We start from the raw sequence: 455130 nt of genomic DNA on the forward strand, positions 1-455130 counted from the left end.
ATGAGTGAGCAAGGTAAGGCGATGATGGGAACGGCAACCGTTTCTGGCATGGATCGTGCACGCTTAGCCGCTGAAGCTGCTGTTGCTTCACCATTACTTGAAGGTGTGGATCTGTCTGGTGCGCGTGGTGTATTGGTCAACATTACAGCTAGTCGTTCACTCAAATTGTCTGAGACTCGTGAAGTGATGGCGGCGATTCGCGGTTACGCAGCGGATGATGCTACTGTGATCTTCGGTACCGTATACGACGAAAGCTTGGGTGATGCTTTACGCGTTACTGTTGTGGCTACTGGTTTGAATAATCCACAAGCGCGTCAAAGCCATCAACCAGAAGTAGTATGGAGACAAGCTACAGGTACACATGATGCGATGCCAACCATGGCTGACTTAAACAGCTTTGCTCCAGCAAGTGCATCAGCGGCAATGAGTAAGGTAGGTTTCGACTCAGCTCTGAACACTAGTGCTGGTTTGGCAATGACAGGTGCCGGTAGTGTGCCTTCCATGTCCGCTCAACCAGCCACTAGCGGTGTTGATTACAGCCAATATGATCTACCACGGGTATTCCGTAGTTCACGTGAGGCTACACCAGCCCCTTCATTAGGTGCTGATAGCTCTCCACAGGCAAAAACCATGCTAGATAAAGGGGCTGATTACTATGAAATCCCAGCTTTTTTACGTAAGCAAGCAGATTAATTAACTACTTAATACAATAGGTACTTGCAGAATGCCAGCGCGGCGCCCCTCCGGACGACGAATCCCGCGCTTGCGTTGGCATGTTAAATAACAATTACTTATTGGAGATGTCATGATTGCTGTCGGACAAAAATTACCAAACGCTACTCTTTATGAATTTTTAGATGAAGCGAGTGAAGGTTGCGCTATTGGGCCAAATGCATTTGAAGTTGAGAAACTAACTGCTGGAAAAAAGATTGTGATCTTTGCGCTGCCTGGTGCATTTACACCTACCTGCTCAGCAAAGCATGTTCCTGGCTATGTTGAGCACTTTGATGCAATCAAAGCAAAAGGTGTTGATGAAATTTGGTGTATTTCGGTAAACGACCCATTTGTCATGGGTGCTTGGGGCCGTGATCAAAAGGTTGGAAAAAAGATTCGCATGTTGGGTGATGGTAGTGCTGAGTTCACTAAGAAACTCGGACTCGAGTTGGATTTGACTGCTCGCGGCTTGGGCCTTCGCTCTGATCGCTATGCCATGATTGTTGAAAATGGTGTAGTAACAACTTTGGATCGTGAAGCGCCTGGCAAGTTTGAAGTGAGCGATGCTGCTTCCATTTTGAAGAAGCTTTAAGAGAAATATTCCTGAATTTAGATAAAGCCATGATGAAGCAACGCACAATCGCCACCCCAATTAAAACTGTGGGGATTGGCTTGCACTCTGGGCGTAAGGTGACCTTATCTATTAAGCCTGCACCGGTAAATTCAGGAATTCTATTTGTACGTGTAGACACCCCAGAGCAATCGGTCGTACCGGCTACTGCTCTGGCGGTTTGCGATACCCGCCTGGCTTCAGTAATTCAAAAAGATGGAGTACGCGTATCTACCGTGGAGCATTTGCTTTCAGCATGTGCAGGCCTTGGGCTTGATAATTTATTGATCGAGCTTGATGGCGAAGAAGTTCCCATCATGGATGGTAGTGCGGCTTCCTTCCTGTTCTTAATGGAATCAGCTGGCATTGCTGAGCAAGAAGCACCAAGACAGTTTGTGGTGATTAAAAAACCTATAGAGGTGAAAGAGGGTGACAAGCTTGCGCGTCTAGAACCTTTCTTCGGGTTTAAATTGGATTTCACAATCGACTTTAAGCATCCAGCAGTCGATAAGACGGGTCAGCGCTTTATGGTCGACTTTGCAGAACACGCATATCGAAGCGAGATTGGTCGCGCTCGCACTTTTGGCTTTGCTCATGAAGTTGAAGCATTGCGAGAAATGGGATTGGCTCGCGGTGGAAGTTTGGATAACGCGATCGTGCTCGATGAGCATCGCATCCTCAATAACGAAGAATTACGTTACGAAGATGAGTTTGTGCGTCACAAAATTTTGGATGCCGTTGGCGATCTATATTTAGTTGGCCACCCAATAGTTGGCTCTTATGTCGCTGAAAAATCAGGACATGCCTTAAATAACGCGCTTTTACGTAAGCTCTTGGAAGATCCAAGTGCTTATGAAATTAGTAGTTTTGCCGAAAATAAGGCCCCCTCAGCCTATTTAAAAGAGAGTCAACCCCTCTTTTTCTAGGTTTATTGAGGTTTGCTTTGAAGAAGACGTTCGACAGCTTTGCGCAGATCAGAGTCCGGCGCCAATTTATCTAGCAATGATTCCCAAGAAGCTCTTGCTACAGAGTTAAACCCTCTTGGCTTTTGGCTTGCTTGATGCCCCTCGCGAGACTTAATCTCCCAGGTCGGTGGCGCCGGCTTGAGGCGCACTTTAATGTTGCTGCAAACCACCCCTTTTTTAGCTAACTCATTGATTAAACTGGGTAATATTTGCTGAAGACGGGTGGCAATACTTGCCCCGTTGACTAGCAAAAATAGTTCATTCTGGCCGCCAGAACGCCATCCAGGCTCAATTTTGGGTGCTAAGTTATCCAAATCCATTTCAAGCAGAGCAGCCTTGAGGGCAACCTTGAGTTTGGCTAGATCTTCAGTTTTGGCCAAAATGCTACCCAAACCCTCAGAGTCACGCAAATACTCCAGCCACTCATGGGCGGCTTTAGTGCGGACGGGTTTAGGGGCAAAGTTCATATAAAAAGAGGGTGCGGGTGATAAACTCAAGGTCTTAATTTACTTCAATATCCCATGGTAATCGGTCTTCTTAAAACCCTGGTCGGCAGTCGAAACGACCGCCTCTTAAAACAGTATCGCAAAGTGGTTGCCAAGGTTGGTGCTTTCGAGCCTAGCTTGCAAGCTTTGGATGATGCCGCATTGCAAGCAAAAACTGCTGAGTTCAAGTCGCGTTTAGCTGCGGGCGAGTCATTGGATGATATTGCACCAGAGGCTTTTGCAGTAGTTCGTGAGGCTAGCTCACGGGTGATGAAGATGCGTCATTTTGATGCGCAGATGATGGGCGGACTTGCATTACATCAAGGCAAGATTGCTGAGATGGGAACGGGTGAAGGTAAAACCTTAACTGCTACGCTTCCAGTGTATTTAAATGCATTAACTGGCAAAGGTGTTCACGTCATTACGGTAAATGATTACTTGGCTCAGCGAGATGCCGAGTGGATGTCAACGCTCTACAATTTCTTGGGTATGAAGGTGGGCGTCAATCTGTCACAGATGGATCACACAACTAAGCAAGAAGCTTATGCCGCTGATATCACTTACGGTACCAATAATGAGTTTGGCTTTGATTACCTCCGTGACAATATGGTGCAAGATTTGGGCCAACGTGTTCAGCGTGGCCTGGCTTATGCGATCGTTGATGAGGTTGACTTTATTCTGATTGATGAGGCGCGTACCCCATTAATCATTTCTGGTCAGGCTGAAGATCATACTGATTTGTACATCAAGATTAATGCTTTGCCAGCTTACTTAGAGCGTCAAATTGGCGAAGAGAAAGCCGATGGCACTGGTGTTGAAAAGCCAGGCGATTATTGGGTAGACGAAAAGTCCCAGCAAGTTTATTTAACAGAGCGTGGTCATGACAAAGCGGAAACAGTCTTGGTTGAACTGGGCGCTTTAAATGATGGTGATTCTTTGTACTCCCCGCAAAATATTACTTTGATGCATCACGTGTACGCAGCATTGCGTGCACACACTTTGTATCACCGTGATCAACATTATGTTGTCCAGAATAAAGAAGTCATCATTGTTGATGAGTTCACAGGCCGCTTAATGCAGGGCCGTCGTTGGTCTGATGGTTTGCATCAAGCAGTAGAAGCCAAAGAGGGCGTTCCGATTCAGAATGAGAATCAAACTCTAGCCACAATTACTTTCCAGAATTACTTCCGCATGTACGGCAAGTTGGCTGGTATGACTGGTACTGCTGACACAGAAGCATATGAATTCAAGGAAATTTACAACCTTGAGACAGTAGTTATTCCGCCAAACCGCATCAGTCAAAGAAAAGATCGTCAAGACCAGATCTTTAAAACTTCGCGTGAGCGCTATGATGCGGTAATTAAAGATATTGAGGATTGTTATGAGCGTGGCCAACCTGTATTAGTTGGAACGACTTCAATCGAAAACTCAGAGTTAATCGCAGGCCTACTGAGTCAGCGTAAGTTGCCTCATCAAGTTCTGAACGCGAAGCAACATGCTCGGGAAGCGGAGATCATTGCTCAGGCTGGTAGACCAAAGATGATCACCATTGCTACCAATATGGCTGGTCGTGGCACGGATATTGTTTTAGGTGGAAACGTTGGCAAGCAATCTTCTTTGATTGAAGTGGATGCTGCGCTTTCAGATGCAGAAAAAGCCGCCAAGATTAAGATTCTGCAAGATGAATGGCAAAGTCTGCATGGTCAAGTTTTAGCTGCGGGTGGTTTACACATTATTGGTACAGAGCGTCACGAGAGTCGACGTATTGATAATCAGCTGCGCGGTCGTGCCGGTCGTCAAGGTGACTCAGGCTCTTCCCGTTTTTACCTTTCTTTGGACGATGCACTTCTGCGTATTTTTGCTGGAGAGCGTCTGCGTGCAGTGATGGATCGTCTCAAAATGCCGGATGGCGAACCGATTGAGGCTGGTATGGTGACTCGTTCAATTGAGTCTGCTCAGCGTAAGGTTGAAGGCCGCAACTTTGATATTCGTAAACAGTTGTTGGAGTATGACGACGTTGCTAATGATCAGCGTAAAGAGGCTTATCGCCTCAGAAATGAAGTGCTGGAAAGCGATGATGTCGGCGATCTGATTGCTAATTTGCGTGAAGACGTGTTGCGTGGCGTTTGTGCGCTATATGTTCCTTTGGAGTCTATGGAAGAGCAGTGGGACTTAGTTGGCCTAGAAAATGTATTGGCTAGCGATTGGGGTTTAACTGTCGACCTGAAAAATTGGGTTGAAAATGCGGAATCTATGGACGATGAGCAAATCGTTGATCGCGTTCTAGAAGCGGCAAAAGAGACGTATGATGCAAAAGTAGAGCTTTCCGGACGTCCATCTTTTGCTGGATTTGAGCGCTCTGTTTTACTCTACAGCTTAGATACCCATTGGCGTGAGCATTTAGCTGCCTTGGATCATTTGCGTCAAGGCATCCATTTACGTGGCTATGCTCAAAAAGACCCAAAACAAGAATATCGCCGCGAAGCATTCGAGCTGTATGGTGAGTTGCTCAACGTCATTAAGAATGATGTTGTAAAAAACATCATGACAGTCCAAATTCGAAGTGCAAGTGAGTTGGACGAAGCCTCCGAGTCAATGAATGAGGACTTGGCCAAACTCTCAGACGTGCAGTATCAGCATGCCGATGCAGAGCTTGAGGTGGCTGGATCAACTGGCGATCTTGGTGCGGCAATTGAAATAGCTCCAGCACCAATTCGCACTGGTCCTAAGATCGGTCGCAATGACCCTTGCACCTGCGGTAGTGGCAAGAGGTACAAGAACTGCTGCGGGGCCTTTGGCGTAATTAGGGTTTCGACTTTAAGTGGCGATACAAAGTATTTCTGCTGATTCGCAACAACTTGGCTGCAAGACTAATGTTTCCATTAGTCTTCTCCAATGTTTTTTGAATGGCCATTCTGGAGAGTTGTTTTAGTGCTCCGGATTCCGCCACACTCTCTAATGGATTTTCTGGAAAATCTTTATGGTGCGGCACCTCAGACTCTCGGGGGTGATAAGAATATGGCTGACTCAAACTGGCTCTGAAGAATAAAGATTTAGAGCTATGCGTTTTTAGTGCATGAACCTTAGCACTTTCCTTTTTGGCTCTATCGAAGAGCCGTCCTAATGAAGTGTCTAAGATTTGCTGAATCTTGACGACGCCAATATCAATAGCCTTCATATCCAGTAGGGATAGAGCAACCCTATCAATCCCAAGAATTATGCCGCTTTCATCAACTCCTACCATTCCTTCGCCCATAGATCCCAAACCTTCAGGACTGTTATGCACTCTTAGAATGAGGGCGTATTGAAATTCATTGGCAGAAAACAATTGTTTCTCTAAGGAGTGGACGGTTGCCTTTATTAGACCAAGAGTGTGAGGGTGGTGAGTGCTTTTTTCTGTGGAGATATTTAAGACGCCACTAATCTTACCATCGGGCTCAAAAATGGGGGCTGCAGTGCAGCTTAGGAACCCATTATTTTCTAAAAAATGTTCTGAGCCATTGACAGATACTGCCGCTCGATCAACTAATGCCGTACCAATGGCATTGGTACCCCGATGTTTTTCAAGCCAAGATGCACCCGTTTTTAGCAGCACTCGATCAGCTTTGGAGATAAATTCAGCGTCTCCGACCGAATGCACAATAACCCCTTGATGATCGGACAGCACAATGACGCCACCACTGCCAGACATTAAGCCGTGGAGGTAGTTCATGGTGGGTTTTGCTAATGCAATTAAATCTCGGCGTTGTTCAATCCGAGTTTGGAGTATCTGGCCACTCAAGATGTTGTCTGGCAACTTTTTTGATATGCGTCTAAACCAGATTGCAAGCACCTTTGCCAGGATCGATAAACCGTTAATCCTAATTGTGTCTGAAGACCATCAGCAGGCGGGTCTCCGTGAAGAAGCCAGCTTCTTCTGATATCTCGGAGATTGGCAATTTTCATTTTGAGGTCACAAATAGTTAGATAGCTACTATATAAATAAACTTCGTTTGCTGAATGAGGCAATACCCTTTAGTGAGGTTTAGGATTCTAGGTTGTCACAAAATTGAACAGTCGTACAGTTTTTTGATCAGGTAATACCCTGGTTTTCTGAAGTTTTATACAGTTTTATAAATTGCTGCGCTGCTTCTGATTGATAAAGAGGGTTGGCTTGCATGAAAGTCTCTATAACGGCATTTATGAATCAAGATAAATGAGATTGGTTAATCACCTTATTAGGAGAAAATTATGATCTATGCAGCCCCAGGCGCCCAAGGCGCAAAAATTCAGTACAAAGCTAAATACGATAATTTCATTGGTGGAAAGTGGGTTGCTCCAGTAAAGGGCCAATACTTTGATGTTATTACTCCGATTAGTGGGAAGGTTTACACACAAGCGGCTCGCTCTAGTGCGGAAGATATCGAACTGGCTTTGGATGCAGCACATAAGGCTGCTGATGCATGGGGAAAAACATCCCCAACTGATCGCGCAAATATTCTCTTGAAGATTGCAGATCGTATTGAGGCTAACTTGGAGTTACTTGCCTATGCTGAAACGGTAGATAACGGCAAGGCGATCCGCGAAACCCTCAATGCAGATATTCCATTGACTGTTGACCACTTTAGATATTTTGCTGGTTGTGTGCGTGCCCAGGAAGGTGCGCTGTCACAAATTGATGAAACCTCAGTTGCATATCACTTCCAAGAGCCTTTGGGTGTAGTTGGTCAAATCATTCCCTGGAATTTCCCAATTCTGATGGCGGCCTGGAAACTGGCTCCTGCCATAGGTGCTGGCAACTGCGTAGTATTGAAGCCAGCAGAGTCCACCCCAGTTTCTATTTTAGTTTTGGCAGAATTAATTGCCGACCTCTTGCCTCCTGGGGTACTCAATATCGTGAATGGCTTCGGACGTGAGGCTGGAATGCCTCTTGCAACTAGCAAGAGAATTGCAAAGATTGCTTTTACTGGCTCAACCTCCACTGGTCGGGTTATTGCGCAAGCTGCAGCTAACAATCTGATTCCTGCAACTCTTGAGTTGGGTGGAAAGTCACCAAACATTTTCTTTGCTGACATCATGGATAAAGATGATGGATTCTTGGATAAGGCAATTGAAGGTTTGGTCCTATTTGCTTTCAATCAAGGGGAGGTGTGCACCTGCCCATCAAGAGCCTTGATTCAGGAAAGTATTTATGACAAATTCATGGAGAAAGTTCTTAAGCGGGTTGCTGCAATTAAGCATGTAAATCCACTTGATACAGATAGCATGATGGGTGCGCAAGCTTCTAAAGAGCAGTTGACAAAGATTCTCTCTTATTTGGATCTGGGTAAGTAAGAAGGTGCGGAAGTGCTGATAGGTGGCTCACAAGCAAATTTAGAGGGCGATCTTGCTGGTGGCTACTATGTCCAGCCAACGCTATTTAAAGGCCACAATAAGATGCGCATCTTCCAAGAGGAAATCTTTGGACCAGTCTTGGCTGTAACCACCTTTAAAGACGAAGCGGAGGCACTGGAAATTGCCAATGACACTCTCTATGGTCTGGGTGCTGGAGTATGGTCGCGCAATGGCAATGTTGCTTATCGTATGGGTCGCGCCATCAAGGCTGGCCGCGTTTGGACGAATTGTTACCATGCTTATCTAGCCCATGCAGCATTTGGCGGCTATAAAGAGTCAGGCATTGGTAGGGAGACTCATAAGGTGATGCTTGATCGCTACCAGCAAACCAAGAATCTATTGGTCAGCTATAGTGAGACTAAGTTGGGCTTCTTCTGACCCTAAAGCTTTTGTGTTTATTAAAGGGCGGAGAAATCCGCCCTTTTGTCTAATGTAGCACCTCAAGGAAACAGCAATGGTAGAGCGGGTAATTGCAACAGATGCGGCACTCGAACTAATTGGGCAACTAAAGGCTGAGCATGGCCAAATCATGTTTCACCAATCTGGAGGATGTTGTGACAATAGCGCGGCAAACTGCTATTTACCGACAGATCTCACAATTGGCCCATATGACATTAAATTAGGTGAGGTCGGAAGGGGTTCCTTTCTATATCGGAAAGCTCCAATATGAGTACTGGAAACACACCCAGTTGATTTTGGATGTGATCGATGGGCAGGGAGGAACGTTTTCCCTTGAGGGTTCTACTGGAAAGGCATTCCATACCCGTTCACGTTTGTTTGCTGACGAAGAGTGGGAATCAATCAAGGTGCAGGTGTTGAGAGATTTATCTTAGTTAACCCCCCCAAGTGCTTCTTTAGGGTCTCATCTACAATTGTCAGATCATGACAGTTAACTTACCACTCCCCCAAAAAGACCAACTAAAGCCTGTGAAGGGTTTTCAGATGGGCACCGCCGAAGCTGGAATCAAAAAGGCCAATCGCAAAGATCTATTGGTGATGACTTTGGTGCCTGGCTCCCAGGTTGCCGGTGTTTTTACTTTAAATCGATTTTGTGCTGCGCCAGTTCAGGTTTGTAAAGAGCATTTAGCCTTGGATAGTGCAAAGGGTGAGATTCGTGCTTTGGTAGTCAATACCGGAAATGCGAATGCAGGAACTGGTGAGCGGGGCATGAAGGATGCTTTATCCACTTGTGCCGAGTTAGCAAAAGAGCTGAAGCTCAACCCAGAGCAAATTCTGCCGTTTTCAACCGGCGTGATTCTGGAGCCTCTGCCGATCGATAGATTAATTTCTGGCTTGCCTAGAGCGGTTGCCAACCTAGGTGAAGACCACTGGCTTGATGCTGCAGAAACCATTATGACTACGGATACTCAGCCTAAAGCTGCGTCCATGACAGTAGACACTCCATCTGGACTTGTGACCATTACCGGTATTTGCAAGGGTGCCGGCATGATTCATCCTAATATGGCAACGATGTTGGGGTTCATTGCAACTGATGCTGGTTTTGCTCAAGGCCTGCTTAATCAACTGACGCGTGAGATTGTTGATCTTTCATTTAACGCGATTACGATTGATGGCGATACCTCAACTAATGATTCTTTCATCATCATGGCAACTGGTCAGTCCTCGGTGCAGATCCAATCTGTTGCTGAACCTAGTTATGCCTTAGTTAGAGCCGCATTAATCGATCTCGCCCGTAAGCTTGCTCAAATGATTGTGAGGGATGGTGAGGGCGCCACTAAATTTATTACGATTGATGTGCAGGGTGGTAAGATGGAGGAGGAGTGCCGCTTAGTAGCCGAGGCGGTGGCCCATTCACCATTAGTAAAGACTGCTTTCTTTGCTAGCGACCCCAACCTAGGCCGCATTCTTGCGGCGATTGGTTGTGCTGGAATCACTGACCTTGACGTTAACCAAGTGCAAATGTGGCTTGGCGATGTTTGGGTTGCTAAGAATGGCGGCCGACATCCTGATTACCAGGAGGCTGACGGCCAGAGGGTGATGCAGGCTCCAGAAATTACTGTCAAGATTGACTTGGGTCGTGGATCGGCGCAGCAGACGATGTGGACTTGTGATTTATCACATGACTATGTTTCCATTAATGCCGATTACCGCTCATAGGAATTCATGAAATGAATGAAAAATTAGAGCAACTTCTCAACCACCTGGAAACATTTTTACCAAAGCAGTTATCGGAAGAGCAGTGGAAATCTTCAACTGCTTTTAGGTGGCGTCGTCGCGATAGCATCTTTGGAAGTATTGGTTTTTTGCAGCCAGTCAAGCATGTTTCAGATATTACCTTTGAAGATCTAAAAAATATCGATCGTCAACGTGATGCGATTCGTGACAACACCAAAAACTTTATTCAGGGTAAGCCTGCTAATAATATTTTGTTAACGGGTGCGCGTGGCACAGGAAAGTCCTCACTCATTAAAGCAAGCTTGCATGAGTTTGCTAGCCAGGGCTTACGTTTGGTCGAAGTTGAAAATGAGCATTTAGCGGACTTAGCTGACCTTACGGATTTATTAGCAGACCGCCCAGAGCGCTTCATTATTTTTTGTGATGATCTCTCATTTGAAGATGGGGAATCAGGCTATAAGGCTATGAAGTCTGCTTTGGATGGCTCTGTATCAGCACAAGTCGACAATATTTTGATTTATGCCACCTCTAACCGACGTCACCTCTTGCCTGAATATATGAAGGACAACGAAGGTTATGTTCATGGGGATGATGGAGAAATTCATCCGGGTGAAGTGGTTGAGGAAAAGATTTCTCTATCAGAGCGTTTTGGTTTATGGCTTTCTTTTTACCCACCAAAGCAAGATGAGTATCTAGAAATTGTTGCTCATTGGTTACGCCATTTTGGCTTGAGTGATACCCAGATTGAGGGCGCTCGATCTGAAGCATTGGTGTGGGCATTAGAGAGAGGTTCGTGTTCTGGTCGTGTGGCTTGGCAGTTTGCTAAGCACTGGGCCAGCTCGCACACCGCTTAAAGTATTTTGATGAGTGACTCTAACCGTCCTGTGACTGAAGTCGCTGCCGGGATTCTATTGGATGCAGAAGGGCGCTATCTTATGGGTCAGCGCCCTGAGGGTAAGCCTTATGCTGGTTACTGGGAAGTACCAGGTGGAAAAATTGAAGCTGGCGAATCGGTATTCGCAGCACTCAAGCGTGAATTACAAGAAGAGCTCGGGATTGATATTGAGTCCAGCGAAGAGCTGGTTGTCTTGGAACATGACTATCCGCACGCTTATGTTCGTTTGCATGTCAGCATTATTCGAAAATGGAGCGGAACGCCTAAGGGGTGTGAGGGTCAAGCGCTGTCTTGGCAATTACTCAGTGGTGTGCTTCCGACGGTAGAGCCTTTATTGCCGGCTGCCTGGCCCATACTGGAAAAGTTAAAGCTACTAAAGACTTAGAGCTGACAGAGGGTGAGTCTAAAAGGTACATCCTCATTCAAGATCTGCGGTTTTTTATCTTGATCAATCTTCAGAAAGCGAATCGATAGCAGATATTTATTGGCGCTGATTTCTGAGAAGAGGCTGTCATCTTCTACAGCGATACGCATCAATTGATAGACCTTACCAGAAGGTGCTTGTTGATATGCACCTTGATGCGCAACAACATCTTTTGCTTCTCCAGATTGACGGAGCAGTCTCAAGAAAATTTGGCAAGCTTCATGACATGGCAAAAGTGGAGCAACATATTTTTCTAATAACTCCCTGCGTTGATTCGAGGGAGTATTTTTCCAGGCATGATAACTTGGCAAATCAATCGGACTTGTTCCACCAGGAATATTTAATCGAGTACGAATGACATTTAGCCACTCACTCTCAGTAATTGCAGAATTTGGCTTACCCATCGATTGATTAATATTCAATGCAGCTTTATCAATCTCAGATAGCGTTTGCGTCAATGCCTCTTGGTCTACCTTTTGGGAGGACTTTAAACCGTTCAAGGCATATTTTTGACGCTCAAATTCTTTTAGTAGCAGGGATTTGATGTCACCTCGTGAACCAATATCACCCAAGTCAAACAACATCGCAATTGCATTGTGATGTAGCTCTGGATCATCTGAGCGGAGGAACTGATTGAAGCGGGCGAACAAGTACTCCAGCCGAAGCATGCTTCGAACTAATTCATTGAAGGGGTATTCGTAGAGAATCACAAGACTATATTCTATGACGAACTTAGGCGTTCTTCTTAAATTTTGAGCAATTGTTGGTGCAGACTCAGAACCTCTGATTTGAGCTCATCCAAACTGCCCTGATTTTCAAGAACGGTGTTAGCTGCTGCTAGACGGACATTGCGACTCGTTTGCGCTTTGAGAATATTCTCCACATCGAGGCGGGTCATATTGCTGCAGTGCATCACTCTCTGGATTTGTGTCTCTTCTGGGCAATCAACTACGATGAGGTAGTCAATCAGCTTTACCCAAGATCCAGACTCAATAAGCAGCGGGACTACAAAAACAAGATATGGAACTCCAGATTTAGCTAACTCAAAGGCTTGCTTTGCGGTTTCTTGCTGAATCAACGGGTGGGTTATTTTCTCCAAAGCTTGGCGAGCATTGGAATCTGCAAAGACTAGGGTCCGCATTTTGACTCGATCAAGAGCCCCCTGGGAGTTTATGAAGTCATCCCCAAATTCTTTGGTAATTAATGGAATAGCTTTTCCGCCTGGCGCGGTGATTTGATGGGAAATCAAGTCTGTATCAATTACCCCAGCCCCGAGCTCGCCTAGTAAGTTGCTAACTGCCGTCTTGCCAGAGCCAATGCCGCCAGTTAAGCCAATTAAAGGAATTTCACCCTTCAAGGCTTTTATATCAGCTTGGGCAGAATCAAAGTTGGAATGAGTTGGGGCCATAACAGCTCAATGATGCCAGCAATCACCAAAAAGGGGCCAAAAGGAAAGGCTTGCTGCAGTTGATGGCCGCGCCATTGAAGCCAGGTCAGGCCACCCACTATTCCCGTTATAGAGGCTATCAGGAGAACGCTGGGTAGCGCGCCCCAGCCCAACCAGGCACCTAGCGCTGCTAAGAGTTTGGCATCACCCATGCCAATGCCATTGCGGTTTTTCAGAAGACGATAACCAGCATTTAATGTCCAAAGTGAGGCATATCCTAGGAGTGCCCCGAGCAATGCAGCGCTTGGGGTGGTCAGGCGCAGGTCTGAAATTGAGTTAAAAGCAATGCCCAGAAAAATTAAAGGGAATGTAATGGCATTCGGGAGGCGAAAGGTGCGCCAATCGATATAGGCCAAGTAAAGCAAAGCCAGTACTAGTAGGGATTTAACTATCCAGATGCTTACCATGGGATCCACTAAACAATTTGCCCTAAATTAAAGATGGGTAGATATAGGATTATGACCAGACTGCCAATAATGGCGCCAACAAAAAGAATGAGCGCTGGCTCTAAGCTTTGGCTGAGTGCATTGAGTTGGCTACTCAGCTGAGTTCCTAATGAAGTGGCGCGCTTATTTAGCATCTCGGCTAATGCGCCGCTTTCAGCCCCGATATGAAGTAGTAGTAATGTCTCTAAATCTAAAAGTCGTGATTTAGGGTCTGCTCTTTTGAGTGATTCTCCCAAGGGCCAGCCACGAGTGAGGTGTTTAAATATCTCAGCACTCAAGTCATGGCTCACCCAGTGATTTGAGGATTGCGCTGTGACTCTCAGGGCGTCTGGAAGTGCTAAACCAGTTTCTAGTAAATGCCCCAAGGTTCGACACCAATGACTGAGGGTTGCCAGTCTAAATAGATTGCCAAAAAATGGTATGCGCAATAAGAGAGCGTCACAATATTTTTGAAGGGCGATTGATTTGAGCCAGGTGTAGATAAAGCCCATGGCTATTACGAGTGTGCTGATCAACATTTCCAGAAAGTAGTTTTGGATCCCCGCAGAAATGGAAATCAGAATTTTGGTTGGCGCTGGCAGCTCAGCCTGAAAGTTCGCAAAGACCTCCTTAAATACAGGTACAACCCAAATCATCATCACCAGAACCAATAGGAAGAAGGTGGCGAGTGTAATTACAGGATAAGTCAGAGACTGCTGAACTTTTCTTCTCAGCTCAATCTGGGCTTCTAGTTGCTGTGAAATTGTCCTGAGTGCCAAGCTGAGATCCCCTGTCCTCTCACTGACTCTAACAAGGTTAAAAAACTCTGGAGAAAATTTGCCATCTTGTGCGCTTAAGCAAAAAGAAAAGCTATTACCTTTTTGAAGTAGGGTGCGGATATTCTGTAGCCAAATTTGCCATGATTTTGGCGCAGACTGAATTAATAGCTGAATAGCGTTGAGCAAGGGAAGTCCAGCCTGAAGGAGGGCAAGCATCTGTTGTGCAAAATGCAGTTGTTCAGATTGACTGAGTTTTCTGGTTAAAACCATTTGTACTAATGCCAAGTACCAAGCTCCGCATCTAGGGATATCTAATCTATTAAGCCCGACTTCAGTAGTTGCGTTCCTGCTGAGTGGATACCCAAAGCTTGGGCTGATGCAAATAACTGCTCGCTTCCCAAAACTTCATGAACGCCAATGCGGCCGAAATAGCCCGATCCTTTACATAGATTGCAGGGCGTTTTGCTTTGCATTGAATTGCACCCTTTGCCGCGTTTTCGAATTAACCTTTGAGAGCTGACACAACGAAGACAGGATTCAATAGACTCTTGATCTATGCCTAGGCTTTTGAGTCTTGCTAAAGCACCAATAGCATTACGCGTATGGAGCGTGCTTAAAACTAAATGACCTGTTTGGGCTGCCTGGATGGCAAGTTGTGCGCTTGCAGAATCACGTATTTCACCAATCATGATGACATCCGGATCTTGGCGTAGAAGGGCGCGAATAATGGTTGGAAAGTCTAAGCCTGCTTTTGGGTGATAGTTCACCTGATTTACTCCTGGAAGTTGAATTTCAATAGGATCTTCAACAGAGTAAATATTACGTTGCACTTGGTTCAGTGCGCTCAAGCAGCTATATAAAGTGCGTGTCTTGCCACTCCCTGTGGGCCCTGTTACCAGAATCAATCCATTAGTTTGACCAATAGCATCTCTGACTATTTCAAGCTGCTTTGGCAGTAAGCCAATCTGATCTAGTGATAACTCCTCTAGGCGGTTGGGCAAAATCCTGACTACTGCTTTTTCACCATGCAGGGTTGGAAGAATCGATACCCGGCAATCAATATTGGGATAGCTAAAGTCATGGCCGATTAGAAGGCGTCCATCTTGAGGCAAACGCTTTTCTGCAATGTCTAGACGTGACAAGATTTTGATGCGCGTGATTAGCCGCTCGTGCAAATCAATGGGGTATTGGTTTTGTAGGGTGAGGTGACCATCTATTCTCGTGCGTATGATGGTTTCTTGAGATCTCGCCTCAATATGAATATCCGTTGCCCGATTATTTAATGCATCAACAGCGATGTCATGCCAGGCCCGGATAATGTGAGAGTCATGCAGTAGCTCGCTCAATCTTGGTTCGGTTGGGTGAGGGGTTGGTATAGCTTGACTGTTTTTACCCCATGCTCATCAAACTGAACAATTTCCATCACCACGCCAGCAATCCGAATACTGACATCGTAATCGGGAATCGCTTCAAGTTTTTCCAGGATCAGACCATTTAGAGTGCGCGGTCCATCGAGCGGTAGCTCTAACTTCAGAAGGCGGTTTAAATCTCGTAGTGATGCGCTACCGCTAGCAAGATAAGTCCCATCAGCTAACCATTGAGGGTCAGTGGAAAGATTCGAGAATGAAGTGGTGAACTCACCGATGAGTTCTTCAACAATGTCTTCAAAAGTGACGAGGCCAAGTACCTCACCATACTCATTAACCACTAAACTCAAGCGCTGTTGGTTATCTTGGAAAAATTGCATCTGCTGAAGAACGGGCGTCCCGCTGGGAATGAAATAAGGCTCATTTAATAATGACCTGAAGTCTTCATGGTGAAGCTCTGAATTACCCAGTAATGAGAGTGCTTTTTTAACTGAGAGAATGCCAACGATGCGATCAGAGTCGCCATCGCAAACTGGGAGCTTGTTGTGATAGCAAGTTTCTAATTGCTCAATCACTTCATCAATTGGTCTTGAGAGATCTAATAGCTCAATCTTAGATCGTGGTGTCATCACATCATCAACCAAGATATTTTCAAGATTAAAAAGATTGAGCAGGATATTGCGATGGTGAGCTGAAACAAAACGATTGGATTCGAGTACTAGGCTACGCAACCCCTCTTTGCTCATTACTCGATTTTCAGCTGAAGTTTGAAGACCAAAAACCTTCATTAATCTAGATACAAAACTAGTAATAAACCAGAGCAAGGGCTTGAGTATGTAAGTGAGAGGCAGAATGAACCAGCCAACATTACTGGCAATTTTTTCTGGGGAGGCTGTGCCAATGACTTTTGGGGTGATCTCGCTAAAAATAATGATGAGAAGTGCAACAACTAAGGTAGCTATCGATAGCACTAGGCCACTATCACCAAAAATATGAAGAGCAATGCCAGTGACTAAGATTGGCAGAATGGTGTTGATGAGGTTGTTGGAAATCAACAGCACTGAAAGCAGAGAATCAATACGCTTCAATAATCTTTCAGCTAATGCAGCTCCAGAATTGCCGCCATTAGCCATTGCACGTAAGCGATGGCGATTGGAAGACAGCATGCTGGTTTCGGCCATAGAAAATAAGCCGGAGAGCGCAAGCAGGAAGATAACCAATGCGACTTGACCAATTAAAGGCCAATCATCAAAAAAAGTGTCCATCAGCGATGTCCGCAAAGAATAAGGAATGTCCAATATAGCAAAGTGCTACTTCACTAGCTATAGACTTATTGGAATCCTGTACGAATTTATTCCTCAATGTATGTCAGAATCTTCAGCATGCCCATCTCTACATCAGCCGAGTATTGCGTGATATCCGCCCCTTTTGGGTGCCTGGGTGTACAAACAGAGTTGGTAGACGGTAGTTTGATGATCTCCAAAATCGATTATCTGCCTCCAGGTACCGCGTTAATTTCTCCGAGAAATGCTTTGGCTAAAGCATTCTCTAAACAGAGCGCTCAGTATTTCAAAGATGCTTTGTCACTATTTGATATTCCACTAAAGCCCACTGGAACAGTGCATCAGCAAAAAGTGTGGAATGCTACTCTCGGTATTGAGGTGGGAAAGACCAGTACCTATGGCCAGATTGCAAAAAAGATTAGAAGTGGGCCTCGTGCGGTTGGGACTGCCTGCGGTGCAAATCCTTATCCTTTGGTTACCCCTTGCCACAGAGTGGTATCTGCACAGGGCCTTGGGGGTTTTATGAAGGAAGATGCCCCGGGCTTCTACCGCCAGATCAAAATTTGGCTCTTAAAGCATGAGGGTGTGCTTTAAGGATTCTTTATAGATAGTTTTCTGAGATGACTGGATGCAGCATAAAAGAATGCTTTCATCAGAAATGCATTTCTGGCGGCAAGCTTAGTAAATGCATAAAAAATCCAAACTGAATTTCTAGACAGCTTCACTTCGGATTTATTACTAAATTCTTTTCTGTAGGCAATTTTCTCAAGCGTCATTACCGCAAGACCGAAAGCAAGAAAGCAGAAGCGTCTCAGACCCACTTCATTTTCTGGAATCAGAAGAATGTAGCTCATGGAATCTTGCAGTTTTTTATAGGCAATATTCAGTAGCATGTTTTGACTCATGCCTATTGGTTTCCAGGAGACACCACGTGCACGATCTTCTGGTGAATCCTTCAAAATGTTAGTCATTTGTAAAGCTTGACCAAAAGCGATAGCCAGTTGCTGATGCCCTTCGATTTGTTTTGCAAATCCAGAAGAGTAGTTGCTAAAGATGGTTGTCAGCAGCTCTCCCACAACACCAGCCACCACATAGCAATATTCTTCAAATTCTGCGAGATCTTTTAACCCTTCTTGCGTTTGTCGGCCATGGAAATGGGACATGCCATCGGACATGATTGAAACGCAACGGCTAATCGCTGCCTGATCTGTATCGGGAAAGGTGTGGAGAATTCTTAGGACGGTTGGGGTGTGAGCGATTAAATCGAGCTCATCGACATTGGGGTAGCCTTTTAATGCTTCAAGGCAGGGGCTTACAAAAGCATCCACTGGAATAGCTCCCAGAACTGCCTCTAAAAATAGCTTAGATAGGCCCTGCTTTTCTGCTGGATTAAGTTCAGCTGCATCCTCAATCGTGTCGACAATCCGACACAGTAGATAGGTATTCCCGACCACCACCTCAATTGCTGGAGGAAGAAGGGGGATAGTGAGTGCAAAAGTGCGCGATACGGAACTCAAAATCGCCTTTTGATAGGCTAGATCGCTATTGGGGTTCTCTGTTGGGCGTATGGCGGAATTCACCCATGAATTATGTCAGACCAGCTCACCCAAATTTGGCTCTTATTGATTAAATGTCATAAGTGACAAGGCCATATAATTTGTTCAAATTCTGAAGGAGTTATTGGGCGATGTTGATTTGGTTTGTCATTATCTATTGGGTGGTATCTGTAGGTATCGGCCTTTGGGCTGCGCTACGGGTCAAAAACACGGCTGACTTTGCTGCAGCAGGCATAGCCTTTCTCTGCCCATCGTCACCGCTACAGTCTTCGCCACCTGGTTTGGCTCCGAAGCGGTGTTAGGTATTCCAGCCACCTTCCTTAAGGAAGGGCTTGGCGGGATTGTTTCCGATCCTTTCGGATCTTCCCTGTATCTGATCATAGTCGGACTCTTTTTTGCTCGTCATCTCTACAACCGACGCATGCTCACCATTGGTGATTTCTTTCGAGAAAAATATGGCCGTACTGTAGAGGTTTTAGTAACGCTCTGTATTGTGGTTTCCTATTTAGGGTGGGTGGCCGCGCAGATTAAAGCCTTGGGACTGGTTTTTAATGTTGTGTCTGAAGGCGGCATCACACAAACAGCCGGGATGTTAATTGGCACTGGTAGCGTTCTGATTTATACGCTTTTTGGTGGCATGTGGTCGGTGGCAATTACCGACTTCATTCAGATGATCATCATTGTGGTGGGCATGCTTTATATCGGCGGCGAGATAACTGCCCAAACTGGTGGTGTCGGTGTAGTTTTTGAGCATGCAGTTGCTGCTGGCCAGTTTTCCAACTTCTGGCCCGATATGAATCTCGCTTCTATCCTTGGCTTTACAGCCGCCTTATGCACAATGATGTTAGGTTCTATTCCGCAGCAAGATGTGTTTCAGCGAATTACATCCTCTAAGAATGTGAACATTGCAGTGCAAGCTGCTTTGTTAGGAGGGGTGCTGTACTTTGTGTTCGCGTTTGTTCCACTGTATTTGGCTTACTCTGCAACCATCATTAGTCCGGATCTAGTGAAGCAGTATTTATATACAGATCCACAAATGATCTTGCCAAAACTGATTTTGAACCATGCCCCACTGATCGCGCAGATGATGTTTTTTGGTGCCTTACTATCAGCCATCAAGAGTTGCGCCAGCGCTACATTGCTCGCTCCATCCGCTACCTTTGCTGAAATATTGTAAGAGGCTTTTTTAAGCATTTATCTGATCAAGACTTATTGAAGGTTATGCGAATTACGGTGCTCTGCTTCACAGCGGTAGTTACTTTTTTTGCCATCAACTCTAATTTATCGATTTTTAAGATGGTTGAGAATGCCTATAAGGTGACTTTGGTTGCAGCTTTTGTGCCACTTGCTTTTGGGGTGTATTGGTCCAGGGCAAATTCTTTGGGAGGCTTGTTAGCCGTCATTTGTGGTTTAGTTGTATCAATCAGTTGTGAGGTTCTTGCCCCTGACACTATTCTCCCCCCTCAGTTAGCAGGCCTTTTGGCTAGTATTGCCGGCATGCTTTTGGGCGGACTGGTGCCTAGGGCTAGATTGATTGCAAGTTGACCCAAATTGCTTAAATATTAGGCAGAATATTTTGTTGCACCGCAAAATGTTCGCCTCTAAAATGACACTAATTCAAAATTTCTTATCTTTATGGAGTTCTTATGAAAATCTGTGTGATCGGTGGAGGGGGCGCGATTGGCGGTTACCTTGCTGTCATGTTGGCGCGAGCCGGCAATGACGTTACTGTGGTTGCGCGAGGTGCTACGTTGATTGCAATTAAAGAGCGTGGCTTAGCATTAATTATGGATGATCAACCTGAGCCTTTGGTGGCATAGGTAAAAGCAGTTGAAAAAATTCGCGATGCTGAGACTCCAGACGTGGTGATTTTGGCTGTGGAAGGTGCACCAAGTTGAGCCGATCATTGAGGATCTTACCGCAATCATGGGTCCGGAAACGATTTTGATTCCGATGCAAAACGGAATTCCTTGGTGGTACTTCCAGAAGCTGGGTGGCGACTATCAAGATCACTCCGTTGAAACAGTCGATGCTGGTGGTGTTGCGAAGAATGCAATCAACCCAAATAACATCATTGGTTGCGTAGTGTATCCAGCAACCTTTACTCAGGCTCCTGGCGTGATTCGTCACGTTGAAGGCAATCGCTTCCCATTGGGCGAGTTAGATGGCAAACAGACTGAGCGAATTCAGAAGATGTCTGAAATGATGACTGCGGCTGGATTTAAGTCACCAATCCTGGAAGACATTCGCTCTGAGATTTGGTTGAAGTTGTGGGGCAATATGACTTTCAATCCAATCAGCTCTCTGACTCATGGAACTTTGGAAGGCATTTGCCAATATCCGCTCACAAAAGAGTTGGCTCGGAACATGATGGCCGAAGCACAAACGATTGCCGAGAAGTTGGGCGTCACTTTCCGTGTCGACATTGAACGTCGTATTGCTGGCGCTGAAAAAGTTGGAAAACATAAAACATCAATGTTGCAAGACTTAGAAGCAGGCCGTAGCTTAGAGATTGATGCCTTATTGGGTTCTGTGATTGAGCTTGGCAAGATTACTGAAACACCAACGCCTTGCCTCAATACAGTCTTTGCCTTAACAAAGTACCTTGATGAAAACGTTCAAGTTTCTAAAGGTAGCTTGGCATTGCCATCTGTTTCTGGTTACTAAGCCTCTGCAGAAGTAGGTAGATTCAACTCCCAAAGTAATTGAGTATTAAAAAACCCCTCATCATGTTTAGTGGTGAGGGTTTTTCTTTTAAAGCTTTCGTTTTAAATTAACTGATCTGATGATTTATTCGAAGCGATTATCTAAGCGTCCAACCCCATCAATGATGATGCTGACGTTGCTGCCGGGCTTCATTGAGCCAACGCCAACAGAAGTACCGCAGGCAATGATGTCACCAGCTTGCAGTGGCACATCTTGAGAGATCAGGCTAACCAATTTAGCTGGCGGGAAAATCATGTCAGAGATCGGATAGTTTTGACGCTCTTGATCATTCAAAATAGTTTTAATTGTTAACTTGCTTGGATCTACATCAGTGGTGATGTAAGGGCCAAAGACTCCAAAAGTATTGAAGCTCTTGGAGCGTGTCCACTGTGCATATCCAGGATCGCGATTCAAAATTTCAATTGCAGTGACATCGTTAATGCAGGTGTATCCAAAAATGGCAGCAGCCGCTTGCGTCTCATCCACTTCATGGCATGCTTTGCCGATGACGATTCCGAGTTCGCCCTCATAAACAACTTTTCCAGAGTAGGATTTTGGGGCGCGAATGGTTTGGTTGGCTGCCAAGAAAGAGTTATTGCCTTTCAGGAAATATAAAGGCTCTGCAGGCACGGCATGTTCAAGTTTGGTAACCAGCGCATGAAAGTTATCTACCATGGCCACCATCTTGGATGGAGTGCATGGGATATCGATGGTGACATCAGATAGCTTTAATGTCTCGCCAGTAGCTTGGGGATTGTTAAATAGATCGCCGGTGTACACAGCAATCTGATCGCCCTGTACTTGACCTAAACCGACTTTGCCTTGATGTTGAAACCTGAGCCATTGAGCCATAATGAATTCTCCTGATAGTTAATATTTGATAGGCAATATCTTACAGGGATGAATGAATGACTAAGAATTCTGAATTGCAATTTGCACCTGAATTAGACCAGCCGCTTCGTTATATTGAGCGAACCCGTAATTACTATCTAGGTTTGGGGTATGAAACACCCTATGTTTGGGCGCATTACATGGATGTGGCCTTTACTCCATTACAAAAGCCCCTAAATCAATCGATCCTAGGTTTAGTCACTACTGCAGTTCCCTTTGATGCCAGTAAAGGCCCCCAAGGACCAGGTGCTCCTTATAACGCAGCTGCTAAGTTTTACGACCCCTACACTCGATCAATTGATGAGGATGCAGACTTGCGTATTGCTCATGTCGGGATTGATAGGCGCAATGCCGACATGCAGGATAGTAATTGCTGGTTCCCATTAGGCGCAGCAAAACGTGCTGTTGCAAACGGACGCATTCAGTCCCTGTCGAAACATTTTTACGGGCTACCCACTAATCGTAGTCAACGACATACCCTGGAAATTGATGCGCCCTTGATCTTGAATAAGCTGCGAGAAGATCGTGTTGATGTTGCCGTGTTAATTCCGAATTGCCCGATTTGCCATCAGAGTCAAAGTTTATTGGCGCGTTATTTAGAGACTGCCGGCATACCGACAGTCATCATGGGTGCAGCGAAAGACATTGTCGAATATTGCGGCGTTCCCCGTTTACTTTTTAGGGACTTTCCGCTGGGTAATGCTGCAGCTCTTCCCAATAATATTCAATCGCAAGACTCCAATTTTGAATTGGCTCTTCGCTTGTTAGAGGGCGCTCCAGCCGCCCGAACAACGGTGCAATCCCCTAGTTTGGGGTTCGGATCCTTCATGGAAATTAGACTATTCCAATCTGGAAAGGCTTAGCGCAGAGGAGATTGCACGCTTGCGTGATGAGGCGGAAAAAGCGCGAATTACTGCACGCGATATCAGGGTAAAAAGTGTTGGCGCCTAGGTTTGTCTAGACAATGAGTATTTGCACAAGGCATGTAGTGCGGTTGTCGCCTCATTTTGGGGAAAGTCTTTGAGACATTCGAGTGCGAGATCTACTTCTCGCTTTGCGGCAGCTTGGGTGTAATCCAAAGCCCCAGAATTTTGTACTGCACTCAGAATCTGTTGAAAGACGTCATCAGGCAAGTCTTGATTTTGCTCGATTGCTGCTCTAACTAGAAGGCACTCTTCAGCGCTGCCATTTTCCAGAAGATAGATGAGTGGCAACGTAGGCTTCCCTTCTCTCAAATCATCACCAGCATTCTTACCCATTTGTGAGGCATCTGCGGTGTAATCTAAAAGGTCATCCATTAATTGGAAGGCTGTGCCAATGTGGCGACCAAAAGCAGCAGCCTGCTCTCGGTAACTATCTGATGCTTTCGCCAAAATTGCCCCAAGCTCTGTGGACGCTTCAAATAATTTGGCAGTTTTATAGCGAATCACCCGTAAATAACTCTCTTCGTCCACTTCTGGGTCATTCATATTGAGGAGCTGTAAAACCTCGCCCTCGGCAATCGTATTGGTTGCATCGGACAGGATTTCCATGACGCGGAGGTCATTGGGGCCAACCATCATCTGAAAAGCCCGGGAATACAGAAAATCACCCACCAGCACACTGGCAGCATTACCAAAAGCGGCATTGGCAGTCTCGCGACCCCTTCTCAAGGTGGATTCATCGACAACATCATCATGAAGTAGGGTGGCTGTGTGGATAAATTCCACTACGGCTGCTAGTTCAAGGGCGTGTGGCGTATCTTTACCATTTGCTAAGGCCTTGCTGACTAGGAGCAAAAGGGCTGGTCGAACCCGTTTTCCGCCCGCTTGGATGATGTAAGTGGAGATTTGGTCAATTAGGGCGACTTTTGAGGCTAGTCGCAGGCGAATAACTTTATCTAAGGCCTTGAAATCTAAGGCAATTGGGGCCAGAATTTGGCTTAATTCATTGGTTTTGACAGTGCTCGTCATGCAAGATACAATAATGGGCTTAGCTCATCCAGGGTGGATTAGCTTAAATGTAGATATTAATTGAGGTTTCAAACCATGTACGCGGTCATAAAAACCGGTGGCAAACAGTATAAAGTTGCTGCAGGCGAAAAATTGAAAATAGAACAGATACCAGCGGAAATCGGCAGCGAAATCACTCTTGACCAAGTCTTAGCCGTAGGCGAAGGCGCTTCACTCAAATTGGGTGATCCATTGGTTAATGGTGCAGCTGTGATGGCCACTGTCGTCTCCCAGGGACGTCACGATAAAGTGACAATCTTTAAGATGCGCCGTCGCAAGCATTATCAAAAGCACCAAGGCCATCGTCAGAATTACACAGAAATTCTGATTAACACGATCAAAGCCTAATTTAGGCTAACGGCTAAATAGCAGGAGAAAGATATGGCACAGAAAAAAGGCGGCGGCTCGACACGAAATGGCCGCGACTCAGAATCGAAACGCTTAGGCGTTAAAGTTTTTGGCGGCGAGCAAATTAACGCTGGCAGCATCATCATTCGTCAACGTGGTACACGAGTACATCCGGGTATTAACGTTGGTATTGGTAAAGATCACACTTTGTTTGCCTTAGTTGACGGACAGGTGGAATTTGGCGTTAAGGGTGCTTTGAAGAAGGCCCAGGTTTCAGTTCTCCCGCGTTCATAAGACGCCTGACTGAGACACGTTTGATTCAGATTTATTCCGAATTTAACTCTTAGGAACAGGCCTCGCTAAGCGAGGCCTTTTTTATTCATGAAATTTATAGACGAAGCTCGTATTGAAGTCATAGCTGGCCAAGGTGGTGCCGGGAGTGCCTCCATGCGCCGCGAAAAGTTTATCGAATTCGGCGGTCCTGATGGTGGCGATGGCGGTAAAGGCGGAAGCGTATGGGCAACCGCAGATCGCAACATCAACACTTTGATTGACTATCGTTACGCTAAAACGCATACCGCAAAAAATGGTGAGCCTGGACGTGGCGCTGATTGCTATGGTCGCGCAGGTGACGACATTGAGTTGCGTATGCCAGTGGGCACCATCATTTCTGATTACGAAACTGGTGAACCAATTGCTGATTTAACCACCCATGGTGAGCGACTTTGTTTAGCTCAAGGCGGTGTTGGTGGTTGGGGAAACATTCACTTTAAGAGCAGTACAAACCGCGCTCCTCGCCAAAAGACAAATGGCAAAGAAGGCGAGCGTCGCAAGCTCAAACTGGAATTAAAAGTATTGGCTGACGTAGGTTTGCTGGGTATGCCCAATGCCGGCAAATCGACTTTGATTACTGCTGTTTCTAACGCGCGTCCAAAGATTGCAGACTATCCGTTTACAACGCTGCACCCCAATTTAGGTGTGGTGCGTGTTGGTGCTGAGCGCAGCTTTGTAATTGCCGATATTCCAGGATTGATTGAAGGTGCTGCAGAAGGTGCTGGCTTGGGTCACCGCTTCTTAAGGCACTTGCAACGCACTGGCGTACTGTTGCATTTAGTTGATATTGCACCATTTGATGAGAATATTGATCCAGTGGCGGATGCTGTTGCTATCGTGAATGAATTGCGTAAGTACGACGAAGCTTTGGTTGAAAAGCCACGTTGGTTAGTTTTGAACAAAATCGACATGATTCCCGAGGAAGATCGCAAGAAGGTGGTTGCGGACTTTATTAAACGCTTTAAGTGGAAGGGCCCTGTTTTTGAGATCTCCGCTTTAACAGGCTTGGGCTGCGATAAGCTGTGCTATTCATTGCAAGATTATTTAGACTCTATTCGCAAGGATAGGGATGATGAGGATGAGCGTGCTGCGGATCCTCGTTATCAAGAGCAAGCTCAGCCAGAAGATAAAGCACCAGATTAATTAGTAGTCATTTGAGAGCCGTATTTGATATGAACACTCAGAAAGCGAAGCGAATCGTAGTGAAGGTAGGCTCAAGCCTAGTCACCAATAATGGTGAGGGCTTGGATCGTGCCGCAATCGGCATGTGGGCGGAGCAAATGGCTGCCTTGCTAGCTGCTGGGCATGAGGTGTTGATGGTCAGTTCCGGTGCGATTGCTGAAGGCATGCAGCGTCTTGGTTGGAGTAAACGTCCGCAGGAAATTCATCAACTACAAGCTGCGGCTGCAGTTGGTCAGATGGGTTTGGTGCAGGTCTATGAAAGTTGTTTTGCGCGTTTTAATTTACGTAGCGCACAAGTGTTGCTGACGAATGCAGATTTGGCGCATGCTGAACGCAATGCAAATGCCAAGGCGACTTTAGATACTTTGCTAAAGCTAGGCGTTGTTCCAATCATCAATGAAAACGATACCGTAGTTACCGATGAAATTAAATTTGGTGATAACGATAGCTTGGCTGCTTTGGTGACCAACTTAATTCATGCGGATTTACTGGTTATTTTGACTGATCAAGGTGGATTGTTTACTGCCGATCCGCGTCAAGATGCTTCTGCCACTTTATTGAGTGATGCCACTGCTGGTGATCCTGCTTTAGAAAAAATGGCTGGTGGTGCTGCAAGCGAACTCAGTAAAGGCGGTATGTTGACCAAAGTGTTGGCTGCGAAAGTTGCCGCTCAAACAGGCGCTGCAACTGTCATTGCCTCTGGGCGTGAGCCTCGGGTTCTCACTCGTCTGCTGAATGGTGAAAAAATTGGTACCTGCCTGACCGCTGCTTAAGTGTCAAAACCAAGTCATTACACTTTTAATTAATTACACCATATGAATTGGTAGGCTTTGTCCCGCCAGTAAATCCATTTGGATTCAGTGACTGAAGAACATCTTTGATACTCTTCTCTTGGGTATTAAAGTTGCAGAACGCCCCTTGCGCTAATGCAGCTTGATAACGATTTGGTGTGTGGTCTTTGATTGGGTTCCAACTGGAAAGAGGGTTCTCTTTCCAGGCATTGGATTCGAAGGTGCCATAAAGGCGCCATTGGAATGAATCACAACGAATACCTTCATACTGCACTTGGCTGTTGCCATTAGGGCTCGTCAAAATAACGATGTATCTAGTGATACCATCGTTCCCAATCAAAATGGAGTTGGTGTCGACTGCAAATTTAAAAATTGTCTGCTGTGAGACGTAAAAAGGCTGAATGGTTGCTTTATTAGGTGGGTTTAGCGGCATTGCTGTCACACCCTCTTTGAAAACCATTGGCGCAAATGGATCAACTCCACTCTCTAGGGGGTCTCCAGCGCATCCGTATAGAGCTAAGCTGATAGCTAAGCCTAGGATTGAAAATCGAAGCTTATAAATAGAGAATTTCATGATGGCTTATCGGTAGGTTTTGCTTCTTTGGACTCATCTTCTTGAACCCCATATAGGGATTGAAATAAATCGAGCGGAGATCCCCAGGCGAGTTGCTGCATGCGTATGCCGCGGGACAAATAGCGTGCAAGCTCGGAAAGGGCTAATTGATAGACCTCCCGTTTGAAGTCAATTACGGCATCTAGTTGAATCCAAAAAGGAACCCACCGCCAGGCATCAAATTCTGGATGTTCTGAAGCGCGCAGATGAATATCGCTGTCTAAACCGACTAAGCGCAGCAAAAACCAGATTTGTTTTTGACCTCGATAGCTGGCTCGATGCGTTTTGAAGGCATGTTGACGACGCAGGAACTCCTCTGGGACGTCGTAACGAAGCCAGCCCCTAGTCCGTCCAATAATTTGGACATGTTCTGGCAGCAAGCCCACTTCCTCATGCAATTCGCGGTACATGGCCTGCTCTGGGCTCTCACCATGCTGAATCCCGCCCTGCGGGAACTGCCACGAATGCTGCCCAACGCGTTTTCCCCAGAAAACCTCGTTATGGCTGTTGAGGAGGACTATGCCGACATTGGGTCGATACCCTTCACGGTCAAGCATGAGATCGTGCCTCAAATCCTTTAAAATCAATGATTTGATTATATCCATACATGAAAGCTTCACAGTCATTTCTCGCCACGCTAAAAGAAGCCCCTTCCGACGCTGAGGTGGTTTCGCACAAACTCATGGTGCGTGCCGGTTTAATTCGCAAGCTCAATGCTGGCATCTACAACTATTTACCTTTGGGATTGAAGTCCATTCGCAAGGTGGAGAACATCATCCGTGAAGAAATGAATCGCGCTGGTGCAATCGAATTGCTGATGCCAATGATTCAGCCTGCAGAGTTATGGCAAGAGACGGGTCGTTGGGAAAAGATGGGCCCAGAGTTACTCCGTATTAAAGATCGCCATGACCGTGACTTTTTAATTCAGCCAACATCTGAAGAGGTGGTGACTGATTTGGCGCGTAACGAAATCAAGAGTTATAAGCAGTTGCCGGTTAACTTCTATCAAATTCAGACGAAGTTTCGTGATGAGCGTCGACCACGTTTTGGAATCATGCGTGGTCGTGAGTTCAGCATGAAAGATGCTTACTCCTTTGATCGCGATGCCGAGGGCCTGAAGAAGTCTTATCAAATCATGTTCGATGCTTACACTCGCATCTTCAAGTGTATGGGCTTGAAATTCCGTGCAGTAACAGCGGATAACGGTGCTATTGGTGGGTCAGGCAGCCAAGAGTTTCATGTGATTGCTGATACCGGTGAAGACGCAATCGTGTATTGCCCAAATTCTGATTACGCTGCCAACCTTGAGGCTGCTGAGTCAGTCTCATTAATTGCGGCACGCGGTGCTGCAACTCAGGCCCTGACTAAAGTTGCAACACCAAATCAAACAAACTGCGCTGATGTAGCCAAGTTTTTAAACTTGCCACTAGAGCAGACTGTGAAGTCATTATTGTTTGCTGCTGATCAAGAAGATGGCCCAGCTAAATTATTTATGGTGCTGGTACGTGGTGATCATGAGCTCAATGAAATCAAGGCAAGCAAGATTCCTGGCATGGCGGAGTCACGCTTTGCAAGTGAAGCTGAAATCAAGCAAGCCTGTAATGCTCCAGCGGGCTACTTAGGCCCTGTTGGAATTGCTGCTGATGTAACCGTAGTTGCAGATCGCACTGTTGCCAATATGTCTGACTTTGTATGCGGCGCTAATGACGCCGGTCATCACTTAACCGGTGTGAGCTGGGGTCGTGATTTACCAGAGCCTTTGGTAATGGATTTGCGTAATGCTGTAGTGGGAGATCCCTCTCCTGACGGTAAAGGTGTTGTTGATATTTGTCGCGGTATTGAAGTGGGCCATGTATTTCAACTGGGTACGCGTTACTCCGAAGCAATGGGTTGTACCTACCTTGATCAACAAGGCAAAGCACAGCTAATGGTGATGGGTTGTTATGGCATTGGTATCACGCGTTTGCTAGGCGCTGCAATCGAGCAGGGTAATGATGAGCGTGGAATTATTTGGCCGATTTCGATGGCACCATTTGAAGTGGTGATCTGTCCAATGGGCTATGACAAATCCGAAGCTGTCAAAGTTGCTGCCGATCAATTGCATGATGAGTTACTAGCTGCAGGTGTAGATGTAGTGCTCGATGATCGTGGAGAGAGGCCGGGTGCGATGTTTGCTGACTGGGAGTTAATCGGCATACCATTCCGCGTGGTGATTGGTGATCGCGGCTTAGCGGACGCACAAGTGGAATTTAAAGGTCGCACTGATGCTGAATCAGAAAACATTCCACTGTCAGAAATTAAAGCAAAAGTGATTGCTGCGGTTGATGCTGCTAAGAAATTCGTTTCTTAAATGCAAGCGTTTATAGCTGTTATTTTTTAAAGAGCCCGCCAAGGTCCTTTGGCGGCTCCTTTTGCAGCCATGGATGCCATGGTACGTGCCATCTTGCCGCCCTTAAACTGCTTCATCATGGTTTGCATTTGCTCAAACTGTGCCAGCAGCCGATTGACCTCTTGAACTTCCACCCCCGCACCAGCGGCAATGCGACGTTTTCGGGTAGCTTTTAGTAACTCCGGTTTCGCACGCTCTTTTGGTGTCATGCTATCGATGATGCCGCGCATGCGTCGTGTTTGTTTATCGGCAGCACTTAAATTGGTTTTGGAGGCCGCTTGTGCCATATGGCTTGGTAGCTTATCCATCAAGCTGGCCATACCTCCCATCTGCTGCATCTGCACCAGTTGATCTCGGAAGTCACCCAGATCAAACCCGCCTTTAGAAATCTTAGTTACTAACTTTTCTGCTTTGGCAACATCTACGTTTTGTTGGGCTTGCTCAACCAGAGCAAGAATATCGCCCATACCCAAAATACGACTTGCCATTCTCTCGGCATCAAATGCTTCGAGGCCATCCATCTTTTCGGCAACGCCAATGAATTTAAGCGGCACCCCAGTAACTTGGCGTACTGAAAGTGCAGCACCACCACGTGAATCACCATCGAGCTTGGTGAGGATTACACCGGTGAGTGGAAGTGCTTCATGGAATGCTTTAGCTGTGTTGACAGCATCTTGACCCAACATCGCATCAACCACAAACAGTGTTTCGATTGGATTGAGATTGGCATGCAAGGTTTTGATTTCTTGCATGAGTGCTTCATCAATACCAAGGCGACCTGCTGTATCGACTAAGAGCACATCAAAATAATGACGGCGTGCCCAATCAAGGGCGGCAGCAGTGATTTCACTCGGCTTTTGATTAATATTGCTTGGAAAAAATTCAGCCCCAACTTGTTTGCTGACAGTTTCTAGTTGCTCAATAGCAGCAGGGCGATAGACGTCACAGGAAACGGTGAGTACTTTCTTTTTCTTCTTTTCTTGCAGGAACTTAGCTAACTTACCTACTGAGGTAGTCTTACCGGCACCCTGCAAGCCTGCCATCAAGATCACTGCCGGAGGTTGGGTGGCTAAATTGAGTTCACCACTTTGCGAAGCATCTCCACGCATGACCTGGGCTAGTTCACGCTGTACCACCCCTACTAAAGCTTGGCCCGGGCTGAGGCTTCCAACCACGTCTTCACCAAGGGCTTTAAATTTGATTTGTTCCAGCAAAGATTTGACGACAGGAAGCGCAACGTCCGCCTCCAGCAAGGCCAGGCGGATCTCGCGCAGCATCTCTGCGGTGTTTGCTTCAGTAAGGCGGGCTTGTCCCCGCATTGTTTTAACAACACGAGATAGGCGGTCGGTGAGATTCTCTAGCATTTATCGATTAGACTTTCCAGATGGATATTTTAAGTTACTCAGGCTCGGGATGGCTCCCATCTGCACTTTATTTGCTTCTTTTGGTCTTTTTAGGTTCGCGGCCAAAGGGAAAAATTGAATCCCTAGCTTTTACGGGCTTGGTTCAGGCATTCATCTTATTAATTTTGCTAGTTCACGGAATTCAGTTGCACGACTCAGTCTTTACGCCAGAGGGATTTGTTTTTGGTTTTGCCCAGGATTTGTCATTAATCGCTTGGGTTGGCCTCGCTTTTTATTGGTTCCAGTCTTGGTTTTTACCAATCTCCAGCTTGCGCTGGTTGGTTTTGTGTTTTGCGCTGATTTGTTCCGCATTGCCCGCTATTTTCTCTGGCACCCTGATTTCTCCAAAGGCTGTCTCAGACCCTTGGTTTAAGGGGCACTTTATTGTCGCTGCTATCTCAGTTGGATTATTGAGTTTGGCTGCAATGCACGCCATGCTGATGAGTATTCAGGATCGAGCACTGCATCGTCAGTTGGCCATCATCCCAAATGGTCGAGTAGCCCATTGGTTAGAGGATTTGCCACCCCTAATGACAATGGAAAGTTTGCTTTTTAATTTACTCTATGTGGGTGTTGCACTGCTGACCTTGACTGTATTTTCTGGCCTGCTCTTTTCGCAAACACTATCTGGTAGGCCACTTGTTTTTGATCACAAAACTATCTTTGCGTTGATCTCCTGGCTCTTATTTTCTGGTCTCCTAATAGCGCGTTGGCGTGTGGGTTTACGGGGTCGCGTCGCTGTTCGTTGGGTCTTGAGTGCTTATACAGCCTTGCTTTTGGCGTATGTGGGCAGTAGATTTGTTTTGGAAGTGATTCTTCAGAGAGCGTGACGTTTTGATTAAGTGGCTTCTACTATTTATTGGCGCAGGCGCTTTGTACCTTTGGATAAAGGGTAAAAAACAAACAAAGCTCAATAAGAATCAGGCTTCCAAGATCAGGGCTGAACGCAGCAAGGCGGCTGAGCCAGAGGTGATTGTCCAGTGCCGTCATTGTTCAGTTCACCTTCCAAAATCTGAAGCAATCAAGCAAGAGGATCGCTTCTATTGCTCGCAACAACACCTCGACAGCATGGATGATCAGGGCTGGCTGGGTTCTGCCGCCTGGCGAATCTCACCCAATCAAGATGTTCGACCAGCGGACATTGCACCGGATTTGGTAGTGATTCATCACATCAGCTTGCCACCTGGTGGTTTTGCGGATCATAGCTCTACCCAATTTATTGTGGATTTTTTCCAAAATAAACTGGACTCATCCCTCCACCCATATTTTGAAGAAATTGCTGATCAAAAGGTATCCAGTCATTTCTTGATTTCTCGTTGTGGTGAGGTGTGTCAGTTTGTCTCCACTCAAAAGAAGGCATGGCATGCTGGCATTTCATCCTTTTTAGGTCGTGAAAAATGCAATGATTTCTCAATTGGGATTGAGTTAGAGGGTGATGGTGAACATCCCTTTGAGGAAATTCAATATCAAGCACTTGCTAAATTAACCACCCAGCTACAAGGGATTTATCCAGGCCTTAGCTTTGCTGGGCACAGTGATATCGCTCCAGGCCGAAAAACAGACCCTGGCATTCAATTTGATTGGCAAAAGTTCCAAGCTAAAACTGGCATTTCGGTCAAAAAAATACCCTTTGGTTTGGACCCTCGCTAGAGTTCAAAATTAGTATGTGAGCACATGCTCACTTTATTGCCCTTTAGCTAAAAAGGGCTAAAAATCTCGCACCAAAATAGCCCCTAAATTATTGGAATACCTAGGAAAAATACTTATAAATATTTGTCAGAAATGTCTTACTAAATTCCGAATATTTCCCTATACTTAGTGTCAAATGCACTTCGAGACACTAGATGTAGTGTTTGAATACAGCAATACCTTATTGTTTTTTAACGATTTTTTGCCCAAATAACTATATATCAGCAGGAGAAATATGACATATGCCAACCCCCAGACGGCAGGACAGACTGCAGGCACAAATAATCCAGGAATGAATCCTTCAGAAGCTATGAATCAAGCCCCATCTGCCGGCTTTGTAGCTGGTGGTGTTGGCGGTGGTCAAGCTACTCAATTGTCTGATTACAAAATTATTCGCCGTAATGGCTCGGTGGTGGCATTTGAGCCATCCAAAATCGCTATTGCGGTTACCAAAGCATTTTTAGCGGTTAATGGCGGTCAGGGTGCAGCTTCTGCACGTGTTCGTGAGCAAGTAGAGCAATTAACGCACGCAGTAGTGCGCGCTTTGTTGCGTAGTCGCCCAAATGGTGGCACTTTCCATATTGAAGACATTCAAGATCAAGTTGAGTTGGCATTGATGCGTAGTGGTGAGCACAACGTTGCTCGCGCCTATGTTCTTTATCGTGAAAAGCGTAATCAAGAGCGTGCAACACAACAAGGTATTGCTCAGGAGACTCAGACTGCAACTCAAGCTGGTGAGTCTGGCATCAAGGTGACTGACAACGGCGTAGAGAAGTGGTTGGATATGGCTGCCTTGCGCACCATTATTGAGGCTGCATGTGAAGGCCTTGGTAACAACATTGATGCAACCCCGATCATTACTGAAACCATTAAGAATTTATACGATGGCGTACCGATGGCTCAGGTGTACGACTCTGCAATTTTGGCCTCGCGCACATTGATTGAAAAAGATCCTGCATATAGCCAGGTGACGGCACGCATCTTGATGCATGTGATTCGTAAAGAAATTTTAGGTCGTGAAGTATTGCAAGGTGACATGCAAGCCGAGTACAGCACTTACTTTGCTAAGTACATCAACGAAGGTATTTCTGCTGAGTTGTTGGATCTACGCATGCGTGAGTTTGATCTCCCACGTTTGGCTGCAGCCCTAAACGCTAGCCGCGACTTGCAGTTCAACTACCTCGGCTTACAAACTTTGTATGACCGCTACTTCTTGCACATTGAAGACCGTCGTATCGAAATGCCACAGGCTTTCTTCATGCGCGTTGCAATGGGCTTGTCTTTGAATGAGTTGGATCGCGAGCGTCGTGCTATCGAGTTCTATGAAATTCTCTCTACATTCGATTTCATGTCCAGTACGCCAACTTTGTTTAACTCAGCGACAACACGTCCTCAGTTATCAAGCTGCTATTTGACAACAGTAGATGATGACCTTGACGGCATCTATGAAGCTTTGAAAGAGAATGCACTCCTGTCTAAGTTTGCTGGTGGTTTGGGTAACGACTGGACAAACGTGCGTGCCTTGGGAAGTCATATCAAAGGTACTAACGGCAAGTCACAAGGTGTTGTGCCATTCTTAAAGGTAGTGAATGACACGGCTGTTGCAGTGAACCAAGGTGGTAAGCGTAAGGGTGCAGTTTGTGCTTACCTAGAAACATGGCATTTGGATATTGAAGAGTTCCTAGAGTTGCGTAAGAACACCGGTGATGACCGTCGCCGTACGCATGACATGAACACTTCTAACTGGATTCCGGACTTGTTCATGAAGCGTGTGATGGAGGGTGGTGAGTGGACATTGTTCTCACCATCAAATACGCCTGACTTGCATGACAAGTTTGGTAAAGCTTTTGAAGAGGCCTATGTTGCCTATGAGAAAAAAGCAGATGCTGGTGAATTGAAACCATTCCGTCGCATCCCTGCGCAACAATTGTGGCGCAAGATGTTGGGTATGTTGTTTGAAACTGGCCACCCATGGATCACATTTAAAGATCCTTGCAACATTCGTAGCCCACAACAACACATCGGTGTAGTTCACTCTTCTAACTTGTGTGCTGAGATTACTTTAAACACAAACGAGAGCGAAATCGCGGTATGTAACCTAGGTTCTGTGAACTTGACAGCGCATATGACTACAGATGCGTCCGGCAAGATGATTTTGGATCACGAGAAGCTCCAGAAAACAATTCGCACTGCAATGCGTATGTTGGATAACGTGATTGATATCAATTACTACGCTGTTGCTAAAGCACGTAATTCCAACTTGAAGCATCGTCCAGTTGGTATGGGCATCATGGGCTTCCAGGATTGTTTGCATATGCAACGCATTCCTTACGCTAGTGATGAGGCGGTGAAGTTTGCAGATTCTTCAATGGAAGCAGTGTGCTACTACGCTTATCAAGCATCTAATGAGTTGGCTGAAGAGCGTGGCGTGTACAGCACATACAAAGGATCACTGTGGGATCGTGGCATTCTTCCGCAGGACTCAGTAGCCTTGTTGGCAGCAGAGCGTGGTGGTTACCTTGAGGTAGATAGCTCTTCCACTATGAATTGGGATGGTTTGCGTGCCCGTATCAAGCAGCACGGCATGCGCAACTCCAACTGTGTGGCCATTGCACCGACCGCTACGATTTCTAACATCATTGGCGTTTCAGCTTGTATCGAGCCTACATTCCAGAACTTGTTCGTGAAATCTAACCTGTCAGGCGAGTTCACCGTAGTAAACGAGTATTTGGTTCGTGATTTGAAGGAACGTGGCCTCTGGGATGAGGTAATGATTGCCGACTTGAAGTACTTTGATGGTACTTTGTCTAAGATTGACCGTGTCCCACAAGATTTGCGTGATTTGTACGCTACTGCATTCGAAGTGGAGCCAAGCTGGTTGGTTGAGGCTGCCTCACGTCGTCAGAAGTGGATTGACCAAGCGCAGTCACTCAATATTTACATGGGTGGTGCATCAGGCAAGAAATTGGATGGCACCTACAAGTTGGCATGGTTGCGTGGCTTGAAGACCACTTATTACCTCCGCACAATGGCTGCAACGCACGTTGAGAAGTCAACTGTTGCAAGTGGACAGTTAAATGCAGTGTCCAGTGGTGGCGGTGTGAATGGTACGGATGCTTCCGCACAAGAAGCTGACGGCCCAGTTTGCACAATGCGCCCAGGTGATGCTGGCTTTGAAGAATGTGAAGCATGTCAGTAAGCTATTCGCTAACTGATCTAGAAAAATAAGAATTAGGAGAGAGTTATGTTGAATTGGGAAGAAGAAGTTGCTCCTGCGCTAGCAAAAGCAGGATTAGCACCGCAGCCGGTGGTAGCAGAGCCACAACGTCCGCAACCAGACCAAGTTGCAATTGCTGCACCTCAAGATGTTGCACCTGCACCAATGCAATCCGCTTCATTGACTGGTGGCGCAGCTTTGCGTGTTAATGCCGCTGATAAGCGCGTGATTAATGCCAAGACTGACGTAAATCAGCTCGTTCCATTTAAATATAAGTGGGCCTGGGAGAAATATCTTGCTGGTTGTGCCAACCATTGGATGCCACAAGAGATCAATATGAATCGCGATATCGCGCTTTGGAAGGATCCAAATGGTTTAACTGAAGATGAGCGTCGCATTATTAAGCGCAATCTCGGTTTTTTCACAACGGCTGATTCTTTAGCGGCAAACAATATTGTTTTGGGCACATATCGCCACATTACCGCCCCAGAATGCCGTCAATATCTATTGCGCCAGGCGTTTGAGGAGGCAATTCATACTCACGCATACCAATATATTGTGGAGTCTTTGGGTTTAGACCAGAGCGAAATCTTCAATGCGTATAACGAGATTGAGTCAATTCGCGCTAAAGATGAGTTCCTGATTCCTTATATCGATGTGTTGACTAACCCCAATTTCAAAACTGGAACATTAGAAACTGACCAAACTTTGCTGCGATCACTCATTGTTTTTGCTTGCGTGATGGAAGGTTTGTTCTTTTATGTTGGTTTTACGCAAATACTTGCAATGGGTCGCCAAAACAAAATGACGGGTGCTGCTGAGCAGTATCAATACATTCTTCGCGATGAGTCTATGCACTGCAATTTTGGTATTGATTTAATTAATCAAATCAAGCTGGAGAACCCGCAGTTATGGACTTCTACGTTCAAAGATGAGATCAAAGCGATCTTTGAAAAAGCGGTGGAATTGGAGTACCGTTATGCAGAAGATACGATGCCTCGCGGAGTGCTCGGATTGAACGCGCCGATGTTCAAAGGTTACCTAAGATACATCTGTAATCGCAGATGTTTGCAAATAGGACTTGACGCGATGTTCCCAAATGAAGAGAATCCATTCCCATGGATGTCAGAAATGATTGATCTGAAAAAAGAGAGAAACTTTTTTGAGACACGCGTTATTGAGTATCAAACTGGCGGTGCGCTAAGTTGGGAATAGGTAGTTAATTAAAAAGCGCATAGCCTGCTAAATAGGAGATTAGACGGTTGGATTGTTTTAAAAGTCAGCAAAACCAGACTCAAGTCCGAAAACTCTTATTAAAGGGTGCCTGGTCTACTCTCTCTATTTTTTCCAACAAATTGAAGAAGCCGTTGCCCTTTGGGGCCACGGCTTTTTTTCCAGTATTCATTAGCGTGCAGCACTTAGCATCAAGCCGCGCGCCGATGAATGGCTCGCTCGTCGGCTCCAAATGGTTGCAAAACCAGGCGGAAATGAATAGGTCGGGTCTTCTTAATCGGTAGTTTGTACTAATCCTCACGTGAAGGAGCATTACTATGGCAATCGCCAAGAAAAAAGTTGCTGCAAAGAAGCCTGCTGCTAAGAAAGTTGCTGCCAAAAAGCCAGCTGCTAAAAAAGTAGCTAAGAAGAAGCCTGCTGCTAAGAAAGTAGCTCGTAAAGTTGCTGCTAAAAAGCCTGCTGCTAAGAAAGTTGCTCGCAAAGTAGCTGCTAAAAAGCCTGCTGCTAAAAAAGTAGCTCGTAAAGTAGCAAAAAAAAAGTAAGTAAGCCTGCTGCGAAGAAAGCGGGCAAGGCTGTAAAAAAGCCCGTGGCTAAGAAAGTTGCTGCTTCAACCACGTTGAATCCAGCTGCTGCCTGGCCCTTCCCAACTGGCACACGCCCATAAGCTCTGCTTGTAGACGTGTGAAGTTCAAAGGGATCTCTCGCGAGATCCCTTTTTTATTGCTGCTTCATGGAATTAGTGGCTTTAGAGTGCAAATCCAAAGGCAGATTTGAATTGAGCGGCGATTTCATCTTTGCTCATTTGGTGATTTTGTGGTCCCTGATGAGTAATTTTGATTGAACCCATCAAACTGGCTAAGCGGCCAGTAGTTTCCCAATCCATTCCATTCTCCAATCCAAACAACAATCCGCCTCGGAATGCATCGCCGCAACCCGTTGGGTCAACTACTTTTGAGGCTGGCACTGGTGGAATCGCAATACATTTGCCATCAAAGTGGATATCCGCACCTTCAGCACCCTTGGTCACAATCAAGGCTTTCACTCTTTCAGCGACTTTTGCCAAACTCAAACCTGTTCTTTGAGAAAGCATTTCGCCTTCGTAGTCATTCACGGCAAGGTGGCTTGCAATATCTACGAGTTCTAGTAGTTCTGGGCCATTGAACATGGGCAAACCCTGACCCGGATCAAATACAAATGGAATGCCTGCTTCAGCTAGCTGATGACAATGCTCCCACATACCTTGGCGACCATCTGGGGCAACAATGCCGAATTTTGCTGCGCCTTTTGCGTTCTTGCTTCTCTCTGCAACGACTGCGGAGACTTGGTTTAGATGAGATTCACCCATTGCGCCAGGGTGAAAAGCAGTAATTTGATTATTGGCTTGATCGGTAGTGATCATTGCTTGAGCAGTGAATGCTTGTTCAATTTGACGGATATGCGTTGCATCAATCTTGAGTTGTTTGAGGCGATCAAGATATGGGGCTGCATCACCACCTACTGTTGCCATGATGATGGGGTCGCCACCAAGTAGACTTAGGTTGTAAGCAATATTGCCTGCACAGCCACCGAATTCACGACGCATTGTTGGGACTAGGAAGGCGACATTGAGGATATGAATCTGCTCTGGCAGGATTTGATCGGCAAATTTGCCTTCAAAGTTCATGATGGTGTCGTAAGCAATGGAACCGCAGATCAAGCTAGACATAAATGATTACTTTCTAATAAAAATCAATTGAAATGAGTGTGGAATAGTGTTTGTAGTCTATTTTTCAGGATAAAAAATTCTGACGCGATAGCCAGCAGCATTTTGTGGAAGAGAAATCAGCAATTCGGAAGAAAAGATTTCACCAGAGGGGGCGCCTTGACGCAAAAAATCCGGATGCGACTCTTGCCAAGCGGTTGGCAACCACTCTTGTGGAGAAAATTGAATCGTTTTGATCTCCGATTCCTCTGCATCTGTGAGCACAATTTCTAAATTGGGGAATAAAACAGGTAGCGCAAGACGATTTTGCAATTCAACTTGCAATACAGATTGATTTAAATCGTTTTTAAGGCCCTCTCGTGCGTTTTCAGGCGAAAGAGTGACTGAAGTTATTTTCCAAGCAGCAAAATCGCTTACAGAGCGATTTACACACCCTAGTGCACGACACAATTGCTCATCCAATTTCTGTAGAAGAGAAAAAGCGCTGCTTGCTATCGGATAGGAGCTGCCATCAACACGCGTTGCTAATGCTGGCAGTAAAAAATTTCTAGAAAGATGCTCACCAAAAATAATGAGCAAGACTAAAAATAGGCTGAGAAGGATTAATTTAAGACTTTTTTTTTGAGCCGGCACCGAAGTGTCTGTATTTTTGGCCGTCAAACTCACTTTACCACCTTGCGAAGGTAGCGTGCCATGCAAGCAGACCCAGCCTTCACTTTCTTTCCAGACGGAAAGGCTTAGCCATTGGCTATAGGTGGCAATTACTTCTTCTGCTTGGCGAGCTAACACTCCTGACAACACAATTTTTCCACCGGGGCGCATCTTATTTACCAAGGCTGGCGCTAAAACTTGTAGCGGATTGGCCAAAATATTAGCCATCACGATGTCGTATTTAGTTTCTGCAGCAAGTTCTGGTGCGTTTTCATTTGGCAGAACAAAGCGGATCACCGTATTGTTAATTTCTGCATTGCTGCGCGCTGCAACCATGGCTTGTGGATCAATGTCGGTGCCAACAACGGGATTGCAGCCCAGTTTTGCGGCGGCGATTGCCAGAATTCCAGATCCGCAACCGTAATCTAAGAGACTTTGGTTTTGTAGTTGAGTATTTTGTTCCAACCAAAGCAGGCAGAGATGGGTTGTTGGGTGACTGCCAGTGCCAAACGCTAGGCCTGGGTCTACCGCCAAGCAAATTGCATTAGGGTCAGTAGGCGCCTCATGCCAAGAAGGTACCACCCAAATACGCTCACCAATCTGAATCGGAGCGAATTGACTTTGGGTTAAGCAAACCCAATCTTGCTCTTCAACAATCTTTTCTTGCGAAGCTAGAAGATTGAATCCCGCGCCCTTGAGAGATGCGAGGAGTTCGGGGATGAAGTTCACTGCATCCGAATCATCTATCTCCGGATTAAACAAGGCGGTGACAGAGGAACGATCCCAAGCTTGAACTTCTGGTGAGAGCCCTGGCTCGCCATACAGCGGGTTTTCATCGTAACCACCTGCAGCATCATCTTCAACGGTGACAGAGAGTGCGCCCACTTCCAGCAAGGCATCACCCAAGGGCTCTGCAATTTCTGCTGGTACCGTGAAAACGAGTTCACGATAGGACATGCTTACTCCAAATCGATATCACTTGACCTACGATTTCGGGTTGCCGCGACTAGCAGCTTGCTCTTCGAGGCGATGCTCTAGATAGTGAATGCTGGTGCCGCCTTCCATGAAGTTTGGATCGAGCATGAGTTCACGATGCAGTGGCACATTGGTCGTAATCCCATCAATCACCATCTCAGAAAGCGCGATTTGCATACGACGAATTGCTTGTTCGCGAGTATTGCCGTAAGAAATCAGCTTACCGATCATTGAATCGTAGTTGGAAGGCACTACATAACCACTGTAGGCATGGGAGTCAACACGAATTCCGGGACCGCCTGGCATATGGAATGAACCAATCTTGCCTGGGCTTGGTGTGAATTTAAATGGATCTTCCGCATTAAGACGACATTCAATGGCATGACCGCGGAAAACGATATCTTTCTGGCGATAGCTGAGTTTTAAGCCAGCAGCGATGCGAATTTGCTCTTGGACAATATCGACACCAGTAATCATTTCGGTAACTGGATGCTCAACTTGAACGCGGGTATTCATTTCAATAAAGAAGAATTCACCATCTTCGTACAAGAATTCGAAAGTACCGGCACCGCGGTAACCAATTTTTCTACAGGCTTCAGCACAACGCTCGCCGATTTTGGCAATCAAGCGACGATCAATGCCAGGTGCTGGAGCTTCTTCAATCACTTTTTGGTGGCGACGTTGCATTGAGCAATCACGCTCGCCTAACCAAATAGCGTTACCGTGCGTATCGGCCAAAATCTGAATCTCTACGTGGCGAGGTTTCTCTAAAAACTTCTCCATATAGACTTCTGGATTGCCGAAAGCGCGACCAGCTTCTTCCTTAGTCATATTGACGGCACTCAGAAGGGCGGCTTCCGTATGCACTACGCGCATACCGCGACCACCACCACCGCCAGCAGCTTTAATGATGACTGGGTAGCCAACACGTTTGGCAGTAGTAATAATTTCTTTTGGATCATCTGGCAATGCACCTTCAGATCCAGGAACGCAAGGCGCGCCCGCTTTAATCATGGCGCGTTTTGCTGAAACTTTATCGCCCATTAGGCGAATGGAAGCAGCAGTTGGGCCAATGAATGCAAAACCGGATTTCTCAACACGCTCAGCAAAGTCGGCATTCTCAGAAAGGAAACCATAGCCTGGGTGAATTGCCTCAGCATCGGTTACTTCCGCCGCTGAAATAATGGCAGGCATATTGAGGTAGCTCAGTGGCGATGGGGCAGGCCCAATGCAAACGGCTTCGTCTGCAAGCTTCACGTATTTAGCTTCTTTGTCTGCGGTCGAGTAGACCACTACAGTTTTAATTCCCAACTCGCGACATGCGCGTTGGATGCGGAGAGCAATTTCTCCGCGATTGGCAATCAGAATCTTATCGAACATGTCGGCTCTGAGTTAAGTAACGGTGGATTGGAATAGATCTAGAAGAGATCTATTAAGCGATGATGAACAGCGGCTGATCAAACTCAACACCTTGACCGTTTTCACACAGAATTTGCTTGATAACACCGGCTTGCTCGGATTCGATCTCATTGAGGAGTTTCATCGCTTCAATAATGCAGAGCGTTTGACCCACTTTAACCGTATCACCGACTTTGACAAAGTCTGGAGACTCAGGATTTGGGGCTCGATAGAAAGTTCCCACCATTGGTGAGCGAGCTACAAAACCAGTTTCAGCAGGCGCTTCTTCAGCAGCTGGTGCGGCAACGGCTGGCGCAGCTACGGGAGTAGCTTGCATTGCCTGAACCGGTGCTGGATTGGCGTAAACCACTTGACCGGCAGGAGCTGGAGATCCTGCATTCACAATGCGAACACGATCTTCGCCTTCATTTACTTCTAATTCAGAAATGCCTGATTCAGAAACGAGGTCGATTAGGGTTTTTAGTTTTCTCAGATCCATAGAAAGGCTTCCTCTCTTGAAATGCTTAATTAATCTTTATTTTTGTAAACGTGCAATTGCAGCTTGTAAGGCCAATTCATATCCAATTGCCCCTAGTCCGCAGATCACGCCAGTGGCGATATCGGATAGATAGGAATGTTTGCGGAATTCTTCACGCTGATGAATATTGGATAGATGAACTTCTGTAAATGGGATGGCAACACCGGCTAGCGCATCACGCAGCGCAACGCTGGTGTGGGTAAAGGCGCCTGGATTAATGATGATGAAATCAACCCCCTCTTGTTTGGCTTTTTGAACTCGGTCAATCAGCTCGCCTTCATGATTGCTCTGGAAGGTGGATAAATCGATTGAGTTGGTCTTGGCGATTACACCAAGCTTTGTATGTATATCTTCTAGAGTGGTTTTGCCGTAAACCTCTAGCTCACGGGTGCCCAAGAGGTTGAGGTTCGGACCTTGGATAACGAGAATTGAAGTATTTTTCGACATAAATCGATATATTTAGAGGTAGTTAGGTTTAATTACGTTAATAAAGCATTTCTCTAAAACTGCTTACTTCATGAAGAATCCTCTTCACCAAGTACAGGGAAAGTATACCCCCAGAATCTGATGGCAAGTCCAAAAAAATGAGGGGTAAATTAGCTATTTATGTGATTTTTAAGGGCAGATATTGCAAAAAATGGGTAGAAAATGTCTCGTTCTCGTCCAAATCTTAGTTGCTAATAGTATTTAAAATTCACTATAAAGCTGATTTAATAGATTTTCTGAGCTCTTCTTCGCTTATCTTTCCTAATTTGCTGCTAATTGCTTTGCGTTGAGCATTAATGATGATGGTGTACGGAAGAGCGCCTTGGCTATTCCCCATTTGTTTAGATAGATTGCTACCCTCTAGTCCACCAATCACGATGGGGTAAGAAACTGGGGTCATTTCTAGGAATTGACGAATATTAGAGGGTGAATCGATGCCGATACCTACAAATAAGACATTTTGATCCTTGAATTCACCTTGCAATGCATCCAAAGTGGGCATTTCTTCAACGCAAGGAGGGCACCAGGAGGCCCAAAAGTTCACAACCAGAACTTTTCCTTGCCATTGCGCTGTATCGACTGTTTTGCCATCAGGCGTTTGCCATGGGTTGGCAAAAAAGGCTTTGATAGCGGGATCGCTTGCTAAGCCGGTTTTGTAAATCCATTGCGAAGTCAATACTCCTGCAAGCAGGGCTACGAGACTAATTCCGGTGATGCTAATCCACTGTCTGCGGTTCATTGCTACTCCTTAGCTAAAATTCCCCAATGCATATTCATATCTTGGGCATTTGCGGTACTTTCATGGGCGGCATTGCCGCAATCGCTCGGCAGGTCGGACATCGCGTCACTGGCTGTGATGCCAATGTGTATCCGCCAATGAGCACGCAACTTGAGGCGCAGGGCATTGAGCTCATCGAGGGATTTTCGCCCGATCAATTATTACAGTTTGAGACGATGCCAGATTTATTTGTGATCGGCAACGTCGTTTCTCGTGGCAATCCGCTGATGGAGGCCATTTTGAATCAAGGCCTTCCTTACACATCTGGACCCCAATGGCTAGGTGAGCAAGTATTGTTTGATAGGCATGTATTGGCTGTTGCTGGTACGCACGGTAAAACAACGACCTCTGCCATATTGGCTTGGATTTTGGAGTTCAACGATTACAAGCCGGGTTACTTAATTGGTGGAGTGCCATTAAATTTCACGGTATCGGCTCGTCTGGGTGAAAGTAAATACTTTGTAATCGAAGCGGATGAATATGACACTGCCTTTTTTGATAAACGCAGTAAGTTTGTCCACTATCGTCCGCGCACCGCTTTAATAAACAATCTTGAGCTTGATCATGCCGATATTTTTGCTGATCTTGCTGCAATCGAAACGCAGTTTCATCATTTGGTTCGCACGGTGCCGGGTAACGGTCTCGTTGTGGTGAATAGTGAAGAGCCTGCTCTAGAGAGAGTCATCACACGAGGTGCTTGGGCACCTGTTGAAAAGTTTGGCCAAAATAAAAATAATGCCTGGTCTTTAATTTCTCAAGCGGCAGATGGCTTCATTGTTCTGCAGGATGGTAAAGAAGTTGCAACGGTGACCTGGGCCCCAGACTCTGGTGTCATGGGTCGACATAATCAACTCAATGCATTGGCAGCGATTGCTTCTGCAAACCATATTGGCATTTCTCCAGCTGATGCGGCACGTGCTCTTGCTGAGTTTAAGAATGTGAAGCGCCGCTTGGAAACGATTGGCGTAGTAAATGAGGTGACGGTCTACGATGATTTTGCGCATCACCCGACTGCAATTATTACTACGGTAGATAGCTTGCGTCGTCGCGTAGGGCAGTCTCGAATTTTGGCAGTATTAGAGCCGCGTTCTAATACGATGAAACTCGGCGTCATGAAAGCACAACTACCCAATAGTCTTGAGGCGGCCGATAAAGTTTTTGCTTATGGCGCCAGCACTGGTAAAGATTCTTTGGGTTGGGATTTAAACGAAGTCTTAGCACCATTAAATGCAAAGAGTGACGATCGTGCTGCAGCTTTTGATGATCTATCTGCTTTGGTTAAGGCCGTTGCAAATGAAGCAAAGCCTGGCGATCACATTTTGGTGATGAGTAATGGCGGTTTTGGTGGCGTGCATCAAAAAATATTGACCGCAATACAAGAGAAAGCAAAGTAATGAGTATGGGACTAAAAGATAAAGTAGCCATCATTACTGGGGCCGCAAAAGGGATTGGCTTTGCAACGGCACAGCGCTTTGCACAAGAGGGTGTAAAAGTCATGATTGCGGATGTGAGTCCTGATGCAGTGAAGGCTGCAGTTGATCTCATTCCAGGATCTGAAGCCTATGTCATGAACGTGACTGATCGCGCAAGTGTTGAAGCGGCTGTTGATCAAATCATGCAGCGTCACGGACGCATTGATATCTTGATTAACAATGCTGGCATCACGCAAGATGCACGCTTAGTCAAAATGACTGAAGCACAATTTGATGCTGTGATTGATGTTAATTTGAAGGGTGTATTCAATTGCACCCAGTTGGTTGTGCCGCATATGTTAGAGGCTGGTAAAGGCGCTGTTGTTAATGCCTCAAGCGTTGTCGGCATCTATGGAAATTTTGGGCAGACAAATTATTCGGCCACGAAATTTGGCGTCATTGGATTTACTAAAACTTGGGCTCGTGAACTGGGTGCAAAAGGTATTCGGGTAAATGCAGTGTGCCCAGGCTTTATTGCCACTGAGATGGTCAAAGCCATGCCTGAAAATATCCTCAAAGATATTGAAAGACGCAGCTGGCTTGGTCGCTTAGGTACTCCAGAAGAAATGGCGAACGTGTATTTATTCTTGGCGAGCGATGAAGCCAGTTATGTCAATGGCGTAGCACTTGAGGCCAGCGGCGGGATCTCGCTCTAACAATGCATCTTTTATATGAAGAGGGTGGTGACATTAAGGTCGCCACAGTCCAGTCTGCCTCTGGCGCTGGAGATGCTGAATCTTGGCAGGCGACAAGCCTGTCCGGGAAAAGGATCAAACTAAAGGCCAAAGAAGTTTGGCTACGTTTTGAAAAGCCAGAGCCACAAGCTTTAATGGATGAGGCAAATGCTTTATCTAAAGAGATTGATTTGCAGTTCTTGTGGGACTGTGCACCCGATGAAGAGTTTGGCCTGGTGGATGTTGCCCAGGAATACTTTGGTGCTCAAGCAAGTATCCCGCAACAGACGGTATTAGCCATTGCATTGCAAGGGGCGCCAGTATTTTTCCGTCGCAAAGGGCGGGGACGTTTTCAACGAGCGCCGCTAGAACAGTTACAGGCTGGCCTAGCTGCACTTGAGCGCAAACAAAAAGAATTAGAGCAGCAGGCTGCTTGGCAAAAAGAGCTGGTGGCCGGCGTGTTTCCAGAGACGCTCAAGTCTCAAGCAAATCAACTGCTGTTTTCCCCGGATAAAAATACCCCTGCCTACAAAGCTTTGGTTGCTGCTTGTACTGAATCAGGAGAATCGCCTGCACGGTTGATGATTCGCTGTGGCGCGATTGATTCACCTTTGCAATATCACCAGGGCATGTTCTTAAAGGCGCATTTCCCTCAAGGTGCTGCACATGACCCAAGTTTGGTTGTTGACCAAGCCGTATTAGATGCGGCTATTTCAGAATTACCTTTAGCTGAGGTGACTGCTTTCTCGATTGATGACTCAGGCACTACGGAAATTGATGATGCTTTGTCAGTCACTGCACTTGAGGGCGGCGGTCATCGCATTGGCATACATATTGCGGCGCCTGGTTTGGTGATTGCTAAGGATGACGCTTTAGATAAGGTCGCACGCACGCGTATGTCTACGGTGTATTTCCCTGGCGACAAGATCACGATGTTGCCCGACACAGTGATTTCGCAGTTCTCATTGGATGAGGGTGCCGCTCGCCCAGCTTTATCGATTTATGTGGACATTGATTCTGCTGGAGTTGTGGATAAAGAGACTCTGCAATTGCGCGCCGAGATGGTTCCCATGGGATCTAACCTTCGCCTCGAGAATTTGGAGCATCTTGTAACGGAAGAAAGCTTAGCCGATGAATTGTCTGACTATGCTTATCGTCAAGAGCTCAGTGTGTTGTGGGCCGCGGCAAAGTTATTGCATGCAGGGTGGTGCCAAGAGCAACGAGTAGTAAATGGATTGCGTGCTGAGCAATTAGGGGTCTTGGATCCCAATGCATTAGCAAGAGACTTTCATTTTCAAATCAAGGAAGTGGATGGTGCGCAGCGAGTCGAGATTACTCCGCGTCAACGCGGTTCCATCTTGGATACGATCGTTGCTGAGTGGATGATTTATTGCAACAGTGCTTCAGGACGCTTGTTGGCAGATCACGGGATACCTGGTTTGTTCCGCACCCAAAAGGGTTGGGGCCCTTTACGCACTCGTATGCAGACAACCCCTGGCCCCCATGAGGGCTTAGGCTTGGAGTATTACGCTTGGTGCACATCACCATTGCGCCGCTACTCCGACTTAGTAAATCAGTGGCAGTTAATTGCTATTGCCAAGCATGGCATTACCGCCAAGATGGTGGCGCCGTTTCCGCCACGAGATGCTGCATTGATGGAAATTGCTGCAGACTTTGAAGCTTGCTATTCTGCCTATGGTGAATACCAGGACCGTCTTGAGAAATATTGGTGCTTGCGTTGGGTTGCTCAGGATGAAGTTCCTAAGCAAGTTTTTGTGAGGCATCTCAAGGAAGGTGTGTCACGAGTAGAGCCTGTTCCATTACATTTGCCGGTTCCAGAGTTGGCTACGCATCCTCGCATGACTCGAGCCGAAGTGAGTATTGCTGATGTAGATCTTCTGCAGCTTACTGCGGGAGTTCGAGTGCTTCATATTGAAACACCAGAAGTACCTGAGAGTGATGCAAGCCCCACCTAAGTTGACTCAGCTGGTAGCGCGCTTAGATGGTAGTTGGCGCCGCTACCCATTTGGCTATGCCTTGGGTCTCTCGATTCTGGCTCATCTCATTTTCTTGTCGTTTCGCTGGGGCATTGGTGAAATTGAGAATTGCCGTTTAAACACACCGCTAAGCGTTGTTTTGGTCAATGCCAGTAATCAGGTGACGCCCAAGCAGGCCAATAAGTTGGCTCAGGCAGATTTGCATGGAGGCGGCAACACCCCTAATCAAGATGCAAGTGCATTACACCGAGCAAGGCTTGGTGCGGATGCCCGCCTTGAAGTTTTGGAGAAACAACAAAAACAAATGCTAGCTAAGCTCGAAGCAGACCGAGCGCTATCAGGCGGTCGTAAAAGTGGTGATGAGAATAAAGTCACGTCGCAGCTAAACTCTTTAGAGGCTGAGTTGGCGAAGCGTTTGCAGGTCAATGGGCGGGAGCCTCGTCGTAAGGTCTTGACAGGAGCCAGTACGAAGGCGGTTGTATTTGCGCAGTATTACGACGCGATGCATCAAAAGATTGAGGCTTATGGAAGTGCATTTTTCCCGCGAGCTAATGGACGCCCTTTATATGGCAGTTTGGTGATTGTCGTGAGTGTCGATGCCCGGGGACGGATTGCTAACAATGCTCAGGGTAAAGATGGCTTGAGTATTGGACGAAGCTCTGGCAATCCTGAGTTAGATCGCCAGGCCTTAGCGATTGTTCGTGCTTCTGCTCCCTTTGGAGTTTTCCCGGCAGAAATGCGCAATCAGATTGATATCTTAGACTGGGTTTCTACTTTTGATTTCACGAGAGATGGATCTGATCGCTTAGATCTGCGTCCTTAATTCAGTCATGTATTACGAAATTTCGCTTATCCTGTAGTCACTATGAGTCAAGCCACTTCTACTGAATTGCATACCGACCCCACCCAATTTCCTGGTGTGGATGTCTATGTGGTTGCTGGCAATCTGATCTCACACAGTAAATCACCTGCCGTTCATAAACGATTTGCTGAGCAGTCAAATCAAAAAATGCACTACGGTCGTTTGCAGCCTGCGCTAGATCAATTCAAAACCGCTGCGCAATCTTTCTTTGCTGATGGTGGTAAAGGTATGAATGTCACCGTACCATTTAAGTTGGATGCACAGGCCCTTGCAGACGTATTAACACCGCGTGCGCAGCTGGCTGGCGCAGTAAATACTTTACGTATTGAGGATGGAAAAATCTTTGGTGACAATACCGATGGCGCTGGCTTAGTTAGAGACCTATTGGCGCAGGGTATCCAGATTAAAGGTGCTCGGATCCTGCTGTTGGGAGCAGGCGGCGCTTCGCGCGGAGTGCTTGGCCCATTGCTGGAGCAGTCGCCTAAAGAGCTCATCATTGCCAATCGATCCAATACCAAGGCTGATGAATTGGCTCAATTGTTTGGTGGTTTAGCTGGCTCATTGAATGTTGCACTACAAGCAGTTTCTTTAAGTGATCTTGAAGATGCTGCTAAGACTACATCTCCTTTTGATCTCATTATTAATGCTACTGCTGCAGGCCTATCCGATGCATCGCCAATTAGCGATGCGGCAGCAAGCAATATCTTTACCCCACGATCATTTGCTTATGACATGGTCTATGGCAAAGCCACTGCGTTCATGCAACAAGCATTGCATCGCGGTGCACGGGTAAGTGATGGCTTAGGCATGTTAGTAGAGCAGGCTGCAGATGCATTCTTAATTTGGCGTGGCGCTGCGCTTGCTGATGCGATTGATCCTCGCGCCGTCTTGGCAGAACTTCGTACTTCCTAGTTTTTAGCTGAGCTTTGATGCGCTGGCTTTCTTACCTTTTGAAATGTTTGCTGGGTGGTTTTATTGCCATGCAAATGTACTTTGTCATTCAGATTGGAATGTGGATGACGCTTGATCCAAGCAGCACTGCATTTCAGAGGGCAGAGCGCTGGCGCCTTTGTGGCCTGTCTTGGTCTTGCCCGGTGCGGTCAAAATGGGTTCCTTACGACAAAATATCAAACAACCTGAAGCGCGCTGTTTTGGTCAGTGAAGATGATATCTTTTTTCAGCATATGGGCGTGCGAGTGGAGGACATGCAAAAAGCATGGGCTAAAAATTCACAGCTTAATCAACAAGGCGGTAAATCTAAAACCGCTTTACGTGGCGGCTCCACAATCACGCAGCAACTAGCAAAGAACCTTTTTCTTTCTTCCGAACAGAATTATTTTCGCAAAGCACAGGAGCTGATTATTACTGGCCTACTTGAGGTAATGTTGTCTAAGCAAAGGCTGTTTGAAATCTATCTAAACTCAGTGGAGTGGAGTGAGGGCATCTTTGGCATCGGTGCTGCCTCTCAGCATTACTATGGAATAAAACCAGCATCACTTGATCGTGAGCAGGCTGCAGCCTTAGCGTCTGCATTGCCAGCGCCCAAGTGTTTTGACAAAGCGCAGTACTGTCGTAAGGCCAATGTTCATTTTCCTACACGGCAGAACTTTATTTTAGAAAATATGGACAGAGTGGCTTTAGCGCCCACTCCAAAACCAAAGACTCGTTAGGTCTGCTGTATAAGTTGGCCCGACTTTTGTTATTTGCTGGCTGCAGCTCTTAATGCATCTCTAGTGGTGATGGCCACTTTTCTGGCGGCTTCAGCAAAATCATTTCCTGAGCTTGCATACAGGATTGCTCTGGAAGAGTTAATCATCATGCCAGTGCCTGGCTTATTGGGGATAGTGCCAGCCTTTACCGTGGCATCGATATCGCCACCTTGAGCACCAATACCTGGAATGAGTAACGGCATCTCGCCCACAATCGCTCTCACTTTGGCAATTTCTTCAGGGAAGGTTGCGCCAACTACGAGGCTGATTTGGCCAGAGGCATTCCACTGTTGTGCGGCGAGTTTGGCAACATGCAGGTAAAGCGGTTCGCCATTGGGGGCCACATTCAAGAACTGAAGGTCAGAGCCTCCTGGATTTGAGGTACGACATAAAACAATCACACCCTTGCCGGCGTGTTTTAGGTAAGGCTCGATCGTGTCAAAGCCCATGTAAGGGTTCACGGTAACGGCATCCGCGCCATAGCGTTCAAAAGCCTCTAAGGCATAGTGGTCGGCAGTACTGCCGATATCACCACGTTTGGAATCCAAGATGACTGGAATATGGGGGTATTTATCTTTGAGGTACCTGGCCAACTTTTCTAGTTGGGCTTCGGCTCTTTGGGAGGCGAAGTAGGCGAACTGGGGCTTAAAGGAGCAGACGGTATCTGCGGTGGCATCAGCGATCTCGCGGCAGAACTCAAAAATCCCCTCAGGCTTACCCTGAAATGCGGCAGGCAAGCGCTTAGGGCCTGGATCAAAGCCCACACACAACATACTGCCTTGGGAAGCCCATGCGGACTGGAGTTGTTGGGTAAAGGTATTTGGGCTTGAGTTCATTGGAATTAGGCATATTTTAGTGAAACTGTCATGATCTATAGGATAAACTAGCGACCATTCCTTAGAAGTTCACCATGATCAACTTGTTCGTCCTGCAAAATGGCCGCCTCTCGCAAGAGCAAGTGGAAGATCGCAATGAATTGTTGCAATACTCCAACCCTATCTGGATTGACGTTGTTAATCCCGAAGAAGAGCTCCTATGGATTAAAGAGGCTTTTGGCGTTCTTTTGCCTGAATTAGATGATTTGGGTGACTTGGAAGCTTCTGCGCGTTATTTCGAGGCAGATGACGGCCACCTCCACATTCGTACTGATTTCTTGTTGGACGAAGAAGAGACTTCACGCAACGTGCGAGTCGCTTTCGTAATGACCAAGCAAGTGTTGTTCTCGATTCATGATGAAGATTTACCGGTGTTCCGTTTGGTGCGCTTGCGTGCCCGTTTGCGCCCAGGATCAGTCAGTAATGCAAAAGATGTTTTGCTCGACCTATATTCGACCGATGTTGAGTATTCCGCCGATGCTTTGGAAGAGGTTTATGAAAAACTCGAGCAAGCAGGTAAGCGTGTTCTACAAGATGACATCACTGATAACGATGCAGAAGAGGTGCTCGAAACTATTGCTAAGGAAGAGGATACCAACGGACGTATTCGTCGTAATGTGATGGATACCCGTCGTGCATTGTCTTTCTTAATGCGTAGCAAATTATTGTCTGATGAGCAGCAAGAAGAAGCGCGTCAGATTTTGCGAGATATTGATTCACTAGAAAACCATACTGCGTTCTTGTTCGATAAGATTAACTTCTTGATGGATGCGACAGTCGGTTTTATTAACTTGAACCAAAGTAAGATCATCAAGATCTTCTCGGTGGTATCTGTTGCTTTGATGCCGCCGACTTTATTAGCTAGTGTGTGGGGTATGAACTTTCGCTACATGCCTGAACTAGAAGAGACTTGGGGTTATCCAGTCGCCATTCTTTCTATGGTGATTTCGGCGATGATTCCATTAGGCTACTTCCGCCATAAGGGTTGGCTAAGCTCACGCTAATTCTGTAGTACTGCCTTATTAGGCGTTTTTAAGTTTAAGCAATTCTAGAAATTGAGAGAGTGCAAAATCACGCGCTTGTTCTCGCACGATTTGACGATCACCTTTGAAATGCTTGGTCAGTGTGGCGGTATTGATCACATCATTTCCAATACTCTCTTTGATTGCCCAGCCAAAGCAGACGGTGCCAACTGGTTTTTCAGGTGAGCCACCTGTTGGGCCAGCGATGCCAGTAATGGAGATGGCGGCATTGACATTTGCATTGTGAAGCGCCCCTTCAGCCATGGCTTTAGCAACCTGCTCGCTGACTGCACCAAACGAGTCGATCATCTCTGCTGGAACGTCTAAGCATTCAGATTTCGCAGCATTGCTATAGGTGACATAGCCTCTCTCAAGCCAATCACTCGAGCCTGCTAGATCCGTCAGGGTTGCACAGACAAGACCGCCAGTACAGGATTCAGCTAAGGCAATTTTCCAGCCTCGACTTATTAAAGACAGTGCAACCGCTCTTGCTAGTTCATGTTGGGGATCGTTATTATTTTTCATGAGATGTAGCTCAATCCAATATGTAAGAGTGTGATGGTGAGTAAGGTGAAAAATACTGCAGCTAAATCGTCGGCAATGATTCCGAAACCACGCCAAAGCATTAAACCAAAACTGGAAGGATTGGAATTATCACCATCCTCTAATTGTTTAAAGTGACGATCAATCATTCCAATCGGACCTGGCTTGACGGCATCAAAAAATCGGAAGAGTGCAAATGCCACAATTTGCACCCATAGGCTTGCCGGCATGATGAAAATCAGTACGAGCCAGAAGGCGACAACTTCATCCCACACAATTCCGCCAAAATCCTTTTTGCCTAGCTCTTCGCTAACTTGTCCGCAGATCCAGCAACCCAGCGCAATTCCTATCCCAACGATCCACAACCAAGCTTCGGTAGATAGAGAGTACTCACCTATCAAGAAGGCAGCCCAAGCCCAGAGTGTTCCTGCGGTGCCAGGGGCGAATGGCGCCAAACCACTACCCATGCCGAATGCCAGGGCGCGACTAGGTTTACTAAACACCCACTTGAAGCTGGGAGTCAAAGTGTGGGTACTTGGTGTATTCAATTGGGTATTCATGCGAAGTGATCAAAGGATTTCAGCAATAAATTGGCTTCTTGACTGCTTAATGCTTTTCCATCCTTATCAAGGATATGTATCTCGGGTGCAGAGTGTTGCATGGATTTAATGCTACCAATTTGAGTCAGTGGAAGATTGAGGTCTGCGCTTATTTTGGCAATGACATCCCGTTTGCCGCTTGGAGCGGTAAAGCACAGCTCGTAATCATCTCCACCACTTGCAGCGCATTGGTTTTGGATCACCTGCGATTGCTTGAGTAGCGTGCTGGATTTTGGAATTCTGTCTAAGAAGATTTCCGCATCTTTACTGGATTGCTTCAGGATGTGTTTTAGGTCTCCCAATAGACCATCAGAGATATCTAGAGCGGAATTAGCAAGCTCTCTCAAGGCAAGACCTAAATTCACTCTTGGGGTGGGTTGATGCATGCGTGCCTCAATAAGAGTTAAATCTTCTTTCGATAATGCAATTTCATGACGCAGTGCAGCAAGAGTAAGTCTTGCATCGCCAACAGTCCCTGAAACCCAAATGTCGTCACCTTCTATTGCTCCCGATCTGCGAATGGCTTTTTCCTTCCGAATGACACCAAAGGCAGTGATGCAAATATTCAGTGGTCCAGCGGTAGTGTCGCCACCAATGAGTGAGCAGGAATAGGCATTTGCAATGGCAAATAAACCCTTGCTAAAGGCCTCTAACCAGGCTGGATTAGGCTCAGACAATGCCAGCGCTAGAGTGAAGCCTACAGGCTTGGCGCCCATGGCTGCTAGGTCTGAGAGGTTGACTGCTAAGGCTTTCCAGCCTAACCACTTCGGATTTGCATCCGGGAAAAAGTGCCTTCCGCTGATCAACATATCACTAGTAATTGCCAGTTCCTCAGCGGCGTCGGTTTTGAGTAAGGCACAGTCATCCCCAATCCCGAGCTTGACTGAGCCGGGATTGTTGGCAAGCATGAGTTCTGACTGCGTTTTGAAAAAACGCTGAATCAAGTCAAATTCGCTAAGTAGGGAAGTTTGAGATTGCATGCCCCATTTTATGGCTCTTGGGACTCTTTCATCTGAGAGGAATAGAATTAGAGGCTTGAATAAGTCTGATTGATGAGTGAACTGATGGGTAAACCAAGCAATAGCAGCAAAGAACAACAAATAGCGGATTTAAGAGCAGCCGCTCTCCACTATCACGAGTTTCCTACCCCGGGAAAGATTGAGATTGCCCCTACAAAGCAACTAACGAATCAGCGAGACTTAGCACTTGCATACACACCCGGTGTAGCTGCTCCTTGCGAAGAGATTGTTAAGGATCCTGCAAATGCTTTTAAGTACACGGCGCGCGGTAATTTAGTTGGCGTCATTACTAACGGCACTGCAGTCTTAGGTTTGGGAAATATTGGACCATTGGCAAGTAAGCAATGGATCCAGAGAAAGAGCCATTCTGTCAGGAAACTGATTTGCGCACTTTGGATCAAGTGATTGAAGGTGCTGATATTTTCCTAGGACTCTCAGCTGGTGGTGTGCTCAAGCAATCCATGGTGAAAAAGATGGCGGATAAGCCATTGATATATGCCTTAGCAAATCCAACCCCAGAGAGTCTTCCTGAAGAAGTCAAAGAAGTTCGTCCTGATGCAGTGATGGCAACTGGCCGCACTGATTACCCAAATCAAGTCAATAACGTATTGTGCTTTCCATTTATCTTCCGAGGTGCGTTAGACGTTGGTGCAACTACGATTACACGTGGCATGGAAGTCGCAGCGGTTAAGGCTGTAGCGGAGTTAGCGCAAGCTGAGCAGAGCGAAGTAGTGACCTCTGTATACGGTATTGAGAACTTGTCTTTTGGTCCGGAGTATTTAATTCCAAAACCATTTGACCCACGTTTGATTACGGTCATCGCTCCAGCAGTTGCTAAGGCAGCGATGGATGATGGTGTTGCTCAGCGCCCAATTAAAAAAGACTTTGATGCTTATCGTAATCAGTTGCAGCAATTTGTGTACCACTCCGGCACTTTGATGAAGCCGCTGTTTAGCATTGCTAAACGTGTACCCGCAGATCAAAAACGTATCGTATTTGCCGAAGATGAAGATGAGCGTGTATTGCGTGCTGTACAAATCATTACCGATGAGCATCTTGCTACACCAATCTTAATTGGTCGACCAGCAGTGATCGAGCATCGTATCGGTAAGTTTGGTTTGCGTATTAAGTCAGGCGAAGATTTTGAGATTGTGAATCCAGAGAGTGATCCACGCTATCGTGATTTCTGGCAAACCTATTTGGCCTTGACGGAGCGTAAGGGTGTTACCGAATCTTTTGCTAAACTAAAAATGCGTCGTCGTAATAGCCTGATCGGATCAATCATGATTAGCAAGGGTATGGTTGATGGTATGATTTGCGGAACAGTCGGTAATTCAGCAACGCACTTGAAGTACATAGATGAAGTTGTTGGTCGAGAGCCTGGCGCTAATGTTTATGGCGCAATGTCTGGCTTGATTTTGCCGGGTCGCCAAGTATTTTTGGTCGACACTCATGTCAATATTGATCCAACTGCAGAGCAATTAGCTGAATTGACCTTGATGGCTGCAAGTGAGATGCGCAAATTAGGTCTAGCGCCTAAAGTTGCACTCCTGTCTCATTCCAACTTTGGTTCAAGCAGTGCTCCATCCGCTATCAAAATGCGTGAGGTGTTGGCTTTGATTCAAAAAGCAGATCCTGAATTGGAGGTGGATGGCGAGATGCATGGCGATAGTGCTTTGGATGAAACTATTCGTGCCGGTGCAGTGACTTCATCGCCCTTAAAAGGTGATGCTAACTTGCTCGTGTTGCCAAATATTGATGCTGCCAATATTTCTTACAACTTACGACTGCTGCGGGTAACGGCATTGCAATTAGACCGCTGCTCTTAGGCGCTGCTAAGCCGATTCATATTTTGACGCCATCGGCTACTGTGAGACGTATCGTCAATGTGACCACTTTAGCGGTGGTTGAGGCAGCAAGTAACGCGAGAGGTGTAGTCTAAGAAATAGGGGCGACCTTATATTTATGTTAGTTAGCAATAACTAACATAAATAATTATTATATAAATCAATGGTTTGTATAAAATGCACTGTAATTGGGCTTGATTTGATGGCGTGTTAAGGGTAACCTAGCACCCATCATGAATAATCGCTCTGAAAACGGTACTACAGTAAGCTTCGACGAACACAGTCGCACTGAAAGTTGGGACAGTAACGATCGACTTGAAACTGAGTCATCTGCTGCCAACATCTATGCCGAGGGTGGTTTATCTCGTTTACAAACCTATGCAGCAAATCAAGTTTCGGGAAAAAAAGTGACAGCTTCTTGGCGTGCCGCTTTGGCCGTTCGCGATGCCGGACCGCCGGCAATGTTGCGCAGTGTGCGCCCTAATATTGTGCAATCTATCCGTGCTTTCCGCACCCCTGACCTTCAGGAAGCGGCTACAGAGCTTGGTCAACACTTCATTTACGCCAATTGTGCAAATGCAATGACTAAAGGCGAAGTGTTGGAAGCGATTGCCATTGCCTATACATTTACTAAGCAACAAGCGAAGAATTTCGATCCTTTATTGGATGCTTTAACGACTACGGTTGATAAGTCTGGCCCACAGCCAGGTTTCGTAGTGGTTCTCGAAGGCTTGCCTTGCACGCAGAAGTTTGACAAAGAAGCTCGCGAAACTTTACTAGACGTATTTCGCGATGCCGTGGACTTCTGGTCTGAGCGCCGCACACCGTATCGAGTGTTCTACTCTTTTGCTTAAGCAGTAAATCCATAAAACAGCACAAATCGCCTCTATTTGAGGCGATTTTGCATTTCTGGATCCCAAATGCTGTGAACGGCAGTGATTGCCACAATTCCAGCGGTCTCAGTTCTTAATACCCGATCCCCTAAAGAAACAATCTGATATCCAGCGGCTTGAGCTTGAGCTTCTTCTTCAGAAGAATGCCCACCTTCAGGGCCAATCATTAAAATCACATCCTGTGGTGGATTTTCAATTAATACTGAATACAGGCTTTTGTCGGTATCAGGACTTAAAAGTAGCTTAAGTGTAGCTTTTTGTGGCTTCTGTAGATAACTTGCAAAATTTTGAATCGGTTCTACTGAGGCTAAAACTGTGCGATCACATTGTTCGCACGCTGCTTGAACAATGCCCTCCCAGTGCAGAAGGCGTTTTTGAGCCCGCTCTGCATCACTGGAGCGCGTTAATTTAATCACTGAGCGCTCACACTGCAGTGGTGCAATGACTTGAGCGCCGGTCTCTATGGTCTTTTCAACGACCCAATCCATCTTGTCGCCCCCAGCGAGGCCTTGTGCCAAGGTGATGGCGTAAGGACTCTCACGATGGGTGTCTAGGCGAATATCACTCAATTCTGCTTCCCCAGATTTATTGCTCAGGGAAAGGAGTTTTGCCTGGGCCACTTGGCCTTTGCCATCAAAGATGGGGAAGGATTCACCAACTTGGATGCGGCGCACGCGCAAGTGATGGGCGAGCTCGGGAGTGAGGGTATTTGGCTTTTGGGTTTCCCATGGGCCGGGAAGATAAAATTGAGGCATTACGGAAATATAGCTAATTAATTTCCTAGAGACCCAATTTACGATGTCAAACCTTCAAATTCGTATGGCAAACGCCATTCGTGCTTTATCCATGGATGCAGTTCAACAAGCCAATTCTGGTCACCCTGGAATGCCAATGGGTATGGCTGATATTGCAGTCGGTCTTTGGAATGAGCATTTGCAACATAACCCAACAGATCCACATTGGATGAATCGCGATCGCTTTGTTTTATCAAACGGTCATGGCTCCATGTTGTTGTATTCCTTATTGCACCTCACTGGTTACGACTTGCCGATGAGTGAATTAAAAAATTTCCGTCAGTTGCATAGTAAAACTGCTGGACATCCTGAGTATGGAATTACTCCTGGTGTAGAAACAACTACTGGCCCTTTGGGTCAGGGTATTTCAAACGCAGTCGGTATGGCGCTTGCAGAAAAATTATTAGCACAAGAATTTAATCGCCCAGGCCATGACATTGTTGATCACTACACCTACGTATTTTTAGGTGATGGCTGTTTGATGGAAGGCATTAGTCATGAAGTCTGTTCATTGGCCGGCACACTCAAACTCAATAAGTTGATCGCACTGTGGGATGACAACGGTATCTCGATTGATGGCAAAGTCGTTTCCTGGTTTAACGAAGATACGCCAAAGCGTTTTGAGGCTTATGGCTGGAATGTGATTCGTGATGTGAATGGCCATGATGCGGAGGCTGTATCCAGTGCAATTGCTAAAGCTAAGAAGAGTGACAAGCCTACCTTGATCTGTTGCAAGACAGCGATTGGTCAAGGCTCTCCCAATATGGCTGGCAGCGATAAGGTGCATGGCTCCCCATTGGGTGCAGCAGAAATTGCAGCAACTCGTGTTGCCTTGAACTGGCCTTATGCTCCGTTTGAAATTCCGAAGGATATTTATGAAGCTTGGGATTTCAGGAAACGTGGTCAAGCTGCTGAGCATGAATGGAATAAGGAATTCCAGGCCTACAAAAATAAATACCCAGAACTGGCTTCTGAATTACAGCGTCGTATGCAAGGCGACTTATCTAAAGACTTCTCTAAAACTTTAGATGCTTACTTAAAGACCTGTGAAACCAAAGCAGAAACGATTGCTACTCGCAAAGCAAGTCAGAATGCTATCGAAGCATTGGCGCCAGCCTTGCCAGAGTTTATGGGCGGCTCTGCTGACTTAACAGGTTCTAACTTAACTAACTGGTCTTCATGCAAAGCTGTGCGCGCTGACCAATGGGGTAACCACATCAACTACGGTGTTCGTGAGTTTGGTATGAGCGCAATCATGAACGGAATCGCTTTGCATGGTGGCTATATTCCATTCGGCGGCACCTTCCTAACCTTCTCGGATTACAGTCGCAATGCCTTGCGCATGGCTGCACTGATGAAGTTGCGCAGCATCTTTGTCTTTACGCATGACTCTATTGGCTTGGGTGAAGATGGTCCAACTCACCAATCTGTTGAGCATGTAGCGAGCTTGCGCCTCATTCCGAATTTGATGGTTTGGCGTCCATGTGATACCACGGAGAGTGCGGTTGCATGGGGTGCTGCGATTGAGCGTAAGCGTGGTCCAAGCACTTTGATCTTCAGTCGTCAAAACTGCCCATTTGTGCCTCGCAATAGTCGGCAAGTAAAAGATATTGCACGCGGCGGATATGTTTTGCGTGATCCTAAGAAATCCAAGATCGATGCAGTAATTATTGCTACCGGCTCTGAAATTGCTTTGGCATTACAAACTGCAGAGCGTTTAGAGGGCGAAGGTTTTGGAATTCGTGTGGCCTCAATTCCATCAACTACCGTGTTCGATCAACAAGATGCTGCGTACAAAGCAAAAGTCTTGCCGGCTGACATTCCGCGCATTGCTGTTGAAGCTGGAGTGAGTGATTTCTGGTGGAAGTATGGTTGTGCAGCGGTGCACGGTGTTGATACCTTTGGAGAGTCAGCGCCAGCGCCAGTGCTTTATGAATATTTTGGCTTGACTGTGGATCAGATCGCTAAAACAGTAAAGCAATGCATTGCCAAGAAATAGAAAAGACAAGAAGCAGAGTGTTTATTTAAGAATTCAAAATTAGTAAGGGGAATGGAATGACAATTCGTGTCGCAATTAACGGTTATGGTCGCATTGGTCGCATGGTCTTACGTGCTTTGTATGAAGATCAGGTCAATGGCAAGCCAAGACGTGATATCAAAATCGTCGCAATTAACGCGATGGGTGATATCGATATCAATGCGCACCTGACGCAATATGATTCTGCGCACGGTCGTTTTCCTGCTGAAGTAAAAGTAGACGGCGATTGCATGGTGGTTAATGGTGATCGTATCAAGATGTTCTCTACCCGTAATCCTTTAGAAACTCCATGGGGTGAGTTGGGCGTGGATTTGGTGCTCGAGTGCTCCGGCAAGTTCACTTCAAAAGAAAAAGCCATGGTGCACATCTCTCAGGGCGCGAAGAAAGTATTGATCTCTGCTCCTGGTGAAAAAGATGTGGATGCCACAATCGTCTATGGTGTGAATCAGCAAGTTCTCAAACCAAGCGATGTCGTTGTTTCTAACGCGAGCTGCACTACCAACTGTTTAGCTCCGCTAGTTAAACCATTGCTAGAAAAGATTGGTATCGAGTCTGGCTTGATGACTACGATTCATGCATTTACCAATGATCAGGTTCTGACTGACGTGTATCATAAGGATATGCGCCGCGCCCGTTCTGCTGTGAGCAGCATGATTCCAACTAAGACCGGTGCTGCAAAAGCGGTTGGCTTGGTATTGCCAGCTTTGGTAGGGCGCTTTGATGGTTTTGCAATGCGCGTGCCCGCCATTAACGTTTCTGTTGTGGATTTAACCTTTGCTGCTAGCCGCGCTACTAGCGTGGATGAAGTGAACTCCATCCTCAAAACAGCGAGTGAAGGCGAGTTGAAGGGTATTTTGGGTTTCAATACCTTGCCTTTGGTGTCCATCGATTTCAATCACGATCCACGCCCCAGTATTTATGACGCTTCCCAGACTCGCGTGTCAGCCGATGGTAAGCTGGTCAAAGTGCTGGCTTGGTACGACAACGAGTGGGGCTATTCAGTCCAAATGCTCAATGCCGCTGAAGCATTGATGGCTGTAAAGTAAGGAATCAAATCGGTTTTAAGTCTAAAAGTGCTTAAAATCTTGTTTTTGATGTAAAAAAGACCTCAATTGAGGTCTTTTTTCATTATCTGCACTTGTCTTCATGAATTAGGGCTTGGGCTTATTGCGACAATTTTTCTTTTGGCAGTGGCCATATATTGCTAAAGAGTGCTCCTGGAGCTTAAAACCCAGGTTTTTAGCGATATCGCGCTGCCTTTTCTCGATCGCCTCATCAACAAACTCTTCTACATGGCCGCAATCTAGGCAGACCAAGTGGTCATGGTGTTGACCCTCGTTAAGTTCATAAATGGCCCTACCATCGCCTTTGCTGGATTCAAAATGACTGCGGAGCAAGAGCCCTGCTTGTTCAAACTGGGTGAGTACCCGGTATACCGTTGCCAAACCAATTTCTTTATCGTCCTTGGCTAGGGCCATAAAGACATCTTCAGCGCCGAAGTGGGTCCCACCGTTCTGGTGAAAGAAGTCCAATATTTTCATCCGTGGACCGGTCGCCTTGAGGCCAATATCGCGTAAATCTGCTGGAGTTGGGTTTTGGTTCATATTCATGGGTTTGGGAGCTAAAATCAACGTCTTAATGATACGGCCTGCCATGCAAAATTGCCTTCACGTTTTTACCCGTTTATTGAACTCTATTTTTGGGGTTTTTGGCCTCGCTCGGTCAGGGTTAGTTATTGCCTCTATTAGTGCGGTAATGGTTGCTAGTGGCTGCACCAGCGCCGTAGATGAAACCCAACGTGCTTGGATGAATAAAGTCTTTGGGCCTTATGTCCCCGATGTAGTGCAGGGCAACTTTATTTCTAGCGAGCAATACGCCAAATTACAAGTGGGCCAGAATCGAGAGCAAGTTCGCCAAATTTTGGGGACACCTTTGTTGGCAAGTTATTTCCATGCCAATCGATGGGACTATGTTTTTGAATTCAAGCGTTCTGGTCAGGTGATGGGTAAAGAGCGTTGCGTCACCGTATTTTTCGAAGGCGATAAATTAGTTAAGTTCCAAGGTGATGCCTTGCCAACCGAAGTGGAGTTGGTTGCTGAGATTGATGGCTATGCAAAAACGAAGCGCTCATTCTGGGATGTCATTACGGGTGCGAATAAGCCCCCAGTGACCCCACCTTTGCAGCAGCCAGAGTTGCTGGTGCCTAGTCCAACAGATAATTTGCCCGCTGGTGCTGCAGTGCCTGCTGCTCCTGCCAGCAGTTCTTTTTGGGACTTTTTTAGTTTTTCAAAAAAATCGCCAGATGCTCAGCCGGTGCCTCAACAGTTAGGTCCTGGCGATCTCAACGTTCCTCAGGCTAGTGAAGTTAAGTAAAGATAAAGTTGTGTTGATGTCGAGTGATTTTTTCGACAACCTTGAATAAGAAACGAAGATACAAATGATGAAAATTGCAATCGCTGGTGCAACTGGCCGCATGGGAAAAATGTTGATCGAGGCTGTGCTCAATTGCTCTGATGCTGAGTTGGTTGGTGCCTTAGAGCATGAGTCTTGCCTGCTACTCGGTGAAGATGCTGGCGCGTTCTTGGGTAAAAAAACTGGCGTAGCCATCACATCAGATGTTACGGAGGCTTTGACTGGCGCTGAGTTTTTAGTTGACTTCACACGTCCTGAAGGCACTATGGCCCATTTAGCTGTAGCGCAAAAGACCGGTAGCAAAATGATTATCGGAACCACTGGCCTGAGTCCAGAACAAATCGATAGCCTGAAGAATGCCTCTGCAAATTTAGCGATTGTGTTTGCGCCAAACATGAGTGTGGGTATTAATGCGACATTTAAGTTGCTAGAGATTGCTGCCAAGATGTTGAACGAAGGTTATGACATTGAAATCGTTGAAGCCCACCATCGTCATAAGGTGGATGCCCCATCTGGTACTGCATTGAGAATGGGTGAAGTGATTGCGGATGCGCTTGGCGAGAAATTAGATGATGTTGCGGTATATGCCCGCGAAGGTCACACCGGCGAGCGTAAAGCGGGCTCAATTGGTTTTGCCACTATTCGCGGTGGAGATATTGTTGGCGATCACACTGTTTTGTTTGCAGGTGAGGGCGAACGCATTGAAATCAGCCACAAGTCTTCTAGCCGCCAGTCCTATGCACAAGGTTCCTTACGTGCTGCACGCTTCTTGCAGGGTCAGAATTCTGGCTTGTATGACATGCAAGATGTTCTTGGTCTGCGCAAGTAATTCACTAAATACGATCACCATTAATTAAAGAATAGAAGAAAAGAGTTGTATTGAATGAGTAAGGATTACGATCACCGCAGTATTGAAGCTGCAGCGCGAGCTGATTGGGAAAGTGCGCAGGCTTATAAGGTTTCTGAGAATGCTGTAGACGCTTCCGGTAAGCCGAGACCAAAATACTATGCCTGCTCCATGTTGCCCTACCCATCAGGTAAGTTGCATATGGGCCACGTTCGTAACTACACGATTAACGATGTAATGGCGCGACAGTTGCGCATGCAAGGCTATAACGTACTTATGCCTATGGGTTGGGATGCGTTTGGTATGCCTGCTGAAAATGCGGCGATTCAGAATAAAGTACCGCCAGCCAAATGGACCTACGACAACATTGCTTATATGAAAAAGCAAATGGCGGCGATGGGCCTTGCAATTGATTGGTCACGCGAAGTGGCTACTTGCAGTCCTGATTACTATCGTTGGAACCAATGGCTCTTTTTGAAAATGCTTGAAAAGGGTATTGCTTATCGCAAGACTCAAGTCGTGAATTGGGATCCAATCGATCAAACAGTTTTAGCAAATGAGCAGGTGATTGATGGGCGTGGTTGGCGCTCTGGTGCCTTAGTTGAGAAGCGTGAGATTCCAGGTTACTACTTCAATATTACCGCTTATGCGGAGCAATTACTTTCTGGACTAGATAATTTGGGTTGGCCAGAGCGTGTGAAGACCATGCAACAGAATTGGATTGGCAAAAGTCGTGGCGTGCGCTTTGCGTTCAAACACGAGATTACTGATGCAAACGGTAATTTTGTTCAAGATGGTCAGTTGTATGTATTTACAACGCGTGCTGACACCATCATGGGTGTTGCTTTCTGTGCAGTTGCGGCAGAGCATCCATTGGCATCATTGGCGGCAACTAATAATCCTGAGTTGGCAGCATTTATTGAGAAATGCAAAACCGGTAGCGTGATTGAAGCTGATCTTGCTACCCAAGAAAAAGAAGGCATGTTCACAGGTTTATACGTGACACATCCGCTGACTAATGAGCCAGTACCGGTTTGGGTTGGTAACTACGTGCTGATGTCCTATGGTGATGGTGCAGTTATGGGCGTTCCTGCGCATGATGAACGCGACTTTGCATTTGCCCTCAAATATGATTTGCCGATTAAGCAAGTGATTGCTTTGCGCACCCCATCGGATATGTTCAACACTAGCCACTGGCAAGATTGGTATGCCCAGAAGGATGACGTTGTTTGTTTAAACAGCGGCAAGTACGATGGCCTATCGCATGAAGAGGCTGTTGATGCGGTGGCAAAAGATTTAGAACAAATGGGTATTGGTGAAATCAAAACCACTTACCGTTTGCGCGATTGGGGCATCTCTCGTCAGCGCTATTGGGGTACACCAATTCCGATTATTCATTGTGGCGATGAGCACAATCCCGGTTGCGGTGCTGTGCCAGCACCTGAAGCAGATTTACCAGTAGTGCTGCCCGAAGATTGCGTGCCAGATGGCAGTGGTAATCCGCTCAATAAGCGTGCCGACTTCCTCAAGGTGAAGTGTCCAAAATGTGGCAAGCCTGCACGTCGTGAGACTGACACCATGGATACCTTTGTGGATTCATCTTGGTATTTCATGCGTTACACCGGTCCAGATGCGAAGACGATGGTCGATGCGCGTAACGAATACTGGATGCCAATGGATCAGTACATTGGCGGTATTGAGCATGCGATTTTGCATTTGCTCTATGCACGCTTCTGGACTAAGGTCATGCGTGATCTCAATCTCATTACATTTGATGAGCCTTTCCAAAACTTGCTAACGCAAGGCATGGTGCTCAATGAGACGTATTACTCTGAAGAAGCATCCGGTAAAAAGACTTGGTTAAATCCATTGGATGTAGAGCTCCAGCTAGATGACAAAGGTCGCCCTCAAAGCGCTAGGCTGAAAGGTGATGCTTCTGGCACACCAGTTATTATTGGCGGTGTTGAGAAGATGTCTAAGAGTAAAAATAATGGTGTTGATCCTCAAGCTTTGATTGATCAATATGGTGCTGATACTGCGCGTTTATTTGTGATGTTTGCTGCTCCTCCTGAGCAACAGCTCGAGTGGTCTAGTGCCGGTGTAGAGGGTGCATCGCGCTTCTTGCGCCGTGTTTGGATGTATTCCAGTAGTCAAGCTGATGCAATCCGCGCCGCCTCTGAAGTATTGCCAAGCGATTTAAATGACGCAGAAAAAGAATTGCGCCGTGAAGTGCACACCATTCTGAAGCAGGCTAATTTTGACTATCAGCGTCGTCAGTACAACACCGTAGTTTCTGCAGCAATGAAAATGCTGAATGTCTTAGAACCTGTGAAATTAGGCGATAAGACTACAGTGAGACCTGCTGTATTGCGTGAGTGCTTGAGTATTCTGATTCGGGTACTTTACCCAGTGGTACCTCACTTAACGCATGCTCTCTGGAATGAGATTGGTTGCGATCAATCTTTTGGCACGCTATTGGATGCGCCATGGCCTGTAGTAGATGAAGCTGCACTGATTCAAACTGAGTTGACCATCATGTTGCAAATTAATGGCAAGTTACGTGGGGATATTCGTGTGCCTGCGGATGCCACTAAAGAGCAAATCGAGGCTTTGGCCTTGCAGAGCGAGCCTGCTGTGAAAGTATTAAACGGGGCTACACCTAAAAAGGTGATCGTAGTACCAGGTCGCTTAATCAATATTGTTGCTTAGATTGCTAACGTTTTTTGAATAGAAACTAAACACATGCGCGTAAATCAACTTCGACGTACTCTGCTTGGGTTTCTCGCTCTAGCTCCAGTCAGCGGGCTGATTGCTTGTGGCTATCGTTTGCGTGGCATGGTTGATTTACTGTTTAAGGTAATCGCGATTACCGGCAGTCCATCGCCGCCTCTGCGTACCGATTTACAGGCAGCTATTTTGACGGGTACTGATGCAAAGATTGCAATCAATCCCAAAGATGCTGACCTGATTCTAGAAATTACTAGCGATCTGAACGGTCGTGAAATCTTGGCCTACAACTCCAATGGTCAGGCCTCCGCCTATCGTTTAAGTATTCGTGTTGGGTTTAGGGCCTATGACAACGCTGGGGCAGATGTGGTGCCTGAAGCTGAAATTTATATGGCTCGAGATATGGACTTCTCGGTATCGACTGTTTTGGCTACCGATGTTCAAATGCAACAATTTTTATCCTTAATGCGCCGAGACCTTGCAGTGCAAATTCTGCGTCGTGTTGCTGCATCTGCTCGAGCTCCACGGTCTAAAAGTTTTTAAAGAGTGACGGTTAAACCGCATGGTTAAGAGCGATGCCCTACAGGTTCACTTGAAGTCGCTTAATTCAGCCACTTCATTAAAGCCCTTGTACATATTTAGTGGTGATGAGCCTCTCCTTATGATGGAGGCGATGGATCAATTACGCGCCACGGCTAAAAAAATGGGTTACACCGATCGTGAAGTTTTATTACAAGAGCGTGGCTTTGATTGGAGTGCTTTATTGAGTGCTGGCCAAACTATGTCTTTGTTCGGAGACAAGCGCTGGGTGGAGTTGCGCATCCCAACCGGCAAACCTGGCCGTGATGGTGCTGATGTGCTTAAGCAGTTCTCTGCCCAAATCGAGTCTCAGCCGGTTGGACCCGATGGGCCGGATACGATTTTTTGCATCATCCTGCCTAAATTGGATGGCAAGACTAAAACCTCTGCTTGGTTTACTGCTTTGGATGAAGCGGGTATGGCGATTCAGTTGGATTCCTTGGATCGCAGTCAATTGCCGCAATGGATTGCAGGCCGACTCAAGAAGCAGGGTCAAGAAGTGCAGCCAGGCCCAGAGGGGCAGCGTGCTTTAGTCTTCATTGCGGAGCAGGTAGAGGGCAATCTGATTGCCGCTCACCAAGAAATTCAGAAGCTGGGTTTATTGCATCCCACGGGAGTCCTTACCGAGGATCAAATTCGGTCAGCAATCCTGAAGGTGGCTCGTTATAACGTCTTTGAATTAACTGAAGCGATGTTGGCCGGCGATCTACCTCGTTTGAATCGCATGTTAGATGGTCTCAAGGGTGAGGGTGAACCTTTGGTCTTGATTCTGTGGAGCGTAACTGAAGAGCTTCGGATACTATCGAAACTGAAGGCAGCAAGCGATGCTGGTGAGTCTGTGCAGAATTTGATGCGCGCTAACCGGATCTGGGGCAATAAAGAGCGTTTATATCCTATGGCTCTAAAACGGGTGCAGCCTTTAAAGTTGCGCAGAGCGATGCAGGTGGCTGCAGGTTTAGATCATCAGGCCAAAGGATTGCATGCAGCGGAATTACCAGCAGATCCTTGGGATGGCTTGCGTTTAGTAGGCAATCTATTGCGCTAGATAAAACAATATTAATTTTGACATAGTAAATATATGAGTAATTCAAAAAATACCACTCAGCAAATGATGCAAGATATTGGCCGACGTGCTCGTCAGGCATCACGCGCAATGGCGCGGGCATCCAGCGAACAGAAAAATAAAGCCCTATTGCATATCGCCAAGTTGGTTCGTGAGCGCGCTGAAGAAATTCAGCGAGTCAATGCACTTGATGTTGCTAGAGCAAAAGCCAATGGTCAAGATGCTGCCTTTATCGATCGCCTCACTATGACCCCCAAGACGATTGAGTCTATGGCACTGGGTTTAGAGCAAATTGTTTCTCTGGAAGACCCGATTGGCAAAATAACACCATTGCAAAAACAGGCCTCTGGTATTGAACTCGGTCAGATGCGTGTGCCACTTGGTGTGATCGGCATTATTTATGAGTCCCGTCCAAATGTGACAATTGATGCTGCAGCACTATGTCTTAAGTCTGGTAACGCCGTCATTTTGCGCGGTGGTTCGGAAGCAATTGATTCGAATGCTTTGTTGGCACAGCTGATTCAAGAAGGTTTGGATGCCGCTAATTTACCTATGGATGCAGTGCAAGTTGTGACAACCACAGATCGTGCCGCTGTCGGTGAAATGATCACCATGACTGAATACATTGATGTGATCGTGCCGCGCGGTGGCAAGAGTTTAATTGCCCGCTTGATGGCAGAAGCACGCGTGCCGATGATTAAGCATTTGGATGGAATTTGTCATACCTATATTGACGCTGATGCAGATATCGCGATGGCGATCAAAGTTTGCGATAACGCCAAGACCCAGCGCTATGCCCCTTGTAATGCAATGGAAACACTCTTGGTCAACAAAACCATTGCACCTCAAGTCTTGCCAGCGCTCTGTAAGATTTACCAAGATAAGGGTGTGGAGTTGCGCGTTGATGACCAAACCCGAAATACGCTTGAGGCTGCGGGCTTTAAAGGCTTGGTGAATGCCACTGAAGAAGATTGGCAAACAGAATATTTAGCACCGATTTTGTCGATTAAGACGGTTGCCGATATGGATGAGGCAATGAGGCATATTGAGCAATATGGCAGTAAACATACTGACGCCATCATTACTAACAATCAAGTGCAAGCGAATCGTTTTTTGCGTGAGGTTGATAGTGCCAGCGTGATGGTCAATGCCAGTACGCGTTTTGCCGATGGCTTTGAGTACGGTCTAGGCGCAGAGATTGGCATTTCCAATGACAAATTACATGCGCGTGGCCCTGTAGGTTTAGATGGTTTGACCTCACTCAAATACATCGTCATGGGTCATGGCGAAATTCGTACTTAAATGCGTACTTAATCAATCCCGATTAAAGAACGATAAAAAATACCTAACGGAGACTATTCATCATGGGTAATGCATATTTATGGACTAAGACACTTCACATTGTTTTGATTGCCTCTTGGTTCGCGGGCCTGTTTTATCTCCCGCGTATTTTTGTGAACCTAGCGGATGAGAAAAATCCTGAAGTCTATGTACGTCTTCTCGGCATGGCTGATCGCCTCTTTCGTTTTATGACCATTTTGGCGGTACCTGCAGTCTTATTGGGTCTGACGCTTTGGCTGCATTTCAAGATTGGCGCTGGTGACGTTTGGATGTATGCCAAATTTTTCTTTGTCATCTTGGTTATTGGCTATCACCATGCATGCTGGAGCCTACTCAAAAAGTTCCGCAATGGTGTTAATACCCGCTCTGGAGTTTGGTATCGCTGGTTTAATGAAGTGCCAGTAATTTTGCTATTGATTGTGACTGCCTTAGTCGTGATCAAGCCTTAATGCTGACACCTCAACAATTATTCAATTGTTCTGATGATTTTTTACTTCACCCTTTTTAGATTGCTAGCCTCATGAGATTTTTTGTTGTTTGTCCAGGCGGACTGGAAGTGCCTCTTGCACAAGAGCTAGCAAGCATTGCGCAGCGCCCTGACTGCAAGGCTTTGGGTGCTTGGGTGATTGATCCAACGCCAACGAGTCCAACGGGTGGAGTAGGCTTGGCAGCCCCTATCTCTGCAGCGATGGCATTGAACTTGCATTCACGGATTGCAAGTCGAGTCTTGCTGCAAATGGCGGAATTGCCATACCATCAGGAAGAAGATTTATATAAGCTGGCCAGTGGCTTGGCTTGGGAGGAGTGGTTTTCTTCTAAGCAAACTTTGCGGGTGGATGTGACTGCTCATCGCTCCCCACTTAAGAGTCTGAATTTTGCAACCTTAAAGATTAAGGATGCGATTGTGGATCGCTTGCGTGATGTGACTGGCGACCGCCCTAGCATTGATACCGCATTTTCGGATGTGCGTGTGCAGGTCCATCTAACGGCCACTCATGCCACGATCTATTTGGATGCTTCTGGCGAGGCCTTATTTAAACGCGGCTGGCGTGATGAAAAAGGTGGCGCCCCTTTAAAAGAAAATCTTGCAGCAGGTATTCTGTCAATTACTGGCTGGAAACCCTCCCAAACCTTATTTGATCCGATGTGCGGTAGCGGTACCTTTTTGATTGAGGCTGCGCAAATGGCTTTGGCTATTCCGCCGGGAGCGATTCGGGCGGGAATGTATGGCGATGATGCAAAGCCTAGTCGCTTGGCTTATCGTCCATTAGTGACTTCGGCTCATGGCTTTGGCTTTCAACGACTCAAGCCTTTTAACGAGGCTGCTGAGCAAAAACGCTGGGGCTCTCTGAAAGATGCTGCACATGCTGAAATGATGGAAAAGCGTAAGCAGTTCCCGGATTCAGAATCTTTAGGCATTAGCGGTGGCGATATTAATGAGCGCCTAGTAGCAATGTTTAAGGGTAATTGGCAGCGTGCTCAGTTACCAGGTCCGCCAGTCACTCGTCAGATTGATGCCTTGGCTAGCAAACCACCATCGAATGTTAAAGAGGGTGTCATGCTCTTGAATCCGCCTTATGGTGAGCGCTTAGTAATTAAAGGTGGGCGAGGTCAGGATCGTGCCGCAGGCGCTGATATGGAGCGTGACTCCTATGAGCAAGCTGAAGAGCCAGAAGATCGCTACGCCTTTAATTTGGAAACAGGGCGTCAGAGTGCTAAACGTTCTAGCCGCGAATCTCTTAAAAAGTTACAAGCTCAAGAAGAGCAAGATCCAAAATTTGTCGAGTTCTTAAGACAGTTCGGCCAACATCTAAAGGATGCTTTTGGTGGTTGGAATGTCTTTGTACTCACAGCGGATATGGCCTTGCCTGGACAGTTGCGCATTAAGGAATCAAAACGCACCCCTTTATTTAACGGCCCGTTGGAGTGCAGGCTGTTTAAGTTTGAGATGCATCAAAAACGCGATGCTGCAGCGGATTTAAAATATCAAATATCTACAAGGAAGACGGCGATGGAATTTAAAACATACATGTGTTTAATTTGCGGTTGGGTTTACGACGAAGCTGCTGGCCTACCGGAAGAGGGTATTGCACCAGGAACGCTTTGGAAAGATGTGCCCATGAACTGGACTTGTCCTGAGTGTGGTGCACGCAAAGAAGATTTTGAAATGATGGCGATCTAATCGCCTTAAATGAATTAATTACTAAAAATACTTTAGCGAAAGCAGGGCGGCATCTTGGGACAAAACGACATCTTATTTGAGCGGGCGCAAAACACTATTCCAGGCGGGGTGAACTCGCCAGTACGCGCCTTTCGTCAGGTGGGCGGTACTCCACGTTTTGTTGCTAAAGCCAAAGGCCCTTATTTCTGGGATGCTGAAGGTACACGTTACATTGATTTAATTATGTCTTGGGGCCCCATGATTGCAGGCCATGCGAATCCAGAAGTGGTTGAAGCAGTCAAGCAGGCTGCTGAAACTAGCTTTAGCTACGGCGCCCCTACCGAAGGTGAAATCGAATTAGCAGAGCGCATCTGCCAGCTGGTTCCTAGTATTGAGCAAGTGCGTATGGTCTCAAGTGGGACTGAAGCAACCATGAGTGCCTTGCGTCTTGCGCGTGGTTACACAGGTCGTGATCTCATCATTAAGTTTGAGGGTTGTTATCACGGACATGCAGATAGTTTGTTGGTGAAGGCGGGCTCCGGTCTTCTGACCTTTGCCGACTCGACTCAAAATGCACCGTCATCTGGTGGCGTACCCCATGATCTCGTGAAACATACCTTGGTGTTGCCTTATAACGATGTGGCAGCACTGAAGGAAGTGTTTCAGAAGCAGGGTGATCAGATTGCTGCCGTCATTATTGAGCCGATTGCTGGCAATATGAACCTCATTAAGCCCTCAGCTGAATTTTTATCAACCCTTCGCCAGCTTACAAGTCAGCATGGCAGCGTATTAATCTACGACGAAGTAATGACTGGCTTCAGAGTTGCATTGGGTGGCGCCCAATCCCTTCAAGGCATTACTCCTGACCTCACCTGTCTTGGCAAGGTCATGGGTGGCGGTATGCCGATGGCTGCCTTTGGCGGTAAAAAAGAAATCATGTCTAGGCTAGCTCCGCTGGGCAATGTATATCAGGCAGGCACCTTGTCAGGCAACCCAGTAGCCGTAGCTGCAGGCTTAAAGACCTTGGAGATTATTTCTAGAGAAGGTTTCTATGAGTGTCTGACTGGCCAAACCGAAAAGCTCATGGCAAGTTTAAAGCTCGCTGCTGATGAAGCAGGTGTGCCATTTTCGGTGGATAGTGTTGGCGGCATGTTCGGCTTTTACTTTGCCAATGAAGCCCCAACTTCTTTTGAGGCAGTAACTAAAACTGATATCGAAGCGTTTAAGAAATTCTTCCACTTGATGCTGGATCAAGGTGTTTACCTTGCACCATCCGCTTATGAGGCTGGATTTACCTCTATTGCTCATGACAATACTGTGCTTGATGAGATCATCGCCGCAGCAAAGACTGCATTTAAGAAGTTATAAGAGAATTTCTTAGCAAAGTGTTGCTAACAAGCATTACATGCTGAGTGGGTGGTCATAGCCATCCACTTGAATAATCTCTAGCGCTTTTTTGGCTTTACCCGAATCAGGTATTTCCATAGCTGTGAGTTTTCCACCCCAGACGCAGCCTGTATCTAGCCCGATGACATTCTCGTGTCGGAGCAGTCCTAGAGTGGACCAGTGTCCGAAGTAAATGAGGGAGTCTTGCGTTTTTCTTTTGGGAGTTTTGAACCAGGGGATATAACCTTTGGGACCATTCTCAAAACCTTCTTTACTTTCGAATTCCATTGTGCCGGCGGGGGTACAAAAACGAATACGGGTTAGTGCATTGGTAATGACGCGCAAACGATCATATCCTTTGAGTGAGTTGCTCCACTTACTGGGAGTATTGCCATACATATTTGCCAAAAAATCTTTATAGGATTTCTTGCGAAGCGCATTTTCTACTTCTTGCGCACACTCAATAGTTTGCTGTAAATCCCACTGAGGTAGAACCCCTGCATGAACTGTTAAAACTTTTCCATTGCTGAAGGCCATCGGTCGATGACGTAACCAATGAATCAATTCTGCTCTATCAGGTGCATTTAAAATGGGCTGAACGGTATCAAGCCCCTTCGTTTTTCGGATGCCAGCATCTACTGCAAGCAAATGCAGATCATGATTCCCGAGAATGCACTCAATACGTTTTTCTTCTTGCAGTTGCTTTAGATGGCGCAAGGTTCCTAAAGAGTCTGGGCCGCGGTTGACGAGGTCTCCCAAAAAAATCATCTTTGACTGAGTCGGGAGTTTTTTGACGAGCGCCTTTAACGAGGGGGCACACCCTTGAATATCACCGACGGCATAGATTTTGCTCATACTCTATCTTAAAGCGGAACGAACTAAGGCTCGTGATTAAGTTGCGGAATCCTCAGAAGTCACTTTTTTGACTACGCTATAGCGCACCAAAGTCTTTTTGCGCGCTTCATCATGATTGACGACTGGTAGGGGGTAGTCACGACCCAGCAGAATGCCGGCAGCTTCAAGTTCAATATGACCGGCTTCCCAAGGTGCATGAATAGACTTCTTAGAGAGCTTGTCCAGTTGAGGTAAGTAGCGACGGATAAATTTTCCCTCGGGATCAAATTTCTGGGATTGGGTGATCGGATTAAAGATGCGGAAGTAGGGTTGCGCATCACATCCTGAAGAAGAGGCCCATTGCCATCCACCATTGTTGGAAGATAGCTCAAAGTCATTGAGGTGTTTTGCGAAATACATTTCACCCCAGCGCCAATCAATGCCTAGATCCTTGGTGAGGAAACTGGCCACCACCATCCGTAGACGGTTATGCATATACCCGCTTTGATTAAGTTGGCACATAGCGGCATCCACTAGTGGGTAACCAGTTTTTCCATCGCACCAAGCTTTGAATAACTTCTTGGCGATAGCACCGCTTTCCCATTGAATATTGTCATAATCAGGTTTGAACGCTGCACCTTCAGCAAGCCGAGGATGATTAGCCAGAATCATGAAATAAAAATCACGCCAGATCAACTCGCTTAACCAGATCGTTGCACCCATACTGCCTGCTAGCATGCGACGATGTGCCTCGCGTACTAAGCCCCTTATGGATAGCATGCCAAAGCGGAGATGTGTGGATAGATAGCTCACCCCTTTAATGGCTGGGAAGTCTCGACCGATTTGGTATTGATCAATGCGGTGCAGAAAATCCTCTAAGAAACTTTGACCACCTTCAGATCCTGGTGGCAGATAGGCCTCAATACCTGTGGGGCTAAAGCCCATAGACTCTAGTGAAGGTAAAGTGGCCTCCAGAATCTTTGGGATAACTGCGAACTGTCTCTTTTTAGGGGTGCAGTCATACGCCGCAATATCTTTTTCTTGCAAAGTCTTAAGCCAATTATTTTTGTATGGCGTGAAGATGGAGAAAGCCGTATTGGAGTTAGTAAGAATTTCTTTTTTCTCAAAAATCACTTGATCTTTAAAAGTATCAAATTCAATACCAAGTTTTTCTAGTGATTTGGCAACAGAGTCATCGCGGGAAATTGCCGATGGCTCATAGTCATGATTGGTATAAACGGAGTTGACACCCAATGTCTCTGCAATCTTCGGAATGCACGTGGTGGGCTTGCCAAACTGAATAATGAGTCCGCCACCTTGTTTACGTAATTGCTCGTCGATTTGCTTCAGACCTTGCCATATAAAGTCTACGCGGCGATCATGTTTGAGGCCGCTGACATCGAGATCTTCGGACTTCAGTGGGTCCAGAATGTCAGTATCAAAGACAAATGCTAGCCAAACTTGGTCATTATTTTTTAGGGCGTGATGAAGGGCGGCGTTGTCATAGAGACGCAGGTCGCGACGGAGCCAAACGAGAGTTTTTTGCATAGCCCTATATTAGGGCTTATTGAGGAGCTTCGCTGGGCTTGCGAGTAATATCTTGCTTATTAATAGATTACTAATTTATGGATACTTTATTTTTCTTTTTTTCAAAACTAGTGCAGTTTTGCATTGAGCCCCTGAACTGGGTAATTGTTTTTGTAGTCCTCAGCTTGTTATTTCTGACCCTTAGAAAACCTCATCTATGCAAACGATTCTTGCTGTTTGCTTTGGCAGACTTGTTGTTAGTTGGATGGTTGCCTACTTCTGAGATCTTTTTAAGAGCTCTGGAAGATAGCGTTCCAAAGGTTCAGCTTGCTCAGATGTCGGAGCCAGACTTTGCTGGGATTATTATTTTGGGCGGCGCCATTGAAGGTGGCGAGATTGCAGTAGATCGTGGTGAGGTATCAATTTATTCCGCGGCTGAGCGAGTCACCAAGGCCTTTGAGCTCATTCGCAAGTTCCCCGATCTACCCTACATCTTTAGCGGCTTCTCTGGGCGTCTTTCTCCAAAGGGGATATCTGAAGCTGATGCCTTTAAGCAACTGGTGGCGGAGCAGGGCTTGCCAGACAAAAATGCCCATTATGAAAACCAATCCCGCAATACCTATGAAAATGTTATATTGATGAAGCACATGATCTTGGAGCTGGGTGCTGAGAGTGTCAAAGAAGCTGATGCAACCCCAAAACCATGGTTGCTGATTACTTCGGCGTCGCATATGTACCGATCAGTGAAGATTTTCCAAAAACAGGGGATTGAGGTAATTCCAGTGCCGGTCGATTACCAAACCGGCAACCGTTTGCGGTGGGGGAGGTTTGATTTGGAGGATGGCATGCAAAACTGGAATAAGCTGATGCATGAGGTGGTCGGTCTCTTGGCTTACTGGATCACTAGAAAGATCTAACTTAGGCGGGGGAATTCGGTAAAATAAACCCACATGAACATGGCTAAAAAAGCCCCTGTGGGGCACGCTGCAGTACCCACCCAGACCTCCCAAGCTTCTGCTGCTGGGTCTTCAATTGCTTATTCCGCTGATCATCTCGCAAACCAATTCCTGATTGCCATGCCTAGGATGGTTGATCCTAATTTTGCTGGTTCAGTCATCTATCTTTTTGAGCATACCGAGCGGGGTGCAATGGGCTTGGTGATCAATCGCCCTACTGAGCTGGATATGGGCGCCTTATTTGAAAAAATTGAGGTCAAGCTAGAGGCGCCAGTATCTGAACAACCGGTCTATTTTGGCGGTCCAGTGCAAATCGAGCGTGGTTTTGTCTTGCATGAACCCACCACAGAGGTGGCTTGCAGCTCCTCCTGAGCCGTTCCAGGTGGTTTGACCATGACAACGTCTAAGGATGTGCTTGAGGCTGTGGCAACAGGTTCTGGGCCTAGTAAATTCTTAATGACCTTGGGGTATGCAGGCTGGAGTGCTGGCCAGTTAGAGGAGGAAATCACCCTCAATGGCTGGATCAACGTGCCCCTATCCCAGCAGCAAATGATTGAGATCATTTTTAATACCCCGTCTAGCCAGCGCTACGAGCGGACGATGAGCCTTCTGGGCTTTGATCCCTCCCATCTATCAGGCGAGGCCGGGCATGCCTGAGGGTGTTGGGATGAATGCGGAGCTAACCATCATGGCTTTTGACTATGGGACGCGGCGAATTGGTATTGCTGTTGGCAATACTCTGACCAAGGTCGGTCAGCCTTTGAAGATCATTGCGGAGCCATCTGAGGATGTGCGATTTAGGGCTATTCAGGCCCTCATTACAGAGTGGCAACCAAACCAGTTGGTAGTGGGGCTGCCGTTCCACCCTGACGGTACTGAGCATGAGGTGAGTGTCAAGGCCCGCCGCTTTGGCAATCAGCTGCATGGACGCTTTCAGCTGCCAGTGGAGTGGGTGGATGAGCGCTATACCTCCGCTGTTTTAGAGGGTGATCCCGATATGCGAGACAATTTGGACGCCGAGTCTGCGGCCTTGATTTTGGAGCAGTATTTCCTTGAAAAGAATTGGATTGGTTGACATGAATGCAGAGCAGTCCTATCTGAAATTACTAGAGACTTTGAATCAGCGCAAAAAGGCTGGTGACTCATTTGAGTTGGCTGGTCTTGCAATGGGCGGAGCGTGGATTGCAGAGCGTTTAGCCGCCGATTTAAATCTTCCTCACTTTGGTGTAATTAACGTGGCGTTTCATCGGGATGACTATGCGGAGAAGGGTATGACAGCACTTCGTACTGCCAGCACGATGTCTACCCATCTTCCTTTTGAGGTCAATGGCGCAAATGTGATTTTGATTGATGATGTATTGCTTACTGGCCGCACAGTTCGTGCAGCGCTCAATGAGTTATTTGATTTTGGTAGACCTGCCCAAGTGGAGTTGATGGTTTTGGCAGATCGTGAGAATCGTGAGTTGCCAATCTCTGCTGACTTTGTGGGTGAGCAAGTGAGTGTTCCTGACAATCAAATTTTAGTTTTAGAAGAAGATGGCGCTGGCAAGTTCAGTTTCCAATTAGAAGAGCGCGCAGAATGATCGGAATTAACAACTCAATGATTACTCCAGTAAATCAATTTAATGCTGCTGGCGAATTGACACACTTGCTGACCTTGGAGGGTTTGCCAAAAGAACAGATCCTGCATATTTTGGATACTGCCCAGCAGTTCGTAAGCGTTACCGATCCTGCGAGAGAGGTTAAAAAAGTGCCACTATTGCGCGGCAAGAGCGTTTTCAGTTTGTTCTTTGAAAACTCTACTCGCACTCGTACCACTTTTGAAATTGCCGCTAAGCGTTTATCAGCTGATGTGATTAATTTGGATATCTCCACTTCATCTACCGCTAAAGGTGAAAGTCTTTTAAATACGATCGATAACTTAGTAGCAATGCAGGCAGATATTTTTGTAGTACGCCATAGCGTTTCTAGAGCACCTATTGAAATTGCTCAACACATTCCTGCGCACGTCCATGTGGTTAATGCCGGCGACGGTAGTCACCAGCATCCGACTCAAGGCTTGCTGGATATGTATACGATGCGCCACTTCAAGAAAGACTTTAGTGGTCTCAAGGTAGCAATTGTGGGCGACATTGTTCATAGTCGTGTAGCGAAATCTAATATCTGCGCTTTGAGAACTTTGGGTTGTACAGATATTCGTGCGATTGGCCCTGAGAGTCTTTTGCCAAGCGATTTGGATATGTTGGGAGTGAAGGTTTTCCACAGCATGGAAGAGGGGCTAAAGGGTGTTGATGTCGTGATGACCTTGCGTATTCAGAAGGAGCGCATGGAAGCGGGGCAAGTTCCTGAGGGCGATGCTTTCTTTAAACAGTATGGTTTAACCCCTGCACGATTAGCCTTAGCTAAACCTGATGCTATCGTGATGCACCCTGGCCCCATGAACCGCGGTGTAGAAATTGATTCTGCTGTAGCTGATGGCTCTCAGTCGGTCATCCTGAATCAAGTTACGTTTGGTATTGCTGTGCGCATGGCGGTGATGTCTATCGTTGCCGGTAACTAGTTAGATCGGATATAGCTCTTGAGCACTCAAAGTACCGTTCAGTTACCAGCAATAACCGACAAGAGGCGTTGGCTGATCTTGACCCATGCATTCAATATGGATGGGCGTGCTGCGAGTCTGACTATTACCGATAAGATTCCTTATCTACTAGAGGCTGGTGTCGAGCCAATTGTGTTTAGTGCGATTACCGGACTCAAAGATCAACGTTTCCCACACTACCAGTTCATTGCCTGGGGCCCAGCGGGATTCCGTTTTGATTTTCGACATTGGGTAGCAAATAAGTATGGTCGAGGTTTAATTTATAAATTCTCAACAAGAACAGTTTCACTATTGCTTTCACCCTTGATTGCAATTGAAAAGTTGTTGCTGGGTTACTCTAGCCAGTGGTCTTGGACATTACCTGCTTTTTTTCATGGATGGCGCTTAATTCGTGCTGGCAAAGTTGATGTTGTTCTCTCGGTGGGAAGTGCATGGTCTGCGCACCTAGCTGGAGTTTGGTTAAAAAAGGCAACGGGTATTGAATTGATTTCTGAGGTGCATGATCCTTTGGTAATCCGTAAGAATCCAGAAGATCAGGGTTTTGAAGAGCCTAAAAATCGTGATGCCCATTTTCGTCACTATTTGGAAAATCAACTTACTCGGTTTTCTGACAAGCTTTGGTGGTTTACCGATGGCGCTTTGCATTACGCTAAAGTGCGCAACCCAAATCTCAATACGCCCAATAATGCTCATGGTTTTGTAGTGACACCAGGCGCAGAGCCGCCTGGAAGTCTGGATGCCAATCAATCGCATCAATACACTGAGAAACTGAACTTGTGCCATTTTGGTTCTCTAGCGAATGATCGTTCGCTTTCAACGATTCTCAAAGCATTGGTACCATTGCTAAAAAAGTATCCAGAAGCGCGAGATCAGATTCGAGTGCATGCATACGGAGCACCGCTGGATTCACTTTCGATAGATGCTATCCAGCAGTTGGGTTTTGAAGATGTTTTACTGGCGCATGGGCGTTTAGAAAGAGATTCCGTTACTGGTAAATCTGGTCGGGAGCAGGTATCTGAAAAAATGCAAGCTGCTGATGTGTTGATCTTATTGCATGGTAATGATGAGTGGTGTGCTGAATATATCCCATCCAAGTTTTACGATTACCTTTGGACGGGGCGTCCGATTTGGGGGATTACTCACCGCAATCCACAGCTAGATAAGATGTTGCTTGATCGTGGGGCTTATCTCAGCCCACAATTAGATGCGGAGGCAATTGAACTGGCTCTAGAAAGAATTTGGCTGGACTGGAAGGGCAAGCAATTAATTCAGCCGACCTGGAATCCAATTGGGGTCGACCAAGCGGTAAATACTATCTTGACTCAAGTGCAAAATAGACCAAAATAAAGAACGGGAATTCATTTGAAAGACTTTGTCCTTTATTGCAAATCGTACTCCCGAGATTTTTTACGCCTCAAGAGACTTTTGGACTCAGTGAAGCAATATAACCTGGACCAAATACCATTCTATATTTCTACTCCGACTTCGGAAAAGGCGTTATTAGAGGAAGTGCTTGGTAAGGATTCATACCTATGGGTAGCAGATGAAGAAATCGTTGCTGCTAATCCTAGGGCTAGCTTTGATCAATATCGAGCTATGCTTGGAGGGCTATCTCAGCAAATCATTAAGTCAGAGTTCTGGCGCCTGGGTTTAGCTGAAAATTATCTATGTTTAGATTCGGATAGCAAATTTATTTGTGATTTCAGGCGATCCGATTTTGTCAGCAATGAAAATGTTCCTTATACCGTGCTGCATCAGAATAAGGAGTTATTCCAAATCGCCAGCAATCGCGGGCACCATAAAGTGGAGCGCGATCTCAAGATCGAGGCGGAGCGTGTACAGAAATTATTTGGTCGAGTTGGCCCTCATTTTTATTGTGCCCCAGCCCCATTTAATTGGTCTGCAAAAGTTTGGCAATCTCTAGACCAAGAATATCTGCAGCCCAAAGACATCAGCATTTGGGATCTCATCTCCATGGATCTTCCAGAGTCTTTGATATATGGAGAGGCACTCATGAAGTATCACGCCATTCCCTTAATTGCTGTGGAGCCTTTATTTAGAACCTATCACTATGACTGGCAGTACTTCTTAATGAAGCGCTTGGGTGAAACCGAGGCTAAATTAGTGCAAAATTATTTCGGGGTGATTTACCAATCAGCCTGGAATATGGATGGCCATCTCGGCCCCAGCAATAAATCATTACCTTCCCGTTGGTTGAGGCGTATCAAACGCTTTGGTCGATATTTGCAGAGTTACCTCTGATGACAAAATCACCGCTAGTCAGTGTGCTGATGCCTGCATTTAATGCAGAGCAGCATATTGCTCAGGCGATTGAGAGTATTTTGGGGCAAACCTATCCCCATTTTGAGTTGCTCATTCTGAATGATGGCTCTACGGATCAGACTCAGCAGGTCATCGAGCAATTTGACGATGCGCGGATTGTAAAAACGCATCTAGCGCAGAATCAAGGCCTGGTAAAAGCTCGCAACCAATTGGTTGCTGCAGCTCAGGGTGAGTACATTGCTTTTTTGGATGCTGACGATATTGCTTTCCCTAACCGTCTGCAGTTGCAAATTACTTTTTTGGAGTCACATAAAGCGGATATTTGTGGCGGAGCGCATTATTCTCTTTACGAGAGTAGCGGTAGGATGAAGTCATCAAAGCAGCGCTATTCAGACGCAGATATCCGCGCTTTAATTACCGTGTGTAGCCCTTTGTGCAATCCCGCTGTTATGGGTAAGGCGGAGGCATTCAAGAGGCATCCTTATCAGATTGGCAAGGACTACGCGGAAGATTACTCGCTTTGGGCGGAGCTGGCTTTAGCGGGATATCGCTTTGCTAATCTTTGTGACAATTTAATTACCTACCGAATTCATTCTAAGCAAACCAGTCAGGTTCAGAACTCTGAGACAAATAGAATTTTTAATGTCAGCAGAAGTGCTTACTTGGTCGGCCTGGGTATGGATGGTGAGCTTTTCCCTAAACCAATAGCATTGAGTAAAAGATTAAAGCAGGCAATTCCTTTTATGTTGCAATTGAATCAGAAGATTCCTGGTATTTCAGTGCTGGCGAATTATGAGATTTATGCGCGTTTTCAGTTTCGCGGTAATGGTTTGCTAACTCCGCTCACTAGGCTTGAGCGGCTTTTAGTTTCAGTGCTAGTTTCTCTTGGCGGTCGTTTCTAAGCGCTTAGATTCTTTGCCAGTGAGATGGAAGTAGGTCATCCCAATTCATAGTGAGGTCATTTGTCCATCGGCTTGGACAAATTACCGTGTTATTTGAATCTTTTGCCAGCCAAGCTGCCCACCAGCTCAGAGAGCTATTGGCAATTAAATGATTTTGACAGTGCGTCATGAGCTCCAACTCTTGTATGACTGCGTCACCCTTATCTAGGGATTGAATAAACGTCATCTTGTCTTGGTAAGGTAGATTCGCCTTCACCCAATCTAAGTCATCTGAAAACACAAAAAAATGGGTCTCTGGTTTCCTGTCTAGCAGTATTGCCATTCCTTGTTGGTGGTAATCAAGTCCAATAAAACCATGTACCTTTGCTGCACTCGCTAGATGAACGTAATCACCGCGTCGAACATGGACCATAGAGGAGTTGCAAGCTTGGATTTGGTTAAGGTAGTTTTGGTAATGTGCGTCTAATGGGGCTTTAGGACTTACTTCTAACTGCAGTATTTTTTTGATCGATTCAAAATAACGATATGACTGCCAATATCCCATGAGATAAAGATTTTGAGTTTTGAAGGAGGGGGCTTTTAAAAGGCTGGGGTCGAAACAATATGGAGTTCGCTCTGAATAAACAAAGGGATTAATGGGCCATAGCTTCTGAAGGATGCGATGAATGCGTTTAGGCCTCTTTGGCGGCAAATCAAGCGAGATTGGTGCGCCCTTAGTACTTAATGCGGAGATTAGCGACTCTCTAGGGGTTACGTCTTCATAAGTCTTGGTAAACCAGCTTTGATCAAGCAGTAAGGAGGTTTTGTGCTGATGCGCTAGCGCTCTGGCAGTGGCGTACTGAAATAGTTGGTTTCCTAGGCCGCCTTGGAGCTGTGCGATGATATTCATAATCATATAATTAGACCATCAGATGGACTCAATTGGGAGTCTTGTCGTCTAAAACTACTTCCTTTGTATTTCAAGCTGAATATGACTCTTATCCATTTGTTGCAGCTTGCTAAGAAACGCAAAGTTAAGCTACGGCGCTCATTTGAAAAGCATCAATTTAATTGGCTTTTCAATTCAACCACACTTCGACGGCATGATCTCATTCTTGTTGAGGCAGAAAACGCGCTTCAGAATAAGTTTCTGCACGAGGATGTAGCGGCATGCCTTAGCTCATCCGACCTGCTGGTTCAGCAAGGAACTCGTTTAAAAATGGATTTAGAGGCGCTGCTTAAAAATTGCATGATGGGGGCAAGTGTCGAGCGCATCTTGATTCAAATTCCAGATGCACGTTTTTCTCCAGCAGGATATTCACTCTTTTCTAACTTGATGGAGAGTTTGAATTACATTGGCATTCCCGCAAGAGCTCTAGGTTGGGAAGAGAAGATACAAAGCGCGTTAGATCAATTCAAGCCTACTATTTTGCTCTCCAGCGATAACCATGAGTATCTCCGTCGTATTGATTGGGATGTGGTTGCCAAATATAAGAGCTGTCATAAACTGCGTGTTGGCTTGAGTGCGGCGCTAGAGGAGTACGAAAGCACCCCTTTGCTTCCGCGCTTGGCTTGGGCGAAAGCGCATGACATTGATTTTTTCTATAGCTATCGAGATGAAGATTACGTCAGGAGCCGAAAGGAGTACGCACCTTTTTTTGATGCGGGTTACCAAATTCTCTATATTCCTTTCGGCGCTAATACATTGCATTATTTTCCGGTCGCAGGATTTGAGCGTGATCTGAATTATGTTTTGATGGCATCGCGCAAGCGCGAACACATTGCATATTTAAAAAACATTGCACGTCAGTACTCTGGATTCCTTGATGGTCCTGGCTGGAAGCAAGTGAAGCATTTTCAATTTAATCGAGAGCGGGATTGCTATATCTACGCGCGCGCTAAGGTGGGACTGAATGTGCACTTACCAGAGCAAATCGATTGGGCTTGTGAATTAAATGAGCGCACATATCAATTGGCGGCGTGCAGGGTTCCGCAGTTAATTGATCACCCCATGCTACTCAATAAGATTTTTGGATCAAACTCTTTTTTTATCGCAAATTCACCCGCTTAATACGATGAGTTATTTAAAGAGCTGATGCACAATCCCTCCTTGGGGGTTGAAAAAGCCCTGCATGCGCAGCGTGAGGTATTTGCTTCCCACACCACCCTTCATCGCGCTAAGTCCTTGATAGATCAGTTAAAATTATTAGAATAATTTTTCGTACCCCTCTCTAGTAATGGGTGCTAAGTATTTGATTAATAGGGTAAAAAATGATTTTAGTTACTGGTGGTGCTGGCTTTATTGGTGGAAATTTTGTTCTCGATTGGCTAAATGTGCCCAGTAATGAGGGCGTTGTTAATCTCGATAAACTCACCTATGCCGGCAACTTAGCCACTCTTGCATCTTTAAAAGATGATCCGCGCCATATTTTTGTCCATGGAGATATTGGCGATAAAGAGTTAGTCGCACGACTGCTCAAAGAGCATCAGCCTCGTGCCATTTTGAATTTTGCTGCTGAGAGCCATGTGGATCGATCCATTCATGGGCCGGCTGAGTTCGTCACAACTAATATCGTTGGCACATTTAATTTATTAGAGTGTGCCCGTGAGTATTGGAATGGTTTAGATGAATCCGCAAAGAAGACATTTCGCTTCCATCATGTTTCGACTGACGAAGTCTATGGATCACTTTCTGCAACTGATCCTGCATTTACAGAAACTAATTCTTATGAGCCTAATAGTCCATACTCAGCCTCTAAAGCTGCCTCTGACCATTTAGTGCGCGCATGGTTTCATACCTATGGCTTCCCAACGGTGACCACCAATTGCTCTAATAACTATGGCCCTTATCATTTCCCAGAGAAGTTGATTCCTTTGGTGATTCTGAATGCACTCAATAGCAAGCCATTACCTATTTATGGTGATGGTCAGCAAATTCGTGATTGGCTCTATGTTGGTGATCATTGTTCGGCGATTCGTGAAGTCTTGACTAAAGGGGCATTAGGTGAAACCTACAACATTGGTGGCTGGAATGAAAAAGCCAATATTGATGTGGTTAAAACCATCTGCGCAATCTTGGATGAACTCAAGCCTCGAGCTGACGGCAAGTCCTATGTTGATCAAATTACCTACGTTAAAGATCGCCCAGGGCATGACCGTCGTTATGCCATTGATGCAAGCAAGGTTGAGCGTGAGCTTGGCTGGCGTCCTGCAGAGACATTTGATACGGGTATTCGGAAGACGGTGCAATGGTATTTGGATAATCCAGTTTGGATAGAGGGCGTTGTCAGCGGCTCCTATCGCGACTGGTTACAAAAGCAATACAACTAAAGCCAACTTTATCTCTATGAAGATTTTGGTATTTGGTAAGGATGGTCAGTTAGGTAAAGCGCTCCATGTTTTGCTGGATTCGCTCTTACCTACTTTGGCGCATAAGCCCAATATTAATTATGTAGGTCGCTCTGAATGCGATCTTGCTGATGCATCTGCATTGGAAGCCCTCCTAAATCAATTGCAGCCCCAGCTGATCATTAATGCTTCAGCATATACGGCAGTCGATAGGGCAGAAACAGAACCTGATTTAGCTTTTGCTATCAATGCAAGAGCACCAGAAATCATGGCGCAATATGCTGCAGATCATGGCGCTACTTTTCTGCACTATTCAACAGACTATGTTTTCGATGGTGAGAAATACGGCTATTGCTTGGAAGACGATATACGCAATCCTTTAGGGGTTTATGGAAAAAGCAAGGCTGCTAGTGAAGAGACAATTGCCAGAATTTTCGCTGGCAATGCCGGTAGTGGTCAATATGCCATCTTCAGAACAAGCTGGGTGTATGGAAATGGCGGCAATTTTATTCGGACCATCTTGCGACTAGCTAAAGATCGTGAAGAGCTCAAGATCATCAATGATCAGTATGGCGTTCCAACGAGTGCCACATGGTTGGCGCAAGTGAGTTTAGGCTTAGTGGCCGATGACAAGCTCAGGATTAAAGAATTTCCTTCTGGCATTTACCATGCAGTTCCTGCTGGTGAAACTACTTGGCATGGTTTGGCGTGTTTGGCAGTACAAGCAGCATTAGAGGATGGGGCGTCCTTGAAAATAGTTCCCGGTGCAATCAAGTCCATTCCTGCAGTGGAGTACCCTTTGCCCACTCCTAGGCCTATGAATTCAAGGATGTCGACGGATAAGCTCGGTCAAGTGCTTGTGGGTCGGGGCGATATGTCAAAATTGGAACAATTAAATCAGCCGTGGGATATTGCTGTTAAGGCGTATGTTTCTAATTTGGCTAAAGATAGACTGATCTAGAAAGAATCTTATGGCAGTAAACCAGATGAATCGCAAAGGTATCATTTTGGCTGGTGGATCTGGTAGTCGTTTGTACCCAGTGACCCAGGCTGTTTCAAAGCAACTCATGCCTGTCTATGACAAGCCGATGGTGTATTACCCTTTGACAACCCTCATGCTTGCGGGCATTCGCGATATTTTGCTAATTTCTACACCGCATGACACGCCACGTTTTGCAGAGTTGCTGGGTGATGGCTCGCAATGGGGCTTAAATATTGAGTATTGCGTACAGCCATCCCCCGATGGTTTAGTGCAGGCGTTTACTTTAGGAAAAAACTTTATTGGTAATAACCCAAGCGCTTTAGTGCTCGGCGATAATATTTTTTACGGCCATGAATTAGTTGATCAGCTGGATAGCGCTCATGCTCGTAATGATGGTGCGACGGTTTTTGCCTATCACGTCACGGATCCTGAGCGTTATGGTGTGGTGGAATTTGATAAAGATTACAAAGCACTCTCGATTGAAGAGAAGCCTCTTAAGCCGCGCAGTAGTTATGCAGTAACAGGACTCTACTTTTATGACAATCAAGTCTGTGATATCGCCTCATCTATTAAGCCTAGTGCACGTGGCGAACTCGAGATTACCGATGTCAATCGTGTTTATCTCGAAAACAATGAGCTTAGTGTAGAAATTATGGGCCGTGGTTTTGCCTGGTTAGATACCGGCACTCATGATTCTTTGCTGGATGCCGCTGGCTTTATTGCCACTCTCCAAAAGCGCCAAGGCCTCATGGTGGCTTGCCCTGAAGAGATCGCTTATCGCCAGGGATGGATTAGTGCTGAGACAGTGCAAAAAGTTGCTACTCAATTAAGTAAGAATAGTTATGGTCAGTACTTGAGCAAAATATTAAATGAACTCAATACTTCCGCGCAACCTGTTTCTCTATCTCATAAGAAGATGATTAGATGATTGGATGAGTGAGTTTTTGAAGTCCTCTAAAATTTTGGTGACTCCTACTGCCATTCATGATATATTGGTAATCGAGCCAAAAGTATTTGGTGACGAGCGCGGCTGGTTTACCGAATCCTTCAATGCCCATGACTTTTCTATAGCCACGGGTTTGAATGTGGAGTTTATTCAGGACAATCATTCTTTTTCTCGTCAATGGACCTTGCGGGGTTTGCATTATCAGCTTGAACAAACGCAGGGTAAGTTGGTGCGTGTTGTAGCCGGTAGCGTCTTTGATGTAGCCGTGGATATTCGCAAAGATTCACCAAGCTTTGGCAAGTGGGTAGGCCTGGAATTAAGTGCTCAAAACCATAAGCAAATGTGGATACCTGCAGGTCTAGCCCATGGCTTCTTGGTGTTATCGGAGACTGCAGAGTTTTTATACAAAACGACCGACTACTATCACCCGCAAAGCGAAGCTTGTTTGGCTTGGAACGATACAACTATCGGGATTGATTGGCCTTTACCTGCTGGTATCTCCCCCAATATGAATGCCAAAGATTCTGCTGGTTTATCGTGGGATGTTGCTCCTAAGTTTTAATGAATTTAGGGGCATTTTCAAAAGATAAGATAATGCTCGCATGAGCACTTCCCCCAAAATCCTGCTGGTAAAACTATCCTCTCTTGGGGATGTATTGCATAACTTGCCGATTGTGTGGGATTTGCGCGCACGTTTACCGGAAGCACAAATCGACTGGGTTGTGGAAGAAGGGTATGTACACCTCTTGGAGCCCCTATTATCAAAAGACGGTTTTAGAGGTATCGATCGCATCATTCCTTTTGGGCTACGCCGCTGGAAAAAAAATCTTTTTAAGCTAGTAACGTGGAAAGAGTTTTTTGCGTTTAGAAAAACTCTTCAATCTACTACTTACGACGTATTGATCGAAACCCAGGGTTTACTGAAATCCGCCATTGTGTGCTCTTTAGCCAAGAAGAGTTCCACGGCCGTTATTGCCGGCCTAGCCAATGCAACAGAGTTCTCAGGTTACGAGCCTTTATCTAGATCTTTTTATAACCAGTCAGTACAGGTCCCCAAGCAGTGCCATGCTGTGGATCGTTCGCGTTGGGTCATGTGCTCTGTATTGGATTGGTCTTTGATAGAGCGAGGTGATGCGCCACAGTTTTATCCAGCGCAATGGGTTTCTAGTATTTCAAAGAGTTCCGTTGAAGGGCTTCATGCGCCTTATGTATTGTGCTTTCATTCAACGGCTCGAGAAGCTAAGCGTTGGTCTAATGACAATTGGATTACGCTGGGTAAAGATTTATCTGCTCGAGGATATCAAGTGGTTTTCCCTTGGGGCAGTCCCTCCGAAAAAGAAATTAGCGAATTACTCGCCGCACAGATTCCAAATGCACTGGTACCCCCAGCATTTTCGATTGAGGATGCTTTTTCGGTAATTGCTGGCGCTGCTCTAACGGTGGGGGTAGATACTGGCCTGACTCATCTAGCGGCGGTCTTGGAGAAGCCAACTGTAGAGATTTATTGCGATTCGCCACGTTGGAAAACAGAAGGTTATTGGTCTGATCGAATTTGTAATGTGGGCGATATTCAAAATCCACCGAGCGTTCAAGAGGTTCTTAACGCATTTTTAAAGCTTCTAGATCAAGCTTAAAGATTGACTGATTTTTAGTTATTAGCGCAGTAAGATATTGATGGAGATGAGATCTTCATCTGATAGCGCTGCCGCATGTGCCTTTAGTTTTATGGCATTCAGAATTGTGTTGTAGCGCGCTTGCTGTAATTGCGAGCGTGTTGTGATCACGGTATTTAAAGCAATCAATACATCAATATTGATCAAAGTCCCCACCTGAAATCCCAGCTTACTAGACTCCAGCGCTGAAGTGGATGGGCGCTCAGCTGCCTCATAGGCTTTGACGCTGGCTAGGCCACCATAGAAGCCGGTAAATGCTGCACGGGTACTTTGGGCTGCGGTACGGCGTGCATTGTCATAGTTCGCCTTTGCTGCATCTAGCAGGGCAGCATTCTGACGAATTAGAGAGCTGTTATAGCCGCCGGAGACCAAGGGAATGGTCATCTGCAAGGCGATAGTGTTGTTATAAATATTCGTTTGTGGCGGGGTTAGGCTATTGGCCGTTCTGTTAGAGGTGTTGTAACCCGCTGTACCTACAAAATTAAGAGAAGGATAATTCAGTGCCTGCGAAGCCTTGTAGGTGCTCTCCGCTAAGTTAACTGAGAGCTGACCTGCCAAGACATTAAAGTTGGCTGTTTCTGCTTGATTAATCCAATCCTCTAGAGTTTGACCTTTCGGCAATTGAGGGTTGACGCTGTCTGCAATCGGAGTGCCATTACCATCTTTTGATTTAGAGCGGAGGGTCCTTGAGAACGCCATCAATCTTAGCTTCTTTGATAAGTGGTTTTAGAGCGCCTACAGGGCGGCCTACTAACTGCTCCAGTACACCTCGTTTAACGATCAGATCTGCTTGAGCAGCAATTTCTTGAGAATTAGCAAGGTCAAGAGCTGCTTGTGCAGTGTTGACATCAACAATAGTTGCCAGACCAGCATCAATCTTGGCTTGAGCAATCTCTAGCTGCTGTTTGATCAACCCTTTTTTATTGCGATAGAGCTCAACGTTATCTTGACTGGTGAGTGCATCGAAGTACGCTTGTGAAACACGAATAATCAGGTCTTGTTGCGCTAAGTAAAAGCGCATATCCGCAATTTTGGTATTGAGGTCACCCTGTTTAAATGCTTCAAATGCTGCCATATTGAAGACAGGTTGAGTGAGGGTGACGGTATAGTTTTTTGATCGTATACCCGATTGCTGGGATATGAGCTAGCAGGAGTATTGCCTGCCGCATGCTGATAGTAGCGAGTACCACCAGGTACGGCGCTAGCCTGTGGGAGCAGGAGGGATAAACCTTGCCAATAAAGCTCTTTACTAGCTTGATAGTTAAAACGAGCAGCATTTAATACAGGATCGCTAAATGCTGCTTCTTGGTAGAGTCGAATTAAATCCGTTGCCTGACTAGTATTAGTTGCACTGTTAGCGCTGACATTAGACGGTGCTTCATTGATCGGAATCGCTTGCTTTGGCAAGGCGACCATCTGTGGCGGCATGTCTAGACCTACTAAGATTGTGCACTCACAGGGGTTGGCAATGAAGGTTTGGCCCCATTAGCGCTTTGTGCTAGTGCTGCGGACGGATAGACTCCGAGTCCGAACGCCTGACCCAGGATTACACCAAAACTGGTTAACTGAGAGAGGCGAAAACGTGTCGATGTCATCTCGATGTCATCTAATTCGGGTGCTTTTCAATGTGCCATGAAGTTTAAGGCCTATTTGCCTAAAGCGCTGGATTTAAGCCTTATTTTGCCAAATCCTAGGATCTGCTTCATCTATCTATAAAATTGCGCCTATGGATCTAATTTTGCTAGCTAAAGCGGTAGTACTGGGGGTAGTGGAGGGCTTAACCGAGTTTTTGCCAATCTCCAGTACGGGCCATCTGATTTTGGTTGGTGATTTACTCGACTTCAATGATGAGCGTGGAAAGGCTTTCGAGGTCATTATTCAGTTTGGCGCGATTTTGGCAGTTTGTTGGGAGTTCCGAGAAAAGCTCTGGAAGGTTGCTGCTACTGCTCGAACAAGCGCCATCTCTCAACGCTTCATTCTCAATCTATTGATTGCCTCTATTCCAGCGATGGGTTTGGCGTTCGTATTTGGCAAATACATTAAAGCTGTTTTATTTGCGCCCATTCCGGTGGCTTCTGCATTTATCGTTGGCGCACTGGTGATCTTCTGGGCAGAGCGCCGTCAGCAAAAACTTATCTCAAGCAAATCACATATTCAGTCGGTAGATGATCTCATCCCAATGGATGCTTTAAAGGTTGGGCTGGCGCAATGCGCTGCTTTAATCCCTGGAACTTCTCGTTCCGGTGCGACCATTATTGGCGGCATGTTATTTGGCCTGCCGCGTGCAGTTGCGACTGAATTTTCTTTCTTCTTAGCAATTCCTGTAATCGGCGGTGCAACTGCTTACGAACTTCTCAAGCTTTGGAAAAATCCCGTTTCTTTGTCTGGCGATTTTACTTGGGCGATTGTGGTCGGTTTTATCTCCGCTTTTATCTCCGCATTTATTTGTGTGCGCTGGTTGATTCATTATGTTGCTGGACATAACTTCATCCCATTCGCCTGGTATCGCATTGTCTTTGGTGTGCTGGTATTGGTGAGTGCGTACACCGGCCTTGTAGCCTGGTCCCACTAAACCAAGATAATTCAAATTCATAGACGCAGATTGGAATAAATATGGATGTATCAATTGACGCTATTACCAATAATATTCAGCTGGCATTAGCCCCAGTCTTTTTATTGACTGCAGTAGCAACTTTAATTAATGCAATCTCTGCTCGCTTGGCTCGATCGGTGGATCGTATGCGCGCTATTCAGCACCGAATTCAAGAGGGCGGCATTCAGGATCAAGATATGTTGACTCATATGACGCAAGAGGCGAATGAGGCAAAGGTCAGGGGGCGTCTTTGTACGGCTGCGATTTTCTTTGATGTATTAAGCGGCGTATTTATTTCTTTAACAGTTCTAGAGTTATTTTTCTTCCAGGCAGGTGCGGTGCGGTCATTACAGGCCACCTATGTCATTTGGACGTTTGTACTGGGATTGATGTCGTTTATGACTTCGCTTTCTATCGTGCTAGGTGAAGTGGTTTATGCCTATCGCTCGGCTGGCTGGAATACGCCTTTTCCAAAATAGAGTCTAAGAAATCCATAAAGTATGAAAGTATTTCTCTCGTGAATTTTTCAAGAACTGAGCGTATCCGCTCTTTTGTATTGCGTGCTGGTAGAACCACTGCTGGCCAGCAGCGGGCTATTGATGACTTGGGCCCTCAGTTCTTAGTGCCATTTCAAGAGACCGTATTGGATCTTCCTCAGGCTTTTAATGGCTCCTCCCGTCCAAAGATATTGGAGATTGGTTTTGGGATGGGGGAGACCACTGCCAAAATTGCTGCCTTACGCACTGAGGATGATTTTTTGGCAATTGAAGTGCACTCTCCAGGAGTTGGCGCTTTACTAAAACTGATTGGTGAAAACCAGCTGACCAATTTACGCTTGATTCGTCATGATGCAATTGAGGTGCTAGAGAAGATGATTGCACCAAACTCTTTTGATGGTATTCATATTTACTTTGCAGATCCTTGGCATAAGAAGCGTCATCACAAGCGCCGCCTAATTCAGGTAGAGTTTGTGAGACTGCTGGTTTCTCGTCTCAAACCTGGTGCCTATTTGCATTTAGCTACCGACTGGCATAACTATGCTGAGCAAATGCTCTTAGTATTAAATGCAGAGTCCGACTTAGAAAATACCTCTACTGATCAAATACGCATTGAAACTTTTTCAGCGACTGATGTTGCTAGTGAAATTGAGCTTGCTAAAGAGTCTTTTAAAGAATTCAAGCCGACTCTTAAGCAGATGGAGGCTAAGCATTCTGGGTATGTCGAGAGACCTGCATATAGACCAACCACTAAGTTTGAAACTCGGGGCATTAAGCTGGGACATGGTGTGTGGGACTTAGTCTATAAGAAAAAATAAAGTAGCAATGATGTCAAAAAATAAAGCCGCTCATTTAACCTAAAAGAGCGGCTTTATTAGTTTCTGATCTTAGCTTACAGACCAAGACAAACGTATTTCAGCTCTAGGTACTCATCCATGCCATAGATGCTACCTTCACGTCCTAAGCCGGATTGCTTTACACCTCCAAATGGACCCACTTCATTGGAGATGATCCCAGAATTCACGCCCACAATGCCGTACTCCAATGCCTCTGCCGCTTTCCAGATGCGACCAATATCTCGGCTGTAGAAGTAGGAAGCCAAGCCAAACTGGCTATTGTTAGCCAGTCTGATTGCTTCCTCGTCGCTTTCAAACGGGATGATTGGGGCTACTGGTCCGAATGTCTCTTCATAGGTAATGAGCATGTCATTAGTGACATTAGACAAAATAGTGGGCTCATAAAAAGTGCCACCTAAAGGGGAGGGCCTACCACCAGCAACGAGCTTTGCACCCTTACTAATGGCATCGGCTACATGCCTCTCCACCTTCTCTAAAGCAGCCTGCTCAATCAGTGGGCCTTGCGTAGTGCCAGTCTCCATACCATTACCCACTTTAATCGCTTGAATAGCTTTGGCAAACTTCTCCACAAATTGATCGAGCACATTCTTGTGGACATAAAAGCGATTCGCGCAAACGCAAGTTTGACCAGAGTTGCGATATTTAGATGCCATTGCACCAGAGACTGCCGCATCGATATCCGCATCTTCAAAAACAATAAAGGGTGCATGGCCACCAAGTTCGAGGGCTAATTTTTTTACGGTAGGTGCGCACTGAGCCATCAAAATACGACCTACTTCTGTAGATCCAGTAAATGACAGATGACGAACTACAGGTGAGGCGCACAGTATTTTGCCAATCACAATCGATTGCTCGGCATCTGCCGTCAGAATGTTGATTACACTTGCTGGTACGCCAGCACGTTGTGCAAGTTCAGCTAGGGCAAGAGCCGATAGCGGAGTTAGTTCGGCGGGCTTAATAACAATGGTGCAACCTGCTGCCATTGCTGGCGCAATCTTGCGGGTAATCATGGTAATCGGAAAATTCCATGGAGTAATTGCTACGCAGACACCAATCGGCTGCTTCATCACGATGAGACGTTTATCGCTCCAAGTTGTGCTTGGAATAGAACCTGCTACCCGCTTAGCTTCTTCTGCAAACCATTCAATAAATGAAGCGCCGTAAGTCACTTCACCAGTTGCCTCAACTAAGGGCTTGCCTTGTTCCAGGGTCATCAGAGTGGCAAGGTCTTGAGTATTCTGAATAATCAGATCAAACCATTTGCGCATCACCTGGGCACGCTCTTTAGCAGTTTTACTTTTCCATTCTCGAAAGGCGACCTCTGCAGCTTGGATTGCCAGTTCTGCATCTTTGGTCCCAAGATTGCTTACTTGTGCAAGGTGCTCGCCAGTAGCTGGATTAGTAACAGCAAAGGTATTTTCAGACTTTACCCAGGCGCCGTTAATAAAGGCATCTTCTTTAAACAAGCTCGGATCTTTGAGTAAGGGGCGAATATCTATTTTTTGCATGGCAAAGTCTCCAAAATCGTTCTAGCTATTGATGGTTGATGGCTTAATCTATTTAATCAACTGATTTTATCCCTCAGGCGAGGGTAATGAAAAACCCCTGGACTCTGAACGAGTGCAGGGGTCTAGTGAACTGCTTTTCGAGGCTTGGGCTGCTGGTGAGCTTAGCCCGTCTGAATCTCTGCACTTCTTAGCTTTTGAGCTAAGAGGTCTAGTACCCCGTTCACGTATTTATGACCATCGGTACCGCCGAAGGTCTTAGCAAGCTCTACGGCCTCATTAATAGCTACTTTATATGGCGCGGACAGGTCGATAGCCAATTCATAAGCACCGATCAATAAAGCAGCATGCTCAACAGGGGAGAGCTCATTAATAGGGCGATCCAGTGCAGGGGTAATGATGCCTTCGAGCTCATCTGTACGCTCTAAAACGCCAGCAAAAATGCCTTGGAATAAATCATGTTGGCAACGACGAAAGCCAGGGTCTTCTGCTAACTGTTTAGCGATGGCTGCGGCATTCGGTAGGCTACCTGCGCGACGCATCACTAGACTTTGATATACACCTTGAAGGGCATACTCACGAGCACGGCGGCGTGGCGTTAGGGAGCGTTTTGGTGCGCTGGCCACAGGGGCTTGCGATGTTGCGGGAGTCTTAGTCATATCAATCATTACTCTTCGCTGGGATTGATTTCAAAATCAATGTCTGGTGTGAGAGCCAATGCTAGGTTAGCTATTTCAACAACAGCTTTAGCACAATCAGCGCCTTTAACTTGAACGCGTACTTGTGCCTGCTCATCCGTCTCGCAGGTGAGAATACCATTGGCAATTGGTAGCCCAAACTCAAGGCAAACACGGGTAATACCGGCACCAGATTCATTCGATACGAGTTCAAAGTGGTAAGTCTCGCCGCGGATGATGGCACCTAGTGCAACCAAGCCATCAAACTCACCTGTTTCAGCTAACTTTTGAAGTGCGAATGGAATTTCTAATGCGCCCGGCACGGTGACTAACTTGATATCAGATTGGGAGACGCCTAACTTGATGAGCTCTTCAATACATGCAGTAGTGAGGGCAACGCAATGCGCTTCATTAAAGCGCGCTTGTACGATGCCAACGCGTAGATCTTGACCATTGAGATCGGTAGCAAGTACGCCTACAGCAGATTCGTCATTGGATGTATTCATTAATTTCCCGGAATTACTTATTGTTGAGATTCAAGATTGGATTGAAAAGGGGTATAGCCAGTCACTTCAAGCTTGTATCCAGATAAGCTTGGCACGGGACTTGGATTGGCTAATAAACGCATTTTTCCTACGCCAAGATCTTTGAGAATTTGCGCACCGATGCCGTAAGTACGGAAATCTGTTTTTCGTGTTGGCGGTACGCTTGTGTTTTCTGATTCTGCGCCATTGAGTTTATGAAACTGTGCCAACCAATCTGCATCTCCTAGAGCCGCAATACCAGAGGCATTGAGTAAAACAGCGACGCCAGCTGGTGAGGCTGCTAGCTTTTGGAGTGCTTGAGCCAGTGGCCAAGAGTGGGTGCTGACATTGGCGTCCAAGAAATCCAATGCTGTAAGTGGTTCATGTACACGAACTAAAGTTTCTACGCTCTCCGAAGGCTTGCCGTGAACTAAAGCCAAGTGAATGCAAGAGCTTGGGGTATCGCGATAGACGATGCCCTGAAACTTGCCCCAAGGAGTGTTGAACTCACGCTCGCCTTCGCGGACCATAATACTTTCATGTTGACTACGATATTGGATGAGATCAGCAATGCTGCCAATCTTTAATTGATGTTCTTTGGCAAACTCGAGCAAGTCTGGCAATCGTGCCATGCTGCCATCATCTTTCATGATTTCGCAAATCACGGCGGTAGGTGAGCAACCTGCCATGGTAGCTAAATCACAACCAGCCTCTGTATGACCTGAGCGAATCAATACACCGCCAGGCTGTGCCATCAATGGAAAGATGTGACCTGGTTGAACTAGGTCGTTTGGTTTTGCATTAGCTGCAACCGCAGTTTTGATTGTATGGGCGCGGTCTGCCGCTGAGATTCCAGTAGTAACACCACTAGCTGCTTCAATCGAAACTGTGAAATTGGTTCCCATGGAGGTGCCGTTATCGCGCACCATCAAAGGAAGGTTGATTTGTTGGCAACGTTCGCGTGTCAAAGTCAGGCAAATTAATCCACGACCATGCTTAGCCATGAAATTCACCGCCTCTGGGGTGACATGATCGGCAGCAAGCACTAAGTCGCCTTCATTCTCGCGATCTTCTTCATCGACCAGAATGACCATCTTGCCAGCTTTCATGTCGGCAACGATTTCTTCTGTGGAGGCAAGGATATTTTGCATAGCCCTCTATTTTAAGCTGAGGAGGGGCTTTTGGTTTCTACCTAGCGCACCGAGCCCAATATCCAGCTTTTCTGACGATCGGCACCCATTTATTGGCTGTATTCCCTTGATGCGACTTAGGAGGATGGCCAATGCCCAAGATTCCCAGTGAATACAGCCATAGACCCACCAAGCCCCAGGATTTAAAAGGACAAGCCAATGGCTTTGTCTTGTTGGAAGTGCTTGTAGCGATGACCTTGATAGCAACCGGCTGGATCAGTCTTGGTAATACCTATCAAAAATTAGTGCTGCTTATGGGGCAATTAGGGGCAAGACGAGAGCAAATACACCAGGAGCTAGACCAACATGAGATTGCCCAAGCTACAGCAGCAAAAATCGTATCGAGAGAAAGCCTATTAAATGAGTCTACTGGAGTGCCTCGTCGGATTCACACTATGCCTCATCTTGGTAGGGCCTCTATTAAAAAATAGTGGAGAACTGATCGTCAAACAAATTGAGTTGGAGAAATCCCAATCACTCGCACTTGAAGCGGATCGTGCTTTGGAATTGATTGGCCGATCCATTCGCATGGCAGGATTTCAAAATTTGCCATCTCCATTGGCAAGGCAATCACAACAATCAAAACAAGGTTTTATTGATATTTAGAAAGGAGTTGGATTTCGAGGTTCGGACTCCATCATGGTAAAGCATGAAGTATCTAAAGGAGTTGACTTTGATTGCATCGGAAATGTCATTACTAATGAGCGCGCCAAGAAAAGTATCACTCAACAGGGATTCATTGTTGATCGACAAGCAAGCCTTCCTAAGGGTGTGCGAGTAAATGGCGGTTCACTCATTTGCCAATCACTGGATCGTCAGGGCCGCTTACAAAACACCACTTTAATGAATGGTGTGGAGCGTTTATCGATCGAGTCTATTCAAGTTGAGCATCTGCCTATAAGCCAATCTCGTAAAGTGCCGAAAACATTCAGGGTGAAGCTGGTGATGACTGATGGAGCAAGGATTCAGCGCATATTTGAGCGTACTTTTTCTACAAGAAACCTTTAGTGATTATTGCTTGGGTTTTATCTCTATTCATCTTGATTTCTTCCTTGATTCAGATCTTGGAGCGTTCTGTCGCACTTGAACTCATTCGCCTTAATGCTGTTACCAGTGCGGGAAAGAAATTGATCGCATCTGAAAAATTACTCTTAGAGTGTGAGGAAAGCTTGGCAAACATTGCTTCGCTCAATCACTCTTATTGCCATATTCAATCTGTCGGAAAAAATCTCTGGCTCATTTCTACTAAAGAAATCCCACCCTCGAGATCTTGGTTTTTCTAGATGAAAAAACTAAACAAGCCAACCGCTTAAATTGGCGTCAAGAATTTGAATGAACAGTGTAAATGATAAAAACCTGAATTACTTTGGGGGTGAGAGTGGTGGCAGCTTGCTGGAGCTAATGACAGTGGTCCTATTGATTGCCATCATGGCAGTCATGTCAATGCCGCTGCTACAAAATGGCATGGCCGTTCGACAAATTGATACTATCGCTCGACGTTTTATTGTTCATGCGCAATTTGCACGAGGACAAGCTTTAATGCTGGGTACTCCGATTCAGATTACCCCCATTACTGACAAGCTTTGGGATGAGGGGTGGGTGGTGAAAAATGCCTGTTCTGACAAGCGGGCGTCATCAGCCTGTGTCGAGCATCATTGGTTTTCTCAAGGGGATATAGCGCCCATTTACTTTAAGGGTGGGGGCAAGCAATTTATTGACCCCCATAGTGGAAAAAGAGGGATTCTGTTTAATGCGGCGGGGGCTGCTAAAACCGGCCAAGGAGGCTTTGTAGCTAATCGCCTAATACTGGGGTCATGAGCAAGACGCCAGTCTTGAAAGGCAACTGATTTTGGGTAGTGGTGGTCGCTGGCGCATTTGTGATCCTGTTCGGGAAGCCAAAGCCTGTAGATAGTTTGTAGGTAAATTTGCCCCTCTAGCCCGCAATCGGTTTTAATAGACCCATGTACACCGCTGTTGATCACCAATTGATGAGCGAGGCCTTGGCCGAAGCTCAAAAGACTCTCTATTTATCCAATCCCAATCCGCGGGTGGGTTGCGTGATCGTAAAGGATGGAAAAGTGATTGGTCGGGGTTACACCCAAAGAGTGGGTGGACCTCATGCGGAAGTTCAGGCATTGGCTGATGTGAGGGCGAAGGGAATGGATCCTGCTGGATCGACGATCTATGTCACTATAGAGCCATGCAACCATACCGGCAGAACTCCACCTTGTGTTGATGCCTTGATTGAGGCAAAGCCGGCTATGGTGATTGCAGCCATGACTGATCCAAATCCTTTGGTAGGTGGCCAAGGCTTAGAGCGACTGAAGGCCGCAGGAATTGAAGTGCGTTGTGGTTTGTTAGAGACGGAAGCCATAGCACTCAATCGGGGATTTATTTCTCGGATGACTCGAGGTTTGCCTTGGGTGCGGATGAAGATTGCTGCCAGTCTAGATGGAAAGACCGCACTCCCAAATGGGCAGAGTCAGTGGATCACGGGACCGCTTGCAAGAGCTGACGGACATCACTGGCGTGCTCGAGCCTGCGCTATATTGACTGGTGTAGGTACCGTCAAAGAAGACGACCCCACTTTGAACGTGAGAGATGTTCAAACGGAGCGTCAGCCTTGGAGAATTATTGTGGACTCCAAGCTCGATACACCGCTAAATGCAAAGGTATTGAGTCACCCTAACGCATCAGGCGTTATCTTGTTTTGCGCTTCATTGGATTCTCAGGAGAGCCAAGATAAGGCAAAAGCATTTGAAGCTCTTGGTGTCGAAGTGATTGCGATGGCTAATGCTCATGGCAAAGTAGGTTTGCCAAAACTCTTTGCGTATTTGGCAAAGGAGCGCCACATGAATGAAATCCATGTTGAGGCTGGATTTAAATTAAATGGATCCTTGTTGAGAGAAGATTGTGTTGACGAGCTCTTGCTCTACTACGCCCCCTTCTTTATGGGTGACGGTATTGGTATGGCAAACATTTCTCCCTTGGGGGCGTTGGATCAACGCCAGGATTGGCAAATCATCGATCAAACCCTATTTGGTTCTGATCTTCGTTTGCGCTTGAGCAAGAAGTAGCAAATACGAAATAACGATTCAATAAAATTACAAATCCTATTTAAGATCTCACTATGTTTACTGGAATTATTACGGCGGTTGGTCAAATCAAAAGCGCTCAAGCTAAAGGTGATGGGCTGCACTTAGTCGTTGAAGTACCTTCCGGATATCTTGATGATGTTGCATTGGGTGACAGTATTGCCATTCAGGGTGCCTGCATGACAGCTACTGAATTAACCGATACTACTTTTGCTTTAGACATCTCCCGTGAGTCTTTAAGCAAGACAATTGGTCTGGATAAGGTAGGCCCCGTTAATCTTGAAAAAGCGCTACGTCTCAATGATCGTTTGGGTGGTCACTTGGTGAGTGGGCACGTTGATGGGGTAGGCAAGGTGGCGCATTTTGCCACTGTCGCAGGCGATGCTTATGGTTCATGGTTACTGCAGATTGAGGCGCCCAAAGAGCTTGCGCCATTCTTGGCTTATAAGGGATCGATTGTGGTGAATGGTGTTTCATTGACGGTTAATAAAACGCAAGACAGTCAAGATGCATGTTTAGTCGATATCAATATTATTCCGCACACACTTGAGAACACTACATTAGGGAAGCTCAAGCAGGGTGAAGCAGTAAATCTAGAGGTGGATTTAATTGCGCGTTATGTTGAGCGGATGTTGAGTAAATCTTCAATTTGATAATTAATTAATAAATTTTTAATTAAAGCCTCATAGGTACCCGCAGATATTAGATAAGCGGTGATTCGACCACTCTTTGTGAGACCAATCGGTCGCAGCTTCACAAGGTCAAAAACACCATCAAAGTCTTGGCTTAACTTAGAAGCCGGAATCTTTTTTACTGCGAAGTTTTTGGGCATGGCCCAATTATAAGAGCTGTGATTTCTAGGAAGCCCTTGTTAACAGGCTGGTTTTAAGCCCCTACTATCAATAGTCCCAATTTGGGACTATACTGACGTTGTGAGAATAATTGCAAAAAAATACTTGGTTCAATTTTGGAAGTTACATCAAGATGCCGAGCAACCCTTAAAGTCTTGGCACGACGAAGCTGTGAAGGCTGATTGGCAATCACCCCAAGATATTAAGAGTCAGTATAGAAATGCAGGTTTTATTGCGCATAACCGAGTTGTTTTTAATATCAAAGGAAATAAATACCGCTTAATTGTTGCAATAGCCTATCGCTTTGGAGCCCTCTACATTAAGTTCATTGGGACTCATGCGGAGTATGACGGGGTTAACGCCAAGACAATTGAAATGGAGGTTATATGAAGGAATTAAAACCCATTCGTAATAATGCGGAATATAAATTTGTTTTAGCAGAGATTTCGCAGTTGATTGATAACGAGCCGATACCCGGTAGTAAGAAAGGGGATAGATTTGAGGTTCTTCTAATGCTGGCAGAGATTTATGAAGCAAAGCGCTATCCAATTTCTCTCCCTGATCCAATTGAGGCTATTAAATTTAGAATGGAGCAGGCTGGGTTGAAGCCAAAAGATCTTCAACCCATGATTGGCGGGTTAAATCGTGTCTATGAAATACTTAATCGTAAAAGACCGCTGACATTAAAAATGATTTGGAATTTACATAAGATGCTGGGAATTCCGGCTGAAAGTTTGATTCAGCAGGGCGCATAATTTTTTTAGTTGAGTGCTACTTGGTAGCGCGTTGGATCACTCAAGTTGGCTTGCTTAAAACTTGCCTGTCGAAGACGGCAAGATTCACATTCTCCACAAGCTTCACCCAAATCATTTGCTTGGTAGCAAGAAACAGTTTGCGAGTAGTCGACGCCTAAAGTGGTACCCAGTTGAATGATTTCTGCTTTGCTCATGCCGATGATGGGCGCGTGCACCCGAAAGCGATTCTCATTATTAATGGCTTCCACACCAGCCTTAGTAGCAAGGTTGGCCATAGTCTCAAATGAGGCTAAGTACTCTGGGCGGCAGTCTGGGTAGCCAGAGTAGTCAACGGCATTAGCGCCATAAAAAATATCCAATCTACCTAATGACTCAGCCCACCCTAAAGCAAGCGATAGCAAAATCGTATTACGCGCTGGCACATAGGTGACCGGAATTTCTAAATCTTTACTAGGGGTTGTTGGGATATCGATAGATGAGTCTGTCAGTGCTGATCCACCAAAGCGTGTGAGGTCTAAATTCACAACCTCATGACGAATGACACCCATTTTCTTGGCAATCTGTTTTGCTGCTGCTAGCTCTGATGAGTGGCGTTGACCATAGCCAACAGATAAGACATAGGGCGCGTAACCAAGATCTTTCGCCAACGCCAGAATGGTGCTGGAATCCAGTCCACCAGAAAACAAAATTACTGCCGGTGCATTAGGTTTGCGCGGAGCAATACTTTCAAAAGTAGCAGATAACTTAGATATGGAACAGTATTGAATCCTGAGTTACTGGATTACTTAGTTGCAGCGATCAGTTGCTGCGCATCTTTTGCTGCTTCGGTATCCGGATACTTGCTGATAATGTCGTTAAATGTCTTCTTGGCAGCAGTCTTATTTTCACTTTCCAATTGCGCATTACCGAGTGTCAACATGGCTGTTGGAATATGTGGATGGTTTGGATAGCGCTTAATCAGGTTTTGCAGTTGCGCAATCGCACCGGTGTAATCCTTGTTGGCATATTTGCTGTTACCGCTCCAAAAGAGTGCCAGCGGGGCATAAGGGCTATTAGAGTATTTCTTAGCAAAAGCAGAAAAGTCGCTGTCTGCTTTTTTGAGATTGCCAGATTGAAAGGTCTTTAATGCGTCATCATAGGCTTTTTTCTCACCCGGCTGGACCGTGCCACTGACACCTTCAATAGTTGCTGTGCGGGGCTCAAAGTTCCCTAGGCGGTTATCGAGATCTTGGTAATAGGTTTTTTGACTGGCGCCAATATCTTCACCCAGTTTCTCAAGCTCTTCTACCTTGCCACGTAGCTCCGCATTCTCTGTTTTGAGTTTATCGATTTGACCTTGTAATTCAAGTTGCGTAGTGGCTAGAGATTTACGTAAGTCTAATATCGCTTTACGTGCATCATCATCAGCAAAGAGGGCCCATGCATTGCCAGAGGCGCTCAGGCAAAGAGTGGCGGCACTTAAACAAAACGCTCGTGAGAGCGTTTGTTTAAAAGAGTGTGAAGGGCTACGCATTAGTTTGTAATGTAAACAATGTCAGCACGGCGATTTTCTGCCCATGCCGCTTCGTTATCACCTTCAGCTTTTGGTTTTTCTTTACCAAAGCTCACTGCTTCCATCTGGTTGTCAGAAACTCCCATCAAGTTGAGTGACTTACGCACCGCATCTGAACGGCGTTGACCCAAAGCTAAGTTGTATTCAGCTGTGCCGCGCTCGTCAGTATTACCTTGAATGATGACCTTCTGTTTTGGATTGGCTTTTAAGAAGCTTGCGTGTGCAGAGAGTTGTTTCTGATACTTAGTCTGAACGGTGTATTCATTGAAATCAAAGTACACGCTACGTTGGAACAGTGGGCTGCTCGGATCATTCCATGGCTGCGAGCCAAAGTTACCACTACCACCGCCATTGGCACCATCAACATCATCCAATTTGACGCTTGAGCAAGCTGCCAAGAGAAGAGCGGTTGCGCCCACAAGGGTCAGGGTTGCGGCACGGCGCGCGATAGAAATTTTCATGATCTTTCCTTTTTCCTACAAAACAGGCAATTAATTAAGCTAATAGACAATATTATGCCCCTAAGATTAGCCTATTTGGGTGGAAATGATGCTTCCTTTTTTACTTTATAAGGCATATTTGCATTTCTCCTTAAATGAGGTAAAATTATTCCTCAAATGAGGAATTAAAGATGTCTAGTGTCATCGCCAAAAAGCCCGGCACAAAAGTGACTCGCAAAAACTTGGTTGCTGGAGTTCAGTCAGATTTTTCTTTTGCTCAAATTTATCGAGTTCAGCCTATTGATCGCATTCGATTGATGCGGACGGGGGTTCCAGCTCGATACATCAATGTCATCGCTGATTCTATGGGCATTACAAAAGATACCTTATTTAGGTATTTGAATTTACCTAGATCAACTGTGGACAAGAAGTTAGCTGCAAGTCAAATATTACCTATTGAGCAAGGTGAGCGTTTGATTGGTATGGCTAAGCTTGTTGGACAGGTCGAGTCAATGATTGCTGAGTCAGGAAACCCAGATGGTTTTGACGCTGCCAAGTGGGTAGCGAGTTGGCTTGAAAAACCATCTCCAGCTTTAGGTGGCGAGAAGCCATCGGCCTACTTAGATACGATTTCTGGCCAGGAAATGATTTCCGATCTTCTTGCCAAAATTCAAACTGGGGCATACGCATGAGTGTTCAGGTCGTTTGGAGAATTGCATTGGATGCGCCCACGTTTAAGGCGGATGATCTCAGTGGCGAAGGGGCAAAAAAATCAGGCGGGAGATGGAATAAAAAAGGGACACCTGTTCTCTATACCTCTGAATCGATTGCCCTTGCTTGTTTAGAGACCTTAGTGCATATCAATGCACAAGGCCTTCCCTTAAATCGCTATTTAGTGCGCATTGATATCCCAACAAAAGTATGGGACATGGCTAAGAAATTCAATTTCAAAACTGCTGGATTCGGTTGGGATGCTTTACCGGCAGGAACAGTGAGTATTGATAAAGGTGAGAAGTGGCTGCAATCCAATGCGAGTGCTTTACTCTTTGTACCTTCAGTGGTCATACCGCAAGCAAGTAACGTATTGATTAATCCCTTACATCCGGATACAAAGCTGATCAAGGCTAAGAAAATTGAGAAATTTTCTTATGACCCTCGTTTAGTGAGTCTGCCTTAATCTGTTAATTGCTTTAGTCCATAAATGGACCCCAGGATGGCTGACGCACATCAGACCCTGGAATGCTTAATACCTGCTTGGAGTTGCCGTCTACTGAGACTGCCGCCAATACCCGCTTGCCACCGACTTTGGTGGAATAAAGGACGTAGCGCCCATTCGCAGCAAAAGAAGGGGACTCATCGCTGGTGCCATCTGTTAAAGCTTGTGAGTCGCCAGTTGCTAGATTGAGGATGTAAAGACGGAAGGCTCCGCCAATGTTAGCGATATATGCCAAATACTTGCCGTCCGGTGAAATTCGCGGTGAAGTCACAAAACCTTGTTTGAACGTAATGCGTTTTGCACCTTCAACTTGCTCGCCTTCAGCGCCTATGCGGTAGATTTGTGGATTACCACCGCGGTCACTCGTGAAGTAAATATAACGACCGTCTGCAGAATATTGCGGCTCTGTATCAATCGTACGACCACGAGTAAGGCGGTGAAGTCCACTGCCGTCCGCATTAATGCCGTAGATCTGAGTGTTGCCATCTTTTGAGAGTGATACGGCTAATTTCTTACCATCAGGAGACCAAGCTGGCGCACTGTTATTACCCTTTTGGTTCGATAGGGAAATGCGGCGACCAGTAGCGAGCTCGTGAACATAAATCACTGGCTTGCGATCTTCGAAGGACACATAAGCCACTTTCTTACCATCAGGCGACCATGATGATGAGATGATGGGCTCACCACTACTCATGGCGTTGCGAATATTTTGACCATCCGCATCGGAAATCACGAGGCGATAACGTTTACCCTCTTTGATAACGTAGGAGAGGCGAGTAGAAAATATGCCACGCTCACCTAGCAACTTAAAGATGATGTCATCGGCAATCTTATGTCCGGCAGCACGTAAGTTGTCGGCGCTAGTGTTGATATCTAAACCGCCCAAGCTTTCGGATTTACGAATATCAAAAAGCTTATAGTGAATCTCAAACTGAGACGGACCAGTTTGCATAACTGAGCCAACCGCCAATGCATCAGCGCCACGTGCAGACCAAGACTTATAGTTCGGAGTGCCTTCATCACTTTCGCTGGCATTACCGTTCTCAGTATTTTTAAAGTAACCACTACGTGCCAAGTCTTGGCGAATGATTTCAGTAACGCTGGTAGGGAGCTTATTCTCATCCTTAAAGCGCATCACGGCGATGGGGTAGAGCGACTGACCTACTCCAGTGATTTCAATACTCATCTGGGCATGACTCTGAAGACTAGCAATACTTAAGCCGAGAGTCATAACCCACAAAAAGGTCTTGGTATAAGAGCGTGTGATATTTTTGATCATGTCTAGTAAATTACTTCGGTTTGAGTTTAAGTTCAGGTGTCAGGGTTGGAAATTGACCATTGTCGTCTTTAGGTAGACTTTGTGTTGCATCAATTGCGCTCAGGACAGCTTGATCCCAAGCGTTATCGTCGCTGCTCGAAGTCATCACTCTCATCAAGATGGCACCATCTGGAGCAAGCTTTACCTGAACAATAGTTTGCTTATTGCCTTTGAAAGAATCGGCATTAAAGGTGATATTGGCGCGAACCTTTTTAATGACCTTATCGCTCCATCCAGGAGGCGCAGTCCCTCCGGCACCAACGCCGCTTCCGACAGAACCGCCAGTGCCACCATCTTTGGCTGCCATTCCTCTAAGACTAGCAATATTGGCTTCTCGCCTCTTATCTGCTTCTGCATTGGCTTTAATTTGCGCAGGAGTTAGAGCGGCTGGTTTAGGTGCTTCTGCTTTTTTAGGCTTCTCTTTTTCAACCTTCTTTTTCTTGATGGCGATGTCAGCTGCTTCTTCTTTCATCTCTGTTTTAATTTCAGGAACGACAGGAGTTTCTACCTGCTGACTGGCATCCCATAGCTCCACTTCCACTCCTGAGGGGGTGGAGTTGTTCCAGCTAATGCCGATTACCAAAAATGCAAGTAAACCTAAGTGCGCAGCAAGTGAGAGACTGAAAGCGCGTTTAGTACTTTCATTTTTAGTCAGGCGGCCTCGAGAAAAGGTCGAGTGAAAAGTCTGTGCGCTATTCATGAATAAAAGACAAAGAGGCTTACTGACTCTTCACTGCAAGGCCAACACGCTTCACGCCATTTTCTTTTAGCTTGGACATCACATCCATCACGACTTCGTATTTAATGGATTTATCTGCAGCAAGCACAACCGGTTGTTCGGCGGACTTCTCTGCTTGTGAGCGTGCAAACGCTCCGAGCTCAAATTTATTTAAAGTCTGAACAGGATCACCATCTTTGCGCACGATGACATTTTCATTGGCATCAATCGTTAAAAAGACGGGAGGCAAAGATTGTACTTTTGCACCACCTACTGTTGGTAGATTAACGACGCCAGGATTGACCATCGGCGCAGTCACCATAAAGATGACCAGCAATACCAACATCACATCGATGTAGGGCACCACATTGATGTCGGCCATTGCCCGACGCTTAGAGGATTTTCTGAGTGAGCCAGCCATGCTTATTTGCCTGCAGTCTGACGTTGCAAGATATTAGTGAACTCTTCAATAAAGGTTTCAAAACGAATTGCCAGGCGATCCACATCGGTTGCGGCGCGGTTATAGGCAACCACCGCAGGGATAGCGGCAAACAAACCGATAGCGGTAGCGATCAGCGCCTCTGCAATACCTGGGGCTACTGCCGATAAGGTGGCGTTCTGGACGTTAGCTAAGCCGCGGAAGGAGTGCATGATGCCCCAAACGGCGCCAAAGAGGCCGATATAAGGGGAGACTGAACCTACGGAGGCTAAGAAGGGTAGATTGGCTTCTAGCATGTCTATTTCTCGCTGGTAGGTCGCTTTCATGGCACGGCGGGCGGCGTCGATTTCACGAACTTTCATGAACTCCTGCATTCCTGCTTCAAAGATATGCTCTAAAACGGCATCGCTACGGGTATTGTGCTGGGCGGCGTTCAAAAGAGTGTTGAGGTCGCCACCGGACCAAAAGTCCCGCTCAAAACGCTCGGTATCTTGTCTTACGCCCCGCAAAATGGCGGTTTTCTTAAAAATGATGGTCCAAGAGGCTACAGACATGCTCAGTAATAACAACATTACTAACTGGACTAATGGGCTGGCATTAAGGACTAGGGAGAGGAATGAGAGGTCTTGTGTGGTGGTCATGGTGGATTTTGTATGATGTAGGTTGATTTTACTAAGTTAATTCACTCAGCAATACAACTTCATCAGGATTATGACCATGTTTAACTGCCAAAACACTTTAGCTAAAACTGACCCCGAATTGTGGGCAGCGATTCAGAATGAAAATAAGCGTCAGGAAGACCATATTGAGCTGATTGCTTCTGAGAACTACACCTCCCCAGCAGTCATGCAGGCACAGGGCTCTCAGTTGACCAATAAGTATGCTGAAGGCTATCCAGGTAAGCGTTATTACGGTGGTTGTGAGTTCGTGGACGTTGCTGAGCAATTGGCGATTGACCGCGTTAAGGCCTTGTTTGGCGCTGAAGCAGCAAACGTTCAGCCGCATTGCGGTGCATCTGCCAACCAAGCAGTCTTCTTGGCTTTCTTGAAGCCTGGCGATACCTTCATGGGTATGAGTTTGGCTGAAGGTGGTCATTTGACTCACGGCATGGCTCTCAATATGAGCGGTAAGTGGTTCAATCCAATCGCTTACGGCTTAGATAAAAATGAAGAGATCGATTACGAGCAAATGGAACGTTTGGCTCGTGAGCACAAGCCAAAATTAATCATTGCTGGTGCATCTGCATATTCCAGAAAAATTGATTTCGAGCGCATCGGTAAGTTAGCTAAGGAAGTAGGCGCGATTTTTATGGTGGATATGGCGCACTACGCAGGCTTAGTTGCTGCAGGTGTATATCCAAATCCAGTGCCACATGCTGATATCGTGACTTCAACAACGCATAAGAGTTTGCGCGGCCCACGTGGCGGCATTATCTTGATGAAGGCTGAGCATGAGAAAGCCATTAACTCTGCGGTATTCCCTGGCTTGCAAGGCGGCCCTTTGATGCATGTGATCGCTGGTAAGGCGGCAGCATTTAAAGAGGCGCAAGAGCCTGGCTTTGTTGATTATCAAAAGCAAGTAGTAGCTAATGCTAAAGCTTTGGCAGAGACATTAATTTCTCGTGGCTTACGCATTGTTTCTGGTGGTACAGATTCACATGTGATGTTGGTGGATTTGCGCGCCAAGAAAATGACTGGTAAAGAAGCTGAGCGCGTATTAGGCGAGGCACATATCACTTGCAACAAGAACGGCATTCCGAATGATCCGGAAAAACCAATGGTGACGAGTGGTATTCGTTTGGGCTCACCAGCAATGACAACACGTGGCTTTAAAGAGGCTGAGGCGCGTCAAGTTGGTAATTTCATTGCGGATGTTTTAGATAATCCAAATGATGCTGACAACATCGCCAAGGTTCGTGCGCAAGTGGCTGAGTTGACCAAGCGTTTCCCTGTTTACGGTTAATGCAAATAACCCACCAAACTAAAACATAAAGAAGAGCTACATTGCGCTGCCCCTTTTGCCATAACGACGATACCCAGGTTCTAGATACCCGGGTATCGGACGAAGGCGATACCATTCGCCGTCGCCGCCGTTGCTCAAAATGCGATAAACGATTTACGACTTACGAGCGTGTTGAGCTCGTATTGCCGGCGATCGTTAAGAAGAACGGTAGTCGTGTTGAGTACAGTCATGAAAAGTTAGTCAGCTCAGTTAAGCTGGCTTTACGTAAGCGCCCAGTCTCTTCTGACTCAGTTGATGAATCTATTGCCCGGATTGAAGAGAAATTGCTCAGTCTTGGTGAAAAAGAAATCCCGAGTGAACGCGTAGGTGAGCTAGTAATGCGAGAACTCAAGCGCCTGGATAAAGTGGCCTACATTCGTTTCGCCTCGGTCTATCGAAGCTTTGCGGATATCGAGTCTTTTGAGAGTGCGCTGAAAGAGTTGAAGTAATGTCCTTACAAAATAACTTCCAATCCTTTTCTCTCTATTAGTGACAAGAGTTTTAAAGATGTTCCGCTAGGTTTTTTATCGCCAGCCTCCCATTTCTGAATTGTCGATAGGCTAGTGTTGATTGCTAAGGCAAAGACAGCCTGACTCAAATGGGTCTTGTTCCGTAGTTGCTTGATGCGTTTGGCTGTCATTGGTTTTACCTCTAGATGCCGCAAAGCCTCGAATTCTTCCATACTTTTTTTAGTGATAACGCCGGCTTTATGAAGACCCCTTACGGTATCCGTCATCTCTTCAATAATTCGACTTTTTGATTTATTAAGCATTGTTTGTTAGCTCCTTTAGTTCTCCAGCAAGGATTGCTTCTTCGATATCTTTATCAGTTAGGTGAAGCAGTCTATTTGCTGCGCCTTGTAAATGAACCAGCTCATCATCATCAATGTTATCTTTTTCATTTTTCACGAAGCCAAAAATAAAAAACCACTTCCTAAAAATTTTTCCTGCTACCAGCGTTCTTGCCCCCGCCCTTTTCCCCATGCCTGGCAGGGCAATTCTTTTCTTAAAAACATTCCCACCAAGATCTGCATCAACGAGGCCCGCCTCCATTTCCGCAACTGCGAAGAGTAGATCTTCATCTTTTAGGTCAGTTTTTCTCATCCACCTATTAAAAGTTTTTGTCTTGAAGGTACGTTTTTTGGTCATAAAAAACTATACCACTAAGTACGTTAGTTAAATAATACCCCTTTTCTTGACAAAGAAAAAAGGGGGGGGGCTGCAAAAGCAGCCCCTTTAATTGATAAATATGAGTTATTTCAGTTCTGCAAAGGTTGAAGCAGTAATGTCCTCAACGTTTCCAGTGCCACTGACTTTGCGATAGGCAGGTGCCTTCACTTTATCAGCAGGGTTGTTTTGAGTGGCCCAAGTGGAGTAATACTCTACTAATGGACGAGTCTGATCGTTGTACACCTGTAAGCGCTTGCGAACAGTTTCTTCTTTGTCATCATCACGCTGAATTAAGTCTTCACCAGTTACATCATCTTTGCCTTCAACTTTTGGTGGGTTAAAGGTGATGTGATAAGTGCGACCTGAAGCTGGGTGCACGCGACGACCGCTCATGCGATTAATGATGGCATCAAATGGCACATCAATCTCTAGCACATAGTCGATTGGCACACCCGCATCTTTCATGGCTTGCGCTTGAGGGATGGTTCTTGGAAAACCATCAAACAAATAACCCTTACTGCAATCAGGCTGAGTTAAGCGATCTTTGACTAAGCCAATGATGATGTCGTCAGAAACGAGGCCACCGGCATCCATAATTTTTTTAGCAGCAATGCCAAGTTCTGTTCCAGCCTTAACAGCAGCGCGCAACATATCGCCTGTCGAGATTTGTGGAATAGCAAATTTTTCGCAAATGAACTGAGCTTGTGTTCCTTTGCCAGCACCTGGTGCACCGAGCAGAATCAACCGCATTGTTTTCCCCTTAGAAGACCCTCATTGTCCCGTATTTTTTCGGGATCCTTTGTAACTAATTCCTAGGATTATCCCCGAGAACCCTGAGATAACCAGATTCTGGGCTAGTTGGCCAAGATGCGGCGGACCCGCTCGAGGTCTTCAGCTGTGTCAACCCCTGCTGGCGGAGCTTCGCTGGCAGTATTGACTGCAATCCGGTAGCCGTTCCAGAGGGCGCGAAGCTGTTCTAGGGCCTCTGCCTGTTCTGGTGGCGCTGGCTCAAGGCGGGTGTAAGCCTGCAAAAAGTCAGCTCGGTAGGCATAAATGCCTAGATGGCGTAGGTGGGTCACTTTGAGCGATGTCTCCGTATCCCGCACAAAAGGAATAGTGGCTCTTGAGAAATAGAGTGCCTCATTGGAGCGATTAAGGACCACCTTAACAACATTGGGATTCGTGATTTCAGCTTCATCTGTAATGGGTACGGCAACAGTTGAAATCGCGCAGGCGGCATTGTCAGCTAAAGTTTGGGCAACTTGATTGATCAGTTCTGGCGGAATGAGGGGTTCATCACCTTGGACATTGACGACTAAGGTATCTGCTGGAAGCTTTAACAGTTGTGCCACTTCTGCAATGCGGTCTGTACCAGTGGGGTGGTCTGGGCTGGTTAATAAACACTCGATACGATGTTCATCGCATGCCGCTTGAATTTCTGGTGAATCGGTTGCGACCACAACACTTTGCGCATTAGATTGCTGCGCGCGCTCAGCCACACGAATCACCATCGGCTTGCCACCAATATCGGCGAGGGGCTTACGAGGTAAACGAGTTGAACCCAGTCTGGCAGGAATAACAACTAAAAATTCAGGTGGTTTAGGAGTTTGAATACTCATTCGCTAGATTGCGCTTAATCAACAATTAATTGATTTCATCGGCAGTAAGGCTGCGAGCCTCATCAACCAGCATCACTGGGATGTCATTACGAATGGGGTAAGCCAAGCGATCGGCTTTGCAAATGAGCTCGTGTTTTTCGGCATCCAAATGCAAAGTGCTTTTGCATAAAGGGCACACTAAAATTTTGAGTAAGCGCTTGTCCATATTTAATCTTTGCTCTTTTTATAAAGTGTATCGATTTGGATCGGGTCTTTGCAAAATAGACTGCAACCAATCTGCTAATGTATTTGGGATCTTCAGGTTCATTGGAACAACCCAAATACGTTCGTCCTGTATTGAGGTGCATTTTACGGCATCCTTCTCCGTAATCAGGATGCATTTCGCATTAATGGAGGTAAAAAACTCTGGGGTGTAGCTGGCGTGATCAGCTAAGCCAATACATTTTCCAGAAATGCCTTGTTTCAGTAAATCATCAAAAAAGCGTTGGGGATTGCCAATGGCTGCGACAGTGGTGATCTCATTGGGAAGATGTGCATCTGCAATAGCTTCTAGAGATTGTTTATTGCTAGGGCAATTTAGTTGATAGGGTGTGCCTAGTTGGCTAGAGAGTGTAAATGCGCGGCGACCTAAAAAGTATTCATCTACTGGAGTTGCGCTTGTATTTGCGTCTGTCATCAAAGTGGCATCTCGCTCTCGAGATGCGGGCTCACGCAGGGGTCCAGCAGGCAGTAAAAAGCCATTGCCTTCACCGCGTTGATCACGCACTACAAATTCAATATCACGACCCCCTTCGCGAGCAGGCCAACGTACCAAGCTACGATGTTGCAAACCATCATCGCTGATGATGACGTTCACCGAGGGACTGCTTCTTAAGAGCGAGCGAATACTTCTGATCCGTTTTGGATGAACCCAAATTGGAAATTGATCTTGTGTACGTTTGGCAATGAGAACGGGCTCATCACCTACTTCTACGGGATTGGAATCGCTACTCACTTGCTGGGGGGAATTTGATGCAGGAGCGCCATAACCTCTGCTAATAATTCCGGGTTTCCACCCCATGCTTGCAAGTCGTTCTGCTAGCGCAATGACGATGGGGGTTTTGCCCGTACCTCCCACCCGAATATTACCAACGATGATGATGGGCACAGCTTGCGGCTTATTTTTTCCTAAGTTCAGATCATTGACTAAATCTAAAGCTTGATTGACCCAACCATAAATCTTAGATAAGGGCCAAAGCAACAGACTTGTTGGCCCCCGTCTTTCCCAAAATTGGGGAGCTTTATTAAATAAAGTCGATTTTTTTAGAGATGACATTAAAGGCGATTTGTTGAGCTCAATATTTCTAATGTGCTGAATTTATTTCTTCGTAGTTTGACTGCTAAACACAATATTAGATAGCTTGGCGTCGCGCGCAGCCTCTAAGGCGCTCATGACTGCCTGGTGGGGCGCTTTAGCATCTGCATCGATATTGACCTGGATGGCATCGTCTTTATTTAGTGCATTGAGGCTATTACTCAGTTGGCTCCGGTCAGTTACCTTGCCATTTATAGTAAAGCGCCCATCGCGACTGACTGCAATATGAATTTGTTTCACCTCTGGCTGGCTTGCTGCGCCATTGGCTGTGGGCAGGGTGATAGCTAGCTCTTGATAGCGCGTGAAGGTCGTGGAGATCATTAAAAAGATCAGCACGACCAGCAATACGTCAATAAAAGGAATGAGATTGATCTCGGGCTCTACTGAGGATGAGCGAACCCCTAATGAAAATTAGCCTCGGTACTGAAGCTTATTTTCTAGCCAACTCATTTTGTATCCGTAGAAGATGGATAGAGTTTTTTAAATAATTGGCGGGTAAATTCTTCGCATTCATGTTGGCGTTGATTTGCCATAGCTCGGAGACCACGCTATGCAGCTAAAGCAGGAATCGCAATCAATAATCCAAAAGCCGTGTTGTAGAGGGCAATAGAGATGCCATGTGCCAATTGTTGTGGGCTACCGACACCCTGACTGCCAAAAATTTCAATCATGCCGACAACGGTGCCAAATAAACCCAGCAGGGGTGCGACTGTCGCGATGGTAGCTAGCGCACCTAAATAGCGATCCAGCTCTAGCCAGGTTGACTGAGCGCTTGCTTGTAACTCTTCTAAAGCGGAGTCTGCAGAGCTGCCAGAGGCTTTTTCACGAAGGATGCAGGCAAAAAGTGAGCCCACGAGGGAAAGTTGGCTTATGGCGCTAATCTCATGCTCTGAAACTACTTTTTGCTGAGAAAGAGCATTGGCCAGGCCAAATACTGTTTCCAGACTATCTTTGGGGAAAATATGAATTTGGCGCAAATACCAAGCCCGTTCCAGAATGATGGCCAGTCCGATAACCGAGATAATGAGTAGGGGCCAAATAGGCCAGCCAGCAGACAGTAAGATTGAGTACATAAGCTCAGTACTTTAGCTGAATTAAAAATGGGTTTTAAGGAAGCGATCCTGTGGATAACTCTGTGCAAAACTTTTTAGTAAAAGTCGTGTAAATCCTTGATTGATGGTGAATACGAGTGATTTGTGCTTGAATATAGATAAAGAGACCTTAAAAATTACCTATATAAATCAATGACTTAAATTATTAATGTTGGATTTATGAGACGTTTGGGGTCAGTAATTACTTACTTATGAGAGTTAAACCTAGGGTGTATGGGTTTCTGTGGATATTTATTGCTTGCTAGACCTGATGGCTGTGTAGAAAAAGAGAAAAAATGTCCGAAATATCTAGAGAAATTCTGAGTGTTGGTGATCTAAACCGCGCTATTGCTAGCTCTATAGAGGAGCGCCTTGATGCTGTATGGGTTAGCGGGGAGATTTCCAATTTCAAGGCCTATGACAGTGGACATTGGTATTTTTCCCTGAAGGATGAAGAGGGGCAGATTCGCTGTGTGATGTTCCGCGGCCGTAATGGGCAAGTCGGATTTATGCCTCAATCTGGGGATTTAGTAGAAGTCGCTGCCAATGTGGGTTTCTATGTTCCCCGGGGTGACATTCAGCTCACGGTGCAAAGCATGCGTCGTGCAGGCATGGGTGGCCTTTATGAAGCTTTTTTGAAGCTGAAGGCCAAACTCGCCAAAGAGGGCCTATTTGATGTTGAGAACAAGCGTCCCATCCCGACACATCCGAGATCGATTGGCATTATTACTTCGCCGCAAGCAGCAGCTCTCAAAGATGTATTGAGCACATTAGCTAGAAGAGCGCCCCATATTCCGATTGTGATTTACCCAACCTTAGTACAAGGACCAGATGCGCCTGCTGGAATTATTTCTGCGCTGAAGGCCGCTGAAAAAGAAAATGCAGTCGATGTGATTTTGTTAGTACGCGGTGGCGGAAGTATTGAAGATCTTTGGGCGTTCAATGATGAGCAGCTGGCTTACGCTATCGCGCAGTCATCTATCCCAATTGTGAGCGGCGTTGGACATGAAACCGATGTCACGATTGCTGACTTTGTTGCAGACTTGCGTGCACCCACTCCTACCGGTGCGGCAGAATTGGCGGCACCAAGACGGGATCAAATGCTGCAAGAGCTAGATGCCATCATGCAAGCATTGCTGCAAAGAGTGAGTCAGCGAGTAGAGCGCGAAGCGCAAACCTTAGATCAATTGGCTTTGCGTCTCAGTCATGCCTTACCCAACCCTGATCGCATGCGCGAGCAAATCAGCGGCTGGCAAAAACGACTCAATCAAGCATGGCTAGTGAGGGTTGAAAATTGGAAACGTGATCAAAGCCATTTCCAATCCCAGCTTGAAATGCTGAACCCGCAAAGAACGCTAGAGCGTGGGTATGCAGTCATCTTGAGTAAAGAAGAGCAAGCAATGCATGCAGCAAGAAGTCCCAATGAGCTCAACACGGAAAGCCTATTTGAAGTACGTCTGGCAGAGGGGCGAGTAGAGGTGGAGTTTTCAAAAATCAGTCACGCTGATAAATAACCACAATACATTTGCGTATATGTATATCTATGCTATACAATATATAATGATGAATGATTAAATCTTTTAGACATAAAGGTTTGGAGTTATTTTTTCAAACTGGAAAAAAGACCGGGATACAGTCTTCCCATTCAAATAAATTGAGTAGACAGTTGGCTAGATTGGATGAAGCCACATGTTGGGAGGATGTCAATATTCCTGGGTGGAGACTGCATTTGCTCTCAGAAACACTAAATAATCATTACTCATTAGCGGTGAGTGGCAATTGGAGAATTACTTTTAAATTTGATGATAAAGATGTCATATTGCTCGATTATCAGGATTACCATTAAGCGATAAGTTTAGGAATACAAAACATGAGAAAAATGCATAATCCACCTCACCCGGGGTTGATCATTAAAGAGGACATTCTCCCCGCATTGGGCATGAGCGTAACTGAGGCTGCAGACCAGCTGGGCATTACACGCGTCGCACTTTCCCGTGTAATTAATGGGAAGGCTGCTATTTCTCCAGATATGGCTTTACGTATTGAGAAATGGCTGGGCGTTAAAAACGGTGGCAGTGCAGATATTTGGCTAAGCCAGCAGGCGACATACGATTTATGGAAAGCGAGAAAATTGGGTGTGCCAAAGGTAAAGTCAGTTGGCGTTATTCTTGACCTTGTTTTAGCTTAGACTTTGTGGCGGCTGATTTAGAAAGATCAACTAAACGCTCACCATCAATTGCAGCGCTCGGTTTTGGCCAATCCTTGCCATTATCAATATAGAGGGATAGCCCAGTCTCAAGTGCATCAACCGCATTTTCGAGCGCCTCTTTTTCATTTGCTCCAAACGTAATTGCTTCTGGCACATCCCTAAACATGACTAAGATATAGGAGCCATCTTTTGTAAGTCTTGCGGGGTATTGGGGCATCACGCTATCGTACTGCCAGTAATTATGCTCGATATAAAGGTGGTTATTCGATATTTTGCTAAAGAATATTTGGCTCAATCTCGAGCTGCACTCCGAATTTTCCTAATACTTCTTCTCGAATGCTTTTTGCAAGATTGAGGATATCGGTTGATGTCCCGCCACCATGATTTACGAGAACTAGTGCTTGATATTTATAAACACCGACGGGGCCAACACGTTTGCCTTTGAAGCCGCATTGATCAATCAACCATCCGGCCGCCAACTTACGTTTGCCATTGCTATCTGGGTAAGAAACCAGATTCGGAAATTGCTTAATCAGTTGCTCACATTGTTCAGTGCTGACAATCGGGTTTTGGAAAAAACTTCCAGCATTGCCAATAACCTTGGGGTCTGGCAATTTTTTAGATCGGATAGCACATACGGCATCAAAAATTTGTCTAGCACTTGGGCTGGATTTTGAATTGCTAAATTGTTTGGCAAGGTCTGCGTATTGAAGTCGTGGCTCCCAAGCTTTTGTGATTTTAAAAACGACCTTTGTCACGATAAATCGATTGGGATGTTGCTTGAAGTAGCTATGGCGATAGGCAAACTGGCAGGCCTCTTGCGGGAGAGTGACAAAGGCATGGGCCGCAGAATCAAATGCTTCGATGCTGTCGATGTATTCGCCTATCTCAACACCGTATGCCCCAATGTTTTGAATGGGTGCGGCACCGACAGTGCCCGGTATGAGGGCGAGGTTTTCTAGTCCGGGTAAATTTTGATCCAGTGTCCAAGCAACAAACTCATGCCAATTGACTCCAGCGCCTACGGAGAGCCATGAATATTCTTGATCGGACTTAAATATTTCCCGGCCCAGAATATTGATGAGCAGAGTTGCTCCAGGCAAAGACTCTGGAGGAATCACATTACTTCCGCCGCCCAATACGCGCCAGGCAAGTTTTTTATCCCCAAGCTCTTTCATGAGAATTGGTAACTGATCCGCGGATGTGATCTCGTACGCCAATTCGGCTGTGGAATCCAGGCCAAAGCTGTTCAGGTGCTTGAGTCCCAAATTGGGGGTCAATTTTGCTGGATTGGGCGCATTTTTCGCGGAGTTCATGCCACAATCTTATTCGTGTTCGAGTTTCTGCCGGTAATTTATGGAAAAACTCGAAAAGTGACAATGCAATGCTTGAATTTGCAGAATTCATTACCCAGATTATTTAAGGAGTTTGAGATGCCCTCATTTGACGTAGTGTGTGAGCCTGACATGATTGAGTTGAAAAACGCAATCGAGCAATCCAATAAAGAAATTACCAATCGTTTTGACTTTAAAGGCTCCGATAGCCGAGTTGAGCAAAAGGATGAGACCTTGATCTTGTTTGGTGATGACGACTTTAAGTTGGGCCAGGTACGCGATGTCTTAATTAGCAAGATGGCTAAACGTAATGTTGATGTGCGTTATCTCAAAGATGACAAAACCGAGACCATTGGCGGTGATAAGCGCAAGCAAACCATGAAGATCCAAAAAGGAATTACCTCCGAGTTATCCAAGAAGGTAGTGCGTATCATTAAGGACAGCAAGATCAAAGTGCAGGCCAGTATTCAGGGTGATGCAGTGCGCGTAACAGGCACTAAGCGCGATGATTTGCAAGAAACGATGGCATTGCTCAAAAAAGAAGTCAGCGAGGCTCCATTAGGCTTTAATAACTTCCGTGACTAATTGACTGTATGAACACAAAATCGCCCAGAAAAGCCAAGGCTATTCCCGTCTTTTGTAGCGAAAGCGAGGAACGTGCTTTTTGGAAGACGCAAGATGCTTCTAAATACTTTGATTTGTCTAGGGCGATTCAACCCTCCCTTGTTAATTTAAAACCTAGCAATGGTCGGTACTCGAAACCAGCACCCTGATATTCCTCTATTGAGTGCCGAAGCCATTGAGCGATTCTGTGATGCTTGTTGGTTGGAGGATGGATTGGCACAAAACAGTTTGTCCGCCTATCGCCGAGATCTATTGCTCTTGGCGCAGTGGCTTTTTAAAGAATCAGGTGCCGATCTCTACAGTGTGTCGGAAAAAGATCTCACTGCTTACATTGCGCATCGACGCGCAGATAAAGCAACCACTGCTAATCGTCGACTGACGGTATTCAAGCGCTTTTATCGTCATGCTCTGCGCATGAATTTGGTAAAAAGCGACCCCTGCATTGGTTTACGTGCTGCTAAGCAGGCACTACGTTTCCCTAAGACCTTAAGTGAAGATCAGGTTACTGCTTTGCTGAATGCCCCCGATGTGGAAACTTCACTTGGATTGCGTGATCGCACGATGCTCGAATTAATGTATGCAAGTGGTTTGCGTGTTTCTGAGATTGTCTCTTTAAAGACCATCGCCTTGGGTTTGAATGAAGGGGTGATTCGAGTTATTAACGGTAAGGGTGGCAAAGAGCGCTTAGTACCTTTTGGTGGAGAGGCAGGTCAGTGGTTACGTCGCTATCTAGCTGAAGCAAGAATACCTCTCTTGGAGGGTAAGACTTCAGATGCCGTATTTGTGGGGCGCCATACAGGCACTGGTTTAACTCGTCAGGCTTTCTGGGCGCTGATAAAGCGTTACGCCACGATTGCCAACATCCCCGTAGCTTTATCGCCCCATACCTTGCGCCATGCTTTTGCTACCCATTTACTCAACCATGGAGCCGATTTACGGGTGGTGCAGCTTCTCTTAGGCCATGCCGATATCTCTACTACACAGATCTATACCCACGTTGCTAGAGAGCGCCTGAAGTCGATCCATCAGCAACATCATCCTAGAGGCTCTTAACCAGCATTTCCAGAGGGGCATTGCTGCAACATGTCTTTAATTTAGGTCTCAACCCAGTTCTCAAGAGCAAGGTTTGCAACCCTTTTAAATTCATGTAAATTATTCGTGACTAGAATAAGCCCCTGGCTAATTGCATGGGCGGCAATATGAATATCGATCTCACCAATAACTTCACCTTTTTTCTCTAGCGCCGCTTTAATTTGGCCGTAGTGTTGAGAAGTTTTTGCGTCATAAGGGAGAACTTCGAGATGGCTAATGAATTCCTCTATAGCCTCTAAATTCTTATCAACGTTGGGACTTTTCTCCGCGCCATAAATTAATTCAGATAAGGTGATGCTTGAAATTGCCATCCGACTCGCATTCGTGTTGAACATCTTTAATACTTCGACTGGTCTGCGCTTGAGTACGTATATAACAATATTGGTATCCAATAAATACTTGAGCATTACAGGTCTTTCCGCTTAACCGGTTTTTGTTCCCCGCGTTCATTCATAAAGTCATTTGATACGGATGGTCCACTTAGGAAAAAGTTATCCCAAGTGTTTTCAAGTGGCGTAATTATTCGCTCACGACCGCGAATACGGACAATGACTTTTTTTACCTCATCCGGTAAACGGGCTTCTGCCGGCAATCTAACTGCTTGGCTACGATTGTTTGTAAATACCGTGGTGATTGCTATGGACATAACGCTCTCCTTATGTATATAGCAATAGTATATAGTATTTCAGTCAGGATTAGCAATCTAAAAAATAACCAGCTAGATAAGTGATTAAGATATCCCCATGAATTTAACTTTAGATCTATTGTTGATTCCGATTGCCTACCTGATTGGTTCCATCTCTTTTGCGGTAGTGGTGAGTAAGTGCATGCGTTTGCCTGATCCCCATTCTTATGGCTCTGGTAACCCGGGCGCAACCAATGTTCTCAGAACGGGTAACAAGCTGGCAGCGGTACTCACTTTGTTTGGCGATGCCTTAAAGGGTTATTTCGCAGTCATGTTGGCAAGAGTATTGCTCGGCGATGAATCTTTGACATCCACACTCAGCTCTTGGTTGTTATGTGGCGTGGTGATTGCGGTGTTCTTGGGTCACCTGTTTCCAATCTTCCATGGCTTCAAAGGCGGCAAAGGTGTTGCGACTGCCTGCGGCATTTTGTTTGGTATTAATTGGGTCTTGGGTTTAGCAACTTTAAGTACCTGGATCATTGTGGCGATGTTTATGCGCTACTCATCTTTAGCTGCTTTGGCGGCTGCTGTATTTGGCCCAATCTATTTTGTATTTTTGTTTGGCTTTCAGCCGATAGGCATTGCGCTGCTCGTAGTTTGTCTTTTATTGATCTGGCGCCATCGTAGCAACATTCACAATCTGATGAATGGCAAAGAAAGTCGTATTGGTTCCAAGAAAAAAGGACAGTCATGACCATTGCATATTGGTGCGTTCTCTTCATGGGATTGTTTCCCTATGTAGCGGCAGGCATTGCTAAGAAGGGTTTTGAGGGTTATGACAATGGTATGCCTAGACAATGGCTTGCCAAGCAGACGGGATTTCAGGCGCGAGCTAATGCGGCCCAAGTCAATCTTTTTGAATCTCTCCCATTCTTTTTCGCGGCTGTTGTGATTGCTTCTATAGCTAACGCTCCACAACACAGGGTTGATCTGCTAGCAATTGGATTTGTTGTAGCACGCATCGCCTACCTGATTTGTTATGTCGCTGATTGGCCAACAACGCGATCTATTGTTTGGCTTGCTGGCTTGGCTTGCGTAGTAGCAATCTTCTTTCAGATTTAAAGAATAAAAACTAATTTACAAAATTCATCGAGACAATATATATGCCCACCAAAAAAACGCCTGCGAAGACAGTTGCCAAGACTCCTGCCAAAAAGGCCTTAAGCATCAAGCCTGCCAAGAAAGTAGCTGCCAAAAAAAGTGATTCTGGCACACCATTGTCTGTAGTGATTCGTCGACGCATTGAGGCGCAAAAGGCGCGCTTTCATGCGAATGACAATATCTCTAAATTCATTCAACCTGGTGAGTTGGAGGGCTTGGTAGATGAAGTGGCAGAAAAGATGCAGGCTGTTTTAGAAAGCTTAGTCATTGATACAGAGAGTGATCACAACACCAAAAATACCAGCCAGCGTGTGGCTAAGATGTTTGTGAAGGAAGTATTTAATGGTCGTTATGTTGAACAGCCCACACTTACTAAGTTTCCGAATGTGAGTCGCCTCAATGAGTTGATGATCATTGGCCCCATTACTGTTCGTAGTGCTTGCTCCCACCATCTTTGCCCAATCATGGGCCATATTTGGATCGGCGTATTGCCAAGTAAAGAGTCGGCCTTGATTGGTTTATCAAAGTACTCACGCTTAACTGAATGGGTCATGTGTCGTCCACAGATTCAGGAAGAGGCAGTAGTGGAGTTAGCAGATATGCTGGAGAAAAAAATTAAGCCGATTGGTGTTGCGATCGTGATGGATGCAGATCACTTCTGTATGCAATGGCGTGGTGTAAAGGATCGCGATTCCAAGATGGTCAATAGTGTGATGCGTGGCGCCTTCTTGAAAGACTCTAATTTGCGTAGAGAATTTTTATCACTTTTAGATAAGCTATAAGCAGTGGTATTGAAGAGAACCCTGTTGAGAAGTTGCATTGGCATTTGTCTCATTTACGCTTTGCTTGGGTGCTCTCTGTATCCAGACGTTAATAAAGACCCAGCCAAAAACAATAAGGCGACCTTTCAGCGTGATGCGATAGATTGCGCTCAGGCTTACCCCGAGGCTGGTTCTGGAGTTCACGTAAGGCAACGCATTAACTGTATGAATCTAAAGGGGTGGTATTAAACTTCTGCCACGTGGGCGTACAACCTCAATAATTTTTCTTTGAGAACAATTCTCAAGTAAAAATCTATATAAATCAATCACTTATATAGCCTGTATTGGATTCAATCGATCTGATCTATGATCCATTCAGATATAAATTTTGTTCCATTTCACTTACTGGAGTCCATATGAAAAATAGTCGTCGTCAATTTATGATTTTGTCTGCTGCTGGTGCCTGCACCTTGGCTTTGAACGGTAAAGTTCAGGCTCAAGCCATGGTTGCTGAAACTGATCCACAAGCCACTGCCTTGGGTTACAAAGCTGACGCCTCAAAAGTAGATAAAGCAAAGTTTCCAAAATATGCTGCTGGCCAACATTGTGATAACTGCGCCTTGTACCAAGGCAAAGCTGGCTCAGCTGCCGGTGGTTGCTCTTTGTTTGGCGCTAAACAGGTTGCTGGTAAAGGCTGGTGCTCTGCCTACGCTAAGAAGGCTTAATTATTGCTAGAAATTTGATTCACCCTCTTGGGGGTGCTCAGTAAAAACGTCACCTAATGGTGACGTTTTTGTTCTCTAGGTCAGAGTTGTTGGAGGTTTATCATCCCACCAAGATGAAGCGCACCCTTCAGAATTTCCTTAAACACTACTCCTTCTATTTGGAGTGGAGATCAACCTGCCGTAGCTTGGGTTGAGCGAATTCGCTCCGTTTTTGGTGCCTTTATCGGTCTTATGTTAGTGCTCACTATCTCTAAATACCTTGGTGAGCTTGGTGGTTTAGATGAATGGCTGATGGCATCCCTGGGTGCCAGTGCTCTATTGGTTTTTGCCTTACCAGGCAGCCCAATGGCTCAGCCTTGGGCGGTGATAGCTGGCAATACGCTGTCTGCCTTAGTTGGTATATCGATCATCCATGTAGTTCAAGAGCCGCTCATTGCCATGCCACTGGCGGCCAGTCTTTCCATCTTAGGGATGTTTATCTTGCGTTGTCTGCATCCGCCAGCAGCTGCAGTCTCGCTTATTGTGGTTCTGGGGCATGTCTTTCACTATCGGTATGCCTTTTTCCCAGTCATGATTGATTCAGTGCTCTTGGTGGTGGCTGGGGCAATTTATAGTAATTTGACAGGCAAAAAATACCCTAATCGACCTTCTTAGTCCTTGGAGGTAGGGATAAAAAAAGGGGGTAAATATCCCCCTCAAAGCCTTATTTGATTTTGCCGGCTGCAATAGAGGCCTTGCAGTCCAAGATGGCGTAATTTTGATACTTACCCGCATTTTCTTTACGAATGGACTGCCCGCATTCGGTTAGCGAGTTGCGTAGATTAATTTTGGGAATATTACCTGTAGACATTGTGGACTCCAAATAGTTGTTATTGACAAAAAATGAGGGTGATTCACCCTAATCAAAGTGTGCGCTATCTTGCGCTCCCTACATTTTAATAAATTTGTAGGATTTTGCGTATTTCGATAAATTAGGGCGGATTACCAAACCCCTATAAAATTGGGGCATCTTTACAAAAAGCATAAAGGTTTTGCAGGCCCTATGGCAAAAGCCAACTCAGCAACTTCAGTGATTCCCGTCATTTTGTGTGGTGGCTCGGGAACTCGCTTATGGCCTTTATCCCGTTCTGGCTTTCCAAAGCAGTTTTTAGTGCTTTCTGGCGATGGTTCAAATCAAAGCCTATTTCAGCAAGCAATTGCAAGAATCAATGCAATTAACCAGGGTATGGCAGATATCCGCCTTGGTTCCACTTTGGTGGTTACCAATGAAGAACACCACTTTTTAGCTCTAGATCAATTGCGGGAGCTTGGGGATATTAAGGCCACGTTACTGCTAGAGCCAGTTGGTCGCAATACCGCACCTGCACTGACCTTAGCGGCATTAGCGGCTACTGATTTGGCTATACATCCCTCTGATGTTCAAAACGATCCGATTTTAGTCATTACTCCTGCAGATCAAACCGTGCAAAACCAAGCGCGTTTTGTAAAGGCTCTGCAAGATTGTGTAGAGCTTGTGAGGGCAGATCAGTCAAAGAAAACCATCGCCATTTTAGGTATTACACCAACAGCCCCTGAAACGGGTTATGGCTACATTAAAACAAATGCTAAAAGTAATGAGGCCGGCAAAAAGTCAGGGGAATTTACGGTTGAGCGCTTTGTTGAAAAACCCAATGCACAGACTGCGCAGCAGTACCTGGAAGAGGGCGGATATTTTTGGAATGGCGGTATGTTTGTTTTGCGTGCCAGCACTTGGTTAGCAAGCCTACAAGAATTTCGTCCCGACATTTTTAATGCCACTCAAAAAGCATGGAATGCCAAGACGATTGATCAGTCTGGTCAAACCATGTTTGTGCGCCCCGACCCAAGTCTTTTTAATGCAATTCCTAGCGAGTCCATTGACTATGCCGTGATTGAAAAGTGCCCCAGTAACCATGGACAAATGCAGTTCCCAATAAAGATGGTGGAGCTTAACGCTGGCTGGAATGATCTAGGGGCTTGGGATGCGGTATGGCAAGTGGGTAAGCAAGATAGTCAGAGCAATGTCACTAGCGGTGATGTACTGATTAGCAACTCAAAGAATTCTTTAATCCACTCTAGTGGTCGTTTGGTGAGTGCTGTTGGAGTGGAGAGTCTCATTATTGTGGAGACGGCAGATGCAGTCTTGGTTGCCGATAGAAAAAATAGCCAAGATGTGAAAAATATCGTCAATCAACTGGAACAGCAAAAACGCGAAGAAAAGAACTTACATCGCAAGGTTGCTCGTCCATGGGGCTGGTATGACTCAGTAGATGAGGGTGAGCGCTTTAAGGTCAAGCGTATTCAGGTAAAACCAGGCGCCAGCCTATCATTACAAATGCATCATCATCGAGCGGAACATTGGATTGTGGTGAGAGGCACGGCTGAAATTACCAACGGAGAAAAAGTGATTCTCTTAACGGAAAACCAGAGTGCCTACATTCCACAAGGGCAAACCCATCGCCTAGCTAATCCAGGGAAAACTCCTTTAGAAATCATTGAAGTGCAGTCTGGTAGCTATTTAGGTGAGGACGATATTGTGCGTTTTGAAGATCGCTACGGTCGTACCTCATGAGTGCAAATCAACAAGCAGTACAAAAGCCAACAGCCCTCATTTGTGGGGTTAGCGGTCAAGATGGCAGTTACTTGGCCCAATTGTTGTTAGACAAGGGCTATGCAGTTTTTGGTACTTCACGAGATGCTCAGGGCTCCAGCTTCTCTAATCTTCAAAAGCTGGGTATTAAAGATCAAATTTCTTTTATCTCAATGATTCCAGAAGACTTTCGCAGTGTCTTAGCCGCACTCCGAAAAAGTCAACCGGACGAAGTTTATTATTTGGCTGGCCAATCGTCCGTTGGCCTATCTTTTGAGCAGCCCGCTGAAACAATTCAAAGCATTACTCTAGGCGCCCTGAATGTCTTAGAGGCTTGTCGCATGATGGATAAGAAAATCAAAATCTATCATGCTGGTTCGGGAGAATGCTTTGGTGATACCCATGGCGAGCCAGCTAGCGAGGCTACCCCTTTTTATCCGATGAGCCCTTATGCGGTTGCCAAGTCATCAGCCTATTGGTTAGTCAACAACTACCGTGATGCCTATGGCTTATTTGCCTGTACCGGTATTTTGTTTAATCATGAGTCACCTTTGCGCCCTGAGCGCTTTGTGACGCAAAAAATCATTCGCGCAGTCAAGTGTATTGCTCAGGGCAATAATGAAAAATTAAAACTAGGTCGCTTAGATATTGCTAGGGACTGGGGATGGGCTCCTGAGTATGTCGAAGCGATGTGGCTCATGCTACAACAAGAGCAGCCGCAAGACTTTGTGATTGCGACGGGCACTACCATTACCCTGGAAGAATTCGTGAAAACCGCATTTGAGCAAGCCAATCTCAATTGGCAAGACCATGTGGTTCAAGATCCTAGTTTCTTTAGGCCAACAGATTTGGCGATTGGCAAGGCCGACCCAAGTTACGCATTAAAAATGCTTGGTTGGAAGGCTTCGACCTGTGGCGCTAAAGTAGTTGAAAAAATGTACCAATCTTTATAATCAGTTGAGTGCATTACGCACGATTTCATTGAATTCATTTAAGTTAAAAGCAATAGATATGACAAGCAAACAAAAAATAGAGAATCAAAAAGTTGCCCTGATTACGGGTATCACTGGCCAAGATGGTTCCTACCTTGCCGAGTTCCTTTTAGAAAAGGGCTATATCGTTCACGGCATTAAGCGCCGCGCCTCTTCTTTTAATACCGAGCGTATTGATCATATTTATCAAGATCCGCATATTAATCACCCAGATCTTATTCTTCATTATGGAGACTTAACGGACACCAGCAACTTGGTGCGCATCATCCAAGAATGTCAGCCTGATGAGATTTATAACTTAGGTGCACAGTCTCACGTAGCGGTTTCTTTCGAGTCTCCTGAATACACGGCTGATGTCGATGCTATGGGACCCCTAAGGATGCTCGAAGCCATTCGCATCCTTGGCCTGCAGAAGAAAACCCGTTTTTACCAAGCATCCACCTCTGAGCTCTATGGCTTAGTGCAAGAGATTCCGCAAAAAGAAACTACACCTTTCTACCCGAGAAGTCCTTATGCAGTGGCAAAAATGTACGCCTACTGGATTACTGTGAACTACCGTGAGGCATATGGTATCTATGCCTGCAACGGTATCCTCTTTAATCATGAGTCTAAGCGCCGAGGTGAAACTTTTGTTACTAGAAAGGTGACTCGTGGTCTAGCCAATATCGCCCAAGGTCTTGAGAAGTGTCTCTTCATGGGTAATATCGATGCTCTGCGTGACTGGGGCCATGCAAAAGACTATGTGCGCATGCAATGGCTAATGCTGCAACAAGACAAGCCTGAAGATTTTGTGATTGCCACTGGTGTGCAGTTCACGGTTCGTGAATTTATTATCCGCAGTGCTAAGCAACTTGGCATTACGCTCAAGTTTGAAGGTGCTGCTGAAAATGAAAAGGCTATCGTAGCCTCGATTGAGGGTGATAAAGCCCCGGCTTTAAAGGTCGGTGATGTAGTTGTCCAGATTGACCCACGCTACTACCGTCCTACAGAAGTAGAAACGCTTTTAGGTGACCCCACCAAAGCCAAAACCAAACTGGGTTGGGTGCCAGAAATTACCTTAGATCAAATGATCGTCGAGATGGTGGCTAACGATTTAGAAAAAGCTAAGCAACATGCGCTTTTAGAAAAACATGGTTACTCTGTAGCGGTGGGTAAAGAGAATTAATAGCAAGAAGTCATAGTCAAAACTGAGAGCGGACAGAGAAGAGCGCAAGCATGTCAACAGAGGTAAACCAAAAGATCTACGTTGCTGGCCATCGCGGCATGGTGGGATCAGCTATTGTTCGTAATCTACAAGCCAAGGGCCTTGGCAATATTGTCACTCGCACCCATGCAGAATTAGATCTGACTAATCAAGCTGCCGTACAAGCATTTTTTGAAGCAGAAAAGCCAGATCAAGTCTATCTGGCTGCAGCTCGTGTAGGGGGGATCCATGCTAACAACACCTATCCCGCTGAGTTCATCTATGACAATTTGATGGTGCAAAACAATGTCATTCATCAGGCATTTCTGAGCGGCGTTAAGAAGCTTCTTTTTTTAGGTTCAAGTTGTATCTACCCTAAGTTAGCTGCTCAGCCTATGAGTGAGGATGCGCTTCTAACTGGAAAGTTGGAGTCAACAAACGAGCCTTATGCTATTGCCAAGATTGCCGGCATCAAAATGTGTAAAAGTTATAACCGCCAGTATGGTCAAAGCCATGGAGTAGATTACCGCTCAGTCATGCCAACCAATTTGTATGGGCCTGGCGACAATTACCATCCCGAGAATAGCCATGTTATCCCAGCCCTGATTAGACGATTCCACGAGGCTAAAGTAAGTAATGCCCCTGAGGTGGTGATTTGGGGGACGGGCACCCCTAGAAGAGAATTTCTGTATGTTGACGATATGGCTACAGCATCAGTATTTGTGATGAATCTTGATAGGGTTACCTATGATCAACATACCTCTCCGATGGAGAGTCATCTCAATGTAGGTTACGGCAGTGATATCGCTATTGCAGAGTTAGCAAGTGCCGTAAGTGAATCGGTGGGCTACCAAGGCAAAATCAGTTTTGATGTCAGTAAGCCAGATGGAGCACCACGTAAGTGGATGGATTCTTCGAGACTAAATAATCTCGGATGGAAGCCTGAGGTTGATTTGCGAAATGGTTTAGTGCAGGCCTATTCCGAATTCTTACTGGGATATCGTGAACTCTAAAACATCTCACGAATCACCATTATTGATCGATGAGGTGATTTCTGTATGTTCTGCAAAAGATATTGATGTATGGACTGTTGCAGCCCCAAAAATTATTAAAAACATCAAGGCTTCTTATTACACGGTTATTGTCCCGGATAGCCAAGTTGCATTATTTTCCAGTGTAACTAACGCCCCTTACCAAGTAAAGCCAGAATCACAGTTTATTGGTAATGCTAAAGAAAAGATTGCTTACACCTTAACAGAGAATAATCAAGATAGGGTAGGTTGGTATCTTCAGCAATTTGTCAAAATTGCGGCAGTCTTACGACATCGAGATGATGATCTAGTGTTAATTTGGGATGCTGATACTGTCCCTGTAAGGCCGCTCAGCTTTGTTGAGCCTGATGGTCGACTTCTTTACTACAAAGGCAGTGAATATCGAAGTTTTTATTTTATTTTTATTGAAAAGGCTTTAGGTTTAAAGCGTACCCAAGATTTTTCATTTATCGCACAAAGCCTCATGGTTAGGGCCTCCTGGGCGCACTCCTTATTTCAATCCTTGGAAAATAAAACACAACTCCCATGGATTGATGCCATCCTCAGTCAGCTAGATCCATCAGAGCCTTCTGGTTTTGCCGAGTTTGAAACTTTAGGCTCCTGGATTTGGCATCACCATCGAAATGAGATTCTGGTCAGTGACCGTCCCTGGTATCGCTATGGTTTTAGTTTGGTTGGTAACCCATTGAATTTATCTGTTTTGGTTTGGCGTGGCCTGGCAAAGTACTATGATTTTGTCAGTTTCGAGGCTTGGGATCAGCGCTACGGCATCCGGCAATGGCTAAAAACGGAGTTTCGTAAAATCAAATTGAGTATCGCTGGGTTAGGCAGATAGTCGTGAGCAAGATTAAGATATTTTTGGTTTTTCATAAAACCTTAGATGAGCGCTTAAATCTCAATGAGTTTTCAGATGAGGAGATTAGACAATGGTTGTTCCTTATGCTGTTAATGTGGAAATAACATCTAAAGACTTCATATTAAAAGATGGGCCCTCATTGGGAATTAGCAACCCCCAAAATAGGATGGTTGAGGAATATGATCTCCCACAATACAACCCGATGCTTCAAGCAAGGGGCTTTATGGAGACCTCCGCTTATATCCATATAGAGAAAAATGCACTTCATGAGGATATTGATCTCATCGGAATTTGTCAGTACGACATGCGTTGGACCAAGCGGTCTGTAAAGTTACTTCACTCCCTAGAAAAGAGTACTCAAGGTTCGCGCCAATTTTCCTTGATCAATAGATGCTGGCAGATTTTTGGTTTTGGCTCTGATGCTAAAAGTATTGTTTATGCTCAAATTGCAGGTAAGCTAATGAATTCCTCCGGGGAATTTAACGGCATGGCTTGTACTCAAGCATTTAATTGGGATTGCTTACTAAAAAGCTACAACCATTTTTTTAATACGCAGTGGCAAATGGTCGACTTAATTGATCAGCCTCTCACGCTATGGCAAACCTATTTGATGCCTTCTCAGTTGTTTGCTGAGTTAGCGCAATGGTTATATGTCTTAGCGGTTGAAATGGAGCCGTGGGCCAATGAAGCCTCATATGAGACGCACTGGGGTGTGCTCGGAGGTTATACCGAAAGAGCTGAGTCTTTATTTATGGCGTTACGCCACCGTGCAAAAGAAATCAACATAAAACCTCTTTTTTTAGAGTACGACGATCAAATTCCAAAAGCGCTGGGTATTAGTAAAAATCACTATGGGGTATAGTGGTTAGGAGCTTAAAAAGTCAGATTACTCTTTGTAATAATGCCTTAGCTTGGAAATTTATTGGATGGCACATCTAATAAAAATGAAGGCTTACAAATTCCAAGCTTAGCTAGTCGGTATTGAATACTCACTTTAAGAACACCTAGGCCATAAATTGAGCTTCTTTGGAAATTAATAGAGGAAGCTTCTAGGAAGTATTTCGTTGGGCAGGAGATCTCCCCAATTTTATAATTGAACCAAATGCATTGCGCTAGCATTTGATTGTCAAAAATAAAGTCGTCAGAGTTTGCTAGTAGCGGTAAATTCTGGAGAACCTTATTGTTCTATGCTCGGTAGCCAGTATGGTATTCGGGTAGCTTGTGGCTACAGAAGAGGTTCTGAAAGAAGGTCAGAAATCGGTTGGCAACGTATTTATACAGAGGCATGCCCCCCGCTAGCGCACCAATGCCCAAGATGCGAGAGCCTAGTACCACGTCATAATCAGCCTCCGCAATCATCGAAGCCATTGCTCGAATTAATTTAGGTGAATACTGGTAGTCAGGATGCAGCATGATGATAATGTCAGCACCGCTTTTAAGAGCTTCGATATAGCAGGTCTTTTGGTTGCCGCCATAACCTCGATTTTTGGGATGGACAACTACGGCAATTCCCAGTTTTTGTGCAACTGCAACAGTAAAGTCTTTACTTGCGTCATCTACCAAAATGACTGTATCAACAATATCTCTCGGAATCTCAGAAAATGTTTTTTCTAGGGTTTGGGCTGCGTTATAAGCAGGCATCACCACTGCAATACGTTTGTTGTTTAGCATTTTTTTCTGACAGTTTATCTATTCAATTTGCTAATTGTAGTCAATCCCACAATGGAGATTGCTTACTGATCCTTATTTGCAAGGGGTGCGCTTAGGTCAATCACCCGATTTTGTTGGTCATCAAAAATAACGCGGTAGTTTTTGGCAAGCTCTAGCATTTGCTCATTCACTAAAAGCTGTCGGGTAGCTAGGGTGCGACCCCATTCGCCTGCAGCATTGAGGCAACTGTCAATAAAGTAGGGGTCAAATTTTTGTTGATTCCATTGTGAGTAGGCGTGCGCAAGGTAACGAATATGGTTATCTCGAAGGTACTGGGCCAAAGCCTCTGCATTTTGATTAAATGGCGGACCGGGACGTGGCCCAGCATTGCCAGGGCAATCCATTACATAAATTAAATTTCTGGAGTAGTCCAGCATGAATGGGGATGGAACTTGAACGAGTAATATTTCGCCGGAAGGAATGGAGTTTTGCAAAGCGATATAGCGATCCTTTTCCTTGGCAAAATCCGGGGAGAGAAAATCATTCGGCGCTAAGTTAATTGGAGTGTTGATGTAGCGAGAATAGAGACCCTCTTTAAAAAAGTTTCTGCCGACTCGCTTAGTTTGATTGAGCATCAAGACTGAAGTCACAATCACAATAAAGATGAATATTCTTTTGCAAGTAAGCGGCTTGAGCCAGCGAATAGGCGCCTCAAATTGCCTATTGGACATTGCAAGAGCACTAAGCATCAAAAATGCTGAAGGTGTAGCCAAAATGACGTAGCTATAACGATACATGCCTGCAGGTGTTAATGACATCAAAGCTGTACTCAAAATTACCAAACCGATCATGAGTAGCACAAAACGTATTTGTACTTGCGAACGACTATAGCTAATGAAGGCCAATCCGCAGACAAGCAATAGGCAGTACAAGGGAGTAAACTCACCAATGGCATTGAGTGTTTTGGGAAGTGTGACAAAGCCAAAGCCACCCGAATAAGACAGCCCTTTACCCAGTAGTGGATAAAATGCCGTGCCGTGGTAGAGCACGTTTGATACAAGCCATGGGCTTAAGCAAATAACTAGGGCCAGCGCAGAGATGAAGAACTCTTTAATCACCCACCATTTTTGAATTTGCAATAGACGAGCTATGTAAAAGCTTCCTCCGAAAACAACCATCGGTACAAAGAGATTGCCTTTAAGTAATAGCAGAGCAGCTAAAAGTATTCCGAGGAAAATGGATCTTTGATAGGAGGGTGCCGAGGAAGATTCTGTGCTTTGTGTGAATAAAAGCAAAATTCCATAAGCTAACGCACAGCCTGAAAGTATCGAGGCAATATTGGTGGACTGTATAAAAATGCCCAAAACTAATACAAGCGCAATAGCGCCTAGAACAGACCAAGGGCGCAGGTTTTGGCTACCAACGTGAGCAATGGCAAGTCCAATGAGAAGAAGCAGGCCAGCGCCCGTCTCAGCGATGTGTAAATGAGCTAGGGGGATCAGACTTAAGAAAAGCGCATTGATAGAGCCTCCACCACCAAAGCCTTGCTCGATGCCTCGTTGATTGAATGGATCACCACCTTGAAATCCTTCAACTAGAACTCTAATTGGAAAGGTGAGGTAGCTGGTGTAATCATCCCCGTGGTTAAAGGGTAAAAATGTCAGGTTGGCTAAGTACAGTAGGGTAATCAGCGTAAGGACTGCTAGGGAAAAAATTTGCGAGGCCTTAAGTCTGAAGCTAATTGATGGTTGGGTTAATAATTTCCAAAGTGGGAACAGGCCTAAAAGTACTCCAAAAAGTATGTATCCCCAAAATAAGCCTACGCTTCCCAATTTCAATAATTCAATATAACCACTGAGTGCAATGAATAGCGCAAAGCCAAGGAGGCTTTTTTGTCCCCAATTGAGCTGAATCCTCTGAAAAAAGACGGCAGAAATAGCTTGCCCATAGCCCCAAAAAGCCAAGGTAACTAGAAAAACAGTCAATATTGAAAAAAGAACGCTAGATTGCAAAAAAAGCCTTATCTTTTAAGTGAGAGTAATAAAACCATTTTGAGTCGTGATTTTTACCCGAGACCAATCATTACATTGATCATTACTATCAGTTTCTATGATGAGATAATGTCATTCAAGCTTATAATTTCTTTTTTAATAGGAGTTGCTTTGACCATTAGTTTTGCTAATCAATCCTCAGGCACTAAGCTCGAGCCATTTCCACATTGGGCAACCTTGTCGATGTGCTCGCTATTTGCCATTTTGTATGGGGTTTGGATACTGCCGCACACAGTATTTATAAGGCTCTCCTGTATGGTAATAGGGGGGCTACTGGGTTTGTGGGCAATCTATCGCTACCGTTCACTACTCTGGCAAAAACGGTCTTTTCCAATGGTGCTTATAGCCTTGCTATTGCTGTGGGTCACCATCCATCTGTTGTGGGTTGGCAAAGACTTTAATACGCAAAGCATGGAATACCTGAAGATTTGGAAGAAGATTGCCCTAAGCATCCCTTTTGCAATTGGCCTGGGACTTGCTATTTCTAGTAATCTTTCTGATCAGGTCAAGAGTCATCGCTACTGGCAAATAATCTTTCTTGGGTTTTGTTTGCCGACACTCATTTATTTCCTCAAATTTGCCTACGGCAAAGTTGCTAGCGGGTATGGATATCCAATCCCCAATCATTTATTACTTATTCCCTATGACACGATTAACCCATTCGGAATGGCCAGGGCATGGTACGTCTTTTTTTGCTTACCAGCATTTGCCATTGCCTTGGGAAAAATTATTCAGATGATCCAGGTGGATTGCTTTAGCATATTCAGAAGCTGGCCTTATTTAGCGGTGCTCCCGCTGACTGTCACATTATTTTTTATTGAGGCAGACCGGTTTGGCATGGTTTATGTCTCGATTTTCTTAGCTTCTTTCTTTGCAATAATTCTTTGGAGGTATGTCAAGAATCTCAGTTGGGAAAAGTGGGCCGCACTATTGATTATTGCCAGTATCTCTCTCGCTCTAGTGGGCTTTAGTGTTAGCAAAAATCCACAATGGAAAACGCTTGCAGCTGATGCCAAGGTTGCAGCCCAAGTCGACCGTTACGACCACTGGAAAAATAGGAGCAAGGGCTACCCCATTAATGAGTCCGGACAAACTCCAACTGACTCTAATTACAGCCGGATCGCTTGGGCAATCATCGGCACCCGTTTGCTAATCGAGAATCCGCTTGGTTACGGCCTAATGAGCGTATCTTTTTCAGCCCTAGGCAAACAAAAGTGGCCAGATTCTGACCTGAGTTGGACCCATAGTGCCTGGCTCGATTTTGGCTTAGGTTATGGGCTTCCTGGGTTGTTACTGTTGGGTCTGGCCGCGCTTCTGACCTGGCGAACTAGCGTCCACTCTCAGGCCCCCTGGAGCTTGATCGGACGCTGGGGTTTGGCATCAGTGGCGCTGGTCATGACAACTAAGGAGGTCTCAGCTGAGGCTGTAATTAATGCTCTAGTATTCTTGGTGATTTGGGCTAGTGTATTAAGTCTAAAGGGTGATAGGAGCCAAACACAGCCCAAGCCTTAAGCAAACCTGATGAAGATAGGGGGGGCTATAAAGAGGTTTTCTTGGTGTGGATTCCATGCTGAAATTTTTACCGGCGTCCCGCACTTAACAGACAGAAAACGCCCCTTCAAACTTTCAGCGCTGAAATTGGAATACGTACCCTAAAAGTTTGTTGCTGATGGGTAATTGTGCTTAAGCCCCCTTTGGATTTAGTTATTTCAACACCGTAAAGTGTATAATAGTTACTAATTTTATAGTCTTATAATGGACCAGGATCTTATGCAGCAGGAGTCTAAACTAGAGCTTGATGAAGAAATCTCCCTCATCGATATCCTGTACTTCCTCAAAGACGCCTGGAAAGTAATAGCTATTTTCGGGCTTATCGGCGTAGCTCTATCAACTGCCTATCTAGCGATTACCCCTAAACAGTACGAGGCGGCTGCGCAAATCACGATGGCGCAAATCGGGGCCGCTAACAACAACAATCCCCTGGGCGTCAATATCGAGGAGCCCGCGCTTCTGATTGCCCGCATGTCCTCGCCAACCAGCTTTACGCCGAAAGTGACGGCAGTCTGCGGCCTAGAGAACCAAGCCAATGGCGCACTGACGCTGAGCAAATCGATAAAGTTGACGGTTCCCAAGGGGGTTGCCAACGTGGTAGAGCTCAAAACCTTTGGCCCGACCCCCCAAGCAGCCCAAGAATGTAATTTAGCCGTATTTGAGCACATCAAAACCACCCAGTCCCAGATCGTAGCCCCCTATATTGCCGACGCAAAAGTAAAGTTAGATGACGACATTGAGCGCCTAGCTAAGGCCAAGGACCTGGTAGCTAAGGCTGATAAGTCAGGTTCGGCTATAGGCGCAGCATACCTTTCGACGCGAGATGAAATGCGCTTCTTACTAGATGAGATCACAGCCCTCAAAAATATCATCCTCTCCAACCAGAGAAGAGCCACCCGCCTGGTTGCCCCCATCTACGCCAGCGACGCGCCGATTGCACCTAAAAAACGGGTGGTTCTTGCCGCTGGACTCTTTGGTGGACTCTTCTTAGGCCTATTGATTGCGTTAGCCCGAAGCATGATCGCCAGAATCAAGAGTGAAGCAGGCGGAGTATTGTGATATTCGGTCTAGCGCAAGTGAGCGTTCGAGATCGGGCATTAGCGGGCTTAATGCTTATTGAGTATTGAACACTTGAAAAATAAAACCTAATTCTTTGAATCCAATCCCTCAATTCATTAACCGTTGCATTGTGCGCCCCGCAGAAAAAAGCCATTGCCTCTGCAAGCCGGTGATGTGCCCGACACCTACGCCGATGTGGCCTGCCTCGTCGAGCAATTTCACTACCAACCTGCCACTATAGTGGAAGAAGGCATCCAGCGCTTTGTCGCTTGGCATGGCAATGAATTCAAGCTTATTTAATGCAACCCAACCAATCCATAACAGCTCTACTAAAACGCCTCTGGCACCACATCAGCCCACGTCGCCGCGGGCAATTCGGGCTGCTACTAGTGCTGATGCTGCTCGCATCGTTCGCGGAAATTTTTAGCATCGGAGCTGTGTTGCCGTTTCTTGGAGTATTAACTGCACCTGAGCGCGTATTTAATTACGCCGCAGCGCAGCCCTTCATCCAGGCATTAGGGCTAAAAGAGCCAGCGCAACTCTTTTTGCCCCTCACGATCATCTTTGGCGCGGCGGCGCTTATCGCAGGTGCAATGCGCTTGTTGTTACTTTGGGCTAGCACGCGACTTTCTTACGCCACTGGTGCCGACCTTAGTATCAGCATCTACCGACGCGCCCTTTACCAATCTTATGCAGTGCATTGCGCTCGTAACAGTAGCGAGGTCATCAACGGCATTTCAAACAAAACAAATGCCGTTATTGGCATCATCACGATGCTCCTTACGCTTGTCAGTTCGGTCGCCATGCTTATTACCATTCTGCTTGCCCTCTTGTCTTTGAATCCTGTTGTTACGCTGGCTGCCTTCGGCGGATTTTGGTTGATTTACTTTATCATCATCGGTCTGACCCGAAAGCAACTCTCCAATAATGGCGAACGCATCGCTCGCGAATCCACACGTGTTATCAAATCCCTGCAGGAGGGATTGGGGGGTATCAGAGATGTGCTCATAGATGGCAGCCAAGCGACATACTGCCAGATTTACCGCAATGCCGATCTTTTCATGCGTAGAGCCCAGGGTAATAATTCATTTATTAGCTCTAGTCCGCGTTATGGCATGGAAGCCTTGGGTATGCTGCTTATCGTAGCGCTGGCATATTCGCTATCTCAGCAAGCAGATGGCGTCGCCAAGGCAATCCCCATACTCGGTGCATTGGCACTGGGGGCGCAGCGTTTGTTACCCGTTTTGCAGCAATCATATGGTGCATGGACGAGTATTCGGGGCGGACAAGCCTCCTTAAGGGATGCTCTTGAGCTATTAGACCAACCCTTACCCGACTACGCCGACCAGCCAGCTGCACAACCGCTGCCCTTCAAACACAGCATCAGCCTCAAGCAGCTTGCGTTCCGCTACAGCCCGCAAGCGCCCTATGTTCTAAAGCATCTCAACCTTACCATCGCCAAAGGTAGCCGCGTGGGTTTCATTGGCACCACCGGTAGTGGCAAAAGCACCCTACTCGACATCGTCATGGGCCTGCTAGAGCCAACTGATGGCACCTTGGAGATTGATGGCCAAGCTGTAATGCCCGCAAACAAACGCGCCTGGCAAGCCCATATCGCTCATGTGCCGCAAGCCATATTTCTGGCCGACAGCACCATTGAAGAAAACATTGCCTTTAGCGTGCCCATAGACCAGATCGACCCCCAGCGCGTCCGGCAAGCCGCACAACAGGCGCAAATTGCCGACAGCATTGAAAGCTGGCCCAAGCAATACCGAACCTTTGTCGGTGAGCGCGGCATCTGCCTCTCTGGTGGTCAACGCCAGCGCATCGGCGTTGCCCGCGCCCTCTACAAGCAAGCCGATGTGATCATTTTTGACGAAGCAACCAGTGCACTAGACAACGAAACTGAACAAGCCGTCATGCAGGCAATTGAAGGCCTCAGCAAGGATCTCACTGTTCTCATCATTGCCCACCGCCTCACCACGCTGAAAAATTGCACACAGATAGTTGAGCTGGGTGATGGCGGCATTAAGCGCGCTGGCACTTATCAAGACATCGTGAATCAAACGGCATGAATGCCGCAGAAAAATAAGGAAAGTAACCCCTATGCTCAGTAACCTCCTCCTTCCTTATAGCCGGCGGTACAGGTTTGCGGCCCGGTTATCATTGGCTTAACTTAGGATCTATATGTATGCGGCTTAAAAATAAAAGTGTAGTGATCACAGGTGCGGGAGGTCAGTTGGGTACCCGTTTCGCCCAGTCCTTTGCGACTGAGGGTGCCAAGCTTTGGCTTGCTGACATATCCCCAGAGCTGCTTGCGAAAGCGGCCGGACAAGTTCCCACAGAAAATCTGTTAGGCACCTTGATAATGGACGTGACTCAGCCAAAATCCGTGGAAAGCGCTTTTGCCAAAATACGTGAGCATGGTCCGTTGGACGTTTTGGTCAACAACGCGGGAATTGGAGTTTTTACGCCGTTTTGGGAGCGCGATTACTACGAATTCATGCAGGTCATGTCGGTCAATGTGGGCGGCACTTTTCTATGCACCCGCGAGGCCTTACGGTTAATGAAAGACCAGGGTCGGGGCGCTATTATCAATATTGGGTCGATCTATGGGGTGGTCAGTAGTGATCCAAGTATCTACACCGATTGTGCTCGCATGAACTCAGAGGTCTATAGTGCATCGAAGGCGGCCGTCATTCATATGACTAAATATTTTGCTGTGCATGCGGCGCCACTGGGCGTTCGCGTTAATTGCGTCAGTCCGGGCGGTGTCTTCAATAATCAGGGTGAGGATTTTGTTCAGAACTACACGCAGCTCACCCCTTTTAATCGCATGGCCAAGGATAAGGAAATCTGCGGGGCTGTGATTTTTCTGGCATCCAGTGAGGCCGATTATGTATCAGGGCAGAATATTGTCGTCGATGGAGGTTTCACAGCATGGTAGATCGTTCAGTTTTAATCTTTGGCGCAGGAATGTCGGGACTGGTGACAGCATATGAATTTGCAAAGCGGGGTGTGCCGGTAAGAGTGCTTGAGCGCTTGCCTGTACCAGGCGGCTTAGCACGTACCCTGCGTTTTGCCGACTATTACATCGATGCTGGCCCGCATCTGTTTCATACCTCTAGCCCGGAAATTATTGCTTATTGGCAAAGTATTTTTCCCGGAGTGTTTCGCACGCCGGCGCTGTATGGTAAAAACTATATCGATGGAAGGTTCTTTGAATATCCGTTATCCGAAGAAACACTTAGGCAATTCCCAGCTGAGTTATACGACCGAATCATGTCGGAGATGGCCGCAACGGACTCCGATCAGTTGAGCACTGCGCGCAATTACCGCGACTACATGACTGCGCTGGCGGGCCCCACCTTGCAGAAGATTTTTTACGAAGAATATCCGGAAAAATTATGGGGTATTCCTACTTCAGAATTGTCTGCTAACTGGGCACCACAGCGCATCGAGATTCGCAAGGAGAAAAAGCCGTTTCATGCGGATCAATGGTCTGCAGTTGCACAAAACGGATGCGGACAGACAATGGAAATCTTAGCCAACAAAATTATCGAGCTTGGTGGCAGGATCGACTACAACGTTGAGGTATTGAGTGTTGAGCTGGAAGGCGACGTAATAGATCGGGTTCGCACCAGTGAGGGCACTATACAACTGGGCCGTAACGACCTTGTGGTATCAACGCTCCCTATAACCGTGAATTCACGTTTTCTTGATGTACCCTGCAACCTTGGGTATCGCAGTGTCAAGTTGGTAGCCATTGCGACCACCGGGCCAGACCCATTTCCTAAAGATGCAGACTGGTTGTACTTCAAGGACCGGGACATCATCTTCCACCGTGCCGGTTTGCAAACGCGCTTTTCCGACATTGGCATTCCCAGGGGTTGGTCCATCCTGTGTTGTGAAATTGCCTACACGGCGGGAGACTCCGTTTCTCAAATGGATGAGGCGCAACTGCGTGAGCGTGTTATCGGAGACTTGGAGCGCATGGGCTTTGTCAATCGCGCTGAAATCGTCAAGGTTCACCACATGGATCTGGGGCCTCTTTACCCCAGCTATCGCGTGGGTTTTGAAACTGAGCTGCAACGCGTGCGCGGCGAACTCGAAAAAGTCGGTAACTTTTATTTTACCGGCACCTTAGCTGATTTTTCCTATGCCGATTTCCAGATTCTGTGCGCCAAGGCCATTGATCTGGTCGACATGATTCAGGACCCCGGCTCGGCTTTTAATAGTGTTCAGCGCGTTACGCGTAGGGCGAAAAAGTTCAAAGATGTTGTTCAAATCGGAAAGAACTTAATTGGACATCAGTATCCACCTTACATCATTGGCGAAATTGGGTTAAACCACAATGGTAGCGTTGAGATGGCCAAGCAACTAATCGACGTGTGTGTGGAAAGTGGTTGTAATGCGGCTAAATTCCAGACTTTTAGCACTGAACGCATATCCGCCAAAGTGTTGGATGCACGTTATAACGAGGATATTATGGACCTCGAAGAAAACCTGCATCAGCTGTTTAACCGGCTGATTTTTTCATGGGAGGAACTCAAGGACATTTTCACCTATGCACACTCACGCAACATCGATGTATTCTCCACGCCCTTTGACGTTGAGTCAGTCGAGATGCTAGACAAGTTGGACGTACCCGCCTACAAGATAGCATCGATGGACTTGGTCAACCTACCTCTGATCCGCGCTGTGGCCATGAAAATGAAGCCCATGTTTATTTCGACCGGCATGTCCACGCTGGGGGACATTGAGGAGGCTGTGAACACTGTGCTAGAGGCTGGCAACCCTAACCTTATCTTGCTGCACTGCGTGTCCAGCTACCCGGCTTCGGCTGCCGAAACCAATTTGCGCATGATTCCGCGCTTGACTGAATGTTTCCAGGTTGTGTCCGGTTTTTCGGATCACTTTCCCGAGAGTTTTCTAGTCCCGCCTGCGATTGCCCTAGGTGGTCGGGTGATTGAAAAACATGTAACACTGGACCGTTCATTGAAAGGGCCTGATCATATTTTTTCACTTGAACCGCTAGAGTTGAAATCAATGGTGGAACAGGCACAAGCAACCTTCACCGCGCTAGGTAACGGCATCAAGGCAATTTCAGCCAGCGAGTACCGCACGGTTCAGCGTTTACGGCGTACTGTATTTGCTCGAGTCGCCATTCCTGCAGGGACCACCATCACACGGGAAATGTTGATAATCAAGTCACCTGGTATTGGCATTCTTCCCAAATACATTGACCTGATTGTGGGTCGTCAGGCGCGCACACATATCAATGTAGATCATCCGATCACTTGGAGCGCTATTTGATGGCGACGCTAGACGAAGAAATCGAGCAAATTGTCCTTGAAGTGAATAGACTGGCTAGCCTAGAGAGCAAACTCACTGGCTTTTGTATTGGAAATACGCGCAAGATCAACGACACTGGACTTTATTTTTCTCCGTTGCGTAGAACTAGTAGGTTGATTGCCGGTAGCGCTATTGTGTACGACGTTAGCCAAGCGGTGGCAGTGGCACGAGCGGTGGACGGCATGGTGGATTATGTGCTGGTTGACACAGAAAAAAAGATCAGCACCGAATTATACGGCGCTGATAATGTGGGTAACGTCGAACGCGCAGTACGCGAAACAGTCAAGCATTCGCGGGTGTTGGCTTATAAGGGAAATGATCTAACAGTCGACTCAATCGAAAATTTGATCGTGCAGATACTATCAACCCACCCACGTGGGTTGAGTGGTAAAAGGGCAGCCATTATTGGAGCTGGTAACGTAGGCTCCAAATTGGCGCTAAAACTGGTCGAACGTGGGATGGACGTATCCCTGATCCGGCGCGATAGAGTTAAACTCGCGGCTATTGTGACGGCGCTGAACATCATTAAGCCAGCAGAAACAATAGCCAAGGTCACCGCTGGCGAGGACAATCTGTCGATCGCCCAGGGAGCTGACTTGTTGGTGGGGCTGACGCAAGGTATACCGGTTATTACAATTGCCATGATTGATGCGCTGGCACACGGTGCCGTGCTGTTGGACGGCGGCAAAGGTTGCTGTGAGCAGGAAGCTATTCGGCGTGCGCAGGAGAAGGACATTCCTGTCTATCGCGCCGATATCCGGCCGGGCTTTGAAGGACACATGGGTATGGTGTTGGAAACTGAGCGCATTGTTGAATACGCTTTGGGTCGCACTGAGTTTGATGCTGTGCCTGTCGTGTCCGGCGGCTTGCTGGCACGTCCCAACGAAGTTGTGGTTGACAGCATAGCTGATCCTCATGCCGTCTTTGGTATTGCTAATGGCTTAGGCGATTTTGTTCGAGTTCTTGACAACAACCAAGCGCATCGTCTGCAGGTGGTACACGATTACATCCTCAGAAAGAGGGGGGCTAAAAATGTCAGAAATCATACGGGAATATTTGAGCGCCACTCAACTAGTCAGTAAGGACCAGGTAAGATACTTTAGTCTAGTGGTTGATCGTGTGAGCACCCGTTGTGAAATGGACGAGAAAATTGAAGCACGCTACACAAATATAAGTCAAAATATAACCGTCCTAAGCAGAAGCAAAAAGTATCAACAAAATGGTAAGCAAACACTAGCTGTTGCACTTCGAAAGTGAATCCGCGAAAAGAAAAGTAATGGTTAAGATCGTTGTAGTAATTCCTGCAAGAAGTGGAAGTAAATCACTTCCAAATAAAAACATATTGCCTCTACACGGCAAGCCACTCTTGTGCTACTCGGTTGCCTATGCATTGGGCTGTAAAGCCGTTGATAAGATTGTAGTTTCAACGGACTCTGAACATATAGCAAGCATCGCTAAAGAGTGCGGGGCAGAGACTCCCTTTTTAAGGCCAGGTGAGTATTCACAAGATAGCACTAGAGATTATCCGGTTATGAAGCATGCGCTTGAGTTCTTTGAAGATATTGATGAAATTTATGATATATACGTCTTGCTAAGACCTACTTCACCAATACGACCAAGCGGGCTAATTGAAAGGACAATAAAAATTTTAGAAAAAAATCCATCTGCCAGTTCGGTTAGAAGTGTTGCAAAAATCAAAGAGCACCCATATAGAGCTTGGTACAAAGAAAATGATGGAAGTATGAGAGGATTTGTCGAGGATGTACATGAAGCTTATAACATACCCAGACAAGAGCTGCCTGATGTATATTTCCAAACCGGCGATATAGAAGCAATCAGACGAGTAACGTTATTGGATGGAAGTATTTCAGGTAGTAATGTTTATCCGTTAATAATTAAGCATGACGAGATGGTAGACATAGATCACATAAATGACTTTAAAAATGCAGAAGAAAAACTAAAATCATGAAATTTCTAGTCTGTGGCTTGGGTTCAATTGGTTTTAGGCACTTAAGAAATTTAAAAGCTCTAGGATATACGGATGTTATTGTGTATAGCAGTGGTAAAAGTGTAATGCCAGGAGTTAAAGAGGAAATAGAAAAGTTTGAAATATACAATTCCTTGCACGAGGCATTGAAACAAAAACCTGATGTATGCATGATTACAAATCCAACTTCATTACATGTCTCTGTTGCGATGATGGCTGCAAATGCAGGTTGTCATTTATATATTGAAAAACCATTATCGAATACTTTAGAAAAATTAGATCAATTACAAAAAATAGTAAATAATAAAAAACTTACAACATTTATCACGTATCAGTTTAGATTTCATCCACATATCAAGTTATTGAAAAACATATTTGCGGATAAGAAAGGCGAATATGGGGAGGCGCTATATGTCACAACCGAATGGTCTGAATATTTACCGGACTGGCATCCATGGGAAGACTATAAGCAGAGTTATTCTGCTAGAAGAGATTTGGGGGGAGGTGTTTTGCTGACTCAAATACATCCTATGAATTACTTGAGCTATATTTTCGGAGATATTGAAAAAGTTCAAATAAATAAAATTGCGACAAAAATTTTAGGTATTGAAGTAGATGATGTTGCTGATTTGATGATAAATTTTAAAACTGGTATGGGTGGGCACGTTCATATTGATTTTTTACAAAAACCTAGAGTGCATGCGATGAAGGTTGTTACTTCGAAAGGTAGATTTGAATGGGATTACCATGAAAATACACTATTCTTTGTTAATAATGACGGCAAAGAAAATATCTTTAAGAACGATAACTTTGATAGGAATGATATGTTTGTCGAGATGTTGAAAGATTTTATTAACTGTGTGAATTTAAATCAAGAGACTAAATTTAATTTAGATGAAGCTATAAACGAACTAGAATTACTAATTTCGTGACAGTTGATAGTATCCTCATATACCTATCGGCCGTAAATTTTGTGTCATCGGGTAATTGGTAGAAAGATAGATAGAGAAGATAGCTTTCATTTAAAGGGGTTCATGCATTATCAATTGCGTTATTTAATTACTACTGCAAATGTGCGCACTTGGGAATATGACAGCACAGTTATTTTCTTGGGTGAATGTTGTTGTTTCTATGGCTGAAGATATTTTTAGCCGGGAGGGATGCCATTGTGCAGCACCTTATTGATCGGGGTAATTTAAGATGGACGCTGAGGAATAGGTGTTTGAAGATAAATTTTTCCAGAGCTGCGTGACGTAGGTAACCGTTATCACCCAATACGTGTGGATAATTCAATATTATGTGCATGAGCTTAAAGAAAATCTTCAAGAAAAAAGAATTTTTATAGATTTAGGTCGGTTGGGTGGAGCGGCTCCGGCATAGAGTCAAACATAAAGACGTGCATCTGAAAGGAGATATCATGGTGACAGACTAGATGATAGAGCTAAAAGAATGCTTGGCGCTCTATAAGTCGAAAAGAATGCATCAATCGCTGAGCTAGCACACGCCAAATTAGAGACCCGCCAGATTAGGTTTGGCTTACTGTGAGTGTACAAGGATTGTTGACGAATACAGTGGGTAAGAAAAATGCAGTCAGAAATTGAAACAAAAAAAGAATCAGAATGCCAGTTCAGCACTGTTCCTCTGTATGAGAAAGGTTGCCCTCTCTTTAAGTTATGCATTATGTATTGTCTGAGAGACACACTATATTCGTCAAGCTAGGCGCTGTAATTAAAACTATAACTCGCAAATATTATTGTAGGTGGGGTGATGACTAAATTTATTCTGTACTTTGTTCTTGGGGTGGTGTATTTCGGCTTACTTTCACCGATTTCGATATGCCTCAGAATATTGTTGGGGCAAGATTATTTAAATATAAAAATAAACGCCTTAGAAGATAGTTATTGGATCAAAAAAACGTCAACAACTGTGGATGCGTCTGCTTTTTACTCGCAATCAATTTCAAAGTGAGTGATAAAGATTTATGTTCTGGACAGACTTGATTGAGTGCCAGTTATTTTAACTAATTTATTTGAGTTGCTTTATGAAAATTCTTGGAATATCTGCGTTTTACCACGATTCTGCAGCGGCATTAGTTATTGATGGAAGTATTGTTGCTGCGGCTCAAGAGGAACGCTTTACCCGTAAAAAACACGATCTTGGGTATCCAAAAAATTCGATAGAGTATTGCTTAAATTTTGCAGAACTTAAGGCCAGTGATATTGATTATGTCGTTTTTTATGACAAGCCTCTCGCAAAGTTTGATAGGTTGCTGAAAACCTATTTTGCATTCGCACCTAAAGGGTTTACTTCTTTTAGGGAGGCGATTCCTGTCTGGTTGAAAGATAAGATATTTCATAAAAGACAGATTATTAAAGAGTTTTCTTTAATGGATGGAGATATAAATTGGTCGCAAAAATTGATTTTTTCCGAACACCACTTAAGTCATGCAGCAAGTGCATTTTATCCATCACCGTTTCAGAGGGCAGCGGTTCTTACTATGGATGGAGTTGGAGAGTGGACAACAACATCATTGGCGATAGGTAATGGTAGAGATCTGAAAGTACTTCGCGAAATACATTTCCCGCATTCAATTGGCCTTCTGTATTCAGCGTTTACATACTACATCGGATTTAAGGTCAATTCGGGAGAATATAAAGTAATGGGGTTGGCACCTTACGGTGAGCCACGTTATGTGGATCTAATTAAAACGCATTTGATTGATATCAAAGAGGATGGCTCGTTTCGTTTGAATATGGCCTATTTTGATTATTGCACAGGGTTGAGGATGACTAATGATCGTTTCCATGATTTATTTGGTGCGCCACCACGTTTTGCCGATGTGCCGTTGACTCAACGCGATATGGATCTAGCGGCTAGTGTTCAAGTAGTGACAGAGGAGATTGTACTAAAGCTGGCTCGAAATATTGCCAAAGAGACTGGGGAGCGCAATTTATGTCTTGCAGGGGGAGTGGCGCTGAATTGTGTTGCCAATGGAAAACTTCTCCGTGAAAATATTTTTGACAACATTTGGATGCAGCCCGCAGCAGGGGATGCAGGAGGCGCTCTAGGAGCAGCATTGGCGGGCTACCATCTGTTTTCTGGAAAATCTCGATCAGTTGAGGCTGAGGGAGATGCAATGAAAGGAAGTTATCTTGGTCCTGATTATAGTCAGAAAGAGATCGAAAAAAGATTGACAGATGCAGGCGCTAAATTTGAAACCCTTGATGATAGAGCTTTTATTGAATTTTGCGCATGTGCACTAGATGAAGGTAAGGCTATTGGTTGGCATCAGGGCAGAATGGAGTTTGGTCCGCGTGCGTTAGGTGCGCGCTCGATTATTGGGGATGCGCGTTCACCAACTATGCAGAAGATACTTAACCTGAAGGTTAAGTATCGTGAATCTTTTAGACCATTTGCCCCTTCAGTTTTGCGTGAAGATGTTTCGAGTTGGTTCGATTTAGATAGTGATAGCCCCTATATGTTACTAGTGGCCGATGTAAAAGCTGAGAAGCGAATAGTAATGTCAGATTCTGAAAAAATGCTTTTTGGTATTGACAAGCTTAACATCAAGCGCTCATCGATTCCTGCGGTGACGCATGTTGATTATTCCGCTAGAGTGCAGACTGTCCATAAGAATACCAATCCACGTTACTATTCACTTATCGCTCGCTTTAAAGAGTTGACGGGTTGTCCTGTAATCGTTAATACATCATTTAATGTTCGGGGGGAGCCAATAGTTAACACTCCTGAAGATGCTTTTAGGTGTTTTATGGGCACTGGTATTGAGATATTGGCGATAGGTAATTGCATTTTAAAGAAAGAAACTCAGGATCAATCTCTGGTTAAAAGTTATGAGAATAATTTTGAGCTTGATTGATTGATTGATTGTAATCAATGGATCTGTTGATAAAAACAGATTATGTCGGGAATATTATGTTACAAAAAATAGTTGATTTTATTGCGAAATTGTTCGGATTTAGGCGTAAAACTGAAATTAAAAAGAAAGCCTCTACAGACGACATATACCCCATGTGGTAAAAAATGGCAATGAAAACCAACATTCATTCATTGCGTGGTCTGACGTATCATTTTTTTCACCGAGTATTGCAAGCGCCAGCAATTGGCTCATTATTATTGCTAAGCACTTTTATTTTGCTGCCAGTTTTACTAGCTATGATTATGGGGGATGAGTTAACTGAGCAAGCTATGTTCTTCGCTTTACTTGTCGTTAGTTCATTGCTTATTGCGGAAATTCTTTTCAGGTTAGGGTTCAGGTTTTTGAAGGGGGAACCTTATCAATTGATCCCGAGACTAAATTTTAATGGAATATATGTAAAGCCGCATCCATATATCCCCTTTGTCATGAAGCGTAAATTTAAAACTGAAATTAGTGGTGTCGTAAATTACCCATTGCATAAGGGAAGGTTTAGTTTTGGACAGTACACCACCAATAACATGGGTTTCACAAATGGCCACAACGGAGATAGAGATGTTGTGGTACCAAAGCCGGAAGGTTTACTTCGCATTAACTGCATTGGCGCCTCCACGACAGGTAATTATATTGAGGAAAATGGGCAAGTATTTTCGTATCCACTGGAATTAGAAAAAAAACTCAAGTCTTTGATCGAAGTTTCGGTTGAAGTCAATAACTGTGGGCAAGGGGGCTATAATTCTGCTGACATAATGGTTCGGTTTGCATTGCAGGTAATTGACACACAGCCAGATATTGTTGTGATATACCATGCCTATAATGATATTAGAGCTTATTTGACAAAAGATTTTGAGGCGGATTATTCCCATGTGAGATGTAATTTAGGTGACAATTATTGGAAATTCGCTTTAGCCGCTCAAATTCCCAATATTCCAATTAAATTTATTAATTTCCTAATAAATCGATGGCTACCGGCGAGTATTCGAAACTCACTGCTTGAACAAGTTACGATAGGTGATTTTGATATGAGTCTTAATTTTTCTGTAGGACTGTGTACATATCAAAGAAATCTGCAGCATATCATCGATATATGCCATAGTAACGGAATTAAAGTTATATTAAGCACGTATTGCCACTACCTATATGATGAAATTAAAACAGAGTCGCTACATATTCTTTATGCCAAGATTGTAAAAGAAGAAAATAACGTTATGCGTGATTTGGCGCTTATGAACAATATTACTTTAGTTGATAATGCGAAGTTAATACCACAGGATGAGCGTTATTTTGTAGATAGCATTCATTTCACCCCCGAGGGAATGGCGAAAATAGCAGAAAATATTGCAGATGCGATTGCAATGAAATGACTATTGAGCATCAATAAACTCTTGCAAAGATATATAAGGAAAAGAAGATGAATCAGCCACTCATGACGCTCGATCTTGGTTGTGGAAAGAAAAAAAGACCCGGTGCAATTGGGGTTGATTATTCTGATCGACATAATGCCGACATTATTCACAACCTGAATGTATTTCCGTACCCATTGGCGGACGAAGGGTCCGACGTAATCTACATGGATAACGTACTTGAGCACTTAGATGATCCAATGCGGGTGATGGAAGAGGTTCATCGGATATGCAAAGTGGGAGGGCAGGTGAAAGTTATCGTCCCTTATTTTCGTTCGTTATATGCATTCATTGATCCAACGCATCAGCATTTTTTCACGGTGGACTCATTTGCATTTTACGACCCAGACCACATTATTTGCCAGCGCTACGACTATGTTAAAACAAGATTTAAAGTTGAGAGGATTGTATTTAATGAAACATTGGAAACACATGGGACTAAGCGACTGATTGTTGCATTGGCAAATAAATGGCCAGACCGATATGAGCGATATTTAAGCCACCTCGTACCACTTGATGACATTACTTATTATCTGCGTAAAATCTAAATAATACATACCCAAAATGCCTAGCTAATGAAGCTTTCAATTTGTATTCCAACCTATAATCGCGCCAATCTTTTGGTGAATTGTTTAAATTCCATAATTAGCTGTAAACGAAATTCTGATCTAAACTTTCAAGTGTGTATTTCAGATAATCATTCAACAGATGGTACGGAGGATGTTGTACGGGCAGCACAGTTAATTATTGATATTAAATATCAAAGAAACAGTAGCAATCTCGGGATCCCAAGAAATTTTCTTAACGTTGTTTCAATGGCAGAAGGGGAGTTTGTTTGGTTGCTTGGTGACGATGATATGTTAATGCCGTATGCTATTGAAAAATTGTATAGATTAATTGATGGGCATCCCGCCGTTGATTACTTCTTTGTCAATTCTTTTAATATATCTACGGAATTTATAAAAGGTTTTCCTGCGCCCTTTGACATTGTAAATTTGCCTAGTAATATGGACCCATATTCTAAATTTACGTTCGATGGTGAAAGACCTTTTTTACAGTTAATTGACCCTAAAATTACCTTTGACTTTCTTGGTATGATGTCATATTCCGTATTTAGAAGGGATTCATGGATTCGGAACACGAATGTCCTTGATGCAAAAGCGCTTCTAGATAAACGAACATTTTCTCATTTTGATAACACATTTCCTCATATAAAAATCTTTGCAAAAGCCTTTTCAAAATCTCAGGCTTACTTCAATGCAGAACCCTTAAGTGTCTGCGTCTCTGGGGCGCGGGAATGGTCTGATCTAAATCCGCTTGTTATGAGTGTGCGACTAATAGATGCGTTAAAGGAGTATCGAAATAATGGTCTGCCATATTGGAAATATGTGTATTGTAAAAACGATGCACTAAAATACTTTATACCAGATTTTATTAAAATATTGCTGTACAAAGAAAAGTCTGGCTATTCTTACGTTAGCCCGGTCAAATTGTTGCTTGAGTCATTTTTGTACCCTAATTTTTATCTATCATTTTTGTACGATATTGGAAGGCGCGTACGTAGAGTATTTGCCCGTATGGTGAAAATAATTGTTTCTAGGAGATCGCAGTATGAGTAATAGTAACTTTCATGAAATTAACTCATGCGAGGTGTGTGGCAACGACAAGCTTGAATCTGTTTTGGATTTAGGTCTTCACCCTATGTGTGATGATCTTGTAAGTGTTGATGATAACCGGGTCTGTATCGAATATCCTATTGAGATCTTATTCTGTAAAAAATGTAATACTGCACATCAGCGTTTTCAGGTTCCCAAAGAAAATTTGTTTCCTGCTACTTACCATTACCGTTCGCGATTTACAGCCGATGTGTTAAAGGGTATGAAGGGCTTGGTTGATTCCTGTGCTCAACGCTTTGGTAGCCTGGCAGGGAAAAAGGTGCTTGATATTGGATGTAACGACGGCAGTTTGTTAGATTTTTTCCATGCGCAAGAAGCGTTGACTATTGGTATCGAACCAACGGACGCGTATCTTGATGCTAAGGTAAAAGGCCATATTACCTATAATAACTTTCTATCGGAAAAGCTTACAGATTCCATTGTTGAGGCGCACGGTAAACTAGACTTTATAACCTTTACGAATGTGTTTGCTCATATTGAAGATCTGCAAGAGGTTCTTAGATCACTAAAAAAGTTAATATCTGATAACACTGTCATTGTCATCGAGAATCATTATCTGGGCTCGGTGCTTGATGGCAACCAGTTTGACACTTTCTATCACGAGCATCCCAGAACGTATAGTTATGGTTCGTTTGTGCAGATGGCATCTACCTTGGGAACTAAGTTAGCAGGTGTTGAATTTCCTTCAAGATATGGCGGCAACATCCGTGTCTTTCTGGGGAGCTCTTTGAATGCCGACTACACCGATACTGTCAATTTGACAGCTCTGGCACTTCGTGAAGGTAATTTTTTCAACGATTTCGATACGTTAAGAAAAAATATTAAGAGTTGGCTGGGGGTGAAGCATCAATTTCTTCAGGAACAATTCAAAAAATATGGCAAGTTACGTGCCAAAGCGTTTCCTGGCCGCGCCGCTATTTTAATTAGACTTCTTGGTATGGACGAGAATTTAATATCTGCTGTATACGAAAAACCTGGCTCGCTCAAAGTGGGGCATTATTTGCCAGGTACGCGAATACCTATTTGCTCGGATGATGATTTGTTTGCTCTACCAGATCAGACTCTGCCATTACTCAATCTGGCATGGCATATCCCTAAGGAAATTCGCCATTATTTGATGGAGCACAAATATACTGGTAAGCTTGTTGATATCTTAAGTGCAGAGGACTTTGCGACAAAGTGAAGTGCGAGTGGTATTGGATATTTGTGTCGTAATTAAAATTAGGCCTGATGTTAATTAATCCCGAACAATACTCATGTGCCTACCCTGATAATGTAGCTGTTATTGGTGGTGGTCGATGGGCTCGTGTACTTACTGAAGTGCTTTGTGATCTCGTTCCGTTGGGTGTGAAGTTGTCAGTACATTCGCCACGCAATGCAAAAATGATGGTGGCATGGGTTTCTGAGCGCGGGCTTGAAAAACGAATATCCGTGTCTTCTAGCTTGCCAAGCTTTCCTTCTGATGCGTCGTCTGCCATTATTGTCACAAATGCGGCATGTGACCATGAAAGATCGGTGGAATGGGCGCTAACGCAGGGTTATCCGGTCTTAGTTGAAAAGCCACTTTGTTTAAGTTTTGTTGCGGCTCAACGTCTGGCTAATTTGGCATTGGCTAGAAAAGTTTACTTGGCTACTGCTCACGTTTTTCTTTTTGCCAGTTATGTTGAGGAGTTCTCGAAGCATGTCGCTGATGTAAACAAAATTGTATCTATACGTGTTCTTTGGATGGATCCGCAATCTGAAAGTAGATACGGTGAAATAAAAAGTTATGATCCAGGCCTACCGATTTATGCAGATTGGCTGCCTCATGTCATTTCAATATTGGGTACTTTGGTAATTGGTAGAGATCTATTATGTGAACATTTGGATTTTTTGAAGGGTGGGGCACATTTAAAAATTAATCTTATTTATGGGCAAATTCCATGTGTCATTGAACTCGTTCGAAATGGAAATTCTCGCCAACGGGTAATTGAAGTAATCACAGATCAAAAAAAAATAACTTTGGATTTTGGCAAAGAGCCTGGCTCTATATATTCTGAAGCTACACTGTTAAGCGCTGATCAGAACTTGACTGATAAGCCTAAGCCAGTTGCTAGAATGCTGACGGCCTTTCTCCAAGGAGCCGCAGGTGGTATTCTTGATTCACGTTTGGACATGTCGATTGGTTTAAGTGCTAGTCACGCGATTAATCAAACAAAATTTCTTTATAACGCTGCTTTGTTGTCTTGGCTTAATAAAGAATTACTAACAAAACAGGATGGCATAAACAGCGATCTGTGTTATGCGCTGACTGAATTATTGCAGGCGCAAGACAATGGCTCATCTGTGCCATTGGCGATACGCATAGACTACCTATATCGACGTATTAAAGAGCTAGTCATGCCATTAAATATTAAACCAGAATCATGTACTGCAGACGTTATCAAGCTGATAATAAAACAAGGTAACATCTCCTCATACTTGTAACAGATAAGAATTATGCCTAATACACAATATTTGAATAAATCCTTTAAAAATAAAAAAGTTCTAATTACAGGCCACACAGGTTTTAAGGGCTCATGGCTCGCCTTTCTGTTAAGCGAGATGGGTGCAGACGTAATGGGATTTGCATTGCCACCGGCAACTACTGTTAATCATTTTAATTTGCTCGACCTGGATAAAAAAATTAAACACGTTGTAGGTGATATTCGAGATGCTTCAATGCTTGCGGCCACTATGAAAGAATTTCAACCCGAGTTTGTGTTTCATCTGGCCGCACAAGCTTTAGTTCGACCATCTTATGATGATCCGGGTGCCACCTTTTCAACCAATGTTATGGGTTCGGTTAATTTATTGGATGCGGTAAGATGCTGTGATTCAGTACGGTCACTGGTTTATATCACTTCAGATAAGTGTTACGAGAATGTAGAGTGGATTTGGGGCTATCGAGAAAATGATCTACTGGGAGGCCGTGATCCATACAGCGCTTCTAAGGCTGCGTCTGAGATTATATTTTCATCTTATGCGCGCTCGTTTTTTGCGCAACGTCCATCGTTAGGAGCTGCGACAACGAGAGCGGGCAATGTGATAGGTGGTGGTGACTGGGCAACTGACCGCATAATTCCCGATTGTATCCGGGCTATTGAGGCAGGTGCACCCATTCGCTTGCGGAACCCCGGCGCTACTCGCCCTTGGCAGCATGTATTAGAGCCACTTGCCGGTTATCTGTTGTTGAGTGCACGTTTGTATGAAGAACCTAAGCGTTGGGGTGGGTCGTGGAACTTTGGCCCTTCTACCAATGAAGTTCGTACGGTTCAGAATGTGGCGGAAGTTATTATTGGTCATTTAGGTAAAGGCCGCATTGAAGTTGTTGAATCTCCAGCACAGGTACATGAAGCGCGCTTGCTTCAGTTGAATTGTGATAAAGCCCATCAATTACTAGATTGGTATCCCCGCTGGAATGCAGAGATGACTTTGGAGTCAACAGCGCTTTGGTATAAAACCGTAATGAATGGCGGTAATGCTGAACAAATTACGCGAGCGCAAATTCATGATTTCTTTCCGGAGCTGACATGATAGAAGGTGTAATACTAACGCCATTACGGCAAATTTTCGATGAGCGCGGCAAAGTTATGCACATGCTGCGTGAAGACTCGCCTGTATTTTCACGATTTGGAGAGATTTACTTTTCATGCACACATCCGGGTGTAGTAAAGGCATGGCATTTGCATAAAGAAATGACCTTGAATTATGCTGTTATATATGGCGAAATCAAGTTTGTATTATTTGATGATCGCCCAAAAAGTTCTACACGCGGTGAAATTCAAGAATTTTTCATTTCCCCCGAAAACTATATGTTGGTGACAGTACCGCCTATGATTTGGAATGGTTTTAAAAGTGTTGGAACAACAGCTTCAATTGTAGCGAACTGTTCTACTTTGCCTCATAGCCCTGATGAGCTTGTGAGACGTTCTCCAAGTGATGTTGAGATACCCTATGATTGGGCGTTAGTATATAGATAAATTTTTTAAAAATAAGTATTAGTAGTTACTAATTAAATTAAATAGATTTAGCTTGACATAAGCAGTTATGTATTATCTGAAGCTTGAGTGTAGAAGTTAACACAAATAGCAAGACATTACTTCGGCGAAGGTGTCCACCAACAAAGGCAGTAAGTGATAGTTTTTTGTGATCCATTAAAAAACAATTAAATGAGTAGGATATGAAAGATATGAAAGATATGAAAGATATGAAATGTGCAATATGTGATGCCTCAAAGTATTATTTTTATGAGTACATGGATTTTTTTGGAAACCCAGTTGCTATTTATAAATGTATAAGGTGTGGTCATGGTTCTCATGATAAAGAATACTCGGCTGATGATTTTAATAATTTATATCGTGAAGATTATGCTGCGGGTTATATAGAATCATCAGATGAGGTATTTTTGAAAAGGCAAATTCAATATAAATTAGATGTTAAGTATTTAACTCAATTTTATACTGCCAATAAATCTTCTAGAGTTTTAGATTATGGATGCTCAAGCGGGAATTTTCTTGATGCAATGCCAGCTGCTTGGGTAAAAGTGGGGTATGAGGTAAATCAATCCCATATTGAGCATGTCAAATTAAACAAGACTGAAATAAAAATATTTGATCAGGTCAGTAATATTGACGGGAAATTTGACCTTATAACAATGAGGGGCGTTATTGAGCACATACAAAATCATAACAATCTTATAGATTTCCTAAATAATAAATTATTAGTAGGCGGAGGTTTATTTATTTCTGCAACACCAGATTTCACATCATTTCCTGCTTCATTTTATAAAGATGGTTGGAATCAAGTTAAATGCCCTGAGCATATACACCAATTTACACCCACATCACTATCTTTTTTGCTTGCTAAAGCTGGTTTGGTTCTTAAATGCCTGGCGCATCCTTATATTGAAACACCTTATGCAAACTGGGAAAAGGATAGGCTAAATTATTTAGCAAATGTAAAAAATATTGGAGATTCAAAATCTTTAAGAGAAGCCGGCCATGCGTTTCCTGGGAATATGTTGACTGCCTACTTTGAAAAAGTTGAATGACATCTAGTTGAGAGATTTGCCAAGCGAGCAGGATATTAAACTCTAAGTAGAAAATCCGACAATACTGGACGCAACGGTCAGATTAGTGCCGTCTAGTTTTTACGCGGTTGATTTGAAAATCTTTTTGGCTAGAGTGTTTTGAGGGTGCTTAAAAAAGGGTGGAAATGTCAATTTGGCATTCCTTGTTTTTTACAAGCCTAAAGCAGCATTAAATTACAATATGTGTGAGGCTGATAAAGTGCAATGATGTACCGATTATTAGAATTAATAAAAAACAAAATAATTTTTTTCTGGTTGCTTCATATGTCAATCATTCAAAAAAACACAAAATGGAAAGGTCTTCATAGTGGTGAGACGTGTTTGATTTTTGGAAATGGTGCATCACTGAGATACTATAACATTGCCGATATTACAAAAATGCCCTCAATTGGGTGTACATTTTCTCTCGTCGATAATCGTATGGTTAAATTTGGATTAGATTATTGTGTCGTGCCTGAACCTTATTTTTTCTATCCAGTACGCAGGGATAGTCGCTCAGATGCGATTGTGAGAAATTATATTGGTAAGATAATGATGAAAATCATTAAGCGTAATAAAAAATCACGCTTTTTTTGTTCCATAACGAATTATTATGCGTTTATGCATAGATTTGGAAATGTGAGTTATTGGTATCATGGTGGAGCAAAATCTTCTGAAAGCTTCGATCTAAGTGGTAAATTCGGCAGGTGTACTGGCGCGTTAGATATGATGCTGGGTGTTGCTCAATATATGGGGTTCTCAAAAGCTATCTTGATTGGTTGTGATTACTTAGGTAACCCCGTTATGGGAGGGCACTTTTATGCGGATGATATTCCAAAGTATGAAAATGCAGACATTACTTATGCTAATCGAATTAAAGGTGTTGCTGCCGATCTTGATATCCTTGTGTTGCTGCCAAAAGGTTCAAAATCTTCTCTATTCAAATCAATGTCGTTTGAAGAGTATTTCAATACGCAAGAAAAATATCATGAGAACTTTGAGATTGTTGATGATCAGTATTTATCTATGATGCGTATAGCCGCCTCCAAAATACAAATTGTAATGTGAGTGGGTAAAGCCAGCATATCAAAACTTCAGACATGCAAATATAAGATGATCTAACATACTACCGATTTATTGGGGTCTTCATGATCTGATTAAAAGGTGGATTCAAACACGAAGTGCAACACGGTTTAAGGATTGAGTAAAGACTTCATTCGGACTTCTAAATCCGAATCGCTTTCTGGGTCGGTTGTTTAATTTATCTTGGATCATTCTAAGCTCCTCATCCGTTACAGTCCATAACCGTCTTTTCTTGGGATGTATTGCCTTAGCAGCCCATTGAAGTTTTCATTCAATCCCCTTTGCCAGCTGGCAAAAGGATCGGCAAAGTACGTTGTGCTATTTAATGCAGCATAAAATTTGCCGTGTCCTGCAAATTCCTTCCGTTTGTCAAAAGTAATGGTTTTGACTAGTGGGGCTAAGGGACTCAGTTTGCTAATTATGGCGGTACTTACTAAATCAGCGGTTTTATTGATGACTTTGGTGATGAGGGCATAACCCACTCTTACGCTCTACTAAAGTCACTGCGGCTTGCTTGTGGTGGGCTCCAATGACGGTGTCACCTTCCCAGTGACCAACTTGGGTTCGATCCTCATATGGGCTGGGCGCTGGCTAATGGGCATTCTGCCGATGATCTGGCCTCTGCGTCCCCGACCACTGGCATAGCGCTTTTTACGCTTCTTTTGGTGGCGCAGCCGTTGATACGGGCTACCGCCAATCGCTTTATCGACATAGCATGACGGTAAATCGTCTCATGGCTAATGCCTACATAATTGGCAATTTGCACTGGGCTCCACCGCTCTCCCAGGCAATTAATCGCCTCATTCCAGATGGTAAGGGTAATTCGAGTAGCGTTACGAAAGCCTAAGGAGCGCTCTTATGTCAACAGAGTAGCTAACTTGGGGCGATAACCTTTGCCACCCGTATTACGCAAGAGCTCTCGGCTAATGGTCGACTTATGTCTATCCGTCAGCTTAAAAATCTTGCTTTGGGTTTTTCCGTCTTTCATGAGAATATAAATCTGATATCGTTCAGTTTAGCAAAGGTGTTGATAGGTCATGGCTACTTTGACTTGCAGGTTTAGAAGCTTTGAATGCTAAAACATCCTTAGCCACTACACATTTATCAAAGTTACACTTCGCGGTTGAATCCACCAAATATAACCATGGCCATGTCCCATAAAAATAATATCCGAAGCGAGATATGCTTAATTTTAATAATATGCCAATGATCCAAAGGCACTTGGTTACCACATCTGATGAGCGGTCATGGAAAACAGATCAACCATTACTATTTCTCGGTGAGTGGTGTCGGCTTTATGATAGAGCACAACATTGGTCTGGCCTTGATGCGATCGTCGCTCCCCCATTTAATTTTTCTATAGATCAGAAAAAAATACACATTGAATACGTGCAAGAGATGTCACGCATTTTGTTGGGGGAATTAACTCTTGCTCTCAATAGGATGCATGAAGTGAACCATTCTCAGCGTTATTGGGATATTCTTCTGGGCTATTGGCTTCAGCGATACGTAGCGGTAAGTTTTAATAGATATTTCACCATTAAGAATGTTATTGATCAGTATAAGATAAAAAGTACTACGGTCTTTGCGCTGAAAGATTACACATTGGCTACAGATGACTCAATTAACTTTTTGTACGCTTGCAATTCCCCACTTTGGAATCATATTTTTTATAAAGATGTATTGCAACATCTTGGTGGGTGTGAGTTGGAATATTTATCTTTAGTTGATGGCGAGATAGACTGTTTTAGATTTCATACTAATGGAGTTCAAGCGAACCAGAAATCTTTCTATAAGCAAGCAAGGCATGTCATTTCTCGTTTACTTTCATCTTTTAAAAGCAACAAGCACGCTTATATTTTTAATACCTATTTGCCAAGATGGCAAGAAGCCAAGCTTAATTTTTCTTTTGGGCAGTGCCCTCAATTATGGGAAAGCCCACCCATACAGTTCACCCCGTTAAATAAAGATCTACGATATCTTTTTAGAATTAACACAGATGGATATACTGGATTTGAAAATTTCGTACGACGTCAATTGCCGAAAACTATACCAATTTGTTATTTAGAGGGATATTCAAAGCTATGCAATCAGGCTGATTCCTTACCCTGGCCTACTAAGCCAAAGTTCATTTTTACTTCAACTAGTTTCGATAATGATGAGATATTTAAAGCCTGGACTGCTAAAAAAACGGAACAGAAAATACCTTATTATATTGGTCAGCATGGAAATCAATATGGGACTCATATATATATTGGGAATGAAAAGTGGCCTTTGCGTCAATCAGCAGATAATTTTCTAACCTGGGGGTGGCAATATGATAAAACTAAAGATATCCCAGCCTTTATTTTTAAAACCGCAGGTAAGAAAAAAAGAAATAGATCATTGAATGGAGGGCTGCTACTAATTGAGGTGTATCAACAGCATATGTGCGATCCATTTGATACTTATTATGAGCATGGGGTGTATTACAAAGAGCAGTTTGAGTTTGTTAATGCGTTACCTGCAGAAATTAAGAGAATGCTTACTGTTCGTCTGCATAACAGTTGGCATTTGACCACTTGGTCCGACGGTAGGCGTTGGGCTGATTTTGACCCTTCAATTCATATAGATTCTGGAATATTGCCAGTAGAGAAGTTGACCGCTCAAAGCCGTTTAGTTGTCCACTCGTACGACTCTACTGGCATATTGGAAACTTTGTCTTTGAATATCCCAACCCTATGCTTTTGGCATGGGGGACTTGATCATTTATTGCCTGTGGCAAAACCCTATTATGAACTTTTGAGAGGTGTTGGAATAATTGCCGATACTCCTAAGCAGGCCGCTGAGTTTGTTGCCTTAAATTGGGGTGATATTGATAAATGGTGGGCTAGTGAAGAGGTCCAGCGTGTGCGTCAAATATTTTGTAATCAGTATGCAAGAAGTGAAAATGAACCTGTAACTACTCTGAAGGCCATTCTCTGTAGGGCTAGCAATAATTTTACAGGACAAATTAAAAACGCCTGAAACAAGTATCAAGTATTAAATATTAAATATTAAATATTAAATTAAGTCTACCAGCAGTGCGCAAATTTAAGGGCGGTAATGCAAATATATCTTCACAAAATTCTGCCAGTTTTCCTGTTGCCTGTTGGCATTACTCTGATTCTTGTCATGGCCGGGCTACTGTTCAGACGCCGATCGTTTATCTGGGTTGGGCTAGCCGTACTTTGGTTGAGCAGCACTCCGCTGGTTAGCGACTTATTGGTTCGATCTGCAGAGACTTGGGCGGAGCGAAGACTAGCCATTGACGCCCCACGAGTAGATGCAATCGTGGTGTTGAGTGGCGGCCGAGTTGTCGCGCCGGGTGTGGCGGCAGTAAGCGAATGGGCCGATGCCAATCGATTTTTTGGCGGCGTAGAATTGTTCAAAGCGAACAAGGCGCCACTGTTGATTTTTACCGGAGGATGGGCGCCGTGGGAGCCCAAGGCCAAGCCAGAGGGTGAGTTATTGATCAAATACGCCAAAGCCCTGGGCGTGCCGGCTAAGAGTATGTTTACCACCGGCGCGGTAGTGAATACGGCAGAGGAAGCCGAAGCTGTTGCCGCACTTCTGTTACAGCGATCTTTCGTTGACACAGGGCGACGAGGGGCGCATCCGCATGTGTTGCTGGTGACTTCAGCCTTACATATGCTGAGGGCACAAGGGTTGTTTGAGCACGCGGGTCTGAAAGTGACGCCATTTCCGGTAGATTTCAAGGTATCAGCTGGCAGTGAGTTGGGAATCCTGGATTTTCTCCCTAGTGCGGGGGCTTTGAATCAAACTGAACAGGTGTGGCGCGAGATGTACGGTCGTGCGTATTATGGGGTGCGCAGCGTGAGAAAAACAAGATGAACGGATTAAGGTATGCGGAATAGACGGGCAAGGTCAGTCCTCAAGTTTTGCATCAGGTCGAATGAGTTTGTTCTAAAAAAATGGAGTGATAATAATTGCATAAAATAATACGGCTTAATTTTTTTGAGAAACTTACTGAGCGATTTCGAAGCGCTGCTTTGCCTTATAAATTTGGATTTGTGCATTGTCATTCATATCTAAATGATCGGGAAATGGTCCAGATTAAGATGATGCTGGAGACTAAGAATAAAAGTGAAAAACAGAGTGTAATACTAGAATTTGAAGATCAGTTTTCAAAACTGGTTGGGCGGGGGTCTTCTTCAAGTTTTGCTTCAGGTCGAATGGCCTTTTATGCATTAATGGAATGTCTCAATATAACTAAGGGGGATGAGGTTATATTGACTGCATTTACTTGCTCTGTAATGGTCAATGCAATAATGAAGCGAGGTGCTACTCCAGTATTTTCTGATGTTGATAGCAAAACCTTTGGATCAAGTTCTCTTGCCATTCAAAAAGTAATAACTAGAAAAACAAAGTTAATTGTTGCGCAACACTCATTTGGAATTCCGTGCGACATTGAACCTATCATCCAACTTGCTAAAGAGCATGGTATTTATGTTGTTGAAGACTGTGCACTTTCACTTAATTCATCTATAAACGGAGTTAAAGTCGGTAACTGGGGTGATGCAGCAATTTTTTCTTTTGATCACAGTAAGCCCCTAAATACAATAATCGGCGGAATACTATATACGCGAGATACTGAAATTCATGAGAAGGTTAATCATATATCAAGTATGTCTCCTTCACTTTCTTTTGAGCATCAAACAAATCTCTATAACCAAATGATATTTGAGAAAAGACATTACATGCCCAATAGATACCCACGTGCGGAAATATTTTCTAAATTGCGAAGCATTTGGGCGAGCATTTGGACGGGTAACCAAAACATTTTTTTTGATGAAAATAATAATAAACCTTTATCTAATAATGAAAGTTATCCATACCCTGCTAAGATGCCTGCTTTTTTGGCATTGCTAGGTACGTTTGAATTAAATCGATGGGATAAGAAGGAAAGCTTTAGAAAAAAATTACTCGCAAGTATCATTGGAATAATTAAAAAAAATGAATATTGCTCATATTTACCTGAGGTTTACAGTGATACTACGAGAGATATTGTACCGCTGCGTTTTGTATTATCAGGAGACGAATCTCATGAGATATCGCAAAAAATCAAAAAATACATAGATGTAAACTGGGTATGGTTTCGGCAACCAATTGTTGGTGCAACAGATGGATTAGAAAATATTGGGTATGTAAGTGGTTCCTGCGAGGTTTCTGAAAAGATCTGTTCAACTATCATCAATTTCCCGTGTAATATAAATGAGGGCTATGAGCAATTGTTATTGAATTGCATCGACAACTCTTTTAATAATCAAATGGCCAATTTTTCTAATTAATTTTTTTACAAAAGGTCTCTGTTAAATATGAAAGTTGTTATTCTTGCAGGTGGGTCTGGTACTAGGCTGGCCGAATTTACTGACGTTATTCCAAAGCCAATGGTCCCTGTTGGCGGGCAACCTATTTTATTGCATTTGATGAATATTTTTGCTCGTTATGGCCACGTTGATTTTCACATAGCACTAGGCTATAAGGCGCAAGTAATTAAGGAATACTTCTTGAATTATTATGCGCTTAATTCTGATTTTACAGTTAATTTGGCAGATGGCAGCATCACAAACCATGCTAGTAAACCTGTTGATTGGAGAGTAACGCTGGTTGATACGGGTCTTAATTCTATGACCGGTGGTCGCGTAAAGCGAATGCGAAGCTATGTTGGGAGTGAAACATTTTTACTTACATATGGTGATGGTTTGGCAAATATTGATGTAGATGCCTTGATTCGTTTTCACAAATCACATGGAAAAATGGCAACTGTAACGGCGGTACACCCGGGTGCCAGGTTTGGCGAGCTTGCACTCGACAAAAACAACTCTGTAAGGTCTTTTAAGGAGAAGCCGCAAATGGGTAGTGGCTGGATCAACGGAGGTTTTTTTGTTATTGAGCCGACTTTCCTGGATTTAATTCCTGATGATGAAACGATTCTTGAGAAGCAGCCTTTAGAACATGTGGCGTCCATTGGTGAGTTAATGGCATACCAGCATGATGGATTTTGGCAGTGTATGGATACCATTCGCGACCACAATGTACTTGAGGAATTATGGGCTAGTGGTAAGGCGCCATGGAATTATGAAAGTTAGTAATGAGTAGTTTGATTAGGCTGTCAAAATCATGCATCGCCGAACCAGAAAAACTCGCGGTTATGGGCGTTTTAGATCGTGAATTTCTTGGCATGGGCGCCGAGGTGCAGAGGTTTGAACAAATGCTTACTGAGTTCTTTGGCCGGTCAACAGTGTGTGTGGTAAATGGCACCACCGCATTGCAATTGGCTTTGCAAGCATGTGAGATAGGCCCAGGTGATGAGGTGTTGGTTCAGTCGCTCACATATGTGGCGAGCTTCCAGGCTATTTCTGCTACAGGTGCAAGGCCTGTAGCCTGTGATATTGAGAACGCAACGTTGACATTAGATTGGCGTGATGCTGAAAAACGTCTTACAACCAAAACGAAGGCGATTATGCCTGTACATTACAGCGGTGGTGTTGGTGCTCTGAATGAGATGTATGCCTTTGCCCGTAAGCATGGTTTACGTGTAATTGAGGACGCAGCTCACGCTTTTGGCTCAGTGTACCAAGGCCAACGTGTTGGTGGCTTTGGAGATGTAGCGTGTTTTAGCTTTGATGGTATTAAAAATATCACAAGTGGCGAAGGCGGATGTGTCGTAACTGATGACCCCGATGTATTGCGTAGAGTTCAAGACGCACGATTATTGGGGGTCGAAAAAGATACCGAGAAACGCTATATGGGGCAACGCAGTTGGGAATTCGATGTGTCTGCCCAAGGCTGGCGTTATCACATGAGTAATATGATGGCGGCAATAGGGATGGAACAACTCAAGCGTTTCCCAGAAATGGCGTCTAAAAGGCAGCGTTTGGCAAATCGCTATGATGAATTGCTGTGTGATCACCAGAACATTCAAATCCGAACTCAAGACTATTCAGCAATCGTGCCACATATCTATGTCGTACGTATTAAAAATATGCCGAATCGTAAGCTACTGCAGCAAAGGTTGCTAGATCTTGGGATACAAACAGGTATTCATTACCAACCCAATCATGTGCTTAGTTTTTATAGCGAAGTAAATGCCTTGCCATTGCCTATCACAGATTCTGCTTTCTCTGAATTATTATCGCTTCCATTGCACCCAGACTTAACTGAGGACGACGTTGAGTTTGTTTGTACTACGCTGAAGGAGGTTCTTTGTGACTTTCACACAAAGTGATGCTTTAAAATTGGGTAAGGAGCCTTTGGTTAGTGTTGTGATGAACTGCTATAACAGCGCTAAGTATTTGCGGGAGAGTATCGATAGTGTGCTTGCGCAAACCTATAAAAATTGGGAGATTATTTTTTGGGATAACCAATCTACCGATGAGAGCGCTAAAGTATTCCTTAGTTATGCTGATGAAAGATTTCACTATTATTTGGCCCCTGAGTTTACTAAATTAGGTCTGGCACGTAACCTGGCTGTTGCTCAAGCTAAGGGTGATTGGCTCGGTTTTTTAGATTGCGATGATATGTGGTTGCCTGCGAAGTTGGAACAACAGCTAGATATTGTCATTCATGAAAGCTCTGACTTGGGTTTGGTATATGGGCAATGTTTGGTAATAAAAGGCGACAGCGAAGTAAAAACTGGTTGGGCGAAAAGGCAGTACAAGTATGGCAATAAAACAAATTTAAAGGCCTTGCCCGAAGGTTGGATTCTTCAGAAAATACTGAAGCTTAATTTTATCCCTTTATTAACGGCAATTGTTGCTAGCGATGTCTATCATCAAGTTGGCGGCATATCACCACATTTTGAACAAGCGGAAGATTATGAATTATTTGTAAAAATTTCAGCCACTAAAAAGGTGCGTGCGGTTCAGGATGTTGTAGCGTTATATAGGGTTCACTCTAGTAACATTTCACATGGTAATGAAGAAAAGAATTTTTCAGAATGCATAGAAATTGTCGGTAGGTTTTTACCTGATCCAATAGCTAAGGCTGGTTTGCATTGCCAACATACTATTCACGCAATAATTTTAGCTAAAAATGGTAATTTAATAAGTGGGCTTTTACACTTTATTATGTTCGGTAGTTTTCTTGAATTATATATGCTCATCTATAAGAAAATTACGCGTAAACTTTAGGAAAATCAGAATTAACGTCGCATCGTTGCTCGCTTCACCGATTTGCTCAAGGTGCCAATAGTGGTTACTACGACTGGCGTGCTCGTCATTCCAGTAATTGTTCTCATGACAGCCGACGATTTTTTTTGCAATGCATCCACGCGCTGCATGCGGAAAGCCAGGGCGTATTTGACAGCCCTCCCATGCTTGATGAATTACATTGCGAGGGTGAACTTGCCCCACCTATTCACCCACCCTTAACTGGGTAAATTACTTTATCAAGATACTAGCCACTTGAATTTTGATGGTTCAAGTTATGTTGCACCGTATATAGTTAAAACTATTAATTCCAGTAAGTAACAACTCGTTCAATTTTATTCCCTCAATTTATGTAACTTAAGCGCCACTTAAGTATTAAAATATAAAATGTTTTTACTTTGTTAAAACTAGTTTTGTGGCAGAGAGTTAAGAGTAGGCCTGATTATTTGTTGGTACTATATGATTATTTGATGTTCTAAGGGTAACCAAAAAATTGAAAAGAGGCTTTTATCGTGATTGTGATAACACGGTACAGAGTACTGACTGAATTTGCTTTAGATTTTATGACAGGGTGCCGTATAAGCGATTAAACTGTATCAACCCAATAATTTAGCTGCCTTTATAATCCTCCCTATATTTTCTAAAAAATGAGTAATTAAATGAATTTAAAACGGTCTTTATCAATATTCGTATTTCTCTCGACTATACTATACCCACCTTTTATCTTTAGTGTTATTACACCAACCTTAATCCGAGTATTTTTTTTTTCATAATAGTATTTCTTCTTCTATTAAAATCAGCTCATTTTAGAGCAATTGATTTTGTTAGTGCGGGTCTTGTTGTACTAGTTTGTATTATCGGAATTACCGCTGATGCAGGTAGTGAAAATATTATCACGTCGCTTAGCACTGCCTTAACACTTGTTTTTGCTCTAAGTCTATCAAGAGCGATTCGTGATAATGTTGATTTTCGAAGTGCATTTATTTCAGGATATTTGGTTTTATTTTTTTTAATTCCCTCTTTTGTTATTCTTGGATTCTTTTGGGGTTTAATATTAAATACAGATATTAATATTTTTTCTATTCCGGTGGCTGTGGGCGGAAACCTTAATAAGTTTAATTTATTTGGGGTGCTGCTGGATAAAGATCCGCTAATGGGCTTCGATATATACAGAAGTTTTTCATATTTCCTTGAGCCCGTATATCTTTCGCCGTATTTGGCATGTAATTTTTATTTGGTTTCTGAAATTTTACCCAATCCCCAAAAAAATAGATTTAAATGGCTGAATGGCATAGCGGGAATTTTTACATTCTCATATCTTTTCCCTATTGTTCTTATATTTTTATTCATGATTAATAGGAATAAAATTTGCATTAAAGTAGTTTTTTTAATGATAATTATCTTCACTCTTGTAATTTTTGGTGTAAGTTATGATGTTTCTAATTTGTTCTACGAAGTGTTTTATAGAAGTAGTTTGGAAGAGAGATTGTATCGAATGTCAATATTTACGTTCTTAATGCAAAATTCTGATGCCATTCAAATTATTTTTGGCCGGGGGTATGTCTTTAAAGTTCCTGATTTTAATATGGACATTAGCTCGGGAATTTTAAATCAGATTGTTGAGGTTGGTCTTGTAGGTGCTGTTGCAATGTTTGTATTTGTTCTTAATGTTGTAAGGCGCTGGGAAATATTATTTTTTTACGTTTTAATTAGCTTGATTTTCGCCCCCTTAAAAATGCCATTTTTTTGGGTGTTATTGATCATTTTGTTAATTTATTACGAGTCATTGGGAGAGTCAAAAGTGCAAAATCAACAACAAGGGTATTATTTCAAGTTGAGGCGATAATAGAGGATGTATCCATTGAACAAAAAATGAGGATGATGTGCCGCGTGTAGTGGTTATATTCATGAATCCGGTGTTGTTTAGCATGCCACACATTGTGACGCTTAGTACTGTTACAGCTAGCCAAGCTGGTAGTGCATCGCCAGCCTTGCTGCAGTTCCCCCTGATTGTTCGAAGCATGTGTCATCTCATTGCCTGTTGTCAGGGCAAAGGGATTGCAGATTTAGGGAGCGCTTGCTCATACCGTCAGCAGTTGAAAATAATCGCAGCCAATATGAAAATTATGCAGGTTAGCGAAAATGGACTCAGAATTTTCTTAAAGCCATGATCATTAACGAATGTGCGACAAAAATAACTATTGGTATAGATGCCTCACGCAACCGATCGGGTGGTGCGGTAGCGCACTTGATCGGCATCTTGACTGAGTTTAGTCCATCAAAACACGGTGTTAAATCCATTCATGTTTGGGCTTTTCGTTCATTGCTTGATCAACTGCCAAATTTCCCTTGGATTGTAAGGCATAGTCCGGTTGCACTTGAGCGATCGCTTTTTAGCCAGCTAATGTGGCAGGCAACCGCGCTTGATAGTGAAGCGAGAACGGCAGGTTGTGACATTCTTTTTTCCACTGATGCTAGTACTCTTTGTTGTTTTGAACCATTGGTGGTTTTAAGTCAAGATATGTTATCTTATGAGCCCAAGGTCATGCATTATTTCGGTTACGGTCTTGCACGTTTGCGACTCATCGCTATTCTTGTGATACAAAATTTTGCGTTTAGAAGAGCTAAAGGCGTTATTTTTTTGACCCAATATGCCGCCAATGTTATACAACGATCATGCGGCTTTTTACCCTCCTTTGTTTGCATCCCACATGGTGTTGATACATCGTTTAAACTGGCTAAACCATCAAATGTCTGGCCTGTAGTAGGTGGGGGGCGACCTATCAGCTGTATTTATGTGTCAAATGCGGCAATGTACAAGCATCAATGGGTTGTAGTTGAGGCAATTTCTCAATTGAGAATGCTTGGCTACAATTTGATGCTCAACTTGATTGGTGGTGGTCAAGGAAGAGCTCAGCAATTGTTGCAGGATGCAATTTCAGTTGCAGATCCAAGTGGCGTATTTGTAAAGCAATTTGAATTCTTACCGCATGAAGATCTGCCTGCGTTGTTGGCAGAGTCGGATCTATTTGTGTTTGCCTCAAGTTGTGAGAATATGCCGGTGACTTTGGTTGAAGCGATGGCAGTAGGCCTACCCATAGCGTGCTCTAATCGTGGTCCGATGCCCGAAGTGCTTGGGAATGGGGGTATATACTTTGATCCGGAAGATGCCGGCTCTATTGCTGACGCCATTGAGCAAATTATTAAATCGCCATCACTTCGCTTGTCCATCGCTCAAAATGCAAAAACCCTTTCACAGCAATATAACTGGAAGCGCTGTGCCGATGAAACCTTTGCATTTATCGTAGAAACCAGTCTGAGAACCAAGTCATGAACATGCGCCCTTATCAAATTTGCATGCATTGCATTATGGATACTTCCGATCCAAATATCATATTTGATCAGCATGGCCGATGTGATTACTGCAATAACTTTGAGTTTACGATCAAGCCAAATTGGCATACGGATCATGAAGGAGAAGTAGCCCTTAATTTTTGGGCCGAAAAAATTCGGAAAGAGGGTCAGGGCAAAGATTTCGACTGCATTATTGGGCTTAGCGGTGGCTTGGATAGCTCATATGTTGCCTACATTGCAAAGGAGAAGATGGGACTGCGCCCTCTTTTGTTTCATGTTGATGCCGGCTGGAATACTGACCAAGCTGTGGGAAATATTGAAAAGTTGGTAGATGGCTTGGGCCTTGATCTTTATACTGAGGTGATTAACTGGGAGGACATGAAGGATTTACAGGTGGCGTTTTTGCAGTCGCAAATACCCGATCAGGACCTCCCGCAGGACGCCTCTTTTTTTTCTAGTCTGTATAAATTCGCCCGGAAGCACAATATTAAAACTATTATCACCGGCTCTAATTTTTCTACTGAGTGCTGCCGAGAGCCCGAGGAATGGGGGGGTTATTTGGGGATAGACAAGTGGCTCTTTAAAGATATCCACGCTCGGTTCGGCAAACGCCCTCTTGAGACTTTTCCCTTGGTTGATATTTTGGTGTCCAAGGTCTTTTACCAACGGATCATTGGTATGAAGGTGGTTATGCCACTAAATATGTTGCCTTTTATAAAGAAGGACGCCGAGGATGAACTTGAGCGCCGGTTTGGTTGGCAGAGGTTTCAGCATAAACATCATGAATCGCGCTTCACCCGTTTCTACGAAGATTACTGGTTACCGCGCAAGTTTGGTTTTCATAAGCGGCGGGCTCATTTTTCAAGCCTGATAATGACTGGGCAAATGACGCGTGATGCGGCACTCGCGCGTATTGCGCGCCCAGAGATGGATGAACATTTTTTGCAGCAAGAATTCGAGTATGTAGCCAACAAGCTGGACCTGGCCGTGGATGAGTTGGAAGAGATTTTTGAAGGTGAAAACAGGACATACCGCGACTACCGCAATAAGCGCTGGCTGATAGGCCTTGGCGCCAATGTTTTGCGCTGGATGGGTTTGGAAAAAAGGTTTTTCCGATGATTCATGTGGTTGATTACGGTCTTGGCAACGTGCAAGCCTTTTTGACGCTTTACAAACGGCTTGGGTTTGAGGCTACCCGCGCCAAAACAGCGGATGATTTAACTGGCGCCAGCAAGATCATTCTGCCGGGTGTGGGTGCGTTCGACCATGCTATTGAATTGCTGGACCAATCGGGTATGCGGCCCACTTTAGAAACTTTGGTTTTGCAAGATAAGGTGCCCGTCCTGGGGATTTGCGTAGGGATGCAACTATTGGCTTCAGTTAGCAACGAGGGGTATTTGCCAGGCTTGGGCTGGTTGCCGGGTAAGGTACGCGCATTTCGTTCAGACGAACGATCGGCAAGTTTGCCGCTGCCGCATATGGGCTGGAATGATGTACAGCCAAAGCCAGGGTCGCCTCTGTTTGCAGGATTTGAATCTGATGCACGGTTTTATTTTTTACATTCTTATTATTTTGAATGTGACGAACCGTCACATGTTGCTGCCACGGCATCCTATGGGCTGGCTTTCAGTTGTGCCGTTTCTGCTGGTAATGTCTATGGCGTGCAGTTTCATCCTGAAAAAAGTCATCATTTCGGCGCGCAGTTGCTGAAGAATTTTGCGGAGCTTTGAGATGCTGCGTCCAAGAATTCCGCCTTGTCTTCTGGTGCACAAGACCGGTCTTGTCAAAACCGTTGGATTTAAAGCACCCAAGTACGTAGGCGACCCAATCAACGCGGTCAAGATTTTTAATGAGAAGGAAGCGGACGAGCTTATTGTTCTAGATATCGATGCAACGGTAAACAATGCCGAGCCCAACTACCGAATGATCGCCAATCTGGCCGCCGAGTGCAGGATGCCGCTTTGTTATGGGGGTGGTATAAAGACCCCTGCGCAGGCCAAGCGGATTATCAGCTTAGGGGTTGAGAAGGTGGCGATCAGCTCTGCAGCGGTTGAGCACCCAGAATTGATTACACAAATTGCAGATGAGATCGGTCGCCAAAGCGTGGTTGTAGCGTTGGATGTTAAAAAACGATTGTTCAGCAAAGACTTCGATGTTTTTACCAGGAATGCGCGCACCAACACCAAACGTAGTGTTTTTGACCTAGCCGCTGAAGCCGAAAAGCTAGGGGCTGGTGAGCTGCTTATTAATTCGATTGACTTGGATGGTGCGATGACCGGTTACGACTTGATCTTGGCCGCGAAAATCAGACAGGCAGTAAATATCCCCATCAGCATTCTTGGCGGGGCAGGCAGTTTGGATGATATTGAAGCCTTGATCCGTACCTGTGGTGTTATTGGCGCTGCAGCAGGTAGTTTATTTGTGTTCAAGGGTGCGTATAAGGCGGTGTTGATTAACTACCCCACCTTGGCGCAGCGCGATGAATTGATCCGTAGGGCATTTTATTAATTACACTTTATGAAAACCATCCTTATCACTGGTGGCGCCGGTTTTATTGGCTCCCATGCCTGCGATGCGCTTGCGAAGGCGGGGCATCAACTGGTCATTCTCGACAATCTCTTTAACAGTCGCGCTGATGTCATTGATCATCTCGCCACTCTTTGCGGCAAACGTCCGGTGTTTATTCAGGGCGACATTCGCGATAGCGCAATACTTGACAGTCTATTTGCGGCCCACCCAATCAGCGCGGTCATGCACTTCGCTGGACTTAAGGCGGTTGGCGAGTCAGCCGAAAAGCCGCTCGACTACTACGACAACAACGTCATTGGTACACTGCAATTGCTCGCCGCCATGGGCAGGGCTGCAGTAAAGACACTCGTTTTTTCCTCCTCAGCCACCGTTTATGGCGATCCTGCCAACGTGCCTATCCGTGAAGATTTCCATCGCTCTGCCACTAATCCTTACGGTCGCACCAAGCTGATGATAGAAGACATCCTCACCGATTTGTATCAGGCCGATCCCCAGTGGCGGATTGCCCGCTTGCGCTACTTTAATCCAGTGGGCGCACACGAATCTGGCCTGATTGGTGAAGCCCCGCAAGGACTGCCCAATAATCTCATGCCCTACGTGGCGCAAGTGGCGGCTGGCCAGCGCGAGTACCTCAATGTTTGGGGCGATGACTACCCGACGATTGATGGGACGGGGGTGCGCGACTATATCCATGTCTGCGATCTGGCTGATGGGCATGTCGCCGCACTTGATTATTTGAACCGTGTGCATGGTCTGCTGACACTGAATCTGGGCACCGGTGCGGGCCACTCAGTACTGGAAATAGTCAAAACTTTTGAGAAAGTATGTGGGCGTATTATCCCCTATAAGATTGGGCCGCGTCGAGCTGGGGATATTGCTAAGTGTTGGGCAGATACCACGCTGGCGCAGCAACTACTGAACTGGAAAGCTAGCCGTGGTTTGGAGCAAATGTGTGCCGATGCTTGGCGGTGGCAGCAGGGCAGCGTGGCTCTGAGTTATTTGCAAGGTGATGAGAAATATGAGCAAGGGTAAGCCATACACCATAGGCATAGACACCACCAACTTGCGCGCCGGTGGTGGTGTTAAGCATCAGGTTGGGGTGATGCAACGACGAAAAAAAGGAATTATTGATGTTTGAAAATAAAAAACTATTAATCACAGGTGGAACAGGCTCTTTTGGAAATGCAGTTCTCCGTCGTTTTTTGGATTCCGGTATTGCTGAAATCCGCATCTTTAGCCGCGATGAGAAAAAGCAGGATGACATACGCAAGCGCTACGGTCACCCCAAGCTCAAGTTTTACATTGGTGATGTGCGCGACTTGCGTAGCGTGGCCTCTGCCATTCGCGGGGTGGACTACGTGTTTCATGCGGCGGCGCTCAAGCAGGTGCCTTCGTGTGAGTTCCATCCCATGGAGGCAGTGCGCACCAATGTGCTGGGCACCGAGAACGTACTAGAGGCCGCTATTGCCGCAGGCGTCAAGCGTGTGGTGTGCCTCAGCACGGACAAGGCCGTGTACCCCATCAACGCCATGGGCATCAGCAAGGCCATGATGGAAAAGGTGATGGTAGCCGCCAGCCGTAACCTGGAAGGCACAGGCACGGTGATTTGCGGCACGCGCTACGGCAACGTGATGGCATCGCGCGGCTCGGTGATTCCGTTGTTTGTGGAGCAGGTGCTGGCGGGCAAGCCCATTACCGTGACAGACCTGACCATGACGCGCTTCATGATGACGCTGGACGACGCGGTGGAACTGGTGCTATATGGGTTTGAGCACGGCAGCAATGGCGACATCTTCGTGCAGAAGGCACCGGCTGCCACCGTGGGAGTGCTGATGCAGGCCATTCTGGAGTTGATGGGAAAGCCGGATCACACGGTGAATGTAATTGGTACTCGCCATGGCGAAAAGTTATACGAGGCGTTGTTAGGTCGCGAAGAAATGGCCTGCGCCGAAGACCGGGGCGATTACTTCCGCGTGCCACCCGATGCGCGCGACCTGAACTACGCCAAATTTGTGGAGCAAGGTGAGCAGCGCATGACCCAAAGCACGCATGGCGAAGACTACAACTCGCACAACACCACCCAGCTCGATGTGACGGGCATGAAGGCACTGTTGCTCAAGCTGGACTTTATGCAGCGTATTGCGCGGGGTGAATCGGCGGTGGCGGAGGAATAACATCATGAAGGTGCTGATTACCGGATCCAACGGCTTCGTTGGCAAGAATTTGCAGTTGCATCTGGCCCAGCGTAAGGATGTGCGGGTGGTCTGCTTTACCCGTGACGAAGACATGTCGCGACTGCCTGCGCTGTTGCATGGTGTGGATTTTGTGTTTCACCTGGCTGGCGTTAACCGTCCGCTAGACCCGGCTGAATTTGTGTCTGGCAATACAGACTTGACGCAGGCGCTTTGTAAGGTAGTGGCCAACGTAGCCGAGATAACTGGCAAGAAGGTGCCAGTTGTTTACACATCATCCACACAGGCGGCCCACGAAAATGCCTATGGCAATAGCAAGCGCGGCGCTGAGGATGCGCTGTTGGAACTACAGCGCATCCACGGTGTGCCGGTGCATGTGTTTCGCTTGTCCAATGTGTTTGGTAAGTGGTGCAAGCCCAACTACAACTCGGTGGTGGCGACGTTTTGCCATAACATCGCGCGCGGCCGGCCGATTCAGGTCAATGATCCCGCCGCACCTCTCACGCTTGTGTATGTTGATGATGTAATGAAGCGCTTTGTGCAGATCATGGATGGCGCGGATGCTGCGATAGATGCCGATGGTTTTGCCACCATGGCGCCGCAATACACCACTACAGTAGGCGAACTTGCGCGTCAGTTTCAGGTATTCAAGGACAGCCGCGAAACGCTAATGACCGAGCGCGTGGGCACTGGGCTGGTTCGGGCGCTGTATGCCACCTACGTGAGTTATCTGCCGGTGGAATCGTTTGCTTACACCGTGCCGCAATATGCTGACCCGCGCGGCGTGTTTGCAGAAATGCTCAAAACGCCTGATTGCGGCCAGTTCTCATATTTCACGGCTCACCCCGGCATTACGCGGGGTGGCCACTACCACCATAGCAAGACCGAGAAATTTCTGGTGATCAAGGGCCAAGCTTGCTTCAAGTTCCGGCACATGCAAACCGGCGAGACACATGAACTGCTTACCAGCGGTGACAAGGCCGAGGTGGTGGAGACCGTGCCTGGCTGGACGCACGACATTACCAACATTGGCACCGACGAGATGGTAGTGATGCTGTGGGCCAATGAGGTTTTTGACCATGAGAAGCCAGATACGTTTGCTTGTGCGGTTTAAATATGTTGCTAGCCCTTTGCCGGTAAGTGTGAGCTGTGACCTTCCCCCGATACTCCAGAACAAATGGAGCTATCTCACCTTAGGGTTGAAAACTTACGCTTAAAGCAAGAAGATGAAATTGATCCGATAAAACCAGACAGGTCAGGGTATTAAAGTGTGCTCTATGAGTCGCAAAGGTAATTGCTGGGATAAAACTCCTGCCGAAAGTTAGTTTGGTAGTTTTAAGAATGAAGCCATCTTTGGCAATCGCTTTGCCACCCATGAGCTTATGGAGGCTACTTGCTTTGACTATATTGAAGTGCGCTACATCCGTAAGCGCCTTCACTCAAGCTTAGGCTATCAGTCCCCTAAGCAATATTTACAGAACTGGTTAACCAAGAAAGGGAGGATGCTGGTAGCATGATGACTCACGCTGATTGCAGGTGAAAAACGAGGGGAAAGTCACAACTATCAATTTTGAAATTATGAAAAAACTAAAAATCTTGACTGTGGTTGGTACTCGCCCTGAAATTATTCGCTTGTCGCGCGTATTGACGCGGCTGGACGAGCACTGTGAGCATATTCTAGTGCACACAGGCCAAAACTACGACTATGAGTTGAACCAGATCTTTTTTGATGACTTGGGCGTACGCAAGCCAGACTACTTTTTGAACAGTGCAGAAGGCAGCACTAGCGCTGCCCACACCATTGGTAATCTGATCATCGCGGTGGATAAAGTGCTTGGCGAAGTGCAGCCTGAAGCTATGCTGGTGCTGGGTGACACCAACAGTTGCCTGTCAGTTATTTCGGCTAAACGCCGAAAAATTGCAATATTTCACATGGAAGCTGGCAATCGTTGTTTTGACCAACGCGTACCCGAAGAAACTAACCGTCGCATTGTTGACCACACGGCCGATGTCAATTTGACGTACAGCACCATTGCACGTGACTACCTGCTACGTGAGGGTTTGCCGCCAGATTTGGTTATCAAAACCGGTAGTCCGATGTTTGAGGTGCTAACGCATTACCGGCAACGAATTGACGCATCGGACGTTTTGGCCCGCTTGGGGTTGGAGGTTGGCGGCTATTTTGTGGTAAGCGTGCACCGTGAAGAAAACATTGAGTCTGAGCAGTCGTTCACCAAACTGGTAGCCGTGCTGAACGCCCTAGCTCAAGACTATGGCCTGCCAGTGATCGTATCGACCCACCCTCGCACCCAAAACCGGGTTGATGCCACGGGCTCGGTGTTTCACCCGCTGGTGCGATTGCTAAAGCCGCTGGGTTTTCATGATTACAACAAGCTGCAACTCTCTGCACGTGCCTCCTTATCAGACAGCGGCACGATCAATGAGGAATCATCGATCCTGAACTTTCCGGCACTGAACCTGCGTGAGGCGCATGAGCGCCCTGAAGGTATGGAAGAAGCCGCCGTGATGATGGTGGGGCTGGAGGTAGAGCGCATGCGCCAGGGCTTGGCCATTTTGGCAACGCAGCCGCGCGGTGATGACCGCAGTGACCCCCATGGGATTCGCCCGGTCTATGACTACAGCATGCCCAATGCCTCAGATAAGGTATTGCGAATCATTCATAGCTATACGGATTATGTGAAACGTGTAGTCTGGAAGAAATATTAAGGTCGTCGTGCGAATTCTTGTTGTTACCCAGTATTTCTGGCCAGAAAATTTTCGTATTAATGACTTGGTTTCAGAGTTTTGCTGTCTTGATCATGAGGTTACCGTACTAACAGGGCGCCCAAACTACCCCTCTGGCGTGGTTTTTCCTGCATTTAGATTAAATCCATCTGCTTACGCAAAGTTTGAAGGTGCCAATGTAATAAGAGTGCCTGTAATTTCCCGTGGTAAAGGTGGACTGAGGTTGGTGTTGAATTATGTAGGCTTTGTTATGTCAGCAACAGTTCTCGGGGTTTGGCGTTTGCGAGGTCAGAAGTTTGATGTAATTTTTGTTTTTGAGCCCTCACCTATCACTGTTGGTTTGCCCGCAATCTTGCTTAGCTACATTATGAGTGCCCCCCTTGTTTTTTGGGTCCTTGATCTTTGGCCGGAAACTCTTGAGGCTATTGGAGTGGTTCGCTCGAGATATATTTTGAAAGCCATTGGCCGTTTAGTAACCTTTATCTATAATCGGTGCGATTTAATATTGGCGCAATCGAAAAGTTTTATTCCACAAATTCGTCGGTATTGTAAAAAAGAAATAAAAGTCGAGTACTTTCCGAGCTGGTCAGATGCTACATTTAACTTTTCAATTGTCGATTTGGCCAAAGAAGTGCCTGCGAAAAAAGGTGTATTTAGTGTTATGTTCGCCGGAAATATTGGCGATGCGCAAGATTTTCCAGCCATACTTGACGCTGCTGAAGTGTTAAAGCGTAATAAGGGAATACGATGGCTAATAGTTGGCGAAGGGAGAGTAAGTGAATGGGTTAAGTCTGAAGTAAGTCGACGTGGCCTTGAGCATTGTGTTCTGTTTTTTGGCAGCCACCCTATAGATCGAATGCCTTCCTTTTATAAACATGCCGATGCATTGTTGATGTCGTTAAGGGCGGAATCAATTTTTTCGATGACCATTCCTGGAAAACTTCAGTCCTATCTTGCTGCTGGCATTCCGGTGCTTGCAATGCTAAATGGAGAAGGGGCAGAGATCATTCGTAGATCAGGCGCTGGTATAGCCACTCCGGCTGGGGATGGGCTGGCTTTATCTTCCGCAATAATGCAAATGGCTAATATGAATACTGAAGATCGGTTGAAGATGGGGCGAGCTGGTTTGGCTCTTAGCGAGTATGAGTTCAACCGAGGGACTCTCATCTCCAAGCTATTGTCGTGGTTTGATGAATTGTGTGTAGCTGGAGGTGAGATTCAGGGGCGTTTTAAATGATTTTAGTGACGGGGGCATCCGGTTTTGTGGGGGAATTTTTATGTGCAAGTTTAGTTAAATGCTCTCCTTTACGTATTTCAGTTCGAGATAAATCTAAAGCTAAGTTGTTCGCAAATGTAGATATTATTGAAGCATCTCTATCCCCCGATCAGAATTGGTCATCCACGCTTTCTGGAATTTCAGTGGTCGTTCATTGCGCGGCCAGAGTGCATGTGATGAATGAGGAGGCTGCGGATCCTTTATTAGAATTTCGCCGAGTGAATGTCAATGGAACACTTAATTTTGCTCGACAGGCGGCTGAAGCGGGAGTGCGTCGCTTTATTTTTTTAAGCTCAATAAAAGTAAATGGAGAATGTTCTGTGCCCGGTCACCCATTTACGACAGATCAAATTTCTGCGCCAAGTGACCCCTATGGGGTTTCAAAATATGAGGCTGAAATAGAGCTAAAGGCATTGGCTGCAGAAACGGGGATGGAGGTGGTAATTATTCGTTCGCCACTTGTCTATGGCCCAGGGGTCAAGGCGAATTTTCTGTCCATGATGAAATGGGTAAAGCGAGGGATTCCACTGCCGCTTGGTGGCGTCACAAAAAATCGCCGCAGTTTTGTCTTCATTGATAATCTCGTTAGCGTGATTGTTGCTTGCATCAATCATCCTTCGGCAGCTAATCAGACATTTCTGGTATCGGATGACGAAGATCTATCAACTGCAGAATTATTAAGGCGCATGGCTTTTGCACTTGGGTACCCTTCAAAATTAATACCAGTCCCAGTAGCTTTAATCATCCTCGGCGCAAAGTCATTTGGAAGGGTGGATATTGCTCAACGTCTTTGCGGTTCTTTGCAAGTTGATATAAAAAAAACAAAAGATTTGCTTGGCTGGTCACCGCCTGTGAGTGTCGACGAAGGGTTGTGTCAGACTGCGGCCCACTTCTTGAAAATGTAACACTAGGTATATTTTTACTATGAAGCGAATATTTGATCTTGTATTGGCGCTCTTTGTTGCTATTGTGTTGGCATTGCCGACCTTAGTAGTGGCCATTGTCGTCCGATTGACCTCATCTGGGCCTGCGCTGTATTGGTCAGACCGTGTAGGTAGGCGCAACATCATTTTTAGGATGCCAAAATTTCGCACTATGCAAGTTGGAACCCCTACTGTAGCAACCCACCTCCTTTCAGGCTCAGGTCAATATCTAACACCCGTAGGTTCATTTTTACGAAAATTAAGTCTAGATGAGTTGCCACAGCTATGGAGTATTTTGGTTGGTGATATGAGTTTTGTAGGGCCTCGTCCAGCGTTATTTAATCAATATGATCTAATTGCGTTGCGTACGCAATATGGCGTGGACAAGTTGGTGCCGGGATTAACTGGTTGGGCGCAAGTAAATGGTCGTGATCAATTATCAATGCTAGTCAAAGTCCAATATGAGGTGGAGTATCTTAATAATCAGTCTTTTTGGTTTGATATGAAGATACTGGGCTTAACCTTTTTAAAAGTGGTTCGGCGATCTGGGGTCTCTCATTGATTTGAGAGAGCATCTTCCCCAACTTTTTATTTCCTGCGCCATTCGCTCTGATTGGACAGTTCTAATTAATAAAATCGGTTACTTTCAGTAGGTTTTTAGATGGGAATAGTTTCTATGTGCCATTAACGCCCATATCGCTTCTTATTTTGATATGTAATTTATAATCAAACTTGTGCCCATTAATGCAACTAAACAGTCATTATTAAACCTACCTCGCTCAGTTAAGAGGGGCTTGGTGATGTTCGGAGATGTCCTTATTTGTGGATTTAGTGTTTGGCTTGCATTTGGACTTCGTCTAGATCAGTGGGGATATTTTCAGGGCCAGCAGTGGATGGCATTCATTGCTGCTATCGGTTTTTCATTTCCCCCTTTTGTTTCTTCTGGCTTATACCGGGCTATTTTTAGATATGTTGGCTCGGCTGCGCTCGCTTCAATGGCGCGCGTTTTCATCATTTACACGGGCTTATTCTTCTGCACTTTTACGCTCCTTGGAGTAGATGACGTTCCTCGGTCAATTGGCGTCATTCAACCAATCCTATTGTTTATCGGAATTGGCACCAGTCGATACTTTGTGCGCTATTTTTTAGGTAGCATCAACAATGTTCAAAAGTCATTTCAGCGAGCTCAGCCTATTGCGCTGATTTATGGAGTTGGCTCAGCAGGCCGTCAATTGGCATCAGGCATCACTAGTAATAAAGAAATGTTGGTCAAAGGTTTTATTGATGATGACCCTCATTTGCAGGGAAGCACAGTGAATGGGATTTCTGTATACCCCAACACTGATGTGCAAGGGCTTATTCATCGACTAGACATTACGGATGTGCTTTTGGCCATTCCCTCTGCGAGCCAAAATCGCAGAAGTGAAATTATCGCCTCATTAAACGGGTGTGGCGTACGTGTTCGCACCTTGCCAGGACTCATTGATTTGGCCTCTGGTCGTGTTAGGATTTCAGATTTACATGACCTGGACATGAACGACTTACTCGGAAGAGCGGTGGTTCCGCCCGATGAAGAGCTATTAGAAAAAAATATTCGCGACCAAGTTGTATTGGTAACCGGAGCGGGTGGCTCCATTGGTAGTGAGCTATGCCGTCAAATTATAAAGTTTTCTCCTAAATCATTAATCCTGCTCGATAGTAGCGAGCACTCCCTCTATTTAATTTATGAGGAATTAAAGAAAGCAGTTACCGCGCTTAAGCATGATGATTTGGCGAATGGTGGTGATGGCCAAGATTCTCTGCCTCACCCAGCCTTGTCAAACAAGTTGGCGGCTAGCTTGGCTTCAGTTCGAGATAGCGATTTGTTGCGAAAGATTTTTAGAGCTCATCAGCCAAATACGGTCTTTCATGCGGCTGCATATAAACATGTTCCATTGGTTGAGCAAAATCCTGCCGAAGGCATTCGTAATAATGTGTTTGGGACATTCACTTGTGCTCAGGTGAGTTTAGAGTGTGGTGTCAGCAATTTTATTTTGGTGAGTACTGATAAGGCTGTTAGACCTACCAATGTGATGGGGGCTAGTAAGCGAATTGCCGAGCTAGTTTTGCAGGCAATGGCAGAGGTTTCTGCTAAGGGTGACCATTCAACGAATTTTTCGATGGTGCGCTTTGGTAATGTGCTCGGATCATCAGGGTCTGTGGCGCCTCTTTTTAGCGCTCAAATTGCGGCAGGCGGACCCATTACCCTGACGCATTCTGAAGTGACTCGCTATTTCATGACCATTCCTGAGGCGGCGCAATTGGTGATTCAAGCGAGTGCCATGGCTGTCGGGGGTGATGTCTTTGTATTAGACATGGGTGAGCCCGTGCGTATTCATGATTTAGCTGTCAAGATGGTGTATTTATCGGGTCTATTGGTTAAGGATGAGGCTCACCCTCACGGCGACATAGAGATTGAAGTCACTGGTTTACGTCCAGGTGAAAAGCTCTATGAAGAACTCTTGATTGGTGATAATCCACAGCCAACGGCTCACCCAAAAATCATGAAGGCACATGAAGAATTCATGTCTTGGAGTGATTTGCAGCAAGAGCTTGAAAAGCTTAATATTGCCTTGGCCGCATGTGATGGTAAGTTGATTAAAGGCATGCTCAAAAAGTTAGTGCCTGGCTACCAGCCTAATGGCGATGTAGTAGATTGGAATGGGCGGGGGAACTCCTAAACCATGAGCGCCCCATTAAAGCTTGATGTTTGTGCCATGATCTTGATGCATTTTTAAAGCAGTGGTGGATTTTGTCAGTTAATACATTTCTCTCTGATCTTAAGCAATTTTTCATCAATTCATTCTCAGACCCCGTATATCAGGATGGGGTCTTGTATTTCATCATTGAAGAGCTGCCCAATCCAAGAGATTCTGAAATATTTAAAATTCTATGCGGCAGTACCCAGATTGCTTTGGATGCGGTTACTCTAGATGAGCCGGGGGTTATTATTGCTAATGAGCTCATTGGCCTGCATGCGGCTACCATTTGTAAGTACCTATACCAAAAAATTGAATGTGTAAATATTGCACCTTGGGCTCAAGCAAAAATTGAAGCTCGCATGGCAAGAATTGGCTTAAAATCTAGCCCAGCTTTAGCGATGCCGCGTTCTGAGTTTAGCAATTAGAGTGTTCCACATATCTCATCACCGTATCCGCTTTTGACCATCTACCACGCTGCATAATAATTGGCATGCTTGCTCCAGAGTTTAGTAAATCCTGAGCAGCGCCTACTCTCATCGAGTAACCGCTGATCCCTTTAATGACCGATTCATCTAGTCCAGTCGTCCTAGCAATCCGTTTGTAAATGCGATTGACCTGCCCAAAGCCTAGACAGTTTTGTGAAATTTTCCCTCCACGGTTAATGCCGACTATAAGATGCTCGCGCTCTTCAGGAAGTTCTTTCATCCAATCCATTAATGCTAGATGTGCTTTTTGACTTAGGTATAGCCATTTCCCAGTAGCATCCTGATCAGTTTTACTTTTTCTCAGGAGAATGGATGACGTTTCAATACTATTCTTCATGTTGATTTGGACATCCTTGACTTGCAGCGAGACTAATTCACTACGCCTGCATAAGGTGTCATAGGCCACTAGTAATAAAGCCCGATCTCGAATACCTCTAATGGAATTGTCGGTAGCTAATAGCAACCTGTCTAAGGTGTCTGCATTAATACTTCCAGCCTGATTAGAGGAGTGCCCTAATTTTTGATGCATTCTGCGCACCTCTAGGCTGACATCAGGATCTTTTGTGGGATCATCAAATCGATTTAGTTTTGAATAGCAGAGAGCCCACACAAGGCTCGCCGAATGCTTGCAGAAGTCTGCCGCTGCCTGTTAATTCACAAATATATTGCGCTACTAAATTGGGTTGTGCTGGCAGCGCATTGGCATTTCTTTCATGGCAAAAGTGGAGGAAATCATTAAAGTCTGCGCGATAGGCTCTGATGGTTGATGGTGCATATGCACCATCAATTTTCACAATGGTTTCTTGAAGGAGTCTGGTGGCCTTATTGAAGTCCGAAAATAGAGTCACCACATCAGCGCTTCGCTGGCCAGTACTCACGAGTTGCAGCCTTCTTTTAACTGGACTTTTGGGGTCAGATTGTGCAAAATCTTGATTATTAAGCATATTTTGAACCTCTTTTGTTCAATTTAATAAATAATTAGTTCTATAAAGAACTAATTATTTATTAAAGGATATATTTAACTTGATTACAAGCGCTCAAATTCGTGCTGCGAGAGCGTTGCTTGATTGGTCTCGTCAGACACTCTCCGAGCGTTCTGGCGTTGGAATTTCTGCATTAATGCGTCTTGAGTCCGCCGCTGGTATTCCTGGTGGAAATATCAAGACATTTGAGGCTGTCCAAAAAGCATTTGAAAAAGCAGGTATCGCATTCATTGGCGGTCCCGATGATGGTCCAGGTGTTCGGTTATTTACTAAAGGCTAGGTAATGACCAAATCCTCATCTGTTACAAAATCCAAGTCCTCTGGCGGCCCCCAGAGTGACGACGGTAAAAAGATTGCATTGCGTAATTCGTTAAAGACAGGCGCCTATTCCAAGCTCGTGGTATTGCCCAACGAGAGTCAGCAAGAGTTCGATCAATTGGTTGAGCAATTTCAGAGGGATTTCTATCCCAAGGATGCTGTGGAGATGATGTTGGTGCGTGAGATGGCCGTCATCACCTGGAAAAAGCTCCGCTCGAAAAGTTGGAGCACGACTACTGCGCGCGCCAGTTGGCAGCGCAAATTACTTTGGAAGAGTTTCTTTCCATTAACACTCTGTTTACAGATATGACCCACCGGTTCTGGGTCGACACAATGGGGTGCCAAGTGGGAAGGGGGCCGAAAATCTCGCTAGACTTGTCGGGCTACTAGAGCCGCATCGTAATTTAAATATGAGCGTTGAACAGCTGGGACTGATTAAGAAGGATTTCCCTTTTGTCTACGATTCAGTCTTGGCGAAATACTATCAGCACACATCCCTGGCCAGTGGCGAGCCCAGCCTTGAGGAGATCGTGACAACGGTCATTTGGTTTGATGATCTATCAAAAAATACCTTGTCCCGATCTGTGTCAAGAGTATGTTGCCATACTATCAAGGCGGCTTGCAGTGCGTCAAATTCCGAGAGCAAATCGAAGAGGGTGTTATTCAGATTCGACAAGAGCGCCTCCTCAAGATGATGCAGTTAGGCGGAGTGCAACGCGCCAGCGATGATCTCAATCGCACCATGATCCGCACGGTGAACGAGTACCGCAAGCACCACGAGTGGCGCATTCAGAATCGCACTGAGCAATTACCCGATGGAGATGCCAATCAGCTCACTGCAGACTAGAGCGGTACTGTTTTTACGAATGAGACGTATTCGTAAATGAGAATGAGTCCGTTTTGTAGATTTAGTTAATAGAAAAAGTGGGGCAGAAATACGCCCGCTAATGCCATGTATCACGTATGCCTTTATCTTTGATTTGTGTAAAAAATCATGTAAACTGTTAATTAACACAATACAATATAACATGATCAAATCTTTCAAACATAAAGGCCTTAAGGATTTTTTTGAGAGTGGAAATAAAGCAGGAATTTTGACGCATCATGCGAAAAAGTTACAAATTTTACTAACCGCATTAAATGCTGCTAAAGATGAACGCGATATGAATGCACCGAGCTGGCAATTGCATTCCTTAAGTGGAAACTTAAAAAAGCATTGGTCGGTGAGTGTCAGCGGCAATTGGCGTATCACCTTTCGATTTGATGAAGGTGATGTTGAGTTGGTTGATTATCAGGATTATCACTAGGGGAAATGACATGAATATGCACAATCCAGCGCATCCAGGTGAGGTGCTTAGAGAGTGGTTGCCAGAAGGAATGCGTATCGAGCAGGCTGCGCAGCAATTGCACATTTCTCGCACCACTTTATCCAAGGTACTCAATGCAAAATCAGGCCTCACCGCACCCATGGCCTTGAGGCTGGCTGCGTGGTTGGGGACCTCGCCCGATTTATGGCTGGGAATGCAACTGCAGTGGGATTTGCGACAGGCAAAAAAATTACGATTACCTAAAATTAAACCCATTAAGCGCGAAGCTGTTTTAGTCGTTTAATGATAGGCCATATTAGATCGTAGCTAAATTAATGCGAAGCACAAGAGATTCAACCGAAGGCCTACTCATCCTGGGTTAATTTTGCGTGAGGATGTTTTGCCTAGCGTAGGTATTTCGCAAGCAATTTTTGCCAATTATCTGGGGCTTAGTTCGTCAACCGTATCCAAAGCCCTAAATGAAAAGAGTGGGGTGAGTGCGCAATTGGCAGTTCGCATCTCAAGGATTATTGGAGGCTCTCTCGAAAGTTGGTTGCGTATGCAAGGTGCAGTGAATGTTTGGGAAGTTCAGGGGATCACAAGATAATTTAAATGCACTCGCTATGGGGAATTAAACACCCCATATTTATCTCAAGTGCATCCAACTAGGCGTTCTCAGTTGGACAATTCTTGCGTAGAGCCATACATAGCAAGTGATAAAAATCAGGCTGGAAGCAATTAAGGCCGGGGTTGAGTGCCACCAAAGGATTGCTGGCGTGACGCCCAATACCGTCAGGACCCAAAGATAGGGCGCTGTTTAGCGTTGGCTGAAAAGATTCCCTGGCAGTGGTGGGGTAGTAGGATTCGGCGATAGATGAGCGTATGGAAGTGAATCCCATCGGGCTGACCTAGACTCTTGCCTTGACGGATTTTTCTGCGATAGATTGTGAACAGTGTTTCAACAATGGGGTAGCCATTAATGAGTAAGGCAAACCAGGGCGAGATCTCCCGGTGTCTGTAGGTCAGTATGACGCTCAGGCTGGCGATCCAAAATCCAGTGAGATAGGCGCCACCATCACCCAAAAAGATTGGGCCTCTTGGATAGTTCCAAATAAAAAATCCCAAAATGGCAGCAGCCATAATCAGACTCAGATACATAATCTGTGAGTCGGCAACTACAAAACTGACGTATGCAATGGCTAGTAAGGTAATGATGCCTACCATGCTAGCTAGGCCGTTAAAGCCATCAATAATATTGTAGGCATTTGCCAGGCCGGTAATCGCAAAAACAGTTAGTGCGCCACCAGTAATGGAAAAAGTAAGAATCAGATTAACATAAGGGATATCTAATCTCGTTATGTAGGCTGGCATCAGGTAGACCAACATGGCAGCAGAAATTGCAGTAAAAACTAATCTGAGTCTAACGCTAATTTTTTTGGTTAAGTCTTCGGTTAGGCCAACGGCAAAGGTGGGGATTGCGCAAACCAATAAGGTAAGCTCCGTAATTGGAACTTGATGATTTTTAAATCTAAAGATCGTGGATGCAAATATCCCAATGGCGATACTAATGCTACCAATTCTGGGACGGCCCGAGTATGAAATTTTTGCGGTCCTAATAGGTCTGAGTCTGCTGAGAATCGCTCGTGCAGATGCTTGAAGCGAATAATGAGTAACGTCGCAACAAATGAGGTGAGAAAAGCGGCTAGTAAACCTGATATCTTTTGATTATAAATTCTAAAAACATACTCAGAGGTAAAATTTGCTGGGTATGATAGTTTTAGTATTGATTTGGGGGCTAATGTACCTTAGGGAACCAAACTCAAAAACAAGAACTCAAAGAAGATAATCAAGTGAACAATTCCTTGTAATAGTGTAGTTCTGCCAATGGCCAGCGTTAGGGCCCCAATAAAGAATGACAGGTACATCAGCGTCATATTCAGACTGCTGATACCCAAACTTAGTGGCAAATTAAAGATGATGGCGAAAGCCGCCACCGTCGGAATGGTCAATCCAATACTGGCCAAAGCCGAGCCAAGCGCCAAGTTCAAACTGCTCTGACTGCTGCAAAGCCTTCCGGTAGAAGTACCAGCATGGCAATGGCAATACCCACAACAGTCTTGGGTGCGCCTGCGGCTTTGACTCCTGCCTCAATGGCAGGGTTTAAGGCTTCAGCAAGGCCAACTCCTGCTGCAAGGGAAATGAGCAATAAAAGGAGGCTAGTAGCAGTCTTGAGATTGCTGGGCTTTTCTGCGTGCGTATCACTATTGGTCTTTTGATCTTCTGCCTTGGGAAGGTAGTAATCACGATGGCTCACCGTCTGGAAGAATATAAAGGCGCCATATAAGGCGAAAGAGGCAATACCCGCAAATGCCAGCTGCTCCTTGGTAAAGTCTGGTCCAGGAGTACTCACGGTCACCATGGGCATCACGAGAATGAAGGTCGCTAAAGCGGTCAGTACAGCTAAAGCAGAATTAGTGCCTTCATTACGAAAAGACATTTCATGATGCTTAAAACCACGCATGAATATGCATAAACCAATCACGCCGTTCATCACAATCATAACGGTAGCAAATACGGCATCACGCGCAATAAACTCAGAGCCTTCATGGCTAGCAAACATCATTGCAATGATGAGAGATGCCTCAATGATGGTCACGCTAATGGCGAGTACTAGGATTTCGTATGGCTCACCAGTTTTGTGGGCAATGACTTCTGCATGGTGTACAGCGGATAACACTGCTCCAATCAGCGTGATTGCCATTAAGACAATGAACCAGGTTTGATTCAGTAGCGGGGCCAAAATATCCATTAATTAGTGAACTTACCTTAAATTACTTTGATAAAAAAATACGTTTACAAGGTGACAGTTCATCGCTCACTCATAAACCTAGTTGATCCCGAGTTTAACTAAATACAAGAGCCATTCCAATCCATAAAAGAGCAAAACCGCATAATAGGGTGACACTCGGTTTCTTGAGGAAGTGCTCTAGGCTATTGATATAGGCCTCATCATCACGACCGCAGTAGCGATCAAAATGCTTCCACACCATAGAACCCACGAGCACTGGTATCAAGATTGCTAGGATTCCAAAAATAATTGTCATAGAGTTTTCATTCTCTTTTAATGATTTCTTGCGCCAGCGAGCTCTAAAAGCGTGTTTAGGTATTAAACCCTGAGATAATAGAGAAATTAATCATTATTTGTATTTACCTTTTCTTTATTCTTTGAAAGCTGTCCACATGACCGAGTTGTCCCTTACCCAAATAAAAGAAATCCGAGCCGCTGTTTTAGGTGCCGCTGCCAAAGTGCCTGGCACTCTTATTGGCATGGGCGTTTTATTTATTGTTCTGGGCATGATTGGTATTGCTGGGCAAACCTTATTTTCTTTTGTCACGATTAATGTGCTGGGCGCATTCTTGGTCCTGGGGGGTGTATTGCAGTTTGCGCATGCCATCAAATCTATTGGCTGGAAGAGTGTGTCAATTCAGCTAGCGTTGGCATTTCTCTATATTGCCGCTGGTTTATATACCTGGGCATTTCCGATTCCTGCGCTAGAAGCTATTACGCTATGGTTAGCAGCTATCTTCTTTGTTACTGGTGTGCTACGTTTGATTTCAGCATTTCAGCACCGTCACTTCAATGAGTGGATTTGGTTAGTGTTGTCCTCAGCCATCTCTATTTTGATGGGCGTACTGATTATGAGTGGCTATCCCGAGAGTAGCCTTTGGTTGCCTGGCCTCTTAATTGCCATTGAGCTTTTATTACAAGGCTGGTCACTGCTTTTCCTAGGATTAGCAGCACGTTCTTTGACTAAGTAATACTCGGGGGAATGTTTTAAACATTTATTGACTATGACAATGAAAAAACAGACCTCTATAAAAACCTGGCCTTAACTACTGCTCAGCGTATGAAAAATGCCGCTAAGACGCCAAAGCCGGGTGCTGCAGAGCGTATTGCGAAAACCAAAAAAGAGCTTGCTAGTAGCAATCCTATGCTGGCCTCTTTGATGGGTAAGGCAAAGTCAAAATAAAGTCCTTCAGTCAGATCATTCACCATTTTCTAGTTACTAGATTGAGTCAGGGCGATTAAGTTACTCCATTGAAAAAAGATCACTCACTTTTTCTGATTGATTTGCTAAAAGTGAGTGCAGCTTTGCTGATTATTTTGCATCACCTATCCAGTTATGGACAGATTGCTATAGATGCAAAATTGGCCTTACCAATGCTCATGGAGTATTTATTTGAGTATGGTCGCTTTGCAGTACAAATCTTCTTGGTGATGGCAGGCTATCTCGCTACCCAATCGCTAACCCGTTTTGCTAAACAAAAATTTAGCGCCAATCTGGCCTTGCGCATCATTATCAATCGCTATTTACGTTTGTTTGCTCCCTATACGGTAGCACTAGTCTTCACCATTGCTTGTGCTTGGCTTACCCGCTTTTGGATAAATGATGAGTTCGTTGGTAAGCAAGAGACACTGGGTCAATTTGTGGCGCACCTCTTCTTCTTGCAGGGGATTTTAGGTTTAGATTCTATTTCTGCGGGCGTTTGGTATGTGGCGATAGACTGGCAGCTTTATTCAGTATTGGCCATCCTGCTGATGTCCTTTAGCTCGTATCAAGCTTTAGTTTGGCTACTGAGTATTGTGTCCGTTAGTTCATTGCTGTATTTCAATCGCTCCAGCCAATATGAGTCTTACTTCATTTACTTTTTAGGCTCCTATAGCCTTGGAATGCTCGCCTATCTAGCGAAAAACTATTCAGACCAAAAGATCAGGGGTTTAGCTAAATGCTTATTATTTGCGCTTGGGGCCGTGATCGCAATTTCTTCTTTTCAGGAATTTTGGGCTCGCAATGTCTTGGCATGGTGCGTAGCACTAGCCTTATTTATCTGGGGTAAAGCAAGCTACCCCCCTGTTAATCCTAATAACTCCGGCCTTAAAAAAGAGCCTTACAAGCAATAGCTTGGGCAAGTCCACGCTCTTACTGCGCCTTCTTGATTCACTTTGCATTTATCTTGTTAGCAAACACGATATATATTGCTTCAGGTTTGTATGTTCATGCCAATGGCGCGATGGCGATTGGCATGATGGTTCTCGTGGTGATTGTGAGTGTGATTGCATCGAACTACCTTTATCGCTTGGTTGAGATTCCATTGGCCAAATTAAAGATTTAGAAGATTATTTTTTATCTTATAGGCTTGAAAAACATTTACTGGTTAGGCGAATTCACCACCCTCAAAAGGTTATATAGTTTGAACACGACTCACCCATTAACCGTTCGGTATATCCGATTGCTTTTTGGGCGACAGACCACCTTCGGGTGGTTTTGTCTTTTCTAGAGCGGGAAAATTATCAAAACTACTATTTATATTGATGGTTACAACCTCTATTACGGCTTGCTAAGAAATTCAAAATTGAAGTGGCTGGATATTGTGAAGTTATTTTCTGAGTACATCTTAGATAAAAATGCAGAATTAACTCAAGTGCGCTATTACACGGCGCCTGTCCTCGGAAGGATGTCGGATGACCCGATGTCAACCCAGCGACAAAGGCTATATCTTCAGGCCTTAAGAAAAATGTACCCCAATTCTTTGGAAATAATCCAAGGAAAAATTTTAGCAACAACACCCTACCAAAGATTGGTGAGGCCCATTAATGAAGCCCCTGAATTAAAAATAGTTCAGGTTTATGACTTTAATGAAAAAAAGACCGATGTTAATTTGGCATCAGATCTCATTACTGGGGCTTGGACAGGCGCATATGAGCAGGCCGTAGTTTGTAGCAATGATTCTGATCTTGAGGGTGCGTTAGCGGCGGTAAAGAGGCACCATGCCCAATTGCGAATTGGTTTAGTTGCGCCAATTCAAAGTAAAAATCATCGACATATTTCGGGTGATCTAGCAAAACACTCCGACTGGGGAAAGATTCTCAGTGTTTCGCATGTGGCTGCTGCGCAGTTACCATTGAAGATTCCGAACTCAAAAATCCAAAAGCCTGACTCTTGGTAGGGGGTGTTTATATCCCCATATCCTTGAGGACGCGGAAGATTTCTCGATAAGCCTTAGGAGGTTTATTAGTTTCTTTTTCCTTGCGCGCGTTGCGAATGAGGGTGCGCATATTCTGAATATCCATATCGGGATATTGCTCAATCATTTTGGTAAAAGCTGCATCATCGGCGATCAGTCGATCGCGATAAGACTCTAAATGGTGGAGCTTGGCAGTCTCTACTTTGCTAACACCCTGGATTGCATCTAGACGCTTCTGAATGGCATCCAACTCTTCTTCATCCAAAAAGCGCATGAGTTTGCCAAGGTATTGTTTATGGCGACGTATGGCTTCAAAACTTTTGATTTTGTTGGTTTCAGCAATGGCAGCCTTAATGGCCTCATCCAGTGGAATGGTCTTTAATGCATCGCTACTGAGAGCTGCTAGAACCTCGGCCAGCTTCTGGCGTTCAGTCATCTGGCGCTTGAGCTCTGACTTGCTAGGACCATCATCAAGATCATCTTTCTTGGGGGTCCGGTTCTTTTCATTAACGTGCATGGAGCTATTTTAGACGTGTAATGATGCTTGCCCACCAAATCCCTTGGATAGTTTCGATAAATTTACGCCCCTTGCTTGCTTGGTGAATAATAGCCAATGAACCCCTAGCCACTCTCTAGCGGAAAATATGACCCAAATTCAGAAATACGACTTCATCATCATTGGCGCAGGTAGTGCAGGCTGCATGCTGGCCAAGCGCTTGACCGAGAATCCCGCTAAGCGGGTGCTGTTGATTGAAGCTGGGTCGAATGACAACTATATTTGGATTCATATTCCAGTGGGTTACTTGTATTGCATTGATAACCCAAGGGCTGATTGGCGTTTTAAGACTGCCGCAGAAAAGGGCTTAAACGGCCGCTCATTGATCTACCCCCGCGGCAAAGTTTTGGGCGGCTGCTCTTCGATTAACGGCATGATTTATATGCGCGGCCAAGAAGGTGACTATGCCAATTGGGCCCGGGAGACCGGTGATGACGCATGGTCCTGGGAAAATGCTTTGCGACGTTATAAGTCTTTTGAGGATTACCACGGCAACGCTAATCAATGGCACGGCAAGGGTGGCGAGTGGACAGTATCACGGCAATGCTTACGCTGGCCGATTATGGATATCTTTAAGCAGGCTGCTATTGAAGCGGGCATTCTGGCATCAGAGGATTTCAATCAAGGTGATAACTTTGGGGTCGGGTATTTTGATATCAGTCAACACAAAGGTTGGCGCTTAAATACTGCTAAAGCATTCTTACGCGATGCCGCTAAACGACCTAATCTCACAGTGATTACCGAGGCCGTAGTCAATAAGCTCTTGATTGATCCGGTGAGTAAAAATTGCTTTGGGGTGCAATATCTCAAAGACGGCCAAACTCTTGAGGTGCATTGCCAATCTGCCGATGCTGGCAAGCAAGGTGAAGTGATTCTGAGTGCCGGCTCAATTGGAAGTGTGCAAATTTTAGAGCGCTCAGGTATTGGTGCAGCAGATCATCTTCAGCGCTTGGGTATTGAGGTGATTGCTGATTTACCAGGCGTCGGCGAGAACTTGCAAGACCATTTGCAGTTACGCATGATCTATAAAGTTAGCGGTATTCAGACTCTCAATACCAAAGCAAACTCTTTGCTTGGTAAGTTATTAATCGGCATGGAGTACATATTAAAGCGTAGCGGCCCGATGTCTATGGCACCATCTCAGCTAGGTGCTTTTGCCTACAGCTCTCCAGAGCACACTTCACCGAACGTGGAGTATCACCGTGCAACCCCTATCCTTAGAGAAGTTTGGCGAGGATTTGCACACCTTTGATGCCATTATGGCCAGCGTTTGTAATTTGCGTCCTACTTCGCGTGGTAGCGTGCATATTGATTCAAAGGATCCACAAGCACCACCGGTGATTGCTCCCAACTACTTATCTACCGATGCTGATCGCCAAGTGGCGATTGAGGCATTACGCCTTACTCGCAAGATTGTCGAAAGCCCTGCTTTAAGACTCTATATGCCTGAGGAGTACAAGCCGGGTAAAGATTATCAATCGGATGAAGAGCTAATTAAAGCTGCAGGTGATATTGGTACGACCATTTTTCATCCGGTGGGTACTTGCAAGATGGGGCGCAACGATGATCCCATGGGGCGGTACTCGATTCTCAATTGCGGGTCAGGGGAGTGAGTAATTTACGAGTAGTGGATGCCTCGGCAATGCCAACGATTACCTCAGGAAATACTGCAGCACCAACCATGATGATTGCGCAGCGCGCAGCAGAATTGCTCTGCGGTGAGTAACTCAGTTAATAGACTGCCCAATCGACTACCCCTTAGTCATCTTCTTTTGGCGCTAACCATTGTGGCAATTTGGGGAACCAATTTTGTTGTGATCAAAAAATCACTGGATGCGTTTCCACCATTTTTATTTGCAACATTGCGCTATGTCTTTGCCTTATTGCCTGCCATCTTTTTTGTGAAGCGCCCCAAAGTCTCTTGGCTCAACTTAGCAATGTATGGGATCTTTATTGGGGTTGGGCAATTTGGCATTTTGTTTTATGCAATCAATGGCCACATTACGCCAGGCTTAGCTTCATTAGTAGTGCAAACCCAAGTGTTTTTCACTATTGGCTTTGCGATGATCTTTGCTAAAGAGCGGCTTTACTGGCATCAAGCCATCTCCATTGGAATTGCGATGATCGGTCTCTTGGTGATTGCGAGTCACATTGACAGTCAAACCAGTTTGCTCGGAATCGGATTAGTCATCTGTGCAGGCTGCGCCTGGGGAGCAGGCAATACCGTGAGTCGACAAGCAGGCGCTACCAATATGTTTGCCTATGTTGTGTGGGCCAGTGCATTTTCTATTCCACCCCTGTTATTGCTGTCTCTGTATTTTGAGGGGGGGATATTCCAGCTTAGTTTCAGCGATAGAGTTAGCGCCCTTAGGAGCTTGGGCAGGAGTCTTTTGGCAATCTTGGGCCAATACCTTATTTGGTTACGCCGCTTGGGCCTGGCTTTTATCTAAGCATCCGGCAGCTCTTGTAGCCCCAGCTCCTTTATTGGTTCCGATCTTTGGCATGGGGGCAACCGCTATTTTCTTGGGTGAATCACTACCTGGGTGGAAGTTCTTAGCAGCAGGCTTGGTTATGGTGGGCTACCTGGGCACAATTTATGGTTTATCGTTCACAAAACATTCCTCGAGGAAATCATGAAGATATTAATTGTGGGCGCGGGTGGTATTGGCGGCTATTACAGATCGAAGTTGATGTTGGCTGGTGCAGATGTCACTTACCTCCTACGCGAGAAACGCCAGGCGCATATTGAGCAGCATGGTTTGGTAGTGGAGACACCAAAAGGTAGTTATACGGTGAATCCTAAAACAGTGACCGCTCAAGAGCTAAAGCCGATCTATGACCTCATTATCTTGGCACCCAAAGCCTTTGATTTAGAAGACTCTTTGCAGTCGATTGCTGGGGCTTTCAGCCAAGGTCTCATCTTGCCTTTCCTCAATGGCTTGGCGCATATAGAGCAACTAGATAAGCACTTTGGTCGCGAACGCGTGATGGGCGGTATTGCTCATATCGCTGCAACGATTACCGAGACAGGTGCAGTAAAGCAGTTAACCGATTTGCATGTTCTGACCGTCGGTGCCCGCACACCAAGTCAAGAGGCTGTGGCAAAAGCATTTTATGAGTTGTGTCAGAAGACTGACTTTAATGCAGTCTATAGCGAGAATATTGAACAAGCGCTGTGGGATAAATGGACTTTTCTGAGTGCCTTAGCGGGAATGACCACTTTATGTAATGGCTCTATTGGAGAGATTGTTGCTACTCCTTATGGCGATGCACTGACTAAAACCATGTATGCACAGTGTTGTGCGATTGCAGATGCACGTGGATTTACGGTCGCTGCTGGCGTGCAAACTAAATCGATTGAGATGCTCACCGCAGTTGGATCGCCAATGACGGCATCGATGTTGCGAGATTTAAACGCTAGTAATAAAACAGAGCATGGGCATATCTTGCTCGAGATGATCAATAAGGCGCAGGCTAAGCAATTGGACTGCGATTTAATCAAGATGGCATATACCCATATTGAAGTGATTCAGCGTCGTAATGCTTAAGCAATAAGTATGAATATGGATATGAGTATTTGCCAATGATCTTGCGCATTCTGGGTATTACCCTGCTAATCTTTGCGATTGTGTTCGCGGGGTTCTTATATGCACGATATAGAAAGCCCAATATGAGTGGTGCTAATCACACCCTCATTGATTTGGCATTACCGTGTTTTATTTTTATCTCTTTATCGGCTAAGCCACTGGATTTCACAAGCGCTGGCTATTTGGTGTTAGCGGCAGTATTGATAGTCGTATTTTCAGGTCTATTGGCTTTGCCTTTGGCTAAATATTCCGGTACGGGGGCCAAAGCCTTATTGCCGTCCATCATGTTTACCAATGTCGGCCCGATTGGTATTCCGCTCACGGTCTTGGCATTTGGGCAAGATGGATTGGCACCATCAGTGCTTCTCATGGTGCTCTCCAATATTTTGATTTTCTCGCTAGGTTCGGCAGTGATGACCGGCAAGATGGATGCTAAAAGCATTTATGCCAGCCCCTTGGTATGGTCGATGGGTCTAGGGCTGTGGTTTGGTCACTTTCAGATGACTTTGCCGGACTGGCTAGATACCTCGGTCACCATGGTCAGTACTATTTTGATTCCCTTGATGTTGATCTCTCTGGGCACTCGCCTAGCCGAAGGAAAAATCGAGCATGTCAAAGCGGGGGTCGTTGCGACTGCACTTTCGATTGTTCTGCGCCTGCTGGTAGCCTATTTGGTGATATGGGCATTACCTTTGGAATCTATTCAGAAGGGTGCATTAATCATTTTTGCTGGCTTGCCCCCTGCGGTATTTAATTACATCTTGGCCGATCGCCATAATCAAGAGCCCCAGAAAGTGGCCTCCATCGTTATGGTGGGGCATCTACTGTCGGTGATCTATTTACCTCTGGTGATTTGGCTAGCCATCTATACCGGTACGCCCTAAGCACAAGCTGGGATTAAACCTATTATTAAAGTGGTTAAGGTAGATAAGGTAGAAGGTAAAGTAGTTGAGGGAGATTCCGTCCGCTAGCTCCAGGGCTAATTAGGTCCAGCAAACCCTTGAAGTTAGTACCTCCGCCTGAAAGAGGGTTTTAGGGTGAATCATTTTCATGGAGAAATTAGCGTAAACCCCAATTGAGATGCTGGTAGGGAGGAATACGATCGTGTTGTTGTTATGCTGATTAATAAAAAAAGAATTGGAGATATTCGATGTCTATTACTGCCAAAGATGCAGCCCCAGTAGTTGTTCAAGAAGAAAACACAAGTCAATCCCGTAGAAAGTTTTTCAGCAAAGCAGGTGCTGCTGCTGTAGCTGTTCCACTGGCTGGCTTCCCAATGATTTCTGTAGCTCAAGCTCCTGTTGTATTGAAAATGCAAGGTGCTTGGGGTGCAAAAGATGTCTTCAATGAAATGGCTGAAGATTACGTCAAAAAAGTAAACGAAATGTCTGGCGGTAAGCTCAAGATTGATTACCTCGTTGGCGGTTCAGTAGTTAAGCCGTTTGAAGTAACTGACGCGGTTAGTAAGGGTGTTCTAGATGGGGTCACCAAGTTGCGGTTTACTGGTACGGTAAGTCTAAAGTAGCCTCATTGTTTGGCTCTGGCCCAATTACTGGTGCTAACGCTGAACAGACTCTCGGTTGGATTCAGCGTGGCGGTGGCGATCAGCTCTATCAAGAGTTGCTCAAAAAGTTGAACCTGAACATCAAAGGTTTCTTTGCGTTCCCAATGCCAACTCAGCCATTAGGCTGGTTTAAAAAGACTCCACCAAAGAATGCTCAAGAGCTCGTTGGTTACAAATATCGTACCGTGGGCCTTGCGGCTGACTTGATGCAAAGCATGGGTATGAAAGTAACTCAGTTGCCAGGTGGCGAGATTGTTCCAGCGATGGAGCGTGGTGTGATTGACGCATTTGAGTTCAACAACCCAACTTCTGACCGTCGTTTCAGCGCTCAAGACGTGGCCAAGAACTATGTGATGGGTTCATTCCACCAAGCGATGGAATTCTTTGAAATCATTTTCAACAAGACCAAGTACGATTCTTTGTCTCCTGAAAATAAGGTAATCCTCAAGTACGCAGCTGAAGCAGCTTCATCTTCAAATACTTGGATGGCTCAGGATTACTACTCTAAGGACTTGCAAGGGCTCATCACTAAGGACAAGGTGAAAGTTACACGTACACCAAAATCCATTATGGAAGCACAGCTCAAGGCTTGGGCTGAGTTGACTGCTAAATTGAATGCAGAAGATCCATTTTTCAAGAAGTGTGTAGATTCTCAATTGGCCTGGGCTAAGCGCGTTGCTTACTATGGCTTCTTGAGTGACGCAGACTACAAGGCAGCTTACGAGTATGTATTCAAAACTAAGCCTCCAGTATAAATGCTGATCTAGTAATAAAAAAAGGCCGCTTTATTAGCGGCCTTTTTTGCAGTAACGAACAATACCTCTAATATTTATCAGTATTAGAGGTATTAGTACTAAAAACAGAAGCGCTAAAAGCGTACTGAGGAGAAAGCAATGCTGGGTTATATCAAGTGGGTTGATGACCTCTCGAAATCCGTAGGCCATGCCTTTGGATGGACGGTAGTCCTGTTGACCCTGGCAACCTGTTACGAAGTGTTTATGCGCTATGTGCTCAATAATCCAACGGATTGGGCATTTGATATGAGCTATATGTTCTACGGCGCATTATTCATGATGGCAGGACCATACACACTATCCAAAGCCGCCATGGTCCGAGGTGATTTTTTATATCGCACCTGGAAAGAGACTACACAAGCCAAGGTTGATCTTGTCTTGAATTTCTTGTTCTACTTCCCTGGTATTTTGGCTCTGATTGTTATTGGCGGTCGCTATGGTTTTGATGCCATGATGATTCGTGAGGTCGGTGTTAATAGTCCGGTTGGAGTGCCTGTTTGGCCACTCAAGATGATCATCTTCTTTGCAGGTTTAGGTCTATTTATGGCTGGAACTGCTGAAGTATGCCGTTGCCTCATCTGCATTAAAACTGGCAGCTGGCCTTTTAGAAATCAAGATGTAAAAGAGCTCGAAGAAGTTCTTATTGAAACCCATTCAACTCAAGTAGAAAGCACATAATGAGTGATCCAGTCATCGCCCTCTTTATGTTGGGCTTGTTTATTGTTTTTATTTTCCTGGGATTCCCAATCGCCTTCACCTTGATGGCTATGGGTATCGGTTTTGGTTTTTACGCCTATTACGATCCAGTCCTCTCATTTTTAGATAACCGCATCTTCTACCTATTTGTGCAAAACACATTTAGCGTGATGAACAACGATGTTTTGATATCGATACCGCTGTTCTTGTTTATGGGTTACATCATCGAGCGAGCCAATATTTTGGATCGACTCTTTTTGAGTTTGCAAACTGCATTAAGACATGTGCCTGGATCAATGGCAGTTGCTGCCTTGATTACCTGTGCATTGTTTGCTACTGCGACCGGTATTGTGGGTGCGGTGGTGACTTTGATGGGCTTATTAGCTTTGCCATCAATGCTTAAGGCGAGTTACGACCAAAAGTTGGCGGCAGGTGTTATCACTGCCGGCGGTACTTTGGGTATTTTGATTCCGCCATCGATCATGTTGATTGTCTATGCCGCAACTGCTGGTGTATCTGTGGTCAAGCTCTATGCTGCCGCTATGGTGCCCGGTTTCTTATTGGCGGGCTTGTATTTGGTATACGTCATTGTGCGCGTTGTGCTTAATCCATCGCTAGCCCCTAAACCAAAAGATGTGGATAACGTCGGTTTTTTGGGACGGCTTTAAATTACTGGTAACCGCATTCTTCCCATTGGCTTTATTGATTTTGGCAGTTCTAGGCTCCATTTTATTTGGCTTGGCAACCCCAAGTGAAGCAGCGGCAATGGGTGCATTGGGCGGAACCATGTTGGCAGTTGCCTACAAGGCATTTACTTGGCAACGTCTGCGTGAGTCTGTCTACTTGACTGCGAAGACCTCAGCGATGGTGTGCTACTTGTTCGTAGGTTCATGGACATTCTCATCCGTGTTTTCTTATTTAGGTGGCGAACACCTTATTAAAGATTTCATGATGTCAATGGATTTGAATACCGTTCAGTTCCTCATCATTGCTCAGTTAATCATCTTCGTCTTGGGCTGGCCACTAGAGTGGAGCGAGATCATTATTATTTTCGTTCCGATCTTCTTGCCACTCTTGGCGCACTTTAATGTCGATCCATTGCTGTTTGGTATTTTGATCGCCGTGAACTTGCAAACCTCTTTCTTGACGCCGCCCATGGCCATGTCAGTCTACTACCTCAAAGGTGTGGCGCCGCCAGAGTTGGCTTTATGGACGATTTTCAAGGGATGTTTCCCATTCCTAGGAATGGTGCTAGTCACCTTAGTGCTGGTCTATGTACAGCCAGTATTAGTAACTTGGTTGCCAGATATGCTCTATAACAATGAGGATGTATCTGCTCCCTATGATCCAAATGATCCTAGCGCAGTAAACCCTGAATTCTTAATGAGTAAGTAAGACGAGATGAGTGACGCAGTCATTACCTTAAATCAGTTGGATGTCCCAAAAATTCGAGAGCTTATCTCGACTGGGTCATCTAGCTGTGTTGAGCTCACCGATTTGTTTTGCCAACAGGCAAAGGGGATTGATGAAAAAATTACTGCGCTCGCTTTTTTTCATCCCAAAGCCATTTTGCGACAAGCAGCCTTAGTTGATGATGGTCACGCACGTGGCTTAAATCACTCGGCCAGGCTTGAAGGTGTTCCGGTTGCACTGAGTGACAACATTGATTCCATTGATATGTTCTCCACTATCGGATCACCCTTGTTGGAGGGGCGTCATCCACGTTGGGATGCTTTTCTCGTAAAACGCTTTAGAGATGATGGTACTATTACTTTTTGTAAAGTCAAGGTTGCTGAATTTAATCTCGGTCAAGCCCCCGAAGTTTGCAATCCATTGGACCTCGAATGACAGGTTGGTTTAGCTGCTGGGGCCGCCGCTGCTTTAGTTGCTAGTGGTATCGTGCCTGTTGCAGTGGGTACGCAATCTCTAGGATCTATTGCGGAGTCTGCTTCTTATTGTGGTGTAGTGGGCTTTAAGCCTAGTAGTCGCTTAGTCTCACAATCAGGCATCTTTCGTGCTTCAAAAACACTCGAGCAAGTTGGCGTCTTTAGTAAGACTGTAGAAGATGCTGCTTTACTAGCTGAGATTGTCTTAGGTTCTGATGAGCAAGATCCAGATACTAAAGGCGTACTCCCAAGACCGCTCTTGGCAATTTGTAAAGAAGAGGTTCCTTTTAAGCCCAACTTTGTTTTCTTAAAAACGCCAGATTGGGTTGATATGGAACCCGAGGCAAAAGAGGCGATTGAGGCTTTGCCTGAAGAACTTGCTGATCAAATTACTATCATTGATTTGCCGGAGTCTACGATTCAGTCAAAAGAGTGGCATGAGCTTATTGTGCAGGCAGAGTTCACCCAAGCTTTAGAAACACAAGAGCGTCAAATCTCCAAAAAGCCTCCTAAGAGAATTGCGGACATGATCAAAGCAGGATTCAAGATCACTGCGCAAGAATACCTCCGAGCTCTGAATGCTATTGAAATGATATCAAGTAGTTTTGATGAGTTCTTTGATCGCTTTGACTGTATTTTGACGCCTTCAAGCTTAGGTTTTGCACCATTGAAGTCTGAAGCAGCAAGATCTGGTAGTTTGGCAAATTCTCTTTGGGCTGTTACTGGTATGCCAACGATTAGCCTACCGATTTTGCAATCAGGCAAAGGGCTTCCTTTGGGAGTTCAGTTGACTGGTAAACAATTCGACGATGCTCGTCTCTTAAGGACGGCGCGTTGGTTTTTAAATCACTTCAATCAATAACTGGAACTATTGAATATGAAAAAATTATTCCCACCTTTACTAGCATTAGGTTTATTGCTATTTTTCTTTTTAGCCTACATTCTCAAGCTTAAGCAGTTTGATTTATTGCTATTACTCACCTTTGGTATTGGTTTGGCGGTGTATGACTTCTATCTTTCTTACAAAGATAGCAAAGATCAGCATTAATCAGTTATAAGTTTTCCTGCTTGTGCTGAAGGCAGATAAGCCGAAAGTACAAGCAGTTTGTGATTTCTGATCTAGGACTCTAGCAGCCCAATAGCCTCCCGAATGAGGAGCGTGCGATAAGCCATGTAGATGGCAACAAGCACAAATCCCGATAAGAATAGTTTTGGTATTGGGGCGCCTTCGCTCACTAATTCTGAATTCAGCAGCCCTATTGCCACCGCTAAAAATAACAGTGCACCCAGCACCAGCACCAAAATGACCCAGTTCTCTGCGCCTGTAACTTCTTGGGTTTGGTTGCGGTACGCCAGTACTTGAAATGCCGTATTTGACCGATACCCCGAAACTGTCACACTATCGCCATCGCCAATCTTCATTGGCGTAGAAAACTTTGCTTGAATAGCTTGATCACCTAAGTTAAAGCTTGATATATAGAAACGCTGGTAATACACAGAGGAGTGATCGCGGGTTGGTTTTTCAGGATTAACGTATTCCAAGAGCCCATTATTCAGATTACTGACCGTTCCAGAAATAGTGCTCACAGAGCTAATTAAAAAGGAACTTGGTTTTATGGTGGACATCAATAAAACTCCCAATATGCTCATGCCCAAAATGAGAGCGAGTGAAGAAAGCGGTCTTTTCATTAATAAGTAGGGCGTTGAAGCTAGCTTCAATATTGTTTTAAAGTTGATTGACAGCCTTTATAAACAGGCTAATAGCAATGAGAAGAGTGAATATAGCAAATATCTGCTATACCCTTGGACCGCTAATTTTCCTCTCCAGAACTTTTCCTATTAATAGCCCAATGAGAGAGCCAATAGAAAAGGGAATAGCAATGCTAGTGTTTAATGTGCCCGATGCCAGAGAAATAAATGCACCTCCAGCTGAAACAATAGCCAATACCCCTAGTGAGGTAGCCACAATAGATTTCATTGGGAGGTCGGTGAACTTATTGAGGGCGCGGGCACCAGAATAAATCCCCCGCCAACACCTAGCAATCCTGATAGGAAGCCGGCAAGTGCACCGGCAAACATAAGCGCCCTAGCGCAGGGCACCGTCCAAATGAGTTTTCCGATAGATAAATTCAGTTGGCAAGGCGGTGGCTTGACAGTCCTAACGACTTTCCCTGAGATTGTTCTAGCTACCTGAAACAACATTCTGATCGATACATACATCAAGATTGCGCTAAACGCGATCAATAGCGGTGCGTTGGGTATCCTTTGCGCAAGCCATAGCCCGAGCGGAGATAGCATTAGTCCAAAGGCGGCCATAAAGATTGCAGTCTTATAGCGGAGTACCTTAGTATTTAGGCCAATGATTGCGCCAACACCTGCAGATAAAGTAATGGCAGTTAATGCAATCGGGCCCGCTTCGGAGATGGGGAGGTGTAGCAAAAAAACCAGTAGCGGCACGGACAGTATGCCTCCACCTGCTCCTGTAAGGCCCATCAACACCCCTACCAAAATGCCGATGGCAGCGGTAAGGTGGGGGATATATTCTGGGCTTAGGATCATTTATTAATTTTCAAAGGGGAGAGCAAGCCATTCTCTTCCTTTGAGCATAGCATTCCAATAGAGCCATGGCAGAACATCTTTCTTGAGTATCCAGGCTAGTTTAGTTGCCTTTAAGGGGTTAATGAGCCACGGGAAAGTAGACAATAACTTGCCCCAAAACCAAATTCCGCTAAAATAATTTTGCCGCGCTCAACTGTCAATGGGCAGGATCCATATCCGTCATATTTAGTTGGCAATGGTAGATTATTTTTTGCGTCTACTAGATTTTCAGCGACAACAACAATTTGCTTTCTTGCAGCAGCTGTCTTAGAGTTAGGTGATGAGCAGCAATCACCCAGGCTAAATATATTTGGATAGCGAGTATGTTACAAAGTGAATTGATCAACATCTACAAAACCTTCTGCATTGGCGACTGGACTTGCTTTAAGGCAATCTTGAGGTCCCTGTGGGGCCACCACATGAAGCATATCAAACACTTTTTCAACTTGGCTGACATTGCCGTCGGCATCTTTTACTGCAAATATAGCCTTCTTGGCTGCGCCATCAACAGAAACTAGGTTGGTATTGAAATTGAGTTTGGCGTTATATTTTTTTACGTATTCCATTAGTGGAGGCACAAAATCAGCAATTCCAAATAGTGCGGCGCCAGCATTGTTGAGCTCCACCTCAATTTTGCTCAGATTGCCTTGTTTTTGCCATTCATAGCATGACAAGTACATGGTTTTTTGAGGTGCTCCAGGGCGCTTAATTGGCATTGGCGGCTGAGTGAAGATAGCTTTTCCAGATTTGAGGTTTTTTACGAGTTCCCAGGTATATGGGGAATATTCAAAGCTGTAATTAGAGGTCACTCCATTTTTGCCTAGCGTTTCCACTAAGCCTGGAATTGCCTCCCAGTTAGATTTCAGTCCAGTCGCGATTGCCAGTTGTTTGTATTTAATTGGACTACCATGCTCAATAAGTACTTCATTTGCATCTGGGTTAAAGCCGGTGATTTGATCTTTAATCCAATGTACACCATTGGGAATTAGGCTTTCGGTCTGACGACGGCTATCCTTTACATTGAAAGCGCCTCCACCCACAAGAGTCCAGGATGGCTGGTAATAATGGACTTCTGAGGGCTCTATGATGGCAATCTTGAGTGACGGCTCACGTATTTTAAGGCTAGACGCGAGGCCAATACCAGCCGCACCACCTCCAGCAATCAGGACGTCAAATTAGTCAATGGTTTGCGCTGTAGGCATGTTTTCTCCGGGGGTTTAGTAATCGGTACAGGAGTAAAAATAAACGATAAATGCATTATTTCATATCAGGGTTTCTTATTACTTTATATTTTTATATAATGTATGTAGATAAGTTTATTTGCCGTGATTGGAAAATTTTGATGAAACCGACTGTTAAGGGATTTTTTGACCCAGAAACCTGGACTGTGACCTATGTGGTTTATGAAAAGCCTGGCTCCCCATGTTTAATTATTGATTCAGTGCTCAATTACGATCACAAGTCGGGTCGAACCAAGACTAGGTCGGCTGATGAGGTCATCGCCTTTGTTAAGGAGCATAACTTAGAGGTAGAGTGGATTCTAGAGACTCATGCACACGCTGATCATGTCTCCGCTGCCCCCTATTTAAAGTCGCATCTTGGTGGAAAAATTGCGATTGGAGAACACATCACCAATGTGCAGGATGTATTTAAAAAAGTTTTTCATTTGGAAGGCGCTTTATCGACAGATGGATCGCAGTTTGATTACTTGCTAAAAGATGGTGAGGAAATTCAAGTGGGTGCGTTAAGCTTTAAGTCACTATTTGTTCCTGGCCATACCCCGGCCTGTATGGCGTATCAAATCGGCGATGCAATTTTTGTTGGCGATACGATGTTTATGCCGGATGTCGGGACCGCAAGATGTGATTTTCCGGGTGGCGATGCCCATACCCTCTATCAGTCAATGAAAAAAATTCTGAGCTTTCCCCCTGAAACTAGATTGTTTATGTGTCATGACTACCCGCCGAATGGTCGCCCCGTAAACTTTGAGACAACCGTCGCTGAGCAAAAAAATCCAATATTCATATGCGCGATGGTATTAGCGAGGCAGAGTTCGTGCAGATGCGTTCTAAGCGTGACGCTACCTTAGAAATGCCAACATTAATACTGCCCGCTATTCAAATTAACATTCGAGCTGGAGTGCTCCCACCCCCAGAAAGTAATGGCGTCTCCTATCTGAAGATTCCGTTGAATGCACTGTAAGTTTGCTCCTTCAAATGAATCCAATGATTACTAAATCCGAGCTAAAGAAGATGCAGTCATCGGCAGATGATGCGTGCAAGCTCATGAAAGTCTTATCCAATCGTGACCGCATGATGCTTCTATGTGAAATCGGTCAAGCAGAAAAATGCGTTGGTGAGTTGGAGGCGGCACTTGATTTGCATCAACCAACACTCTCACAGCAGCTCACCGTATTGCGTAAAGAAAAGCTGGTTAAAACACGTAGAGAGGGTAAACAAATTTATTACTCCCTCTCAAGTCAGGTCGCTGTAGCAGTCATGAGTTTGTTATACAGGCATTACTGTAAAAAGTAATTTAAAGAATTATTCAATCGCTTTTAAAGGGAATTCAATATGAAATGTAACGTCGGTGATATCGATCGTATCTTAAGAATCTCAGTGGGCATTGTGCTGGTTGTGCTTGCAGCTAACGGTATCGTGGGCTGGTGGGGTTGGCTTGGATTAATTCCATTGGCTACGGGTATTTTCCGTTTCTGCCCAGCTTACCCATTATTGGGAATGAATTCTTGTGGAACTTCATGCGGTAAAGATTCTTGCTGTAAGTAAGTCTTCTTAAGTTTGATTAAGGCGTATTGAGAAATAAAACTCAATGCGCCTTATTTCCTTTTGGGGAAACCACTTTTTTTGCATAAACGCAGTGCAAAAAAAGATGGTAAAGAATGCGAGGCCAATTATCCAGTGGGTTGTGATGACGCTACCTCGAATTTCTTCAGGGCCGTAGTACAACAGGGCGCCCGATATCAATAAAGTAGCCAAAAGGCCAATTGGCTTAAACCGCTCCACAGCTTCCTCTTAGACTTTAGGCCCGCCTTTAGGTGAAAGGGTAAGACTGAGCCCAAAGCCATCGTAGCAATCATTGCGGCAATGCCATGCCACATCAATATAGTGTGAGCGCCCAATGCAGCACCTTGAATGTGAAATTCATGCCCAAGCAAATAGGCTGTGCCGGTAAGAGAGCAGCTCAACATTGCAATCAGTACAAAATATCTTTGCCAAGGCGACTGGTATTTTTCATGAGGTGAGCGTGTTGGGAATTTTGATAGCCTGGGCAGAAAAATGACTCAAGCAGGGGTGTTGGGTATCCCCAGAAATACTTACTACCTTGGTTAAGGCATCGGCATAGACGCATTCATTAGCGATGACTGAGTAAGACTCTGAAAACTCAATATGCTCTTGATTGAGCGGGTTGACCACATAGCTTTTGGCATCCACGTCGCGCTTTGAAAAGTAGAGGCTACTAGTCGCAATAGCACCTAACTTCATACTGCCAATCTGAATTAACTCCAGAGGGCTTGCTTGGATTTCGAACTTGAATGTCTTGCGCTTCATCACCAAAGAGTCTCATATCACCTCCAGCATTGACCGAGCCAAATGGGATGTCGTTAGCAAGTAAAACCTCTACTGCTTTATCAACTGCATACCCTTTGGCAATGCCACCAAGATCAAGGCAGAGTGGGGGCTTAGATTGAACCAAGTTTGACCCAATAAAGAGTAGACCTTCAATGCCTCCAAATGACTGATCAATCAAGCTGACATGCTTTGGAAGTAGACCTGCTTGTACTAGGTGATGACCAACCCCACAATTAAATATACCTTGAGACTCAATATGAATCTCTTTGGCAATGGCCAGCACCTCAGCTGTCCAGGAGTGAATACGAATTGGTTCTAAATGGGATCTAGCATTAATTTGAGAAAGCTCACTCTCTGGATCATGAAACCCCATCAGGGATTGAACTTGTTCAATCGCAGTGAAGGCCATCTCTATTGCATGGATTGAATGTGCTCCATCTTCAGTTGAAATTTCAACAAAGGTACCTAAGAGTGGTTTGCAGCGAATCATTTTGCTTTGGGTGCTTGGGATTGGTTTTTGAGAGCTATCTCATAAAGCACTGCGACACGTTTGACGCCATCGGTGAGATGTTTGCAGGATAGGGTTGCGCCACCAATATTTTGAATATCTTGGTTAAGCTTAATGGGGTCTGACGCAGTTTTACCAACAAACTGATTGCGCCACTGGGCTTCAGCCACTTCGTAGCCATAGGATTCAACATAGTCTAAGATTTCAATGCCGGTGACTGCACCTGATGGGCTTAGTGCAACGGCATAAGTAATCATTTCGTGCTTACCCACCACCTCATCTACGATGAACCAACTTCCGTCAGTTGCCCTCCAAATTCGATCTCCTTGAAAAGCCTGCCGAACACTCGATGCAGAGTGCATTTTGTCTTGTAGTTCATCTGTAATGATGGTGGGATTTTTGCTAAGCGGTTTATTGGGTATAAGTATTTTTTGCGCTTGTTCCATAGATACGTAAATCTTGGCATGCGCGACTATCGGCATCGTTGTTGCGGCCAGCCCAATGATGAATAGAGGATGAGGTTTCCAGTTCATGTTCTAAATTCTTTTGCTAGAGGGTGATATAAATTAATTAGCCAGCAATTCATTGGCTTCAAAGCAAAGCTCATCAAGATCTTCAGTGCTTTCACTTATCTGGGCCAAGGCCTCAAACATCATCAAAGCTCGCTCTCTCGCAGTGGCGCAATGGGTGGATTGAAACTTAATCAAATGTATTAGTGCGGCCATTAATAAATTTTGCTTTTCCATAGTTACCTTTAAATTAAAAATACGAGAGATCTTGTTTAGTTCAGCGGGAAGCCGACTTTGACGATAAATTCATTAACTGAGTGACTATCCCAAACGCGAGCATTGGAGCATTCTGCGGTTCCGTCACCCATGCAGGTATTGCCTTTGAGTTGATAGCGCCAAGCACCAGTAACCCACCAGTCTTTTTCTGCGTAATGTAAGTTGGGACCCACAAAAGTGGCTCTTTGTACTTGGTTTTGTAAGTTATAGCTAGAGTAGTCATTATGAAAACGTGCCTCAACGCCACCAGACCACTTGGGTGCAAATCGATAGCTTGCGCCCACTAGGAAGTCCAGCATCGACTCAGGAACATTGCCATTGCCAACAAACTTCAATTGCTCATTTGCAACAACAACGTTGCCGGCTAGAGCTAATTTATCGTCAATAAAGTTGGACTGCAGCAATAAACGCGCTTCAATCTCATTCTTGTTCTTACCAATAGTTGGTTCTAAATACAGGCCAACTCCGACTGGAGAGGTGACTGGATTTGTAATGCGATAAATTGCCTCTAGTGAACCACCCTCAATGCCACCTTTTCTGTAGGGTGAGGCTGGGTTATGTGACTCTGGAACAGGTTGTCCGCCAGTGCACGAAGCGCTATCGCCACAAGCTTCTGGATTGGTGTAATTTTGATTTGCATTGACGTAGTAGGCATTAAGGCATCCCGCAATCTGAAAGTCATTCGTGACGCCATATTCCAATTCCGATCTAGAAAACCAAGCGTTATAAGAGCCGGCTGCTTGTTGTTTATTGAGCTGTAAGCGCTGCTCAAACTCAAGCTTTCCTTTTGGCTGTAGATCTAGGGTGTAAATCCATCCAAACGCACCTTCACCCGCATTGGCGAATGAAAAGTGCAAGGCGGTGGCTAATAGGATGCTGAAGGCTACGAGTCTTTTGATGGTCAGTTTCATGGTGATGGTGGTTAGTAAATACAAGTTATTGAGAATGATTCTCAATATACAGTAAATAAGAATAATTCTCAATTGAAAAAATGACCCTGTTTGGCTTGGTGTTGAGATTTGACTGAGAACTTGCTGGGGCTTGTAAGATCAGGGCTATGGATTCAGAAGCCCTAGTGAAGCTGGTCACGATGAAGATGCCTTTCGGCAAGCATGCTGGCCGCGCGCTTGCAGACTTGCCGGGAAATTATTTGGCGTGGTTTGCACGCGAAGGTTTTCCTCAGGGCGAGCTTGGTCAGTTGCTGGAGCTAATGCACACCCTGGATCACAATGGCTTGCGAGGTTTGTTGGCCCCGATTCAAAGGGCTCATGGAATTTCTGCTCGCACTCGCGAACAGTAGACTTACTTTGAGTGCACTATCGCTACGACACGATTGCGTTCGTAGCTCACATTGGGTGAATCAGGTGGACTGCTTTGTGAAAGCCTGACCTGCATTTGCATTTGCATTTGCGTTTGCGCCTCAATCTCCTGTGCCAGACTCTGAGCCAACTGGAGATTGCGGTCGTATTGAAGCTCTATGCTGGCAACCTTTCCAGACTTGATGTTTGAGATTAGTGCCGCTACTTTCTCAGGTGAGTATTGGTCAAAAAAGATTGGATACCAGCCGCCGCCCACTCCTTGCCTAGGTACTGATGCACCCTTCGTCGCTGATTTGATTGACCTACTTTCGGCGCTCTCTACTGGTAAGTGAAAGTCGATACCAGTTTTCTGAATCAATTCAGCGTAGGAGATTGGCGCACTCATTTGCGCATCGTCGGCATTCTCGACCCAATAAGCCCAAGCCAATTTTTTATAAGGGTCATAGACCAGTTTATAAAGATGACTTGGAATGGTGACCTTGCTTTTACCAATGCTGCCGGCATGACCAGTTGAGCCAGTGAAAACGTAGACATCACCTTGCGCACGCTTGATATACATCCGAGTGGGCTCTTCGACCCGCTTTGCCCAGATACCTTGATTATTTTGCCTAGCCTGCGGCATCATATTTGCCAAGGAAAATGACTGCGCCATTCCCCGTTCCCGTGTCATATCAGCAGCCGGCACGTTGTGTCCCCGGTCATAGCCACTGCCACGATAGTCAGCTAGTAGGGCGCGTTCATTGATGGGCAGTCTAGCCTCTTCGTAAAACTGATTAGTGCGGCGCGGACGAGGCGCTTGAAGTTGCTCGCCATTTAACTTTTCGACGGTATAGATGGGCTTTTTATCCGCAGGGGAGTAATAGATTGCAAAATCATCAAAGCAAAGGTCTCGCCCTACCTGGGAAGTGCTGGGTATTTGCTGAGATGGGAAAAGATCTTTGCATTCATCGAAGACGGCGGATGCACTTAGTGGCAGCCAAAGCGAGCTTAATATGAAAAGTTTTACTAGGAAATTCATTGCATCTCAGTGTAATGAGTGTCGTCACCAGGCGCTTGAAGTATTGTGCCAATTGTGTGATCGGGTTAGCTCTAGAGCTAGTATTTATCAGGGTTTTAGAGCCCAAGGCCTCAACTATTGATGGGCTTGTAAAGCAGGAAGATCAATGTATCTTCAGCTAGATCCAATGATTCAGATAACACTACCTGTAGAAAATAAAGCTGCTGCAAATACTAGATGTATGGGTTTGCAGCGATTGCAGAAGCTCAGAAAGAGTAAAAAACTTGGGTTTTCGGCACTTTCTTATGATATGAAATAAGCGCTCACTAACTTATATAAGTTATTGAATTTAAACAATAAAATATCAAAAATTTGGAGCTGACTATAGGGGAGGCTTATTTCAAGACCTATAAGTTATTGAAGCATCTTTCTTTATTCTTGACTTGATATAAGAACCTTCTTAGGATGGCTCATGTTTTTTACTTATTGCATTGCAACATAAATCAGAAATGTGATTTTTGGTGTGCTGCAAGACCATGAATGATTAAAAGTTTTTCTGCTGATTCGAGTGACTTACAACTAGCCCAGCCCCTAGGCGATAAGGCTGCAAGGTTGTTGGCTCATGCACTTTCACCTGCCTATCGGGTGCTCAATGGCTTATTGATCGTGACGGTTTTCATGATCGTAGGGCTCTGGCTTTCCGGTAATGGCACTCAGGCGGGCGCATTTGATTTAGCTCGCATCTTGGTTCCAGAGGAAGCTCGCCAGATGGTTTGGCAAAACGGTTTAGGCGACGCCGATCAAAATCAAGATGAGACCCCAAAAGCTCTGGCTGATAAAGAAATCACCAATGTGGTTTATGGCAAGGCTTTAGCCAACTCTAGCAGTGGCCTGACCAGCGCCAGGCAGCAAACAGTAGCCCTCCTGATGCCATCGGTAGCTTATGCGCAGGTGAGACCAATTTCCCACTTATCGGATCGCATTCCAGTTTCAAAAATAGATCCACAGGCGCTCGATTCCAAATTAATGACGTCAATTCAAAATCAACGTGCAGTAGCTGACTTCTTTCAGAAGAAATACAGACTTGATCGCGCTAAGATTGAAGAGTATGTATCTAATACTGTATTAATTGCAAAAGAAGTCAAAATTGATCCAGTCCTGCTGCTTGCAGTGATTTCAGTTGAGTCTAACTTCAATCCAATGAGCAAAAGTCATGCTGGTGCTGAAGGCTTGATGCAGGTGATGAGCGCAATTCACCAAGATAAATATGCGCTGTATGGTGGGGTAAGCGAAGCAGTTAAGCCAGAGGTGAATATTCGGATAGGTGCTTATATTCTGAAGCATTTGATAGCGACAAGTGGCTCATTGCGTAATGGCTTGAAATACTATGTTGGTGCAGCAAATGCAGAGCATGATGGCGGTTACACCGATAAAGTCATGGCAGAGAGAAATCGTTTGATTAGTCTGTGCCAGCCAACGACGCAAAGTAAATTAACTTTGAATGGTAAAGATTTGCGCTCCTAAACCATTTAGTTTTTCTTTGGAAAAAATAAAGGCCACTCAGTTCTATTGAGTGGCCTTATTACTTGCAGATACAGCTTTCGAATTAATTGACTCCGTGCAGCTCTACATCAAATACCAACGTTGCATTTGGGGGAATTACACCACCAGCCCCACGTGCACCATAGCCCATTTCGGAAGGGATGATCAGGGTGCGCTTACCGCCAATCTTCATGCCTTGAACGCCCTGATCCCAGCCCTTAATGACATGACCCGCACCCAAAGGAAAGCTAAAGAGTTGGCCGCGATCTAAGGAGCTATCAAACTTCTGACCTTTGTGGTCAGGGGCTTTCTCATCAAACAACCACCCGGTGTAATGCACATCTACATGATTGCCAGCAGTTGCTTCTTTGCCATCGCCAACAACGGTATCTATCTTTTGCAGTTCGCTTACGTTTATCTCCCTCTTAAGCTGAAATTGAAGGGCTAGTATATTCTGAGCGTAATCTTTTTGTTCGAGCAAACTCACATGACAAACTTTTGGCACCATTCTGCATACCAAACCCTGACGGTGGGCTCGGACAATCAATTGCTGGTGACGGATGATTTTCTGCGTACTTACTTATTGCGCCCAGAGTTAAATCTCGTTCCTGAATACTGCGATGCAGAGCGAGCATTGCATCAACGTCTAAGTGAGAGTCCTCGTGCAGTCATTTCTGATCAAGACATTGCTGCGATGGCAGATCCTGATATCCAGGTGAACTATCAAGTTTGGCTGAGGTATCGAGCCAAGTTATTGGCAGCTAGTTCTTTAGAAAACTTCTACATGGGTTTGTTTAAAGGTGATGGCGTAGATGTGCCGCCTTTATTTATTTCTCAGTTGGCGCAAATATTTATTCGGCATATCTTGGGCGAAGATTGCCATCCTTTAGATGCTCGCATGGGCGAGATCTTCTTTCGGACTCAGAAGATCACCGTGCTAGAGGACGGTGTCGTGATGGGTGCGGATGATGAGATGGTCACGCGCAATGCGAAAGCGGGGGAGACTGGCAACATTCTGGATCTCCTGAAGAATAAGTCAATGTCCATGCGCTCGATCGATTTAGATGTCCTCCATGAAGAAAATGCTGATCTCTACTGGGAGAAAAATGAGGACCATGACTTTGCGGTCCAACTGAATTTTGGTCAAGCACCCATTAATCATTTTTGTCGCGTCCTTGAAAAATGGGTGCAACATTTTTTAGGTGCTCAGGTACGCATTACCCCAATGCAGCAAATCACTGATCCCAAATGGTCTTGGCATGTTGGTCTAGATGCTGCTGCAAGCGATATCCTCAATAAGCTCTATAAAAAAGAGCCTGTAGATGCTGATGAGCTTGAGAGGGTGGCTTGAGAGGGTGATCTGTTTATTCCGCCTCGGACTTTATCGATGAGGCTGCTGTGACTCAATCCCAGGCTGGAAAACCAGTTTATATGGCTATTGCAATGAATGATGAAAAGCAACTCAAACTAAAGCCACAAAACCTGTTCTTCAATTTACCCTTAGCTAAAGCTTCCTAGTTTCTTGCGATTAGCGCTAAGCCAAATCAAAGCGCCGGCTGTTATAGCAACTGGAAGTAGTGAGCCCCAGTTCAGAATATTCCAGCCCTGCGAGGTAATGAGTGCACCAGAGCCGAAAGAGGTAAATGCCATAGTACCGAACACAAAGAAGTTAATTGCCGCCTGCGCTTTGTCGCGCTCTTCCGGGCGGTAGGCTGTCATCGCCAATGAGGTCGAGCCAGTAAATAAAAAGTTCCAACCAACGCCCAATAAAAATAGGGCAATTAAGAATTGATGTAAGTCGGTACCAGAAAGTGCAATGGCAATGCACAAGAGATTGAGGATGACCCCAACACCCATGATCTTGAGGGTGCCAAAGCGTTGAATGAGTGAGCCAGTAAAAAATCCAGGCGCGAAGATCCCGATTACGTGCCACTCTAAAACCAGAGCAGTATCAGAGAAGGGTAGACCACAAATTTGCATAGCGAGCGGAGTTGCTGCCATCAGGAGGTTCATGACGCCATAACCCAGGGATGCGCCGATCACCGCAACCATAAAGATAGGCTGGCTAAGAATGGTCTTCAGATCTCTGCCATCGGACAGTGAATGCCGCGTTTTGAATTCTTCTGGAAAGTGGATGAACTGCATCACGATGATGCCAATCAAGCCAGCTATCGAAAGGGTGAGATAGGCACCCAAAAATGCAGTATCAAAGAAGTCCTTCGTCCAAGAGGCAAGGTTAGGCCCAATGACGGCACCAAGGATTCCGCCGGCTAACACCCAAGAGACCGCCTTATCCCTCTGGCTAACAACGGTCAGCTCAGCAGCAGCAAACCGATAGAGTTGCCCATTAGCGCTGTAATAGCCTGCAATAAAGGTACCTAGCACCAAGAAGAGCCAGAAATTCTTAGAAATGGCAGCATAGGCGCAAAGAAGGGCAGATAAGACTGCTACCAATAGGCCCAGCTAAAAAGAAATCTTCCGGCCAAAGTAATTTTGAGTTTTGGCGACGATCGAGGTGGAGAAGGCCCCACCAACAACATAGCCCATGACGGGTAGGATGGCCATCCAAGCGGCGGGGCTCAGACTAAGGCCAACTAGGCCATTAATGGCAATAAAAGTCACATTATTGGTCAAAAACAAGCCCTGACAGAGGATCAGCAGTACCAGGTTTTTATTGAGCAGGGGGTGCTTATGGGTCATCCGCCACAGTTTACGATCTAAGTGCACATTGGCTCGGCTCGGTGGATTCCCTTAAATTGACCCACTTCAGCCAATTTGGGGCCTAAATCCCCTCAAATTGCTGGGGTCGATGATTTAAAGTAGATGTCTCGGTCCAGTGCGTGAAATGACACCCAAGACAGCCAAAAGCGCCTGAAGTGTTGCGTGCGGAATGCGAGAGTGGTTCGGTATAAGGCCGAGCCCTAATATTTATCCATATCGAGGAAACATCAATGGCTTCAGAGAAATCAAAGATCATTTACACGCTGACAGACGAAGCGCCTTTATTGGCGACCTGTGCATTTCTACCAATCATTCGCACATTTACAGCACCGGCTGGAGTGCAGGTTGTAGAAAGCGATATTTCTGTTGCGGCACGTATCTTGGCAGAGTTCTCTGATTGCTTAACTGCTGAGCAGAAAGTTCCTGATAATTTAGCCGAGCTGGGTCGTATGACTTTATTGCCGGATACCAACATCATCAAGCTGCCGAATATCAGTGCCTCAGTGCCTCAGTTGCTCTCAGCTATCAAGGAATTGCAATCTAAGGGTTACAAGATCCCTGATTTTCCAGAAGATCCTAAAGACGATGCTGAAAAAGCGATTCGCACACGTTACTCCAAGTGTTTGGGCAGTGCAGTAAACCCTGTGTTGCGCGAAGGTAACTCTGATCGCCGCGCACCAAATGCGGTGAAGCGTTATGCCCGCAAGAACCCACACTCTATGGGCGAGTGGAGCCAAGCCTCCCGTACACACGTATCCCATATGCATGGTGGCGACTTCTATGCAGGTGAGAAGTCAATGACCATGACTAAGGCATGTGATGTGAAGATGGATTTGGTAACGAAGAGTGGCAAGACCATTGTTCTCAAGCCAAAAGTCTCTTTACTTGCTGGTGAAATTATTGACAGCATGTACATGAGCAAGAAAGCGCTCTGCGAGTTCTACGAAAAAGAAATCGAAGATGCTTACAAGACTGGCATGATGTTGTCCTTGCACGTGAAGGCAACCATGATGAAGGTATCGCACCCGATCGTGTTCGGCCATGCAGTCAAGATTTTCTACAAAGATGCATTTGAAAAGCACGGTAAGTTGTTTGAAGAGTTGGGCGTTAATCCAAACAACGGTATGAGCAGCTTGTATGACAAGATCAAAACCTTGCCAGAATCTAAGCGCGAAGAAATCATTCAAGACTTGCACGCTTGCCATGAGCATCGTCCTGCATTGGCGATGGTGGATTCTGCTAAAGACATTACCAACCTTCATTCACCAAGTGATGTGATTGTGGATGCATCCATGCCAGCCATGATTCGTGTTGGCGGCAAGATGTGGGGCGCGGATGGTCGTTTGCATGACACGAAGGCAGTGATTCCAGAAAGTACTTTCGCCCGCATCTACCAAGAGATGATTAACTTCTGTAAGACTCATGGTAACTTTGATCCAAAAACCATGGGCACAGTGCCAAACGTGGGCTTGATGGCTCAGCAGGCTGAAGAGTACGGCTCACATGACAAGACCTTCGAGATTCCTGAAGCTGGTGTTGCCCGCATTGTTGCGGATGACGGCACAGTCTTGCTCGAACAGAATGTGGAAGAGGGCGATATCTGGCGTATGTGTCAGGTTAAAGATGCGCCGATTCGTGACTGGGTCAAGTTGGCAGTAAACCGTGCACGCCTTTCTAATACTCCAGCAGTATTCTGGTTGGATGAGTACCGTCCACACGAAGCTGAGTTGATCAAAAAGGTGCAAACCTATTTGAAGGATTACGATTTAACTGGCGTAGATATTCAGACCATGTCTCAGACTCGTGCAATGCGCTTTACATTAGAGCGTGTGATTCGTGGCAAAGATACGATTTCTGTAACAGGCAATATTTTGCGTGATTACCTCACTGACTTGTTCCCAATTATGGAACTTGGCACTAGCGCCAAGATGTTGTCTATCGTGCCTTTGATGGCAGGCGGTGGCCTCTTTGAAACTGGTGCAGGCGGTTCTGCTCCTAAGCATGTTCAACAATTGCTTGAAGAGAATCATTTGCGTTGGGATTCTTTGGGTGAGTTCTTGGCCTTGGCTGTTTCATTGGAGGATATTGGTGACAAGACCAACAATCCAAAAGTGAAGATTTTGGCTCGCACTCTAGATGAAGCAACTGGTACATTGCTAGACAACAATAAGTCACCATCACCACGCACTGGTGAGTTGGATAACCGCGGTAGCCAGTTCTACTTGGCGATGTACTGGGCTCAAGCCTTAGCTGCGCAAACCGAAGACAAAGAGTTACAAGCGCACTTTGCTCCGATTGCAAAAGCCTTGACTGAGAATGAGCAAAAGATTATTGACGAACTCAAAGCGGTACAAGGTAAGCCAGCTGATATTGGCGGCTACTTCATGCCTGACCAAGCCAAGTTCAAAGCAGTAATGTGCCCAAGCGCAACATTGAACGAAATCTTGAAGAAAGCGGCAGTAGCTTAAGCTTGTTTTACTTCACTAGGTGAAGTTCGCGATATGAAAAAGGCAAACCAGTCAGTAGGTTTGCCTTTTTTCTTGCCCTCAGATCTTTTAGGTCGTTAAGGTTGATGTCTCGCTAATGGTTCTAGGTATTCATATACTGATTTTCTTGGTAAGTGATCACCCATTGCGGCTTATAAATTAACAACATAGCCAACAACATGCCGGAGAGCGAGCCCTCCATAAATGACAGAATGAGTAAGCCTAAAAACCAGCCCACCGGATCATTGCTAGCAAATGAGGTGATATTGAATGCTTGCTGTAGACCGTAGATTAAGACGCCGGTCGCAAAGGTGCTCAGAAAAGCTGCCAAATAACCATGCCCCAAAATCAGAATAAATAAATGCTTGGGTAGTAGTCGATCCACTGCCTTGATTACGCAGTAAGCAAAGATGGCCGGAATGACGCTCACCATGACATAGTGCTGGGTGGCTTCTACCAAGTCACCACTGATGCTTAAGACCCCAACCAGGGATACAATAAAGAGCAGTGTGATCGCACTCCAGAAGCCAAACAAAGCAACCAGTAATGAGGCTCCAAAAAAGTGGAAGGATAAGTCGATCAAATTATCGAGATTGCTATTCGGTAGGTGGGCGCGAATATTCCAAGCTACAGTCAGCAGAAGAATGCAGACCAAAAAGAGGTTACGAAGACGGGGTTGAAGTAGAACCCCTTGGCGACTTTGATACACGCCCAACAGGAAAATGGCACATGCCACTAGGATCCAGGCCATATTGCCCTTTCGGGGTAAATAAACCCTTATTTGAACTCCGTATGAGCTAGTCAGGTTTGGATGTAACCCTATTACCGAATGAGGGTCTGAGCAATAAATTGCCAACCGTAGGAGAATGTCTCTAAGTTCAATTTTTTCACAATGTAGCCCAAGAGGTATTTATGCGCACCCACCTGCCGAAGTTACTTGCCAGTGAAATCACTCCTAAGGCAGTTTTTGAGGGGCGCAGAGACTTGATTAAAAGTGCCGCTGCCGGAGCCTTTGGCTTGGCACTTGCACCCTGGTTCTCACGCGAGGCTCTTGCAAGCAACCCGCAAAAGTTAATCGCAACACCGAACCCAAACTTCATTCTCAAAGATGAATCTACCGGCTATCAATATGTTACAGGCTACAACAATTTTTACGAGTTTGGTACCGAAAAATCAGATCCTGCTGCTAATGCGGGATCTCTGCAGACCCGTCCATGGGCTGTCACGATTGAAGGTTTGGTCAAAAAACCAGTCACTTTAGATATCGATGCTCTGCTGAAATTGGCACCAATGGAAGAGTGTGTTTATCGGATGCGCTGTGTTGAAGGCTGGTCTATGGTGATTCCTTGGGATGGTTACTCGCTCTCTAAATTACTGAATTATGTTCAACCTTTGGGTTCAGCCAAGTTCGTTGAGTTTATTTCACTCGCAGATCGCAAACAAATGCCTGGCTTAAGGAGTCAAATCATTGATTGGCCCTATCGTGAAGGCTTGCGTTTAGATGAGGCAATGAATCCATTGACGTTCTTGACATTTGGCTTGTATGGCGAAGTATTGCCCAAGCAAAATGGTGCTCCGGTTCGAATTGTGGTGCCCTGGAAATATGGCTTTAAGAGTGCTAAGTCGATTGTCACAATTCGTTTGACTGAAGAGATGCCTAAAACCAGCTGGAGTCAGTTTGATGCTCGAGAGTATGGTTTTTATTCCAACGTCAATCCGTTGGTAAACCATCCTCGATGGAGCCAAGCAACCGAACGTCGGATTGGCGATTTCAAAGCGGCCTTTGCACCCAAAATGAAAGCGCAAATGTTTAACGGTTATGCTGATCAAGTTGCCAGTATGTATACCGGCATGGACTTGAAGAAATTCTACTAATTGATCTTAGATGCTTGGTTTTCATGAAGGTATTAGTTTTTCTCTTGGCACTACTGCCCTTAGGGCGACTCATTTGGTTGGGCTTCAATGATGGCTTAGGTGCCAATCCAGTTGAATTGATTACCCGTTCAACGGGCACTTGGGCATTAGTCTTCTTGTGCTTAACCTTGGCGATGACGCCATTGCGCTTGCTGACGAGTACTGCAGCATGGATTCGGTATCGCAGAATGTTGGACCTATTTAGCTTTTTCTATGCCTGTCTGCATTTTGGGATTTGGCTTTGGTTAGATCAGGACTTTGACTTAGTAGAGATGCTCAAGGATGTGGTGAGGCGACCATTCATTACCATGGGCTTCATTAGCTTTGTTCTCTTGATTCCGCTAGCACTGACATCCACCCATTGGGCTCAAAGAAAATTAGGTCGTCGGTGGGCTCAACTGCATCGACCGATTTATTTCATTGCCTGTACCGTGATCCTTCACTATTGGTGGCATAAAGCCGGCAAGAATGATCTTGATACCGTAACAATTTATGCGATCGTTTTGATATTGCTGTTATCTTGTAGGATTCCTTATATTCGCAAGTTCTTAAGCAAGCAATTCATCACTTAACATCACACCTTACATGACTCTGTTTTCATATTCTCGCGCTTCAATCGTTTCAATATTGGGCTTTCTGTTGATTTGTCTTGGATCTGTCCAGGCTAACGTTCAGCAAGGTGATCAGACTGTCAAAACCATAGCCTCCTTAGATGTTCCGCGCTACTTGGGAACTTGGTACGAGATTGCCAAGTTTCCAAACTGGTTTCAGAAGAAATGCGTTTCTAATACCAAGGCTGTATATGCCGCCAAACCTGATGGCAATCTGCGAGTGCTCAATAGCTGCAAAACCGCTGGTGGTGAAACCTCAGAAGCAGAAGGCTTAGCTCGCCAAATTGGTGGCAAGGACTCACCAAAGTTAGAGGTGCGTTTTGCCCCTGAGTGGCTTTCATTTCTGCCTATGGTCTGGGGTGATTACTGGGTGATTGATTTGGATACTCAATATCAGGTGGCAGTTGTCAGTGATCCGAGAAGAGAATACCTTTGGGTTTTATCGAGAACACCTCAAATCGATCCAACAGTCTATGCTGATTTATTGCAGCGCCTAAAGCAGCAACAATTTGATATTCAAAAGCTCGAGCTCACTTCCCAGAAGAACTAAGGTGCCTGAACAGCGTATTGGCAATTATTGTCTCCCGCCCGGAATTGAAATCTTCGAGCGTGGTTGGTTATCAGCGAATAATATTTTTTTATTTGGTGAAGATGATGTTTCCCTAGTTGATAGCGGGTATTGCACGCATCAAAAAATGACAGTGGATTTAGTTTCCAATGCACTCAAGCAACACAATTTAAACAGTCTCAATAAATTAGTTAATACACATCTGCACTCAGATCATTGTGGTGGCAATGCAGCGCTATCACAAGAGTTTGATTGCGAAATCTGGATACCAGAAGCTGAAGCAATTGCTGTGCAAGACTGGGATGAAAATTTACTCAGCTTTCAGCAATTGGGGCAGGAGTGCCCACGCTTTACTCACCGTGATCTACTCGTGCCTGGCAAAAAGATTAACTTGGGCCCTTATCGCTGGCAGATTCTTGCGGCTCCTGGTCATGACAACCATTCAGTCATGCTCTATCAAGAGCAACATCAAATCTTGATCTCTGCCGATGCCTTATGGGAGGAGGGCTTTGGGGTCATCTTCCCTGAGCTCTGGGGTGAGGGTGGCTTTGAAGGGGTGGGCGCAGACATTAGAGTTAATCGAAGAGCTTCCAGTTGCCTTGGTGATCCCAGGACATGGAAAACCTTTTACTGATGTCAAGAAGTCGATTGACACTGCAAAATCTCGACTTGACTATCTTTCAGGCAACGCTGAGCGTAATGCACGTCACGGCGCCAAGGTGCTGCTCAAGTACAAGTTGTTGGAGTGGTGCAGTAAAGAGATGTCAGTGGTCAAGAGCTGGATTGCAGGTACGCCAGCACTAGAGTGTATTCGTAGGCAAATGAATCTCTGTAGTGAGGATTTTGAAGAGTGGTTGATACAAGCTTTGGTGAAGCCGAAGGCAGTGGCAATTGAGAATGATCGTTTAATAAATCTTGACTGAAGTGCTGCTCAGAAATTAAACCTCAGAAATTAAACGATAGCTTCCCATAAAACGACCAGTCGTAAACAGGATAACTCTGCACCACCTGCTTGCTAGCACCTACTGCAAACAAGAAATGTTTATTGAGACGGTGGGTCACCATCGCATCGAGTGGAACAAACCAGCCACCACCTCCACCTGTATTCCAGATAACTCCATTCTCATCCCACAATCGAAGTTGCGTATCGGGAGAGAGGTTAAAACCTAGGGTCGGAAAAATATTGAGATTGCGAACTAGGGGTGGTTGACTGGGGTTGTTCGCAAATGAATTGCCCTTGGTATCAAAACCATACATGTATCGTAAGAGCGGAGAAAAGTCTGAGAGGCGTGAATTACTTCCTGGTCGGGGTATATACGCAGTGCCAATTTGGGGGCCTACTGCCCATTGCCCGTAATTGCCAAAAGGAAAGACAATTCGACCACCCAGGGTTCCTTCCCAGTTTTTCAGAACATTGGGATGATTTCCCCAGACGGTGAGCATCGTGTTGCCGGCGCTATAAGTGCCAGTGCGATGCTGCGGAAGTTCGGGGCCATAAGTTGAAACGTAGGAAGTATCGAGCCGCATGGTTCCGCGCCACTGATCAAAGTGGAGTGGCTGGTAGTAACGCAACTTTAGAGTGTCGGCTTGAGTTTGCTCCCCAAAGGTATCGTGATAGCCCCAAAATTCCAGAACCTGCTGACTTGAATACTGATCCGATGCTTTTTCTAGGTCAAGAAAGCCCCCTGAGAACTTGCTTTCATCAGCCAAAACTCCTCCCATTGATCCAAGCAGAATCAATGAAGTAAAGATGTAGGTGAAAATCCGCAACAATGCCATATACGCAGTAATATAAATGAATCGGTCAATTACAAAAATAAGTAGGAAATTATGGAACATACCGTTTTGGTAACTGGCGCTACTGCTGGTTTTGGAGAGGCAACTGCTAGACGTTTTCTGGCCAATGGCCATAAAGTGATTGCTGCAGGCAGAAGGGTGGAGCGCTTGGATGCTTTAAGAGTATCCCTTCCTGTAGAGCAGCAGAAAAAATTACTCACCTTGGCTATGGATGTTTGTGACAGCGCACAGGTTGATAGCCTTGCGGCAACATTACCGGCAGAATTTGCCAAGGTAACGGTGCTAGTGAATAACGCTGGATTGGCTTTGGGTTTGGAGCCAGCGCATCAAGCCTTTCTCTCAGACTGGGATCGAATGATTGATACCAATATCAAGGGGCTGGTGCATATGACGCGCGCTTTCTTGCCTGGAATGGTGGAGCGTAAATGTGGTCACATCATTAATCTAGGCTCTGTAGCCGCAAGCTATCCCTACCCGGGCGGCAATGTCTACGGCGGAACCAAAGCCTTTGTGCAGCAATTTAGTTTGAACCTGAGGGCGGATTTAGTTGGTACACCAGTTCGTGTTACCTGTGTTGAGCCTGGGATGAGTTCAGGTACAGAGTTTTCAAATGTGCGCTTTAAGGGTGATGACGATAAAGCGGGCAAGGTCTACAGTGGTGTTAAGGCATTAAGTGCGGATGATGTGGCAGAGGCAATTTACTGGCCTGCTAACTTACCAAGTCATATGAATATTAATTTGGTGGAGATAATGCCAGTACAGCAAGGTTTTAATGCTTTCAGTGTTCACCGCGGTGAGGTTTAAAGCAATCTAGACCGTAGGCTTCCATTTGTAAAACTTGGGATATGCGCGCATTACTACTGGCCCGTCAAAGTCCCAAGATTTACAAGTCCCCAAATACAGTGGTGGCTTGTTGTCATCCGGATCAAAGAGTGCTCCAGGAATCGATTGAAATGCGGCGGTAGCAATATTGCTGAGCAGTTCGCGTAAATGCGTGCAGCCCTTAATTCCGCCAAGATGTTCATTAATAGTTTTGCGCCAACCCTTACCAAGGCGGGCGCCAATCAGCGCATCCATTGGGGGGATTACTTGAGGGCATTCGGGGTGAGGGCGGCTATCCATGGACACCTCGATGGCTAGGATCACTAATTCAGTATTCACAGTAATTCGAACCCACATGTCATGAAATGCTTGGCCTGGCTCCCAGGTTTTCCCGCCAGTAGTGAAAGGATGAAATTTGAAGTCTCGCAAATGGGCTTCTATATCCCATAAGCCGTCCTCTCGGGCATAGCCCTGAAAAGTAATTTCACGGGTATGGAGTGGATTTCTGTTTGCTGGAGTTGAGAGCATGGCGGCGGTAAGTGAGAAGCTAAGAGATAGTATGTCTCAATCATAACGGCTTCATTTCACTGTCGCGGAGTCAGTCTGCTTTGTAGTATTCTCGGCATCATATGGCCAAACCGATTTCTCTCGAAAAAATATTATTTAGCCAAGGATTTGGCACTAGGCGCTATTGCAGCGATTTAGTCTATGCTGACCTAGTCAAAGTCAATGGTGTTTTGGCAGAAGATCCCGAGGAGCGTATTGCGACTGAGGGTTTGATGCTCAATGTAGAAGGCAAAGATTGGGAGTTTCATGAAAAAGCCTATATTGCCTTTAATAAGCCGCCAAACTATGAGTGCTCTCATAAAACTACATATCACCCCAGCGTCTACAGTTTGTTACCAAAGCCGTTTGTAGAGCGGGGCTTGCAGTGCGTCGGGCGTTTGGATTTTGATACCACTGGCCTGATTTTGATTTCGGACGATGGCCAATTTATTCATAAGATGACTACGCCAAAGAAAAATATTGGCAAGGTATACGAGATAACTACGCCTGAACCTATTACTCAAAAGCAGATGGATCACTTGTTAAGTGGCGTTGTGCTGGACGATGACCCAAAGCCGTGTTTTGCTACGGCATGCAAGCAGCTGAGCGAGTATGTTTTGGCAATGACGATTGTTGAGGGTCGCTACCATCAAGTCAAACGAATGATGGCTGCAGTGGGCAACCATGTTGCTAAGCTGCATCGTACTGAAATCGGCCAATACCGTATGCCTGCCGATTTGAAGGAAGGTGAGTGGCGTTGGCTATATCCAGAAGATTTACAGAGCTTGTCTAAGAGTGTGGATGCCCCCAGTGCCTAAGCCAAAGCTAGTTGCAAATGATTTTGACTTTGCAACAATTTTGCCCGATTGGCGGGTTAATCCAGCCACCCAAGAGTTAGAGCGAGTATTTGTATTTTGGGATTTCAAAGCAGCATTTGAATTTATGACGCTGAGTGCAAATAAGGCTGAGGAACTAGATCATCATCCCGATTGGTCTAATTCTTGGAACCGGGTGGCGGTGCGCTTGAGCACCCATTCCACGAAGGCTTTGACTGAGCTCGATATCGCCATGGCAAGCGCCATGGATCAATATGCTTTACAAGTTCAGACTTAGTTCTTCTTACTGAACTTCCTCATCCCCTTCATCTTCCGAGGTAATGCTCATGAGGATAGTTGCCAATAAGCCATAAACCACTTCAGTGGCGATCATGCCATCTTCATCAAGCTCATCAATCAGGTCGTTGAGACAATCTTCTGTGGGCTCATTTAAGAGTGTCATGGCGCATTCGCACCCATAGTCAAAATCTTCGTCGTTTTGGGTTTGAGTGTCATTCGTCATAAGAATCCTTTAAGTGATGCTGCAGAATAGCAAATAAACTCTCGGCTAGCCCAGCGCTATTATTTCAGTAGGGCTAGAACTTCTTTGAAGACTGGATTTTGAGCGCTCTTTAACCACTCAAATCCCAGCATCTCTCCGGTAATCAGTCTGGCCCCAGCAGCACTCAGTCGATCAAGGGCGATTTGTTTATCGAGCGCTCTGCGTGAGCCAACTCCATCCACCACTATGGATACGTCATAACTCTCATCGATTAATTTCAGTGCGGTTTGCATTAAGCACACATGAGTCTCACATCCCATCAGAATGCATTGCTGGCGATTGGTGGGGATGGCTGCTGACAGGCCATCCGCACAGGCATTGAAATGCTCTTTGCTGATTGTTTGGCTGCAAAAAGATTTAATAGATTCAATATTGCTTCCTAGGCTCTTTGGACTTTGTTCTGTACCAATGATTGGAATTCCAAGAAGTTGGGCAATTTTGGCGCTGCGGATACATTGATTTAGCACCGACTCACCTTGATCAATTGCGGGCATCAGACGCCCCTGTAAATCAATCAGGATGAGGGTGGATGACTCTGCATGAATTTGATGGGATGTTTTCATTATTGGGCTCACAGTAGAAGGCTGACGGTTTTAAAGTCGGGATCATCATCAAGGTTGGTAACTTGAAAACCCAACTCAGAAACCAGATGCAACATTTTTGGATTCTTGCTCAAGACATACCCAAGCATTTCTTGTAATTTATTTTCTTTTGCATATGCGATTAGGTCAAGCATCAAATGTGTCCCAATTCCATGTGCTGCATAGTGATCACTTACGCTAAGCGAGAACTCACAAACGTTTTTATTGGGTGGGGTTACATAACGTGAAATGCCAATAATCTCTTCATCACCGTTTTGACTTGGAACGACTGCAACTAGAGCCATTTCTTTTGCATAGTCTAAATGCAAAATGTCATCCAGAAAGTCATCTGGCAGTTTGGAGATTGCGTGGGCAAATCGGAGGTAGCGACTTTCAGGTGAGAGGTGATTGAATAGCTCAATGATTCGATCACGATCGTCTGAATGAATTGGGCGAATCGCATACGTTTTCCCATCACCTAAAGGATGTATTTTGTCTGTATACCTTACCGATAGATTCATGGACATCTACTCAATATAGTGCGATGGTTTAGGATACCCCCATTACTTACTTGTATAAAGCATCACGTAATATGCCTGATAACCCAGAACTAGCAAAAAATACCCTCGGTGGTTTCGAGTCTTTTGTGATGGGCATTGCTGGGACTGCACCTGCTTTTAGTGTTGCGGTCACAACGGCAACCATTGTGTCTGCAGTGGGCGTTTTATCGGTCGCTAGCGTCCTGTACTGCGGCCTCATCATGTTTGGCATTACCTTGGCCTTTATTCACTTGAGTAAGATCACGCCGAATGCTGGTGCCGCATATGCTTGGGTAGGTCATGTATTTGGTCCAATTTGGGGATTTTTTGCAGGCTGGGGGCTTTTAATTGCTTCAGTATTTTTTATGGTCTCAGCGACTATTCCGGCGGCCACCTCAACCCTCCTGTTGCTTGCGCCGGCATATACAGAAAATACTGAAGCGGTTGCTGGAGTCGCAGCCATCTGGTTAACCTTAATTACCGCTGTAGTTACTCGCGGTATTAAACATTCTAGTTATGTACAAATCACATTTACTATTTTTGAAACAGCCATATTGCTTGCACTCATTATTGGAGGTTTTGTTCATTATTGGGACACGCCAGTACACCTGCCTTCTGTGATTTGGTTTTCACCGTTCTCATTCTCACCTCAACTATTTGCAACTGGAGCATTAACCGCTATTTTCTTTTTCTGGGGTTGGGATGTGACCATGAACTTGAGCGAGGAGAGTAAATCCAGCGCTAAGCAAGTTTCCGGCACCGCAAGTACCGGCGCATTTTGGTCCGTATTAAATATGATGCTGTTTTTTACGATTATGATCGTCGTTATATTGATTGTGCTGACAGATGCAGAAATTGCGAACGCAGACACCAATGTCCTATTTGCTGTGGCCACTAAACTCTTTCCGGAGCCTTGGAACTATCTTGCGGTCTTTTGTACGATCTTAAGTACTGTAGGTACTATTGAGACACAGATTCTGCAATTTAGTCGCAGCCTTTTTTCAATGTCGAGAGATAGGATGTTGCACTCTAGGTATGCCAAGATTCATCCAGAGTGGCAAACGCCTTGGATGGCAACCGTAGTGATCTGGGCTATGGGCATGCTATTGCTCTTTACCTCTTCATATATGCCTTCAGTGAAAGTCATTCTATCGAGCTCCATTCTGACTATTGGGTTTCAGATTTGCTTTTATATGAGTCTCGCGGGGTTTGCTTGTGCATGGCACTATCGTCACAAAATCCACGCTGGGTTTGGGAGCGCCTTTGGATATGTGCTTTGGCCCCTGATGTCTGCGTTGTTTATGGTGTTTATTGCTCTCTACAGCATCCCCACATTTGATTTATTAACCAACCTTCTAGGTTTGGGTGGGCTACTGATTGGCTTTCTCCCATTAATGTTAAATCGTAGCTTAACTCTAAAATGAACTCACATTGATTCTGTATTTGAAAACCCCCTCATGATTTCATTGGCTCAGGCCTTTAATGACCACTCTGCAGTCTTTTTTATATTGGCTGCTATCAGCGTCGTCATTGTGGGGATCTCCAAAAGTGGCTTTGGTGCAGGCTTGGGAGTGCTGTCATTGCCGCTAATGGCGAGTCAGTCGAGCATTCATGAGGCTCTGGCAATCCTATTACCACTCTTGATTGCAATTGATTTAGTGGGGTTACGACGATTTCTCAAAAATGCCGATTGGCGAATCTTAAAGTTAGTTCTGCTACCTGCTGCATTTGGCATGTTGTTGGGCTACCTCTTTTTCTCTGTGATTACCCCCAAAATTCTTTCACTCTCAATTGGCGTCTTTACCTTGCTGTTTTTAATTCAGAACTTAGTGATGTCGCGCTTGAATTTGCAAGAGGCCAAACCATTCCCATGGCTTGGAAGGTTGATGGGTGGTGTATCTGGGTTCACCTCTTTTGTTGCCCACATTGGTGGCCCTCCCATCACAATCTATATGTTGAGAGAAAAAGTCGCACCCATGGTGTACACCTCAACTTTGGGTATTTTTTTCACGGTGATTAATTTTGGGAAGTTGCTACCCTATGCTCATCTCGATTTACTCAAGTTCAATCAATTAGCTACCTCAATCCTACTATTGCCTTTAGTGCCAGTAGGGGTCTATTTAGGATTTTATTTGGCCAAAAAGATTTCAGCCAAGTGGTACTACATCGTTGTCCAATTCTTCTTGCTAGTGGCAAGCATTAAATTAATTGCTGACGGCTTACTGGCCTAAGTGAAAACAAGAAAGGTTTATGAATAATTCTATACAGGTAAAAGCGATGCTGGTGGTTAGACTTGCTTTGATTTTTGCGCCGCCAATGACTGCAATCGCACAAACATATTCACCTTATACCCCTGCACAAATACAGGAGTTTAATAATTAGCCCATTGCGCCAATGGAGACTCCAGCGGGCCCGGTATATCTGGAAAGGCCACCGGTCAGTCAGAAGCCGAATGTGCCATTGGACTCTCGCTATATTAAAACCCCAGAGGGAGAGGAACAGGCGGAAGCGCAGGGAGCAGAATCAGCCGCTCCGTTTGAGCCAATCCCTGCCACCTTTGCATTCTAGTAAAGCCTAGCTGTTAATATTGCCCCTATATTTTAGAAAAGAGTTCTTTATGAAACTGCATCCCATTCGTTTTTTTATTAGTGCTGTAATGGCATTAGGTTTTGCTTCTATCGCCTGTTCTCAAGACTCATTGCCGATTAATGCCGCTGCCTCCGTTAACGGGGTGATCATTTCTAACGATGCTGTTGAACAGGGGATCCAAGCAGCCTTGTCTCAAGGTCAAAAGGATTCTCCAGAACTTCGCAAAGCAGTTTTGGGGAAGATGATTGAGATTTCTCTTCTTTCTCAGCAGGCTGAAAAAGACGGCCTTGCAAATTCTGATAGAGCTAATAGTCAACTGGCCCTCATTCGCCAAAATTATTTAGCGGATTTAGAGTTATCTACTTACATTTCAAAAAATCCAGTAACTGATGCTGATGTGCAGGCAGAGTACAACCGTGAGGTTGCTTCATTGGGATCACAAGGCATGATTATTGAATATAAGGTCAGTGATATTGCTGTTGCCACTGAGGCTGATGCACAAGCCGCCCTAGCTAGAATTAAAAAAGGTGAGTCTTTCGATAAAGTGGCTAAGAGTGTTTCGCTGGCACCCAACAAAGTGCAGGGTGGGGCTGTCGGCTGGGTGCAAGCAGGTCAGACCTTGCCGCAAATCGCCAGTGTTCTTGTAACACTCTCTAAAGGTCAGGTTTCGCCGGCGCCAATTCAGATGCCACAAGGCTGGTATTTAATTAAATTGGAAGATAAAAAATCTAGTAAGCCGCCAACTTTTGAGCAGGCTAAAGCAGCTATTCGTAAAGGTTTAATGCAGAAGAAGCAATTTGAGTTTTTATCCGAATTGCGTCAGGGGGCAAATATTGTCGTACGCTAAGTAAAGCTAAGCCATTAAAAAGGGCGCCTCAGGGCACTCTTTTCATTTCCACCATCTCCTCTAGTGGTATTTCTCTATCTCCATACCGATAATTCGGGAGTAGATTAAATCATCACTGATTAAATAAGGGGTCATAAATGAGCAAGAATCCATTTGATTTAGGCGCAATGGCAAGTCAGACCAAAGGTATGAAGGCTGCACAAGCAGTTGGCCAGGTAGCGCTGACTAGTGCTCAGGAGATTACTCAGTTAAATCAGCGAGCTGCTCAAGAGCTTTCCACTCGATTGCAGGCTAAAGTTGCCGAGCTGATGAAAACACAAGACCCTAAAGCAGCATTTGATTGTGTCCACGCGGAAGTCTTGCAAGATGCTGCAAAAGAAGTGGCTGACTATCAGGCTCAACTTTTTCAAGCTCTGGCTAGTGGAAATAAAGAGCTAGCAAAAATTGCCGAGTCGATGATTAAAGACTCTCAGCATGACTTAATTCATTTTGTGAATGAAGCTACTCAAAATGCTCCTGCAGGAACTGAGCCATACACTTCTGTATTTAAAGCCTCATTTAGTAATGCGCTTCAGAATTTTGAGTTGATCCGCGCGGCAATGGCAGACTCATTTGGGGGTTTTGAAAAGAGTGTAGAAAATATGAGTCAGTTTTCTAGCGCTAAAAAGTCTGAGATGCCGAGAGCGCGAAAAAAATCTACGTAGTTATTTCAAGGTCTTATGTCTTGATGTGCTGGGCATAAGACTTTCCCCTTTAATTATTGCCTCTATTAGTGGGTGTTGAATTTTCTTCTCTGAACGAATGGCATAAAAATATTCGTAGATATCCTCGCATTTACCAATCATCTCAATGTGATAAGTTTCTTGCAAATCTTTTCTGATACTTTCTCCAGCTGGAAAGACTCCAAGGCCGCTAGCTGCAAAGGTCTTTAGTAGGGCACTATCCTCAAACTCGCCTGCAATATTTGGGTTGATGCCATTTTGTGCGAACCATTGATCGATCAGGTGCCTAACCTTTGAGTGCGAGGTTGGCAATAGGACGGGCAGATCATTAAGACACGCAGGAAAAGCTTTTTAGATTGTTTCAATAACTTCTTGGGGGCAAACCAGGCAATCGATGACTTGATTAATTCCTCGCTATAGACATGAAGATTTTTGTTGATCGGTGCGGGTCTGTTAGCTAAAACAATATCTAATCTATGAAGCACTAGATCGGCTAAGAGATCCTCAAACTCTCCATCATGCGCAATCAGTTGAACATCATTTTTTTCTAGAATGGGCTCTAATAACTGTCTAGTTACCAGCTTAGGGAGGCCATCCGATACGCCAACTGTAATTTTAGTTTTAGGGGGGGCTTGCAGCATCTCTCACTGCTTCTGGAAGCCTTTCTCCTAAAAGAAAAATTTGATCGGCAATTGCTAGGGCTGCAAACCCCGATTCAGTCAGGGCAATTCCTCTGCCGGCTGGTTTAAATAGCAGATAACCAAGCGATTTTTCTAATTCATGTACTGGACGCTAATTGTCTGAAGGGCAATGTTGAGGCGCTCCGCTGCCTTAGACATGCTGCCTTCCTTGGCTACTACCCAGAAGTAATACAAATGTCGGTAGCTAAAGACCATATTAATTATCAGTTTTTTTACGAAATTATGATCAATATATATCTGCTTTTAGTTAAATGCAAATCAGCCTACATTAACCCTATCGAAATCCATGGAATTCATGGGCAATTAACTGAGGAGATGAAATTGGAACTATTTAGCCCGGAATTTTTTTCGGCATTGCTGGCAATTATTGTGATTGATCTGGTGTTTGCAGGTGATAACGCGATTGTTATTGCGATGGCTGCCCGAAGCTTGCCAGCGCATCTTCAGAAAAAGGCGATTATTTGGGGTGCCGTAGGTGCAATTGCTGTCAGAAGTGCTATGACGCTAGTGGTCGTGTATCTACTCAAGATCCCTGGATTAATGTTGATTGGTGGATTGCTGCTGGTATGGATTGCTTATCGCTTACTCAATCCTGAGCAAGAGAGTGATGAGCACGGTCAAGCCTCTACAACCTTTTGGGGTGCAATGAAAGCTATTGTGATTGCAGATGCCATTATGGGCCTAGACAACGTACTCGCTGTGGCTGGCGCATCTCACGGTAGTTATGTATTGGTTGTGCTTGGCTTGTTGATCAGTATCCCTGTGGTTATCTGGGGATCCACTCAAATACTCAAGCTCGTTGAGCGCTACCCTTCGGTGACCTACTTGGGCGCTGGCGTCCTCGCTTGGACCGCGGCAAAAATGATGGTTTCTGAGCCGTTCTCCAAGGAATAGCTTGCCTCCCAAAGTTCGGCTTTGGAATACGTGATTCAAGTTGCTGTTGTATTCGGCGTATTAATAAGCGGTTTTATTAGAAGTAGACGTGCGCTTGAAGGTGTGATTGCTCCTTCGGTTGTAGCTCCGGAGTCTGCAAGTATGGTGTTACAAGAGCAGTCCCCTAATTTTGGAGAAAATAAAATGAATAAAATTTTAATTCCTGTGGATGGTTCAAAAAATTCAGATATGGCAGTAAAGCATGCTGTAAAGACTTATGGTCAGGATTCAAACGCAAGTTTTTACTTGTTCAATGTACAGCCTACTTTATATCGCCATATCGGTAAATTCTTGAGTAAGCAAACTGTTAATGAATGGCATGCTGAGCGTGCAACTCTAGCTGCAACTTCGGCATCTACTTATCTTAAGAATCATGGCCTGAATTTTTCCTTTTCCTACGCATGTGGTGATAAAGGTAGCGCTATTCGTGATGAGGCTATGCGGCTTGAATGTGGTCGCATTGTGATTGGCACTTCAAAGAAAAATTCTCTGAGCCGTTTGTTTGAGAACTCTACAACTGCAAGACTACTAGAGATCAGCGATATTCCGGTAGAGGTGGTAACTGGCAGCACATTACCAGCGCTTGAGCGTTGGGGTATTCCAGCCTTAGGTGCTGGTGCTGCAACCGCGCTGATGGCTGTAGTGATCGATTAGTTTTAATCCAGCCGCACTCTTTTATGCCCTCGTGTTGAGGGCATTTTTTTATCTTTAGATACTCATATAAATACTGAATTTAAATCAATTAAATTCTTCTTTATTAGGAATAAAGATTCATCTATTCTGGGCTTGTGTTTAGCGGAGGAGGATGGCAATGAATGTAATCTTGGATGGTAGGGAAGACCTTGAACCAGAATTAAAAGCCTTCACAGAGAATCGAGTGAAATTCTCCTTGAAACGACTTTTTTGGATGGTGCGAAAAATTAAGATTCAATACACCGCAGTTGCATCGTCGAAGACAGCTTGCAATCGACATTGCATGATTAGCTTAGAGACATTTGACCACCATCAAATCGAAGTGAGCATGGCGGCAAGGGATAAGCGGACAGCGCTGGAAATGTGCCTTAAGAAAATTTATAAGCTGGTTCAGAAAGCATTTCATAAAAGCCAGCAATATGGACGATTTTCAAAACACATCTATATATGAGCAATTCACTCCCAACCCTATTTATTTGTCATAAGTATGATCTAATAAGAGACTTACATGTGGGGAGTAGCCTGCTCAGTCCTCTGAGTCCTGTATATCGACAATTCGGCCTTTGGGTCCGATATAAAGGTGAGTCAATATCAAGGCAAGACCATTTTAATTAACATAAATGGTTATCTTTTGAATTTGCAACCCCGATCGTTGATTTACCCACTCAAAATCATGTCCAAATCCCTTATTTGGGGAATTCCACATATTTTTAATTTAATAAGGCGAGATAATGAGAGATCTTATTTATTCTCTAAAATAGTCGTAATGAATCATTTAGTTCCTGCATTGATGTTGGCAGTCTGTATCTTGTCTGCAGGCCGAGTGAGTGCACAAACTCAAAAGGCACTGACGCTAAATGAGTTGATTGGCATCGCCTTAGAGTCGAGCTCTCAAGTGCTGGCGGCACGAGATCAATCCAAGGTAATCAAGGGGCAACTCTCTTCTGCTCGCGCAATTCCCAATCCAGAGTTTGAGCTCAATACTGGACAGCAAAAATCAGTATCTGGATCACTGACTACTGGCAATGTGTCATCGTGGTCGGTGACCCAGCCGCTGGTATGCCCTATACCCGCTATCCTCGTGTGAATGCAGCTGAGGCTAATCTGCGAGCTGCCGAGGCAGCTCGTATTGCCTTTGAAATTGAAATGATTTCCAGGGTGCAGCAACGTTTTTATGAGTTGATGCGTCGTGATGCAGAGTTAAAGGCGGCCGAAGAGGATTTGGGATTGACGAAGCAAATTCGCGATCGTATGCAAATTCGTTATGACGTTGGTGAGACTGCTCGATTTGAATTAATTCGTGCATAAACAGAATTTTTAAATGCGCAAATTAATGCTGAATCTAGCAAGCTCAGAGTTGAGCAGGCCAAGGGTCAACTGAGGCAGGTGGTCGGATATGACTTGCCAGCAGACTATGAAGTTGTTTCTCAGCCCCTCAAGATCGAACCTTTGCCTGCTTTACCAATTTTGCTCAGTGAGTTGCATGCACAGAGCCCTGAATTGCAACGGGCAAAAGCAGAAGTCGAAGCGACCGAATCTAAGTTGAGCTTTGAGCAGAACTCTCGTTTGCCAAAACTATCTATTAAGGCTCAGCAATATAACGATCCTAACTTCACTGACCGCCTGTATGGCTTAGTGGTGAGTATTCCTGGTTGGGACTTCAAGGGTGGTCAGATTGCAGAAGCAGAAGCCAATGCATCTAAAGCTAAGAATCAACTGAACGCCCAAAGCCAAAGTTTGGAGCAGCAGTTGGAGACGGCATATAAGCTCTATCAAATGACTAGTTACCAAGTAAAAATTCTGGATCAAGATGTCGTGCAGTTGGCATCGAGTGCGCGTCGCATTGCTGAAGTTTCTTATCGTTACGGGGAGCGTGGCATGCTCGAGTATTTAGATGCACAAAGAACATTTAGAGTGGCTCGTAATGATTTGATCAAAGCCCGCTTTGACTTAGCTTCAGTTGTTACTGAGATTCAGCGTTTAAGAGCAACCCCAGAGTGGATTGCAAAAATTGAGAGTGGAAAGCAATGAAGCAAGAGTTCACGGACATCAAGACTAAATTAAAGGAGTTCTACCCCCCTTATATGGCGATTGCAAAAGTCTATGCGCAGAAATGGATTGCTATTGTTATTAAAGCTCAAAATGATTTGTATGTGCTGACCCATGAGTGGTTTAGTACTCACTTGCCGCGTGTAGCCCAGCAATACGATAAAGCTCCTCCCTGGACGCAAAAAGGACTTTTTTTACCTTCCTTGGTTTTGCCTATTTCTAATCATCCTGAATTACTTCAATGTTTTTGATCGCGGCCCGACTATTAAGTCTGTGCAAGATCGTAATGTGGTGATCGTGAATGATGACCTGCGTAACATGATTACCGAGGGAGAGGTTTACACCGGCTCATTTGTTGAAGAGCTGCGTGCTTCTGGTCGAGTGGACTTTAATGAGATGTTTTTATCTCGCATTGGTGCGAACGTAACAGGCCGCGTGTCAGATATTCTCGCCGTTCCGGGTCAAAAGGTGAGGCAGGGTGATATTTTGGCCAAAATTACCTCTACTGAATTAACGCAATCCCAACTTTCTTTTCTGAAGGCCAAGAGTGCAAGTCAATTGGCTGACCAGGCAGCTAATCGAGCTAGGATTTTGTACAAAGAGGATGTGATTGCTTTGGCTGAGTTGCAAAAGCGTGAAGCTGAGGCAAGTAGTGCCAAGGCGGAATATCGTGCGGCAAATGATCAATTGCGTGTCCAAGGTATGGATCAGCCTAGTATTGATCGCTTAGCAAAGTCCGGTGTGATTGAATCTACGAATAATGTGATAGCCAGTATTCCTGGTGAGATTGTGGAGAGAAAGATCAATAAAGGTCAGGTAGTGCAGCCTGCCGATGCTTTATTTACAGTGGCTGATTTGAATACCTTATGGGCAGTCTCTGAAATTCCAGAAAGCAACTCTTATTTAATTCATAAGGGTCAGGAGGTCAGCTTGATTATTCCAGCTTTGCGTAATGCAGAGATAGAAGGTGTGGTTGCTCACGTCGATTCCATTGTTAATACTCAGACTCGCACAGTGGTGGTGCGAATGGAAGTTCCTAACAAGGACGGTTTGATTAAGCCTGGAATGTTGGCAACCATGATGATTGAGAGTCAGCCGACTGAAAAATTATTAGTGCCTACTAGTGCAGTCATTCGTGAAGATAATAAGGATTATGTATTTGTTAAAGAGGATGATGAAATCTATCGCATGATTGCTGTAAAGCTTGGGCCTGAAGGCAAAGGATATCGTCCGGTGATCTCGGGTCTAAAGGTGGGGCAAAATATTGCAGTCAATGGCGCCTTCCATCTGAATGCTGAGCGCAAACGACAGTTGAGCGGTGGTTAAGCTGCATGATTGAGAAAATTGTCCGCCTCTCCCTGCAGCAGCGACTTTTAGTTGCCATCATTGCTCTGGTATTAATGGTGGCAGGCCTGCTGGCAACCAAGCGTCTATCGGTGGATGCATTTCCAGATGTCACTAATGTACAGGTACAGATTGCGTCTGAAGCTCCAGGCCGCTCTCCAGAAGAGGTAGAGCGTTTCGTTACGGCTCCTATTGAATTGGCAATGATTAGCCTACCAGGCCTTACAGAGATGCGCTCTCTCAACCGTAATGGGATCTCTGTCATTACCTTGGTATTTACAGATAAGACAGAACTCTATTTTGCAAGACAGTTGGTTACCGAACGCTTGATTGAGGTGGCTTCCAGAATGCCTATTGGCATTACGCCTGTGCTAGCGCCACCTTCGACCGGTTTGGGTGAGATCTATCAATACACTTTAGATCATCCTTCTGATGGAGACCGAGAGCTCACGGTGGATGAGCTTGAAGAGCGCCGGACTATTCAAGATTGGATTGTGCGTCCAATGTTGCGTTCGATACCTGGGGTCGCTGAAATTAATACTCAAGGTGGATATGCGCGTGAATATCAAGTGCTGGTTAATCCGGAGCGCTTGCGTCACTACCAAGTGAGTTTGCGCGAAGTGTATGAAGCACTCGCGAGAAATAATGCCAATTCAGGTGGTGGACAGCTGCCAACCTATGCAGAACGCTACCTGATTCGAGGCGTTGGATTAATTACCAAGCCAGAAGATATCGACAAAATTATTCTGAAGGAGGTTAAAGGTATTCCGGTATACGTGAGGAACGTAGCTGAGGTCACAATCGGTAGTGAAATCTGTCAAGGCGCAGCGATTAAAAATGGCTACACCGAAAGTGTGGCGGGCATTATTCAGATGATTCGCGGTGGCAATGCTCGAGAAGTAGTGAATCGTATTAAATTAAAAGTAGCTGAAATTAACGAGGGTAAATTACTCCCCGATGGCTTGCAGATCGTGCCATTCTATGATCGTACGGACTTGGTGAATGCGGCCATGTTTAATGTGGCGAAAGTATTGGTCGAGGGAGTTGTCTTGGTCATCATTTTGCTCTTCTTATTCCTGGGCGATGTGCGATCTTCCTTGATTGTGGTGGCTACATTGATTTTGACGCCGCTACTGACATTCTTGGTTATGAATCGTTATGGCATCTCTGCTAACTTGATGTCACTGGGTGGTCTCGTAATTGCGATCGGCATCATGGTGGATGGTTCGGTAGTGGTTGTAGAGAATACCTTTGCTAAGTTAGGCGAGCGACTAAAGGCTGGAGAATCTAAAAATCGTATTATTTTGGAGGCTGCCTCTGAAGTTGGCACCCCAGTCTTGTTTGGTGTCGGCATCATTATTTTGGTCTTTATGCCACTTCTCTCTTTGGAGGGGATGGAGGGCAAGATGTTTGTTCCAATGGCCATCACTATTGCAATTGCTTTGACTATCTCACTGATCCTATCTTTTACCTTGTCGCCAGCATTGTGCTCATATATTTTGAAGGGCGGTAGTGAGGATGACACGAAGCTGGTTGCTCGTCTTCGTGCGCCTTATGATCGCTGGCTACATTGGAGTCTTTCCAATCCGAAGTTGGTCGTGAAAAGATCTTTGATCGCTTTGGCTGCGAGTTTGGTTGGTTTTGTACTTTTAGGTAAAGCGTTTATTCCTGTGATGCAGGAAGGCTCAATTACCCCTGTGATTGTGCGTGCACCGAATATTTCTCTAGATGAGTCGATCAAATTGGAGTTTGAGGCAATCAAAAGAATTATGACAATTCCTGACGTCAAGATGGCGGTATCGCGTCTAGGTAGAGGTGAGTCTCCTGCAGATCCAGGTCAACCCAATGAATCTGATCCAATCGTTACCTTAAAGCCTTTAGGAGATCGCAGCCTAAATCAAGAGGAAATTGCCCAACAAATTCGCGATAAGTTAAAAACACTGCCTGGTATTGAATTAGCGATTTCACAGCCGATTGCTGCTCGTGTGGATGAAATGGTTTCAGGCGTGAGATCACAAGTAGCGATTAAGATTTTTGGCGATGATTTATTGACCTTACAAAATCTAGGGGCACAAATCAGTCAAATCTTAACCAAGATGAAGGGTAGTAATGACTTGCGAATTGAGCAAGTGTCTGGACAAAATTATCTCAACATCAAAATTGATCGAGATGCCATTGCTCGCTACGGTATCAATGTGTCGGACGTAAATGAAGTGATTGAAACAGCGATTGGTGGTAAGCAAGCCAGCATTGTCTACGAAGGTGAGAGACGTTTCCCGCTCATGTTGCGATATCCTTCTCCCTATCGAGATAAGGTTGATGCTATCGAGAACATCATTCTGCACTCTCCTGATGGTGCTCAAGTGCTATTGCGTGACTTAGCAGAAATTTCCTTGGTGGATGGCCCAGCCCAAATTTCTCGCGAGGCAGGTAAACGTCGTTTGGTCGTTGGTGTCAACGTCGATGGTCGAGATCTAGGTAGATTTGTGAAGGAGGCTCAAAGTTTAATTGCTAAACAGGTTGAGTTGCCAGAGGGATATACCTTGGAGTGGGGTGGTCAGTTTGAAAACATGGAACGCGCTATGGCTCGTTTGATGATCATTATTCCGTTGACCATTTTGGCGATCTTCTTCTTGCTCTTCATGCTATTTAAATCCATACGATTGGCGGCTTTGGTTATTTTGGTCTTGCCTTTTGCGTCGATCGGCGGTGTAGTTGGTCTATTTATAGCTGGTGAGTATTTATCTGTACCTGCTGCAGTAGGATTTATTAACTTATGGGGTATTGCCGTTCTTAATGGTGTAGTGTTGGTCTCGTTTATTAAGCAGTTGCGTGAAGGCGGCTACTCTATGGAAGATGCTTTGCTGCATGGATGTGGTCATCGCTTTAGGCCAGTCATGATGACTGCTTCAGTCGCGATGCTGGCTTTAGTGCCTATGCTATTTTCAGGTGGCCCGGGCTCTGAGGTCACAAGACCACTGGCGGCAGTGGTCATCGCTGGTTTGATTACATCAACTGCATTAACATTACTAGTACTGCCCGTCTTATATAGATGGTTTGAAGATAAAGAGGTGGAAGCATGATGGAAGTGAAGGCGGTCATTCGCCCCAATAAGTTAGCAGCCTTAAGAACAGCTTTGCTGGAGACTCCGGGATTTCCGGGTATGACCGTCACGAAGGTGGAGGATTGCAGTGCTCCGAGCCGCACCGGTAAATTTAATATTAAAGACGAGTTAACTGATTATTCCGCCAAGGTGAAAATCGAAATCGTCTGTAATGAGGAGATTGCACCAGTCTTTATGGATCGCATCGTGACTATTTGCCAAACAGGTCAGGTGGGGGATGGTGTAGTTTGGTGTACGGAAGTGCCCAAGGCCTTCTTTATTTCTAAGACCTCGGTCTAGGCAAGTCTGTAAATTCTTCGGTATGATGAATTAGGCAACTCTATTAATTATTGCCAATCATCCTGGAGACTGCTTTGAAAAGTATTATCGATCGCATTGATCATATTGTCCTGACTGTGACAGATATTGAGCGCACTACACAGTGGTATGAAAAAGCTTTAGGTTTCGAGAGAGAGAGTTTTTTACTGGACCAGAAGGTCAGTCACGTTATTCATTGCGCTTTGGACAATTAAAAATCAATCTTCAAGATAAAGACACAGAAACACCTACAAAAGCCAAAGTTCCTACGATTGGTTCGGGTGACTTTTGTCTGATTTCAGCTATTCCCTTGGATGACTTCATTTTTCATCTGCAGAGCAATGGCGTCACCATTGGTGTTGGTCCAGTACCTAGACGTGGCGCTCTTGGGCCGATTCGCTCTGTCTATTTGCGTGACCCAGACAATAATCTCGTAGAGGTAGCCGAATACGTTTAATGAAGACTTAGATCTTATGCGCCTAGCTGGCGTGCAAGATCTAGAAAGTCTTTTGCGTGATAGTTGGTAAATTGCTCCACATGGAGATCATTGCGAAGGTGATTTTTGCCAAACTCCAGTGGACGTTCAATAAAAGCTGTTTGTAATCCACAGGCATGGGCAGCTTCTAGATCATCTTTATGTGATGCAACCAACATTACTTCTTCGGGCGGAATATTAAAAGTCTCCGCTACTCCTAGGTGGGTTTCTGGATCCGGCTTGTAGTGATGGAAAACCTCAGCTGAAAGAATGAGGTCTCAAGGTAATCCAGCATTTTTCGCCATATCAGCCAATAAGCCTAGGTTTCCATTAGACAAAGTCACGATCGTGAACTGGCTTTTTAGTTTGTGTAGGCCTTCGACTGTTTCTGACCAAGGAGTAAGGCGGTGCCAGATGAGATTGAGGTCTTGTATTTGTGCTTCAGATAAGGAATTGATTTTGAAGGTCTTGAGAACATCATCTAGGATCATGCGGTGCAGATCATCAATCTTGATCCACGGCAGCTCTCCGGAGCGTACGCGTGCCATAGCTGGCCTGTAGCCTTGTCGCCAAGCTGTTGCAAAGGCATCGGAGTCAACTGGAAGTCCTAGTTGAGTGACTTCCGCTGCCATGGAACCATGCCAGTCAACCACTGTGCCAAATACATCAAATGCAAGAACTTTTGGTTTTGTATTCATAGATAGATTATTCATTAGCTTGCAAAATATTGCTGAAGATCATTTTTCTGGATTCTTCCCCCTGAGTCCCGCATTTGGTATGAAGTCATACAACTCATACACTGCAAAGAATTGCTAGAATGGCAGAAACCCAAAAAGGGCGCTAGAACGTATAAGGGACACAATCATGGGTAGTATTTCTCAGTGGGAGCAGTTGAATGTTGAGCTTACATCGGCTCTTGGAAGCTCCGTTCATTTTGATACAGCCCATCAAGCGGTATATGCCTCAGAGGCATCAAACTATCGCCAAATTCCGATTGGGGTTGTTACACCTAAAAATACTGAAGAGTTTGTAAAAGGTATTGAGATCTGCCATCGCAATAAAGCACCAGTCCTCATGCGTGGTGCTGGCACCTCCATGAATGGTCAAACAGTCAATAACGCTGTGGTGTTTGATATCTCGAAGTACTGCAACCATATTCTGGCTTTAGATCCAGTTGGTGGCAATGCAACTGTTGAGCCAGGTGTCATTTGTGATTCCTTGCGTGATGCCGCTGAACTGCATGGCCTCACTTTTGCGCCAGACCCATCTACGCATAGCCGTTGCACTCTGGGCGGAATGGTTGCTAACAACTCCTGTGGGGCCCACTTCGTGATGGCGGGTAAGACGCTCGAAAATACGGAAGCCCTAGAAATTCTGACCTATGACGGTGAGCGCTTTTGGGTTGGCCCAACCTCAGATCAAGAGTTGCAAGACATTATTGCTGCTGGTGGGCGTAAAGGCCAAATCTATCAAGACTTATTGAACTTGCGTGATCGCTATGCGGATTTGATTCGGGCGCGTTTCCCTAATATTAAGCGACGTGTTTCTGGCTATAACTTAGATCAATTGCTTCCTGAGAATGGCTTTAACGTCGCGCGTGCCTTGGTGGGTACTGAAGGTACTTGCGCACTGACTCTGGCGGCAAAAGTACGTTTGGTAAATAGTCCTTCAAAGCGGGTAGTCTTAGTATTGGGCTTTGAGGATATCAAAGAGCTTAAAGATGCTCTGGATACCTGCCTCTCGTGCAAAAGCTGCAAAAGCGATTGTCCTGCCCATGTTGATATGGCCTCATACAAGGCGGAGTTTTTATCCCATTATCACGAGACCAACACTCGGCCTCGTCAGGCTCTGACGATGGGTCGTATTGGTGATTGGGCTCCTCTAGCCAGCAAGTTCTCTTGGCTCGTTAATGGCGTCATGCAAACACCAGTCTTATCAAGTCTTGCGAAATGGGTTGGTGGTGTAGCACAAGAGCGTAACCTGCCAAAGTTTGCAAACCAATCCTTCAGAAAGCAGTTTCAGCAATCTAAGGGTGCAAGTGTTGGTCACAAGAAGGTGATCCTCTGGGTAGATACCTTCTGTGAACATTTTCATCCTGAGGTTGCCAATGCGGCAGTTGAGGTTCTGATACATGCTGGCTTTGAGGCAACATTGCCGAAGACGCCTCTGTGCTGTGGCCGCCCTTTGTATGACTTTGGTTACTTAGATCTGGCCAAGCAAAAGCTTGAGAAGATTTTGGATGCGATCGGAAATGAGATTAACTCAGACCCAAATTCACCTGTCGCAGTAGTGGGTCTTGAGCAGGGCTACACGCCGCCACCCTTAGATCGCAATATCTTGGTGCATTCTCATTGCCATCAAAAGTCTTTGTTTGGAACCAAGGGTGATGTTGTCTTATTAACTGCCTTGGGTGCTAAGGCAGATTACATTGATAGTGGTTGCTGCGGTATGGCTGGTTCATTTGGATTTAATCCAGAACATGTTGAAATATCAAAAGCGGTTGGCGAATTAGTATTGCTGCCAGCCATCAGGTCTGCCGATCAAGAAACCATCATTCTTACTAATGGCTTTAGTTGTAGAGAGCAGATTGAGCAAGAAACCGGTCGTAAGGTAAAGCATCTGGCGGAGTTACTGCAGATGGCACATCAAGCACAAGCGCAAGTAAAAGCGGAGAAGGTGTAATACAAGCATTTTTTACCGTTATAAAAGAGAATGCCCCGAAAATACCGGGGCATTTTTGTTATATCAGTAAGCTTCCTTTAGTATTCTCAGAGAGTAACCAAGCAATATATTCATGAAGCCAATCCTGTATTCCTACCGAAGGTGCCCTTATGCAATGAGGGCTCGCATGGCATTGAAATATGCTGGCATTGAGGTGGAGCATCGTGAGATTGAGCTCAGGAAAAAACCGGAATCGATGTTGCTCTTATCGCCCAAGGGAACCGTTCCAGTTTTGTCTATCGAGGGACGCGTGCTGGAGCAGAGTCTGGAGATCATGTACTGGGCGCTGATGCAGTCAGATCCAGATGGCTGGACGCTAGTTGATGAGTCTATCGCTCAAGCATGGCTTGAGAAAAATGATGGTCCGTTTAAGACTTTGTTGGATCAATATAAGTATCCCAATCGACATCCTGAGTTGAGGCAGGCTGAGGTGCTGAACCAGTTGCAAGAAATCATGCTCAAACCCATGGAAGCCGCCTTAGCAACAAACACCTACTTAATGGGCACTCGAAGGAGTTGGGTTGATATCGCTATTTTTCCGTTTATCCGACAACTTTCGAAGGTTGATCCGAAGGTCTTTGAGGGTTTGCCTTTGCCACATATCAAGCAATGGCTCCAGCGCTTGATTGAGGCCCCAGTATTTACTGCGGTGATGCAAAAGTATCCAACTTGGGTGGATTGACGCAATAAAAAAACCCCCGAACTTTCATTCGGGGGCTTCAAATAAATGACTTAGCTAATTAAGCGTTTGCCAAATGTGCTTCTAATGTTTTTGTAAATTTGTTAGCGTGGCTACGCTCAGCCTTAGCTAGTGTTTCAAACCAGTCAGCGATTTCATCAAAGCCTTCGTCGCGTGCTGTTTTAGCCATACCTGGATACATATCTGTGTACTCGTGTGTTTCACCAGCAATAGCTGCTTGCAATGCTTCAGCAACTGTCTTAGCTGGCATGCCAGTACCTGGCTCGCCTGCACCGCCTTCGATCAAATATTCCATATGACCATGGGCATGACCTGTTTCGCCTTCAGCTGTTGAGCGGAATACTGCTGCAACATCATTTGCGCCAGCGATATCAGCTTGGTTCGCGAAATACAAATAACGACGGTTTGCTTGTGATTCACCAGCAAACGCTTCCTTCAAAGACTCTTCAGTCTTTGTACCTTTTACGGATTTAGCCATGATTGACTCCTAAAAACGGTTAGTTGAAATTGGGTGATTAAGCTAAATAAAATGCCCTAAAAAGTTCACCTGAAGAGAATTATGAACAAATTTGAGGGTTTGAATAATCATATTTTTGTATTGACTTGATAGCTAAAAACAACTGATAAGTAAATATCAATCAATGAAGTATAACGCTGGTTGGGTAGTCTAAGCCAGTAATTTCAGGCCACCTTAGCAAAAAAATATAGATATCTTCAAATAAGTTAGTGAGAACTATTGATTTTTATAGCAATTAAGGCCTATTTTGGGTAATGCAATGCCGTTAATTAGGTATTTTCTATGAAGATTGTTAATTAATACAATTTTGCTATCGATCGCCTGAGCCCTAAACTAGCGGCATCAGATTTACACACTGCACACGCATAAACAGTAGAGGACATATATGACAACTCGCGAAGGTAGTTTAGAAGCTCCAACCAGACACCCCTTGGATTGGCAAAATCCCAAATTCTACGACAAGGCTGATTTGGAAGCGGAGATGGAGCGCGTCTTTGATCTTTGCCATGGCTGCCGTCGTTGCGTGAGCCTTTGCGGATCCTTCCCGACCCTTTTTGATTTAGTGGATGCTACCGAAGATCTGGAGATGGAGCAGGTTGATAAGGCGGATTACCAAAAGGTAGTTGATCAGTGTTACCTGTGTGATGTTTGTTACATGACCAAGTGCCCGTATGTTCCACCACATCCTTGGAACATTGACTTCCCGCGTCTGATGCTTCGTGCAAAGGCTGTGAACTTTAAGGATGACAAGGCAAGCTTCCGCGACAAACTTTTATCCTCAACAGATAAGCTCGGTCACTTTGCTGGTATTCCGATTGTGACTCAAGCAGTCAATGCTGTGAACAGTACTGGCCTTGCTCGTTTAGTGATGGAAGGCGCTTTAGGCGTGGATAAGAACGCTTGGATTCCGGAATACGCCCCGAAGACATTCCCACAGTTAGCTAAAAAATCTGAGGATCTGCCAGTAGTGGATGGCGCTAAGACGCCTGGAAAAGTCGCTATTTATGCAACTTGCTATATCAATTACAACGAACCAGGAATTGGTCAAGATCTCATTAAGATTCTGAAGCACAATGCCATTCCTTATGAGTTGGTGGACAAAGAAGCCTGTTGTGGCATGCCTAAGCTGGAGCTCGGTGACTTGGAATCCGTTGCGGAAAACAAGGAAAAAAATATTCCGAAGTTGGCGAAGTTGGCACGTGAAGGCTATGCCATCTTGACTCCAATCCCATCCTGCACTTTGATGTTCAAGCAGGAATTGCCACTTATGTTCCCAGATTGTGCTGATACGCAATTGGTAAAAGATGCTATGTGGGATCCGTTTGAGTACTTCATGGCTCGCAACTCCGATGGACTGCTAAAGAAAGACTTCAGTAAAGAGTTGGGCCATGTTAGCTATCACATGGCTTGTCACTCACGCGTACAAAACGTGGGTCAAAAGACTGCAGAAACTCTGAAGCTGGTGCCTGGTACCGAGGTGAATGTGGTTAAGCGCTGCTCAGGACATTCTGGTACATGGGGTGTAAAGAAAGAGTTTCATGAAACCGCAATGAAAATTGGTAAGCCGGTATTCAGGAGAATGGCTGAAGAAGAGCCAAACTACATTAGTTCTGACTGCCAGTTGGCAGGTCATCATATTGAGCAAGGCATGGAAGAGCTTGGACTGCCAAAATCAGAAATGGCTCACCCATTAACTTTGCTTGCTAAGGCATACGGTCTTTAATTTATTAATAGGAATAGAGCAGCATGGGAATCATTACACGCGATAGTCTTTTAAGACTCGAGGCTTATCACAAAGAGCGTCCAGCTTTTCGTGAAAAAGCAATTAAAGAGCGCCGTCTTCGAACCGTTCACCTTGGAGATCACGTAACACTGATTTTTGAGAATGAGTTTTTAATGCGCTATCAAATTCAAGAAATGTTGCGTGTAGAAAAAATATTTGAAGAGGAGGGTATTGAGGATGAGTTGAATGCCTACAACCCTTTGGTGCCAAGCGGTTCAGATTTCAAGGCCACCATGATGATTGAATATCCTAATGAGGCAGATCGTAAAGTTGCACTTGCGAAGTTGGTAGGCATTGAGCATCAAATATTTATCGAAGTCGAAGGTCAACCACGTGTTTATGCAATTGCTGATGAAGACTTGGAACGCTCTACTGCTGATAAAACCTCGGCAGTGCACTTTATGCGCTTTGATCTTACAAACGATATGAAGATGGCATTAAAAGCTGGCGCTCAGATGATGGTAGGTTGTGACCATAAAGGTTACCCAATGCATGTTCAGACACTACCCCCGGAAACTTTAGCTTCACTTGTTTCTGATCTGAGTTAAGTCAAGAAGCGGACCTTATAGATAGCGAACACCTGGTAAGGCGCATTGACGAATCACTTCAGCTAGCTCATTCATTGCGGCTGCCCGTGGAAAGTTCTTCCGCCAGACGAGGCAAACTCGTCTGGTTGGAATGGGATCCTCAAATGGGATGTAGCGAATGAGCTGATCTGAAGAGGCTGTGTCAAAGGCAGATGTTCTTGGCAGCACTGAAATTCCGATGCCACTGACTACCATCTGTCGAATAGTTTCCAGTGATGAGCCCTCAAAACTACGCTGCTCTCCAATCGTTGCACCAGACCCAAGGCGATTTAATTCGGGACAGACTCCAAGCACATGATCTCGAAAACAGTGGTCTGTACCAAGCAATAAAGTGTTTTGCTCTTTAAGCTCCCGATGCGGGATTGATGGCCGGTTTTCCCAAGGGTGGCCTTTAGGTACTGCCACTAAAAATGGCTCGTCATACAGGTCTATCTGATTGAGCCCCGTGCTCGCAAAGGGCTCGGCTATCACAACACAATCTAAAGCCCCTTGACGCAAGACCTCTAGCAGGCGAACAGTGAAGTTCTCCTCTAAAAATAAGGGAGCATTTGGCAAGCGCTCTCGTGCAATCCGGACTAAGCTAGGCAATAAGTAGGGTGCTATGGTGTAGATGGCGCCAAGCCTCAGCGGGCCCGGCAGAGGATCTTGACCATGTTTTGCTAAGTGTTTTAAGGAGTTAGCCTCTTCAAGAACTCTCTGAGCTTGATCGACAATTAATGCGCCCAGGCTAGTCATTGCGACTTCAGTATTAGTGCGCTCAAAAATTTGCGTGTTGAGCTCTTCCTCTAATTTTCTGATGGCCACCGATAGGGTGGGCTGAGATACAAAGCAAGCATCCGTTGCTCTACCAAAGTGGCGCTCCCGTGCAACTGCGACGATATAGCGAAGTTCTGTCAGTGTCATGTTTGTCCAGTTTGAAGTAATTGTTCAAATGCACTGATAAATGACTCAGGAGCTTGAGCTCCTTGGACAAGATATTGGTCATTCAGAATTACTGAGGGTACAGAGTGAATGCCGGCGCCAGTATATTGAGCCTCTTCTTCGCGTACTTCATTTGCGTATATCCCACTCTCAAGTATCTGCTTGGCTTTATCTGGATCAAGGCCGGCCGAAATGACTGCATTGAGAAGGTTTTGTTGATCATCTAAATTGACTGCTAGGCAGAAATATGTCTTCAGTAATTCTGTTTTTAAGCTAGCTTGCTTCCCAAGGCCATACTCATTGCCGGCCCAATGCAAAAGACGATGTGCGTCGAAGGTGTTGTAGACTCGCTTACAACCATCTGGGTGGAACTGAAAGCCAGCCTCAAGGGCCGCGCGCTCTAATCTGGGCTTGGTTGGCTTGTACTTGCTCTACGGTAAGGCCATACTTTTCAGTAAGATGCTCGATTGCATCTTGGCCGCCTAAGGGCATATTGGGATTAAGTTCAAAAGGTCGGAAGTGCACTTCAAAGTTTGCTTTATCGCCGAATGCGGTAATAGCTTTATTGAGGTTTCCTAAACCTACGGCGCACCATGGGCAGGCTACGTCCGATACAAAGTCAATTTTGATGGTGGGTCTCATGGAAACTATTCTACAGAGGCTTATGAATCAATGCTTGCCTCTAAACTGCTGAGAATTTTTCTTAGTTTCCGCCAGCTACTTCAATAAATGAGGCGCTTGTGTATGAAGATTCGTCAGAAGCAAGCCAAACAATTGCAGATGCCACTTCAGCAGCAGTCCCACCTCTTTGCATGGGAACAAGGTGTTTGACACGTTCAATGCGATTGGGCTCCCCACTACTCGCATGGATATCCGTATCAATACATCCAGGGCGAACTGCATTGACACGAATACCATCGATTGCTAATTCTTTTGCTAAGCCAATTGTTAGTGTATCTATAGCACCTTTAGAGGCTGCATAGTCTACATACTCCCGAGGCGAGCCAAGACGAGATGCTACAGAGGAGACGTTCACAATTGATCCGCCAGATCCTTGATAACGAGTCGACATAATTTTGATTGCTGCTTGAATGCACAAAATTGGTGAAAAGACATTGGCATTATAGATGCGCTCAATCCGCTCACTTGACATATCTTCAAGGCGCATTTGTGTTTCTAGAATTCCAGCGTTATTTACTAGGGCGTGAAGTCCTCCGAAGGCCTTCACTGTTTCTGTAAACAGGCGATTTACTTCACTGACAATAGTCACATCTGCCTTGACGGCGATTGCTATGCCTCCATTGCTCTGAATCTCTTCAACAACAGCTTGAGCCTCTTGGGTATGAGATTTGTAATTAACACAGACTGCAAAGCCTTTACTAGCAGCTAGTTTTGCAGTCGCAGCTCCAATACCGCGGCTAGCCCCAGTAACAATCATGACTTTAGACATGGTTACATATTACTAGCTTTGTAATGCTCAGACAATAAGAGTGGGAGGAGGTACGATTGTTATAGTGAGACTAGTTCGACCCTTAAAAATCAATCAAGCTATTAATAATAGATCAAAACTGATTTGCCACTACAGTAATAGATACTTCTTGAAATATTGTTTCAAATTGAGCATATGAGCATGACTTTAATTCATAAATGGATCGTTGGTTTAGCTAGTGTCTTGTGCCTGAGTATGGCGCAAGGGCAAGGCAATGATGCGGCTTGCCCTATGGTCGCTAAATCGATTGCCATCGACGCTGGTTCAATCAGTTATCTACAGGGCGGTCAGGGGCCTTCAATCTTGTTGTTGCATGGACTCTTTGGGCAAAAAGAGCAGTGGATGGATATGGCTTGTGCTTTGGCCAATCAGGGATTTAATGTGATTGTTCCTGATCTTCCTGGCTACGGACAAAGTACTGTGTACCCAATCGCTATTTATCAACTAGAGTCCCAAGTAACAACTCTTCAGCGCTTTATGGGATCGGTTAGTGGTAAATCATTTCACATTGCAGGTAATTCAATGGAAGGTGCGATTGCTGGTTTATATTCCAAGCAATTTCCTGATGAGATTACATCATTGGCTTTTATCGGCGCCCCATTGGGTGTAATTTCATGGAGTGATCAAGTAAGAGATTCCATTAATAAGGGAATTAATCCCTTTATACCCATTGATAATGCGCAATTCGATATAGAGATGGGCTTATTATTTGCGCAAGCACCAGTTATAAGTAATGACATTAAAAAGCAGTTAGTGCAAGAGTACCGCAACAATAATCGACACTATCAACAGGTTTGAAATATTGTGAATTTTTATGGCAATACTTTAAATCGATTGCCCAATCAATCTTTGCCAACCTTCATTCTATGGGGTGAGCGTGATGAAATTTTTAGTATTTCGGGATTACCAGTCTTAAAAAAGAAATTTCCCCACTCTCAATCTCATCGCTTAGCGAATGCTGGTCATTTAGTCATGCTAGAGCAGCCGGTGAAAATTGCTAATCTGTATACATCATTTCTTAAAAATTCTCAGTAGTGGATTCTCAATTAATGGTTATCCCATGACTTACTCCTGGCCCAATCTATTAAATAGACAATGTTAAAGTTGTCCTTGTCATGATCGATTCCACCAGCATCCATCAAACTAAATCTGAATCTTCGGAGATTTTGGGTCTTAATATCTGGCGCTTGGTAGCTGTAGCCGCGGTTGCCGGCATTGGTGTGGGATTGATTGGGGGCACTTTTCATTGGATGCTAGTTCACGGAAGTGAGCGCTTTTCCACACTCTTGGTGAGCTGGAAGGTTGATGGATTTTATGGTGTCCCTGGATGGATTGGCGCTGCTTTAATTGTTGGCATTAGCATCGGCATAGCCCGTTGGATGGTTTATTTTGCCCCTAGTGCGGCGGGTAGTGGAGTCCAGCACGTAGAAGCAGTTATGCGTAAAGAAGCTGATCCTGCGCCATTACGTGTTTTGCCAATTAAATTTTTCGGTGGATTGCTTGTAATGATCCCGGGGATGGCTTTAGGTCGAGAAGGGCCAACTATTCAGATGGCTGCCGTCATAGGGAGCCAATGTGGCCGCATTTTTAGATTGAGTAAGGAAGATGGATTCTTGCTCTATACGGCGGTAGCAGGGGCCGGATTATCAGTGGCGTTCAATGCCCCCATGGCTGGCATTGCATTTGTTTTGGAGGAGGTGGACTCGCAAGATAACCACCCGAAGTGTCCTCATTACGCTGATTGCGGTTGCTACGAGCATTACTGTATTTCGGGCTCTCTTCGGCAATGTAATTTCTTTTAGCATTCCCACCTTAGTTGCGCCAGAGTTGGCCAACTTGGTTCTCTATGCAATCCTGGGATTAATTGTTGGTTTGATGGGTGCTTTATACAATCGCAATATCTTATTTGGGCTGAATATATTTTCCACTACCATGCCTAATATCCCTGCCGCACTCAAAGCAGCTTTTGTTGGGGCGGGAGTTGGATTGATTGCCTACTGGCAGCCTTCTTGGGTTGGCGGAGGTGCCTTACAGGCTCAGCAAATACTGTCCAATAATTTAGGCGCTCAAGCACTACTTACTTTGTTAATAGTGCGCTGGTTGTTGGGTTCTATCTCTTATTCCCCTAGTTTGCCTGGCGGCCTGTTTGCTCCTTTGCTGTTGGTCGGTGCAATTTTTGGAGCTTTATTTGCCCAGCTCATTAACTTTATTCCAGTCCTTGCATTTCAGGCCGATACAGTGTCGTTTGCCTTAGTTGGAATGGCTGCTTTTTTACGGCAGTAGTACGTGCCCCCTTTACTGGTGTATTGCTCATCATTGAGATGAGTGGTGGGGTGATATTAACCCCTGGCCCCTCTTGGTAGCTTGCGTCTGCGCCACATTGATCACCTCTTATATGGGCTCTCCGCCCATCTACGACTCTTTAAGAGCAAGGATGCTATCTAGATCATAGACGTGTACCACTTTTGGATCATTGCAGTGAACTTTTGATTTGCATCAAAAGTCATCTCAAAAACTTTGCTACATTAAACACTTGGGATGTAATCTGTATGTAGTTTTTCAGATCATACAAAAATACATTGTGGAGGTTGCTTTCAGCAGCCCAATCATTGCTTAATAATCAAGTGAGAGATATTTACGGGTAACTGGCATCAATTTTCAGGAATATTTGGAGAGCTTGATAACTTGAAATCGAGTGCTCAGACAATTTTTATTAATGGCGATATTTACATCGATTCAAAAAATAAAGTACAAAACATCTTCATTGAAAATGACCAAGTTAAAGCTCATGATGTTGATGTGAGTGCTTTTCCAAACGCCAATCTTGTGGATCTTAAAGGGAAAGCAATCTTTCCCGGTTTTATGGATACGCATTGCCACCTCCTCGAAGCTGAATTTGTCCTAAACGTTGGCGTTAATTTACGTGAAGTAAAAAATTCAACACCAGAGATTGCCAGCAAACTAAAAGACAAAATCGCTGAATCTCAAAAGGGTGAGACCATTTTAGGTGTTGGTTTTGAAATGGATGACTATACAAAATGGAGCTTAAAAGATTTGGCAATGATTGATGCTGTATCGCCAGATAACCCAGTTATGTTAGTTGATATGTTAGGTCATAATTTATTACTCAACACCGCGGGTATGCGTTTTTGCAATATCACTGACGAGAACTTTAAAGATAATATCGGCGGATCTTCTAATCGAGAGAATGGACATTTAACGGGAATGTTTCGTGAGAAGTCACAGCAAAAACCTGCCGATGAAATTTTCGCAAAATTTGGACATGAAGACTTAGCCAAAGAGGGGGCTCGTAAGCTCATTGATTACTGGGCCTCTATGGGATATACCAGTATTGTGGATCTGATGGGTGCCATCGGTTTTCGATTGCATAAACCCGATATTTTTTATGCCTTGGAAAAAGAAAATAGGCTAAAAATGAGAGTGAATTGGTGTTACACCTTATTTGATGTCGATGGCGTGGATGAGGCAGCGCTACTCAAAGGTAAAGACACTGATCTTGTAAGATTTTATGGGGGAAAAATTTTTGTTGATGGCGCCTACGCAGGCGGAGAGCCATGGACTACATGGGAACATTCGAATGGTGGTTTTGGTTTACAGTAGGTATACACGGATGACAGTTTTGGCGAAAAATATAACTTAAATCGTATTGTGTTGCGTGCGGAAGAATTGGGTTTGAATATGCACTACCATACACAAGGTGATCGTGCTATCCAGGCTGTACTTGATGCTCTTGAGTACACTAAAAGTAAACTAGGCTCAATTAAGCAAACCCATACCTTGGCTCATGTTGCCTTTTTAATGCCTGAGCAAATGAAATTAATAGCGAACTACGGCGGGAGAGTAGTGGTTACTGTACAGCCAGCATTCTGCAAAATTGAAGATAATTTGACGCAGTTTTTTGCAGGCCATACCAATGAAGCTTATCAAATTAAAAAAATGTTTGATTCAGGGGTTACGGTCGGAATGAGTACTAATTTTAGCGTCTCGCCTATAGATATAGTATCGCCAGCAGTAATTATGGAAGTAGGAATGAGCGGTGCTGGTAATCCTGAGGTATATCAATCATTAAGTATGGAGGAAATAATCAGGGGCTTTACTGATTTAAATTCCAAAGTTTGTGCCCACTCTGATGTGGGTGATTTGCATGTTGGGAAAAAGCTGATTTTCTGATAGTTGATAAATCTTTTTATGGGTTAACTGCAAAAGACATGCAGAGTGCTCCTCCAAAAACCCTTGAAACCTGGGTTAGTGGCATTAAGCGATTTTGAGGCTAGTGAAGTCATGCCATCAAAAATCTACTCAAGAATGTATTTGTTAGTAAATTAAAGCGAGACTATGAACTTAATCGACACAATTAGAAATGTCAGTGACATTATGGATGCGCTAGGTGTAGCGATTGTTTCCATTGGGGTCTTAAGGGGCCTTTTTCTATTCATTAAAGACTGGATTACTCAAACTCTTGATATCGCCTACAAAGTTTTCCGTATTCAGATAGTCCGCTCACTTATTCTAGGCTTAGAGATATTGGTGGCGGGAGATGTGATTCGAACCGTGGCAATTAGCCCAAGTCTGACGAGTGTTGCGGTATTGGGGGTTATTGTGTTGATTCGCTGCTTTTTGAGTTGGTCGCTCTCCCTGGAGATTGATGGGCGCTGGCCGTGGCAGGCACCTGCTAAACCAGAAGCTAAATGATGCGCATCTGAATGGATGAAGTGTAATAGAGGAGATCATCTATAAATGGATGTAAGTAATCCATTTATAGCCCTTCAATCTTAGAATTTCTCGGTAGCGCAGGAGACTTTTCCCGGCTTGATTGCTTTTAGAAATGTGGCATAGTCAGCCTCATTTTACTTGCTGTAGGCCAGCGAGAATTTGACGAGGGCATCATCAAGAAGCTCATTTTTTCCACAGTAGCCAGCTAGAACCGCAGGATCTCCTGAACGGGCATGAGCATTGGCTAGTGCCCACCCAAAGAGTTTTGCAAAATCTGGGAATATTTTGGCATTAATTCCATCGTTGCCAACTGAAATTCCGCCCTTCATATCGCGTAATTGCTGGACATAAAAATCTGCTTCTACTGTTTTTCCATAACCCAGAAAAAGATCTGGAGCTCCTTGAATGAGACACTGTCCATGAACAACGCGCTCACCTTCCGATTTAAATTGCGTATCAGGGAAATATGAGGCGAGGATCGATTTTTGTGCCCGTTTCGTCTGAAGAAAAAGGGGGTCATTTTCATCTAGCCCCTCAAAATACATCACCCAGCAACCGGTGCCAACGCTACTAACTCCAACAACCTTTCTTGCCCAATCAATCCATTTGTAGCGTGATAATAAGTGCTTACGATCTGGGGCTAATGAGTGAATATAGGAACTAATCCCTTCATCATTGAGTTCGGTAATTCTTGTGCCATTTGGTGAGAATTGAAGATGCTCTATGAGTGGAGGATTATTAATGAGGCGAATTCCGGCCTCAGTTACTTCAGTTAATTTCCCAAGCATGCCATGACCATTATTTTTTCGAGCTTTATCCAATAAGCCCTTTAAGTATTTCTGACTTGTTTCATTTGCGTGTTTTGTTGCAATGTTGGTAAGCGATTTATCGTCAATATAAGTGCGCTTTAGATCGGTATAAGGCATGGTCGAGTATTGACGCATGTTATTTCGATATGCCTGACAGATATTGCGTACGATCTTCTCTCCATATAGCTGATCTTGACCGAGTAATTGCGCCGCAATCATGGCGCTAGCTGTTAGACGCTTTAAATCCCAATCAAAATTTCCGGGAAGGGTTTCATCAAAATCATTAATTCCAAAGACGAGCTGGTGCTCAGTGGTAGAAAAGAATCCAAAGTTGCTAACATGCATATCTCCGCATAATTGCACTTGAATAGAGGGGCTTGGAGTTTTAGATAAGTCGTGAGCCATGCTTGCAGCACCTCCTCTAAAAAACGCAAAGGGATCGGCTGCCATTCGAGCATGGCGAATCGGGATGTATTCAGGAATTCGAGTTTTTGCTTGGGAAAGCAAAATTTCAATTGGGCCTTGGAGCTTATTTTCTACCGTAAATTGTCCAATTGAGGGCCTATCAACCGCTTTACGAATCGATTTTCCTAGATCAAACCGCTCTTGAGGACTTGGATTCTTTTTGAGAAATGACTCATACAGTTTGCTAGGCATGGTTCCATGATCCCATAGACATTCGAAATAAAAAAGCCCCGCAAGAAGCGAGGCTTAGTAATGCTGGTGGGTCGGGCGAGATTCGAACTCGCGACCAACGGATTAAAAGAAATAAAATTGTACTAAAACAGTAACTTAGACATTGCTTTAAACCTGCCTGGAAAGTGCCGCGATATCTACGGGTGGTCAGGCGGAGTCGATTGGGCAGTCTTGGAATTTATCTGGCATCGACAGAAGCGTTATGAGAAGTGACTGTTGGTTTGTCGGGTTAACCGACATCTTTGAATGGTCGCTTGTCGGTCAGTAGCAGTCGATTCATAGTTAAGTTTTTGGTTGCAATTTTAGGAATTAATCCTTTCCATCTGCCTTCCATGCGAGAAACCGTGTTTATATAGATCGACGCCTTCAACTATTAATGAAACCTCCGTTACTATTAGATATCTGAATAACAAGGCTTTGCCATAAGGATTGAATATCAAGCCGCTCATTGAAATCGTTACTCCAGCACCGCCGGGCAGCCTTCATGGCAACCGTATGACGGCTTTACGCTGGCAGGCATTTCTAAAGGATCTTGGTTATGTTGCTGATGTGACTGAGTCATGGTCTGGTGGGAGCGTTGGCCTACTCATTGCGCTTCATGCCTATCGTAGTCATCAATCCATTTTGCAATTCAAGAAGCAGTATCCCGATAAGCCGGTTGTGCTCGTTTTGACGGGTACCGATCTATATCGAGATATGGCAATTCATGATGAGGTACTTCAATCGATGGATTTGGCAGATGCCTTGGTAGTCTTGCAATCCTCGGCTCTGGACTCTATTCCAGCTGGCTTTCGACACAAGGCTCAGGTCATTTATCAATCGGTAGAGATAGGCCCTCATGCTGAAAATACTGGATCAGGCTTTCAGGTGGTGGTGATTGGACACCTCGGGGACGAGAAGGACCCATTTTGTGTTGCTCGCAGCCTATCTTTCATACCTAAAAATTCTCAAATCCATGTGTTGCACTTGGGCAAGGCTATGAATGTCCAAATGGAGCGAGCCGCCATGGAATACGACGATAAGCTTGAGCGCTATCGTTGGATGGGCGAGCAAAGTCATGAGGAGGCCATGAGGATCCTTTCTCAAAGTCATTTAATGGTGATTCCAGTCGTATGGAGGGTGGCGCTCATGTTGTCTCTGAGGCAATAGCCTTGGGTATTCCGGTAATTGCATCGGACATAGCAGGTAATCGAGGCTTACTTGGGGATGACTACCCTGGTTATTACCCAGTTGCAGGTGAATCTGCACTTGCAGCCCTGTTATATCGAGCAGAAACTGACACTCATTTTTACTCTTCACTAAAAAAACACATCGAGCTTCGAAAAAATCTCATCAGCCCAGAGCGTGAGAAAAAGTCAATTCAGGGGCTACTCGACAAGCTGACAGACAAGTAATTTAAGTGATCTTCTTTGCATTTACGAAGCAGACTAAAAAATGATTATTGGGATCGGTCCAGTAGTGGATATTTTCGAATCCAGCTCGGCGGAGTTTTTCTACAAAATGATCTTGAGTGTATTTGTAACTATTTTCTGTATGAATTAAATCACCCGCTTTGAAGCTAAGAACATGATCTTTCGAGTCCAGTCCCGGAATGGTGACTTTCACATCGTCTAGGGCACGCAGGCGCATTTCAATACGAGATTTGGATGTATTGAAAAAGGCATGATGTTCCCAGTTTGCAAGATTGAAGTTGCTACCAGTTAATTTATTTACATAGAGCAGGGCATTTAGATTAAATGCCGCAGTAACGCCTAATTTATCGTTGTAAGCCAAGTCTAAAGTCTGGGTATCCTTGACTAAGTCAACGCCAATCAGTAGTCCACCATTTCCATTGCATTGATTGGCGAGATTGCTAAAAAATACATCTGCATTTTCGGGATCATAGTTGCCAATGGAAGATCCTGGGAAGAAAAATATTTTCCGTAAATTTTCTAAATTAGGAAATGCAAGTGTTTGGCTAAAATCAATTGCATGAGCAGACATTTCAATATGTGGAAACTGCTTCTGTAAGTCATTTACAGCTGCTTGTAAAAACTCTTTTGAAATATCAAGCGCATGGTACTGCTTGGGCTTAATGCTATTAAAAAGCTTGCTAGCCTTAATACAATTACCGGCCCCAAGATCAAGCAGGGCATCACACGAACCCACTGCATTAGCAATCTCACTTTGGTAGGTATCCATAATCCATTTTTCAGTACGGGTTGGATAGTATTCCTCTAGAAGCGTAATAACCTCAAATAAATGTGAGCCAATCTCATCATAGAAAAACTTTGGCGATATCGATGGTGTATCGGCAGTCAGGCTAAGTAGTAATTCCTGGGTTAAGGTTGGCTTCATTTGAGAGATGGTCTGTAAGAGGTATGTAGGATTTCTAGCCTAAATTGTGCATCTGAATGCGTCGGAGTTTAGCGCTGATTGCATCTACCAGCACTACTAATAGCAACATAGCAATAATTACGGTTGATGCTTGAGCCTCTCGAAGTAATGAAAGTTCGTAATACAGCATCTGTCCTAGGCCACCAGCACCCACAAATCCCAAAATAGTTGCCATGCGGATATTCATTTCCCAGCGATATAGGCTGTAGGAGAGTAATTGAGGCGCGATGCTAGGTAGAGTGCCATACAAGAAGCTGGCAACTCTTCCGGAGCCACTCAGAACTAATGCATTGCTTGAGGCTATTGGATTATTTTCTAAAGTCTCACCAAACAATCTTCCCAAAACACCCATGGTGTGAAGTGTCAATGCTAAGGTTCCTGCAAATGGCCCTAAGCCAACAGCTAGAACCATTAATGCTGCCCAAACTAACTCTGGCACAGATCTTAGGAAGTTACAAAAGAAGCGCGATAGCCATTTTGCAATAGGGCCAAATCTACCTGACACGGGAAGTGAAATCAGAATACTGAGGATTGCAGCAATCAGGGTTGCCAAAGCTGAGATAGCTAGAGTTTGAAGAATACCTTGCCAAATTTTTTCTAAAAAATCAGCGCTTAGATCCGGCGGGAAAAATCGCCCAATAAACTCCGCCATATTTTTCATGGCTTGAAAGGTAAAGAGATCTGCTGGATTAAGCGACAGGTAAATAAAGCTGCTAATAGTTAGGCCAGAAATGATCAAAAGCATGAGAAGGCACTTCAGATAAAATTGACGGGCTGGTTGAATACTAATTTGCACGCTCATACCAGCTGCTTTCTAATTACTAGGCTAATGTAATCGGCTAGCAACACTAAGCCCAAGAATACGATCAAGATTGTGGAAACTTCTCCACCATTGAGCATTTTCATGGATTGATCCATCAGCTGACCTAAGCCACCTGCACCCACAAATCCCATCACTACTGAGGCCCTAACGGCGCACTCCCAGCGATAGACGGTGTAAGAAGCAAGCTCTTGCGCTGAGTTTGGTAGCAGTCCATATAGAAATGAGGCTACACGACCACTCCCAGAGAGAATGAGTGCTCTAGCAGGTAGGGTGTTACCTGACTCTAGAATTTCTGAATAGACTTTTGCCAACATGCCGCCATAGGTGATGGCAATAGCCAAAACACCTGCTATGGGACCTAAGCCAAATACCCTGACTAGTAAGAGTGCCCACACAATCTCTGGAATACCACGCAGAACCAACATTAAAGTGCGCGCAATAAATCGCACAAATTGAGCCAGCTGGTGATCAGATGTGGGGCCAATTCTGGAAATCGATAAGCTATAAGAAATGATTAGGCCAAGTGGAACAGCAATGATCATTGCCAAGGCTATTCCTGCGGTCGCCATAGCTAAGGTCTCTACAGTGGCTTTTAAAACAAGCGATAAAAATTCCAGTTGAATATTGGGTGGAATAAATTGCACCAGAAAATCGCCCATAACTTTAGTGTTGTTGGGATCAATCAAGAGCATGGGTTCAAACTGAGCCAGCTGCAGCATAGACCAAAGAATGCAAATAGCCACCACCAGTCCAATAAGCCGATAGGGTGCTGCGGGGTCTCTAAAAGTGCTTGATGTCAGCATTGCGATTTAAAAAGAAAGACCCTTTACGCCACTAGAGAGTGGCTTTATTTAATTGGGTCGGAAGGCCGCCAAGCTCGGATGCATAAAGATCTTTTAGTATGGTCTCACTGACTTGACTTGCAGGTAAATCAAACATTACCTGACCATCCCGAATGCCAACGATGCGTGGAAACCAGCGTAAGACAATATCTACCGCGTGAAGGCTTGAGACTAGTGTGGCATTTCTTTTCTTGGCCTCGGCAATCAGAACACTAATAGTGAGATCTGACAGGGCGGGATCCATTGCGGATACTGGCTCGTCAGCCAGGATGAGTTGCGGTTCTTGATACATGACCCTGGCAACACCCACGCGCTGTAGTTGGCCACCCGATAGGCAATCACACCGATCAAATAGTTTGTCAGCGAGATCTAAGCGCTCAAGACAGGATTGCGGACCAGGAATATCAACTGGATAAATTAATGACAAAATTGACTTCCAAAGAGGCCACTGTCCGAGTCGACCTGCAAGAATGGCAGTGATAACTCGTTGTCCCAAAGGAATGGGAGGCGCTTGATGGACTAAACCAATGGTCAATCGTAATTTTCTAAGCGATGCTTTGGACAGATTCCAGGGATTAGCTTCTAGTATTTCAGCATTCCCATACGTCGGCTTTAAAGCAGTAGCCAAGATATTCAAAAGCGTTGTCTTGCCAGAGCCAGAGGGCCCAATAATGGCAATGCACTCGCCAGCACTTGCCACCAAAGATACTTGGCATAGTGCGGGCGTGCCATTACTGTGCTCAAAGCCCAGTTGTTGTAGTGAGAATCCCACGAGACTACTTAATTAGCCCAGCTGAGCGCGCTGCTTTTTCGATATCGTCGTAATTCGATGATTTGGTTGTGACGTACTTGCTTGCACGTTGCAGATCCATTAATTCTTTGTAGTTCGGATTGCTGGCATCAAGCTTTAAGAAGGCATCGGTAATCTTCTTGACCAGGGCTGGATCTAGATCTCCGCGCACTGTCCAGTTGTAATCAAAATAGGGCGGTGTTGTGGAGAGCACCTTTGACTTGAGTGCATTTGGATTTTTAGCTTCATTTAACTTTGCCCATACCGAAGCATTGAGTGCTCCAACATCAGCCTTGCCGCTAGCTACAAAGGCAACTGTTGCATCGTGCGCCCCTGAAAATGCAATGTTCTTGAAGTCTTTGTCTGGATTAATGCCGGCTTGCATTAAAAAATATCGTGGCATTAAGTGACCTGATGTGGAGGATGGTGATCCAAAGGCAATTGTTTTGCCTTTTAATTCACCCAGGGTTTTTAAAGAGCTATCAGCCGGAATAATAAAGACGCTTGTAAATTTTTCATCTTCAACGTACTGAATAATAGGAACAGCTGTGCCATTCGTTCTAATTTTAGTTTGCACATAAGTAAACCCGCCAAGCCAAGCCATATCAACTTTCTTGGTTGCTAAGGCCTCTACAACTGCTGCATAGTCAGTCACTGGGGTAAATTCCACTTTCATGCCAGTTTCTTTAGAGAGGTAGTCGCCGAGTGGTTTAAATTTACGCTGCAACTCTGTTGGGGACTCATCAGGAATGGCTGAGATGCGCAAGACATCTTGAGCTAAGGCTCCGGTGCTAGCGCTACAGACAATGCCAAAGGCAAGCATTAATACGGAGAATTTTTTAAGTGCAGCAATTTTTAGGAAATTCATATGATGATCTTTTGGTTAGGGTTAAAAAGGAATAATTAAGAAACAGACAGGCCTGAGTCAGCAGCAAAGTGGCCTATCATCTTTGCATTATTAAAGCCGCCGGAGCTCAGAATAGAAAGCACTTCTGCCTCTTGTTCTGGCGCGCATGCGATTAATAAGCCGCCACTTGTCTGTGGATCGGTTAATAAGTTTTGTTGCCAAAGCTCTAAATTGCTAGCTAGCTTAACTTCGCTACCGTAGCCAGCCCAGTTTCGAGTAGAGGCACCCGTGAAGATATCTGCCTTAACATGCTCAACCGCTTCCTGAACTACGGGAATAGCATTCCAATCTATCTGGGCCATTAAATTAGAACCTCTGGCCATTTCAAGCAAGTGGCCTGCTAATCCAAAGCCGGTGACATCCGTGAGTGCATGAACGCCTTCAAGCTGTGAGAGTGCAACACCAGGCTTATTGAACTTGGTAGTGAGGGCAATCATCTCTTTGTAACCCGCCTCTGACAGCAGCTCCTTTTTAAGTGCTGCAGAAAGAATGCCCACGCCTAATGGCTTGCTAAGGATGATGCTATCACCCGCTTGAGCACCATTGTTGCGTTTAAGTTTTTTTGGATCAACCACACCAATTGCTACTAAGCCATAAATTGGCTCTACTGTATCAATGGAGTGACCGCCAGCAATCATGATGCCGGCATCATCGCAGACAGACTCTCCACCAGCAGTGATTTGTTGAATCACTTCTAGTGGTAACGCTTGAATGGGCATGCCTAATAGTGCGAGTGCAAATAGGGGCTGAGCACCCATGGCATAGATATCTGAAATTGCATTGGTTGCCGCGATACGACCAAATTCAAATGGATCATCGACGATAGGCATAAAAAAATCAGTTGTTGCAACGATAGCCTGATTTTCATTAATCTGATACACTGCAGCATCTTCATTATTGTCAGAGCCAGCCAGAAGTGCAGCAGGTAAATTGCGTATGGGAGATTTTTTTAAGATATCGCTTAATACGCCTGGTGCAATTTTGCAGCCGCATCTCCACCATGGGATAAAGAGGTAAGGCGACCGTTATAGGAAGTAGTCATAAAATTTCAAGTTCATATTAAGGGGTGCCCTGCACCCAACTGGAGAAGCTTACTCAATTTAGAGTAAACACGTACGAAAGCCACAAAAATGATCACTTCTATTGGGTTGATAAAAGTTGCGAAATGCGGCTCTCTTTAATCGATCGGGCGTATAGAGGCTACCCCCTTTTAGAACCTGATATTTACCGTTAAACCAAGGCAGGGAATAATCTGTGCAGGGATCGGGGCTAAATCCGGGAAAGGGTGAAAAAGGACTGCTGGTCCACTCCCATAAATGTGAGGGCTGCCATGCTGTGCTTTTTTGAGATATCAATATCGTGAGCTCATGCTCATTGGGCAAACGTAGCCCATTTACTTTGCAATAATGCTGAGCGTCGAAATAATTAATATGACGCACTGCTGATAAGGGGTCCAAGGGCAACCATTCATCAAAGAATCGTTCAAACCAGAGGCCATCTTCTTTCTTCCAGTGCTTGGGAGGCGCTGCTGGTTCGAGCTGACTAAGATTACTGGCGGACTCTAAGTAGGTGAGGTATTCGGCATTCGTGACGGGGCTGCTAGATATGTCGAAGGAGGGAGCATTAATAGTATGGGCCCATTTTTCATTATCAAAAATGAAACCAGAGCCCTGATGAGAGTCAGCCTCTAATGATGATTCTGGAAAATGAATCCAAGTTTGCTTATTTTCATTGGACAAACTTCTATCAGAGAGGGGTAAAAATGGCATGGGGCGACCCATGGTTTGCCACATATAGGCAAACGCTTCATTGTGCATATCCTGATGAAAAATCGACGGCTGAATAAAGTAGGCAGCTTTATTGTCGATTGGTTTACACAGTAACTCTTGGGTGCTGCTTATCACATTGAGGTTGTATTCCAGAAGACTATCTAGCGAGGGCATTGGAGTTGACCAGCGATCTTCATGTGCAATTTCTGAAGAATTAAACAAATGATCAGCGTCAACCATGAATGAGGGATTGCTTACCTGGCCCCCACGATGAACCCAAAACTCATGAAACCAAGTTAAGTGACCGAATTCCCAGAGAGGGGGATTCAAAATATGAAGCTGCGGAACTATATGATCTGCCGCTGGAATATTCTCCAGAATATGGCGTGTAATGCGGTTACTTTCCTCTAGCCACTGCGATAACGTGGACGCTGGTGGATGTGGAAAGTAGAGTAGGTAATCGTCAGCCGAAGAATGATGCATAAAGTATTTGTTATATTTTTTCTCAATTAAATCTGCTATATACAAAAATAAATCAAATGCCATTATTCAAGCTTGATCCTATTTATTAAATTGTCTAGTAGGGTTTCGCATGGTTACTAATTCTTCTGCCGCTGTCGGATGTACTGCAAGCGTTGCATCCAGCGATGCTTTAGTTACCTTAAGCTGAAAGGCGACACCCATGAGTTGAGCCATTTCGCCTGTATCGGGGCCAAGTGCATGAAAACCAAGTACGCGGTCATTTGTACGGTCTACTAATAGCTTCATAAATATTTTGCTGCTATGCCCAGACAAGGCGGCTTTCATCGACCTAAATCTGGTAGTGTAGACATCGAGCTCTGGATGTGATTCTAATGCTGCCTCTTCTGTTAGGCCGACTGTGCCGATTTCTGGTGTGGTGAAGACTGCGGTCGGTATTAAGCTATGGTCGACAACTATTTGTTTATTACCAAATTGAGTTTCTGCAAAGGCATGACCTTCACGGATAGCCATTGGCGTAAGGTTCACGCGATTAGTTACGTCACCTACTGCAAAAATATTTGGAATGCTAGTGCGGGAATGCATATCGACCGTTATAGCACCAGATTGATCAAGTTTTACACCAAGAGCTTGTAGACCAAGACCTTGAGTTTTAGGTTTTCGCCCAATTGCCTTGAGAACAGCATCCACCTCAATGACGGTACTATCATTTAAGTGCACCTGTAACCCATTATTGACTTTTTGAATCTTAACAATCTTGCGCTCCGGGTGAAGTATTAATCCAGATTGCAGCAACTCTTCTTCGAGATGAGTTTGAAGCTCGGCGTCGAACCCCCGCAGTATCTTTTGGCCACGATAAACAATGGATACTTTTGAGCCAAGGTTCTGAAAGATACAAGCTAATTCTAAGGCGATGTATCCAGCGCCCTGTACAAGGACTCGCTGAGGCTGTTCCTCTAATAAAAAGAAGTCATTCGAGTCGATGCAAAGCTCGTAACCTTGAATGCTAATATCATTTACAGGTTGCGCACCAGTTGCGATTAGAATAGTTTTGGCGCTGATTATCTGACCCTCATCAATTGCAATCTGAGTCGTGCTTAAGAGTCTTGCGCTACCGTAAAAGATCTCGACCCCGGCCTTCTCAAGGTTGGTCCGATAAATATCTTCCAGTCGGGCAACTTCGCTGTCTCGTTTCTCCTTTAAGTATGCCCAGTTAAATTTGTTTTCGCCCATGGCCCATCCAAATCTAGTGGCCTCCTGAAACTCAATGGGGAATCGACTGGCATAGACCATGAGTTTTTTAGGAACGCAGCCACGAATAACACAGGTTCCACCCATGCGATATTCTTCTATGATTGCAACTTTTGCACCATTTTGTGAGGCAATTCTTGCCGCCCTCACACCGCCTGAACCAGCTCCAATTACGACTAAGTCATACATGTCAATGTCTCCCTGCTAATAAATGTGTAGCACAACCCTGCATAAAATCTTCATCATATTATGGGGTGTAGGAGCTATTTTTAAATGACTGTAGGCAGCATCAATTTTTGGACCTGTCGCCTGAGACGCTCAATCCCATAGCTATTAAGCGCTTCCCTTGTTAGCTTCACACCCTTTTGCTATGGTAGCAACAAGGTCTGCGAGGGGCTTAGGGATAGTGCTTGGAGCTAGTTTACCAAGAGAAATATCTTGAAGGATTTTCTCGAGAAACGTTTTGTTTGGTGGAATTTCACCGAAGAAATAAGTATGTCCATCATCTGAGACGGCAAGAATTGTTGGTAGGTTATCTATATTAATCTCATTAATTAGTGATGCCTCATCTTCAATATCAAGCCATACCTTTGATAATCCATCTGCATTTATGGAGTTGAAGTGCTCTTTAAATTCTCGGCAGGATCCACACCATTCAGCACAAAACAATATAAGTCTCATAAGCTAATCTAGGTCACGTGAAATGATAGGTCTTAAGAAAAAGCCGAACAAAACAGCATTGTTTTATCCAGGGTTTAGTAGCTTCGAAAGGCTAATTAACGAGATTTTGCAGCATTAGAGCAATGACCGCCAAGCAACTTTTGGCCAGAGCCTAGTGCAATTGGTGAGGGCTCTAAAAAAGGATTGATTGCCTTTGAACTACTCCAGTCCCAAAGCAGAAATGTAATTAGCGCAAGCCAAAATGCAATTTGAAGTAACAATGATTTTTTCATCAGAATCCAAACCGCTTTCTGAGTTTGATTCCAATAAGCGTGCCTGCAAAAGCCATAGGGACCCAAATCCAGCCATGCAGACTACCTGTAGAGATGCCGCTAACCATACCGCCAATATTGCATCCAAACGCTAGTCTAGAGCTATAACCCATAACGAAACCCGCAATTAGTCCAATGATCCACTGTTTGCCGGTTAGCGGTTTATGTGATTCATTTCGTGAAGATGAAATCCACAGAGCTCCCGACAAAATGCCGATGTTTGTAATGGATGTGACATCAAGCAGCACAGATTGTGAGAGGATTTCTAAATTACCAGCTTGGCTCCAAAATGGATTACTGCCTGGATCAAAAAAGCCGATGCTATAGGCGATTTTGGCTGCCCACAAACCAAATCCATAAACCACTCCCCAGGGCTGTCCGGCCACAATAAGGTTGAGTGTCGCCAAAATAGCTAAAAGAATTCCGCCAATAACCCAGCGTTTTTCAAAAATGACGGCAGGCTTATTGCACCACCACCAAATTCCAAAGCCAGTAGCAAGCAGCAAAACCCAACTGAGGATGACTGTCTGTGTAGCGCCTAAAACAGTGACTAAGTTAACGGGATCTAGTTGACCCAAGGCAAGCCATTGATCTAGCTGTACTGATCCTAGAAAGCTACCTATTGCGAACAAAGGCAAAATGCCAACATTGAGCGGAATACCCATGCCTGCTTTGTAAAGACTACCCGAACCGCATCCATCGGCAATTTGCATACTCATACCGAAAATAAATGCGCCAATTAGCAGGCTAATGCTGGGTGGTCCTAATGCAGCACTGAGCTCTGGAAAATTAGCCAACAATGGAATAGACAGGGTAAGCGCAACCAGAAGCAACACGATTTGACCAATCGAACCTTTTGGATCTCTTGAATCCGCAAGTTGACGCCACCCCGTCGTAAATCCAAATCGAGCCCCGGCCAATGTTGCCCCCATGCTGATACCAATCAAATACAGAATGCTTTGTCGTACTGACACACTCCATAGTAGGAAGGTAAAGAAGGCAAGTAGGGCTACCGTGAGCGGGAGGCGTTTCATTTAACTAAATGTTCTTTCGATCCATAACTTGAAATCAATCCACAACTGCTTGCCTCGGCTTGGTACGTTGTCCATGGATGACAATTGGGCATCCTTAGTGAAATCCACCATAGAGCCGTTATACATCGATACATTCTTTTTGCCTAAGACCTCTGACATGGCAAACCAGTTAGTTGCTGCCCAATGTCCAGTATTGCAAAAAGACACTACCTCTTGATCGGAGTCCAGCTGAGAATCAGTTGCTACCTGTTTGGCCTTGATGCTACTGATAAAGGTAGGGGTTTTTTCATCAAACCACTTTGAGTGCTCAAGGTTAGTAGCGCCTTTCAGGGTTCCAGGTACTTTAGCTGCTTGATGGCGGGTTTCACCTTCATAAAACGCCTTCGGGCGGGCGTCGATTAGTCGAGCTGATCCATCTGCTGACTTTTTAGCAAGCTCTTCTTTGGTGGTAATAAGAGATTGGTTGATGGAAGGGACGTAATCGCTTTTTGCAACACTAACAGGCTGATTGTCTAAAGGCAGCTTTGCGACAGCCCAGGATTTAATGCCACCATTGAGGATCGATAGATTTTCAAGACCCAGAACTTTTAAGGTCCAATAAACCCTTGCCGCTGCTCCAAAATCAGTTTGATCGGCACCGCTCGATACAACCACAATTTGGTTTTTTGGGCTCAAGCCTAAATTTTGAACTAGCTCAGTGAGCTTGTTGAGTGGGGGTAATTCTCCTGGATTTTCCTTGGGGCCACGCCATTTGCCATAGGGCGCATTTAGCGATCCGGAAATATGTTTTTCTGCATAAGATTTGGGGTCGCGAATATCTAAGATACGTAAATTATTGCCACCCAATTTGGCATTTAATTCATCCGGGGTGAGCAAAGGCTGGTTAGCATAAGCATTCAAGGTCAGCAGCAAAGTGCTAAGAACGGTAAAAAGCAGTTTCATCATGTACTCCAAACAGAAAACATCTTTTTTAGTCGCTTATATGCCCCTTAGCAAATACATTAAAACTCTTTATATAGATGCAAAAGTAATATAGTCAATTAATTGTGATCTCAGCGGTAAATTTATCAAGAGGTCTATTGCGATTAATATTGGGAGATGAACGTTGAATCAGTACTGCCTAGTTTAATTCCGTATCTTAGGAAGTTTGCCTTATTGCAGCTACGCGATGAGTCAATTGCAAACGAGGTAGTTCAAGAGACTTGCCTAGCTGCGATTTTGAATGGACAAACGTTTCGAGGTGAGTCCGAACTAAAAACCTGGCTAATTGCCATATTGAAAAATAAAATCATTGATCATCTTCGTGTCGAATCGAGAAAGATATCCTTTTCCTCCAATGATTTTGAGGAAGAGGATTTTTCTGGGCTGTTCAATAATCGGGGACACTGGAACGAGGAGGATCGACCTTCTAACTGGGGTAACCCGCACAAGGTTTTAGAACAAAAGCGATTTTGGGAGATCTTTGAGCTTTGTATGACTGCTTTGCCAGATAAGCTTGCTAGGATTTTTTCAATGGCCGAATTTCTAGAGATGCCATCAAAAGAAATTTGTAAGGAATTGGGTATTACTCCGTCCAATTACTGGGTCATCATGCACCGCGCCAGAATGCAGTTGAGGGTATGCCTTGAAAAGCGTGGCTTAGGTGCGAATCATTAGGGGTCAATATGCTGTCATGTCAAAGATCAACTGAATTAATGAGCATGCAAGTCGAAAAGCGACTTTCGGCGACGCAAAACATTGGCCTTGCTATTCACTTGACAGCATGCAAAGGTTGTCGAAACCTTCAAAAACAAATGAAGACCATTCATCAGGCATGCAAATTACTGCCCGAGCAGCTATTTAAAGATTCTTTGTAAGGTTTTGGTTTCTTAACCGACTAACGAGAGATAGTTATCAATCTTTCGGGGGCGTTATCCATGGAGTCATGTGCAGAAGAGTGCTTATATCTAGGGTTTTCCCTTACAAAGGGGCCGCTTAGTGACACCTCCCAAAAGCCCCTCATGCCAATCCTTTCAAGTTTATTTGTGCGCCAATTGAAAAATATTTTCAATCTCGCGAACCCATTTGATGTTTTGACCCCTCCTAGTAAGTAAGAAGCAATTCAATATCAATCAACCAAGGAGATCGATATGTTCTACGTCAAAAATGTTCCCACCTGGGAGCGGGTTATCAGAGTTCTACTAAGTATCTTTGTCTTTTATTTTGCATATCAAAACTGGGGGCAATCTAGCATTGCCGTAGCTGTCAGGGTGATAGGCGCGATTATGGCTATGAGCGGACTCATGGGCTATTGCCCAATGTGCGCCATGGTCGGCAGAAAACTCAAGAAGGCGAATCAGTAATGAGCGTCAACCTTGATCGTAATCATCTGATCTTTGCAGCCCAAACCGGGGATGCAAAGGCTATTAATAGTCTTTTGGTGGTTTGTCAGGCAGATGTGCGTCGTTATGCCCGCAAGCATTGCCATATCAGCGACATTGATGATGCCGTTCAAGAATCCCTTCCCATTGTGTCTAAACGAGTTCAGAACCTCAAAGCAGTTGCGGCATTTAGTTCCTGGTTATTTACAGTCATCAAGCGTGAGTGCCATAGGCTCTCTAGAGCGATGTTTAGACATGAGGCATTAGAAGAGGATGCGGTCAATGAACAGTTGGCAAGTCGTTCAACAGATGATTTGCGTATAGATCTGGCTGCCGCCTTGGAAAGTTTGCCAGCTCACTACTTAGAGGTTTTGCTGCTAAGGGATTTCGAAGAATTAACCATCTCAGAAATCGCGCAAAGATTAGAGGAGCCAACGGGCGCAGTTAAGAGTCGATTGCACCGAGCACGAGAATTGGTTCGCGAATACTTGATGGATACGGATAAAAGTTTGTGTGTGTAATAAGCAGTAGGTAGTAAGTGGAAGTTTATTTGTCCACGCAGTTCAATTTACTTAATTAAGGAGCTTTAAAAATGAAAAATCGTTCAATCTTATCCGCAATGGCCGTTACTTCTGCATTGGCTATGTCTAACTTTTCAGCGATTGCAGCTGCTTGCTCTCCTAAGTGCAAGGCAAAGTGTGCGCCAGCAGCTACCGCCTCAAAATGCGCTGCAAAATCAAAATGTGCCCCTAAGTGCGCCCCAAAATGTGCTGCAAAATGCGCCCCTAAAAAATAAGGAGTCAGGATGAAAAACTTATCGCTATTAGCAAAAATGGCGGTAAGTTCGGCCCTAGCGGCTGGACTTGCCCCAGCCCTGGCGGTCGGCTGTGCGCCAAAATGTCGTGCCAAGTGCGCTGCGTGCTCATCAAAATGTGGCGCCAAGGCAAATGCCAAGCTAATTCAAAGACCGGCAGGATATAAGCCAAACTACCCAATCACTCCAACAACTGTTGCTGCTGGTGAGCTGGTATTTAAAAACACCAAACTATCCAGTAATGGTATGGCTTGTGCAACTTGTCATACCGGTGGTGGAAGTTATCAAAAATCGTTTGCCATGCCTTTTCCACATAAGGTGGAGATGGCCGCTGGAACCTATGGCTTAAATTCGATCCATTTGGATGAAGCTATTCAGATGTGTATGGCCGGACCCATGGCGGCAAAACCCTTTGATTGGAAGTCCCCAGATTTGGCTAATCTAGTAGCATTCATGACTGAAGAGCAAAAGAAGTTTGCTAAAAGATAGGGATTAAGACTAGAGCAATGCGTCAATTAGATAGTCGATTACTGAGAGAGAATTTTCTTAAAGCGGATAACGCTTTAAGAAATTCAGGCATCAAGCTCATTGATGAGTTAACGAAAGAGGCCAAACTTAAGGATAAAAGAATTCCTAAAGACGAGGTCTTGCATTTTCCTGCGGACGATGTGATTGATAGCCAAAGTGGGTGCCAGTATTTTTTACACCGTCACTCCTCAGAATATGCAGAAGATTCATTGCATATTCATTTTTTTAGACGATGGAGCCCGCCTGAGCTCAATCTCGCAGATGGTGACACGATTCCAACGCATTTGGCCGCGCTTGAGTTGAGCCCAGAAGGAGAGCCTTTGGGCTGGTTTACGGTAAATCAATGGATAGTTGGCGATTATTGGCAGACAGCCGAGGGAACTGTTGCTCTATTTGAAGATTGGATGATTAATCAGTCTGATGAAGGTCGCGGAGATTTGATGAATCCAATTTGTCATGAATGGCTAGTAGCCTTAATGCAATTACATCTACATGGGACTATCGCCGATCTATTAGAAGAAAGAGATCAAAAACTAGATGTCATGGTTGACCAAAATCCCAATATAAATGTCTTGGAAGATCGCAGCATCGAAGTATTTGGATTTAAAAGTATTAATACCACTTTGTAATTTTTAAACTAGAAAAAATGGAGAAAAGCATGCCCCAGATTCACCCATTAACGATTGAACAAGCAGATGCAGAGTCCGCTCAAAAATTGAGCGCAGTAAAAGCAAAGATTGGTATGGTTCTCAATGTAGTTGGAACACTTGCAAATTCACCGGCAGCACTCAATTTGTATCTGACATCCTCCCAGGCATTAAGTGCTGGAAGGCTAACACCTCGTCAACGTGAAATCATTGCCTTAACTATTGGTCAGCTTAATCAATGCCATTACTGTTTATCAGCACATACGATGATAGGTAAGGGCGCTGGCCTATCTCCTGAAGAGATTGCAGATGCTCGTGCGGGTAAAGCATCAGATCCTGTGGAGAATGCGATAGCAGAAGTGGCATCAAAGCTCGTAACTAAGCGTGGATTTTTAACTGCTGAAGATATTGCACAAGCCAAGGCTGCAGGTCTTGATGATGGTTTGATTGTTGAAATTATTGCCAACTTGGTACACAACACCCTTACCAATTACACAAACCATGCGGCTCAAACGGAAATTGATTTTCCAGTGGTGCCGCTAGAGATCTAACAGCTTAAACATAAGGAAATCGATATGAAACATCTAATCAAAGCGATATTCGCATTCGTCTTATTTCAAGCGGTATCGGTATTTGCAGCAGGCCAAGCATTTACCCAGGCCAATTTTGATGCTCTACAAGCTGCTGGCAAGCCTGTAATTGTTCATGTGCATGCCGATTGGTGTCCGACTTGCAAATCACAGGACGCAATCCTGAATCCTTTAATGAAGTCCCCGGAATTTAAGGGTGTTACTTTCTTGCAGGTGAACTTTGATGATCAAAAGGATGCACTCAAGAAATTTAACGTAGCCAATCAAAGTACGATTATTGTCTTTAAGGGAGGCAAAGAAGTTGGCCGCTCAGTTGGTGATACAAAGGCGGCTTCCATTGATGCATTAGCTAAAAAATCTCTCTAATGGAGTTGGGTATCGGGTCGATTATTTTTGCCTTTGGCGCCGGAATTCTGTCGACCCTTTCTCCATACGTCATTCCAATCTTGCCGATTGTGATTGGCTCGGCATTGAATGAGCATCGATATGGACCGTTTGCTCTTGCTATAGGGCTGACAGCTTCCTTCACATTGCCTGGAACACTCTTGGCTAGCCTGGGTGGCTCCTTGAGAATCAATGCTGAGCATTTTCGAGGGTTCGCAGCCGTACTGATGTTATTTATTGGCCTAGTTTTGGTATCCCCCGTGCTGCAGGAAAAGTTTGCCGTTGCAACATCGTCGATCAGCAGCTCCGGAAACTCGCTACTCAGCCATGTTCATATCAAGGGCGCTTGGGGTCAATTTGTTTTAGGGCTTTTGCTTGGTATTGTTTGGGCCCCCTGTGTAGGGCCTACTCTTGGGGCAGCCGTTACATTGGCAAGCCAAGGAAAAGACTTGGCAATGGTTACTTTGGTAATGGCAACCTTTGGACTGGGAGCAGGATTACCGCTAGCTGCTTTGGGCCTTGTATCACATCAAGGATTCTTGAGATCGCGCGGCACACTGGGAAATGTGGCAAAGTTTGGAAAATTGCTCATGGGAGGATTTTTAATCCTGATGGGCGCACTCATTTTGCTAGGGCTTGATAAAGCAATTGAGGCCTATTTGGTAAAAGCTTCACCTGATTGGCTGATTAACTTAACAACATATTTTTAATTTCAAAAGGAATAATTATGAAAGCCTTACGCCTTACTTTACTTGCCCTCGTCATGAGTATCCTATCCGTCACTGCATATGCTGCAGATTCTGTGGTCTATCACATTGATAATGCCGATACTCAAGCTACAAAAGGTTTGCGTAATATTCGTAATCACTTAGATGTGGCCCCCGACACGAAGATTATCGTTGTGACTCATGCTAATGGTGTTGACTTTCTGATGGATGGGGCAAAGGATAAGAAAAATCCTAATATTGACTATGCCTCTTTAGTTTCAACATTAAAGTCCCGAGGCGTTAATTTTGAAATTTGCGAAATTACATTAAAAAATCGCAATCTTAAAAAAGATCAGTTTGTATTAGACGCTGAGTTTACGCCCTCTGGAGTGGTACGTGTTGCACAATTACAGACAAAAAATAATTTTGCCTACATAAAGCCGTAATAATGGCTTAATTTTCAATTTATCTTAGTTTGTCGGTTAACCCGACAAACATAGTGGTTGCCCAAATCCTAATCTCAAGTTAAGCTACAAGTGTCCCGAAACACGACACTTGAATTGCAAAATCTTAGCCAGCTTTTCTTCAAATCTAGTACATCCCAATCTGCTGATGTAATTCACCTCCACCAAGGTTTAGTAAGTCTCTTTAAGCGATCGGGTAGCAATCAATGGCAATGCCGCTTTAAGCTGCCTAATGATCAATGGCATTCTATGAGCACGGGACAGGCAGATCTTGAAGAGGCTAAGCATGCCTCTATAGCACTTTACGAGCAGACCATGGCTAAGATTAGTCAGGAATTAAGTCTCAAATCGAAGTCATTTAAGCAGTTGGCTGAAGAAGAATTGGCGGAACTCTCAAGGGCTGCGGCAGAAGGAAGGGGTAAATCCGTTTATCGCGATTACACCTTCGTAATTAATAAGTATTTGATTCCATTCTTTGGTATCTATCAGTTAACTCAAATAACCCCACAGTTAGTCCAAGAGTTTGAATCTTGGCGAGATAGTCAAATGGGGCGCATCCCATGGCTAGCACTAAGCGAACCCATAGCGCCGCCTATAACCGCATTGTTGAGAGGGCTCGCAATCAAGCATTAATCCCAAAAGATCTCGCTATTCCCTTGCTAGATATTCAGGGTGCTCCAGGGGAAGCTCGGCCAGCTTTTAGTGAAATGGAGATCGCTCAATTATTAGCCTTTATGCCTAATTGGGAACAAACAGGACATTGGGGTAGAACAAGGTCTATACGACAGTTGTGCCGCTCTTATGTGGAATTCTTGCTCTTTACTGGAGTGCGTACCGGCACAGAGACTATGCCGGTACGTTGGAAGCATTTGCAGTGGCATTACATCGGAAGCCAAAAATACCTCAAGATCTGGGTATCTGGCAAAACAGGGCCCAGGTACTTAATAGCCAAGCATGCTGTGATTGAAACTCTTAACCGATTGATTGCTTTTCAAGGTTTGCCGTTTGAGGATTTAGCAGGCTTGTTAGAGTTGGGATATAACCGCAAGATCTTTGTTATTGAAGATGGCAGCCAGCCCTATAGCTTAAATGGCACTTTTGAGCGATTATTAAGAGACTGTAATTTGCTTAAAGATGTAGCGGGGCGTAATCGTAGTTTGTATAGTCTTCGTCATACCTATGCCACATTTGCACTAGCTGAAGGTGTTGATATACACACCCTCGTTAGGCAAATGGGTACTTCTACATTAATGATTGAGCGTCATTACTCAAAACTCACCCCAATGATGGCAGCCGCGAAGTTGGCGTAATTATGCTTTGACGATTTCATAAAAATCCACACTATCAATGTTGTGAGCACATTCGAGTTCCCAGCAATCATTTTGATTGCTCCATGACTCAGACGCCAGATTGAAGATGGCGTCATCAATTTCATTTTGATTGGCATAGTTTGATTCATCAATGTGAAAGATTTTGGAATAAATTTTCTCCCCAATTAATGAGGCAGATACACGATATACGGCAAAGTTTTTCATACAAAGATCCTTTTGATAAATGTCTATAAATGATGGGATGCCCCTAAGGGGCACCTCAATCCATTGGCTCTAGGCGACATCAATAGGCTTAGCTTGCTGATTTGCGGGTAATTGCAAGCGACCTTTACGCCAGATATTGGTAATCACTTCAGGAACCTTTTGGGTATCGATCAGTTTTTGACAATAGGCGCGTAAGCTTGCTTCTAGCGTCTCTAGGTTAGCCTTAACGCCTTTAGTCATAAAGCGGATGATTTGGTTCTCAAATTTTTCACCATAGTTGTGAGCATGCAAAATTCTGTAAGTGCCTTTTGAGCGATCGTAGCGCGCCATAAAGAAGGTAAAGTCAGAGCGCTTGTAATCTTCCTCATCTGAGTGCAAGTGCGGTTGCCTATCAAAAGCAAAATTAATCGTGCTATCCCACTCCTTGCATACCAACATTTCGCGGAAAACATTAAGTCACTTTTCTTGAGATTTCTCACCCAATTGTTTGGCAGCGCTTTCTTGTTCAGTAGTATAAATTTGACCGATGCCACCACGACGACTGATGTAATCCACCAAATCTTTTGCCGCAAGGTTTTCTTTGGTAGCGACCTCTAGAATACGGGCGTAATTGGACGCACGCTTACGATCACAACCCACGATGTACTTAACAATGATCATCGTTTCGGAAGTGTTTTCTTGCACCTTAATGTCACGATCTTTTAAGGCTGATTTCATCGCCACAATAATATGGTGATGATATTCAGATAAACGCACCTTTAGTGCAAAGGAGTAGATATCTGAAAGTAGCTTATAAAGTGCTTGATTTCCGCGAACGATAAATTCTTCTTGGAATTTAGCGGCCTGATCAGTCAAAGCATCACACTCTTTGAGGGCAAGCATGACCTCTTGATCTTTTTTATACACATCTTCAGGTTTAAATTCTGAAGCTTGTTCTTTGGTAGTGGCGCCAAAAAAAGAATCAACATTGATTTCTTCGGTTGAGGCTTTCTGGGCAGCAGCATTAGTAGTGGTAATGTTGACCTTATCGGTTACTAGAAGTGATGCCCTTACTTTTTCTAGTAGTAGTAGTTCAGGGGCTAAGTTTTGTTCAATTGTAGTCACGGTAATTCTCCTTAATAAGTCAACTTGGCGGTTGTGGCGAAAGTGCCTGGTTAGGTGCCTCATTGACCAGAGTGAGAATATCTAGATATCTACAATAGTGTTAATCAATATTATTTGTAGACATTTATGACAATTGATCAATACTGGGGCATTAGTACAGGCGATACTGCTAAAGCGGGGTGGCACGTACAGGAGCACTACGCCCATTTCCTTTGGTTTCAGTATTTGCGCTTTAGTCCTTCATACCTATTGGCGCGTAAAGCTAGAACAATAGGATTAAGCAAGCAAGAGAAAAAATCTTTGCCAAAAGATTTTGATCGGGTGCTTAAGACCTATGATCTTTTGGGGGATGTGCACAACACAGTATTTCGGTATTGGTGGGAGCGTAATGGTTACGAGGTATTTGGGGTTCCCTATGAAAAGCCCGTGGCCCAAGTGATTTCTGTAATTGAGGACGGCAAAAGAACCAAAAAGCAATATCAAGAAGACTTTGGTCGGTTTTTAGATGATGAGAGTAAAAGAAAATCTATGGGGAATTCTTTGGTGCTGTCCATTCCTTTGGATGGCAATCAGACGCAAAGCCTCAATCAAATTAAACGTTATCTATTGCAATATAAGCATTTACAACAACCTAACCCTAAGGAAATTAAGCCCAAGTTAAACTTGCAGGGTCAACGATTTAATGCCAATGCGCTGATTAAAGGCTTTGGCTTATTAATGTTTAAAGCAGCTTTTCCTGATATGGAAAATTGGCGCTTGGGAGTAAGCGCCAAATTGAGTGATAGTTATTCACCTGCTCTCAATCACAGGGCTAAGCGCCAAACTAAAGATGCGATTGAGGCGGGTGATCGCATCCTGATGGGGGAAATTACGTATCGCTCTTTGCAAAAGTACCAACTGATTTCAGAAAACGCTGCCAGAGGAAGATTCCCCTGTAGTGATGCACTAGATATAGCACCATTTGATTGGCCCACTCTTAATATTCAATATCAAAAAACTGTTAAGTGGGAGGATAAAGAATTGGCGCGGGTGCAGAAAAAAGCCAATAATCCTAAATAAGCTCCACGGCGTTTCTCTTCATGTCATCGTTGGCATCGAGATATTTCATGGTTACCGCGATTGATCTATGCCCTGCCAAGCTAGCTAATATTCGTACGCCAATACCCTTGTTGGCTAGTGAAGTTAGAAATGATCTTCTTCCTGAGTGGCTGCTAGCGCCTGAAATTCCCGCTGCGCGGTAAACCCAAAAGAACCATTGGCAAAGACTGTTAGCTGGTGAGAATGATTGCGCGATCCCGCTGCGCGTATTTTTTCGTTGAGACATAACGCAATACTTGATCAAGTTCTGCTGTGGTGAATGTTTTTGCTTGAGCCATTTTTGAGTGTCCTTGTTAAATAGAAAGCATGCTTAAGTGTGTTTTCTTTTATCAAAAAGGTCGACCGAAATCTAGGTCAAAAAGACCTTCCTAAAATCAATGACTTAAAGAAAAGCGTACTTTTCTTTGGTGCTTTTTTAAGCATGTATTTAGTCTTTAAAACCGTGGCTCCCATGAGATTCGTGGGATTTAGACGACAGACTGTAAATAACCCCTCAAATCCAGCTTGTACGCAGTTTGATAGGCGTCCAGCAATTAGACGCTATAAATGCAAAAATCGTTGTGTATGGGCGGTTTTTGAGGGGTTTTTGTAGCTAGAGCCGATGCTTTACGTTAAGTCCACATTTGTAGCGATGAATACAGGCTTATTTGCACCTGTCGCTTTACAGCCATGCACGTTCAAAGTCCACTCATCTTGGGTTTGATTTGTAGGATCGTCGATTTTGATGAATAGCTCTCGCGTATTTGGGGAATACACGCTGTAGCCATCTGCCCGCTCTTTTGACTTAGTTAATGGGTCGTAATGTATTAGCCATGAAAAGAGCATCTCGTCTTCTTGAGCAATGCCTGAATTTGTTAATTGACTCGTTGCTTCAATTTGCTTATCCGATTTTGCTTGAGCTTCCCACTCTAGGTAAGAAAAGTAATCCACTAGATATTTCTGATTTGGGTTATGTAATTCCACTGATCCATTAAAGACAGCCCGCCTAAATAGACCCTTGCCAAAGGTAGCGTTGAATTTCTCATTAATAAAACCTCTAACTGCTATTTCTCTCATATCGTTCTCCTTGTTCAAATAGATTGAGTTCTCGTTGCGTGTTGTGCTGGTTACAAAGGGGTAGAGATCAAAAGATCGTTGCAAGGAGTTTTGTTGCAGATCTCAAAAGAGATGTTGCAAACTTAGTTGCTAGTCAGAGTTACTCATTTGCCACTCCAGTAACCCCTTAACTCCTTTGCAACTCACTTACTCAACTGCAACTATTTTTATTTCTTGCAACCAGAATTTGTAACCAAGCAACTCGCAAAAGTATTTAGTCCTGAGAAAGAAAACCCCTATATTTCCTGGCAAAAATGAGGTGTTTTATGGATAGATTTAAAAAGAGGTCGACCTAAATGCGTGATCGAAAACACACTTAATGAGCCCATTAACTACATAGGAGAAACAAATGAGTCAATTAAGTCGCTTAAAACTAGTGGCTGTTAAAAAGCCCCGCAATATGCCAGCTGTCGTTATTCGTAGAAACAAGCTCAGGTCAAAACTCTGGGAGCAGATCCAGTTAGCCAAAAGTCAGCTAGATGGAACTCCATTTGTAGTGATGAAGTACAAAACCGTAAAAGATCGCGAAACAGGACTGCGCAAGCAAGTGGAGCTGCCTAAACGTATTAAGCCTTGGTGGTTTCAAAGCGAAGAGGGTAAAGTCTGCGTATCCGTTAAATATGGCTCTTGGACTATTGAGCTTGCCAAGGGCAAGCCAAGTGTTGAGGTGGCGAGCGGTCCTGAGCTGGTGAAGGTGCTGGAATCTATTAAGGCGGCAGTAGAGGCCGGGGAGTTAGATCAGCAAATAGAAGCTGCAAGTGCTAGCTTAAGAAGTGGGTTTAAGCGATAGAAGGAGGGTGATCGGCATCCATAATCTAAAACGTAACTACCGGAAGTCATGGAAATATTTGGATGCTTAAAAGCGCACCTAAATATCTCCATGAAACCATATCAAATAACCTTTAAAATTAACACTTCAAAAGTAACTACAATCATTTATGCTGCGAGCATAGTGCAAGCTAGGCTTATAGCAAGTAGCTTGGGTTGGCAAATAACCACCATTGTTGAGTTTAAGTCTCAGTAATCCTCACTAAAATGGGAATGTAGGAAGGGAGATCATTATTGATTCTCAGAGCCAGTCCGGACAAATAAGCGTCCTTTAAAAGGACGCTGCTCGGGCGAGCTAAATACTTGTATGAAACAATTTCGAGCAACAGTTAGAGTCAGTGGGATGTTAATTAGCACTATCGTATTTGCTGATAATCCTGCTCTTGCATATAAGTTGGTCCAAGCCCAATATGGCGCCAATAACGTGCTAGCAATACCTACGCAGGTTTGATATGGTTATTAAGGAAATCGCCTCCCTAAAGCCTCCAACACCAGAACAGCAGCGAATCAAGGCTATGCAAGCACAGGTTAAGCGTGCTCAAGAAGCTGTTAAAGCAGAGCGGGCTAGGCAGAAGATTAAGGCTGGGCAGGCGGAGTTATCTAATGCTGGACAAACTTTATGATTTGATCTTTTTGCTTACTTGATTCTACTAAAACATCTTCATGAATTAAATCCGCCTTTATTTCTAAGAAGGCATTAAAGCAGGCCTCATCCGATTTTTCCGGCTCAGATATCGCAAATAATACATTGGCCGGAAGCAAGTTTCTTCTTCTCAATCTTTTAACCTTATCAACCCATGGCCCGCCATGATTGAATATTTTAGTTGGGCTATCTTGGTTCAGGTAAAAAGGTTTGATGATTTTTAAAGGTTGATTGTCTGCATTAATTTGCACCAGTGGGAAGCGTACATGAAAGTCTTCTCCGAGATCCATTACTTTAAAAGGATTTTCTAGATTCAGCTCCCTAATCCAGCTTCTGACGCTCTTCTCCAGCACTCGCTCTTTGTATTCTTGTGTGAGAAAGCTCCGCTCAACGTACTTCTCAAAAAGCTCCTCAAGAACTTCATCTATGCTTGCGCCTCTCTGAATGAGCAAAGGTCTCGATTCACTTAGTCTAATAACCGATTCTTTTGGGAGGGTTAGTACGCCAAAAAGATGCCTTATCTTTTCTGGCGAATGAGAATCAGCTGCCGTTAATTTTTTAAGGCGCTCTAATTCATCGGCAAAAGAATGAACACTTTCTTGATAAATTTTTCTATCTAGATCTTCAAAAAAATCTGTTATCCGACCATATCTTTTTGTTTTAACCTTGTAATCAAAAAAACCAATTTCCGGGCAAGACATTACAACACCAACATTGGCGAACTCGCCTGTCTCGGAAAAGGGTAGAAATTTGATGATTGAGTATCGACAAGCAAGTCTTGTCATGGTGCGCTCCAAAATCTTTCGTTCGTGCAGTTATTTAGTATATTAAGAGAATTTTCTAAATCGAATGGAATTTCTTCATTTTTGGCCTCTTGAAGCCAAATTGGCGGTATGGCAGCAGCGATACTGCCCCATGTATTCAAAATTGAAGACATTTTTTCGCTATAAGTGGCTTGGTTTGCAAGGTCAAGAAAGACGTTGTCACGAGCATCTGAAAAAAATATGTTCCTGGGTAAAAATGGTTGGAAAGAATTCAAATCCAAATGCAGAGTCATGGTCTATCACAGTCAGTTCTAACTTATTGTTAACCCAGAGCAAGTTTGGGTTATCTTTCATTCTGTCCATGTTCTGGATCCACCAGTCAAACGCCAATAGATCTTCTTTAAGTTTTCTCGATACTTTATCTGCATAAGCTGGTTGATACCAGTTTGCAAATTTAATATTTTGAGTTGCGAAAGCTGTTCCAGTCCCAAGCTCTACCTTACCGGAGGACGATTCGCTGTAGATGTTATTTGGAATATTTACAAGTGAAAATGGCGCCATAGGCAATCCAAATTCTTTAGCTAAATTAGCGCAGATCCATTCGCAAATTTGTCCTTTTCTTGTAGTCTTGATTCCCTTGACATAATAGAGATCACCATTCTCACCCCTGCAGAGATAGGGCATATTTTTGCCTTGTTCAGCAGGTTTAATGATTTCTATTATGTCGAGCATTAAAAAATTATATCTTTCGTTTAATTGGGTGGGGCTGATTTATGTCCCTTTTAAAGACTTTAGGGAGAAGTATCTCGAATTACGACACTTTGCATCCTAAGTTTGACCTTTTGGGGTATGCGGAAGAATATCTCTATAGAAATTTGAATAAATTGGCGAGGCTGATAAGATCGGTAATTATGAGAATTTATCGAAATATTTCTGAGCCAAAAAGACAGACCACCGATTACGACATTCTGTGGAATGGCGAGGATCAGGGATTAATTACATCCTGGGAGACGGGAAGAGATAAGGCAAAATCAGACCCAGAATTGGCTGCCAGAGCTAAAAATGGTGAATTAGTTATGTTGGGCTGGAAAGGTGGAGTAGATAAGCCACTTAAAACTAAGAATAAATATGGTGGGCTGCTTTATATAGCCATGTGGCAAGGTCTTCGTGGAGAAAATCTGGATATTGATCTAGAGAGCGAAATACGAATGACATGCACGCGAACAGGCGTACCTGTAACCTATACCTCTAACGTTAAATTACTTTGCGCATCTGAAGAGTCCGATGACTAAGGTATTGGTGCTTGATACGAAGACCACTGGTCTCTCCAATTTGGATGAACCTATTGAAATAGCCGCAGCGTTGTATGAGATAGATTCGGATGGTAATTTAGTTAAAAAATTGGATGCTTATAACGGTAGGCGTGAACCATCGGTGCCGATTAGTTTTATGGCACAAAAAGTCCATAAAATTCCCAAAGCAGATCTTGCTGGCCAGGATTTTGATCACGAAAAAGTAGGGGCCTTACTATCCGACGCCGATGTAATCATTGCTCATAATGCTGATTTTGATAGTCGAATGCTTGAGCCGCTATACCCTGGTATCAAAGATAAATCTTGGCGTTGCACCATCAACCAATGGCCCTGGCCATTCTCATCAGGGAAGTCCTTATCTTTGGTTGCAGCGGAATTGGATATTCCACAACTTAATGCTCATTCAGCAGAAGGGGATGTGGATGCATTAAGTGCATGCCTTTTTCATTCTGCAGGTAATGGCAGTTATCTTAAAAATCTTTTATCCGAAAATGATTACGTATTTAAAAGTACTACTGAAAATGCTTATCAGAGGGCTGCAAGTAGCATTACGCCCGAGGTAAGCGAGGCATGTAGGAACTTATTGGATATTGTGGGGGCTATCGTCTCGGATAGGAATCTACATGATTCCGAGATTATGTTTGTTAATGACTGGATCAAAGCGCACCCTACGGTTTCAACATTATGGCCTGGCAACGTGATTGCTCAACAGCTAAAACAAATCCTTTCCGATGGAGTCATTTCAGAGGGTGAGCGCAGCTCTTTATTAAAGAGCCTTAGTGAAATTTCCGCTGGAGCTCTTGCTAAGGTCTCTGAAGTTGCTGAGGAGATTGATTTTCATCCGGATGAGTTGGATGTAATTGAATTCACATCCTATACCTTTTGCTTGAGTGGTAATTTTCTCTTTGGCGATAAGGATAAATGTGCTGATGAGATTACCAAAAGGGGCGGTTTGATGCTGGCTGGCGTCACCAAAATGTTAAATTACTTGATAGTGGGTGGCCTAGGCAGTGATCAATGGAAGCACGGTAATTTTGGAACTAAAGTTGAAAAAGCTATTCAATATCGCTCCGATGGCATTCCTATAAAGATAGCTCACGAAGAGTCTTGGGTGAAATTCTTATAGCAAGTGTCGCGTTTCGCGACACTTGGGGCGGGCTAGACAGTTATCGATTCCATAACTAAACTGGATCAGTAGCTCCCCTCATAAAAGGTTTTTAATGAAATACCTCGTATCCCTGGGATTGTTACTAACGACTGGCTTAGCCAATGCAGTTAGTTATGACTGTGTTGTTACTAAAAAGCTGGATTTTGAGAATGTCTATCAGCCAGCTCAAATGGAAAAGTACAAGTTTTCCACCAGAATCCATGATTCAGATAAACCCAAAGTCGATAGGTGAAGTATTAAGCCTAATGACAACAAAGTAACGTGTGATTCCTACGAAATTGATAGGGTAGAAGTCGATAAGCAAGTGGGATACAAGAAGTTCTACTTATTTAGAAGTCAGTACGACATTCAACTATTCCCGGATATGAAGTTTGTTGAGAACAATGGTCGTGGTGGGATTGCTTTTGGGACTTGCAAATTACTATGAATGATTTTTAACCCAGCTAATTCCTTGATTATTCCAAAGCAATTTAGAGATCAATGTTTGTCCAATCAAAATTGTTGCAAGGTGATATGCAGTAAGTACTTCATTCTGTAACAGTTGATTGCTTTCAAGGGCAGTTACATTTACCCCTTGCTTTTTGGCCTCAGTCATATCAATTCTTCTTCCATGACTTTTGTGATTGCTTGCGTCATTGAAGTAGTGGGCAATATCTTTCGCTTTTGTGGATTTGTTTGAGGATCGCCTCAGCATTCTATTTTCAAGCCACGAAGCCACCATTCTCTCGCCGTAATCTAGGGCATATTCTGCTTCTACCAAAAGTGCGGGACCAAGGGATTGCAAGATTGGTGCCCATGCATGCGCCAAGGAAAGATTTGAGCTAATTTCTTCTTTGGCTTTTGCAAACTGATCAACAATTGCTCGTGCGGATACAAATTTTCCTGAAATTGGAATTTGAGGGTCTATTGGACCCAATTGACTAGGGCGACCCATGATGATCCTATTGGCAGATAGGCTAATCATTGTGCCTGCTGACATAGCAAATGTAGGGATGATCACCTCAATATCGCTAAATTTGCTGTGTAGATATTGAACGATTGATTCTGCCGCGTTAGTGACCCCGCCTGGAGTGTGAAGAATTAAAGTTAGTCCTTTACGAAAATCCATTCCATACAGGCAAGACATAAATCCATTTATTTCTTCATAAGTAATTTGTATCGCATCTGGATTTAGGTGGGGTTTTTGTAGAAATGCTGATGCATAAAATAATACATTTCTATCTTTTCGAAGTTTTGAGATGTTTTGGAGTGCGGCTGTAAGGTTGCTTATGAGCCATTGATTTTTAATATTTGGGTCGGGTGATAAGGCATTTAATTCATCTACTAGTTGAGACCATGCCGCCATATCAAACTCCTTTTATGAACGATAAACCTATAGGATGAGACCAGTCTTTCGGCCTACCTGGAGTGAATGTTGTCATTGATTTTAAGTTGGATGTTTTGGCTAAGGCTACATAAGCCTCTAGTTGCTTTGAGGCTTCCGCAAGAAGGTCTAAGATATCCTTATCGCTTAAAAGTTTGGCGCTTTTGTTTGCCGTTACTTTACTCATGCTCAAAATTTATCACATATGAGCTCTCGCAATGAGATTTCTGTCTTAGTGCGTCAATTTAGGCTGCCTAAAGAGTTTCTTGCTGGTCACCCAGCGCCCAACATCCCCACTCGAAACGTCCAATCAGTTCCGCATTGTTCCAAACAGTCGTCACATTTAACCAGCCTACAAAGGCAAAACCCCCCACTATTGCTAGTGAGGGTTTCTTGATACTGGTGGGTCGGGTGAGATTCGAACTCGCGACCAACGGATTAAAAGTCCGCTGCTCTACCGACTGAGCTACCGACCCAGTAAGACAGAAATTATAGCAAGAACTTGGTTTGGCTTCCCCGGTTTTCGGGTGTTGCCCTGTATGCCTTGTACTTACAAGTGCGCTAGGCGTTAGCGCGTCTGGCAACAGGTGGATTTTTGGAGAAATAGTCCTTAATTCCTCTCAAAATCGCTTCGGCAATGCGGTCTTGATAAGCGTCATCATTAAGGCGAGCCTCTTCTTGAGGGTTGCTGATAAAGGCTGTCTCAACGAGGATTGAGGGGATATCAGGGGCTTTGAGGACGGCAAAGCTGGCTTGCTCCACTTTGTTTTTATGTAGCGGAGCAAATCCACCAATTTGCCTCAATATCGACTGCCCCACTTGAAGTGAATCTTTGATTTGGGCGGTGGTCGACATATCTAGTAATAAGTTGGCAACCTGTTTATCTTGCGACTTGATATTGATGCCGCCAATTAAATCTGAGGCATTTTCTTTGTTGGCCATCCAGCGTGCAGTGGTGCTACTGGCACCCATTTGGGATAGCGCAAAAACGGAAGCGCCTTTGGCCCTAGGTTCGATAAATGCATCCGCATGAATCGAGACAAATAAATCCGCCTCCACTCGACGTGCTTTATGCACTCTAGTATGTAGGGGTACAAAGTAATCGCCATCTCTAGTAAGAAATGGGCGCATATACGCATCATTATCAATTTTGTCGCGCAAACGTTTCGCAATAGAAAGAACAACATTTTTTTCTTTGGATCCCATCGCACCAACAGCACCCGGATCCTCCCCACCATGACCTGCATCAATGGCAACGGTAATGAGGCGCCTGTGTTTTGCTGGAGCTGCAGGTTGTTTTACATCTGGAATGGCTTGGGCTACTGGAGCCTTTGGAGCTTCCTTTTCTTTTTGGATGGCAAATTGCGCAATCAAATCGATTTCTTCATTAGCTTTTTCTAGTGCACTCTCTTTGCGTGCGCTGCTCTTAACCAACTCCATCAGAGGATCTGGCGGAGTTGCTGGGTAGAGATCGAGCACCATGCGGTACTGGTATTCCGCAATGGGGTCTAGTGTGAAGAGTTGAGGTTTTACAGGCTCTTTAAGGTCAAAAACGATGCGCACCATGCCAGGTTGAAATTGCCCCACGCGAATTTGTGACACGTAGGGATCGTTAGGCTTGACCTTGGCTACTAAGTCTTTCAGGGTGGAGTTAAATTCCATACCCCGAACATCGACTACCAAGCGATCGGGATTGGTGAGTAATTGTTGCGTGATAGGTAGTGCTTTATCGGATTCGAGCGTAATCCGCGTGTAATCTTCTGCAGGCCAAATACGTACGCCCAATATCTTAGCGCCCCAAGCAATCTCTGCCTCGCCAAAGAAGAGGATGAAACCCAACATCTTTGCTGAAGTTTTGAGATGCTTTCTTCTAGAGGGGTTGAGGGGTGACTTGCTCATCTCTATAGGGGGTATAGTTTTTCTATAACAGCCATTCCCTGACCGGTATTGGCTTGCAGGCTAATATTTCTTGCGTTCTCATCTTCGCCGGCGCTGAGATGAATTTCGATATCAAAAGCTGGCAGGGTACCCTCAGCTTTTCCTGGCCACTCCACCAAGCAGAATCCAGGCTCATCAAAATGTTCTGCAAAGCCAGCTTCTTGCCACTCTAGGGGATCTCTCATGCGATAAAGATCAAAGTGATGAGCTGTAATGCTTACTGCTGACGATGGGTTGCCGCTGTTGAGTTCAATGGGATGGGGTTCACACAAGGTATAGGCGGGGCTTTTAACTCGCCCCGTATATCCCAGGGCTTGTATCAGGTGGCGTGCAAAGGTGGTCTTACCCGCCCCAAGATCGCCTTCTAGAGAGATATTGAGGTGAATGCTTTGGTCTGCTTGAAAAAGGTGGCTGAGGCTGAAGGCAAGCTTTTGTGCCAAGGCGGTCGTATCCGCTTCTTGCCTACAATGTTGAGTAAATGAATTCTGAGCCATTTGCCTAGTTTATTCAATTATTAAGATATATTCTGTATTACGTATGACTTCTTCCCAAATACCGAACGCTGTTGATCAGATCCATCTTCGTGAATGGCTTAATGAGCAGTCTCGTCAGTTGGGTTTTGATGGCTTGCGCATCACTGATACCCATCTTGGATCGACTACAGAGAGGCTGCGTGAGTGGTTAGATCAAGGGCGTCATGGTCAGATGGAGTACATGGCTAAACATGCTGATTTACGCTCTGATCCCGGCATGCTAGTTCCAGGTACTGTTAGGGTTATTTGCGTCACGATGAACTACTTATCCCCTACGATTCATTTTGACCATGAGTGGCTACGTTTAGCTGAGCCTACCCAGGCAGTCGTATCCATGTATGCCCGTGGTCGCGACTATCACAAGGTGATGCGTAATCGTTTGCAAGAGTTTGCACAAATTATTGAAAAGCAAATTGGCTCATTTGGTTACCGCGTATTTACCGACTCAGCACCATTAATGGAGGTGGAGTTGGCTCGTAAGGCGGGCCTAGGTTGGCGGGGTAAACATACTTTGCTGCTCAATCGTGAATCTGGGTCGACATTCTTTTTAGGTGAAATCTTGGTGGATGTTCCATTGCCGGTTGACCAAGAAGAAGACTCACATTGTGGTACTTGCCAATCTTGCATTGATATATGTCCTACTCAAGCCATTACAGCGCCCTACCAATTAGATGCACGCCGATGCATTTCTTACTTAACGATTGAAAACCCAGATGCCATTCCGGTGGAGTTTCGTAGGGCAATGGGCAATCGTGTTTATGGATGCGACGACTGTCAGCTAATTTGCCCTTGGAATAAATTTGCAAAGCGTATGGCCTTACCCGATTTTGCTGAACGACATGGTCTTGGAAAGGCTAGTCTTCTGCAGCTTTGGTCTTGGACTGAGGAGGAATTCGAGAAGCGTCACGAAGGTAGTGCAATTCGTCGTATTGGTTACATCCGCTGGCGCAGAAACCTAGCTGTTGCGATGGGGAATGCCTTAGCTGATGGTGAGGTATCGGAGATTGATAAGCGTTCTCTCAGGGAGGCTTTAATGGCCTGCTTACCAAGCTCAGATGACTTGGTAGCGGAGCATATTCAGTGGGCCCTGGATATCTAAGTCGCTTTGGAAGCTTACGCCCCATCTCACTTACAATGATTTGATGTCGTCAGCCGATAAGCCCAATATAGACCCTAGCGAAATTGCTCTAGAGGGTTCGGGTGTACAGCGCTTTAAAGATTCCAGTCATGCTTTTTGGTCTGGCATTCGGGATGCTGCAGGCGCTCCTGCTATGGTTTTGTTTGCAGGTATGGTGGGTTTTGGTGCGATGGGCAAAACGAATGGTATGGATGTCTGGTTTACCAGTGCCACCAGTTTCTTGATGTTTGCATTGCCTGGTCAGGTGGTATTGCTAGAGATGGCGATAACGGGATCTTCCGTACTAGCTATTGCACTGGCAGTGACTTTGACTTCCACCCGCTTTATCACGATGACCTTGACGCTCTTTCCTCAGCTTCATGAAAAAGATCGCAACCATGGCCTTTATGCCTCGGTTCATTTGCTGGCAATGACTGCGTGGGCTATCTCCATGCGTGAGTTTCAGACCATCGAGGCTAGGCATCGATTGAGTTATTTCATAGGTCTTGGTCTGTTGTGTTGGCTAATCTCAGTGCCCGGTACTATTTTGGGTTACTACTTGGCCGGTATGGTTCCACCGGCAATTACCCTTGGCCTAGTTTTCATTAACCCTTTATTCTTTTTGCTCACATTCACTGAAGTAAAGGCCTGGATTAATCAAATTGCGATTGGCCTGGGATTTGTACTAGGCCCATTTTTCTTTATCTTGGATCGCGATACCAGCTTGTTGACCACTGGTTTAGTTGCTGGAACTGCTGCCTATTTATTTGATCGCAAAGTATTGCGTAAGAAAGCAGGGGTAATAGGTTAATGAATACTGCCCTTCAAGGCTGGGGTTTATGGATTGCCTTAGCTGGTGCTACTCTTGGGACCTATTTTTGTCGTGCCATTGATGTTTTACTCGCCAAAAAAATTAACCAAGACAGTGAAATCTTTCGTTGGCTTGCTGCTGTAACTTATGCCATGGTTGCAGCCTTAGCAGTCAGAATGGTCTTGATGCCAATTGGTCTATTAGCAACGGTGCCATTATGGATTCGGATTCTGATTTGTCTTCTCAGTCTTGGTGTGATGGTTTCTAAGCCAACGCACCGCCTCGTTCCAGCCCTATTGACTGGAACGCTTCTGATGCTAGCTTACGGCGTTATACGCTAAGTGAATCATTCAGCTGTTTAATTTAAAGATGGGCTGCCAAAATTTTGGCAATATGTACGGCATCTCTTTGTGTGCCATCAGCAATCTGGTGGCGACAGCTTGTCCCATCTGCAACCACCCAACTATCTGGCGCCTTCCGTATCGCTGGTAATAGGCTTGCTTCAGCCATTTGCTTTGATACCCTCAATATGCTCTGCTTCATAACCAAAGCTACCTACCATACCGCAGCATGATGATTCAATCAGTTTAGGTTCGGCATTCGGAATTAACTTCAAGAGCTCCATTGCTGGTGTTACGGCAGCAAATGATTTTTGATGGCAATGACCATGAAATAAGACTGGACGGGATGCTGGTTTTAATTGCAGCTGGAGCTTGCCACTTTTTGCTTCGCCAGCTAAAAATTCTTCTAAGAGCTGTACATGTTTGCTCACTGTCACTGCACGCTCACCAAAGCCCATGACTAAAGTCTCATCCTTTAAGGTGAATAAGCAAGAAGGCTCTAGACCAATGATAGGAATATTTTTTTCTGCAAATGGCGCAAGATGATTTACCAACTCATCCAAGCTGGCTTTGGCTTTGTCGACCATACCAGCGGCTAAATAGGTGCGGCCACAGCAAAATTCCTTGGAACAGGTATTTGGTGCAGAGTCTACTTTTTCCTTAGCCAAGTTCTTCTGTGGAATATGGACGCGATACCCAGCGGCTTTTAGTACAGCGAGCGCTGCTTGCAAATTTTCATCTTCAAAGTAGGCATTGAAGGTATCTGCCAACAGTACAACACCTTTATTACCATTGGCATCATCTTGGCTGAGTTCAGCTGGGGTAAATTGATAAGGTGCAATTGCATTCTTATTGCTCCAGAATGTTTTTGCTTTCCAGATTGGCAGACTTCTTTGTGCAGAGATGCCCATGATCCATTCTTGTAATTTGGCAATCGGCGCAATATGGTTACGCAGATTGAGTAGCGCAGGCAAACCAGGGATGTTTCTAATGATGGGCGCATATTTTGGTAGATAGGCAACAGCCAGATCTTGTAATGAATGCCCAACCCGTTTTTTGTAGGCCGACAAAAACTCAATCTTCATCTTTGCCATATCGACGCCAGTAGGGCATTCACGGCGACAGGCCTTGCAGCTTACACAGAGCTCCATTACTTCTTTAATAGTGTCGCTACCAAGGGGTGAACTTTCGTCCTTGATATCCAATTGATTGGAGAGTGCGAGACGTAAGATATTGGCGCGACCACGGGTGAGGTGTTTTTCATCACGCGTCACGCGGTAACTTGGGCACATTACTTCCGCATCAAATTTACGACAGTGACCATTGTTGTTGCACATCTCCACTGCTTTGGCTAAGCCCATTGCTGGGTCACCGCCAGTACCGGGTGCACTGGTCTCTTCAGTGACGGGATTATTTTGTACGTTCCAAGCTGACCAATCTAAAGCGGGTTGAAGTGGAATGACCTTATAGCTAGGCGGAAAACGGAAATTACTCGCATCATCCATCTTCGGTGGGTCAATAATCTTGCCGGGATTAAATAATCCATTCGGATCAAACTCATGCTTAATTTCTGCAAGTGCTTCTGTAATCTTAGGACCAAATTGCCAGGAGATCCATTCGCCGAGGCAGAGTCCATCGCCATGCTCGCCACTATATGCACCTTTGTATTTGCGAACTAATGCAGAGGCTTCTTCAGCAACGGCACGCATTTTTTGTGCGCCATCACGGCGCATGTCTAGGATGGGGCGTACGTGGAGCGTTCCTACTGAAGCATGCGCATACCAAGTACCTCGTGAGCCATATTTAGAAAATACATCTGTGAGCGCTTGGGTATATTCAGCAAGACTCTCTAGCGGGACTGCACAGCCTTCGATAAAGCTCACTGGCTTGCCGTCACCTTTAAGACTCATCATGATATTTAAGCCGGCCTTACGTACTTCCCATAAATTCTTTTGCAAACCAGCATCAGGCATAGCTACTACCGAGCCTGGTAGACCTAGGTCACCCATAAGGCCCTGTAAAGACTTTAGTTTCTCGAGCAAGGATGCGTGTGCTTCGCCAAAGAACTCCACCAATAGAATTGCTTCAGGGGTCGGGCCGCTAGCATCAATGAGGGCAGTCTCAATGGTTTTCTTAAGGCTGGGGTTGTGACGCGCTAAATCAATCATGGTGCGATCGACTAATTCAACCGCAGTGGGCCCAGGCTTGACGATATGCTGCGCGCTATCCATTGCTTTGAAGAAGCTTGCAAAGTTCACCACTCCAAGCACTTTGTGTTGTGGCAAGGGTGCTAATTTCAATTCAAGCGATTTGAAATACGCCAAAGTACCTTCACTGCCTACCAACAGGTGCGCCAAATTCACGCTGCCATCTTGTGTATAGGGGCGCTCGCTTTGTGGATGAAAGACATCCAAGTTGTATCCAGCAACACGACGCAACACTTTGGGGAAGTGCGCTTCGATTTCAGGTTGGAGGCTATTCGCTAAACCTTTTACAAAGTCACCAAGTTGTTTTGCAGCGCCAGAGCTATTGGCGTAATTTCCAAAGCTTGCTACTTGGCCGTTGGCTAACCAAGCATCAATACCCAAAACGTTGTGCACCATGTTCCCATAAGCAATAGAGCGACTACCGCAGGAGTTATTACCCGCCATGCCGCCTATTGTTGCTTGCGCAGCGGTAGAGACGTCTACTGGGTACCAGAGGCCATGGGGTTTGAGTGCTGCATTGAGGTGATCTAATACAATGCCAGGCTCAACTACTGCAGTTCCCTTTTCTGGATCAGCATGCAAAAGCTTGCGAAAGTATTTCGTGTTGTCGATTACTAGTGCTGTGCCGGTAGTCTGTCCGCACTGACTGGTGCCTCCTCCACGAGGCAAAACGGGCACACCCAGATCAGCTGCAATCTGAATAGCTGTTGCAATATCTTCAGCTGTTTTGGGAACAAAGACGGCGACAGGCATAGCTTGGTAGATAGATGCATCAGTTGCATAACGTCCACGACTAGCCATATCGGTCATGACTTCGCCAGAGGTTTCTTGCCTCAGGCGCTTGGCTAACTCTGCCTTGTTGGCAACGAATTCTGGAAGTGGTAAATCGAGTGGCTTGTTCATGCTGCAACTTTCTGTTTGGATTCTGAGTCAACTAATTGGATCGCTACATCGCGTTTATTCATGACGTGCTGCATCATGACTTTGCGCATGCGTGAGCTATCGCGAGCTTTTAATCCGTCCAACATCTCTTGATGTTCGCCCACTGCTTTCTCCCACTTCACGCCATCTTGATTGGAGCGAAAGCGCAGTGCCTCAATTCGGGCATTGACTTGGGTAAAGAGCTGGCTTAAGACGGGATTGTTTGCCGCTTGATTGATGACCTGGTGAATCTTGAGATTGAGTTGGGAGTAGCTCGAGAGATCTCTGCGAGCATACGAGGCCATCATTTCATATTGGAGTGCTTCAAGTTCAATGAGAGCTTGATCGCTAATATTTTGTGCCGCCAGTTCGCCAGAGTAGCCCTCTAAGTTTGCAATCACATCAAAGGTGTGCAGGATATCGTCCCGGCTTAATTGAATTGTAATAGCTCCACGGTTGGCAATCAGCTCTACCAGCCCATCCGCTGCCAAACGTCGAATCGCCTCGCGAATAGGGGTGCGTGACACATTGAGCTGTTCTGCTAACTCACGTTCATTCAATTTGCTTCCCGGCGTAATGGCGCCCTCTACCAATAAAGCTCGCAGCTTTTGGAAGGTGACCTCGTGTAAGTTTTGGGTATTTTGGGGTGCAGTGAGCATCATTTGAAATGCCTTAATTTTGTATACATATTTACTATAACCTATCAATAGCCATAAATAACGCTATGAATTGCTTATTTTTCACTTATTTGAAAAATATTTTGCATACAAAATTGTAAATTACCAAAAAGTGCCTTACACTGGCCAGCAAGATTAACAACAAAAACCAAGCGAGACTCAGCATGTTAAAACTAGATAACCACCTCTCAGGACGTCATTTTTTACATATTCCTGGCCCAAGCCCAGTGCCATCCCGCATCCTGCGGGCAATCAGCTATCAAACGATTGATCATCGTGGACCCGAATTCGGTGAATTTGGTCTCAAGGTTCTAGATGGTATTAAGAAGATTTTTAAGACTGAGCAACCAGTCATTATTTATTCCGCCTCTGGAACAGGTTCATGAGAAGGGGCTTTGGTTAATGTCCTCAATCCTGGTGACAAGGTGCTCTTTTATGAAACCGGTCAGTTCGCCAATTTGTGGCGCGCTTTGGGTAAGCGTCTTGGTTTGGATGTTGAGGTGGTAACTAAGCCTGGTCAAGATACATGGCGTTGGGGTGTTGATGCATCTGTCATTGAAGAGCGCTTACGTAAAGACACTGGTCATGAAATCAAGGCGGTTTGTGTAGTCCATAACGAAACCTCTACGGGTGTGACTTCGAACATTGCCGCAGTTCGTAAGGCAATTGATTCTCTCAAGTACCCAGCACTGCTGTTGGTTGATAGCGTTTCTGGCTTGGGCTCTGCAGACTATGAGCACGACAAATGGGGTGCGGACGTTACCGTGTCTGGCTCACAAAAAGGTTTAATGCTGCCTCCAGGCATTGGCTTTAATGCCTTGTCAGCGCGCGCAATTGAAGTCAGTAAAACGAACAAGATGTCTAAGGCCTATTGGGCTTGGGATGAAATCTTGGAGTCCAATAAATCAGGCTACTGGCCAACTACGCCAAGTACTAATTTGATGTATGGCTTACATGAGGCTTTGGACATGATGATGGCTGAGGGCTTAGATAATATTTTTGCTCGCCACCAGCGTCTTGCGGCTGCTTGCCGTGAAGCGGTGAATGCTTGGGGTTTAGAAATCCAGTGCCAAGATAAAGATTGCTATTCACCAGTACTCACTTGTATTGCTACACCAGAAGGTATGGATGCGGATGTTCTGCGTAAGCATGCTCTGGAGAAGTTCAATTTATCCCTGGGTACAGGCCTTGGGAAAATTAAAGGCAAGGCCTTCCGCATTGGCCATTTGGGTGATTGCAATGAGCTCAGTCTGATGGCTGCACTTAGTGGAGTAGAGATGAGTTTGGGCGCTATGGGCTATAAGCCTAAGGCAAGCGGTGTTGTTGCTGCCCAAGAATTTCTAAAATAATCAGTAAGTTGGGTGTAAATGGGGTGTCGGCTAGTGAATCTATCGGCTAACACCCCTTATAATTCAAGTACTTATATAGATAGTACTTTCATCAAATAAAACATATTCGAGACAGAAAGATTTCACATGTTGGCAACTAAACCGTATTTAACCCAGGCTGATGTTCAAAAGATTTTGGATGCAGCAGACAAACATGCAGCAGCAAATAACTGGGCAGTGACTATCGCCGTTTGTGATGATGGTGGACATGTATTGGGTTTAACTCGTCGCGATGGTTGCGCTCCTGTCTCTGCTTACATCGCTCAAGAAAAAGCGCGTACTGCTGCAATGGGTAAACGCGAGAGCCGCGTGTACGAAGAAATTATTAATAACGGACGTATTTCCTTTTTATCTGCCCCACATATTTCGAGCATGTTGGAAGGTGGCGTCAATATCGAGGTAAATAGGTTTACCATCGGCGCAGTCGGCGTTTCCGGCGTTAAATCGACTGAGGATGCCGAAACCGCGAAGGCCGGCATTGCAGCCATTCTGTAAGTTACCTTGACAAATACTGTTCCTGAAATAAATTCCCCTACCGGCGCTACTGAGAGTAGCGCCACCCCAGCAACAATTACCTTTGCTGACTTTGGCTTAGATCCAAAGATTCAAAAAGCGGTATCTGAGCAGGGTTACAACACCCCAACTCCGATTCAAGCGCAATCTATTCCGCACGTTTTGGCGGGAAGTGATTTGATGGGCGCAGCCCAAACCGGTACCGGTAAGACGGCTGCTTTTGTGTTGCCGATCATCCAAAAGATTTTGCGTCACGCAAGCAGCAGCGCTTCGCCGGCTCGTCACCCAATTCGTGCGTTGGTGCTAACGCCGACACGTGAGTTAGCTGTTCAAGTTGCCGAGAATGCAGCAAGCTATTCGAAGCACACTGATTTGCGTGCTGCCGTGGTGTACGGTGGCGTAGATATGAAAGAGCAAGTTGCCACATTGCGTGGTGGCGTAGAGATTTTGATTGCCACCCCAGGACGCTTGCTAGATCACATTGGCTCTAAAGTTGCCAATCTCTCGCAAGTAGAAATTTTGGTGTTAGATGAAGCTGATCGCATGTTGGATATGGGCTTCTTACCAGACTTACAACGCATTATTGATTTGATTCCAGCACAGCGCCAAACGCTTTTGTTTTCGGCAACGTTCTCACCTGAGATTAAGAAGTTAGCGCAAAGTTACTTGCGTACGCCAGTCACCGTTGAAGTGGCACGCCAAAATGCAGCGGCAGATACTGTCAAGCAAGTAGTGCATATGGTGTCTAGTGCTGACAAGCAACGCGCGATTGTGAAAGTCCTTGAGGCGCGCACTCGTCAAGGTTTATCTCGTCAGTGCATCATCTTTACTAACAGTCGTTTAGATTGCGCTCGATTAGCTCGTTCTTTGGAACGCGATGGTATTAAAGCGGGTGCGATTCATGGAGATAAGAGCCAAGGTGAACGTACTCTCACTTTAGATGCATTTAAATCTGGCGCGATCGAAGCATTGGTTGCAACAGATGTGGCTGCACGTGGTTTGGATATTCCTTTAATGCCTTGCGTAATTAATCACGAGCTGCCATTTAATGCGGAAGACTTTATTCACCGCATTGGTCGTACGGGTCGCGCAGGTAGTAAAGGTGATGCGATTGCATTGGTCGATGCTAGCGAAAAACGTTTACTCGACGATATTGAAAAGTTGATGAAACACAAGTTGGATATCCAGCCGCTACCCGAAGGTAATCCTAGCAGAAGCTCTTCAAGATCAGATGCGCCAGCCAAAATGTCAGATCCATTTTTCTATAAGCCTTATGAGCCTAGCGCTGTCACTAAGTCATCATCAGAGACTAGCAATCCTGAAGAGAAAAAAGTGGGCATTACGCCTGCAAGACCTGCTGTTGGTGCTTTACTGGGCGGCTTTAAGAAGAAATAATTTTTCTATTCCAAGTCTGGGTGGCAGCTAAAAGCCACTCAGCAATCGAAGTATCTTTTCCATCCGGAAGATCCCTCAATCCTAAATACTCTCCAGCTTTGCGTAATTCTTGTAAAGTCTGTTGCGCATTCTCAGTATGAATCGCGCTCGCCAAAGTTTGTTTGCTGAGTTTTTCGCCATGCCCTTCGAGCACTAGTGGCAGATGCAAGTAGCTTGGTGTTGGGTATCCCAAAATACTTTGCAGATGTATTTGTCGTGCTGTGTTGTTAAGTAAATCTGCACCACGCACAATATGAGTGATGCCTTGCACTGCATCGTCTACCACTACGGCAAGTTGATAGGTGAATACGTCATCCCGACGACGCAATACAAAATCCCCCACTTCTTGATTCAGGTTTTGACTTTGCTTGCCTAGGGCTAGATCTTCAAAATGAATACTGAGATCTGGGGGTAGGGCAAGTCTCCAGGCCGCTTCAACCGTGAAGCTATTTCCATTCTCATATAGGGGTATTTGTTGGGGGCGGCAGCTACCAGGGTAGACCATTTCTTGATTGCGAGGAGTGACTACACCACGAGCCTCTAGAGCGCTTGCAATGCTTTGCCTAGAGCAGGTGCAGGGATAGCGGTTTGGAGCTCATTTAAGCGCTTTAGAGCCTTTTTATAGCGATCTTGGTGCTTTGGCCATGCTGGCTCCTCGTCCCAGCTAAGGCCGCAGGCAAGCAATTGGCGTAGGATTTCTTGATCCGCCCCCGGAATGCAGCGGGGGGTATCTAAATCCTCAATTCTGAGTAGCCATTTCCCTTGATTTTGTCGAGCATCTAGCCAACTTCCTAGGGCTGCAACCAAGGATCCAGCATGAAGCGGGCCAGTAGGCGAGGGGGCAAAGCGCCCGCGATAGCCGTCGGCTGGGGATGGGGGATTTTAAGGTTCGGCACAGCTAAAATGATCTCATGGCTTCACCCCGTTTTGTTCATCTGCGCGTCCATTCCGAGTTTTCAATTACGGATGGTGTCGTTCGCATTGACGATGCGGTTGCTGCAGCTGAAAAAGATGGTATGGGGGCCTTAGCGCTTACCGATTTGAGTAATTTATTTGGCTTAGTCCGTTTTTATAGTGCCGCACGCTCAAGCGGAGTTAAGCCGATTGCAGGTGCAGATGTTTGGATTAGCAACCCCCAGGACCCAGATCAACCCTACCGTTTATTGCTCTTAGTTCAAAACCACTCTGGTTATCTCAATCTCTGCCAGTTGTTGAGTAAGGCCTCTCTGGAAAATCAGACTCGTGGTCGTGCTGAGGTGGATCCAAAATGGTTTAGTGAGCCCTCCTCTAAGGCTGAAGATAAAGCGGCAAAAAGAACGCTTGCATATGGTTTGATTGCGCTCTCGAGCGGACGCTGGGGTGATGTTGGTGCTGCGCTCTTAGCGGGTCAAGAAGACCAGGCTAAAGATGCCGCTAAGCATTGGGCAAAATTATTTCCTAATGCTTTTTACATTGAAGTGCAACGTGGGGGCCATCCTCAAGATGAAAAGCAGCTCCAGCTTGCCTGTCATCTTGCTAGCGAGTTGGATTTACCCATCGTTGCAACACATCCTGTGCAGTTTATGCAAAGAAGTGATTTCACAGCTCATGAGGCGCGTGTGTGTATTGCAGAGGGTGAGCTCTTAGGCAACCCCCGTCGCACTAAGAAGTTTAATGAAGAGCAATATTTCTTATCTCAAGAAGAGATGGAAAAGCGCTTTGCAGATTTACCTGTTGCACTCGCTAATTCAGTAGAGATTGCGAAACGTTGCAATCTCTCGTTGACCTTAGGTCAGCCACGCTTACCGGATTTCCCAACACCGCCCGGTATTACGCTAGACGATTATTTGTTACAGCAATCTGAGATTGGCTTGAAGCGCCATATGGAGCGCAATTTCCCGAATCCAGAAGAGCGTGCAAAGGAAGAGGCTCGCTATCACGAGCGCCTAGTCTTCGAGGTGAAGACCATTGCTCAAATGGGCTTCCCGGGCTACTTCCTGATCGTTGCGGACTTTATCAATTGGGCAAAAAACAATGGCGTACCAGTGGGTCCTGGTCGTGGATCTGGTGCTGGCTCTTTGGTTGCTTATTCACTCGGTATTACTGATCTTGATCCACTGCGCTATAACCTCCTCTTTGAGCGCTTCTTAAATCCTGAGCGGGTATCGATGCCCGACTTCGATATTGACTTCTGTCAGCATGGGCGCGATCGCGTGATTCAGTACGTCAAAGATAAGTACGGAAAAGACGCAGTCAGTCAAATTGCGACCTTTGGAACCATGGCTGCCAGAGCGGCGATTCGTGACGTGGGTCGCGTGCTGGAGCAAGGTTATAACTTCGTTGATGGTATTGCCAAGTTGATTCCGAATAAGCCAGGTCAGTACATGACTATTGAAATGGCCAAGAAAGAGGAAAAGCAATTAGGCGAGCGCGAAAAGAATGAAGATGAAGTGCGCCAGCTTTTATCTCTTGCACAGCAGCTTGAGGGCATGACCCGCAACGTCGGTATGCATGCGGGTGGCGTATTGATTGCCCCTGGTCGCTTAACCGATTTTTGCCCGCTTTACACACAAGAAGCAAAAGACTCTAAAGATCAAGAGAGCGGCTCCGTTATTAGTCAGTTTGATAAGGATGATGTAGAGGCTATCGGTCTGGTGAAATTTGACTTCTTGGGTTTAACCACGTTGACTATTTTGGCCGCTGCTGAGAAGTGGATTAAGACGCTACATGCCGATCGTAAAGATTGGAATATTGGTGAAATTCCGCTTGATGATGAAAAAGCTTTTGAAGTTTTAAAGAATGCTAATACGGTCGCCGTCTTCCAGTTGGAAAGTCGTGGCATGCAAGGCATGCTTCGTAAAGCCAAGCCTGACCGCTTCGAAGACATTATTGCGCTCGTAGCACTCTATCGCCCAGGCCCAATGGATTTGATTCCGGACTTTATTGAACGTAAACATGGACGTCAAAAAGTAGGGTATCCAGATCCACGTATTGAGCCCGTTCTGCAAGAAACCTACGGCATTATGGTCTATCAAGAGCAGGTGATGCAGATGGCCCAGATGATTGGCGGCTACTCGCTTGGTGGTGCTGATATGTTACGTCGTGCCATGGGTAAAAAGAAGCCTGAAGAGATGGCACAGCATCGCAAGATCTTTAGTGATGGCGCAAAAGCCGGCGGAATTACTGAAGGTAAAGCCAACGAGATTTATGACTTGATGGAGCGCTTTGCGGGCTATGGGTTTAATAAATCACATGCTGCTGCCTATGCACTCTTGGCATATCAAACCGCCTGGCTAAAGGCCTACTACCCTGCTGAATTTATGGCGGCCAACTTATCGCTCGCAATGGATGACACCGATAAGGTGAAGATTCTGTATGACGATTGCTTGGCAAATAATATTCGCGTGTTCTCACCAGACATTAATACTGGTGTTTATGTGTTCACACCATTGCGTGCGCCAGACGCAGCTCCAGATTCCCCAATTAGTCATATTCGCTATGGTTTAGGTGCTGTAAGGGGTACGGGTGAAGCGGCAATCGAAGTCATTGTGAAAGCCCGTGAGGCGGGTGGTCCGTTTAAAGATCTGTTTGATTTCTGTGCACGCGTTGATCGCAGACAAGTGAACCGTCGAGCAATTGAGGCTTTGATGCGTGCAGGCGCTTTTGATAGCTTGTATAAAGACTCTATTCCTGCTGGCGGTAATCCTTACGATATTCGATCCACCTTATTGGCTTCTCTTGCACGTGCAATTGAGGCGGCGGAACAAGCTGAAGCTTCAATTAATCAAGCGAGTTTGTTTGAGGTAGCAGGGGAAGAGGATTGCCACCTGCCTGAGTTGGTGCGCGAACCAGTGTGGCCTGAAAAGAAACGCCTACAAGATGAGAAGAACGCCCTCGGACTCTGTTTGACTGGCCATATGTTTGATGCCTATCGTGATGAGACGGCGCATTTCATTCGTCAACCATTAGCTAAAGTGACCGAGGGTAAAGATCAGTTGATCGCCGGCATTATTACTTCTGCCCGCATGCTGACGGGTCAGCGTGGCCGCATGATGATTGCAACCATTGATGATGGTACTGCTGCTATTGAGGTGACGCTCTATAGCGAAGTCTATGAACCGAATCGTTCTTGGCTTAAAGAAGATGAATTGCTTGTAGCTAAAGTGAACGTTACCCCCGACAAGTTTTCCGGGGGAATGCGTATTGTGTCTGAGGCAGTGATGGATATTACGGGTGCCCGTATGCGTTTTGCTCGTAATGTGCACCTATCGATTGATTCAGCGATTGACCTTAAATCCTTACGTAGCCAAATTGGGCCCTACTTAATGAGTAATCGTGTGCGGGATCCCAAGTTGGGACCTGCAGCAGCCCCTATACCAAGCGGAAGTGAAGGGCTGAAGGGTTTAATGCTTACGGCCGCGGTGACTACTAGTGGTGGAGCTTGCTTGATGCAATTCCCAGAAGAGTTACGCATCTATCCTGATGATGCCTGCTTGCATAGTCTGATTCAGATATTGGCGGCCAAGAAATCCAATACTGTTCAAGTTCAATATCACTAAATCAGCAGTTCGAAAACCACCCAGAGTGATTTATTGATTTGTAGCGTCTTGAAGCGCTGCAATCACTTGATTTGGATCTAGCTGATCTAGGCATTCGCTATTACTGCTTGCGCGGTCTTCGCAGCCTGCTTTACGACAGGGGACGCATTCACCGGGGCCTTGCAGGATCGTGACATTACCAACTGTCTGCAAGCGAGCTCTTAATTGATAGGGCTGTTCACCAATAAAACCATTAGGCCACGGACCAAAGTTAGTGGGTGGCGTTGGACCAAATAAGGCAATGGTAGGTGTATTGCATGCTGCTGCTAGGTGCGTGATCGACGTATCCACCCCGACATAGGCAACTGCTCCACGAATCAGTGCTCCCGCTTGTGAGATAGTAAGTAGGCCTGCTGTATCAACAACATGACTGCGGGTTTCTTCATCAAGCAATAACAGGATATCTTTGTTTAGCTGTAAATCTTGCTTGGCGGGTGATGCGCTTAATACAACTTGCCAACCTTGTTTTGCAATCCATGTCAGCAATGTTTTCCAATAGGCAAGCGGCCAACGCTTGTAGGCAGTCAAGGGTCCTGGATGTACTACAACGTAAGGCGCGTGGAGTTGATCGGCAATGCTTGGGGTGATTGGATCGCCAGCAGGTGGAGTGACTGAAATAGGTTTGCTAAATAAATCTTCCTGCTTTTTGTAAAAGATCTCAAGTAGGCGAAGCTTTTCAGTAATGACATGTTGTGCGAAATAATCCACATCAACTGTATGTAAGCAGATAGCTTTTTTCCAGGAATTTTGCTTATCGCTCTTGTTTTTCTTGGTCTTGTCTTGTTCAGTCAGGCCTTGAGGATGGCCACCTAGTACGCCAACGCGGTGATGAGCGGCTACTAAGCCATAGAAGTAGGCTCGATCACTAGGTTGTGTAACTACTGCTAAATCGTAACGTTGAAAAAGCTTAAAAAATAAGGGGAGATATTCTTTGAATTTTGGGCGGTCTGAAGTTTCGATTGTCCGGACAATATCAGTATTACCTTTGAGCATTTCGAGCTTGCCACGGTAACCTAAAAAGTGAAACTCGGCATCAGGCCATAGTTCGCGTGCTTGAGAGATGAGTGGCGTAGTGACCAGGACATCCCCAATTTGGCGAGTCGCAATAAATAAAACTTTTTTAGGCTTTAGTGCTGAGAATGCAGTCATGGGGTTAATGTAACTCGATCCTACTGAGCTTTAGCCAGAATTTTTTCACGGACGCGACGTGCATTTTCTGCGGCATTGGATTGATCATTGATGCGGTGGTAGAGATGAAGTACTTCAGTTGACCAGGATCCGGATTTACGAATCAAGCCCCTGTTCTGTAGTCTGAAAACAAAATCCGCATCCTCGTGACCCCAGCCCGTCATGGTTTCATCAAAGCCGCCAATGGCTTGGGCGTCGGCTTTCCAGCAGGCCATATTGCAACCTTTAATACGACGCCATACAAATTTCTTATAGTTGCGCCATGCGCTATCGCCTAGTTTGATTTTGAGAGACCAATACTTATTGATGTCACCGGATAGTCGATAGCTCAATAACTTACCGATAAATTTTTTGAAATCCCAATGAGGCCATAAGAGCAATTGTTTGCTGAGCTCGTCGTTAAGTAAAATACGACTACCCGTAACCAAGTGGTTTGCCTGAGATAGTGTTCGATGTTGGGCGATAAAGTCTGGCTGCACAAGACAGTCACCATCTAAAAATACGAGATAGTCACCATGCGCTGCCTCGATTGCTTGATTAAGAATGCGGGCCTTGCGAAAGCTCTGATCCTCTTGCCAAAGATGCGTCATTTTTATTGGCAAATGCTTCCGCGATTCTTCAATAAGTTCTTTGGTCTCCGAGGTAGAGCCGTCATCAGCAATGATGATTTCAAAATCTAAATCAGTTTGAGTGCCAAGTGACTCAAGACATAGTTTGAGAGCTTGTGGCCAGTTATAGGTCGCTAGAAGTACTGAGATCATTTGCTGTGATATTGGTGATGTGCAGCTTCTTGATGCAATTGCCATAGCTTCATGTAGCGGTAGTAGGCACCTTGCCCACTGGAGATGGCTAAAGCAAAGCCCTGGGGACCATCTAAAAAGCCAAGGCGTATAAAGTAGGCTCGAGTAAAGGCCCAGATACCATGAAGTACCGCTTTTAATGGGCTACTTTCTTTCCCTTTTGAAAATGCCTGCTCTGCTGATGCAGTTGAATAGCAGTCCAACTTTTGCAGTACTTGTGAGTAGTTCATGAAGCTGTAGTGCAACATGGGATTCTCCAGCCTCGCCACCTGCCCATTCGGAATAAGTCGTTCATGAACCAGATCGTCTGAGAAGCGCGCAGTGCCCCGCTTAAATAGCCGATCAACATAATCTGGGCTCCACCCAGAATGGCGAATAAAGCGCCCACAGTACCAAGATAGACGTGGAATGGCAAAACAGTCAACATGAGCTGCATGATTGATGGCCGTCAGAATTTCACTTCTGAGGGCGGGAGTCAGTCGTTCATCCGCATCTAAGGAGAGCACCCAGTCACCAGTGGCAAGGTCTAAGGCACGGCTCTTTTGAGGCCCAAATCCAGGCCAATCGGCTGGTTGGCTAATGATGGCCCCATGATTTTTGGCGATCTCTAGGGTGTTATCGGTGCTATTGGTATCAACCACCACGATTTGCTGGGCAATCCCCTCCAGAGAGGTCAAACAATCGGCCAAATTGGCCTCTTCATTGCGAGTGATGAGTATGACGGATAAGGTAGGCATAATTCATTATATGAATGCTCAAGACCGTACCGCCCTAAATCGCTTAATTCAGTACCTGAAACCCCATATCTGGACGATTGTTGGGTCTTTATTGGCCATGGCGCTTGTTGCTGCCGCTGAAACCTCTATTCCGGCGCTGATGAAGCCTTTGTTGGACCGTGGCTTCACTGGGCAGATGGATAACAAGCTCTGGCAGGTGCCAGTTTTCTTGGTCGGATTAGCCCTTGTCCGCAGCTTAGCTCAGTTCCTGTCAAATTATTTGCTGACTCGCGTTATTAATTCCATCTTACTTAAATTGCGCCAGCAGATGTTCCAAACATTACTAAATGCATCAACTACTTTTTTTCAGAAGAACTCGGCATCGAATTTAATTAATGCGGTTGTTTTTGAGGTGAATAATGTTCTCTCCATCATGGGCGGCATGTTAATCAGCTTGGTACGAGATTCTCTTATGGTGATCGGATTAATTGGTTACCTGATTTATCTAAATTGGCAACTGACTTTGGTGATTTTGGTGATCTTCCCCATTATTGCCTTCATCATGAGCAAAATTAACAAGCGCCTGCGGTCCTTAAATCGCGAGCAGCAGACTCTCACTAGTGAGTTAGCGTACATTGTTGAAGAATCAGCTGCTGGTTACAAGATCGTGAAAGTACATGGTGCTGAAGAATATGAGATGGGCCGCTTTATGGAAAAAGCCGGTCGTCTTCGTCAATTTGCCTTGAAGTCGGCGGTGGCTGGAGGCTTGAATCAGCCAATCACTCAATTGATTGCTTCCATGGCGCTATCGATCGTTTTGGTAATCGCTTTGATGCAGTCAGCCTCCGAAGGTGCTACTGTTGGTGGCTTTGCCTCTTTCATTACCGCAATGATGTTGGTGATTTCGCCGATTAAGCATTTGGCCGACATTAATCAGCCCTTACAACGCGGCTTAACTGCAGCGGAAATGATTTTCTCACTCATGGATCAACCTTTTGAAGAAGACGAGTCCCGAAAAGAAAATATGAAGTCTTTGGTGAAATCTAAGGGTGGAATCCGATTTGAGGATGTTGGCTTCTCTTATCAGCAAGAAGCGGGGCGTAAAGATGCTCTCACTGGTGTCAATTTGAATATCAAGCCTGGCGAAGTTGTTGCCTTTGTGGGGCCGTCTGGTGGCGGAAAGTCTACCTTAGTTAATTTATTGCCCCGATTCTTTAAGCCGACAAGTGGGCAAGTTTTCTTAGACGATATTCCGCTTGAGGACATTATTCTTGCGGATGTGCGCAAGCAAATTGCTTTTGTGAGTCAGGATGTGATTTTATTTAATGACAGCATTGCAGCAAACGTAGCCTATGGTGCTGTTGGTCCAGAAGGCATTGACCGTGGGCGCGTGATGGAGGCGCTTGAGGCAGCAAATTTATCTGCACTGATGAAAGAAATGCCTGAAGGAATTGATACTCAAATTGGGGATAACGGCAATCGCCTATCCGGTGGTCAGCGCCAGCGTTTAGCCATTGCGAGAGCCATTTATAAAGATGCACCTATCCTCATCTTGGATGAGGCAACTTCTGCACTGGACTCTGAATCTGAGCGTCAAGTGCAAGATGCTTTGGAGTGTTTGATGGCGGGCAGAACTACTTTGGTGGTTGCACATCGCCTATCAACTATTGAGCATGCCAATCGGATTGTGGTCTTAGAGCATGGCCATGTGATTGAGAATGGCTCACACGAAGAGTTGATTACTAAGGATGGCATGTATGCCAACTTGCATCGCATTCAGTTTTCAAATGCTTAGTCTGTAATTAACTGAGGACGATGTCGTACTGCTCTTGGCGGAAGCTACCTTCAGCCTGAAGCTTGATTGGCTTGCTAATAAAATCGCCCAGCTGCGCCAAGAATTGATTTTCTTCTTCTAGGAAGAGATCAATCACATCAGGCGCTGCAACAATCCTAAATTCCCGGGGATTAAATTGGCGATGCTCGCGCACAATCTCGCGCAAAATCTCGTAACAAATAGTTTGTGCTGTTTTGATTTCGCCCTTGCCTTGACAGGTAGCACAAGGCTCGCAAGTAATATGGGCAAGGGATTCACGAGTGCGTTTTCGTGTCATCTCCACCAAGCCTAGCGAGGAGAATTCACTTACTGAAGTGCGAGCGTGATCACGCTCTAAATTGCGATTGAGTTCATGCAACACCGACTCTTGATGCTCCTTGTTCAACATATCAATAAAGTCAATGATGATGATGCCGCCAAGATTGCGTAAACGGAGTTGACGAGCAATAGCCTGAGCGGCCTCAAGATTAGTTTTAAATACGGTGTCATCAAAATTGCGTGCGCCGACATAACTACCGGTATTGACATCAATCGTAGTCATGGACTCTGTTTGATCGATCATCAGGTAGCCACCCGATTTGAGATCAACTCTTCTGCCAAGTGCCTTATTGATTTCAGCATCCACATCAAAGAGATCAAATAGGGCGCGCTCACCACGATGCAATGTAAGCTTATCCAAGAGATTTGGCATGTATAACGTTGCAAACCCCCTGAGCTTTTCAAAGTTTTCCGCAGAGTCAACTCGGATTTTTATAGTTTCTTCACCAGCAACGTCGCGCAATACGCGTTCGGCTAAACTGAGGTCCTGGTAAAGCAGGCTGGGAGCAGCTTTATGGTTCACGGCTTCACGAATCTTCTCCCAGGTAGTACGTAGGTAACGCATGTCGTGCTCAAGCTCAGTATCGCTGGCATCTTGTGCGCTGGTGCGCACAATGATTCCGCCTTTTTCATCGGTAGGCACCAGTCCTGCAAGGCGCGCCTTGATAGCCTCTCGTTCCTCAGGCAGATCAATTCTTTGGGATACGCCAATATATTTTTCTATAGCCGCATCAGTTCCAGCTGGTGGTAGATGCACCAAATTACGGCCAGCAATACTCAATTGAGTTGTGAGGCGTGCACCTTTAGTGCCCAATGGATCTTTGAGAACTTGGACTAAAACATTTTGCCCCTCGAAAAGCAGTTTTTCGATTTGTGCTTGAGGATTGTTTTGCGTGATATCAGCGACGTGCATAAATGCAGTGCGCTCTAGGCCGATCTCAATGAAAGCAGATTGCATGCCTGGCAGCACGCGTACAACTTTGGCTAAATAGATGTTGCCGACAATGCCGCGTTGCCGTGTCCGCTCAATCTGAAGCTCTTGCACAGCACCTTGCTGAATTAAAGCTACCCGGGTTTCTTGGGGGGTGATGTTGATTAGAATTTCTTCATTCATATGCGGGCAACTTTAGCGAAATCCAATAATTGGTTAACTTCAAAAATAGGTAATCCCATGATACCGCTATAGCTGCCTTTAATTGAGGGAATAAAAGCCCCTCCCAAACCTTGAATACCATACGCCCCAGCTTTACCAAAGGGCTCCCCACTCTGAATGTAGCCGTCAATTTGCACTTGAGTTAAATGTGCAAACTCCACTTCGGAGATTTGCACTAAACAAAGAGGGTTTGTTTTAGGATCAATTGTGAGCACAACTGCAGTGAGTACTTCATGCACTTGGCCGCTGAGCATTTTTAGAATGCGTTCAGCATCGGCAGCATCGTTCGGTTTTCCCAGAATCTCGCCTGCAGGATTGCCAGGCAAGCTGACGGTGGTATCTGCACACAGAATAGGTGCCCAAGGTTTTCCGCTGTTTTGCCACCTAGTTAATGCGATGGTGCTTTTGGCGAAGGTGACTTGCTCAACATAATCACAGGCTCGTTCATGGGGTAGGGGTACCTCAAGGGTTTCTGTATCTTCCCCCGGCGCTGCAATCAACATTTCGAATTGGACGCCAATCTGTTTGAGTAACTCTTGGCGTCGCGGGCTTTGTGAAGCAAGATAAATATAAGAAAACATGAATGGCTTACTCGCGGTGATAGGGGCGGCCTTGCAAAATGGTCCAGGCTCGATAGAGCTGCTCAACTAGCAATACTCTTGCCATGGCATGAGGCAGCGTGAGGCTCGAGAGGCGCCACATCGCTTGAGCACCCTCTTTGAGACTAGGCTCGAGTCCATCGGCGCCACCAATCAAGAAGGTGATGTCAAAACCTTCTTGGCGCCAGTTTGCCAACTGCGTAGCTAGATTTTGAGTGGTTTGATCTTTGCCACGTTCATCCAGCGCAATAACACGAGAGCCTTTTGGAATGGCTGCTGCAATTTTGATAGCCTCTTTAGCTGGCGTGAGATCGGGCTTAATCTCTTTGATTTCGATGCTGTAGTCTGCAGGCATGCGCTTAATGTAATTATGGGTTGCAGTTGCAACCCATTCTGGCATTTTGTGACCAACAGAAACAATCGTTAAACGCATTGCTAAAGCATTAATCTTCGTCGTCAGGTTCACTTGCTTTCACAAGACTTTTGTCTGCTGCCAATTTGACGCGCACCGGCTTGGCGCCCCACATACCTTCAAGTTGGTAGTACGCACGTAATGCGGGTTGCAGAATATGAACCACGATATCGCCACAGTCGACGAGCACCCATTCACCAGTCTCTAAGCCTTCGATTGAGATGACTTCGCCACCCTTTGCATTAACAGCCTCTTTAACCGACATAGCTAAAGATCTTGTCTGACGATTGGAGGTACCAGTGGCAATGATCACACGATCAAATAACTCACTGAGTTTGGTCGTGTCATAAACACGAATATCTTGCGCTTTGACATCTTCAAGGGCATCGATCACGACGCGTTGTAACTTAGTTAAGCCCATAGTTTCTTTAATATTTTTCTGAGATTTTTGTATATAAGGGTGATCTTAGTCTGATTACTTATACAGGCCTAGATTTGTGATGATTTCTAATGCGTGAGATGGAATGTGCTCGGAGGCAACGGCGCTACGAGAAGTGCTTTTAAGTTGGTTTCGTAAGTCGGTTGATGAAAGATCTACTGAAAGACTGTTATCTACGTAGATGCGGCCAAATGGGCTTTTTTCAAGGGTATCCGGGTCAGTACATTGATGATTTACCAATAAAGTCTCAATTTCAGGACTCATCTCCACGGAAAGTGCATGGTGAGGCCTGCTGGCTACTACGAAATTCACAAAACCTAACAATTGATCCCAGGAGTTCCAGAAGGGGAGATTCAAAAGGGAGTCAGCCCCCATTAACCAAGTCAGGCTAACTTTAGGGCCAAAACGCTCTCTGAGAGCTTTTGCGGTATCAATGGCATAGCTCGGGCCTGCGCGATCAATTTCGATGCGGTCAACGCCAATTTGAGTTGGTATTTTTAAGTACAGAAATGCTCGAGCCAGATCAATGCCGGCTGCTTCAGTCAGTTTCAGCCGTAACTCAGCAGGCGTGATACCGGAGTTTTTTTGCCAAGGTTCGCTACTGGGGATTAGTAGCAAGGCATCGAGATGCAATACCTTTGCAAAACGCGTAGCCAGTTTAAGGTGGCCAAGATGTGGTGGGTCAAACGTACCACCCAGAATGCCAATTTTTTTTGGGGTATCCAAATGCGCTGAGCTCAACTTAGGCTAGCCAGTCACGCGGCTTGAGGTAGTAGTCGTAAAGCTTAGCTTCTGGCGTCTCAGGTTTTGGCTGCCAGTTGTACCACCATTGCACTACCGGTGGCATAGACATCAAAATAGATTCAGTGCGTCCACCAGAATGCAGACCAAAAATAGTGCCACGGTCAAATATCAAGTTGTATTCAACATAACGACCGCGACGGTATTCTTGAAACGCTTTTTCTTCGGCGGTAAAGCTGTCTTTATAGCGACGCTCCACAATCGGCAGGTAAGCATCAATAAAAGCATCGCCAACAGCGCGTGTCATGGCAAAGCTCTTCTCAAAACCAAGCTCATTAAAGTCATCAAAGAAAACACCACCAATACCACGGGGCTCTTCACGGTGCTTGAGATAAAAATATTCATCACACCATTTTTTAAATCGTGGATAGAGCTCCTCACCAAATGGATCTAAAGCATCCTTAGCTGTTTGATGGAAGTGTTTGCAATCCTCATCAACACCATAGTAGGGCGTCAGATCAAAGCCACCTCCAAACCACCACACAGGCTCTTTATCAGGAGCCTGTGCAATAATGCAGCGCACATTCATATGAGTGGTCGGCACCTTGGGATTATTTGGATGAAAGACCAGTGAAACGCCCATGGCTTCGAAGCTGCGACCTGCAACCTCTGGGCGATGGTGTGATGCGGAAGGTGGCATTTGGTCACCGCGTACGTGTGAGAAGCCTACGCTACCTTTTTCTAGAATATTGCCACCATCCAAAATGCAGGTGCGCCCATAACCTTTAAGCTTGCTGTCTTCTGGCTTTTCCCAACCATCCACCATAAAAGTTTTGCCATCGAGCGCACTCATCGCAGTCGTGATGCGATCTTGCAGTCCTAAAAAGTAATTTTTTAATTCTGCAATATTGATTTGAGTATGTTCAGTTGATGACAAGGTTTAAAGGTCGCTATATTGGGATGGATAAATGAATTGAATTACTTCACTGCGCGATAGCCAATATCTTTGCGATATTGCATGCCATCAAATTGAATTTTAGAAATAGCCTCATACGCTTTTTGCTGAGCACCGCGAACAGTATCTGATAGACCCACTACGCACATCACTCGACCCCCTGAGGTGAGAAGCTTGCCATCTTGCAGCTTGGTACCAGCATGAAAGGTCAACTGGTCTTCGGTGTCGGCTGGAATGCCGGTGATAAGGTCGCCATTGCGCGGTGTATCTGGATAGTTATGGGCTGCGAGCACTACGCCTAATGCGGTACGACGATCCCAATCTAACTCCACTTCGTTCAGGGTTCCGTCAACTGCATGGTCTAAGGCATTCACTAAATCACTACGCAGGCGCGCCATGATGGGTTGTGTCTCTGGATCACCCATGCGGCAATTAAATTCCAAAGTCTTAATCTTGTCATCCGGAGAAATCATCAGACCCGCATAGAGGAAGCCAGTGTAAGGAATGCCATCAGCCTTCATACCCTTCACAGTAGGCATGATGACCTCTCGTAAAGCGCGTGCATGAATTTCTGGAGTGACAACTGGGGCAGGGGAGTATGCACCCATGCCGCCTGTGTTGGGACCCTGATCAGCATCGAGTAGACGTTTATGGTCTTGGCTAGTGGCTAAGGCTAAAACATGTTTGCCATCTACGAGTACGATGAAGCTCGCTTCTTCGCCAGTCAGAAATTCTTCAATGACTACGCGTGCACCAGCATTACCCAATTTGTTGTCGGCGAGCATCATATCGACGGCTGCATGGGCTTCTGCAAGATCCATTGCTACAACAACACCTTTGCCTGCAGCTAGACCATCGGCCTTGATAACAATCGGCGCACCTTTAGCGTCAATGTAAGCATGCGCCTCTAATGCATTTGAAAATGTTTGGTATTCCGCTGTTGGAATGCCATGACGCTTCATAAATGCTTTTGAGAAATCCTTTGAGGACTCCAATTGAGCGGCAAGTTGGGTTGGCCCAAAAATACGCAAGCCATTATTGCGGAATACATCTACGATGCCTGCAGCCAATGGGGCCTCAGGACCAGCTACGGTTAGATGAATTTTTTCACGCTTGGCAAAGTCTGCCAATTCTTGAAGGCCTGAAATAGGAAGGTTTTGAATGCCTGCAGCATCCTGCTTTGCAGTGGCTGTGCCACCGTTGCCTGGCGCTACATATACGCTTTGAACTTGTGGGGATTGAGCAAGCTTCCATGCCAATGCATGTTCACGGCCGCCGGATCCAACTAAAAGAATTTTCATAAAGAGCTAAAAGAGATATTGATGAATGGTATTGAATGAATTGAACGGATAAACTGACTGATTACAAAGAGGCATTTGTAAATACTTCTTGAACATCATCTAAGTTCTCAAGCGCATCTAATAGTTTTTGCATGCTTTCAGCTTGCTCACCTTCAAACTCAGTTTCTGTTTCAGGGCGCATCGTTACAGTGGCTATCTCTGCTTTTAAGCCGGCTTGAGTGAGAGCATCCTGAACTCTCGGAAAATCAGGAACTGGGGTGAGCACCTCAAGCGATCCATCTTCATGAGTAATCACATCCTCGGCGCCTGCATCTAGTGCAACCTCCATGAGTTGATCTTCATTGGTGCCAGGAGCAAATATCATCTGGCCGCAGTGTTTAAACATAAAGGCAACAGAACCTTCGGTGCCCATATTTCCACCATTTTTTTGCAAATGCATGGCGTACTTCGGCAACAGTGCGAGTGCGGTTATCCGTTAAGCAATCAACGATGATGGCTGCTCCATTAAGACCATAACCTTCATAACGAATTTCTTCGTAGTTCACACCTTCTAGTGAGCCTGTGCCACGCTGAATTGCCCTTTGCACGTTGTCATTGGCCTTATCAATAGCCAGGCGCAAACGGGGGTGTTCGTAGCAATATCGCCGCCGCCTAATTTAGCTGCAACCGTAATTTCTTTGATGAGTTTGGTCCAAATCTTGCCGCGCTTTTCGTCTTGACGTCCTTTGCGGTGCTGAATATTGGCCCATTTCGAATGGCCGGCCATACGGGTAAGTCCTTTTGAGTAATGTGGCTTGAAGTCTTTATTTTAAGGGCTTCTGAACCCAAGAATGGGGGTGATGCAACTTTTTTGTTACACTCTCACCTCTTGGTAAGCTTCAATGCAGTTTTTCCACTGCAAACACCTGCCCCGGTGATGGAATTGGTAGACGTGCCGGACTCAAAATCCGGTGCCGCAAGGCGTGGCGGTTCAAGTCCGCCCCGGGGCACCATCTCAAATAGGTTGTTGTTTACGCCTTTAGATGATCTAAACCCTAAATCTCGTAAGTTTCTGCCTCGCTATTCATCGCCTGTTCCACAATTTTCTTCGTGAGCGTTGGTGAGAATAGTTCAATGAAGGTGTATACAAAAGAGCGCAGGTAGGCCCCTTGCTTAACGCCCAGATGCGTCACATTGTTACTAAACAAGTGCCCAACTGGAATGACTCGGAGATTACGATCTCTATCGGCGTCATAAGCTAAGCCAGCAACAATCCCGACACCCATTCTAGTTTCAACATAGGTCTTGATCACATCCGCATCAATCGCTTCCAAAATAATATCGGGGCTGAGATTACGTTGCGCAAATGCGGCATCAATCTTGCTGCGGCCTGCAAATGCTCTGTCGTATGTGATGAGTGGATACTTGGCAATTTCTTCCAAGGTGATGGTTGACTGATTGAGGAGGGGGTGACTCAGCGGCACCATGACTACGTGTTGCCATTGGTAGCCTGGAAGCGCAAGGACGCCAGGAGTATTGGCAATACCTTCGGTTGCTATTGCGATGTCAGCGCGATCATGAATGAGTAGCTCTGCAATTTGTCCTGGGCTTCCCTGTTGAATGCTGACCCGAACCTTTGGAAAGCGCTTGGTAAATTCGGTAAGTACTTTGGGTAAGGCATAGCGAGCTTGAGTATGTGTGGTGGCAATCACAAGGTTACCCTGATCCTGACTGGCAAAGTCTTTACCAACTCTTCTGAGGGTTTCCACTTCATCCAGAATGCGCTCAATCGAAGCAAGAATTCTTTTGCCCGGCTCGGTAAGTGAGCGGATCCTTTTGCCGTGGCGACGAAATACCTCTACACCCAGCTCATCTTCCAGCTCAATAATGGCCTTGGAAACTCCAGGTTGAGAGGTAAAAAGTGCTTTGGCTGCGGAAGTCAGATTGAAGTTTTGTCTTACGGCTTCGCGGACAAAACGAAATTGGTGCAAATTCATATGGATTCCATTCTTTATATCAAATGAGATATATCAGTAAGATTCTATATGATTTTTTGGTATTAAGCTCTAGATACCCAACGTAAACCCACAATCGCCAAAATGAAATACAGCAATGGGGGTGTTAATGCGGTAAGCAGCGCGGGCCAAGACCCCAAAAGGCCTACATTCGAGAAGAGCGAGTTAAAAAGCTGAAAGCTCATTCCCAGCATTATGCCGCCAAATATTTTAATACCGACACTGCCTGCGCGCACCTTAAGGTAAGCAAATGGCAGGGCTAATGTCAGCATGACAAAGATCGTAAATGGGCAGATTACTTTTTTCCAGAACGCAATGGAGTGCCTCTGCGCATCTTGTTTGTTATCTCTCAAATGGGAAATAAATCGACCCAAACTAAAGATCGACATTTTTTCTGGACCCACTAAAAGCACGCTCAGAATTTGTGGTGTGACTTCAGACTCTAGACTCACGATTGGGTGGATAAAAGTTTGTGCCGAATAGACTGGGTTCAGCGGATCGGTCTGTTTGGTTTCTTTGAAGCGAGTTTCGGTAACGTCATCCAGAAGCCACGTGCCTGTTTGATCAAAGCGTCCCGAAGCAGCACTTCGAATGGAGAGCAAGCGGCAGGCATCATCAAACTCGTACATATGAATATTTTTGATTTCATTGTCTTGTTCAATTTTGCCAACGTTGACATAGCGGACTCCAGGCCTCACTGGGCCGCTGCCATCTTCATCGCGTAAGCGATCTTTTACCCAAACCCCAGTCTTGAGTTGGGAGCTATACGATGAACCTAAAGCTTTCATGCGAATCTTCTCTGACAGATTCTCGGTATAGGGTCTCAGCCACTCACTCATGATGAGCGTCAGAACAACTAGAGGTAATGAAATCTTGGCCAAGGTAGTTAAACCCCTGCGGATATCTAACCCAGCAATACGTAAGATCGTGAACTCTGACTGGCTAGCCAACATGGCAAACACATAGATACTTCCAATCAGGCTAGCAATGGGAATGATCTCGGAAATCCGACTTGGCGCCTTCAATAAAACATGTAGGAGGGCTAGTGGCAGAGTGTACTGACCTTTTACAGAACCAAGCTCACTCAGAATGTCAAAGAATAAAAATAGTGCCACTAACGCAAATAGGATTAAGCCAAAGGCAGCATATATCTGCTTAGCTAAGTAGCGTTCAAAGATATAGGGGAATAGATATTTCATCTATTGACCAAGAATGAGGGGAGCTGACGGCGCCACCATTTCAACGAGGGGTTGATGCGGTTGCGTATAAGTAGAAAGGCAATGCCAAAGGCAAGGACATGTATGGGCCAAGCCACTACAAAAACATTTACCTTGCCTTGTGAGACAAAGTTTTGAGTGAGGTTGAGAAGATTGCTATAGATTAGATAAATCAGCACGGCATAAAACATCGCGGTGTAGTTACCCAGCCTGGGATTGACGTAGGCAAGCGGGATGGCAATGAGTACCAAGCCTAAGGCCATCAATGGTAGGCCAATGCGCCAAAGTAATTCAGCATAATTCGGATTCATTGCAATCGGATCGGGATCATTTAGCAGTTCCATGACTGTTTTTTCACGATCGCGCGGCGCTGGATCAAGTGCACTTTTGCTATGAATTTGGGTGCTGTATTCAGCAAATTCTAAAATTCTGAAATCTGGTTGCGTTGGGAGTCCTTCATAACGACGGCCATTATTGAGCACAATCGATTTCCCACCTCCCTCTGCATTCTCAATGAATCCGGTGGCTGCAACGGCAACACTTAGCCGCCCATTTTTGGGTTCTGCCGCAAAGATATTCTTTACTTCGCTTTTATCGACATCCAACTCTTCAATAAAAAATACCCGCTCTGCTTTAGCTGATTCCCTAAACTGACCCGCGGTAACCATAGATACATCACTACGTTGCTGAAAACGTTGACTAATGATGGTGGATTCGCGATTGGCCCAAGGCCAAACAAAAAGAGCCAAGAGGGCGATGATGACAACCAGTGGCGCTGCAAAGCGCAGAATTGGTCTAATGAGACTGGCAATGCTCAGGCCACTAGCAAACCAAACAATCATTTCCGAATCTTTGTACCAGCGCACCAATACTATCAAGACGGCTACAAACAGGGAGACCGTGAGAAGAACGGCCATGTAGCTGAGGGTGGCTAGCGCTATTAAAACTAGGGCATCCTCTGGATTGATAGCGCCATTTGCGGCAAAGCCCAAAATTCGAATGACTAGGGTGGTAATCATGATGGTGACCAAGACTAAAAAAACACCACCAGTCGTAAAACTGAGTTCACGGCGAAGGGCTTGGTGAAAAATCATGAATAAATAATGAGTTAGCTGTTATTGGCTCACTCAAGATGTGAACCTGCATCTCGGAGGATAATGGATAAACACCCATTTTTTTCCTTGAATTGACTTAAAAATACATCAAGACATCATGACCATTCAATTTAGCACTAAGAATTTCGCGCAAGCCGATTTCAATAATCCGAAGCAGCTCAAGGCCAGTCTAGCCACTTTATTGGCGCAGAGCTCTGATTGCTTAGTTTTAGCCTACTCAAAAGCCGATTTAGATACCCTGGAAGCCGCCAAGTCTAAGTCTGGGCTTTTGCTCGAATTGGATCGCTTGCTTGGGGGCTCTGTCACCCATGCCAATCTGGTTGGTGACCTTGATGCTCAGCATGCATCTACTTGCGTCATTCGAGCTGAAAAATCCTGGGCCGCATCTGGGGTAAAAGTGAAACGCGTTCTCTTGGTGTCTTTGGGTGATATTGCCGCTGCTAGTGCACGCAGCTTGAGCTCTTACTCAAAAATTGCTCGCGCTGCTTTGAAGCAGTTGAGTGGGGGCTCCATCCAAAATGCTTTGTGGTTTATCCCGAGTTTCGCCTTAGGTCATCGAGCTGATTTCATTGCAGAAGAGGTACGTTTGACAATTCAATATGCAGGCGATCAAGCATATCGTTTTGGGGTTCGTCAGCCAGCAATGAAATTCAAGGCTAAAGATAAAGCGGACACTTTTAATCACCTCATCTTTGCAGGCAATGACACTTGCGTTAAAGAGCTGAAGGCCTGTGTACCAGAAGGTGCTGCGATGGTTGAGGGTATGAACTTAGCTAAAGACTTGGGTAATTTACCTCCCAATATTTGTACTCCAACTTACTTAGGTAAAGCAGTGCAAGGCTTGAGCAAGAAGACTGGCCTTAAGGTGGAAGTCTTGGGGCGCAAGCAAATTGAAGCTTTGGGAATGGGCTCTTTTTTATCGGTAGCCCAAGGCTCAGATACCCCGCCACAATTTATTGTGATGCGTCATCAGGGTGGTAAAGCTGGTGAGGCCCCGATTGTGTTGGTGGGTAAGGGCATCACCTTTGATACAGGCGGTATTTCGCTAAAGCCTGGCGAAGCCATGGATGAGATGAAGTACGACATGTGCGGCGCTGCCTCTGTGATTGGCACGATGTATGCCACAGCGTTAATGAAGCTCAAAAAGAATGTTATCGGCGTGATTCCGACTTGTGAAAATATGCCTTCTGGTAATGCAACTCGCCCTGGAGATATTGTGAAGAGTATGTCAGGGCAAACGATTGAGATCCTAAATACGGATGCTGAAGGCCGTTTAATTTTGTGTGATGCCTTAACGTATGTTGAGCGCTTCAAGCCAAAGGCTGTGATTGATGTAGCCACTTTGACTGGTGCCTGCATCATTGCATTGGGTCATGTACATAGTGGCGTGTTCTCCGATGACGAGGGCTTGGTCCATTCCCTCACTAAAGCTGGTCATGCCTCTTTGGATACCGTATGGCGTTTGCCTTTAGATGCGGCTTACCATGAGCAGCTCAAATCGAATTTTGCAGATGTCGCCAATATTGGTGGGCGCCCAGCAGGTAGCGTTACCGCAGCTTGCTTCTTATCCCGCTTTACCGAAAAATATAAATGGGCTCACTTAGATATTGCTGGAACTGCATGGAAGAGTGGTGCCACTAAAGGCGCAACTGGACGCCCAGTTCCTTTGCTTGTGAATTACTTGTTAGATCAAAAATAAGCGCAGAAAGTAATTCATGGCCCGCATTGATTTTCATAGCAACGTTAGCAATAAGCTTGAATACGCTTGTCGCTTAACGCGCAAGATCTGGAGTGCTACACCTACTGGCGAGTCTGTGCGCAACATCGTGATAGTGGGCGAAAAGACAGACCTCAAAAAATTAGATGAACTTCTATGGATATTTAGTGCATCAGATTTTTTGCCACATTGCTTTATTGAAGATGAAACAGCGCTGGAAACACCCATCGTGCTGACAGATCATTTTTTGTCACCCGCCTTGCCTCAGTTGCCTCATGCAGACGTATTAATTCACTTGGGTATGAAAATGCCATCTGATGTTTCAGCATTGCTTGCACACTTCCCTCGTATTGTTGAGGTTGTCACGATCAACGAAGTGGAACGTCTTGCAGGTCGCGAGCGATACAAGGCTTATCGTGACTTAGGTCATGAGCTACACAATTTTGATCAATCTAAAGCATGATTGCTGATTACTTAGTATGTTGATTCATCCAGAATTTAATCCTGTCGTAATTCGGATTGGTGCATTTGCCATTCATTGGTATGGGCTAATGTATCTATTGGCATTTGCTCAATTTTTATTATTAGGTCGCCTGCGCATCCGTTCTCCGCGATATCAATCCTTGGGTTGGTCATATAAAGATCTTGAGGATCTCTTATTTGCTGGCGTTTTAGGCGTGGTGCTCGGCGGACGTTTGGGTTACACCTTGTTTTATATGCCTGGCTACTATCTTGCAAACCCGCTGAGTATCTTCAAGATATGGGAGGGCGGCATGTCTTTTCATGGCGGTCTACTAGGCGTCTTATTAGCCTTGCTCTGGTTTGCCTATCGTCGCAAGGCTTCCTTCTTTGTTGTGAGTGATTTAGTTGCGCCGCTCGTTCCATTTGGTTTGGCATTTGGCCGTTTAGGTAATTTCATTAATGGCGAGTTATGGGGAAGACCAACAGACCTGCCTTGGGCTATGGTGTTCCCAATGGTTGATTCGATTCCACGCCACCCCTCCCAGATTTACCAATTCTTGGGTGAAGGTATTTGCCTAGGGATCGTGCTTTGGATTTATTCCAGTAAACCACGCAGGGTAGGGCAGATTTCTGGCTTATTTTTACTGGGCTATGGTATTTGTCGTTTCTTGGCGGAATTTGCTCGTGAGCCCGATGCCTTCTTGGGTCTCTTGGGCCTTGGTTTATCTATGGGGCAGTGGCTTTCTGTACCCATGATTATTTTTGGAATTTACCTTATAGTGAGAGTAAATACGAAAAACGGCAGTTATCAGTAGTTAAAAATCGGGTTTTCTAGGTCTTTTATAGTCAATTTCTTAAATTTGACTAAATTACCTGGTGATGCATTGGTTTTTTACGAAAACTACCTAATTTCTGAGCATATTTACTAAGACTGAAAGATATCCATGCTGGAGAAGTTAACCAAAGCTCGCAATTTGTCCAAGGCAAACAATGCCATCAAGCGTTTGATATCCGAACGAGGCGAATCTAACGCACTCAGCATGGCTGATGATGTAGTTAATAACTATCGCAAATTAGCAAAAGATCAGCACGTCTCATTTTTTACTTTTTTGTTTGAGAAGCTCAATCCCTAAGCGGATGCAGTGCTTAAGGCGGCTCAAAATTTCGTGGCTGATTCCAGCGCGCGTAATTACATCCAGCTTCAAAAGGTTTCCGAATCCCCTCGCCAAGAATTTTTTCGTCGCCTGAACCGCGCCAGTCATGGTACTGCGGCAGTGGTTCAGATGCGTCGAGATCTATTGCAGTTGTTGGATAAAAAACCAGAGTTGGCTGCGGTGGATTTCGATATGTGCCACTTGTTGTCTTCTTGGTTTAACCCGGGCTTCCTAAAAATACACCAGGTGGACTGGAAATCTCCAGCAGAGGTGCTGGAGAAATTAATTCAACATGAAGCAGTTCATGCGATTGATGGTTGGGATGACTTGCGTCGTCGACTTCAGCCAGATCGTCGTTGCTTTGCCTTCTTTCACCCGCAGTTGCCAAGTGAGCCCTTGATCTTTGTGGAAGTAGCGCTCTTGCCCGAGATCCCAACGGTGATCACACCACTGGTTGATAAAAAAGCAGAAACGGTAGACCAGGCATCTCAATATAAGGTCGCCGTTTTCTACTCCATTACCAACTGCGAGCCCGGTCTTCGTGGTGTATCCATGGGGAATTTTCTGATTAAGAGGGTGGCGGAGAAATTGCATGCCGAATTCCCTGGAATCAAAACCTTTGTGACCTTGTCGCCCATTCCGGGATTCATGGATTGGGTTGCCGCAGGCGCTCATTTAGGTGAAGGTGTTCCAGGTGAGAGATTGAAGCCAAACCTCAAGTTAGCGCGCGATGCTGCGCTAGCAGTCTTGAAGCTTGATAGTCAGTCTTGGACTGAACGGCTAGCGGGCGGCTGGCACCCAGATCTAGCCTCTGAGAAGGAAAAAGCTGCTTTATTATGCTTAGCAAGTATGTATTTGGGGCTTGCCTCGACAGGGCGTGATGACAATCCAGTGGCCAAATTTCATTTGGGTAATGGTGCAAAGTTGCATTTAGTGAATTGGGCAGGGGATTTATCGCGCAAAGGATTACGTCAATCCGCTGGGCTAATGGTGAACTATCTTTATGACTTGGGAAGTGTGGAGGACAACCATGAGCGCTTTGCTAATGGAGAAATCGTCTACTCCAGAGCCGTAGGCCGCCTGATGGCACCCTAGTGTTTTCCCTTGTATAGACTTTTGCAGTAAGTGTTAAGTGCCCTTAGAATGGGTGCTGTATTTATAAAAACGAAGTCAATCATTAGGTTGATACAAAAGGAGACAAAGATGTTTAATCAAAAAACCAGAGCATCACTTTTTTCTGTAAGCACGTTAAAGAAATCACTATTTCTGCTTTGTGCAGCACCGCTAGCAGTAATGGCGCAAGAATGGCCAGCTAAGCCAGTTACCTTTTTAAATCCTTTCCCAGCAGGCGGTGGAACAGATGCATTTGCTAGACCGCTGGCAGCACAGTTAACTGAGCAGATGGGTAAGCATTTATTATCGATAATCGTGGTGGAGCGGGTGGCACTGTTGGTGCCTCAGTTGCAGCGAAGGCAGCTCCTGATGGATACACTTGGTTTATTGGTGCGACACATCATACGATTGCACCATCAATGTATAAAAACTTGGATTACGACATTGAAAAGAGTTTTCTTCCTGTAGGCTATGTTGGCAAACGTGCCTCAAGTTCTGGTGGTTAATCCACAGCGCGTAAGTGCACGCAATGCCAAAGAGTTTATTGACCTCATGAAGAAGAATCCTGGCAAATATAACTTTGCTAGCGCAGGTAGTGGCACTGTTCACCACTTAGCCGGTGAGTTATTTAAGATTCAGACTGGCACCTTTATTACTCACATCCCTTACCGTGGTGCTGGCCCAGCAATGAATGACTTGTTGGCAGGCCAAGTGGATTTAGAGTTTGATGGCCTTGCTACATCTGCACCACAAATTAATGCCGGTAAGTTAGTGGCGATTGCCGTGGCAGCAAACAAGCGCTCACCAGCAATTCCAAGTGTGCCAACATTCCAAGAAGCTGGATTGCCTGACTACGTAGTGTCAACTTGGTACTCTATGTTTGCTCCAGCAGGCACTCCAAAACCTATCGTTGACAAGATGATTGTTGAAGTGCAGAAGGCCTTAAATTCACCAAAGATCAAAGCAATCTGGGAGAAAAATGGTTCTGAAATACCGAATCTCTATGGTGAAGCATTTGGTAAGCAGGTGAATGCTGACGTAGTTCGTTGGTCTAGCGTGGTTAAGAAATCTGGTGCTTCGTTAGATTAATTAAGCATTTAATGTATTGGTATTTGAGGCTCGAATGAATTTATATTCCTTATTGGAGAAAGGTTTTCCAAAAGATAAGCAAGCGTGTGCACTTGAAACGCATGATGGACTTTATTACTCCTGGAGTGATCTAGAGCGTGCAACTGCCAAGATGGCAAATTTGCTTAAGAGTCTCAAATTACCTGCTGGATCAAGGGTTGCAGTACAGGTTGAAAAATCTCCTGAGGCCCTTTTTCTTTACCTTACCACTATCAAGGCAGGCTATGTTTACCTACCTCTGAACACAGCCTATCAAGCGGCGGAAATTCAATACTTTCTCGAGAATGCCGAGCCTGCAGTAGTAGTTTGCAGTAGCAAGAATTTCTCTTGGGTATCGAAGGTTGCTTTTAGGGCGGGCACTAAACACGTGTTTACTTTGGATGAAGATCGCAAAGGCACTTTGCTTGAGCGTGCAGCTGGCCAAAGTGATAAGTTCAAGACTGTTGCTGTAAAAGATAATGATTTGGCTGCTATCTTGTATACCTCCGGTACTACCGGACGTAGCAAAGGCGCGATGCTGACCCATAAGAATTTGGGTAGCAATGCGCAAGTGCTGCAAAAGTTTTGGGGTTGGAAAAAAGGCGATGTCCTATTGCATGCATTGCCAATCTTTCATGTCCACGGCTTATTTGTAGCTGCTCATGGTGCGTTAATTAACGGTAGCAAAATGATTTGGTTGCCGCGTTTAGATACTGCGCAACTCATTCATCACATGCCTAATTCCACTGTAATGATGGGTGTGCCAACGTTCTATGTACGCCTGCTTGCGGATAAGAATTTCAATAAGAGTGTCACGCGCAATATGCGCTTATTTATTTCGGGTTCTGCACCCTTACTGACTGAAACATTCAATACCTTTAAAGAGGTGATTGGCCAACCGATTCTTGAGCGCTATGGCATGAGCGAGACCGTGATGTTGGTCTCCAACCCATACAAAGGAAATCGTGTAGGCGGATCCGTTGGCTTGCCCTTGCCAGGCGTGAAAGTGCGCGTGGTTAACGAAAACAATAGACCTTGTGGTGTTGATGAAATCGGCAGCATTCAGGTTAAAGGTCCGAATATATTCAAGGGCTACTGGCGCATGCCAGAAAAAACTGCAGAAGAATTTACCAAAGACGGCTGGTTTAAAACCGGTGACGTGGGACGTTGGGGCGGAGATGCCAATGGTGGTAAAGCGCCCAAGGATTACCTCTGTATTGTTGGACGTAGCAAGGACTTAATTATTTCTGGTGGCTATAACGTCTATCCAAAAGAAATCGAGAGCTTTATCGATGACATGGATGGCGTAGATGAGAGTGCCGTGATTGGTATTCCGCAGCCAGATTTTGGTGAAGCAGTCATGGCAGTAGTCGTGCCAAAAGCAGGTGCCAAGCTTGATTCACAAGCCATGATCGCTACACTCAAAACGCAGATTGCGAACTTCAAGATTCCAAAGCGTTTAGAGATTGTTTCTGACTTACCTCGTAATGCAATGGGTAAAGTGCAGAAGAATATTCTCCGTCAGCAATACACCAGTTAACAGCGGTATAAATCCTCAGAAACCAAATGCCTTGCGGCTTTCATTAAACATGAAGGCTGCAAGCATAAAGAGCATCACGCCAAAGATACGTTTGAGTTGAGCTACATTGAGCTTTCTAGCCATCTTTGCGCCAAGCGGAGCGGTAAATATACTTACTGCCACAATGCACAATACTGCTGGAACATAGACAAATCCCAGCGAGCCTGCGGGAAGGTTGGGGTTGCCCCAACTACCGTACATGTACCCCATTGTTGCTGCAGCTGCAATTGGAAATCCTAAGCCTGAAGAACTTGCCATTGCAGTGTGTGGTTTTACATTACACCAAAGCATAAATGGCACAGTTATGAAAGCTCCACCTGCACCAACAAGACTTGCAATCACACCTGTAAATGCTCCAAATGAAAAAAGACCAAGAGGGCCAGGCAACTCTCGGCCGGCCCTAGGTTTTTTATTAATGATCATTTGGATCGAGGTGTACACAATAAAAATGGCGAAGAATAGGGAGAGCCAAGAGGTGTCAATTGCCTCAAAGATTTCGCTACCGCCAACAAGGCTACCAATGACTAGACCGGGGCTGAGTGCAGCCACTAGCTTCCAGTCGATAGAATTGTGTTTGTGGTGCGCCCAAATAGCCGAGGTGGTTGTAAACAGAATAGTTGCCATCCCGGTGGCAATAGCCATATGAACGATGACATTTTGACCAAACCCTAAATGATTGAAGACTACGATCATGAAGGGAACCAAAATCATCCCGCCACCAATGCCAAGCAGTCCAGCAAGAAAGCCGGATATGCTGCCACATAACATCAGCATGAGGATATCGGCTATAGACATGAATTCCCCGCCTTAGCCGCTAGGCCGTCATCCTGAACCCTAAGGTTCAAGGTGGAACGGCTACTCTGTTTTGGGTGCATTAAGAACTCCAGGGAGTGAACAGCGCGAAGCTGCCACTGTGAAGATTCAAAACGCTCACGCCCACAGTGTAAAGATCGTTCCGGATGCTTGCGCATCGGTTCAAGGAACTATTGGCCTTGGCGAACCAGGCAGGGAAAGGGTTTGCATCAGAGTGTCTACTTGATCTTCCAGATTGTGGATTTCTTTCTGGAGACGAGCGATTTCTTCTGGGTCAGAGTTTGATGAAGTGCCTTGCGCAGGCGCTTGTTGAGCTGTGGATTGCAACTTGATGAGGTCGCCCGCAATCTTCAGTGCGGCCATCATGCTGGCACGCTCAATGCTACGGTTGCCACCATTGATTACTAGCTGAATTTGCTCATCAACTAGGGTGCAGGCAGCTCGTAGCAAGGGCTCATGTTCAGCGCTCGTGGCTAAGGTAATTTTTTGACCGGCGAGGGTTACTTCAATGCGTTGTTGGCTCATTGTCATCCTCTGGGTTAGGTGGTGTGACGGGCTCACCGAGCAAGTTCAATTGACGTCCGTCACTTTGTTCTGGCAGACGACTCAAAATATGCTGAATCCGTTTTTGCGCATCCTCAATTTTGGTTTCAAGCTGACTGCGATCTTGGCGAAGTGCTTTAACAGCATCGGAGATCAGCTGAATTTTGTGAGATAGCCTTTGTAATGATTCGGCTATCGAATCAGATTCGGTGGCGTCGTTGGGGACTTGAGGGGCGTACTCGGTCATATGGGCATTGTAGTCTTAGCAAAACGCTTTGTGAAACTCCTGATTTTGGGCTTACTTGGGTAAAGCAACCCAATCATCCCCTAGCTTTTCTAGGCGAATCCGACCATCAAATAGCTCGATTAGGGCTTGATGAGTTCTAGGATCTTGGTTTGACCCCTGAAAATGCAGTTTGCCTTTGCTGAGCATCACCAAATGGTCAGCACGGAGCGCAAAATGAACTTCATGTAAAACCGTCACCAAGGTCTTGCCTTGAGTCAGTAAGTCGCCTTGCCATTTCAGAAAATCGGATTGATGTGGCGGGTCTAAATTAGCCAGAGGCTCATCCATGAGAAGGATGTCGGAGTCCACAGCAAGCATGCGAGCTAAAAGAACTCTTTGGCGCTCCCCTCCAGAGAGTTGTTGCAAAGGGCGATGGCGTAAATGCCATGAGTCGGTTTGCCGCAAAGCGCTTTCAACCGAAATATGATCGGCGTCAGAGGGTAGGTGCAACCATCCTTGATGCGGAATGCGTCCCAGCATGACTGTGTCATAAACACTGAAGGAGTCATCAAATTCTTCTGAATTATTCGAGTCTTGATCGAGCCAAGCAATTTTCTTTGCAAGATCTTTTGGGGTAAATGCAGATAAATGAACTTCGTCGATAGTGATGGACCCATCCCACTTCAGTAATCCAGCCATTGCCTGCAAGAGAGATGACTTTCCTGCGCCATTGGGCCCAATAATACTGATCCATTTTCTCCGTGGAATATCTATATTGAGATCGGAGAGAACAGCGCAAGGACCCCTATATACATTGAGTTGGCGGGTTTTCATGAGCGCACTCCAAGAGAGGTTCGCCTCAGTAGAATCAATAAATAGAGGCCGCCTAAGACTGCTGTCACCACACCAACTGGAATTTCAATCGGTGCAAAGATAGTGCGAGCAATCAGATCTGAGCTAAGCAATAAGATTCCACCGCCCAGACAGGAGAATAAAAGCTGTACTCGTTGCCGTCCTCCAGAAAACTTTCTGACAAGGTGTGGTGCTGCTAGTCCAACAAAAGCAACTAAGCCGGTTTGCGCAACAGCGTATCCAGTTGCAAGAGCAAGAATACCAATCAATATCAGACGTAGTTGATCTAATGGCAAACCTAAAGTGCGGGCAGTATTTTCACCAAGTGATAAAGCATCAAGAACAGGGCTAATGATGAGGGAGATGAGTAAGCAAATCAGCAAAGCGATTGCCATGATCTCAACGCCAGGCCAATTCAATAACGTGGTGTTGCCCAGCATAAAGGATTGAATGCTTTGAAATAGATCAGGACGGATAAATGTAAACAAAGAATTCGCTGCGCCCAGGATCACGCTGATCACAACTCCAGATAATAAGAGGCGTAAAGAACTGCGATAACCGCCCGCCAATAGAAGAGAGGCCATCACTCCAAACAGCGCCCCTAGAAAAGCGCCGCCATTGAGTCCAATAATTTCTAACCAAGAGTTGCCAAGATAGGCAAAGCAGAGAATGCTCCCAACCCCAAGCAGGGCACCAGATGCGCTTCCGAGTAGGTAGGGGTCGGCCAAGGGATTACGAAATAGGCTCTGTGCAATACCACCAGCCAGCCCTAATAAAGCACCCGCAAGGTAGGCCCCTAATGATCGCGGGAGTCGAATATCAAATAAGACTGTTTTATCAGTTTCCGATAGATTCCAGCTGGCACCAATGCTTCCGAGGAGAGTCCCCATCAGCACTAAGGCTGCGCTGAGAATGAGTAGGGCGAACAGCTTGCCCAGAAAATAGTTTTTCTGCATTACCGAGATGATGACATCTTCTCTTGTATACATTGAGAAATAATCAGCGCCGCTTCTCCCATGCGGGGTCCGGGGCGAACCAAAACATCATTTTGTTCGCCAGTAAATACACAAATTCGATTATTAGAAACTGCAGGAATGGAGTTCCATCCCGGGCGTTTCTGAATCTCAGAAATAGTTGATTCAGTAAGGAGGATGACATCTGGTTTAGCCTGCACTACAAACTCAGGGTTAATTTTTGGAAATGCGTCAAGTGATTTTGAGATGATGTTAATCAAATCCAACTGAGACAAAATTTCACCGATAAAAGAGGCGCTACCAGCTGCAAAGGGCGCGGGATTTACCTCAAAGTACACGCTGATATTTTTTTCTCTCGATGAGAGCTGCTTGCTAGCGCGCATGATTTCTTGTTGAATCTGATTCCAAACGCGAGTGCTCTCAGAGCTTCCTAGCACAGCATCAAGTTTCTGAAGGGCGCGCTCTTCATCCTTCATCGATTTCACATCTAAAGCAAAAGTCTTAATGCCCAAGCCATTTAACCGCGCAATAACAGGAGATGCTTTCTCTAGAAAGACAACATCCGGCTTGAGTTGCACAATGCGCTCAATATTAATGTCTCCAATGCCACCAAGCTTAGGCAAGCTTTGAGCCGATTTAGGCCAATTGGAATAGCGATCAATACCAACCAATGTTGAACACCTTCCTAATGCGCAAACAGACTCGGTCAGAGATGGCAGAAGACTGACAACGCGCTGGGGTGGTTTATCAAACACCACTGAAATTCCTCGGTCATCCGCTACTGAAACTGGTGCAGCAAAAACTGCCAAGGAGAATCCTAAGAGAAATGTGGCAACTCCAATGAGAAGATAGCGGGAATGCATCGAGAATTGGACGGCGACTTTAAACATCTATTTTTATAGAGTGTATTTAACGCTCAAGAATACAGCTCGAGGATCGCTTGGATAGTAGTAATACCCAGTAGTCAGTCCTCCGCCCGGCGTAGATAGACTGCCATATCCTCCATAGCTAGAGTAATTTACACCGCCAATATTCTTGATGGTTAAGCGACTTTCCCACTTATTTGTTTTATAGCTGGCAAATAAGTCACCGACCGTATACGAGGGCATTTTCGCTAGAGAGTTGCTGATTCCTGGTTCGGAGTCGTACATTTGCTGACCAACAAAATTGATTACACCGCCGAATGACCATGCTGTGTTAATAAGATATTGTGCTCTTGCATTCAGGGTGAGATCGGGAACAAGGGAGACACCAGTTCCACTATAGATGCCCGTGGTGTAGGTAGATTTTTGAAATTCCCCCCACCTGAAATGCTTAACTTAGATGTGGCATTAAAGGTGGAGTCTAGCAAAATACCTTTTCTGCCAATGTTATCCGCTGAGTTGGTGTTGTAATAAGTTGTGGGGTCATATCTTATTTCATTTTGCGTTAGCGATTGAAATGCTGATCCAGAAACTCTCACATTACTGATACTCCACTCTCCTCCTATTTCATATGTCTGGGTGGTCTGAGGCTTGAGAATTCCTGAGAAGATGCGGTTACCACTCGGGTCCCAACCCCAAAATCCGTCAACGTTTGGAAACCGGAATGATTGATTCCATTTGACACATACCTTTTGATTTCTTTGGTATGAATAATTGATCGCTACATCCCCGGCATTAGCCCCATATTTTTGACTTGCACTAGTGGAGGTAGGGGCATAAAAATTTGAATCATTTGTTGAGGCATTTTGAGTCTGCCTTCTGAATCCCCCGCTGGCCTCAATTGTTTTACTCAGAGGCACCCGACTAATAATGTAAGCAGATTGATTAATGAGGTTTGCAGATTGAGTATTGTTGAGTTGATTGTTATAGAACCATCCGGCTGGGGATTGGTTTGAAAGTATTAACTCTTGGGCTGCGCCTGTGTACTGATTATTTGAATTTTGATTTGATTTGCCGTAGTCATATCCAACTACAGTTGTGCCCCAGTTGCCAAAATCGGCTTTAATCCTCGGTGTTAACGCTAGGTCCCAGCTTGAGATATTCCCATTGCTTGGACCCGGGAAATAGCCGCCAACAGAATCAGTACTTGCATAGTAGGGCGCGCCATAATTAATGGCCCTATTGCTATAAGTAAGATCAAGCATTGCAGTGTAGGTATCGCCAAGGCTCTTAATGCCGCCTGCCCGTACTCCAGAATTATTGGCGGTATTTCCAGCTCCCACATTATTAAATTTAGCTGCCTGTGGATTGCCTTGCCCGACTTGACCGACAACGTCACCTGGAGTTTGTTGGTTTGTATAGCTGTAAAAGATGTCTGCATACACATTGTCAATTCCACCCAAATCCTGAGATACTTTTGCATCAAATGCATAAGCATTGGCTGCTGAATTTGCTCGCCATCCTTGGCTATTTGAGCTATTTGCAGTGAGTTGTAATGTGGTGTTTTCTACTTTGTTGCGCAGAATGGCATTGCCAATATATGTGCCAAAGCTACCCGCAGTAATACTTGCTTGATTGAGCGATGATTTACCACCATTGGTGATGATGTTGATTACGCCACCAACTGCCCCATTGCCATACTGTACGCTTGCACCACCTTGCAGAATTTCAATGCGTTCAATTGAATCTATTGGAATGGATTCCCATGCGACGCCCAGGGAATCAATGGGATTCATTCTTTGACCATCAACCAAGATGAGCGTATTGCTGTTTGCAGTTGCCCCAAATCCCCCCATATCTACTGTTGCATCCAAATTTAATTGGCCAGAGTTTGAGCTTCGAACTACCAGGCCTCCAATTTGTGAAAGTACGTCAGGAATATTGTTTGATGTGGAGTTCGCAATCTCATCACGCGTAATCACTTTGACGTTTGCTGGGACCTCATTGAGGTTCTCCTCAAAACGGGAGCCTGAGACAACTACTGTCGACTGAGAGTTTTGGGCTACTGCGCTGAATGTTGCTGCTGCGCCACAAAGTAGGGCGATCAGCGTTTTACTATTGAACTGCTGTTTCATGATGAACCTTCTGCCTTCGAATCACCTAGCTAACTTCCCCGTAAGCTGGGTCGAACAGAATTTCACTTTTTGAGAGTTCAGGCGTCAATTGGGCGTCCTGCCGGTTTGGCTTGGGATGCTTCATCGGCGCGCGAAGATCCCCGTCCGCAAAATTCCACCTGTCTTGGCCGGTATCCGGGCTAGTAAATCTCAGAATCTGGCCTTCCCATGCAATTGACGCGCACAGTGGCTTACTCAGACTCCTGACACCTTTTCCTTGAAGTTAGGATGTATTTACTTACCGTTGCGGGGGCAACACACGTTTTGTGTTTCCCGTTTAACTTTATTGCACTGCAATAAAGCACCACGACCCGTTAATTTTAGCCTAAGCTCGATTCAGAACGGCTTAACCCCCCCCAAAAAAAGCCTACAATATGGGCTCTAGGATTAAGGATTCATGACAGCATTTAGACAAGCACCCCGAAAAAAATCTGATTCGATTGCAGCTGAGCCAAAACTCAGTCTTAAAAAGCTTGGATCCTGCAGCAATGGCCGATTTAGAGTGCCATTTAGTGATTTCAGACCTCAAAAAATCAGAAATTCTGCTTCATCAAGGTGATCACCAGATGGAGCGGTACTTTGTGCTTGATGGAATCTTGAAGCGCATTGTTTCTAGTGCGGACGCAAAAGAGATGATTCTGCGTTTTGCCATTGAAAAAGATATTGAGACTAGCTATGCAGCTTGGCGCCTCAAAACAGCAGCCTCATACAGTATTGCTTCAGTAACTAAAGCACGTGTAGCCCGCATGCCCCTGAAGAAATGGGCTGAATTTTTGGATGCTCACAAGCCTCTTAAGGAAAGTTTTGAGTTTGAAGTGATGCGCTTGATGAGTGAAATCATGGCTCATACGATTACCCTTCATATGCTCGATGCCCCGGGCCGTGTAGAGCGGTTCTTACGCAAATATGAAGACCTATTTGAGCTTCTCCCTAAAAAAGAGCTGGCTGCTTACCTTAACCTCTCTCCAGAGACATTAAGTCGCCTCAAAACAAAGCATAAAGAGCTCTTTGTTTAGTCAGAAATCCTAATTGTTTCTAGATTTCAGGGGAAATTGACCGACGTTAATGATGAACCCTATCCCCAAGCCTAAGATTCATCTCAGCCTCAATGGGAATGTTTTTGATTGCCCGTGGCACTACTAATAACTTAATTGGAGACAGTTGGCGAAAGCTAAATTGCACTGAGCAGACCATGTGTTCGGGCGGTGTAATTAACTATAAATTTCTATGACAACAGATAATCAAAATACCCAAGTCACTGATGGCTTTCATCTCGTCATTGATGCTTTAAAAGCAAATGACCTAGATACTATTTTTGGTCTCGTTGGTATTCCAATTACCGACTTGTGCCGTTTAGCTCAGGCAGAAGGATTGCGATTCATTGGTTTCCGTCATGAGCAGCACGCCGGTAATGCTGCGGCGATTGCTGGTTATATGACGCAAAAGCCTGGCATCTGCATGACTGTGTCAGCACCAGGTTTCTTGAATGGTTTAACAGCGTTGGCCAATGCCACTGTGAACTGCTTCCCAATGATTTTGATTTCTGGCTCAAGCGAGCGTGAGATCGTTGACTTGCAGCAAGGTGATTACGAAGAGATGGATCAGCTTAATGCTGCTAAGCCATATTGCAAGGCTGCGTATCGCATTAACCACATTGAAGATATCGGCATTGGTTTTGCTCGTGCAATTCGTGCAGCTGTTTCTGGTCGTCCAGGCGGCGTTTATTTGGACTTGCCTGCGCAGCTATTGGCTCAAACAATGCCAGTGGAAGATGCTAAGAAATCGATCTTCAAGGTAATCGATCCAATTCCACGCCAAATTCCTGCAGCCGATGCGGTAGAGCGTGCATTGAATGTATTGAAGGGTGCTAAGCGTCCGTTGATTCTCTTGGGTAAAGGCGCCGCTTATGCTCAAGCTGATGCTGATATTCGTGCATTGATTGAGAAGTCTGGTATTCCTTACTTGCCAATGTCGATGGCTAAAGGCTTATTGCCAGACAATCACCCACAATCTGCTTCTGCAGCGCGTTCATTTGTATTGGCTGAGGCTGATGCAGTGATGTTGGTTGGTGCTCGCTTGAACTGGTTGCTTGCGCACGGTAAAGGCAAGACATGGGGCAAAGATCCTAAGAAATTTATCCAAATCGATATTCAAGCAAACGAAGTTGATAGCAACGTGCAAATCGATGCGCCATTGATTGGTGATGTTGGATCTGTTGTTGGCGAGCTCTTAAAAGGTATTGCCTCAGTTCCAAAGCCTGCTACTGAGTGGATCAATGCGATCAACGAGAAAAAGATAAGAACATGGCGAAGATGGCTGAAACATTAGCCAAAGAAGCTTCACCAATGAACTTCCATGGTGCTCTGCGTGCGATTCGTGATGTGATCAAGAAGAGCCCAGATGTGAACTTAGTTAACGAGAGTGCAAACACGCTCGACTATTGCCGCGCAATTGTGGACATGTACAAGCCGCGTAAGCGTTTTGACTCTGGTACTTGGGGAATCATGGGTATTGGTATGGGTTACGCCATTGGCGCTGCTGTGACTAGCGGTCTTCCAACCGTTGCAGTTGAGGGTGATAGCGCATTTGGTTTTAGTGGTATGGAATTGGAAACAATTTGTCGTTACAACCTACCAATTATTACAGTTGTTTTCAATAACAACGGCGTGTATCGCGGTACTGACGTAAATCCAACCGGTGGCGCAGATGTTGCTCCAACAGTATTCGTTAAGAATGCGCGTTACAACAAGATGATTGAGGCGTTTGGTGGAGTTGGTTATTACGTAACTACTCCAGCTGAATTAGAGGCGGCTTTGACTAAGGCGATTGCCGAAGGTAAGCCAGCCTTAATTAATGCAGTGATTGATGAGACGGCTGGTACAGAGAGTGGACGTTTAACAAACTTGAATCCATCAACTGCTGCTGGTAAGAAGTAATACGTAATAAACACATCATTTTTTTAAGAACAAATTTAGCAACACACAAGAAACACTTTAAGGAGAATCAAACATGACTAAACCATTAGACGGTATTCGTATTATTGACTTCACACACGTACAGGCAGGCCCTGCATGTACTCAGCTATTGGCTTGGTACGGTGCGAATGTGATCAAAGTAGAACGCCCAGGTTCTGGTGATGTAACTCGTAGCCAGTTGCGCGATATTCCAGGTGCTGATGCCTTGTATTTCACAATGTTGAACGGTAATAAGCGTTCATTGACATTGGATACTAAAACACAAGAAGGTAAAGAAGTTTTAGAGAAGATGATCAAAACATCTGATGTGATGGTTGAGAACTTCGGCCCAGGCGCTTTGGATCGTATGGGTTTTAGCTGGGCTCGTATCCAGGAATTGAATCCAAAAATGATCATGGCTTCTGTTAAAGGTTTTAGCGATGGCCCCTCATATGAAGCTTAAAAGTGTATGAGAACGTTGCTCAGTGTGCTGGCGGTGCAGCATCTACAACGGGTTTCTGGGATGGTCCTCCAACAGTTTCTGCCGCCGCTTTGGGTGATAGCAACACCGGTATGCATTTGGCGATTGGTATTTTGACTGCATTGATGCAGCGTCAAAAAACTGGCAAAGGTCAAAAAGTATCTTGCTCAATGCAAGATGCCGTATTGAACTTGTGCCGCGTTAAGTTGCGCGATCAACAGCGTTTGGACAAAGTTGGCTACCTCGAAGAGTATCCACAGTACCCACATGGCTCATTCACTGATGTAGTTCCACGCGGCGGTAACGCTGGCGGTGGTGGTCAGCCAGGATGGGTATTGAAGTGTAAGGGTTGGGAGACAGATCCGAACGCATACATCTACTTCACAATTCAAGGTCATGCTTGGGAGCCAATTACTAAAGCTTTGGGCAAGCCAGAGTGGGCAACTGATCCAGCCTACATGACTGCAGAAGCGCGTCAAGATAAGATTTTTGATATCTTCGCAACGATTGAAGATTGGCTCAAGGACAAGACTAAGTACGAAGCTGTGGACATCCTCCGCAAGTTCGATATTCCTTGCGCACCAGTTCTCTCAATGAAAGAATTGGCCGCATCTCCTGACTTGCGTAAGAGTGGTTCTATTGTTGAAGTAGATCACAAGGTTCGCGGTAAGTACTTAACAATCGGTAGCCCAATCAAGTTCTCTGATTTGGAAATTGAGGTTGGTCCATCACCAGTATTGGGTGAGCACACCGATGAAGTATTGAAAGATCTTGGCTATAACGCTGATGACATTGCTAAGTTGCATGCAGCAAAAGCGGTTTAATAAAAATAAGCAGTATTTGTTTTAGTTTCGAAGGCGCTCCTTGTGGGCGCCTTTTTTATTCACCCGGACAGAGTGAAAGACTTTAGACTGACAGCATGAAAACAAACGTAGATTTATCTCAACTAATTGATTGTGTTGGCGATGCAGTCATCGTTGCTGATGCTCATGAAAAGATTGTGCTGTGGAATGCGGCTGCTACCAGAATTTTTGATTACTCTGAAGAAGAGGCGCTTGGCAATACTTTGGATCTGATAGTTCCCGAGCGTCAGCGCCAAAGGCATAAAGAGGGTTACAGCAAATCGATGGAGACGGATACAACCCGTTATGGAACTTCATTACTAAAAGTCCCAGCAAAGCACAAAGATGGGCGTACTTTATCCATCGCCTTTACTGTGGGTGTATTGTTTGATGAGAAACATCAGGCTAATGGTGTGGCAGCAGTGATTCGTGATGAGACCGAGCGTTTTGCTGAAGAAAGGACTCTGAAAATGCGACTTTCTGATCTTGAAAATCAATAAATTTGCACCCAAATAGCTAATATGGGCCATCCCTTGATGGATGTGCCCAATAAATAGGCATGCCATGTTGCACCGCAATCTGTCGCTGGTAAAATTGGCTTAATTCAAAATTTCAATCTTATTAGGACTTTAAACATGGCAAAAGCATTAGAAGGGGTCAAAATTCTTGACTTCACGCACGTTCAATCTGGCCCAACCTGTACTTAGTTGCTCGCTTGGTTCGGTGCGGACGTAATCAAGGTAGAAAAATCAGGTGAGGGTGATGCCACTCGTGGTCAATTGCGCGATATCCCTGATGCGGATAGTTTGTATTTCACGATGTTGAACCATAACAATCGTTCAATCACTGTGAATACTAAAACTCCAAAGGGTAAGGAAATTCTTGAGCGCTTAATTAAAGAGTGTGATGTTCTTGTTGAGAACATTGCGCCTGGTGCGTTAGATCGCATGGGTTTTTCTTGGGAACGTATTCAAGAGCTCAATCCTATGATGATCATGGCTTCTGTAAAGGGTTTCGGTCCCGGTCCTTACGAGAACTGCAAGGTTTATGAAAACGTAGCGCAGTGTGCTGGTGGTTCAGCATCTACGACTGGTTTTGATGATGGTCCTCCGATGGTGACTGGTGCTCAGATTGGCGATAGCGGTACTGGTTTGCATTTGGCATTGGGAATTGTGACGGCACTCTATCAACGCACGCATTCTGGTCGCGGTCAAAAAGTATTGGCGGCGATGCAAGATGCAGTGCTCAACTTGTGCCGCGTGAAGTTACGTGATCAACAGCGTTTAGAGCGCGTTGGTTTGATGCAAGAGTATCCACAGCTCCCTAACGGAGAGTTTGGTGACTCTGTACCCCGTGCTGGCAATGCTTCTGGCGGTGGTCAGCCCGGTTGGATTGTGAAATGTAAAGGCTGGGAAACAGACCCCAATGCTTATATGTACGTCATTGTTCAGGCTCCAGTTTGGGAGGCAATTTGCAAGGTAATCGGTCGCGAAGACTGGATTACCAACGTACGTTTTGCATCACCAATGGCTCGCTTGCCGCACTTGATGGAAATTTTTGGTGAAATTGAAAAGTGGACCATGACTAAGACGAAGTTCGAGGTTATGGATATCTTGAATAAATACGATATTCCTTGCGGCCCAATTTTGTCGATGAAAGAAATTGCAGAAGAGCCAGCATTACGCGCTACTGGAACGGTTGTTGAAGTGGATCACCCAATTCGTGGCAAGTACCTCACTGTGGGTAATCCAATCAAGAGACAGTCCAACTGACGTTACACGTTCGCCATTGCTAGGCGAGCACACTGATGAGATCCTCCATGAATTAGGTTATTCAACGGATGAGTTGATTAGTCTTCGTCACGATAAGGTGATCTAAGATGCGTGTTGCGCTGATTGGAAGTGCAGATTTTGGTAAGGCGGCATTAGAGGCTTTTTTAGATCGTGGTGACGAAGTTGTTGCTGTTTTTTGTCCGCCGGATAATCCCAAGTCTAGCAAGCCTGAGGCGCTGAAAGAAGCGGCGATTGCAAGAGGTTTAACTCCATTGCAATTTGCCTCTCTTAAAGGTTCAGAGGCCGCGCAAGCAATGATTGATAGCAAAGCTGATAGCTGTGTCATGGCCTATGTGCTTCAGTTTGTACCGCAAGAGCTTTGCAAGATTCCAAAGCATGGAACCATTCAATACCACCCTTCCTTATTGCCGAAGTACCGTGGCCCTAGCGCCATTAATTGGGCAATTGCATTGGGTGAAGAAAAATCAGGCCTGACAATCTTCTGCCCATCCGATGGTTTGGATGAGGGCGAAATCATTTTACAAAAAGAAGTTGCTATTGGACCTGACGATACTTTGGGTAAAGTCTACTAGTCTGGTTGCCAGCCGCGTTTAATCAGAAGATCTACCGCAATCTTCTCAATCTCAATGAGTGAATGCGCATTGCGATCGCTTAAGTCCAGTACGCGTGCACGAACTTCCTGTAAAGCTTTCTGCAGTTCAGGCGCTTCTGCGCGCTCTTCAATGGAGAGATAGCCGTTGCGAGAAGATAGTGCGAGGCCATCTTCAGCTCGAATTGTTTCACCTGGAATGATTTCAACTGGGAGAGCAAACTGCTTTGCCATCTGGCGAATAATCATCAACTGCTGGTAATCTTTTTTCCAAATACGGCCACTTTGGGTTGCACGCAAGACAGGAGCTTCAGCACAACAGTGCAAACACCTTTAAAGAAGCCAGGGCGGAACTCGCCTTCAAGAATATCGCCTAGTTGCTGTGGTGGATCTACTCGATACTCTTGAGGCTGCGGATATAAGTCATGCTCAGTTGGCGCAAATAAGATATACACACCCTCTTTTTCCAACTTATCGATATCTGCCTGCATTGTGCGCGGGTAGCTATCAAAATCTTCATTGGGACCAAACTGTAAGCGATTAACAAAGATGGATGCTGGCTACGACTGGATCGCCATGTTGCCTAGCAAGTCGCATGAGCGATAAGTGACCTTCATGGAGGTTGCCCATTGTTGGCACGAAGGAAGCGCGATTTTGGCCACGTAAGTGGTCACGCAACTCCTGTATATCGCTAATTATTTTCATGCAACAGGGGTGTAGGCGAGGCGCACATAAATTGGTGCATATGGCTCGGCCTGGGTAATTTCAACTAAAGCTTCGCGAGAGAGCTCTAGCATCGCAATGAAGTTCACGATTACAACTGGAATACCTTTGCCAGACTTGATGGCTTCCTTGAAAAGCTCGCCGAACTCTACGAATTTAGTGCTTTGCAAGCGACGCAAAATACGGGTCATGAAGTCACGCACGGATAGCTCTTCGCGAGTAATGGTGTGGTGTTGATTGAGTTTTGCACGATGAAGCACATCTCGCCAAGCCATTTGGAGGTCGTCTTGATTGACGTCAGGCCATGTCACTGCAACGGTCGTATCCACATAACCATGAGCGATTTGAAAATCTCGACCTTGTTGCGGAATTTGATCAAGTTCTTGAGCAGCTAATTTCATGCGCTCGTACTCTAAGAGACGGCGCACTAGTTCTGCGCGTGGGTCCTCAACCTCTTCATCACTATCTGCTTTCTTCATCGGTAGCAGCATGCGAGATTTAATCTCAATCAATATTGCTGCCATCAGTAGATATTCAGCGGCAAGTTCCAGGTTGTGATGGCGGATTTGGTCGATGTAACTCAAGTACTGTTGAGTTACTTGTGCCATCGGAATATCCAGGACGTTGAAATTCTGTTTACGAATGAGGTAAAGCAGAAGATCGAGGGGGCCTTCAAATGCTTCTAGAAAAACTTCTAGCGCATCAGGTGGAATATAGAGGTCTGTTGGCAGCTTAAATAATGGCTCGCCATATAACTTAGCGAATGCCGAAGACATTCCATCGGTAACCGACGGTGTGCTATCGAGCAACTCAGATTGAATGCTTGGCTCAGATCCCAAGGAACTTCCTGAGTTAGTCATTCGAGTACACGTAAGCGCGCTGCTTTAACTTGGCTGCCTTGGCGCGACGTTGATCTTCGATAGTCAAAGGTTCTTTATCCCAGAGGAGGGCGCGACCAGCTTGTTGGCCTGCCTCGAGATGCGGTTTCTCAGATTTGAGTTGATTTAAGAGCTGGGTGAATTCGGATGTATATCTAGCCATCATATTTCCTAAAATTCTCAATTAATTCAATAACTTGCAAAAATTACGATGCAGTAATTAACTGCCTAGGCCATCATTATTAACGATTTTTCCTACAAACCTGCCGACTTTTTGGTTAATTCCTGGAAATTCGCCTTTTTGAGGCTATTTTTATAGGTTTGCTGCCAATAAAGCCTCGATTTGAGGCGCTTCGACCCGAGTCATGAGGTGCTTATAGGCGTTGATTGGGTTTTGGCTGGAAAGAGGCGTTTTAACGTCATCCCAGGTCATGGCGGGTACTGAGAGGAAGTCCTCAACCCCAGCGGTAACTTGAGGCAAGACCGGTTTGAGATAGAGGCTGAGTAAGCGGAACGCCTCTAAGGTAACGCTGCAAACACGTTGTAAGTCAGCTTCACGCTCTGGGTCTTTGGCGATATCCCAAGGCTTGTTTTCATCAACAAAAGCATTGACCTTATCAGCCAATTCCATAATGCTGCGCAATGCTTTGGCGTATTCACGGGCTTCGTAGAGCTCGGCAATTTTTTCACTTGCGGATGCAATATCGGTAAGCAGTGGATTGCTCATTGCTGCATCAGAAACTACTCCACCAAAACGCTTTACCAAGAATCCAGCACTACGACTGGCGATATTGATGTACTTACCCAATAGATCACTATTGACTCGTGCAACAAAGTCTTGGAGATTTAAATCTAAATCTTCCATACTGTCATTGAGTTTGGTTGCAAAGTAATACCGGAACCATTCAGGATTAAATCCGGATTCAATCACGCTATGCGCAGAAATTAAAGTACCACGAGACTTACTCATCTTCTTGCCATCAACGGTGAGGAAGCCATGAGCAAATACATTGGTTGGGGTGCGATAGCCTGCAAAGTGCAAGGTTGCTGGCCAAAAGAGTGTGTGGAAATACAGAATATCTTTACCGATAAAGTGGTACTGCTCGGTAGTAGTATCGGGTCTGACCCATTCCTCAAAGTTCAAGCATTTACTCTGGCAGTAGTTGAGGAAGCTAGCGTAGTAGCCAATTGGCGCATCAAGCCACACATAGAAATACTTGCCGGGCGCGTCGGGGATTTCAAAGCCAAAGTAGGGTGCATCGCGGGAGATATCCCAGTCACCAAGCTTGCTATCTCCTGGCTGTCCAACCCATTCTTTCATCTTATTGCGAGCTTCAGGTTGCAGTGGCGTTTTTACTTGAGTCCACTCGCGCAAGAAAGTTTCGCAGCGAGGATCGGATAGCTTGAAGAAGTAATGATCGGAAACTTTTTTAATCGGTGTTGCACCACTCACTACAGAGAACGGGTTCTTCAAGTCAGTTGGGGAGTAGGTTGCCCCACACTTTTCACAAGAGTCACCGTACTGATCTTTAGCGCCACACTTGGGACATTCACCTTTAATGAAACGATCCGGCAAGAACATTTCTTTAACGGGATCGTAGGCTTGCTCAATAGAGCGCATTTCAATTAAGTCAGCATCACGTAACTTGAGGTAGATACTTTGAGACAGCTTTTCGTTTTCAGGGCTATCGGTGGTGTAGTAGCTATCAAAAGAGATTAAGAAATCATCAAAGTCGCGTTTGTGCTCTTTCCAAACATTAGCGATTAGTTCTTTAGGAGTGAGACCTTCTTTTTCAGCGCGCAACATGATTGGAGTGCCGTGGGTGTCATCAGCGCCAACATAGTGGACTTCGTGACCACGCATTCTTTGGAAGCGTACCCAAATATCTGTCTGGATATATTCCACCAAATGCCCAATGTGAATTTGGCCATTGGCGTAAGGTAGAGCGGAGGTAACTAGCAGGCGACGTTTGGGGCTACTCATGCATACTTAAATAGAAATAATTTCAACAAATGGGAATACAAGATTATGGGGCTTACGACCTCACTTCAGCATCAATTTTAGTCTGCGGTTAAAGTTAATGCTGAATTGAACTTATTTAAGAGGCGTTTTATGGCTTTGCCCCACAATATTCAGATGTCTCACGCTTCCGTGCCTTTGGTGCACGAAGTGGAGGTCATGGATGAGGCGGGGCGTATTAAGACCACCCATATTCCTGGGGAGCGCCCTTTAACCATTTACTTAGATAAGCGGGAGGTTGTCACCTTGATGACCTTGGGGGGCGCCCCTGAAGCCCTCGTATTGGGCTATCTGCGTAATCAGCGCCTAGTGGAATCACCTGACGATATTGCGAGTATCCAAGTGGATTGGGAGACGGACTCAGCTGCAGTAAAGACTCACCGCAGCACGGTGGATATTGATGCCCTTACCAGTAAGCGCGTGGTGACTACGGGTTGCGGGCAGGGCACGATGTTTGGTGGCTTGATTGAGGAGATGGCGGAAATTAGATTGCCAGATGGCCCTCAATTAACCCAAGAGGCAATAGTGTCCCTCATTGATAGCATTCGAGTTCATGACACTATTTATAAGAAATCCGGCTCGGTCCATGCCTGTGCTGTTTTTGAGCGGGATGGAAATCACAATGTCCGCCTTCTGCATTTCATTGAGGATGTTGGTCGGCACAATGCTGTTGACTCAATCTCGGGCTTAATGTGGCTGGCAGATAAGCCAGGCAAGGATCTAATCTTCTTTACAACCGGGCGCCTTACCTCTGAGATGGTCATTAAGGGGGCTCAGATGGGTATACCCTTTTTGATGACTCGCTCCGGCATGACCTTGATGGGTTTAGAGCTCGCCCGCCAAACCAATCTCACCCTCTTATCCCGTTGCTCTGGGAAGCATTTTGAGATCTTCAATGCTCCTGAGAGGGTGATTTTTACCTCCCCGCCCTCTGCCTCTTAAATTGGTGGACATATGGCCTGCGATGGTTTTACAATTCGGCCATGACTATTAAATCTGACCACTGGATCCGCCGTATGGGCGAGCAAGGCATGATCAGCCCATTTGAACCTGGGCAGGTCCGCCAAGATGCCGCCGGGCAAAAAATTGTGAGCTATGGCACTTCAAGCTATGGCTATGACATTCGTTGCGCTGATGAATTCAAGATTTTCACGAACATCAATAGCACTATCGTTGACCCGAAGAATTTCGACGAGCAATCCTTCGTAGATTTCAAAGGTCCAGTCTGCATCATTCCACCCAATTCTTTTGCTTTGGCAAGAACCGTTGAGTACTTTAAGATACCGCGCAGTGTATTAACAGTGTGCGTTGGTAAGAGTACGTATGCGCGTTGCGGAATTATTGTGAACGTCACTCCATTTGAACCTGAGTGGGAAGGTTACGTCACACTCGAGTTTTCTAATACGACTCCATTACCTGCAAAGATTTATGCTGGTGAGGGATGTGCACAAGTTCTGTTCTTTGAAAGCGATGAAGTGTGTGGTACATCGTACAAAGATCGAGGCGGTAAGTATCAAGGCCAAGTCGGCGTAACTCTGCCGAAGACTTAATCTGTTTAATCGCCGTATTGGCGAATTTAAAGGCTACTCATGAAATCTCGTTTTCCAATCATCATTATTGATGAGGACTTTCGCTCTGAAAATATTTCAGGTTCAGGTATTCGCGACTTAGCTGAAGCGATTGAAAACGAGGGCATGGAAGTCATTGGCTTAACTAGCTACGGCGACCTCACATCCTTTGCGCAACAGGCCTCCCGCGCTTCTAGCTTTATTGTGTCGATCGATGACGAAGAGTTTGTTTCTGACTCTGAAGACCATGACTTGCCCGCATTAAATAACTTGCGCGCATTTATTACAGAAGTGCGTAAGCGCAATGAAGATATTCCAATCTTTTTGTATGGTGAGACTCGTACTCCACGTCATATGCCGAACGACATCTTGCGTGAACTGCACGGCTTCATTCATATGAATGAAGATACGCCAGAGTTTGTGGCGCGTCACATTATTCGTGAGGCGAAGGTGTACCTAGATTCATTGGCGCCACCATTCTTCCGCGCGCTGACTAATTACGCCTCTGAAGGTTCTTACTCTTGGCATTGCCCAGGCCACTCTGGTGGCGTCGCTTTCTTGAAGAGCCCAGTTGGTCGCATGTTCCATCAATTCTTTGGTGAGAATATGCTCCGCGCTGACGTTTGTAATGCGGTGGAAGAGCTGGGTCAGTTGTTGGATCACACTGGTCCTGTATTACAAAGCGAGCGAAATGCCGCGCGTATCTTTAATACTGATCATTTGTTCTTCGTAACAAACGGTACCTCTACATCAAATAAAATTGTTTGGCACTCTACCGTTGCCCCTGGTGACGTAGTGTTGGTAGACCGAAACTGCCATAAGTCAGTAATTCATTCAATCACGATGATGGGCGCGATCCCCATCTTCCTGATGCCAACCCGTAATCACCTTGGCATTATTGGTCCGATTCCAAAGGAAGAGTTTGAATGGAAAAACATCAAGAAGAAAATTGATGCTAACCCCTTCATTAAAGACAAGAATGTCGTGCCACGCGTCATGACGCTCACACAAAGTACTTATGACGGTATTGTTTACAACGTCGAGATGATTAAAGAGATGCTCGATGGAAAAGTTGACTCATTGCATTTTGACGAAGCTTGGTTACCTCACGCTGCATTCCATCCTTTTTATAAAGATATGCATGCTATCGGCGCGGATCGCAAGCGCACTAAAAAGAGTTTGATGTTTGCTACCCAATCAACCCATAAGCTATTGGCTGGGCTTTCACAAGCTTCGCAAGTATTGGTGCAGGATGCAGAAGAGCATAAGCTCGATCGCGACTGCTTCAATGAAGCCTATCTAATGCACACCTCGACTAGTCCGCAGTACGCCATCATTGCTTCCTGCGATGTGTCTGCTGCCATGATGGAGACTCCTGGCGGTACTACGCTAGTTGAGGAATCTATTGCTGAAGCGATGGATTTCCGTCGTGCGATGCGTGAAGTCGATGATAAGTTTGGGGCGGACTGGTGGTTCAAGGTTTGGGGCCCGGATCATTTAGCTGAAGAAGGTATTGGTGAGCGCTCAGATTGGATTCTGGAGCCCAATGCTGGCTGGCATGACTTCGGCAAGGTTGCCCAAGACTTCAATATGCTTGATCCAATCAAGGCGACTGTTGTCACCCCTGGCTTGGATATTGAAGGTAACTTCGGCTCCATGGGTATCCCAGCAAGCATCGTTACAAAGTACTTGGCTGAGCACGGTGTGATCGTGGAGAAGTGCGGTTTGTATTCCTTCTTCATCATGTTCACTATCGGCATCACCAAGGGTCGTTGGAATACTTTGGTAACTGAGCTACAGCAATTTAAAGATCACTTTGATAAGAATGCCCCCTTGTGGAAGGTATTGCCGGAGTTTGTTGCTAAATATTCTCGTTATGAGCGTGTTGGCCTCAAAGACATCTGTCAGCAAATTCATGAGTTCTACAAGAGTCGTAATGTAGCTCGCATGACGACTGAGATGTACACCTCAGACATGGTGCCTGCAATGATGCCTTCAGAAGCTTGGGCTAAGATGGCGCATAAAAAAGTAGATCGCGTTCCCTTGGATCAATTAGAAGATCGGATTACCGCAATGCTGGTAACTCCATATCCTCCAGGTATTCCACTCCTTATCCCGGGCGAGCGCTTCAATAAACGCATCATTGACTACCTCTACTTTGCTCGTGACTTCAATAAGCGGTTCCCGGGCTTTGAGACCGATATTCACGGCCTGGTTAAAGGAGATATTGATGGGCGTAGTGAGTATTACGTTGATTGTGTAAGGCAGGAGCCTGACATTACTTTGTAGTGTGTGTTTGCATGCCTACTTAATAAAAACCACCTGTAGGTGGTTTTTATTTGCCTGGCTTATCCAGTTGAAACAATACCGGCGCATCTTCATCAACCTTATTTGCTTGCTCATCGGGCTTGGATTCATCGGCATTCGTGAAGTTAAATTCTTGACTCTGGACCACTGCTACAGGCTTATCCAAGAAGGTGGTGACTAGTGCTGGGAATGCTGCTACAACCACCACCATGATGAGTTGTAGGGTAACCCAAGGCAATGCTCCCCAATAGATATCACTACTCTTCACTTCTTTCGGTGCTACTCCACGAAGATAGAACAGTGCAAATCCAAATGGTGGATGCATAAATGAGGTTTGCATGTTCACGCAAAGCATGACACCAAACCATACCAGTGCAGCACTGGCTGCGGCTTGAGGATTGCCATTCATCGAGGCAAGTAGAACCGGTGCAAGTAGTTTGACTGCGACTGGTGCCAGCAAAGGTACAACGATGAAGGCGATTTCAAAAAAGTCTAAGAAGAACGCCAAAAAGAAAACGAATAGATTCACCGCTACCAAGAAGCCAACCCATCCACCGGGCAGATTGGAAAACAATTCTTCAACCCAGTGGCCGCCATCAACACCTTGGAAGACAACCGAGAAGCAGGTGGAGCCAATCAAGATGAAGACCACCATGGCAGTAATGCGCATCGTATTTTGATAAGCCTCTTGAATCAATCCTTTGAGATTAGGGATGTTGGCCCTGCGTATCCAGGCTAAAAGCAATGCACCCATCGCGCCCATGGCGCCAGACTCGGTTGGGGTTGCGATGCCAGTCATGTGGCTCCCAGTACCAAGAAAATCAATACTGCCGAAGGAATAATTCCCAAGAGGCATTTCTTCCAGAGTGGCCAACCTTTTAGGGTGAGTTCATTTTCCGGCGCGGGAGGCAGGTCATCTGGTCTAAAACGGGAGAGGAAGAAGGTGTAGAGGGCAAAAAGACCAATTTGCAGAAGAGATGGACCCCAAGCACCAAGATACATGCTGCCAACATCGGCACTCCCGCTCTGGGTTTTGAGCTGGTCAGCCAGGACAATCAGCACTAAAGAGGGTGGCACTAGCTGTGTAATGGTTCCAGAAGCTGCCAAAACGCCTGTAGCGTAGCGCATATTGTAGCCGTAGCGCATCCATCACGGGCAGGGAGATCATCGCCATAGCGATCACCTGAGCAGCCACAGCGCCGGTAATCGCTCCCAGAATGAATCCCACAATAATCACCGAGCAACCAAGACCGCCCCGAATGCGCCCAAAAAGCTGCCCCATGGAGTCCAGCATTTCTTCCGCTAGGCCGCAGCGCTCCAGAATGGCACCCATAAATGTGAAGAAGGGAATTGCTAGCAGTAGGTCGTTAGCAAGGACGCTACCAAAGATGCGCTGAGGAATGGCCTGCAAAAATGGCATACCAAAGAAATTCTCAGCAATCGCAATGCCAGCAAAAAATAATCCTGCAGCCATCAAAGAAAAAGCTACCGGAAAGCCAACCAACATAAACACAATAAGTCCACCAAACATAAGTGGTGGCATCCATTCAAGCGGAATCATTGAATGGGCTTTTCATAATGGAGATCGGCGGCGGGCAATTTTTCCTTCCCTTTGAGTGCGCCAATGCGTTTAATGATTTCCGATAAGCTTTGCAGACTCAACATAAAGAAACCAAATGGCACAACCAATTTAATCGGGTAGCGCAATAATCCACCTGCATTGAGTGAATGCTCTGAGACTAACCAAGAGGGATAAAACAAAGTGGTCCACGATAGCCAGGTAAAAAGAATGCAGGCTGGCATTAAAAAGACAATCAAACCAAAGAGGTCAATGTAGATACGCCCACGATCAGAAACCTGCGAGTAAATTAAATCGACTCGAACATGTTCATTGCGTTTGAGGGTATATGCGGCACCCAGCATTACGGCAGCAGCAAAGAGATACCACTGTAATTCTAGTGGCCAGTTGTTACTAATATCTAGGCTATAGCGGAGTAGTGCATTGAGAGCTGATACTACGCAAGACAGCAAGATCATGATGCTGGCTGCCTTGCCCAAGAATTGGTTTAGACGGTCAATTCCTGTTGAGAGTGTTCCCCCAAAAGCCCATGCAGTTTAAAGATCTGCGCGACCCCGTTTAATTGCAGCAAGCACTTGCGCTGGAGCAGTGCCACCAGCATGTTGACGAGAATTCACGGAACCATCTACGGTCAGCAAGGCAAAGACATCATCACCCATCATCTCAGGACGATTGTCTAAGCCACAGGCAAAACGTAATTCAGATAGGGTGAGATCGGTAAGCATGCAGTTATGACCAACGCAGGCTTTAACAGCGTGAGCTACTGCTTCATGAGCATCACGGAAAGCCAAACCTTTTTTAACCAAGTAATCAGCTAAGTCAGTTGCAGTGGCGAAGCCTTCTTCAGCAGCAGCCTTCATCACATCGGCTTTCACCTGAATATGTGGAACCATATCAGCGAAGATACGCAATGTATCTTGCACGGTATCAACAGCGTCAAACAGGGGCTCTTTATCTTCCTGGTTATCTTTGTTGTATGCCAGTGGCTGACTCTTCATCAAGGTCAATAAAGAAATCAAATCACCATAGACGCGACCAGTTTTGCCGCGCGCCAATTCTGGTACATCGGGGTTCTTTTTCTGCGGCATGATTGAGCTACCAGTACAGAAGCGATCTGGTAAATCAATAAAGCCAAAGCGTGGGCTGAGCCAAAGCACGAGCTCTTCAGATAGGCGCGACACGTGCATCATCAGGATGGAAGCAAAAGCGCAGAACTCAATCGCAAAGTCACGATCAGATACGGCATCAAGTGAGTTATTGCAGATGCCATCAAAGCCGAGGGTCTTGGCAACCTGCTCGCGATCAATTGGGTAAGTTGTACCGGCTAATGCGGCAGCGCCAAGCGGAAGGCGATTAAAGCGAGCGCGAAGATCAGCCAGGCGGCTAGCATCACGGCTAAACATTTCGTAATAGGCCATCAAGTGATGACCAAAAGTAATGGGTTGCGCAACTTGCAAGTGAGTGTGGCCAGGCATGATCGTCGCAGAGTGAGTCTCGGCAAGATCAAGCAAGGCAATGCGTAAAGTTTTGAGGGTGGCTGCAATTTGATCCACGCTGCCACGCAACCACAGACGTAAATCCGTGGCGACTTGGTCATTCCGTGAACGTCCAGTGTGAAGACGCTTTCCGGCATCGCCAACCAATTCAGTCAGACGAGCTTCAATATTGAGATGGACATCTTCCAGCGTGAGTTGCCAGTTGAATTCACCGGCCTCGATTCCACCTTTGATCTGAGCCATACCCTTTTGAATATCCGCCAAATCTTGAGCGCTAATAATCTTTTGGGTGGCCAGCATTTCAGCATGAGCCAAAGACCCAGCGATATCGACCAAGGCAAAGCGTTGATCAAAGCCAATAGAGGCGGTATAGCGCTGAACTAGTTCGTCAACGGGTTCGTTAAAGCGGGCCGACCAAGCTTGGGCTTTGTTGGCAAGGGAATTTTTTGATGAGCTCATAAACGCAGTATATTGGTGTAGGTCTTTGATTATTTTAAATGTTATGTCCCAAACCCCCATTTCTAGCTCTAGTTCCCCTGTATCCGCCACCCCTCAGCGCCTGGTAATTGCCTCTCGTGAGAGTCGCCTTGCCATGTGGCAGGCGGAACACGTCCGAGATTGCCTTAAAAAGCCCTATCCAGCATGCGATGTGCAAATTCTGGGTATGACTACCCGGGGTGACCAAATACTGGATAAGGCCCTCTCTAAGGTGGGTGGTAAGGGTTTATTTGTGAAAGAGCTCGAAACAGCCTTAGAGGACGGTCGGGCTGATTTGGCTGTGCACTCCCTTAAAGATGTGCCCATGGTCATGCCCGAGGGTTTTGATTTGTCCTGCGTAATGGCGCGGGAAGATGCTCATGATGCATTTGTCTCTAATGATTACGCCAGCCTCGAGGATTTGCCGGCGGGCGCTGTGGTGGGTACTTCAAGCTTGAGGCGTGAGTCAGTTCTTAGATCCAGGTTCCCGCATCTAGTGATCCAGCCCCTGCGTGGCAATTTAGATGCCCGTATGGGTAAGCTCGATCGTGGAGGATATCAAGCCATTATTTTGGCTGCTGCCGGTCTAAAGCGACTTGGTTTAGAGAGTCGTATTCGTGCGCTGTTACCGATTGATCCCTACACACCAGCTGCTGGGCAGGGCGCTTTAGGTATCGAAACCCTCAGCCAACATCCCAATATTAAAGAGTGGCTTGCCCCCCTGAATGATTTGCCAACCCTCTATGCAGTTACTGCTGAGCGTATGGTGTCACGCCAACTAGGTGGTTCTTGTGAAGTACCCTTGGCTGCATACGCTACCTGGGATCAAGATCATATGAACATCCGATCTTTTGTTGCTAGCGTAGACGGCACTGCAAGTTGCTTGGCTAGTGCTCAAGGCGCAGTCAAAAGTTTGGAAGATGCTGAGGCACTTGGTTTGTCAGTTGCGCGCGACCTGATTGCCCAAGGCGCTGAGCATTTGCTTCCTGATGGTTTGCCGAAGTAAGCAGTAAAAAGGTAATTCATTAATGAGCAATAAAACAATTGTCATTACCCGTCCTAGCGGACAGGCTCGTCAATTGTCAGAAGCACTCCAGGCAAGCCTCTTGAAGAGTGGTTTTACTTCAGAAACTTCCCCCCAGATTATTTCTTTACCCTTGCTGACAATTCTTCCAAAGGGTGAAGGTGTGTTGGTCGAATCAATCATTGCAGGGCTAAAGAATGCTGACCTAGCAATTTTTGTTAGCCCCAATGCAATTGAATGCACGATGCGTTTGCTGGAAAGGTCTTGGCAAGAGCTGCCTGATCGGTTATTACCGATAGGTGTGATGGGGGGCAGTAGCTTGGCATCCCTCAACAATCACGGCATTGGTCTTGAGAGCAATGCTACGAAAATTATTCTTCCTCTGAGCAATGCGCAGTGGGATTCCGAGGGTCTTTGGGCTGAATTGCAGAAGTTGAAATGGGATTGGTCCACTAAGAGAGTGATCATCTTTAAGGGTGAGGGTGGTCGTGACTGGCTGGCTGAAACTTTAAAACAGGCTGGTGCGCAAGTTGAGGCTTTTTCTGTTTATGCACGAGTCCCATTAGATCTCAATAGTCCCGCCTGGCAAGACGTTCATGAGATTGATTTTGCAAAATCACTTTGGCTTCTGACCTCTTCTGAGGCGGTGCGATATTTGGGTCAAGCAAAATTGCCCTTAGATCGGGCGACAGCCATTTGCCCTCATCACAATATTGCTGATGCCGCTGAGCAAATTGGATTTGGTGAGGTGTTTACTTGCGAGCCTGGTGATGAAGCTTTAATTGCCGCATCGCAAGCTTGGTTATCCATTTAATTGCTAGGGTAGTTGAGTAGTGCCGGCAGAAATACTTCGCTCACGAGGAGTGGGCGCCCTTTGAGTTGATATAGCGTTCGTCTTGCCCAGCTTACCGAAGGAAGTCCTGGGTATTGCTGGAAACATTTTTCCATAGAGCATTTTTCTTATCTAGGCGGGCAATTTCACGCAACGGTTTTTTCTTGGAGTGCATACGCGTTTTAGCAAACAGCACTGCTCCTAAAGGTTTCTTGCCTAAACGTAAAATCTCGTGATTGCTGCCACTAGAACTACTGGTGGGAATAATGCTGTGAGCCATTACTAGTGGCACACCGTTTGCGCAAAGCAGTACTTCTCGGATACGACAACGTTTGATCTTGAAATGAAAATAGCGATTCTCGTCGCTATTTAGGTTTTGTCGGCAATCTCGCAGAACTACTACCTCTAGTTTCTGTCCAATTGCACGTTCAATTTTCTGGGTTAAAGAACCGGTATCACTCAACCAAGACTGCCACTTTCGTGGCGCTTGATGCAACTCACCGGAATCGACTCGATTCCATGCAGAACGGAGACGACGACGGTGAATCATATTTAGCTACCGCTAAAGTTTCTACGCTGACCGCCAGATTTTAGTTTAGCAAAACGTGGACCGGCGGATGGACGTGAATCTCCAGAGCGTGCTGGACGTGAGTCAGCAGAACGCGCAGGGCGTGAATCAGCAAAACGATTACCACCAGCAGGACGTGAATCACCGGATGGACGGGAGTCGCTAGAGCGAGATTCGAAATGATTGCCTGAGCGATTACCACCGCTTCCGCCACCAGAACGAGACTCTGAGCGAGCGCCAGAACCATAACGGCCACCACCACCAGAGCGGCCACCACCGCCAGAGCCGCCACCAGAACGACCGCCGCCTGGGCGACCACCGCCACCACCAAAGCTAGGCTTAGCTTGTGGCTCAAGGCCGGCAATGACTGAAGCAACGATGTCTTGCTGTGTAAAGCGTTCGATATTACGAATCTTGGCGCGATCACGATGTTCAACCAAAGTGATAGCTACACCATTGCGACCCGCACGACCAGTACGACCGATGCGATGCGTATAGTCTTCTGGTTTCATTGGCAAGCCAAAGTTAATCACGTGACTAATACGTGGCACATCAATACCGCGAGCTGCTACGTCAGTCGCAACCAAAATCTTGGTGTGACCTTTACGCAAAGACTCAAGACGGCGCATACGAACAGCTTGAGGCATTGCACCGTGTAGGGCGCTAGCTTCGTAACCATTGGCACGTAAGGTGTCAGCAATTTTTTCACTTTCAACTTGAGTGCTTGCAAACACCACCGCTTGATCCAAAGAGGCGTCAGCCAAAATGTGCTCAAGCAATTTATGCTTGTGTGACATGCTGTCAGCCCAGTGCAGCTTCTGTTCAATGTTCGCGTGCTTTTCGCCAGCATGAGCAAGCTCAATACGTTTAGCGTTGGTAGTCAACTCATTAGCCAAAGACATAATCTTTGGTGCAAAAGTTGCAGAGAACATCAAAGTTTGGGTGCGACCAGCACAACGCTTATCAATCGCCTCGAGATCATCAACAAATCCCATGTCGAGCATGCGATCGGCTTCGTCAATAACGAGTTGTTTGACATCATCTAAGCGAATTGCTTTGCTATCGGTCAGATCGAGTAAGCGACCAGGAGTTGCGACAACTAACAATGCGCCTTTGAGGGCCTGGATTTGCTTGCCGTAAGGCATGCCACCCATGATGGTTGCAATACGGATGCCTTTCATGCCGCGAACTAAGTTCACTGCATCTGCGGCAACCTGTTGAGCTAATTCACGAGTAGGGCAGAGCACTAACACTTTAGGTTGTGCGCGGCCTGGTACGGGTGAGCCGTTTGGGTTGTCTTCGATCAATTGATTAATCAAAGGCAATAAGAAGGCTGCGGTTTTACCGCTACCAGTTTGGCTGCTGAACAATAAGTCACCACCAGCGAGAGCAGCAGGAATAACCTGAGCTTGCACTTCAGTAGCTTGGGTGTAACCCAGTTCAGCAACGTTTTTAAGGAGTGGCGCCGCGAGGGCGAAATTCCGGAAATCATTTCCAGCGAGATTAGTTTCTTTAGAAAAAGTCATGCTATTACACATCCCTTTTAAGGGATGTCTCCGTGTATACACTCTTTGTTTTTTTGAGTGTGATGGTCAAAGGCATCGACCATCAGACAGGCGGCAGCGCGTTTTTTTACTTTGGTGTTTATGACTTCTAAACGGTACGCTGAAATATAGCTGGGGGACGATGAATTAAATTGCTTTAAAAATCTTTTTATTGTGGCATTTTGAGAAGTGAATTACAAGGGTTTTCCCGAATTTAATTATGATGGGGTGATGGATTGGTTCATTTCACCTTCAAGTGTCGGCATCGTTGACTTCCCCACATATTTGTTGGGAGTGATTTTTACCATCCTATTCCCTGGCCCAAATTCTCTTTATGTATTAACGATTGCTTCTCTTAAGGGCTGACGTGCAGGGGCTTGGGCATCGCTCGGAATCTTTATTGGTGATGCCATCCTGATGATCGGTGTTGCCCTAGGCGCGGCTACTTTACTGAACTCATCGCCATCAACATTTAACTTCATACGCATGCTGGGCGCCGCTTATTTGGCATGGATGGGTTATGGATTTATACGGGATGGAATGAGACGTTGGCGTGGAGATCAAACGGTTGCTACAGAAAATGGCGGGGCTCATTATTTAAATACGTTACATCCCTTAATAGCTTCTCTGACATTGTCCTTAACCAATCCTAAAGCGATCTTTTTCTTTGTTTCATTTTTTGCGCAGTTTATTCAGCCCGGGTATGCGCAACCCGTTCATACTTTTTTATATCTTGCTGTTGTGCTCCAGCTAGTGAGCATGACTTACTTAGCTGGCCTAATATTTTTAGGCCAGTATTTTCTTGGCTTCTTTAAGAAGCACTCTCGCTATGCTGCGATTCTTTGGCTTGTAGTTGGAATGCTTTTAGTCGGATTTGCTGCGAAATTGTTACTCTAGCGCCATACCAATCGATAGCATTTATTTGAGCCAACGTAACAAGCGCTCAACACCTGTGCGGTAGGGCGGTCTTGCCAACTTAGTGCCACGTAAGAAACTGAGGCCCAAGAAACCACGAACCTCTAAGATGGATTTGCGATGACTGAATGCTTCAAAACCTGCTTTGCCATGATATGCACCCATTCCGCTTGTGCCGATACCGCCAAAAGGTAAATCCTCTATTGCTGCATGTAAGAGGGTGTCATTGATTGTCACGCCACCAGAGCGAGTTTCATTCAGAATACGCTGCATTACCACCTTATCTTTCCCAAACCAGTACAGGGCCAACGGATTTTGGCGTTCATTGATATAGCGAATCGTGGAATCAACATCATTGATAGCGACGATTGGAAGAATGGGTCCAAATACTTCTTCTTGCATAACGAGCGCATCCTCAGAAACATTCAGAAGTGCCACGGGTATGAATGCAAGTTCAGTATTATCAGCGGGAGGGATCAAGGGGATTATTTGTGCACCACGATCCGATGCATCTTGAACCAGTTGATGCCAACGCGTTAACTGATGATCATCAATTGCGCCTGTGAATTCTTCCGGATTGGAGAGTTGTTCTTGGGCAGCGCTTTGCAATCCTTGAATAAACACATCGCAATCGCTTGCGTGAACTATGGCGTAATCCGGGGCAATACAGGTTTGACCACCATTCACTAATTTGCCATAAATAATGCTTGCAGCTGCATCCTTGAGTTTGGCGGATGGGTCAACAATCGCTGGCGATTTGCCACCCAACTCAAGCGTGATCGAGGTCAGATGGTCTGCGGCAGCACGCATCACTTTTTTGCCAATGTCGCTCGAGCCAGTAAAGAAGAGGTGATCAAATGGCAGGGCTGCAAAAGATTCTGCAACTTCAGTGCCACCAACGGTGACACAAAATTCACTTGGGTGAAAATATTCTTGAATCAATGTTGCTAAGAATCCAGAGGTGCGTGAACTTCTTTCTGAGGATTTGAGCCAAACGCGATTACCTGCCGCAAAGGCGGCAATAGCTGGAACCAGTGCTAGCTGAACTGGGTAATTCCAAGGACTCATGATGCCGACGACGCCCATGGATTGCATTTGTGTCCAAGCGTGAGATGAGCCTAAGAATCCTGGTGTTGAGACTAGTTGCGGTTTCATCCACTCTTTGAGATGTTTGTGGACATGTTTGCATGCCTGATAAACCATCTGAAATTCTAGGAGCCGACTTTCAATCGAGTGACGGGTGCCAAAATCTGCAGTTAAGACTTTGCAGATTTTTTCTTCATTGGCGGCAATCATTTTCTCAATGCGACCGATACGCTCAAGCCGAACCTCCAATGTAGGGTTTGGTTCTGCAGCATATGCTGCCTTGATTTCATCTAATTGGAGTGTGAAGCGATTTATGGACATGAGGTTTATATAGAGCAAGCAATCGATTGAATAAGGCATTAGGATAAAGGTATGAATGAAACTATCCTCAAAAACCACCCAAATCTTGAGCGCGCCACTTTGGGGGGCGGCTGTTTCTGGCGCTTGGAAGCGGTTTACCAGCAAATCTTAGGCGTCAGTGCGGTTGTTTCAGGGTACGCAGGAGGGACAATGGCCAATCCCGACTATGAATCCGTTTGCTCGGGCCAAACTGGCCACGCTGAAATTGTGGGGTGGTCAAAGAGCTGGAGGCTACGAAGATTTATTCCAGTCCAGTGGTAACCCAGATTAATTTAGTCCCGGTTATTTATCCAGCCGAGGATTATCACCAGGATTATTTCCGTCGGCATCCAGGCCAGGGTTACTGTATGGCAGTCGTTGCTCCTAAGCTAGCAAAATTTAGAGCAAAGTTTCAATCTCTGATTGCGCCAGAGTTTCGTTAGAGTTGATTAAGGTGCTAGGCGAGAAATGCGCCAGTGGCCCCTATCCAATTGATAGTGAATGCGGTCATGTAGTCGTGAGGGTCGACCTTGCCAGAATTCAATTTCAGTGGGGTGTAGGCGATATCCACCCCAATGATCGGGTCTAGGCGGTTTATCTCCAAAGTCGGCTGCGAAGCGCTTTTCAGCTTCTTCAAGAAATTCTCGATTCGGAATTTCAGCGCTTTGAGGTGATGCCCATGCCCCAATTCGGGAGGCTGCTGGGCGGGAGTGAAAGTATTCATCGCTCTCAGCAGGGCTGACGCGCTCAACTATCCCTTTAATCCGAACTTGACGCTCTAGCTCATGCCAATGAAATAGCAAAGCAGCTTGCGGTCGAATGGCTAAGTCCTTACCTTTTTGACTCTCGTAATTGGTGAAGAAGGTAAAGCCAGCCTCATTCGCGCCTTTTAGTAAGACAATACGGGCTGATGGATTGCCTGCTGCGTCTGCAGTTGCCAAAGTCATCGAGTTTGGTTCGGGACATTCCGCTTTAATGGCCTGATCAAACCAAAGCTGAAATAAGCTCAGCGGATTGGGCGGAACTTCAGTCTCTGAAAGTTGACCAAAGGTATAGTTTTTGCGGAGTTGAGCGATGGAGTCCATTTTTTCAGTATAAAGAGAAGCTATGGCAGAAGACAAGTTAGAAGACAGTGTGGGAGATCGACGCTTTGGTGGTGTAGCTCGGCTATACGGCCCAGAGCTGCGTGAGCGTTTTCGTCATGCCACTGTTGTTGTAGCTGGATTGGGTGGAGTGGGTTCATGGGCTGCTGAAGCTCTGGCACGCACTGCTATTGGACATCTGGTCTTGATCGATTTTGATCACATTGCCGAAAGCAATACCAATCGTCAGCTACACGCTCTTGAGGGTGAGTATGGCAAAGCTAAGGTACAAGCGATGACCGATCGCATTCGCCAAATTAATCCTGAAATCAGTCTCACTAGCCATGATGCATTTTTGGAGCCAGAAAATTTAGATACCTTGATTCCCGAAGGTGCGATTGTTTTAGATGCAACCGATTCAGTGCAAACTAAAATTGCTTTAGCGGTTTGGGCTAACAAACATCAGCGCGCTCTAGTCATGTGTGGTGCAGCTGGCGGAAAATCAGATCCTACTTCTGTGCGTTGTGATGACCTGTCTAGAACCGAGCAAGATGCTTTATTGGCAAAGGTACGTCAGGGTCTCAGACAGGACCATGGATTTTCTAGAAATCTGAAAAGAAAAATTGGTATTCGCACGATCTATTCTCACGAGCCTCGTGCAGGTGTTGCTAGTGGAGGCCTTGCATGTTCTGGTTATGGGTCAACAGTGATGGTGACGGCGGCATGTGGTTTAGCCGCGGCTGCTGAAGTCTTAAATCTCATTGCTGCTCAGTAGGTTTTTTCAAATCCATCCATAAATCCTTAAGGGGAATCCCTGTAGGAAATTACGGATTCTGATGTCATCCAAAATTTATTATTTCCTCAGCAAGCCTGCATCCTCTTTGCCTGGTGATTTTTTTCGCACCATATTTAATTGTTTAAGCACTTTACGCACTTTTATCCTCTAGTGCAGAAGCTGAGTCCTCCCTAGACTTTGCCTCGTTGGTGATTTACCATCGACAAATCGAAAGGAGGTCTCTTTTGCAGACTGAACAAACTGGTTTACAGCGCCACCTCAAAGTCAGGCACATTCGTCTGATGGCTTTGGGTTCCACTATCGGCGTTGGATTATTTCTGGGCTCGGCAAGTGCAATTCAAATCGCAGGACCTTCCATCTTGCTAGGATATTTGCTTGCCGGCACCGTTGCCTTCATCGTGCTTCGCGCCTTGGGTGAGATGGCAGTACATGAACCTGTTGCAGGTTCGTTTGCTGCATATGCCAATACCTATGTAGGGCCGCTGGCGGGTTATATGGTCGGGTGGGGTTACTGGACTTACTGGATCGTTGTTGGAATAGCTGAAGTCACTGCTGTTGGTATTTATATGGGCATTTGGTTTCCAGATGTACCTCAGTGGATCTGGGCTTTGTCCTCCATCTTGATGATGGGTTTAATCAATCTCATTGTCGTAAAAGTTTTTGGTGAGTTTGAGTTTTGGTTTGCTCTCATCAAAGTGGTTGCTATTGTGGCCATGATTGCCTTGGGAAGCTCAGTCATCTTCTTTGGTTTTACCAATGACTGGAATCCGATTGGCTTCAGCAACCTTTGGCAGCACGGTGGCTTCTTCCCTAATGGTGTTGGCGGCACGTTGCTTTCCCTGCAGATGGTCTTATTTGCATATGTCGGTATTGAGATGATTGGGTTATCTGCTGGTGAGGCTGAGAATCCACACAAAACCATACCGATGGCAATTGATTCATTAGCATGGCGCATCTTGATTTTTTACATGGGTGCAATTCTTGTCATCTTGGCCATCTTCCCTTGGAATGAAGTTGAGCAACAAGGAAGTCCATTCGTGGTGATGTTTGAGCGGATTGGATTACGCGAAGCTGCTGGCATCATTAATTTCGTAGTCATTACTGCTGCTTTGTCGTCCTGCAATGCTGGCATATTTAGCGGTGGGCGACTCTTGTACGCGCTCTCAGTTAATGGCTATGCGCCTTCCCCATTTGCCAAGCTATCTAAGTACGGCGTTCCGCATCGAGCGGTGATGGCAACGGTAGCGGTTTGTATGACTGGGGTGGTGTTGAACTACTTTGTTCCAGATAAAGCGTTTCAGTACGTTATGGCTGCAGTTACCTTTGTTGGATTGATGGTGTGGATTGCAATCTTGCTCACCCAAATTCAATTTCGTCGATCACTTACTCAACCTAAGGTTGCCGAGCTGGCATATCGCACGCCTTGGTGGCCCTATTCCTCGTGGTTTGCATTGGCATTTATTACTTTGGCAGTGGTGTTGATGGGCTTTCATGAGAATGCACGGGTTGCTTTGGTATTGGGTCCGTGTCTATTAGGTGTGTATCTCGCCATGTTCTACATCGTTGGCTTACATCGCAAAACAAAACTGAGTCGTGAATTCAAATAAGGAGATTGAAATGATTGTTGGCGTACCTCAAGAAGTAAAAAATAATGAATTTCGTGTTGGCTTAACTCCGGGTAATGTCAGGGGTTTATGTAAGCAGGGCCATTCTGTCCTGGTGCAGCGTGGAGCTGGTGAGCAAATTGGCTTGAGCGATGAGTCCTATCGCCTATCTGGTGCCACCTTGATCAACAGTGCTGCTGAGGTGCAAGCTGTATCGCTTATGAAACCGTTACTTCATGTAATGGTGCTCTGCCTCTTTTAGCGCCCATGAGTGAAGTTGCGGGCAGGATGTCTATCCAAGCGGCAGCCATCCATCTTGAGAAAACAAATGGAGGCTTGGGTATCTTGATGGCGGGTGTGCCAGGAGTTGCACCAGCAAAAGTCGTGATATTGGGTGCGGGCGTAGTGGGGCGTAATGCTTTGCAAATGGCAGTAGGTATGGGTGCCGATGTTTGTATTTTCGATCGCAATATCGACTGCTTAAGGCAGATTGACATGCTCTACGGCAATCGCGTGAGAACCTTCTATGCTGACCCACTCTTGGTTGAGCTGGAAGTTTGTGAGGCGGATGTTGTGATCGGTGCCGTCTTGCTACCTGGTGCTGCTGCACCAAAGCTGGTGACAAGAGAAATGGTTCGAAAAATGAAGGCGGGTGCAGTGGTGGTGGATGTCGCAATCGATCAAGGCGGCTGCTTTGAAACATCCAAGCCCACTACGCATGCTGATCCTACCTTTATCGTAGATGGTGTTCTGCATTACTGCGTAGCAAATATGCCTGGAGCAGTTGCGAGAACCTCTACCTTTGCATTGACCAATGCGACTTATCCGTTTATTGAAGCTTTAGCTAATCGAGGTATGGTGAAGGCACTCTCTCATGATCATCATTTGCGAAATGGCTTGAGTGTGCATCGAGGCAGCCTTACTTCTGAGCCAGTTGCCAAAGCCCAGAAGGTCGATTTTGTATCCGCAGAAGAGTTGTTGGCTACATAGCAGTTTCCTCGAAGTCGCAGGTGTGGAATGGTTTGGGGGCTTTGGCTCCCAAGCTTTCCTCTATCATTCAATGCATGGACTTATCTGCATTAACTCTTTCTACTGGCGTGGTCGCTCTGGCTGAGATGGGCGACAAAACCCAATTGCTTTCCTTGATGTTGGCTGCCCGTTACCCAAAACAGGCTCTCGCCATTATTGGTGGGATATTGATTGCGACAATTGCTAACCATGCTTGCGCAGCGTTGCTAGGGCATTGGCTCACTACCTTTATGAGTCCAGATATCCTTAAATGGATTTTAGGTTTGAGCTTTTTGGGAATTGGCTTTTGGCTCTTGGTGCCCGATCATATTGATGATGCGGCTGGATCTAAAGTGGCTGATAGGGCCCTGCAGGTATTCATGCTCACGGTTGGACTCTTTTTCTTGGCTGAAATGGGTGATAAGACCCAAATTGCCACCATCGCTCTGGGCGCCAAATATTCCGATGTTGTCTCAGTCACCATTAGCACCACTTTGGGGATGATGTTGGCCAACGCTCCGGCTGTTTGGATTGGCCAGAAATTCACTAAACGCATGCCGATTAAATGGGTGCATGCAGTAGCAGCTGTGACCTTCATCGCCATTGGTGTCGCTACCCTCATCTGGGGTTAGGGCGAAATTGGTCTACGGGGCTTAAAATTGCCCCATGAAAACTGATTTGCCACAGAGCTTTCGCAGGCTCGAATACCACGCCCCTAATTACACCTTTTCACAGGTTGAGTTAGATATTGCTCTAGATCCCGCTAGGACCATTGTGAAGAGTCGCCTAGAGGTCCTGCCAGGTGCTGGTCATGAGGCTGGCACGCCTTTGGTATTGCAGGGCCATGAGCTGGAGTTTGTGAGTTTGCGTATTAATGGTGAAGCCCATCGTCAATTTGAATTGACACCAGAAACATTAACTATTCATGCATTGCCCAATGAAGGCAAACAAACCTTCATTGTTGAAATCATTTGTGTCTGCGTGCCTGAGAAGAATACTTCGCTGATGGGTCTGTATGTCTCTAATGGGAATTTCTTTACCCAGTGCGAAGCAGAGGGCTTTAGAAAGATTACTTATTTTCTTGATAGACCAGACGTCATGGCGCACTATCGCGTTACACTGCGTGCGCGTGAAGCAGAGTGCCCAGTACTGCTGTCAAACGGCAATCTCATTAGCACAGAAAAATTACCGAATGGATGGCATAGCGCTGTTTGGGAGGATCCATTTCCAAAGCCATCTTACTTATTTGCCTTAGTTGCTGGCAAGTTGGATTGCATTGAGGAAACTATCACCACCAGTAGTGGTGCTCAGAAGCTACTGCAAATTTGGGTTGAGCCACATGACCTGAAAAAGACTCGTCATGCAATGGATTCTTTAATTGCTTCGATTCATTGGGATGAAAAACGTTACGGCCTAGAACTCGATCTTGAGCGCTTCATGATTGTGGCTGTAAGCGATTTCAATATGGGTGCAATGGAGAACAAGGGCCTCAATGTTTTCAATACCAAATTTGTCCTTGCCCAGCCAGAGACAGCAACAGATGCTGACTTCGCCAATATTGAAAGCGTAGTAGCTCATGAGTATTTCCATAACTGGACTGGTAATCGAGTTACCTGTCGAGATTGGTTTCAACTTTCTCTTAAAGAAGGTTTGACCGTATTCCGTGATCAAGAGTTCTCTGCTGATCAAATGGGTAGTGAGTCCGGCAGGGCAGTGAAGCGTATTGAGGACGTGCGTTTATTGCGTCAACTGCAATTCCCTGAAGATGCCGGTCCAATGGCGCACCCAATTCGTCCAGATGAGTATCAAGAGATTAATAACTTCTATACCGTGACTGTGTATGAGAAGGGTGCTGAAGTTGTGCGTATGTATCAAACCTTATTAGATGTTGAGGGTTTCCGAAAGGGTATGGATCTTTACTTTAAGCGTCATGATGGACAAGCGGTGACTTGTGATAATTTCTTGGCTGCTATGGCAGATGCCAACGGGCGAGACCTCTCTCAGTTTAAAAACTGGTACAGCCAAGCAGGCACCCCTAAAGTCAAAGTAGAAGAATCCTATGATGAGGATAAAAAGCAATATCAAATTACCTTGACGCAAAGCCCATCAGTCAATATTGAGCACAAAGATAGCAAGCCATTTCATATTCCATTGAAGATGCGCTTACTCACGCCTGCAGATGATCAGGTGGAGACTTTGTTGGAGCTAACTCAGGATCAGCAGACTTGGACTTTTGATGGGGTGGTGGGTCGCCCAGTGCTATCAATCAATCGTAATTTCTCAGCACCGATTCATTTAGATTTTGATCAGAGTGAAGCTGATTTACTAACGATGTTCTCAAGTGATGACGATGCCTTTAATCGTTGGGAGGCTGGTCAGAAGCTCGCCATGCAAATGATCCTAGGCAATCGTTTGCCTGATAAAGCCCTGATTGAGGCTTATCGCACACTCTTGACCGATCCAGAGTTGGATCCTGCGTTCAAAGAGTTGGCGCTGACTTTACCCGCCGAGACCTATTTGTATGAGCAGTGTGCAAACGTTGATCCTCAGCAGATTTATGCTGCCCGTCGTGCTTTCCGCCATGCTATTGCCAGCGAGCTGAGAATTGAGTGGGCCGCTCTCTACCAGCAGATGCAGACTCCAGGACCATTTAACCCTGATGCAGTAAGTGCTGGTAAGCGCGCATTAAAGAATCTTGCGCTCAGCATGTTGCTCGAAGCTGATCCATTAATCTGGTCACCCATGGCAGTCAATCAATGTGAGAATGCTGACAACATGACTGACCGATATGCAGCCCTGACTGGTTTAGTGATTCATGGAAGTAAATCCGCAGCAGCTTGCCTAGAAGATTTTTATAGCCGGTTTGCTGACGATGCTTTAGTAATCGATAAGTGGTTTGCATTGCAATCCAGTAGGCCACCACTAGTTCATGCTGAATCCACCTTGGATGTGGTCAAGCGTTTGCGCGAGCATGATGCTTTCAAGATGAATAACCCTAACCCAGTGCGCAGCGTTATTCATGCATTTTGTATGAATAATCCCGCCAGCTTTCATCAAACCGATGGCAGTGGGTATGCATTTTGGGCGGAATCTGTTCTTGCCCTAGATCCAATCAACCCGCAGGTTGCCGCTCGTTTGGCAAGAGGCCTAGATCGTTGGCGCCACTTTGCCAAGCCTTACCAAGACCATATGCTGGCAGCCCTGCAGAAGGTCGACGCTTGCGAAACCCTCTCTCCAGATGTGAAAGAGGTGGTTTCTAAGGCTTTAGGCAATTAAGTAAGTTGGAACAAGGCAAAATAGAGCCCATACAGAAATAAACCCCATTACGGAGAAACTCCTCTTGAGCGCTTCAAGTACTTTTAATACCAATTTCAAGCAATATCTATCGTCCGCCAAGGTAAAGGATGCAGAAATACCTGCAGGTCTTCAAGAGCTATTATTGGCCGTTGCCGATACTTGCTCAACCTTGAGTCATGAAGTTGCTCAAGGCGCTTTGATTGGTTTGTTGGGGTCTGCGGGTACTGGCAATGTCCAGGGTGAAGTTCAGCAAAAGCTCGATGTCATTGCTAACGACTTATTGATTGATGGTGTGCAAGCATGCAAATCTCTCGCTGGTCTGGCTTCTGAGGAAATGGAGTTGCCGCTTCCAGTTCAAGGTACTGGCGACTACTTATTGTTGTTTGATCCGCTAGATGGCTCTTCTAATATTGATGTCAATGTCTCTATCGGAACTATTTTCTCTGTGCTGAAAAAGCAAGATCCTGCGGCGCCATTGCAGACAGAGGATTTTTTATTGTCAGGTCGTCACCAAGTTGCTGCGGGTTACGTTGTCTACGGACCGCAAACCACGATGGCATTAACTTTGGGTGATGGCGTAGTGATGTTTACCTTGAATAAGGTGACCGGAGAATTTGTCTTAATTAAACATGCGGTGGAGATTGCGCATTCCACCAAAGAGTTTGCGATCAATATGTCTAATATGCGTCACTGGGCTGAGCCTGTGCGTCGCTACGTTGATGAGTGCTTGGCTGGTGTCAGTGGTGAGCGTGACAAAGACTTCAATATGCGCTGGATCGCATCTATGGTTGCGGATGTGCATCGTGTCTTATCGCGTGGGGGCATCTTTATGTATCCATGGGATCAACGTGAACCCCACAAGCCAGGCAAGCTACGCCTGATGTATGAAGCAAATCCGATGAGCTTCTTAGTAGAGCAGGCTGGAGGTGCATCGACCAATGGTGAGCAACTCATTATGGATATGGTCCCCACTGAACTGCATGAGCGCGTTTCTGTCATGCTGGGTTCCAAGGAGGAGATTGAGCGACTCCAACACTATCACTCTCAGGCATAACCAACTGCCCAAACTCTTAAGTTGATCAATTAAAAAGCCCAATCAGTGATTGGGCTTTTTGTTGGGGGCTCAAAAGTAAGTCTTGATTAAGGTTGAACTTTCTCTTTGAGGTAAGCCAGAGATTCTTCCACTTGATCAATGAGGATTAGGCAAATATCACCAGCAGATAAATCATCAAGTGCAGTATCAATAGCGAGGAATTCACCGGTAATTTCTTTAACTTGTTTGGCTTTCTTGGTGCCTACTAAACCTTCTTGTAGCAGCTTTAAGACTTCACCATCCTCGCGCCCGCGTTGACACTGATCTTGATAAAGAATGACATTGTCAAAGCTATTACCAAGAATGCGAGTCAGGTCACGAATATCTTCATCCCGACGATCCTCGGCACCACTGATAACGACGTGACTCTTTTTTGGTTTCATTGCCTCGATGGCGCTGGCTAGAGCGCGCATGACGTCTGGATTGTGACCATAGTCAGCAATCACCGTGGCGCCTTTATGTTGGAATTGATTAAAGCGTCCAAGCACTGCATTAGCCGAGCTTTCAAAAGAATGAAGGCCGCGAGCCACTGTTTCCGCATCCAAGCCTAGGGCCCAGGCTGCACCAATTGATGCCATCACATTTTCAATTTGGAAGCCTAATACACCATTTTGAGTCAGCGGAATTTCACTTACTAGATAGCGGAAAAGTACACGCTCCCCTTTGGAGCGGATGATGTGGGTGCCATCAAAATAAATCACTTTTTTGTTTTTGGCGCGATGGGCTGCAATGACGGGGTGATGTTGGTTCTGAGAAAAGAAGATCACTCGACCGGTGCAGAAATTACCCATCCTAGCCACAATAGGATCTGTTGCATTGAGAACTGCAGCGCCAGTAGGGGCAACGTTCTGAACAATGACTCGCTTCAGAATTGCTAGATCCTCTACGCTGGTGATGTAGTTCAGACCCAGGTGGTCACCTTCGCCGATATTGGTCACAACGGCAACCTCACAACGGTCAAAGCCAAGACCTTCTCGCAACATACCACCGCGAGCGGTTTCCAATACGGCAGCATCCGCAAACCGGGCGCCGCATTGACTTCAACAATGCCACCGCCCTGAGGCTCTAGAGGCTTATAAATCGCCTCGCACAAGACATCGACACCAGCAATATCCAATCCAATCATTTGGGCAGCAGCAATTGCACTCGCAGCTACATTTGGATGTACATCATCAGTCACATCAGTGGCAGTACCGCCGGTGCTGAGGTTGGCGTTATTGCGAAGTAAAACGCGCTCACCAGTTTTGGGAACATATTGTGGGCTTAAGCCATTGCTAGCTAGATGTGCAAGCGCGATGTCATCAAAACGAATCTTGGTTAAAGCGGTTGCATGACCATCGCCACGCAATGGATTTCTGTTTTCTAATTCGACTAACTCAGAAACGGTATGTTTACCATCGCCAACCACTTGAGCCGGTTCTCGGCGTGCTGCAGCGGAGAGGCGATTGCCTACAACAAGTAGGCGATAGTCAGCACCAGGGAGATGGCGCTCGACAATGGTTTGACGTCCAAAAGCTTGGGTAACTACAAAGCCAGCACGAATTTCTGCTTCAGTTTGAATATTGGCAACAACACCTTTGCCTTGATTTCCATCTTTGGGCTTTAGAACAATGGGGCCGCCAATCTTTTGGGCAGCGCGCCATGCATCATCTGCAGTAGTAACCACTTCACCAGTGGGAACAGAAACTCCCGCAGCTGCCAATAAGTTTTTAGTGAGCTCTTTATCTTGTGCAATCGCCTCTGCAATTGCACTGGTATCGCTAGTTTCTGCTGCCCGAATACGGTTTGCTTGCTACCCCAGCCAAACTGAACCATGCTGCCTTCAGTCATGCGGCGGTAGGGAATATTTCTTTGTACGGCAGCGTCTACGATAGAGCCAGTGCTGGGTCCTAGGCGAACATCCTCATACAAAGCCTCTAATTCTGAGAGGGCCGCAGCCAAATCAAATGGCACATCACTCAGGGTTGCTTGAATAAGTCCAAAAGCAAAATCAAATGCCATGCGTCCAACAACTTCTTCGGTATATTCCGCAACGACTTGATAGACGCCGACGTCAACTGTTTGTACTGTGCGGCTGAAGGTGACTGGGCAGTCTGCTTGAGATTGAAGGCCTAAAGCAGCATGCTCTAAAGCATGTGCCAGAGAGAGAATTTCATTATGACCGCCACGGCGCATGCTGCCTAATTGAGGAAAGCGTTCGCGAATCTTGATTTCAAAGCGGGGAATTGAATCGATGGATCGTTCTGTTTCATCGCAAGAAACAATGGCCTCTAGTGCGTTATGGCAGCTCCATAAATTTGGGCCGCGCAACATACGAATACGGGTGATTTCCAATTAAGCCTCTGGTGGAATATTGGAGCTAGAAACAAATGTTTCAACTCCAGCTTCGATAACGTTGAACGGAATATCCAAAGCCCAGGCTGCACCAATAGCTGCTGCAAGACTTAAGTGTGGCGCCCATTCAAGGGATGCCTCTTTGACTGATGAAGGAATTGGAATCACTAACCTGTCTACTTTACCTTGCTTGAGCGTAATGCCAGATGGGCTCACAATAATTGATCGACCATCTTTTTCTTGATGGGCGGTCACTACAGGGGAGTCCAGCTCTTGAGAGAAGTACATTACCTCACCCTTGCTGAGTTCAGCCATTTTGACAATCATTGGATCGTCTGCATTTAATACGCTGGTGCCGGTAGGTAATACAACATCAACCTGAGTGCGCACTACGTTAAATAATTGATCTTCTTCGCTGATGTTATGTTCAGGAAAGAGCTTGAGTGAATCAATATTGAGTACGACACCAACTTGACATTGATCGTATGCCAGGCCCTCTAGCAACAGTGATGCATTGTCATTCTCAAGAACAGCAACTTCAATCGCTCTATTTTGAAGGGTGCGTCGTGCGTTTTCCCAGTGGGAAGAAGAGGTTTGTTTGATGGTGCGATTGCCAAAATAAAGGCCATTGCTAGTGGAGAGTTCAACATGCACGTTCGTCAATCTAGTGAAGTGGGCAATCATTTCGGCGGCGATCGTTCTTCCGGAATTCCCGCTAACGCCAACAATTGGAATTCTGAAATCGTAGCCTGGAGGAAAGAGATGATTTGCAATTTCTTCGCCAACAGGTTGTGGAGTGCCGCTAGCAGGTTTTAAGTGCATCAATAAGCCAGGACCTGCATTCACTTCAACAATGGCCGCGTTTTGCGACTCTAGTGGCTTGCTGATATCTTGAGCTACGAGGTCAATTCCCGCAATTTCAAGCCCAACAACGCGTGCAGCTAATGCTACTTGGTGGGCTACTTCAGGGTGAACTAAGTCGGTCACATCAAATGCCACATTGCCATTACTTTGAATCAATACTTTATGATCAACCCCTGGAATGCTTTCACCAGTCAGCTTTTGGCGAGCCAACTCTAACTCAACTGCTGAATCGATCCGAACTGGATTAAGAGGGCATTCTTCAGTCGTGCCACGACGTGGATCAGAATTAATCTGAATTTGAATGAGTTCAAGAACGGTGTGCTTGCCATCACCGGTGATCCAAACTGTTTCACTTTTCGCAACTGCCACTACTTTATTGCCGACGACTAACAAACGATGTTCATCGCCAATGATGTGGCGCTCAACCAAAACCTCACTACCTTCATTGATGGCTACAGCATAGGCTGCTTCAATTTCTTGTTGGGTATAGAGGTTGATAAATACGCCACGACCATGATTACCATCAATCGGCTTCACAACCACTGGTAAGCCAATATCTTGTGCGGCTTCCCAAGCATCATCAGCACTTGTAACAACTCTACCTTCAGGGATTGGAACACCTGCGCTTGCGAGCAAGCTCTTAGTTAGGTCTTTATCACGCGAGATAGTTTCTGCGATGGCGCTAGTTTGATCAGTTTCTGCTGTCCAAATACGTCGTTGCTTGGAGCCATATCCGAGCTGAACCAAATTGCCACTGGATAGCCTGATGTAAGGAATTTCTCGGACGGTAGCTGCGTTGACAATACAGGCTGTGCTGGGACCAAGACAAAGATCATCACTTAAATCACGAAGTTCTTCAATGATCTGCTCTCGTTGAGCAATGGCATCGCCATTATCTTGAATTAAGGTGAGGAGAAGGTCACGCGCAAACTTAAACGCTTGCAATGTCACAGCTTCTTCAATAGCACTCACAATAACTTTGTAAACGCCACGGCGACCACCATCACGAGCTCTGCCAAAGCCACCGGCAATTCCGGCTAAATTTTGCAGCTCAATGGTGAGGTGCTCGAGAATGTATCCTGGCCAGGTGCCTTCTTCAACCCGTTTTAAAAACCCATCAGGCTCGCCGTAGCTACAACGATGTTCATGCAGACTTGGAAGGCATTTGCAAAGACGATCATAGAAACCAGGAATTAAGTCAGATGGATAGTCTTCCAAGTCGCCAATGTCGATCAAAACCTCCAGCGCGGGGTTGTAGCTCCACATATTGGGGCCACGCAGATGTCGGTGGCTCAGGATTTCAATGGTTTTATCTAGTAATTGGGGCATGTGTGGAATGGGGAATCTCAGCGCCGCATCAGAAGGTGAGGGCGAGGATGTCTCAGACTATCTCTCTGGTTCTAGTAATTATTCAAAATCCACAAAATTAGCAAAAATATATAAAAAAGACTATTTCGATAATTTAACGGGCTTTCTACCCCTGAAAGTTAACAGCATCATTAAATCTTCAAAACCTGGCTCCACTATACTTTTAGGGCTAATGAAGCTCGATATTTCTCCATCCGTGCCCCCTGCACCCATTCACTGGGTTGCTTGCATTAGAGGCCGATCAGTCCCCGGTAAATGGGCTAGATTCCATACTGGCATGGGTCGAGCTGGACCTTGATGATGCTATGCGCTTTGCAAAAAGCCTACTTTGCATAATCCCATCAGGGCTATTTTGGACGGATGGCACCCACTCAGAATTCTGGCCTATTAGCTCTGGAGCCCATCTTTTTCAGGGAGATCATGCTGGAGTCGGTTACCTGAAATTGGAGTCTGAGGTCAGTTTGCTCAGGCTTTGGCGCTTTACGTTGGCGGTTAATCCTCAAATATTGCGCCTTCAGGGCGCCTATAAGCAATTAGTCAGTGGTACGCAGACAGTGAAGGAGTCTGAGGCTTCTGAATACGATAAACAAGTTTGCCCAGTCTGCTTGAGCCCCAAGTCTGCTAATTCCGAGGCTTGCCCCTCCTGCAATCCAGAGGATGATGCTCCACCATCTACCTTGACCTTATTTAAGTTGTGGCGTTTTGCGCGATCTTATAAGAAAGAGCTGTTACTAGGCTTTGTTCTGACTTTGTTCTCAACTGGCGCTACTTTGATCCCGCCATATTTGACGATGCCTTTAATGGATCACGTCTTGATTCCATATGAAAAAGCTAATTCGATTGACTTCAATTTAGCTAGCAAATATCTCCTCGCTTTATTTGCGGCAGCGATCGTTGCCTGGGGCTTGGGCTGGTGGAAAACCTACCTTCTTGCATTGGTGAGTGAGCGTATTGGTGCAGATTTGCGCAATACCACTTTTGAACATTTACTGAAATTGTCTTTGGAGTATTTCGGTGGCAAAAGAACTGGTGACTTGATTGCGCGTATTGGCGCTGAGACAGATCGCATCTGCGTATTTTTATCTTTGTATGCCTTGGATTTTGCGACTGATGTGATCATGATCACGATGACGGCAGCAATTTTGGTTTCGATTGATCCCTTGCTAGCATTGGTAACTCTCGCACCATTGCCATTCATTGCGTGGATGATTCATGTGGTCCGAGATAAGCTGCGTTTTGGTTTTGAAAAGATCGATCGTATTTGGTCTGAGGTGACTAATATTTTGGCCGATACGATTCCAGGTATTCGGGTTGTCAAAGCTTTTGCTCAAGAAGATCGCGAGCTCAAACGTTTTGTAGATTCCAATAAACACAATTTACAAATTAATGATCGTGTCAATCGAGTGTGGGGTTTGTTTTCTCCAACAGTTACGTTATTAACTGAAACTGGCCTCTTGGTGGTATGGGGTTTTGGTATTTGGCAGGTGGCACATCAAAAGGTTACGGTAGGCGTGTTGATTGCTTTCTTAGCTTACATCGGGCGCTTCTACATTCGATTAGATTCCATGAGTCGCATTGTTTCTCATACCCAAAAAGCTGCTGCTGGTGCCAAACGTATTTTTGATATCTTGGACCATGTTTCTAGTGTTCCTGAGCCAATCAATCCAGCGCCATTGGTTGAAGTTAAAGGCCAAATCTCCTTACGGGGCGTGGGTTTCCGCTATGGAAACCGGGCCGTCTCCAAAGGGATTGATCTGGATATTGCCCCTGGAGAAATGATTGGCTTAGTGGGACATAGCGGTTCAGGTAAGAGCACGCTAGTGAATTTGATTTGTCGCTTCTATGATGTGAGTTCAGGTGCCATAACATTAGACGGGCGCGATATTCGCAGCATCGGAATTGCTGACTATCGCAAGCGTATTGGTTTGATGCTGCAAGAACCGTTTTTATTCTTTGGCACGATTGCAGAAAATATTGCGTACGGAAAACCGAATGCTACGCGCGAAGAAATTATTGAAGCGGCGCGCGCTGCACATGCTCACGAATTTATTTTGCGCTTACCGTTGGGTTACGACTCCTTAGTAGGTGAGCGCGGCCAATCTCTTTCTGGTGGAGAGCGTCAACGTATCTCGATTGCGCGTGCGCTCTTAATTAATCCAAGCATTTTGATTTTGGATGAAGCAACTTCATCGGTAGACACTACAACTGAAAAAGAAATTCAGCGCGCCCTTGATAACTTGGTTAAAGGTCGTACAACGATTGCGATTGCACACCGCCTCTCTACTCTTCGAAAAGCTGACCGCTTGGTTGTGCTCGATAAGGGGGGAGATTGTGGAGATTGGTTCACATGATCAGTTGATGGATGCACAGGGCGCGTATTACGCCTTGTATCAAGCGCAACTTCGCCATGCTGCCGAATTCGTTGAGGGTGGCGCGATTGGCGAGAGTATTGATGAGAATGAAAGAGACGAAGAGCGTCTTCAGCTTATTGCCAAGGAAACTGGGGGTGGTGTATGAGCCATCATCAAAAGTTACATGCCTAGAGCGTGATGCCCTGGGGCGTCTCGTATTGACTAATACTGATGGTATCGAGCATATTGGCGTCTATCCAGTAAGAGCGTTTCCGATTACACAGCCAGAGGCTGGAATCTCCATCATGAACCAATTTGGTAAAGAGTTGTGCTGGTTTGATGAAGTCAAAACCATTCCTGAGGATGAGTTGGCTCTCATTAAAGAAGAGTTGGCAGCTCGTGAGTTCATGCCCGTGATTAAAAAGATCACCAAGGTATCCACTTTTGCAACTCCGAGTCTTTGGGATATCGAAACCGACCGAGGGCTCACCAGAATTCGTCTTAAAGGCGAGGAAGATATTCGCCGTATTGCCGGAAATACACTGCTAATTGCTGACTTTAATGGCCTGCAGTTCTTGATCCCAGATTCCACCAAGCTCGATAAAATCAGCAAGAAGCTTTTAGACCGGTTTAGGTAAGAATTTCTCTGCAAAATTTTTACTAGGGTTACTACTAATTAGATTAGTGAAAGCCCTAGGTATCGATTTAAATATTGTTGATGCCAATCAAGAGATCTATGTACGGATCGATCAAAAATCATTACGCAATAAAGAAAAGCCAAAGTAATATTGGTATTCAAAAATTTTTTGGAGGAGCGTTCATGAAGATGAAGTTAAAAGGGGCATTGATTTCCACCGCATTAGCCCTCGGTCCTGTTACTGTTTCACCTGCTTTTGCTGCTTGGGAGCCAAACAAGCCAGTTGAGTTCATTATTCCTGCCGGTCCTGGTGGTGGTGCTGACCAAATGGCTCGTGTGATCCAAGGTATCGTTACTAAGCATAATTTGATGAAGCAATCGATCATTCCAATTAATAAGTCTGCTGGAGCAGGTGCAGAAGGTTTCTTGGCAATTAAGGAAGCTAAGGGCGATCCAAACAAGATCATCATTACGCTGTCAAACTTGTTCACTACATCTATGGCAACTGGCGTTCCATTTAACTGGAAAGAAATCACTCCAGTAGCGATGTTGGCTCTTGACCAGTTTGTTCTGTGGACAAGTGCTGATAAGCCATACAAAACAGCGCCTGAGTATATTGCTGCAGCTAAAGCAGCGGGTCCTGGTAAGTTCCGCATGGGCGGTACAGGTTCCAAGCAGGAAGATCAAATCATTACTGTAGCGCTTGAGAAAGCAACCGGTGCCAAGTTCACCTACTTGCCTTTCAAAGGGGGTGGTGCGGTAGCGGTTCAGCTCGTTGGTAACCACATCGATTCATCTGTAAACAACCCAATTGAAGTTGTTGCTCAATGGCGTGCTGGTAAGTTGCGTCCTCAGTGTGTGTTTGATGATACTCGTATGCCATACAAGCAAAAGATGACAGCAACTCTCTCATGGAGTGACATTCCAACTTGTAAAGAAGTTGGAGTTGATACTGACTATGTGATGTTGCGCGGAATCTTCATGGCTCCTGGCGTAACTCAAGAGCAGGTTGATTACTATGTAGAGCTTTTCAAGAAAGTTCGCGCTACTCCTGAGTGGAAAGACTTCATGGAAAAAGGTGCGTTTAATCAAACCTTTATGACCGGTAAAGAATTTAGAAACTGGTTGACCTTGAACGAAGCGCTTCACTTGCAGTTGATCACTGAAGCTGGCTTCTTGGCCAAGAAGTAATCTCTAAATAGGGTCCCGGTTCCGGGACCCTATCCCTGAGCAGGTAAGTTCACTTTTAGTGATGTCTAGAAGTAATTCAATATTTTTTTAATTAACCCTCAAATTGGTGATCGAAGTAATGTCTGAAAATTCAAATAATAATAGTCACGAGTCGCTTGTCAGCGTCCGGACAATGGATATGATTACTGCAGCCCTGTTTATTCTCTTGGGTGCTATTTTTATGTATGGCTCTGTGAAGCTTGGCAATGGTTGGGGTTCAGATGGTCCTTAGGCAGGTTATTTTCCTTTCTATATTTGTCTGATCATGTCAGCAGCTAGTGCGGTAACTCTCTTCAAAGCCTTTAAAGATAAGAGCGAAAAAGAAGAGTCTTTCGTTGAGAAGGGCCCTTTTAAACAGGTCCTCTCTGTTTTATTGTCTGCAGCTGTTTTCGTTCTTGGAATGCAGTTGATTGGCATATATGTTTCTGGTTTTATTTATATCGCGGTATTTATGAGATGGCTGGGAAAATACGCGCTTTGGAAATCGATTGTGGTTGGATTGGGTGTAGCAGTTGCACTCTTTATGATCTTTGAGATTTGGTTCCAAGTTCCGCTCCCGCATGGCTCACTCTTTAATCCATTGGCGATTATTGGCGTGCAATAAAAATAACAATTACAAAAATTAAAAAAGAAGGAGATCAAGTTGGAAGAAATTAGCGCTCTATTTCAAGGCTTTGCTGTAGCCTTGACGCCATTCAACTTATTATTAATGTTTGTTGGTGTAACGCTTGGCGTGATTATTGGCGTATTGCCAGGCTTAGGTGGTGCTAACGGTATCGCAATTTTGCTGCCTTTAACATTTACTATGCCGCCTACCTCCGCAATTATCATGCTGTCCTGTATTTACTGGGGTGCATTATTTGGTGGGGCGATTACATCGATTCTCTTCAATATTCCGGGTGAGCCGTGGTCCGTTGCGACAACCTTTGATGGGTTATCCAATGGCTCGTGAGGGTAAGGCTGGACAGGCTTTAACTGCTGCGTTTACTTCATCGTTTGTTGGCGCATTCTTTGCCATCGTGATGATTACCTTCTTAGCTCCATTAATTGCTAAGTTTGCGCTGGAGTTTGGGCCTCCAGAGTTCTTCTCGGTTTACTTACTAACTTTCTGTAGTTTCGTGGGCATGAGTAAGGGTTCGCCATTCAAAACGATTGCATCAATGATGCTTGGTTTTGCGCTGGCTACTGTAGGTATGGACACCGTTACTGGACAACTCCGTTTAACTTACGGAAGCCAAGAACTCATGCGCGGTTTCGACTTCTTGATTGCGGTTATCGGCTTGTTTGGTATCGGCGAGATTTTGGACTCCATGGAAGAGGGGCTGCAATTTAAAGGCGCTGCTGCAAAAATTCGCCGTCAGGTTGTATTGGAAACTTGGGCTACATTGCCAAAGTGTTGGGCGACTTCATTGCGCAGTTGCTTAATCGGTTGCTGGATGGGTATTACTCCAGGTGGTGCTACACCAGCTTCCTTCATGGCCTACGGTGTTGCAAAACGTGTGTCTAAAAATGGCGACAAGTTTGGTAAAGGTGAAATCGAAGGGGTGATTGCTCCTGAGACGGCAGCTCATGCTTGCAGGTACTGCTGCCTTATTGCCTATGTTGTCTTTAGGTATTCCTGGATCTCCAACAGCAGCCGTGTTACTTGGTGGTTTGCTGATCTGGGGTCTCCAGCCTGGCCCATTATTGTTCGTTGAGCAGTCTGACTTCGTATGGGGCTTGATTGCGAGTATGTACCTTGGAAACATCGCTGGTTTGATCGTGGTGTTAATCTGCGTCCCTGTCTTTGCATCGATTTTGAGAATTCCATTCTCAATCATTGCGCCAGTTATTCTGGTGGCCTGTGCGGTGGGTGCGTATACCGTAGGAAATGCTTCATTTGACGTATGGCCCATGCTGATATTTGGTGTGGTTGGTTATGTTTTTAAGAAACTAGACTACCCAATGGCTCCGATGGTTCTCGCCTTAGTATTGGGTGACCGTGCAGAAGACTCTTTCCGTCAGTCCATGCTCATGTCTGGCGGCGGTTTAGATATCTTCTTCTCAAACTACCTAGTAGGTGGCATCAGTGGCTTGGCGTTGCTCTTGTTGTTATGGCCTTTAATCAGCAAGGTAATCGGCAAGAAAAAAGTTGCTGCAGCATAAGACTGAAATAAGCTAGAAATAGCGATTTCATGAGGGAAAAGGGGCGCAAGCCCTTTTTTTCATACCCAAGAGAAAATTCCGATAAAATTCCACCATTATGAATTTCCGCAAAAATCACCTCATTCATTGGATTGCAGCTGCAGCCATTGCAATGAGTGCGCTTGCGCCAGCAGTTTCTCAAGCGGTGTCGCTTGCTAAACATGGCCAAGGTTTTGCAATGGAGATTTGTGCGGCTGATGGCACCAAGTTGCAGATCAATATTCAGGGCGAAGATCAAACGGATCTTGCGGAAGTTCAGCATTGTCCATATTGCATCGCTCACACAGCCATCACGCCAGCATTCAACGCTAATCTCACATTCCAGGCACCGCAAACACTTGCTTTGCTGCCACAGCTTTTCTATCAATCACCCAAGCCTCTCGCCGTTTGGGTAACACCTCCCTCAGCAGCGCCTCCAGCAATCGCCTAACACTACATTCTTCCCATTTTTGGGTTTTGTAATTGACCATCCTGGTCATTGTTTTGGTGATGCAAATGAAATTAGTAAAAGTTACACCTATGGCCTTGGTGGCCTCTTTAATGTGTTCGGGCGCATATGCACAAGTTAGCTCTAGTATTGATTCGGTAACAGTAACAGGTATTCAGGAGGCGCCACTTACTCAAACTATTCTTACTGGTAAAGAGTTGAATCAGTCGCGTGTCAACACCCCCAATACTGCAGCAATGCTTTTGAATATCCCTGGTGTAAGCATGTATTCCGGTGGCGGCGTATCTGGCTTGCCGGCAATCCATGGTTTGTCAGACGATCGAGTATCCGCCAATGTGGACGGCATGCCACTTTTATCTTCCTGCCCAAACCATATGAACTCACCGCTGTCATATATCAGCCCACCCAATGTGGGTAGCGTCAAAGTGATTACTGGTCTATCGCCTGTAAGCGCCGGCGGAGATAGTTTAGGTGGCGTTGTTTCTGTACAGTCTTTGCCTCCAGTATTCGCTAACAAAGGTGAGTCGCTTACACAAGGTGAGGTGGGTGCTTCTTACAGTAGTAATGCATCAGCCATTGGTGGAAATCTGAATGTCACGGCAGCAACCGATGAATTCAGCGCCAACTATACGGTTGACTCTGTAAAAGCAGGAAATTACACGGCTGGCGATAACTTCAAGCCGGCTGGAAATGGTATCTCACCTAGTACGGTTGGCGCATCAAGATATATCGCTACCAATCAACAACTTGCTTTAGCGTGGCAAAAAGATAACCACCTGGTTGAATTTAAGGCAGGCTATCAACTTATTCCATTCGAAGGTTATGCAAACCAACGTATGGATATGACTAAAAATCAAAGTGAGCAATTTAATCTCAAGTACACCGGTAAATATGATTGGGGTACTTTAGAAGCTCAAGCCTATAACCAGATGGTCAATCACCAGATGGATGACAACACTGGCGCACGAACATCGCCGGCAATGCCAATGCTGGCAACAAGCTCTACCAATGGAGCCATCATTAAGGGAGCGTTGCCAATTTCTGAAACTCAGTTAGCTAGACTCGGAACCGAGTGGCAAGGATATAAATTAAATGATTGGTGGCCACCATCAGGCACTGGAATGATGATGAGTCCAAATACCTTTCAAAATATTAATAATGGCACCAGAGAGCGTTTAGCATTATTTGGCGAATTAGAGCAGCAGTGGTCTAAGGAATTGATGAGTTTGGCCGGGGTACGTGTTGAACAGGTCGCTGCAAATGCAGAAAATGCTCAGGGATATAGCTCTATGTATCAATCTCAAGCAAATGCATTTAATGCTCAGGAACATCAGCAGACTGATTACAACTGGGACTTAACAGCCCTTTCTCGGTATAAACCAGATAACAATCAAAACTACGAAGCAGGTTACTCGCGCAAGACCAGATCCCCAAATCTCTATGAGCGCTACTCTTGGTCAACAACACCGATGGCAGCAATCATGAATAACTTTGTAGGGGACGGTAACGGTTATGTTGGACAGGTAACGCTAGCCCCTGAGGTTACAAATACCGTGAGCTTTGCAAGCGACTGGCATGATGCCAATAAAGAGGTTTGGGGATTTAAAACCAACCCTTATTACACCTACGTGAGCAACTATATCGATGCAGCATGTAATACGACTTGTACTGTTGATAAATTTAATGTCCTTAAGTATGTAAACCAAGATGCGCAACTCTATGGATTAGATCTTTCCGGTAACGTAATGCTAGGTAAGTTGCCTCAGTTAGGTCGTTTCCAAATGACTGGTATAGCCTCATATACTCGTGGACAAAACGTTACCACTGGTGCCAGTCTTTACAACATCATGCCGCTGAATGGAAAGCTTGGCCTTGTCCAGTATTTGGGAGCAAATTGGACCAATACGATTGAAGGGCAGTTTGTTGCTGCGAAGAATAATCTCAACGCGGTACGAAATGAGATTGCCACTGGCGGATATTCACTCTATAACTTACGCGTCTCATATGACGATAAAAAATATCGTGTGAACTTTGGCATTGAGAACTTGCTGAATAAGCTCTATGCGTTGCCACAGGGCGGAGCTTATTTGGGGCAAGGCAACACGATGTCTATGAATGGTGTGGCTTGGGGTGCTGCAGTTGCGGGCATGGGAAGAACTTTCTACGTTTCAGCAAACATGAAGTTTTAGTTGTATAGACATTGATTTAATTAAAAAGAACGGTTGATGGTAAGGCTGAAAAATGAAAGTCTGGCTAATGAAAAGAAATTGTTCCTTTTCCCCAAAGCAGGTGGGAGGTTTCTACCTATCTATTGTGGTTTTTTCTCTTTTGGTGGCTGGATATTTTTATTTGATTGGGGCTTGGATGATTCTCATCTTTACCTCAATTGAGATTTTGGCTGTCACCATTGCCTTGTATATTTATACGCGCCATGCTTTGGATTACGAGAAGATTACGATTTCAGGAAAGCAATTATTGTTTGAAAGAAGTTGGGGTGGCAAGATTCAACAGCATGAGTTCAACACCATTTGGACTAAGTTGATTTATGGCGAATCAAAGGGAAAAGATTTGGTTTTGAAGACTTCCGCTAAAGAGGTGCCAATCGGTTTTTTTGTTGGCGCCAATGAACGTGAGCAGTTTGGAAAAGAGCTTGAGAGATTTTTAGGGATTTGAATTTAACTAGGAGGTAGTAAATATGAAAAGTAATACATTATTAAATACATTATTAGTTGCTGTAGTGGGCTTTGGTTTGGCTGGCATGGCTCAGGCACAGAACGCTAAAGTTGGTAGCGTAAAAATTGAAAACGCTTATACGCGTGCAACAGTTCTTGGTCAAATGGCTGCTGCTGGTTTTATGAAGATTGAAAACAAAGGCGCTGCAGACCAACTCATTTCTGCAAGCTCACCAGTTGCTGGTGAAGTGCAATTGCATGAAATGGCGATGGATGGCAATGCCATGAAAATGCGCCAAGTGAAAGACATTCCAGTACCAGCAGGTGGCGCTGTTGAATTAAAGCCAGGCGGCTTACACCTCATGTTTATGAACATCAAAGCACCTTTGGCTGCTGGTGAGACTGTTCCTGTCAAACTCAAGTTTGCTAAAGCTGGTGAAGTGGAAGTGAAGATGCCTGTCAATGCGATGGGCAATCCTGCTGGTGGCCATGGCGGAGCAATGAAGCACTAAGCATGCGCTTTTGTTGTATCTAGCTTAGGCATTAAAAAAGTCCCTAGTATTACTTAGGGGCTTTTTCTTTGGTGCAGGGGATGTTTAATCCAAATTCAGATCTGTTACCGCACCTTTACTTGCGGTGCTTGCGAGGTGAGCATACTTGGCAAGCAATCCACGGGTATAGCGTGGTTTAGGTTGCACCCAAGCAGCACGACGCTTAGCAATCTCTTCATCACTCACATTGAGTTGAATGAGCAACTTATGAGCATCGATCGTCACTGAGTCACCTTCATGAATAAGGGCAATGACGCCGCCCACAAAAGCTTCCGGGGCAACGTGACCCACCACCATGCCCCAAGTACCACCAGAGAAGCGTCCGTCAGTGATGAGGCCGACTGTCTCGCCTAAACCTTGACCAACGAGGGCAGAGGTAGGGGCAAGCATCTCACGCATGCCAGGGCCGCCTTTAGGGCCTTCGTAACGTATTACCATGACGTCACCGTCTTTGATCTTTTGCGCCATGATGGCCGCCATTGCATCATCTTCAGAATCAAATACACGAGCAGGACCAGTAATCGATGGGTTCTTGAGGCCCGTAATCTTGGCAACGCAACCCTCGGGGGAGATATTGCCCTTCAAAATAGCTAAGTGACCTTGCTTGTACAGCGGGTTATCTAAAGTAAGAATGACCTTTTGATTGGCGCGCGGTACTGAGGGAACATCTTTCAATGTTTCAGCGATTGTTTTGCCAGTAATGGTCATGCAATCACCATGCAAGAGTCCGCCATCAAGCAAAATCTTCATGACTTGCGGAATACCGCCAGCTTGGTGAAGATCAGTTGCCAAGTATTGTCCAGAAGGTTTCATATCCACGATGACGGGAACGCGCTTACGAATGCGCTCGAAGTCATCAATAGTCCAGTCGATCTCAGCAGCGCTAGTAATTGCTAGGTAGTGGAGAACGGCATTGGTAGATCCACCAACGGCCATGATCACGCTCACTGCATTCTCAATGGATTTTTTAGTGATGATGTCACGAGGACGCAAATTTTTCTTGATGGCCTCAACCAGCACTAAAGCTGATTCATGCGCACTAGCAACTTTCTCAGCATCTTCATTGGCCATTGTGGAGGAGTAAGGCAAGCTCATACCCAAAGCCTCAAATGAGGAGCTCATGGTGTTCGCTGTATACATACCGCCGCAAGAGCCGCTACCTGGGCAAGCGTGTTGCTCTACGCCCTTAAGGTCTGACTCACTCATACGGCCTGAAGTGAATTCACCAACGGCTTCAAACGCGGAAACGATATTCAGATCCTTGCCTTTGAAATGACCTGGCTTAATTGTTCCGCCATAAACGTAGATGCTCGGTACATTGGTGCGGGCCATCGCCATCATGCCGCCCGGCATATTCTTATCGCAGCCACCGATCACGACAACACCGTCTTGCCATAAGCCGTTGACGCAGGTTTCAATACTGTCAGCAATCACTTCGCGAGAGATGAGGGAGTACTTCATGCCCTCAGTACCCATGCCAATGCCATCAGAGACGGTAGGGGTGCCAAACATTTGTGCTTTTGCGCCAGCCTCTTCGAGAGCGGTTACTGCTGCGTCTGCTAGCTTTTGCAAGCCGCTGTTGCACGGGGTAATGGTTGAATGACCGTTTGCTACGCCAACCATCGGTTTAACAAAATCCTTCTCTTGGTAGCCCATCGCGTAATACATTGAGCGATTGGGTGCGCGAGCAACCCCTTCGGTAACATTACGCGAGCATTCATTGAGGCGTTTCATGCTGATATGGACTCCAGAAAAGAAATTATCGAAAAGCTCTATTGTGCCGTGAGACCAGGTGGAACGCAGGGGTTTATCCAGACATTCCTGTCCTGTTGCCAAACGTCGCAATAAGCAGATTTCTCTATTGTATTTGCTCATTAAGGATCAGTATTAGCTTGAAGGCTAATATCCTTAGCAAAAAAGCTGCGGTACATTCCCCTTATCTATTACTTTTTCCTTCGAATTCAATGACTAAAGTTGGCCATATCTACCTAATTGACGACGATGAGTCGATGCGCACCTCTCTAAGCCGGATGCTCAAGGATGTGGGTTATATCGTGGAGGATTTCTCCTCCGCAGTGACATTTCTAGAGCATTCAGTACCGGTAGCACCCGCGGTCATCTTGCTCGACATGCAAATGCCAGATATGACTGGGATTGATCTGCAAGAGAAGTTATTCCAACTGGGTCGCAAAACCCCAATTATCTTTATCAGTGGGCAGAGTCACCCTCATCAAATTGTCAAAAGCCTGAAGCGGGGTGCCGTTGATTTCCTCTTTAAACCGTTTAATTTGGAGGATTTATTAAAGGCTGTTGCTGATGCTTTGGACTTGCTAAATAAGGATATTGCTGTCAAATTAGGCACTACTGATGCCACGATTAAAGTCCACAAAGCGAGGGTGATGGACAAAATGCATGTTGAATCAGTTCAGGTTTTGGTAGCTAAGTACCTTGAGTCTGATCTTGAAAATCTTTTTAATAACTAGCTCTTAGGCTAATTTCCCTGAGGGTATTTCCTGATTATGATTATTTACTAATTTTTTGATATTTCAAACACTTAAAATACTTTTGTGAATTCAAGCCCTAAGCTCCCCGAGATTTCTAAAGAGGCCTTTATAAAGGCCAGGGAAAAGCTAGGTCTTTCCACTAAGGATCTGGGTGGAATGGCATGTTTGTCTACACGACAGATTGAGCAAATTGAAAGTGGCGAAATGAGCTCCTTCTATGGAGCTCAAATTAAATTCACTGCCGCTAAGAAAGTGGCAAAGCTGCTCAACTTAAGTGATGAGGAAGCATTTGACTTTGGGGCGCAAGCTCAAGTTCAATTGCCTGCTGATTCCACTGCTTTGCCTATTGCCGATGCTAAGTTAGTGCAATTTCCAAAAGCTGAGGAAGAGAAGCTGCCTTCATCTGCTAAGGTAGAAATTCAAGATGAAGTGGTTCAGGAAAAAAAGTCGGTTACAGAAAATACCGAGCCAGTTAAAAAAGTTCAGGCAGTAGAAAAGCCATTGACAAACACTGCAGCTGAAACAAAACCAAAATCTAAAGGCAAGCTATTTCTTTGGCTGAGCATCATTACAGCTACAGCTCTTGCCGTCATCAATTTGCACCCTCTGTTATTTGCAGATAAGCCAGAAGAGATTGTTGTTGTCAAAGAAGAAATTATTGAGCCAGCAGCTCCTGCAGATCCTGCAGATCCTGCACCCGCTACTCCAGTCACTCCAGCAACTGTAGCGCCAGTGGTTGCGGTTCCTGCGGCCGGTGCTGAAGTTTCAGCGGCATGCCCTGTGGAAGAGGGCGTCATTAATTACAAGCCAGAGTTACCCCGTAAGGCTGGTGATATGGTTTATGTTCAAGTCAAATCTAAGCAAGTGGTTTGTGTGATTGATGCTTCCAGAAAGATACAAAACAAAATGATTGAGCCTGGTATGGGCACATCTTTTTATGGTAAACCACCATTTAAGGTATTAACAGGCGGCCTTGCTCAGGCTGATGTGTATTTTCAGGGCGCAAAGGTTCGCCTGGCAAATCCGAATTACAAAACCTTAGTGTTGGAAGCTGCTGAGGTGGTGACCCCACCTGTTGACCGGACAGACCCTCAGTTACGCTAACTCTCAGTGAGTTAGCGTCTTCTAAAGGCAGTTTTTAGACTGCTGAATCGTTGGTTTCGCCAGTGCGAATACGAATAGCTTGCTCAATTGGACTAACAAAAATCTTACCGTCACCAATCTTGCCAGTACGGGCTGCTTTAGTAATTGCTTCAATCGCTAAGTCTACGCGGTCATCGGCAACCACTACTTCTACTTTTACTTTAGGTAAAAAGTCGACTACATACTCAGCGCCACGATAGAGTTCAGTGTGACCTTTTTGACGACCGAAGCCTTTAACTTCAGTAACGGTCAGTCCAGTAACGCCTACTTCGGCTAAGGCTTCACGAACTTCGTCAAGTTTGAACGGCTTAATAATGGATGTGATTAGCTTCACATATTCCCCTTAATACAGTAATCATACCTAGAACTGAAAACCAATGCCCAATTACGCCCTAAATTGGGAGGTAATAGGGTAGCGCCAGTCACGCCCAAAGGCTCGCGTAGTGACGCGAACACCAGGAGGCGCTTGGCGACGTTTGTACTCATTGAGCTTAATGAGGCGGGTTACTTTTTCTACACTTTCAGGATCAAAACCGGCAGCAATAATTTCTGCGATGGATTGGTTTTGCTCCATATAGCGCTCGACGATGCCATCCAATACCTCATATGACGGCAGGCTATCCTGATCTTTTTGATCGGGACGCAATTCTGCGGAAGGCGCACGCGTCAGAATCCGCTCCGGAATGATTGGGGCAATACTGTTGCGATAAGCACAGAGGCGATACACCAAGGTCTTCGCAATATCTTTAATCACCGCAAAGCCACCAGCCATATCTCCGTATAGTGTGCAGTAGCCAACAGCCATCTCACTCTTGTTGCCAGTCGTTAAAACTAGGCGCCCTGTTTTGTTGGATAGCGCCATTAAGAGAGTGCCTCGGACTCGAGCCTGAATGTTCTCTTCGGTAGCGTCGACTTGGAGCCCTTTAAATTGCTCGGCTAAGGCATGCTCCAAAGCATCCACGGGTTCACTAATAGGGATCTCATCATATTGAACACCCAGGTTTTGGGCCATTTCTCTGGCATCAATCCAAGAGATGTCAGCGGTATAGCGAGAGGCCATCATGACGGTACGCACTTTATCTGCGCCTAAGGCATCTACCGCAATCGCGAGCACGAGAGCGGAATCAACCCCTCCAGATAAGCCAATAATGGCTCCTGGAAAGCGATTCTTCTGAACATAATCGCGCACACCCAAAACAAGCGCTTGGTAGGCTTGAGCCTCTACGCTGGAAGGGGTAACTATAGTTCCTGGCTCTACATCGGCGGATGCATTAACTTCTACATAAGCAAGAGCGGTTTCAAACTGCGGCATAGTTATGACTACCTTGCCGGCACTATTTAAAGCAAAGGAGCCGCCATCAAAAACCAATTCATCTTGTCCACCTACTGCATTGACATAAACCAAAGGCATCTTGCTTAAGGCAATTTGTTTGCGCAGCACCTCAATACGTAAAGATTCTTTTTGGAGGTGATACGGCGAGGCATTGAGAACTAGAAGTACTTGGGCACCAGCAGCATGAGCCTGTTTGGCAGGGCCTGCATGCCAAGCGTCTTCACACAAAATGAGCCCATATTGGATGCTGGCATTTTCAAAGACACAGGCTTCATTGCCTGGTGTGAAATAGCGCACCTCATCAAATACTTCATGGTTAGGTAATTCTTGTTTGGCATAACCAGCAATCACTTTGCCATCACGAATGACTGAAGCGTAGTTTTGCAAACCATTTGTAGTCTTCTTGGGGTGGCCAATAATGACAGTTAATCCTGGAAACTTCTGAAGCTCCGGCATTAAGCAATTGAGTTCACGATCTGCAGCCTCAATAAAGGCGGGGCGGAGAAGTAAGTCTTCTGGGGGGTAGCCAGTGAGCGAGAGCTCTGGAGTGAGAACTAGTGTGGCGCCTTGTGCATAAGCATCAGCAGCGGCTTGAGAAATGAGCTGCGCGTTGCCAGGCAAATCACCCAAAAGAGGGTTGATTTGCGCTAAGGCGATTTTTTGCGAGCTCACTCCCAATTACAAATCGATTACTTCTGTGACTTGGCGTAACCTTCGATGCCTTCCAAAATTTCTTTATGGGCACCAGCAACACCAGTCCAACCTTTAACTTTTACCCACTTACCTTTTTCGAGATCTTTGTAGTGCTCGAAGAAGTGTTGAATTTGGGCGAGGAGTAATTCGTTTACATCTTCAGGCTTTTGCAAATGCTTGTAGATTGGCAAAATCTTATCTTCAGGAACAGCCAACAACTTCGCATCTTGTCCGCCTTCATCTTCCATCTCTAGCATGCCGATAGCGCGGCAGCTCACTACTGAGCCTGGCACCAATGCAAATGGAGTAATAACGAGAACGTCAACAGGATCGCCGTCACCAGCAATCGTTTTAGGGATGTAACCGTAGTTGCATGGATAATGCATTGCTGTACCCATGAAGCGGTCTACGAAGAGGCAGCCAGTTTCTTTATCTACTTCATACTTCACTGGATCCGCATTCATTGGGATCTCAATAATGACGTTGAATGATTCTGGGATTTTCTTACCTGGGCTGACCTTGTCGTAACTCATAAATACTCCGGTTAGTGATTAATGTGCGTTCGATCTTAGCAAAGAGGCAGAGCCATGCTGCTGAAGATTGAATCTATTCCTGTTATTAAAGCCATGAATGCTTTATGACTTCTATTTTAAGGCTTTCTGCAGTAATACCTATAGATTGGTGCCCTAGGTTGCTTGACAAATAGTAGGCCATTGGCCTACAATACGATCAATGGATTTTGAATGGGATATGGCTAAAAGTGATTTATGCCAGATCTCTCGAAATTTCGATTTCACATATGTAGTATCAGTTTTCATAGATCTGAATTTGTTGATAGAAAGAGATCAGCGTTGGGATTACGGGGAAGAGCGATTTCGGGCATTGGGTTTGCTGTCCGAAAAAGTATTTGTAGTGATTTATACAAAGAGGCCTGCAGCAATTAGGATTATTTCAGCTAGGCGGGCAAATCGTAGGGAGGTGAGGCGTTATGAAGAAAATCATTCGAGTTAGCGTGGATCTAAATGATCCTAGCAGCTTCCCTAAGGGATTCGTCGATAAGAAATTACTGGATGTAACATCAGAGCGTTTAATTAAATTGCATCAACAGCAGGATGATGCAGAGGCAATGTTGGATGCCGCTCAATATGCAAAAGGTGTGCGCGAGAGAATTGGTTTATCTCAGCAAGAGTTCTCTAAGCGCATCGAAGTCTCTCTAGAAACCATTCGAAATTGGGAGCAAGGTAAACGCAGTCCCACTGGTGCAGCTAAAGCTTTGTTGAAAATTTTAGATAGAGCGCCTGAGATAGCATTGTTGGCTCTCAGCGTTTGATGGCTTCACTAGAATTAAAATGCCTAGCAACGCTAGGCATTTTAATTGATGCTTTGACTTACTTTTATTAGGCCAAAGTCTCTAGGTAACGCTGTGCATCCAATGCGGCCATACAGCCCGTGCCAGCACTAGTAATTGCTTGACGATAGATGTGGTCCTGCACATCACCCGCTGCAAATACGCCGGGAATGTTGGTAGCAGTTGCATTGCCTTCCAAGCCAGAATGAGTCTTGATGTAGCCGTTGTTCATATCTAACTGACCAACAAACAATTCGGTATTAGGCTTGTAACCAATTGCAATAAAGGCGCCAGTAACAGCAATGTCTTCTGTGCTGCCATCAGCTTTCTTAATGCGAACACCAGTGACGCCTTTTTCATCGCCAAGCACTTCATCCAGAGTCGAGTTCAATTTGAGCTCCACTTTGCCTTCAGCTACTTTCGCCATTAGGCGGTCATTGAGAATTAGCTCCGCACGGAATTTATCGCGACGGTGAATCACGGTAACTCTTTTGGCGATACCTGTGAGATAGAGCGCCTCCTCAACAGCGGTGTTACCACCACCAACTACGCAAACGTCTTGATTGCGATAGAAGAAGCCGTCACATGTTGCGCATCCAGAAACACCGCGACCCATAAATGCGTTCTCACTAGGAAGACCAATGTATTGAGCAGAGGCACCCGTGGAAATAATGAGAGCATCACAGGTGTAAGTGCCAGAGTCGCCAACTAAACGGATAGGCTTTTCAGTTAAGGCCGCAGTATGAATATGGTCAAAGATGATGTTGGTATTAAAGCGCTCGGCGTGCTTTAAAAAGCGATCCATAAGTTCAGGTCCTTGGACACCATCTGGGTCTGCTGGCCAGTTTTCTACGTCAGTAGTGGTCATTAATTGACCGCCTTGGGCTAGGCCGGTGATGAGGGTTGGGTTCAGATTGGCGCGGGCTGCATATACGGCCGCTGTGTACCCAGCAGGGCCTGAACCGAGGATGAGGACTTTGGAGTGTTTTGGGGTATTTGTAGTCACCTCCAAATTATAGGATTGCTTGATTACAATCGGAAGAACATGGCAAGAACCGCATACCCGAAGTCCAAAACCCCTTTAAGCCCCCAGCCCCCTGAGAACCTAGGGCAGGGCAGGATGCCCCGCCTCCTATTAGAGGCCCGTTGGTTCATCTCTTTTGGCCTTTGTTTGGGCTTATTAGCCATTTTGGCGACCTATTCAAAGGCCGATCCAGCCTGGTCACATGCCAGTTTTGAGGCTCCAAAGAACCTAGGTGGGCGTTTTGGGGCCTATTTAGCGGATTTATTGCTCTATATCTTCGGTATTTCCGCTTTTTGGTGGGTAGTGCTCTTTGGCCGTCGTGTACTCAATGGCTGGCGTGAGCTGTGGAGCATTCCTTTGCCACCAGATCCCGATGCTAAGCCAGACTCTCTATTAATGCGTTGGCTGGGCTTTGGACTGACTTTATTGAGCAGTATGAGCCTTGAGTCTATACGACTGCATTCTTTGACCTGGGAGCTTCCAAGACCTCCTGGAGGCATTTTGGGTGAGCTCATTGGCGACCCTTTGCAGATAACCTTAGGTTTTACGGGCTCAACCTTGGTTCTCTTGTTTACGCTTTGTGCGGGCTTATCTTTATTCCTGCATTTTTCTTGGTTAGATGTTGCTGAAAAAGTAGGGCGCTCCCTTGAGCTCGCCTACAACCGTTTGCGTGAGCGTCGCGATAGCGAAGAAGACCGCAAGTTAGGTGAAGCAGCGGCTGAAGAGCGCGAAGAGTTTGTGGAAGAGTTCCGTGGGCGCGTTGAAATTGCCAAGCCAGTACAAATTGTTCGGGCCCCGGTAGAGATTGTAAAAAGCACCCGAGTGGAGCGCGAGAAGCAACAACCTTTATTTGTGGATATTCCCGATTCAGAATTGCCACCTTTAGCTTTGCTAGATCCCGTGCCAGAAGCAAAGGAAACTATTTCAGCGGATGTATTGGAATTTACCTCTCGCTTAATTGAGCGCAAGTTGGCCGAGTTCAATGTAGAAGTTAAAGTTATTGCCGCTTATCCAGGCCCAGTGGTGACTCGTTACGAGATCGACCCTGCTGTTGGTGTGAAGGGCAGTCAGATTGTGAATCTGTCTCGTGACTTAGCGCGTTCTTTGGGCGTGGTCAGTATGCGGGTGGTTGAAACGATTCCTGGCAAAACCTGTATGGCACTGGAGCTGCCAAACCCAACGCGCCAATCGGTTTACCTCTCCGAGATTTTGAGTTCACAGGTTTATAACGATAGTCATTCCAACTTGACCCTCTCTTTGGGTAAAGATATTTCAGACAGTCCGATCGTTGCTGACTTGGCGAAGATGCCGCACTGCTTAGTTGCTGGTACGACTGGTGCTGGTAAGTCTGTTGGTATCAATGCCATGATTCTGTCCATCCTCTTCAAGGCCAAGCCTGATGAAGTGCGCCTCATCATGATTGATCCGAAGATGCTTGAGATGGCTATTTACGACAAGATTCCGCATCTCTTGTGCCCAGTAGTGACTGACATGAAGCAAGCGTACAACGCGCTCATTTGGGCTGTAAATGAGATGGAGCGTCGCTACAAACTGATGAGTAAGTTTGGTGTGCGTAACCTTGCAGGCTTTAACAAAAAGATTTTAGAAGCAGAGGAAAAAGGTGAGAAGCTCACCAATCCATTTAGCTTAACTCCGGATGATCCAGAACCAATCTACAAAGCGCCAGTGATTGTGATTGTGATCGACGAGTTGGCTGACTTAATGATGGTCTCTGGCAAGAAGATTGAAGAATTAATTGCGCGTATTGCACAGAAGGCCCGTGCCGCTGGTATCCATTTAGTGTTGGCAACTCAGCGTCCAAGCGTGGATGTCATCACTGGCTTAATTAAAGCTAACGTACCAACGCGTATTTCTTTTCAAGTGAGCTCCAAAATTGATAGTCGCACCATCCTAGATCAGCAGGGCGCTGAAGCATTGCTTGGTATGGGTGACATGCTCTACATGGCACCGGGTACTGGATTGCCTGTGCGTGTCCACGGTGCATTCGTATCGGATGATGAAGTCCACCGGGTGGTCGAATGGCTGAAGGAAAAAGGCGAAGCTAATTACATTGACGGTGTTCTTGAAGGCGCTGATGAATCCAATATTGATGCACTGACTGGTGAGGGTGGTGGCGAAGCTGATCCTTTGTATGACCAAGCTGTAGCTATTGTTCTGGAAAACAAGCGCCCATCGATTTCTTTAGTGCAGCGTCACTTGCGAATTGGTTATAACCGTGCTGCTCGCTTACTCGAGGATATGGAAAAGGCAGGTTTAGTTTCGAAGATGGGTAATGGCGGTAATCGCGAGATCCTCCATCGCCCTTCAGAATAAGGCGACTCCATTGCGTAGATTTTTATCAGTAGCAACAAGCATCTTTATCAGCCTTGCGTCATTTGCATTTTCAAGCTCTGCATTTTCTGAGGGCGAAAGTGGTGCGGAGCAGTTGCGCCAGTTTGTGCGCAATTCTAAAACTGCGGAGGGTGATTTTGTGCAGCAGCAGTTGCGCGCACCCAAGGCAAATGAACCGCAAGATAAAGACCTAAAAGTCATTCGCCAAACGCAAGGGCGTTTCGTGTTTCAGCGTCCTAGTCGTTTTATTTGGGATACCCAAAAGCCATACGAGCAAAAACTGATTGCTGATGGCAAGCAACTCATTTTGTGGGACAAGGATTTAAATCAAGCGACTTTTAGGCCGGCTGGCCAAGCTTTAGCAGCCACTCCAGCGGCAATCCTATTTGGGGAGACTTCGCTAGATCAACATTTTGATTTAGTTGACGGTGAGGATCGCTTAGATATGAAATGGGTTGCTTTTGTGCCCAAGAAAAACCCGAATGCAAAAAACGGCAATGACTTGCCCTATACCAAGATCTCAGTGGGTATGTCTAATGGCCTGCCTAAAGCGCTAGAGCTAATAGATGGTCTAGGTAGTGTGGTGTTGGTTACTTTGGATAAGATTCAGTTGAATGTGAATCTGCCTACTAATCGCTTCACCTTTGTCCCACCTGCCGGCGCAGAAGTCTTGCGCTTAAACTAGAGCTACAGTAGAGCCTATAACACCCTAACCAGTAGAGCATTACATGATTGATCCGCAATTACTCCGCAAAGATATCGCAGCTGTGGCTGCCCGTTTAGCTACTCGCAAGTTCCAGCTTGATGTTGAGAAATTCAACACCCTGGAGTCTGAGCGTAAATCTTTGCAAACCCGAACCGAGGAGTTGCAGGCCAAGCGTAACCAACTAGCTAAAGCTATTGGTATGAAAAAAGGCAAGGGAGAAGATGCTGCTGCGGAGATGGCTGAAGCAACCCAGATCAACGTTGATATGGAATCCGGTGCTGCACGCTTGGCTATCTTGCAGGCGGAGATTTCTGACTTCTTGATGGGTATTCCAAATCTTTCTGATGAAGCAGTTCCAGTAGGTAAAGACGAAACGGAAAATAAAGAAGTGAAACGTTGGGGCGCGATCCCTGAGTTTTCATTTCCTGTAAAAGACCATGTGGACTTAGGTGCACCATTGGGTCTTGATTTTGAATCTGCCGCAAAAATTAGTGGCTCACGCTTTGTGGTTCTCAAGGGGCCTGTTGCTAGATTGCATCGCGCCTTAGCGCAATTCATGATTGATCTTCATGCAGGTCAGCATGCTTACGAAGAGCTCTATGTACCCCTGATGGTGAACGCAGCATCTATGCGTGGCACTGGTCAGCTGCCAAAGTTTGAAGAGGACTTATTTAAAGTTCCTCGTCAGATGGGTGGTGAAGATGGGGCAGGCGAAGCGAAGATTGAAAATTTTTATCTCATTCCAACTGCAGAAGTGCCGGTCACGAATTTGATGCGCGACACCATTACAGCGGTTGAAGAGTTGCCATTAAAGTTTGTTGCACACACCCCATGCTTTAGATCTGAGGCAGGAAGTTATGGGCGCGATGTTCGCGGCATGATTCGTCAGCACCAGTTTGAAAAAGTAGAGCTCGTGCAAATTGCCAAACCAGAAGAATCGATGCAGTTGCTTGAGGAGTTAACCTCACATGCAGAAAAGGTGTTGGAGTTACTGGAATTGCCTTACCGAAAAGTACTACTCTGCACTGGCGATATGGGTTTTGGTAGCACCAAGACCTATGACTTAGAAGTGTGGATTCCGTCACAAAATGCCTATCGAGAAATTAGCTCTTGCTCCAATATGGGTGACTTCCAAGCAAGACGGATGCAAGCAAGATTTAAATCAGGGCAAGGAAAGTCAGAATTAGTGCACACCTTGAATGGCTCTGGCCTTGCAGTTGGTAGAACTGGCGTTGCTCTTTTAGAGAATTGCCAGCAGGCTGATGGCAGTATTGCCATTCCGAAAGCCTTGCGACCTTACTTGGGTGGCTTAGAGGTATTAAAGCCCGCCTAAGTAAGAAATCTAAGAAATCCCCGAAAGCTATAATCGCTGTTCGGTTCGGAGAGATGGCAGAGTGGTCGAATGTACCTGACTCGAAATTAGGCGTAGGGTCAAACCTACCGTGGGTTCGAATCCCACTCTCTCCGCCAATGAACCACTTGTCTATCCAAGTGCATCTTGAGAGTCCCCGTTAACTACTAAATCTTTAAATTCCCAAGAACAATCTGAAGTATCTGAAGGATAAGTAGTAGAGCCAGTGGGGATAAATCTAAGGCACCAAAGTTGGGTATTACCCTTCTAATCGAAGCGAGTAAGGGGTTAACCAATAAAGACACTAGAAACTGTATTTGAGTTCCTGTGCCAACCCAGGAAAGAATAATGCTGACAAAAACCAGGCCAATTAGACCCGAAAGAGTCAGGTTCAGCATATCAACTAATGCCAGCGCTAACCAAGAGATATCAATCGAAGGGGCGCCAGAGATGAATAGTAGGATCGCAATTTTGGCCAAAATCAAAAGATAGGCTGCGACACAATTCGCTAGATCAAAGCGACCTATGCTGGGTATGAAGCGTCTTAGCGGCAGAACAATCCAGTTACTTAAAGGCAGAATATAAGCGCCAATAGATTTGCTTTGCCCTGCGCCTAAATTGAAGGCAAGCCACTGTAAATAGCAGCGTAAAAGGCAGGCTCCCGCAACAATGCTAACGAGTACCTGAAGAATGAGATTGGCAATTTGTATCAACATAACCATATTGTAGGGCGTTTAAACGGCAAGGGTTCAGCAGCATTATTTAATTGGTGCAACAATCAGTTATAGAAATTCAATTATTGGGAGCTGCCGTGCTCGATTCACTTTTATTTAATCGCATTCAGTTTGGCGCCAATGTTTCTTTTCACATTCTGTTTCCGACAATCTCGATTGCCTTAGGCTGGTTTCTATTGTTTTTCAAGATTCAATTTAATCGCACGGGATTGGAATACTGGCAAGAGGCTTATCAGTTCTGGGTCAAGATTTTTGCTTTGACATTTGCTTTGGGTGTAGTGAGCGGCATCACCATGAGCTTTCAGTTTGGCACTAATTGGCCTGGCTATATGGAAACTGTCGGCAACATTGCCGGACCACTATTGGCGTATGAAGTACTGACCGCCTTTTTTCTAGAAGCCACTTTTTTAGGCGTCATGCTTTTTGGTGCAAAGCGCGTCTCCGCCAGAATGCACACCATGGCCACTTTTCTCGTTGCTTTTGGAACAAGCCTTTCAGCATTTTGGATTATTGCCTTAAATTCTTGGATGCAAACTCCGCAAGGTTTCATCATGATTGATGGCAAAGCTCATGCGGTTGATTGGATGACCATCATTTTTAATCCATCCATGCCTTACCGCTTGGGACATATGTTGCTCGCTTCATTCTTAACAGTCTCATTCTTTATCGCTGGTATTTCAGCCTATCGTTATTTACGTAATAGTCGATCAATAGCTAATGCCATGGTGATGAAGCTTGCACTTACAGTAGCGATGGTTTTAATTCCCGTGCAAATTATGCTGGGCGATATGCATGGCCTTAATACTCTAGAGCATCAGCCAACTAAGCTTGCAGCGATGGAGGGTATCTGGGAGAGTGGTTCTGGAGTGCCTGCAGTTATCTTCGCCGTTCCCAATCAGGAAACTCGCTCTAATGATTATGAAGTGAGTATTCCCAAATTAGCTTCACTCTATTTGACACATAGTTGGAATGGAGAGGTTAAAGGTTTAGATGCTTTTGGAGACAAGATTCCACCAGTAGCCCCTGTATTTTTTGCGTTTCGAATCATGGTGGGTGTAGGTGTTCTCATGCTCTTAGTTTCTTGGTTTGCGCGTTGGCAACTGCGGGGTACTCGAGTCTTGCCGGAGTGGACAGCTAAAGTTCTAGTTTTGATGACTTTCTCTGGCTGGGTAGCTGTTTTATCAGGTTGGTATGTGACAGAAATTGGTCGCCAACCTTATCTGGTGACTGGGGTGTTAACCACGGCTCAAGCGGTAACGACATTGCCGTCAAATATGATCCTATCGACCTTACTGATGTATATCACCGTCTATATTGGCTTGCTCATCGCTTATATATGGGCAGTGTTTTATCTGGCGCGTCAAGCAGATGAGAAGGGCGCTGCTGACGTCCACCCTGCTAAAGCAGCCCCCGTTAAAACTCCACAAGGCGCCTAATCATGAACTCCATGGATCTGACTCAGGCATCGGTATGGTTGCCACTATTTTTCTTTGTGGCTATGGGTATTGCGATGTTGTCGTATGTTGTGCTCGATGGTTATGACTTAGGCATTGGGATGTTATTGAACCGTGCCTCTGATCCAGACAAAGATATGATGATTGCATCCATTAGCCCCTTTTGGGATGCTAATGAGACTTGGATCGTATTAGGGGTGGGGTTGCTATTGGTTGCATTTCCATTGGCGCATGGCTTGATCTTGACTGAGCTCTATTTACCAGTCGCCGTGATGTTGCTGGGCCTCATTTTGAGGGGTGTTTCTTTTGACTTCAGAGTTAAGGTCAATATTGAACAAAAGCCTTTGTGGAACTTTTTGTTTTATGTGGGTAGTCTGTTAGCGGCAATTTCCCAGGGCATCATGATTGGACGTCTGATTGTGGGTTTTGAATCAGGCCTCTTGGGTTGGCTATTTTCTATCTTGGTCGCCATTTGTTTGCCAGCAGGTTACATCTTGCTCGGATCAACTTGGCTTATTTTAAAAACAGAAGGCAATCTGCAGAAGCGTGCTTTTATATGGGCCAAAACCAGTCTGTGGTTAACGGCTTTTGGAGTCGCACTGGTTTCTTTGGCGACACCTTACTTTAGTCCTGAGATCATGGATAAATGGTTTGCATGGCCACAGATTCTTTGGTTATCTCCAGTGCCCATTGCAACCGCAATTTTGTTTTTACTAACGCATCATTTTATTGATGCTGTTGAAAAGAAAACCAGCGCCCGTGAATGGTTGCCATTTGCCAGCGTAGTGGCCATCTTCTGGCTGTCATTCTTTGGGATTGCATACAGCATCTTTCCTTATGTCATTATTGGGGAGATGACCTTATGGCAGGCTGCCGCTGCTACCGAATCTCTGTGGGTAATCTTTTGGGGTGCGATAGTTGTCTTGCCAACCATCTTGGGCTACACCCTGTTTTCTTATCGCATCTTTAAGGGTAAGGCTAGTGCACTGACTTACTACTAGGAATGCTCAGCGCTTATTGAGTTCTTTTAGAAGCGTTCTTTGCACTACAAATGCCAGGGGCAGTGCAAGCCAGCCGAGCTATAAATAAGGAGAATCTACTGGCAGCGATTTTCTGACGAGATATTCAAAAATGAAGGCGGCAGCAATAGCAATCGTGCTGGAAATAATAACGTTTTTATCTATTTTCTTGCGCATAACATCTCTCATCAGTAAAGGGGTTTAATCGTTAAAGGTCACAACGTGATCAGCCGCTAAATAGATGCCAATTTTTTCTCCAATGGCATGATCATGGTGACTGGGAACGAAAGCAAAAATCTCTACTCCGGAGGCGAGTTTGAGAGTGTATAAAAAATCAGCGCCACGAAAAATCTTGCGCACTACTTCTGCTTGCATGGGACTGTGATCATCATGGGAGATATCATCTGCACGCAAGAGAACATCAATCTGATCGCCCACTTTTCCAGTGTGTCCAGGTTCTAAATCTAATTCACCCAGCTCGATTCTGACTTTATTGTTGGGTTGAACAAGCCCTTTTACAAAGACGCCGCGACCAATAAAGTCTGCAACATATCGATTGACTGGTTGGTGATAGAGCTCATAAGGAACATCCCACTGAATGACTTTACCGTCAGCCATGACACCCGTTTTGTCGGCAATTGCAAATGCCTCAAATTGATCATGGGTCACGAGCAAGGCGGTAATATTATTTGCCTTGAGAATATCTCGGGTTTCACCTGCAAGGCGCTCCCTCAGTTCAATGTCCAGACTAGAGAAGGGTTCATCAAGCAAAATTAAGTCAGGCTCCGGAGCCATTGCCCTTGCCAGCGCCACTCGTTGTTGTTGTCCGCCACTCAGTTCATGAGGGTAGGCATCAGCCTTATCTGAAAGTGAAACTCTTTCAAGCCACTCCTTGGCAACGCTGGATCTTTGCTGGCTTGGGAGATGCTGAAGGCCAAAGGCAATATTTTCTAAAACACTCAGATGGGGGAAGAGGGCAAAGTCTTGAAAGACCATGCCTACTTTTCTTAGGTTAGGCGGAGTATGAATGGAGGCAGAGCTCACTACCTGATCTCGCAACAAGATCTCACCTGCTTTTACTGGCTCAAATCCACAAATAGCTCGCAGAACGGTTGATTTCCCGCAGCCTGAGGAGCCCAGTAGGCAGCCAATTTCACCCTGGGCAAGATCTAGATTGAGACCTTTGACAGCCGTTACGCGACCTTGACCATCTAGGCTGGGATAGTCAATTTCCAGCTGTTTGATAGAAAGCAGTGTGTGAGTGGAGTTCATCTCTATAATTTTCTCATTAATGCTAGTGGTTTAATACATAGCTAGAGTCTAAACGGATTGTGGATTGAATGAATCGTATTGTGGTGCCGCTTGCCCTGTTGTTATTTTTGCCCCTATTTGGCTTGGCAGCACCATTCCTATTTCCGGGAAGTGATTTATTAGTCAGCGGCACCCTGAGTCATTTGTGGAGCTTTGTGTTGGGCGGATATATTGCCTCCACCTTAGTACTCATACTCGGTGTTGGGGTGGGGGTATTTATTCTGGGTGTGGGCAATGCCTGGATCATCGCTAGCTATGATTTTCCGGGTAAAAAAATATTTGAGTGGGCTTTAATTCTTCCCTTGGCCGTCCCTACTTACGTCATGGCTTATTTATTTGTAGATCTGCTGCAGTTTTCTGGGCCGATACAAAGTGGCCTTCGTAGCATGCTGGGAATGGAGTCGCTATGGTTCTTTCCAGATCCGCGTTCATTGAGTGGGGCTATTTGGTCTTTTTCATTCTGCCTCTTTCCCTATGTCTATCTCATTACTCGTACTGCATTTCTAGAGCGTAGCGGTCGATTGATTGAGGTTTCAGAAACGCTTGGCTACAGTCCTCTGCAAGGGTTTATGAAGTTAGTGCTACCTATGGCAAGACCAGCTATCTTCGCCGGCATGGCCTTGGCACTCATGGAGGTCTTGGCTGATTTTGGAGCGGTTTCTTACTTTGGTGTGCAGACCTTTGCAACGGGCATCTTTAAGGCTTGGCTTTCTTTTGGTGGCCGTGTGGCTGCGGTGCAGCTTGCTTTGGGCCTGTTGAGTTTTGTCCTACTCATCTTTTTTATTGAGCAGAGTAGCCGTTCAAAATTGCGTTATGCCTCATCATCAAGAGGTAAGACATTGGCTAAGTCTCTGCGCGGTAAGGGGGCTTTTTTTGCATTTGCATTTTGTGGTGCCACGCTCTTGTGCGGATTCTTGTTGCCAGCATTTGCACTCGTGCAATTACTCTTTAAGCAAGGTCTGACAATTGATATTCGATATCTAGACTGGTTGAGTAATTCTTTATCTGTTTCAGTTTTGACTGCAGTCATTTCGGTTGTGCTGGCAGTATTTTTTGCTTACTCGGTGAGAATGAATGCTCGCTTAAGCTGGGTCAATCGATTGCTAGGATTTGGTTATGCACTCCCTGGTGCGGTACTTGCCATCGGCATCCTTTCTTTTCTAGAGATTTTTCAGCTCGCTTGGTGGATATCTGCGAGCATGCTGGTCCTGGTCTACGCATATTTGGTCCGCTTTCTTTCCTCCAGCTTGCAAAGTGTAGAGGCTGGGCTCGCGCGCATCACTCCATCTATGGATGCTTCAGCGGCCCTCTTAGGCTTATCTAAGGCACAGATTTTGAGGCGGGTACATGTACCCTTGCTAAAACGAAGTCTCATTACAGCCGGCCTCTTTGGCTTTGTGGATGTGATGAAAGAGTTGCCAGCAACCCTACTATTGCGCCCCTTTAATTTTGATACTTTGGCTGTGGCTACCTATCAATTAGCGGCAGATGAACGTCTTGCTGAGCTGGCTTTACCCTCCTTAACGATTGTTTTAGTTGGGCTTTTCCCGGTTTTACTGCTTTCCAGGGTGATTTCTAAATCTTAATTGATAATCATTCGTATTTGTGATACATTAGATTTATTCTAATTCTGATCGTAAATACAACAATGGCAAGTCAATCAATATCCCAATTCCTAGTTAGAGCCACATTGGTTCTAAGCTTTTTTATGGCTTTGCCAGTGTATGCCCAAGAGGTTAAAGAATTAAATCTCTATTCGGCTCGTCACTACCAAACCGATGAAGCGCTTTACAGTGACTTCACTAAAAAGACGGGGATCAAGATTAATCGTATCGAGGCTGATGACAATGCCCTAGCTGAGAGGCTCAAAAGTGAAGGTGCCAATAGTCCGGCAGATGTTATTTTGATGGTAGATGCAGCTCGACTCTGGCGCGCACAAATTGATGGCTTTTTTAAGCCAATATATTCGAAGTATTTAGAGAGTCGTATCCCGGCTAATTTGCGATCTAAGCCTGACGCTGATGGATCAACCTGGTTTGGTTTTTCAACGAGAGCTCGTCTCGTGGTCTACAACAAAGCTAAGGTGAACCCGCAAGATGTTGACACCTATGAGAAATTAGCTGAGCCGGTGAATAGGGGTAAGGTCTGTACGCGCTCAGGTGCCCATCCTTACATGCTGTCACTGATCGGCGCCATGATTGAGCGTCGTGGGGAGGCTGCTACAGAAGAGTGGGCCAAAGGTATGGTTGTTAACATGGCACGCCCTCCAAGGGGTGGCGATACCGATCAAATCAAAGCAGTTGCATCTGGCGAGTGTGGCGTAGCTTTAACAAATTCTTATTACTTAGTGAGACTCTTGCGTTCCACTAAGCCAGAAGATCAAGCCATTGTTGCTAAGATTGGTTTTGTTTGGCCAAATCAGAAAACTACTGGTACGCATATCAATATTGCAGGTGGTGGCGTAGCCAAGAATGCACCGCATTCACAAGCTGCTATCCAGTTCCTGGAATATCTAGCGAGCGATTCAGCTCAAGAATATTTTGCTAATGGCAATAACGAGTGGCCTGTAGTGAAGTCGGTCAAGATTGAAAATGAAGGGCTAAAAATGTTAGGACCCTTTAAGGCTGAAAACATTTCTGTTGCGGCTATTGGTAAAAACCAAATTGCCGCCCAAAGATTACTCGATAGAGTGGGCTATAAATAAGTCACTCGTTTTAGTAGTTCTTCTGCATTGATGATGGCGGACTGAAAGGTCTTGCCATCTTGACTATTAACGATCACGCCAATTCCGGCAACCGGGGCAAGACTATCTACTTTAAAGCGGCCCACATTACCCTGTTGTCTAATGAAGCATTCTTCATCAAAGAAGAGTCGATCACCGTTATCATCAATTTCATCTGAATCGATCGTGCTAAAACCAATAAGTTCTTGAAGCGTCTCTTTTGTATCAGCGATTTCCATAGCGTGGATTTCTTTTGTGAGGGGATTAATGGCAAATACCTTCATGGCGATCTTTCAGTAGATTGATATTGAAACAAGCTTCAATCCTAATTGAAATTGACTTAGCTTGCTTAAGGCGTGTATTTATGAAAGCTCGTTAGAATGGGTCAATATTTACTTGATATTGGATGCAAGCCCATGAAACTTTCTCTGAAGATTTTGGTGTCCAGCCTTAGCCTATTTCTATTGGCTTGCTCAACACCGCCGAGCGAGTTCGGAGTCTATCGACAGTCGGATGGAACGGTTGGGGTGCATGCCCCTAAATCCGCTAAGGATACTGAGGCTCAGGCGGCTGCAGCAGAAGAGTGTAAAAAACTAGGAAAGCGAGGCGCCACGATTGTCGAATCTCGTAAAACAGTGAACGACCGCTTTCCTATGACTTACATTTTTAGGTGTACTAGCTATTAAGGTAAGGCAGCTTAGCTAAGCAACCATTTCTTAATCGATTTATTGACACACATTGCGTCTAAGGCGAGCCCGAAGAACTCTGAACCGTTGGTAACCATGCTTTCGATAGCCTCAACCTTGCCTGATTTCACGCCACGCAAATACGTTGCTGCGCGATAGCGTAGAAAGTGTTCATTCTCGCCTTCTTCGTTATCTGTGGAGCAGATCTCGAGGCTGCCATAACGGGTTTCTGGATTGATATTCAGAATAGAGAGGCCCAATGCACCAATTAACTTTTCTGGCACAGGAATAGGCACGTAAGAGTAGAGTGAAACTAGTTGCTCTTGTTCGTCGACTTCAATAATGTGGTCCACATCAAAGACATCTTTTTCTGTCAATTCAGTTTCACCGGAATCACTGCCACCAAAGGTAGATTCAAGTTGCAACATCGCTGTATTGCCATCTTTGGAGATATCGATCATGTCAGGGTAGCCAAGCAGACCTTTCCACCAGTACATCAGCGAGAAGGTGCAAGGTTTAACTTCAACTAAACCCTTATTGGTTGATTTGGCAAAGTACAAGCCGTAGAACTCATCATCTTCCTCGAGTCCGTATTGATCGACTTTCAGTTTCTTTGGCGCAGCTGCCTTGGGTGATTTTTTGGCAGCTTTCTTTGGGGCAGGCTTTTTAGCGACAGGCTTTTTAGTTGCTGGTTTTTTCACTACCTTCTTTACGGCCTTTTTGGCTACCGCTTTTTTAGCGACAACTTTTTTAACGGCTTTCTTTGCAGGGGCTTTTTTTACCACCTTAGTAGCTACTTTCTTTTTTGCTGGAGACTTCTTTGTAGCCATGGTCTATTACCCTTCCTATTGGTAGTTAATGTGCTTGGTGCACAAGTGGATATTACTTCAGTTCTACCCACTTTTGCTGATACCCATATGGGGATTTACCTTGCAATATCAAGGGTCAAGATCCAATTGTTTTTTTAGTCATATTGAAGAGGGGCGGGGAACTTGAATTTGAGTGCTAACTTGCTACACTGAAGTGGCAGTTATGAATAACCTCAACCCAAAGAGAATCTATGTTCCCTGAATATCGCGAGTTAATTACTAAGCTGAAAACATCAGATCGTCACTTTTCTCATTTATTTGATAAGCATAACCATCTGGATCAAAAGATTCAGAGAATGGAGGCTCATACCGAACCCAGCACCCCCGAAGAAATTGAGACCCTGAAAAAAGAAAAGCTTTTACTAAAGGATCAGCTGTATACAGTCCTGAAAAAGGCTGGCGCTGCTTCTTAATGGCTTTAGACCATCGGAGCTCGTATTGAGTCTGATGGTCTTTTATTTAGAACTACGCCTTCTTTAAGAAGCAGGCTTTGAGCAACATCTTGCCAGCCTCTGTCTTGCAGTCAACCTCGTGATTGCCAGAAACCAAGCGAATACCCTTAATCTTTGTTCCAACCTTGAGGGTGGTTGATGACCCCTTTACTTTGAGATCCTTAATCGGGGTTACAGTGTCGCCATCAGCTAGTAAGTTGCCATTAGCATCCTTTACGATGAGGGGTGCCTTCATCCTCTTCAACGCTAGCTGCCATGGGCCACTGATGGCCACATTGAGCGCAAACAAAATTCTCACCGTCAGGGTAGGTCATATCCTCCTGGCAGGCTGGACATTTTGGAAGGTTGGCAGTGGTATTCATGGGGATCTTAGTTAAAAATAGATAGATCTATTCTAGTCGACAGCGAGCAGGGTAATTTAGAATCAACTGACAATGAGTAAATCAATCAAGATCATCATCAGTGCTTTGGGCGGGATCATCATCAGTGCTTTGGGCGGGATCATCCTCCTATTGATATTGGGGGCTTGGTACGCAAGCTCCACAGTAGATCCAGTCCAGCTAACGAAGTTGCTCTCCAGTTCAGTTAAGGCGGCTACTGGACGAGATTTAAAAATCAGCGGTCCTGTGACCTTGAGTTTTTTTCCGGGAATTTCTGTTACAGCAGAGCGCTTAAGTTTGAGTAATGCCTCTTGGGCATCCAAGCCTGAAATGCTCACTCTCAAGCGGATTGAGTTAGATGTTAAAGCTCTGCCGCTACTCAGTAAGCGTATTGAGGTTGGCAGCGTGAAACTTACTGGCTTAGAGCTACTTCTCCAAAGAAATCCATCTGGTCAAGCAAATTGGGATATGAGTGCAGAAATGTCTAGCGCTGCTCCCGCTTCTGCTTCTGGTAATGACACTACGGATACTTCTTCGCTTGGTAATAATTTGATATACATGAATAGCATTTCTATTGGGGATGCTCAAATTCAGTATCAAGATGCAGCTAAGCCAATCTCAAGCTACCAAATTAAACGGATGTCGCTGGCGGAGAGTGGCGATAAAACAGTCATCTCCCTCGACATGCAGACTCAAGGGCAGAGTATTGGGCTGAGTGGAAAAACAGGCCCACTTTCTGAGTTATTCAAGCAATGGGACGTTGCATTAACTAGGTTCCCGCTGGACCTAGCTCTCAATATGAATGGCAAATCTTTATTGATTAAAGGTGAGATCATCAAGCCTCCGAAAGCTATGCCCTCGATTAATTTGGCCTTAAGCTCAAAGTCATTTGGCTGGCCAACTCTCGATGCAGCCACCAACCCCGCTCCTCAGGCTGTAGGTGGCGCTCAGCCAGCGCCAGCAGTGCGCCAAGCCCAAAACCCACAGTCTAGATATGTATTTAGTGATGAGATCATTCCTTTTGACGCAATACCGCAGGCCAAGGGGAAAATTGTCATAGACATTACTGAGTTGGGTTTACCAAAGCGCAAACCAATCGAAAATCTCCAGGCTACTTTGCAGTTGGATGGCAGTGCAATTGATATCCCAAATCTAAGATTTCAGATGGGGAAGGGTAGCGCCGATTTGCAGGTGAATCTCTCAAAGACCAACACTGCAAATCCCACATTAGCAGCAAAAGGTGTGACAAAAGATTTCACGCTAGAAGAGTTATTAGCCAGACTCGATCCAAGCTCCAAGGTGAGTGGTGGTGGCATGAAGTTGGCATTTGATATCAAGACTTCAGGAAACAGTCTTCATCAGTTCTCGGCTAATTCAAGTGGCAAGATTCAGTTGAGCATCAATCAAGCCCTCATGGGAACCAATTTTTTAAATGATGCTGGTGATTTCGTAGTCACACTATTGGATTCTATGAATCCTCTGCGTAAAAAAACGAGCGATACGGTGTTGGAATGTGCGGTTGCCTACCTACTAATTAATAATGGCCTGATCAATATAGCCAATACGGTTGGGCTTGAAACGGATAGGCTAGATGCAGTCTTGGCTGGCTCTATCAATCTGAAAACTGAAGCAGTTAACCTCACGGTTGATCCACGAGAAAAATCAGGTCTCACTAGTGGTCTTGATTTGGCAGGTCTGGTAAAGATGGGTGGCACGCTAACCAATCCTAAGGCGGGTATTAACCAGGCCGGGGTCGTCAATAGCGCCGTTTCAATTGGGCTTGAATTCTTAACGGGTGGTGTCAGTATTTTGGCGGAGAATGCTAAATCAATGACCTCAAAATCTCACCCCTGCCGAGATGCGCTCCACCCCTGGTCTGATATTTACCCTGGGGCGGAGTAATTCTTAAAACAGTAAGCCGCTGATAAACAGGCTGAATAAAGAAATAAAAATGCTCGCAAAGAATGCGGTCCCGAAGCTGGAGATCGTAAAGCCACCCACAACAGCAGAGACCAGCATCAGCACTAAGGCATTCACTACCAGCAGAAAGAGTCCCATGGTGAGGACGGTGAGGGGTAGCGTGAAGAGAATTAATAAAGGCTTCACTATGGCATTGGCAAAGCCAAGTAGCAGGGCGGCGATGAGCAGTGAGCCGCCATCTGCGAAGCGTAATCCACTAAAAAGGTAGCTGGCGACCCAGAGGGATAGAGAGGTTAAACCCCACTGAACTAAAAACAGCACTAAGTTACCCATAACAAACATCCTTTTTTAAATGAACTGCAATATTTCCCTTAAATATTATCAGGGCTTTAATAGTGTGGAGGAACTTCATCTTTAGGGTTGGTATTGCTTGCACCATCTCCACTGCTAGCCTGCTCTTTAATCGACTTTAGTTCACGATATAAAAACTCAATCTGTTGCTGTTGCTTGTAAATAGTTTGATTTAGTTGATCAATCAAATCTTCAGTAAAGCTGAGTTTAATTTCAAGGTTGGTGATGCGATCTTCAGTCATTTCATTTCCTCTGTCTTTAGCTTAGGCATCGATCAATTCAAATCGACCGTCTTCCATCTCCGTTTTTGGTCTGATCCAAAAGTCATGCGACTGGAGGGATTCATAGACATAGGCTGGCTCTAGATTGGCTTCAACGTTAGCAAGCAGCACGACTTTATAAAATCCGCCTGTCTTGATATGCCTTAGTTTGCTACCCGGCTTAAAGATGCCGCCATCAGCGTCTGCCATTTTTGGTTTACTCATGTCAAAAAACCGCTTTCTCAGTATGATCTACGAATGACAAATTCTGTCCCGTACTCCATTCTAGATATATCTCCCATTCCTCAGGGATTTACTGCTGCAGATGCCTTACGTAATTCCTTGGATATTGCCCAGCATGCGGAGGCTTTGGGATATACCCGCTATTGGGTGGCTGAGCATCACAATATGACCGGCAATGCCAGCTCTGCCACTGCAGTCTTGGTTGGCTATATTGCTGGCGGTACAAAAACCATTCGGGTTGGTTCTGGTGGGGTGATGTTGCCAAACCACGCTCCATTAATTATTGCAGAACAATTTGGCACACTAGCGTCTCTTTATCCAGGAAGAATTGAGTTGGGCTTAGGGCGTGCGCCTGGAACTGATCAAATGACAGCCAGAGCCCCTTACGTCGCGATTTATTGGGAAGCGATGCTCGCTTTCCGCAGGATGTACGAGAGTTGCAACATTACTTTGGCCCTATTCAGGAGGGGCAGTCTGTAAAGGCAATTCCGGGGGCAGATACCGAAGTACCAATTTGGATATTGGGCTCCAGTTTGTATGGTGCTCAATTGGCGGCTCACTTTGGCCTGCCTTATGCCTTTACCTCACACTTTGCTCCTGAGCAACTTATTGATGCAATGGCCACCTATCGTGAATTATTTAAACCATCCGATAAGCTAGCTAAGCCCTACTGTGCATTTGTGATGAATGTAGTGGCTGCCGATACAGATGAAGAAGCCATTCATCTTTTCACTACTTTGCAGCAGAACGTCATTCGTATGCGCCGCAATACTCGTGGGCAATTGCCGCCACCGATTGAAAATTTAGATGACTTTTGTGAGTCTCACGAAAAAGCCACTGCCGCTCATGCATTGCGCTGCTCTGCAGTTGGGTCTATGCAGACGATCAGAAAGGAGATGCAGTATTGGCTCGATCAAACGGGTGCTAACGAAATGATTATCACTGGGCAAATATTCGATCATCAAGCCCGCTTAAGATCATTTGAGATTGCCGCTGAAGCGGCCAAGGAATTGCGCTTTAGCTCTCAGGTCTAAAAGCGTTGTAGTCGCTGGTAATCAAAATATTTTCTTGAGCGGCTCGACTGGCAATGCGCAGTACGGCATTGTCTTTGCTAATGAGTATCGATGGTCTTAATTGATAAGCCAGATCTAAGAAAATTTGATCATCGGGGTCTTCGCATTTCCAAGGCGCGCTAGATAAATTGGAATCATCATGTAGCTGCGCGATAGATTGCCATTGAGTCAAAATGCTTGCTTGAGCTGCGCTATCAAGCTGAAAGAGCGGGCGAGAGATGACATCGGCAAACTTCAATAAAGTCTTTTGACTGGCGATTACTGGAATACTCCCATTCACAATCGCCTGTTTCAGATTAGCAGCCCTTTCGTCATCAAACACAAAAATATCTAACAAGATATTGGTGTCCAAAACTACTGGCTTCATTGCTGTTAATTGCGCCAGATTTCTGGGGTGATAGTAACTTGCCCCATATCTGAAGAAACGTAAGCTTCCCCATCTTGAACATTGACATGCAGAACCATGCTGCGCTCGACTAGCTTGTTAAGTTCATTGGCCTGCTCCGCAGGAATGGAGATCACCTGAAGGTTACGGGCACGAGTTAATTTATTCGCAATCCCATCCCACCAGATTTTGCTAGTGTGTCCACCATAGCAATAGACGATGACTTGATCTGATCGACCGCAGGCTTTGAGGATACGACGTTCATCTGGTTGACCGACTTCAATCCACAGCTTGATGGCATCAGTGAGATCCTTAACCCAGAGGTCAGGTTCGTCGGTATCGCTTAAGCCTTTAGTGAAAGCCAGATCTTCCTGAGCTTGAAGAGCAAAAGCAATGATGCGTACCATCATCCGCTCCTCGGTTTCTGAGGGATGCTTTGCGATGGTGAGGGAGTGACTGCTGTAATAGTGGCGGTCAGAGTCTGCGACGTGGAGGTCGGCTTTGTGGATAGTTGCGCGTAGAGCCATGGCGCATTATCGCCTTTTAAAGGGGATAGGCTAGATCTCCCAGTATTATTTAGAAAATTACCCTGATTTACTGTGTATCGTAGAGTCCCATGATCCGTATTACCGAACTTCGCTTGCCCATTAGCCATGCCCCTGAGGCATTGGAGGAGGCGATCTTGAAGCGCTTGAGTATTCAGGCTCAAGACTTGATTCGGGTGGACGTTTTTAAGCGTAGCTACGATGCCAGAAAAAATGTCGCCCTTGCATTCATCTATACCGTTGATTTATCGGTAAAGAACGAAGAAAAATTGCTGAAGCAGTTTTCGAACGATATTCATGTAAGGCCACTCCCAGATACTAGCTATCACTTTGTTGCTAATGCTTCGCAAGTGAAGAGTGTAAACTTTGAGCGTCCGGTCGTCATTGGCTTTGGCCCCTGTGGAATTTTTGCTGCTTTGGTATTGGCGCAGATGGGCTTTAAGCCTATCGTATTGGAGCGAGGTAAACCCGTGCGTGAGCGTACTCAAGACACTTGGGGTCTATGGCGTAAGAATGTCCTCAATCCAGAATCCAATGTGCAGTTCGGTGAGGGCGGGGCGGGTACATTTTCTGATGGCAAGCTCTATAGTCAAATTAAAGATCCCAAGTTTTATGGACGTAAGGTCATTGCCGAATTTATTAAAGCAGGCGCCCCAGAAGAAATTCGGTATGTAGCAAAGCCACATATTGGAACCTTCCGCCTAGTTGGCGTAGTCGAAAGAATGCGCCAAGAAATTATTGAGCTTGGTGGAGAGATCCGCTTTTCGCAGAAAGTGATTGGTTTTGATATTCAGAATGATCGGATTGCTGGAGTCAAAATTGAGGGGCATCCAGATTTGCCTGCTAATCATGCGGTACTAGCCCTTGGACACAGTGCTCGCGATACCTTTGAGGCATTGCATGCAGTAGGCGTGTATATGGAGGCAAAGCCTTTTTCAGTAGGTTTCCGAATTGAGCACCCACAATCCTTGATCGATAAAGCACGCTTAGGTCCGCATGCTGGCAACGAGCTCATAGGGGCGGCTGATTACAAGTTAGTACACCACGCCAAGAATGGTCGTGCAGTCTATAGCTTCTGTATGTGCCCCGGTGGAACGGTGGTTGCTGCTACTTCTGAGCCTAATCGTGTTGTGACAAATGGCATGAGTCAGTACTCGCGTAATGAACGTAATGCCAATGCAGGAATTGTTGTTGGCATTACCCCAGAAGACTATCCAGGCGGTCCACTAGCGGGCATTGAATTTCAGAGGGCTTTGGAGTCTAAGGCGTATGAGTTGGGTGGGTCCACTTACGAGGCCCCAGGCCAATTGGTGGGGGACTTCCTTGCTGGTAAGGCCTCTACAGACTTTGGTTCCGTAATGCCCTCTTACAAGCCCGGCGTTCACCTAACGGACCTTGCTGATGCCTTGCCTCCTTATGCGATTGAGGCAATTCGAGAGGCGATCCCTGCTTTTGAAAAGCAGATTAAGAGGTTTTCAATGAAAGATGCGGTATTGACTGGCATTGAAACCCGCACTTCATCCCCTTTGCGAATTACTCGAGGTCCAAACCTCCAGAGCCTGAATGTCAAAGGTCTTTATCCTGCGGGTGAGGGTGCTGGCTATGCGGGCGGTATCTTGTCGGCAGGGGTTGATGGGATTAAAGTGGCAGAAGCAGTCGCGCTTGATTACCTATCCCAATAATTCAATAAGCTAATTTCTGATGAGCTCTGTAGATTTTGAATCTAAACAAAATGAAAAAGAAGTACTTTTTCATCCAGAGCTATTGCAGAAGTTTGATATCAATGGCCCGCGCTATACCTCATACCCTAGCGCTGATCGCTTTCACAATGAGTTTTGTGAGTCTGATTATTTAGGTGCTTTGCAGCGTGTAGCTAAAGTCAATGAGCCGCTGTCCCTGTATTTCCATTTACCGTTCTGCCCCAATATTTGTTACTACTGTGGTTGCAACAAAATCATTACTAAAGATCATGGTCGCAGCGCTAAGTACATTAAGTATTTGGCTAAAGAGATGGCAATGGTTTGTGCTGCCATGGGTGCTCAGAAAAAAATACCAGTAACTCAGTTGCATTGGGGTGGGGGTACACCGACATTTTTATCTCACGAAGAGATGATTGAGTTGATGCACCATACGCGTGAGCATTTTGACCTACTTCCTGGCGGTGAATACTCGATAGAGATTGATCCACGACGAGTCACTGAGGCCGATATTGCCTTATTGGCTGAGCTGGGCTTTAACCGTATCAGCCTTGGCGTTCAAGACTTCAACCTCGAGGTACAGCAAGCAGTGCATCGCGTGCAGACCATTGAAGAAACTCAAGCGGTAATTGATTGGTCTAGGAAGTATGGATTTAAGTCCAGAAGTGTTGATCTGATCTATGGCTTACCGAAACAGACTCCAGAGACTTTTAGGGAGACTGTTGATGCTGTTCTGAAGATGAGTCCTGACCGCCTCTCGGTTTACAACTATGCGCACTTACCCCACATCTTTAAACCCCAACGCAGAATTGCTGAGGCAGACTTACCTCGAACTGCGGACAAGTTGGATATCTTGTCAAACACGATCGAGAGATTAGGCGAAGCTGGTTATGTCTTTATTGGTATGGATCACTTTGCCAAGCCAGATGATGAATTGGCGATTGCCCAAACAGAGGGTAAGCTACATCGCAATTTTCAAGGCTATTCCACGCAAGCTGAATGTGATCTCTTAGCTTTTGGGATTTCATCGATTGGTAAGGTTGATGATAGCTACTCACAAAATGTCCGCACACTAGACGAGTACTGCTCGGCAATCGATGAAGGCCATCTGCCCACACTCCGAGGTCTGCAATTAGATAAAGATGATTTACTACGCCGTGAATTAATCGGTGAGTTAATGTGCCAATTTGCACTGGACACGGATTTATTTGCTAAGTCTCATCACATCGACTTCTCAAGTTACTTCAAGACAGAGATTGAAGAGCTAAAGCATCTGGAAGAGGCGGGCCTGCTGGAGTGGCAGGGTGTCAAGATGGTTGTACCTATTAAAGGCCGACTCCTAGCTCGACGTGTAGCAATGACCTTCGATCGCCATCTGAGGGAATCTCAAGCTAAAGGTACTTATTCCAAAGTACTTTAAGTGAAATTAAGTGAGAACTCGCGCTCATTTGATCTAGATCAAAAACTCATGAAAATAGTGTTGGTTTAAAACCAAGAATAAATTTCTGCAGCCTCTGTATTTGATTTGCATCAAATTACAAGCCCATCTTCAATTTGAAAATAGATTCATCAAATTGATAACAAAAAAGGGTACATCATGCGCATTAAAACTCTAGTAGCCGCTATGGCAGCAGTAGCTTCATTGGCTCCAATCGCCGCTCAAGCTCAATCTTCAAGCGAGAATCCATGAATGATTCGTGTACGTGCTGTGTCTGCTTTGGCAAAACGGTCAATCAGGAGCGGTTGTACAGGGAGCCAATGTCAAGGCCGCAGATAAAGTTATTCCTGAGTTAGATATTTCTTACTTTTTTACTAAAAATATTGCTGCTGAATTAGTTTTGACTTACCCGCAGACAATTGATATTAATTACACTGCCAGCCAAACTAAGTTGGGTTCAATCAAGGCATTGCCACCATCATTATTGCTTCAGTACCACTTTACAAACTTTGGCGCATTTAAGCCATACGTTGGTGCCGGTGTGAACTACACAATTTTCAGTAGCCGTAATAACTTAGGCAATGGCGCGTACTCAGTTGATAACTCAAGCTTTGGCGTAGTTGGTCAAATTGGTATGGACTATATGTTTGATAAAAACTGGGGTCTAAACGTCGATGTTAAGTATGCAACCATGTCTACTAATGTTACGGATACCACAACTGGTGCAAATGGCGGAAAGTTAACTCTGAACCCATGGATGCCAGCTGTTGGTGTGACTTACAAGTTCTAAGAATTCAGTTCTTAGTTCTTGAGATAGAGCCCCTTAGGGGCTCTATTTTTTTGTCTACCGTTTATTGAATCAGGTGATCAATTAGCTTTTCAAACTTGGCTTCATCAAAGTGCAGATTATCAAAGCGCTGTATTGCTATGTGCTCAGGCGGCTCAACTCTGCGTTTGGTGTATTGATCCCAGTGCTCCAATTTGTATTGATCTCTTGGGTCAGCGCGTTTTTGCATGCGCTGCTTAGCCTCGTTCTCATCTAGATCAATCCAAGCAATTCTGATGCTAGATACACCGGGCACTCCAAGCTCATCGGGGTTGAACATTCGACCACTTTGGACTTCACTCGAGAATGGGCCTACTAGGATGACGTTGACGCCTAGCTGGAGGTTTTCTTTGGCGATGGCGATGAGGCCTGCGTATTCCCAATCCCTGAGGTTCTGAAGATAGAAAGGGCTATCACGATCATTGGGGTTATTGGTAGTGAGTTCCATGACATGAGCGCTATAGGCGCCATAGACGGTATCTTTATCTAAAAGGAAAAAGCTCTCGCCCGTCTTTTCCACAATGAGGGGGAGTGCCTTTTTTGCCAAAGTGGTTTTACCAGTGCCCGCATGTCCGGCAAAGAGGATAAGTCGTGGTGCGCTAGGACTGAGCTTACAGGTCATTTATCTCTTTATTTAGGTGTATTGCCTGGGTAAATTCTACTTCTCAATCCCATGTTTATTGGAAATATCACCACTTTGGATGAAGTGACGATAATGTCGCCATGGCTTTAATCGTACTCACTGATGCAAAACTGGCTTTTGGCCACGTTGACCTCCTCGCAAATACTGCTTTCTCATTGGAATCTGGGGAGCGGGTTGGCTTAATTGGCCGCAATGGCACAGGCAAATCTTCTTTGCTGAAGATTCTAGCTGGCATAGAAAAAATGGATGATGGCTTGCTGCAATATCAGCAAGGCCTCCGTATTGCTTATGTTCCTCAGGAGCCTATATTTGAGGCTGAGGAGACTGTATTTGATGCGGTATCTAAGGGTGTGGCCCAAGCCAAGGCTCTGCGCGAAGAATATGAAGCTCTGAGCATAGGAGAGTGGGACGATGCCGCCCACCATCGTCTTGATGAAGTGCAATCCCAATTAGAGGCCTTAAGTGGCTGGAATTGGGAGCAGCGCGTACATGAGACTTTGGATCGTTTGCATTTAGAGGCTGAGGTCAAGATCAATACGCTATCGGGCGGCACCAAAAAGCGAGTTGCATTAGCACGTACTCTAGTAGAGATGCCGGATGTTTTGCTATTAGATGAACCTACTAACCATTTGGATTTGGATTCAATTTCTTGGTTGGAAGATTTGCTCAAGGAATACAAAGGCTCAGTGATTCTGATTACTCATGATCGCGCCTTCTTGGATAACGTTTGCACACAAATTGTTGAGCTGGATCGCGGCATCTTACGTACCTATCCAGGTAACTTCTCGGCCTATGAAGTATTAAAAGATCAGGAAATGAATTCTGAGTCTTTGGCCAATGCACGGGCGGATAAATTGCTCGCTCAAGAAGAGGTCTGGATTCGTAAAGGGGTTGAGGCAAGACGTACTCGCAGCGTTGCCCGTATAGCGCGCCTCGAAGCACTTCGTACCACTCGCTCACAAAGACGTGATGCGGTTGGGCAGGTCAAGCTAGCAGTGTCTGCTGGCGATAGAAGCGGCAAGATTGTTGCTGATCTGCAGAATGTTTCTAAATCCTATGATCGTCCGATTGTGAAGGATTTCACAGCAACCATTTTGCGTGGCGATAAAGTGGGATTGCTTGGTCCTAACGGCGCTGGTAAGACCACGCTCCTCAAATTAATTCTCGGAACAATTACGCCGGACTCTGGTACGGCAACCATGGGTACACGCATTGAGGTAGCTTACTTTGACCAGATGCGCGAAGGCTTAGATCTCAATGCTTCACTAGAGGACTACATTAGCCCAGGTAGTGAGTGGATCGAAATTAATGGTAATAAGAAACACGTTAAAAGCTATCTAAGCGATTTCTTATTCGCGCCAGAGCGTACCAATTCACCAGTCAGCACTTTGTCTGGTGGAGAGCGTAACCGCCTATTGTTGGCACGCTTATTTGCTCGTCCTGCAAATGTCTTGGTTCTTGATGAGCCAACCAATGACTTGAATATCGATACTCTCGATTTGCTTGAGCAGTTATTGCAGGACTACAAGGGCACTGTGTTTTTAGTGAGTCATGATCGTTACTTCTTGGATAACGTGGTCACCAGCATCATTGCTAATGAGGGTGATGGATTCTGGCGTGAGTATGAAGGTGGCTACGAAGGTTGGAAGATTCAGAAAGCACGCTCAGATAAGATCCGCGCTGCCAATGGTGGCCTTAAGTCTGAGCCGAAACAAGAGTTAAAGGTCGAGCCAAAAGTTGAAGCTAAGCCTGTGGCTACAAAAAGTGGCGTGCAAAAGCTCAATGGCAAGGAGCGTCAGGAGCTTGAGGTATTGCCTTTGCAAATCGAGGCGCTAGAGACGGAGCAGGCGGATATTGGTATTGCGATGAGTAATCCAGACCTTTATAAGAACGAGCCTGAATTAGCAGCCAGCATGCAAGCACGCTTATCCGAAATTACTGCTGATCTCGATATCAAGTTACAGCGCTGGGAATTACTCTTAAGTCGCTCAGAGTCTTAATCTAATTTATGCCGCTTGGATTTGAGCAGTGAAAATGCCTCAAGCCCAAAAGATGCTACAAGAGCAATCAGTAGGGCAATGGCACTCGATGGTGCGGTCTTGATTGCATTAATTAGTAGGGCAGTGAATAAACTCAGATTGATTGCAATTGTACACCACAAAATTTTTGGGCTAGCCCCTGTCTGCTTATGTACGCGAATATGTCCGTAGCTCACAATGGCATAAACCAATAGAAACGCCAGACTAGCCATTTGACCCACTTCATTGAGTGGGAAGAGTAATGCCAGAATAATTACGCCAATGGAGGAGATGGTAAGCGCGCGGAGCTTGCTCTTCAGTACGGAGTTTCCTAGGGCGCTAGAGACTTCATGCTTTTCTGTAAGATCAGCTGCGATATTGGAGGCTGCAAAAATTGTGGCATTGACCGCTGCAGCGCAGGCCAGTAAGGCGGAAATGCTAATAACAATAAAGCCAATTTTGCCTGCCACGATTTTTGCAGCATCAGCAAGCACGTGGCCATTATCCACTTGCATAACGTTTAAGGGTATGAGCAACACAACTGCCGTACTCACTGCTAGATACGCAATCGTTACCAAGATTAGTGCTGAAAACATGGCAAGAGATAATTCTTTTTGTGGGCTCTTCATGGCTGACGAAGAATTAGTCACCACCCCGAAGCCTTGGAAATTAATGTAGAGAATACCTGCAGCCACTGCAATTCCTTCAATCGAACCGCCAGCCATGTGATAGCTCTTGAAATCTGCCTGATGAAATCCCATGGCTGAGAATACAAGAAGGCTAATCACAACCAGACCAATTGCAAATGTCTCGGCCTTGCCAACCAAACTTGGCCCCAAAAGATTTAGGAATGTACAAATCAAGATGATTGCTGCGGTAATGCATTTCAGCAATATGGGGGAGAGGTCGCCCCCAAAGATGGTATTGGTGTATTCAACGAAACCTGCTGCGTATAAAGCGGCAGCAATGAGGTAGGCGATGTATTGAAATAGATTAATGCCGCCAGAAATAATTCCTGGGCCATAACTCATGACTGTGAAGGTCGCTGCACCACCACTACTCGGAAAAGTGGCGCCAAGTTTTGCGTAAGAGTACACCGAGAAGGAGGCTGCGATGGCCCCAATCAGAAAGGCTAGTGGCACGTGAGTGCCAGCATGCGAACTCGCTAAACCCAAGAGGGAGTAAAGGCCTGCACCCATCATCCCGTCGATACCCAGCGCGGTCGCAGAAAAAAGACTAATGTCCTTGGCTTGCTTGGGATTGCGTTTGAGTAAGCCTGAATTCAATCGCAATTAACCTAAATTGCTACGAAGCAGTTGGCTGCGTAGGCGGGTGATTTCATCTAAGAGATCAAGTGCTAAGGCAACCCCAGGGGTATTGAGTTCGAGGTCATGAGTCAGGTGAGCGGCAGTTTTTGCGCGCTTGAGAGAGTCCCCGCTAAAACGCCAGTCTTCAGGTGAGGAGCCGGTAGGACTCAAGACGCCCTCTGTTACCCATGACATGATGAGATCCTCTGGTGCGCGCGTGGCCTGTGAAATTTCCACGATGCTCATGCGCACTTCTTCCTCAACAAGACTACCTTCAATCCAGGTGATTTTTGTTTGTGTCATGTTCATCATCCTTTCAGGTGGGTTCTGAGGTTGAAATCAAAAGCTTTCTCTAGTGATTGATAAGCTTCTTTCTGGGCATCGGTGTCGGCGCTAGGCAAAACAATATTTGGTACAACGTATAAATCACCAGCTTCTTTGCTGGGAATACCTTTTCCTTTGAGTCTCATCTTGCGACCGGTTGCTGTGCCAGCTGGAATCTTTAATTCCAGAGTGGAGCCGGCAGGGGTGGGGATGTTAACGGTTGTGCCTAGCGCAGCTTCCCATGGGGCTAATGGCAAATCTAGATATGCATCCTTCCCGTCGACACGGTAAATAGGGTTTGCATGAAAATCAATCTCAAGGTACAGATCACCTGCACCACCTGTGCCCATACCTGGACCGCCTTGTCCGGCTAAGCGTAAATTTTGGCCAGCCTTGATGCCCTTGGGGATGCTGACATCAAGTTTGCGTTCCTGGGTACTGACATGACCATTGGAATCTTGCGTAGGCATATGCAGGGAAATGGTACGTTTTGCGCCGTTATAGGCATCAGCAAGATCAATCAAGATTTTGGCGTGATGATCTTGGCCTTTAAAGTTCATGCCTTGACGGGGGTTGCCACCTCGACCGCCTTGAGTATGGCGACCTCTGCCAAAAAGAGATTCAAAGAATTCGCTTTGATCACCCTCATAGCCGCCACCAAATCCACCATGGCCGCCACTATAGTTGCCGTCGGAACATTCAAAGCCCTCATTCCAGTTTGGTGGTGGAGTGAAATCTTGACCATTTTTCCAATTGGCGCCCATGCGATCGTATGCCGCACGCTTCTCAGTGTCTTTCAGTACAGAGTAGGCTTCGCCAACAGCTTTAAACTGCTCTTCTGTGCCAACTTCTTTATTCACATCTGGGTGATATTTGCGGGCTAGCTTGCGGTAAGCCGCTTTAATTTCTGCTTCGGTTGCACCACGTGCTACACCAAGTGTTTCGTAGTAGTCCCTGAATTTCATAATCCTAATGAGGTCCTGATTGAATCAATAAGCTTCATTCTACAATCCCTTGGCTAATTTTTCGGCTTCTTTTTAAGCAAAGAAAAAGCGGGCATTAAGCCCGCCTAGAACCACCATTCTCCTGAGGCTGGACTTAGCTCATGACCCCAACTTGCCATGGTACGAATTCATAATCTCCAAGACCCAGTAGCTCACTTTTAGATGCTTCACCAGAGGCTGTTCTGAGAAAGAGCTCAAAAATCCGCTGCCCCATCTCTTGAACTGAAACAGTGCCATCTAAAATCTCACCGCAATTAATGTCCATGTCTTCAGTAAGTCGCTCATACATCGGAGTGTTGGTGACAAGCTTGATGCAAGGCGCTGGCTTTGATCCAAACATGGAGCCACGCCCTGTAGTAAATGCAATTAAGTTAGCACCGCCAGCAATTTGACCTGTTGCTGAGACTGGATCAAAACCGGGTGTATCCATAAATACAAAACCTTTGGCTGTTAGTTACTGGTTCCGCATATCGATACACCTCCATTAATGGCCCAGTTCCAACTTTCATGGATGAGCCGAGGGACTTTTCAAAGATATTAGCTAGGCCACCAATTTGATTTCCGGGGCTGACTTGTCCATTGATCTGAACATCGCGGCCAACAGAATGTTCATCTTTCCACCAGCGTATACGTTGGATTAATTTTTCGCCGATGGCCTTGCTTGCCGCTCTACGGGTTAGTGTATGTTCGACACCATAAATCTCCGGTGTTTCAGAGAGGATGCCGGTACCACCATGGCGCGACAAAATATCAATTGCGGCACCCAAGGCTGGGTTAGCAGTAATTGAAGAGAAGCCATCCGATCCACCGCATTGCAAACCAACGCAGAGGTGGCTTGCAGAGACAGTTTGCCTTTTAGCTTTATTAGCTTCCAGGAGGAGCGCTTTTACAGCCTCAATTCCCGCTTCAATTGTTTTGCGTGTGCCACCAGTTTCTTGCATGATGAAAGTATGCAAAGTGGAATTTTCTTGCAAAGCTTCTTGCTCCATCAATCCTTTGAGTTGATTTCGCTCACAACCCAAACCAATGATCAGGGCGGCAGCCAAGTTGGGATGCTGTGCATATCCGGCCATGGTTCGGCGCAGCAACTGCATTGGCTCGCCACTCATTTCCATGCCGCAACCAATGTTATGACTAAAGGCAACCACACCGTCAACATTGGGAAAATCTTTTAAGCGTTCGGGGGTAAACCACGCTGCAATTTTGTTCACGACAGTTGCGGAGCAATTCACGGTAGATAGAATGCCGATGAAATTGCGAGTACCTACTTTGCCATTGGCGCGCACATAACCTTCAAAAGTTGCACGCTCAGATTCTGGCAAAAGGGTAGTAGGTTTATATTCACTTGCATAGGCATAGTCCCGATCGAATTCACGAAACTCCGTGTTATGGCTATGAACCATCGTGCCAGGCTCAATATCGGTATTGGCAAATCCTACGGTCACGTTGTATTTCAGAATAGCTTCGCCCTTGAGGATTTTCTTAGCTGCAATTTTGTAGCCTGCTGGCACTTGACTGCGGCTCGTGAAATTCTCACTTGGGACTGGTTCACCAATTGCTACATCTACCCGCGCCACTACAATGTTGTCATTAGGATGGAGTCGAATAATAGGGCCTATTAGGCGCTTCTCTGAGATTTCAATCATGGAGTTTCTTTGCTGATTTTAGGTTGTCGTTTGCATACTGATCGTAAGACTCAAACATTAAATTTTTAATGACTCAGGTCAAAGATAATGACTTCGGCGTCTTTACCATTGCTGATCAGTAGATTGCTCTCGTTTTCTATCAATAGCGCATCACCAGTAGACAGGGATATGCCGTTGACCTCTAAAGAGCCTTTCACAAGGTGAATATATGCTTTACGTGCTGGATCGAGCTCTAATTTTTGGGATTCGGATCCATCAAATAAGCCTACATATATTCTGGCATCGGCATGAATTTTGACTGCATTACCCGCGCCATCAGGGGATGCTATTAAGCAAAGCTTGCCTTGCTTGTCTAAGAGCGGGATAGATTTTTGCTCGTAACTCGGCTGAACTTCCATAACATTTGGTTGAATCCAAATTTGAAGAAAGTGGGTAGTCTGATCTTGAGCATGATTGAATTCACTATGGGTGACCCCAGTCCCAGTGCTCATGCGTTGAACATCGCCAGGTGGAATGCCCTTCACGTTCCCCATGCTGTCTTCGTGAGCTAATTCACCAGATAAAACATGGCTGATGATTTCCATATTACGGTGGCTATGCTTACCAAAACCCATGCCTGCTGCTACTCGATCCTCATTTATTACCCTTAAATTGCCCCAGCCCATGAATTGAGGGTCATGGTAGCCGGCAAACGAGAAGGAATGAAAGCTTTTAAGCCATCCATGGTCTGCATAGCCACGTTCTTGGGATTTTCTGAGGACTAACATCTTGGCTCTTTTTCGGAAAGCGAATTAGCCTATTATCATTAGCTTTTGACATATTTGCTGATTGGCCTTCCATGGGAAGTATCAAACAAGACATTAAAGAAGCTGCCCTTGGTTTTACTGAGGATATCCAAGAAAGATGGAGAGATTTTGTCCTGTTTCTGAAAGAGGCCTGGCCAATTCTTACATTGCTCTTCATTTTGCTGGTGGGTATATGGCTATATGCCGACCCACCACCTCCGCGACAGGTATTAATGGCTACCGGAACCGAGGGTGGTTCATATGAGGTGATGGCTAAAAAATATGTAACTTTTTTTGAGAAAAAAGGCATCAAGCTTGAACCGGTAAAAACCAAAGGCGCTCAAGAAAACTTAAAGCGTCTTGCCGATCGCAAAGATTCCTTACAAGCAGCGTTTGTTCGGGCTGGAACATTTAATCCAGGTGGAATTGGCGGCATTGATTCGCTGGGTGCGGTTGATTATGAGCCTATATGGTTTTTTTATCGCGGGCCAGAATAAGGCGTCTAATTTTAGAGGGGTCAATGGTCAAATGAAACATTTCCTTAAGGGGAAAGTTTCGGTAGACGCTGTTGGTAGCGGTACCCACTCTCAAGCTATGCGCTTGATTGAGGCATCCGGACTTCAGAAAGAAGCCCATTTCTTATATTTACCCAATCATGACGCAGTAAATGCTCTGAAGAAGGGCGAGATTGATGGTGCTTTTTTGGTTGATGGCTATCAATCAGAAAGTGTTCAAGCGTTGCTTACCGATCCTCAAATTCATCTCACCGGATTTGAGCGAGCCGAGGCATATACCCATCTCTTACCTTACTTGCATACCTTAAAAGTGTCTATTGGTGGATTTAGTTTGCCCAGAAATAATCCCGATATTGAAATACAGTTGCTATCAACAACGACCAATCTATTGATTGATGATCGCATGCATCCTGCGCTTCAATTCCTATTTTTAGAAGCGGCACATGAAATTAACGGTAAAGCTAATTTTTTTGCACGGCGCGGAGAATTTCCTTTCTTTGGAGATTCTCATTTCCCAGAGAGTCCAGTTGCTTTGCATTATGAGAAAAATGGTTCACCTTGGTTAATGACCTATTTCCCATTTTGGCTAGCAGAGCTCATTAACCGTTTACTGTTTGTGCTCTTACCATTTTGCATGATCGCTTATCCAGCCCTCATTAGTCTCCCGGGTTATCGAAATAAGCGAATGCGACGCAAGATTAATTCCCTGTATGGTACTCTCAAAGCCTATGAGCAGGAGATGATTGAGGGTTTCTCGTCAGGATCTGGTGATGAATATCTGAAAAAGCTGGATCTTTTGGAATATGAAGCGCTCCAGCTAAAGGTTCCCAAGAGTATGGCTGGCGACTACTACACTCTGAGGACTAGTATTGATTATGTGCGTAACTGTTTAAATCGAGATACTAGACCATATCAACTCCAAGATGGTAATGTTGATATTTGACGCGCGACATATTGCTTAAATAAAGATTTGCCCTATGAGACCTTATGACCACCCCGCCAGAAGACAGCTACACGACGAGGTCCATGCGCGCCCCCAATCGCACTTTGGCCAAATGAAAGGGTGTTATCCCAATCTTTTCTGCTTGATGCGAATTCTCATCAGACTCAAATTGAATGGATTCAAAAGTTAAGCACTGCATTGGGCGTGCCTAATGATGAGCAAGACCATTCCTTCAAAACATTGACCTTAGCCCCTGAGCCGCAGAGGGTACTTGTTAAATGGGAGCTGCATGGTGAGTTTGCAACCATCGCAGTCATTGTGCATAACCCAGTCAAAATTACTGGACCTCTATTGCAGTCACGCTTGTCTCTCGAAAAGACTTTGGATAAATTATTTCAGGACCTAGGCTGCCCAATCATTGTTGAGGCGGGCGGTGAAAGAATTTCCGCCCTAGATCTCGCTTTTGAGCATCGCCCTCTGTTTTCTGAGACTCAAGAAGTTTCGGCTATTTTTGGTGGAAATACCGTACTCGGAAGTTACATTTTGTTGAGCAAGAAGGCCCAACTGTGGACGGATTTAAGTTTGGATGAGGATGGCTTCATCTCTTGCTTTATTCCGCATGATATCTTAGGATCACGACAGGCTGGTCGTATAGCGCGAGCTCTTGCTGAAGCGGAAACCTATCGTATGGCAGCCATGATCGCATTCCCAGTAGCAAAGAGTCTCTCTATGCCACTCAGAAGTGCGGAGTCGGAATTGGCAGATCTTTCTAAAAATATTTCTCAGCTCCAAACCGAGCCTGGTATCTATACCGAAAAGGATGGACAGTTTTTGGGTGAGCTTTCTCATTTAGCCTCAAGAGCCGAGCAATGGATTTCAGGTTATGGATTGCGCTTCACTGCCTCAGAGGCATACAGTCAATTACTCAGTAAAAACTTATACGAGTTAGCAGAGTCTCCGATTCCAGGTGTGCAGTCCTTATCGGAGTTTATGGATCGGCGTTTTCAGCCTGCGATGGGCACCTGTATTTGGACTCAGCGTAAGTTAAAAGAGCTATCTGACCGCATCTCGAGAACAACTCAAACATTGAGGACCCGTATTGAGTTTGTAAATGAAGAGCAGACGCAAAAATTACTTGCTAGCATGGATCAGAGAGCCCGTTTGCAATTACGCCTTCAAGAGACGGTAGAGAGCTTATCGGTTCTGGTGTTAACTTACTATGCGGTAAGTTTATTAGCCTATGTCGCTAAAGGCGGAAAAGAGGCTGGTCTCGCCATTCATCCGGAGATTATTGCTGCAATAACAGCCCCAGTAGTGGCGATCACCTTCTTGCTAATTAGCAAACGACGACGCAAGCGAATTGCTGGGATGGGTAAATCGCTCTAGACATTAAAAAAGAGGCCGAGGCCTCTTTTTTAATGGGCGTAAATACTTCTTTAACCCAAACTATCTGCCCAGATATTGTGAGCCCAGCCCCACGCATACACACCTTCTAGAGTCGATGGTGCAGGCGATAGACCACCAGCTCCTTTAACAGGCAAGAAGGTTTTCTTCTCAGCATCATATTGATGCACACTAGCCACGTGAACCACATCCCTAGCATTAACAAAGCTATAGCAAGTATTAGTGACCACTGGCGCTGGATTGACTTCCCAGCCGCTGAGTTCAGCAACAATAGCTGCTGCTGCTGCAACCTTGGCATGCTGATTGGCCATATGTCCTGACTTTGGCATTGTTGGAGCAATCTGAATCGAGTCACCCAAGACGTGAATATCCTTACGCGCTGTCGATTCAAAGTTGAGGAAGTTTACATTCACCCAACGTCCATTGGAGTTGGCTAAACCTGTCTTCATGGCAATTTCACCGGCAGACATTTGCGGCAAAACATTCAACACGTCAGCCCTCACATCATCAGCAACTTCCAGTTTGAGAGTTTTGGTTTTAGCGTCTACACCAACTACATTATGTTTAGGTCGATACTCAATAATGCCAGCGTACTGCTCGGCCCATACCTTCTTGAACAAACCTCCTTTGGAGGTGACATCCTGGTTAGCATCCAAAATTAATACTTTACCCTTAGGATTGTGTTGCTTGAGGTAATTTGCAACCTGGCAAGCACGCTCATAAGGTCCAGGAGGGCAGCGATATGGCGCCTCTGGAATGCTAATTGCAAAAGTACCGCCTTCGCGCATGGCGGCGATTTGTTTATGTAGGGCAACAGTTTCAGGACCCGCTTTCCAGGCTTGCAGGGTTACGCCATCTTTGTTAGCTTGTGCGAGGCCCTCAATACTCTTGAAGTTCAGTGATATGCCGGGAGATACGACAGCTTTGTCGTAACGTAAAGTTTTGCCGGAGGCGAGGGTTACCGTTTTCTTATCCGGATCAATGCTGCTGACGCTGTCTTGAATAATCTTGATGCCATGACGCTTGCTCAGTGTGTCATAAGGCGATGTGATTTCAGCTAGAGTTCGTGAGCCGCCAACAACCAAATTGGACAGTGGGCACGAGATAAAAGAGGTATTTGGCTCTATGAGGGTCACTCGCGCTGTGTTGCTAGAGAATAGACGCAAATACTTGGCAGCAGTAGCGCCACCATATCCACCGCCGATAACGAGAATTTCTGCTTTTTGTAAAGTGGCTGCTTTTGTTTGGGTAGACAGTCCTGCAAGTAAACCTACTGCTGCAGCGCTCTGACCTATAAAATGTCGACGATCCATGGCGCCTCCTTATTGTTTCTTGCCAAGTTGATTGGCAATAGTGGTGAGTTGTTCATCGGTATAGCCTTTTGCTAGCTGGGGCATGATGGTGCCCTCTAAGGTGCCAGCCTTGTAAGCCTTAAGTTTTGTCAGCATCTCTTGGCTGGTTAAGTTATTGATGAGTGGCATCCCACCATCAACCACACCCTTGCCATCAGTCCCATGACAATTAGCGCAGGTTGCAGCAAGGCTACGTTTATATAGCTGGTCAGCAGTCTGTGCAAAGCTGAGGCCGCTCCACTGGCTCAAGCCAATCAAGGTGCCAGCCACCAAAATAGGTTTTAGGTGCTTCACTCGCATAGGAATAGTCTCCGTCATACATACAGCAGTTCTAAGGAGGATGCTAATAAATCCTATCTTAATCAGATAGCGATTGGAATGGTGGTTTTACTTAGATGAATTTTGAATATGCTTAGAGTAAAAAATGCAGGTATTGATGCCGATAGTTTTTAGCTTTTAAGCCCAAGACCTATAAACTAGCGATATGCGTGGCACTTTTACTTATCGAAATGCTCTTTTCATCTTACTTCTGGGTGTATTCACCTACTTGTATGGTTTAGATAGTCGCTTTGCCCCAAAAAATGGGGATGAATATCCCTATATGCACATCGTTCGGATGACTGCGGATGCTGGAGCTTGGCTACCCCTTCAATCTGAGATGGATGGCATTAAAAATACCAAGCCTCCCCTGGTGTTTTGGGAGGGTATCGCTAGTACTGCTTGGGGTAGTGATTGGAGTCTTCTTGCGTTACGTTGGCCCAGTGTTTTATACACGGGCTTAACGGCATTTTTCTTATTTTTGGCAGTCGCTCGCTTTAGTGGAAAAAAGCAGACCGGCTTGCTGGCAGCTTTAGTGTGGCTTTCTTTTTTTGCAACTTATCGCTATGGCCGCCCATTCCTCACTGATCCCCCGGAAGTATTTTGGTTGAGCTTGCCATTCTTTGCGCTGCTCTATTGGGGTAGAGCAGCTTTTGAATCTAAGCTCTTATTTCCGCTGTTGGCGGGCGCCTCTTTTGGTATGGCCTTATTGTCAAAGTCCTTTGCTTACATTGTTCCCGCTGCGTTTGCCTTAGGTCTTTTTTACTGGCGCTGGCGAGGGTGGAGTATTCCAAAAGTCTTTTTGAAAGACTTATATAAAGTCATTTTGATTGCTCTGCTTGCTCTGGGTATATTCGCGCTCTGGTTTGTGCTGGACCCTTTTCCAGAGGCAGTCTGGAAAGAGTTTGTTCTGGGTGAGAACGCTGGTAAGTTCGAGGCACGAAGCTCTCATTACCTACTTGATCTAGTGCGTGGAGGAGATAGTATTTGGATGCTGGCTTTAACAACTCTAGCAAATGCCGGTCTATTCACTTTTGTTTTGATTTCTGCTTTGCTTCAATGTTGGAGGGAGCGTCGATTTATATCGCTTGAAGAAGGCTTGCTGCTTCTCTTGGTTTTAGCATTTTTTATCGTATTTAGTTTGCCAAGTCAGCGCTCTGGTCGATATCTGCTGCCAGTGATGCCGGCATTTGCCGCTCTAATCGCAATGTACTGGGATCGATTGCCTTTATGGGGATTTCGGATTGCATTGCTTTTGCAGTTGATCTTGCTTTCTGCGCTTTCTTGGGTTGGCGGAAATTTACAGTTATCGGATTTCTTGGGTCAGTCTGGCATTTGGAATTACTCCCCATGGCATTGGGGATTCATGGTGACTTCAATTGCCTTGGTATTGCTGGGTATATTGAATCGAGATCGTAGTAAGGTAATTGCTTTGGCGGGTTACTTTCTTTGCTATTGCGCACTCACTACTAGTCTGTCACTTCTAGAAGGTGCTGTAGGCCGATACTCTCAATCCACTATTCAGGATATTGCTGGAAAAGATGTTTGGGTGCCTTGTGACTACCGCGCTAAAGATGAGGAGTATCGACTCTTGTTGCCGGGTGCAATATTGCATGGCTATTTGGCAAAGGATGCTACCCAGATTGATTTGCTCACCAATACGTATCCATTAGTAGCTATTCAGTCGGCAATAGGTGTAGAGCCTGTGCTTTGTGAATCTTGCCAGATCGTCGGTAAGCGTATGGAGATGCGGGCCCGCCATTCCGATGCTGAAATTCAGGCGATACTTAAAGGTCATATTGGAGAGCATCTATTTGTGAATGAATATTTAATTTCTACACCTGCAACTATGACCTTACCATTGGTAGGTAAGGACGCTTGTCGATGAGCCGTGTAATTGCTTTTTGTTTTTTATTACTTGCTTCTGTGCTTGGCTATCTACATATTGATAGTCGCCCAATATGGGCTCCATTTGCAGGTGAATACCAAGTTAACAGTGCGCCGCAAGTGGATGATACTCCTCAGTCAATCGAGGATGCAAAGCCAGCAAAGAATCTTAAGCATATTGCGCCAGCAAAGATCACACAGCCAACCCTAAGGATGGATTGGTTGCCAGATACTGGCGCCCCTTCAGTACACGCCGCCTCCTTAATTGCGCTGAAAGATGGTGCGATTCGAGCCTTCTGGTTTGCAGGGAGTCGCGAAGGTGCACCAGATGTGGTGATTAATACATCTGTGTTTGATCCGCAGGCAGCCAGGTGGAGCGCTCCAACTGTTGTAATGGATCGAGTTAGTGCAGAAAAGGGTCTATCCCGTTACATTGCTAAATTAGGTAACCCCGTTCCAGCAAGAATGACGGATGGTCGCATGCAGTTGTTTTTTGTAACCGTATCTATTGGAGGTTGGGCAGGTAGCTCAATCTCATCAGTGATTTCAGATGATGAGGGTTTGACTTGGGGTCGGCCCCAGCGCTTGATTAGCTCACCCTTAATTAATCTGAGTACCTTGGTAAAGTCCCCGGCTATCCCATTTACGGATGGACGCTTGGGTTTGCCCGCTTATCACGAATGGATTGGTCGCTTTGGTGAGTTCCTCAGAATCGAGGCGAGTCAGGTTATTGATAAACGACGTATGAGCTCTGGTAGGGGTGCGATTCAGCCTGTAGTTTTTACTGATGGGCCTCAAGAGGCAAACGCTTTTTTCCGTCAAACACGGCCAAGCTCCCAGCCAAAACAAATCCCCGTCAGTGAAACCAAGGATGCTGGACAGTCTTGGGTTGTAACAAAAGATCTTGAAATTCCAAATCCAAACTCAGCCCTTGCCGCACTTACTTTGGCTAATGGCACAAAATTAATGGTGCTCAATAATATTGAAGCAGCACGTTATCGATTGGTAATGGTGATGTGTGAGCCAAACTCTACTCAATGGCGAGTGATTCAGGTGCTTGAAGATGATGAGACTTTGCTCAACAACTTGCATCAAGAATTCTCGTACCCGTACTTAATATCTGCCAATGGTGAGGACGTCCATCTTGCCTATACCTGGAATAGACAAAAGATTAAGCATGTGTACTTTCCGGCTGCCTGGTTTAACTATGCTGTAAGCAGTCTTAAAGAAAAGGATGCGCAATGATGACCCCCTATTTACAAATCATTGCATTGCTTGAAATATCGCTTACTTGTGCGGTAGTGTTGATGATTCTTCTACAAAAACTATCATCAACAGAGATCCCATTTTTAATTCGACTGCTGATAGTTTTATTACTAGGCAACCTATTTTTCTGGCCGCTGGGAATATCGCTTGAATTACCTTTATCAGCCTTTGTCCGTGGAGTCACGGGGGAGCTCAGTATCGTGACAATGCTTTTGTTGTGGAGCTCCATACTGCCTGCTGCACAAAAGACGCCGATGGGATTTAAAGTCCCTTTAGCAATCATTGCAATTGTGTTTTATCCCCTAGCGTTAGGCTTTGGAATGTTCGACCCCTATGTATGGGGCTATAGTGCCATTGGGTTCTTGGGTGCCGTCATTCTCTTAGCGATGGTATGCGGTCTGGTTGGTTGGACCAAAGGTGTTTGGATTATTTCAGTTGCCATCATTGCTTGGGCAGCCCATTGGCATGAGTCAGCGAATCTCTGGGACTATCTCCTTGATCCTTTCCTGGCGATCTGGGCTCTGTTTGCCATCCCCAGCACAATCTATCGGAAGCGTCGTGAAAAGGCGCAATCAGGATATCTTTTTAGAGCGGGTTGATTGACTATAAAGTAGGCGTTGATCCAACCGATGATGTGGGTGCAATAAAAAAGGCCAGCTATAAGCTGGCCTTTTAACAACATTTGGGATCCGGTTAAGGATTAATCAGAAATCTTTGATTTACGAATTAATGGACCCCACTTATTGAGCTCTGAATCAACTTGAGCCTTAAGGGATTGTGATGTGACTTTATCCATTGAAACAATGTCAATACTGGACTCATCAAGACGCTTTTTAATATCTGGATCTTTCAATGCGGCTTTCAAGGTAGCATTCACTTTCGCTATAACAGCTGGTGGAGTGCCTTTAGGTGCATAGATACCATGCCAGACTTTAACGTCAAAGCCTTTTAAGCCTTGCTCATCTAAAGTAGGAATATTAGGCAAGCTTGGTAAGCGCTTTGGTGTTGTTACACCAAAAGTTTTCACTTTGTCTGCTTTGATGTATCCAACAGTCTGAGTAGTTTGATCGCAGAGCAGGTCAACCTGACCGCCCAACAAATCAGTAAGGGCTGGACCTGTACCTTTGTAAGGAATGTTGGTTAGCTTAACGCCTAAACGGCTTTGGAACAGTAGGCCACAAAGTTGAGAAACGGCGCCTGGACCAGCATTAGCCATAGTTACTTTAGAGCCATTAGCTTTGATATAGGCTTCGAGTTCTTTAAAGTTATTTGCTGGCAAATCTTTTTTACCTAAGAGCACCATTGGTACATCAACAACTTGACCGATGTATTCAAAGCTCTCTAATGGATCGTATGGAAGCTTGTCATAAAGGGCTGGTGCAGTTGCCATGCCAATGTGATAAATAAACAGTGTGTAGCCATCTGGTTTTGCGCGTGCAACTTTGGTTGCTGCAATTGTGCCGCCTGCACCAGTTACGTTTTCAACTACGACAGTTTGCCCAAGTGACTTGCCCATTGGTACAGCGAGCAAACGAGCAACAGTATCTGTAGGCCCACCTGCTGAGAATGGAACCACCAAGGATATCGGCTTGGTTGGATATGCTTCATTTGCTGCTAAGGCTTGTGTTGATAAAAGGCTGCTGGCAAGAAAAAGCGTTCCTACGCTAGCCAGTAAAGTTTTCTTTAATTTCATTTAAGTCTCCGTTAATGTGTGATGCGGGGTAATTTTGCCACTTTTAGCAATTATCGACTTTACGGCTTGCCGGTAATGGCAAGCGTCCTTTGAGCCAATAAGACCACTGGCCGGTCAATCATGCGACCATCTAATTTCACGGCGCCACCCTTAGATGCTTTATCCGCTTCAATCACGCGATGTGCCCAAGAGACTTCTGCGGCAGTAGGCATAAAGGAAGTCTTCACTAGGGAAACCTGTTTTGGGTGGATGCATAGCTTGCCACCAAAGCCCATTCTTTTCGCGCGCTCCGCATCGTCTGTAATGCGCTCAATGTTGTCAGTAGAGGGAGTAACCCCATCAATTGGAGGGGCAATTTGCGCCAAGCGTGAAGCCAACACAATCTGAAAGCGTGCCGCTTGTAGTTCGGTTTCTTGGGCGTCACACACCATTCCCAAGTCTGCCTGCAAATCAATATTGCCCAAAGCCAGACGTAATACCTGCTCAGAGTTTGCAATCTCATTAAGGCGATCAAGGCCAATGGCAGTTTCAATCATTGGAATGATTGCTGTGTTTGGCAGGATTTGTGCTGCACCATTAATTTGGTCGAGAGATTCACTCTTAGGAATTAACAAACAGGCCGCATCTAATTCTTGAACCAAGATTAGATCCGCTGAATAAAAATGACTGCCAGGAGAATTCGATCGAATGATCAGACGGTTTTTTTGTTCTGCACTAAACGTAGGCCAGGCAGAGCGTATAGCAGCACGTGCAGATTCTTTTTCTTCCTCAGCAACTGCATCCTCAAGGTCAATGATGACACCATCGGCGCCACTATCTAAGGCTTTAGTAAATCGCTCTGGGTGTGTGCCAGGAACAAATAAGAATGTACTGCTAAATCCAAGGGGTGTATCAAGTGGGTTCATCAATGAGGCTTTATTAAAAATGAAGCAAAAGAGAAAAAATGACTCTGAAGTTAAGGGAGTAATCGACCTATCTTGGACTGATTGCGGATATTCCACAAGCGCTCGATAGCGGCACTCATCTCGCTTGGGCTTGCACCACCACTAAATGCAGCAAGACGCATCGCCTTATCTGTAATCTCAGTACGGCTTAGGGTATTACCAGGATCGCCCTTGGGCTCATCAACACGACCTTCTAATACTTCACCATTATTTAAATAGACTTTGACTTTGCCGATCCAGCTTTGGGGGTAAGCACTATCGACTTCAGGGTCCAAGATCATAGTGATGCGATCGCGGAAAGAACAAATATCTTGATCATGGAAGTGTTGATCAAATTCTTGCAGGCCTGCAAATTGATAGTGGGCAACTATCGCGAGTACGGTACCCATTGAGAACTTAGATTGGTGCACGGTTGTGGGGTCGGTGACTGGGCCCAAGACATCGATTGCCCCTTGGTGAACCAAGGTTTCCACCTTGGCGATATCGCTAGGCTTGAGATTTTGTTTCAACATGACTTGCAATAAGGCATCGGCAGCAGGGTGTGTATGACGACATGAGGCGTGATATTTGAAGCTCGTCTCAGCAATAGTCCAGCGAGTTCCCAGTCGATCAATTAATTTACTTGGATCAGCATCACTCAACATGCCGGCAGCCAAACCTTGCTTACCTTCTAAGATATGCTCGGCACCAGTAAAGCCAGATTGCGCTAAGTAGACTGACATCAAGCCAGTTGAGGCGGCATGTGCTGTATGTGGTTGCTTAGAGTCGGCGGCATCGCGCAGAAACTCCCAAAGGCCGGCAGATTGCGTTCCAGCTGAGCCAAAGGCATGCAGCATTTGGCTTGGGTTGAGTTTGAGAAGATGGCCTACAGTTGCTGCAGCAGCTAAGGTGCCGGCAGTGCCCGTAGTGTGAAATATTTTGTAGTGTGAGCGACCTAGGAATTCACCAATCCGAATACCGACTTCATAGCCGGCAACTGCAGCTACGAGCAGATCTTTTCCCGAAGCGCCTATAGCTTGAGCTGTGGCGAGAGCGGCAGGAAATACGATGGTGCCAGGATGAAATACAGAGCCATTGTGCACGTCATCTTGTTCGGCTACGTGCGATGCGGCTGCATTTGCTACTGTAGCTAGGAAGGGGCTGGATGTTGTGCGGTGAATCAGAATTTCAGCAGAGCCAGGGTTGCTTGCATTGAAGCCACCCATGTTTTGCGCAAACTGCGTAATGGCCTCTACAGCGCGTGAACCTTTGCCAGCAATTGCAGATCCAAACCAATCTACCAGTAAATCTTCGGTGCGGGATAGCACTTCTTCGGGGATGTCACCTATTTTTAATTCGGAAGCAAATGTAGCTAAGGCTTTAGTTAAATGCGGAGTAGTCATAACAAATCATTCCCTAAGCTAAAACTGCGGTGGCCTGCATGGTGAGCCAACCTTCGTGATCTTCAGCCCAAATAGAAATGGTTTTTCCAGATGGATCTTTCTCAAGATCGGGTTTTGCGCTGACTTTAAAAGGATTGATATCAAAAGTAGGTCGAATAGCGCGGAACTCAAAGCTCTTCAGTCTGCAGCCCGGAATACTTTGACGCATCAGGTCTACCAACAAGGTTGCAATTAGAGGGCCATGAACAATAAGGCCGGGATAGCCCTCTACTTCAGTGACATATTTACGATCGTAATGAATGCGATGACCGTTAAATGTCAGCGCTGAGTAGCGAAACAATAAAACATCACTAGGCGTAATCGTCTTGGTCCACTGTGCGCCTGTGGGAACCGGTGTGGGTGCAACAGGTTTATCGTCTGGGCCGGGTGCATCGCGATACACGATGTCATGCTCTTCAATTAAGGCTAAGCCATTTTGATTGGAGATTGCATGTTTGACCAATACGAAAATGAGATCACCGGTGCGACCTGCCTTGTGCGTAACCGATTCAATTTTGGAGACACGTTCGATTTCATCGCCTACTTCGAGCGGGGCTAGCCATTGAACTCGGCTGCCAGCCCACATGCGACGTGGTAGCGGAACGGGCGGTAAAAATCCGCCACGCTTAGGGTGACCATCAGGTCCGATTTCAGATTGAAGGGCGCAAGGCAAAAAATAGAGCCAATGCCATAACTCCGGCAGAAAAGTTCCGTCATTCGGCGTAGGGTCGGGTCGATCGAGTGTCGCAGATAAAGCTTTGACGGGTGCTGCTGTGACGATATCTTGCAGTGTTTCGGTTTTGCCGAGCCACTCTTGGAGATGGGTGATGGTTTGAGGTTCGATTCGCATAACCTCCATTATGCCAATTTCAACTCTAAATGCGATGGGTCTAGATCAATAAACTCGCTAATAAATAACTGAGTAAGCCGGCTAAGGCTGAGCCAGTTAACACGCTAATTACACCTTTTTGAAACTTAAACAGCGCTAAGCCTGCAAGCAAGGTAATTGCAATCGAAGTCCAAGAAATGGAACCGCCAAGACCATGTGGAAAAAAGACGTGATAGGCAAAGAACAGTCCAAGATTGGCGATTACGCCGACTACTGCAGCAGAAATTGCGGTGAGTGGTGCAGTAAAACTCAACTTGCCATGTGTGGACTCAATGAGTGGCCCACCGACCAAGACCAGGAAAAAAGAAGGTAGGAAAGTAAACCAGGTGGCAACGCAAGCGCCAAGTACGCCAAACCAAAATGGATTGCTATTGCCGATGAGATGTTGAATATGACCAGCGAGGTAGCCAACAAAAGCTACCACCATGATGAGCGGACCGGGGGTGGTTTCTTCAAGCGCTAAACCATCCATCATTTGACCAGCGCTGAGCCAATGAAATTGATCGACGGCACCTTGATAAACATAGGGCAGAACCGCATAAGCACCACCAAACGTGAGAAAGGCAGCCTTGGTGAAAAACCAAGCAATTTGTGGATAAAGTGTTTTCCATCCAAAAATCAGCGTCAATACAATAAACGGAATAAGCCAGAGCGCTGTAACAACTGAGCTATGTATTACAAATCGCTCTCTAGAAAACTTGGCATGCTCTGGAGTTGGGGTGTGATCGTCAATGATTGCAGGAGCATGAGTCTCACCCACTTTATTGTGAGGAGTGGTTTGTTGAAAATATTCTGGGAAACGCTTACCACCCCAAATGCCAATCAAGGCCGCAAAAATAACAATGATCGGGAAAGCCAGGTTAAATATAAAGATCGCCAGAAAAGATCCCAGTGCAATCCAACGCAGTGCTTGATTGTGAATCGTGCGTTTACCAATGCGGACTGCAGCATGCAGGATGATGGCGGTAACAGCAGGTTTGATGCCAAAGAAAATAGCGGCAATCCAGGGTACTTGGCCAAAAGTTAGGTAGACCCAAGATAGGCCAATCAAAATAAAGAGAGAAGGCAAAACAAAGAGGGTGCCGGCTAGAACCCCACCCCAAGTGCGATGCATGAGCCAGCCAATATATGTGACTAATTGCTGAGCCTCTGGCCCCGGTAACAGCATGCAATAGTTCAGTGCATGTAAAAAGCGCCGCTCAGAAATCCAGCGACGCTTTCAACTAGCCCTTGGTGGAGGACAGCGATTTGCCCCGCGGGGCCACCAAAGCTAATAAAGCCTAGCTTGGCCCAAAATTTCAGGGCTTCGCGAAGTGGAACACTCAAACTTCGTCCATTCCACCAACAACTTGGCTAAAGCCGTTATCAACATAAATAATTTCAGCGGTGATGCCGTTTGCTAAATCAGATAACAAGAAGGCAGCGGTATTGCCAACATCATCAATGGTGACGTTGCGACGCAATGGGGCAGTTTGTTCAACTGCCTCCAAGATCTTTCCAAATCCTTTAATGCCTGAGGCAGCCAAAGTTTTAATCGGGCCGGCAGAAATACCGTTAGCACGAATACCTTTAGGCCCAACTGAGCCAGCGAGGTAGCGAACAGAGGCCTCAAGGGATGCCTTGGCTAAACCCATGGTGTTGTAGTTAGGTACATTCTTCATTGAACCTAAGTAGGTGAGAGTCAATAGGGATGACTTGTCGCGCAACATTGGCAAAGCTTCTTTTGCCATCGCTGGGAAGCTGTAAGCGGAAATATCATGAGCAATTTTGAAGCCTTCACGAGACAGGCCTTCTAAAAAGTCACCGGCAATCGCTTCGCGTGGTGCAAAGCCAATGGCGTGAACAAAGCCATCAAACTGCGGCCAAGTCTTCGCTAAACCCTTAAAGAGGGCGGAAATTTGTTCATCGCTACCAACGTCGCAGTCAAAAATCAGCTCGGTATTGAATTCTTTGGCGAAATCGACGATGCGGTCTTTAAAGCGCTCGCCAACGTAGGTAAAGGCTAATTCAGCCCCTTCGCGGTGACATGCCTTGGCAATGCCATAGGCAATTGAGCGGTTAGAAAGAAGGCCGGTAATCAGAATTTTTTTGCCAGCGAGAAAGCCCATATCGTGTCCTTTGCTTCAAATGTGGTTTGCCACCTATAATTCTTGCATATATGCCCATGCACCCCGCCATCCGCCAAATCCCCACTTTGCTGCTCTTAGCCCTTCTGGCTGGGGTAGCAGTCAATTCGGCTCAGGGTGCCCAGGGGATTGCTCAGTACGGTAAACCTAAGTATGTGGATGGGTTTAGCCATTTTGACTATGTGAATCCCAGTGCCCCGCGAGGCGGTACCTTAACTTTACCCAACCCGGATCGCAGAACAAGCTTTGATAAGTTCAATCCATTTACGTTGCGCGGTGTGGCTGCCCCTGGCATAGCCCAGCTGATGTTTGAATCTTTGGCGGTAGGCAGTGCGGATGAGGTCTCCAGTGCCTATGGTCTGATCGCAGAAGATATTGCGGTTGCGTCTGACAAGATGTCTGTGGTGTTTCGGATTCGTCCTGAGGCGAAGTTTTCGGATGGCAGTGCGATCTTAGCTAGCGATGTCAAACACAGCTTTGATACCTTGATGAGCTCACTTGCTAATCCGCAATTTAAAACGGTCTATGCCGATGTGAAGCAAGCGGTAGTAGTTTCTGATCGGGTGATCCGTTTTGATTTTAAGAATCGTAATCCTGAATTACCAGTGATGGTGGGTACCTTGCCAATCTTCTCTCGTAACTGGGGTAAGAAGCCCGATGGCACGATTACGCCATTTGATAAATTGACCTTTGAGCTACCGATAGCTAGCGGTCCCTATGTCATTGAGTCTTACAAAGCTGGTAAGACCATGATCTTTAAGCGCAACCCAAATTACTGGGCTGATCAAGGCGGTAAGACGCTTAATGTCCGTGTCGGTTTTTATAACTTTGATCGCGTGAACTACAAGCTCTATAGCGATGATGCCGTTCGCCTAGAAGCCTTTAAGGCTGGAGAGTTCGACGCTCTGGTGGAGTGCCGGGCTAAAAATTGGGTAAAGAGTTATGTTGGCCCCAGATTTAATGATGGCACTCTAGAGAAGAAAGCTTTTTTAAATCACAACGGCGCAGGCATGCAAGGTTTTGCCATGAATGTGCGTCGTCCGATTTTTCAGGACCCGCGTGTGCGACAAGCCTTGGGTTATGCGCTCGACTTTGAGTGGTTAAATCGCCAGCTTTTCTTTGAGCAATACAGTCGTATTAATAGCTACTTTACAAATAGTGATCTGAGTGCCAATTTTGATGGTCCTCGCAAGCCCACTGAAGCGGAATTGAAATTACTCAAACCTCTGAAGGCTCAATATCCTAAGTGGGTGCCGGATGCAGTCTTTGGTCCAATGCCTCCTGCACCTTCAACTGCTTCCCCAGATAGCTTGCGTCAGAACCTGCGCAAAGCAAGAGATTTATTAGCCCAGGCTGGTTGGCAATATCGAAATGGCGCCTTACGAAATATGCAAGGTGAGCCTTTTCGATTTGAGATGGTCGAAGATGGCCCATTCTTTTTAAGAGTGATTTCTTCCTATGTGCGTAACTTAGAGAAGTTGGGTATTCAGGTGGATATTCGGACAAGTGATTTTGCTTTGCATCAGAAGCGTATGGATGAATACGACTTCGATATGACTACCATTCGTTTCCCGGACTCACAAAGCCCGGGTAATGAATTGTGGGATCGCTTTGGAAGTCAGGCTGCAAAAGAAAAAGGCTCTGACAATGTGATTGGAGTTCAATCTCCAGTGGTCGATACCCTAGTGGATGCAGTCGTCAAAGCCCAGACTCGTGAAGAGTTACGTGCAGCCACTAGAGCCTTAGACCGCGTTCTGTGGAATAGTTACTACGTGATTCCGCAGTGGTACAACCCGACACACCGAATCGCGTATCGTAAAGAGATGCGCTACCCAGAACCTCCTTTGTATTACACCGCCGAATCTTGGATTCTGCTCAATTGGTGGAAAGAAGGGGCGCGCTAATGCAAGGGCAGATGTGGTCTTATATCTTCAAGCGCGTGCTCTTGATGATTCCTACCTTGTTGGGTGTTTTAACTCTCACCTTTGCTGTAGTGCAATTTGTACCAGGTGGCCCTGTAGAGCAATTGATGTTGGAACTTAAGGGTAAGGGTGATGCTGCAGTCAGTGGTGCCGAATCTTCGGGTGGCGGAAGCAACTATCGTGGCCGCCAAGGTGTAGACGCTGAGCGTTTAGCGGAGGTCAAGGCTTTGTATGGTTTTGATAAGCCGCCAGTAGAGCGTTATTTCATGATGCTCAAGCGTTTTGCGAAATTTGATTTGGGTGAGAGTTACTACCAACATCAAAGTGTTTGGCAGTTAGTGGTTTCTAAATTGCCAGTGTCTATCAGCATAGGTTTATGGACTTTCTTTCTGATTTACTTGGTGTCGATACCCTTGGGTATTGCCAAAGCAGTCAGGGATGGCTCTCGCTTTGATGCGGTGACGAGCACGATGATTTTGGTGGGTTATGCCATCCCAGGATTTGTATTGGGTGTTCTCTTGCTTGTCATCTTTGGTGGCGGTAGTTTCTTGCAGATTTTCCCGCTACGTGGACTAATTTCAGATAACTGGAGTGAGTTGAGCATGATTGGGAAGGTGATGGATTATTTGTGGCATTTGGTTTTACCGATTGCCGCTTCAGTTTTAGGAAGTTTTGCGGTGATCACGATGTTGACGAAGAACTCCTTCCTGGAAGAGATTCGTAAACAGTATGTCTTGACTGCGAGAGCCAAAGGTCTCACCGAGAAGCAGGTGCTTTGGAAGCATGTCTTCCGTAATGCGCTCTTGCCTCTGGTGACAGGCTTTCCAGCAGCCTTCATCGGTGCCTTCTTTGCTGGTTCGCTACTGATTGAAACCCTGTTTTCTTTGGATGGCCTGGGTTTACTGTCTTATGAGTCCGTTATGAGGCGTGACTATCCAGTGGTTTTCGGAACGCTCTATCTTTTCACCCTGATTGGCTTGTTTACTAAATTGATCTCGGATCTTTGTTATGTTTATATTGATCCGCGCATTCAGTTTGGTGCTGGAGGTGGCTCATGAGTCGCTGGCATCGATTTAAAAACAGCCGCATGGGTTATGCCAGTCTTTGGATCTTTATGACCTTGTTTGGTCTATCTCTATGCGCTGAGTTTATTGCTAATGACAAGCCCTTGATAGTCCGCTACGAAGGTAAGTTTTATTTCCCGATTGTGAAATCGCAGCCTGAGCGAGTCTTTGGGGGTGACTTTGCAACCCCAACGGATTTTTTAGATCCTGACATTCGTCGCAATATTACGAGCAATGGTAATTGGGCGATTTATCCCCCGATACCTTATAGCTACGAAACACTCAACTACTTTTCAAAGGTGCCTAACCCTGCGCCACCGTCTTTTGACAACTGGTTGGGTACTGACGATCGTGGGCGCGATGTTCTTGCGCGCTTGATTTATGGATTCCGCCTCTCAATTCTGTTTGGCTTGGCACTCACTATTGTTGGTGTAAGTGTAGGCATCATCACCGGCTCTTTAATGGGATTCTTTGGCGGTAAGCTTGATCTGATTTCTCAGCGCTTGATTGAAATTTGGTCGGCGATGCCAGAGTTATATCTACTGATCATCTTTGCTTCCATCTTTAACCCCAGCATTTGGCTCCTAATTATTTTGCTAGCAGCATTTGGTTGGATGGGTCTTTCTGATTATGTGCGTGCTGAGTTTTTCCGTAATCGTGCGTTGGAATATGTGCGAGCTGCCAGAGCGTTGGGCTTAACGAATTTGCAAATCATGCGTCGTCATATTCTGCCCAATAGCTTGACACCAGTCATTACCTTTTTGCCCTTCAGAATGAGTGCGGCGATTTTGTCTCTCACGAGTTTAGATTTCTTAGGTCTTGGTGTGCCGCCTGGTACTCCGAGCCTTGGGGAGTTACTTTCTCAAGGAAAAAGTAATTTAGACGCTTGGTGGATTTCACTATCGACCTTTGTGGTCTTGGTAGCCACTTTGCTCTTGCTTACCTTTATGGGTGAGGCCTTGCGCGATGCTTTTGATTCTCGCAAGTCTGGTGCTATGCGTGGAGGGCGTTCATGAGTTCCACGGCAAAACTGAACGCAGAAACTGTACCATTGCTTCGCTACGAGGATTTTTCAATCTCCTTCGGCACTGGTCGACGTGAAAAATTTGCCGTTAACCATCTTGATCTTGAGATTGGAGTGGGTGAGCGCGTCGCCTTAGTTGGTGAGTCTGGCTCAGGCAAGACCCTGACTGCCTTGGCGCCCCTGCGTCTTGAGCCTGAGGGTGCAAAAACATCGGGCCGCATTTTGTGGAACGGTCTGCATGCAAATACTGGCAATCAAGCAGTCAATTTGCTGGATTTACCGATTCAAGATATTCGTGAGATTCGGGGTCGTGAGATTGCCATGGTCTTTCAGGAGCCCATGGCTGCGCTCAATCCTTTATTTACTATTGGCAATCAAATTGTTGAAGCGGTGCAGGTATATCAACCTTTAATTTCTAAAGCAGACTCTATGTCTGCAGCGATTGAGTTGCTCAAGAAGACGGGTATCCCAGAGCCAGAGAAGCGCTTCCACTCCTATTCACACCAATTATCTGGTGGGCAGCGTCAACGGGCCATGATTGCCATGGCCTTGGCGTGTAAGCCGAGATTGCTCATTGCGGATGAGCCAACCACTGCTTTAGACGTTAGTCTACGTTTGCAGATTTTGGATTTACTCAAAGAGTTGCAAGAAGAGTCTAAAGATCATGGCGGCATGGCCATTCTCCTGATTACTCACGATCTCAATTTGGTAAAGCATTTTGCTCATCGTGTTGCTGTATTGAATCAGGGAAACTTGATGGAAGTTGGGTCAACTAAGCAAGTGTTCGAACACCCAGATAATCCTTATACAAAAGCCTTAGTAAATAGCGCGCCTGTGCGCCATCTGGCGCCAGTAATGCCATTGGCGCCCATCCTGCTCAAGACGGAGCATTTATCTGTCTCTTACCCAGGTACTGAAGCTACTGCTTGGTTTAAAAAGCCTCCACGTCATCAGGTCTTGCGTAAGGTGAGTTTTGCACTCAAGCAAGGACAAACCATTGGCGTCATTGGTGAGTCTGGTTCAGGCAAGACTACTTTAGGCATGGCAGTCTTAGGTTTATTGGGTGACACTGCTGCAGAAATTACGGGCGATGTAGATGTGCTGGGAAGTGATTGGCAAAAGCTAAAGCCAGTAGAGTGCCGCGCTATGCGTTCCAGTTTGCAGGTAATTTTTCAAGATCCCTTTGGCTCACTTTCTCCGCGCATGAATGTGATGCAAATAGTTTCAGAAGGTCTGGATGTGCACTTTCCAAATTTGTCTGCACCGGAACGTGAGTCACGTGTCTTAGATATTCTTCGAGAAGTCGGTATTGATCGTTCCGCCCTCCCACGCTATCCCCATGAATTTTCTGGCGGCCAAAGGCAGCGGATTGCGATTGCTCGTGCTTTGATCCTCAAACCACAGATCTTGGTCTTAGATGAGCCCACCTCAGCCTTGGATGTTTCGATTCAAAAACAGGTGCTTGCCTTATTGACTGAGCTCCAGAAAAAATACAACTTGGCCTACCTAATGATTAGTCATGATTTGGCAGTTATTCGAGCAATGTCCCATGAGATCATGGTGCTCAAAGCGGGCAGGGTGGTGGAGTTTGGTGATACTGAGACTATGATTCAGCACCCTCGCCAAACCTATACCAAAGAGCTATTCACGGCTGCTGAGCTAACTTAAGCTTTAAGCAAGCGCCCCAATAAGGTGCCATTTTGGCGCATTTATGCACCGGAATAGAAAATACTTGTTTTAAAACAATGCATTAGCCTCAGAGCTAGCGTTTGGTGAAATTGCCCTTCTTTGTTAGAATGGATCGATGTCACTTAAAAAAGACCTCTTGCCTACGCTGCTCAAGCAAATGTCAACGGCTGCGCTGATTGCCTTTGCATTCGCTGCGCATCCTCTCTTGGCAGCAGATACTGCATTGGATGCTTCAAAAGAAGCTCCAGTTGAGGCCTCCACTGAAACTCCCAAGCAAAGTATGTTTCAGGCGGGTAAGTCTTACTTTATTCGTGCATCAGATCGCTTTGCAGATTCAGTTACCGGTAAATCAGATGAGTTGATTAATCGCGCCATGGAAGTGATTGGCGTGCGTTATCGTTGGGATGCAGAGTTGCCGCAATCCGGTTTAGATGGCAGTAGTTTTGTCGGCTATGTTTTTAAAGACAAATTGGGTTTTTTATTGCCACGCAAATCCACTCAGATTAGTCGCGTAGGTAAGTCCATTACCCGCGAAGAATTGCAGCCTGGTGATTTAGTATTCTTTAACACCATGCGTTTAACTTTCTCCCATGTCGGCATTTATGTTGGCGACAATAAATTTATTCACTCTCCATCCAAAGGCGCTAGTGTGCGTGTAGACGATCTTGGTAGTCTCTACTGGGATAAGCGCTTTGATGGTGCGCGCCGTTTATATGGAAGTGATAACTTGGGTGATGCAGAGCGTCAAGAGTTGTTGAATGAAGTGAATAAACTCAAACGCAAATCTCGCAGCCTCTAATTTTTTGCTTTAAAAGCTTGCTGCTAAGCCTATAGAAGTTCCTCGGACGTTCTGTCCAAATTGATACCGAAAAACTGGTCGCACCCTGCTAAACATGGGGTCTGAGGCACTACGATCAATTTCTATTCCGGTGCCTACAGAGGAAAGCGAATCGAACCCAAGAGCCCCGCGGAGCTGGCCAAGAAACTCGGTATGCGCCACCCCTCAAAGACGGCTCGCAATGGCCTCTCTAATACGGTTAGAGGTGTGGGGTATCTGGCTCTGGCCCACAATCCTAAACTTTGAGAGTCTGCAGATCCTTGAACGGCAGTAGAGCTGTCAAAGGTGTTGATTGCGATATTGGTGTAGCGCAATTCTGCATCGTATTCACGTTCGGGCTTGTGGTCCTCATAGTCCAGCATTAATGAGCCACCAAGGCCATAAGCATTCATACGACCTCCATTTAAGAACTGTAGGTCTACTCCTGTTTTATTTTCTATGATGCGACCTGCAATCGAGAGGTCGCTCTCGACGCGGCCCAGCATGACGTTGGCAATTGGGCGAATGCGTAGGGTATCTGTTAGCGGGAAGTCTCAGCCAACACCACCAGTTCCGGTAATGCCATTCCAGTTGACCGGTACCGTAATGCTCGCATTACCAATGCCATCAGTAAATGTCGGGTTATATCGGTTAAAGGCAATCGTGCCCTCAAGATAGAGTGGGAAGTTGGCGCTAATACGGTCTCCACCCCCAAGGGAAATCATTTGTAAATTTTGATTTTCTCCGCCTTTATCGGTAATCGAGAGTGATCCAGTAGTGACATCTGGGGTGAGTGAGTAGCCCGTGATGGTCATGAAGGCATCGGCACGTTTCTTGAGGTAGTTATTGGCTGCCGTTGTGAATTGGCCACTCTGCGCGTAAACGAGATGCGCTTGTGCGCTAAGTACCAACACGACCAAAACTTTTAGAAGGGTGGGGATAGATTTCATAAACAATTGCACCGAATCCTAAATCAATCACCCCATCTTGGGAAGTTAGCCCTAGGGCTAGGATCGAAGTTTTTCTTTCAGGGCAGCCATCTGCTCTTGGGCGGCCTCCTCTCCTGCGAGGATTGCTTCATTTCTGGATTTGAAATCACCACTATTCATTTGCTTGAGGTGAGGAGTGATCACAATATCAGCGCTTTTAAGTTCGTACTGATTAATACTTCGCTGCATGATGGAAATCGTCTGTTGCATGATGCCAAAGGTCCCGCTTGCATCTTGATGAACTGGCTCCGAAGAGATATTGACTGCAATGACTAGGGTTGCACCCATCTGTCTTGCGTAGCTTGCTGGAACTGGGGCGACTAAGCCTCCATCGACATATTCTTTGCCGCTAATGACGGCTGGCTGGAACACGCCTGGAATACTACATGAGGCGCGTACTGCTAGGCCTGTATTGCCAGAGCGAAACAAAATACCTTTTCCGGGCTGCAATTCAGTTGCCACAATTCTTAATGGGATGCGCATTTGCTCGATTGATTTATTTTGTACTTCACGATTGACTATGTTTTGAAGAGCATCCCCTTTGATGAGGCCGCCAAATCTTCCGACAAAAGGAGGTCCCCAGTCGGCAATAGTAGTCTCATCCAGATTTAAGGCAAGTCGATTCAGGTCATTTCCGGTGGCGCCAGAGGCAAGTAATGCAGCGATGACGCTGCCAGCACTGCTGCCGACCACAATATCGGGCCGAATACCTTGAGCTTCCAGAGCCTTAATGACCCCTACATGGGCAAAGCCTCGGGCCGCTCCCGCGCCAAGAGCTAGGCCGACTACAGGCTTGCGGCTGCCCATTAAGCTACACCCAGCCAAGCCTGAGCCCCCAATGAGGGCGCCTAAACCTAGGTTTAAACCTAGAAAAACGACGCCTTCTATCAGCCTCGAAGGATGAGACTTGGGGTGGGGCTGTAATTTCATGCATGTGGCTATTGTATTGAGCCTCCCTTATAATGGCCAAACGGTGAGCGAAAAAGACTTCGTTTCAGCGCGGGTAGCTCTCCCATGAGGAATTTCGGAGATGAATTGCCCGTAGTAGCTAAATAGAGCCACCAGAACACCACCAACCCATTACTGAAATACATTTTTATAGTCTCATCAGACCCTCCCTGATAGCCCGAATTTTATGGATGATCACAATAAACGCGTAATTGAAACAGCCCTCTTGTGCGCGCAAGAACCACTCACAGTTGCCGATCTGACGCGCTTATTTGCTGAAGAAATTGCTACTGGCGAAATTGATGATGCTCTATTGGAGCTTCAAAAGGCCTGGGAAGATAAAGGCATGGAGTTGGTGCATATTGCCACTGGCTGGCGTTTTCAGAGCCGTTTAGCGATGCGCGAGTATCTCGATCGCCTGACTCCAGAAAAGCCGCCAAAGTATTCCCGTGCAGTGATGGAAACATTAGCGATTATTGCTTACCGTCAACCAGTAACCCGCGGTGAAATCGAAGAGATTCGTGGGGTTGCAGTGAGTAGTAATGTGATGAAGCAGTTAGAGGATCGTGGTTGGGTTGAAGTCATTGGACATAAAGAGACTATCGGTCGCCCAGGTCTGTACGCGACTACCAAACAATTTTTAGATGATTTGAGCCTCACGAATTTACAAAGCTTGCCAATGTTAGAAGACGCTGCGCCGATGGCTGCAGCAGAACAGTTGGATCAAGCGGTAATGGAGTTTGATCCAAGCGCCAACGTTGAAACTGTCATCGAGTTGGATGAAAACGGTCAACCAATTATTCAGTCAGCAAGTGAAGAATTAGCAAACGAAGAATCCAGCAACGAAGAATCCAGCAACGAAGAAATTGAGATTGCTGATGATGAAATCAGCGAAGAGACAAGTGAAGAAGTAGAAGAAGTTACCCCAGAGCCTGAAGATAAATCAGACGAACAAAAGTAATTATTAATGACAAGTCATAACGAAAACGATTCATCTCCGATTAAACCTACATCGAACAATTCCCCTGGTTCTGAGTCTGCATCCAATAATGTAGACGGTGCGAAGGGTGAAGGGCGCGAAGGCGGTCAACGTCGTCCACGCCGCCAAGGTGCGGGCGCTAGCAAGCATCCCTTTAATAAGAAACGCCCATTCAATAAAGATCGGCCTCGTCGTGAGGGCGGTGAGTCTGGTGGCCAGCGCGAGGGAGGCAATAATGCATCCGCTAAGCTTGCACCAAATCCAGCAGAGAGCGAAGCGTTGTTTGCATCAGTTGTTTCTGGAGAATTCGATGCTGCATTAGATGCGCCAGAGGTTGTTGAAGTTAAAAATCCTGATGGCCTAAACGAGAATGAGATTTCTCATCAGACTGGTGCAGAGCGCCGTGCACAACGTGTTCGTCATGATGATGATGCTGATATGCCTAGCGATGATGAGATGAGTAGTTTGCAATTTGCAAACATCGATGATTTGCCGCTGAGTTTGCGTGATGAAGTTTGGTCTGACTTAGATGGTTTAGACGATGACGCTGACGACGAAGATACCGTGAAGTTGCACAAAGTGCTGGCTGATGTCGGTATGGGTTCACGTCGTGATATGGAAGACCTGATTATTCAAGGGCGCGTATCTGTAAATGGTTTGCCAGCACATATTGGCCAACGTATTGGACCCACCGATCAAGTGCGTATTAATGGTAAGCCAGTGCATCGCAAGATTCAGACTAAGCCGCCGCGCGTCATCATGTATCACAAGCCTGCCGGCGAGATCGTAAGTCAATCTGATCCGGAAGGTCGTCCAACTGTATTTGATCGTTTGCCAAAACCGCGTCAAGGGCGCTGGATTGCAGTAGGTCGCTTGGACTTTAATACTGAAGGTCTTTTGTTATTCACCACCTCTGGTGAGTTGGCTAATCGTTTGATGCATCCTCGTTACGGTGTTGAGCGTGAGTACGCTGTCCGTATTTTGGGTGATCTGAGTCAAGAGAATATGGCTCAATTAAAGAGCGGCATTACCTTAGATGACGGCCAGGCTAAATTTTTACGTCTTTCCATGGGTGGCGGGGAGGGTGCAAACCGTTGGTATCACGTTGCTTTGACTGAGGGCCGTAACCGCGAGGTTCGCCGCATGTTTGAAGCTGTTGGCCATACGGTATCGCGCTTAATCCGAACTCGTTACGGCATTTTCTTGTTACCCCCACGCTTGAGAAGGGGTAAATGGGAGGAGATTGAGGCTGGCGGCATCTATAACCTGATGAAGTTTGCAGGTTTAAAAATGCCTCAGCCACAAGATAAAGGCCGCAATCCAAATGCTCAGGGTCGCGATCGCCGCCCTCCTGTTGGTGAGGACTTTCAGCCTGATCCAATGCAAACCTCAGTTTCTTATTGGGGTTCACGGGATGCTCTTACCCAGGCCAGCGGCCATGGTGCCCTAACCCATCAAAGCAGGGGCGGAAAGCCTGGTGGCGATGGTTCTGGCGAAGGTCGCGGTCCTTTCCGGGGTCGTACCCAGGGTGGTCGTCCTGGTTCAGGCGGTCAAGGCGGTGGACAGGGCGGTCAGGGTCAAAACCGTAATAAAGGCAAAAAAGTCCATCATGGACAGTCTGCTTTTGTGACTGCAAGCCCACAAAGTCCTGGAAATGGCCCTAAACGGGGGGCACCAAAAGGGCGCAAACCTTTCAATAAAGGCCCTAGAAAACCTCGAAATCCAAGCGAAAGCTTCTGATTTCTATCGGTTTTCCTCTAAATCGGCTATAATTTTGGTCTTATAGCAGTTCACTGCTGTTTTGAGTTGTTACCGACTGATGTTGCGATCAACGTAAGTCGGCCTGTTCTGAATTTCGAGAATATGGGCTTTGAAGCCCATTTTTTTTTGCCGTTTTGGATTGAAGGGTATTCGTGAAAGATCAGCGGATTATTTCTGCAGAAGTAGAAAACCTAGGGTACACGCTAGTTGATATTGAGCGTGAAGCCGGAGGTTTGCTGCGCGTCACGATTGAAAACCCGGATTACGAGCGTTTGATTAATGTCCAGGATTGCGAAAAGGTAAGTCACCAACTGAGCTACACCTTGCCAGTGGAAAACATCCCCTTTGAGCGTCTAGAGATTTCTTCTCCTGGCCTGGATCGCCCTGTGAAGTCAGCGGCTGATTACGAGCGTTTTTCTGGAATGGAAGTAGATTTGAAATTACGTGTTGCCGTTGGCGACCGTAAGAAGTTTCGTGGTGTGTTGCAAGGTTTGCTGAGTGGTGAATTAGATTCGCCTGATGCGAAATTTGGTTTGTTGTTTAAAGGTACTGATGGCGCCGAGTCTCAATTGGAGTTTTCTTTAGCCGAGGTCGACAAGACTCGGTTGGTCCCTGTTATTGATTTCAAAGGAAGAAGGTCATGAGCCGAGAAGCTCTCATGTTGGCAGACGCCTTAGCGCGTGAAAAGAACGTAGATCAAGCGATTGTGTTTGAGGCGCTAGAAATGGCGTTGGCATCAGCCACTAAGAAACGTTATCCGACAGAAGATGTGGATATTCGCGTATCGATTGATCGTGAGTCTGGTGAATACGAAACCTTCCGTCGCTGGTTGGTTGTTCCTGATGAAGCTGGTCTCCAAGAGCCCGATAAGGAAATCCTTCATTTTGAAGCGCTTGAGCAATTCCCTGACATGGAAGTTGGTGAATTCATCGAAGAGCAAATCGAATCTTTAGCCTTTGGCCGTATCGGCGCACAGGCTGCTAAGCAAGTGATCTTGCAGCGCATTCGTGATGCTGAGCGTGAGCAGATTTTGAACGACTACCTTGAGCGTGGCGAAAAAGTCATGACCGGTACCGTCAAGCGTGCTGACAAGAATGGTTTGATCATTGAATCTGGCCGCGTTGAGGCATTGCTCCGTCGCGATCAAATGATCCCTAAAGAGAACCTTCGTTCTGGTGATCGCGTCCGCGCCTACATCCTTAAAGTAGATCGTGAAGCTCGTGGCCCACAGATTGAACTCTCACGTACTTGCCCTGATTTCTTGATCAAGTTGTTTGAGAACGAAGTTCCAGAGATGGAACAGGGTTTATTAGAGATTAAGGGCGCAGCACGTGACCCTGGTATCCGCGCAAAAATTGCCGTGATTACTTATGACAAGCGTATCAATCCAATCGGTACTTGCGTTGGTGTTCGTGGCACACGCGTTACTGCAGTTCGTAACGAAGTAGCTGGCGAAGCGGTGGACATCGTATTGTGGTCTGAAGATCCAGCGCAGTTTGTGATTGGTGCTTTGGCTCCAGCGCAAGCGTCATCTATCGTGGTTGATGAAGAGCGTCGCGCCATGGATGTGGTGGTTGATGAAGAGAACTTGGCAATCGCGATTGGTCGTAGCGGACAGAACGTTCGCCTGGCTAGTGAGTTGACTGGTTGGCAGATCAACATCATGACTCCAGAAGAGTCTGCTGAGAAAACAGAAAAAGAAGCTGCTTCTGTACGTCAATTGTTTATGGATAAATTGGACGTTGATCAAGAGGTTGCTGACATCTTAATTGAGGAAGGTTTCAATACTTTGGAAGAGGTTGCTTATGTACCGCTTTCTGAAATGTTAGAAATCGATTCTTTCGACGAAGACACCGTAAACGAATTGCGTACTCGTGCACGTGACTCTCTCTTGACTATGGAATTGGCTAAAGAAGAGCGCGTTGGCGAAGTCTCACAAGATTTACGCTCCCTCGAGGGGATGACTACTGAGTTGATTGCCAAGCTTGCTGACAATCAAGTTCACACACGTGACGACTTAGCTGAACTGGCTGTTGATGAGCTAGTTGAGGCGACACAAATTGACGAAGAAACCGCGAAAACGCTCATCATGAAAGCGCGCGAACATTGGTTTACTTCATGAGAGGAAGTAGTGCATGGCAACAACAGTAAAAATACTCGCTAAAGAATTAAAACGTACCACGCCCGACCTTCTGGAGCAATTGAAGGCGGCCGGTATCGAAAAAGATTCTGAGGACGACAGTATTACCGAAAAGGACAAGACTATCCTGCTTGAGCACTTGCAAAAAGAGCATGGCAGTGCAGATACCGGTAGTCGTAAAAAGATTACCTTAATCAAGCGCGAAAACTCTGAGATTCGTCAGGCAGATTCTGCTGGACGTACTCGCACCGTTCAGGTTGAAGTTCGTAAAAAACGCGTACCAGTTAAAGCAGGAGATAAAGCTCCTGAAGAAGCGCCGGCTCCAGTGGCTAAAGAAGTTGCTCCTGCGGCGCCTGCTAAACCTATCCTCTCTGCTGAGGAGTTGGAAAAGCGCGCAGCTGAAGCGACGCGTCAAGCTGAGTTATTGGCACGCCAAGAGGCAGAAATGAAGGCAGCAGAAGATGCTCGCCAAAAAGAGGTTGATGCTGCAGCTGCTGCCACTGCAGCTCAGCCTGTTGTTGAAAAAACAATCAAGTCAGATGATGATGGTTCTGCCGCTGCTGCAAAAGCCGCTGACAAGAAAGTGCAAGCCGATAAAGCTGCTAAAGATATCGCTGATGCTAGTAAAGCGCAGTTAGCTGACATCACTAAACGTCGTGCTGCCGCAGAAGCTGAAGCTTTAGCTATTCGCGACATGATGAGTACGCCTGCACGTGTTCTTAAAGCGCCAAGTGAAATTGCTGCTGAAGAGGCGAAAAAAGGCACCCTTCATAAGCCGGCTAAGGCTGAAGGTGCGGATGATAAGAAAAAAGCAGTTGCTAAGGTTGGTGGCAAGACGATTAAGTCTGCAGAGACTTCATCTACTTGGCAAGAAGAGGGCGCCAAGAAACCTGGTGGCCTCAAGACTCGTGGCGATAGCTCTGGTGGTGTGGGTGGTTGGCGCTCTGGCGGTGGTAGAAGAAAGCAACGTCAAATTGCAGAAGCCAACGTCGATACAAACTTCCAAGTTCCAACAGAACCCGTTGTACGCGATGTTCATGTTCCTGAAACCATTACTGTTGCTGAGTTAGCTCATGCAATGGCCGTGAAGAGCGCTGAAGTGATTAAGCTCTTGATGGGCATGGGTCAGATGGTAACGATCAACCAGATCTTGGATCAAGATACTGCCATGATCATCGTAGAAGAAATGGGTCATACAGCCCATGCTGCTAAATTAGATGATCCAGATTTAGATCTCGGTATTACTGGTCACGATGCAGAGTTATTACCACGTCCACCAGTTGTTACGGTGATGGGTCACGTTGACCACGGTAAAACATCTTTGCTCGATAAGATTCGTGCAGCTAAAGTTGCTACTGGCGAAGCCGGTGGTATTACTCAGCATATTGGCGCTTATCACGTTGAAACGCCACGCGGCATGATTACTTTCCTTGATACTCCGGGTCACGAAGCCTTTACGGCTATGCGTGCTCGTGGTGCTAAGGCAACGGATATCGTGATCTTGGTTGTTGCAGCCGATGACGGCGTGATGCCGCAAACGAAAGAAGCGATTGCTCACGCAGTAGCTGGTGGCGTTCCGATTGTTGTAGCCATTAATAAGATTGATAAGCCAGAAGCGAACTTAGAGCGCGTTAAGACTGAGTTAGTTGCTGAACAAGTCGTTCCAGAAGAATACGGTGGTGATGTGCCATTTATTGGCGTCTCCGCAAAAACGGGTGACGGCATTGATGCCTTGCTTGAGAACGTTCTTTTACAAGCAGAAATTTTAGAACTCAAGGCAGCGAAAGATGCTCCTGCGCAAGGTCTCGTTATTGAGGCGCGTTTGGACAAAGGTCGCGGTCCTGTTGCCACTATTTTGGTTCAGTCTGGCACGCTCAAGCGTGGTGATATGTTGTTGGCGGGTTCAACCTACGGTCGCGTTCGTGCGATGTTGGATGAAAACGGCAAGCCATGTAATGAAGCTGGCCCATCTATCCCTGTAGAGATCCAAGGTTTATCTGAGGTTCCTGCTGCAGGTGAAGCGGTTCAAGTGGTTCCTGACGAGCGTAAAGCACGTGAGATCGCACTCTTCCGTCAAGGTAAGTTCCGTGATGTGAAGTTGGCTAAACAGCAAGCATTCAAACTCGAAACCATGATGGAAAACATGGAAGAGGGTGCGATTGAGGCGAAGTTATTGCCACTCATTATTAAAGCGGACGTACAGGGTTCTCAAGAAGCTTTGTCACAGTCATTACAAAAGTTATCTACTGCAGAAGTGAAAGTTCAAATTGTTCACGCAGCCGTGGGTGGTATTACTGAGACTGACGTCAACTTAGCAGTCGCTTCTAAGGCGGTCATTATTGGCTTTAATTCTCGTGCGGATGGTGCGGCACGTAAGTTGGCTGAGAACAATGGTGTCGATATTCGTTATCACAACATTATTTATGACGCGGTTGATGAGGTGAAAGCAGCCTTAAGCGGCATGTTGACGCCAGATAAGAAGGAAGAAATCACCGGTATGGTGGAGATTCGTCAAGTCTTCTTGGTATCTAAAGTTGGTGCAATTGCGGGTTGCTTGGTGCTTGACGGTGTTGTTAAGCGCACCTCTAGTGTCCGCCTCTTGCGTGACAACGTAGTGATCTGGACTGGCGAATTAGATTCCCTGAAGCGCTTTAAAGATGATGCAAAAGAAGTTCGCGCCGGTGTTGAGTGTGGTCTGTCATTAAAAGGCTACAACGACATCAAAGAGGGCGATCAACTCGAAGCATTTGAAGTTACTGAAGTCGCTAGAACACTTTAAGAGCTATTGAGTTAATGCATAAAACTAGTCCTCATCGTAACCAGCGTCTCGCCGATCAAATTCAGCGGGACCTGGCCGAGCTAATTCCTCGTGAATTGCGTAGCCCGAGCCTGGGTTTGATTACTTTACAAAGTATTGAACTCACGCCAGATTTGGCGCATGCAAAAGTTTTTTTTACCGTCTTAGGTGCTGAGCCTGAAGTGGCATTGAAGGCTTTGCAGGATAAGGCGGGCTATTTGCATTCCGTATTGTTTAAGCGTTTGCATATTCATACTGTGCCAACTCTGCATTTCCACTACGACAGTTCTGTTGAGCACGGCATTGAAATGTCGCGCTTAATTGATCAAGCTGTAGATAGTGATCGCAAAGACGAGAACGCGTAAATAGCTATGTCTGTACGTATCGATGGCGTAGTCTTGCTTGATAAACCTGCTGGCATGAGCTCACAAGGCGCAGTCACTGCCGTGAAGCGCGCATTCAATGCAGAAAAAGCAGGGCACACCGGCACTTTAGATCCAATGGCTACCGGCTTACTCCCGATTTGCTTGGGTGAAGCAACGAAGTACTCGCAGGATTTATTAGAGGCAGATAAAACCTATATCGCTCAAGTGAAATTTGGTCAGCGTACTGATACTGGTGATGCTGAAGGTTTAGTCATTGAAGAACTACCTTTACCTGTATTTGCGGATGAAGCGACTATCAAAATTGCATTAGATGATCTATTGCCGGCATTTACTGGTCCGATTAGTCAGGTTCCCCCAATGTATTCCGCGCTCAAGCGCGATGGTAAGCCTTTATATGAATATGCTCGTGCTGGTGTTGAGTTAGAGCGCACTCCACGAGATATTACGATTCATGCAATTCATTGGACCAATGTCAATTGGCCAGAAGCCACTTTAGAAGTGAGCTGCAGCAAGGGTACTTACATTCGCGTATTGGCAGAAGATATTGGTAAGGCGTTGGGTTGTGGTGCTCATCTAGTTGGCCTGCGTCGCACGGAAGTAGGGCACCTTACTTTGGAGCAGTCTTTCACAATCGAGTCGATTCAAAAAGGTTTACAAGATAGCTCAAGCTATATCTTGCCAGTTGATGCGCTCTTGCAAACCTTGCCCCACTTAACCGTGGATGAGCAGCAAGCAAAACGTTTGGAGATGGGTCAACGAATCCCACTGAATTTACCTTCGATAGAGGCGCTGGTGCGTATCTATCGTGCAACAGCAGCTCCACATAACTTTATTGGCACTAGTGATTGGCGTTCTGGGGTTTTGCATCCCAAGCGCTTGATTTCTTCGGCACATTAAACACATTTAATCCCTTTATTCATTAACCCTATTCTTAACTTCAGAAGCTTCACATGACTAAACGCGCACTTCGTAATATCGCCATCATCGCCCACGTTGACCACGGTAAAACTACTTTGGTTGACCAACTCTTGCGCCAATCAGGCACATTCCGTTCCAATGAAAAAATGACCGAACGCGTCATGGATTCAAACGACTTGGAAAAAGAGCGTGGCATTACTATTTTGTCCAAGAACTGTGCGGTTGGGTATGATGGCACACACATCAATATCGTAGACACACCGGGACATGCTGACTTCGGTGGCGAAGTAGAGCGTGTGCTCTCCATGGTTGACGGTGTTTTGCTCTTGGTTGACGCGGTTGAGGGTCCAATGCCACAAACTCGCTTCGTAACCAAGAAAGCCTTGGCTCTTGGTTTGAAGCCGATTGTGGTGATTAACAAGGTTGACCGTCCCGGCGCTCGTACAGACTACGTGATCAATGCTACTTTTGAGTTGTTTGATAAGTTAGGTGCTACTGAAGAGCAGTTAGATTTCCCAGTAGTGTACGCATCTGGTTTGAACGGCTATGCCGGCTTGACTGATGATGTTCGCGAAGGCGACATGCGTCCATTGTTTGACACTGTGCTCAAGCATGTTCCAGTGCGTGATGACAACCCAGAAGGCCCTTTGCAGTTACAGATTACTTCTATTGAGTACAGCACTTACGTAGGTAAGATCGGTGTAGGACGTGTAAACCGCGGAACTGTAAAGCCGTTGATGGATGTTGTGTTTATGGACGGCCCTGATGGCGTCCAACGCAAAGGTCGTATTAACCAAGTGTTGAAATTCCGTGGCTTAGAGCGTGAGTTGGTTGATGAAGCTCAAGCGGGCGATATCGTATTGGTAAACGGTATTGAAGATTTGGCAATCGGAACAACGATCTGCGCACCAGACACCCCTGAAGCATTGCCCATGCTCAAGATTGATGAACCTACTTTGACCATGAACTTCATGGTGAACACCAGCCCATTAGCTGGTCGTGAAGGTAAGTTTGTTACTAGCCGTCAGATTCGTGAGCGTTTAGATCGCGAACTGAAATCCAATATGGCATTGCGCGTTAAAGAAACTGACGATGACACCGTATTTGAAGTGTCAGGTCGTGGCGAATTGCACCTCACTATCTTGGTAGAAACAATGCGTCGTGAAGGTTACGAGTTGGCAGTTTCCCGCCCACGCGTGGTATTCCACGAAGTAGATGGTGTGAAGATGGAGCCGTACGAGAATTTAACGGTTGACGTAGAAGATACAACTCAAGGCGCCGTCATGGAAGACTTGGGTAAGCGTAAAGGTGAGTTGCTTGACATGGTGAGCGATGGTAAAGGTCGCACACGTCTTGAGTACCGTATTCCTGCGCGTGGTTTGATCGGCTTCCAAGGCGATTTCATGACCATGACACGCGGTAACGGTTTAATGAGCCACACTTTTGATTCCTATGCACCTGCAAAAGACGGCATCTTGGGTGAGCGTCATAACGGCGTATTGATCAGTCAAGATGATGGCGAGGCAGTTGCTTACGCTTTGTGGAAATTACAAGACCGTGGCCGTATGTTTGTGAGCCCTGGCGATCCTTTGTATGAAGGTATGGTCATCGGTATTCATAGCCGTGATAATGACTTGGTTGTTAACCCAATTAAGGGCAAGCAATTAACCAACGTTCGTGCATCTGGTACTGACGAGGCAGTGCGCTTGGTAACACCAATCGCCATGAACCTCGAGTACGCTGTTGAGTTTATCGATGATGATGAATTGGTAGAAGTAACGCCGAAGAGTATTCGTATTCGTAAGCGCTATCTCAAGGAGCATGAGCGTAAGAAAGCATCACGCGACTAAGCTACTTCAAGCTATACAAAAAAGTCACCTCCGGGTGGCTTTTGTTCTTCATTGAAATCCATATTCCAAAAATAATAGTAAAAATAGATCCTCATGCTGCCTTCCATTGAACAACGCCTTGCCCAAGAGTTATCCGCTAAACCCGCTCAAGTAGCTGCTGCTATTGCTTTGATGGATGAGGGCGCTACCGTTCCTTTTATTGCCCGTTATCGTAAGGAGGCTACTGGCGGTTTAGATGATGCGCAGTTACGCTTGCTAGAGGAGCGTCTGAGTTATTTGCGTGAACTAGAAGATCGTCGCAAGGCAATCGTGGCATCAATTGAGGAGCAGGGCAAGATGATCCCGGAGTTGCTCAAGGCCATCATGCTTGCTGAGGATAAGACGCGCCTGGAGGATCTCTATCTTCCGTACAAGCCAAAGGCGCAGAACCAAAGCCCAAATCGCCCTAGAAGCAGGATTAGAGCCGCTAGCGAATGATTTGCTCGCTAATCCTAATTTAGATCCCGAAATAGAGGCTGCCAAATATATTAAAGAAGTATTTGACGTAGATGGCACGAATAACCCTGGAGTTCCTGACGTGAAAGCGGCTCTTGAGGGTGCCCGCCAGATTTGATGGAACGCTTTGCAGAAGATGCTGGCTTAGTGCAGTCACTCAGGACCTACTTACAAGAACATGGTGTAGTGGAGTCCAAGGTGATTGCTGGTAAGGAGCAAGAGGGTGAGAAATTCGCTGATTACTTCGATTACTCTGAACTTATTGCTGCAATCCCTTCGCATCGTGCCTTGGCATTATTTAGAGGTCGTCGTGAGCAGATGTTGATGGTCAATTTACGTCTGGATACTGAGGAAGAAAAACCCAAATGAGATGCACCTCATAATCCTTGTGAGTCCCGTGTTGCTAATCAATTCAGGATTAAAAATGAAGGTCGTCCAGCAGATCAATGGCTGGCAGAAACTGTGCGTTGGACTTGGCGTATCAAGTGTTCGATGCATTTGGAGTCTGAGCTTATGAGTGCTTTACGTGAACGCTCTGAAGCTGAGGCGATTAATGTGTTTGCGCGTAACCTCAAGGATTTGCTGTTGGCTGCGCCTGCGGGACCAAAGGTCACCATTGGTTTAGATCCTGGAATGAGAACAGGTGTGCAGGTTGCAGTAGTCGATGCTACTGGCAAGGTAGTGGATACGGACGTGATTTACCCACATCAGCCTAAAAATGATTGGGATGGTTCATTGCATACGCTTGCGAAATTAGCCGAGAAGCACAAGGCGACCCTAATCTCGATCGGCAACGGAACCGCATCCCGTGAAACAGATAAGTTGGCGCAAGATTTAATCAAGGCCAAGCCAGAACTCAAGCTAACTAAGATAGTGGTGTCCGAAGCGGGAGCATCGGTTTACTCTGCCTCTGAATACGCCTCAAAAGAATTGCCCGGCATGGATGTGTCGCTCAGAGGGGCAGTATCGATTGCGAGAAGGTTGCAAGATCCACTGGCAGAGCTAGTAAAGATCGATCCGAAGTCCATTGGTGTGGGTCAGTATCAGCACGATGTGATGCAGACTCAATTAGCTAAGTCATTAGTAGCAGTAGTAGAGGATTGTGTGAATGCGGTTGGCGTTGATGTGAATACCGCTTCAGCGCCTTTGCTGGCAAGGGTTTCAGGGCTAAGTAGTACGGTTGCTGAGGGTATTGTTTCTTATCAGGATAGCAATGGCGCCTTTCAGACTCGGGCGGATTTACGGAGCGTGCCACGTTTAGGTGACAAGACCTTTGAGCAGGCAGCAGGATTCTTGCGCATCATGAATGGCAAGGATCCATTAGATGCATCAGCAGTCCACCCAGAATCCTATCCTTTGGTAGAGAAAATACTCAAAGATATCAAGAAGGGCGTCAAGGAAGTGATTGGTGATGAAACTATTTTGAAAGGTCTGAGTCCAGAAAAGTATGCTGATGAGAAGTTTGGCGTGCCAACAGTCACCGACATCATTAAAGAATTAGAGAAGCCTGGTCGTGACCCACGTCCTGAATTCACCACTGCAACATTTAAAGATGGCGTAGAAAAAATCAGTGACCTCAAAGCTGACATGATTTTGGAAGGCGTTGTTACTAACGTTGCAGCCTTTGATGCATTTGTGGATATTGGCGTTCATCAAGATGGCCTGGTACATATCTCTGCATTAGCCAATACCTTTGTTAAAGATCCACATACCGTAGTTAAAGCAGGTCAGGTTGTGAAGGTCAAAGTGCTTGAGGTAGATGAAAAGCGTAAGCGGATTGCTTTGACGATGCGACTATCTGATGAGGCCCCTAAAGTATCGACAGGTGCAAAGCCTGAGCAAAGAGCAAATAGACCGGGAACCCCAAGAATTCCAGAGGCCAGAAGACCACAGGAAGATAGAAGATCTGCGCCCCCAATGAATAACGCAATGGCAGATGCTTTACGCAAGCTCAAAGGTGGAAGTTAGTAAGGGTTGGTAAGTGTTAGTAAGAAATCGTTACACTACAAGAATAGCGAGCATTGGAGAAATTGAATGACCATGGTTAAAAGTATTCTTTTGGGATTTTTGACTCTCTTTATCTCGACCGCTATTGCTCAAACTGCGCCAACAGTGGCTGCCGCCTCAGATCTCAAGTTTGCTATCGAAGAAATTGCCGCTAACTATAAGGCTGATAAAGGCCAAGATGTCAAACTGGTGTTTGGCTCATCTGGTGTGCTGTGGCAGCAAACCAAAAATGGTGCGCCATTTAGTCTGCTGATGAGGCTTATGTAGATGACTTATCTAAAAGTGGCTTAACGGTTAATGGGGGGAACCCTGTATGCAATCGGCAGAGTCGTTCTCTTGCAAAAAAAGATGGCTCAATTCAGCTCGGCGCTGACAAAGATACCCTAGTGAAAGCAATTCAAGCGGCTAAGAAGATTGCAATAGCCAATCCGGATCACGCTCCTTATGGCAGGGCGGCAAAAGAATACCTTATTAGTATTGAGGTCTGGGATTTGGTTCGGCCGAAGCTGGTCTTTGGAGAAAATATTTCTCAAGCCACGATGTTTGCTTTAACGGGGTCGGCTGATTTTGCGATCTCCGCTTTATCTCTAGCTTCTTCGCCACAAACTCAAGCTCAATCCTCATCTGTGTTGATACCGGATAGTCTTCATAAACCACTGAAGCAAAAGATGGCTTTGATCAAAAACACTGCACCAAGCGCTAAAGATTTTTACCTCTATCTGCAAGACCCTAAGTCAAGGAAAGTGATGAAGCAATACGGTTTTTCTGTACCGCAATAGGGTCGTAACCCCGTAAACCATCCTGGGCGTCTTAAAGCTGTCTGCTATCTTGACTTTGGTGAGTAAGGTGGCTACCGCGAACCTTTACTCTGACTCAAGCCTTAGATAGGCTCGACTAATATTACCCTTATGCAAATCTTTAAAGTTGGCTAGATTTTCAAATTGAGGTGCGCCAGCCAGATTCTTCACTGCGCTCTCAACCCCAGCCATATCCTCAGCATATTTCTTGACGCCCCTAACAATGAAGGCGAGATAGTCGCAAGTCTGTGTTCTCGCTTTTTTAATGTTTGTAATGGAGCCATGTCCAGGCACAATAATCTTGGCATTCATCACCTCAATCTGATTAAAGGCATCCAACCACTTTGTGGCATCGCTTTGTGGGAGGATCCCCAGCAGTCGATCAACATAAATATGATCACCTGAAAATAAAATTCCAGAGCTAGGAAGATAAACAACAGCGTCACCAGCAAAGTGAGCATGGTTAAAATATCGAATTACTATATCAACGCCACCAAGATTGAGTTTTGCGTAATCAGTTTCCGGGGCTTTTGGGCTGGCGAATGGAGTAGTGCCATTAGCTCTTTCCCTTAAAACTGTCTGAACGCTGGTGATTTGACCTAAACCTAGGCTTGATTGGGTAATAGTTGTTCTTTTCAGTGCAACGATCTCTGCACCTTGTTTGGCAAAGTAATCATTACCAAGCTAGCGGTGATCTTGTGAGCCCGTATTAATAACCCAGCGTACCTTTTTGCTGGTCAGTATTTTTACTTCTTTCTCAAGAATGGCTGCACCCTGAGGTGATGCTCCACTATCAATCAAAATGGCGCCATCAGGGGTATCAATGACCCCAAAATTCGCATTAAGTCCATAGTTCTCATAAGTCCTTGGGCCAATAGAGCCAATCAGGGCGTACGTATTTTTATCTAGCTTAATGGGCTTTAAGTCTGCATTTTGAGCAAAAGCAGTTTGAATGAATGCTGTTGATATGCAGGCAATGAAAAATACGAATCTTTTAATTAGTGAAGGCATAGTTAGGCTCTTAATAATTAAAACAAGAAGTGCTAATAGGCGCTCTTGTTATCTGGATGGTGGCATGGGAGATATGAAATTGGGCTAACAATGCATCTTGGATTTGATCAATAGAAGCATCATCATGCTGCCAGTTAGGAATAATAAGTTGAACTGTTAGGGCAACGTCAGAGGTGCTCATTGCCCAGATATGTAGGTCGTGAACTTTTGCAACACCTTCGATGGACTTGAGATATTCATAAACCTTGGGCAGCTCTATTGAGTCGGGTACGCCATCAAACATCATGTGCACAGTCTTCTTAAATAGATTAAGTGCACTCACAATAATGATGGCGGATATAGCAAGACTTAACACAGGGTCCAGCCACTCCCACTCAAAGTAGAGGCATAAAACTCCAGCAACGACAACCCCTAGGGACATTAATGCATCTGCCATCATATGTAAGAATGCAGCCTTAAGGTTCAAGTTCTTCTCTTGGTATTTGAGGAAGAGAAGGGCCGTAAAGGCGTTAATCGCAATGCCAATTCCGGCTACAGTGATAACCACCAATCCTTTCATCGACTCTGGGGATTGCAGTCTTTGGACGGACTCTAGAATTAAGGAGCCCATCGCTACTAGGAGTAAGACTGCATTAATGAATGCCGCCATGATGGAGGCTTTTTGCCACCCAAAGGTATGGCGAATATTCGGGCGCAGGCTAGCCACAAAGGTTGCTACCCAAGCCAGCAACAGTCCAGCGACATCACTTAGATTGTGACCAGCATCAGCAATTAAGGCTAGCGAGTTAATCTTCCAGCCATAAAACGCTTCCACAACTACATAGGCAAGGTTTAAGCCAATGCCAACAGCAAATATGGTGTTGTACGTTGGCTTACTTACATGTGAATCGTGATTATGCAAACCACTGCTCAACTTTTTCACGACTTGGAATGCCGCCAGTATGAACTACCTTGCCATCCACGATTACACCGGGAGTAGACATGATGTTGAATTTCATGATGTCTTGAATATCTTCTACCTTTTCCATGGTGATCGACACACCTCTTTCTTTGGCAACTTCCTCCACTAATTTGACTGTGGCTTTGCAGTTGCTGCAACCAGTACCTAGTACTTTAATGTCCATGATGATTCCCTTGTAGAGCAGCGTTAAAAATATAACCAACAATCAGAATGCCTGTTGCTACGATGCTGGCAAAGATGATGATCAGGCGAATCTTCAAAACCTTACGCAAAATAATCATTTCAGGCAAAGATAGGGCAATTACGCTCATCATGAAGGCTAATACAGTGCCAAGTGCTGCACCTTTGGCTAGCAAGGCTTCCACAATTGGAATAATCCCAGCGGCATTGGTATACATAGGCACACCAATGAGTACCGCAACAGGAACAGACCACCATGCTTCTTTACCCATCAAACTTGCCATGAAGTCTTCTGGGACATAACCGTGAATTCCGGCACCAACACCAATACCCACGATGATGTATGGCCAGACTTTGACCACAATCTCTTTAATGGCCGCTTTCCCAGAGTCAATGCGATCGCTTAAGGTCAGGCGGTCAGTATCAACTGTTGCCACAGTCTTAGGCATATTGATAACCCAATCTTCCAAATAGGGTTCTAGCTTGAGTTTGCCAATGACCCAGCCAGCAATGATGGCTGCGGATAGTCCAAGCACCAAATATAAGCTGGCAATCTTCCAGCCAAATAATGTGAAGAGCAAAGTCAAAGCCACTTCATTGACCATTGGCGCGGAAATCAAGAATGAGAAGGTAATTCCTAGTGGCACACCGGCCTGAACAAAACCAATAAAGAGAGGTACGGCAGAGCAGGAGCAAAAGGGCGTAACAATTCCAAGGCTTGCTGCCAGGATGTTGCCTACGCCTTCTGATTTTCTGGCTAGTAGAGCTCTGGTACGCTCAGGTGTGAAATAGGAATTAATTATCCCCATGACAAAGACAACGCCAGTAAGTAGCAGCAATACCTTAGGGGTGTCATAGAAAAAGAACTGCAACGCATCGCCCAACTGACTTTGACGCTCAATTGGTAGTAATGAGACTATCCACTCGGAAACGGGAATGAGTGATTTATAAAGCCCATACCAAATAATGGTGGCGCTAGCTAAAAATAGCTTTGGCCAGTCTTTTAAGGCTGCCAGGGGCGTTGTGAGATTCATGGGATTCCTTTTGAGTATTTTGGAGCAGGGAATGCCTCATCAATTTGATGTATGTCATAAAATTGCAACATTATTCTATTATTATCGAATTATGAAAAATATCGAAGCAATACAAGCATTCGTTGCCCTAGGGCAGGAGTCACGCTTAAACGTTTACCGCCTCATTGTGCAAAAGGGCGATACAGGTTTAATGCCATCGCAAATTCATGAGATGTTGGGTATTCCAAATGCGACACTCAGCTTCCATCTAAAAGAGCTCTATCAGGCCAATCTCATTACGGTCGAGCGCCAAAGTCGCAACCTCATCTATAGACCTAACGCTGGCATGGTTGAAGAGCTCAGCGAGTTCTTGTTAGCTAACTGCTGCGGCGGTAAATCTTGTAAAACACCAAAATCTCTAAAAAAGGTAAATGCTCAATGAAATAGTACAACATTCTTTTTTATGTACCCATAATTCTGCTCGATCAGTGTTGGGTGAGGCTTTAGCATCAACGCACCCAAGTGGCAAGTTTGTAGGTTATTCAGCAGGCTCAACACCGGGTACAAGTGTTAATCCAATTGCTGCCGATATTGCGGAGGAGTTAGGTATGGACCGCGCTCTTTTGAGATCGAAGAGCTGGGATGAATTTGGATTGGAAGATGCGCCCAAGATGGATTTTATTGTGACCGTTTGCGATAATGCTGCTGGCGAGGTTTGTCCATTTTGGCCCGGTAATCCTGCAACAGCACATTGGGGATTCCCTGATCCATCGCAAGTGCAGGGTACTGATTTAGAAAAGAGAGCAGCATTTCATGAGGTCAAAAATGGCCTTAAAAGACGCCTAGATAGCTTGGCAGCAATGCCATTGGAAAAACTCGACTCGATGAGCCTTAAAGAAATTCATACTAAAGCATGAGCTCGATCACAAAAAAACTTTCTTTTCTGGACCGTTATTTAACGGTCTGGATTTTTGTAGCAATGGCAGTTAGTATTGCCTTAGGCCACATTATTCCGGGTATTGAAGTGTTTATTAATTCCTTCCAGGTCGGCACAACTAATCTTCCAATTGCTATTGGCTTGATCTTGATGATGTACCCGCCATTTGCCAAGGTGCGCTACGAAGACTTGCCTGACGTATTTAAAGACAAGCGCATCTTCGGTATTTCTATTTTGATGAACTGGATTATTGCGCCGACTTTAATGTTCTTTTTGGCAATTACTTTTGTTCCTGACCAACCGGAATATATGGCTAGCCTGATATTGATTGGTATTGCACCTTGTGTTGCGATGGTCATTATTTGGAATGATTTGGCCAAGGGCTCTACTGAATACGCTGCTGACTTAGTGGCATTTAATGCCATTTTTCTAAAGAGCATTACCACGAGCACTTTGTGCCTCGCATTGGCAAGATCACTTTAATAGCTTTGCTCTTCACCATCATCGTGATGTTTAGCCTCAAAGGCGGCGTCATCTTAACGCTTCCGATGGATGTCGTGACTATTGCCGTGCCATTGTTGGTTTCCTTTCTCATCATGTTCTTGCTGACTTTCTTGGTGACTGGCAAGATGGGAATCGATTACAAACGATGCTGCACGCTTTCCTTTACCGCTTCCAGTAATAACTTTGAGTTGGCTATTGCTGTTGCTATTGCGGTCTTTGGAATTAATTCTGGAGCAGCCTTTGCGGCAGTCATTGGCCCATTAGTTGAGGTGCCCATCATGATTGGCTTGGTTACTGTAGCCTTATGGTTTAAGGAAAAGTATTTTCAAAAGGACGCTTCTTAAGTGTTTGAGTCTCCACTGCAATTTCCTGCCTTAGTAGAGGATTTGTTTCAGATTCCTGCATTAGAAAAATTGAGCATCCAAGCTGGCGATCATGCGCCTCGGTTTCTGATACTGTATGGCTCACTACGTGAGAGATCCTATAGCAAGCTCCTTACTTTAGAGGCGGCGAGGCTATAACCGCTATGGGTGGCGAAGTCAAAATTTTTGACCCTACTGGTCTGCCTCTAGTTGATGACACACCCGATACCCATCTAAAGGTGCAGGAGTTGCGTCAATTAGCCTTGTGGGCAGAAGGAATGGTTTGGACTTCCCCGGAGCGGCATGGTGCTATGACTGGCTTGCTAAAAACACAGATTGATTGGATTCCATTGTCTGAGGGTGCTATTAGGCCAACTCAAGGCAAGACCTTGGCTGTAATGCAGGTATGTGGGGGATCACAATCCTTTAATGCGGTTAATCAAATGCGCATCTTGGGTCGATGGATGAGGATGATTACTACCCCCAATCAATCATCGGTTGCCAAGGCTTTTACAGAATTTGAGGAAGATGGACGTATGAAGCCATCCTCCTTTTATGATCGCGTTGTCGATGTCATGGAAGAGCTCTATAAGTTCACATTGCTGACTCGTGGAGTTAGCGAGTACTTGACGGATCGCTACAGCGAGAGAAAAGAGTCTGCCCAGGAGCTATCTAAGAGGGTAAATCAAAGGGCAATTTAACCCCTGAGAATTTGCTATCAACTCTAACTTCAATGCGGGGTTTATTTGTGAGGTCAATATACCCTCACTATTGGATGGCCCTTGCGCAACATGGTTGTTTGATGCTAACATATTTGTTAGCATCATTGAATGACTTATACCATTCGCTATTACAGCCCCGATGCTCAAGAAATCGCAGAAAACTC

At 45.5% G+C, this 455130-nt stretch carries 455 protein-coding genes, 3 tRNA genes, 1 other RNA gene, 46 pseudogenes and 1 riboswitch (1 of these 506 running past the window's edge); of the genes and pseudogenes, 306 read left to right on the forward strand and 199 right to left on the reverse strand.

Features of this window, described 5'->3' with window-relative positions; all coding sequences use genetic code 11:
* The 3 genes from ftsZ to lpxC form a co-directional block, all read left to right on the forward strand.
* Nucleotides 1-693, forward strand: the 3' portion of a protein-coding gene (gene ftsZ / locus DXE44_RS00315; protein ID WP_114651734.1) for a cell division protein FtsZ. Its footprint begins 648 nt before the window's first position; only the last 693 of its 1341 coding nucleotides appear in the window; the start codon falls outside the window, past its left edge; it ends in the stop codon at nucleotides 691-693.
* A 112-nt stretch (nucleotides 694-805) separates the two neighbouring features.
* Nucleotides 806-1306 (forward strand): peroxiredoxin, encoded by a 501-nt coding sequence (locus DXE44_RS00320; RefSeq protein WP_114651736.1) that lies wholly within the window; start codon nucleotides 806-808, stop codon nucleotides 1304-1306.
* Between the two features lie 29 nt (nucleotides 1307-1335).
* Nucleotides 1336-2250 (forward strand): UDP-3-O-acyl-N-acetylglucosamine deacetylase, encoded by a 915-nt coding sequence (lpxC, locus tag DXE44_RS00325; RefSeq protein WP_114651738.1) that lies wholly within the window; start codon nucleotides 1336-1338, stop codon nucleotides 2248-2250.
* Between the two features lie 2 nt (nucleotides 2251-2252).
* Here lpxC and DXE44_RS00330 read toward each other — a convergent pair whose 3' ends face one another.
* Nucleotides 2253-2756: a hypothetical protein gene (locus tag DXE44_RS00330; RefSeq protein WP_114651740.1), complete on the reverse strand. Its 504-nt coding sequence runs from the start codon at nucleotides 2754-2756 to the stop codon at nucleotides 2253-2255.
* A gap of 54 nt (nucleotides 2757-2810) precedes the next feature.
* Here DXE44_RS00330 and secA point away from each other — a divergent pair, with 54 nt between their 5' ends.
* The gene (gene secA / locus DXE44_RS00335) at nucleotides 2811-5621 is read left to right on the forward strand and encodes a preprotein translocase subunit SecA (protein ID WP_114651742.1); all 2811 of its coding nucleotides are present in this window, start codon (nucleotides 2811-2813) and stop codon (nucleotides 5619-5621) included.
* Here secA and DXE44_RS00340 read toward each other — a convergent pair.
* Nucleotides 5578-6555 carry a sigma-54-dependent Fis family transcriptional regulator gene (locus tag DXE44_RS00340; protein ID WP_162785821.1) on the reverse strand — a complete coding sequence of 326 codons (978 nt, stop codon included), beginning with the start codon at nucleotides 6553-6555 and terminating at the stop codon, nucleotides 5578-5580. The genes secA and DXE44_RS00340 overlap by 44 nt on opposite strands.
* 449 nt (nucleotides 6556-7004) lie before the next feature.
* On the opposite strand from DXE44_RS00340, the pseudogene exaC reads away from it, so the two are divergent.
* The 5 genes and pseudogenes from exaC to DXE44_RS00370 all read left to right on the forward strand — a co-directional run bounded on the left by exaC (nucleotide 7005) and on the right by DXE44_RS00370 (nucleotide 11563).
* Nucleotides 7005-8525, forward strand: a pseudogene (gene exaC / locus DXE44_RS00350) (acetaldehyde dehydrogenase ExaC).
* A 76-nt stretch (nucleotides 8526-8601) separates the two neighbouring features.
* A pseudogene (locus DXE44_RS00355) lies at nucleotides 8602-8980 on the forward strand (DUF779 domain-containing protein).
* 49 nt (nucleotides 8981-9029) lie between these two features.
* Complete coding sequence (gene argJ, locus DXE44_RS00360; protein ID WP_114651748.1) at nucleotides 9030-10265, forward strand: bifunctional glutamate N-acetyltransferase/amino-acid acetyltransferase ArgJ; 1236 nt, start codon at nucleotides 9030-9032, stop codon at nucleotides 10263-10265.
* A gap of 11 nt (nucleotides 10266-10276) precedes the next feature.
* Nucleotides 10277-11137 carry an ATP-binding protein gene (locus DXE44_RS00365; protein WP_114651750.1) on the forward strand — a complete coding sequence of 287 codons (861 nt, stop codon included), beginning with the start codon at nucleotides 10277-10279 and terminating at the stop codon, nucleotides 11135-11137.
* A 9-nt stretch (nucleotides 11138-11146) separates the two neighbouring features.
* Nucleotides 11147-11563, forward strand: coding sequence for an NUDIX domain-containing protein (locus DXE44_RS00370; RefSeq protein WP_114651752.1), 417 nt, complete (start codon nucleotides 11147-11149; stop codon nucleotides 11561-11563).
* Here the strand turns inward: DXE44_RS00370 and zapD are convergent.
* Genes zapD through DXE44_RS00400 form a run of 6 tightly spaced genes read right to left on the reverse strand, consistent with a single transcriptional unit; the run spans nucleotide 11560 to nucleotide 16885 of the window.
* The gene (gene zapD, locus DXE44_RS00375) at nucleotides 11560-12312 is read right to left on the reverse strand and encodes a cell division protein ZapD (RefSeq protein WP_114651754.1); all 753 of its coding nucleotides are present in this window, start codon (nucleotides 12310-12312) and stop codon (nucleotides 11560-11562) included. The two genes, DXE44_RS00370 and zapD, sit on opposite strands and share 4 nt — an antisense overlap.
* 35 nt (nucleotides 12313-12347) lie before the next feature.
* Nucleotides 12348-13010, reverse strand: coding sequence for a dephospho-CoA kinase (gene coaE, locus DXE44_RS00380; protein WP_114651756.1), 663 nt, complete (start codon nucleotides 13008-13010; stop codon nucleotides 12348-12350).
* Entirely contained in the window at nucleotides 12965-13456 is a 492-nt protein-coding gene (locus tag DXE44_RS00385) for a prepilin peptidase (protein ID WP_114654281.1), read from the reverse strand. Before DXE44_RS00385 ends, coaE begins: the two co-directional genes overlap by 46 nt.
* An 8-nt stretch (nucleotides 13457-13464) precedes the next feature.
* Nucleotides 13465-14538, reverse strand: coding sequence for a type II secretion system F family protein (locus DXE44_RS00390; RefSeq protein ID WP_231970508.1), 1074 nt, complete (start codon nucleotides 14536-14538; stop codon nucleotides 13465-13467).
* Between the two features lie 26 nt (nucleotides 14539-14564).
* The gene (locus DXE44_RS00395; RefSeq protein ID WP_114651758.1) at nucleotides 14565-15599 is read right to left on the reverse strand and encodes a GspE/PulE family protein; all 1035 of its coding nucleotides are present in this window, start codon (nucleotides 15597-15599) and stop codon (nucleotides 14565-14567) included.
* Nucleotides 15596-16885, reverse strand: a complete 1290-nt coding sequence (locus DXE44_RS00400) for an HlyC/CorC family transporter (RefSeq protein WP_114651759.1) — start codon at nucleotides 16883-16885, stop codon at nucleotides 15596-15598. Before DXE44_RS00400 ends, DXE44_RS00395 begins: the two co-directional genes overlap by 4 nt.
* A gap of 117 nt (nucleotides 16886-17002) precedes the next feature.
* Here DXE44_RS00400 and DXE44_RS00405 point away from each other — a divergent pair, with 117 nt between their 5' ends.
* On the forward strand, nucleotides 17003-17497 hold the full coding sequence (locus DXE44_RS00405; protein WP_114651761.1) for a methylated-DNA--[protein]-cysteine S-methyltransferase: 495 nt from the start codon (nucleotides 17003-17005) through the stop codon (nucleotides 17495-17497).
* Here the strand turns inward: DXE44_RS00405 and DXE44_RS00410 are convergent.
* Nucleotides 17494-18483: a squalene/phytoene synthase family protein gene (locus DXE44_RS00410; protein WP_197712780.1), complete on the reverse strand. Its 990-nt coding sequence runs from the start codon at nucleotides 18481-18483 to the stop codon at nucleotides 17494-17496. The genes DXE44_RS00405 and DXE44_RS00410 overlap by 4 nt on opposite strands.
* Before the next feature lie 107 nt (nucleotides 18484-18590).
* Here DXE44_RS00410 and DXE44_RS00415 point away from each other — a divergent pair.
* Nucleotides 18591-20004 (forward strand): annotated as a pseudogene (locus tag DXE44_RS00415) (high affinity choline transporter 1).
* A 101-nt stretch (nucleotides 20005-20105) separates the two neighbouring features.
* Nucleotides 20106-21126: pseudogene (locus tag DXE44_RS00420) on the forward strand (2-dehydropantoate 2-reductase).
* Nucleotides 21127-21249: 123 nt separating this feature from the next.
* Here the strand turns inward: DXE44_RS00420 and DXE44_RS00425 are convergent.
* Nucleotides 21250-22017: a fumarylacetoacetate hydrolase family protein gene (locus DXE44_RS00425; RefSeq protein ID WP_114651763.1), complete on the reverse strand. Its 768-nt coding sequence runs from the start codon at nucleotides 22015-22017 to the stop codon at nucleotides 21250-21252.
* A gap of 56 nt (nucleotides 22018-22073) precedes the next feature.
* Here DXE44_RS00425 and DXE44_RS00430 point away from each other — a divergent pair, with 56 nt between their 5' ends.
* Nucleotides 22074-22919 (forward strand): reductase, encoded by an 846-nt coding sequence (locus tag DXE44_RS00430; protein WP_197712781.1) that lies wholly within the window; start codon nucleotides 22074-22076, stop codon nucleotides 22917-22919.
* An 84-nt stretch (nucleotides 22920-23003) separates the two neighbouring features.
* On the opposite strand, the gene DXE44_RS00435 is transcribed toward DXE44_RS00430, so the two are convergent.
* On the reverse strand, nucleotides 23004-24008 hold the full coding sequence (locus tag DXE44_RS00435; RefSeq protein ID WP_114651765.1) for a polyprenyl synthetase family protein: 1005 nt from the start codon (nucleotides 24006-24008) through the stop codon (nucleotides 23004-23006).
* 75 nt (nucleotides 24009-24083) lie between these two features.
* Between DXE44_RS00435 and rplU the strand changes: the two genes are divergently transcribed.
* The 4 genes and pseudogenes from rplU to proB all read left to right on the forward strand — a co-directional run.
* On the forward strand, nucleotides 24084-24395 hold the full coding sequence (gene rplU / locus DXE44_RS00440; protein WP_041484800.1) for a 50S ribosomal protein L21: 312 nt from the start codon (nucleotides 24084-24086) through the stop codon (nucleotides 24393-24395).
* Between the two features lie 33 nt (nucleotides 24396-24428).
* Entirely contained in the window at nucleotides 24429-24689 is a 261-nt protein-coding gene (rpmA, locus tag DXE44_RS00445) for a 50S ribosomal protein L27 (RefSeq protein WP_114651767.1), read from the forward strand.
* An 87-nt stretch (nucleotides 24690-24776) separates the two neighbouring features.
* Complete coding sequence (obgE, locus tag DXE44_RS00450; RefSeq protein WP_114651769.1) at nucleotides 24777-25871, forward strand: GTPase ObgE; 1095 nt, start codon at nucleotides 24777-24779, stop codon at nucleotides 25869-25871.
* Between the two features lie 29 nt (nucleotides 25872-25900).
* A pseudogene (gene proB, locus DXE44_RS00455) lies at nucleotides 25901-26677 on the forward strand (glutamate 5-kinase); the annotation flags it as partial.
* A 31-nt stretch (nucleotides 26678-26708) separates the two neighbouring features.
* Here the strand turns inward: proB and DXE44_RS00460 are convergent.
* Both DXE44_RS00460 and DXE44_RS00465 read right to left on the reverse strand, forming a co-directional pair.
* Nucleotides 26709-27275 (reverse strand): CNP1-like family protein, encoded by a 567-nt coding sequence (locus DXE44_RS00460; protein ID WP_197712782.1) that lies wholly within the window; start codon nucleotides 27273-27275, stop codon nucleotides 26709-26711.
* Nucleotides 27272-27871, reverse strand: a complete 600-nt coding sequence (locus tag DXE44_RS00465; RefSeq protein ID WP_114654283.1) for an RNA pyrophosphohydrolase — start codon at nucleotides 27869-27871, stop codon at nucleotides 27272-27274. Before DXE44_RS00465 ends, DXE44_RS00460 begins: the two co-directional genes overlap by 4 nt.
* A gap of 50 nt (nucleotides 27872-27921) precedes the next feature.
* Here DXE44_RS00465 and DXE44_RS00470 point away from each other — a divergent pair, with 50 nt between their 5' ends.
* A complete protein-coding gene (locus DXE44_RS00470) occupies nucleotides 27922-29664 on the forward strand; it encodes a proline--tRNA ligase (RefSeq protein WP_114651776.1) in 1743 nt (580 codons plus the stop codon).
* 26 nt (nucleotides 29665-29690) lie between these two features.
* Here the strand turns inward: DXE44_RS00470 and ffh are convergent, their stop codons facing one another.
* Nucleotides 29691-31067: a signal recognition particle protein gene (ffh, locus tag DXE44_RS00475; RefSeq protein WP_114651778.1), complete on the reverse strand. Its 1377-nt coding sequence runs from the start codon at nucleotides 31065-31067 to the stop codon at nucleotides 29691-29693.
* A 20-nt stretch (nucleotides 31068-31087) separates the two neighbouring features.
* Between ffh and DXE44_RS00480 the strand changes: the two genes are divergently transcribed.
* The 5 genes and pseudogenes from DXE44_RS00480 to DXE44_RS11270 form a co-directional block, all read left to right on the forward strand.
* Nucleotides 31088-31936: a cytochrome C assembly family protein gene (locus tag DXE44_RS00480; protein ID WP_114651780.1), complete on the forward strand. Its 849-nt coding sequence runs from the start codon at nucleotides 31088-31090 to the stop codon at nucleotides 31934-31936.
* Nucleotides 31937-31940: 4 nt separating this feature from the next.
* A complete protein-coding gene (ampD, locus tag DXE44_RS00485; protein ID WP_174221104.1) occupies nucleotides 31941-32756 on the forward strand; it encodes a 1,6-anhydro-N-acetylmuramyl-L-alanine amidase AmpD in 816 nt (271 codons plus the stop codon).
* A 274-nt stretch (nucleotides 32757-33030) separates the two neighbouring features.
* Nucleotides 33031-35994, forward strand: a complete 2964-nt coding sequence (locus DXE44_RS00490; protein WP_114651782.1) for a ribonucleoside-diphosphate reductase subunit alpha — start codon at nucleotides 33031-33033, stop codon at nucleotides 35992-35994.
* Nucleotides 35995-36039: 45 nt separating this feature from the next.
* Nucleotides 36040-37227, forward strand: coding sequence for a ribonucleotide-diphosphate reductase subunit beta (locus DXE44_RS00495; protein WP_114651784.1), 1188 nt, complete (start codon nucleotides 36040-36042; stop codon nucleotides 37225-37227).
* Between the two features lie 341 nt (nucleotides 37228-37568).
* Nucleotides 37569-37909 (forward strand): annotated as a pseudogene (locus tag DXE44_RS11270) (histone); the annotation flags it as partial.
* A gap of 81 nt (nucleotides 37910-37990) precedes the next feature.
* Here the strand turns inward: DXE44_RS11270 and DXE44_RS00510 are convergent.
* The 7 genes and pseudogenes from DXE44_RS00510 to DXE44_RS00535 form a co-directional block, all read right to left on the reverse strand.
* The gene (locus tag DXE44_RS00510) at nucleotides 37991-38950 is read right to left on the reverse strand and encodes a carbohydrate kinase family protein (RefSeq protein WP_114651788.1); all 960 of its coding nucleotides are present in this window, start codon (nucleotides 38948-38950) and stop codon (nucleotides 37991-37993) included.
* A 57-nt stretch (nucleotides 38951-39007) separates the two neighbouring features.
* Entirely contained in the window at nucleotides 39008-39613 is a 606-nt protein-coding gene (locus tag DXE44_RS10450; protein WP_231970652.1) for a DUF3426 domain-containing protein, read from the reverse strand.
* Between the two features lie 21 nt (nucleotides 39614-39634).
* Nucleotides 39635-40555 (reverse strand): annotated as a pseudogene (gene prmA / locus DXE44_RS10455) (50S ribosomal protein L11 methyltransferase); the annotation flags it as partial.
* A gap of 27 nt (nucleotides 40556-40582) precedes the next feature.
* On the reverse strand, nucleotides 40583-41953 hold the full coding sequence (accC, locus tag DXE44_RS00520; RefSeq protein WP_114651792.1) for an acetyl-CoA carboxylase biotin carboxylase subunit: 1371 nt from the start codon (nucleotides 41951-41953) through the stop codon (nucleotides 40583-40585).
* 52 nt (nucleotides 41954-42005) lie between these two features.
* Nucleotides 42006-42470 (reverse strand): acetyl-CoA carboxylase biotin carboxyl carrier protein, encoded by a 465-nt coding sequence (accB, locus tag DXE44_RS00525; RefSeq protein ID WP_114651794.1) that lies wholly within the window; start codon nucleotides 42468-42470, stop codon nucleotides 42006-42008.
* Nucleotides 42471-42506: 36 nt separating this feature from the next.
* Nucleotides 42507-42956: a type II 3-dehydroquinate dehydratase gene (aroQ, locus tag DXE44_RS00530; RefSeq protein WP_114651796.1), complete on the reverse strand. Its 450-nt coding sequence runs from the start codon at nucleotides 42954-42956 to the stop codon at nucleotides 42507-42509.
* Nucleotides 42957-43206: 250 nt separating this feature from the next.
* Nucleotides 43207-43734, reverse strand: a complete 528-nt coding sequence (locus DXE44_RS00535) for a TlpA family protein disulfide reductase (RefSeq protein ID WP_114651798.1) — start codon at nucleotides 43732-43734, stop codon at nucleotides 43207-43209.
* Between the two features lie 26 nt (nucleotides 43735-43760).
* On the opposite strand from DXE44_RS00535, the gene mpl reads away from it, so the two are divergent.
* From mpl to mtgA, 6 genes are read left to right on the forward strand one after another with little or no spacing between them, the layout of a single operon-like run.
* Entirely contained in the window at nucleotides 43761-45167 is a 1407-nt protein-coding gene (gene mpl / locus DXE44_RS00540) for a UDP-N-acetylmuramate:L-alanyl-gamma-D-glutamyl-meso-diaminopimelate ligase (RefSeq protein ID WP_114651800.1), read from the forward strand.
* A 5-nt stretch (nucleotides 45168-45172) separates the two neighbouring features.
* Complete coding sequence (locus DXE44_RS00545) at nucleotides 45173-45901, forward strand: beta-ketoacyl-ACP reductase (protein ID WP_114654285.1); 729 nt, start codon at nucleotides 45173-45175, stop codon at nucleotides 45899-45901.
* Nucleotides 45902-45903: 2 nt separating this feature from the next.
* Nucleotides 45904-47895 carry a ribonuclease catalytic domain-containing protein gene (locus DXE44_RS00550; RefSeq protein WP_114651802.1) on the forward strand — a complete coding sequence of 664 codons (1992 nt, stop codon included), beginning with the start codon at nucleotides 45904-45906 and terminating at the stop codon, nucleotides 47893-47895.
* Nucleotides 47879-48739 (forward strand): energy transducer TonB family protein, encoded by an 861-nt coding sequence (locus tag DXE44_RS00555; protein ID WP_114651804.1) that lies wholly within the window; start codon nucleotides 47879-47881, stop codon nucleotides 48737-48739. The genes DXE44_RS00550 and DXE44_RS00555 overlap by 17 nt, the downstream gene beginning before the upstream one ends.
* 42 nt (nucleotides 48740-48781) lie before the next feature.
* Nucleotides 48782-49690 (forward strand): shikimate dehydrogenase, encoded by a 909-nt coding sequence (gene aroE / locus DXE44_RS00560; RefSeq protein ID WP_114651806.1) that lies wholly within the window; start codon nucleotides 48782-48784, stop codon nucleotides 49688-49690.
* 17 nt (nucleotides 49691-49707) lie between these two features.
* On the forward strand, nucleotides 49708-50448 hold the full coding sequence (gene mtgA, locus DXE44_RS00565; RefSeq protein ID WP_114651808.1) for a monofunctional biosynthetic peptidoglycan transglycosylase: 741 nt from the start codon (nucleotides 49708-49710) through the stop codon (nucleotides 50446-50448).
* Nucleotides 50449-50477: 29 nt separating this feature from the next.
* Here the strand turns inward: mtgA and pyrF are convergent, their stop codons facing one another.
* Nucleotides 50478-51323, reverse strand: a complete 846-nt coding sequence (pyrF, locus tag DXE44_RS00570; protein ID WP_114651810.1) for an orotidine-5'-phosphate decarboxylase — start codon at nucleotides 51321-51323, stop codon at nucleotides 50478-50480.
* 74 nt (nucleotides 51324-51397) lie between these two features.
* On the opposite strand from pyrF, the gene corA reads away from it, so the two are divergent.
* Nucleotides 51398-52366 carry a magnesium/cobalt transporter CorA gene (gene corA / locus DXE44_RS00575; RefSeq protein WP_114651812.1) on the forward strand — a complete coding sequence of 323 codons (969 nt, stop codon included), beginning with the start codon at nucleotides 51398-51400 and terminating at the stop codon, nucleotides 52364-52366.
* 18 nt (nucleotides 52367-52384) lie between these two features.
* On the opposite strand, the gene DXE44_RS00580 is transcribed toward corA, so the two are convergent.
* From DXE44_RS00580 to thiL, 3 genes are read right to left on the reverse strand one after another with little or no spacing between them, the layout of a single operon-like run.
* On the reverse strand, nucleotides 52385-52909 hold the full coding sequence (locus DXE44_RS00580) for a CinA family protein (protein ID WP_114651814.1): 525 nt from the start codon (nucleotides 52907-52909) through the stop codon (nucleotides 52385-52387).
* On the reverse strand, nucleotides 52906-53487 hold the full coding sequence (locus DXE44_RS00585) for a phosphatidylglycerophosphatase A family protein (protein ID WP_114651816.1): 582 nt from the start codon (nucleotides 53485-53487) through the stop codon (nucleotides 52906-52908). Before DXE44_RS00585 ends, DXE44_RS00580 begins: the two co-directional genes overlap by 4 nt.
* Nucleotides 53484-54506 carry a thiamine-phosphate kinase gene (thiL, locus tag DXE44_RS00590; RefSeq protein WP_114654286.1) on the reverse strand — a complete coding sequence of 341 codons (1023 nt, stop codon included), beginning with the start codon at nucleotides 54504-54506 and terminating at the stop codon, nucleotides 53484-53486. Before thiL ends, DXE44_RS00585 begins: the two co-directional genes overlap by 4 nt.
* An 84-nt stretch (nucleotides 54507-54590) precedes the next feature.
* On the opposite strand from thiL, the pseudogene DXE44_RS00595 reads away from it, so the two are divergent.
* A pseudogene (locus DXE44_RS00595) lies at nucleotides 54591-56487 on the forward strand (phosphate acyltransferase).
* A 138-nt stretch (nucleotides 56488-56625) separates the two neighbouring features.
* Entirely contained in the window at nucleotides 56626-57246 is a 621-nt protein-coding gene (locus DXE44_RS00600; protein WP_114651818.1) for a barstar family protein, read from the forward strand.
* A gap of 32 nt (nucleotides 57247-57278) precedes the next feature.
* Here the strand turns inward: DXE44_RS00600 and DXE44_RS00605 are convergent, their stop codons facing one another.
* Nucleotides 57279-58040 carry a 16S rRNA (uracil(1498)-N(3))-methyltransferase gene (locus DXE44_RS00605; RefSeq protein WP_114651820.1) on the reverse strand — a complete coding sequence of 254 codons (762 nt, stop codon included), beginning with the start codon at nucleotides 58038-58040 and terminating at the stop codon, nucleotides 57279-57281.
* Nucleotides 58041-58083: 43 nt separating this feature from the next.
* Here DXE44_RS00605 and tkt point away from each other — a divergent pair, with 43 nt between their 5' ends.
* Together tkt and gap are read left to right on the forward strand one after the other, a co-directional pair.
* A complete protein-coding gene (gene tkt, locus DXE44_RS00610; RefSeq protein ID WP_114651822.1) occupies nucleotides 58084-60078 on the forward strand; it encodes a transketolase in 1995 nt (664 codons plus the stop codon).
* A 56-nt stretch (nucleotides 60079-60134) separates the two neighbouring features.
* Nucleotides 60135-61163 (forward strand): type I glyceraldehyde-3-phosphate dehydrogenase, encoded by a 1029-nt coding sequence (gap, locus tag DXE44_RS00615; RefSeq protein ID WP_114651824.1) that lies wholly within the window; start codon nucleotides 60135-60137, stop codon nucleotides 61161-61163.
* 105 nt (nucleotides 61164-61268) lie between these two features.
* Here the strand turns inward: gap and fur are convergent, their stop codons facing one another.
* Entirely contained in the window at nucleotides 61269-61721 is a 453-nt protein-coding gene (fur, locus tag DXE44_RS00620) for a ferric iron uptake transcriptional regulator (RefSeq protein ID WP_197712891.1), read from the reverse strand.
* A 49-nt stretch (nucleotides 61722-61770) separates the two neighbouring features.
* On the opposite strand from fur, the gene DXE44_RS00625 reads away from it, so the two are divergent.
* The 9 genes from DXE44_RS00625 to hemL all read left to right on the forward strand — a co-directional run bounded on the left by DXE44_RS00625 (nucleotide 61771) and on the right by hemL (nucleotide 72615).
* Nucleotides 61771-62490 carry an outer membrane protein assembly factor BamE gene (locus DXE44_RS00625; RefSeq protein WP_114654287.1) on the forward strand — a complete coding sequence of 240 codons (720 nt, stop codon included), beginning with the start codon at nucleotides 61771-61773 and terminating at the stop codon, nucleotides 62488-62490.
* A gap of 67 nt (nucleotides 62491-62557) precedes the next feature.
* Nucleotides 62558-63358 (forward strand): 4-hydroxy-tetrahydrodipicolinate reductase, encoded by an 801-nt coding sequence (dapB, locus tag DXE44_RS00630; RefSeq protein WP_114651828.1) that lies wholly within the window; start codon nucleotides 62558-62560, stop codon nucleotides 63356-63358.
* A gap of 54 nt (nucleotides 63359-63412) precedes the next feature.
* Complete coding sequence (leuS, locus tag DXE44_RS00635; RefSeq protein ID WP_114651830.1) at nucleotides 63413-66085, forward strand: leucine--tRNA ligase; 2673 nt, start codon at nucleotides 63413-63415, stop codon at nucleotides 66083-66085.
* 33 nt (nucleotides 66086-66118) lie between these two features.
* Entirely contained in the window at nucleotides 66119-66646 is a 528-nt protein-coding gene (locus DXE44_RS00640; RefSeq protein WP_114651832.1) for an LPS-assembly lipoprotein LptE, read from the forward strand.
* 19 nt (nucleotides 66647-66665) lie between these two features.
* Entirely contained in the window at nucleotides 66666-67727 is a 1062-nt protein-coding gene (gene holA / locus DXE44_RS00645) for a DNA polymerase III subunit delta (protein WP_114651835.1), read from the forward strand.
* Nucleotides 67728-67760: 33 nt separating this feature from the next.
* Nucleotides 67761-69047: a glutamate-5-semialdehyde dehydrogenase gene (locus DXE44_RS00650; protein WP_114651836.1), complete on the forward strand. Its 1287-nt coding sequence runs from the start codon at nucleotides 67761-67763 to the stop codon at nucleotides 69045-69047.
* A 62-nt stretch (nucleotides 69048-69109) separates the two neighbouring features.
* Entirely contained in the window at nucleotides 69110-69535 is a 426-nt protein-coding gene (locus DXE44_RS00655; protein ID WP_114651837.1) for a CopD family protein, read from the forward strand.
* A gap of 71 nt (nucleotides 69536-69606) precedes the next feature.
* Nucleotides 69607-71268 carry a THUMP domain-containing protein gene (locus tag DXE44_RS00660; protein ID WP_162785823.1) on the forward strand — a complete coding sequence of 554 codons (1662 nt, stop codon included), beginning with the start codon at nucleotides 69607-69609 and terminating at the stop codon, nucleotides 71266-71268.
* Between the two features lie 54 nt (nucleotides 71269-71322).
* Complete coding sequence (gene hemL, locus DXE44_RS00665) at nucleotides 71323-72615, forward strand: glutamate-1-semialdehyde 2,1-aminomutase (RefSeq protein ID WP_114651838.1); 1293 nt, start codon at nucleotides 71323-71325, stop codon at nucleotides 72613-72615.
* A gap of 33 nt (nucleotides 72616-72648) precedes the next feature.
* On the opposite strand, the gene DXE44_RS00670 is transcribed toward hemL, so the two are convergent.
* Together DXE44_RS00670 and DXE44_RS00675 are read right to left on the reverse strand one after the other, a co-directional pair.
* Nucleotides 72649-73488 (reverse strand): symmetrical bis(5'-nucleosyl)-tetraphosphatase, encoded by an 840-nt coding sequence (locus DXE44_RS00670; protein WP_114651839.1) that lies wholly within the window; start codon nucleotides 73486-73488, stop codon nucleotides 72649-72651.
* 36 nt (nucleotides 73489-73524) lie between these two features.
* Entirely contained in the window at nucleotides 73525-75015 is a 1491-nt protein-coding gene (locus DXE44_RS00675; RefSeq protein ID WP_114651840.1) for a cryptochrome/photolyase family protein, read from the reverse strand.
* A gap of 221 nt (nucleotides 75016-75236) precedes the next feature.
* On the opposite strand from DXE44_RS00675, the gene DXE44_RS00680 reads away from it, so the two are divergent.
* From DXE44_RS00680 to DXE44_RS00715, 8 genes and pseudogenes are all read left to right on the forward strand, one after another.
* Nucleotides 75237-75911 carry a YdcF family protein gene (locus DXE44_RS00680; RefSeq protein ID WP_231970511.1) on the forward strand — a complete coding sequence of 225 codons (675 nt, stop codon included), beginning with the start codon at nucleotides 75237-75239 and terminating at the stop codon, nucleotides 75909-75911.
* A 114-nt stretch (nucleotides 75912-76025) separates the two neighbouring features.
* Nucleotides 76026-76607, forward strand: a pseudogene (locus DXE44_RS00685) (YqgE/AlgH family protein).
* Nucleotides 76600-77025: a Holliday junction resolvase RuvX gene (gene ruvX, locus DXE44_RS00690; RefSeq protein WP_114651842.1), complete on the forward strand. Its 426-nt coding sequence runs from the start codon at nucleotides 76600-76602 to the stop codon at nucleotides 77023-77025. The pseudogene DXE44_RS00685 and the gene ruvX overlap by 8 nt, the downstream one beginning before the upstream one ends.
* A gap of 1 nt (nucleotide 77026) precedes the next feature.
* A complete protein-coding gene (gene pyrR, locus DXE44_RS00695; protein ID WP_114651844.1) occupies nucleotides 77027-77533 on the forward strand; it encodes a bifunctional pyr operon transcriptional regulator/uracil phosphoribosyltransferase PyrR in 507 nt (168 codons plus the stop codon).
* 17 nt (nucleotides 77534-77550) lie between these two features.
* The gene (locus DXE44_RS00700; RefSeq protein ID WP_114654288.1) at nucleotides 77551-78510 is read left to right on the forward strand and encodes an aspartate carbamoyltransferase catalytic subunit; all 960 of its coding nucleotides are present in this window, start codon (nucleotides 77551-77553) and stop codon (nucleotides 78508-78510) included.
* Nucleotides 78511-78528: 18 nt separating this feature from the next.
* Nucleotides 78529-79896 (forward strand): glycosyltransferase family protein, encoded by a 1368-nt coding sequence (locus tag DXE44_RS00705; protein ID WP_231970512.1) that lies wholly within the window; start codon nucleotides 78529-78531, stop codon nucleotides 79894-79896.
* 15 nt (nucleotides 79897-79911) lie between these two features.
* Nucleotides 79912-80811 (forward strand): DUF6492 family protein, encoded by a 900-nt coding sequence (locus DXE44_RS00710; RefSeq protein WP_114651846.1) that lies wholly within the window; start codon nucleotides 79912-79914, stop codon nucleotides 80809-80811.
* Nucleotides 80811-81734 carry a glycosyltransferase family 2 protein gene (locus DXE44_RS00715; RefSeq protein WP_114651848.1) on the forward strand — a complete coding sequence of 308 codons (924 nt, stop codon included), beginning with the start codon at nucleotides 80811-80813 and terminating at the stop codon, nucleotides 81732-81734. The genes DXE44_RS00710 and DXE44_RS00715 overlap by 1 nt, the downstream gene beginning before the upstream one ends.
* A 4-nt stretch (nucleotides 81735-81738) precedes the next feature.
* On the opposite strand, the gene DXE44_RS00720 is transcribed toward DXE44_RS00715, so the two are convergent.
* Nucleotides 81739-82629 (reverse strand): alpha-1,2-fucosyltransferase, encoded by an 891-nt coding sequence (locus DXE44_RS00720; protein ID WP_114651850.1) that lies wholly within the window; start codon nucleotides 82627-82629, stop codon nucleotides 81739-81741.
* 75 nt (nucleotides 82630-82704) lie between these two features.
* Here DXE44_RS00720 and DXE44_RS00725 point away from each other — a divergent pair, with 75 nt between their 5' ends.
* The 6 genes from DXE44_RS00725 (at nucleotide 82705) to waaC (ending at nucleotide 88623) form a co-directional block, all read left to right on the forward strand.
* Entirely contained in the window at nucleotides 82705-83784 is a 1080-nt protein-coding gene (locus tag DXE44_RS00725; RefSeq protein ID WP_114651852.1) for a CgeB family protein, read from the forward strand.
* A gap of 200 nt (nucleotides 83785-83984) precedes the next feature.
* A complete protein-coding gene (gene rfbB, locus DXE44_RS00730) occupies nucleotides 83985-85043 on the forward strand; it encodes a dTDP-glucose 4,6-dehydratase (protein WP_114651854.1) in 1059 nt (352 codons plus the stop codon).
* Complete coding sequence (gene rfbD, locus DXE44_RS00735) at nucleotides 84997-86022, forward strand: dTDP-4-dehydrorhamnose reductase (RefSeq protein ID WP_231970514.1); 1026 nt, start codon at nucleotides 84997-84999, stop codon at nucleotides 86020-86022. The genes rfbB and rfbD overlap by 47 nt, the downstream gene beginning before the upstream one ends.
* Nucleotides 86023-86047: 25 nt before the next feature.
* The gene (gene rfbA, locus DXE44_RS00740; protein ID WP_114654291.1) at nucleotides 86048-86971 is read left to right on the forward strand and encodes a glucose-1-phosphate thymidylyltransferase RfbA; all 924 of its coding nucleotides are present in this window, start codon (nucleotides 86048-86050) and stop codon (nucleotides 86969-86971) included.
* 31 nt (nucleotides 86972-87002) lie between these two features.
* Nucleotides 87003-87551, forward strand: coding sequence for a dTDP-4-dehydrorhamnose 3,5-epimerase (gene rfbC / locus DXE44_RS00745; protein ID WP_114654292.1), 549 nt, complete (start codon nucleotides 87003-87005; stop codon nucleotides 87549-87551).
* A gap of 40 nt (nucleotides 87552-87591) precedes the next feature.
* Nucleotides 87592-88623 (forward strand): lipopolysaccharide heptosyltransferase I, encoded by a 1032-nt coding sequence (gene waaC, locus DXE44_RS00750; protein WP_114651856.1) that lies wholly within the window; start codon nucleotides 87592-87594, stop codon nucleotides 88621-88623.
* 21 nt (nucleotides 88624-88644) lie between these two features.
* Here the strand turns inward: waaC and DXE44_RS10180 are convergent, their stop codons facing one another.
* The 3 genes from DXE44_RS10180 to DXE44_RS10460 all read right to left on the reverse strand — a co-directional run bounded on the left by DXE44_RS10180 (nucleotide 88645) and on the right by DXE44_RS10460 (nucleotide 90257).
* Nucleotides 88645-89361 (reverse strand): TolC family protein, encoded by a 717-nt coding sequence (locus DXE44_RS10180; protein WP_197712784.1) that lies wholly within the window; start codon nucleotides 89359-89361, stop codon nucleotides 88645-88647.
* Nucleotides 89333-89737 (reverse strand): TolC family protein, encoded by a 405-nt coding sequence (locus DXE44_RS10185; RefSeq protein ID WP_197712785.1) that lies wholly within the window; start codon nucleotides 89735-89737, stop codon nucleotides 89333-89335. Before DXE44_RS10185 ends, DXE44_RS10180 begins: the two co-directional genes overlap by 29 nt.
* A gap of 364 nt (nucleotides 89738-90101) precedes the next feature.
* On the reverse strand, nucleotides 90102-90257 hold the full coding sequence (locus tag DXE44_RS10460; protein WP_231970515.1) for a hypothetical protein: 156 nt from the start codon (nucleotides 90255-90257) through the stop codon (nucleotides 90102-90104).
* 131 nt (nucleotides 90258-90388) lie between these two features.
* On the opposite strand from DXE44_RS10460, the gene DXE44_RS00760 reads away from it, so the two are divergent.
* Genes DXE44_RS00760 through trmB form a run of 3 tightly spaced genes read left to right on the forward strand, consistent with a single transcriptional unit; the run spans nucleotide 90389 to nucleotide 92570 of the window.
* A complete protein-coding gene (locus tag DXE44_RS00760) occupies nucleotides 90389-91234 on the forward strand; it encodes an undecaprenyl-diphosphate phosphatase (protein ID WP_114651858.1) in 846 nt (281 codons plus the stop codon).
* A gap of 41 nt (nucleotides 91235-91275) precedes the next feature.
* Nucleotides 91276-91734, forward strand: a complete 459-nt coding sequence (locus DXE44_RS00765) for a DUF2721 domain-containing protein (protein ID WP_114651860.1) — start codon at nucleotides 91276-91278, stop codon at nucleotides 91732-91734.
* Nucleotides 91735-91772: 38 nt separating this feature from the next.
* Nucleotides 91773-92570 (forward strand): tRNA (guanosine(46)-N7)-methyltransferase TrmB, encoded by a 798-nt coding sequence (gene trmB / locus DXE44_RS00770; protein WP_231970516.1) that lies wholly within the window; start codon nucleotides 91773-91775, stop codon nucleotides 92568-92570.
* Nucleotides 92571-92644: 74 nt separating this feature from the next.
* Here the strand turns inward: trmB and DXE44_RS00775 are convergent, their stop codons facing one another.
* The 4 genes from DXE44_RS00775 to ribBA all read right to left on the reverse strand — a co-directional run bounded on the left by DXE44_RS00775 (nucleotide 92645) and on the right by ribBA (nucleotide 96466).
* Entirely contained in the window at nucleotides 92645-94117 is a 1473-nt protein-coding gene (locus tag DXE44_RS00775) for an NAD-dependent succinate-semialdehyde dehydrogenase (protein ID WP_114651864.1), read from the reverse strand.
* A 161-nt stretch (nucleotides 94118-94278) separates the two neighbouring features.
* Nucleotides 94279-94773 carry a transcription antitermination factor NusB gene (nusB, locus tag DXE44_RS00780; protein WP_114654293.1) on the reverse strand — a complete coding sequence of 165 codons (495 nt, stop codon included), beginning with the start codon at nucleotides 94771-94773 and terminating at the stop codon, nucleotides 94279-94281.
* An 8-nt stretch (nucleotides 94774-94781) separates the two neighbouring features.
* Nucleotides 94782-95297, reverse strand: a complete 516-nt coding sequence (gene ribH / locus DXE44_RS00785; RefSeq protein WP_114651866.1) for a 6,7-dimethyl-8-ribityllumazine synthase — start codon at nucleotides 95295-95297, stop codon at nucleotides 94782-94784.
* Nucleotides 95298-95314: 17 nt separating this feature from the next.
* Complete coding sequence (ribBA, locus tag DXE44_RS00790) at nucleotides 95315-96466, reverse strand: bifunctional 3,4-dihydroxy-2-butanone-4-phosphate synthase/GTP cyclohydrolase II (protein WP_114651868.1); 1152 nt, start codon at nucleotides 96464-96466, stop codon at nucleotides 95315-95317.
* 131 nt (nucleotides 96467-96597) lie between these two features.
* On the opposite strand from ribBA, the gene DXE44_RS00795 reads away from it, so the two are divergent.
* The 6 genes from DXE44_RS00795 to DXE44_RS00820 all read left to right on the forward strand — a co-directional run bounded on the left by DXE44_RS00795 (nucleotide 96598) and on the right by DXE44_RS00820 (nucleotide 100253).
* The gene (locus DXE44_RS00795) at nucleotides 96598-96936 is read left to right on the forward strand and encodes a prepilin-type N-terminal cleavage/methylation domain-containing protein (protein ID WP_114651870.1); all 339 of its coding nucleotides are present in this window, start codon (nucleotides 96598-96600) and stop codon (nucleotides 96934-96936) included.
* Between the two features lie 208 nt (nucleotides 96937-97144).
* Nucleotides 97145-97513, forward strand: coding sequence for a hypothetical protein (locus tag DXE44_RS10190; protein ID WP_197712786.1), 369 nt, complete (start codon nucleotides 97145-97147; stop codon nucleotides 97511-97513).
* Entirely contained in the window at nucleotides 97513-97788 is a 276-nt protein-coding gene (locus DXE44_RS00805; RefSeq protein ID WP_114651872.1) for a hypothetical protein, read from the forward strand. The genes DXE44_RS10190 and DXE44_RS00805 overlap by 1 nt, the downstream gene beginning before the upstream one ends.
* Before the next feature lie 49 nt (nucleotides 97789-97837).
* Nucleotides 97838-98323 carry a pilus assembly FimT family protein gene (locus tag DXE44_RS00810; protein ID WP_231970517.1) on the forward strand — a complete coding sequence of 162 codons (486 nt, stop codon included), beginning with the start codon at nucleotides 97838-97840 and terminating at the stop codon, nucleotides 98321-98323.
* 143 nt (nucleotides 98324-98466) lie between these two features.
* Nucleotides 98467-99582, forward strand: a complete 1116-nt coding sequence (gene ribD / locus DXE44_RS00815) for a bifunctional diaminohydroxyphosphoribosylaminopyrimidine deaminase/5-amino-6-(5-phosphoribosylamino)uracil reductase RibD (RefSeq protein ID WP_114651874.1) — start codon at nucleotides 98467-98469, stop codon at nucleotides 99580-99582.
* A gap of 53 nt (nucleotides 99583-99635) precedes the next feature.
* Nucleotides 99636-100253, forward strand: a complete 618-nt coding sequence (locus DXE44_RS00820; protein ID WP_114651876.1) for a riboflavin synthase — start codon at nucleotides 99636-99638, stop codon at nucleotides 100251-100253.
* Here DXE44_RS00820 and DXE44_RS00825 read toward each other — a convergent pair.
* Nucleotides 100217-100432 carry a hypothetical protein gene (locus DXE44_RS00825; RefSeq protein ID WP_114651878.1) on the reverse strand — a complete coding sequence of 72 codons (216 nt, stop codon included), beginning with the start codon at nucleotides 100430-100432 and terminating at the stop codon, nucleotides 100217-100219. The genes DXE44_RS00820 and DXE44_RS00825 overlap by 37 nt on opposite strands.
* A 100-nt stretch (nucleotides 100433-100532) precedes the next feature.
* On the opposite strand from DXE44_RS00825, the gene DXE44_RS00830 reads away from it, so the two are divergent.
* Entirely contained in the window at nucleotides 100533-100841 is a 309-nt protein-coding gene (locus tag DXE44_RS00830; protein ID WP_114651880.1) for a type II toxin-antitoxin system HigB family toxin, read from the forward strand.
* A complete protein-coding gene (locus DXE44_RS00835) occupies nucleotides 100838-101206 on the forward strand; it encodes a helix-turn-helix domain-containing protein (protein ID WP_114651882.1) in 369 nt (122 codons plus the stop codon). Before DXE44_RS00830 ends, DXE44_RS00835 begins: the two co-directional genes overlap by 4 nt.
* 5 nt (nucleotides 101207-101211) lie before the next feature.
* Here the strand turns inward: DXE44_RS00835 and queC are convergent, their stop codons facing one another.
* From queC to pal, 3 genes are read right to left on the reverse strand one after another with little or no spacing between them, the layout of a single operon-like run.
* A complete protein-coding gene (gene queC / locus DXE44_RS00840) occupies nucleotides 101212-101958 on the reverse strand; it encodes a 7-cyano-7-deazaguanine synthase QueC (RefSeq protein WP_114651884.1) in 747 nt (248 codons plus the stop codon).
* Nucleotides 101959-101987: 29 nt separating this feature from the next.
* Nucleotides 101988-102719, reverse strand: coding sequence for a tol-pal system protein YbgF (gene ybgF / locus DXE44_RS00845; protein ID WP_114651886.1), 732 nt, complete (start codon nucleotides 102717-102719; stop codon nucleotides 101988-101990).
* Complete coding sequence (pal, locus tag DXE44_RS00850) at nucleotides 102719-103219, reverse strand: peptidoglycan-associated lipoprotein Pal (protein ID WP_114651888.1); 501 nt, start codon at nucleotides 103217-103219, stop codon at nucleotides 102719-102721. Before pal ends, ybgF begins: the two co-directional genes overlap by 1 nt.
* A gap of 170 nt (nucleotides 103220-103389) precedes the next feature.
* Here pal and parS point away from each other — a divergent pair, with 170 nt between their 5' ends.
* Both parS and DXE44_RS00860 read left to right on the forward strand, forming a co-directional pair.
* Entirely contained in the window at nucleotides 103390-103890 is a 501-nt protein-coding gene (parS, locus tag DXE44_RS00855) for a type II RES/Xre toxin-antitoxin system antitoxin (protein WP_114651890.1), read from the forward strand.
* On the forward strand, nucleotides 103887-104375 hold the full coding sequence (locus DXE44_RS00860) for an RES family NAD+ phosphorylase (RefSeq protein WP_114651892.1): 489 nt from the start codon (nucleotides 103887-103889) through the stop codon (nucleotides 104373-104375). The genes parS and DXE44_RS00860 overlap by 4 nt, the downstream gene beginning before the upstream one ends.
* A gap of 13 nt (nucleotides 104376-104388) precedes the next feature.
* Here the strand turns inward: DXE44_RS00860 and tolB are convergent, their stop codons facing one another.
* From tolB to tolQ, 4 genes are read right to left on the reverse strand one after another with little or no spacing between them, the layout of a single operon-like run.
* A complete protein-coding gene (gene tolB / locus DXE44_RS00865) occupies nucleotides 104389-105693 on the reverse strand; it encodes a Tol-Pal system beta propeller repeat protein TolB (protein WP_415064953.1) in 1305 nt (434 codons plus the stop codon).
* Nucleotides 105694-105703: 10 nt separating this feature from the next.
* A complete protein-coding gene (tolA, locus tag DXE44_RS00870; protein WP_114651894.1) occupies nucleotides 105704-106432 on the reverse strand; it encodes a cell envelope integrity protein TolA in 729 nt (242 codons plus the stop codon).
* A 19-nt stretch (nucleotides 106433-106451) separates the two neighbouring features.
* Nucleotides 106452-106871: an ExbD/TolR family protein gene (locus DXE44_RS00875; protein WP_114651896.1), complete on the reverse strand. Its 420-nt coding sequence runs from the start codon at nucleotides 106869-106871 to the stop codon at nucleotides 106452-106454.
* 2 nt (nucleotides 106872-106873) lie between these two features.
* On the reverse strand, nucleotides 106874-107530 hold the full coding sequence (gene tolQ / locus DXE44_RS00880; RefSeq protein WP_114651898.1) for a protein TolQ: 657 nt from the start codon (nucleotides 107528-107530) through the stop codon (nucleotides 106874-106876).
* Nucleotides 107531-107606: 76 nt separating this feature from the next.
* Between tolQ and glyA the strand changes: the two genes are divergently transcribed.
* Nucleotides 107607-108851 (forward strand): serine hydroxymethyltransferase, encoded by a 1245-nt coding sequence (glyA, locus tag DXE44_RS00885; RefSeq protein WP_114654295.1) that lies wholly within the window; start codon nucleotides 107607-107609, stop codon nucleotides 108849-108851.
* A gap of 41 nt (nucleotides 108852-108892) precedes the next feature.
* Entirely contained in the window at nucleotides 108893-109339 is a 447-nt protein-coding gene (gene nrdR, locus DXE44_RS00890) for a transcriptional regulator NrdR (protein ID WP_114651900.1), read from the forward strand.
* 5 nt (nucleotides 109340-109344) lie between these two features.
* On the opposite strand, the gene DXE44_RS00895 is transcribed toward nrdR, so the two are convergent.
* The 8 genes from DXE44_RS00895 to DXE44_RS00930 form a co-directional block, all read right to left on the reverse strand.
* Nucleotides 109345-109662: a helix-turn-helix domain-containing protein gene (locus DXE44_RS00895; RefSeq protein WP_114651902.1), complete on the reverse strand. Its 318-nt coding sequence runs from the start codon at nucleotides 109660-109662 to the stop codon at nucleotides 109345-109347.
* The gene (locus DXE44_RS00900) at nucleotides 109655-110038 is read right to left on the reverse strand and encodes a type II toxin-antitoxin system RelE/ParE family toxin (protein WP_114651904.1); all 384 of its coding nucleotides are present in this window, start codon (nucleotides 110036-110038) and stop codon (nucleotides 109655-109657) included. The genes DXE44_RS00895 and DXE44_RS00900 overlap by 8 nt, the downstream gene beginning before the upstream one ends.
* Before the next feature lie 105 nt (nucleotides 110039-110143).
* Nucleotides 110144-110809: an adenylate kinase gene (adk, locus tag DXE44_RS00905; RefSeq protein ID WP_114651906.1), complete on the reverse strand. Its 666-nt coding sequence runs from the start codon at nucleotides 110807-110809 to the stop codon at nucleotides 110144-110146.
* Between the two features lie 104 nt (nucleotides 110810-110913).
* On the reverse strand, nucleotides 110914-111678 hold the full coding sequence (kdsB, locus tag DXE44_RS00910) for a 3-deoxy-manno-octulosonate cytidylyltransferase (protein ID WP_114651908.1): 765 nt from the start codon (nucleotides 111676-111678) through the stop codon (nucleotides 110914-110916).
* 25 nt (nucleotides 111679-111703) lie between these two features.
* Entirely contained in the window at nucleotides 111704-111883 is a 180-nt protein-coding gene (locus DXE44_RS00915) for a Trm112 family protein (protein WP_114651910.1), read from the reverse strand.
* Between the two features lie 18 nt (nucleotides 111884-111901).
* Nucleotides 111902-112993 (reverse strand): tetraacyldisaccharide 4'-kinase, encoded by a 1092-nt coding sequence (lpxK, locus tag DXE44_RS00920; protein WP_114651912.1) that lies wholly within the window; start codon nucleotides 112991-112993, stop codon nucleotides 111902-111904.
* 42 nt (nucleotides 112994-113035) lie between these two features.
* Nucleotides 113036-113404, reverse strand: coding sequence for an ExbD/TolR family protein (locus tag DXE44_RS00925; protein ID WP_114651914.1), 369 nt, complete (start codon nucleotides 113402-113404; stop codon nucleotides 113036-113038).
* Between the two features lie 176 nt (nucleotides 113405-113580).
* Nucleotides 113581-114105: a MotA/TolQ/ExbB proton channel family protein gene (locus DXE44_RS00930; protein ID WP_197712787.1), complete on the reverse strand. Its 525-nt coding sequence runs from the start codon at nucleotides 114103-114105 to the stop codon at nucleotides 113581-113583.
* A gap of 314 nt (nucleotides 114106-114419) precedes the next feature.
* On the opposite strand from DXE44_RS00930, the gene xseA reads away from it, so the two are divergent.
* From xseA to DXE44_RS00945, 3 genes are read left to right on the forward strand one after another with little or no spacing between them, the layout of a single operon-like run.
* The gene (gene xseA, locus DXE44_RS00935) at nucleotides 114420-115637 is read left to right on the forward strand and encodes an exodeoxyribonuclease VII large subunit (RefSeq protein WP_114651916.1); all 1218 of its coding nucleotides are present in this window, start codon (nucleotides 114420-114422) and stop codon (nucleotides 115635-115637) included.
* 53 nt (nucleotides 115638-115690) lie between these two features.
* Nucleotides 115691-115969 (forward strand): type II toxin-antitoxin system RelE/ParE family toxin, encoded by a 279-nt coding sequence (locus DXE44_RS00940; RefSeq protein ID WP_114651917.1) that lies wholly within the window; start codon nucleotides 115691-115693, stop codon nucleotides 115967-115969.
* Between the two features lie 24 nt (nucleotides 115970-115993).
* A complete protein-coding gene (locus DXE44_RS00945; protein ID WP_114651919.1) occupies nucleotides 115994-116311 on the forward strand; it encodes a HigA family addiction module antitoxin in 318 nt (105 codons plus the stop codon).
* Here DXE44_RS00945 and DXE44_RS00950 read toward each other — a convergent pair.
* Together DXE44_RS00950 and murB are read right to left on the reverse strand one after the other, a co-directional pair.
* Nucleotides 116286-116549, reverse strand: coding sequence for a type II toxin-antitoxin system HicB family antitoxin (locus DXE44_RS00950; RefSeq protein WP_114651920.1), 264 nt, complete (start codon nucleotides 116547-116549; stop codon nucleotides 116286-116288). The two genes, DXE44_RS00945 and DXE44_RS00950, sit on opposite strands and share 26 nt — an antisense overlap.
* 58 nt (nucleotides 116550-116607) lie before the next feature.
* Complete coding sequence (murB, locus tag DXE44_RS00955) at nucleotides 116608-117648, reverse strand: UDP-N-acetylmuramate dehydrogenase (RefSeq protein ID WP_114651922.1); 1041 nt, start codon at nucleotides 117646-117648, stop codon at nucleotides 116608-116610.
* 117 nt (nucleotides 117649-117765) lie between these two features.
* Here murB and DXE44_RS00960 point away from each other — a divergent pair, with 117 nt between their 5' ends.
* Genes DXE44_RS00960 through xerD form a run of 3 tightly spaced genes read left to right on the forward strand, consistent with a single transcriptional unit; the run spans nucleotide 117766 to nucleotide 119343 of the window.
* Nucleotides 117766-118251, forward strand: coding sequence for a YajQ family cyclic di-GMP-binding protein (locus tag DXE44_RS00960; RefSeq protein WP_114654296.1), 486 nt, complete (start codon nucleotides 117766-117768; stop codon nucleotides 118249-118251).
* 8 nt (nucleotides 118252-118259) lie between these two features.
* Complete coding sequence (locus DXE44_RS11275) at nucleotides 118260-118439, forward strand: CopG family antitoxin (protein WP_114651923.1); 180 nt, start codon at nucleotides 118260-118262, stop codon at nucleotides 118437-118439.
* Nucleotides 118411-119343, forward strand: coding sequence for a site-specific tyrosine recombinase XerD (gene xerD, locus DXE44_RS00970; protein ID WP_114651924.1), 933 nt, complete (start codon nucleotides 118411-118413; stop codon nucleotides 119341-119343). Before DXE44_RS11275 ends, xerD begins: the two co-directional genes overlap by 29 nt.
* A gap of 41 nt (nucleotides 119344-119384) precedes the next feature.
* Here the strand turns inward: xerD and vapC are convergent, their stop codons facing one another.
* Both vapC and vapB read right to left on the reverse strand, forming a co-directional pair.
* Nucleotides 119385-119789 carry a type II toxin-antitoxin system tRNA(fMet)-specific endonuclease VapC gene (vapC, locus tag DXE44_RS00975; RefSeq protein ID WP_114651925.1) on the reverse strand — a complete coding sequence of 135 codons (405 nt, stop codon included), beginning with the start codon at nucleotides 119787-119789 and terminating at the stop codon, nucleotides 119385-119387.
* Entirely contained in the window at nucleotides 119789-120028 is a 240-nt protein-coding gene (vapB, locus tag DXE44_RS00980; RefSeq protein WP_114651927.1) for a type II toxin-antitoxin system VapB family antitoxin, read from the reverse strand. Before vapB ends, vapC begins: the two co-directional genes overlap by 1 nt.
* Before the next feature lie 97 nt (nucleotides 120029-120125).
* Between vapB and plsY the strand changes: the two genes are divergently transcribed.
* The 6 genes from plsY to DXE44_RS01010 all read left to right on the forward strand — a co-directional run bounded on the left by plsY (nucleotide 120126) and on the right by DXE44_RS01010 (nucleotide 123308).
* On the forward strand, nucleotides 120126-120761 hold the full coding sequence (gene plsY / locus DXE44_RS00985) for a glycerol-3-phosphate 1-O-acyltransferase PlsY (RefSeq protein ID WP_114651928.1): 636 nt from the start codon (nucleotides 120126-120128) through the stop codon (nucleotides 120759-120761).
* Nucleotides 120758-121129 carry an MAPEG family protein gene (locus DXE44_RS00990; RefSeq protein ID WP_114651930.1) on the forward strand — a complete coding sequence of 124 codons (372 nt, stop codon included), beginning with the start codon at nucleotides 120758-120760 and terminating at the stop codon, nucleotides 121127-121129. Before plsY ends, DXE44_RS00990 begins: the two co-directional genes overlap by 4 nt.
* A 41-nt stretch (nucleotides 121130-121170) precedes the next feature.
* Complete coding sequence (folE, locus tag DXE44_RS00995) at nucleotides 121171-121950, forward strand: GTP cyclohydrolase I (RefSeq protein WP_114651931.1); 780 nt, start codon at nucleotides 121171-121173, stop codon at nucleotides 121948-121950.
* Nucleotides 121951-121974: 24 nt separating this feature from the next.
* Nucleotides 121975-122178, forward strand: a complete 204-nt coding sequence (locus DXE44_RS01000; RefSeq protein ID WP_231970519.1) for a hypothetical protein — start codon at nucleotides 121975-121977, stop codon at nucleotides 122176-122178.
* A 167-nt stretch (nucleotides 122179-122345) separates the two neighbouring features.
* Nucleotides 122346-122654: a high-potential iron-sulfur protein gene (locus tag DXE44_RS01005; RefSeq protein WP_114651934.1), complete on the forward strand. Its 309-nt coding sequence runs from the start codon at nucleotides 122346-122348 to the stop codon at nucleotides 122652-122654.
* A gap of 231 nt (nucleotides 122655-122885) precedes the next feature.
* On the forward strand, nucleotides 122886-123308 hold the full coding sequence (locus DXE44_RS01010) for an HPP family protein (RefSeq protein WP_197712788.1): 423 nt from the start codon (nucleotides 122886-122888) through the stop codon (nucleotides 123306-123308).
* 49 nt (nucleotides 123309-123357) lie between these two features.
* Here the strand turns inward: DXE44_RS01010 and DXE44_RS10040 are convergent, their stop codons facing one another.
* On the reverse strand, nucleotides 123358-123504 hold the full coding sequence (locus DXE44_RS10040) for a hypothetical protein (protein ID WP_162785825.1): 147 nt from the start codon (nucleotides 123502-123504) through the stop codon (nucleotides 123358-123360).
* Between the two features lie 192 nt (nucleotides 123505-123696).
* On the opposite strand from DXE44_RS10040, the gene DXE44_RS01015 reads away from it, so the two are divergent.
* The 6 genes from DXE44_RS01015 to DXE44_RS01040 all read left to right on the forward strand — a co-directional run bounded on the left by DXE44_RS01015 (nucleotide 123697) and on the right by DXE44_RS01040 (nucleotide 130207).
* Nucleotides 123697-125244 carry a mannose-1-phosphate guanylyltransferase/mannose-6-phosphate isomerase gene (locus DXE44_RS01015; protein ID WP_114654297.1) on the forward strand — a complete coding sequence of 516 codons (1548 nt, stop codon included), beginning with the start codon at nucleotides 123697-123699 and terminating at the stop codon, nucleotides 125242-125244.
* Nucleotides 125241-126215: a GDP-mannose 4,6-dehydratase gene (locus tag DXE44_RS01020; protein WP_114651936.1), complete on the forward strand. Its 975-nt coding sequence runs from the start codon at nucleotides 125241-125243 to the stop codon at nucleotides 126213-126215. Before DXE44_RS01015 ends, DXE44_RS01020 begins: the two co-directional genes overlap by 4 nt.
* A gap of 58 nt (nucleotides 126216-126273) precedes the next feature.
* Complete coding sequence (gmd, locus tag DXE44_RS01025; protein ID WP_114651937.1) at nucleotides 126274-127419, forward strand: GDP-mannose 4,6-dehydratase; 1146 nt, start codon at nucleotides 126274-126276, stop codon at nucleotides 127417-127419.
* A gap of 50 nt (nucleotides 127420-127469) precedes the next feature.
* Nucleotides 127470-128450 carry a GDP-L-fucose synthase gene (gene fcl / locus DXE44_RS01030; RefSeq protein WP_114651939.1) on the forward strand — a complete coding sequence of 327 codons (981 nt, stop codon included), beginning with the start codon at nucleotides 127470-127472 and terminating at the stop codon, nucleotides 128448-128450.
* Complete coding sequence (locus DXE44_RS01035; RefSeq protein WP_114651941.1) at nucleotides 128440-129324, forward strand: DUF6492 family protein; 885 nt, start codon at nucleotides 128440-128442, stop codon at nucleotides 129322-129324. Before fcl ends, DXE44_RS01035 begins: the two co-directional genes overlap by 11 nt.
* A gap of 244 nt (nucleotides 129325-129568) precedes the next feature.
* Nucleotides 129569-130207, forward strand: coding sequence for a hypothetical protein (locus tag DXE44_RS01040; RefSeq protein WP_231970520.1), 639 nt, complete (start codon nucleotides 129569-129571; stop codon nucleotides 130205-130207).
* Nucleotides 130208-130530: 323 nt separating this feature from the next.
* On the opposite strand, the gene DXE44_RS10195 is transcribed toward DXE44_RS01040, so the two are convergent.
* Together DXE44_RS10195 and DXE44_RS01050 are read right to left on the reverse strand one after the other, a co-directional pair.
* On the reverse strand, nucleotides 130531-131016 hold the full coding sequence (locus DXE44_RS10195; RefSeq protein ID WP_197712789.1) for a glycosyltransferase family 2 protein: 486 nt from the start codon (nucleotides 131014-131016) through the stop codon (nucleotides 130531-130533).
* A 62-nt stretch (nucleotides 131017-131078) separates the two neighbouring features.
* Nucleotides 131079-132833, reverse strand: a complete 1755-nt coding sequence (locus DXE44_RS01050) for a hypothetical protein (RefSeq protein WP_162785827.1) — start codon at nucleotides 132831-132833, stop codon at nucleotides 131079-131081.
* Between the two features lie 324 nt (nucleotides 132834-133157).
* Here DXE44_RS01050 and DXE44_RS01055 point away from each other — a divergent pair, with 324 nt between their 5' ends.
* The 19 genes from DXE44_RS01055 to DXE44_RS01145 all read left to right on the forward strand — a co-directional run bounded on the left by DXE44_RS01055 (nucleotide 133158) and on the right by DXE44_RS01145 (nucleotide 156168).
* Entirely contained in the window at nucleotides 133158-134558 is a 1401-nt protein-coding gene (locus DXE44_RS01055) for an O-antigen ligase family protein (RefSeq protein WP_162785828.1), read from the forward strand.
* A 243-nt stretch (nucleotides 134559-134801) separates the two neighbouring features.
* Entirely contained in the window at nucleotides 134802-135656 is an 855-nt protein-coding gene (locus DXE44_RS01060; protein WP_114651949.1) for a Wzz/FepE/Etk N-terminal domain-containing protein, read from the forward strand.
* A gap of 123 nt (nucleotides 135657-135779) precedes the next feature.
* The gene (locus DXE44_RS01065) at nucleotides 135780-135956 is read left to right on the forward strand and encodes a hypothetical protein (RefSeq protein WP_197712790.1); all 177 of its coding nucleotides are present in this window, start codon (nucleotides 135780-135782) and stop codon (nucleotides 135954-135956) included.
* A complete protein-coding gene (locus DXE44_RS01070; RefSeq protein WP_114651951.1) occupies nucleotides 135956-137731 on the forward strand; it encodes an ABC transporter ATP-binding protein in 1776 nt (591 codons plus the stop codon). The genes DXE44_RS01065 and DXE44_RS01070 overlap by 1 nt, the downstream gene beginning before the upstream one ends.
* Before the next feature lie 116 nt (nucleotides 137732-137847).
* Nucleotides 137848-138603, forward strand: a complete 756-nt coding sequence (locus DXE44_RS01075) for an SDR family oxidoreductase (RefSeq protein ID WP_114651953.1) — start codon at nucleotides 137848-137850, stop codon at nucleotides 138601-138603.
* Nucleotides 138597-140972, forward strand: coding sequence for an FAD-dependent oxidoreductase (locus DXE44_RS01080; protein ID WP_114651955.1), 2376 nt, complete (start codon nucleotides 138597-138599; stop codon nucleotides 140970-140972). Before DXE44_RS01075 ends, DXE44_RS01080 begins: the two co-directional genes overlap by 7 nt.
* Nucleotides 140972-142093 (forward strand): NAD(P)-binding domain-containing protein, encoded by a 1122-nt coding sequence (locus DXE44_RS01085; RefSeq protein WP_114651957.1) that lies wholly within the window; start codon nucleotides 140972-140974, stop codon nucleotides 142091-142093. The genes DXE44_RS01080 and DXE44_RS01085 overlap by 1 nt, the downstream gene beginning before the upstream one ends.
* A 194-nt stretch (nucleotides 142094-142287) precedes the next feature.
* Nucleotides 142288-142980: an acylneuraminate cytidylyltransferase family protein gene (locus DXE44_RS01090; protein ID WP_162785831.1), complete on the forward strand. Its 693-nt coding sequence runs from the start codon at nucleotides 142288-142290 to the stop codon at nucleotides 142978-142980.
* Nucleotides 142977-143930 carry a Gfo/Idh/MocA family protein gene (locus DXE44_RS01095; RefSeq protein ID WP_114651961.1) on the forward strand — a complete coding sequence of 318 codons (954 nt, stop codon included), beginning with the start codon at nucleotides 142977-142979 and terminating at the stop codon, nucleotides 143928-143930. The genes DXE44_RS01090 and DXE44_RS01095 overlap by 4 nt, the downstream gene beginning before the upstream one ends.
* Nucleotides 143931-145039: 1109 nt before the next feature.
* Nucleotides 145040-146875: a carbamoyltransferase family protein gene (locus DXE44_RS01100; protein ID WP_114651963.1), complete on the forward strand. Its 1836-nt coding sequence runs from the start codon at nucleotides 145040-145042 to the stop codon at nucleotides 146873-146875.
* Between the two features lie 170 nt (nucleotides 146876-147045).
* Nucleotides 147046-148296, forward strand: coding sequence for an SGNH/GDSL hydrolase family protein (locus DXE44_RS01105; protein WP_162785832.1), 1251 nt, complete (start codon nucleotides 147046-147048; stop codon nucleotides 148294-148296).
* Between the two features lie 47 nt (nucleotides 148297-148343).
* Nucleotides 148344-148883 (forward strand): class I SAM-dependent methyltransferase, encoded by a 540-nt coding sequence (locus tag DXE44_RS01110; RefSeq protein ID WP_114651967.1) that lies wholly within the window; start codon nucleotides 148344-148346, stop codon nucleotides 148881-148883.
* Nucleotides 148884-148910: 27 nt separating this feature from the next.
* The gene (locus tag DXE44_RS01115) at nucleotides 148911-149954 is read left to right on the forward strand and encodes a glycosyltransferase family 2 protein (protein WP_114651969.1); all 1044 of its coding nucleotides are present in this window, start codon (nucleotides 148911-148913) and stop codon (nucleotides 149952-149954) included.
* The gene (locus DXE44_RS01120) at nucleotides 149947-151194 is read left to right on the forward strand and encodes a class I SAM-dependent methyltransferase (RefSeq protein ID WP_114651971.1); all 1248 of its coding nucleotides are present in this window, start codon (nucleotides 149947-149949) and stop codon (nucleotides 151192-151194) included. Before DXE44_RS01115 ends, DXE44_RS01120 begins: the two co-directional genes overlap by 8 nt.
* 47 nt (nucleotides 151195-151241) lie before the next feature.
* Nucleotides 151242-152477, forward strand: a complete 1236-nt coding sequence (locus DXE44_RS01125; protein ID WP_114651973.1) for a Gfo/Idh/MocA family oxidoreductase — start codon at nucleotides 151242-151244, stop codon at nucleotides 152475-152477.
* Between the two features lie 12 nt (nucleotides 152478-152489).
* Nucleotides 152490-153566 (forward strand): CDP-glucose 4,6-dehydratase, encoded by a 1077-nt coding sequence (rfbG, locus tag DXE44_RS01130; protein ID WP_114651975.1) that lies wholly within the window; start codon nucleotides 152490-152492, stop codon nucleotides 153564-153566.
* Nucleotides 153563-154012 carry a dTDP-4-dehydrorhamnose 3,5-epimerase family protein gene (locus tag DXE44_RS01135; RefSeq protein WP_114651977.1) on the forward strand — a complete coding sequence of 150 codons (450 nt, stop codon included), beginning with the start codon at nucleotides 153563-153565 and terminating at the stop codon, nucleotides 154010-154012. Before rfbG ends, DXE44_RS01135 begins: the two co-directional genes overlap by 4 nt.
* A 200-nt stretch (nucleotides 154013-154212) precedes the next feature.
* Nucleotides 154213-155082: a class I SAM-dependent methyltransferase gene (locus tag DXE44_RS01140; RefSeq protein ID WP_114651979.1), complete on the forward strand. Its 870-nt coding sequence runs from the start codon at nucleotides 154213-154215 to the stop codon at nucleotides 155080-155082.
* A 246-nt stretch (nucleotides 155083-155328) separates the two neighbouring features.
* Complete coding sequence (locus tag DXE44_RS01145) at nucleotides 155329-156168, forward strand: hypothetical protein (protein ID WP_231970521.1); 840 nt, start codon at nucleotides 155329-155331, stop codon at nucleotides 156166-156168.
* Between the two features lie 102 nt (nucleotides 156169-156270).
* Here the strand turns inward: DXE44_RS01145 and DXE44_RS11480 are convergent.
* Nucleotides 156271-157171, reverse strand: a pseudogene (locus tag DXE44_RS11480) (IS30 family transposase).
* Nucleotides 157172-157404: 233 nt separating this feature from the next.
* Here DXE44_RS11480 and DXE44_RS01160 point away from each other — a divergent pair.
* The 23 genes and pseudogenes from DXE44_RS01160 (at nucleotide 157405) to DXE44_RS01265 (ending at nucleotide 180560) form a co-directional block, all read left to right on the forward strand.
* Nucleotides 157405-159189 (forward strand): LIC12162 family transferase, encoded by a 1785-nt coding sequence (locus tag DXE44_RS01160; RefSeq protein ID WP_162785833.1) that lies wholly within the window; start codon nucleotides 157405-157407, stop codon nucleotides 159187-159189.
* A gap of 56 nt (nucleotides 159190-159245) precedes the next feature.
* Complete coding sequence (locus tag DXE44_RS10200; RefSeq protein ID WP_197712791.1) at nucleotides 159246-159419, forward strand: hypothetical protein; 174 nt, start codon at nucleotides 159246-159248, stop codon at nucleotides 159417-159419.
* A 79-nt stretch (nucleotides 159420-159498) separates the two neighbouring features.
* A complete protein-coding gene (locus DXE44_RS01165; protein ID WP_197712792.1) occupies nucleotides 159499-160056 on the forward strand; it encodes a YdcF family protein in 558 nt (185 codons plus the stop codon).
* Nucleotides 160057-160268: 212 nt separating this feature from the next.
* Nucleotides 160269-161513 carry a DegT/DnrJ/EryC1/StrS family aminotransferase gene (locus DXE44_RS01170; RefSeq protein WP_114651991.1) on the forward strand — a complete coding sequence of 415 codons (1245 nt, stop codon included), beginning with the start codon at nucleotides 160269-160271 and terminating at the stop codon, nucleotides 161511-161513.
* Between the two features lie 27 nt (nucleotides 161514-161540).
* Nucleotides 161541-162314 carry a glucose-1-phosphate cytidylyltransferase gene (gene rfbF, locus DXE44_RS01175; protein WP_114651993.1) on the forward strand — a complete coding sequence of 258 codons (774 nt, stop codon included), beginning with the start codon at nucleotides 161541-161543 and terminating at the stop codon, nucleotides 162312-162314.
* 2 nt (nucleotides 162315-162316) lie between these two features.
* Entirely contained in the window at nucleotides 162317-163453 is a 1137-nt protein-coding gene (locus tag DXE44_RS01180; protein WP_114651995.1) for a DegT/DnrJ/EryC1/StrS family aminotransferase, read from the forward strand.
* Nucleotides 163434-164357, forward strand: coding sequence for a glycosyltransferase family 2 protein (locus DXE44_RS01185; RefSeq protein WP_114651997.1), 924 nt, complete (start codon nucleotides 163434-163436; stop codon nucleotides 164355-164357). Before DXE44_RS01180 ends, DXE44_RS01185 begins: the two co-directional genes overlap by 20 nt.
* A gap of 1012 nt (nucleotides 164358-165369) precedes the next feature.
* Nucleotides 165370-166221, forward strand: a complete 852-nt coding sequence (locus tag DXE44_RS01190) for a hypothetical protein (protein ID WP_114651999.1) — start codon at nucleotides 165370-165372, stop codon at nucleotides 166219-166221.
* A 61-nt stretch (nucleotides 166222-166282) separates the two neighbouring features.
* The gene (locus DXE44_RS01195) at nucleotides 166283-166546 is read left to right on the forward strand and encodes a hypothetical protein (protein ID WP_231970522.1); all 264 of its coding nucleotides are present in this window, start codon (nucleotides 166283-166285) and stop codon (nucleotides 166544-166546) included.
* Nucleotides 166543-167709, forward strand: a complete 1167-nt coding sequence (locus DXE44_RS01200) for a glycosyltransferase family 4 protein (RefSeq protein ID WP_114652003.1) — start codon at nucleotides 166543-166545, stop codon at nucleotides 167707-167709. The genes DXE44_RS01195 and DXE44_RS01200 overlap by 4 nt, the downstream gene beginning before the upstream one ends.
* A 23-nt stretch (nucleotides 167710-167732) precedes the next feature.
* Entirely contained in the window at nucleotides 167733-168848 is a 1116-nt protein-coding gene (locus DXE44_RS01205) for an N-acetyl sugar amidotransferase (RefSeq protein ID WP_269460686.1), read from the forward strand.
* Entirely contained in the window at nucleotides 168845-169459 is a 615-nt protein-coding gene (gene hisH / locus DXE44_RS01210; RefSeq protein ID WP_114652005.1) for an imidazole glycerol phosphate synthase subunit HisH, read from the forward strand. The genes DXE44_RS01205 and hisH overlap by 4 nt, the downstream gene beginning before the upstream one ends.
* A gap of 1 nt (nucleotide 169460) precedes the next feature.
* On the forward strand, nucleotides 169461-170237 hold the full coding sequence (locus DXE44_RS01215) for an AglZ/HisF2 family acetamidino modification protein (protein ID WP_114652007.1): 777 nt from the start codon (nucleotides 169461-169463) through the stop codon (nucleotides 170235-170237).
* A 9-nt stretch (nucleotides 170238-170246) separates the two neighbouring features.
* Complete coding sequence (gene galE, locus DXE44_RS01220) at nucleotides 170247-171290, forward strand: UDP-glucose 4-epimerase GalE (RefSeq protein WP_114652009.1); 1044 nt, start codon at nucleotides 170247-170249, stop codon at nucleotides 171288-171290.
* A gap of 98 nt (nucleotides 171291-171388) precedes the next feature.
* Entirely contained in the window at nucleotides 171389-172432 is a 1044-nt protein-coding gene (locus tag DXE44_RS01225; protein ID WP_114652011.1) for a polysaccharide biosynthesis protein, read from the forward strand.
* 4 nt (nucleotides 172433-172436) lie between these two features.
* Nucleotides 172437-173564 (forward strand): UDP-2-acetamido-2,6-beta-L-arabino-hexul-4-ose reductase, encoded by a 1128-nt coding sequence (wbjC, locus tag DXE44_RS01230; RefSeq protein WP_114652013.1) that lies wholly within the window; start codon nucleotides 172437-172439, stop codon nucleotides 173562-173564.
* Between the two features lie 223 nt (nucleotides 173565-173787).
* Nucleotides 173788-173967, forward strand: a pseudogene (locus DXE44_RS11280) (IS3 family transposase); the annotation flags it as partial.
* A gap of 61 nt (nucleotides 173968-174028) precedes the next feature.
* Entirely contained in the window at nucleotides 174029-175177 is a 1149-nt protein-coding gene (locus tag DXE44_RS01240; RefSeq protein ID WP_114652017.1) for a UDP-N-acetyl glucosamine 2-epimerase, read from the forward strand.
* Nucleotides 175178-175184: 7 nt separating this feature from the next.
* Nucleotides 175185-176432 (forward strand): glycosyltransferase family 4 protein, encoded by a 1248-nt coding sequence (locus DXE44_RS01245; RefSeq protein ID WP_114652019.1) that lies wholly within the window; start codon nucleotides 175185-175187, stop codon nucleotides 176430-176432.
* Nucleotides 176429-177376, forward strand: coding sequence for a UDP-glucose 4-epimerase family protein (locus DXE44_RS01250; protein ID WP_114652021.1), 948 nt, complete (start codon nucleotides 176429-176431; stop codon nucleotides 177374-177376). Before DXE44_RS01245 ends, DXE44_RS01250 begins: the two co-directional genes overlap by 4 nt.
* 19 nt (nucleotides 177377-177395) lie before the next feature.
* Complete coding sequence (locus DXE44_RS01255; protein ID WP_114652023.1) at nucleotides 177396-177956, forward strand: sugar transferase; 561 nt, start codon at nucleotides 177396-177398, stop codon at nucleotides 177954-177956.
* 172 nt (nucleotides 177957-178128) lie between these two features.
* The gene (locus DXE44_RS01260) at nucleotides 178129-180114 is read left to right on the forward strand and encodes a polysaccharide biosynthesis protein (protein ID WP_331851821.1); all 1986 of its coding nucleotides are present in this window, start codon (nucleotides 178129-178131) and stop codon (nucleotides 180112-180114) included.
* 29 nt (nucleotides 180115-180143) lie between these two features.
* Nucleotides 180144-180560, forward strand: a complete 417-nt coding sequence (locus tag DXE44_RS01265; protein ID WP_114652027.1) for a hypothetical protein — start codon at nucleotides 180144-180146, stop codon at nucleotides 180558-180560.
* Here the strand turns inward: DXE44_RS01265 and DXE44_RS01270 are convergent.
* Both DXE44_RS01270 and DXE44_RS01275 read right to left on the reverse strand, forming a co-directional pair.
* On the reverse strand, nucleotides 180550-181149 hold the full coding sequence (locus tag DXE44_RS01270) for a site-specific integrase (RefSeq protein ID WP_162785836.1): 600 nt from the start codon (nucleotides 181147-181149) through the stop codon (nucleotides 180550-180552). The two genes, DXE44_RS01265 and DXE44_RS01270, sit on opposite strands and share 11 nt — an antisense overlap.
* Before the next feature lie 43 nt (nucleotides 181150-181192).
* Nucleotides 181193-181564, reverse strand: a complete 372-nt coding sequence (locus DXE44_RS01275) for a site-specific integrase (RefSeq protein WP_114652031.1) — start codon at nucleotides 181562-181564, stop codon at nucleotides 181193-181195.
* A 79-nt stretch (nucleotides 181565-181643) separates the two neighbouring features.
* Here DXE44_RS01275 and DXE44_RS01280 point away from each other — a divergent pair, with 79 nt between their 5' ends.
* The 6 genes from DXE44_RS01280 to DXE44_RS11285 all read left to right on the forward strand — a co-directional run bounded on the left by DXE44_RS01280 (nucleotide 181644) and on the right by DXE44_RS11285 (nucleotide 183835).
* A complete protein-coding gene (locus tag DXE44_RS01280; RefSeq protein ID WP_114652033.1) occupies nucleotides 181644-181883 on the forward strand; it encodes a helix-turn-helix domain-containing protein in 240 nt (79 codons plus the stop codon).
* A gap of 3 nt (nucleotides 181884-181886) precedes the next feature.
* The gene (locus DXE44_RS01285; RefSeq protein ID WP_114652035.1) at nucleotides 181887-182231 is read left to right on the forward strand and encodes a hypothetical protein; all 345 of its coding nucleotides are present in this window, start codon (nucleotides 181887-181889) and stop codon (nucleotides 182229-182231) included.
* A 285-nt stretch (nucleotides 182232-182516) separates the two neighbouring features.
* Nucleotides 182517-182768 carry a hypothetical protein gene (locus DXE44_RS01290; protein WP_114652037.1) on the forward strand — a complete coding sequence of 84 codons (252 nt, stop codon included), beginning with the start codon at nucleotides 182517-182519 and terminating at the stop codon, nucleotides 182766-182768.
* 181 nt (nucleotides 182769-182949) lie between these two features.
* Nucleotides 182950-183228 carry a type II toxin-antitoxin system RelE/ParE family toxin gene (locus DXE44_RS01295; protein WP_114652039.1) on the forward strand — a complete coding sequence of 93 codons (279 nt, stop codon included), beginning with the start codon at nucleotides 182950-182952 and terminating at the stop codon, nucleotides 183226-183228.
* Between the two features lie 10 nt (nucleotides 183229-183238).
* Nucleotides 183239-183532, forward strand: a complete 294-nt coding sequence (locus tag DXE44_RS01300) for a HigA family addiction module antitoxin (RefSeq protein WP_114652042.1) — start codon at nucleotides 183239-183241, stop codon at nucleotides 183530-183532.
* Between the two features lie 27 nt (nucleotides 183533-183559).
* Nucleotides 183560-183835, forward strand: coding sequence for a HigA family addiction module antitoxin (locus DXE44_RS11285; protein WP_114652044.1), 276 nt, complete (start codon nucleotides 183560-183562; stop codon nucleotides 183833-183835).
* Nucleotides 183836-184020: 185 nt separating this feature from the next.
* Here DXE44_RS11285 and DXE44_RS01310 read toward each other — a convergent pair whose 3' ends face one another.
* The 4 genes from DXE44_RS01310 to DXE44_RS01320 all read right to left on the reverse strand — a co-directional run bounded on the left by DXE44_RS01310 (nucleotide 184021) and on the right by DXE44_RS01320 (nucleotide 186332).
* On the reverse strand, nucleotides 184021-184716 hold the full coding sequence (locus DXE44_RS01310; RefSeq protein ID WP_162785839.1) for an MraY family glycosyltransferase: 696 nt from the start codon (nucleotides 184714-184716) through the stop codon (nucleotides 184021-184023).
* A gap of 317 nt (nucleotides 184717-185033) precedes the next feature.
* The gene (locus tag DXE44_RS10205; protein ID WP_197712794.1) at nucleotides 185034-185276 is read right to left on the reverse strand and encodes a calcium:cation antiporter; all 243 of its coding nucleotides are present in this window, start codon (nucleotides 185274-185276) and stop codon (nucleotides 185034-185036) included.
* Nucleotides 185273-186037: a calcium:cation antiporter gene (locus DXE44_RS01315; protein ID WP_197712795.1), complete on the reverse strand. Its 765-nt coding sequence runs from the start codon at nucleotides 186035-186037 to the stop codon at nucleotides 185273-185275. Before DXE44_RS01315 ends, DXE44_RS10205 begins: the two co-directional genes overlap by 4 nt.
* Before the next feature lie 94 nt (nucleotides 186038-186131).
* Nucleotides 186132-186332 (reverse strand): hypothetical protein, encoded by a 201-nt coding sequence (locus DXE44_RS01320; protein ID WP_114652048.1) that lies wholly within the window; start codon nucleotides 186330-186332, stop codon nucleotides 186132-186134.
* 136 nt (nucleotides 186333-186468) lie between these two features.
* On the opposite strand from DXE44_RS01320, the gene DXE44_RS01325 reads away from it, so the two are divergent.
* From DXE44_RS01325 to DXE44_RS01335, 5 genes are all read left to right on the forward strand, one after another.
* The gene (locus DXE44_RS01325) at nucleotides 186469-187047 is read left to right on the forward strand and encodes an HdeD family acid-resistance protein (protein WP_114652050.1); all 579 of its coding nucleotides are present in this window, start codon (nucleotides 186469-186471) and stop codon (nucleotides 187045-187047) included.
* Nucleotides 187048-187136: 89 nt separating this feature from the next.
* A complete protein-coding gene (locus DXE44_RS10875) occupies nucleotides 187137-187259 on the forward strand; it encodes a hypothetical protein (RefSeq protein ID WP_269460660.1) in 123 nt (40 codons plus the stop codon).
* 68 nt (nucleotides 187260-187327) lie between these two features.
* Nucleotides 187328-188191, forward strand: a complete 864-nt coding sequence (locus DXE44_RS01330; protein ID WP_197712796.1) for an acyltransferase family protein — start codon at nucleotides 187328-187330, stop codon at nucleotides 188189-188191.
* Between the two features lie 32 nt (nucleotides 188192-188223).
* On the forward strand, nucleotides 188224-188403 hold the full coding sequence (locus tag DXE44_RS10210) for a hypothetical protein (protein WP_197712797.1): 180 nt from the start codon (nucleotides 188224-188226) through the stop codon (nucleotides 188401-188403).
* Nucleotides 188404-188592: 189 nt separating this feature from the next.
* On the forward strand, nucleotides 188593-189237 hold the full coding sequence (locus DXE44_RS01335; protein WP_269460687.1) for an NYN domain-containing protein: 645 nt from the start codon (nucleotides 188593-188595) through the stop codon (nucleotides 189235-189237).
* A 7-nt stretch (nucleotides 189238-189244) separates the two neighbouring features.
* Here the strand turns inward: DXE44_RS01335 and yjgA are convergent, their stop codons facing one another.
* Complete coding sequence (gene yjgA / locus DXE44_RS01340; protein ID WP_114652054.1) at nucleotides 189245-189772, reverse strand: ribosome biogenesis factor YjgA; 528 nt, start codon at nucleotides 189770-189772, stop codon at nucleotides 189245-189247.
* A gap of 127 nt (nucleotides 189773-189899) precedes the next feature.
* On the opposite strand from yjgA, the pseudogene DXE44_RS01345 reads away from it, so the two are divergent.
* The 11 genes and pseudogenes from DXE44_RS01345 to DXE44_RS10045 all read left to right on the forward strand — a co-directional run bounded on the left by DXE44_RS01345 (nucleotide 189900) and on the right by DXE44_RS10045 (nucleotide 199386).
* A pseudogene (locus DXE44_RS01345) lies at nucleotides 189900-191537 on the forward strand (GMC family oxidoreductase).
* A gap of 88 nt (nucleotides 191538-191625) precedes the next feature.
* Nucleotides 191626-191895: pseudogene (locus DXE44_RS10465) on the forward strand (EamA family transporter); the annotation flags it as partial.
* A 178-nt stretch (nucleotides 191896-192073) separates the two neighbouring features.
* A complete protein-coding gene (locus DXE44_RS10470) occupies nucleotides 192074-192448 on the forward strand; it encodes an EamA family transporter (RefSeq protein WP_231970525.1) in 375 nt (124 codons plus the stop codon).
* Entirely contained in the window at nucleotides 192445-193359 is a 915-nt protein-coding gene (locus DXE44_RS01355; protein ID WP_114652056.1) for a ketopantoate reductase family protein, read from the forward strand. The genes DXE44_RS10470 and DXE44_RS01355 overlap by 4 nt, the downstream gene beginning before the upstream one ends.
* 35 nt (nucleotides 193360-193394) lie before the next feature.
* On the forward strand, nucleotides 193395-194282 hold the full coding sequence (locus DXE44_RS01360; protein ID WP_114652058.1) for an AEC family transporter: 888 nt from the start codon (nucleotides 193395-193397) through the stop codon (nucleotides 194280-194282).
* Nucleotides 194283-194548: 266 nt separating this feature from the next.
* Nucleotides 194549-194923: a type 2 periplasmic-binding domain-containing protein gene (locus tag DXE44_RS10215; protein WP_197712798.1), complete on the forward strand. Its 375-nt coding sequence runs from the start codon at nucleotides 194549-194551 to the stop codon at nucleotides 194921-194923.
* 5 nt (nucleotides 194924-194928) lie between these two features.
* Complete coding sequence (locus DXE44_RS01365; RefSeq protein WP_197712799.1) at nucleotides 194929-195717, forward strand: TRAP transporter substrate-binding protein; 789 nt, start codon at nucleotides 194929-194931, stop codon at nucleotides 195715-195717.
* A gap of 138 nt (nucleotides 195718-195855) precedes the next feature.
* Nucleotides 195856-196434, forward strand: a complete 579-nt coding sequence (locus DXE44_RS01370; RefSeq protein ID WP_114652060.1) for a TRAP transporter small permease subunit — start codon at nucleotides 195856-195858, stop codon at nucleotides 196432-196434.
* A gap of 77 nt (nucleotides 196435-196511) precedes the next feature.
* Nucleotides 196512-197772: pseudogene (locus DXE44_RS01375) on the forward strand (TRAP transporter large permease); the annotation flags it as partial.
* An 81-nt stretch (nucleotides 197773-197853) separates the two neighbouring features.
* A pseudogene (locus tag DXE44_RS10475) lies at nucleotides 197854-199200 on the forward strand (amidase).
* 15 nt (nucleotides 199201-199215) lie between these two features.
* Entirely contained in the window at nucleotides 199216-199386 is a 171-nt protein-coding gene (locus DXE44_RS10045; RefSeq protein WP_162785842.1) for a hypothetical protein, read from the forward strand.
* Nucleotides 199387-199457: 71 nt separating this feature from the next.
* Here the strand turns inward: DXE44_RS10045 and DXE44_RS01390 are convergent, their stop codons facing one another.
* From DXE44_RS01390 to DXE44_RS01400, 4 genes are all read right to left on the reverse strand, one after another.
* Nucleotides 199458-199964, reverse strand: a complete 507-nt coding sequence (locus tag DXE44_RS01390; protein WP_114654299.1) for a hypothetical protein — start codon at nucleotides 199962-199964, stop codon at nucleotides 199458-199460.
* A gap of 169 nt (nucleotides 199965-200133) precedes the next feature.
* A complete protein-coding gene (locus DXE44_RS10480) occupies nucleotides 200134-200316 on the reverse strand; it encodes a hypothetical protein (RefSeq protein WP_231970526.1) in 183 nt (60 codons plus the stop codon).
* Nucleotides 200313-200897, reverse strand: coding sequence for a sulfite exporter TauE/SafE family protein (locus DXE44_RS01395; protein WP_231970527.1), 585 nt, complete (start codon nucleotides 200895-200897; stop codon nucleotides 200313-200315). The genes DXE44_RS10480 and DXE44_RS01395 overlap by 4 nt, the downstream gene beginning before the upstream one ends.
* A gap of 365 nt (nucleotides 200898-201262) precedes the next feature.
* The gene (locus tag DXE44_RS01400; protein ID WP_331851850.1) at nucleotides 201263-202102 is read right to left on the reverse strand and encodes an NAD(P)/FAD-dependent oxidoreductase; all 840 of its coding nucleotides are present in this window, start codon (nucleotides 202100-202102) and stop codon (nucleotides 201263-201265) included.
* A gap of 176 nt (nucleotides 202103-202278) precedes the next feature.
* On the opposite strand from DXE44_RS01400, the pseudogene DXE44_RS01405 reads away from it, so the two are divergent.
* The 3 genes and pseudogenes from DXE44_RS01405 (at nucleotide 202279) to DXE44_RS01415 (ending at nucleotide 203722) form a co-directional block, all read left to right on the forward strand.
* Nucleotides 202279-203138: pseudogene (locus tag DXE44_RS01405) on the forward strand (MBL fold metallo-hydrolase).
* A gap of 23 nt (nucleotides 203139-203161) precedes the next feature.
* Nucleotides 203162-203470 (forward strand): ArsR/SmtB family transcription factor, encoded by a 309-nt coding sequence (locus DXE44_RS01410; protein WP_231970528.1) that lies wholly within the window; start codon nucleotides 203162-203164, stop codon nucleotides 203468-203470.
* Nucleotides 203471-203509: 39 nt separating this feature from the next.
* Nucleotides 203510-203722 carry a YgaP family membrane protein gene (locus DXE44_RS01415; protein WP_114652066.1) on the forward strand — a complete coding sequence of 71 codons (213 nt, stop codon included), beginning with the start codon at nucleotides 203510-203512 and terminating at the stop codon, nucleotides 203720-203722.
* 194 nt (nucleotides 203723-203916) lie between these two features.
* Here the strand turns inward: DXE44_RS01415 and DXE44_RS01425 are convergent, their stop codons facing one another.
* The 6 genes from DXE44_RS01425 to DXE44_RS01445 are packed head-to-tail and all read right to left on the reverse strand — an operon-like array spanning nucleotide 203917 to nucleotide 206730.
* Nucleotides 203917-204144, reverse strand: a complete 228-nt coding sequence (locus DXE44_RS01425) for a hypothetical protein (RefSeq protein WP_114652069.1) — start codon at nucleotides 204142-204144, stop codon at nucleotides 203917-203919.
* A 43-nt stretch (nucleotides 204145-204187) separates the two neighbouring features.
* Nucleotides 204188-204439, reverse strand: coding sequence for a hypothetical protein (locus DXE44_RS10220; RefSeq protein ID WP_197712800.1), 252 nt, complete (start codon nucleotides 204437-204439; stop codon nucleotides 204188-204190).
* A complete protein-coding gene (locus DXE44_RS01430; RefSeq protein ID WP_197712801.1) occupies nucleotides 204414-205016 on the reverse strand; it encodes an FAD:protein FMN transferase in 603 nt (200 codons plus the stop codon). Before DXE44_RS01430 ends, DXE44_RS10220 begins: the two co-directional genes overlap by 26 nt.
* The gene (locus tag DXE44_RS01435) at nucleotides 205013-205567 is read right to left on the reverse strand and encodes an FMN-binding protein (RefSeq protein WP_114652071.1); all 555 of its coding nucleotides are present in this window, start codon (nucleotides 205565-205567) and stop codon (nucleotides 205013-205015) included. The genes DXE44_RS01430 and DXE44_RS01435 overlap by 4 nt, the downstream gene beginning before the upstream one ends.
* Nucleotides 205568-205600: 33 nt before the next feature.
* Nucleotides 205601-205780, reverse strand: coding sequence for a hypothetical protein (locus DXE44_RS01440; RefSeq protein WP_114652073.1), 180 nt, complete (start codon nucleotides 205778-205780; stop codon nucleotides 205601-205603).
* A 35-nt stretch (nucleotides 205781-205815) separates the two neighbouring features.
* A complete protein-coding gene (locus DXE44_RS01445; protein WP_114652075.1) occupies nucleotides 205816-206730 on the reverse strand; it encodes a DUF6662 family protein in 915 nt (304 codons plus the stop codon).
* 146 nt (nucleotides 206731-206876) lie between these two features.
* On the opposite strand from DXE44_RS01445, the gene DXE44_RS01450 reads away from it, so the two are divergent.
* Entirely contained in the window at nucleotides 206877-207119 is a 243-nt protein-coding gene (locus DXE44_RS01450) for a DUF3820 family protein (RefSeq protein ID WP_114652078.1), read from the forward strand.
* A 2-nt stretch (nucleotides 207120-207121) separates the two neighbouring features.
* On the opposite strand, the gene DXE44_RS01455 is transcribed toward DXE44_RS01450, so the two are convergent.
* Nucleotides 207122-208156: a DNA/RNA non-specific endonuclease gene (locus DXE44_RS01455; RefSeq protein WP_114652080.1), complete on the reverse strand. Its 1035-nt coding sequence runs from the start codon at nucleotides 208154-208156 to the stop codon at nucleotides 207122-207124.
* Nucleotides 208157-208675: 519 nt separating this feature from the next.
* Here DXE44_RS01455 and DXE44_RS01460 point away from each other — a divergent pair.
* Nucleotides 208676-209659 (forward strand): transglycosylase SLT domain-containing protein, encoded by a 984-nt coding sequence (locus tag DXE44_RS01460; protein WP_114652082.1) that lies wholly within the window; start codon nucleotides 208676-208678, stop codon nucleotides 209657-209659.
* Between the two features lie 82 nt (nucleotides 209660-209741).
* Here DXE44_RS01460 and DXE44_RS01465 read toward each other — a convergent pair whose 3' ends face one another.
* The gene (locus DXE44_RS01465; RefSeq protein WP_114654301.1) at nucleotides 209742-210095 is read right to left on the reverse strand and encodes an FKBP-type peptidyl-prolyl cis-trans isomerase; all 354 of its coding nucleotides are present in this window, start codon (nucleotides 210093-210095) and stop codon (nucleotides 209742-209744) included.
* Between the two features lie 69 nt (nucleotides 210096-210164).
* On the opposite strand from DXE44_RS01465, the gene DXE44_RS01470 reads away from it, so the two are divergent.
* A complete protein-coding gene (locus DXE44_RS01470; protein WP_197712802.1) occupies nucleotides 210165-211028 on the forward strand; it encodes a DUF6352 family protein in 864 nt (287 codons plus the stop codon).
* 149 nt (nucleotides 211029-211177) lie between these two features.
* Here DXE44_RS01470 and DXE44_RS01475 read toward each other — a convergent pair.
* Nucleotides 211178-212377, reverse strand: a pseudogene (locus DXE44_RS01475) (MFS transporter).
* A 251-nt stretch (nucleotides 212378-212628) separates the two neighbouring features.
* On the opposite strand from DXE44_RS01475, the gene DXE44_RS01480 reads away from it, so the two are divergent.
* Entirely contained in the window at nucleotides 212629-214866 is a 2238-nt protein-coding gene (locus DXE44_RS01480; RefSeq protein WP_114652084.1) for an NADP-dependent isocitrate dehydrogenase, read from the forward strand.
* Between the two features lie 121 nt (nucleotides 214867-214987).
* Here DXE44_RS01480 and DXE44_RS01485 read toward each other — a convergent pair whose 3' ends face one another.
* A complete protein-coding gene (locus DXE44_RS01485) occupies nucleotides 214988-215635 on the reverse strand; it encodes an energy-coupling factor ABC transporter permease (RefSeq protein ID WP_114652086.1) in 648 nt (215 codons plus the stop codon).
* Between the two features lie 161 nt (nucleotides 215636-215796).
* Here DXE44_RS01485 and msrP point away from each other — a divergent pair, with 161 nt between their 5' ends.
* From msrP to DXE44_RS10490, 5 genes are read left to right on the forward strand one after another with little or no spacing between them, the layout of a single operon-like run.
* Nucleotides 215797-216759, forward strand: a complete 963-nt coding sequence (msrP, locus tag DXE44_RS01490) for a protein-methionine-sulfoxide reductase catalytic subunit MsrP (protein ID WP_114652088.1) — start codon at nucleotides 215797-215799, stop codon at nucleotides 216757-216759.
* Between the two features lie 23 nt (nucleotides 216760-216782).
* Entirely contained in the window at nucleotides 216783-217370 is a 588-nt protein-coding gene (locus DXE44_RS01495) for a protein-methionine-sulfoxide reductase heme-binding subunit MsrQ (RefSeq protein ID WP_114652090.1), read from the forward strand.
* A 13-nt stretch (nucleotides 217371-217383) separates the two neighbouring features.
* Entirely contained in the window at nucleotides 217384-217959 is a 576-nt protein-coding gene (locus DXE44_RS01500) for a lipocalin family protein (RefSeq protein WP_197712803.1), read from the forward strand.
* A gap of 1 nt (nucleotide 217960) precedes the next feature.
* The gene (locus DXE44_RS10485) at nucleotides 217961-218611 is read left to right on the forward strand and encodes an MBL fold metallo-hydrolase (RefSeq protein WP_231970530.1); all 651 of its coding nucleotides are present in this window, start codon (nucleotides 217961-217963) and stop codon (nucleotides 218609-218611) included.
* Entirely contained in the window at nucleotides 218580-218900 is a 321-nt protein-coding gene (locus tag DXE44_RS10490; protein WP_231970531.1) for a hypothetical protein, read from the forward strand. Before DXE44_RS10485 ends, DXE44_RS10490 begins: the two co-directional genes overlap by 32 nt.
* Before the next feature lie 22 nt (nucleotides 218901-218922).
* On the opposite strand, the gene DXE44_RS01510 is transcribed toward DXE44_RS10490, so the two are convergent.
* Nucleotides 218923-219756, reverse strand: a complete 834-nt coding sequence (locus DXE44_RS01510) for a hypothetical protein (protein WP_231970532.1) — start codon at nucleotides 219754-219756, stop codon at nucleotides 218923-218925.
* A 51-nt stretch (nucleotides 219757-219807) separates the two neighbouring features.
* Between DXE44_RS01510 and DXE44_RS01515 the strand changes: the two genes are divergently transcribed.
* A complete protein-coding gene (locus DXE44_RS01515) occupies nucleotides 219808-220578 on the forward strand; it encodes an SDR family NAD(P)-dependent oxidoreductase (protein ID WP_114652092.1) in 771 nt (256 codons plus the stop codon).
* Nucleotides 220579-220584: 6 nt separating this feature from the next.
* Here the strand turns inward: DXE44_RS01515 and DXE44_RS01520 are convergent, their stop codons facing one another.
* Nucleotides 220585-221124 (reverse strand): DUF2889 domain-containing protein, encoded by a 540-nt coding sequence (locus tag DXE44_RS01520; protein ID WP_114652094.1) that lies wholly within the window; start codon nucleotides 221122-221124, stop codon nucleotides 220585-220587.
* Between the two features lie 101 nt (nucleotides 221125-221225).
* Here DXE44_RS01520 and DXE44_RS01525 point away from each other — a divergent pair, with 101 nt between their 5' ends.
* Nucleotides 221226-221960: a pseudouridine synthase gene (locus DXE44_RS01525; protein WP_114652096.1), complete on the forward strand. Its 735-nt coding sequence runs from the start codon at nucleotides 221226-221228 to the stop codon at nucleotides 221958-221960.
* The gene (locus DXE44_RS01530) at nucleotides 221944-222255 is read left to right on the forward strand and encodes a 4a-hydroxytetrahydrobiopterin dehydratase (protein WP_197712804.1); all 312 of its coding nucleotides are present in this window, start codon (nucleotides 221944-221946) and stop codon (nucleotides 222253-222255) included. Before DXE44_RS01525 ends, DXE44_RS01530 begins: the two co-directional genes overlap by 17 nt.
* Before the next feature lie 6 nt (nucleotides 222256-222261).
* Here DXE44_RS01530 and DXE44_RS01535 read toward each other — a convergent pair whose 3' ends face one another.
* Genes DXE44_RS01535 through DXE44_RS01545 form a run of 3 tightly spaced genes read right to left on the reverse strand, consistent with a single transcriptional unit; the run spans nucleotide 222262 to nucleotide 223627 of the window.
* On the reverse strand, nucleotides 222262-222480 hold the full coding sequence (locus DXE44_RS01535; protein WP_114652098.1) for a hypothetical protein: 219 nt from the start codon (nucleotides 222478-222480) through the stop codon (nucleotides 222262-222264).
* 59 nt (nucleotides 222481-222539) lie between these two features.
* Nucleotides 222540-223082 carry an isochorismatase family protein gene (locus DXE44_RS01540; protein WP_114652100.1) on the reverse strand — a complete coding sequence of 181 codons (543 nt, stop codon included), beginning with the start codon at nucleotides 223080-223082 and terminating at the stop codon, nucleotides 222540-222542.
* Between the two features lie 8 nt (nucleotides 223083-223090).
* Nucleotides 223091-223627, reverse strand: coding sequence for a GNAT family N-acetyltransferase (locus tag DXE44_RS01545; protein ID WP_114652102.1), 537 nt, complete (start codon nucleotides 223625-223627; stop codon nucleotides 223091-223093).
* 65 nt (nucleotides 223628-223692) lie between these two features.
* Between DXE44_RS01545 and DXE44_RS01550 the strand changes: the two genes are divergently transcribed.
* From DXE44_RS01550 to DXE44_RS01565, 4 genes are all read left to right on the forward strand, one after another.
* Nucleotides 223693-225063 (forward strand): APC family permease, encoded by a 1371-nt coding sequence (locus tag DXE44_RS01550; protein WP_114652104.1) that lies wholly within the window; start codon nucleotides 223693-223695, stop codon nucleotides 225061-225063.
* A 33-nt stretch (nucleotides 225064-225096) separates the two neighbouring features.
* Complete coding sequence (locus DXE44_RS01555) at nucleotides 225097-225870, forward strand: sulfite exporter TauE/SafE family protein (RefSeq protein WP_114652106.1); 774 nt, start codon at nucleotides 225097-225099, stop codon at nucleotides 225868-225870.
* A 386-nt stretch (nucleotides 225871-226256) separates the two neighbouring features.
* Nucleotides 226257-227075 carry a peptidylprolyl isomerase gene (locus DXE44_RS01560; protein ID WP_114652108.1) on the forward strand — a complete coding sequence of 273 codons (819 nt, stop codon included), beginning with the start codon at nucleotides 226257-226259 and terminating at the stop codon, nucleotides 227073-227075.
* 137 nt (nucleotides 227076-227212) lie between these two features.
* Nucleotides 227213-227779 (forward strand): phasin family protein, encoded by a 567-nt coding sequence (locus tag DXE44_RS01565; protein WP_114652110.1) that lies wholly within the window; start codon nucleotides 227213-227215, stop codon nucleotides 227777-227779.
* On the opposite strand, the gene DXE44_RS11130 is transcribed toward DXE44_RS01565, so the two are convergent.
* The 3 genes from DXE44_RS11130 to DXE44_RS11140 all read right to left on the reverse strand — a co-directional run bounded on the left by DXE44_RS11130 (nucleotide 227780) and on the right by DXE44_RS11140 (nucleotide 228693).
* A complete protein-coding gene (locus DXE44_RS11130; RefSeq protein ID WP_331851822.1) occupies nucleotides 227780-228109 on the reverse strand; it encodes a LysR substrate-binding domain-containing protein in 330 nt (109 codons plus the stop codon).
* Entirely contained in the window at nucleotides 228076-228438 is a 363-nt protein-coding gene (locus tag DXE44_RS11135; RefSeq protein ID WP_331851823.1) for a type 2 periplasmic-binding domain-containing protein, read from the reverse strand. The genes DXE44_RS11130 and DXE44_RS11135 overlap by 34 nt, the downstream gene beginning before the upstream one ends.
* A gap of 132 nt (nucleotides 228439-228570) precedes the next feature.
* A complete protein-coding gene (locus tag DXE44_RS11140; RefSeq protein ID WP_331851824.1) occupies nucleotides 228571-228693 on the reverse strand; it encodes a LysR family transcriptional regulator in 123 nt (40 codons plus the stop codon).
* A gap of 120 nt (nucleotides 228694-228813) precedes the next feature.
* On the opposite strand from DXE44_RS11140, the pseudogene DXE44_RS01575 reads away from it, so the two are divergent.
* From DXE44_RS01575 to DXE44_RS01625, 12 genes and pseudogenes are all read left to right on the forward strand, one after another.
* Nucleotides 228814-229386: pseudogene (locus DXE44_RS01575) on the forward strand (TerC family protein); the annotation flags it as partial.
* A 189-nt stretch (nucleotides 229387-229575) separates the two neighbouring features.
* Entirely contained in the window at nucleotides 229576-230085 is a 510-nt protein-coding gene (locus DXE44_RS01580) for a universal stress protein (RefSeq protein ID WP_162785843.1), read from the forward strand.
* Nucleotides 230086-230242: 157 nt separating this feature from the next.
* Complete coding sequence (locus DXE44_RS01585; RefSeq protein WP_162785844.1) at nucleotides 230243-230575, forward strand: hypothetical protein; 333 nt, start codon at nucleotides 230243-230245, stop codon at nucleotides 230573-230575.
* 315 nt (nucleotides 230576-230890) lie between these two features.
* Complete coding sequence (locus DXE44_RS01590) at nucleotides 230891-231211, forward strand: hypothetical protein (protein ID WP_114652116.1); 321 nt, start codon at nucleotides 230891-230893, stop codon at nucleotides 231209-231211.
* Complete coding sequence (locus DXE44_RS01595) at nucleotides 231184-231432, forward strand: TolC family protein (RefSeq protein WP_114652118.1); 249 nt, start codon at nucleotides 231184-231186, stop codon at nucleotides 231430-231432. The genes DXE44_RS01590 and DXE44_RS01595 overlap by 28 nt, the downstream gene beginning before the upstream one ends.
* A 93-nt stretch (nucleotides 231433-231525) precedes the next feature.
* On the forward strand, nucleotides 231526-232155 hold the full coding sequence (locus DXE44_RS01600) for a TolC family protein (RefSeq protein WP_162785845.1): 630 nt from the start codon (nucleotides 231526-231528) through the stop codon (nucleotides 232153-232155).
* On the forward strand, nucleotides 232152-232424 hold the full coding sequence (locus DXE44_RS01605) for a hypothetical protein (RefSeq protein ID WP_114652122.1): 273 nt from the start codon (nucleotides 232152-232154) through the stop codon (nucleotides 232422-232424). Before DXE44_RS01600 ends, DXE44_RS01605 begins: the two co-directional genes overlap by 4 nt.
* Nucleotides 232425-232446: 22 nt before the next feature.
* Nucleotides 232447-233499, forward strand: a complete 1053-nt coding sequence (locus DXE44_RS01610; RefSeq protein WP_114652124.1) for an efflux RND transporter periplasmic adaptor subunit — start codon at nucleotides 232447-232449, stop codon at nucleotides 233497-233499.
* Nucleotides 233500-233504: 5 nt separating this feature from the next.
* Complete coding sequence (locus DXE44_RS01615) at nucleotides 233505-236600, forward strand: efflux RND transporter permease subunit (protein ID WP_114652126.1); 3096 nt, start codon at nucleotides 233505-233507, stop codon at nucleotides 236598-236600.
* Nucleotides 236597-236920, forward strand: coding sequence for a P-II family nitrogen regulator (locus DXE44_RS01620; protein ID WP_114652128.1), 324 nt, complete (start codon nucleotides 236597-236599; stop codon nucleotides 236918-236920). Before DXE44_RS01615 ends, DXE44_RS01620 begins: the two co-directional genes overlap by 4 nt.
* A gap of 74 nt (nucleotides 236921-236994) precedes the next feature.
* On the forward strand, nucleotides 236995-237153 hold the full coding sequence (locus tag DXE44_RS10495) for a VOC family protein (protein ID WP_231970533.1): 159 nt from the start codon (nucleotides 236995-236997) through the stop codon (nucleotides 237151-237153).
* Nucleotides 237135-237395, forward strand: a complete 261-nt coding sequence (locus tag DXE44_RS01625; protein WP_231970534.1) for a VOC family protein — start codon at nucleotides 237135-237137, stop codon at nucleotides 237393-237395. The genes DXE44_RS10495 and DXE44_RS01625 overlap by 19 nt, the downstream gene beginning before the upstream one ends.
* A 14-nt stretch (nucleotides 237396-237409) precedes the next feature.
* Here the strand turns inward: DXE44_RS01625 and DXE44_RS01630 are convergent.
* A pseudogene (locus tag DXE44_RS01630) lies at nucleotides 237410-238126 on the reverse strand (haloacid dehalogenase type II).
* 151 nt (nucleotides 238127-238277) lie between these two features.
* On the opposite strand from DXE44_RS01630, the gene DXE44_RS01635 reads away from it, so the two are divergent.
* Nucleotides 238278-240095 carry an FAD-binding and (Fe-S)-binding domain-containing protein gene (locus tag DXE44_RS01635; protein ID WP_114652130.1) on the forward strand — a complete coding sequence of 606 codons (1818 nt, stop codon included), beginning with the start codon at nucleotides 238278-238280 and terminating at the stop codon, nucleotides 240093-240095.
* Nucleotides 240096-240207: 112 nt separating this feature from the next.
* Nucleotides 240208-240816, forward strand: a complete 609-nt coding sequence (locus DXE44_RS01640; RefSeq protein ID WP_114652132.1) for a glutathione S-transferase — start codon at nucleotides 240208-240210, stop codon at nucleotides 240814-240816.
* A 58-nt stretch (nucleotides 240817-240874) separates the two neighbouring features.
* On the opposite strand, the gene DXE44_RS01645 is transcribed toward DXE44_RS01640, so the two are convergent.
* Nucleotides 240875-241312: a rubrerythrin family protein gene (locus DXE44_RS01645; RefSeq protein WP_114652135.1), complete on the reverse strand. Its 438-nt coding sequence runs from the start codon at nucleotides 241310-241312 to the stop codon at nucleotides 240875-240877.
* A 424-nt stretch (nucleotides 241313-241736) separates the two neighbouring features.
* Between DXE44_RS01645 and DXE44_RS01650 the strand changes: the two genes are divergently transcribed.
* Together DXE44_RS01650 and DXE44_RS01655 are read left to right on the forward strand one after the other, a co-directional pair.
* A complete protein-coding gene (locus DXE44_RS01650) occupies nucleotides 241737-243074 on the forward strand; it encodes a heterodisulfide reductase-related iron-sulfur binding cluster (protein WP_114652137.1) in 1338 nt (445 codons plus the stop codon).
* Between the two features lie 23 nt (nucleotides 243075-243097).
* Nucleotides 243098-243682 carry a DUF3501 family protein gene (locus DXE44_RS01655; RefSeq protein ID WP_114652139.1) on the forward strand — a complete coding sequence of 195 codons (585 nt, stop codon included), beginning with the start codon at nucleotides 243098-243100 and terminating at the stop codon, nucleotides 243680-243682.
* A gap of 15 nt (nucleotides 243683-243697) precedes the next feature.
* Here the strand turns inward: DXE44_RS01655 and DXE44_RS01660 are convergent, their stop codons facing one another.
* The 4 genes and pseudogenes from DXE44_RS01660 to DXE44_RS01670 all read right to left on the reverse strand — a co-directional run bounded on the left by DXE44_RS01660 (nucleotide 243698) and on the right by DXE44_RS01670 (nucleotide 246092).
* Nucleotides 243698-244624: a LysR substrate-binding domain-containing protein gene (locus tag DXE44_RS01660; RefSeq protein WP_114652141.1), complete on the reverse strand. Its 927-nt coding sequence runs from the start codon at nucleotides 244622-244624 to the stop codon at nucleotides 243698-243700.
* A pseudogene (locus DXE44_RS11145) lies at nucleotides 244621-244986 on the reverse strand (DsbA family protein); the annotation flags it as partial. The pseudogene DXE44_RS11145 and the gene DXE44_RS01660, both read right to left, overlap by 4 nt.
* Nucleotides 244987-245026: 40 nt before the next feature.
* A complete protein-coding gene (locus tag DXE44_RS11150) occupies nucleotides 245027-245284 on the reverse strand; it encodes a DsbA family protein (RefSeq protein WP_331851825.1) in 258 nt (85 codons plus the stop codon).
* A gap of 61 nt (nucleotides 245285-245345) precedes the next feature.
* Complete coding sequence (locus DXE44_RS01670; RefSeq protein ID WP_114652143.1) at nucleotides 245346-246092, reverse strand: SDR family oxidoreductase; 747 nt, start codon at nucleotides 246090-246092, stop codon at nucleotides 245346-245348.
* A gap of 174 nt (nucleotides 246093-246266) precedes the next feature.
* Here DXE44_RS01670 and DXE44_RS01675 point away from each other — a divergent pair, with 174 nt between their 5' ends.
* The 6 genes and pseudogenes from DXE44_RS01675 (at nucleotide 246267) to DXE44_RS01705 (ending at nucleotide 250844) form a co-directional block, all read left to right on the forward strand.
* Nucleotides 246267-246929: an alpha/beta fold hydrolase gene (locus DXE44_RS01675; RefSeq protein WP_114652145.1), complete on the forward strand. Its 663-nt coding sequence runs from the start codon at nucleotides 246267-246269 to the stop codon at nucleotides 246927-246929.
* A gap of 6 nt (nucleotides 246930-246935) precedes the next feature.
* Nucleotides 246936-247166: an alpha/beta fold hydrolase gene (locus DXE44_RS11290; RefSeq protein ID WP_415065007.1), complete on the forward strand. Its 231-nt coding sequence runs from the start codon at nucleotides 246936-246938 to the stop codon at nucleotides 247164-247166.
* Between the two features lie 80 nt (nucleotides 247167-247246).
* Complete coding sequence (locus tag DXE44_RS10880; protein ID WP_114652149.1) at nucleotides 247247-247933, forward strand: chloride channel protein; 687 nt, start codon at nucleotides 247247-247249, stop codon at nucleotides 247931-247933.
* Entirely contained in the window at nucleotides 247815-248414 is a 600-nt protein-coding gene (locus tag DXE44_RS01690) for a chloride channel protein (protein ID WP_162785847.1), read from the forward strand. The genes DXE44_RS10880 and DXE44_RS01690 overlap by 119 nt, the downstream gene beginning before the upstream one ends.
* A gap of 543 nt (nucleotides 248415-248957) precedes the next feature.
* Nucleotides 248958-250322, forward strand: a pseudogene (locus tag DXE44_RS10500) (amidohydrolase).
* 165 nt (nucleotides 250323-250487) lie between these two features.
* Nucleotides 250488-250844, forward strand: a complete 357-nt coding sequence (locus tag DXE44_RS01705) for a DUF1622 domain-containing protein (protein WP_114652157.1) — start codon at nucleotides 250488-250490, stop codon at nucleotides 250842-250844.
* A gap of 155 nt (nucleotides 250845-250999) precedes the next feature.
* Here DXE44_RS01705 and DXE44_RS01710 read toward each other — a convergent pair whose 3' ends face one another.
* Nucleotides 251000-252331 (reverse strand): DUF2252 domain-containing protein, encoded by a 1332-nt coding sequence (locus DXE44_RS01710; protein ID WP_114652159.1) that lies wholly within the window; start codon nucleotides 252329-252331, stop codon nucleotides 251000-251002.
* 468 nt (nucleotides 252332-252799) lie between these two features.
* Between DXE44_RS01710 and DXE44_RS01715 the strand changes: the two genes are divergently transcribed.
* Both DXE44_RS01715 and DXE44_RS01720 read left to right on the forward strand, forming a co-directional pair.
* On the forward strand, nucleotides 252800-253519 hold the full coding sequence (locus tag DXE44_RS01715; protein ID WP_114652161.1) for a hypothetical protein: 720 nt from the start codon (nucleotides 252800-252802) through the stop codon (nucleotides 253517-253519).
* Nucleotides 253483-253764: a glycosyltransferase gene (locus DXE44_RS01720; protein WP_114652163.1), complete on the forward strand. Its 282-nt coding sequence runs from the start codon at nucleotides 253483-253485 to the stop codon at nucleotides 253762-253764. The genes DXE44_RS01715 and DXE44_RS01720 overlap by 37 nt, the downstream gene beginning before the upstream one ends.
* Before the next feature lies 1 nt (nucleotide 253765).
* Here DXE44_RS01720 and egtD read toward each other — a convergent pair whose 3' ends face one another.
* The 11 genes and pseudogenes from egtD to DXE44_RS10140 all read right to left on the reverse strand — a co-directional run bounded on the left by egtD (nucleotide 253766) and on the right by DXE44_RS10140 (nucleotide 264576).
* The gene (egtD, locus tag DXE44_RS01725; protein WP_114652165.1) at nucleotides 253766-254707 is read right to left on the reverse strand and encodes an L-histidine N(alpha)-methyltransferase; all 942 of its coding nucleotides are present in this window, start codon (nucleotides 254705-254707) and stop codon (nucleotides 253766-253768) included.
* Between the two features lie 34 nt (nucleotides 254708-254741).
* Nucleotides 254742-255548, reverse strand: coding sequence for a phosphonate ABC transporter, permease protein PhnE (gene phnE / locus DXE44_RS10125; RefSeq protein ID WP_174221105.1), 807 nt, complete (start codon nucleotides 255546-255548; stop codon nucleotides 254742-254744).
* Nucleotides 255545-256372 (reverse strand): PhnE/PtxC family ABC transporter permease, encoded by an 828-nt coding sequence (locus DXE44_RS10130; RefSeq protein ID WP_174221106.1) that lies wholly within the window; start codon nucleotides 256370-256372, stop codon nucleotides 255545-255547. Before DXE44_RS10130 ends, phnE begins: the two co-directional genes overlap by 4 nt.
* A 31-nt stretch (nucleotides 256373-256403) precedes the next feature.
* Nucleotides 256404-257183, reverse strand: coding sequence for a phosphonate ABC transporter ATP-binding protein (locus tag DXE44_RS01735; protein ID WP_114652167.1), 780 nt, complete (start codon nucleotides 257181-257183; stop codon nucleotides 256404-256406).
* A gap of 4 nt (nucleotides 257184-257187) precedes the next feature.
* Nucleotides 257188-258024: a putative selenate ABC transporter substrate-binding protein gene (locus tag DXE44_RS01740; protein ID WP_415065507.1), complete on the reverse strand. Its 837-nt coding sequence runs from the start codon at nucleotides 258022-258024 to the stop codon at nucleotides 257188-257190.
* Between the two features lie 80 nt (nucleotides 258025-258104).
* Nucleotides 258105-259150: pseudogene (selD, locus tag DXE44_RS01745) on the reverse strand (selenide, water dikinase SelD).
* A 58-nt stretch (nucleotides 259151-259208) separates the two neighbouring features.
* Nucleotides 259209-260423, reverse strand: a complete 1215-nt coding sequence (locus tag DXE44_RS01750) for an SUMF1/EgtB/PvdO family nonheme iron enzyme (protein WP_114652171.1) — start codon at nucleotides 260421-260423, stop codon at nucleotides 259209-259211.
* Nucleotides 260424-260438: 15 nt separating this feature from the next.
* On the reverse strand, nucleotides 260439-261797 hold the full coding sequence (gene gorA, locus DXE44_RS01755) for a glutathione-disulfide reductase (protein ID WP_114652173.1): 1359 nt from the start codon (nucleotides 261795-261797) through the stop codon (nucleotides 260439-260441).
* A gap of 144 nt (nucleotides 261798-261941) precedes the next feature.
* On the reverse strand, nucleotides 261942-262289 hold the full coding sequence (locus DXE44_RS01760) for a thioredoxin domain-containing protein (protein ID WP_114652174.1): 348 nt from the start codon (nucleotides 262287-262289) through the stop codon (nucleotides 261942-261944).
* A gap of 271 nt (nucleotides 262290-262560) precedes the next feature.
* Complete coding sequence (locus DXE44_RS10135; RefSeq protein WP_174221107.1) at nucleotides 262561-263634, reverse strand: YeeE/YedE family protein; 1074 nt, start codon at nucleotides 263632-263634, stop codon at nucleotides 262561-262563.
* Nucleotides 263635-264576 (reverse strand): sulfurtransferase, encoded by a 942-nt coding sequence (locus DXE44_RS10140; protein WP_231970536.1) that lies wholly within the window; start codon nucleotides 264574-264576, stop codon nucleotides 263635-263637.
* A 156-nt stretch (nucleotides 264577-264732) separates the two neighbouring features.
* Here DXE44_RS10140 and DXE44_RS01770 point away from each other — a divergent pair, with 156 nt between their 5' ends.
* From DXE44_RS01770 to DXE44_RS01780, 4 genes are all read left to right on the forward strand, one after another.
* Nucleotides 264733-265290: a sigma-70 family RNA polymerase sigma factor gene (locus DXE44_RS01770; RefSeq protein ID WP_114652175.1), complete on the forward strand. Its 558-nt coding sequence runs from the start codon at nucleotides 264733-264735 to the stop codon at nucleotides 265288-265290.
* A gap of 8 nt (nucleotides 265291-265298) precedes the next feature.
* A complete protein-coding gene (locus DXE44_RS11485) occupies nucleotides 265299-265490 on the forward strand; it encodes an anti-sigma factor family protein (RefSeq protein ID WP_462803984.1) in 192 nt (63 codons plus the stop codon).
* A 273-nt stretch (nucleotides 265491-265763) separates the two neighbouring features.
* Nucleotides 265764-265976 (forward strand): YgaP family membrane protein, encoded by a 213-nt coding sequence (locus tag DXE44_RS01775; RefSeq protein WP_114652176.1) that lies wholly within the window; start codon nucleotides 265764-265766, stop codon nucleotides 265974-265976.
* Nucleotides 265976-266515, forward strand: a complete 540-nt coding sequence (locus DXE44_RS01780; RefSeq protein WP_114652177.1) for an RNA polymerase sigma factor — start codon at nucleotides 265976-265978, stop codon at nucleotides 266513-266515. Before DXE44_RS01775 ends, DXE44_RS01780 begins: the two co-directional genes overlap by 1 nt.
* A 55-nt stretch (nucleotides 266516-266570) precedes the next feature.
* Here DXE44_RS01780 and DXE44_RS10050 read toward each other — a convergent pair whose 3' ends face one another.
* Nucleotides 266571-266948 (reverse strand): hypothetical protein, encoded by a 378-nt coding sequence (locus DXE44_RS10050; protein ID WP_162785849.1) that lies wholly within the window; start codon nucleotides 266946-266948, stop codon nucleotides 266571-266573.
* A 70-nt stretch (nucleotides 266949-267018) separates the two neighbouring features.
* Between DXE44_RS10050 and DXE44_RS10055 the strand changes: the two genes are divergently transcribed.
* From DXE44_RS10055 to DXE44_RS01825, 8 genes are all read left to right on the forward strand, one after another.
* The gene (locus tag DXE44_RS10055) at nucleotides 267019-267297 is read left to right on the forward strand and encodes a hypothetical protein (RefSeq protein ID WP_331851851.1); all 279 of its coding nucleotides are present in this window, start codon (nucleotides 267019-267021) and stop codon (nucleotides 267295-267297) included.
* Nucleotides 267298-267314: 17 nt separating this feature from the next.
* Nucleotides 267315-267965 carry a DUF6969 family protein gene (locus DXE44_RS01795; RefSeq protein WP_114652180.1) on the forward strand — a complete coding sequence of 217 codons (651 nt, stop codon included), beginning with the start codon at nucleotides 267315-267317 and terminating at the stop codon, nucleotides 267963-267965.
* Between the two features lie 29 nt (nucleotides 267966-267994).
* A complete protein-coding gene (locus DXE44_RS01800; protein WP_114654306.1) occupies nucleotides 267995-268534 on the forward strand; it encodes a carboxymuconolactone decarboxylase family protein in 540 nt (179 codons plus the stop codon).
* Between the two features lie 24 nt (nucleotides 268535-268558).
* On the forward strand, nucleotides 268559-268939 hold the full coding sequence (locus DXE44_RS01805; protein WP_114652181.1) for a thioredoxin family protein: 381 nt from the start codon (nucleotides 268559-268561) through the stop codon (nucleotides 268937-268939).
* Nucleotides 268939-269667 (forward strand): cytochrome c biogenesis CcdA family protein, encoded by a 729-nt coding sequence (locus tag DXE44_RS01810; protein ID WP_114652183.1) that lies wholly within the window; start codon nucleotides 268939-268941, stop codon nucleotides 269665-269667. The genes DXE44_RS01805 and DXE44_RS01810 overlap by 1 nt, the downstream gene beginning before the upstream one ends.
* Nucleotides 269668-269684: 17 nt before the next feature.
* Nucleotides 269685-270110 carry a DsrE family protein gene (locus DXE44_RS01815; RefSeq protein ID WP_114652185.1) on the forward strand — a complete coding sequence of 142 codons (426 nt, stop codon included), beginning with the start codon at nucleotides 269685-269687 and terminating at the stop codon, nucleotides 270108-270110.
* A 267-nt stretch (nucleotides 270111-270377) separates the two neighbouring features.
* Nucleotides 270378-270761 carry a tyrosine-type recombinase/integrase gene (locus tag DXE44_RS10060; RefSeq protein ID WP_197712805.1) on the forward strand — a complete coding sequence of 128 codons (384 nt, stop codon included), beginning with the start codon at nucleotides 270378-270380 and terminating at the stop codon, nucleotides 270759-270761.
* Nucleotides 270689-271438: a site-specific integrase gene (locus DXE44_RS01825; protein ID WP_162785852.1), complete on the forward strand. Its 750-nt coding sequence runs from the start codon at nucleotides 270689-270691 to the stop codon at nucleotides 271436-271438. Before DXE44_RS10060 ends, DXE44_RS01825 begins: the two co-directional genes overlap by 73 nt.
* Here DXE44_RS01825 and DXE44_RS01830 read toward each other — a convergent pair whose 3' ends face one another.
* From DXE44_RS01830 to DXE44_RS01840, 3 genes are all read right to left on the reverse strand, one after another.
* Complete coding sequence (locus DXE44_RS01830; RefSeq protein WP_114652189.1) at nucleotides 271439-271663, reverse strand: hypothetical protein; 225 nt, start codon at nucleotides 271661-271663, stop codon at nucleotides 271439-271441.
* Nucleotides 271664-271732: 69 nt separating this feature from the next.
* Nucleotides 271733-272101 carry a hypothetical protein gene (locus tag DXE44_RS01835; RefSeq protein ID WP_114652191.1) on the reverse strand — a complete coding sequence of 123 codons (369 nt, stop codon included), beginning with the start codon at nucleotides 272099-272101 and terminating at the stop codon, nucleotides 271733-271735.
* Nucleotides 272102-272119: 18 nt separating this feature from the next.
* Complete coding sequence (locus DXE44_RS01840) at nucleotides 272120-272767, reverse strand: hypothetical protein (RefSeq protein WP_114652193.1); 648 nt, start codon at nucleotides 272765-272767, stop codon at nucleotides 272120-272122.
* 126 nt (nucleotides 272768-272893) lie between these two features.
* Here DXE44_RS01840 and DXE44_RS01845 point away from each other — a divergent pair, with 126 nt between their 5' ends.
* A complete protein-coding gene (locus tag DXE44_RS01845) occupies nucleotides 272894-273826 on the forward strand; it encodes a hypothetical protein (RefSeq protein WP_114652195.1) in 933 nt (310 codons plus the stop codon).
* Here DXE44_RS01845 and DXE44_RS01850 read toward each other — a convergent pair.
* Together DXE44_RS01850 and DXE44_RS01855 are read right to left on the reverse strand one after the other, a co-directional pair.
* Complete coding sequence (locus DXE44_RS01850; protein WP_231970654.1) at nucleotides 273819-274061, reverse strand: site-specific integrase; 243 nt, start codon at nucleotides 274059-274061, stop codon at nucleotides 273819-273821. The genes DXE44_RS01845 and DXE44_RS01850 overlap by 8 nt on opposite strands.
* A 410-nt stretch (nucleotides 274062-274471) precedes the next feature.
* A complete protein-coding gene (locus DXE44_RS01855) occupies nucleotides 274472-274921 on the reverse strand; it encodes a hypothetical protein (protein ID WP_114652197.1) in 450 nt (149 codons plus the stop codon).
* Between the two features lie 388 nt (nucleotides 274922-275309).
* On the opposite strand from DXE44_RS01855, the gene DXE44_RS01860 reads away from it, so the two are divergent.
* Both DXE44_RS01860 and DXE44_RS10145 read left to right on the forward strand, forming a co-directional pair.
* Complete coding sequence (locus tag DXE44_RS01860; RefSeq protein WP_114652199.1) at nucleotides 275310-275750, forward strand: DUF6641 family protein; 441 nt, start codon at nucleotides 275310-275312, stop codon at nucleotides 275748-275750.
* 490 nt (nucleotides 275751-276240) lie between these two features.
* The gene (locus DXE44_RS10145; protein ID WP_174221109.1) at nucleotides 276241-276411 is read left to right on the forward strand and encodes a hypothetical protein; all 171 of its coding nucleotides are present in this window, start codon (nucleotides 276241-276243) and stop codon (nucleotides 276409-276411) included.
* Here DXE44_RS10145 and DXE44_RS01865 read toward each other — a convergent pair.
* From DXE44_RS01865 to DXE44_RS01870, 3 genes are read right to left on the reverse strand one after another with little or no spacing between them, the layout of a single operon-like run.
* Complete coding sequence (locus tag DXE44_RS01865; protein ID WP_114652201.1) at nucleotides 276389-277216, reverse strand: DUF3037 domain-containing protein; 828 nt, start codon at nucleotides 277214-277216, stop codon at nucleotides 276389-276391. The two genes, DXE44_RS10145 and DXE44_RS01865, sit on opposite strands and share 23 nt — an antisense overlap.
* Nucleotides 277213-277488 carry a HipA family kinase gene (locus tag DXE44_RS11295; RefSeq protein ID WP_415065019.1) on the reverse strand — a complete coding sequence of 92 codons (276 nt, stop codon included), beginning with the start codon at nucleotides 277486-277488 and terminating at the stop codon, nucleotides 277213-277215. The genes DXE44_RS01865 and DXE44_RS11295 overlap by 4 nt, the downstream gene beginning before the upstream one ends.
* Nucleotides 277415-277927: a HipA family kinase gene (locus DXE44_RS01870; protein WP_114652203.1), complete on the reverse strand. Its 513-nt coding sequence runs from the start codon at nucleotides 277925-277927 to the stop codon at nucleotides 277415-277417. The genes DXE44_RS11295 and DXE44_RS01870 overlap by 74 nt, the downstream gene beginning before the upstream one ends.
* A 179-nt stretch (nucleotides 277928-278106) precedes the next feature.
* Between DXE44_RS01870 and DXE44_RS01875 the strand changes: the two genes are divergently transcribed.
* The 3 genes from DXE44_RS01875 (at nucleotide 278107) to DXE44_RS01885 (ending at nucleotide 279908) form a co-directional block, all read left to right on the forward strand.
* Nucleotides 278107-278487 carry a hypothetical protein gene (locus DXE44_RS01875; RefSeq protein WP_114654307.1) on the forward strand — a complete coding sequence of 127 codons (381 nt, stop codon included), beginning with the start codon at nucleotides 278107-278109 and terminating at the stop codon, nucleotides 278485-278487.
* 40 nt (nucleotides 278488-278527) lie between these two features.
* Entirely contained in the window at nucleotides 278528-279634 is a 1107-nt protein-coding gene (locus DXE44_RS01880) for a hypothetical protein (RefSeq protein WP_162785853.1), read from the forward strand.
* Nucleotides 279635-279728: 94 nt separating this feature from the next.
* Nucleotides 279729-279908, forward strand: a complete 180-nt coding sequence (locus DXE44_RS01885; RefSeq protein WP_114652208.1) for a hypothetical protein — start codon at nucleotides 279729-279731, stop codon at nucleotides 279906-279908.
* Nucleotides 279909-280097: 189 nt separating this feature from the next.
* Here DXE44_RS01885 and DXE44_RS01890 read toward each other — a convergent pair whose 3' ends face one another.
* The 4 genes from DXE44_RS01890 to tsaE form a co-directional block, all read right to left on the reverse strand.
* Entirely contained in the window at nucleotides 280098-281021 is a 924-nt protein-coding gene (locus DXE44_RS01890; RefSeq protein WP_114652210.1) for an SDH family Clp fold serine proteinase, read from the reverse strand.
* A 418-nt stretch (nucleotides 281022-281439) separates the two neighbouring features.
* Nucleotides 281440-281515 (reverse strand) — tRNA-Lys (locus DXE44_RS01900).
* Nucleotides 281516-281600: 85 nt separating this feature from the next.
* Entirely contained in the window at nucleotides 281601-282938 is a 1338-nt protein-coding gene (locus DXE44_RS01905; RefSeq protein WP_114652214.1) for an N-acetylmuramoyl-L-alanine amidase, read from the reverse strand.
* Between the two features lie 2 nt (nucleotides 282939-282940).
* Nucleotides 282941-283471: a tRNA (adenosine(37)-N6)-threonylcarbamoyltransferase complex ATPase subunit type 1 TsaE gene (tsaE, locus tag DXE44_RS01910; protein WP_114652216.1), complete on the reverse strand. Its 531-nt coding sequence runs from the start codon at nucleotides 283469-283471 to the stop codon at nucleotides 282941-282943.
* Between the two features lie 43 nt (nucleotides 283472-283514).
* Between tsaE and queG the strand changes: the two genes are divergently transcribed.
* The 3 genes from queG to DXE44_RS01925 are packed head-to-tail and all read left to right on the forward strand — an operon-like array spanning nucleotide 283515 to nucleotide 285779.
* Nucleotides 283515-284609, forward strand: a complete 1095-nt coding sequence (gene queG / locus DXE44_RS01915) for a tRNA epoxyqueuosine(34) reductase QueG (RefSeq protein ID WP_114652218.1) — start codon at nucleotides 283515-283517, stop codon at nucleotides 284607-284609.
* Between the two features lie 43 nt (nucleotides 284610-284652).
* Entirely contained in the window at nucleotides 284653-285438 is a 786-nt protein-coding gene (locus DXE44_RS01920; RefSeq protein ID WP_114652220.1) for an AzlC family ABC transporter permease, read from the forward strand.
* On the forward strand, nucleotides 285438-285779 hold the full coding sequence (locus DXE44_RS01925) for an AzlD domain-containing protein (RefSeq protein ID WP_114652222.1): 342 nt from the start codon (nucleotides 285438-285440) through the stop codon (nucleotides 285777-285779). Before DXE44_RS01920 ends, DXE44_RS01925 begins: the two co-directional genes overlap by 1 nt.
* Before the next feature lie 22 nt (nucleotides 285780-285801).
* Here DXE44_RS01925 and DXE44_RS01930 read toward each other — a convergent pair.
* Nucleotides 285802-288889: pseudogene (locus DXE44_RS01930) on the reverse strand (FAD-binding and (Fe-S)-binding domain-containing protein).
* Complete coding sequence (locus DXE44_RS01935; protein ID WP_114652225.1) at nucleotides 288886-289569, reverse strand: GntR family transcriptional regulator; 684 nt, start codon at nucleotides 289567-289569, stop codon at nucleotides 288886-288888. Before DXE44_RS01935 ends, DXE44_RS01930 begins: the two are co-directional and overlap by 4 nt.
* A 179-nt stretch (nucleotides 289570-289748) precedes the next feature.
* Here DXE44_RS01935 and DXE44_RS01940 point away from each other — a divergent pair.
* The 3 genes and pseudogenes from DXE44_RS01940 to DXE44_RS01950 all read left to right on the forward strand — a co-directional run bounded on the left by DXE44_RS01940 (nucleotide 289749) and on the right by DXE44_RS01950 (nucleotide 292880).
* A pseudogene (locus tag DXE44_RS01940) lies at nucleotides 289749-290933 on the forward strand (pyridoxal-phosphate-dependent aminotransferase family protein).
* A gap of 129 nt (nucleotides 290934-291062) precedes the next feature.
* The gene (locus DXE44_RS01945) at nucleotides 291063-291467 is read left to right on the forward strand and encodes a GlcG/HbpS family heme-binding protein (protein WP_197712897.1); all 405 of its coding nucleotides are present in this window, start codon (nucleotides 291063-291065) and stop codon (nucleotides 291465-291467) included.
* Nucleotides 291468-291473: 6 nt separating this feature from the next.
* Nucleotides 291474-292880: a DEAD/DEAH box helicase gene (locus DXE44_RS01950; protein ID WP_114652228.1), complete on the forward strand. Its 1407-nt coding sequence runs from the start codon at nucleotides 291474-291476 to the stop codon at nucleotides 292878-292880.
* Here the strand turns inward: DXE44_RS01950 and DXE44_RS11155 are convergent.
* Entirely contained in the window at nucleotides 292867-293424 is a 558-nt protein-coding gene (locus tag DXE44_RS11155) for a glutamate--tRNA ligase family protein (RefSeq protein WP_331851826.1), read from the reverse strand. The two genes, DXE44_RS01950 and DXE44_RS11155, sit on opposite strands and share 14 nt — an antisense overlap.
* A 35-nt stretch (nucleotides 293425-293459) precedes the next feature.
* Nucleotides 293460-293726, reverse strand: a complete 267-nt coding sequence (locus tag DXE44_RS11160; protein ID WP_331851827.1) for a glutamate--tRNA ligase family protein — start codon at nucleotides 293724-293726, stop codon at nucleotides 293460-293462.
* A 104-nt stretch (nucleotides 293727-293830) separates the two neighbouring features.
* Here DXE44_RS11160 and dnaE point away from each other — a divergent pair, with 104 nt between their 5' ends.
* Nucleotides 293831-297457, forward strand: a complete 3627-nt coding sequence (gene dnaE / locus DXE44_RS01960; protein WP_114652230.1) for a DNA polymerase III subunit alpha — start codon at nucleotides 293831-293833, stop codon at nucleotides 297455-297457.
* Nucleotides 297458-297487: 30 nt separating this feature from the next.
* Here dnaE and DXE44_RS01965 read toward each other — a convergent pair whose 3' ends face one another.
* Genes DXE44_RS01965 through DXE44_RS01975 form a run of 3 tightly spaced genes read right to left on the reverse strand, consistent with a single transcriptional unit; the run spans nucleotide 297488 to nucleotide 300221 of the window.
* Nucleotides 297488-298645: a glycosyltransferase family 9 protein gene (locus DXE44_RS01965; RefSeq protein ID WP_114652232.1), complete on the reverse strand. Its 1158-nt coding sequence runs from the start codon at nucleotides 298643-298645 to the stop codon at nucleotides 297488-297490.
* Between the two features lie 20 nt (nucleotides 298646-298665).
* Nucleotides 298666-299445: a glycosyltransferase family 2 protein gene (locus tag DXE44_RS01970; RefSeq protein ID WP_114652234.1), complete on the reverse strand. Its 780-nt coding sequence runs from the start codon at nucleotides 299443-299445 to the stop codon at nucleotides 298666-298668.
* Complete coding sequence (locus DXE44_RS01975) at nucleotides 299442-300221, reverse strand: glycosyltransferase family 2 protein (RefSeq protein WP_114652236.1); 780 nt, start codon at nucleotides 300219-300221, stop codon at nucleotides 299442-299444. The genes DXE44_RS01970 and DXE44_RS01975 overlap by 4 nt, the downstream gene beginning before the upstream one ends.
* Nucleotides 300222-300231: 10 nt before the next feature.
* Here DXE44_RS01975 and msbA point away from each other — a divergent pair, with 10 nt between their 5' ends.
* Nucleotides 300232-301995, forward strand: coding sequence for a lipid A export permease/ATP-binding protein MsbA (gene msbA, locus DXE44_RS01980; RefSeq protein ID WP_114652238.1), 1764 nt, complete (start codon nucleotides 300232-300234; stop codon nucleotides 301993-301995).
* Nucleotides 301996-302002: 7 nt separating this feature from the next.
* On the opposite strand, the gene rng is transcribed toward msbA, so the two are convergent.
* The 8 genes and pseudogenes from rng to DXE44_RS02020 form a co-directional block, all read right to left on the reverse strand.
* The gene (rng, locus tag DXE44_RS01985; protein WP_114652241.1) at nucleotides 302003-303466 is read right to left on the reverse strand and encodes a ribonuclease G; all 1464 of its coding nucleotides are present in this window, start codon (nucleotides 303464-303466) and stop codon (nucleotides 302003-302005) included.
* Nucleotides 303463-304086: a Maf family protein gene (locus DXE44_RS01990; protein ID WP_114652243.1), complete on the reverse strand. Its 624-nt coding sequence runs from the start codon at nucleotides 304084-304086 to the stop codon at nucleotides 303463-303465. Before DXE44_RS01990 ends, rng begins: the two co-directional genes overlap by 4 nt.
* A gap of 7 nt (nucleotides 304087-304093) precedes the next feature.
* Nucleotides 304094-304537: a 23S rRNA (pseudouridine(1915)-N(3))-methyltransferase RlmH gene (rlmH, locus tag DXE44_RS01995; protein ID WP_114654308.1), complete on the reverse strand. Its 444-nt coding sequence runs from the start codon at nucleotides 304535-304537 to the stop codon at nucleotides 304094-304096.
* A 13-nt stretch (nucleotides 304538-304550) separates the two neighbouring features.
* Nucleotides 304551-304937: pseudogene (rsfS, locus tag DXE44_RS02000) on the reverse strand (ribosome silencing factor); the annotation flags it as partial.
* A 54-nt stretch (nucleotides 304938-304991) separates the two neighbouring features.
* Nucleotides 304992-305681 (reverse strand): adenylyltransferase/cytidyltransferase family protein, encoded by a 690-nt coding sequence (locus DXE44_RS02005; RefSeq protein ID WP_231970537.1) that lies wholly within the window; start codon nucleotides 305679-305681, stop codon nucleotides 304992-304994.
* Between the two features lie 16 nt (nucleotides 305682-305697).
* Nucleotides 305698-306609 carry an oxygen-dependent coproporphyrinogen oxidase gene (gene hemF / locus DXE44_RS02010; protein WP_114654309.1) on the reverse strand — a complete coding sequence of 304 codons (912 nt, stop codon included), beginning with the start codon at nucleotides 306607-306609 and terminating at the stop codon, nucleotides 305698-305700.
* A gap of 65 nt (nucleotides 306610-306674) precedes the next feature.
* Complete coding sequence (purD, locus tag DXE44_RS02015) at nucleotides 306675-307952, reverse strand: phosphoribosylamine--glycine ligase (RefSeq protein ID WP_114652249.1); 1278 nt, start codon at nucleotides 307950-307952, stop codon at nucleotides 306675-306677.
* A 61-nt stretch (nucleotides 307953-308013) separates the two neighbouring features.
* Nucleotides 308014-308718 (reverse strand): annotated as a pseudogene (locus DXE44_RS02020) (YebC/PmpR family DNA-binding transcriptional regulator).
* A 141-nt stretch (nucleotides 308719-308859) separates the two neighbouring features.
* Between DXE44_RS02020 and DXE44_RS02025 the strand changes: the two are divergent.
* Nucleotides 308860-308944 (forward strand) — tRNA-Leu (locus DXE44_RS02025).
* Between the two features lie 42 nt (nucleotides 308945-308986).
* Here the strand turns inward: DXE44_RS02025 and DXE44_RS02030 are convergent.
* The 3 genes from DXE44_RS02030 to lptF all read right to left on the reverse strand — a co-directional run bounded on the left by DXE44_RS02030 (nucleotide 308987) and on the right by lptF (nucleotide 312257).
* Nucleotides 308987-309928, reverse strand: coding sequence for a CysB family HTH-type transcriptional regulator (locus tag DXE44_RS02030; protein WP_114652252.1), 942 nt, complete (start codon nucleotides 309926-309928; stop codon nucleotides 308987-308989).
* A gap of 62 nt (nucleotides 309929-309990) precedes the next feature.
* Nucleotides 309991-311145 carry an LPS export ABC transporter permease LptG gene (lptG, locus tag DXE44_RS02035; RefSeq protein WP_114652254.1) on the reverse strand — a complete coding sequence of 385 codons (1155 nt, stop codon included), beginning with the start codon at nucleotides 311143-311145 and terminating at the stop codon, nucleotides 309991-309993.
* A complete protein-coding gene (gene lptF / locus DXE44_RS02040) occupies nucleotides 311142-312257 on the reverse strand; it encodes an LPS export ABC transporter permease LptF (RefSeq protein ID WP_114652256.1) in 1116 nt (371 codons plus the stop codon). Before lptF ends, lptG begins: the two co-directional genes overlap by 4 nt.
* Nucleotides 312258-312375: 118 nt before the next feature.
* Here lptF and DXE44_RS02045 point away from each other — a divergent pair, with 118 nt between their 5' ends.
* The 7 genes and pseudogenes from DXE44_RS02045 to DXE44_RS02070 all read left to right on the forward strand — a co-directional run bounded on the left by DXE44_RS02045 (nucleotide 312376) and on the right by DXE44_RS02070 (nucleotide 319371).
* Nucleotides 312376-313977, forward strand: coding sequence for a leucyl aminopeptidase (locus DXE44_RS02045; RefSeq protein ID WP_114652258.1), 1602 nt, complete (start codon nucleotides 312376-312378; stop codon nucleotides 313975-313977).
* A 16-nt stretch (nucleotides 313978-313993) separates the two neighbouring features.
* The gene (locus tag DXE44_RS02050; RefSeq protein ID WP_114652260.1) at nucleotides 313994-314458 is read left to right on the forward strand and encodes a DNA polymerase III subunit chi; all 465 of its coding nucleotides are present in this window, start codon (nucleotides 313994-313996) and stop codon (nucleotides 314456-314458) included.
* Nucleotides 314459-314474: 16 nt separating this feature from the next.
* Nucleotides 314475-315272, forward strand: coding sequence for a prolipoprotein diacylglyceryl transferase (gene lgt, locus DXE44_RS02055; RefSeq protein ID WP_114652263.1), 798 nt, complete (start codon nucleotides 314475-314477; stop codon nucleotides 315270-315272).
* 129 nt (nucleotides 315273-315401) lie between these two features.
* On the forward strand, nucleotides 315402-315590 hold the full coding sequence (locus tag DXE44_RS10505; RefSeq protein ID WP_231970538.1) for a hypothetical protein: 189 nt from the start codon (nucleotides 315402-315404) through the stop codon (nucleotides 315588-315590).
* Between the two features lie 9 nt (nucleotides 315591-315599).
* Complete coding sequence (locus DXE44_RS02060) at nucleotides 315600-316706, forward strand: malonyl-CoA decarboxylase (protein WP_269460661.1); 1107 nt, start codon at nucleotides 315600-315602, stop codon at nucleotides 316704-316706.
* Nucleotides 316707-316904: 198 nt separating this feature from the next.
* A pseudogene (locus DXE44_RS02065) lies at nucleotides 316905-317813 on the forward strand (Bug family tripartite tricarboxylate transporter substrate binding protein).
* A 34-nt stretch (nucleotides 317814-317847) separates the two neighbouring features.
* Nucleotides 317848-319371, forward strand: a complete 1524-nt coding sequence (locus DXE44_RS02070; protein WP_114652265.1) for a malonate--CoA ligase — start codon at nucleotides 317848-317850, stop codon at nucleotides 319369-319371.
* Nucleotides 319372-319386: 15 nt separating this feature from the next.
* On the opposite strand, the gene DXE44_RS02075 is transcribed toward DXE44_RS02070, so the two are convergent.
* From DXE44_RS02075 to DXE44_RS02110, 9 genes and pseudogenes are all read right to left on the reverse strand, one after another.
* A complete protein-coding gene (locus DXE44_RS02075; RefSeq protein WP_114652267.1) occupies nucleotides 319387-320205 on the reverse strand; it encodes a sulfite exporter TauE/SafE family protein in 819 nt (272 codons plus the stop codon).
* Nucleotides 320206-320424, reverse strand: a non-coding RNA gene (gene ssrS / locus DXE44_RS02080) — 6S RNA. It abuts the gene before it with no gap.
* A 99-nt stretch (nucleotides 320425-320523) separates the two neighbouring features.
* Nucleotides 320524-320754 (reverse strand): annotated as a pseudogene (locus tag DXE44_RS11300) (cell division protein ZapA); the annotation flags it as partial.
* Entirely contained in the window at nucleotides 320729-321013 is a 285-nt protein-coding gene (locus tag DXE44_RS02090) for a hypothetical protein (protein ID WP_114652269.1), read from the reverse strand. The pseudogene DXE44_RS11300 and the gene DXE44_RS02090, both read right to left, overlap by 26 nt.
* Nucleotides 321014-321064: 51 nt before the next feature.
* Nucleotides 321065-321826, reverse strand: coding sequence for an ABC transporter ATP-binding protein (locus DXE44_RS02095; protein WP_114652271.1), 762 nt, complete (start codon nucleotides 321824-321826; stop codon nucleotides 321065-321067).
* On the reverse strand, nucleotides 321823-322833 hold the full coding sequence (locus DXE44_RS02100) for a FecCD family ABC transporter permease (RefSeq protein WP_231970540.1): 1011 nt from the start codon (nucleotides 322831-322833) through the stop codon (nucleotides 321823-321825). Before DXE44_RS02100 ends, DXE44_RS02095 begins: the two co-directional genes overlap by 4 nt.
* A complete protein-coding gene (locus tag DXE44_RS02105; RefSeq protein WP_231970541.1) occupies nucleotides 322800-323708 on the reverse strand; it encodes an ABC transporter substrate-binding protein in 909 nt (302 codons plus the stop codon). The genes DXE44_RS02100 and DXE44_RS02105 overlap by 34 nt, the downstream gene beginning before the upstream one ends.
* Before the next feature lie 6 nt (nucleotides 323709-323714).
* On the reverse strand, nucleotides 323715-323927 hold the full coding sequence (locus tag DXE44_RS11165; protein ID WP_331851828.1) for a hypothetical protein: 213 nt from the start codon (nucleotides 323925-323927) through the stop codon (nucleotides 323715-323717).
* A 113-nt stretch (nucleotides 323928-324040) separates the two neighbouring features.
* Complete coding sequence (locus DXE44_RS02110; RefSeq protein ID WP_197712806.1) at nucleotides 324041-325816, reverse strand: TonB-dependent receptor; 1776 nt, start codon at nucleotides 325814-325816, stop codon at nucleotides 324041-324043.
* Nucleotides 325817-325964: 148 nt separating this feature from the next.
* Nucleotides 325965-326179, reverse strand: a riboswitch (cobalamin riboswitch).
* A 116-nt stretch (nucleotides 326180-326295) separates the two neighbouring features.
* On the opposite strand from DXE44_RS02110, the gene DXE44_RS02115 reads away from it, so the two are divergent.
* From DXE44_RS02115 to DXE44_RS02140, 6 genes and pseudogenes are all read left to right on the forward strand, one after another.
* Nucleotides 326296-326871: a Crp/Fnr family transcriptional regulator gene (locus DXE44_RS02115; RefSeq protein ID WP_231970542.1), complete on the forward strand. Its 576-nt coding sequence runs from the start codon at nucleotides 326296-326298 to the stop codon at nucleotides 326869-326871.
* Nucleotides 326872-327082: 211 nt separating this feature from the next.
* Nucleotides 327083-328791 (forward strand): annotated as a pseudogene (oxc, locus tag DXE44_RS02120) (oxalyl-CoA decarboxylase).
* A 73-nt stretch (nucleotides 328792-328864) separates the two neighbouring features.
* Nucleotides 328865-330114 (forward strand): annotated as a pseudogene (gene frc, locus DXE44_RS02125) (formyl-CoA transferase).
* A 95-nt stretch (nucleotides 330115-330209) separates the two neighbouring features.
* On the forward strand, nucleotides 330210-330632 hold the full coding sequence (locus DXE44_RS02130) for a PAS domain-containing protein (RefSeq protein ID WP_114652279.1): 423 nt from the start codon (nucleotides 330210-330212) through the stop codon (nucleotides 330630-330632).
* A 135-nt stretch (nucleotides 330633-330767) separates the two neighbouring features.
* Nucleotides 330768-332010 (forward strand): annotated as a pseudogene (frc, locus tag DXE44_RS02135) (formyl-CoA transferase).
* A gap of 1 nt (nucleotide 332011) precedes the next feature.
* Nucleotides 332012-332497 (forward strand): methionyl-tRNA formyltransferase, encoded by a 486-nt coding sequence (locus tag DXE44_RS02140; RefSeq protein ID WP_231970543.1) that lies wholly within the window; start codon nucleotides 332012-332014, stop codon nucleotides 332495-332497.
* Nucleotides 332498-332583: 86 nt separating this feature from the next.
* Here DXE44_RS02140 and panC read toward each other — a convergent pair.
* The 4 genes and pseudogenes from panC to metG all read right to left on the reverse strand — a co-directional run.
* Nucleotides 332584-333219, reverse strand: a pseudogene (panC, locus tag DXE44_RS02145) (pantoate--beta-alanine ligase); the annotation flags it as partial.
* A complete protein-coding gene (locus tag DXE44_RS02150) occupies nucleotides 333216-334013 on the reverse strand; it encodes a segregation and condensation protein A (protein WP_415065510.1) in 798 nt (265 codons plus the stop codon). The gene DXE44_RS02150 and the pseudogene panC, both read right to left, overlap by 4 nt.
* Nucleotides 334014-334089: 76 nt before the next feature.
* A complete protein-coding gene (locus DXE44_RS02155) occupies nucleotides 334090-334278 on the reverse strand; it encodes a DUF3460 family protein (protein WP_114654310.1) in 189 nt (62 codons plus the stop codon).
* 150 nt (nucleotides 334279-334428) lie between these two features.
* On the reverse strand, nucleotides 334429-336099 hold the full coding sequence (gene metG, locus DXE44_RS02160) for a methionine--tRNA ligase (RefSeq protein ID WP_114652281.1): 1671 nt from the start codon (nucleotides 336097-336099) through the stop codon (nucleotides 334429-334431).
* Between the two features lie 135 nt (nucleotides 336100-336234).
* Between metG and DXE44_RS02165 the strand changes: the two genes are divergently transcribed.
* The 3 genes from DXE44_RS02165 to DXE44_RS02175 are packed head-to-tail and all read left to right on the forward strand — an operon-like array spanning nucleotide 336235 to nucleotide 339992.
* Nucleotides 336235-337077 carry a formate dehydrogenase accessory sulfurtransferase FdhD gene (locus DXE44_RS02165; RefSeq protein ID WP_197712899.1) on the forward strand — a complete coding sequence of 281 codons (843 nt, stop codon included), beginning with the start codon at nucleotides 336235-336237 and terminating at the stop codon, nucleotides 337075-337077.
* A gap of 41 nt (nucleotides 337078-337118) precedes the next feature.
* Nucleotides 337119-337685, forward strand: a complete 567-nt coding sequence (gene dcd, locus DXE44_RS02170) for a dCTP deaminase (RefSeq protein WP_041484826.1) — start codon at nucleotides 337119-337121, stop codon at nucleotides 337683-337685.
* Nucleotides 337686-337724: 39 nt separating this feature from the next.
* Entirely contained in the window at nucleotides 337725-339992 is a 2268-nt protein-coding gene (locus tag DXE44_RS02175) for an arginine/lysine/ornithine decarboxylase (protein WP_114652285.1), read from the forward strand.
* A 46-nt stretch (nucleotides 339993-340038) separates the two neighbouring features.
* Here DXE44_RS02175 and DXE44_RS02180 read toward each other — a convergent pair.
* The 3 genes and pseudogenes from DXE44_RS02180 to argH form a co-directional block, all read right to left on the reverse strand.
* Nucleotides 340039-341571 (reverse strand): annotated as a pseudogene (locus DXE44_RS02180) (TRAP transporter large permease).
* Nucleotides 341568-342047: a TRAP transporter small permease subunit gene (locus DXE44_RS02185; protein ID WP_231970544.1), complete on the reverse strand. Its 480-nt coding sequence runs from the start codon at nucleotides 342045-342047 to the stop codon at nucleotides 341568-341570. The pseudogene DXE44_RS02180 and the gene DXE44_RS02185 overlap by 4 nt, the downstream one beginning before the upstream one ends.
* Nucleotides 342048-342125: 78 nt before the next feature.
* Nucleotides 342126-343544: an argininosuccinate lyase gene (gene argH, locus DXE44_RS02190; RefSeq protein WP_114652289.1), complete on the reverse strand. Its 1419-nt coding sequence runs from the start codon at nucleotides 343542-343544 to the stop codon at nucleotides 342126-342128.
* 43 nt (nucleotides 343545-343587) lie between these two features.
* Here argH and hemC point away from each other — a divergent pair, with 43 nt between their 5' ends.
* Entirely contained in the window at nucleotides 343588-344568 is a 981-nt protein-coding gene (gene hemC, locus DXE44_RS02195) for a hydroxymethylbilane synthase (protein ID WP_114652290.1), read from the forward strand.
* 22 nt (nucleotides 344569-344590) lie between these two features.
* Nucleotides 344591-345400: a uroporphyrinogen-III synthase gene (locus tag DXE44_RS02200; protein ID WP_114652291.1), complete on the forward strand. Its 810-nt coding sequence runs from the start codon at nucleotides 344591-344593 to the stop codon at nucleotides 345398-345400.
* A 91-nt stretch (nucleotides 345401-345491) separates the two neighbouring features.
* On the opposite strand, the gene DXE44_RS02205 is transcribed toward DXE44_RS02200, so the two are convergent.
* From DXE44_RS02205 to DXE44_RS10065, 3 genes are all read right to left on the reverse strand, one after another.
* Nucleotides 345492-345968, reverse strand: a complete 477-nt coding sequence (locus DXE44_RS02205; RefSeq protein WP_114652292.1) for a chorismate--pyruvate lyase family protein — start codon at nucleotides 345966-345968, stop codon at nucleotides 345492-345494.
* A gap of 2 nt (nucleotides 345969-345970) precedes the next feature.
* Complete coding sequence (locus DXE44_RS02210) at nucleotides 345971-347512, reverse strand: DEAD/DEAH box helicase (protein ID WP_114652293.1); 1542 nt, start codon at nucleotides 347510-347512, stop codon at nucleotides 345971-345973.
* 350 nt (nucleotides 347513-347862) lie between these two features.
* The gene (locus DXE44_RS10065) at nucleotides 347863-348018 is read right to left on the reverse strand and encodes a hypothetical protein (protein ID WP_162785854.1); all 156 of its coding nucleotides are present in this window, start codon (nucleotides 348016-348018) and stop codon (nucleotides 347863-347865) included.
* On the opposite strand from DXE44_RS10065, the gene DXE44_RS02215 reads away from it, so the two are divergent.
* Entirely contained in the window at nucleotides 347948-348427 is a 480-nt protein-coding gene (locus DXE44_RS02215; protein ID WP_114652295.1) for a LysE family transporter, read from the forward strand. The genes DXE44_RS10065 and DXE44_RS02215 overlap by 71 nt on opposite strands.
* Before the next feature lie 21 nt (nucleotides 348428-348448).
* Here the strand turns inward: DXE44_RS02215 and DXE44_RS02220 are convergent, their stop codons facing one another.
* Entirely contained in the window at nucleotides 348449-349852 is a 1404-nt protein-coding gene (locus DXE44_RS02220; protein ID WP_114652298.1) for a coniferyl aldehyde dehydrogenase, read from the reverse strand.
* Between the two features lie 51 nt (nucleotides 349853-349903).
* On the opposite strand from DXE44_RS02220, the pseudogene DXE44_RS02225 reads away from it, so the two are divergent.
* Nucleotides 349904-350313: pseudogene (locus DXE44_RS02225) on the forward strand (peptide-methionine (S)-S-oxide reductase).
* 6 nt (nucleotides 350314-350319) lie between these two features.
* Here DXE44_RS02225 and pdxH read toward each other — a convergent pair.
* Nucleotides 350320-350955 (reverse strand): pyridoxamine 5'-phosphate oxidase, encoded by a 636-nt coding sequence (gene pdxH, locus DXE44_RS02230; RefSeq protein WP_114652301.1) that lies wholly within the window; start codon nucleotides 350953-350955, stop codon nucleotides 350320-350322.
* 22 nt (nucleotides 350956-350977) lie between these two features.
* Here pdxH and DXE44_RS02235 point away from each other — a divergent pair, with 22 nt between their 5' ends.
* The 6 genes and pseudogenes from DXE44_RS02235 to DXE44_RS02260 all read left to right on the forward strand — a co-directional run bounded on the left by DXE44_RS02235 (nucleotide 350978) and on the right by DXE44_RS02260 (nucleotide 358711).
* Complete coding sequence (locus DXE44_RS02235) at nucleotides 350978-351727, forward strand: tRNA threonylcarbamoyladenosine dehydratase (RefSeq protein WP_114652303.1); 750 nt, start codon at nucleotides 350978-350980, stop codon at nucleotides 351725-351727.
* A gap of 302 nt (nucleotides 351728-352029) precedes the next feature.
* Nucleotides 352030-353355 carry an amino acid permease gene (locus DXE44_RS02240; RefSeq protein WP_269460689.1) on the forward strand — a complete coding sequence of 442 codons (1326 nt, stop codon included), beginning with the start codon at nucleotides 352030-352032 and terminating at the stop codon, nucleotides 353353-353355.
* Nucleotides 353356-353365: 10 nt separating this feature from the next.
* Nucleotides 353366-354342 (forward strand): annotated as a pseudogene (locus DXE44_RS02245) (alanine dehydrogenase).
* Nucleotides 354343-354416: 74 nt separating this feature from the next.
* Nucleotides 354417-354992 carry a TMEM165/GDT1 family protein gene (locus tag DXE44_RS02250; protein ID WP_114652316.1) on the forward strand — a complete coding sequence of 192 codons (576 nt, stop codon included), beginning with the start codon at nucleotides 354417-354419 and terminating at the stop codon, nucleotides 354990-354992.
* 34 nt (nucleotides 354993-355026) lie between these two features.
* Nucleotides 355027-357636 (forward strand): aminopeptidase N, encoded by a 2610-nt coding sequence (pepN, locus tag DXE44_RS02255; RefSeq protein WP_114652318.1) that lies wholly within the window; start codon nucleotides 355027-355029, stop codon nucleotides 357634-357636.
* Nucleotides 357637-357700: 64 nt separating this feature from the next.
* Nucleotides 357701-358711, forward strand: coding sequence for a class 1 fructose-bisphosphatase (locus tag DXE44_RS02260; protein WP_114652320.1), 1011 nt, complete (start codon nucleotides 357701-357703; stop codon nucleotides 358709-358711).
* Between the two features lie 86 nt (nucleotides 358712-358797).
* Here the strand turns inward: DXE44_RS02260 and DXE44_RS02265 are convergent.
* Nucleotides 358798-361084: pseudogene (locus DXE44_RS02265) on the reverse strand (glutamate ligase domain-containing protein).
* The gene (locus DXE44_RS02270) at nucleotides 361085-363277 is read right to left on the reverse strand and encodes a cyanophycin synthetase (RefSeq protein ID WP_114652322.1); all 2193 of its coding nucleotides are present in this window, start codon (nucleotides 363275-363277) and stop codon (nucleotides 361085-361087) included.
* A gap of 211 nt (nucleotides 363278-363488) precedes the next feature.
* Between DXE44_RS02270 and DXE44_RS02275 the strand changes: the two are divergent.
* The 10 genes and pseudogenes from DXE44_RS02275 to DXE44_RS02315 all read left to right on the forward strand — a co-directional run bounded on the left by DXE44_RS02275 (nucleotide 363489) and on the right by DXE44_RS02315 (nucleotide 373350).
* Nucleotides 363489-365833, forward strand: a pseudogene (locus DXE44_RS02275) (cyanophycin metabolism-associated ABC transporter).
* The gene (locus DXE44_RS02280) at nucleotides 365805-366305 is read left to right on the forward strand and encodes a cyanophycin metabolism-associated DUF1854 family protein (RefSeq protein WP_231970657.1); all 501 of its coding nucleotides are present in this window, start codon (nucleotides 365805-365807) and stop codon (nucleotides 366303-366305) included. The pseudogene DXE44_RS02275 and the gene DXE44_RS02280 overlap by 29 nt, the downstream one beginning before the upstream one ends.
* A 182-nt stretch (nucleotides 366306-366487) precedes the next feature.
* Nucleotides 366488-367495, forward strand: coding sequence for a Bug family tripartite tricarboxylate transporter substrate binding protein (locus DXE44_RS02285; RefSeq protein WP_114652326.1), 1008 nt, complete (start codon nucleotides 366488-366490; stop codon nucleotides 367493-367495).
* 118 nt (nucleotides 367496-367613) lie between these two features.
* Nucleotides 367614-367766 carry a hypothetical protein gene (locus tag DXE44_RS10510; protein WP_231970545.1) on the forward strand — a complete coding sequence of 51 codons (153 nt, stop codon included), beginning with the start codon at nucleotides 367614-367616 and terminating at the stop codon, nucleotides 367764-367766.
* A gap of 12 nt (nucleotides 367767-367778) precedes the next feature.
* Nucleotides 367779-368138, forward strand: a pseudogene (locus tag DXE44_RS02290) (tripartite tricarboxylate transporter TctB family protein); the annotation flags it as partial.
* Nucleotides 368139-368177: 39 nt separating this feature from the next.
* Nucleotides 368178-369679: pseudogene (locus DXE44_RS02295) on the forward strand (tripartite tricarboxylate transporter permease).
* Between the two features lie 97 nt (nucleotides 369680-369776).
* Complete coding sequence (locus DXE44_RS02300) at nucleotides 369777-370148, forward strand: DUF2946 family protein (RefSeq protein WP_114652330.1); 372 nt, start codon at nucleotides 369777-369779, stop codon at nucleotides 370146-370148.
* Between the two features lie 65 nt (nucleotides 370149-370213).
* Complete coding sequence (locus DXE44_RS02305) at nucleotides 370214-372355, forward strand: TonB-dependent receptor (protein ID WP_197712807.1); 2142 nt, start codon at nucleotides 370214-370216, stop codon at nucleotides 372353-372355.
* A gap of 67 nt (nucleotides 372356-372422) precedes the next feature.
* Nucleotides 372423-372839, forward strand: coding sequence for a DUF2244 domain-containing protein (locus DXE44_RS02310; RefSeq protein WP_162785855.1), 417 nt, complete (start codon nucleotides 372423-372425; stop codon nucleotides 372837-372839).
* A 22-nt stretch (nucleotides 372840-372861) separates the two neighbouring features.
* Entirely contained in the window at nucleotides 372862-373350 is a 489-nt protein-coding gene (locus DXE44_RS02315) for a copper chaperone PCu(A)C (RefSeq protein WP_114652334.1), read from the forward strand.
* Between the two features lie 84 nt (nucleotides 373351-373434).
* Here the strand turns inward: DXE44_RS02315 and ilvD are convergent, their stop codons facing one another.
* Nucleotides 373435-375123, reverse strand: a complete 1689-nt coding sequence (ilvD, locus tag DXE44_RS02320; RefSeq protein WP_114652336.1) for a dihydroxy-acid dehydratase — start codon at nucleotides 375121-375123, stop codon at nucleotides 373435-373437.
* A 230-nt stretch (nucleotides 375124-375353) separates the two neighbouring features.
* Here ilvD and DXE44_RS02325 point away from each other — a divergent pair, with 230 nt between their 5' ends.
* Together DXE44_RS02325 and DXE44_RS02330 are read left to right on the forward strand one after the other, a co-directional pair.
* Complete coding sequence (locus DXE44_RS02325; protein ID WP_114652338.1) at nucleotides 375354-375872, forward strand: response regulator transcription factor; 519 nt, start codon at nucleotides 375354-375356, stop codon at nucleotides 375870-375872.
* Between the two features lie 177 nt (nucleotides 375873-376049).
* A complete protein-coding gene (locus DXE44_RS02330) occupies nucleotides 376050-376997 on the forward strand; it encodes a hypothetical protein (RefSeq protein WP_231970546.1) in 948 nt (315 codons plus the stop codon).
* 34 nt (nucleotides 376998-377031) lie between these two features.
* On the opposite strand, the gene glnK is transcribed toward DXE44_RS02330, so the two are convergent.
* From glnK to ppa, 3 genes are read right to left on the reverse strand one after another with little or no spacing between them, the layout of a single operon-like run.
* Complete coding sequence (glnK, locus tag DXE44_RS02335) at nucleotides 377032-377370, reverse strand: P-II family nitrogen regulator (protein ID WP_114652342.1); 339 nt, start codon at nucleotides 377368-377370, stop codon at nucleotides 377032-377034.
* Nucleotides 377371-377421: 51 nt separating this feature from the next.
* On the reverse strand, nucleotides 377422-379041 hold the full coding sequence (locus tag DXE44_RS02340; protein ID WP_114652345.1) for an NAD+ synthase: 1620 nt from the start codon (nucleotides 379039-379041) through the stop codon (nucleotides 377422-377424).
* A 17-nt stretch (nucleotides 379042-379058) separates the two neighbouring features.
* Nucleotides 379059-379595 (reverse strand): inorganic diphosphatase, encoded by a 537-nt coding sequence (ppa, locus tag DXE44_RS02345; protein WP_114652347.1) that lies wholly within the window; start codon nucleotides 379593-379595, stop codon nucleotides 379059-379061.
* Nucleotides 379596-379812: 217 nt separating this feature from the next.
* Here ppa and DXE44_RS02350 point away from each other — a divergent pair, with 217 nt between their 5' ends.
* Both DXE44_RS02350 and DXE44_RS10515 read left to right on the forward strand, forming a co-directional pair.
* Nucleotides 379813-380073, forward strand: coding sequence for a BrnT family toxin (locus DXE44_RS02350; protein ID WP_231970547.1), 261 nt, complete (start codon nucleotides 379813-379815; stop codon nucleotides 380071-380073).
* On the forward strand, nucleotides 380051-380392 hold the full coding sequence (locus DXE44_RS10515; RefSeq protein ID WP_114652351.1) for a helix-turn-helix domain-containing protein: 342 nt from the start codon (nucleotides 380051-380053) through the stop codon (nucleotides 380390-380392). The genes DXE44_RS02350 and DXE44_RS10515 overlap by 23 nt, the downstream gene beginning before the upstream one ends.
* Nucleotides 380393-380459: 67 nt before the next feature.
* Here the strand turns inward: DXE44_RS10515 and trxB are convergent, their stop codons facing one another.
* Entirely contained in the window at nucleotides 380460-381416 is a 957-nt protein-coding gene (trxB, locus tag DXE44_RS02360; protein ID WP_114652353.1) for a thioredoxin-disulfide reductase, read from the reverse strand.
* A 39-nt stretch (nucleotides 381417-381455) separates the two neighbouring features.
* Here trxB and DXE44_RS02365 point away from each other — a divergent pair, with 39 nt between their 5' ends.
* The 4 genes from DXE44_RS02365 (at nucleotide 381456) to DXE44_RS02380 (ending at nucleotide 385962) form a co-directional block, all read left to right on the forward strand.
* Nucleotides 381456-383768: a DNA translocase FtsK gene (locus DXE44_RS02365; RefSeq protein ID WP_114652355.1), complete on the forward strand. Its 2313-nt coding sequence runs from the start codon at nucleotides 381456-381458 to the stop codon at nucleotides 383766-383768.
* Between the two features lie 10 nt (nucleotides 383769-383778).
* A complete protein-coding gene (locus DXE44_RS02370) occupies nucleotides 383779-384471 on the forward strand; it encodes an outer membrane lipoprotein carrier protein LolA (protein ID WP_231970548.1) in 693 nt (230 codons plus the stop codon).
* Nucleotides 384472-384514: 43 nt separating this feature from the next.
* The gene (gene serS, locus DXE44_RS02375) at nucleotides 384515-385825 is read left to right on the forward strand and encodes a serine--tRNA ligase (RefSeq protein ID WP_114652357.1); all 1311 of its coding nucleotides are present in this window, start codon (nucleotides 384515-384517) and stop codon (nucleotides 385823-385825) included.
* A gap of 47 nt (nucleotides 385826-385872) precedes the next feature.
* Nucleotides 385873-385962: transfer RNA gene (locus DXE44_RS02380), tRNA-Ser, on the forward strand.
* 48 nt (nucleotides 385963-386010) lie between these two features.
* On the opposite strand, the gene DXE44_RS02385 is transcribed toward DXE44_RS02380, so the two are convergent.
* The gene (locus DXE44_RS02385; RefSeq protein ID WP_162785856.1) at nucleotides 386011-386559 is read right to left on the reverse strand and encodes a YggT family protein; all 549 of its coding nucleotides are present in this window, start codon (nucleotides 386557-386559) and stop codon (nucleotides 386011-386013) included.
* A 95-nt stretch (nucleotides 386560-386654) separates the two neighbouring features.
* On the opposite strand from DXE44_RS02385, the gene DXE44_RS02390 reads away from it, so the two are divergent.
* Together DXE44_RS02390 and DXE44_RS02395 are read left to right on the forward strand one after the other, a co-directional pair.
* The gene (locus DXE44_RS02390; protein WP_114654313.1) at nucleotides 386655-388013 is read left to right on the forward strand and encodes a cytochrome ubiquinol oxidase subunit I; all 1359 of its coding nucleotides are present in this window, start codon (nucleotides 386655-386657) and stop codon (nucleotides 388011-388013) included.
* Nucleotides 388014-388015: 2 nt separating this feature from the next.
* Nucleotides 388016-389032 (forward strand): cytochrome d ubiquinol oxidase subunit II, encoded by a 1017-nt coding sequence (locus tag DXE44_RS02395; protein ID WP_114652361.1) that lies wholly within the window; start codon nucleotides 388016-388018, stop codon nucleotides 389030-389032.
* A 219-nt stretch (nucleotides 389033-389251) separates the two neighbouring features.
* Here the strand turns inward: DXE44_RS02395 and DXE44_RS02400 are convergent, their stop codons facing one another.
* Nucleotides 389252-390322, reverse strand: coding sequence for an ABC transporter ATP-binding protein (locus tag DXE44_RS02400; protein ID WP_114652363.1), 1071 nt, complete (start codon nucleotides 390320-390322; stop codon nucleotides 389252-389254).
* Between the two features lie 68 nt (nucleotides 390323-390390).
* Between DXE44_RS02400 and DXE44_RS02405 the strand changes: the two genes are divergently transcribed.
* Together DXE44_RS02405 and DXE44_RS02410 are read left to right on the forward strand one after the other, a co-directional pair.
* Nucleotides 390391-391947, forward strand: coding sequence for an ABC transporter permease (locus DXE44_RS02405; protein ID WP_114652365.1), 1557 nt, complete (start codon nucleotides 390391-390393; stop codon nucleotides 391945-391947).
* 122 nt (nucleotides 391948-392069) lie between these two features.
* Nucleotides 392070-393065, forward strand: coding sequence for an extracellular solute-binding protein (locus DXE44_RS02410; RefSeq protein WP_114652367.1), 996 nt, complete (start codon nucleotides 392070-392072; stop codon nucleotides 393063-393065).
* Here the strand turns inward: DXE44_RS02410 and DXE44_RS02415 are convergent.
* Entirely contained in the window at nucleotides 393056-393367 is a 312-nt protein-coding gene (locus tag DXE44_RS02415; RefSeq protein WP_114652369.1) for a hypothetical protein, read from the reverse strand. The two genes, DXE44_RS02410 and DXE44_RS02415, sit on opposite strands and share 10 nt — an antisense overlap.
* A 132-nt stretch (nucleotides 393368-393499) precedes the next feature.
* Between DXE44_RS02415 and DXE44_RS02420 the strand changes: the two genes are divergently transcribed.
* A complete protein-coding gene (locus DXE44_RS02420) occupies nucleotides 393500-393769 on the forward strand; it encodes a hypothetical protein (protein WP_114654314.1) in 270 nt (89 codons plus the stop codon).
* Between the two features lie 11 nt (nucleotides 393770-393780).
* Here the strand turns inward: DXE44_RS02420 and DXE44_RS02425 are convergent, their stop codons facing one another.
* Nucleotides 393781-394599 (reverse strand): hypothetical protein, encoded by an 819-nt coding sequence (locus tag DXE44_RS02425; protein ID WP_162785857.1) that lies wholly within the window; start codon nucleotides 394597-394599, stop codon nucleotides 393781-393783.
* A gap of 230 nt (nucleotides 394600-394829) precedes the next feature.
* Between DXE44_RS02425 and DXE44_RS02435 the strand changes: the two genes are divergently transcribed.
* On the forward strand, nucleotides 394830-395051 hold the full coding sequence (locus DXE44_RS02435) for a YdcH family protein (RefSeq protein WP_114652375.1): 222 nt from the start codon (nucleotides 394830-394832) through the stop codon (nucleotides 395049-395051).
* Nucleotides 395052-395103: 52 nt separating this feature from the next.
* Here DXE44_RS02435 and DXE44_RS02440 read toward each other — a convergent pair.
* A pseudogene (locus tag DXE44_RS02440) lies at nucleotides 395104-395452 on the reverse strand (zinc ribbon domain-containing protein YjdM).
* A gap of 72 nt (nucleotides 395453-395524) precedes the next feature.
* On the opposite strand from DXE44_RS02440, the gene DXE44_RS02445 reads away from it, so the two are divergent.
* Nucleotides 395525-397372: an AsmA family protein gene (locus tag DXE44_RS02445; protein ID WP_114652377.1), complete on the forward strand. Its 1848-nt coding sequence runs from the start codon at nucleotides 395525-395527 to the stop codon at nucleotides 397370-397372.
* Nucleotides 397373-397375: 3 nt separating this feature from the next.
* Here the strand turns inward: DXE44_RS02445 and DXE44_RS02450 are convergent, their stop codons facing one another.
* From DXE44_RS02450 to DXE44_RS02460, 3 genes are read right to left on the reverse strand one after another with little or no spacing between them, the layout of a single operon-like run.
* Nucleotides 397376-397723 (reverse strand): phage holin family protein, encoded by a 348-nt coding sequence (locus DXE44_RS02450; RefSeq protein WP_114654315.1) that lies wholly within the window; start codon nucleotides 397721-397723, stop codon nucleotides 397376-397378.
* 56 nt (nucleotides 397724-397779) lie between these two features.
* Complete coding sequence (locus DXE44_RS02455) at nucleotides 397780-397983, reverse strand: SlyX family protein (RefSeq protein WP_114652379.1); 204 nt, start codon at nucleotides 397981-397983, stop codon at nucleotides 397780-397782.
* Between the two features lie 21 nt (nucleotides 397984-398004).
* A complete protein-coding gene (locus DXE44_RS02460; RefSeq protein ID WP_114652381.1) occupies nucleotides 398005-398226 on the reverse strand; it encodes a hypothetical protein in 222 nt (73 codons plus the stop codon).
* A 33-nt stretch (nucleotides 398227-398259) separates the two neighbouring features.
* On the opposite strand from DXE44_RS02460, the pseudogene DXE44_RS11305 reads away from it, so the two are divergent.
* Nucleotides 398260-399278 (forward strand): annotated as a pseudogene (locus DXE44_RS11305) (LLM class flavin-dependent oxidoreductase).
* On the opposite strand, the gene DXE44_RS02470 reads toward DXE44_RS11305, so the two are convergent.
* Nucleotides 399262-399684, reverse strand: a complete 423-nt coding sequence (locus DXE44_RS02470; RefSeq protein WP_114652383.1) for a putative toxin-antitoxin system toxin component, PIN family — start codon at nucleotides 399682-399684, stop codon at nucleotides 399262-399264. The pseudogene DXE44_RS11305 and the gene DXE44_RS02470 overlap by 17 nt on opposite strands.
* Before the next feature lie 5 nt (nucleotides 399685-399689).
* A complete protein-coding gene (locus DXE44_RS02475) occupies nucleotides 399690-400229 on the reverse strand; it encodes a YaeQ family protein (RefSeq protein ID WP_114652385.1) in 540 nt (179 codons plus the stop codon).
* A gap of 89 nt (nucleotides 400230-400318) precedes the next feature.
* On the opposite strand from DXE44_RS02475, the gene DXE44_RS02480 reads away from it, so the two are divergent.
* The 3 genes from DXE44_RS02480 (at nucleotide 400319) to DXE44_RS02490 (ending at nucleotide 404172) form a co-directional block, all read left to right on the forward strand.
* Nucleotides 400319-401929 carry an NAD(P)/FAD-dependent oxidoreductase gene (locus DXE44_RS02480; RefSeq protein ID WP_114652387.1) on the forward strand — a complete coding sequence of 537 codons (1611 nt, stop codon included), beginning with the start codon at nucleotides 400319-400321 and terminating at the stop codon, nucleotides 401927-401929.
* Nucleotides 401930-401948: 19 nt separating this feature from the next.
* Nucleotides 401949-403364, forward strand: coding sequence for an oxygen-independent coproporphyrinogen III oxidase (gene hemN, locus DXE44_RS02485; protein ID WP_114652389.1), 1416 nt, complete (start codon nucleotides 401949-401951; stop codon nucleotides 403362-403364).
* A 283-nt stretch (nucleotides 403365-403647) separates the two neighbouring features.
* On the forward strand, nucleotides 403648-404172 hold the full coding sequence (locus tag DXE44_RS02490) for an OmpW/AlkL family protein (protein WP_231970549.1): 525 nt from the start codon (nucleotides 403648-403650) through the stop codon (nucleotides 404170-404172).
* A gap of 61 nt (nucleotides 404173-404233) precedes the next feature.
* Here the strand turns inward: DXE44_RS02490 and DXE44_RS02495 are convergent, their stop codons facing one another.
* The gene (locus DXE44_RS02495) at nucleotides 404234-404830 is read right to left on the reverse strand and encodes a P-loop nucleotide/nucleoside kinase family protein (RefSeq protein ID WP_114652390.1); all 597 of its coding nucleotides are present in this window, start codon (nucleotides 404828-404830) and stop codon (nucleotides 404234-404236) included.
* Nucleotides 404831-404931: 101 nt separating this feature from the next.
* Between DXE44_RS02495 and DXE44_RS02500 the strand changes: the two genes are divergently transcribed.
* Nucleotides 404932-406851 (forward strand): ATP-binding cassette domain-containing protein, encoded by a 1920-nt coding sequence (locus DXE44_RS02500; protein ID WP_114652392.1) that lies wholly within the window; start codon nucleotides 404932-404934, stop codon nucleotides 406849-406851.
* On the opposite strand, the gene DXE44_RS02505 is transcribed toward DXE44_RS02500, so the two are convergent.
* The 5 genes and pseudogenes from DXE44_RS02505 to DXE44_RS02525 all read right to left on the reverse strand — a co-directional run bounded on the left by DXE44_RS02505 (nucleotide 406848) and on the right by DXE44_RS02525 (nucleotide 411917).
* Nucleotides 406848-408155, reverse strand: coding sequence for an APC family permease (locus DXE44_RS02505; protein WP_162785858.1), 1308 nt, complete (start codon nucleotides 408153-408155; stop codon nucleotides 406848-406850). The genes DXE44_RS02500 and DXE44_RS02505 overlap by 4 nt on opposite strands.
* Before the next feature lie 6 nt (nucleotides 408156-408161).
* Nucleotides 408162-408479 carry a chaperone modulator CbpM gene (locus DXE44_RS02510; RefSeq protein WP_114654316.1) on the reverse strand — a complete coding sequence of 106 codons (318 nt, stop codon included), beginning with the start codon at nucleotides 408477-408479 and terminating at the stop codon, nucleotides 408162-408164.
* 5 nt (nucleotides 408480-408484) lie between these two features.
* Complete coding sequence (locus DXE44_RS02515) at nucleotides 408485-409465, reverse strand: DnaJ C-terminal domain-containing protein (RefSeq protein WP_114652396.1); 981 nt, start codon at nucleotides 409463-409465, stop codon at nucleotides 408485-408487.
* Nucleotides 409466-409598: 133 nt separating this feature from the next.
* Nucleotides 409599-411150: pseudogene (locus DXE44_RS02520) on the reverse strand (UxaA family hydrolase).
* A 65-nt stretch (nucleotides 411151-411215) separates the two neighbouring features.
* The gene (locus DXE44_RS02525) at nucleotides 411216-411917 is read right to left on the reverse strand and encodes a pirin family protein (protein ID WP_114652398.1); all 702 of its coding nucleotides are present in this window, start codon (nucleotides 411915-411917) and stop codon (nucleotides 411216-411218) included.
* Between the two features lie 71 nt (nucleotides 411918-411988).
* Between DXE44_RS02525 and DXE44_RS10235 the strand changes: the two genes are divergently transcribed.
* From DXE44_RS10235 to DXE44_RS02535, 3 genes are all read left to right on the forward strand, one after another.
* Nucleotides 411989-412432 (forward strand): TAXI family TRAP transporter solute-binding subunit, encoded by a 444-nt coding sequence (locus DXE44_RS10235; protein WP_197712810.1) that lies wholly within the window; start codon nucleotides 411989-411991, stop codon nucleotides 412430-412432.
* Nucleotides 412433-412463: 31 nt separating this feature from the next.
* Entirely contained in the window at nucleotides 412464-413393 is a 930-nt protein-coding gene (locus DXE44_RS02530; RefSeq protein ID WP_415065054.1) for a TAXI family TRAP transporter solute-binding subunit, read from the forward strand.
* A 96-nt stretch (nucleotides 413394-413489) separates the two neighbouring features.
* A complete protein-coding gene (locus DXE44_RS02535; RefSeq protein ID WP_114652400.1) occupies nucleotides 413490-414779 on the forward strand; it encodes a DUF3422 domain-containing protein in 1290 nt (429 codons plus the stop codon).
* Between the two features lie 50 nt (nucleotides 414780-414829).
* Here DXE44_RS02535 and DXE44_RS02540 read toward each other — a convergent pair whose 3' ends face one another.
* Nucleotides 414830-416110, reverse strand: coding sequence for an NAD(P)/FAD-dependent oxidoreductase (locus tag DXE44_RS02540; protein WP_114652402.1), 1281 nt, complete (start codon nucleotides 416108-416110; stop codon nucleotides 414830-414832).
* Between the two features lie 9 nt (nucleotides 416111-416119).
* Entirely contained in the window at nucleotides 416120-416467 is a 348-nt protein-coding gene (locus DXE44_RS02545) for a c-type cytochrome (protein ID WP_231970550.1), read from the reverse strand.
* A gap of 166 nt (nucleotides 416468-416633) precedes the next feature.
* Between DXE44_RS02545 and DXE44_RS02550 the strand changes: the two genes are divergently transcribed.
* Genes DXE44_RS02550 through DXE44_RS02560 form a run of 3 tightly spaced genes read left to right on the forward strand, consistent with a single transcriptional unit; the run spans nucleotide 416634 to nucleotide 420219 of the window.
* Nucleotides 416634-418355, forward strand: a complete 1722-nt coding sequence (locus DXE44_RS02550) for an ArnT family glycosyltransferase (RefSeq protein WP_174221110.1) — start codon at nucleotides 416634-416636, stop codon at nucleotides 418353-418355.
* The gene (locus DXE44_RS02555; RefSeq protein ID WP_114652404.1) at nucleotides 418352-419599 is read left to right on the forward strand and encodes a sialidase family protein; all 1248 of its coding nucleotides are present in this window, start codon (nucleotides 418352-418354) and stop codon (nucleotides 419597-419599) included. Before DXE44_RS02550 ends, DXE44_RS02555 begins: the two co-directional genes overlap by 4 nt.
* Entirely contained in the window at nucleotides 419596-420219 is a 624-nt protein-coding gene (locus DXE44_RS02560; protein ID WP_114652406.1) for a hypothetical protein, read from the forward strand. The genes DXE44_RS02555 and DXE44_RS02560 overlap by 4 nt, the downstream gene beginning before the upstream one ends.
* A 101-nt stretch (nucleotides 420220-420320) precedes the next feature.
* Here the strand turns inward: DXE44_RS02560 and DXE44_RS02565 are convergent, their stop codons facing one another.
* The 6 genes and pseudogenes from DXE44_RS02565 to fabI form a co-directional block, all read right to left on the reverse strand.
* Nucleotides 420321-421313 (reverse strand): Bug family tripartite tricarboxylate transporter substrate binding protein, encoded by a 993-nt coding sequence (locus DXE44_RS02565; protein WP_114652408.1) that lies wholly within the window; start codon nucleotides 421311-421313, stop codon nucleotides 420321-420323.
* Nucleotides 421314-421372: 59 nt separating this feature from the next.
* Complete coding sequence (locus DXE44_RS02570) at nucleotides 421373-422218, reverse strand: HpcH/HpaI aldolase/citrate lyase family protein (protein WP_114652411.1); 846 nt, start codon at nucleotides 422216-422218, stop codon at nucleotides 421373-421375.
* Between the two features lie 50 nt (nucleotides 422219-422268).
* A complete protein-coding gene (locus DXE44_RS02575) occupies nucleotides 422269-423639 on the reverse strand; it encodes an MmgE/PrpD family protein (RefSeq protein ID WP_114652413.1) in 1371 nt (456 codons plus the stop codon).
* A 13-nt stretch (nucleotides 423640-423652) separates the two neighbouring features.
* Nucleotides 423653-424537 (reverse strand): HTD2 family dehydratase, encoded by an 885-nt coding sequence (locus DXE44_RS02580; RefSeq protein ID WP_114652415.1) that lies wholly within the window; start codon nucleotides 424535-424537, stop codon nucleotides 423653-423655.
* A 31-nt stretch (nucleotides 424538-424568) separates the two neighbouring features.
* Nucleotides 424569-425893: pseudogene (gene chrA, locus DXE44_RS02585) on the reverse strand (chromate efflux transporter).
* Nucleotides 425890-426675: an enoyl-ACP reductase FabI gene (gene fabI, locus DXE44_RS02590; RefSeq protein ID WP_114652416.1), complete on the reverse strand. Its 786-nt coding sequence runs from the start codon at nucleotides 426673-426675 to the stop codon at nucleotides 425890-425892. The pseudogene chrA and the gene fabI overlap by 4 nt, the downstream one beginning before the upstream one ends.
* Before the next feature lie 50 nt (nucleotides 426676-426725).
* Between fabI and DXE44_RS02595 the strand changes: the two genes are divergently transcribed.
* From DXE44_RS02595 to DXE44_RS02615, 5 genes are all read left to right on the forward strand, one after another.
* Nucleotides 426726-428597, forward strand: coding sequence for an extracellular solute-binding protein (locus DXE44_RS02595; protein WP_114652418.1), 1872 nt, complete (start codon nucleotides 426726-426728; stop codon nucleotides 428595-428597).
* Between the two features lie 11 nt (nucleotides 428598-428608).
* Entirely contained in the window at nucleotides 428609-429673 is a 1065-nt protein-coding gene (locus DXE44_RS02600) for a microcin C ABC transporter permease YejB (protein WP_174221134.1), read from the forward strand.
* Nucleotides 429670-430695 carry an ABC transporter permease gene (locus DXE44_RS02605; RefSeq protein ID WP_114652423.1) on the forward strand — a complete coding sequence of 342 codons (1026 nt, stop codon included), beginning with the start codon at nucleotides 429670-429672 and terminating at the stop codon, nucleotides 430693-430695. The genes DXE44_RS02600 and DXE44_RS02605 overlap by 4 nt, the downstream gene beginning before the upstream one ends.
* The gene (locus tag DXE44_RS02610) at nucleotides 430692-432371 is read left to right on the forward strand and encodes an ABC transporter ATP-binding protein (RefSeq protein WP_114652425.1); all 1680 of its coding nucleotides are present in this window, start codon (nucleotides 430692-430694) and stop codon (nucleotides 432369-432371) included. The genes DXE44_RS02605 and DXE44_RS02610 overlap by 4 nt, the downstream gene beginning before the upstream one ends.
* Nucleotides 432372-432507: 136 nt before the next feature.
* Nucleotides 432508-433191: a C40 family peptidase gene (locus DXE44_RS02615; RefSeq protein ID WP_114652427.1), complete on the forward strand. Its 684-nt coding sequence runs from the start codon at nucleotides 432508-432510 to the stop codon at nucleotides 433189-433191.
* Nucleotides 433192-433325: 134 nt separating this feature from the next.
* Here DXE44_RS02615 and DXE44_RS10240 read toward each other — a convergent pair whose 3' ends face one another.
* From DXE44_RS10240 to DXE44_RS02625, 3 genes are read right to left on the reverse strand one after another with little or no spacing between them, the layout of a single operon-like run.
* The gene (locus DXE44_RS10240; protein WP_197712812.1) at nucleotides 433326-433715 is read right to left on the reverse strand and encodes a hypothetical protein; all 390 of its coding nucleotides are present in this window, start codon (nucleotides 433713-433715) and stop codon (nucleotides 433326-433328) included.
* Nucleotides 433716-433763: 48 nt separating this feature from the next.
* Nucleotides 433764-434159, reverse strand: a complete 396-nt coding sequence (locus tag DXE44_RS10245) for a hypothetical protein (RefSeq protein WP_197712813.1) — start codon at nucleotides 434157-434159, stop codon at nucleotides 433764-433766.
* A 57-nt stretch (nucleotides 434160-434216) separates the two neighbouring features.
* Nucleotides 434217-435005 (reverse strand): patatin-like phospholipase family protein, encoded by a 789-nt coding sequence (locus DXE44_RS02625; protein WP_415065514.1) that lies wholly within the window; start codon nucleotides 435003-435005, stop codon nucleotides 434217-434219.
* A gap of 328 nt (nucleotides 435006-435333) precedes the next feature.
* Here DXE44_RS02625 and scpB point away from each other — a divergent pair, with 328 nt between their 5' ends.
* The 10 genes and pseudogenes from scpB to modA all read left to right on the forward strand — a co-directional run bounded on the left by scpB (nucleotide 435334) and on the right by modA (nucleotide 449258).
* Complete coding sequence (gene scpB / locus DXE44_RS02630) at nucleotides 435334-436107, forward strand: SMC-Scp complex subunit ScpB (protein ID WP_114652431.1); 774 nt, start codon at nucleotides 435334-435336, stop codon at nucleotides 436105-436107.
* A 6-nt stretch (nucleotides 436108-436113) separates the two neighbouring features.
* Entirely contained in the window at nucleotides 436114-437865 is a 1752-nt protein-coding gene (gene rluB, locus DXE44_RS02635; protein WP_114652433.1) for a 23S rRNA pseudouridine(2605) synthase RluB, read from the forward strand.
* Between the two features lie 173 nt (nucleotides 437866-438038).
* Nucleotides 438039-438530 carry a ribosome maturation factor RimP gene (gene rimP / locus DXE44_RS02640; RefSeq protein WP_114652435.1) on the forward strand — a complete coding sequence of 164 codons (492 nt, stop codon included), beginning with the start codon at nucleotides 438039-438041 and terminating at the stop codon, nucleotides 438528-438530.
* Nucleotides 438527-440008 carry a transcription termination factor NusA gene (gene nusA / locus DXE44_RS02645; protein WP_114652437.1) on the forward strand — a complete coding sequence of 494 codons (1482 nt, stop codon included), beginning with the start codon at nucleotides 438527-438529 and terminating at the stop codon, nucleotides 440006-440008. The genes rimP and nusA overlap by 4 nt, the downstream gene beginning before the upstream one ends.
* A 13-nt stretch (nucleotides 440009-440021) precedes the next feature.
* Nucleotides 440022-442805, forward strand: a complete 2784-nt coding sequence (gene infB / locus DXE44_RS02650; protein WP_114652439.1) for a translation initiation factor IF-2 — start codon at nucleotides 440022-440024, stop codon at nucleotides 442803-442805.
* A 14-nt stretch (nucleotides 442806-442819) separates the two neighbouring features.
* Nucleotides 442820-443188: a 30S ribosome-binding factor RbfA gene (gene rbfA / locus DXE44_RS02655; protein WP_114652441.1), complete on the forward strand. Its 369-nt coding sequence runs from the start codon at nucleotides 442820-442822 to the stop codon at nucleotides 443186-443188.
* Nucleotides 443189-443194: 6 nt separating this feature from the next.
* Nucleotides 443195-444106, forward strand: coding sequence for a tRNA pseudouridine(55) synthase TruB (truB, locus tag DXE44_RS02660; RefSeq protein WP_114652443.1), 912 nt, complete (start codon nucleotides 443195-443197; stop codon nucleotides 444104-444106).
* A gap of 53 nt (nucleotides 444107-444159) precedes the next feature.
* Nucleotides 444160-445977, forward strand: coding sequence for a translational GTPase TypA (typA, locus tag DXE44_RS02665; RefSeq protein ID WP_114652445.1), 1818 nt, complete (start codon nucleotides 444160-444162; stop codon nucleotides 445975-445977).
* A gap of 93 nt (nucleotides 445978-446070) precedes the next feature.
* Nucleotides 446071-448440: pseudogene (locus tag DXE44_RS02670) on the forward strand (Tex family protein).
* Nucleotides 448441-448512: 72 nt separating this feature from the next.
* Nucleotides 448513-449258: pseudogene (gene modA, locus DXE44_RS02680) on the forward strand (molybdate ABC transporter substrate-binding protein).
* 84 nt (nucleotides 449259-449342) lie between these two features.
* On the opposite strand, the gene DXE44_RS10900 reads toward modA, so the two are convergent.
* From DXE44_RS10900 to DXE44_RS02705, 5 genes are read right to left on the reverse strand one after another with little or no spacing between them, the layout of a single operon-like run.
* Nucleotides 449343-449924: an MBL fold metallo-hydrolase gene (locus DXE44_RS10900; protein ID WP_114652451.1), complete on the reverse strand. Its 582-nt coding sequence runs from the start codon at nucleotides 449922-449924 to the stop codon at nucleotides 449343-449345.
* 36 nt (nucleotides 449925-449960) lie between these two features.
* Nucleotides 449961-450287 carry an MBL fold metallo-hydrolase gene (locus DXE44_RS02690; RefSeq protein ID WP_114652453.1) on the reverse strand — a complete coding sequence of 109 codons (327 nt, stop codon included), beginning with the start codon at nucleotides 450285-450287 and terminating at the stop codon, nucleotides 449961-449963.
* Between the two features lie 10 nt (nucleotides 450288-450297).
* Complete coding sequence (locus tag DXE44_RS02695; protein ID WP_231970552.1) at nucleotides 450298-451188, reverse strand: cation diffusion facilitator family transporter; 891 nt, start codon at nucleotides 451186-451188, stop codon at nucleotides 450298-450300.
* Nucleotides 451181-451411, reverse strand: coding sequence for a thioredoxin family protein (locus DXE44_RS02700; RefSeq protein ID WP_415065063.1), 231 nt, complete (start codon nucleotides 451409-451411; stop codon nucleotides 451181-451183). The genes DXE44_RS02695 and DXE44_RS02700 overlap by 8 nt, the downstream gene beginning before the upstream one ends.
* Nucleotides 451401-452462 carry a permease gene (locus DXE44_RS02705; RefSeq protein WP_114652457.1) on the reverse strand — a complete coding sequence of 354 codons (1062 nt, stop codon included), beginning with the start codon at nucleotides 452460-452462 and terminating at the stop codon, nucleotides 451401-451403. The genes DXE44_RS02700 and DXE44_RS02705 overlap by 11 nt, the downstream gene beginning before the upstream one ends.
* Before the next feature lie 91 nt (nucleotides 452463-452553).
* Between DXE44_RS02705 and DXE44_RS02710 the strand changes: the two genes are divergently transcribed.
* The 5 genes and pseudogenes from DXE44_RS02710 to arsH all read left to right on the forward strand — a co-directional run bounded on the left by DXE44_RS02710 (nucleotide 452554) and on the right by arsH (nucleotide 454945).
* Nucleotides 452554-452883, forward strand: a complete 330-nt coding sequence (locus DXE44_RS02710) for an ArsR/SmtB family transcription factor (RefSeq protein WP_114654320.1) — start codon at nucleotides 452554-452556, stop codon at nucleotides 452881-452883.
* A complete protein-coding gene (locus DXE44_RS02715) occupies nucleotides 452873-453358 on the forward strand; it encodes an arsenate reductase ArsC (RefSeq protein WP_114652459.1) in 486 nt (161 codons plus the stop codon). Before DXE44_RS02710 ends, DXE44_RS02715 begins: the two co-directional genes overlap by 11 nt.
* On the forward strand, nucleotides 453355-453861 hold the full coding sequence (locus tag DXE44_RS11490) for an arsenic resistance protein (RefSeq protein ID WP_269460664.1): 507 nt from the start codon (nucleotides 453355-453357) through the stop codon (nucleotides 453859-453861). Before DXE44_RS02715 ends, DXE44_RS11490 begins: the two co-directional genes overlap by 4 nt.
* Nucleotides 453834-454226 (forward strand): arsenic resistance protein, encoded by a 393-nt coding sequence (locus tag DXE44_RS11495; RefSeq protein WP_269460665.1) that lies wholly within the window; start codon nucleotides 453834-453836, stop codon nucleotides 454224-454226. Before DXE44_RS11490 ends, DXE44_RS11495 begins: the two co-directional genes overlap by 28 nt.
* Before the next feature lie 42 nt (nucleotides 454227-454268).
* Nucleotides 454269-454945, forward strand: a pseudogene (gene arsH, locus DXE44_RS02725) (arsenical resistance protein ArsH).
* The last annotated feature ends 185 nt before the right edge of the window (nucleotides 454946-455130 follow it).

Origin of the sequence: Polynucleobacter necessarius, from assembly GCF_900095175.1 — a bacterium.
Classification (GTDB): Bacteria; Pseudomonadota; Gammaproteobacteria; order Burkholderiales; family Burkholderiaceae; genus Polynucleobacter; species Polynucleobacter necessarius_I.

Bases quoted from the DNA above. Each gene is read 5' to 3' on its own strand.
- DXE44_RS00320 (WP_114651736.1), top strand. From the start codon at position 806: ATGATTGCTGTCGGACAAAAATTACCAAACGCTACTCTTTATGAATTT.
- lpxC (WP_114651738.1), top strand. From the start codon at position 1,336: ATGATGAAGCAACGCACAATCGCCACCCCAATTAAAACTGTGGGGATT.
- DXE44_RS00330 (WP_114651740.1), bottom strand. From the start codon at position 2,756: ATGAACTTTGCCCCTAAACCCGTCCGCACTAAAGCCGCCCATGAGTGG.
- secA (WP_114651742.1), top strand. From the start codon at position 2,811: ATGGTAATCGGTCTTCTTAAAACCCTGGTCGGCAGTCGAAACGACCGC.
- argJ (WP_114651748.1), top strand. From the start codon at position 9,030: ATGACAGTTAACTTACCACTCCCCCAAAAAGACCAACTAAAGCCTGTG.
- DXE44_RS00365 (WP_114651750.1), top strand. From the start codon at position 10,277: ATGAATGAAAAATTAGAGCAACTTCTCAACCACCTGGAAACATTTTTA.
- DXE44_RS00370 (WP_114651752.1), top strand. From the start codon at position 11,147: ATGAGTGACTCTAACCGTCCTGTGACTGAAGTCGCTGCCGGGATTCTA.
- coaE (WP_114651756.1), bottom strand. From the start codon at position 13,010: ATGGCCCCAACTCATTCCAACTTTGATTCTGCCCAAGCTGATATAAAA.
- DXE44_RS00385 (WP_114654281.1), bottom strand. From the start codon at position 13,456: ATGGTAAGCATCTGGATAGTTAAATCCCTACTAGTACTGGCTTTGCTT.
- DXE44_RS00400 (WP_114651759.1), bottom strand. From the start codon at position 16,885: ATGGACACTTTTTTTGATGATTGGCCTTTAATTGGTCAAGTCGCATTG.
- DXE44_RS00405 (WP_114651761.1), top strand. From the start codon at position 17,003: ATGCCCATCTCTACATCAGCCGAGTATTGCGTGATATCCGCCCCTTTT.
- DXE44_RS00425 (WP_114651763.1), bottom strand. From the start codon at position 22,017: ATGGCTCAATGGCTCAGGTTTCAACATCAAGGCAAAGTCGGTTTAGGT.
- DXE44_RS00430 (WP_197712781.1), top strand. From the start codon at position 22,074: ATGACTAAGAATTCTGAATTGCAATTTGCACCTGAATTAGACCAGCCG.
- DXE44_RS00435 (WP_114651765.1), bottom strand. From the start codon at position 24,008: ATGACGAGCACTGTCAAAACCAATGAATTAAGCCAAATTCTGGCCCCA.
- rplU (WP_041484800.1), top strand. From the start codon at position 24,084: ATGTACGCGGTCATAAAAACCGGTGGCAAACAGTATAAAGTTGCTGCA.
- rpmA (WP_114651767.1), top strand. From the start codon at position 24,429: ATGGCACAGAAAAAAGGCGGCGGCTCGACACGAAATGGCCGCGACTCA.
- obgE (WP_114651769.1), top strand. From the start codon at position 24,777: ATGAAATTTATAGACGAAGCTCGTATTGAAGTCATAGCTGGCCAAGGT.
- DXE44_RS00460 (WP_197712782.1), bottom strand. From the start codon at position 27,275: ATGAAATTCTCTATTTATAAGCTTCGATTTTCAATCCTAGGCTTAGCT.
- DXE44_RS00465 (WP_114654283.1), bottom strand. From the start codon at position 27,871: ATGCTTGACCGTGAAGGGTATCGACCCAATGTCGGCATAGTCCTCCTC.
- DXE44_RS00470 (WP_114651776.1), top strand. From the start codon at position 27,922: ATGAAAGCTTCACAGTCATTTCTCGCCACGCTAAAAGAAGCCCCTTCC.
- ffh (WP_114651778.1), bottom strand. From the start codon at position 31,067: ATGCTAGAGAATCTCACCGACCGCCTATCTCGTGTTGTTAAAACAATG.
- DXE44_RS00480 (WP_114651780.1), top strand. From the start codon at position 31,088: ATGGATATTTTAAGTTACTCAGGCTCGGGATGGCTCCCATCTGCACTT.
- DXE44_RS00490 (WP_114651782.1), top strand. From the start codon at position 33,031: ATGACATATGCCAACCCCCAGACGGCAGGACAGACTGCAGGCACAAAT.
- DXE44_RS00495 (WP_114651784.1), top strand. From the start codon at position 36,040: ATGTTGAATTGGGAAGAAGAAGTTGCTCCTGCGCTAGCAAAAGCAGGA.
- DXE44_RS00510 (WP_114651788.1), bottom strand. From the start codon at position 38,950: ATGTCTAGCTTGATCTGCGGTTCCATTGCTTACGACACCATCATGAAC.
- accC (WP_114651792.1), bottom strand. From the start codon at position 41,953: ATGTTCGATAAGATTCTGATTGCCAATCGCGGAGAAATTGCTCTCCGC.
- accB (WP_114651794.1), bottom strand. From the start codon at position 42,470: ATGGATCTGAGAAAACTAAAAACCCTAATCGACCTCGTTTCTGAATCA.
- aroQ (WP_114651796.1), bottom strand. From the start codon at position 42,956: ATGTCGAAAAATACTTCAATTCTCGTTATCCAAGGTCCGAACCTCAAC.
- DXE44_RS00535 (WP_114651798.1), bottom strand. From the start codon at position 43,734: ATGAACCGCAGACAGTGGATTAGCATCACCGGAATTAGTCTCGTAGCC.
- mpl (WP_114651800.1), top strand. From the start codon at position 43,761: ATGCATATTCATATCTTGGGCATTTGCGGTACTTTCATGGGCGGCATT.
- DXE44_RS00545 (WP_114654285.1), top strand. From the start codon at position 45,173: ATGGGACTAAAAGATAAAGTAGCCATCATTACTGGGGCCGCAAAAGGG.
- DXE44_RS00550 (WP_114651802.1), top strand. From the start codon at position 45,904: ATGCATCTTTTATATGAAGAGGGTGGTGACATTAAGGTCGCCACAGTC.
- DXE44_RS00555 (WP_114651804.1), top strand. From the start codon at position 47,879: ATGCAAGCCCCACCTAAGTTGACTCAGCTGGTAGCGCGCTTAGATGGT.
- aroE (WP_114651806.1), top strand. From the start codon at position 48,782: ATGAGTCAAGCCACTTCTACTGAATTGCATACCGACCCCACCCAATTT.
- mtgA (WP_114651808.1), top strand. From the start codon at position 49,708: ATGCGCTGGCTTTCTTACCTTTTGAAATGTTTGCTGGGTGGTTTTATT.
- pyrF (WP_114651810.1), bottom strand. From the start codon at position 51,323: ATGAACTCAAGCCCAAATACCTTTACCCAACAACTCCAGTCCGCATGG.
- corA (WP_114651812.1), top strand. From the start codon at position 51,398: ATGATCAACTTGTTCGTCCTGCAAAATGGCCGCCTCTCGCAAGAGCAA.
- DXE44_RS00580 (WP_114651814.1), bottom strand. From the start codon at position 52,909: ATGAAAAATAATAACGATCCCCAACATGAACTAGCAAGAGCGGTTGCA.
- DXE44_RS00585 (WP_114651816.1), bottom strand. From the start codon at position 53,487: ATGAATACCCAATTGAATACACCAAGTACCCACACTTTGACTCCCAGC.
- thiL (WP_114654286.1), bottom strand. From the start codon at position 54,506: ATGCAATCTCAAACTTCCCTACTTAGCGAATTTGACTTGATTCAGCGT.
- DXE44_RS00600 (WP_114651818.1), top strand. From the start codon at position 56,626: ATGAATAATCGCTCTGAAAACGGTACTACAGTAAGCTTCGACGAACAC.
- DXE44_RS00605 (WP_114651820.1), bottom strand. From the start codon at position 58,040: ATGCCTCAATTTTATCTTCCCGGCCCATGGGAAACCCAAAAGCCAAAT.
- tkt (WP_114651822.1), top strand. From the start codon at position 58,084: ATGTCAAACCTTCAAATTCGTATGGCAAACGCCATTCGTGCTTTATCC.
- gap (WP_114651824.1), top strand. From the start codon at position 60,135: ATGACAATTCGTGTCGCAATTAACGGTTATGGTCGCATTGGTCGCATG.
- fur (WP_197712891.1), bottom strand. From the start codon at position 61,721: ATGAACCAAAACCCAACTCCAGCAGATTTACGCGATATTGGCCTCAAG.
- DXE44_RS00625 (WP_114654287.1), top strand. From the start codon at position 61,771: ATGCAAAATTGCCTTCACGTTTTTACCCGTTTATTGAACTCTATTTTT.
- dapB (WP_114651828.1), top strand. From the start codon at position 62,558: ATGAAAATTGCAATCGCTGGTGCAACTGGCCGCATGGGAAAAATGTTG.
- leuS (WP_114651830.1), top strand. From the start codon at position 63,413: ATGAGTAAGGATTACGATCACCGCAGTATTGAAGCTGCAGCGCGAGCT.
- DXE44_RS00640 (WP_114651832.1), top strand. From the start codon at position 66,119: ATGCGCGTAAATCAACTTCGACGTACTCTGCTTGGGTTTCTCGCTCTA.
- holA (WP_114651835.1), top strand. From the start codon at position 66,666: ATGGTTAAGAGCGATGCCCTACAGGTTCACTTGAAGTCGCTTAATTCA.
- DXE44_RS00650 (WP_114651836.1), top strand. From the start codon at position 67,761: ATGAGTAATTCAAAAAATACCACTCAGCAAATGATGCAAGATATTGGC.
- DXE44_RS00655 (WP_114651837.1), top strand. From the start codon at position 69,110: ATGGGTAATGCATATTTATGGACTAAGACACTTCACATTGTTTTGATT.
- DXE44_RS00660 (WP_162785823.1), top strand. From the start codon at position 69,607: ATGAGATTTTTTGTTGTTTGTCCAGGCGGACTGGAAGTGCCTCTTGCA.
- DXE44_RS00670 (WP_114651839.1), bottom strand. From the start codon at position 73,488: ATGAGCAAAATCTATGCCGTCGGTGATATTCAAGGGTGTGCCCCCTCG.
- DXE44_RS00675 (WP_114651840.1), bottom strand. From the start codon at position 75,015: ATGCAAAAAACTCTCGTTTGGCTCCGTCGCGACCTGCGTCTCTATGAC.
- ruvX (WP_114651842.1), top strand. From the start codon at position 76,600: ATGCCTGAGGGTGTTGGGATGAATGCGGAGCTAACCATCATGGCTTTT.
- pyrR (WP_114651844.1), top strand. From the start codon at position 77,027: ATGAATGCAGAGCAGTCCTATCTGAAATTACTAGAGACTTTGAATCAG.
- DXE44_RS00700 (WP_114654288.1), top strand. From the start codon at position 77,551: ATGATTACTCCAGTAAATCAATTTAATGCTGCTGGCGAATTGACACAC.
- DXE44_RS00715 (WP_114651848.1), top strand. From the start codon at position 80,811: ATGACAAAATCACCGCTAGTCAGTGTGCTGATGCCTGCATTTAATGCA.
- DXE44_RS00720 (WP_114651850.1), bottom strand. From the start codon at position 82,629: ATGATTATGAATATCATCGCACAGCTCCAAGGCGGCCTAGGAAACCAA.
- DXE44_RS00725 (WP_114651852.1), top strand. From the start codon at position 82,705: ATGACTCTTATCCATTTGTTGCAGCTTGCTAAGAAACGCAAAGTTAAG.
- rfbB (WP_114651854.1), top strand. From the start codon at position 83,985: ATGATTTTAGTTACTGGTGGTGCTGGCTTTATTGGTGGAAATTTTGTT.
- rfbA (WP_114654291.1), top strand. From the start codon at position 86,048: ATGAATCGCAAAGGTATCATTTTGGCTGGTGGATCTGGTAGTCGTTTG.
- waaC (WP_114651856.1), top strand. From the start codon at position 87,592: ATGAGCACTTCCCCCAAAATCCTGCTGGTAAAACTATCCTCTCTTGGG.
- DXE44_RS10180 (WP_197712784.1), bottom strand. From the start codon at position 89,361: ATGGCGTTCTCAAGGACCCTCCGCTCTAAATCAAAAGATGGTAATGGC.
- DXE44_RS10185 (WP_197712785.1), bottom strand. From the start codon at position 89,737: ATGGCAGCATTTGAAGCATTTAAACAGGGTGACCTCAATACCAAAATT.
- DXE44_RS10460 (WP_231970515.1), bottom strand. From the start codon at position 90,257: ATGACATCGACACGTTTTCGCCTCTCTCAGTTAACCAGTTTTGGTGTA.
- DXE44_RS00760 (WP_114651858.1), top strand. From the start codon at position 90,389: ATGGATCTAATTTTGCTAGCTAAAGCGGTAGTACTGGGGGTAGTGGAG.
- DXE44_RS00765 (WP_114651860.1), top strand. From the start codon at position 91,276: ATGGATGTATCAATTGACGCTATTACCAATAATATTCAGCTGGCATTA.
- DXE44_RS00775 (WP_114651864.1), bottom strand. From the start codon at position 94,117: ATGCAAAAAATAGATATTCGCCCCTTACTCAAAGATCCGAGCTTGTTT.
- nusB (WP_114654293.1), bottom strand. From the start codon at position 94,773: ATGACTAAGACTCCCGCAACATCGCAAGCCCCTGTGGCCAGCGCACCA.
- ribH (WP_114651866.1), bottom strand. From the start codon at position 95,297: ATGAATACATCCAATGACGAATCTGCTGTAGGCGTACTTGCTACCGAT.
- ribBA (WP_114651868.1), bottom strand. From the start codon at position 96,466: ATGCAAAATATCCTTGCCTCCACAGAAGAAATCGTTGCCGACATGAAA.
- DXE44_RS00795 (WP_114651870.1), top strand. From the start codon at position 96,598: ATGCCCAAGATTCCCAGTGAATACAGCCATAGACCCACCAAGCCCCAG.
- DXE44_RS10190 (WP_197712786.1), top strand. From the start codon at position 97,145: ATGGTAAAGCATGAAGTATCTAAAGGAGTTGACTTTGATTGCATCGGA.
- DXE44_RS00810 (WP_231970517.1), top strand. From the start codon at position 97,838: ATGAACAGTGTAAATGATAAAAACCTGAATTACTTTGGGGGTGAGAGT.
- ribD (WP_114651874.1), top strand. From the start codon at position 98,467: ATGTACACCGCTGTTGATCACCAATTGATGAGCGAGGCCTTGGCCGAA.
- DXE44_RS00820 (WP_114651876.1), top strand. From the start codon at position 99,636: ATGTTTACTGGAATTATTACGGCGGTTGGTCAAATCAAAAGCGCTCAA.
- DXE44_RS00825 (WP_114651878.1), bottom strand. From the start codon at position 100,432: ATGCCCAAAAACTTCGCAGTAAAAAAGATTCCGGCTTCTAAGTTAAGC.
- DXE44_RS00835 (WP_114651882.1), top strand. From the start codon at position 100,838: ATGAAGGAATTAAAACCCATTCGTAATAATGCGGAATATAAATTTGTT.
- ybgF (WP_114651886.1), bottom strand. From the start codon at position 102,719: ATGCGTAGCCCTTCACACTCTTTTAAACAAACGCTCTCACGAGCGTTT.
- pal (WP_114651888.1), bottom strand. From the start codon at position 103,219: ATGAAAATTTCTATCGCGCGCCGTGCCGCAACCCTGACCCTTGTGGGC.
- parS (WP_114651890.1), top strand. From the start codon at position 103,390: ATGTCTAGTGTCATCGCCAAAAAGCCCGGCACAAAAGTGACTCGCAAA.
- DXE44_RS00860 (WP_114651892.1), top strand. From the start codon at position 103,887: ATGAGTGTTCAGGTCGTTTGGAGAATTGCATTGGATGCGCCCACGTTT.
- tolB (WP_415064953.1), bottom strand. From the start codon at position 105,693: ATGATCAAAAATATCACACGCTCTTATACCAAGACCTTTTTGTGGGTT.
- tolA (WP_114651894.1), bottom strand. From the start codon at position 106,432: ATGAATAGCGCACAGACTTTTCACTCGACCTTTTCTCGAGGCCGCCTG.
- DXE44_RS00875 (WP_114651896.1), bottom strand. From the start codon at position 106,871: ATGGCTGGCTCACTCAGAAAATCCTCTAAGCGTCGGGCAATGGCCGAC.
- tolQ (WP_114651898.1), bottom strand. From the start codon at position 107,530: ATGACCACCACACAAGACCTCTCATTCCTCTCCCTAGTCCTTAATGCC.
- glyA (WP_114654295.1), top strand. From the start codon at position 107,607: ATGTTTAACTGCCAAAACACTTTAGCTAAAACTGACCCCGAATTGTGG.
- DXE44_RS00895 (WP_114651902.1), bottom strand. From the start codon at position 109,662: ATGCTTAATAAATCAAAAAGTCGAATTATTGAAGAGATGACGGATACC.
- DXE44_RS00900 (WP_114651904.1), bottom strand. From the start codon at position 110,038: ATGACCAAAAAACGTACCTTCAAGACAAAAACTTTTAATAGGTGGATG.
- adk (WP_114651906.1), bottom strand. From the start codon at position 110,809: ATGCGGTTGATTCTGCTCGGTGCACCAGGTGCTGGCAAAGGAACACAA.
- kdsB (WP_114651908.1), bottom strand. From the start codon at position 111,678: ATGAGTATTCAAACTCCTAAACCACCTGAATTTTTAGTTGTTATTCCT.
- DXE44_RS00915 (WP_114651910.1), bottom strand. From the start codon at position 111,883: ATGGACAAGCGCTTACTCAAAATTTTAGTGTGCCCTTTATGCAAAAGC.
- lpxK (WP_114651912.1), bottom strand. From the start codon at position 112,993: ATGTCATCTCTAAAAAAATCGACTTTATTTAATAAAGCTCCCCAATTT.
- DXE44_RS00930 (WP_197712787.1), bottom strand. From the start codon at position 114,105: ATGTACTCAATCTTACTGTCTGCTGGCTGGCCTATTTGGCCCCTACTC.
- xseA (WP_114651916.1), top strand. From the start codon at position 114,420: ATGTCCGAAATATCTAGAGAAATTCTGAGTGTTGGTGATCTAAACCGC.
- DXE44_RS00940 (WP_114651917.1), top strand. From the start codon at position 115,691: ATGATTAAATCTTTTAGACATAAAGGTTTGGAGTTATTTTTTCAAACT.
- DXE44_RS00945 (WP_114651919.1), top strand. From the start codon at position 115,994: ATGAGAAAAATGCATAATCCACCTCACCCGGGGTTGATCATTAAAGAG.
- DXE44_RS00950 (WP_114651920.1), bottom strand. From the start codon at position 116,549: ATGCCCCAATACCCCGCAAGACTTACAAAAGATGGCTCCTATATCTTA.
- murB (WP_114651922.1), bottom strand. From the start codon at position 117,648: ATGAACTCCGCGAAAAATGCGCCCAATCCAGCAAAATTGACCCCCAAT.
- DXE44_RS00960 (WP_114654296.1), top strand. From the start codon at position 117,766: ATGCCCTCATTTGACGTAGTGTGTGAGCCTGACATGATTGAGTTGAAA.
- DXE44_RS11275 (WP_114651923.1), top strand. From the start codon at position 118,260: ATGAACACAAAATCGCCCAGAAAAGCCAAGGCTATTCCCGTCTTTTGT.
- xerD (WP_114651924.1), top strand. From the start codon at position 118,411: ATGGTCGGTACTCGAAACCAGCACCCTGATATTCCTCTATTGAGTGCC.
- vapC (WP_114651925.1), bottom strand. From the start codon at position 119,789: ATGCTCAAGTATTTATTGGATACCAATATTGTTATATACGTACTCAAG.
- vapB (WP_114651927.1), bottom strand. From the start codon at position 120,028: ATGTCCATAGCAATCACCACGGTATTTACAAACAATCGTAGCCAAGCA.
- plsY (WP_114651928.1), top strand. From the start codon at position 120,126: ATGAATTTAACTTTAGATCTATTGTTGATTCCGATTGCCTACCTGATT.
- DXE44_RS00990 (WP_114651930.1), top strand. From the start codon at position 120,758: ATGACCATTGCATATTGGTGCGTTCTCTTCATGGGATTGTTTCCCTAT.
- folE (WP_114651931.1), top strand. From the start codon at position 121,171: ATGCCCACCAAAAAAACGCCTGCGAAGACAGTTGCCAAGACTCCTGCC.
- DXE44_RS01005 (WP_114651934.1), top strand. From the start codon at position 122,346: ATGAAAAATAGTCGTCGTCAATTTATGATTTTGTCTGCTGCTGGTGCC.
- DXE44_RS01010 (WP_197712788.1), top strand. From the start codon at position 122,886: ATGTTAGTGCTCACTATCTCTAAATACCTTGGTGAGCTTGGTGGTTTA.
- DXE44_RS10040 (WP_162785825.1), bottom strand. From the start codon at position 123,504: ATGTCTACAGGTAATATTCCCAAAATTAATCTACGCAACTCGCTAACC.
- DXE44_RS01015 (WP_114654297.1), top strand. From the start codon at position 123,697: ATGGCAAAAGCCAACTCAGCAACTTCAGTGATTCCCGTCATTTTGTGT.
- DXE44_RS01020 (WP_114651936.1), top strand. From the start codon at position 125,241: ATGAGTGCAAATCAACAAGCAGTACAAAAGCCAACAGCCCTCATTTGT.
- gmd (WP_114651937.1), top strand. From the start codon at position 126,274: ATGACAAGCAAACAAAAAATAGAGAATCAAAAAGTTGCCCTGATTACG.
- fcl (WP_114651939.1), top strand. From the start codon at position 127,470: ATGTCAACAGAGGTAAACCAAAAGATCTACGTTGCTGGCCATCGCGGC.
- DXE44_RS01040 (WP_231970520.1), top strand. From the start codon at position 129,569: ATGGAGACCTCCGCTTATATCCATATAGAGAAAAATGCACTTCATGAG.
- DXE44_RS10195 (WP_197712789.1), bottom strand. From the start codon at position 131,016: ATGCTAAACAACAAACGTATTGCAGTGGTGATGCCTGCTTATAACGCA.
- DXE44_RS01060 (WP_114651949.1), top strand. From the start codon at position 134,802: ATGGACCAGGATCTTATGCAGCAGGAGTCTAAACTAGAGCTTGATGAA.
- DXE44_RS01070 (WP_114651951.1), top strand. From the start codon at position 135,956: ATGCAACCCAACCAATCCATAACAGCTCTACTAAAACGCCTCTGGCAC.
- DXE44_RS01075 (WP_114651953.1), top strand. From the start codon at position 137,848: ATGCGGCTTAAAAATAAAAGTGTAGTGATCACAGGTGCGGGAGGTCAG.
- DXE44_RS01080 (WP_114651955.1), top strand. From the start codon at position 138,597: ATGGTAGATCGTTCAGTTTTAATCTTTGGCGCAGGAATGTCGGGACTG.
- DXE44_RS01085 (WP_114651957.1), top strand. From the start codon at position 140,972: ATGGCGACGCTAGACGAAGAAATCGAGCAAATTGTCCTTGAAGTGAAT.
- DXE44_RS01090 (WP_162785831.1), top strand. From the start codon at position 142,288: ATGGTTAAGATCGTTGTAGTAATTCCTGCAAGAAGTGGAAGTAAATCA.
- DXE44_RS01095 (WP_114651961.1), top strand. From the start codon at position 142,977: ATGAAATTTCTAGTCTGTGGCTTGGGTTCAATTGGTTTTAGGCACTTA.
- DXE44_RS01100 (WP_114651963.1), top strand. From the start codon at position 145,040: ATGAAAATTCTTGGAATATCTGCGTTTTACCACGATTCTGCAGCGGCA.
- DXE44_RS01105 (WP_162785832.1), top strand. From the start codon at position 147,046: ATGAAAACCAACATTCATTCATTGCGTGGTCTGACGTATCATTTTTTT.
- DXE44_RS01110 (WP_114651967.1), top strand. From the start codon at position 148,344: ATGAATCAGCCACTCATGACGCTCGATCTTGGTTGTGGAAAGAAAAAA.
- DXE44_RS01115 (WP_114651969.1), top strand. From the start codon at position 148,911: ATGAAGCTTTCAATTTGTATTCCAACCTATAATCGCGCCAATCTTTTG.
- DXE44_RS01120 (WP_114651971.1), top strand. From the start codon at position 149,947: ATGAGTAATAGTAACTTTCATGAAATTAACTCATGCGAGGTGTGTGGC.
- DXE44_RS01125 (WP_114651973.1), top strand. From the start codon at position 151,242: ATGTTAATTAATCCCGAACAATACTCATGTGCCTACCCTGATAATGTA.
- rfbG (WP_114651975.1), top strand. From the start codon at position 152,490: ATGCCTAATACACAATATTTGAATAAATCCTTTAAAAATAAAAAAGTT.
- DXE44_RS01135 (WP_114651977.1), top strand. From the start codon at position 153,563: ATGATAGAAGGTGTAATACTAACGCCATTACGGCAAATTTTCGATGAG.
- DXE44_RS01140 (WP_114651979.1), top strand. From the start codon at position 154,213: ATGAAAGATATGAAAGATATGAAAGATATGAAATGTGCAATATGTGAT.
- DXE44_RS01145 (WP_231970521.1), top strand. From the start codon at position 155,329: ATGTACCGATTATTAGAATTAATAAAAAACAAAATAATTTTTTTCTGG.
- DXE44_RS01170 (WP_114651991.1), top strand. From the start codon at position 160,269: ATGGTCCAGATTAAGATGATGCTGGAGACTAAGAATAAAAGTGAAAAA.
- rfbF (WP_114651993.1), top strand. From the start codon at position 161,541: ATGAAAGTTGTTATTCTTGCAGGTGGGTCTGGTACTAGGCTGGCCGAA.
- DXE44_RS01180 (WP_114651995.1), top strand. From the start codon at position 162,317: ATGAGTAGTTTGATTAGGCTGTCAAAATCATGCATCGCCGAACCAGAA.
- DXE44_RS01195 (WP_231970522.1), top strand. From the start codon at position 166,283: ATGAATCCGGTGTTGTTTAGCATGCCACACATTGTGACGCTTAGTACT.
- DXE44_RS01200 (WP_114652003.1), top strand. From the start codon at position 166,543: ATGATCATTAACGAATGTGCGACAAAAATAACTATTGGTATAGATGCC.
- DXE44_RS01205 (WP_269460686.1), top strand. From the start codon at position 167,733: ATGCATTGCATTATGGATACTTCCGATCCAAATATCATATTTGATCAG.
- hisH (WP_114652005.1), top strand. From the start codon at position 168,845: ATGATTCATGTGGTTGATTACGGTCTTGGCAACGTGCAAGCCTTTTTG.
- DXE44_RS01215 (WP_114652007.1), top strand. From the start codon at position 169,461: ATGCTGCGTCCAAGAATTCCGCCTTGTCTTCTGGTGCACAAGACCGGT.
- galE (WP_114652009.1), top strand. From the start codon at position 170,247: ATGAAAACCATCCTTATCACTGGTGGCGCCGGTTTTATTGGCTCCCAT.
- DXE44_RS01225 (WP_114652011.1), top strand. From the start codon at position 171,389: ATGTTTGAAAATAAAAAACTATTAATCACAGGTGGAACAGGCTCTTTT.
- wbjC (WP_114652013.1), top strand. From the start codon at position 172,437: ATGAAGGTGCTGATTACCGGATCCAACGGCTTCGTTGGCAAGAATTTG.
- DXE44_RS01240 (WP_114652017.1), top strand. From the start codon at position 174,029: ATGAAAAAACTAAAAATCTTGACTGTGGTTGGTACTCGCCCTGAAATT.
- DXE44_RS01250 (WP_114652021.1), top strand. From the start codon at position 176,429: ATGATTTTAGTGACGGGGGCATCCGGTTTTGTGGGGGAATTTTTATGT.
- DXE44_RS01255 (WP_114652023.1), top strand. From the start codon at position 177,396: ATGAAGCGAATATTTGATCTTGTATTGGCGCTCTTTGTTGCTATTGTG.
- DXE44_RS01270 (WP_162785836.1), bottom strand. From the start codon at position 181,149: ATGCATCAAAAATTAGGGCACTCCTCTAATCAGGCTGGAAGTATTAAT.
- DXE44_RS01275 (WP_114652031.1), bottom strand. From the start codon at position 181,564: ATGCTTAATAATCAAGATTTTGCACAATCTGACCCCAAAAGTCCAGTT.
- DXE44_RS01285 (WP_114652035.1), top strand. From the start codon at position 181,887: ATGACCAAATCCTCATCTGTTACAAAATCCAAGTCCTCTGGCGGCCCC.
- DXE44_RS01290 (WP_114652037.1), top strand. From the start codon at position 182,517: ATGTTGCCATACTATCAAGGCGGCTTGCAGTGCGTCAAATTCCGAGAG.
- DXE44_RS01295 (WP_114652039.1), top strand. From the start codon at position 182,950: ATGATCAAATCTTTCAAACATAAAGGCCTTAAGGATTTTTTTGAGAGT.
- DXE44_RS01300 (WP_114652042.1), top strand. From the start codon at position 183,239: ATGAATATGCACAATCCAGCGCATCCAGGTGAGGTGCTTAGAGAGTGG.
- DXE44_RS01315 (WP_197712795.1), bottom strand. From the start codon at position 186,037: ATGGATATTTTGGCCCCGCTACTGAATCAAACCTGGTTCATTGTCTTA.
- DXE44_RS01320 (WP_114652048.1), bottom strand. From the start codon at position 186,332: ATGACAATTATTTTTGGAATCCTAGCAATCTTGATACCAGTGCTCGTG.
- DXE44_RS01325 (WP_114652050.1), top strand. From the start codon at position 186,469: ATGACCGAGTTGTCCCTTACCCAAATAAAAGAAATCCGAGCCGCTGTT.
- DXE44_RS10875 (WP_269460660.1), top strand. From the start codon at position 187,137: ATGAAAAATGCCGCTAAGACGCCAAAGCCGGGTGCTGCAGAGCGTATT.
- yjgA (WP_114652054.1), bottom strand. From the start codon at position 189,772: ATGCACGTTAATGAAAAGAACCGGACCCCCAAGAAAGATGATCTTGAT.
- DXE44_RS10470 (WP_231970525.1), top strand. From the start codon at position 192,074: ATGTTGTGTGGGCCAGTGCATTTTCTATTCCACCCCTGTTATTGCTGT.
- DXE44_RS01355 (WP_114652056.1), top strand. From the start codon at position 192,445: ATGAAGATATTAATTGTGGGCGCGGGTGGTATTGGCGGCTATTACAGA.
- DXE44_RS01360 (WP_114652058.1), top strand. From the start codon at position 193,395: ATGATCTTGCGCATTCTGGGTATTACCCTGCTAATCTTTGCGATTGTG.
- DXE44_RS10215 (WP_197712798.1), top strand. From the start codon at position 194,549: ATGTCTATTACTGCCAAAGATGCAGCCCCAGTAGTTGTTCAAGAAGAA.
- DXE44_RS01370 (WP_114652060.1), top strand. From the start codon at position 195,856: ATGCTGGGTTATATCAAGTGGGTTGATGACCTCTCGAAATCCGTAGGC.
- DXE44_RS10045 (WP_162785842.1), top strand. From the start codon at position 199,216: ATGAAAAAATTATTCCCACCTTTACTAGCATTAGGTTTATTGCTATTT.
- DXE44_RS01390 (WP_114654299.1), bottom strand. From the start codon at position 199,964: ATGTCCACCATAAAACCAAGTTCCTTTTTAATTAGCTCTGTGAGCACT.
- DXE44_RS10480 (WP_231970526.1), bottom strand. From the start codon at position 200,316: ATGAAATCTATTGTGGCTACCTCACTAGGGGTATTGGCTATTGTTTCA.
- DXE44_RS01395 (WP_231970527.1), bottom strand. From the start codon at position 200,897: ATGATCCTAAGCCCAGAATATATCCCCCACCTTACCGCTGCCATCGGC.
- DXE44_RS01410 (WP_231970528.1), top strand. From the start codon at position 203,162: ATGATTACTAAATCCGAGCTAAAGAAGATGCAGTCATCGGCAGATGAT.
- DXE44_RS01415 (WP_114652066.1), top strand. From the start codon at position 203,510: ATGAAATGTAACGTCGGTGATATCGATCGTATCTTAAGAATCTCAGTG.
- DXE44_RS01425 (WP_114652069.1), bottom strand. From the start codon at position 204,144: ATGTTGAGCTGCTCTCTTACCGGCACAGCCTATTTGCTTGGGCATGAA.
- DXE44_RS10220 (WP_197712800.1), bottom strand. From the start codon at position 204,439: ATGAAGTTAGGTGCTATTGCGACTAGTAGCCTCTACTTTTCAAAGCGC.
- DXE44_RS01430 (WP_197712801.1), bottom strand. From the start codon at position 205,016: ATGATTCGCTGCAAACCACTCTTAGGTACCTTTGTTGAAATTTCAACT.
- DXE44_RS01435 (WP_114652071.1), bottom strand. From the start codon at position 205,567: ATGAACTGGAAACCTCATCCTCTATTCATCATTGGGCTGGCCGCAACA.
- DXE44_RS01440 (WP_114652073.1), bottom strand. From the start codon at position 205,780: ATGGAAAAGCAAAATTTATTAATGGCCGCACTAATACATTTGATTAAG.
- DXE44_RS01445 (WP_114652075.1), bottom strand. From the start codon at position 206,730: ATGAAACTGACCATCAAAAGACTCGTAGCCTTCAGCATCCTATTAGCC.
- DXE44_RS01450 (WP_114652078.1), top strand. From the start codon at position 206,877: ATGGATTCAGAAGCCCTAGTGAAGCTGGTCACGATGAAGATGCCTTTC.
- DXE44_RS01455 (WP_114652080.1), bottom strand. From the start codon at position 208,156: ATGAATTTCCTAGTAAAACTTTTCATATTAAGCTCGCTTTGGCTGCCA.
- DXE44_RS01460 (WP_114652082.1), top strand. From the start codon at position 208,676: ATGATTAAAAGTTTTTCTGCTGATTCGAGTGACTTACAACTAGCCCAG.
- DXE44_RS01470 (WP_197712802.1), top strand. From the start codon at position 210,165: ATGACAAACTTTTGGCACCATTCTGCATACCAAACCCTGACGGTGGGC.
- DXE44_RS01480 (WP_114652084.1), top strand. From the start codon at position 212,629: ATGGCTTCAGAGAAATCAAAGATCATTTACACGCTGACAGACGAAGCG.
- DXE44_RS01485 (WP_114652086.1), bottom strand. From the start codon at position 215,635: ATGGCCTGGATCCTAGTGGCATGTGCCATTTTCCTGTTGGGCGTGTAT.
- msrP (WP_114652088.1), top strand. From the start codon at position 215,797: ATGCGCACCCACCTGCCGAAGTTACTTGCCAGTGAAATCACTCCTAAG.
- DXE44_RS01495 (WP_114652090.1), top strand. From the start codon at position 216,783: ATGAAGGTATTAGTTTTTCTCTTGGCACTACTGCCCTTAGGGCGACTC.
- DXE44_RS01500 (WP_197712803.1), top strand. From the start codon at position 217,384: ATGACTCTGTTTTCATATTCTCGCGCTTCAATCGTTTCAATATTGGGC.
- DXE44_RS01510 (WP_231970532.1), bottom strand. From the start codon at position 219,756: ATGGCATTGTTGCGGATTTTCACCTACATCTTTACTTCATTGATTCTG.
- DXE44_RS01515 (WP_114652092.1), top strand. From the start codon at position 219,808: ATGGAACATACCGTTTTGGTAACTGGCGCTACTGCTGGTTTTGGAGAG.
- DXE44_RS01520 (WP_114652094.1), bottom strand. From the start codon at position 221,124: ATGCTCTCAACTCCAGCAAACAGAAATCCACTCCATACCCGTGAAATT.
- DXE44_RS01525 (WP_114652096.1), top strand. From the start codon at position 221,226: ATGGCCAAACCGATTTCTCTCGAAAAAATATTATTTAGCCAAGGATTT.
- DXE44_RS01530 (WP_197712804.1), top strand. From the start codon at position 221,944: ATGCCCCCAGTGCCTAAGCCAAAGCTAGTTGCAAATGATTTTGACTTT.
- DXE44_RS01535 (WP_114652098.1), bottom strand. From the start codon at position 222,480: ATGACGAATGACACTCAAACCCAAAACGACGAAGATTTTGACTATGGG.
- DXE44_RS01540 (WP_114652100.1), bottom strand. From the start codon at position 223,082: ATGAAAACATCCCATCAAATTCATGCAGAGTCATCCACCCTCATCCTG.
- DXE44_RS01545 (WP_114652102.1), bottom strand. From the start codon at position 223,627: ATGTCCATGAATCTATCGGTAAGGTATACAGACAAAATACATCCTTTA.
- DXE44_RS01550 (WP_114652104.1), top strand. From the start codon at position 223,693: ATGCCTGATAACCCAGAACTAGCAAAAAATACCCTCGGTGGTTTCGAG.
- DXE44_RS01555 (WP_114652106.1), top strand. From the start codon at position 225,097: ATGATTTCATTGGCTCAGGCCTTTAATGACCACTCTGCAGTCTTTTTT.
- DXE44_RS01560 (WP_114652108.1), top strand. From the start codon at position 226,257: ATGAAACTGCATCCCATTCGTTTTTTTATTAGTGCTGTAATGGCATTA.
- DXE44_RS01565 (WP_114652110.1), top strand. From the start codon at position 227,213: ATGAGCAAGAATCCATTTGATTTAGGCGCAATGGCAAGTCAGACCAAA.
- DXE44_RS11135 (WP_331851823.1), bottom strand. From the start codon at position 228,438: ATGCTGCAAGCCCCCCCTAAAACTAAAATTACAGTTGGCGTATCGGAT.
- DXE44_RS11140 (WP_331851824.1), bottom strand. From the start codon at position 228,693: ATGGTCTTTAGCTACCGACATTTGTATTACTTCTGGGTAGTAGCCAAG.
- DXE44_RS01580 (WP_162785843.1), top strand. From the start codon at position 229,576: ATGAATAAAATTTTAATTCCTGTGGATGGTTCAAAAAATTCAGATATG.
- DXE44_RS01585 (WP_162785844.1), top strand. From the start codon at position 230,243: ATGAATGTAATCTTGGATGGTAGGGAAGACCTTGAACCAGAATTAAAA.
- DXE44_RS01590 (WP_114652116.1), top strand. From the start codon at position 230,891: ATGAATCATTTAGTTCCTGCATTGATGTTGGCAGTCTGTATCTTGTCT.
- DXE44_RS01595 (WP_114652118.1), top strand. From the start codon at position 231,184: ATGCCCTATACCCGCTATCCTCGTGTGAATGCAGCTGAGGCTAATCTG.
- DXE44_RS01605 (WP_114652122.1), top strand. From the start codon at position 232,152: ATGAAGCAAGAGTTCACGGACATCAAGACTAAATTAAAGGAGTTCTAC.
- DXE44_RS01615 (WP_114652126.1), top strand. From the start codon at position 233,505: ATGATTGAGAAAATTGTCCGCCTCTCCCTGCAGCAGCGACTTTTAGTT.
- DXE44_RS01620 (WP_114652128.1), top strand. From the start codon at position 236,597: ATGATGGAAGTGAAGGCGGTCATTCGCCCCAATAAGTTAGCAGCCTTA.
- DXE44_RS01635 (WP_114652130.1), top strand. From the start codon at position 238,278: ATGGGTAGTATTTCTCAGTGGGAGCAGTTGAATGTTGAGCTTACATCG.
- DXE44_RS01640 (WP_114652132.1), top strand. From the start codon at position 240,208: ATGAAGCCAATCCTGTATTCCTACCGAAGGTGCCCTTATGCAATGAGG.
- DXE44_RS01645 (WP_114652135.1), bottom strand. From the start codon at position 241,312: ATGGCTAAATCCGTAAAAGGTACAAAGACTGAAGAGTCTTTGAAGGAA.
- DXE44_RS01650 (WP_114652137.1), top strand. From the start codon at position 241,737: ATGACAACTCGCGAAGGTAGTTTAGAAGCTCCAACCAGACACCCCTTG.
- DXE44_RS01655 (WP_114652139.1), top strand. From the start codon at position 243,098: ATGGGAATCATTACACGCGATAGTCTTTTAAGACTCGAGGCTTATCAC.
- DXE44_RS01660 (WP_114652141.1), bottom strand. From the start codon at position 244,624: ATGACACTGACAGAACTTCGCTATATCGTCGCAGTTGCACGGGAGCGC.
- DXE44_RS11150 (WP_331851825.1), bottom strand. From the start codon at position 245,284: ATGAGACCCACCATCAAAATTGACTTTGTATCGGACGTAGCCTGCCCA.
- DXE44_RS01670 (WP_114652143.1), bottom strand. From the start codon at position 246,092: ATGTCTAAAGTCATGATTGTTACTGGGGCTAGCCGCGGTATTGGAGCT.
- DXE44_RS01675 (WP_114652145.1), top strand. From the start codon at position 246,267: ATGAGCATGACTTTAATTCATAAATGGATCGTTGGTTTAGCTAGTGTC.
- DXE44_RS10880 (WP_114652149.1), top strand. From the start codon at position 247,247: ATGATCGATTCCACCAGCATCCATCAAACTAAATCTGAATCTTCGGAG.
- DXE44_RS01705 (WP_114652157.1), top strand. From the start codon at position 250,488: ATGAACTTAATCGACACAATTAGAAATGTCAGTGACATTATGGATGCG.
- DXE44_RS01710 (WP_114652159.1), bottom strand. From the start codon at position 252,331: ATGCCTAGCAAACTGTATGAGTCATTTCTCAAAAAGAATCCAAGTCCT.
- DXE44_RS01720 (WP_114652163.1), top strand. From the start codon at position 253,483: ATGGAGGGTGGCGCTCATGTTGTCTCTGAGGCAATAGCCTTGGGTATT.
- egtD (WP_114652165.1), bottom strand. From the start codon at position 254,707: ATGAAGCCAACCTTAACCCAGGAATTACTACTTAGCCTGACTGCCGAT.
- phnE (WP_174221105.1), bottom strand. From the start codon at position 255,548: ATGAGCGTGCAAATTAGTATTCAACCAGCCCGTCAATTTTATCTGAAG.
- DXE44_RS10130 (WP_174221106.1), bottom strand. From the start codon at position 256,372: ATGCTGACATCAAGCACTTTTAGAGACCCCGCAGCACCCTATCGGCTT.
- DXE44_RS01740 (WP_415065507.1), bottom strand. From the start codon at position 258,024: ATGCTTGCCTTTGGCATTGTCTGTAGCGCTAGCACCGGAGCCTTAGCT.
- DXE44_RS01750 (WP_114652171.1), bottom strand. From the start codon at position 260,423: ATGGCATTTGATTTATTTTTGTATATAGCAGATTTAATTGAGAAAAAA.
- gorA (WP_114652173.1), bottom strand. From the start codon at position 261,797: ATGTATGACTTAGTCGTAATTGGAGCTGGTTCAGGCGGTGTGAGGGCG.
- DXE44_RS01760 (WP_114652174.1), bottom strand. From the start codon at position 262,289: ATGAGACTTATATTGTTTTGTGCTGAATGGTGTGGATCCTGCCGAGAA.
- DXE44_RS10135 (WP_174221107.1), bottom strand. From the start codon at position 263,634: ATGAAACGCCTCCCGCTCACGGTAGCCCTACTTGCCTTCTTTACCTTC.
- DXE44_RS10140 (WP_231970536.1), bottom strand. From the start codon at position 264,576: ATGAAACTGCTTTTTACCGTTCTTAGCACTTTGCTGCTGACCTTGAAT.
- DXE44_RS01770 (WP_114652175.1), top strand. From the start codon at position 264,733: ATGAACGTTGAATCAGTACTGCCTAGTTTAATTCCGTATCTTAGGAAG.
- DXE44_RS11485 (WP_462803984.1), top strand. From the start codon at position 265,299: ATGCTGTCATGTCAAAGATCAACTGAATTAATGAGCATGCAAGTCGAA.
- DXE44_RS01775 (WP_114652176.1), top strand. From the start codon at position 265,764: ATGTTCTACGTCAAAAATGTTCCCACCTGGGAGCGGGTTATCAGAGTT.
- DXE44_RS01780 (WP_114652177.1), top strand. From the start codon at position 265,976: ATGAGCGTCAACCTTGATCGTAATCATCTGATCTTTGCAGCCCAAACC.
- DXE44_RS01795 (WP_114652180.1), top strand. From the start codon at position 267,315: ATGCGTCAATTAGATAGTCGATTACTGAGAGAGAATTTTCTTAAAGCG.
- DXE44_RS01800 (WP_114654306.1), top strand. From the start codon at position 267,995: ATGCCCCAGATTCACCCATTAACGATTGAACAAGCAGATGCAGAGTCC.
- DXE44_RS01805 (WP_114652181.1), top strand. From the start codon at position 268,559: ATGAAACATCTAATCAAAGCGATATTCGCATTCGTCTTATTTCAAGCG.
- DXE44_RS01810 (WP_114652183.1), top strand. From the start codon at position 268,939: ATGGAGTTGGGTATCGGGTCGATTATTTTTGCCTTTGGCGCCGGAATT.
- DXE44_RS01815 (WP_114652185.1), top strand. From the start codon at position 269,685: ATGAAAGCCTTACGCCTTACTTTACTTGCCCTCGTCATGAGTATCCTA.
- DXE44_RS10060 (WP_197712805.1), top strand. From the start codon at position 270,378: ATGAGCACGGGACAGGCAGATCTTGAAGAGGCTAAGCATGCCTCTATA.
- DXE44_RS01825 (WP_162785852.1), top strand. From the start codon at position 270,689: ATGGCTAGCACTAAGCGAACCCATAGCGCCGCCTATAACCGCATTGTT.
- DXE44_RS01830 (WP_114652189.1), bottom strand. From the start codon at position 271,663: ATGAAAAACTTTGCCGTATATCGTGTATCTGCCTCATTAATTGGGGAG.
- DXE44_RS01835 (WP_114652191.1), bottom strand. From the start codon at position 272,101: ATGTTGGTATGCAAGGAGTGGGATAGCACGATTAATTTTGCTTTTGAT.
- DXE44_RS01845 (WP_114652195.1), top strand. From the start codon at position 272,894: ATGACAATTGATCAATACTGGGGCATTAGTACAGGCGATACTGCTAAA.
- DXE44_RS01855 (WP_114652197.1), bottom strand. From the start codon at position 274,921: ATGAGAGAAATAGCAGTTAGAGGTTTTATTAATGAGAAATTCAACGCT.
- DXE44_RS01860 (WP_114652199.1), top strand. From the start codon at position 275,310: ATGAGTCAATTAAGTCGCTTAAAACTAGTGGCTGTTAAAAAGCCCCGC.
- DXE44_RS10145 (WP_174221109.1), top strand. From the start codon at position 276,241: ATGGTTATTAAGGAAATCGCCTCCCTAAAGCCTCCAACACCAGAACAG.
- DXE44_RS01865 (WP_114652201.1), bottom strand. From the start codon at position 277,216: ATGACAAGACTTGCTTGTCGATACTCAATCATCAAATTTCTACCCTTT.
- DXE44_RS11295 (WP_415065019.1), bottom strand. From the start codon at position 277,488: ATGACTCTGCATTTGGATTTGAATTCTTTCCAACCATTTTTACCCAGG.
- DXE44_RS01870 (WP_114652203.1), bottom strand. From the start codon at position 277,927: ATGCTCGACATAATAGAAATCATTAAACCTGCTGAACAAGGCAAAAAT.
- DXE44_RS01875 (WP_114654307.1), top strand. From the start codon at position 278,107: ATGAGAATTTATCGAAATATTTCTGAGCCAAAAAGACAGACCACCGAT.
- DXE44_RS01885 (WP_114652208.1), top strand. From the start codon at position 279,729: ATGAAATACCTCGTATCCCTGGGATTGTTACTAACGACTGGCTTAGCC.
- DXE44_RS01890 (WP_114652210.1), bottom strand. From the start codon at position 281,021: ATGGCGGCATGGTCTCAACTAGTAGATGAATTAAATGCCTTATCACCC.
- DXE44_RS01905 (WP_114652214.1), bottom strand. From the start codon at position 282,938: ATGAGCAAGTCACCCCTCAACCCCTCTAGAAGAAAGCATCTCAAAACT.
- tsaE (WP_114652216.1), bottom strand. From the start codon at position 283,471: ATGGCTCAGAATTCATTTACTCAACATTGTAGGCAAGAAGCGGATACG.
- queG (WP_114652218.1), top strand. From the start codon at position 283,515: ATGACTTCTTCCCAAATACCGAACGCTGTTGATCAGATCCATCTTCGT.
- DXE44_RS01920 (WP_114652220.1), top strand. From the start codon at position 284,653: ATGTCGTCAGCCGATAAGCCCAATATAGACCCTAGCGAAATTGCTCTA.
- DXE44_RS01925 (WP_114652222.1), top strand. From the start codon at position 285,438: ATGAATACTGCCCTTCAAGGCTGGGGTTTATGGATTGCCTTAGCTGGT.
- DXE44_RS01935 (WP_114652225.1), bottom strand. From the start codon at position 289,569: ATGATGCTCACTGCACCCCAAAATACCCAAAACTTACACGAGGTCACC.
- DXE44_RS11155 (WP_331851826.1), bottom strand. From the start codon at position 293,424: ATGGTCTACCCTGGTAGCTGCCGCCCCCAACAAATACCCCTATATGAG.
- dnaE (WP_114652230.1), top strand. From the start codon at position 293,831: ATGGCTTCACCCCGTTTTGTTCATCTGCGCGTCCATTCCGAGTTTTCA.
- DXE44_RS01965 (WP_114652232.1), bottom strand. From the start codon at position 298,645: ATGACTGCATTCTCAGCACTAAAGCCTAAAAAAGTTTTATTTATTGCG.
- DXE44_RS01970 (WP_114652234.1), bottom strand. From the start codon at position 299,445: ATGATCTCAGTACTTCTAGCGACCTATAACTGGCCACAAGCTCTCAAA.
- DXE44_RS01975 (WP_114652236.1), bottom strand. From the start codon at position 300,221: ATGCCTACCTTATCCGTCATACTCATCACTCGCAATGAAGAGGCCAAT.
- msbA (WP_114652238.1), top strand. From the start codon at position 300,232: ATGAATGCTCAAGACCGTACCGCCCTAAATCGCTTAATTCAGTACCTG.
- rng (WP_114652241.1), bottom strand. From the start codon at position 303,466: ATGAATGAAGAAATTCTAATCAACATCACCCCCCAAGAAACCCGGGTA.
- DXE44_RS01990 (WP_114652243.1), bottom strand. From the start codon at position 304,086: ATGTTTTCTTATATTTATCTTGCTTCACAAAGCCCGCGACGCCAAGAG.
- rlmH (WP_114654308.1), bottom strand. From the start codon at position 304,537: ATGCGTTTAACGATTGTTTCTGTTGGTCACAAAATGCCAGAATGGGTT.
- purD (WP_114652249.1), bottom strand. From the start codon at position 307,952: ATGAAAATTCTTTTAGTTGGATCCGGCGGCCGTGAACATGCATTGGCA.
- DXE44_RS02030 (WP_114652252.1), bottom strand. From the start codon at position 309,928: ATGAATTTGCACCAATTTCGTTTTGTCCGCGAAGCCGTAAGACAAAAC.
- lptG (WP_114652254.1), bottom strand. From the start codon at position 311,145: ATGAAATATCTATTCCCCTATATCTTTGAACGCTACTTAGCTAAGCAG.
- lptF (WP_114652256.1), bottom strand. From the start codon at position 312,257: ATGATTTTTCACCAAGCCCTTCGCCGTGAACTCAGTTTTACGACTGGT.
- DXE44_RS02045 (WP_114652258.1), top strand. From the start codon at position 312,376: ATGACCATTCAATTTAGCACTAAGAATTTCGCGCAAGCCGATTTCAAT.
- DXE44_RS02050 (WP_114652260.1), top strand. From the start codon at position 313,994: ATGGCCCGCATTGATTTTCATAGCAACGTTAGCAATAAGCTTGAATAC.
- lgt (WP_114652263.1), top strand. From the start codon at position 314,475: ATGTTGATTCATCCAGAATTTAATCCTGTCGTAATTCGGATTGGTGCA.
- DXE44_RS10505 (WP_231970538.1), top strand. From the start codon at position 315,402: ATGCTGGAGAAGTTAACCAAAGCTCGCAATTTGTCCAAGGCAAACAAT.
- DXE44_RS02070 (WP_114652265.1), top strand. From the start codon at position 317,848: ATGAATTTATATTCCTTATTGGAGAAAGGTTTTCCAAAAGATAAGCAA.
- DXE44_RS02075 (WP_114652267.1), bottom strand. From the start codon at position 320,205: ATGTCTATAGCCGATATCCTCATGCTGATGTTATGTGGCAGCATATCC.
- DXE44_RS02090 (WP_114652269.1), bottom strand. From the start codon at position 321,013: ATGACCGAGTACGCCCCTCAAGTCCCCAACGACGCCACCGAATCTGAT.
- DXE44_RS02095 (WP_114652271.1), bottom strand. From the start codon at position 321,826: ATGAAAACCCGCCAACTCAATGTATATAGGGGTCCTTGCGCTGTTCTC.
- DXE44_RS02100 (WP_231970540.1), bottom strand. From the start codon at position 322,833: ATGTATACAAGAGAAGATGTCATCATCTCGGTAATGCAGAAAAACTAT.
- DXE44_RS02105 (WP_231970541.1), bottom strand. From the start codon at position 323,708: ATGTTTAAAGTCGCCGTCCAATTCTCGATGCATTCCCGCTATCTTCTC.
- DXE44_RS11165 (WP_331851828.1), bottom strand. From the start codon at position 323,927: ATGCCCTCGTATACGGTCGGTGACTTATTTGCCAGCTATAAAACAAAT.
- DXE44_RS02110 (WP_197712806.1), bottom strand. From the start codon at position 325,816: ATGAAACAGCAGTTCAATAGTAAAACGCTGATCGCCCTACTTTGTGGC.
- DXE44_RS02130 (WP_114652279.1), top strand. From the start codon at position 330,210: ATGAAAACAAACGTAGATTTATCTCAACTAATTGATTGTGTTGGCGAT.
- DXE44_RS02140 (WP_231970543.1), top strand. From the start codon at position 332,012: ATGCGTGTTGCGCTGATTGGAAGTGCAGATTTTGGTAAGGCGGCATTA.
- DXE44_RS02150 (WP_415065510.1), bottom strand. From the start codon at position 334,013: ATGTCTTCGGCATTCGCTAAGTTATATGGCGAGCCATTATTTAAGCTG.
- DXE44_RS02155 (WP_114654310.1), bottom strand. From the start codon at position 334,278: ATGGCTAGATATACATCCGAATTCACCCAGCTCTTAAATCAACTCAAA.
- metG (WP_114652281.1), bottom strand. From the start codon at position 336,099: ATGAGTAGCCCCAAACGTCGCCTGCTAGTTACCTCCGCTCTACCTTAC.
- dcd (WP_041484826.1), top strand. From the start codon at position 337,119: ATGACTATTAAATCTGACCACTGGATCCGCCGTATGGGCGAGCAAGGC.
- DXE44_RS02175 (WP_114652285.1), top strand. From the start codon at position 337,725: ATGAAATCTCGTTTTCCAATCATCATTATTGATGAGGACTTTCGCTCT.
- DXE44_RS02185 (WP_231970544.1), bottom strand. From the start codon at position 342,047: ATGATCTTGCTGTCTTGCGTAGTATCAGCTCTCAATGCACTACTCCGC.
- argH (WP_114652289.1), bottom strand. From the start codon at position 343,544: ATGAGCTCATCAAAAAATTCCCTTGCCAACAAAGCCCAAGCTTGGTCG.
- hemC (WP_114652290.1), top strand. From the start codon at position 343,588: ATGTCCCAAACCCCCATTTCTAGCTCTAGTTCCCCTGTATCCGCCACC.
- DXE44_RS02200 (WP_114652291.1), top strand. From the start codon at position 344,591: ATGAGCAATAAAACAATTGTCATTACCCGTCCTAGCGGACAGGCTCGT.
- DXE44_RS02205 (WP_114652292.1), bottom strand. From the start codon at position 345,968: ATGATTCACCGTCGTCGTCTCCGTTCTGCATGGAATCGAGTCGATTCC.
- DXE44_RS02210 (WP_114652293.1), bottom strand. From the start codon at position 347,512: ATGACTTTTTCTAAAGAAACTAATCTCGCTGGAAATGATTTCCGGAAT.
- DXE44_RS02215 (WP_114652295.1), top strand. From the start codon at position 347,948: ATGATCGGTGTTGCCCTAGGCGCGGCTACTTTACTGAACTCATCGCCA.
- DXE44_RS10065 (WP_162785854.1), bottom strand. From the start codon at position 348,018: ATGCGTATGAAGTTAAATGTTGATGGCGATGAGTTCAGTAAAGTAGCC.
- DXE44_RS02220 (WP_114652298.1), bottom strand. From the start codon at position 349,852: ATGTCCATAAATCGCTTCACACTCCAATTAGATGAAATCAAGGCAGCA.
- pdxH (WP_114652301.1), bottom strand. From the start codon at position 350,955: ATGGACTCCATCGCTCAACTCCGCAAAAACTATACCTTTGGTCAACTT.
- DXE44_RS02235 (WP_114652303.1), top strand. From the start codon at position 350,978: ATGGCAGAAGACAAGTTAGAAGACAGTGTGGGAGATCGACGCTTTGGT.
- DXE44_RS02240 (WP_269460689.1), top strand. From the start codon at position 352,030: ATGGCTTTGGGTTCCACTATCGGCGTTGGATTATTTCTGGGCTCGGCA.
- DXE44_RS02250 (WP_114652316.1), top strand. From the start codon at position 354,417: ATGGACTTATCTGCATTAACTCTTTCTACTGGCGTGGTCGCTCTGGCT.
- pepN (WP_114652318.1), top strand. From the start codon at position 355,027: ATGAAAACTGATTTGCCACAGAGCTTTCGCAGGCTCGAATACCACGCC.
- DXE44_RS02270 (WP_114652322.1), bottom strand. From the start codon at position 363,277: ATGCCCCAATTACTAGATAAAACCATTGAAATCCTGAGCCACCGACAT.
- DXE44_RS02285 (WP_114652326.1), top strand. From the start codon at position 366,488: ATGAAGATGAAGTTAAAAGGGGCATTGATTTCCACCGCATTAGCCCTC.
- DXE44_RS10510 (WP_231970545.1), top strand. From the start codon at position 367,614: ATGTCTGAAAATTCAAATAATAATAGTCACGAGTCGCTTGTCAGCGTC.
- DXE44_RS02300 (WP_114652330.1), top strand. From the start codon at position 369,777: ATGAATTTCCGCAAAAATCACCTCATTCATTGGATTGCAGCTGCAGCC.
- DXE44_RS02305 (WP_197712807.1), top strand. From the start codon at position 370,214: ATGAAATTAGTAAAAGTTACACCTATGGCCTTGGTGGCCTCTTTAATG.
- DXE44_RS02310 (WP_162785855.1), top strand. From the start codon at position 372,423: ATGAAAAGAAATTGTTCCTTTTCCCCAAAGCAGGTGGGAGGTTTCTAC.
- DXE44_RS02315 (WP_114652334.1), top strand. From the start codon at position 372,862: ATGAAAAGTAATACATTATTAAATACATTATTAGTTGCTGTAGTGGGC.
- ilvD (WP_114652336.1), bottom strand. From the start codon at position 375,123: ATGAAACGCCTCAATGAATGCTCGCGTAATGTTACCGAAGGGGTTGCT.
- DXE44_RS02325 (WP_114652338.1), top strand. From the start codon at position 375,354: ATGACTAAAGTTGGCCATATCTACCTAATTGACGACGATGAGTCGATG.
- DXE44_RS02330 (WP_231970546.1), top strand. From the start codon at position 376,050: ATGGCATGTTTGTCTACACGACAGATTGAGCAAATTGAAAGTGGCGAA.
- ppa (WP_114652347.1), bottom strand. From the start codon at position 379,595: ATGAGTTACGACAAGGTCAGCCCAGGTAAGAAAATCCCAGAATCATTC.
- DXE44_RS02350 (WP_231970547.1), top strand. From the start codon at position 379,813: ATGGCTAAAAGTGATTTATGCCAGATCTCTCGAAATTTCGATTTCACA.
- DXE44_RS10515 (WP_114652351.1), top strand. From the start codon at position 380,051: ATGAAGAAAATCATTCGAGTTAGCGTGGATCTAAATGATCCTAGCAGC.
- DXE44_RS02365 (WP_114652355.1), top strand. From the start codon at position 381,456: ATGGCAAGAACCGCATACCCGAAGTCCAAAACCCCTTTAAGCCCCCAG.
- serS (WP_114652357.1), top strand. From the start codon at position 384,515: ATGATTGATCCGCAATTACTCCGCAAAGATATCGCAGCTGTGGCTGCC.
- DXE44_RS02385 (WP_162785856.1), bottom strand. From the start codon at position 386,559: ATGTTGATACAAATTGCCAATCTCATTCTTCAGGTACTCGTTAGCATT.
- DXE44_RS02395 (WP_114652361.1), top strand. From the start codon at position 388,016: ATGAACTCCATGGATCTGACTCAGGCATCGGTATGGTTGCCACTATTT.
- DXE44_RS02400 (WP_114652363.1), bottom strand. From the start codon at position 390,322: ATGAACTCCACTCACACACTGCTTTCTATCAAACAGCTGGAAATTGAC.
- DXE44_RS02405 (WP_114652365.1), top strand. From the start codon at position 390,391: ATGAATCGTATTGTGGTGCCGCTTGCCCTGTTGTTATTTTTGCCCCTA.
- DXE44_RS02410 (WP_114652367.1), top strand. From the start codon at position 392,070: ATGGCTTTGCCAGTGTATGCCCAAGAGGTTAAAGAATTAAATCTCTAT.
- DXE44_RS02415 (WP_114652369.1), bottom strand. From the start codon at position 393,367: ATGAAGGTATTTGCCATTAATCCCCTCACAAAAGAAATCCACGCTATG.
- DXE44_RS02420 (WP_114654314.1), top strand. From the start codon at position 393,500: ATGAAACTTTCTCTGAAGATTTTGGTGTCCAGCCTTAGCCTATTTCTA.
- DXE44_RS02425 (WP_162785857.1), bottom strand. From the start codon at position 394,599: ATGGCTACAAAGAAGTCTCCAGCAAAAAAGAAAGTAGCTACTAAGGTG.
- DXE44_RS02435 (WP_114652375.1), top strand. From the start codon at position 394,830: ATGTTCCCTGAATATCGCGAGTTAATTACTAAGCTGAAAACATCAGAT.
- DXE44_RS02445 (WP_114652377.1), top strand. From the start codon at position 395,525: ATGAGTAAATCAATCAAGATCATCATCAGTGCTTTGGGCGGGATCATC.
- DXE44_RS02450 (WP_114654315.1), bottom strand. From the start codon at position 397,723: ATGGGTAACTTAGTGCTGTTTTTAGTTCAGTGGGGTTTAACCTCTCTA.
- DXE44_RS02455 (WP_114652379.1), bottom strand. From the start codon at position 397,983: ATGACTGAAGATCGCATCACCAACCTTGAAATTAAACTCAGCTTTACT.
- DXE44_RS02460 (WP_114652381.1), bottom strand. From the start codon at position 398,226: ATGAGTAAACCAAAAATGGCAGACGCTGATGGCGGCATCTTTAAGCCG.
- DXE44_RS02470 (WP_114652383.1), bottom strand. From the start codon at position 399,684: ATGAAGCCAGTAGTTTTGGACACCAATATCTTGTTAGATATTTTTGTG.
- DXE44_RS02475 (WP_114652385.1), bottom strand. From the start codon at position 400,229: ATGGCTCTACGCGCAACTATCCACAAAGCCGACCTCCACGTCGCAGAC.
- DXE44_RS02480 (WP_114652387.1), top strand. From the start codon at position 400,319: ATGATCCGTATTACCGAACTTCGCTTGCCCATTAGCCATGCCCCTGAG.
- hemN (WP_114652389.1), top strand. From the start codon at position 401,949: ATGAGCTCTGTAGATTTTGAATCTAAACAAAATGAAAAAGAAGTACTT.
- DXE44_RS02495 (WP_114652390.1), bottom strand. From the start codon at position 404,830: ATGACCTGTAAGCTCAGTCCTAGCGCACCACGACTTATCCTCTTTGCC.
- DXE44_RS02500 (WP_114652392.1), top strand. From the start codon at position 404,932: ATGGCTTTAATCGTACTCACTGATGCAAAACTGGCTTTTGGCCACGTT.
- DXE44_RS02510 (WP_114654316.1), bottom strand. From the start codon at position 408,479: ATGACACAAACAAAAATCACCTGGATTGAAGGTAGTCTTGTTGAGGAA.
- DXE44_RS02515 (WP_114652396.1), bottom strand. From the start codon at position 409,465: ATGAAATTCAGGGACTACTACGAAACACTTGGTGTAGCACGTGGTGCA.
- DXE44_RS02525 (WP_114652398.1), bottom strand. From the start codon at position 411,917: ATGTTAGTCCTCAGAAAATCCCAAGAACGTGGCTATGCAGACCATGGA.
- DXE44_RS10235 (WP_197712810.1), top strand. From the start codon at position 411,989: ATGGGAAGTATCAAACAAGACATTAAAGAAGCTGCCCTTGGTTTTACT.
- DXE44_RS02530 (WP_415065054.1), top strand. From the start codon at position 412,464: ATGAAACATTTCCTTAAGGGGAAAGTTTCGGTAGACGCTGTTGGTAGC.
- DXE44_RS02540 (WP_114652402.1), bottom strand. From the start codon at position 416,110: ATGGATCGTCGACATTTTATAGGTCAGAGCGCTGCAGCAGTAGGTTTA.
- DXE44_RS02545 (WP_231970550.1), bottom strand. From the start codon at position 416,467: ATGACGGAGACTATTCCTATGCGAGTGAAGCACCTAAAACCTATTTTG.
- DXE44_RS02550 (WP_174221110.1), top strand. From the start codon at position 416,634: ATGCGTGGCACTTTTACTTATCGAAATGCTCTTTTCATCTTACTTCTG.
- DXE44_RS02555 (WP_114652404.1), top strand. From the start codon at position 418,352: ATGAGCCGTGTAATTGCTTTTTGTTTTTTATTACTTGCTTCTGTGCTT.
- DXE44_RS02560 (WP_114652406.1), top strand. From the start codon at position 419,596: ATGATGACCCCCTATTTACAAATCATTGCATTGCTTGAAATATCGCTT.
- DXE44_RS02565 (WP_114652408.1), bottom strand. From the start codon at position 421,313: ATGAAATTAAAGAAAACTTTACTGGCTAGCGTAGGAACGCTTTTTCTT.
- DXE44_RS02570 (WP_114652411.1), bottom strand. From the start codon at position 422,218: ATGAACCCACTTGATACACCCCTTGGATTTAGCAGTACATTCTTATTT.
- DXE44_RS02575 (WP_114652413.1), bottom strand. From the start codon at position 423,639: ATGACTACTCCGCATTTAACTAAAGCCTTAGCTACATTTGCTTCCGAA.
- DXE44_RS02580 (WP_114652415.1), bottom strand. From the start codon at position 424,537: ATGGAGGTTATGCGAATCGAACCTCAAACCATCACCCATCTCCAAGAG.
- fabI (WP_114652416.1), bottom strand. From the start codon at position 426,675: ATGGGCTTTCTCGCTGGCAAAAAAATTCTGATTACCGGCCTTCTTTCT.
- DXE44_RS02595 (WP_114652418.1), top strand. From the start codon at position 426,726: ATGCCCATGCACCCCGCCATCCGCCAAATCCCCACTTTGCTGCTCTTA.
- DXE44_RS02600 (WP_174221134.1), top strand. From the start codon at position 428,609: ATGTGGTCTTATATCTTCAAGCGCGTGCTCTTGATGATTCCTACCTTG.
- DXE44_RS02605 (WP_114652423.1), top strand. From the start codon at position 429,670: ATGAGTCGCTGGCATCGATTTAAAAACAGCCGCATGGGTTATGCCAGT.
- DXE44_RS02610 (WP_114652425.1), top strand. From the start codon at position 430,692: ATGAGTTCCACGGCAAAACTGAACGCAGAAACTGTACCATTGCTTCGC.
- DXE44_RS02615 (WP_114652427.1), top strand. From the start codon at position 432,508: ATGTCACTTAAAAAAGACCTCTTGCCTACGCTGCTCAAGCAAATGTCA.
- DXE44_RS10240 (WP_197712812.1), bottom strand. From the start codon at position 433,715: ATGCTGGGCCGCGTCGAGAGCGACCTCTCGATTGCAGGTCGCATCATA.
- DXE44_RS10245 (WP_197712813.1), bottom strand. From the start codon at position 434,159: ATGAAATCTATCCCCACCCTTCTAAAAGTTTTGGTCGTGTTGGTACTT.
- DXE44_RS02625 (WP_415065514.1), bottom strand. From the start codon at position 435,005: ATGGGCAGCCGCAAGCCTGTAGTCGGCCTAGCTCTTGGCGCGGGAGCG.
- scpB (WP_114652431.1), top strand. From the start codon at position 435,334: ATGGATGATCACAATAAACGCGTAATTGAAACAGCCCTCTTGTGCGCG.
- rluB (WP_114652433.1), top strand. From the start codon at position 436,114: ATGACAAGTCATAACGAAAACGATTCATCTCCGATTAAACCTACATCG.
- nusA (WP_114652437.1), top strand. From the start codon at position 438,527: ATGAGCCGAGAAGCTCTCATGTTGGCAGACGCCTTAGCGCGTGAAAAG.
- infB (WP_114652439.1), top strand. From the start codon at position 440,022: ATGGCAACAACAGTAAAAATACTCGCTAAAGAATTAAAACGTACCACG.
- rbfA (WP_114652441.1), top strand. From the start codon at position 442,820: ATGCATAAAACTAGTCCTCATCGTAACCAGCGTCTCGCCGATCAAATT.
- truB (WP_114652443.1), top strand. From the start codon at position 443,195: ATGTCTGTACGTATCGATGGCGTAGTCTTGCTTGATAAACCTGCTGGC.
- typA (WP_114652445.1), top strand. From the start codon at position 444,160: ATGACTAAACGCGCACTTCGTAATATCGCCATCATCGCCCACGTTGAC.
- DXE44_RS02690 (WP_114652453.1), bottom strand. From the start codon at position 450,287: ATGCCTTCACTAATTAAAAGATTCGTATTTTTCATTGCCTGCATATCA.
- DXE44_RS02700 (WP_415065063.1), bottom strand. From the start codon at position 451,411: ATGGACATTAAAGTACTAGGTACTGGTTGCAGCAACTGCAAAGCCACA.
- DXE44_RS02705 (WP_114652457.1), bottom strand. From the start codon at position 452,462: ATGAATCTCACAACGCCCCTGGCAGCCTTAAAAGACTGGCCAAAGCTA.
- DXE44_RS02710 (WP_114654320.1), top strand. From the start codon at position 452,554: ATGAAAAATATCGAAGCAATACAAGCATTCGTTGCCCTAGGGCAGGAG.
- DXE44_RS02715 (WP_114652459.1), top strand. From the start codon at position 452,873: ATGCTCAATGAAATAGTACAACATTCTTTTTTATGTACCCATAATTCT.
- DXE44_RS11490 (WP_269460664.1), top strand. From the start codon at position 453,355: ATGAGCTCGATCACAAAAAAACTTTCTTTTCTGGACCGTTATTTAACG.